This is a genomic window from Mycolicibacter virginiensis, from assembly GCF_022374935.2.
GTDB classification, from domain to species: domain Bacteria; phylum Actinomycetota; class Actinomycetes; order Mycobacteriales; family Mycobacteriaceae; genus Mycobacterium; species Mycobacterium virginiense.
Map to the genome: position 1 here is coordinate 343,115 of NZ_CP092430.2, position 456,174 is coordinate 799,288.

Here is a 456,174-nt window from a genome sequence, read left to right on the forward strand (position 1 = left end):
CGGCTACTCACCGGGTTCCGGTGCGCACCAATTCGACGACGGCAGGGCGGTTCAGCGCCGTCGGCCCTTCCTGCTGGCCGGCAGCGGCTTGGCGGCGTTCTTCGTCGTCGGGGTCTCCAGCCTGGTAGTGGCGCTGGCGGTCAGCATCCGGCCCACCGCCGCAGACCATCCGCCGCCCACCGGGCATATCGTGGTCCCCACCCAGCAAGCCCCGGCCCCGGCGCCTGTCCCGGAAGCTGCGCCGCCACCGGCCCCCGCGCCGCCACCGGCGGCCCCGCCCGTCACTGAGGTCCCGGTGGCGCGGCCGGCGCCGGCCGCGCCAGCTCCTGCACCGGCTCCGGCGGCACCGGCCCCCGCCCCGGCAGCTCCGGCTCCCGCGCCGGTGGCCCCGGTGCCGATACCGATTCCGGTGCCCATCCAAGTGCCCGCGCCGGTCGAGGCCCCGGCCCCGGCTGCACCGGTCCCCGCGCCACCTCCGATCCAGCAACCCGAGCTACCGCCGATCTTCCGGCCGCCGTCCAACGACGGAGGCAACCCGTCCTGGCTGCCGGGCAACAACAACGGCGGCGGCAAGAAGGGTGGCAACCCGTCTTGGTTGCCTGACAACGATGGTGGCGGCAAGAAGGGTGGCAATCCGTCTTGGCTGCCCGACAACGATGGTGGCGGTAAGAAGGGCGGCAATCCGTCTTGGTTGCCTGACAACGATGGTGGCGGCAAGAAGGGCGGCAACCCCTCCCCGTGGCTGCCAGGCGTCGGCAGCAACGGCGGCGGCGGAAACCCGTGGTTCCCGGGCCTCGGCGGCGGCGGCGGTGGCGGCGGCAAAGGCAACGGTGGCGGTGGCGGCGGTTCCTGGTTTCCGGGCCTCGGCGGCGGTGGTGGCGGTGGCGGCGGCAAGGGTGGTTGGCCTTTCTGAGCCCGCCCAGAATCCACTAGCCTGACCGCGTGGACTACGCCGCAGCATTGCTCGATGAGACGCGCGCGTTCGGGGAGCTGATCCGCACAGGTGATCTAGCATTGGCGGTCCCGAGCTGCCCGGAGTGGAACCTCGGCCAACTGTTCCGCCATGTCGGACGCGGAAACCGTTGGGCCGCACAAATCATCGCCGACCGCCTGGACCGTCCGCTGGATCCACGCGACGTCGTCGACGGCAAGCCTCCCGCCGAAACGGACGCAGCGATCGACTGGCTGCACGATGGTGCCCAGCGTGTGCTGGACGCGGTCGCCCAGAGCGGGTCGGATACGCCGGCCTGGACATTTCTGGGGCCGCGTCCGTCCTCGTGGTGGGTGCGCCGCCGGCTGCACGAGGCGACGGTCCACCGCGCTGACGCCGTGCAGGCGCTCAGCGGCGGGTTGGCCGACTTCAACCTGTCGGCGGAGCTGGCTGCCGACGGGCTCGAGGAGTGGCTTGACCTGGTCATTCCCCGGTTTGGCAGCGACGGCTACGGGCTGCCGCTCACCGACGGCCACAGCGTGCACCTGCACGCCACCGATGACGGCCTCGGGACGGCGGGGGAGTGGACGATCAGCCGTCCTGCCGGCGCCGACAAGCTGACCTGGTCGCATGAGCACGGCAAGGGGTCGGTGGCGCTGCGTGGTTCGGCTCGCGATCTGTTTCTCACCCTGATGCGCCGGGTAGCCGTGGCCGATACCGACATAGCGGTCTTCGGCGACGCCACGGTGTGGCAGGACTGGGTCGACCACACCGCCTTCTGATCGGGCGGTAGTTTTGGCGAGCATGAGCACATCGGAGATCGCAACGGTCCTCGCCTGGCACGACGCCTTGGCCGCCGGTGATCTGGACACCCTGGAAAAGCTGTCCAGTGACGACATCGAGGTGGCCGACGCCGGCGGCGCCGGGCAGGGCCATCAGGCATTGCGCGGGTGGGCCGCGTCGGCACAGGTGAGCGCCGGAATCGGCCGGATGTATGTGCACGACGGTGTGGTGGTGGCTGAACTGATCCCCGCGGGACCGGGTGCAGCCCAGGCGGTCGCCTTCCGGGTGGTACACGATCGCGTCACCGCGGTGTTCCGCCACGACGATCTGGACCACGCCCTGGCCGCCACCGACCTCTCCGAAGCCGATCAGGTCGACTAGCCCGCTGTGTTGAAGACGGCGACCCGCTGCGCCCGGCTCCGCCGCGCTTGCGATCGCCGTTAGGCTAAGCGGCATGCGCGGGATCATCCTGGCCGGTGGCTCCGGCACCCGCCTGCATCCGATCACCATGGGCGTCAGCAAGCAGCTGTTGCCGGTGTACGACAAGCCATTGGTCTACTACCCGCTGTGCACGCTGATGTTGGCGGGGATTCGGGAAATCCAGGTGATCACCACCGGCCACGACGCGCCTGCCTTCCAGCGGCTGCTGGGCGACGGCAGCGCATTCGGAGTCGACATCAGCTACGCCATCCAGGAGCAGCCCGACGGTTTGGCGCGCGCGTTCGTGATCGGCGCCGACCACATCGGCACCGACTCTGTCGCGTTGGTGTTGGGAGACAACATTTTCTACGGCGCGGGTTTGGGGACCAGTCTGCGCCGGCACCAATCCCTTTCCGGTGCGGTTATCTTCGCGTACTGGATGGCCGACCCCTCGGCCTACGGTGTGGTCGAGTTCGATGCGAGCGGGTCTGCGGTATCGGTGGTGGAGAAGCCGAGCGCACCTAGATCGCGCTATGCGATACCGGGGCTGTATTTCTATGACAACGACGTCGTCGAGATCGCCAGGGGCCTCAAGCCTTCCGCGCGCGGCGAGTACGAGATCACCGACATCAACCAGACCTACCTCGATCAGGGCCGGCTCACGGTCGAGACGCTGGCGCGGGGCACCGCATGGCTGGACACCGGGACTTTTGACTCGCTGCTGGACGCCGGTGATTACGTCCGCACTGTCGAACGCCGCCAGGGCCTCAAGATCGGTGTTCCCGAAGAAGTGGCCTGGCGGATGGGTTTCATCGACGACGCCGCACTCGCCGAGCGTGCTGCGGGGCTGTGCAAGTCCGGCTACGGCGACTACCTGATGGGGCTGTTGGATCGTCGGTGACGGGTGGCTCACTGGCGAATCGCGTCGGCCGCCCGCCGCAGCGATAACTCGGCGCTTTCTCGGCTGTCGCCCATTCCGACGAACATGTCGATGGTCATCGGACTGAGAATGTGGGTCAGGGCCCGGCCGTCCTGCTCGAACGTGCCGACAAGTTCCAGCAGCACCACACCGTGGATCATGCTCCAGATTCGCCCGGCCAGTTCGACGGTGTCGTCTGCGCGGATCCGGCCGGTGGAGACGATCCGTTCAACCGCGGTGACGAGTTGGTTGAAGGTCGCCGTCGCCACTGGCATCTCGGGAGCGTGAAACTTCTGTGGTGCGGCGAGCCCGAACATCAGCCGATAGCGCTGCGGACTGGCTAGCGCGAACTGCCGATAGGCGTGGCCCATGACGAAGAAGTCGGCCATCGGATCGTCGGTCTTCGGGGCGGATGCCAGAGCGGCGCCGAAACGCTCGAACGCGGCGGAGACAATCGCCTCCAGCAGGCCGTTCATCCCGCCGAAGTGGGTGTAGACGGCCATGGTGGAGGCCCCGATCTCCGCGGCGACCTTCCGGGCCTGCAATGACTCGGGGCCGGCACTGTCCAGTAGGCGGGTACCGGCCTCGATCAGACGGTCACGCGGGCTCAAATCCACCCTTGCCATGGTGCCATAACAGTGTTATACATGGTCCATAACATCGTTATGGACCGGAGGTGTCCGATGACTAATCCCTACCTGCAGGGCGGGTTCGCGCCGATCGCGCAGGAGTACACCCTCACCGAGCTGGCGGTGACCGGGGCCATCCCGGATTACCTGGATGGGCGCTACCTGCGTAACGGCCCCAACCCGGTCGGCGAAATCGATCCGGCCTTCTATCACTGGTTCATCGGTGACGGCATGGTCCACGGCGTGCGCCTGCGCGACGGCAAGGCGGAGTGGTACCGCAACCGCTATGTGCGGGGCCCGCAGACCGCAGCTGCACTCGGCGAACCGCCGCGCCCCGGCCGGCACGGCGGGGCTTCTGGGATCGGCGCAAACACCAACGTGATCGGCCACGCCGGGCGAACCCTCGCGCTGATTGAGGGTGGCATCTCCTGCTACGAGCTGACTGACGAGCTGGACACCGTCGGCACCTGCGACTTCGACGGCACCCTGTCGGGTGGGTACACCGCGCATCCCAAGCGTGACCCCAATACCGGTGAGCTGCATGCCGTTTCGTACGCGTTCAATCGCGGGAACAGCGTCCAGTACTCAGTGATCGGCACCGACGGTCGGGCGCGGCGCACCGTGGATGTCGAGGTCACCGGATCGCCGATGATGCACGACTTCTCGCTGACCGAGAAGCACGTCGTCTTCTATGACCTGCCGGTCACCTTCGACACCCGCCAGGTCGCTCAGGGCGCGGCGCCGCCGGGTCTGCGGCTACCAGTGCGGCTGATCATGTCGGCTCTGATCGGGCGGGTGCGCATCCCGGACCCGATCATGGCCCGGCTGCCGATGCCCAAGAACAGCGTGCGCACCATGCCGTATCGGTGGAACCCGAAATACCCCGCGCGGGTAGGGGTTATGCCCCGTGAGGGGGGCAATGCGGATGTTCGGTGGTTCGAGGTAGAGCCCTGCTACGTGTTCCATCCGATGAATGCCTACGACGAAGGTGACACCGTCGTTCTCGACGTGGTCCGGCATCCCAAGATGTTCGACACCGAGATGCGTGGTCCCGCCGAGGGGCTGCCCACGCTGGAGCGGTGGACAGTCGACCTGGCCGACGGCAAGGTTCGCGAATCCCGGGTGGATGACCGCGGTCAGGAGTTCCCGCGCGTTGACGAACGACTGGTCGGCAAGCGGCACCGGTTCGGCTACGCGGTCAGTATCGGCAACGGCGTGGTCCCCGATGCGACGCTGCTCAAGCATGACCTGGTCGGCGGGTCGACAGCGACGCGTTCATTCGGTGATGGAAAGCAGTTAGGCGAGTTCGTCTTTCACCCGAAGACGGCTGGCGCGGCCGAAGATGACGGCGTCCTGATGGGCTTCGTCTATGACAGCGCGACCGACACCACCGAACTGGCGATCCTGGATGCGGCCACGCTGCAGGACGTCGCGAGCATCCACCTGCCGCACCGTGTTCCTGCCGGATTCCACGGCAACTGGGTGCCGACCGGGCAATAGGGGGCGACATGACCACGAGATTCATCGCACCATCGGCTCTTGCGGTACGAGTGGGTGACGCGGAGCGGGGGAATACCGCCGATCATCTTGGTCAGGCGTTCACTCAGGGATACCTGTCGATGGAGGAATACGAGACGCGACTGGCCCGGGCGTTTGAGGCTCAAACCGCCGGAGCGCTCAGGGATCTCCTCGCCGATCTGCCTGTCGCGCAGATCATCAAGCGCGACCCGCGCCGTCGTGCGCAACGCAGCGCTGCGGCCCGACGAGGCGTTCGGATTCACCTGGGCGCTTACCTGGCGGTGTCGGTGTTGATGATCGGCATCTGGTTGGTGACTGCGGTGTTCGCCGGCGCGTGGTACTTCTGGCCCATTTGGCCGATCCTCGGGTGGGGCATCGGCATCGCCTCGCATGCGATTCCGGTTGGGGCGTGCGGGCGAGGGCGAGCCTGCAGTTAGCGTGCCCGGTACTCGGACTTTCCCGCGCTAACTGCAGCTTCGACGCGGGAGCCGACGAACTACGGCCGGTAGCTGACCAGGAAGTTGCCCAGGCGCTCGATGGCGCTGGACAGGTCGCGGGCCCACGGTAGGGTGACGATGCGCAGGTGGTCCGGCGCGGGCCAGTTGAACCCGGTGCCCTGGGTGACCAGGATCTTCTCCTGCAACAACAGGTCCAGCACCAACTGCTCATCGTTGTCGATCGGGTAGACCTCGGGGTCCAGGCGCGGGAACGCGTAGAGCGCACCGCGGGGTTTCACGCAGGAGACCCCGGGAATCTCGTTGAGCTTGCTCCAGGCGACGTCACGCTGTTCGAGCAGCCGCCCCCCCGGCAGCACCAGGTCGTCGATGCTCTGGTGGCCACCCAACGCCACCTGAATAGCGTGCTGGGCCGGCACATTCGGGCACAGCCGCATGTTGGCCAGCAGGTTGATGCCCTCCAGGAAGCTGGTCGCATGCTCCTTGGGGCCGGTGATCGCCAGCCAGCCGGAGCGGTAGCCGGCCACCCGGTAGGCCTTCGACAGGCCATTGAAGGTCAGACACAACAGGTCTGGCGCCAGGGTGGCCAAGCTGGTGTGCTCGGCGTCGTCGTAGAGGATCTTGTCGTAGATCTCGTCGGCCAGCAGCAACAGCTGGTGCTTGCGGGCCAACTCGGCGATCTGGCTGAGCACCTCGCGGCTGTAGACCGCCCCGGTCGGGTTGTTCGGATTGATCACCACCAACGCCTTGGTGCGTTCGGTGATCTTCGATTCCATGTCGGCGATGTCGGGCTGCCAGCCCTGGGTCTCGTCGCACAGATAGTGCACCGGCGTACCACCGGCCAGCGAGGTCGATGCCGTCCACAACGGGTAATCCGGGGCGGGGATCAGCACCTGGTCGCCGTTGTCCAACAGTGCCTGCAGCACCAGCGAAATCAGCTCGGATACGCCGTTACCGAGGTAGACATCGTCGACGTCGAAGCGGGGAAATCCCTCAACCAGCTCGTAGCGGGTGACCACCGCGCGCCGGGCCGGCAGGATGCCCTGGGAGTCCGAGTAGCCCTGCGCATACGGCAGCGCCTGGATCATGTCCCGCATGATCACGTCGGGCGCGTCGAACCCGAACGGTGCCGGGTTGCCGATGTTGAGCTTGAGGATGCGGTGCCCTTCGGCCTCCATCCGGGCGGCCTGAGCGTGGATCGGACCGCGGATCTCGTAGAGGACATCCTGCAGTTTGGTCGACTGCGCGAACGTACGCTGCCGTGGCTGGCTGCCGGTGGCAGGCCAGGGCATCTGGTGCGGTAACGAATGAGCGGTCACGTTGGCAATAATCCCATAGCTGTCCAATTAAAATTTGCTCGAGAAACAAGTTGGGGCCGTATGTGCACCCATACGGCCCCAACCTGTTATCTCAGCGTTTGCCCGGCGGGCGTGCCCCGCGCTGGATGCCCAGCCCCTTTACCGGCGGCTGTTCCTTGGGCGCCTCCGCTGCCGAAGCGGCCTCGGGAGCGGCCGTGGGCTCGGTGGCGGTCGAGGTGGGCTCGGCGGCGGCCGACACCGGTTCGGCGGCCGCAGCTGCCGGTTCCGCGGCGGCCGGAGCCGCCTTCTTAGCGCCCGGCTTACGGGCGCCCGCTGCCATGCCCAGGCCCTTGACCGGAGCAGCCGGAGCCGCCGGAGCAGCCGCGGGTGCGGCCGGCTCAGCCGGTGCCGCGGGTGCCGCAGCGCTGGCCTCAGCGGCGGGGGCAGCGGCCGGGGCCGCCTTCTTGGCACCCGGACGCTTGGCGCCACCGGCCATCCCGAGCCCCTTCACCGGGGCTGCCGGTGCCGCGGGTGCGGCAGCGCTGGCCTCGGCGGCGGGGGCGGCTGCCGGGGCCGCCTTCTTGGCGCCCGGGCGCTTGGCGCCACCGGCCATTCCCAGGCCCGTCACCGGGGCCGCGGCCTTGGCCTCGGCCGGCGGCTTCTCCGCCGTCGCGGTGGCCACGGCAGCCGGTGCCGGTGCCTTCTCCTCGACCTTCTTCGGAGCGGCCTTGGCGGCGGCCTCGGCGGCAGTGCCCTTGGCCGGCAACGTCACCGTGGACATGTCGAGGGACTCCAACAGCAGCTGGGCGATGTCACGCACGTCCACGCCCTCACGGCCGGAGGCTTCGATGCGGTCGTCGATGCCGTCGCTGACCATCACCCGGCAGAACGGGCAGCCGGTGGCGATGGTGGTGGCACCAGTGGCCAGCGCCTCGTCGACGCGGTCGTGGTTCACCCGCTTGCCGATGTGCTCTTCCATCCACATCCGGGCGCCACCGGCGCCGCAGCAGAACGAGCGGTCGCGATTACGCGGCATCTCGACCAGGTTGGCACCCGACGCCTCGACCAGCTCACGCGGCGGCTCGTAGACCTTGTTGTGGCGGCCCAGGAAGCACGGGTCGTGGTAGGTGACCTCCCGCGACACCGGAGCGACCGGAATCAGTCGCTTGTCGCGGACCAACCGGTTGAGCACCTGGGTGTGGTGCAGCACCGTGTATTCGCTGCCCAGCTGCGGGTATTCGCGAGAGATCGTGTTGAAGCAGTGCGGGCAGCTCGCGATGATCTTGCGGTCCGGCTTGTCCAGGCCGTCGAACACCTCGTTGAGCATCTCGACGTTCTGCGAGGCCAACTGCTGGAACAGGAACTCGTTGCCGGCACGCCGGGCGGGGTCACCGGTACAGGTCTCCCCGGTGCCCAGCACCAGGAATTTCACGCCGGCGGCGGCCAGCAGCTCCGCGGTCGCCTTGGTGGTCTTCTTGGCGCGGTCCTCATAGGCGCCCGCGCAGCCCACCCAGAACAGGTACTCGAAGCCGTCGAAGCTGTCGACGTCCTGGCCGTAGACCGGGATGTCGAAGTTGAGCTCGTCGATCCAGGAGGTGCGCTCCTTGGCGTTCTGCCCCCACGGGTTGCCCTTGTTCTCCAGGTTCTTGAACAGCACACCCAACTCGGAGGGGAACTCCGACTCCACCAGCACCTGGTAGCGGCGCATGTCGACGATGTGGTCGATGTGCTCGATGTCCACCGGGCACTGCTCGACGCAGGCGCCACAGTTGGTGCACGACCACAGCACGTCGGGGTCGATCACGCCGCCTTCTTCGGCGGTGCCTACCAGCGGGCGGACCGCCTGCTCCGGGCCAGAACCGCCGATGCGCTCGAAGCCCTTCTCCGGCACGTGGTGGCCGGCCAGCGGCTTGGCGTCGGCCAGGTCGACCTCGCCGGTCGGCATCGGCTTGTCGCCGAGCAGGTAGGGCGCCTTGGCCATCCAGTGGTCACGCAGGTCCATGATGAGCAGCTTGGGGCTCAGCGGCTTGCCGGTGTTCCAGGCGGGACACTGCGACTGGCAGCGGCCACACTCGGTACAGGTGGCGAAGTCGAGCATGCCCTTCCAGCTGAAGTCGTCGATCTTGCCGCGCCCGAACACCGCGTCTTCCGGCGGGTTGTCGAAGTCCAGGGGCTCTCCCTGGTACTCGATCGGCAGCAGCGGGCCCAAGGCGTTGGGCAGTCGCTTGAAGGTGACGTTGATCGGGGCCAAGAAGATGTGCAGGTGCTTGGAGTTCAGCACGATCAGCAGGAAGCCCAGCGCCACCGCAACGTGCAGCAGCAGCGCGGCGGTCTCGATGTTCTCGTTGGCAGCGAGCCCCAGCGGCGCCATGACCTTGCCCATGAGGTGCGACAGGTAGGCGCCCTTGCCGTACGGCAGGGTGCCGGTGTTGGCCGCGGCCCCGCGCAGCAGCAGGAAGGTCCAGACCACGTTGAGGATCATCACGAGGATCAGCCACGCACCGCCGTTGTGCGAGCCGTAGAACCGGGAGGATCGGCCGTGCTCGGTCGGGTTGCGCAGGACCCGGATGACCATGAACACAAAGATCGACAAGGTGACCGCGGTGATGAAGAAGTCCTGCATGAAGCCCAGGAAGTCCCAGTGCCCGACGAGCGGGATGGCGAAGTGGGGGTTGAACATCTGGCCATAGGCCTCGATGTAGACCGTGATCAGGACGAAGAACGCCCACATGGTGAAGAAGTGGGCGATCCCGGGGATGTTCCACTTCAGCAGTTTGGCCTGGCCGGCGACCTCGCGGACCTGGGTCTCGATCCGGGTCTTGATGTCGTTCGTCCGCTCGGCGCCGACCTTCTGACCCGACATGACCAGTCGGAAGAGCCAGAACACCCGGCGCGCGGCCAGTAGGCCAACAAGCCCCGTCATGGACAGGCCGACCACCAGCCTGATCAGCATCTGGGTATTTTCGGTCACGGAGAGCCTCTCCCATCCACAAGTTACCGATCAGTAACTTAGCTATGGTTACTGACGGGTAACTTACCGCCAATCTTGCGCAGCACCAGTTCAAGCCCTACTCGGTGCTCGCTCATAGTGCCACTCCGAGGCGGTTCAGCGCGACAAAGGCTGGCCTAACTGTATCGGCGAGCGACCGTTCGAGCGGGCTTTCGCGCGCGGTGAGGCAATGCCGAACTCAGAGCCCGGGCAGCGGGATGACGATCTCCGGCGGCCGTCGTCCCGGCGTCGGCGTGGCGGGTCCAGCCGTGGTGCTCGGTGCAGTCGTCGTGGGGGCCTCGGTCGTGGTCGGTGGCGCCGTGGTGGTGGTAGGCGGCTCAGTGGTCGTGGTGGTGCTCGGTGCCTCGGTGGTGGAAGTAGGCGGCTCGGATTCCGTCGCCGGCGGCGGGTTTTCGTCGGTGGTGGCGTCAGACGGAGCCTGTCGCGGGGCCGGGGCGAGGGGCTCTTCGGCGGGTGCGGTGGACGTCACGGAACTGGTCGCCGGGGCGGTGGGAATCGGTTCCTTGTTCACCAGCCGAACCATGCCCCACACCAGCAGGGCAATCAGGATTGCGGTCAGCACTCCCAGGCCGACCAGCGCGACTGGTCGCAGGTACCAGGGGGTTGGTGGCGGCGGCGGTTCGGTCCACTCGGCCTGGCGGCCGGTGGGCTCGCGGTATTCGCTGTAGTAGGCCGGCTCGCCGTAGTTACCGTTGCCGCCGTAGTCGTAGCCGGCCATCTGGGTCGGCTCATTGTTGGGGTCGTCCGGCGAGCGGTTCACACGCACCTAGGGTACGTGCCGCGCCTGACGAGACCCCGCGACGACGCTGGCTGAAACCCGTCAGCTGTCCAAACGGCGGCGAGCGACAAGCTCGACGACAGCTCGCCAGCCGAGCAGAAAAACGGCGGTGACCGTCGAAGCGACCAGGATGAAGCTCGTCGCCACGCCGGCGGAGGTCGCCGCGCGCAAAAGCATGCCAACCAACACCGTCGAGATCCAGACCACCACCCCGGTGGGCCAAAGCGCCGTGGGCCTGCGCCAGCCGCGCGACAACAGCCAGCCCAGCACCGTGCCGCTCAGAAACGGCCAGGCGGTGCTCGCCAAGCCGCTGAGTGAGATGCCCTCATCGTGGCTGCGCCGGCCGAGTGCGCAGAAGATCAACACGGCCACCACATCAATGCCGAGCCAGCCCGGCTTGCGCGGTGATTGCATGCGGCGAGAGTACCGGGCCGGTGATCTACCGCCTTGGCGGCAGTGTGATCACCGTCGGTATTTCGGGCACCTTGGGGATCGGCGGGATGGTGATCACCGACGGCAGGTGCGGTAGGTGGCGGTGTGGAGGCTCGCTCGCGGGAGGTGCTTGCTGCGCCGGCGGTTGCTGAGGCGGGGCCTGCCGGGGCGGCGGGGCCGCCGTCGGCGCGGTTGTGCTGGGCGCACTCGAAGAGCTGGTCGTGCTGCTACTTGTGGTGGTGCTGCTCGTGCTGCTGGTGGTGCTTGACGAGTTGGTTGCCGGGGTGGTGCCGCCGCCGGGTCCGCGGCTGGTGAGCTGGATGATTCCCCAGACCACCAGCGCGAGCATCACCGTGACAAGTCCGAACCACGCGATCAGCACCGATCGGCGGCGAAACCACGGAGTGTCCGACACCGCAGCGAAATCGGTGCCCTGCGGGTCGGTCGGCTCGTCGAAAGCGTTGTACGAGGCGTATTGGGTCGGGGCGTTGCCGGGTTCGTAGCCGGGGTTGCGCCCCGGGTTGGAGGGCCCGAAGGGAGCCGGGGGAGGGCCGGGTGGCTGTGGGCCACGTTGGCCGTAGGGCATGGACCGAGTTTGGTCCTGGCTGGGTTTGCCGGAGCCGTCCGAAGATCCGAAGCGCGCCATTTCACCGATCGTATCGGAAAGTACTGGCCGGCGACTGGGGCGAAAATCAGAAGGTATCGACGTTGTCGATGCTGACCAGCATGCCGTGGCCGGTGCGGTCGTTGGTGAACCGTGTGCCGCTGATATCGGCGTTGATCGTCCAGCCTTGCGCCTGGTAGGTGAGGTAGTCGATGGTGACCACCGGGATATCGCCCAGGTTGCCCAACACCCACTGCACGGTGCCGTCGGCGCTGACGCTGACGCCGTTGGCGTGCTGTCCATCCTTGAGGGGTGTGTTGGTGAACTGCGCTTCACAGTCGACCTGTGGTGACGAGATCTGGCAGCGCGTCCGGCCGGATTTCGTCTCGATGAACACGTAGCCGTTGTCGTCAGGCGGCAGCGGAATGCCGTCCGCGGGCCGGTTCGGTGTGGCTGGCTTGGTCGGGCTGGTCGGGCTGGTCGGACTCGGTGGGCTCGGCGGTGCGGTACTGGTACGCGGTGGCCGGAACGACGGCTCCGGCGGTCCTCCGCCGGGAGCGGCGGTCGGGTGACCGTCGACGGTGGTGCTGCAACCCGTTAGCAGCAGCCCGGCCGCCAGCGTCAGCTTTCCGGCCGTCCTGCGCTTCGACTGGTCTGGCACCCGCACTGATTCCCCCGCTGACATATGTTGCGGCCCAGCGTACGCATTCAGTGACATCAGTGGCTGTAGTGACGCGCGGTACTGCCGGTGCGACGCCCGCCGCTCCGGGAGGGGCCTGCGGTCAGGACAGATCCCGGAAGGCCAGCGCCGTACCGGCGACCGCCGCCACCGCGGCGAGCGCATAACCCACCATCGACCACCAGCCGGCGTGCAGGTAGGCGGTGACGGCCACGATCGCGATGGCGCAGAAGACCAGCGCCATTCCATACAGCGGGGGCTTGGCTGCGTAACGGTTGCGGGCCATAGGTTTTCGGGCCTTCTACTCGTCTCGGTCCGGCTGCAAGGCCGCAGCCGATGTCTGTTCGGGAGGCGTCTCGGCGAGCGCGGCCGCGGCCTGCACTCGTCCGCGCACCAGATACCAGCCGATGATCAGTGCCGGCGTACCGATGAGCAGCACTCCCCGCACGAACGGGCCGCTGCGCTGATCAAACAGCATCAGGACCAGCACGCCGGCCAGGAACGCCAAGGTCACGTATCCGCTGTAGGGTGCCAGCGGCATTCGGAACGACGGGCGTTTCAGCACCCCGGCGTTGGCCAGCCGGAGCAACCGCAGCTGGCAGGCCACGATCGTCGCCCACGCTGCCATGACTCCGACCGCGGCGATGTTGAGCACGATCTCGAAGGCTTGTCCGGGGCGCAGCGCGTTGAGGAGGACGCCCAGCAGGCCGACGCCACTGGTCAGCAGGATGCCGCCGTAAGGCACCCCGTTCTTGGAGATCTTGGCGGTGAACGCCGGGCCGCTGCCGTTGACCGCCATCGAGCGCAGGATCCGCCCCGTGGAGTAGAGCCCGGCGTTGAGGCTGGAGAACGCGGCGGTCAGCACCACCAGGTTCATCAGACTGCCTGCGCCGGTGAAACCGACCTTGGAGAAGAACGTGACGAAGGGGCTCTGGTGCTCCTTGAAAGCGGTGTAGGGCAGCAGCAGTGCCAGGAGGACCACCGATCCCACGTAGAAGATCGCGATGCGGGCCACCACCGAGTTGATCGCCCGCGGCATGACCTTCTCGGGGTTCGGGGTCTCGCCGGCGGCGGTGCCGACCAGTTCGACCCCGGCATAGGAGAACACCACCCCGGAAGTCACCAACACCAGCGGGAGCAAGCCGGTCGGCAGGAGTCCACCGTTCTCGGTCAAGAGGTGCAGGCCGGTCTCCTGGCCGTCGACCTGGTACCGGCCGCCCAGGAAGATGGTGCCGACCACCAGGAACGTCAGCAGCGCGAGAACCTTGATCAGCGCGGCCCAGAACTCCAGCTCCCCGAAGAGCTTCACCGAGATCAGGTTCATCGACAGCACCGCCAACAGGGCGATCAGGGCCAGCGTCCACTGTGGGATCACCTCGAACAGGTGCCAGTAGTGGAAGTAGCTGGCGATCGCGGTGGTGTCGACGATGCCGGTCATCGACCAGTTCAGGAAGTACAGCCACCCCGCGACGTAGGCGGTTTTCTCGCCGAAGAATTCGCGAGCGTACGAGACGAACGATCCCGGCGACGGCCGGTGCAGCACCAGCTCGCCGAGTGCGCGCAGGATGAGGAAGGCAAAGGCGCCGCAGATCGCGTAGACGATGAACAGGGCCGGCCCGGCCGAGGCGAGCCGGCCGCCGGCGCCGAGGAACAGTCCCGTCCCGATGGCGCCGCCCAGCGCAATCATCTGCAGCTGCCGCGGGGCTAGGTCCTTGTGGTAGCCCTCGTTCTCACGGGTCAGTGCAGTGGAGGGAGCAAGGTGGGAATTGGGGGCGTGTGCCATCGCGCTATTTACCGTGCCTGTCGTCGTGAGGTTCGTGCCATGGTGTCAGAGGCTGGCATGCGTAGGCCAGCTTTGATGTTCGCGACGCTCAGGGTTTTCACGGCAAATTGTCTAAGCGGGTGTCGTTTTCGGGGTCGAGATATTGGCGAAATACCCTGTTCAATTCCGGGTAGTGCGGCCTATTTCCGCGATTGCCCGCCAACCGTCGAGGCGATATGTCGTTGTTAGGCATGGGTGGTCGCCGTGGTGTCTAAATTTCCATGTAAACGACCATCGTTTCAGTAGGGCGACCTCATCGGCCCTTCTGCCAGCTGTTGATCACCTGTGTGAAACCTAATTCATCCGTCGGTATGTGAGTCAGATCAACTATGCGCCCCACCGCAGCAGGTTCGTAGGTGCCGTCCAGTCAGGCGGGGCAGGCGCCGCCGATGGCGTACCCGGCGGCCCGGCACGCCCGGGACCCCGGCCTCCTAGCCCAGGCCGGGTTCGTCGACGCCGCTTCGCCGATCCGATGGACACGGTCGAGCGGATCGCGCGCCCGCTGCTCGACGGGTGACTACGGTTGCGGTTATGGCCGATCGACCCGCGGTAGTCGCAGACGTGCACGAGATTGCCGCTTCGATGCCCCATGTCACCAGAATCGAAGGGCCGAAAGGCAATTCCATCTATCAAGTGGGCGGCAAGTCGTTCGTGTTCTTCCGTACTCCGCGGCCCGACGCCAAGAACCCCGCTACGGGTGAGGCCTACCCCGATGTCATCGTGATCTGGGTCGAATCCGACGCCGACAAACAGGCCCTCATCCAGGACCCCGCAAGGCCGTTTTTCAGCACGGATCATTTCAACGGCCATCTGTCCGTTCTGGTTCGGGAGGCAGACCTGCACGCGATCAGCAAGAGCGAACTGGCCGAAGTAGTCCAGGACGCTTGGCTTTCTCGAGCCTCGAATAGACGGAGGGCGGCCTGGCTGGCTACCCACTGCGCCGATGGTCCGGGCCGATGAGCAAGCGAATCGGTGTGGTGGGGGCGGGCATCGCCGGGCTGGCGACCGCGATCGGGCTCCAGCGTCGCGGTCACGACGTCACCGTTGTCGAACAACGGACCGACACCTCATCGGGTGCCGGCATCAGCATCTGGCCGAATGCTCTGGCCGCCCTGGATCGCCTCGGCCTGGGTGATGAGGTCCGTGCGGCGGGCGGCCGGATCACCGCGGGCGCGGCGCGCTGGTACGACGGTTCGTGGCTGCGTCGTCCCGCGGCCGAACGGATGGTCCGGGCACTTGGTGAACCGCTGGTGGTGGTGCAGCGCTCGCTGCTTCGCGACATCCTGACCGATGCGCTGACGGCGGGCAGCTTGCACTACGGGCTTGCCGCCACGGACGTCACGATGGCGGGAGGCGGTGTAGCGCTGCAACTCTCGGATGACACGGTCATTACGTTCGACGCTGTCGTCGGCGCCGACGGCATCCATTCGGTTCTGGCTCGCCACCTCAACGGTCCGCTGCGCCGGCGCTACGTCGGCTACACAGCATGGCGTGGAATCGCTGCCTATGCCCTGGATCCCGACCTGGCGGGCGAGACGATGGGGCCCGGAATCGAGACCGGGCACGTGCCGATGGGGCCGGATCTGACCTATTGGTTTGCCACCGAGCGGGTCCCCGAGGGGCAACGAGCGCCCGAGGGGGAATTGGCCTACCTGCGAGCCAAGTTCGCCCGGTGGTGTGAGCCCATCCCGAGCATGCTTGCCGCAACCGCGCCCGCCGACGTGTTGCGCGACGACCTCTACGACCGCGGAGCCGCCCGCCACTGGGCGCGCGGCCCGATCGTTCTGGTCGGCGACGCGGCCCATCCCATGCGTCCGCATCTGGGGCAGGGCGGCTGCCAGGGCCTGGAAGACGCCGCCATCCTGGCTGAATTCGTTGACCAGGCACCCGATCTGCCCACCGCGTTCGCCCGCTTCGTCGCCTTCCGTCGGCCGCGGGTGACCCCGCTGGTCCGGGAGTCGGCATGGTTCGGCAAAGTCGTCAACGCGCGGCCCGGCTTCCTCAGCGCCGCCGCCAGCCGCGCCACCGGTCTGATTCCCGAAACACTTCTGATGCGGCACCTGGCGACGATCGCCGCAGGGTCGGCGTTTGTGCTGCCGCCGACGGGAGTGCCGCGATGAGGCCAGGTTTGTGGGTTCGGTGGGCACTGTTGCAGGGGTTCCCGCGCGCGTTTCTTGCGGTGCAGGCGCGGCGCGGCGACCCGATGGCACGCTTGCTCATCGGTCCGGTGCGGGGCGGCGACCCGGAACCGCTGACCGAACAGATCCGTGCGCGTGGTCGATTGACGCGCACGCCGTTCGTCTCGGTGACGGCCGACCATGAGCTGTGCCGGGCAATCCTGCGCGATGACAGGTTCGGAGCGAGTAACCCGGCCAATATCAATCTGCCCAAGGCGACTCGCTGGTTGATCGACCGAACGGACCCGGGGCTGCCGAATCCGGCTGAGCCGCCCTCGATGCTGGTGGTCGATCCGCCCGACCACACGCGTTACCGGCGCGCGGTGGTGCGCGCGTTTACGCCTCGTGCGATCGACAAGTTGCGGACCCGGATCGTCGAGATCACCCATGAGCTGCTGGATCGGATGGAATCGGCAACGCGTCCGGATCTGATCGCCGACTTCGCGGGGCCCTTACCGGCGTTGATCATTGCCGAGATTCTCGGAATCCCCGAGGAGCAGCGGTCGCAGATGCTCGCCCGAGGTGATCGTGGCGCACCGTTGCTCGATATCGGGGTGTCGTGGAGCACCTTTCGCTGTGCCATGCAGTCCCTGCGGGAGAACGATCACGAGTTCAGCGACCACATCGAACGGTTGCGCAACAACCCCGGCGACGATATCTACAGCCAGATCATCCGCGACGGGGACCTCGACCGACGCGAACTGGGTGTGACGGCACTGCTGCTCGCCGGTGCGGGTTTCGAGACCACCATCAACCTCATCGGCAACGCGATCGTGCTGTTGCTGCGCCACCGGGAACAGTTGGCGAAACTGCGCGAGGACCCCCAATTGTGGCCGGGCGCGGTCGAGGAAGTCCTGCGCTTCGACAGCCCAGTGCAGATGACGTCGCGCAACGCCCTCTGTGATCTTGAGCTTGCGGGGTATGACCTCACCGCCGGCGAAACGGTGGCGCTACTGCTGGGCGGCGCCAACCGCGACCCCGGCGTCTTCGATGATCCCGGCCGCTTCGACGTCACCCGGGCCAACGCCAAAGAGCATCTGTCGTTCAGCAGCGGGATTCACGCCTGCCTCGGCGCCAACCTGGCCCGGATGGAAGCCACCATCGCGTTGCAGGCGTTGTTCGAACGATTCCCTGACCTGCAGCTCGACGGACCTCCGACGCCCCGCGGGCTGGCCACGCTGCACGGATTCCGGCGCATTCCGGCGACCGTCTGAGCACGGGCGCTGTCCGCCGGACCGGCGCAGGGTTTCGTCGCGGGAACAAACTGCGGACCCGGCCCGTTGACCTCTTCGACAAGTTGAGTCACAAGCACTCAAGTCTGGGTTGACAGCCAAGCTGCCGAGGGAGCATCCTTGAGCGCAGTCCGCTCAGACTAGGGATATCGTCTACCAGGGAGGAACCACAATGGCTCGTGCGGTCGGAATCGACCTCGGGACCACCAACTCGTGCGTCGCAGTGCTGGAGGGCGGCGACCCCGTCGTCGTAGCCAACTCGGAGGGTTCGCGCACCACCCCATCGGTCGTCGCGTTCGCCCGTAACGGCGAAGTGCTGGTCGGCCAGCCCGCCAAGAACCAAGCGGTCACCAACGTCGACCGCACCATCCGCTCGGTCAAGCGCCACATCGGCACCGACTGGAAAGTCGAGATCGACGGCAAGGACTACACCTCGCAGGAGATCAGCGCCCGCGTGCTGATGAAGCTCAAGCGCGACGCGGAGGCCTACCTCGGTGAGGACATCACCGACGCGGTGATCACCGTGCCCGCCTACTTCAACGACGCCCAGCGCCAGGCCACCAAGGAAGCCGGCCAGATCGCCGGCCTCAACGTGCTGCGCATCGTCAACGAGCCGACCGCTGCCGCGCTGGCCTACGGCCTGGACAAGGGCCACAAAGAGCAGACCATCCTGGTGTTCGACCTCGGTGGCGGCACCTTCGACGTCTCCCTGTTGGAGATCGGCGAGGGTGTGGTCGAGGTGCGGGCCACCTCCGGTGACAACCACCTCGGCGGCGACGACTGGGACGACCGGGTCGTCGACTGGCTGGTCGACAAGTTCAAGGGCACGTCGGGCATCGACCTGACCAAGGACAAGATGGCCATGCAGCGGCTGCGTGAAGCCGCCGAGAAGGCCAAGATCGAGCTGTCGAGCTCGCAGAGCACCTCGATCAACCTGCCCTACATCACCGTCGACGCCGACAAGAACCCGCTGTTCCTCGACGAGCAGCTGACCCGTTCGGAGTTCCAGAAGATCACCCAGGATCTGCTGGACCGCACCCGCAAGCCGTTCCAGTCGGTGATCAAAGACGCCGGTATCTCGGTGTCGGAGATCGACCACGTGGTGCTCGTCGGTGGTTCCACCCGGATGCCCGCGGTGACCGAGCTGGTCAAGGAGCTGACCGGTGGCCAGGAGCCCAACAAGGGCGTCAACCCCGACGAGGTTGTAGCCGTGGGCGCCGCGCTGCAGGCCGGCGTGCTCAAGGGCGAGGTGAAAGACGTTCTGCTGCTTGACGTCACCCCGCTGTCGCTTGGTATCGAGACCAAGGGCGGCGTGATGACCAAGCTGATCGAGCGCAACACCACCATCCCGACCAAGCGCAGTGAGACCTTCACCACCGCCGACGACAACCAGCCGTCGGTGCAGATCCAGGTCTTCCAGGGTGAGCGCGAGATCGCCTCGCACAACAAGCTGCTCGGCTCTTTCGAGCTCACCGGCATCCCGCCGGCCCCGCGCGGTGTCCCCCAGATCGAGGTCACCTTCGACATCGACGCCAACGGCATCGTGCACGTCACCGCCAAGGACAAGGGCACCGGCAAGGAGAACACGATCAAGATCCAGGAGGGCTCCGGCCTGTCCCAGGAGGAGATCGACCGGATGATCAAGGACGCCGAGGCGCACGCCGAGGAGGACCGCAAGCGTCGCGAAGAGGCCGACGTGCGCAACCAGGCCGAGTCGCTGGTCTACCAGACGGAGAAGTTCGTCAAGGAGCAGCGCGAAGCCGAAGGTGGGTCGAAGGTCCCCGAGGACACCCTGGGCAAGGTCGACGCAGCCATCGGCGACGCCAAGAAGGCGTTGGAGGGCACCGACATCGGCGCCATCAAGACCGCGATGGAGAAGCTCGGCGTCGAGTCGCAAGCGCTGGGTCAGGCGATCTACGAGGCCACTCAGGCTGAGCAGGCCGCCTCTGAAGGAGCGGGCGCTGGGTCCGGTGGCGACGACGACGTCGTGGACGCAGAGGTGGTCGACGACGGAGACACCAAGTGAGCGAAGAGAACTCACGCGAACAGTCTCCGGAGACCATCACCGTCACCGACAAGCGGCGCATTGACCCGGAAACCGGTGAGGTGCGGGAGAGTTCCTCCGGGCCGGCCCCTAGTGGGCCGGCGCCGGAGGAACGCGCCGCCAGCGACGACCAGGCCGACCAGGTCGCCGAGCTGACCGCCGACCTGCAGCGGGTACAGGCGGACTTCGCCAACTACCGCAAGCGGGCGCTGCGCGATCAGCAAGGTGTCGCCGACCGGGCCAAGGCCGCAGTGGTGACCGAATTTCTCGGGATCCTCGACGACCTGGACCGTGCCCGCAGCCACGGCGATTTGGAAGCGGGTCCGCTGAAAGCAGTGGCGGACAAGCTGACCGGTGTGCTCACTGGAATGGGACTGACATCGTTCGGCGCCGAGGGCGACGAGTTCGACCCGTCGCTGCACGAGGCGGTCCAGCATGAGGGCGACGGGACACACTCGGTGATCGGCACCGTCCTGCGGCAGGGCTACAAGCTCGGCGAGCAGGTGCTGCGGCACGCGATGGTCGGGGTGGTCGACACCGTCCCGGACGCCGGTGCCAACGGAGCGGTTGTCGACGGCGACACTGCTGAAGAGAATTGACAGGTAAGGAGGTGACGCGGCGTGGCTCAGCGCGAATGGGTCGAAAAGGACTTCTATAAGGAGTTGGGCGTCTCCTCCGACGCCAGCGAGAAAGAGATCAAGAGCGCCTACCGCAAGTTGGCCTCCGAACTGCATCCGGACCGCAACCCCAACAACCCGGCTGCCGCCGACCGCTTCAAGGCGGTTTCCGAGGCCTACAGCGTGTTGTCCGATGAGGCCAAACGCAAGGAGTACGACGAGACCCGTCGGCTGTTCGCCGGTGGCGGGTTCGGGCGGCGCTTCAACGGTGGCGGCGGATTCGGCGGCGGCAACTTCGATCGGTTCTCCACCGGCGGCGACGGCAGCGAATTTAACCTCAACGACCTGTTCGGCGCCGCCGGGCAGACCGGTGGGGCCAACATCGGTGATCTCTTCGGCGGCCTGTTCGGGCGTGGCGCGCAGCAGCGGCCCAGCCGGCCGCGGCGCGGCAACGACCTGGAGACCGACTCCGAGCTGAGCTTCCTGGAAGCCACCAAGGGCGTCGAGATGCCGCTGCGGCTGACCAGTGCCGCGCCGTGCACCAACTGTCATGGCAGCGGTGCCCGGCCAGGTACCAGCCCCCGGGTCTGCGTCTCTTGCAACGGATCCGGAGTGATCAGCAGCAATCAGGGCGCTTTTGGATTCTCGGAGCCGTGTACCGACTGCCGTGGCAGTGGGTCGATCATCGAGCACCCGTGTTCGGAGTGCAAGGGAACCGGGCGGGCAGCGCGAACCCGCACCATCAATGTGCGGATTCCCCCGGGTGTCGAAGACGGCCAGCGGATTCGGCTGGCGGGCCAGGGTGAGGCCGGTCTGCGTGGGGCGCCGTCGGGTGATCTGTACGTGACGGTGCGAGTGCGCCCGGACAAGGTCTTCGGGCGCGACGGCGACGACCTGACGGTCACCATCCCGGTGAGCTTCTCCGAGCTTGCCTTGGGTACCACGCTGTCGGTCCCGACACTGGACGGCAAAGTCGGTGTGCGGGTGCCGAAGGGAACCGCCGATGGGCGGATTCTGCGGGTACGGGGGCGCGGCGTGCCCAAGCGCGGCGGCGGAAGTGGCGACCTACTGGTCACCGTCAAGGTCGCGGTCCCACCGAATCTGGAGGGCCAGGCGCAAGAGGCGCTCGAGGCGTACGCGGCAGCGGAGCAGGCCAGCGGGTTCGACCCGCGGGCCGGATGGGCGGGTAATCGCTCATGAGCAAATCGGACAATGCCCGCACTTTCCTGATCTCGGTGGCTGCCGAGCTGGCCGGGATGCACGCGCAGACGCTGCGGACCTATGACCGGATCGGTTTGGTGAGTCCGCAGCGCAGCTCCGGCGGCGGACGCCGCTACTCCGAACGTGACGTCGACATGCTGCGCGAGGTGCAGCGGCTTTCGCACGACGAAGGCGTCAACCTCGCCGGCATCAAACGGATCATCGAGCTGACCAATCAGGTCGAGGCGCTGCAGTCGCGGGTCAAAGAGATGACGGCGGAGTTGGAGATGTTGCGCGCCAACCAGCGTCGAGAGATCGCGGTGGTGCCTAAGAGCACCGCCGTGGTGGTCTGGCAGCCGCGCCGCTAGCCGTTTGTCTCGTTGACTCTGCGTCCACCAGGCACCTCTCTCGCACTTTTGCCTGGTACACGCAGAGTCAACGAACTCGGATGGAGAATTGGGCTACGCCGGGCTGTCCAAAACGGGCCACCGGGTAGCCGCCGCGGCGCAGCGCGTCGGTGGGTGCGGCCATGGGTTCGAAACAGACCACGGCTTCGGTGGCCGGCGCATAGATCTGCGCCGCCGGATAGCCCTGGTCGAACCGCACCTCAATGCGCCGACCGCCGCCGGAGACTGCGAACACAGCTCCAGGTTCCACTTCGTCGAAACCGTGGTCGAACACGTTGTCGCCCAACAATTGTGTCGACGGCGGGTGCGGAGCGAGCGCGCCGGTCGGGATGTTGTGTGCGTCAACGATCCGGGACCGCATCGTCGGGGTCTCGATGACCCACTGCGCCCTGCGCACACCGGGAAGCTGAAGGTAAGGGTGAAAGCCGAAGCACAGCGGCACCGCCGTCTCGCTGGTGGCGGTGACCGTGGTGCGCACCGTCAAAGTGCGGTCCGCCAATGTGATGGCCAGCTCCAGCAGATGCGGGAACGGGAACGTCGCCAGCAGATCCGGGCGGGCTCCGAAGTCGATTTCCGCGGTCAACGCCGATGCCGAGCGCGCGCTCACCCGCCAGTCGGCATCCCCGGCGAGGGTGCCGTGGATCGGGGCGCCGTATTCGTCGGTGTGCACCCCGCCGACCCCAGGAGTGAGCGTTACCTCCGCGGAATCGACCCGGTAGTCGTTGCCGCTCAAGCGATTCGCCCAGGGATATAACAGCGGAATTCCCATGGTCTTCTGCTCGGCAACGTAGGCGGCCACGCCCCGGCGCTGGCCGAGCAGTTCCACGCCGTCGTCGCACAGTGACGTCCCGATCATGCCGGCGTTAGGGAAGAATGTCGCCGTCAGCGACGACGACGGATCGATCAACACGCACGGCTCGAGATCAGTCACTTCTCACTCCGACAAAGGGTCGTGTTGAATGCGTTCTGGGGGAGCCCCTTTGGCGACTAAAGCCGCCACGGTAGCCCGCGTCATCTCCGGGCCGCCACAGATCAGAATCTGGCGGTCGCCCCAGCTGCCGTAGCCGGTGACCACCTCCGCCAGCCGCCCGGTCTGCCGCACGTGCAACCCGCGCGGCGGGGTCACGTCGGGGTAGTCGGCGGCCCATTCCGGGTCGCGTGCGTACTCCGACACCGGGGTCACCGACAGCCACGGGTTGTGTGCAGCGATCTGCCACAGGGTGGGCAGGTCGTAGAGCTCGCAGGGATATCGGCCACCGAAGAACAGGTGTACCCGCGGATTCACACCCCAGCGGGTGAGGTCCATGATGATCGCCCGCAGCGGCGCCAGGCCGGTACTTCCGGCCACCATCAGCACGTCACCGGCGTCGCGGTCGACATGCAATCCGCCGTGGGGGCTGGACAGTCGCCACCGCTCGCCGGGCCGTGTTTCGTTGACGATGGCGGTGCTGACCAGGCCGGCGGGGACCGCGCGGACGTGAAACTCGATGGCCCCGGTCTCGTCGGCGGGCATGCTCGGGCTCAAGTAGCGCCACGATCGCGGGCACTGCGGCACCTCGACTTTGACGTACTGGCCCGGGTGATAGGGCAGCGGTTGGTCCAGCTGGATCCGCACGACGGCCATGTCGCGGGAGACCCGCAGGTGCTCGACGACGGTGCCGTCCCACCATGCCGGCCCCTCTTCGGCATCGGCGGCCCCGCCCATCACCCCGATGATCAGATTCAGCGCCTCGCGGGCGGCGTCGTCGACGGTCGCGGTCCAGCTGTCGGCCAACTCGTCACGCAGGGTGGCCAGAAGCACGTGGCCTACGACGTTGTAATGGCGTTGCGTCACACCGTACTTGCGGTGGTCACGGCCCAGTTGGGCCAGAAGCGCTACGGGTTCCTGTGCCCGTTGGTCGATGAATTCGCCGAGCACCCAGCTCATGGCATGCGCGAACGCGGCCCGCTGGGTGGTCAGATCGGCGGGGAACAGGTCACGCACCGAAGGGTCGGTGCCGAACCATCGGGTGAAGAACTGGGCGACTACGCCGGAACCGTCGGCCGGCACGGCAAACGCGTCATGCAGCACGCGCAACGCGTCGCGATCGTCCAGTCCCACGGCCGCGATCTTAATGCGGGCCGGCGGCGACGCCTGCTATAGCGCATGAATTCCGTTGTAGACCACCATCGCACCGATGAGTACCAGGATGACGGCGACCAGCGCGGCGTGCTGCTGCTCCATCCAGTTCTTCAGCCGGTTCAGCGCTGGGTCCAGTCGGTTGCTGGCCGCCAGGTATCCCAGAATCGGGATCAAGACCGACGATGCGGCCAGGACGACGAAAAATATGGCCGCCGGCCAACTGTCCTCGCTGCGCAGTCCAGCGCTGCCGATGGCCAGCCCGGCCGCTGCACACATGAACAGCACTTCCGGCCGAATCACGGCCAGCGCGGCGGCCGTCAGGCCAGCACGCAGCGGGGACATCGAGGTGAATGAGCGCATCCAGCGCGGCATCTCGCCGTGGCCGTGCCGGGTCACCCATCGGTAGACGCCGAACGCGATCAGCACCGCACCGACCACGATGCGCAACCACGATGCCCAGGTCGGTGGGGTCGTGTGTAAGCCGCCCAGCAGTCCGGATACGGCGATGAAGGCGGCGGTCAGGGCCGCCAGACCCACCAGCCAACCGACGAGAAAGGCCAGTCCGGTCTCGCGAGGGCGCGCGGTGTGCAGCACCAGCACGGCCGGGATGACGGTGATCGGTGAGAGCGCCACCACCAGCGCGAGCGGGATCAACGCGGTCCACACCGAAGCCAGGCTGGTCGTCATAGCAGCACCGTAGCCGACTGGATGGCACGGACCGGGCCGCGCAGAGCGTCACTCTTGCTAGATACCCATACGGGGTATAGGTTCGCAGAAGTATCTACGGAAGGCGGACATGTCACCCACGTCAGAATGTCGTGACCGGCCCCGCTGGAGCAAGCCCTCCGGACGCCGGTTCGGGGCGGCGGGAGTGGTTGCCGCGCTGACCTGCACGCTGGCCTGTTGCCTGCCGGCGATCCTGGTGGCGCTTGGCGTCGGCGCGTCGGCCGTGGCCGGTGCGGGGCACGCCGGGCACGGCACTGGCGGATCGTCGGGGTGGCTCGCCGCTGTGCTCGACATGCTGCACCGGATCAGTCCTGTGCTGCTGATCGTGTCGATCGTGCTCGTCACGGTGGCGTTCGCGCTGCGGCGCCGTGCGGCAGTGCTGCCGGCGTTGGTCGCAGGTGTGGTGCTCTACCTCAGCGTGCACGGGCAGGGCGATCCCGCCGTGATGTATGCGGGGATGGCGCTGGGCTACGGCGCCTGGATCGCGTTGTACCTGTGGACGCGTCCACCGCGCGGCGCCGGCTCGTGCCAGGAGTCAACTCTGTGACGGGGTTGCCAGGCTCAGCTCGGCGCGCACCAGGTCGGCCGCGAACTTCACCAGTTCGGCACGGCTGACGCGCAGACGGCCATCGGCCCAGTCGAGAACCAGCGTGGTGAGTGCTCCGGACAGTGCGCTGGCACTCATGGCTTGTGCGGCGGTGACGGGAGACGAATTGCCGATGCCGGATGGGCCGATCAGCGCTCCCAGTAGGCCGGGCAGGATGTCGGCGCGATGATCGGCCAACAGGCTGCTGGACTGCGGCTCCCGCAGCAGGATTCGTAGCCGACGGGGATCTTCCTCGAAATAGGCTGTCGCCCTGTCGAGTGCCACGCTGATCGGCGCCGCCTTGCCTGCGACGCCGGCCATGGTGGCGAGCAGCTCTGCGTTGCACCGGTCGTACACGGCCAGGATCAGCTCGTCTGTGTCGCTGAAGCTTTCGTAGAAGTAACGAAGGCTGAGCCCGGCGTCGCGGCACGCCGCGCGCATAGTGACGCCGGCCGTGCCCCCGGTGCCCAGCAGCTCCACCCCCGCCTCGATCAGCTGAGCCCGACGTGCCTGGGACCGGGCATCGTGGGTCTGGCCGCGCCACACCCGGGGCGCCCGTTGGCCGCCACCCATGTGCACCTCCGAATCGTGGGGAAGCTTGAGGATACGTTCCCACGCCTGCTTACATAGAGGAATCAGGCGATTCCAGTTGGCTGGAGGGTTGGGATATGTTCGACGAAGCGCGATTTCGCGAAGCCATCGCCAAGCCGCGGCTGCGCCAGCCGTTGCCGGAATATCTTCCCGGCAACCGGGCGGGCGGGAAGGTGAAGGTGCTCACCGAGCCTGAGCTCAACGCCATGACGCAGCAGTGGTTCGTCGACCTGGACCGCAAGATCGCCCACTACGCCGACCGCGGGATCGACGTGGCCTTCGCGGCCGAATGGGCCAAAAAGTATTGGTGGAGTTGGCTGATGCGGGACATGATGCTCCTATAGACGTCAAGCCGCGGTTTGGTGGGTGGTGGGTTGTTGGCGTAGGTGTTTGGTGAGGGTCCAGATTTCTCGGATGAGGTGGCGCTTGAGGCAGCGCATGATTTCGGGTTTGGTTTTGCCTTCGGTGATACGTCGGGCGACGTAGGCGCGGGTGGGTTCGTGGTATTTCATGCGGACGACGACGATGCGGTGCAGTGCGGCGTTGGCGCGGCGATGCCCGCCTCGGTTGAGCCGGTAGCGGCGGGTTTTGCCGCTGGAGGCCGGGATCGGGCAGGTGCCGCAGAGTTTGGCCAAGGCGGCTTCGTTGCGGATACGTTCGGCGTTGTCACCGAGTGCCATCAGCAGCTCTGAGGCGTTGTCGGGGCCGATCCCGACCGCGGCGGTCAGCTGCGGGGCGATCTGTTCAATGAGGGTGCCCAGTAGCTTTTCGTGCTCGGTGACTTCGTCGTTGAGGGCCAGCCAGCGTTGGGCGATGGCCCGCAGACTGTATTTGGCTGCTGCGGTCACCGAGGTGGTCGGGCCCGGCCGGAGGCTGGCGCAGCGGCGCAGCAGGGCCATGTTGGGCAGGGGTTGGAGGGTTTCGCGTAACTCGGCCGGTGCAGTGATCAGCACGGCCTTGAGTGACTGCATGGCCGTGGTGCGGGCTTTGACTGCGGCGTTCTTGGCGACTTTGATGTGCCGGATCATCTCCACCGTGCCGTCGTCGGTCTTGGGGATCGCCTCGGTGTGGCCGGCTAGCACCGCGCGAGCGGCATTTTCGGCGTCGAGCAGATCGGATTTGCCGCGGCGATGGCGGTCTTGGCGGTTGGGTCGCATCACCTCCAGCACATCGCTGCCGCTGCGACGTACCGCTGCGGCCAGGCCGCGGCCATAGGAGCCGGTGCCTTCAATCCCGAAGCTCGATGCGGTTCCGAACGTGCCGGCCCAGTCGATCAACGCGCGATATCCGCTGGTGTTCGCATCGAAGGTGGCCGTGGCCAATAGGGCGCCACGTTCATCGAGGACCGCCGCGGCGTGCAGGTGTTTATGGGTGTCGACACCGACGATGACTCGACCACCGGGGACTTGTGTTGGCATGATTGGTATCGCGACCTTTCAGCAGGGTTGTGACGCTGGCCGGTCGGGCCGGACAAGACTGTGATGGGACCTGAATTCCGGTCAGGCTCCTATGAGGTCACTGCCCGCCCGGTCAGCACCAGGGGCGCGACTGCCGAGCAGGCGACAGATCAAATCAAGGACACCCGCAAAGACGGGGTCAGTCGCTCAAGTGGGTCAACCCGCCCGACAGCCACTCAAATCTTCACAGTCGCTCAATCACGAGCTCTATACCCGGGACCTGCGCTACAAGGACCCCACCACCTTCGGCCGGATCATCGTGGGGCTCGAAGAATTCGAGCGCTACAACTTCTCCTTCCTCGACGCCATCCCGGACTGGCGCTACGACCCGCTGCCCGGGCAGGTCTATATCGACGTCACGCCGGAGGGCGAGACCCGGGTCATCGTTCGTTACATCGGCAGCGGGCACTTCAGCGGCACGCTGCGCTTCTACCCCTACGACGAGTCGGCCCCGGCCATCCACGGCGTCGGTACCTTCGTGCAGTGCACCGCGGTCGACCGGTACCACTTCAACACCGACGGACTGATGTATGAGGGCGAGACGCTGTTCGACCTGCTCGATGCCACCCAGTCGGCCGGCGTGCTGCCGTCGGATGACAGTTGGCTGTTCCGGGCCCTGATGGGCGCCTCCCGGCTGCCTAGATTGGTGCAGAACGCGCGCCGCACGCTGCGCCTGGGCTGAAACGGACCGCTGCCCGGCAAGAAAAATAGACTTGAGCGGAACAGACTCAACCTTGACGACGTTGGACAACACGACAAGCATTTTTGGCGGGCCCGTGTAGGCCCGCTCTGACCCCGAATGGAGGTGTCGTGGACTCGTTCAACCCGACCACCAAGACGCAGGCAGCCCTGACCGCGGCTTTGCAGACGGCCACCGCCGCCGGCAACCCTGAAATCCGGCCTGCCCATCTGCTGCAGGCCCTGCTTACCCAGAACGACGGGATCGCTGCGCCGCTGCTGGAGGCGGTCGGGGTGAACCCGGCGACGGTCCGCGACGAAGCCCAGCGTCTGATTGATCTGGCGCCGCAGGTCACCAGCTCCAACGCGCAGCCGCAGTTGTCCCGCGACTCCCTGGCCGCGATCACCGTGGCCCAGCAGCTGGCCACCGAACTCGACGACGAGTACGTCTCGACCGAGCACCTGATGGTGGGATTGGCGACCGGCGACTCCGATGTCGCCAAGCTGCTGACCGGCCACGGTGCTTCCCCGCAAGCGTTGCGGGAGGCGTTCGTCAAGGTGCGCGGTAGCGCTCGGGTCACCAGCCCCGACCCGGAGGCCAGCTATCAGGCGTTGGAGAAGTACTCCACCGATCTGACCGCGCGAGCCCGTGAAGGCAAGCTGGACCCGGTGATCGGTCGTGACACCGAGATCCGCCGAGTGGTACAGGTTTTGAGCCGGCGCACCAAGAACAACCCGGTACTCATCGGTGAGCCCGGCGTTGGCAAGACCGCGATCGTCGAGGGCCTGGCCCAGCGCATTGTCGCCGGCGACGTCCCGGACAGCCTGCGCGACAAGACCGTCGTCAGCCTGGATCTGGGCTCGATGGTGGCCGGCGCCAAGTACCGCGGCGAGTTCGAGGAACGCCTCAAGGCCGTGCTGGACGAGATCAAAGACTCTGCCGGGCAGATCATCACGTTCATCGACGAGCTGCACACCATCGTGGGCGCCGGTGCCACCGGTGAGGGCGCGATGGACGCCGGCAACATGATCAAGCCGATGCTGGCGCGCGGTGAACTGCGGTTGGTCGGCGCCACCACGCTGGAGGAGTACCGCAAGTACATCGAGAAGGACGCTGCCCTGGAGCGTCGTTTCCAGCAGGTCTACGTCGGTGAACCCTCGGCCGAAGACACCATCGGCATCCTGCGTGGCCTCAAGGACCGCTACGAGGTACACCACGGTGTGCGCATCACCGACTCCGCGCTCGTGGCTGCCGCCACTCTTTCTGACCGCTACATCACCGCAAGGTTCTTGCCGGACAAGGCGATTGACTTGGTGGATGAGGCCGCTTCGCGGCTGCGGATGGAGATCGACTCGCGGCCCGTGGAGATCGACGAGGTCGAGCGACTCGTGCGCCGGCTGGAAATCGAAGAGATGGCGCTGAGCAAGGAATCCGACGACGCGTCCAAGGACCGGTTGGAGAAGCTGCGTAGCGAGCTGGCCGATTACAAGGAGAAGCTGGCGCAGCTGACGACCCGGTGGCAGAACGAGAAGGGTGCCATCGACATCGTCCGTGAGCTCAAGGAGCAACTGGAAGCGCTGCGCGGCGAGTCCGACCGAGCCGAACGCGACGGCGACCTGGCCAAGGCCGCCGAGTTGCGCTACGGCCGAATTCCCGAGGTGGAGAAGAAACTCGAAGCGGCACTGCCCAATGCGCAGGCCCGCGAAGACGTCATGCTCAAGGAAGAGGTCGGCCCCGACGACATCGCCGATGTGGTGAGTGCCTGGACCGGCATCCCAGCCGGCCGGCTGCTGGAAGGTGAGACCGCCAAGCTGCTGCGCATGGAAGAGGAACTGGGCAAGCGGGTCGTCGGGCAACGCAAGCCGGTGCAGGCTGTCTCAGATGCGGTGCGGCGCAGCCGGGCCGGGGTCGCCGACCCCAACCGGCCGACGGGCTCGTTCCTTTTCCTGGGCCCCACTGGAGTGGGCAAGACCGAGTTGGCCAAGGCGTTGGCCGACTTCCTGTTCGACGACGAACGGGCCATGGTCCGCATCGACATGAGCGAGTACGGCGAGAAGCACTCGGTGGCTCGCCTGGTCGGTGCGCCTCCGGGTTACGTCGGCTACGACCAGGGCGGTCAGCTGACCGAGGCGGTGCGTCGCCGGCCCTACACCGTGGTGCTGTTCGACGAGGTGGAAAAGGCCCACCCGGACGTGTTCGACGTGCTGCTGCAGGTCCTCGACGAGGGCCGGCTCACCGACGGCCAGGGCCGCACGGTGGACTTCCGCAACACGATCCTGATCTTGACCTCCAACCTGGGGTCCGGTGGCACCGAGGAGCAGGTGATGGCCGCGGTGCGGGCGGCGTTCAAGCCGGAGTTCATCAACCGGCTCGACGACGTGCTGATCTTCGAGGGCCTCAACCCCGAGGAACTGGTGCAGATCGTCGACATCCAGCTGCAGCAGTTGGCCAAGCGGCTGGCCCAGCGGCGGCTGACCATCGAGGTGTCGCTGGAGGCCAAGAAGTGGTTGGCCCACCGCGGATTCGACCCGGTCTACGGGGCGCGTCCACTGCGCCGGTTGATCCAACAGGCCATCGGCGACCAGTTGGCCAAGATGTTGCTGGCCGGTGAGGTGCACGACGGTGACATCGTGCCGATCAACATCAGCGCGGACGGCGAGTCGCTGGTCCTGGGCTGAGACTTCCCTCACGGCAAGGCCCCTCGGAAGCAGTTCCGGGGGGCCTTGTCGTCGGCCGGCGCTCCTTTGCGGATGCGGTGTTGAAGCTGATCGGTTAGCCTAACCATTACTGAGAAATTCCGGTGTATTCCTGCACCGTTATTCATCCGGAGGGTAGCCATGTCAGCTCGTCGCCATCGCCTGGTGGGCGCCGTCGGTGCCGTGGGAGCGGTCCTGGCGCTGGGCGCACCCGCTCCGGCCGCTCAGGCTGACTGGGACGACCTGTTCCAGCCCATCATCGACGCGATCAGCTGGGTCGACCCGGGCCTCGCCGCAGACACCGACCCGGGTTCTGCGCTGTCCTCGCTGGACACCCTGTTCAACGGTTGGTACCAGGACCTCATTTACAGCCCGCTCAACAGCATCGCGCCGTGGCTGTTCGGCGACGGTCTTCCTGGCAGCGCCGTTGCCTACGGCCCGGACAGTGACAACCTTCCCGACAGCTTCACCGTCCCGATGGAGGTCAACCTCAACACCCAACCGGTGATCAACGTCTCGGTAGGCGGCGGCGCACAGACCGAGGTGCTAGTCGACACCGGCGCCGCCGGGCTGGTCATCCCGATCTGGAACATCAACCCGTTCGGCATCACCGGCCTGCCCACCGGTTTCAACATCGGCCAATTCGGCGGTGCGTTGAACTACTTCTATCTGGAGCTGCCCACCACGGTCACCTTCACCGGTGAGAACGGCGACACCGTCACCGCGGACACCACGGTGGATGCGGTGCTGTTCGCGTTCCCGGCAGACTTCAGCCTCTCGGGCGCGTGGTCCATTGAGAGCTACCTGGCCGGCTCGTCCACCGGGATCTTGGGCATCGGACCCAACGCGCTCGGACCCACTCCCGACCACATTCCGACCGCCGATCTGCCGGGCAATCTCGGTAACGGCGTGCTGATCGACCAGGCGGGCGGCAAATTGATCTTCGGGGACAACCCCTACGAGGGTGGAACAGTCATCCCCGGGGCGCCGTGGGCGGACTTGAAGGTGCAGCTCAATGACGGGCCGCTCACACCGGTCAGGGGAGTGATCGACTCCGGCGGGGTGTACGGCACCATGCCGTCCTCGGTGCTCAACGCTGCGGGCGTAACTCCGATCGACGGAAAGTTGCCCAACGGGACGGAGATCTCCGTCTACACCAAGGACGGCACGCTGCTGTACGAGTACAAGGTCAACTCAATGCTCCCGGCGCCGACCGATGAAGCCACTCGCAGCCCGATCGTGGTCGGCGGAAACAACATGAACACCGGCAACTGGCTCTTCGGTCAGCAACCGGTCTACATCAACTACGGCGTACCCGGCGGGCAGACCGTCATCGGCGGCACCCTCATCCAGCTGTGATGAGGTAACGAGTCAGAGCGCCCGTTAGACGGCCCAAAGCGATTTTTGGCGCTTTCTTGGCTAAACCCCCTGGTGGTCTGCGCCCCTGAGTGGGTTAGCTGACCGCGATTGGTTACGGCTCAGGGGATGTCCGTGACCTCATGCGGGGAGGTTTTCGGAGATGGCAGCTCGTCGACGCATCATCGGCGCGACCGCGGCGGTCGGGGCGTTTATCGCGCTGGGCGCACCCACACCGACGGCGCACGCTGACATCGATGACCTGTTCCAGCCGATCATCGACGCCCTCAGCGCGTTCGATCCCGGCATCGCGGCCGACACCGACCCGGGCTTGGCGCTGGCCTCGCTGGACACCATGTTCGACGGCTGGTACCAGAACCTCGTCTACACCCCGATCAACGATCTTGAGCAGTGGATCTTCGGTGGGGCCGCCGACGCGAGCGTGGCCGGCAGTGCCGCAGCCGCCGGCGTCGACGCAGACATCCCGAGTAGCTTCACCATTCCACTGCAGGTCAACAGCGGCACCGAACCGGTGGTGAATGTCTCGGTGGGTGGCGGTCCGGAGGCGTCGGTGCTGGTCGACACCGGCTCGGCTGGTCTGGTCATGCCGATCTGGGACATCAACCCCTTCGGGATCACCGGCCCGCCCACCAGCATCAACATCGGTCAGTTCGGCAATTCGGTGGACTACGTCTACGCGGAACTGCCCACCACGGTTACGTTCACCGACGCCGCCGGCGCCACCGTCACCAGCGGCACGACCGATGTCGATGCCGTGTTGTTCTCTTTCCCGGTCAGTCTCTCGGCGCTGTTCACCGGGTGGAACATCAGCTCCTACCTCGGCGATAACGCCGACGGTGTCTTGGGCATCGGGGCGAACGCAGTCGGGCCGACGCCCGACAGCATCCCGACCACGGCGCTGCCGGGTGCGCTCGGCGACGGGGTCCTGATCGACCAGAAGGACGGCACCCTGACATTCGGCGCCGATCCGCTGACCGGCGGAGTCACGGTTGACGGCTCGCCGAACTCGACGCTGTACGTGTCGTTCGACGGCGGCAAAACCGCCGGCCCAGTCGGTTCAATCATGGATTCCGGTGGGGTGAACGGGACGATCCCGGCAAGCCTGACCAACGGAAGCGCCGGGGACGTTCTGGCCGCCGGCCAGCAGGTCAGCGTGTACTCGGGCGACCCCACCAAGGGCGGTACGCTGCTGTACGACTACACGGTCAATTCGAACTCGTCCAACAGCCCGGTGATCGTGTCGGGCGCCTCGATGAACACCGGTAATTGGCTGTTCCAGCAGAACGACGTGTATGTCTCAACGGCCGGCGACGGGTCCATGCACATCGTTCCCAACAGCGTCGTGACGCCCTAGCGTCGCGGTGATACAGGGTTGTGACCTGAGGACATTCGTCGATCACGGCCGAGAACAGATACGCTAGGCCCAATGGTCCCGCTCTGGTTCACGCTGTCCGCGCTCTGCTTTGTCGGCGCGGCGGTATTGCTGTACGTGGACATCGACCAGCGGCGTGGCCGCAGTCGGCGCCGTAAGTCCTGGGCCCGTTCGCATGGTTTCGACTTCGAGCCGGAATCCGCCGAGATCCTGCACCGCTGGAAGCGTGGCGTGATGTCGACGGTCGGCGAGGCGCCGGTGCGCAACGTCGTGCTCGGCCAGATCCGCGGCGAGGCCGTCTACATCTTTGACCTGGACGAAGTGGCGACGGTGATCGCCCTGCACCGCAAGGTCAGCACGAACGTCGTCGTCGATGTGCGGCTCAAGGGGCTCAAAGAGCCGCGGGAGAACGACATCTGGCTGCTCGGGGCGATCGGCCCGCGGATGGTGTACTCGACCAACCTGGATGCGGCACGGCGGGCCTGCGACCGGCGGATGGTCACGTTCGCCCACACCGCCCCGGACTGCGCCGAGGTCATGTGGAACGAGGCGAACTGGACCCTGGTGAGCATGCCCATCACCAGCACCCGCGCCCAGTGGGACGAGGGCCTGCGCAGCGTTCGCCAATTCAATGACCTGCTTCGGGTGCTCCCGCCGAGCCCGCGACGCCAGCCCGCCGAAGCCGCGGCCGGCGCAACGGGGCGCCGCAACGGGCAACCTAGCCGTCCGCTGGGCTCGTCGGGCGCTGCTGAGGCCGCGGACGAGAGCGAGGCCGAGCAGCTTCCGTCGGCGTCGCGAGCGGCCGCGCCGGCGCCGGGCAACGCCGCCTCGGCTGCCGAACCGCAACAGCGCCGCCGGAGCAGCCGGGAGAGTTCCTCCGACGTGCTGCACGCGCCGGGCGGTCGCAACGGTCGGCAGACCGCGCACTATCAGCGCTGACATCCGACGACGGTTGGCACCAGCGGCTTCCGGCCTGATGGCGTCGACCCGCAGCGCCCGACTTCGTCGCGCTTGCGATCGCCGCGGGCCTGATGGCGTCGACCCGCAGCGCCCGACTTCGTCGCGCTCGCGATCGCCGCGGGCCTGATGGCGTCGACCCGCAGCGCCCGACTTCGTCGCGCTTGCGATCGCCGCGGGCCTGATGGCGTCGACCCGCAGCGCCCGACTTCGTCGCGCTCGCGATCGCCGCGGGCCTGATGGCGTCGACCCGCAGCGCCCGACTTCGTCGCGCTCGCGATCGCCGCTACGCTGACGGGCATGTCTCGCCCCGTTGCCGTGGTCACCGGGCCCACCTCGGGGTTGGGCGCCGGCTATGCCCGCCGCTACGCCGCCGATGGCTATGACCTGGTCCTGGTCTCCCGCGACGTCGAACGCCTGGAGGCGCTGGCAACCGAACTGCGGGGCAGCCACGGCGGAGCCGTCGAGGTGCTGCCCGCGGATCTGGCCGACGCCGCCGGCCGCGCCAAAGTCGCTGAGCGGCTGGGCGTCGGGGTGCGGGTCCTGGTCAACAATGCCGGGTTCGGCACGTCCGGGGAGTTCTGGACCGCCGAGCCCGCCCTGCTGCAGTCGCAACTGGACGTCAATGTCACCGCGGTGATGCAGCTGACCCGCGCCGCGCTGCCCGCGATGGTCGAGGCGGGTGCCGGCACCGTCATCAACATCGCCAGTGTCGCCGGGCTGCTGTCCGGACGCGGTTCGACCTACTCGGCCTCCAAGGCCTGGGTGGTGTCGTTCACCGAAGGACTGGCCGGCGGCCTGCACGGCACCGGCGTCGGCATCCACGTGGTCTGCCCGGGATACGTCCACACCGAGTTCCACGAGCGCGCCGGAATCGATATGGCCACGTTGCCGTCCTTCATGTGGATGGAGGTCGACGACGTGGTCGCGGCCAGCCTGGCCGACATCGCCCGCGGCGAGGTGGTCAGCGTTCCGGGCCTGCAGTACAAGGCATTGACCACCATCAGTCGACTGATTCCGCGCGGGCTGTCGCGCACGCTGACAAACACATTCGGGAGGGGCCGTGGCCGCACTTAACAACGACGAACGCGATGAGCTCGCCGCGCTGGTGCGCGAGCTGTCCGTGGTGCACGGCCGTGTGACGCTGTCTTCCGGGGCCGAAGCCGACTACTACGTCGACCTTCGCCGTTCTACATTGCACCATCGCGCCGGCGCTCTCATCGGGCGGTTGGTCCGCCAACTCACCGACGACTGGGACTATGTGGCCGTGGGCGGCCTGACGCTGGGTGCAGACCCGGTGGCGACCGCTGTCATGCACGCTCCGGGACGCCCGATTGACGCATTCGTGGTGCGCAAGTCGGTGAAAGCCCATGGCATGCAACGTCTTATCGAAGGATTCGACGTGGCCGGCCAACCGGTTCTGGTGGTGGAGGACACCAGCACCACCGGTGGGTCGGCATTGACCGCGGTGCGGGCCGTGCGTGAGGCGGGCGGCAAGGTGGTCGGCGTGGTGACCGTGGTCGACCGAGCCACCGGCGCGGCCGAGGCCATCGAGGCCGAGGGCGTGCCGTATCGCAGTGTGCTCGGCCTGGCCGAGCTGGGCCTGGACTGAACTCCCGAGGACGGTTGTGCGGAGTCTGATCGCGCTGATATCGGCGGTGGCCGTCGCCTGTGCCGCGGCCTGCGCGGGTTCCGGCGTGACCGGCCCCTACGGTGCCCAGGGCGCCCCGATTGGTACGGCGCTCACCATCTTGGGCTGGGAGATGACCCTGTCCAACCTGCGGTGGGAAGTCGACTACGCGTTGGTCGACGTCAAGGCCGAGGTCGCCGACGCCGGTGTTCCGCACGCCGCTGCCGGTGATCTGCGGTTCGGGGTGTACGGCACCCCGGCCCACCCGATCGAGGCGACCGGATTGGGCAGCTGCAAGCCGCTGGGGGAACTGGTGCCGTCGCCGCTGTCGGCCAAGGAAGCCGATCGGTTGAACGGGACCGTCTGCCTGGGTCCGCTCAAGGAGCGCAGCGCGCTGCGCGGTATGTATGTCTACTCGCCTGCCGACCGGATCAAAGACACCACGGTGGCCTATGCCGCGGCGTTCCCGGTGGGGCTGGCGCCGGTCAATCCGGGCGACACCGGCCTGGCGCTCACCGCCCAAGGCGTGGCGGCCTACCGGGCCGACGGCGTGCCGCTGGCGCCGGCGGCCCTCGGCGATCCGAAAGCGTTCACTGGCACCGGCTACATGGTGCTCAACCTGTCGGTCGACGCGGTCGCTACGCAGTACCGCGAGGACGCGAAGGCCCGTGGCGGACCGCTGATGTTGATCGCCGGACCGTCGACGCCGATGCCCGGGTTGGGCGCGGACTGCGTGGCGGCCGGATCGTCGGTGTTGATCCTGCCGGAGGCGTCACTGAACTCGGTGCACGTGCCGACCTCGCTGTGCACACACGGGGAGATCAACGCCGCGCTGCTGTATCCCTCGGTGTCGGTGGTGGGCACGCACGCCGCCGTGTGGACCACCTCGTGACCGACTCATCGGATCATCCCGATTCATGCGGCGGTCCCAGCTTGCCCTCTCCTCCGTCGAGCCTCACTGAACCGCCGGGCCCATGCGGCGATCCCAGCTTCGCCTCTCCTTCGTCGAGCCTCACTGAACCGCCGGGCCCATGCGGCGATCCCAGCTTCGCCTCTCCTTCGTCGAGCCTCACTGAACCGCCGGGCCCCACCGAGTGGTTCTCGCCGGCCAACGGTGTGGGCCCCTGGCAGGGGCCGCTGCCCAGCGACTCCCATTACGACCCGGAGCTGCTGCGCGAGGGTGACCGTCGCAACGTCGTCGATGCCTACCGCTACTGGACCCGCGAGGCGATCGTCGCCGACATCGACCGGCGGCGGCACCGGCTGCACATCGCGATCGAGAACTTCGGGCACGATGCCAACATCGGCTCGGTGGTGCGCACCGCCAACGCGTTCGCCGTGCACACGGTGCACATCGTCGGCCGGCGGCGGTGGAATCGGCGCGGCGCCATGGTCACCGACCGTTACCAGCGACTGCTGCATCATGACACGGCCTCGGAGCTACTGGATTTCGCCGCGCAGCAGGGGCTCACAGTCGTCGCAGTGGATAACGTGGCCGGGGCGGTGCGCCTGGAGCAGACCGCGTTGCCGGTCGACTGCCTGCTGGTGTTCGGCAGTGAAGGCCTTGGCATCAGCGACGAAGCCCGCGCCGGCGCGGATCTGACGGTGTCCATCGCCCAGTTCGGTTCGACCCGCAGCATCAACGTCGGGGTGGCCGCCGGGATCGTGATGCACGCCTGGATCAGCCGTCATGGCCACCTCGATCAGGCCTGGTAGGGCAGGATCAACGGCTATGGATCTCCTCTGGGCGAATCGCGCCGAAAGCGCCGAAGCCGCCGTCACCGCGAGGCATCTCAAGTCGCTCTGGCACCTGCCGGGCACTCAGCTGGGGGTGGTGGCCTGGCCACCGATCCGGCGCGCCCCGCACTGGCACTACTGGTGGCAGGCGCACCTGCTGGACTGCCTGGTCGACGCCCAGTTGCGCGACCCGCAACCTCAACGGGCGACCGCAATCAAGCGACAGATCCGCACCCACCGGCTGCGCAACGTGGGCCGCTGGACCAACGCCTACTACGACGACATGGCCTGGCTGGCGTTGGCGCTTCAGCGGGCCTGCCTGGTCACCGGCCTCAACCGACGACGTGCGCTGGGCACCTTGACCCGGCAGCTGACCGACTCATGGATGCCGGAGGCCGGCGGCGGCATCCCGTGGCGCAAGGACGAAGAGGACCTTCTGCCCTTTTTTAATGCCCCCGCCAACGGTCCGGCCGGGATCTTTCTGGCCCGCGAACCCGGGTGGCTTCAGCGTGCCCAGCAGATGGGCGACTGGATCGACGCCACCCTGATCGACCCGGACACCGACTTGGTGTTCGACGGCATCAGGGAAGGTTCGCTGGTGCGGGCCGAGTACACCTACTGCCAGGGCGTAGTGCTCGGGCTGGAGACCGAGTTGGCGGCGCGCACCGGGGAGCCGCGCCACGCCGCTCGAGTGCACCGGTTGGTGGCTGCGGTGAGCAAGCGGATGGCCCCGGGCGGGGTGATCAAGGGCGCCGGCGGCGGCGACGGCGGGCTGTTCGCCGGGATCACCGCCCGCTACCTGGCGCTGGTCGCCACCGCGTTGCCGGGGGACTCTGATGTCGACGCCGAGACACGCGACACCGCCGGCAAGCTGGTGCTGTCGTCGGCGAAATCGGCGTGGGATTACCGACAAACGGTCGACGGGCTGCCGCTGTTCGGGGCGTTCTGGGACCAGGCCGCCGAGGTGCCCCGGGCCGACGGCGCGGTGGCCACTTCCATCGCCGGTGCGGTCCGTGAGTCCGAGATCCCCGAACGGGACCTGTCGGTGCAGTTGGGTGGCTGGATGCTGATGGAGGCCGCGCACTGTGTCGCGGCCGCGGTGCCGTCGCGCTGACTCTGCGCTGAGGCTGCGGTCTACTCGGACTTTTGCGCCGTGAGCGCAGAGTCAACGTCGGAAGTCGCCGCGCCGCCGCGGCGGCTGCGGTAGGCCTTCGCCGTGGCGATGAACGCCGGGATCATCGACACGAACAGGATCACCAGGATGATCTTTTCCAGGTTTTCGTGGACGAATGGCACGTTGCCCAGGAAGTAGCCCAGCGTCGTCACCCCGGCGCCCCACAAAATGCCGCCGACGATGTCGAATGCCAGGTACACCGGGTAGCGCATGTAGGACACCCCCGCGACCACCGGCACGAACGTCCGGACGAACGGCGCGAACCGGGCCAGGATGATCGCCCACGGCCCGTACTTCTCGAAGAACGCGTGCGACTCGGTGACGTAGTGCTTCTTGAAGAAGCGGGAATCTTCCTTCTTGAACAGCGCCGGCCCGATCCGCCGACCGATGAAGTAGCCGCACTGATCGCCCAGCACGGCCACGACAGCGACCGCGGGCGCCAATATCCAGATGTCGGGAGCCAGCCCCTTGGCGGCCAGCAGACCGCCGGTGAACAGCAGTGATTCACCCGGAAGCAGGGGGAACAGCAGGCCGGTCTCGATGAAGACCACCACCAGGATGGCCGGCAGTACGGCGCCGTGGAAGATGCCCCCGGCACCCAGCCAATACATCGGGTCCAGCAGGCCCGGCATCGCGACCGCGGTGGTGCTCATGACGCACCAACATACCGGGGGCCACCGGTGAAACCGCCCCTGCGATACTCGAGGGCAGTTTCGGTCAGCTCAGAGGAGAGATTTCCCATGCCCATCGCCACCCCCGAGATCTATGCCGAGATGCTGGGCCGCGCCAAGGAGAACGCGTACGCGTTCCCCGCGATCAACTGCACGTCGTCGGAGACCATCAACGCGGCGATCAAGGGTTTCGCGGACGCGGGCAGTGACGGCATCATCCAGTTTTCCACCGGCGGAGCCGAATTCGGCTCCGGACTGGGCGTCAAGGACATGGTTACCGGCGCGGTGGCGCTGGCCGAGTTCACCCACGTGATCGCCGCCAAGTACCCGATCAACGTGGCCCTGCACACCGACCACTGCCCGAAGGACAAGCTGGACGGGTTCGTGCGGCCGCTGCTGGCGATCTCGGCGGAGCGGGTCAAGGCCGGCGAGAACCCACTGTTCCAGTCGCACATGTGGGACGGCTCGGCGGTGCCGATCGATGAGAACCTGGAGATCGCCGCTGAACTGCTCGGTGCTGCTGTCCGCTCCAAGATCATCCTTGAGGTGGAGATCGGCGTGGTCGGCGGTGAAGAGGACGGCGTGGAAGCCGAGATCAACGAGAAGCTCTACACCTCGCCCGAAGACTTCGAGAAGACCGTCGCCGCCCTGGGCGCCGGCGAGAAGGGCCAGTACCTGCTGGCCGCGACCTTCGGCAACGTGCACGGCGTGTACAAGCCGGGCAACGTCAAGCTGCGCCCGGACATCCTGGCCGAGGGCCAGAAGGTGGCGTCGGCCAAGCTGGGCCTGGCTGACGGCTCCAAGCCGTTCGACTTCGTCTTCCACGGCGGCTCGGGCTCGCTGAAGTCCGAGATCGAGGAGGCGCTGCGCTACGGCGTGGTGAAGATGAACGTCGACACCGACACCCAGTACGCGTTCACCCGCCCGATCGCCGCGCACATGTTCACCAACTACGACGGTGTGCTCAAGGTTGACGGCGAGGTCGGCAACAAGAAGGTCTACGACCCGCGCAGCTACCTCAAGAAGGCCGAGGCCGCCATGACCGAGCGGGTCATCGAGGCCTGCAACGACCTGCACAGCGCCGGCAAGACCCTGAGCAGCTGACCGGTCTCAGCGCCGAGTATTCGCCAAAGCCCCCGATTCCCACGCGGATTGGGGGCTTTGGTGTCTAGCTGCCGTGTGACTGGCAGATCTTCCACTGGTCGTCGCGGAACTGCAGGTCGAAGCTGCGCGTCGAGCGGACTCGCGGCTCGTAGGCCATAAAGGCGGTGACGTTGGCTTCGGCCTGACCGTCGTTGACCACGACCTCGTCGATGCTGGCGACAACCGGGTATTGCTTGGCCGCCGCAATGCGCTGGTAGGTGTCGTCCCAGGCCTTTTGGTCGTAGTTGACGTAGCGGTCGCGAATGTCGCCGCAGGTAAGGCTGCGCAGTGCCGCCAGATCACCGTTCTGCATGGCGATGTCGAAGTTTTGGATGGTGGCCCGCACATGCTCTTCCTGCGAGGCGGCCTGCCGAGTGTCGCGGGTCAGCCACAGTGTGCCCAGTACCGCGATGGCTGCGAGCGCCAAGATGATCAGGATCACCGCCATCACCCAGCCCCAGCTGCGGGACACGGTAGACGGCAGTTTGCCGCCGACTCGAGCCGGAATCTGTTGCGGTATCGCCTTTCCCGTCTCATCGCTCTGCTGAGCGATCAGTTCGGTGTCCGCATCGCCCACCGACGGGATGACCTCGGTGTGCCCGGCGTCGAACCCGGGAGCGGTGAAGCGGCGTTCCGGTGATCCGTCGGGTCCGGGTTCCTTGGGGGCGGCCTCGGTGGTGATCACCTCGGTGACGGCGTCGGCTTCGGCCGGTGTCTCCGCCAGGATGGCCGTCGCGGTCTCGTCGTCCGCCGAGGCGACAGGCTGGATCTGGGTGACCTGATCGTCGCCGTCGGGCTGCTCGACCGGGGTGGCATCGCCGGGCCCGGGACCCTCATCGGATGCGGGTGGGGCGGGGACGTCGTCGCGGTCGGGGCCGGATGGGTTCGGCATGGGCTGCTGCTGTCCTCCCGCTAGCGAATCTGCTGGGCGCCAGCTTACTGAGCCAGGCTGCGGATTGCCGGAGTGGCTGGCCATGTGCGGCACGGCAGAATGAACGATGTGACTCTCACCGGTGATCTTCTGCGCCCCGATCCGATCTTGCTGCCCGGCGATCCCGACGCCGAGGCCGGCCTGCGGGCCGGTCAGGACCCCGCTGTAGTCGCGGCCGCGCATCCGGCGGCCTCGGTCGCGTGGGCGGTGTTGGCCGAAGCGGCATTGGCCGAGGACAAGGCGGTCACCGCCTACGCCTACGCGCGCACCGGTTACCACCGCGGCCTGGACCAGCTGCGCCGCAACGGGTGGAAGGGTTACGGCCCGGTGCCGTACGCGCATGAACCCAACCGTGGCTTCTTGCGGTGTGTGGCCGCGCTGGCGCGTGCTGCCACCGCCATCGGGGAGACCGACGAGCAGGCGCGCTGTCTGGCTCTGCTCGACGACTGCGACCCCGACGCCCGCTCGGCGCTCGGGCTGAGCTGACCCACTAGGGCATCAGCATCCGAGTGGGCAACGACCACCCTGCCCGGCAGGTTCCACCTGCACGGTGGCGTGGGTCAGCCCGCGAGCGGCCAGCACGGCCCGAGCGTCGGCCAATACGCGGCCGGCGTCGGCGCTGGTGCCCAGGTGGGCGGTGGCCATGTCTTGGCCCGGCACCAACGTCCAGACGTGCAGGTCGTGCACGTCGGTGACGCCGTCGACGGCAGCGAGCGCCGCGCGGAGCTCGGCGACGTCGATGTGGCTGGGGGAGGCCTCCGACAGGATCCGCAGGGCCGCGCCGGCCAGCGCGAATGCCCGCGGAAGCACCCACAGCGCGACGAAGACCGCGACCACCACGTCGGCGTAGGGCCATCCGGTGGTGATGGTGACCACGCCGGCGATCAGCACTCCTACGCTGCCGACGGTGTCGGCGACCACCTCCATGTAGGCGCCGCGGACCGCGAGGCTCTCGGTCGAGTGCGATCGCAACAGTAGGGCGACGCCGATGTTGACGGTCAGTCCGGCCAGAGCGACCACGATCATCGGCACCCCGGGCACGTCCGGCGCGGTGCCGATGCGGCGGACCGCCTCGGTGAGGATGAACGTCGCCACCCCGATCAGCAGTACCGCGTTGGCGACCGCGGTGAACACCTCGGCGCGGTGCCAGCCGTAGGTGCGCGACGGTGATGTGCTGCCGCGCCGCGCCAACATCACCGCCGCCACTCCCATGAACAGGGCGGCCAGGTCGGTCAGCAGATGGCCTGCGTCGGCCAGCAGCGCCATCGAGTTGATGGTGATCGCCGTGGTCAGTTCGATGACGAAGAACGCGCTCAGGATGGCGGCGCCGACGACCATTCGAGACAGCCGGGAGTCGGTATGACGGTGATCGTGACCGGCGCCCATGGGAGGTGAATATAGGCGGACCGGCCCGCTGTCGGGCGTGAAGTCGGGTTCACGTCCGGGCGGGGAACTCAGAACCAGGAGTTCCAGAACTGCGTCAGGCTCAAACCCCACGACACCAGCAGGCGCGGCACATCGAACAGGTCGAAGAACCACAACACCATGCCGAAGAACTTCTGATTCAGCATCGGCGACGCCAGCAGCAACATCAGCAGCACCAGCAGGCCCCACTGCTGGAACGGCGCCACGGCGCGTTGGGTGGCCGGACTCAGGTGGGGCTCCAGCGCGCCATAGCCGTCCAGGCCCGGCACCGGCAGCAGGTTCAGCACCACTGCGGTCAATTCCAGGAAGCCCAAAAACGCCACTCCGGACCAGAACACCGGGTGGGCGGGGTCGTAGAGGACGCGAGTGGCGCCCAGCAGCAGCACGGCCAGCACCAGGTTGGCGGCCGGGCCCGCCAGGCTGACCAGGGTGCGGCGCCGCGGCGTCATGAACGATGTCTGCACATAGACCGCCCCGCCGGGCAGCCCGATGCCGCCCAGCACGATGAACAGCATCGGCAGCACCAGGGACAGGCCTGGATGGGTGTAGCGCAGCGGGTTGAGGGTCAGATAGCCGCGCATCTGGGCGCCGTGGTCACCGAACCGCCACGCGGTGTAGGCGTGACCGAACTCGTGCAGACACAGTGAGACCAGCCAGCCGGCGATGACGAAGACGAACACCCCGGCGTAGGCGAGCGGCCGGATCTCTTCACCGGCCTGCCACGCCAGTGCACCGCCCAGGACCGTCACGGCTACCAGTGCCAGGAAGACCGGGCTGGGCCGTACCGCCTGCCCGCGCAGCGGATGCACGTTCACGCAGTAGAAGCTAGCCGACCAGCCTCCAGTCCTCGATGTGCCGATAAAAGGTGGACCGCTTCACTGTTCGGCTGCTGTAGCTGCCGTCGCGCACCACCAGCGCGCCGGTGGTGCCCAACTGGGCCGCGCGGCCCGCCACCCAGCGTCGTACCCGGCCGCGCCGGTCCGGGACACCGGCACGCACGCCCGGCGCGGTGCCCATCGGCTCGATCAACACCTCGGCCACGTCCCCGTCGAACAGGGCGGCATCGTCGACGATTCCCTCACCGTGCAGCACCGCGGCGCCGTCCACCGGCAGCCACCGGCCCACACCCACTAGGGCAGTGCCGGCGTCGTCGCGGACCAGCGGCACCGGCGCAGCGGCGCCCCGCCGGGCCCGCCGCGCAGCCCGCCACCCGGCCGGCAGCCGGTAGGCCGCGGTGGCCGGTGTGCGCCGTTGCGGCACGTACCCGACCTCGACATCGAGCCGGTCGACGCGTAGCAGCCGGGTCAACGTCTGCGCCAGGTCCGTGTCGCCGCCTACCACCACCAACCTGCGATAACGGGCGATGGCGGCATCCATGTCGCCGGTGCTCGTATCGGCGCCGACCTGCACTGTTGGCAGCCCCCGCAAGGGGCGAGGCAGCGGCCGTCCGGCAAACAGCAAGACGACGGTTTCGGGCGGCATCTTCAGGCTCTCGGTGCCGTTAGTGGCGTTCAACACGCTCCTTGTGAATCTCTTCAGATAGGCTCAGTCACCGGCTGGACCACAGTAAGCCAAGACAGTTAGCGAGAATTCCATGCCGGCAATCGTCGTCATCGGCGCCCAGTGGGGCGACGAGGGCAAAGGTAAAGCGACCGACCTACTCGGTGAACGAGTGCAGTGGGTGGTGCGCTACCAGGGTGGCAACAACGCCGGCCACACCGTGGTCCTGCCCACCGGGGAGAACTTCGCACTGCACCTGATCCCGTCCGGGGTCTTGTCGCCGCACGTCACCAACGTCATCGGCAACGGTGTGGTGGTCGATCCGGGTGTGCTGCTCGAGGAGCTGGCGGGCCTAGAACGCCGCGACGTGGACACCTCGCGGCTGCTGATCTCCGCCGATGCGCACCTGCTGATGCCCTATCACGTGGCCATCGACAAGGTGACCGAGCGCTACATGGGCAGCAAGAAGATCGGCACCACCGGCCGCGGCATCGGTCCCTGCTACCAGGACAAGATCGCCCGGATCGGGATCCGGGTCGCCGACGTGCTCGACCACGAGACGCTGGCCCAGAAGATCGAGGCCGCCCTGGACTTCAAGAACCAGGTGCTGGTCAAGATCTACAACCGCAAGGCACTGGAGCCCCAGCAGGTTCTCGAAGATCTGCTGGAGCAGGCCGAGGGCTTCAAGCACCGCATCGCCGACACCAGCCTGCTACTGGGTGCCGCGCTGGACCGCGGTGAGAACGTGCTGCTGGAAGGCTCGCAGGGCACCCTGCTCGACGTCGACCACGGCACCTACCCCTACGTGACGTCGAGCAACCCCACCGCGGGCGGCGCCGCGGTGGGCTCCGGTGTCGGCCCGACCCGCATCACCACGGTGCTGGGCATCCTCAAGGCCTACACCACCCGGGTCGGTTCGGGACCGTTCCCCACCGAACTGTTCGACGCGAACGGCGAATACCTGTCCAAGACCGGCGGTGAGGTCGGGGTGACCACCGGGCGTCAGCGGCGCTGCGGCTGGTTCGACGCGGTGATCGCGCGCTACGCCACCCGGGTCAACGGCATCACCGACTACTTCCTGACCAAGCTCGACGTGCTCTCCAGCCTGGAGACGGTGCCGGTCTGTGTCGGCTACACCGTCGACGGCAAACGCACCGACGAGCTGCCGATGACCCAGGAAGAGTTCGCTCGTGCCGTGCCGGTCTACGAGGAACTGCCGGGCTGGTGGGAGGACATCTCCGGTGCCCGTACCTTCGAGGAGCTGCCCGCCAACGCGCGCGACTACGTGTCGCGGCTCGAGGAGATCGCCGGCGCTCAGGTCTCGTGCATCGGGGTCGGTCCCGGACGCGAGCAGACCATTGTGCGACGCGACGTCGTGAGGGGCGGCGCGTGAGCGAGGAACAGTCCGCGCAGGGCGCTGACGACACGGCAGCCGACCCCGACTACGCCAGCCACGGTGGCTTCCCCGACTACGCGGTCGTCGACCCGAGCCCGGGCTTCGAGCGGTTCGTCACCACCATGCGGCGTCTGCAGGACCTGGCGGTGTCGACCGACCCCGACGACGTCACCTGGGACGACGCCGCCGATCGCGTCGAAGCGTTGGTGGGGTTGTTGGAGAAGTTCCCGGCTTCGCAGGCCGTTGCCCCGGCCGGGCGGGCGCCGTCGATGCCGGGCATGGGCAGCCTGCTGCTACCGCCATGGCGGATCAGCCGGTTCGAGCCCGACGGCGTCTCGATGACGGGGTCCTTCAGCCGATTCCATGTAGGCGGCAACTCCGCGGTGCACGGCGGCGTACTGCCGCTGCTGTTCGACTGGATGTTCGGGATGGTGGTGCACGCCGCCAACCGCCCGATCAGCCGCACGGCGTTCCTGCACGTCGACTACCGCAAGGTCACCCCCATCGACACCCCGCTGTTGGTGCACGCCCGGATCGAGCGGGCCGAGGGGCGTAAGGCGTTCATCGGCGCCGAACTCACCGACACCGACGGCACCGTGCTGGCCGAGGCGCAGGGTCTGATGGTGCGGCTGCTGCCCGGGCAGCCCTAGCGGCGCGGCCCGCGCAGCGTCATCGACGCGAACAGGGCCAGAAACGACGCAGCCGGCACCGTGTTGGCGATGCTGTCGCGCACTCGGATGTGCGCGCCGACCGCCAGGACGAAGTACAACGTCAACGCCGCGGTGGTCAGCCGTGCCAGTCCCGGAAACCGGTGCACCGACAGCAGACCGACCGCCGAAGCGACTTTGACGATCGGCAGGACTGGCCTGATCTCTTGCGGAACCTGCACGGTGTCGAGGGCTTTGGCGATGTAGGGCACCGGGATGGCGCAGGCCACCGCGTCGGCGACTTGGAAGGCCGCCAGCCCCGTGTAGGTCTTCGGCGATGTCAGGACACTCATGGATCCGACCCTAGCCGCGGGGTCGCGCCCATCGCGAGTGGGAATCTCACGACGCGACTCGCCACCCACGCGTCGTGGAATTCCCACTCGGCGAGGGGTCCCGCTAGTCCAGATTCAGCGTCGCCTCTTCCAGATCCAGCCGGTGCAGCACATTGCGCAGCACCTGGTCGTCGATGCGACCAAGGTCGCGTTCCTTGATCAGCGCCACCCGTTCGGCCGCCAGCATCTCCAGCCGAAGCCGGCGAAACGCCGCGGCGGCGGTCTCGTCGCTGTCGTCGTGGGCGGGGTCGAAGCGCCGCAGCCGTTCCCGGGCCGCGTTGCGCCGCCGGGTGTTCAGGCCGCGCAACGCGTCGGCGGCGCGCTCGCTGGCCGGTGACGGCTCGGTCGAGGCGAGTACTTCGTCGAGCCGCTGGGCAGCGGCCAGGGCCGCCTTGTCCTGCGCGGCGGCCGCGGCGATCGCATCGGCGTGGTCCTGGTTGGTGGGCACACCCAGCCGGCGGATCACCCAGGGCAGCGTGAGCCCGTGCAGCAGCAGGGTGCCCACCACCACCACGAAGGTCAAGAACACCAATTGCGGACGCCCCGGGAACGGGTCCCCGGACAGCGTCGTCAGCGGTACGCCGAAGGCGGCCGCGAGCGACACCACACCACGCATGCCGGCCCAGGCCAGCACGAACACCTGGCCCGGGGTCGGTGCGGCTTCTCGTTGCCGGACCTTCTCCGACAGGATTCGGGGCGCGTAGGCGAACGTCACCACCCACACCGCGCGCACCGCCAGCAGCGTTCCGAACACCGCCAGAGACGCGCCGATCAGCGTCGAGAAACGCACGCCGTGCAAGTTCTGCACCACGGCGGGCAGCTGCAGTCCGATCAGCAGAAACGCCAGTGATTCCAGCACCAGTTGCACGGCGCGCCAGACGGCCTGGTCCTGCAGCCGGGTGGCGTAGTGGGCCCGGGTGAAGCGCTGCCCCAGGATCAGCGCGGCGACCACCACCGCGAGCACCCCGGAACCGTGGATCTCCTCGGCCGCCAGGTAGATCACGAACGGGGCCAGTAGCCCGACCGCGCTTTCCACCACCGGATCGGTCAGCCGGGCCCGGATGAACACAATGACGGCGCCAAACGCCACCCCGACCGCCACTCCGCCGACGGCGGCCAGCACGAAGGTCAACAGGCCGGTGCCCCAGCCGGTGGCCACGCCGATCGCCGCTGCCAGCGACACCTTGTAGACGGTCAGCGCGGTCGCATCGTTGAGCAGGCTCTCGCCGCCCAGCAGCGTCATGATCGGACGCGGCAACCCGACGCGGCGGCCGACGGCAGTCGCCGACACCGCGTCCGGCGGCGCCACGATCGCGCCCAGGGTCAGCGCCGCGGCCAGGGTCAGCTCCGGCACGGTGTAGTAGGCGACCACGCCGACGGCGACGGTAGTGGCCAGCGGCAGTCCGACGGCCAGCAGGATGATGGGGCGCCGGTTGCGGCGCATGCTGATCACGGAGCTTTCCAAACCGGCCGACCACAGCAATGGCGGCAGGATCACGAACAGCACCAGTTCGGGCCGCAGGACGATCTCCGGTACCGCTGGGATCAGTCCGACCAGCAGGCCGGTAATCACCAATACCAGGGGCGCGGACAGTCTGCGATGCCGCGCGATTGCCGCGACCAGCACCGCGGCCACCAGCGGCCCTAACAGTGCGGCGTTCACCGTCGCTGCACCTCCATCCGCTTTCCCCCTATCCTGGAGCAGCATGCAACATTGCCGTGGCACGGGGAGGGTGGGGCGGTGAACGGCGAGGTGGGTGAGTTGGCGACCGAGCGGTTGCCCGTCGACGGACCCAGCCGTACCCGGGTCGCGTTGCTCGGGTCCGGTGATCTCAGCCGCGAGCTGGTGACGGCGCTGCAGCGACTCGGCGCCGAGGTGATCGCCCTCGATCGCTACGCCGACACCGCGTTGCACGGCATTGTTGATCGCTCGGTGGTGGTCGATCTCGGTGACAACGACGAATTGGCGGCGGCCATCCGGTGGTTGCAGCCGAAATTCGTGGTGGTTGCCTCCGAGGTGGTGGCGACCGACGCGTTGACTGCCGCTGCCGACACCGGCTTCACCCAGCTAGTGCCCGGCATCCGCGGCGCCCGGTTGGCCGCAGACCCCGAGGGCATGCGGCGGCTGGCCTCCGAGGAGCTGGGGCTGCCCACCGCACCGTTCTGGTTCGCCGGCTCGGTCGCGGAACTGCGGGAGGTGGCCCAACGGGCCGGTTACCCGATGTTGGTCAAACCGGTGGGCGGTTCGCTCGGCGAGGGCCGTTCGGTGATGGTCCGCGACAGCGACATCGAGCCCGCGTGGCAGCGCGCGGTGGCGGCCGGCGCGTCGGAGACGCCGCCGCGGGTGCTGGCCGAGACCGTGGTGGAGGTCGATAGTGAGGTCACCCTGCTGGCCGTCCATCGCGATGGCCCGGACGGGCCGGCGTTGGACTTCTGCGCACCCATCGGCCACCGCAGCGTCGAGGAGCCGAACGGGCAACTGTCGGTGGAGTTTTGGCAACCACACCCGATGAGCGCGGTGGCGCTGGATGCGGCCAAGTCGATCGCCGCGCGGGTCGCTCGCGCACTCGGTGGTCGCGGCCTGTTCGGGGTGGAGCTACTGGTATACGGCGACGAGGTGTATTTCGCCGGGGTCAATGTGCGCCCGTATGACGCCAACCTGCTGACGTTGCGCACCCAGCGGCTCTCGGGGTTCGAGCTGCAGGCGCGCGGGATCCTCGGGCTGGCGACCGACACCATCATGGTCTCGCCCGGGGCGGCCCGGCTGATCTACTCGCGCCGTCCCGTCGGCACCGCCGTCGAGACCACTCCGGACAGCGTGGCGGTGGTCGCCGATGCACTCAGCGTGACTGAAAGTGATGTGGTGGTGTTCTCCCACCACGAGGGGCACCCGCGTCGGCGGCTCGGCTTGGCGCTCGCCACCGGGCCAGACGTCACGATTGCCCGTGACCGTGCGGCGCAGGTGGCGACCGTTCTGGGCAAGCTCTGGCCGTGACCCGCCGTGGCGTGAACCTGGTTCAGGTGCGAGACTTCCGCAGGTGAGCTACGCAGGAGATATCACACCTGAGCAGGCCTGGGCGATATTGCGCGATGACTCGGCGGCGACGCTCATCGACGTGCGCACCGACGCCGAATGGCGTTTCGTCGGACTGCCCGACGTCTCCGGGCTGGGCCGCGAACTGGTCTGCATCGAGTGGGTTCACTCCGACGGAACTCCCAACCACGACTTCGCCCGTGAACTGGCGGCGCGCGTCGCCGGCGGGCCGGCGATCTTCCTGTGCCGCTCCGGCAACCGCTCCATCGGGGCCGCCGAAGCCGGTACCGCGCTGGGTCTGACGCCGTCCTACAACGTGCTGGATGGTTTCGAGGGCCATCTCGACGAGCACGCTCACCGGGGTGGCACCGGCTGGCGGGCCGTCGGCCTGCCCTGGACGCAGTCATGAGCGATTCGCAACCGGCCCGCTCGGGTAGATGCGCCGGTCCCAGCGTCGGCTCTCCTTCGTCGAGCCTCGCTGAACCGTCGGTCCGCGTCCCCAAACCGCTGCCGGACGGTGTCAGTGCGGCCACCATCGGGGTGCGCGGCGGCCTGCTGCGCACCCAGTTCGAGGAGACCGCCGAGGGGCTGTTTCTGACCTCCGGATACGTCTACGATTCGGCGGCCGCCGCGGAACAGGCGTTTACCGGCGAGGTCGACCGGTTCGTCTACTCGCGCTACGGCAACCCGACGGTGTCGATGTTCGAGGAACGACTGCGCCTGATCGAAGGGGCGCCGGCGGCGTTCGCCACGGCCAGCGGCATGGCGGCGGTGTTCGTGGCACTCGGCGCGCTGTTGAAGGCCGGCGATCGTCTGGTGGCCGCGCGCAGTCTGTTCGGATCCTGCTTCGTGATCTGCAACGAGATCCTGCCTCGCTGGGGCGTGGAAACCGTGTTTGTCGACGGCGAGGACCTGGCGCAGTGGGAGCAGGCCCTATCGGTACCCACCAATGCGGTGTTCTTCGAGACACCGTCCAACCCGATGCAGTCGCTGGTGGACATCGCCGCGGTCACCGAGCTGGCGCACGCCGCCGGCGCGAAAGTGGTGCTGGACAACGTGTTCGCCACCCCGCTGCTGCAGCAGGGGCTACCGCTCGGGGTGGATGTGGTGGTGTACTCCGGCACCAAGCACCTCGACGGGCAAGGCCGCGTCCTGGGCGGGGCGATCCTGGGCGACCAGGAGTACATCGACGGCCCGGTGCAGACCCTGATGCGGCACACTGGACCTGCGCTGAGCGCCTTCAACGCGTGGATCTTGTTGAAAGGCCTTGAAACGCTGGCGATTCGGGTTGACTACGCAAATTCCGCGGCGCTGCGGATCGCGGAGTTCCTGGAGCAGCACCCGGCGGTGAGTTGGGTTCGCTACCCCTTCTTGGCGTCGCACCCGCAATACGATTTGGCGCGCAAACAGATGTCCGGCGGCGGCACCGTCATCACCTTCGAACTCGACGGGCCCCAAAGTGGCGCCAAGCAGCGGGCATTCGAGCTGTTGGACAAACTGAAACTGATCGACATCTCCAACAACCTCGGGGACGCGAAGTCGTTGATCACCCATCCGGCCACTACCACCCACCGGGCTATGGGGCCCGACGGTCGCGCCGCGATCGGACTCGGCGACGGGGTGGTGCGGATCTCCGTCGGGCTGGAAGGCACCGACGACCTCATCGCCGACCTGGATCAGGCGCTGGGATAGGCAGAAGCCCGGGATCACTCTGGGAGTGATCCCGGGGCGCTCAGTCGCCTTCGACGACGCCGGTGGCGTGCTGCGCGCGGTCCTCGTAGGCCTTGCGGGCGGCAGTGTCGAACTGCAGGAACACCGTGTCGTTGTGCGTCTTCTTGTTCAGCCAGCGACGGCCCCGATCGGGGAGCAGGCTCGCCAGGACCGACACGCGACGTCCAAAGCTGGGCACCGAGACCAGTGTCTTGGGCTTGTCGAGCACCTTGACCACCCCGGCGGCGATGTCCTCGGGTTCGACCGGCTTCTGGGCTGCCGACGGCGTTGTGCCCGAGATCAATTCGGTGTTGGTGAAGGTGGGTAGCACGGCTGAGACGTTGACGCCCTGCGGTGCGAACTCATCGGACATCGCGGTGGTCAGGCCGACGACGGCGAATTTGGTTCCGGCGTAGAGCACTTGACCGGGTACGGCCACGACGCCGGCCAGCGAGGCGATGTTGATGATGTGGCCGCTGCGCCGCTTGATCATCTCCGGGAGGACCAGCTGGCAGCCGTTGAGCACGCCGTAGAAGTTGACCTCGGTCGCCGAGCGGATGGATTCGGGTGACTGGTCGAGGAACGGCCCGACCGGCATGACACCGGCATTGTTGATCAGCACGTCGATGTGGCCGTCGCCGTCGGCACGGGCCTTGTCCAGGAACGTCGAGAACGATTCGCGGTCGGTGACATCCAGCGGGTGGCCAGTGACCTGACCGCCCGGGCTCAGCTGCTTCACCGCCTTGTCGAGAACCGCGACGTCACGGTCGCCGATGACGACTCGAGCGCCACGCGCCAGCAGGGCAGTGGCGGTGGCCAGCCCGATACCACGAGCGGCGCCGGTGATGGCAATGGTCTTACCGCGAATGTTGTCCACGACGACGAACTTAACAGGTGTCAAATTCGGTGTCGACGGTACGGGAAGGCTGCGCTCAGGCCCAGCGGGCCAGGACCTCCCCGGCGTGCTTGCCCAGGGCGGCCTGCAGCAGCGGTCCGAAGCTGATCCGCGCGATGCCGAGCGGACCGAAGGAGGCGGGGTCGGCGGTGTCGGGCGCGGCGAGCGCGTTGACCGGCTTCGGCAAGGCTTCGGCCAGGATGCGCAGGGTCGCTGCGTCATGGAAACCGACCGGGTAGAGTACGTCGGCTCCCGCGTGCGCGCATTCGGTCAGCCGCGCGATGGCCCGGTCGATGCGGTCGGCGTCGTCACCGTCTTTGCGCAGGAACAGGTCGGTGCGGGCGTTGATCACCAGGTGTGGGCCTGCGGCGTCGGCGGCTGTCCGCAGCGCGGCCACGTACTCGGCATGCTCGGCCGACGACCGCAGCCGCTTGTCTTCGCTGTGCACCGAGTCCTCGATGTTGCACCCGACCACACCGGCTTCCAGCAGGCCGTCGACCAGGCTGGCGGGCGACTGGGCGTAGCCGGACTCGATGTCGAGCGACACCGGCACGTCGACGGCGGCGGTGATCTGGCGTGCGCGGTCCAAGACCTCGGCGAACGACATACCCTCGCCGTCGGTCTTGCCCAGCGATTCGGCGACCGGCTTGCTGCCGATGGTCAGCGCGGCGAATCCGGCGCCGACGGCCAGCTTCGCCGACCACACGTCCCACACGGTTGGCAGGATCACCGGATTGCCCGGTTGGTGCAGCGCCAGGAAGGCCGCCGCCTGTTGCCCAAGAACCTCGCGACTCGTCATTTTCACAACACTGCCATGTGAGAATTATCGAGTCGTCGTCGGGCCTCGGTCCTGGCTGGTCGTTGATGAATGCGCGCCAATGGTCTTAGGCGCGCTAATCGGGTGCCGCTCGTCGGTTCCAGGTCCATCCGGTTCGTGATCGCGGCGACAGCTCGCCCGTCTCAGCGGAAGGCGCCGAGGCCGGTGAAGGCCTGGCCGAGCACCAGTTGATGCATTTCGGGGGTGCCCTCGTACGTCAGCACCGACTCCAGGTTGACCATGTGCCGAATCACCGGGTATTCCAGCGATATCCCGTTGCCGCCCAGGATGGTTCGGGCGGTTCGGCAGATCTCCAACGCGGTGCGGGTGTTGTTGAGCTTGCCGAAGCTGACCTGCTCGGGGCGCAGTCCGGCGCTGTCTTTGAGCCGGCCCAGGTGCAGGGACAGCAATTGTCCCTTGTGCAGTTCGAGAGCCATGTCGACGAGCTTGGCCTGGGTGAGCTGGAAACCGGCGATGGGTTTGCCGAACTGAGTGCGCTGGGTGGCGTAGTCGCGGGCCGCTTGCCAGGCTGAGCGGGCTGCACCCATTGCGCCCCAAATGATTCCGTAACGCGCTTCGGACAGACTGGCCAATGCGCCCTTGACGCCACGAGCTTTGGGCAGCATGGCCTCGGCGGGCAGACGCACGTCGTCGAGCACCAGTTCACTGGTGATCGAGGCGCGCAGCGACAGCTTGTGGTGGATGGTGTTGGCGCTGAACCCGGGGGTGTTGGTGGGCACGATGAAACCGCGGACGCCGTCGTCGGTGGCCGCCCACACCACCGCGACGTCGGCGATGGAGCCGTTGGTGATCCACATCTTGCGGCCATTGAGAACCCAGTCGGATCCGTCACGCTTGGCCCGGGTGGTCATGGCGGCCGGATCGGAGCCGACGTCGGGCTCGGTCAGCCCGAAACAACCGATCAGCTCGCCGGCGGCCATACCCGGCAGCCACTGCTGCTTCTGCTCTTCGGAACCGTTGTTGTAGATCGAATACATCGCCAGCGAGCCCTGCACCGACACCAGCGAGCGCAGGCCGGAGTCGGCGGCCTCCAACTCCACACAGGCCAATCCGTAATGCACGGCCGACGCCCCGCCGCAGCCGTAGCCGTCCAGGTGCATGCCCAGCAACCCAAGCTTGCCGAATTCCCGGGCCAGTTCGCGGGCCGGCAGGTCGCCGATCTCGAACCACTCGGCGATGTGCGGCATGACGTGCTCGGCGCAGAACTTGGCGACGGTGTCGCGCAGCGCGATCTCGTCGTCGGAGAGCAAGGTGTCCAGGCTCAGCGGATCGATCGGGTCGAAGGGCGCGGTGCTACCGGTTGCCATTCGTTCATCCTGCCACCCGGGGGGTGGCTTGGATCAGGTCAGCTTGCGCTGTCGGAACTCGCGCTGGGTGTCCCGGGCGCGCCCGGGGTTCCGTCGGCGCCACCGTTGCCGCCGGTCCCGCCGGCCTGACCAGCCTCGCCTTCCGCACCGCCATTGGCTCCGTTGCCTCCGACGCCGCCGCTACCGTCGCCGTTCGGGCCGATCTGGCCGCCGGTACCACCGGTGCCGCCCGCTCCGCCGTTGCCGCCGGGGCCGGTCTCGGTGGCGTCTCCGCCCTTACCGCCGTTGCCGCCGGCGCCGCCGTCGCCGCCGTTGGCAGCCGCGGTGCCGGTGCCGCCGTCGCCGCCCCGGCCGCCGGCACCGCCGGTGCCGCCGAGCTGGGTGGTGGCGTCGGTCGAGTCGTCACCCGGCGTGGTGTGGATAGCGCCGCTCGTGCCGGCATTGCCGCCGGTACCGCCGTTGCCGCCCTTGCCGCCATCCAGCCCGGTGCCCCCGTTGCCACCGTTGCCGCCCTGCACGGTGGTGCTGCCGCCGCCGGTGCCGCCGTTGCCGCCGGTGCTGCCCGCACCGATGCCGGCGCCACCGTTGCCGCCGGTGCCGCCGGCGAGGCCACCGGATACGTAGTTGCTGCCGCTGCCCGCAGCGCCGGTGCCGCCAGCGCCACCGGTGCCGCCGTTGACTCCGGCGCCGCCGGTCCCGCCCTGGCCGCCGTTGGCCATGCCGCCCGCGCCGCCGACGCCGCCGTCACCGCCGTTGCCAGCATTTCCGGCGCCACCGCCACCGCCGCCGCCACCACCGGCAGCACCGCCGCTGGGCGACGTGTCTGGAGTTTCGGGGAAGTTTTTGAAGCTGTTGAACAGGCCGCCCAAGCCGGTGCCGCCGACACCCCCGGCGCCGCCCTGGCCGGCGACACCGCCACCGCTGGTGCCCCCGGCACCCCCGGCACCGCCCGCACCACCGCTGCCGCTGAACGGGCTACCGGCTCCGCCGGATCCACCGCTACCGCCGTAACCGGCAAGCGCTCCGTCGGTGCCGTCACCACCGGTACCGCCGACGCCGCCGACGCCGCCGTTGCCACCGATCAGAGAGGACGATGCTCCATCTCCGCCCGTTCCACCATTGCCGGCGAGGGCGTCAGTGCCGCTGGCGTCGCCACCGTTACCGCCGGCGCCACCACTACCGGTTGTGCCGGAGCCACCCAACATGCCACCGCTGCTGCCGTCGCCACCATGGCCACCGTCACCGGCGAGGCCGCCGGCACCACTGGCCATGCCTCCGGCTCCGCCGGCACCGCCGTCAGCGCCGTTGCCGCCGAAAATGCTGCTGGTCGAGATCAAGTTAGTCAGCGGATTCCCGGCCAGCCCCTCGAGCTTGTCCAGTTGGGCCTGCAGTTCCTCAGCGGACTTGCCGGTGAGGGCGGCGAGCTGGGTGATGGCCGCACCGACCTGATCGGGCGAACTGGCGAGCGTGCCCAGCGAACCGGCACTGCCGCCGTCGCCTCCGTTGCCCGCGATGCCACCGGCACCGGTGCTGGCGCCGCCGGCTCCGCCGGTGCCGCCCGCGCCGGCGTGGCCGTCAACGAGGATGCTGCCAAGTCCACCGGTGCCGCCGGCGCCACCTGCGCCGGCGACGCTGCCGACGCCGGAGACCGCGCCGCCGACACCACCGATTCCACCAGCGCCACCTGTGCCACTGGAGATCGTCATCATGGCAATGCCGCCGGCGCCGCCTGTGCCGCCCGCACCCGCGGTGCTGTCGTCGCCGGTTGCGGCTCCACCGGCACCGCCGTCGCCGGCCGCACCGCCGCTGCCGCCGAAGATCGCGACGACGGTACCGCCTTGACCACCGGTGCCGCCGGCTCCGCCGGTGGCCTGGTCGCCGTCGCTGGCGCCGCCGGCGCCGCCGAGGCCGCCGCTACCGCCAGTCAGGCCGAAAACCGAGGTGGCGCCGCCACCCATACCGCCGTTTCCGCCTGCACCCCCAGTGTCGCCGTCGCCGCCGGCGCCGCCCTGTCCGCCGGAGCTGCCGACGACCCCAGTCACCTGAGATGTCGAGAAGCCGCCGTTGCCGCCGTTGCCGCCGGCTCCACCGGTCAGCCCGGTACCGCCGGCCCCACCGTTGCCGCCTTCGCCGCCGATCTTGAAGAGATAGGCTCCGCTGTGCTTGACACCGCTTTCGGGGGCAGCGCCCACGACGGTCAGGGAACCGCCGTTGCCACCGTGGCCGCCGTTACCGCCGGTGCCGTCCACGTCATCGCCGCCGGCCCCACCATTTCCGCCGATGCCGCCGAACGAGAACCACTTTCCGGCCGCGCCGCCGCCGTCGCCACCGTCGCCACCGTTACCGCCGAACAGGCCCGCGCCACCGTCGCCGCCGGCACCGCCGATACCGATCAGGGTTCCGCTGGTGCCGCCGTCACCACCGTCGGCTCCGGCGCCGCCGATACCGCCGGCGCCACCATTGCCGAACAGCCCGGCCGCACCGCCGTTTCCGCCGGCCAGTCCGGCCACCTCGGAGTCATAGCCCGCGCCGCCGTCGCCGAACAGCCAGCCACCGCCGCCGCCGGTCGGGTCGTCCTCGGTACCGGCCAGGCCGTTGCAGATCAGCCCGCATACGGAGTCGGAGGCGAACAGCGGATTGATCAGGTCGCCCAGCTGCTGCCCGAATGAGCTGGACATCCAGTCCTGCATGCCGGCGTGCAGATCCAGGTAGATGCTCTGCGTGAAGTCATCGAAACTGAACGCCGAGAAGCTGAAGTCAGCCGCTCCCACACCGTCGAACCAGGTCGACAGATCCCCGAGGCCCAGGGCATCGGGATCGAACACCGCGCTGCCGACATCGCCCGGATCGAACCAGCTGGTCGGGTCCAACCAGAAGCTCGGGTCGAACAGATCTTCCAGATCGGCGCTGGCGGTCGGCGCGAAACCCAACGGGCTCAGCCCCAATGCCAGTACGGCACCCGCTGCCAGGGTGCGGTGACGGCGTTGGGATGCAACGGATTTGCGCTGGCGCGACATTCAGGTGCCTCTCGGTGCAGCGGTCGCGGCCATAGCGCCGAACCAGATTTAGGGGTCTGCGATCCGAAATTTACCGTAACTTAACAAAGGCTGCAGTCCACTGTGGGTTCACTGCGCACCATCTGCCCAATACCTGTGAGGTCACTGTCGGTCTGGTCGGTCCGTCAGCACGTCGCGTAGCTGGTACTTCACTACTTTTCCGGACTGCGTTCGCGGCAGGGCGTCGACGAACTCCAGTCGGATCGGCAGCTTGAACGCCGCGAGCTTGTCCCTGGCGTGGTCGCGCAGCTCATCGAGCTCTAACGTTGCGCCGGGCCGTAGTACCACCACGGCCGTCACCGCCTCGCCCCACTTCTCGTGCGGGGTGCCCAGCACCGCCACTTCTGCGACGGCCGGGTGTCCGTAGAGCACGTCTTCGACCTCGGCCGGATAGACGTTCTCGCCGCCGGAGATCACCATGTCTTTCACGCGGTCGAGCACCCACACGTAGCCCTCGTCGTCGGCCTGGCCGATATCGCCGGTGTGAAACCACCCCTCGGCGTCGATCACCGCCGCGGTGGCCTCGGGATTGCGCCAGTAGCCGGCCATCACCTGCGGTCCTCGCACGCAGATTTCCCCGCGTGTGCCGGCGGGCACCGGCTGGTTCTCGAGATCGACAAGCCGCACATCCGAGAGCGGCAGTACCTGGTTGCCCGCGGCGCCGAGCTTTACGCTCACCTCGTCGGTGCGCAGCACCAAGGCGAGCGGGGCGGTTTCGGTGAGCCCGTAGCCCTGTGCGAACGGGATGCCGCGCTCGGCGTAGCGGTGGATCAGTGGCTCGGGCACGGGTGCGCCACCGCAGACGAAGCTGCGCACGCTGGACAGGTCGGTGTCGGCGAACTCCGGCCGCTGGCTCATGAACAAGAACATCGCCGGCACGCCGAACATGGTGGTGATCCGTTCTTCGGCCAGAAGTCGCAGGGCTTCGGCTGGATCGAAGGTGGGCATCAGCACGATCCGGCCGCCCTTCTGCAGGGTCAGCAGGGTGGTGACGTTGAGCCCACCGATGTGAAACAGCGGCGCACAGACCAGCGACACGTCGTTCTGACTGGTGTCGAATGTCAGTAGGGCATTGATGTTGTTCCAGAACAGGTTTGCGTGAGTGAGCATGGCGCCCTTGGGGTGTCCGGTGGTACCGGAGGTGTACATGATCACGGCGATGTCATCGGGCTCGGCGAACACTGGGTCGGTCAGTGGTGCCCGCTTGGACAGCAGTTCGTCGAGCACCTCCCAGCCCGGGACCGGCGCCAGCGCGATCACCCGGCGCAGCCCGGCCTGCCCGCGCACCGGATCGATCACCGCGGCGCGCTCGGCGTCGGTGATCAGAGTGTGTACCTGCGCATTGGCCAGGATGTAGCCGAGCTCGTCGGCGGTCAGTCGCCAGTTCAGGGGCACGAACGAGGCGCCGATGCGCGCGGCGGCGAACAGGGTGACCAGAAAGTCCGGGTGATTCAGGCCTGCATAGCCGACCCGATCCCCGCGCTGCATACCCCCGGCGGCCAATTCGGCTGCCAGCCTGTCGATCCGATTCGCGAAATCTCGGTAAGTCCAAGTGATTTCGCCGTAGGTGATGGCGGGGAGGTTCGGCGTCGCCGCCGCCCGCCGGGAGATCCAGGAGCCGAGATCGATGGGGGGTGTGTCCACCTCACGAACGCTAACCCGCTGGCCGTCGACGCAGGGTCGGTTCGCCGCATGGCCGCCCTGAGTGTCGTTGCCGCGAATTATCGATCGCAATGATTTTTTTGCCCCGAAGGTGGCTGAACTTCAATAAAAGATAGGAGCCGCGGGCGCTTTTATGTGGAAAGCCGAATTATTCGCCGTGGGTTCGGACCTGGCCATTGTGGCGCCGGTCTCAATTTCGGGCTCGACCAGGGAAAACGCCGTGCTTCCTAGGTCTGGTGACTGGCGCGGTGACGGAAAGTGAACGGTCTTTGAACATTGTTATTCGCAGGGCCTTGGGGTCGCCTAATTGAGCGAGAAACGGCTACGTTCGTCTTCGCCCGAGCGGAGCATCGCCGGGCGAGGTTTATTGAGGAAGGTCTGGGCGGATGAGCGGTCCCCGAGGTGGCGCTTTAGGCCGACTGCAGCGGGCGGCTGCCCGCACGACGGCCACGATGGTGTTCGCCGGATTCTGCCTGCTGGTTGCACCGGCGGCGCACGCCGACTTCGAGGACTTACTCGACACGGTGATCGGCGCGGCGAGCGCCGGGCCCGACCCAGTCGATATTGCCGACCTTCCCGCGGGCTCACTGGATCTGGACGCCTCCGGAGTTCTGCAGGACCCGCTGGCCCAGCTCGACCAGGTGTTGCACGGCGAGCCAGGGCAACTTATTCCAGAGCCGGCCACCGCGGGCACGCCCGCTGAGTCCAATCCGGGCGATCCCTCCGACACCAACTCGGGCGCCCCCGGCGACACCACACCGAATCCCGGAAACGGCGAGCATCAAGCCGGAAACTCCGAAAACTCCAACAATCCCACCAGCTTCCCGAAGTTCAGCATGCCCGGTGGCGGCAACGGCGGCGGCGGTTCGGGCGGCGGCGGTAACGGCTCAGGTGCCCCGGGCGCCAATAACGCCAAGACCAAGTCGAACACCAGCGCCGCCAAGCCCGGGGCGGATCTGCCGAAAGCCGAGGGCGACGGCGTCGGCTAGCGCCTGGGCTGCAGCGCCGCGACGATCGATGGCAGGCTGAACCGGTGCCCGGTTCGATCTGCGACATCCTGCCGTCCGCTGCCGCGCTGCTGGGAGTTGCGGGCGCGAGCGACCCGCTCGGTCTGCGCGAGCGCGTCGGTGACGTGCAGCGGGTGGCGGTGGTGCTGGTTGACGGGTTGGGCTATCACCTGTTGCCGCAACTGACGCAGGACGCACCCCTGCTGGCCTCGGTGCTGGCCGGCACCATCGGCCAACTGACCGAACTGTCTTGTACGTTCCCCTCCACCACGCCCACCAGCTTGGTCTCCCTGGGCACGGGCGTGCCGCCGGGCGAGCACGGCGTGCTGGGTTTCACCGTCAATGTTCCCGGAACCGATCAGGTGCTCACACACATCTTCTGGGGTGAGGAGCCGCCGCCGGCGCTCTGGCAGCCGGTGCCCACCTGGTTCGAGCGGCTGCGCGACGCCGGCGTGGCTGCCCGCGCCGTGCTGCCGGAGATGTTCGTCGGCAGTGGGCTGACCGAGTCGGCCTACCGAGGCGCGGACTTTTGCCCGGTGGCCAAGGGAGAGCCCTACGCCCAGCGGGTGGTCGCGGAGCTGGCCTCCCCGGGCCTGGTCTACGGCTACACCGCAGCACTCGACCACGCCGCGCACGTGTCGGGGATCGGCTCGGAGCACTGGCACGCCGCCGCCGCCAAAGTCGATGCGCTGCTGCGGCATCTCCTCGAGGAACTGCCAGCAGACACGGCGTTGCTGGTCACCGCGGACCACGGCGGGCTCAACGTGCCCGAGGAGGCCCGCGTCGACCTCGACGCCGACCCGGTGTTGCGCGCCGGAATCCGAGTGGTGGCCGGCGAGCCGCGGGTGCGCTACCTGCACACCGAGCCCGGCGCCACAGCCGACGTGCTGGCGACCTGGACCGAACGCCTGGCCGGGCGGGCCATGGTGCAAACCCGCGAACAGGCCGTTGCCGCTGGGGTATTCGGGCCCGTGCGAGAAGGGCATCTGGCGCGCATCGGCGACATTGTCGTGACCTGTACCGGCGGCACCGCGGTCCTGGCGACCGAACACGAGCCGCCGCAGACGGCGCAACTGGTGGGCTTCCACGGCGGGCTCACCCCGGCTGAGATGGCGATCCCGCTGCTCGCCTTCTCCCGTTGACTCTGCGCTCACCAGGCATGCCACTCGCATTTTTGCCTGGTACGCGCAGAGTCAACGCCAGCGGGTTACTCCGAGTCGCCGTACTCGTCGAACCAGTGGGCCAGCTTGCCGCGCCGGCTGACCGCCCGCAGGCGGCGTTCGGCCGACAGACGGGTCTTGCTGGTGGTGACGATCAGCAGCTCGTCGCCGACGGTGATCCGGGTGTCGGGCTGGGGCACGAAGGTGTCGCCTTTGCGGATGATCAGGGTGATCACGCTCGGATCGGGCAGTCGCAGCTCCAGCACCGAGACGTTGTGCAGCTTCGACCCCGGCTGCACCGTCATCGTCAGCAGTTCGGCCTCCAAGACATCCAGAGGCGCCGCCTCAACCTGGATCTCGCGGGTGGCGTCACGCGGGATCAGTCGCAACCAGTGCGCGAACAGACCCAGGCTGGGGCCCTGCACCACGGTGTAGACCACCACCAGGATGAACACGATGTTGAGCAGTCGGTAGCTGTCCGGGACGCCCTCGACGATCGGGAAGGTCGCGAGCACGATCGGAACCGCGCCACGCAGCCCCGCCCACGAGAGGAAGATCTGTTCACGCCAGGGCACTTTGAACCAGATCAGCGACGCCACCACCGACAACGGCCGGCTCAACAGCAGCAGTACCGCCCCGATGATCAGCGCCGGGATCAGTTCTCCGGACAACTGGCTCGGGCTCACCAACAAGCCCAGCAACACGAACAGCCCGATCTGCGCCAGCCAGCCCAGCCCCTCGGCGAACGAGCGGATGGCCGCGCGATGCGGCAGGCCGGAGTTGGCCAACACCACACCCGACAGGTAGGCGGCGATAAACCCGCTGGCGTGCAACGACGCCGCCGCCGCGAACGCCACCATCGCCAGCCCGAACGTCGCCAAGGGGTACAGCCCGGATGCCGGCAAGGCCGCCCGACGCAGCATCATCGCACCGAGCAGCCCGACGACCAGGCCGATCGCCGAGCCCGCTATCAATTCATAAAACACCCCGCCGATGGCGTGGGCCGGGTCGATCACCAGCGGCGTGGTGCTCAGCATCAGGACAACGATCGCGGCCGGCGCGTCGTTGAAACCGGACTCCGCTTCCAGCAGGCCGGCCACCCGCCGCGGCAGCGGCAGCACCCGCAAGATGGAGAACACCGCCGCGGCGTCGGTGGGCGAGACGATCGCCCCCAGCAGGAACGCCAGTTGCCAACTGATGCCCAGCAGCAGATGCGCGGCCACCGCGATGACCGCCATGCTGACCACGACACCGACGGTGGCCAGCACCGCAGCCGGCGCCAGCAATCGGCGGATGTTGGCGAAACGGGTGGTCAAACCACCTTCGACCAGGATCACCGCCAGCGCGGTGGTGCCCAGGTCACTGGCCAGTTGCACGTCGGAGAAATCCAGACCCAGCCCGTCATTACCGATCACCACCCCGACCAGCAGGAACAGCAACAGGCTGGGCAGCCCGACTCGATCCGCCGCGCGGGTGGCGATGATGCTGGCAAGCAGAACCAAGCCCCCGATCAACAGAGCCAGGTAGAGCTGTTCCAGGCTCATCTGATCCCCGTTCGGGCTGTTGGTGGCGGTCGGACCCGTCCATATGATTCGCTCAAAGTCGGCGGGTTCGTGTTATCTGTCAGTAAATCAGTAGCGCTGTCACGACCGTGTTACGCCCGGAGCGGCAGGGGACGAGGGGAGCCATCATGCGCATCGGGATCGCCGGCGCCGGCGCGGTGGGGCGATCCGTCGCACGAGAACTGATCGGCGACGGCCACCGGGTGCTGCTGATTGAGCGCAATCCGGCGCACTACCAGCCCCACACCGTCCCGGAAGCCGAGTGGTTGCTCGCCGATGCCTGCGAGCTGAGCGCGCTGCGGGAATGCGGCATCGAGATCTGTGATGTGGTGATCGCTGCCACCGGTGATGACAAGGCCAACCTGGCCACCGCGTTGCTGGCCAAGGCCGAGTTCGGGGTGGCCCGGGTGGTGGCCCGGGTCAACAACGCCCGCAACGAACCGCTGTTCACCGAAGAGTGGGGCATCGACGTGGCGGTCTCCACCCCGCGGGCGATGGTCGCCGCGGTGGAGGGCGCCATCGATGTCGGCCACCTGGTCCCGTTGATGGGCTTGCGGCGCGGCCAGGCCAGCCTGACAAAGCTGACCCTGCCCGACGACAACCCGCTGATCGGTAGGCAGGTTTGTGACATCGTGCTGCCCGAGGGCGCCGCGCTGGTCGCGGTGCAGCGCGGTGACCGGGTGATCCTGCCGCGGGCGACCGAGGCGCTGCAGGCCGGCGACGAGATGCTCTTCGCCGCGGCCAGCGGGATCGACGACGAGGTCCGGGCGGTAGTGCACGGCGCACCCGCCAGCAGAAGGGCATATTGACGCCGTGCCGCCGCGGTGGGGACCCGTGAGTACGGCGCCGAACGAGCAGGATGACGCCGGGAGCTTGGCCAGCGGAGCCGGCGTCATGGCCACGGTGCTGGCGGCCGCGCGGGCCGCGGCGGTGTCGCGCGAGCTGATCAACGACCCGTTCGCGGCGCCATTGGTGCATAAGGTCGGCCTCGAGTTCTGCATTCGGGTGGCCGATGGGGACCTCGACATCAGCCGGCTCGGCAAGGACGGCGGCTTTCCCCGGTTCGCGGAGTTCTCCGCGGCGCGAACCCTGTTCTTCGACGCGTACTTCACCGATGCCGCCCGCGCGGGCATCCGCCAAGCGGTGATCCTGGGTTCGGGGCTGGACACCCGCGCCTACCGACTGTGGTGGCCGCCGGAGACCATCGTCTACGAGGTCGATCATCCGCACGTCGTGGACTTCAAGACCGCCACCATGCGGGCCTGGGACGCCATGCCGAGCGTGAATCGTCGTGCGGTCGGTGTCGACCTACGCGGCGACTGGCCGGCTGCCTTGCGCCGGGTGGGTTTTGACGCCGCCGCGCCCACCGTGTGGGTCATCGAGGGGCTGCTGGTCTGGTACGTCCCCTCGGACGCCCAGAATCGCCTGCTCGACGGTGTCACCGGACTCAGTGCGCCGGGCAGCCGACTCGCCGCCGATCACGCGGTGCCGCCGAGCCGGCCGCAGGCTGTGCATCACGAATCACTCGTCGAACGGTGGCGCCGGCGTGGCCTGAGCCTGACCGGTCCCGGTCCGTTCTATTCCGGGGAGCACACCGACGTCGTGCGGCATCTCACCGAAAGCGGCTGGGCTACCACGCAATCCGGTATCGCTGATCTGTTCGCGTCGGCCCGACTGCCCCGGCTGTCAGACCGTGAGCTCGATGGTGCTCCGGCGGCTATCCGCTATGTTGCGGCCACCCGGCGCTGACCGCCCGACGCTATCCGGCCATGAATTCGGCGTAGGCAGAAGCCAACTCGGGCGGCAGGCCCGTGGTTTGGCATTGCCGTTGCGTCTCGCCGATGGGCGCCAGGATTCCGCGCAGCTCGTAGTACTCCTGGGGGTGAGCAGTGAAGTAGCTGCGCACGTCGGCGGCGGCTTGCGGTCGCGGCGAGTTGATGGCCTGATTGACCACGGCGTTGGCGCCGGGGTGCGCCGCCAGGTACTGCTGCGCGGAGCCGGTCACGGAGTTCACGGTGCCCGATACCCCGGCCGGACTGCAGTCCGGTGCGGCAGACGCCGACGGGGCGACGACCAGGGTGGCGGCGGTGGCGCCCAGTAGTCCGGCGCCGAGGCCAAGTCGGCGAATCATGGTGAAGCCGTGGGCTTTCGACATGGATGTTCCTTCCGGGTGGGTGAATGCAATTCCCGTCCGGAGCCCAAGGTACGCGCGGCTGGAGTGCACGCCGTGTGTCCTGGGGCACCGCCATCAGCGCTCTCGACCATCGTTTCTGGACCTGCCGCATCTTTTGGCGGCAAATGCTCCACCGGTGCGGAGGAATTGTTTAAGGTCCGCTCTTAATCTGCGGGATCAGCGCTTATGCGATCGTGACCTTAATGTTTGCTCGCACGGTCGATTGCGGCCTCAGCGGCTTCTTTGATCGGGCCATGCCAGACATCGCCGTGACCGGGTGCCAGGATCTCGGTCTCCAGCAGCGCCAGCGCACTGAGACTGCGCAGACAGTCCTCCTGGCTGTGGCTGAACAGCTCCGGCAGCAGCTGCGGTCCGGTGTGCGACAACACCGGATGACCGGTGATCAACGCGTCCCCGCTGGCCAAAACGCCATCGACCAGATACGAGCAGTGCCCCCGGGTGTGGCCGGGCGTAGGGATGGCGACCGGCTGACCAGGCAGCGTTGCGGCGATCTCGCCGGTCAGCGCTTGCGCGGACGGAATGCCCTCCCGATTCAGGCCACCGCTGCGCACCACGTGCGCGCTCCACAAAGCCCAGCTCGGCCGCCACAGCCGCGGAGCCAACGCCAGCGGCGAAACCTGCTCCAGATACTCGCGTTTGGCGTGGCCGACCTCGTCGGCGTGGCAGTACACCGGGGTGCAGTGCGCCTTGGCGAGCCAGATTGCCGCCCCGAAATGGTCGACGTGGGCATGGGTGAGCAACACCGCTCGCACATCGGCCGGGCGGTAGCCCAGGGCGCCCAGCGACGCCAGCACCTCGGTGCGATCGCCGGGGTAGCCGGCATCGATCAACATGACTCCGCTGTCATCGGTGACCAGCAGCCAGTTGACGGCTTCGCCGCGGGCCAAGTACACCCGCTCGGTCACCGGAACGAGCTCCACGAGCTTCTCACCCATGCCCGTGAGTTTAGAAAGGCGGCGGGAGAGTAGAAAAGGTGGAATGGCGGAACTAAAACTCGGGTACAAGGCATCGGCAGAGCAGTTCGGACCGCGGGAACTGGTGGAGCTCGGCGTCGCCGCCGAAGCGCATGGCATGGACAGTGCCACCGTCAGCGACCACTTCCAGCCCTGGCGGCATGAAGGTGGGCACGCCCCCTTCTCGCTGGCCTGGATGACCGCGGTCGGCGAGCGGACGAGCAAAATCCAGCTGGGGACCTCCGTGCTGACCCCGACGTTCCGGTACAACCCTGCCGTCATCGCACAGGCTTTCGCGACGATGAGCTGCCTGTATCCGCAGCGGATCTTCCTGGGTGTGGGCACCGGCGAGGCTTTGAACGAGATCGCCACCGGTTTCACCGGCGAGTGGCCCGAGTTCAAGGAGCGGTTCGGGCGGCTGCGTGAATCGGTGCGGCTGATGCGTGAGCTGTGGCGCGGCGACCGAGTGGACTTTGACGGCGACTACTACAAACTCAAGGGCGCCTCGATCTACGACGTGCCGGAGTCGGGCGTGCCGGTCTACATCGCGGCCGGCGGGCCGGCGGTGGCGAAGTACGCCGGGCGCGTCGGTGACGGTTTCATCTGCACCTCCGGCAAGGGCGAGGAGCTCTACACCGAGAAGCTGATGCCGGCGGTGTTGGAAGGTGCGGCCGCCGCGGAGCGAGACGCCGCCGCGATCGACAAGATGATCGAGATCAAGATCTCCTATGACCCGGATCCCGACCTGGCGCTGAACAACACCCGATTCTGGGCGCCGTTGTCATTGACCGCCGAGCAGAAGCACTCCATCGACGATCCGATCGAGATGGAGAAGGCCGCCGACGCGCTGCCGATCGAGCAGATCGCCAAACGCTGGATCGTCGCCTCGGACCCGGACGAGGCGGTGGAGAAGGTCGGCGAGTACGTGCAGTGGGGCCTGAACCACCTGGTGTTCCACGCACCCGGCCACGACCAGCGCCGTTTCCTGGAGCTGTTCAAGACCGACCTGGAGCCGCGGCTGCGCCGGCTGGGCTGAGCCGCCTCAGGGGCGGGTCAGGCGTAGCCGCAACCGGGGTCGGGCGCATCCTCGAAGAGCGGCGCGCCGACCGGCAACAGGTACACGGCCTGCAACACCACCGGGGTCGATCCCAGATTGCGGCCGATGTGCGCGTGCTCGGGGCCGCCGGGTTCGGTCATCGGATCGCCGGGTCTGTAGATACCGTCAAGACTGCAGTCGGCGCGATTGTGGGTCAAGGTGCCCTGTCGCACGACGCCGAACACGGTGCCGTCGTGCCAATGCCAGCCGGTGCTGCCTCCAGGTTCGATGGTGATCTCGCGGAGGAAGTAGTCCCGTCCGTCTACCGCGGTCTGCGACAGGGTCACCCCGTTGGTCTGGTCGCTCGGCGTCGCGGTCGCCGGCGGCGCCACGGCTGGCGTCAGGGCGAACGCCACCGCCACCGATAGCGCCGAAGTTCCCCGAAGCCAGCTGGTCATGCGGACACCGAATCTAGAACGTACTCATCGGCCGCACCGCGTTGGCCGTGTCGACCAGCCGGTAGCGATGCTCCTGGGTGGGCGCCAGCCGGGCCAAGGCGCGCAGCGCCATCTCCACGCCGAGCCGCAGCCCGTGCTCGGTGAACGGAAAACCCAGGATGTGGTTCGTGCTGGCCTCGTGCTCGGTCAGCCAGTCCATCGCCGCGCCCAGCACCAGCGCCCGGATCTGCAACACGCGCGGTTCGGTGTCCGGCAGCGCCTCCACCCGTCGAGCGGCATCACGGATCTGGGCTTCGGTGATCTCGCTGGACGAACGTCCCGACAGCAGCGTCACCGCACTGGTCAGCCGCGCGGTGGTGAAATGCCTTGAGGTGGCAGGAACTTCGTCGAGGGTGCGAACCGCCGCTGTCCGGTCGCCTTCCACGGAGAGGGCGCGAGCCAGGCCGAAGGCGGCTGAGATCACGCTGTCGTCGGTGTGCCACACCGACTCGTAGAAGCCGCGCTCGTCGTCGGTACCGGCCAGCTCGGCGGTGGCGGCCAGAGCCATCTTCGGCGCCAGCTCTCCGGGGAACATGTCGAGCACCTCGGTGAAATCTTTGCGGGCGGCCTCGTAGTCGCCGGTGAGCAGCTCGGCCACTCCACGGAACCAAACCAGCCGCCATCGCCAACCCACCTGCTCGGCCAACTCGTCGAGCTTGCTGGTGGCCTTGGTGACGTTGCCGAGGTCGAGCAGTGCCCGCACCTCCATCAGCGGCAGGCCGATGGACTCCGACAAGTCGATGCCATCGGACTCCAGCGAGCTGTTCCGCACGGCGCGCAGCGAATCCAGGGTCTGCACCGGTTCGCTGAGCTCCATCGACGACAACAGCGGAGCGGCAACATCGCTCGGGTCGATCAGCGGCACCTGCAAGGCAGTCACGATCTCACGTGCCGTGAGGTTCTGGGAGTGCACATGCCCGTCCAGGTAGACGTCGGTGTGCGCAACCAGCAGGTGCTCGCCGAAGGTGGACCGCGAACGGGTGAACACCGTCGACAGGCCGGGTCGCGGTGTCCCGGTGTCGCGGGCGACCACTTCGCGCAGCACGCCCATCAGCTGCGCGGACATCTCCTCGGCCGAGCTGAACCGCCGGCGCGGGTCGGGATCGATCGCCCGGCGCAACAGCCGGCGGTAGGAGTCGTATTTCTTCAGCACCGGGTCGTCGTCGGGCAGTCCATCGACGTAGCGGCCGTCACGGGTGCGCAGCTTCAGCGTCAGCGCGGCCAGGGTCCGGCCCACGGTGTAGATGTCGGTGGCCACGGTCGGGCCGGTGCGAACGATGTCGGGAGCCTGAAATCCGGGCGTGCCGTAGAGGTATCCGAACGAGTTGATGCGTGCCACCGCGCCGAGGTCGATCAGCTTCAGCTGCTCCTCGGTGAGCACGATGTTCTCCGGCTTGAGGTCGTTGTAGACCAGGCCCAGTGAATGCAGATAGCCCAGGGCGGGAAGGATTTCCAGCATGTAGGCGATGGCCTGGGCCACCGGCAGCCGGGTGCCGCGGCGCTGTTTGAGCGATTGCCCGCCGACGTACTCCATCACGATGTAGCCGACCGGGTCGCCGTGGGAGTCCGGATGCTGGACGAAGTTGAAGATCTTGACGATCGACGGGTGGGTCACCTCGGCGAGGAACTGCCGCTCGGCCATGGCGATGGCCTGCGCCTCGGCGTCACCGGAATGCACCAGGCCCTTGAGCACCACCGGGCGCTCGTTGACGTTGTGGTCGACCGCCAGATACACCCAGCCCAGACCGCCGTGGGCCACGCAGCCCTTGATCTCGTACTGACCGGCCACCATATCGCCGGGTTTCAGCTGCGGCAGAAAGGAATACGGACTTCCGCAGTGCGGACACCAGCCCTCGGCGGCACCCTTCGCGTCCCCGGTGGATCGGCCCACCGGCCGACCGCAGTTCCAGCAGAAACGCTTGGACTCGGCGACCTCGGGATCGTCCATGAGCGCAGCGAGGGGATCGATGGGGGGAACCCGGGGGATCTCAACCAGGCCACCGCCCAAGCGCCGCCGCGGCGCGACGGGACGCACCACCGTCGACTCGTGGGATTCGACCGCACCCGGGGAGTTCGGGCCCTCACGGGGGCGGAAGATCGCTTGGGTCGACATCGGCCGGCGTACCGACGACGATTCGGCCAGCACGTCCGCGCGCTGGGTGACCGGACCGTCGTCGTCCAGCTCGGTCGCGGACTGGTCTGCGTCGTCGTCGCCCTGCTTACTGCGCCGCTCCTCAGCGTCGCTGCGCTCCGCATCGTCGTGGCCCTGCTTACTGCGCCGCTCCTCAGCGTCGCTGCGCTCCGCGTCGTCGTCGCCCTGCTTACTGCGCCGCTCCTCAGCGTCGCTGCGCTCCGCATCGTCGTGGTCCTGCTTACTGCGCCGCTCCTCAGCGTCGCTGCGCTCCGCATCGTCGTGGTCCTGTTTACTGCGCCGCTCCTCAGCGTCGCTGCGCTCCGCATCGTCGCTGCGCTCCGCATCGTCGTGGTCCTGCTTACTGCGCCGCTCCTCAGCGTCGCTGCGCTCCGCATCGTCGTGGTCCTGTTTACTGCGCCGCTCCTCAGCGTCGCTGCGCTCCGCATCGTCGCGGCGCGCCATCAGTCCGAATACCTCGGTGTCGGTGGCACCGGCGCCGGTCCCAGGACCGTCAACCACTTGCGGTACAAGGTGTTCCACGTGCCGTCGCGGCGGATGCGCTCCAGCGTTCCGTTGACGAAACGCACCAGCCCGGTGTTGTTTAGGTTGATCCCGATCCCGTAGGGCTCTTCGTCCATGCTGGGTCCGACGATGTGCAGATACGGGTCCTGCGCCATCAGGCCGGCCAAGATCGAGTCGTCGGTGCTGACGGCGTCGACCTGACGCTGTTGCAGCGCCACCAGGCAGTCGGCCCAGTTCACCACCGAAACGATGATCGGGGCCGGGGTGATGTTGCGGATCCGCCGCAGCGAGGTGGTGCCCTGCGCTACGCAGACCCGCTTACCGGAGAGGTCCGCGGCCTGGCGGATCGCGGAGTCGCGCGGGACCAGTAGGCGCTGATTGGCCACCAGGTACACCGTCGAAAAATTCACCAGCTCACGTCGGCCGCAGGTGATGCTCATGGTCTTGACCACGATATCGACTTCGGACTTCTGCAGGGCCGCGATCCGTTCGGCCGACGCCAGGATTCGATACTCGACCTGCGACGGGGTGCCGAAGATGTCGCGGGCCACCTCGCCGGCGATGTCGACGTCGAAGCCGGTGATCTCACCGGTGATCGGGTCGCGGAAGCTGAACAGGTTGCTGCCGATGTCCAGTCCGACGATCAGCCGGCCCCGATGGCGGATCTTGGCCACCGCCGCATCAGCCTCGGCCTTGTTGTGGAAGGGGCGCAGGCTGGCGGTGGCGTCGCAGTCCTCGGTGCGCGGTTCGGGCGGCCGCGGCGCCTCGGGCGCCAACTCCTCCATACCGGCCGGGGTGGGTGGTGGCAGCGTCGGCATCGCGGTCGCGGACACGAATTCGGTTCGCCCGCAGCCGGTCAGGCCGGACAGCACTAATGCGGCGCTCAGTGCGCACAGCAGCAACCGGGGCCGACGGTGGATCATCATCTGTACTCGTTCAGTCGAGGCCACAACCCGAGCGCGACCGCGATCGCGGCACCCATGCTGAGTACCGCGCCCCCAACCGGGGCCACCGACAGTACCCGGCGGGCGTTGAGGACGTCACCGCGCAGCTGATTGCGACTGTGCTGCAGCGCCTTGTCCAGTGCCGCGTCCAACTGGTCGAACGCCGGTGTTGAGTCGTCGCCGCTGCCGCCTAGCGCGACCTGGGTGGCCGCCCGATAGTTGCCGACGCTGATGTAGGCGTTCATCCGGTCATTGGCCTGTCGCCACCGGGCCAGCAGCTGCCCGGCGTTGGCCAGGTCGGCCTTGTCCACCGCGTCGCCGCGCTCCAAGTACTCCTGCAGCTGCTCCTGCATGGTGTCGATGCGCTGGTAGAAGGTCTGCTTGCGGGTCTCCTCGTCGCCGCGCCGGATCAGCGACAGGGTTTCGTCGGCACGCGCCTGCTGTGCGGTGATCGCCAGATTGGTGATCTCCTTGAGCGACTCGGCACCGGTGTCCTTGGCGGTGCGGCTGCCCGCGGTGGAGATCACCAGCACCGTTCCGACCCAGATGATCATCAGCAGAATCGCCAGGCCGCCGGCGACCAACCCGGGATTGATCCGGCGTCTGGTGTGCCGGGCCAGCCAGCGGTGTGCAAACGCGCCGAACAGCACGGTGGCCGCCACCACCAGGATCACTGGGGCCGGCACCCTCGTCGACGCCGTGGTCTGCACGTCCACGGTCGCCGAAGTGGCCTGGTATAGGCGCTGGGCGTCGGGAAGGATGGTGTGCTGCATCAGCTCGGAGGCTTCCGACAGGTATGACGAGCCGACCGGATCGCCCGAGCGGTTATTGGTCCGGGCCGTCTCGATCAGCCCGGTGTAGACGGCCAGCTGTGCATTGATTCGCCCCAGTAGTTGCAGTAGCGGCTCGTCGTCCAGCCCGCCGGATGCCCTGGTCACCGCCACCGCGGCGGCGGTGATGGCCTGTTCGTAGCGTTCCCGCACCGCCCGCGGCTCGCCCTGGGCGATGAACGCGGTGGCTGCTGCCGCGTCGGCCACCGACAGTGTGGTGTAGAGCTGCCCGGCGGCATACGCCAACGGCTCGGTGTGGTCGAGCACCGTGGTCAGGGTGTTCTGCCGATTGTTGATCGTGGTGGCGGTGGCGAAGGCGCTGATGCCGCCGAGGGCGGCGAGGATGAGTCCGATGGCCAGAATGCGGCCGGGGGTGGTGGTGAAGAACCACCAGCGGGGTCTGGCCGGTTCGGTCGGCGACCGTAACCCCGCCGGCTCGGTTGACGGGTGCGCCAACTCAACGGTCACGTCTGTTCAGGCTCCATCCCTGCGGCTGATCGCGGCACCAACGATAATAAAGGGATTCTAAGAGTGAGAGCGGTGTCTGCGTGGCCTCTCGCGCCGGTTGTTGTCGAAAACGTCGCGTGATCTCGCCAGAACCGAGACCTTGCCCGTCCCGATACGCTTCCAAGCGTGCGTGGTGACGGCGATGGGTGGGCGTTTTCCGATACCGGCGTCCGCTTCTGGGGCCGGCACGGTGCGGCGGGGCTGCTACTGCGGGCTCCGCGCCCCGATGGCGCCCGCACCGTACTGCTGCAACATCGCGCCTGGTGGAGTCATCAGGGCGGCACCTGGGCGCTGCCCGGCGGTGCCCGCGACAGCCACGAGACCGCTGAAGAGGCGGCGATCCGTGAGGCGCAGGAGGAGGCCGGTCTGCCCGCCGATCGGATCGTCGTGCGTGCGGCGGTGGTGACCGCGTCGGCCAGCGGCACCAGCTGGACCTACACGACCGTGGTCGCCGACGCCGAGGAGTTGCTTCCGGTGGTGCCCAACGGAGAGAGCACCGAGTTGCGGTGGGTCGACGAACACGACGTCGCCGGGCTGCCGTTGCACCCGGGTTTCGCCGCCAGCTGGGAGTTGCTGCGCGGCTTTTGACGCCGGCGAAATACGCCGAGTGTGCGGTTTGGGGGGCTCAACGGCCGTTTTGGGTCCCAAAACGCACACTCGATGGGAAGCGGACGTCACCGGGAGCCAACCCCGGCCCGCAGCGCCGCCGCCGCGGCCCGCGGATCCTCGGCAGCGGTGATCGCCCGCACCACCACCACCCGGCCGGCGCCGGCCTGCACCACCTGCGGCAACCGCTCGATATCGATACCGCCAATGGCGAACCACGGCTTGGTCTGGCCTGTGTCGGCGGCGAATCGCACCAGCTCCAGGCCCGGTGCAGTCCGGCCTGGCTTGGTCGGGGTGGGCCAGCACGGCCCGGTGCAGAAGTAGTCGACCGGCTCGGCCAGGGCCGCACTGACCTGATCGCGGTCATGGGTCGACCGGCCGATCAGTACCTCGGGCCCGATGACCTCGCGCGCCGCCGGCAGCGGCAGGTCGTCCTGGCCCAGGTGCAGCACGTCGGCACCGGCGGCTCGGGCGATGTCGGCGCGGTCATTGACCGCCAGCAGCGCCCCGTGCCGCCGCGCGGCGTCGGCCAGGATCTCCAGCGCCGCCAGTTCGCCGCGGGCCTCCAGCGGCCCGAACCGCTGCTCGCCCACTGAACCCTTGTCGCGCAGTTGGACGATGTCGACCCCACCGGCCAGCGCGGCGTCGGCAAACTCGGCCAGGTCACCGCGTTCCCGGCGGGCATCGGTGCACAGGTAGAGCCGGGCATCAGCGAGTCGGGCGAGACGGTCGGAGCGTTTGTGCACACCGAGACGCTAGCGGCTAGCTTGGTGTGTTGACACGCGAGCAGGTGGAAGGGAGCAGCACATGCCCGGGCCCTCGCTCGGTTCGCTGGCCGTGATCGGCGGCGGCGTCATCGGGCTGTCGGTGGCGCGGCAGGCCGCCCGGGCCGGCTGGACGGTGCGGGTGCACTGCACCGGCGAACCCGGCCGTTCAGCGAGGCTCGACGCAGGAGAGGCGAAGCTGGGACCGCCGTATCAACCCGGCGCCTCCTGGGTGGCCGGCGGCATGCTGGCCCCACACAGTGAGGGATGGCCAGGCGAAGACCGGCACCTGCGGCTGGGATTGCGCTCCCTTGAACTGTGGCACGACTTCCTCGACGGGCTGCCGGCCCAGGTTGTCACCGCGCGCGAATCGCTGGTGGTGGCCGCCGACCGCGCCGACGTCGCCGACCTGCGCACCGTCGCCGACTGGCTGTCCGCGCAGGGCCACCCGGTGATCTGGGAGTCCGCCGCCCGGGACATCGAACCCCTGCTGGCCGGCAGCATTCGGCACGGTTTCCGGGCCCCCACCGAATTGGCGGTGGACAACCGCGCGGTGGTCACCGCCCTGGTGGACGCTTGCGAGGAACTCGGTGTCAGTTGGGCCCCGCCGGTGAAGGATCTCGCCGAGGTGGCCGCCGACGATGCCGTGGTGATCGCCAACGGCATCGACGCCCCGGCACTGTGGCCCGGCTTGGCGATCCGGCCGGTCAAGGGGGAGGTGTTGCGGCTGCGCTGGCGCAAGGGCTGCCTGCCGCCCCCGCAGCGGGTGATCCGGGCCCGGGTGCACGGTCGCGCGGTCTACCTGGTGCCGCGTCCCGACGGTGTGGTCGTGGGGGCCACGCAGTACGAGCACGGCCGGGACACCGCGCCGGCGGTCTCTGGGGTGCGTGACCTGCTCGACGACGCCTGCACGCTGGTTCCGGCACTGGGGGAATACGAGCTGGCCGAATGCGCCGCGGGCCTGCGGCCGATGACGCCGGACAACCTGCCGCTGGTGCATCGTCTCGACGACCGGACCTATGTCGCTGCCGGGCATGGCCGCAACGGGTTCCTGCTGGCGCCGTGGACTGCCGAACAGGTTGTGTCCGAACTACTTCCGGTTGGAGTGCAGCAATGATCATCAATGTCAACCAGAAGCAGGTGGAAGTGGCTGAGGCGACTACGGTCGCGACGCTGCTGGCTGCGATGGGTTATCCCGACCGCGGTATCGCGGTAGCGGTGGACCAGGCGGTGCTGCCGAAATCGCGGTGGGCCACCGCGTTGTCCGACGGTGCTTGTCTCGATGTGGTGACGGCGGTGCAAGGTGGTTGATGACGCGAAGCTGACCATAGCCGGGCGGGAGTTCAGCTCCCGGCTCATCATGGGAACCGGTGGGGCGCAAAGCTTGACGTCGCTGGAAGAGGCGTTGGTGGCTTCCGGCACCGAGCTGACGACGGTCGCGATGCGCCGCGTCGACGCCGAAGGCGGAACCGGCATGCTGGATCTGCTGAGCCGGCTCGGCATCACGCCGCTGCCCAACACCGCCGGCTGCCGCAGTGCCGCTGAAGCGGTGCTGACCGCCCAGCTGGCGCGTGAGGCGCTCGGCACCGAATGGGTCAAGCTGGAAGTGATCGGCGACGAGCGCACCTTGCTGCCCGACGGCATTGAATTAGTGCGTGCCGCCGAGCAATTGGTCGACGACGGGTTCGTGGTGTTGCCCTACACCAATGACGACCCGGTGCTGGCTCGGCGGCTCGAGGACGCCGGATGCGCGGCCGTGATGCCGCTGGGCTCGCCGATCGGCACCGGGCTGGGTATCGCCAACCCGCACAGCATCGAGATGATCGTCGCCGCCGCCGGGGTGCCGGTGGTGCTCGACGCCGGCATCGGCACCGCCAGCGATGCCGCGCTCGCAATGGAACTGGGCTGCGATGCGGTGCTGCTGGCCACCGCGGTGACCCGGGCAGCCGACCCGCCGGCGATGGCCGCGGCAATGGCGGCCGCTGTCACCGCGGGGTACCTGGCACGGCGCGCCGGGCGAATCCCGAAGCGGTTCTGGGCGCAGGCGTCGAGCCCCGCTCTGTGATGCGCGCCGAGTGTGAACATCGCGACGCCTCGGCGGCGTGCCGCGTCGCCAGATTCACACTCGGCGGAAGTGGCCGGTCGTGAATCGCTATGTCGCCCTCGGTAGTTCGATGGCGGCGGGTCCCGGAATCCGGCCTCGTGTCGCAGGCGCTCCGCGGGCGTCGGGCCGCTCGGCGCACAACTACCCGCACCTGGTCGCTCACGCGTTGAACCTCGATCTGGTTGATGTCACGTTCTCCGGCGCGACGACCGCCCACCTGCTCAGCGAACGCCAACACGGTGTGCCGCCGCAGATCGACGCCCTCGACGGCTCGGAATCCCTGGTGACCATCACCATCGGCGGCAACGACGTCGGCTACGTGCCGCTGCTGATGGCCGCGACTCTGCCCGGGATCTTTCGGCGGCTGCCCGCCGTCGCCGCCCTGCTGGACCCTGGGCAGCGCGAGCAGGCACTGGGCGAGGTCGAAGCAGCGCTGCGGGCCGTCGGCGCCGCGGTGCGGGACCGCGCACCGCAGGCCCGGGTGTTCTTCGTCGACTATCTGACCCTGCTGCCTCCGGCCGAGGTCCGGGCCGGGCGGTTACCGCAGGAGGTGGTGACCCTGGCCCGTCACGTCGCCGACGAGTTGGAGCGCCACACCGCCGCGGCGGCCGCCGCCACCGGCAGTGAGCTCGTCCGCGCCGGCGATGCCAGCCGGGAGCACCATCCCTGGTCGGCGCGGCCCTGGACGGTGGGAGCCGGTGTGCCGCTGCCGTGGCGCCCATGGCCCTTTCATCCCAACGCCGCCGGCATGGCCGCGGTCGCGGAGTTGGTCGCCGTGCAGTGGGGCGGCCGGGCCTGACTTCGCATCGGCTGCCTACCCACTAACGTGGGGTCGGTGGACTACAAGTCGAAGTTGATCCCTGCCCTCGGCGCCGTGCTGGTCGGTGCGCTGTTCAGCGCCGGCTGCAGCCGCACCCCGGAAAACACCGAGCAGGGAGCAGATCCCGCCGCGGCCGCTGAATTCGCCAGCAGCCTGCGCGACAAGGTCACCGTCGATGCCATGATGGCCCACCTGCAGAAGTTGCAGGACATCGCCGACGCCAACAACGGCACTCGTGCCATCGGCACCCCGGGTTACGACGCCAGCGTCGAGTACGTGGCCAGCACATTGCGGGACCACGGCTTCGACGTCGCGACCCCGGAGTTCACCGCGCGGGTGTTCAAATCCGAGCCGGGCTCGGTGCATCTCGGCGACAAGACGGTCGAAGCTCGCGCGCTGATGTACAGCCTCGGCACCCCGCCCGAGGGTGTCACTGGCCCGCTGGTCGCGGCGCCGGCCGACGACAGCCCCGGCTGCAGCGCCGAAGACTACGAGGGGCTGACGGTCAAAGACGCCGTCGTACTGGTCGACCGCGGCACCTGCCCGTTCAAGGAGAAGATGGCCGTCGCCGTCGAGCTGGGCGCGGTGGCGCTGGTGGTGGCCGACAGCGTCGACGAACCGAAGATGGGCGGCACCCTCGGCGAGCAGACCGAGGTCAAGGTTCCGGTCGTGAGTGTGACCAAGGCTGACGGCGCGATGCTGCGCGACGGACACGGGGCGATGACGGTCAAGCTCGACGCGCACACCGACGACATCCCGTCACGCAATGTGATCGCGCAGACCAAGAGCGGATCGACCGAGAACGTGGTCATGCTCGGAGCCCACCTGGACAGCGTTCCGGAAGGCCCGGGCATCAACGACAACGGCTCCGGTGTTGCCGCGGTGCTGGAAACCGCTTTGCAGCTGGGAGATTCGCCCCAGGTGCGCAACGCGGTGCGGTTCGGTTTCTGGGGTGCCGAGGAGCTCGGCCTGATCGGCTCGCGCAAGTACGTCGAGTCACTCGACGAGGAGCAACTCAAGAACATCGCGCTGTATCTGAACTTCGACATGCTGGGTTCGCCGAATCCCGGCTATTTCACCTACGACGGCGACCAGTCGCTGCCGGCGGACAAGCGCGGCCAGCCGGTGGTGCCGGAAGGTTCGGCCGGCATCGAGCGGACCATGGTCAGCTACCTCAAGTCGGCCGGCAAGGAGCCGCGTGACACCTCGTTCGACGGCCGCTCCGACTACGACGGGTTCACCCAGGCCGGTATCCCGTCCGGCGGGTTGTTCTCCGGTGCGGAGGTGAAGAAGTCGCCCGAAGAGGCCAAGCTGTGGGGTGGCGCCGCCGATGAGCCGTTCGACCCGAACTATCACCAAAAGGGCGACACCGTCGAGAACATCGACCGCGACGAACTGGCGATCAACGGCCGAGGAGTGCCCTATTCCGTCGGGCTGTATGCCCAGGATCTCACTGGCCGCAACGGGGTCCCGGTGCGCGACGACCGCACCCGCCACATCCTCACCCAGCCATGATCCGTCCGGCGGGAGCCCTGCTGGTCGCTGTCGGCGTACTGGCGGGCTGCTCGCCGGAGCCCGTGCAGCCGCCGCTGTCGAATCGGCTGGCGAGCCAGGTCACCGTGGCGGGGATGCTTACGCATCTGCAGCGCCTGCAGGAGATTGCCGACACGCACCAACGGAATCGGGCTGACGGCACGCCGGGGTTCGACGCCAGTGCCGATTATGTGGCCAACGCCCTGCGCGACAAGGGTTTCGAGGTGGTGACACCCGAGCTCATCCGGCTGGACACCATCTCGGCCGGCAAACCCACGCTGACCGTCGCCGGGGTGGGCTACCCGGTCGATCAGGCCTCGCTGCTGGTGCGCACACCGGCCGGCGGGGTCAGCGGTCCGGTGGTCCGTCCGACGCGGTCGTCGGGCTGCGTAGCGGCCGACTACCCGCCGAAGGTGCCCCGCGGGGGGATCGCCGTGGTCAGCGACGCAGGTTGCTCGGTGGTGGTGAAGCAGAACGTGGCCGCCGAGCGTGGCGCCGCCGCATTGGTCGTGGTGAGCCTGCCGAGCCGCAACGGAGCGCCGGCCGGGTTGTTCCCGCCGGAGTACTACGACCACCTCACCATGCCGGTAGCGGTGGCCGGACGCGACGGCGACCAAGCGTTACGTCGCGCGACCGGGACGGTGCGGCTGGTCTTGGACGGCCACACCGCGAAGGTCACCTCTCGGAATATCTTGGCGCAGACGAAGACCGGTTCGACCCATGATGTCGTGATGGTTGGCGCGCACCTCGACAGTGCGCCCGGCGGCCCGGGAATCAACGACAACGGCTCGGGGGTGGCGGCGGTGTTGGAGACCGCGCTGCAGCTCGGCCCGGAGCCGGCGGTGGCCAACGCGGTCCGGTTCGCTTTCTGGGGTGCCGAGGAACAACAGCTCGGTGGTTCCAGCGACTACGTCTTCGGGCTCGACCGCGACCAGCTCAACGACATCGCCCTGTACCTGAACTTCGACATGCTCGCCTCGCCGAATCCCGGTTTCTTCACCTATGACGGAGATCAGTCCGCGCTGCCGAGCCGCGACATCACCCCCGCTGACGTGCCGGTGGGATCGGGCGGTATCGAGCGCACCCTGGCCGGGTACCTCAACCTGGTGGGCGTCCGGCCCGCCGATATGCCACTCAGCAGCGACACCGACTACAGCCCATTCGTGGTGGCCGGGGTGCCGATCGGGGGCATCACCACCGGCGCTTCCCAACTCAAGACCACCGCTCAGGCTCGACTGTGGGGTGGAAAGCCCGGAGCGGCGTTCGACCCGAACTACCACGGCCCAACTGACACGGTCGCCCAGATCAATCAACACGCATTGGCGCTAACCGGTGCCGCGGTGGCGTTCGCAGTGGCAAACTATGCGCAGTCCATCGGCGGTCCCAACGGAGTCCCGGCGCGCGACAAGCGTCACCGGGCTCCGCTGGGGCCGTAGTCCCGCATTGGGCGGGCATCGGAACAAGTACAGGCGGGCTCTATATTGAATCCGCTGTAGCCCGTTTACCCGGCTGTGTTAGTAATGCTGTGCACGTGACAGAGCTGGCCTGAGTTGATCGGGGGTGGTGACCTCGCTTGGTGCCACGAACGACCCTGTCGGACGTACTGGTGCCCGCATAAAGCGGCGCCCCAAGGACCGCAAGGCGCAGATCACGCGTGCTGCCGCGGAAACCTTCAGTGCACAGGGCTACCACGCGACCAGCATGGAGGCGATCGCTTCCAAGGTCGGGATCTCCGCGCCGGCGCTGTACCGGCACTATCCCAGCAAGTACGAGATGTTCGCGGTTGTCGTCGGCTCGCTCGGCCAGCAGTTGGTCGACTCGACTGCCTTTGTCGATGAGTTGTCCGATGCTGACGTCCACAGCAACGCGCCGGCGGTGTTGGACCAGGTCGTCGACGGGCTCATCACGTCATCGATCCTCAACCGTGAGGCCAGCGGGCTGTTCCGGTGGCAGGCCCGCTACCTGCAGTCGGAAGACCAGGCCAAGCTCATGACACAGATGCACACCGTCGGTGCGCGTCTGAAACGGCCGATCAGCGTCATGCGTCCCGAACTGAACTCCTTGGAGCAGTGGACGCTGACGGTAGCGCTGGTGAGTGTCGCCGGCAGCATCATCGGACACCGGCTGCAGCTCCCGGACGACGAGATCAAGCCGCTGCTCATCGACGCGTCCCGATCGGTGGTCAGTTCGCAGCTGCCCGGAACCGACGACATCGGCGTCAATCGACCCTCGGTGTGGCGTATCTTCACCCCGGACGCCGGACCCTATGAGGCACTGTTGAACTCGGCGGTCCTGCTGTTCGGCAAGCAGGGATATGCCGAGACCGGCGTCACCGAGATCGCCGACGCCGTGGGTGTGCCGGCGTCCGGCGTGTACCGCTATTTCTCGAGCAAGAGCGACATCTTGACGACGGGATTGCAGCGCGCCGTGGACCGGATAGCCGGGGAGATGGCGGCTATCGCCGGTGTCTTCGCCGAACCGGACGAGGCGCTGCGCCGGTTGATCGAGGCGTACGTGGCGACGGTGTTCGCCAATCCCGAGTTGGCGTCGGTCTATGACACCGAGCGGGTGAACCTGGCGCCGGCAGAACGCGAACTGCTGCGTGATTCCGAGCGCGCGTTCATCGAAACCTGGGCCCGACCGCTGATGGCGATCAGGCCGGACCTGGACACGATGCACGCCAAATTCTTGGTGCACGCCTTGGCGGCACTCGTGGACGACTTGGGGCGGGTCGCCCGAGGCGGCGAGATACCGGGTGCTGGGTTTTTGGCTGGGGGACCCGGTTACGCGCAGGCCTGCTTGCGCCGGCTGATGGAGTCCATCGTGTTCGCCGGGGTTAACGACAACTGAGGAGACTACGAAATCGCCTGATTTATCAGGCGATTTCGTAGTCCTCTAGCGGGAAATGCGAGCCGTCGCGCACCGCATTGCGTACCGTGGTGGGCCGCAGCAGGGTCGCTTCGCCGCTGGGGTTGTAGTAGTAGGACCGCGACGTCGTGCAGTCTCCGGCGTAGAACACCGTGTGGTCCAGCCTTTTGGTCATGGCGTCCAGGAACCGGGTGTTGGCGGCCTCGGTGACCTCGAACGTCGTCGCGTTGCGCCGCCGCATCTCGCCGAACAGCCGGCCCATGTGCCGCATCTGGTATTCCATGGTGTTGAAGAACGACAGGCCGGAGAACCCGTATGGGCTGGCCAGGCTCAGAAAGTTCGGGAAGTGCGGCATGGACAGGCCCTGGTAGGCCTGGAACCGGGTCTCCCGCCACCACTTGCCCAGGTTGCGCCCGTCTCGCCCGACGATCTCGATCGCCGGGAAGTTTGCCTCCCACAGGTCATAGCCGGTGGCCAGCACCAGGGTGTCGATGACAGTCTTGCGGCCGTCGACGGTGACGATGCCGTCTGGCTCGATCCGCTCGATGCCGGTGGTCTCCAGGTGCACATGTGGCTTGGTGAAGCTGCGGTAGTAGTCGTTGGACCAGCTGGGCCGCTTGCAGCCGATGTCGTAGGTCGGGGTGAGCTTGGCCCGCAGTTCCTTATCGCGGATCTGGGCGAACCGGTGCATCTTGCACGCATCCATCCCGGCGATCGACAGCCGCCGGAATGCGGGGTAGTTCAACACCGCGGTCACCGTCATGAACTCCAGCAGGTAGTCGCTGATGAAGCGCATCACCCGCTGGGTGAACGGAGCCCGGGCGAACAGCTTCTGCAGCCACCCCGGAATCCGGAAGTCGATCTTGGGTGCCACCCAGATCGCGGTGCGCTGAAACACGGTCAGGTCGGCGACCGTCTTGGCCAGCTCCGGAATCAGCTGCACCGCGGTTGCGCCGGTGCCGATCTGCCCGACCCGACGGCCGGTGAAGTCGTAGTCGTGGTCCCAGGCGGCGGTGTGCACCACCTTCCCGGCGAAGCTGTCGATCCCGGCGATGTCCGGGTTGCGCGGCTGGGACAGGAACCCGGTGGCGGTGATCAGGAATCGTGCGCTGAGCGTCTTCCCGTCGCCCAGGGCCACCAGCCAGCGCTCGGCGTCCTCATCCCACTGGGCACCGGCGACCGTGGTGTTGAACCGCATGTGGCGGCGCACGTCGTACTTGTCGGCGACGTGCTCGGCGTAGCGCTTGATCTCCTCGCCGGGTGCGAACATCCGCGACCAGTACGGGTTCGGCTCGAACCAGTACGCATAGGTGGTCGACGGGATGTCGACCGCCAGGCCGGGATAGTGATTGACGTGCCACGTTCCGCCTAGATCCGCTTCACGGTCGAGCAGCACGATGTCGTCGTATCCGAGCTTCTTCAGCTCGATCGCTGCGCCCATGCCACCGAAGCCGGCACCCACGATGACGACGTCAAACTGCTCCATACTCATGAAAATTAAGGTACCTGACCCGCCGGTAACCAGCGAAGCTCCCAGGCCCTCTGCGAATGGGAGACAATGGGGCTTGCACGCTGTTCACGATTTCGGGAGGGCGGCCATGACCAGCGGTGATGCTGAAGCCAGCGACGCGGACTTGGCGGCCCAGGCGGCCCCGGTGCCGGACGTTGACGACGAGACGCCGGGCCCCGAGATCTCCGCCGGAGACCATGCCAACATCGCCGACGTGGTCGAGCAGCATCGGGGTGTGCCCACCGACGAGGACGACTACGACCGCTGAGGGCTCGCCGGTGCGGGCCCGCCCCCGGCGCCCAAGGAACGTTATGGTTAGACGCTTTAGTTAGCTGTTGGCCTACCACCGAGAGACTTGTTCTTGAGCGAGATTCGCCATCCTGCGACAACCCGACCGATCGGTCTGCTCGGCGTCGGTGCCTCTCGCCCGTCGCGGGTGGTTACCAACGACGAGATCTGCCTGCACATCGACTCCTCCGACGAATGGATCCAATCCCGCACCGGAATCAAGACGCGCCGGTTTGCCGAGGAGACCGACACCGTGGCGGGCTTGGCCATCGAGGCCGGCCGCAACGCGCTGTCCCGCGCCGGGCTCGCCGGGGCTGTGGTGGATGCGGTGATCGTCGCGACCAGCACCAACTTCCGTCAAACCCCTTCGTGTGCGCCTGCCGTCGCGGTCGCCCTCGGCGCGCAGGGCGTGCCCGCCTTCGATGTGGCCACTGGGTGCGCGGGGTTCGGCTATGCGCTGGGGGTGGCCGCCGACCTGCTCCGCGGCCGGACCATCAACACCGCGTTGGTCATCGGATCTGAGGTGCTCTCCCCGACGATCGACATGCAGGACCGCTCGAACTGCTTCATCTTCGGCGATGGGGCCGGCGCGGTCGTCGTCGGCGAGACCCCGGTGCACGGGATCGGCTCGACGGTCTGGGGCAGTGACGGTTCGAACTGTGACGCGATCCGCCAAGACATCGACTGGATCAGCTACACCGAACAGCCAGACGGCCAGCGTCCCTTCCTGCGCATGGACGGCAGCACAGTATTCCGTTGGGCAGCATACGAAATGAGCGGCGTCGGGAAGCGCGCCATCGCGGCAGCCGGGTTAGACGCCCACGACATCGACGTGTTCATTCCGCACCAGGCCAACAGCCGGATCAATGCGCTGATCGCCAAGAGCCTTGAGCTGCGCTCCGACGTCGTCATCGCCAATGACATCGAGAACAGTGGCAACACCTCCGCGGCGTCCATCCCGTTGGCGATGGAGCAGCTGCTGTCGGCCGGCCTCGCCAAGTCGGGCCAGCTGGCCCTGCTGCTGGGTTACGGGTCCGGACTGAGCTACGCGGCCAGCGTCGTCGTCCTGCCCTGATCTGTGCGGGTTCAGCCCAGCAGTCGCAATGCCGCGTCGACCGCCAACGTCGGCACATCCAACGTCTTAGACGCCAGATCGTGACGGGCGCCGGTGATCTCGACGACCTCGTGCGGCGCGGGAATCAGCGCGGCGGCAGCGCGAATCTCGGCGCCGGTGCCGAAGCTGTCCGAACTGCCGTGCGTGAACACCGTCGGCACGCCGATCTGCGGTAAGTGCTCGGTGCGGGTGCGCTCGGGTTTCCCCGGCGGGTGCAGCGGATAGGAGAACAGGGTCAGCAGGTCGACCGCGGCGTCGCCGGCCGCCACCACCATCGAGGTCTGTCGGCCGCCGTAGGAGTGCCCGCCGACGATCAGCGGACCTTCGGCCAGGCGGCGGGCATACTCGATCGCCTCGGTGATGCCCTCCCGGTCGCCGGTGCCCGACCCCGACGGCGGGCCCTTGGGGCGGCGCCGCCGGAACGGCAGGTTGTAGCGGATCGCCAGGAATCCGCGACGCGACCATTCATCGCAAAGTCGTTGCAGCATCGGTGAATCACGGTCGCCACCGGCGCCGTGCGTCAGCAACACCACTCCTGCGGGGGCGCCGTCTGGGCGGTGCGCCAGCCCGTCCAAACCCTCGATTTCCTCCAGGGTCACGAGGCGCCGGGTCCCAACCGGAACAATGGCGAGACGGGGCCGTGGCCGTGGCCCAGTGGGTAGGCGGCACGCAGGCACTCGGTCACCCAGCGCTTGGCGAACGCTACCGCGTCCGGAACGGACAACCCGTGGGCCAGCGCGGCCGCTGAGGCCGCCGCCAGCGTGTCTCCGGCGCCGTGGTCGTCGCCGGTGGCTACCCGCGGCCCGGGGAACTCCAGAAAATCCTTGCCGTCGTAGAGCAGGTCCGGGCTGTGTTCCGCGGAGGGCAGATGCCCTCCCTTGACCAGTGCCCACTGCGGACCCAACGCATGCAGCGCACGTGCGGCCGCACGCTGGGACGCGGCGTCGACCACATCGATACCGACCAGCAGGCGTACTTCGTGCAGGTTCGGGGTCACCAGGGTTGCAAGCGGAAACAGGCTGTCGCGCAGTGCATCCAGCGCGGATGACGCCAGCAGCGCGTCGCCGTGCATGGACGCCGACACCGGATCGACCACCAAAGGGATCGTCAGGCCGAGTTCGCGCCATGTTGCGGCCACCGCGGTGATGATCTGCGCCGACGCCAGCATTCCGGTCTTGGCGGCCTGGATCCCGATATCGGGCACCACCGCCGCGATCTGGGCGGCGACGGTGTCGGCGGGAACCTCATGAAAGCTTTTGACTCCCACGGTGTTCTGCACCGTCACAGCGGTAACCGCGACGCAGGCGTGCACCCCGAGCAGCGCACACGTGCGCATGTCGGCCTGAATGCCCGCGCCGCCGCCGGAGTCCGACCCGGCAACGGTGAGTACCCGCAGCGGCGTCGCCCCCGGCGGGGCCAGTGGCAGGAAACCCACTGTGCTGGATGAGTGGCGACCCGCTTCGCCCGGCTCCGCCGCGCTTGCGATCACCACTAGGAGGAGATGGGCAGGTACACCCGGTTGCCGTGGTCGGCGAACTCGGCTGACTTCTCGTCCATACCCTTCTGGATGGCGGCGTCGATGTCGTCCTGGGTATGTAGGCCGTTCTCGTTGGCGTAGTCACGCACGTCGTGGCTGATCCGCATCGAGCAGAACTTCGGGCCACACATCGAGCAGAAGTGCGCGGACTTGGCCGGCTCGGCGGGCAGGGTCTCGTCGTGGTACTCGCGTGCGGTGTCCGGGTCCAGGGACAACGCGAACTGGTCATACCAGCGGAACTCGAAGCGTGCCTTGGACAGTGCGTTGTCGCGATCCTGGGCGCCGGGATGCCCCTTGGCCAGGTCTGCGGCGTGTGCGGCGATCTTGTAGGCGATCACCCCGTCCTTGACGTCCTTGCGGTCGGGCAGGCCCAGGTGCTCCTTGGGGGTCACGTAGCACAGCATCGCAGTGCCGGCCTGGGCGATGATCGCCGCGCCGATCGCCGAGGTGATGTGGTCGTAGGCCGGTGCGATGTCGGTGGCCAGCGGTCCCAGCGTGTAGAAGGGTGCCTCGTCGCACCATTCCTCTTCCAGCCGCACGTTCTCGACGATCTTGTGCATCGGGACGTGGCCCGGGCCCTCGATCATCACCTGCGCGCCACGGGATTTGGCGATCTTGGTCAGCTCGCCCAGGGTGCGCAACTCGGCGAACTGGGCTTCGTCGTTGGCGTCGGCGATGGAACCGGGCCGCAGCCCGTCGCCGAGGGAGAACGTGACGTCGTAGCTGGCCAGGATGTCGGCCAGCTCTTCAAAGTTGGTGTACAGGAATGACTCCTGATGCCGTGACAGGCACCATGCCGCCATGATCGAGCCGCCGCGCGACACGATGCCGGTGACCCGCTTGGCGGTCAACGGCACATACCGCAACAGCACCCCGGCGTGCACGGTCATGTAATCCACGCCCTGCTCGCACTGCTCGATCACGGTGTCGCGGTACAGCTCCCAGGTCAGTTTGGTCGGGTCGCCGTTGACCTTCTCCAGCGCCTGATAGATCGGGACGGTCCCGATCGGCACCGGCGAGTTGCGCAGAATCCACTCCCGCGTCTCGTGAATGTCCTTGCCGGTGGACAGGTCCATGACGTTGTCGGCGCCCCAGCGGGTCGCCCACACCAGCTTGTCCACCTCTTCGGCGATCGAACTGGTCACCGCGGAGTTGCCGATATTGGCGTTGATCTTGACCTTGAACGCCTTGCCGATGATCATCGGCTCGAGCTCGGGGTGGTTGTGGTTGGCCGGGATCACCGCCCGTCCGCGGGCGACTTCGTCGCGGACCAGCTCTGCGGGAACTCCCTCGCGGGCGGCGATGAAGGCCATCTCGGCGGTGATCTCACCGGCCTGGGCGCGCTGCAGCTGAGTACCGCGGTCGGTCACCACACCCGGCCGCGGCGGCAGACCGCGGTGCAGATCGATCTCGGCATTGGTGTCGGTGTAGGGACCGGAGGTGTCGTAGACGTCGAAGTGCTCACCGGTGGTCAGGTTGATGCGCCGGAACGGCACTTTCATAGTGACGCCGCCGGGAGCTTCGATCTCGCGGTAGGCCTTCTCGCTGTAGGGGATGGGCCCGGTGGTGACCTGCGGCTCCACTGCAACGTCAGTCATGGTTCTTCCTCTCCCTTGCCGGCATGACCCGGTCAGGTTCGTACGGTCGACGGCCCCGGCCGTCCTCTCAGCGCACTGGTTGCGCTCCCGCGGTTTTGCGATTTCTGCACTGGCGATTCGTGCACTGCCACGCTATCGCAGCGCAGCAGTCGGCGTAAGGCGCTGCGGCCGCCGGAAGACAATTAGGTAACTGATCATTTGCTTAGCTAACATATGTGGTCGGGGTAGAGGTAGCTGGGAGAGACATGACGGCGCAGATAGAGCAGGTGAACACCGGTCTCCAAGATCCGGGCGCAGTCGCCACCGCTCGCCGCCGGCTGCGCTACGACCGTGACCACCCGCGCTACAAGTGGGTCGCGCTGTCCAACACCACGCTGGGTGTCCTGCTGGCGACCATCAACGGCTCGATCGTGCTGATCTCGATGCCCGCGATCTTCCGGGGTATCGGCCTGAACCCGTTGGAGCCCGCGAACGTCAGCTACCTGCTGTGGATGTTGATGGGCTATCTGCTGGTGTCGGCAGTGCTGGTGGTGTTCTTCGGCCGGCTCGGCGACATGTTCGGCAGGGTGCGCATCTACAACCTGGGTTTCGTGGTGTTCACCGTCGCGGCGATCGCGCTGTCGATCGATCCATTCGACATGGGGCGCGGTGCCCAGTGGTTGATCGCGTGGCGGGTGGTGCAGGGCGTCGGCGGGGCGATGCTGATGGCGTCATCGTCGGCGATCCTCACTGATGCGTTCCCGGCCAATCAGCGCGGCATGGCGCTGGGCGTCAACCAGGTGGCCGCGGTCGCCGGGTCCTTTGTGGGCCTACTGATCGGCGGCGTGCTGTCCGAATGGGACTGGCGGGCGGTGTTCTGGGTCGGGGTGCCGATCGGCGTGCTGGGCACGATCTGGTCGGTGCGCTCACTGCACGAACTCGGCGAACGGGCGCCGGCGAAGCTGGACTGGGCGGGCACGGCGACGCTCGGGCTGGGCCTGACCGTGGTGCTGACCGCCATCACTTACAGCATTCAGCCGCACGGGTCTTCGCCGACCAGCTGGGCCAGCCCGGCCGTGCTGGGTGCGCTGGGGCTCGGAGTGGCGCTGCTGGTGCTGTTCTGTTTCGTCGAGCTACGGGTTGCCGCGCCGCTGCTGGACGTGCGGCTCTTCACGATTCCCGCGTTCGGGATGGCCAACGCGGCAGGCCTGCTGTCGGCGATCGGGCGTGGCGGCATGCAGTTCATGCTGATCATCTGGTTACAGGGCATTTGGCTGCCGCTGCACGGCTACAGCTACGAATCGACGCCGTTGTGGGCGGGTATCTATCTGCTGCCCATGACGGCCGGGTTCCTGTTGGCCGGTCCGGTGGCCGGTTCGTTGTCGGACCGCCGCGGTGCCCGTCCGTTCACGGTCGGCGGCATGGTGCTGATGGCGGCGACGTTCGTGGGGCTGGTGCTGCTTCCGGTGGACTTCGACTACCGGGTGTTCGCAGCGCTGGTGTTCCTCAACGGCCTGGGTGGCGGGATCTTCACCGCGCCCAACAGTGCCGTGGTCATGTCCAGTGTCCCGGCCGACCAGCGTGGTGCGGCATCGGGCGTGCGGGCCACGTTCTTCAATGCGGGCACGTCATTGTCGATCGGCATCTTCTTCTCGCTGATGGTGATCGGGCTGGCCAACACCTTGCCGGCGGCCCTAGGTGCCGGATTGCAGCAGCAGGGCGTCTCTGCTGGTGTCGCCGATCAGGTGGCCAACACCCCGCCGGTGGGCAGCCTGTTCGCGGCATTCCTGGGCTACAACCCGATTGCCGAGCTGCTGGCACCGTCGGGTGCGTTGGCCGCGCCCGGTGTTGACGCCGAGACATTGACCGGACACAGCTTCTTCCCGCAGCTCATCTCCGGTCCCTTCCATACCGGTCTCGCGGTGGTCTTTGCCGCTGCCGCGGTCATGATGCTGCTCGGGGCGCTCGCGTCGTGGCGGACGCCGGGGCGCTACGCCGTCGAGCCGCTGAATCTGAAGGACTGACACCCGCCGACCGCCGTGCTGCCGAGTCCACGCAGCTAGTTTCGATCGCAACCACCAGCCGCAGTCGGCATTGCCTGCCGTCGCGAGAATCGGTGCCGATCGGCAACCTGAGTGTTGATAGCTGGAACAGTTGCGCCGTCGCGATCATGCACTGCCCGATAGATGTAGTTGACAATGCAACGAAAACGCCTTTAGGCTCCGATGTAGTTGACTACGCAACTACAAAGCTGGGAGAGGGGTCCGTCATGGACATCGTGATACTGATCGGCCGAATCCTGTTCGGTGCCGTGTTCGTCGGAGGAGCGCTGGGACACTTCACCCAGACCGCCGCGATGGCGGCCTTTACCGAGAGCAAGGGCATCAAGCCGGGCAAGCTGGCGGTGCTGGGCTCGGGCGTCTGGATGCTTACCGGCGCGGCCCTGGTGATCGTGGGCGCTTGGGCGGATCTCGGCGCGCTGATGTTGGCAGTCTTCCTGCTGCCGACGGCGTTCCTCATGCATCCGTTCTGGAACGAGCGGGACCCGCAGGTTAAGGCCGGCGAACAGATCCACTTCAACAAGGACGTGTCGCTGGCCGGCGCCGCCCTGGCGCTGTTCGGCTTCTTCGTCACCGCCGGTGCCGGCGCCGGACTGCAATTGACGGGACCGTTGTTCGCGTCGCTGGCCGGCTGATTCGAAACGGCGCGAAGTCCACGGCCCGGTTCTGCGCATCGGTCGCAGAACCGGGCCGTCGCGGTCTCGATCTGGTACCAAAGTGACTGGTGTGACACCTCGTGCGCAGGGGATCTGGCGGCATCGCTGCACGTCAGAGACCCTCGACACACCCGAATCGGGCGGAGTTGACCGCACCCCGTCGGTGGTGCACTATGGAGCGTGCAAGCACCTCGTTAGGTGAGGCGTCTGCACGGACATAGGCCACTGACCCCGAACGTCGAAAGACGCCCCGGGTCAGGACAGCTCCTCCCGGCTTAAGGGTTGAGCCCAAGTGGCTTCCCGGAATGGGACACGCCGTGCAGTGTCGAAGCTCTGACGAGTGGGGTGCGGTCTTCCGACAGTCGTCGGAGCTGCCCTCCTAAGCATGCGGTGAAACCGGCGCGCCACTGCGCGCCCGCGACCGAGAGGAGGTGAGGGACGAATGAGTTCCGGTGATAGTCCATCCCGATATTCAAGCCGATATTCGACATCTGTTCCGTCCCCATCCGAACGGTCGCATACCGCCTCCAGCTGAGCCAGGCCCCGGCCTCCAGCTGAGCGCGTAGCACCGTTACGCGACTAGGAGGCCATCATGGTTGCAATCGCCTACACCGACATCACGGCTCCGGCCCCGCGTGCCATCAGCACGCCGAAGAAGCTGGACAACCGTCCTGCCGCACCTGCCTCGGACCCGCTGGTCGACATGACCACGCGGCTGCTCAGTGGCCCGCTGCACCAGATGTACGCACTCCTGTGGCGCGTCGGAGTGCTGACCGTCAACAACTGAGGTCAATCGAAGACGTCTACTTAGACATCCTCCAAGGCCTCGCCGAGCTGTTCGAGTACCTCGCTGCGGTGGTTGCTGGCCAGAATGTGGCCGGCAGCCACCGCCACGGCCACCGGCCAGTCGATGATCTCGAAAGCCGCCAGCAGCGCCAACCCGCCGTAATAGGCCAATTGCTCAGGGCGCGGCACCGTCACCTTGCCGAACAGCGGCAATTCAACGGCGAATCCCTCTGCCTCGCGAATGTGGGCAACCGCCTCTCGCTGAGATGCGCTGCGCCGCGGCTTGTCCGCCATCATGAGCCTCCTGGTGGCGACGGGTCGCCGGATGATCGAGCCGCGACTGTTCCGCGGCGAGAGTCAGTGTCCCCATTGTGCACAAGGCGCAACCGCGGCGCCGGGTGACCGTTGGACGAAGCCTGCGGGCGGCCCGGTTGGCGCGGCCCGGGAACGATGAATTCCTTCGGCTTGACCGTGTCGTCCTGCGACCCCGACAGCAGTCGCGGTACCACGGCTGCGCCGACGGTGGCCACCGTCGCCGTACCCAGGGCCTGGGCCCAGCCCAGCGGCCCGATCGGTGTGCAGCCCAGAAGCTGGCTGATACCGGGGATGGTGATCAACGTCCCCATCACGCCCAGCGAGCCGACAGCGGTCGCCACCACCAACGGATCACGCGAATCCAGCAGTGTCTGCCCCAGCTGGGTTGCGACCAGCGACACCAAGGCCACTGTCGAGGCCCGCTGCTGGCGTCCGGTGACCGAAGCCAGCCCCCAGGCGCCCACCGCGGCCGACGCCGTCGTCACGCCGCGCACGGCCACCGTGCGCCACAGCGCGCGCTCGTCAGGACCGTGTCCACCAGCGGCGGCCTGTTCGTTGAGCGAACTGACCGCCAGCGCGGTGGCCGGCAACGCGTCGGTCAGCATGTTGACCAGCAGCAGCTGGCGCGCGTTCAGCGGCGAGCGCCCCGTCAGTGCGCTCCCGATGATCGCGAATGCCACCTCGCCGGCGTTGCCGCCCAGCAGCACCGCCACCGCGGCCTGCACCCGCTGCCACAGCTCGCGGCCTTCGTCCAGCGCGTCGAGAAGGGTGTCGACCCGCTCGTCGAGCAGCACCACGTCGGCGGCGGTGCTGGCCGATTCGCTGCCGTGCGCCACCACCGCGATTCCGACCGTGGCGGCCCGGATCGCCGCAGCGTCGTTGGCGCCGTCGCCGACCATCGCCGAAACCTTGCCGGTGCGCTCCAGGGTCTGGACGATCTGCACCTTGTTCTCCGGAGACATCCGGGCGAACACCACCCGATCGGCTACCGCTTGTTCTTGGCCCTTGCGGGACAACGCATCCCACTGCGCACCGCTGATCACCTGGTCGCTGTCGACCTCCAGGCCCAGCTCCCGGGCGATCGCAGTGGCGGTCAACGGGTGGTCGCCGGTGATGAGCCGCACCGGGATTTGGCGACGCTTGAGGTCGGCGAGCAGTTCGGCGGCCTCGTCACGCGGGGTATCGGACAACCCGAGCAGGCCGACGAATGTCAGTCCCTCGCGGCAGAACTCGGCGATCTCCTCGGGTTCGGGGTCCTCGCCCAGCGCGGTGAGTTGCGCGGAAGTCAGTTCCCGGCGGGCCACCGCGATCACTCGTAGGCCGTTTCCTGCCAAGGTGGCCACCGACTGCCTGACGGCCGGGCCGGCCCCGGTGCATGCCAGCACCATTTCCGGCGCACCCTTGAGGGTCAGCTCGGTTCCCCGTATCGACGCCGAGAACGGGCGCCCGGAGCGGAACGGCAGGTGTGCGGCAAGCCCGGCCGGCGCCGACGCGCCAGCCGCGTCAGCGCCCTCCACGATGGCGGTATCGGTGGCGTGCACCTGGCGGGTGCCGTTGGACACCGGCGCCGCGCTTGCCGCGAAGCGCAGCACGTCGTGGTCGGTGAAACCGGCTGCCGGGTGCACTTGCGACACCCGCAGCCGGTTCTTGCTCAGGGTGCCGGTCTTGTCGAAGCAGACCACGTCGACGCGGCCGAGGGCTTCCACTGAACGTGGCACCCGCACCAGCACCCCGGCCTTGGTCAATCGCCGGGCCGAAGACTGCTGGGACAGGGTGGCCACCAGCGGCAACCCCTCGGGGATAGCCGCGACGCTGACCGCGATCCCACTGGCCACCGCCTGACGCAACCCGGTCCGGCGGGCCATGCCCAGGCCGGTCACCAGCGCGCCACCGGCCAAGCTGATCCGCCAGGCCTTACTGGTGAGCAGGCTCAACTGATGCTGCAACCCGATCGCGGACTGATCGCCGGCGACCAGTTCGGCTGCCCGACGCCCGTGGGTGTCGCCGCCGGTGGCGGTCACCAGCGCCACCGCTGTCCCGGTCACCACGGTGGTCCCGGCGTAGACCATGCATTCGCGGTCGGCCAGATCGGCACCCGGAGTGGCCTCAACCTGCTTGACCACCGTCAGCGACTCACCCGTCAGCGACGACTCGTCGACCTCCAGATCGATCGCTTCGATCAGCCGACCGTCAGCGGGCACCACCTCGTGGGCATGCACCTCGATCACATCGCCGGGAAGCAGCTCCTCGGCCGGGATCTCGCAGTGACTGCCGTCGGGCAGGACCTTGCGTGCCGGTGGAATCTGTTCGTTCAGCAGCACGCTGAGCCGGCGCTCGGCGATGAGTCGCTGTGCGGCGGCCAGCATCGCGTTGCCGCCCAACACCGAACCGACCAGGATCGCGTCGACGGGTGAACCCAGTACCGCGCTGGCCGCGGCCCCCAGCGCCAGCACCGGCGTGATCGGGTCGGACAGCTCACTGCGCACGGCCTGGGCGAACTGCCGCAACAGTCGCGGGGGCGCGGTTGCCTGCGCCCCGCGGCGGGCCAGATCCACCGCCGCCAACGCAGCCGCCGCGGCCGGCGCATGGTGGGTCGTGGTCGGCTCCTCCAGCTCCGGCGGCGGTAACACCGCCCGTACTTGGTCGACCGACATCGCGTGCCACTCGTGCACCGCCGCCGGCCGGGGCACCGCGGCGTCCACGGCACGGCGCGCCAGCCAGTACCCCGACAGTGCGCCGGCCGCCGCGCCCGTGGTCACCGGACCCGGCCCGCTGCCGCGTACCCCGGGCAGCATCAGCAGTGAGCCCAACGCGGTAGCGCCGGTGGCGATCTCGACGCCACGGTGGCTGGCGGAGCGGGCGGCGGGCAAGGCGTGCAGCACCCGCCACGCGGCAGCCAGGTCGGTCAGCAGGACATCGGCGCACCAGGGCGGGACACCCTGTCCCGGTAGCATGCCCAGCGCGACGTCGGCCGCGGCCAGCGCGTCGACGGCAACCGCGGACAGCACCGCGACGTCATGGCCTTCGGCCTGATAGGCGGTTACCGCGGCGGCCAGCGCCTGGTCTACCGAGGCGTCATCCAGGGGCCGGATCTCGTCGAAGACCGGCCGCAGCTCGCCGAGCGCCTCGGCTTCCACCGAGACCACCTCGACGTCGGCGCGGCGCGCCTCGGTCACCACCGCGGCGGCCAGCGGGAGTAGCGCAGGCTGGAACGAGGCCTGCACACCGGGGCGCGGTCCGATGCGATGCCATCCCGGTTTGAGGTCGGCGTCGGCCAGTCGGGCCTGGGCCTGCGCCCACACGGCGCGCAGTTCGTCGTCGTCGGCGCCGCGCACCTGCATCACCCGCAACGTCTCTCCGCACAGCACGCGCGGATCGATGATCACGGTGTCGACGCGGTCGAGCTCACGCAGGCTGCCCGGCCGCAGCACCACCGTGCCGTGCTGATCGGCCAGACCACGGCCCAGGGTGGCGGCGAACGACTCGCGTGCGGTGCGGGTGGCCTTCGGTGCGGTCACCGCGGCGGCCGTGCCGGCCAGATCCGGATTCCGGGTCGCGGCGCCGATCACCCCAGCGCCCACGACTTGTGCCCAGGCGCTGCGGGTCAGGTGGCGCTCTACCGGACCCGGCGGCCGCGGCGCCGGCCGCTCCGGGACGGTCACCGGCGGATGCTCGGCGTGCTGGGCGAGCTCCGGCTCGTGGCGGCGCCAGGCCCTCGCCTCGGCGCGTTCCTCCCCAGCGCGCATCGTCTCCACCGACAAGTCCACCGCCAGCGTGGTCGGCGCGGTGTTGAGGGTGTGCACGCCGGCGCTGGCCAGTGCCAACAGCGCATCGGTTGCCTGCTTGCCGATGCGGTCCTCCAGCAGGCGGCGCACTCGCGGCTGGTAGTCGATGACGACGACGCCGGCCTCCAGGCCGAGCGGCAGGCCCGGCAGGCGCAGCAACCGGCCCACCGTCGCCGCGCCCAAGCCGGCGATGTTGGCGCCGACAGTCAAGGCGCGCAGCATCTCCGTCATCCCGTCGCCGGGCAGGCTCACCGGGGCATGACCGCTGGACTGCGGAATCCGATCCGTGCGGTACTGACTCTCGATGTCAGACACCACCTGGCACAGTTCGCGCACCGATACGACGTCGCTGTTGGCGGCCGGGTCGAGTCCGACCACCAGGCGCGACAACGGGTGGTTCAGGCGGACCGAGATCACCCCGGGCAGTGCGCGGGCACCGTCTAGGAGGGCGGTCGCCAGCTCGTCGCCGGCGGGCCCGTCGAGGCCACGGATCTCGACCCAGGCTCGTCCCTCTCCGCGGAAACAGCGGCGGGACAACACCGGGCCCCCGTCGCCGTTCGGCAGAACCGCGCCGGCTACCCCGGCAGCGGTCTGGACAGAGGCATCGATCAGCGCTGAGGTCAGTTGAACACCGAAATTCGCTGCGCGCAGCGGCCATGAGCGGCGGACGGCACGCAGGGGGGAGTCTAAATTCACTCGGTACCCGACTAGTGGCGGGTACGGGTGCGGGTGCTGCTTCCGCCGCTGCGTGATTGGCGTGCCGCCGTTTTCTTCGGCTGCGCGCTGCGACGCGACGACGTGGAGGAAGTCGACGAGCTCGCCGACTTCACCGGCTTCGTCGCCTTCGCCGGCGGCGCCGCCTTGAGCGGCCGCACCGACGCAGCGGGAGCCTTGGCCGGCGCCTTGCTGTCATCGGACCGGCCAGTCAGTTGCTTGAGCACCAGTGCGGTGCCGCCCACCGCCACCAGCACCGGCCACTCGACCAGTCCGGTCACGCCGAGGGCGCCCAGGGTCAGCGCGGCCGCGGGAGTCGAGTGGCTGCCGGTGCGCAGCCCACGCTGCACGCCGCCGGCCGCCCCCTTGACGCCGCCGATTACCCCGTTGACTGCGGCCCCGCCGATCGCTCCGGCTGCCTCAGTTGTCATAGTGACCGCGCGGTTCGCCGCTCCGGCCACCTTTCTTACCGTCCCTGCGACGGCGTTCATGGGAATTCCCTGCCCTTCAAATGAGCAAATTGGATAATCCGCCTATCTTATGCGTGATTTCGAGATCGGTCCGAAATCCACACCGAATTCATAGAACTGCGGGTAAATCAGTCCCGGCGGATCTCGACCAGCACCGGCGCGTGGTCACTCGGTGACTTGCCCTTGCGTTCCTCGCGGACGATCTCGGCGTGCGCGACCCGAGTCGCCAGCGCGGGGGAGCCCAGGATGAAGTCGATGCGCATGCCCTGCTTCTTCGGGAACCGCAGCTGGGTGTAGTCCCAGTAGGTGTAGACGCCGGGGCCGGGGGTGAAGGGCCGCACCAGGTCGAGGAACTGCGCGTCGGCCATCGCCTGGAAGGCCAAGCGCTCCGGTTGCGAGACGTGCGTCGCGCCCTCGAAGAACTCCATGCTCCAAACGTCGTCGTCCTGGGGAGCGATGTTCCAGTCGCCCACCAGCGCGATCGGCGCCGACGGATCGTCGCGCAACCACCCCTCGGCGGTATCGCGCAGCGCCGCAAGCCAATCCAGCTTGTAGGTGTAGTGCGGGTCGTTCAGGGCGCGACCATTGGGCACGTAGAGGCTCCATATCCGCACCCCGCCGCAGATGGCGCCCAACGCGCGCGCCTCTACCGCGGGATCGGCGTCGGCCTTGGCCCATGCCGGCTGGCCGGGAAACCCGACCTCGATGTCGTCCAGGCCGACCCGCGACGCGATCGCCACGCCGTTCCACTGGTTCAGTCCGACATGGGCAACCTCGTAGCCCAATTCGTGAAACGGCAGCGCCGGAAACTGGGCGTCGGTGCACTTGGTCTCCTGCATGGCCAGCACGTCGACTTCGGCGCGAGCCAGCCAGTCGGTCACCCGGTCTACCCGAGAGCGGATGGAGTTGACGTTCCAGGTGGCCAGTCGCAGAGCACTCACGCGTTTCTCCTATGTCAAGCCGCTGCTTGTTGGCAGGGCTGAGTTCGGTTGTAGTGGTCGGTGTAGAGGCGCCCGAAGACGACGCGGCACAGGCGGCGTTTGAGGCAGCGCAGGGCTTCGCGGTTGGAGTCCCCGGCGTCGAGGCGTTTGCGATAGTAGGCCTGCCCGAGTCCGTCGAGGCGGATTTGAGTGATGGCGATGCGGTGCAGGGCGGCGTTGAGTTGGCGGTTGCCCGATCGGGTCATGCGGACGCGGCCGGCGGTGTTTCCCGACCACACCGGGATGGGCGCGGTTCCGGCGTGGCGGGCGAAGGCTGCCTCACTTTTGAACCGGGCGACCCCGGCGGTTTCACCGACGAGCTTGGCCGCAGTCAGCTCCCCGCAGCCCGGCAGCGCCAACAACGCCGGGCAGACGGCACGCACGCGTGCGCTGATCCGCTTGGCCAACTCGTTGATCGCCTCGGTGAGCCGGGTGATGTCGGTGAGCTCGTCACGGGCCAGCTCGGCGACCAGGCCGTCCATGGTGGCCAGCCAAGAGCCGAGGATGGTGCTGTGCTTGGGCAGATTCAGCGAACGAGCCTTAGGTGCGCGTTCGGGGTCGAGTTCGTGTACCCGCCACACCAATCGGTTGATCATTGCAGTCCGTTGCGCGACAAGGACTTCGCGGCGATCCACCAGCAGCTTCAGCTCCCGCGAGACTTCGTCATGGGAGGCGACCGGCAGATCCGGCTCGCGCAGAAATGCCCGGGCGACCGCCAGTGCGTCAATCGGGTCGGATTTGCCTCGAGTACGTGCCGAGGCACGAGTTTGGGCCATCAATTTCGGTGGCACCCGCACCACTTTCTGGTCAAAGCCCAGCAGGTCGCGCTCCAGCCGCGCCGATAGATGCCGACAGTCCTCGATCGCCCACACCACCTCAGCCCCGAAACGTTCCCGGGTCCACATCACTGCCTCGGCATGGCCGGAGGTGGTGGCTGTGACCACCTTCTCACCCACCTTGCGTCCCACTTCGTCGACCGCGACGCAGGTGTGGGTCCGCTTGTGTACATCGACTCCAACAACAACCATGGTGGTTGCCTCCATTCACTGTGAGGTGACGGTTGGGCCGGTCGGCGGACAAACCTCAGTCGGGGGCGATGCCACGCTCCTATCAAGTCACGCCGGCCGGTCCTTCACACCCGGTGCCGACAAAACGCGTGCACGCCAACCCAAAGGCGGCAGGCACCCTACGAGCCAGACACCAGATGATCAGGATCCAACTACCGCAACGCGGCACCTCACCCTGACACTGAAGCCACCCTAGAACTATGGCGCCGACCCGCTGCGCGTGACTTCGTCACGCTGGCGATCGCCGCTGGAACTATGGCGCGGACCCGCTGCCTAGCAGCCGGGCATCGATGTAGCGGCTGCGGTGCTGGCCGGTGAATCCGATCGCTTCGAAGAACTCGAATACCGCGTCACCAGACGGCACCTGCGCGTAACCGCGGGAGGCACCGCGCTCGGCCCCCCAGGCCTGCAACGCGGCGCAGATCGCCCGCCCGTAGCCCTGCCGGCTCCGGTCGGCGGCCACCCGAACCGCCGTCAGCCCCAGCCAGCGGGTCCCGTCCGGGCCCTCGGTGACCGCACCACGCCCGACCGCCACCCCGGGAATCGAGGCGAAGATCACCGCGCCGTCGACCACCGCGGTCAACACCTCCACCGGTACGTCGTGATCGAATACCGCCAGCCAGTCGGTGTCGGGTTGGGTGCCCATGACCACGTCGCCAGTGGCCGCGCCGGCAGCGCCGAGGTTGCACACCAGGGTGCGGGTCTCGTATCGCGTAGGGATGTCCTCCGGCAGCCGCAGCAGTCGCTCCGGGACCGCCAGCGTCGCTGACAGACCCCGCTGCGCGTACCAGTCGATGATCGTCGGGATGGCGTTCGCGTGGGCAAACATATCCAGGGGTACAGCCGAATTGGCCGCGAGGTCCGCGCCGGGGCCGGCCCGGAGCAACCAACCGTCCAGCCACTGATATTCACTGCCCGGCCAGGCCAGGGCGGCGGCATGTTCGACGGAGCGGATCGCCGAGTTCTTCACCGGCCGGTCGGTCAGCCGGCGCACGTACAGCACGTCGGAATGCCGGCACTCGTGCACCACCCCGTCGGCCGAGCGGACCCGCACCAGCGGTCCGGCCTGCAGCAGATGCCCGATCACATCGCCCATCGGCGGCTCGGAACCTGGGGCGCGCAGGTAGCGCAGACTCACCCGGACGCCGATCTCAGGGAGTTCGGGTGGTTGGGACATAACGGCTCGTCAGTGACCGAACGGATCGGGCACGTCGCCCGGCATCCAGGACAGGTCGGGCACACCCCAGCCGTTGGCCTTCACCGTCCGTTTCGCGGCGCGGGCGTTCCGGCCTACCAGCATGTCCAGGTAGAGCAAGCCATCGAGGTGGCCGGTCTCGTGCTGCAGCATCCGGGCGAACAGCCCGGTGCCTTCCAACGTGACCGGGTTGCCGTCGGCGTCCAGTCCGGTGACCCGCGCCCACTGCGCCCGACCGGTCGGAAACGATTCGCCGGGCACCGACAGGCAGCCCTCGTCGTCCTCATCGGGGTCGGGCATGGTTTCGGGGCGTTCGGAGGTCTCGAGCACCGGGTTGACCACCACACCACGGCGCCGCGTGGTGGAGCGGCGGTCGTCGGCACAGTCGTAGACGAAGACCCGCAGCCCCACGCCAATCTGATTGGCGGCCAAGCCGACGCCGTTAGCGGCGTCCATGGTCTCGTACATCGAGGTGATCAGCTCGCCGAGGTCGGCCGGCAACGAGCCGTCAGCGGCGACGGGCACCGGGCTGGTCGGAGTGTGCAGGACGGGATCGCCCACAATGCGGATGGGTAGGACGGCCATGACCGCAAATCTTAGGTGGGCGGTTTAGCGAGGCTCGACGGAGGAGAGGCGAAGCTGGAACCGCCGGGTAGCTGGGCGGTTTAGCGAGGCTCGACGGAGGAGAGGCGAAGCTGGAACCGCCGGGTAGCTGGGCGGTTTAGCGAGGCTCGACGGAGGAGAGGCGAAGCTGGAACCGCCGGGTTGGTGACCGGTGGGTGTCAAGTACAGCGGCCACGGGCGACGCGCGGGGCGGGCTCCCGGTTCAACACAGCCTGCCGTGATTCAATATTCGCTCAGAACACTCCGCCGAAAACAACCGAACGTTTGCAGCGAGAGAACTTTCCGGAAGGGTCCAGGAATCGATATGGACGGCGCCCAGGCGCAGGCGAATCGCTCAGGGGACGATTCGGAACCCGCAGACGGTCTGAGCCGTCGCGAACACGACATCCTGTCCTTCGAACGGGACTGGTGGAAGTACGCCGGCGCCAAGGAAGAGGCCATCAAGGAACGCTTCGCGCTGTCAGCGACCCGGTACTACCAGGTCCTCAACGCGCTCGTCGACCGGCCAGAGGCCCTGGCGGCCGACCCGATGCTGGTCAAGCGGCTGCGCAGGTTGCGGTCCAGTCGCCAGAAGGCGCGTGCCGCGCGCCGGCTCGGTTTCGACATCACCTGAGTGCCTGACACCTTGATTCCTGGGCGTTTATAGGTCATGGCCCGCTCCTCGATACAGTGGGCGCAATGAACGACCACGTTCCTGACTCCTCTCGACTCCCGCTGCGGGCGATGGTGATGGTGCTGCTGTTCTTGGGCACCGTCTTCCTGCTGGTCGGGTTTCAAGCCCTCGGATCGTCGAGCACCGACGACGACGCCGACCACTCGACGACCGCGCAGCCCGTCACCACGACCTCGGCGCCGGCCAAACCCGAACGCCCGGCGCACAAGTCCGACGTGCGGGTCTTCAACATCTCTGAACAGGCGGGGCTGGCCGGGCACACCGCCGATCGGCTGCGCGAAGCGGGCTGGAACGTGACCGAGATCGGGAACCTCGAACTGCCCGAGGTCACCCAGACCACCGTCTATTTCAGCGACGCCGAGGGCGAGCAGGACGCGGCTCATTCGGTGGGCCAGGTGCTGGGAGCCGCCGTCGAGCCGCGCATCCCCGACGTGGCCGAGCAACCACCGGGCGTCATCGTGGTGGTCGCGGGTTAAGCTCCTCGCATGGTCACAGGACACCGCAGAGCTCTCACCGCCGTCTTCTTCGCCACCCCGGCCATGCTGTTGGCGGCGTGCAGTCCCAACCAGCTGCCTTCCGACGCGCCCGGCACCACGCCGGCCATCTGGACCGGGTCGGCGGCGCCGTCGGCCACCGAGTCCGAATCGGGTGGCTCGGGCGGCTCGGACAATCTCGTCGCGCACCTGACGACCCCCGACGGCGGCCAGGTCGCCACCGCGACGTTCGAGTTCAGCAAGGCCGGCGGCAAGGAGTTCGCCACCGTGACCGTGCGGACCACCAGCAGCGGGGTGCTGTCGCCCGGTTTCCACGGCCTGCACATCCACGCCGTCGGTAAGTGTGAAGCAGAGTCGGTGGCGCCCACCGGCGGCGCGCCCGGTGCCTTCCTGTCGGCTGGTGGGCACTTCCAGGCGCCTGGCCACAACGAGCACCCGCAGAGTGGCGACCTGACGTCGCTGCAGGTGCGCTCCGACGGCAGTGGGCTGTTGGTCACCACCACCGACTCGTTCACCAAAGCTGAACTGCTGGCCGGCGACGGGACCTCGCTCATCGTCCACGCCGACGACGACAACTTCGCGAACATCCCGGCAGACCGCTACACGCAGGTCAACGGCACGCCCGGCCCGGACCAGACCACGCTGACCACCGGAGATGCCGGAAAGCGGATTGCGTGTGGTGTCATCGGCGCCGGATAGCCCGCCGAACTGGGCTTCCTCGAGATCGGAAGCCCGAATCGAGTTCGCTCGCAGCGCCCGCCCCACCATCGGCGTGGAATGGGAGCTGGCTCTTGTCGACGCCCAGACGCGTGATCTGAGCAACGAAGCGAGCGCGGTCTTGTCCGAGCTCGGCGAGAATCCGCGTGTGCACAAGGAATTGCTGCGCAACACCGTCGAGCTCGTCACGGGTATCTGCGACAACACCGGCGAGGCTATCGAGGACTTGCGTCAGACGCTGACCACGACGCGGCCGATCGTGCACGCCCGGGGCATGGAGCTGTTCGGCGCGGGCACCCACCCGTTCGCGCAGTGGTCGGCACAGAAGCTGACCGATGCACCGCGCTACGCCGAACTGATCAAACGCACCCAGTGGTGGGGCCGGCAGATGTTGATCTGGGGCGTGCACGTCCACGTCGGTGTCTCCTCGTCCTACAAGGTGATGCCGATCATCTCGTCGTTGTTGCAGCATTATCCGCACCTGCTGGCGTTGTCGGCGTCGTCGCCGTGGTGGGACGGCCACGACACGGGTTACGCCAGCAACCGCGCGATGATGTTCCAGCAGTTGCCCACGGCGGGGCTGCCGTTCCAATTCCAGACTTGGGAAGAGTTCGAGGGTTTCGTCTACGACCAGAAGAAGACCGGGATCATCGATCACACCAACGAGATCCGTTGGGACATCCGGCCATCACCACATCTGGGCACCATCGAAGTACGGGTGTGCGACGGGGTGTCCAACCTGCGTGAGCTGGGTGCTCTGGTGGCGCTGACGCACTGCCTGATCGTCGATCTGGACCGGCGGCTGGAAGCCGACGAATCCCTGCCCACCATGCCACCTTGGCATGTGCAGGAGAACAAGTGGCGCGCGGCCCGCTACGGGCTGGACGCCGAGATCATCCTCGATGCCGACAGCAACGAGCGGCTGGTCACCGAGGATCTCGATGAGCTGCTCAACCGGTTGGAACCGGTCGCACAGCGTCTGCACTGCGCCGACGAGTTGGCCGCTGTCGCCGACATCTATCGAACGGGCGCGTCGTACCAGCGCCAGCGCCGGGTCGCCGAGGAACACGACGGCGATCTGCGTGCCGTGGTCGATGCACTGGTGGGCGAGCTCGATATCTCGTGATGGAACTGCCGATGTTCCCGCTGGAGTGGGTGTTGCTGCCCGGCGAGGAGCTATCGCTGCGGATCTTCGAGTTGCGCTACACCGTGTTGGTCGGCGACCTGATGCGCAGCGGCGATCCGCGCTTCGGGGTGGTGCTGATCGCTCGGGGTCGTGAGGTGGGCGGTGGTGAGCAGCGCAACGACGTCGGCGCGATAGCCAGCATCACCCAGTGCACCGAACTCGGGGCAGGCCGGTACGCATTGCGTTGCCTGACCGGGGAGCGGATCCGGGTGCGGGACTGGCTCGCCGACGATCCCTACCCGCGGGCGATCACCGAGGTGTGGCCCGACGAGCCGTCAGAACCGGTGACTGACAAGCAGTTCGGTGCGCTCGAAGACCGCATCGTCGCGCTGCACAAGCGGATGGCCCAAGCCGAGCGGCGCTGGGTGATGCCGGGGCGCAACAGTCTGCTGGGGGGTCGACGCCTGCGCTCGCTGGATCCGGTGCAGCGGCTGTACTCGCTGGCCTGCCGGGTCCCGATGGGGGAGGCCGACCGCTACGCGGTGCTGGCAGCGCCGTCGCTGTCCGACCGCTTCGCGGCGTTGTACGAGGCGATTGAGACCGTTTCCGCGCGAGTCGAATTCGACATCCCTCGTTGACTCTGCATCCAGGGCGGCAAAGTGCCCGAGTAGCCACCGCCCTGGATGCAGAGTCAACGGGTTTTGCTGTACACCGCGCCGAATACCGCCGCCGCTGCGGCCAGCAGAGCCGAACTGGCCAGCCAGGGCAGGATGCGTCCCGCGGAGAACAGGGCGGCATATAAGCCAGGGGCAACCGCGGTCGCAGCGGCCCACGCCGTCTGCAGCAGCGAGGCGTGTCGTCCAGACGATTCATTGGGCGCGAACGTCAGCATGATGTTCGCGCTGAGCGCGTTGCCGGCTGCGTCGGACACGCTGAAGAGCGTCAGCCCGATCGCCAGTACGGCGAAAAGAACTGCCGGTACGGCGTTTTGGATGCCGGCGAGGAGATCGATCACCAGGAAACTGATCGAGCACAGCGCGGTCGACCATGACAAGATCTGAAGGTGCGGGACCCGTGAGCCGATTCGGGCGACCCAGCGCGCCGCTATCGCAACCATGACGCAGATGAACAGGTAGGCCACCGTCGTCGACCAGGCGGGCAGGCCCACCGACAGCATGAACAGTGGCAGCGCCGTATCCATGCCGATGGTGGTCAGCGCGATGACGAACACCCCGGCGATGAATGCCATGAAAGGGCCCTGGCGCAACACGTCGCGGTAGCGCGGCGGCTCGCAGTCCGCCGACTCGTCCTCGCCGACGGCGTGGTCGATCCAACGCAGCCGCCAGAACAGCAGGCCGGTGGTGAGTTCGCCCGCGGCGATGGTCGCCACCAAGGCGGTCCAGAACCATCCGCCGTTCCGGTCGATGGCCAGGCCCGCGGTCGCCGCCAATGCGCCGAGACCGAACCCGAGCACCCGAACCGAGGTGAGCAGCGCGAACAGTTGGGTGCGGTCGTCGTGGTCGCGGGTCAGCCGCTGGACGGCCTCGGGATCGGCGGTGAAGAACAGGTTCGCGCTCAGTGCTGCGGCGAACGAGAAGATCGCCACCTCGGCCAGGGTATGGGTGCACAGGAAACCCACGAAGGCGCCGGAGGCCCCGACGCCGGCCAGCGCCATGGTTCGAAACGGACCGAACCGGTCAACCGTGCGGCCCGACACCAGCACCCCAAAAATGAGTGCGACGGTGTTGCCCAGGGTGGCGGCGACGCCGGTCCCGGTCAGTGGCAGCCCGCGCCCGAGGGTGAAGAACAAGAAGATCAGCGGCACCCACAGTCCGGCGCTGGCCATCGCGACGATGGTCGCGAGAATGAACGACCGGCGGGCGCCTAGCAGCCGTTCAGGCATCGTGTCGGTGAGCATGATCTCTTTCGTCCTCCGGGCAGACGAAGGTACCTCGGGGAACGCGGCCCATGCATCCGAATATCGGTGCTCCCGCGCGAGCCGAGCGCGCTGTCGCTGTTTTGCTGGTCGATCGATCAGCACGGCGGCAGCAGTGGGGCGGCAGGGGAGTTCCGACAAGGGAGCCGCGGCGGTGCGGGTCAGGAACCGGCAGGCGGCGGTGTCAATCGGCCCAATTGGCGGTCGATCAGTGCGCGCAGTTCGTCGTGCCCCCGGGTGACACCGACGGCGCTCTCGTTGCACAGGTTGCGGGCGGTCTGGGCGATCAGCATCGAGATCGCGGTCGGGGGAAACTCGGCCAGATCGACGCCGTTGGCGCGCAGCGCCACCGTGACGGCCGCGGTCTCGATGTCGCGTACTCGCTCGGCGTAGGCCTTGAGTTCGGCGCGGATGGCCTTGCGATGGTTGGCCAGCGCCATGAATTCGGTGTTCAGGCTGGTCATGCGTGCATCGCTGTTGATCGTCCACAGTGCACGCAGCGGATCATCGTCGGTCAGGGCGGCGCGCATCTGGTCCAGCGCGACCTCGGCGCCGGCCCGCAGCACTTCGACGAAGAGATCATCCATGGTGGGGAAGTAGTAGTAGACCAGGGCCTGGCGCACGCCGGCCTCGGCGGCGACCCGCCGTGACGTCGCCGCGGCGTAGCCCTCGTCGCGCATCAGTCGGGCCGTCGCCTCGATCAGGCGGCGCCGAGTGGCGTTGTCGGTCGATTTGGCCTTGCGCGGAGCCGTCATCAGGACAGTCCGGAGCTGCGATTGCTTGACCGTCCGGCGCCGCGCGTGGTAGGCATGACGCATTCTAGCAATTTGATCGATCGATCAGCGCGATGAGGTCGCGACGCGAGCAAAGGACGGGTGATGGTGGATCTCGCGACAGTGGATTACTTCTCCGACCAAGCGGTCACCCAGGATCCCTATGCCTATTACGACTACCTGCGCGGATGCGGGCCGGTGTTCACCGAGCCGCATCACGGCGTCGTTGCCGTCACCGGGTACGACGAGGTGCTCGCCGCCTTCAAAGACCACGAGTCGTTCTCGGCGGTCAATGCCATCGGGGGGCCGTTTCCTCCGTTGCCGTTCGAGCCGGCGGGCGACGACATCACCGAGCAGATCGAGGCGCACCGGCATGAGTTCCCGATCTTCGAGCACGTTGTGGTGATGGACCCGCCGGCGCACACCCGGGCCCGCTCGTTGCTGGCCGGGCTGCTCACCCCGAAGCGGCTGAAGGAGAACGAGGAGTTCATCTGGCGGCTTACCGATACCCAGCTTGACGAATTCATCGGTACGGGTGCCTGTGAGTTCCTGTTCGACTACGCCAAACCGTATGCGACCCTGGCCATCACGGACCTACTCGGCGTCCCCGAGGAGGATCGCGCCGAGTTCCGCCGTGCGCTGGGTGCTGGCCATCGGGAGGGGCAGCATGTGGGCTCCCTTGATGGGACTCCGGTGGGCCTCAATCCGCTGCACTACCTCGACGAGAAGTTCAGCGGCTACCTCACCGAGCGGCGGCGGGAGCCTCGTGGCGACGTGCTCAGCAGCCTGGCCGCCGCGACCTACCCCGACGGTTCAACGCCGGACCTGCTGGAGGTGGTTCACCCGGCCACCTTCCTGTTCGGCGCCGGTCAGGAGACCGTCACCAAGTTGCTGGGCGCGGCGGTGCAAACCCTGGGTGATCGACCCGATCTGCAGCAGACGTTGCGCGACAATCCGGCGCTGATCCCCGCATTCATCGAGGAGGCGCTGCGAATCCAGAGTCCTACCAAGATCGACTTTCGACTCGCCCGCAAGACCACCACGCTGGGCGGGGTGCCGATCAAAGCCGGCACCGTGCTGATGCTGTGTCTGGGTGCGGCGAACCGGGATCCGCGCAAGTTCGCCAACCCCGACGAGTTCCGGCTGGACCGCAAGAACGTGCGTGAGCACATCGCATTCGGTCGTGGCATCCATACCTGCGCCGGCGCTCCGCTGGCTCGGGTCGAGGGGCGCATCACGATTCACCGCATGCTGGACCGGATGCGTGACATCAGGATCAGCGAGGCCCACCACGGGCCCGCCGATCGGCGGCGTTACTCCTATGAGCCCACGTTTCTGTTGCGCGGGTTGACGGAGCTGCACATTGAATTCGACCCGGTGGGCTAATCCGCTGCGGCCCACTCCTGCGTGACGCGCTGCTTCTGTTCTGCGATCACCTGCATCAGCCGCGAGGCTTTCGCCCAGCCGTAATAGGCGCCGAAATGCAGTGCTACTTCGTCCATCTCGTCGAACGAGACGTCCTTGCTCTTCAGCGCGGCATAGACGTGGCTGAGGATCGGGTACGGCGCGTCCTGAAACGCCACACACGCCACGGTCACCAGGCGCCGCTGTTTCATGCCCAGCCCGGGCCGCAGCCACATCTCACCGAATACGAAATTCAGAATGCCCGCACCCGAATACGGGTCGTCGCGCACCGGGGCGAAGGGCAGGCAGTTGACGTCACGGAAGGACTGTTCTCCGACCTGTAGTCGTGCTTCGGGATCGCTCGGCGTGGTCAGCGGTAGCAGCGGCGCCGCAGGAGGAACCGGCTCTCCCCGGTCGGCGTGGATGCGTGCCCACTGTTCGTCGACGATCATGTTGAACAGTGATGCTTTGGGCCAGCCCGAGTACACCGCGAAATGCAGAACGGTTTCGCGCATCTCGTCGATCGTCACGTCGCCGTTGATCAGGGCGGCGTAGATATGTTCGCGCAGCGGCTGTTCGGTGTCGGCGGCAGCAACACACGGCAGGGCGACGAACCATCGATCCCGGCGACTCAATCCTGGCCGTTGCCAGACCTGCTCGAATACGAAATCCAGGAGGGTCGCCGCCGCGGACGTGGTGTCGGCGGGCACCGGCAGCCTCAGCAGCTCGGCGAAGGCGTGGGCACCGCGCCCCGCCTCACCGCAGGGTGACGCCGGCATCGACTTTGAATTCCAGCCCGGTCACGTGCCGGGATTCGTCGGAGACTAGGAACAGCACCGCGTTGCTCACGTCGCGCGCCTCGGTCATCACGATCGGCAAGGCGTTGCTGAAGATCGGGGCCAGATCGGAGCGGGTCTCGGCCAGCAGCCCGTGCAGCCCGTCCGGGCGCATCCCGGTCTCCACTCCGGTGGGATGCACAGTGTTGACCCGAACATTCACCGCGGCAAGCTCATTGGCCAGCGCCCGGCTCATGCCGACGACACCGTGCTTGGACGCGGTATAGGGCGTGTGCAAAGGGCTGCCCTTCAACCCAGCCACCGAGCTGATGTTGATAAGGCTGCCGCCGTGGGAAACCAGATGCGGCAGCGCCGCCGCACAGGTATTCCAGGTGCCGATCAGGTTCACATCGACAACGGTGCGCCACTGTGCCGAGGTGGTGGTGTCCCAGGTGCCGGCGGTGATCACGCCGGCATTGGCGATCGAGGCGTCCAGGCCGCCCAACTGGGCGACCCCCTCGTCGACCGCGGCGGCCAGGGCCGCGGCGTCACGCACGTCCACGACGTGGGTGACGGCACGGCGCCCGCGCTGTCGCACCAAATCGGCCGTCTCGTCGAGGTCTTCGATCGTGGCCAGCGGATAGTCGACCTCGGGAAGCGACGCGCAGACATCGACCAGGATCAGGTCGGCGCCTTCCTCGGCCAGCCGCACCGCGTGGCTGCGCCCCATTCCCCGTGCGGCTCCGGTGACCAATACCTTCTTGCCGGTGACCCGCCCGCTCATAGCTTGTTGCAGAACCCTGCGTCGACGGGCAGCGTCACCCCGGTGACGTACTTGCCGGCGTCCGACACCAGGTAGGCGATGGCCGCGCTGATGTCCTCGGGCTCGAGTAACTGCACTGGCAGCGAATTCTGCAGGTGCGGCCCGCCGCCGGGATAGTTCTGCAGGAACTCGGTCATCGCCGGGTTGACCGCCATCATGGTGTTCACCCCGGTCGGATGCACGCTGTTGACCCGAATGCTGTGCGGCGCCAGAGCATTGGCCAGCGTGCGCATCAGGCCCACGATGCCGTGCTTGGAGGCGGCGTAGCCCAGGCCGCCGCCTTGCGTGCCGCCGAATCCGATCAGCCCGGCAGTCGAGCTGGTGAACACGATCGATCCGCCGCGGTTGCCGGCGATCAGGTGTGGAATCGCGGCCTTGGCGGTGTGGAACGCGCCGACGAGATTGACGTCGAGCACGTCGGTCCACAACTGCAGATCTTCGTCGTCGGTCAGCTCGCGAAACGCCATCGTGGCGATACCCGCGTTGACGCAGACGATGTCGAGGCGGCCGAAGTGCTCCACGCCGGCATCCAGTGCCGCCTTCAGGGTCGGAAAGTCGCGGACGTCGGCAATCGAGGCGAGCATCTTGCCGCCCTGGGCTTCCACCAAAGCCACGGTCTCGTCGAGTTCTTCGCGGGAGCCCATCGGATAGCCGGTGGAAGAGATATCGGCACAGATATCGACCCCGATGATGTCGGCGCCCTCGGCGGCCAGCCGCACCGCATGGCTGCGGCCCTGCCCACGCGCAACGCCGGTGATGAACGCAACCTGCCCATTCAGTGAACCCATGCGGGCTACGGTAACCTGGTTACTCAACGGCGGCAAGGGGTTTTTAGTGGACAGTGCGGAAGACCGGATCTTGGCCATCGTGGTCGAGATCCTGGAGACCGAGGGCTATGAAGCGGTCCAGCTGCGTGAGGTGGCCCGCCGCGCCCGGATGTCACTGGCGACCATCTACAAGCGCTATGCAACCCGCGACGAACTGATCTTGGCGGCGCTGGACAGCTGGATGCAGCAGAACCGCTACTCGGGTATCGCGCCGCACGCACGCGAGCCGGGCGAATCCATCTATGCGGCGCTGATGAGCTTGTACCGCACCATCTTCGAGCCCTGGGAGCGGCATCCGGCGATGCTGACGGCCTACGTTCGGGCACGGTCGGCCCCCGGCGGTGACGCCTTGGTTCGCCGCGGCCTGGACGCGGTGGGACCCGCAATGCGGGCGGCCATGTCCGACGTCGACGAAGCCTTCATCGCCGACCTGGACGTCATCATCTCCAACCTGGTGTACGGGTTGTCCGCGCGGTTCGCCGCCGGCGAGATCGCCATCACCGATATGCTGCCCAGCCTGGATCGAGCGCTGTACTGGCTCACCAGCGGATACGAGCAACAGAGCGGCCGCTAGCTGGTGGCGCCTCGACGTACGCTGACGCTATGGCCGACATCGAGTTCACCTCGGTCGCACCGATCATTCCCGTGCGAGACCTCGACGCTGCACTGGACCGCTACCGTCGGCTCGGCTTCACCGTCAACCACTACGGCGGCCCGGCCCGATACGGATTCGCCGATCGCGGACCGGTTTCGTTGCACCTTTCCGAGTGGGCCGAGCACGATCCGCTGCGCACCGCCGCCAGTGTGTACTTCTATGTCGACGACGCCGACGCCCTCTACGCGCAATGGTCGGCGTCGGGCGTGCCGGGGCGCTTCGTCGAACCGGTCGACACCGACTACCAGCTCAGGGAATTCGCCTATATCGACCCCGAAGGCACCTTGCATCGGGTCGGGTCGTCACTGCCGGCGAAGGTCGTCAGCGCCAGCAGGGTGATCGCGGCGCCAGCGAAGCTGATCTTCGACTTCATCGCCGACCCGGCCCGGCAGCCGCGCTGGGACGGCAACGCGAATCTGGCCGAAGCCGCACCCGGCCAACGGGTTCATGCCGTCGGGGATGTCTTCACCATGACGCTGACCATGGGAACGGTCCGGGAGAACCACGTAGTGGAGTTCGAGGAGGGACGCCGTATCGCCTGGCGCCCAGCGGCCCCCGGGTGTGACCCGCCGGGGCACCTGTGGCGGTGGGAGCTCGAGCCGCTCGGGCCGGCGCGCACTCGAGTAACCCACACCTACGATTGGTCGGAGCTGTCCGACCCGAATCGTCTCGCTCGCGCCCGGGCCACCACCGCGGGCAAGCTCGCGGCCTCGTTGTCCCGGCTTGCCGCGTTGGTCGAGGTCTCCTGAACTCGGCTGTTCCGAGCTCAGCGGTTGTCGGCGAACGAGCGCAGTGCGTCAACCTGTGCGGGATCCAGTGAGGGGCGGACGTTTTCGCGTGCCGTGGCGATGTCGGCCACGGTGACGTCGGCGGCGTCGATACTGCGCCGCATCGCAGTCAGGGCAGCTTCGCGCAGCAGTGCCACACAGTCCGCGGCGCTGTAACCCTCCAGATCCGCGGCCAGCACGTCGAGGTCGACGTCGTCATGCAGCGGAACGGATTTGCCGGACACCCGCAGGATCTGGCGGCGGGCATCGGCATCCGGCGGTTCGACGAATACCAGCTTCTCCAGCCGGCCCGGACGGGTCAGCGCCGGGTCGATCAGCTCGGGCCGGTTGGTGGCACCGACCACCACCACGTCGCGCAGCGGGTTGACGCCGTCAAGCTCGGTGAGCAGCGCGGCCACCACCCGGTCGGTGACCCCGGAATCGAAGCTTTGCCCACGCCGCGGTGCCAGGGCATCGATCTCGTCGAGGAACACCAGCGATGGCGCTGAATCGCGGGCGCGCTGGAACAGATCCCGCACCGCTCGTTCACTGCTGCCCACCCATTTATCCATCAGCTCCGCGCCTTTGACGGAATGCACACTGACGCGACCGGACCCCGCTAGGGCGCGCACCACGAAGGTCTTGCCGCAGCCGGGCGGGCCGTAGAGCAGCACGCCGTGCGGAGGGTCGACGCCTAGGCGGGTGAACGTGTCCGGGTGCTGCAGCGGCCACAGCACCGCTTCGGTCAGTGCCTGCTTGGTGGCGACCATGTCGCCGACGTCGTCGAGGGTGACTGATCCGACGGACACCTCTGCGGCCGCCGAGCGCGACAGCGGCCGGATCACGCTGAGCGCTCCGACCAGGTCCTGCTGGGTGAGCTTCGGGTCCTCATCGTTGTCGCTGGCCCGCGACGCCGCCCGCAGTGCCGCCTCGCGAACCAGTGCGGCGAGGTCTGCGGCCACGAAACCCGGTGTGCGTTCTGCGATCTCACCCAAGATCAGCTCCGTGGTGGGAACCGAGATGAGTAGGGTGGCCAACAGCGCTGCCCGGGTCGCGCCGTCGGGCAGACTCAGCCGGATCTCGCGATCGCACAATTCGGGCGCCCGCAGTCGAGGATCGACATGGTCCGGAAGTGCCGACGTCGCGATGAACGCCACCCCTTCGGTGGCCACCACATTGCGCAATTCGGCGAGGATCAGCGTCGCCACCGGTTCTGACGGTTCGGGCAGCAGCGTGTCGACATCGGCGATCAGCAGCACCCCGCCGCCGTTGCACACCTGCGTCGCCGCCGACCGCACCGCGGCCAGCCGCTCATCGGCGGCCAGCGCCCCGATTTCGGGACCGTCCAGCTCGATGAGCCGGCGCCCCTCACACACCGCCCGGACCAGGGTCGTCTTACCCACCCCGGCCGGCCCCGATACCAGCACGCCGAGATTCGTCCCCGCACGCAGGGTTTTCAACAGCTGCGGTTCATCGAGCGCGAGCTTGAGCCATTCGGCGAGCTTGGCGGCCTGCGCTTCGCAGCCCTTGAGTTCGTCGATGGCGATGCGGGCCGGGACGGGCGGCTTGGCGACAGTCGTCACCGGTGCGGTGGGGGCGCTACCAAAGGTGACCAGCGAGTTGGGCTGCACACTGACCGGCCCGGCCGGATCCACACCGGTGACCGTCAACAATTCCGAGGTCCAGCTGATGCCGACGGCCGATGCCAATGCGGCGGTGGCCGCCGAGGTGGACGTGCCGGGCCCGAGGTCGCGGGGCAGCAGGGAGACCGCATCGCCGACGGTCATCACCTTGCCCAGCAACGCCTGGCGCAATGTGGTGGGCGACAACGTCTGGGAGGCCAGCGCTGACCCGCTCAGTGTCACCGAGCGGGCGCCGTAGACGGTCACCGCGGCCACGACGACCTGCGTGCCGTCGCGCAGGCCGGCGTTGGACAGTGTCACGTCGTCGAGCAGCGCCACACCGGCCGGGGCGCCCGGACTCGTCAGCCCCGCTACCGCCGACGTCGTGCGCGAACCGGTCAGCGAGACCGCATCCCACTCCCGGATGCCCAGGGCGGCAACGGCTTCGGGGTGCAGTCGTACCACGCCACGGCGGGCGTCGACGGCGGAGGTGTTGAGTCGGGCGATCAGCGTCAGGTGCCGGGAGGTGTCGACCCGGCGGTCTTCTTCGCGCTCTTGCGTGGAACCCACCCGGACATTATCGGCATAGCACCGGGCGGCCTCCCCGGTAACAGGCGGATCGTCTGCGAACGCTTGAATAGAGCCATGCGGTCCGGCGTGCTGATTTCGGCGATCTGTGCGGTCACCCTGCTGAGTGTCCCGGCCCCGGCCGGGGCCGACGGTGTATCCCCGTTGTCCGACCTGGTGGACGCCGCCGCCCAGCGGCTGCAGGTTGCCGACGACGTGGCGGCGATCAAATGGCAGACCGGCGGCGCCATCGAGGACCCGGCTCGAGTCGGGCAGCAGTTGGCGAAGCTGGCGACCGAGGCCGCTGGGAAAAACCTCGACCCCGACTACGTGCGGCGGATCTTCGCCGACCAGATCGCCGCGACCGAGGCCGCTGAGCACTACCGGTTCGCCCAGTGGAAGCTGGACCCGGCGGCCGCCCCATCCACCGCGCCCGAACTGGCGGCCTCGCGGGCGCGCATCGACGGCTTCAACGAGGTCATGCTGGCCCAGATCGGCCAGCGCTGGGAGCTGCTGCACTCACCGGATTGCGCCGGGGAACTCGGCGAGGCAACCCGAACCGTCAGCGTTACACGCCAGCTCGACGAGTTCTACCGGCGGGCGCTGGAGACGGCGACCCGGGACTACTGCCTGCGGTAGCTCAGCGACCTGGTTTGCGCAGCCGCAGCCGGGCCATCGACTGCCCACTGGGACGTCGGATGCCGCGCCGCACGCCGGGACGGCGGTTCGGCTGCGCCCGGCGGATCGCCCGCCGCGCGGCCCGGCGCTCCTTGGGGGCGTCTTCCCACGCCTCCGGGTGTGCGGCAACCCAGCGCTGGCTGCGGACCGAGAACGGAATGGTGCACAGGTAGGCCCCGATCAGCACCAGCACCAGCACGTAGGGGAACAGGAATGCCGCCGCGGCCACCAGTGCCAGCACCGCCAGCAGCACGGCGGCCAGGTGCGGCGGTACCGAGACGGCGTGCATCTTGCGCATCGGGATTCGGCTGACCAACAGCATCGACGTGCCCACCACCCAGATGCAGGTGAACCATTGCGATGTCCACCATCCGTCGCCGAACTCCAGCTTGGCTGCCAACAGGCCCATCAGGGTGATGGCGCCGGCCGGGGCGGGCATGCCGACGAAGAACTCCCGGGTGTAGGCCGGCAGGGTGGCGTCGTCGAGCAGGGTGTTGAACCGGGCCAGCCGCAACACCACGCACACCGCATACAGCAGCACCACGATCCAGCCCGCCGGCTGTGTCGACAGCAGCGTCACATAGATCACCACCGCGGGCGCCACCCCGAAGTCGACGGCGTCAGCCAGAGAGTCGATCTCGGCGCCCATCCGCGACTCCGCGTCCAGGATGCGGGCCACCCGGCCGTCCAGGCCGTCGAGGATGGCGGCGGCGGCGATCAGGGCCATCGCGAGGTGCGGCTGCCCGTCCAGCGCGTACTTGATCGACGTCAGCCCGGCGCAGATCGCCAGCACCGTCATGGAACTGGGCAGGATGTGCAGACCCACCGGGCCCCGGCTGCGGGCCTGCTGGGCAGGAGTCGTCATGACAGGTCGGCCAGGACGGTCTCGCCGGCGACCATGCGCTGGCCGACGCCGACCAGCGGCTGCGTCCCGACCGGCAGGTAGACGTCGAGGCGTGAACCGAAGCGGATCAAGCCGTAGGTATCGCCGATCGCCAGATGGTCACCGGGCCGGGTGTCGCAGAGGATGCGCCGGGCCACCAGCCCGGCGACCTGCACGGCGATCACCTCGGTGCCGTCAGCGGTGCGGATCCGCACACTGTTGCGCTCGTTGTCTTCGGCGGCTTCGGCGCGATCCGCGGACCCGAACCGGCCGGCCCGGTGCAGCACCTCGATCACCTCACCGCCGATTGGAGCCCGCTGTACGTGCGCGTCGAACACCGACATGAAGATGCTGACCCGCGGCAACGGAGTATCGGGCAGGTCCAGCTCCGGCGGTGGAGGTGCCGAGTCGACCAGGCAGACCACGCCATCGGCGGGAGCCACCACCACACCGGGACGGGTCGGTGGAACCCGGTGCGGATGCCGGAAGAACCCGGCGCAGGCGCCCGCAGCCAGCAACCCGGCGCCGCGCAGCCAAGGCTGTTTGCGGCCCAGCAGCGCCACGCCCAGCGCACTGCCGACGAAAGGCAGCCCGGCGCTGTGCATCGGCGGCACCGTCGAGCGCACCAGCTCGATCAGGTGCCGAAGACCGCCGGGATCATCTGCTGCGCGGGGGCGTCTGGCCATTGGGCCATCTTAGAAGCTGCGGTCTTTATCCGGTTTGTGCGTTGGTCCCAGGTTCGGCTCACCCGGTCAGGTCCCAGACTTCCACCTCGGTGCCAACCGGCAGCTCGGTCACCTCGTCGGCGATGTCCAGGAGGCAGTTGGCCGAAGCCAGGTAGCGCAGATGGTGCGACGCAGGCGGCCCGTAGTTGGTGACCGTCCCGGTTTCGTAGTTGAGCAGCCCGCGCCGGAACTGCCGCTTGCCGGCCGGTGAGACCAGTTTCTCGCTCAGTACCGCGGTGCGGCGCGGGCGATCCGGCTTAGACAGGCCCATCGCGCGGCGCAGCGCGGGCCGGACGAAGACCTCGAAGGACACCTGGGCGCTGACCGGGTTGCCCGGCAGCGTGATGATGGCCGCTCCGGACCCAGGCGAGCCCACCCGCCCGATGCCCTGCGGCATCCCGGGCTGCATCGCCACCTTGACGAAGTGCACGCCCTGGTCGCCATCGCGGCCGAAGACGTCCTTGACCACCTCGTAGGCGCCCGCGCTGACCCCGCCGCTGGTGATCACCAGATCCACCGCCCCGTCCCGTACGCCGTAGCGGTCGAGGACGTCGGTGAATGCGGCGGTGTCGTCGGCGACCGTCACGGCGGCCACCACCTCGGCGCCGGCGTCACGTACCGCGGCCGACAGCATCACCCCGTTGGATTCATAGATCTGGCCGGGCGCCAGCGGAGTGCCGGGTTTGATCAGTTCGGAACCGGTGGAGATCACCAGCACGCGTTGCCGGGGCCGCACCGTCAGCTCGGGCAGACCCAGTGCCGAGGCCAGGCCGGCCGCCGGCGCACTGACGAGTTGCCCCGCCCAGAGCACCGTGGCGCCCTCAGCGACGTCGCCGCCGGCCCGACGGATGTGGCGGCCCTTGGCGGTGGCGGCGTTGATCTGGACCACGTCGATGCCGCCGTCGGTGGCCTCGACGGGAATCACCCCGTCGGCGCCGTACGGGATCGGCGCTCCGGTCATGATGCGGTGCGCGGTGCCCGGTGTCAGCGTCGGGATATCGGTACGTCCGGCCGGAATATCTTCGGTGACAGGCAGACTCACCGGCGATTCGGGTGTCGCGTTGGCGATGTCGTCGGTGAGCACGGCATAGCCGTCCATCCCGGAGTTGTCGAAGACCGGCAGCGAGATCGGTGCGATCACGTCCGCGGCCAGTACCAGTCCCTCGGCATCGGCCAGTGCGACCGTGGCCGGTGGGCGGGCCTGGATCAGCTCGGTGACGGCCCGTTGGTGCTCTTCGACGGATCGCATCCCGACAGTCTGACTCAGACCGGGAAGGTGATTCCTGTCAGCTCCTGCGAGACAGCCCACAACCGCTGCTGCAACTCGACTTCGTGCGCCTGCTTGCTGGCGTCCACCAGCTTGGGATATCCGCGCTGCTCACCGATGCCGCTGGGACCGTAGTACTGCCCGCCGGTCACCTCGGGGTCGGTGGCGGCACGCAGCGTGGGCAATGCGCCCATCGCGGCGCTCTGCACGACCAGGGGCATCAGCAGGCGGTCCGCGGGGCGCAGTAGGGGTGGCAGGTGCCGGTTCAGTTCGGTGTTGGCGGTGCCCGGGTGCGCGGCGACGGCGATGGTCGAGCGGCGTTTGGCGGCCAGTCGGCGCTGCAGTTCGTAGGTGAACATCAAGTTGGCCAGCTTGGACTGACCGTAGGCCGAGATCCGGTTGTAGCCGTGCTCCCACTGCAGGTCGTCGAAGTGGATCGCGGCCATGATCCGGTGCGCCATGCTGCTGACGGTCACCACGCGGGACCCCTTCACTCGCATCATCCGCGGCAGCAGCAGGCCGGTCAGCGCGAAGTGCCCCAGATGATTGACGCCGAACTGCAGCTCGAAGCCGTCGTCGGTGCGCTGTTTAGGGGTGTACATGACGCCGGCGTTGTTGATCAGCAGATCGATGCGGGGATGGGCGGTGCTCAGGGCCTCGGCGGCCTCGCGGACCGACGCGAGCGAGCTGAGGTCGAGTTCCTGTACCTCGACGCGTGCCTGCGGGCTGGCGCTGTGGATCCGTTTCGCCGCGGCGTCACCCTTCTCAAGGTCGCGCACAGCCAGCACCACCAACGCGCCGTGCCCGGCGAGTATCTCCGCGGTGTGATAGCCGATTCCGGTGTTGGAGCCGGTGATTACCGCGACGCGGCCGGTTTGGTCCGGCACGTCTTCCGCAGCCCACTTATCCCGGCTACTCATGTGACAAACGATACTCACGTGACGGATCGTGCGCCGGATGGTTTTTCGCCGGTCGTGCGGTCGACGGTGCGGTGGGGCCTGCGTCCTGACATCCTCTCCTACATGGCGCAGCACGCAGACGGATCCCCGGCGATCAGCCTGGTCGATCCCACCAATCCGCCCAGCCCCCGAGCGCCGTTGGTCTGGGCGCTGGTCGGTGCGGTGCCCTGGTTGACTCTGGCGCTGTTGCAGCTGGGTTGGGCGATAGTCGACGAGCGGCTGGCCTGGCTGCACGGCGCCGCGCTCGCAGTCACCGCAGTGGGGCTGTTGGTGTCGGCGGTGATCGCGCCGCTGTGGCGCTACCGGGTGCACCGGTGGGACGTCAGTGACCAGGCGGTCTACACCCGCACCGGGTGGCTGGTGCAGGAGCGCCGGATCGCGCCGATCTCGCGGGTGCAGACCGTCGACACCTACCGGGGCCCGCTGGATCGGCTGCTGGGGCTGGCCAATGTGCGGGTCACCACCGCCTCGTCGGCGGGTGCGGTGCACATCGTGGCGCTGGATGCCGCCGTCGCCGACCGCATCGTGGCGCAGCTGACCGACATCGCCGCGCTGGGTACCGAGGACGCCACGTGAGTACCGCGGAGCCTGGCTGGCATCGGCTGAGCCCGCGGATGCTGCTGGTGCATCCGTTTCGGCGTTTGCGGACACGCGCCTAACCTGCTGAAAACCCTTTCTACCTGCCCTTCTGTGCCGTAGTCCGATAACGTACTTTTGCGCGTGTTGGGCAATTTGGGGCACGCCGTGGGGCACGGGTGGGGCACGGAAGGGCACGAATCTTGGGTGAGAGGGCACGCCAGTTCGGCACGATTCGCAAGTTGCCGTCCGGGCGGTACCAGGCGCGGTACCGCGGACCCGACGGACAGCGACATTCCGCGCCCGTGACGTTCACGACGAAGAAGGTCGCCGACGGGTGGCTTGCTGGGGTACAGAGCGACATCGAACGAGGTGTTTGGAAGTCGCCGGCACAGCTTGAGGAAGAGGCTGCCGAAGCGGCGCGGATCGCCGCCGGCCAGACGACGGTCCGGGAACTAGCCGAGGTGTGGCTGTCGACCATCCCGAGCTTGAGTCATCGGTCGCTGTCGGCGTCCCGAGTCAGGCGGTTCATCCTCCCGGAGTTTGGCGATCTGGCGGTCACGGATCTGACGCGAGAAATGTGCGACGAGTGGTTCGTCGATCTCTGTCCGGAACATCCCACACAGCGCCGCCGTGTGTACGCGGCCCTCAGCGCGATCTTGGGGGTCGCGATAGACCGGCAGTTGATCGCCGCGAAGCCGTTGCGGATCAAGGGCGCGCTGAACGACGTTCCGGCCCGGGAGCCGCAGACCGCGAGCGTGGCGGAAGTCGACTCATTAGCGGGTGAGATGCCGGCGCGGTTGAAGATGGCGATTCCGATCGCTGCGTGGTGCGGTTTGAGGGCGGGGGAGGTTGTCGGTTTGCAGCGGCGCGACGCGGTGGTGGACCCGGCCTCTCCGGCGCCGTTCGCGCCGACGATTCGGCTCATGCTCCGCCGCCGGGTGATCCACGGCCGCGGCACCGGCGGCGCGAAGGTCGAGGCGGGAACAAAGGCGGAGAAATCTACTGAGAGCGTGACGGTTCCGCCGCACCTGTCGGTAGCCCTGTGGAAGCACCTCCGGGATCACGTAGGACCGGCCCCGACAGCGTGGTTGTTCACCGCCGCGGGATCGGCTGACTTGCCGTGCTCTCCGGACACGCTGCGGGAGAGCTGGAACCGTGCCAGGAAGGCCACGGGGTTAGAGCATCTGACTTTTCACGATCTGCGACGGACCGGGAACACTCTCGCGGCGTTGGCCGGCGCCACTCCGGGAGAGCTGAAACAGCGGTTGCGGCACAAGACTTCAGCGGCAGCCGAGCGCTACATCGTCGCCGCGCAAGGGGCTGATGCGCAGCTGGCTGCGCGCATGAGTGCACAGCTGAGGCGGTGACAGCGTGGAGCAGCAGGGCAACGGGCAGTGTCAGCCCCCGCACGTAGCGTCGGTAACCGTGAGCACCACCGTGAATGAAACTCCCACAGAAGACCGCACCCCCATCACTGACATCGAAGCCTGGCTGGCCTCGAAAGCCCCCATCACGGAGAGCACCTTGCGGGCGCTGGGCGAGTTGCTGATCGGTGTGGTCGACAGTGGCCGGTCGGAGTCAGCGGAACGCTTCACTGCCCGCCATCTGGGGCTTGAAAATCTTGGCGATGTCCTCGACGAAGAACGTGACTTGACTACTACGTCGAGATTGACCGTCGCTCTAGCCCTCGCGGAATCGATCGTCGAGCACCAGGGCATGGTTGAGATCGGGCCGGGCGGCTATTCCGAGCCGCCCTCGTGGACCACGACTGAGGTCGGCACTGATACCTACCATCACCCGCACCGTCTCCGGGCAGCTTTCCCGGCCGGAACCGTGGCGGCCGACGCGCCCGTGGTGGTCGAAATCGACACGCGTACTGACAGCCTCAATGACCCCACTGTGACGGCCCACGTCCGCCGTGAAGATCAGGCGGTCGCGCGCCAGGTGCTGGACCAGCTGCTGGAGCGTGGGCAGATGTTGAACCCCTACCGCGGTCGAGCTCTCCGCGCCAGCTACGGTCGCGGACTGGAACTCTCCGTGATCGAACTGCCCGAAACGATCACCCGCGACAGCATCATTGCCAGCGACGAGATCTGGCGCGAGATCGATCTCGGAATCGCGGCTGTACGTGATCAACACCAGCAGCTGCGGGCCGCCGGGTTAGGCACTCGCCGGGGGATCCTGCTCTGCGGGGCGCCGGGGGTGGGGAAGACCGCGATCTCCACCGTGGTGGCGAAGGAGTTGATCGCCTCTGGATTCACCGCCATTTTCGTTGAAGCACAGGCTGGGGCGATGCTGCTGACCAGAGTCGTCGAAGAGGCGGTGAAACTCGGGGGCGGTGTCGTGCTGATTCTCGATGACCTTGACCTCTGGACCTCCGACCGCCGCAAGGGCCGGGGAGGCGGCGGGTTGAGCGAGCTTTTGCAAGCGATGGACGCCGCACCTGACACGGCCAGAATCCTCACCCTCGCATCGACGAATGACGCGAGTTCCCTTGACCCTGCGGCCATACGCACGGGACGCCTGGATTCGGCGGTGGTCGTGTCGCCGCCCGACCTGGCGGCCGCTGGTCGCATTCTCGATGCCCTGCTGGCGGATCTGCCGGGCGTTGGCGGTGTCGACACCGCCGCCGTGGCGGCCCGGCTGCCGGCGGAGACGAGCGGCTCAGATATTCGCGAGATCGTCCGCCGCGCCGTGCTCGCCGCTGGTGGTGAACCGCTGTCGACAGCGGCGCTGCTGGCGGAGATCGGAAGCGGCCGCTACAAGGCGGCGCTGCCTGGCGATGGCCGGTATCTGTGACGGATAGGTTCAGTACATGCCCGTACCCGCCACCGTGATCGACTCGCTCCGCGGATATGCCGTCTCCCGCCGTGCCGAACCGTTCGCGCTCGCCAGCGGATCCACCAGCAGCTGGTACGTCGATGTCAAAGCGGCGCTGTGTTATCCGCAGGTGTTGCGCCAGGTTTCAGCGGCGATCGTGGCGCTGGCCGCCGCAGAGGGCATCGACTTCACGCACGTTGGCGGGCTGACGATGGGCGCCGACGCCGTCGCGGTCGGAGTCGCGCTGGCTTCTGACGCGCAGTGGTTCTCAGTGCGCAAGGAACCGAAGTCGCGTGGGCACGGCCGGGCGATCGAAGGTGCCGCTCTCAGCGCCGATTCGATGGTCCTGCTCGTCGACGACGTTGTGTCGACCGGAGGCTCAACGATCAAAGCACTGGAGGCGGTCAGGGCGGCCGGCGCGACGGTGGTCGCAGCTATCCCGGTGGTGGACCGCGGAGCCGGCGCAGCGGCGGCGATGGAAGCGGCCGGGGTGCGGTACCTGCCGCTGGTGAATCACGGGGAGCTGGGGATACCGGCGCTCGGAAGCGAGTAACCGCTCATCATCGCCCCGGTCGGTAGAGGTGCACGGCGTAGAACGGTTCTCCGACCAGCGTCGGCGGCTGCAGCCGTGCGATCGCCAGCTCGAAGTCGTCGGTGTTCAGCGCCGCCTGCCGCTGCGCTTCGGCCGCCTCCTCGTGATCACCAAGGCAGTCCAGCTCGCCGTGACGATCCAGCTGCTGCGCCTCGATGAGGCTTATCCCGAGGGTGGTGAGGCCGCCCTCGTAGCCTGAACCGAGCAGCGGCGTCGATGGTGGGATGTGCTTCAGCCTCTCGACCAGTTCTCCAACGGTCTTCACGGGGCCGGTAGGGATCTCGGCTGTGTACTCCGATTCGCCGGATGCGTCGCCCGGCTCCAGACACCGGAACCAAATCAGTTTTCCCGCAATATCAGCGGTGTCGACGATGCGGTGTTTGCGGTTTTCGTTGTCGCTCATCACTGCTCCTCCTGCAGTCGGCGCGGAGCCTGGTCGTCTTCCCAGCTGATCACGACGCCGTCGAACTCGGCCCCGACGGCGGTGTCACCCGCCGACAACACCCCCGACCGTGCATAGACCCCTTCACCCCTCGGCTGCCCACGCCGCTCCTGGAGCGTCGCTGAGTCGATCCTGATCGCCCCATAGCCCCCGTGCGGCGCCGGAGCCACTACGAGGCGATCAGGGGCCAATTCTTGTAGTGCGGCGACGAGTTCCGCGACGGTGCGGAGCGGAGCGGCGGGCAACGCAACCACCCGCGTCTCCTCGCGCGTCCACCCACAGCCCGTGCACCGGCCATGAGCGTGGTCCCACATTGAGTCGGGGGCCAAATCGATTTCACCGGGCCACGTGACCGCCCCGTGATCGATCCGCACCTCCCGAAAGAACGCCTCATCAGCCAACGCGGCGAACACCCCGCCGCGGGTGATCACGCGCGTCAGGTCATGCTCCGCAATGGTCCCGTCAAAGTGGCTGACTCGGATCGTGGTCGGTCCGGTCGCTTCGACCGCCACGACCTCGTATCCGGGGATGCTCATAGTCCGATCCTCCCCGCTGGCACCGACACCCGCACGTGAAACAGCCCCGGCCGGGTGGGGCGGCCGGGGCTGCGTGGTGGGGGCGGGTCAGCGATCGAGCCGGTCCAGCGACTGGATGCCGGCGCAGAGGCCGGACCAGATCCGGTCCGCCTGCTCGGCTTTCGCCGCCCAGCTGAGCGGGCTGTCGAGGTCGTCGTCGAGCGCGCCGGACTCCTCGGCTGCTCGCATGGCCGCGGTGGCTGCGGATTCGATCTTGTACCTCAACGTCGAATACTCGGTGAAGTCGGGCTTGGCGGTGCTCGCTGTGGTTGTCATGCGCCGATCGTGCGCCGGAAACCGTTGCGCCGCAACTACCGTCACGGCTGCTGACCCGAGCGGCGCGGTGCCGATCCGGCAACGGGCGGTGGTGGTGCCGGATCCGTTGCCGGGTTCGGCGGCGGGGGCTGGCGGGGGATCGGGGTGGGATGCCGCCGCGGATGCCGGGTGGTTTGCCGGTCGCGGATGCCGTCAAAAGATTGCCGTGTGATCGTGGTCACAGTGGGTGTCCGGCGGAGGGGGTGTTTCGAAACCGCGCCCCAGGCAAGAAATTTGCAGGCGGCGTGCTAGACCGTCGCCATGGAGCGGACCAGAGGTATCCCAGGCAGGTTCTTCGAGCACAAGATTCCGGATCCGGAAAGGCGTCGTGACGTGGCGAAACGGGTCGCGAACGGTGAGCGTATCGCCGACGTCGCGGCGCGATACGGGGTCAGCCCGTGGACAGTCAGGCGGTACGCCGCAGAGTTCGCCGACGAGCTCGGAGCTGCACGATGAGCGCCGCTGACCACCTCGACGCCGCCGAGGCGCACTTGGACGCCGCTAGGGCCGCCCGCGCGGCCGACCAGGCCTCGGACGTCGCCGCCGGTCGAGGCACTGCTGCGGAGTCGAAGGCTGCCCCGGAGCCCGACGCGAAGGCTCCTGCTGAACATGCTGGTGCGGACTCGAAGGCAGCTCCGGAGCCCAAGCAAGTAGCCCCCGAGGCCAAGACAAATTCCCCCACTCGAATGTCACCCAAGACCCAGCAGGCTCTGATCCATGCCGGATTGCCGCCCTCTGCGTTGCGGAAGTTCGGCGACCAGCATCCCTTCGCCGGCGTGAAGGGACTGGCCCGCGGCCAAGTCAACGCCGGACAGTATTGGGCCAAGAAGTTGGGAGACGCCGCCGCGGGCAAGGTTCCGGCCGTTGCTGGAGCCGAGATCGCCAAGGGTGCCGCACGAGTTGGCGCCCGAGCACTGCCGTTCGTGGGAAGTGTGATCGCCGGGAAGCACGCACTGGACGATTTCCGATCCGGAAACCTCATCGGCGGAGTCTTGAACTCCGTGGGCATGATTCCCGGCCCGATCGGATGGCTGGGGATGCTCGGCGGAGCGGTCTACGACAACTTCTTCCACCACAACAACAGCGGATTCGGGCTCTGGGACGCTCCCGACGGAACCCACACCCACATGTTGCCCGCCAAAGCGGCTGATATCGCGTCACTCGCTGACGCGGATAAGGCGCTGGCCGAGGTCAACCGCGCGATCTTCGGCTTCAACGATGGTCCGACGGGGACGGTGTGGAACGAACACCCTCCCGAGGCACTGAGACTGGACACCGCCGAGGTGAAAGCCGAGACAAGCAAGTGGCTGAAGGGTGTGGCTGACGTCTACGCCCAGATCGATCGCACGCTGACCGCCAGCGGCGAACCGTACATGCTGCAATACCGGGAAAAGCTCCGGTCGCACTTCGCTGCAATGGAGAAGCTTCCCGGCCAGTCCGACCTGATCATGGCGCAACTCAACGCCGCATCCGACGGTGCGACCACTGCCTACGAAGCGATGAAGGCGACGAATCGCAGCATCCGCACGCAGCTGGTGGAACACGGTGCGATCACCGATCCTGGAACCGGCACGAGCCTGGAATCGGCACTGAAGACCATGCAGTCCACGATGAAAGGCGCGAACGACAAACTCGCCGGCCTATTCAGCCATGCGGCCCCGGCCCCACTGGTCGGAGGCGTCGCACTCGTCGGGAGCAGGAAACCAGTGGGGCCGAAGCCGACAATGCCAGCTGTTCCGGCCGGACCGGCACCCGCCGTTCCGCACACCGCCGCGCCAGCCGCTCCAGCCGAGAAGAGCGACATCGACAAGCTGCTGTCCGGGCTCAAGCAGCAGATGCCGGCCATGCCACAGATGCCTCACGCCGGTGGCGCGCCCATGGGCGGCGGAACTCCGATGGGCCACGGCGGTGGAAGCCCGCTCGGTGGTGGCGGCGGAACTCCGATGGGCCAGCAAGGGCGCAAGCTCGCTGACGACGCCGATCGCAAGACACTCTCCGACGACAAGAGAGCGGACAAGGCGAAGCTGTCCGGTGGTGACCCCGTGCAGCAGAAGGCAGCCCCGCTTCCCGGAGCCGCGGCTGCCACCGGCCCTGCTGCTGGCAAGCCCGGAGCGAAACCCGTTGCTGCAGAAATGAAGACACCGACCGAGGTGGACGTGAAGGGACACAAGGTCAGCTTCCCGGATGCCAAGACAGCTAAGCTGGCGCAGCTGCTGGCGGCTGCCGATCCGGCGCACCCGGTGTCACTGGCCGACGCCGCGGCGCAGGCGGGGCTGGTGCCGCCGACACCGGGACAAGACCCAGGACAACTGATAGCTCCCTCATCCGCCAAGCCGGGCGATGTGCTGGTAGCAGGAGACCACCGCTACCTCATGCTCGGGGATGGTCAGTTCTACGACCTCGACGCCTACAAAGTCGTTGGAGCCAGCGAATTGCCCAAGGACATGGGTTCACGCGCAGGGTACTTCCATCTACTCGACCCAGCAGCGGGCGGAGCTGCGACCGGTCCTGTCTCCGGACAGGCGCCCGCCAACGTGGCTTACCCGGTTCCGGGCGGCACCGCATCGACCGGAGTGCCGGCCGATGCCAGTCCTGCGGGTGTCAATTCCTCCGGCACTCCGGGCGTGCCGGCGCAGGGCGGTGCAGGGCCGGCCAGCGCAGCTGCCACGGACACCGGTCTGCGCGAGACTGTGCCGTCCGCGGCACCGTCGGCGATGGATCCCGGAGCGGTGAAGTGATGACGCCGAAGCTGCCGCCGATCCAGAACGCGACCCGCGAGACGCAGCTCTTCCTCCACGCAGTCGGGGCGGCGCTGGCGCAGGCCGGGCTCGCGGAAGGCGCGGTGGTGAAGCTGACGCTCCCATCGCGGCAGCCGTCGCCGGCTGCGCAGAAGCAGGTGGTGGCCGACCACCTCGCGGCTGTGATGTCCGATATGGAGAAGTATCTGCGGGCGCAAAAGACGCCCGTGACGGAGATGCCGAGGGCGACGACGGGGCGAGTGCTGGTGGAGCGAGGAGAGTTGTACGACGCGGTCAACCGCACCTACACCCCAGGGCCGGGGTTCGTGACGCTGATCAATGCAGCGGTGGCCGATGCACAAGCCGAGATGGAGAAGGAGATGGATCAGCATGGGTGACATCGAGATTCGCGGCTACGACGGCTTTCGTGCCGTGCTGGGGCAACTGGACTCGCTGACGCAGCAGATCTCGGCTCGGCGCGACGCCGGCGCGAAGGTGGCAGCCGCGGCAGCGTCGGCTGCTGATTCCGAGGGCAGTGTCGCTCCGGTCTATGTGCCGTCGCTGACGGCTCTCAGCAGCTGCATCGACGGCGCCGGAAACCACGTCGATGCAGCCGCGTCGGCGGTGGCGTCGGTGCTGGGGGAGCTGGAGATGGTGCTGAGCGGGATGCAGGGGATCGACGAGAGTGCAGCAAATGCTGTCACCAACGTCTGAGACCGTTCACGCCATCAGTACCCTGCACGCGCTGGTCCGGGTGCTGGCGGATCATGCCGTCCGGATGGGTGACCCAACTGCTTACGTAGCCGTGTATGAGGTGATCGCCATCGATCACGCCATCGACACGCTCTACCCGGTGCACGCCCACACAAAGGGGCTACCGCCGTTCAATCCCACTGCTCCGACGGTTGTCGGTGATCCGGTGACGCGCGCAGCGATTGCTGAGCTGGGCGTCGACAAGGTGATGGAGATCGACGCGTGGGTGCGCGGGACCTGGCTGAGCGTGCGTCTGTCCGCCGAGGCGCTCGTTGCCGTTTCGGAAGTGCTGCCGGGGTACCGGGGGCTGCCGCCTGAACAGGTCGCATATCGGCAAGCGGGTCGGTTGGTCGCGGCTGAAGCGGGAGAGAGTTGCGTCGGGATCGTGTGGGCCGGGGTCTGTGCCGAGGCCCGTTACCTGCGGCTTTATCGAGGCCGGCGAGTCGCCAGTGCGCGCGAGTTCGCGGTGGAGCCGGTCGTCGCCGCGGCTCGACGGGAGCTGGCCAGCGCTGAGAAGGCACGCATCGCCGACTGGGTTCCGTCCTCGCCGGTCTGGGAGCGCATCGACGCGCGAGCGGAAGAGCTGATGGCGAAAATCGCACCGGGAGAGGGAGAAGCGGCATGAGCGGTGAAATTGAAATCCAGGACCCCCACCGGTTCAACGCCTCGCTCCACGACTTGGACAGCGTCCAGGCGAAACTGCCGGAGCGAGCAGCGGAGGCACGGCAGCTGGCAGCCGAGAACGAGAACGCAGCCGCAGCAGCGACCGGTTCGGTCGCGGCCGCATACGCCGCCGTGCTCCAGGCGCTGGCCGGTGAAATGTCCGCGGCCGCAGACACCGTTGATGCGGCCCACACCCAGATGGGCAGCAGCTTGATCGAACTGCGTTCGTGGACGGGCGGACTCAAGTCGATCGACGCGGCCGAGGAAAGCGGCGTGAACTCCCTTCCGAGCCGCTGAAGTGGGATGATGGACCGATGGTCAGCCGCGCAGTAACAACTGCGGCCGCCGCCCTCATGGTGACGGCCGTAGTTTCCGGCTGCAGCACGACCGTCAATGGCTCGGCGCGGCCCAGTGCCGCATTCAAATCGGGAACGATTGCACCCGAATGGGTGGCGGTAACGGCCGCGGCTCCTGAACGCGACGCGGTGGATGGGGCGCAGTTCGGTGGAGAGGCGCTGCCTGGCGTGAAGCTCCTTCACTGGAAGGTCGACGGCCCAGGTGACTTCTGCACTATCGGCCCAGCGATCACAACAGCAGCGCAGCGGGGGTTCCTCACCGCGGCGCACTGCGGAGAGGGTGACCCGCAGCAGTACCTGCAGCGTGACCGCGACGGCGAGGACGTCACCGAGTATGTGCGGATCACGGAGGGCGAGGACGGTTTTCGGGACGGTATCGTCATAGACAGCGGAGCGCTGTGGGATCCGCCAGCGCAGGAGGCTACGAGCATCGCTGGGAAGTTTCCGATCGGCGGGGTGGTCACGGAAGCGGCCGCGCGCGAACTGCCGGCCGGAACTCCTATCTGCATTGACGGTGCGATCACCGGAGTCGCCTGCGGCCCGCTCGTCACTGCGGATGACGGAGGCGGGCTCATGCACGTTGGCCTAACACGCAACGGCGGCGACTCGGGGGGAGTCGTGTTCGTCGTTGACGGTGCCACGCAACGCGCGGCGCTGGTGGGGCTGATCAAAGGCGGTTCACGGGACCGCACCACCGTGGCCGTTACGTACCTGGAACCGGCACTGAAGCGTCTCGGAGCGCAGGCGCTCACTGCGCCGGACGCAGAGCCATTCACCGGCAGCTCGTTCAGCGCGGCTGCCGAGACCTTCTGACCAAAAGCATTGGAGTAGCAGGGTGAGCGAGTATCCGGACACCGACTTCAGCTTCCTGAGCACCGGCACCGGTGATCGCGCGAAGGGCGTTGCCCGAGGCCTTGACGCGGATGGGGGCGCAGTGTCATCCGGCGTCGCCGACCTTGACGGCCAGGCGAAGGGCTTGGGGCTCACTGCGGGGCTGGATGGACTGGTCACGACCAAAGAAATAACCGGTCGAGCGGCAATGTCGCATGCAAGCAATGCGGAAAGCGTCGCTGAGCTGAGTCAACTCGCCAGTCAGTGGCAGAGCTCGGCTCCAAAAAACGCGGACATCGACCAGGCTGACGGGTACGTCCAACTCGCTCAGCTGCTGATGATGGAAGCTGAGGAACGCAACGACCCCGTCGGCGCCGCCGATGCGGAGGCCAACTTCCGCTCAGCGGTGCAGCAGGCACAGTCGCTTCGGGCGATGCGGGAGTCCGCAGATGCCGCGTTCAACACCGGCGCCATTGCCCTGGCTGCGAAGGTCAACCAGCGGGTCGACGTCGTCAACAGCGATAGTGGCGGCACCGGCGTTCGCCGTCCCGACTCGCAGAACTCCCTCGGCGCCCTCAAACCGCCAGCACCCTCAACGCCGCGAACCCCCTCCGCTCCCGGCACCCCAGCTGGCCCCGCTCCCTCCGCGCCCGCCGGCATAGCTCCCCACACCCAGCTGTCCAAGGCGGATATGCCGCCCATGCCGCAGGTCCCGCAGGGGCAGGCCCAGCCCCAACAGCCCCAGGCCCAGCAACAGCCGCACCCGCAGGCAGCAGCGGCGGGTGGCGCCCCTACCGGCGCACCGACACCGAAACCGGCTGACCGCAAGCGTGACAGTGACGCCGCCCCGACCGGCCTGTCCGCCGCGGTCGGCGCGACGGGTGCCGGCGCTTCGCCGGTGAGCAGCGCAGCTGCACCGCGGCCCACGAACCCTGGCTACAGCCGCGAAGGCATGGTCACCGGAACCAACGTCACCGGCCGACCATCGCCGCAGGTCACGCTGTCCGGCGGGATGCCGGCCACGGCGCCCGCCACCGCTGCCGGCACCGCGGCCGCGCCGGGTGCGGGCGGCATGCCGTACGGCCCAGGCGCTGGCGGCATGGGCGCCAGCAGGGGTGGTGGCGCAGCGAAGGAAGCGCCGCGGATCGTGCAGTCGGCGGAGCCGCTGGAAGACGGGATCGTGCGCGGCGGGACGATCCTGCGCGGGGACGAACCGCCGGAGCAAAAGGCGAGTTAGCCGGTCAGTTTTCGCAGGGCGCCGCGATCGACGCTGGCTCGGCGAGGATTCGGGCGACGGCAGCCCGCTGCTTGTCCGTCAGCTGATCAAGCGTTCTGCCGACCATCGCCAATGCCCACCAAACTGTTTCGGCGATAGGGCATTTCGGGCAGGTCCTTGGGCTGACCACGCCGAAAACGCCCATGCGCGGCGGGTAGTCCCACCCAGCCGCATACGCCTCGTCCGGTGTGAGAATCTCTTTCAGGTCGCAGACCTCACATACGTGGAGCAACTTCATTCCGCCCCTCCAGCAGCCACGATCCGGATCACGATGTTGCCGCTGGGCACGGATACCGCGGCTTCGCCATGCTGATCTACCCGGGCGCTGAATCCGGCGCCGTTCAGCCGTTCCACTGTCGCCGGCACATCCGGCACGGTGAACAGCAGCAGCGCTGGTAAACACGGGTTTCCGATCGTCACCGCGAACTCGGTGCCGCCGACCGTGAGCGTGGCGGAGCGAGCGTCACTGCCGTCAAGGCGGGCGTAGGGCTGCCATTCCGGCGGTGCGGTATCGGCGACAGTGGCAAGGGTTGCGACCAGTGAGTCGGCGTCGTCGGCGCCGACGAACAAGTGCATACGGCTAAGCGAGATTGCGTCCATGGCCCGGACCGTAGGGGTGCTGGGTGACACATGACTGGTCAGGCGCGTGTCACCCAGCGGTGCCAAGCTGGAAGCATGCGGATCTCGCTGATCGTCTTGTACTGCTCCGATCTTGAGGCAGCCCACCACTTATACGGCGACGTGCTGGGCCTGCCGCTGGTCCCCGAGCAGCATGGCGATGGACCGGTGCACTACTCAGCGACGCTCGATGACGGCATGGTGATTGAGCTGTACCCGTGTGGGGATCAGCCGCCGACGCGGACGCGGCTGGCGCTCCAACTGCCGCACATCGGCCCGGCGGCCGACGCGGCGAAGGCGGCGGGGTACGTGGTGAGGCCTCAGAAATTTGGCGTGCTGGTCACGGGGCCGGACGGGGTACGGGTCGAGCTGCGAGGAGTGCCGGAGGCCTAGCCGCGGATCGCCGCGTCGACGATCCGCTGCAGCTCCGCGACGCCGACTTCACTGCTCGTGTACCAGTGCCCGGTGAAGCTCCAGCTGGGCAGGGGCGCCCGCTCCAGGACCGCAGCCACCGCGGCATCCAGCTGCTGTTCGGTTACGCCGGCCGGGGCCAGGCGCTCGACCACGAAGCGGCGTAGCTGGGCGGGCGTCACGGAATCGGTCATGCCGGCATGGTGCGCGGTGTCGGCACCGGATCATGTGCGGGGCGCGAGTCGGTGGGCGAGGAGCGCTCTTCGACGCCGACAAGGTGGACCGCGAACGGTGGGAGCGGTCAGTCGCCGCGTCGTGGGATCTCGACGACTAAACCCGCAGGTCAACACCATTACCGCGGTGCCGACCCAGCTCCGATCCCGGGGCCGCGACGGGGCCGGTTCCTGCGCACGTCGGTGGACCGCTGTCGCGGGAATACCGCCAATCCGCCGCGCGAAACCACTGCCGTCCGGTGATACTGGACGATTCAGGACGTCAGTAGGGCGGCGGAAGGAAGCGCAATGGGGCGCATTACGCGGGCAGTCGGTATCGGTGTGGGGGCGGCGGGGCTACTGCTCGGAACTGCGGGGGTGGCGCAGGCCGACGACAGATCGTTTTTGGACCTCGTTCATGCGAACGGCCTGCCGGACCGATACGGCTTTTTTGGAAACGTGGGCGACTCCGAGACATTGATGCTCGGCCACATGACCTGTGATGGAATCCGAGCAGGCATACCGGCCGATCAGGCGATGCCGCAATTGACTTGGGACACCGAGCATCTGCGTCCGATGTTGATCGACGCGTCCCAGCGGGAGCTCTGTCCGGACACCCTCCAGGGTGCGCAGTGAGGAACGCAATGGGGCGTATCGCGCGGACGGCGGGAATCGGTATCCCGGCGCTGGGACTACTGCTCGGGACAGCAGGGACGGTCCACGCTGACGAGCAGTCATTCCTTGATGGCCTGGCTGCGCACGGCATGACCTACGGTGGTGCAGCATCCATGGTCATCGGTTTAGTTTCGCCGGCGGAGGCGGTGCAAATTGGGCGAATGATCTGCGACAACATCCGATTCTCGGGAGACCCGCGGGCGGGATTCAACATGTATATGAACGCTTCGGTGCCGGACTACATGATCGACGTGGCGCAACACGAACTCTGCCCGGACACGCTCGGAACCACGCAGTGAAGATCGTGATGAGTCGGGTCGCGCGGACGGCGGGAATTGGTGCGGCCGCGGCGGGGCTGCTGCTCGGAGCAGCGGGAACGGCGGCCGCGGATGAGCAGTCCTACATGGACTACTTGTTCGCACACGGCTGGACGTATCACTACGACGTGTCGTCAGCGACGAGCGCAATCAAAGGCGGGCACATAATCTGCGACAACATCCGTTGGAATGGTGGACCGCGCAATGGCGTAAATCCGTTCATGGCGGCGTCACTCGACGACCTCATGATCGAAGCGGCGCAACACGAGCTGTGCCCGGAGTCGCTCGGAACTGCGCAGTGAAACCCGTTCTGACGATGGCGACCGTGTTTGCCGTCGCGGCGTTGCTCGGCGCACCGCCCGCCGTGGCTGACGCTCGACAGGACTTCCTCGACCAATACCACGCCCGCGGCGCGTATCAGGTCATCTCTGACGAGATGCTCATGTACTGGGGCACCAAGTACTGCCACGACAAGGCGGACGGGAATGGCGCGCTTTGGCGTCCCAATCCGCTCAATTGGCACTACTCGACGATTGATCTGGTCGAGGTTGCGGACCAGACGCTATGCCCGTGACCGTGTCAGCGAAGGGAGCTGTGATGGGACGAATTGCGAAGGCGCTCAGCGCTGGCGTGGCCGCGGTGGGGCTACTGTTCGGCACAGCGGGGGTGGCGTCGGCTGACGATGCGTCGTTCATCTCTGCCATCCACGGCAATGGAATTCGCGTACACATATTGGACGACTCGGAGGTCATCGGCCTCGGGCACTTTATGTGCTCGGCTTTGCGTGACGGCTCAAGCCTGGATACCGTGGCCGGATTCCCTGGAGGAAACGGCATTCTTGTAGACGGTCACGGTATTGCTGTTACTGCACAACAGGAACTGTGCCCCGACACCCTCGGGGGACCGAAGTGAAACTCGCTCTGGCGCTGACAGGCGTTCTTGCCGCCGCGGCGTTGCTCGGCGCACCGCCCGCCGTGGCTGACGCTCGACAGGACTTCCTCGATCAGTACCACGCCGCCGGCGCGCACCAGACATTCTCTGATGACCAGCTCGTTTACGTCGCAGAAAGCTATTGCGTGCAAAAGTCACGTAACGCCGGAGCCTGGTGGTACGGGCAACCCTGGACGCCAAAATTCTCGCCATCCGCAGTCGCACACATTGCCGACCAGACGCTCTGTCCGTGACTGTGTCAACGACAGGAACTGCGATGAAACGAATTGCGAAGGCGCTCAGCGCTGGTGCGGCCGCGGCGGGGCTGCTGCTCGGAACAGCAGGGGTGGCATCCGCGGATGATCAGTCCTATATGGACTATCTATTCGCCCGCGGTTTCACCTATCACCCGGGCGCGTCGGCCGCGTGGCAAACAATCCAGTGGGGGCAAGCGGTCTGCGCCAACATCCGAACGGACGGCAACCCGCGCGCCGGATTCAATGCGATCTCGAATGCAATGCTGACCGACCTCATGATCGAAGCGGCCCAGCACGAGCTGTGCCCCGACACCCTTGGCCAGCACCGGAACCCGCACCAGCACCTGTCGGTGAGCCGGGCTGAGGAGACGAATCGTGTGGATTAAAGCCCTGCTCGCAGCCGTGCCAGCGGCGCTGTTCCTCGCAACGCCAACGCCTCTCGCACACGCTGACGGTGCGTGCACCGCTTTGGGTTCCGACTATGACGCGTATTGGGCGTGCGCCCAGAAGATGAACGTGCACTGCACTTATACCGGCGGCTTTATAGCCACACATTCCATGACCTGCACTTACCCCGACGGCGGACGGGACGAATGCGTCGCACACACGGCTCCGCACACTGGGAGATTACAGATGGTCGACCACACTTGTACGTACATCGCGCCCGCCTCTGAGTCGGCACCGCCGCCAGGAGCAGAGCCAGCACCTGTCGGTGAGCCGAGCTAGGGATGCGAACCATGTGGATCAAAGCGCTGCTCGCCGTGGTGCCGGCCGCCCTATTCCTCGCCGCGCCAGTGCCGGTCGTTCACGCTGGCGGCGAGTGCACCGCATTAGCCCCCGACGTTGATGGCTATAACGCGTGCCTGGAAAAAATGGGGATGCGTTGCAAGGCTACTGGCGGTTTCGATCGTGTGCAGACCGTAGCCTGCACCTATCCCGACGGTGGCCGGGATGAATGCGTCGCACACTTTGCGCCATTCGGCTTCACAACATCCGTCGGAACACCTGTCGACTCCTCTTGCACGTACATCCCGCCTGGTGCTGATCAGGCACCGCCGCCCGCAGAGCCAGCACCTGCAGGGGAACCGAGCTAGGGATGCGGACCATGTGGAATAAAGCCCTGCTCGCAGCCGTGCCAGCGGCGCTGTTCCTCGCAGCGCCGGCACCGGTCGTCCACGCTGACGGTGCGTGCACCGCTTTTGCGAACGCGAACGACGTTGATGCGTACCAAGAGTGCACGCGCAAAATGAACGTGCGCTGCAAGAGCCAGGGTGTTTTTCTGGAACACTCCGTGACTTGCACCTATCCCGATGGCGGCCGGGATGAATGCATCGAGCACGTTGTGTATGGGGGTGCCGGACGGCTCGCCGACGCTGCTTGTGCCTACGTCCCGCCTGACTCCGACCCGGCACCGGCGCCTGTCGGCGAGCCGAGCTGAGGATGCGAATCGTGTGGATCAAAGCCCTACTCGTCGCTGCGCCGGCCGCCCTGTTCATCGCCGCGCCGGCGGTGGTCGTCCACGCCGACGGTGCGTGCACCGCTTTGGGTTCCGACTACGAGGCGTATAACGCCTGCATATCCAAGATGAATGTGCACTGCGTCGGTGGTCCCAGAGGTTTCATTCCGGGAGTCAACTTGACCTGCACTTACTCCGACGGCGGCAGGGACGAATGCGTCGTGCACTTCGCGTTTTTAGGTGGCGGACGGGCCGCCGACTCGGCCTGTACGTATGTTCCGCCTGGCTCCGAGTCGGCACCGCCGCCAGCGGAGCCAGCACCGGTCGGTGAGCCGAGTTGAGGAGGCAAATGATGTGGATCAAAGCTCTGCTCGCCGCTGCGCCGGCCGCCCTGTTCCTCGCCGCGCCAGCACAGGTCGCACACGCCGACGGTGCGTGCACCGCGTTAGCGAACGTGAACACCGCTGATGCGTGGAAGGCGTGCGTAGCCAAGACGAATGCGCGCTGTGGGCGCACCGGAGGATTTTTTACGGAGTCCCACGTGACTTGCATTTATTCTGATGGTGGACGGGATGACTGCGTCCTTCATTACGATTACGCGCTCGTCGGCGCAGGGCCGCTTGCCGACATGGCTTGTACGTATTTCCCGCCTGGTGCCGAGTCGGCACCCCCAGCAGGTGCAGCTCCGGAACCAGCACCCACCGCGGAACCTGTGCCGTCTCAGCCGTAACCGCAGCTCACCCGTAACGCTGCTGCGCCGCCTCGCCGCCGATCCCGAGCACGGATCCGATCAGTGCCCAGCTGTTCCGGCCGACGCGGGCGGCGGTGACGGCGGCGTGGACCGCGGGCTCATCCGGCGCGGTGGCCACGGCGCGGAGCAGGAGCCCAGTGCCGTTTGCCTGATGACGGTCGGTGTCGGGATGTCATCGCGTATGAGGTTGCCGGGAACCTAATCTGGACAGCCCGGCAACGCTACGCTGCTGTGTCGTGCGGGAAACGCGCCTCGATACAGCTCGGATCCGGGCAGCTCGCCGGGTAATCAACCCACTTTTCCTTGACACTCCGCTATATCGATGCGAGGCGCTGACGCCCAACCTCGGGTGCACGATGAGCATCAAGCTCGAAACGGAGAATCCAGTCGGCAGCTTCAAAGCACGCGGCACCGAAGTTGTCACGAGCCTGCTCGCCGACACCGGCTTGACCGCGATGGTGTGCGCCAGCGCAGGAAACCTTGGTCAAGCCCTGGCTTGGTCCGGTCGCACTCGGGGGCTTGGCGTCACGGTCGTCGCATCCCGCTTCGCTCCGGCCATCAAGCTTGAGCGCATCCGCGCGCTGGATGCCCGGTTGGAGCTGGTGGACGGCGACATTGAGATCGCTCGCGAGCGGGCAGCCGCCATTGCCCGGTATGACGGGATCCGGTTGGTCGAGGACAGTCTGGACATCGAGACGTGCGAGGGCGCTGCGACTATCGGTCTGGAACTGGTTGATGCTGCGTCTTCTTTCGATGCCGTCCTGATTGCTCTCGGCGGCGGGGCGCTGGCCACCGGCGTGGGGCACGTGCTCAAGACATTGGCCCCCGACGTCGAGGTGATCTGCATTCAGCCGGCTGGCGCACCGGCGATGACACACTCGTGGCACCAACGCCGCGTCGTGACCAGCGACTCGACCAATACGATCGCCGACGCTGTCGCCGGCCGCTTTCCCATCCCTGCCGTCCTGTCTGACCTGCTCCTGGTTGCTGACGATGCGATTCTGGTCCAGGAGGCCTCGATCGTCGCCGGAATGCGGATGCTCCTCGACCACGCCGGTCTGGTCGTTGAGCCGGCGGCCGCGCTCGGCATCGCGGCGATCCTCGAAAACCGTGACCGCTTCGCTGGCCGACACGTGGTCACTATCGTGTGTGGCAGCAATGTCGACCTAAATGCGCATCGTCGCTGGGTTCGCACGGCTTCCCTGGGGTGACTAGCGGCAGCCCCGAAGCGCTGTTAACTTTCTGTGCAGCGCTGCTACGGGAGGTGTGGGTATGGCTTCGGTGCCGATCAACTCCGCGACGCTGTCGGTTCGCCCGGCGCTGCTGGACACCCACGCCACCCAGGTGGTGAACGCCACCGAGGTGTCGCGCACCTTCGCCGCTCGTCATGCCGGCTACGTCGGCGAATGCGCGGGGGCTTGGGCCGGTGACTCCGCGGAAGCCCTGGCTGAGCTCGGTGCGCACTGGGAATCGACCGATGCGCGGCTGCACGGGCGGATCGCCGCGTTCTCCGCGGCGATGCGCGAAGGCGGCCGGATCTACACGGCGATGGAAGAAGAGCACGCTCACCGCTTCACCGTGCTGGTTCCGCGGGCACCCGGCGCGCAGTAGCCGATGACGATCACCACCGACGGCATCGACAAGTGGAATCTGGCGACCTTGGACACGGTGTTCGAGATAGCCACGGAACGCTCCGCGCGCAAGGCCGACTTCGGAGCGACGTTGGATGCCGCCGGCAACGGGCTCAAAGACTGGGAAGGTAAGGGCGGCGACGCGTTCCGCCAAGAGCTGGGCAAGCACCGCGTCGACATCACCGATCAGCAGGTCGAGGCGACTGCGATCGCGAATGCCTTCTCCTACGCGCGGTCCGAGGTCGAGGCGTGCAAGACCGAGTGGGGCGCCATCAAATCGGCAGCGGCCAGCAATAACTGGTCGATCAGCCCGACTGGGCAACTCAGCGGCCAAGTCACCGAACGCAACCGCGCCGACTTCGACACCCTGCAGCGCCGGCTGACGAAGCTGATGACCGAGGCCAACCAGACCGACCGAGACCTGGCCACCGCGATTCGCGCCGTGGTCGGTGACACCAAGCTCACGCCCGACGGTCGTCCGATCTACGGGCCGCCGATGCCGAAGGATGAGACGAAAGGCAAAGAGACACCGGCGGATCAGTTGCCGTTGCCGGCCAAGAACGGCCAGGTGCCCTCGCCCACCGAGGCGACCGCCGGCCGTCACGATCACCCCGAGTTGGGAGGCAGCGACTACCTCGCGACCAACCCGAACCCGTCGCCGCTGCTTTCCGGGCTGTCCGCGCAGGAGTGGCGTGATCGCCTGGCGAACTTCAAACCGGGTGACCCGCTGCCGGACCCGCGGACCCCGACCGGCGACCCGGCGATCGATTCATTGGCTCACGCGGCGAGTCAGCAGAACACCACCTACGCCTGGGGCGGAAACAAATCACCGGACGGCCCGTCGGTAGGGCAGGGTGATGAGGGTGATGGGGCCAACCAGTTCCACGACTGGGACCGCTACGGCTACGACTGCGGGGGCCTGGTCCGCTACTCGGTGCAGCAGGGTGCTGGCTTCGACACGGGGATGGGTACCGACGCCATCGACACCAACCCGACATTCACGCAGTCTGGCGGAAATGTCCCCAGCTCAGCCATTGCCGGGAATGCTCAGACCGGCGACGTCCTCGTCTTCGGCGGCGTGGGCGGCTATCAAGGCGGAGCCACCCAACACACCGGAATTTACATCGGGAACGGGTACATGATGGAGGCTCCGGGCTCCGGCAGCCCCGTGAGCGTTGGGGGAGTAAGTGGTCACGGGTCCGCCGATATTCTGAGGCTGCCATGAAACTCTTCGCCGCGCTGCTTCCGCTAGCTATCGTCCTGGCGTGTAGCTCTCCCGACCATCCTGCGAAGGCGGAACCCGCTGTGAACAACCAGCAGATCACTGACAGGTTCACCACGGTGATATGGCCCGCGATTGCGGCTTACAACGAGAACCGCAATCAAGGTGCGCCGCCCTCCCAGCAGTACCACGCCGTAGTCGATCCCACCGACAGCTCCGCGACCGCGTACGGTCCGCTTCGTGACGCCGTGTGGGGACTGGGGCGGGCGGGCGAGTACGAGAGTGCCACGCAGACAACTCACGGCAACGACGGCCTGACGCTCGGTCACGTCGATGTCCAGTCGGTTCAAGGCGATACCGCCACTCTGAATGTCTGCTACACCTACACCCACTGGTGGTACGTGAACATCGCCGACACCCAGCGCGCAACCGCAGCATCAGAAGCCACCGTCGGTTTGGTCAACGTCGACCACACCTGGTACCTGCACAGCATCACCGACGACCACGTCGTGCCGGGGTGCGGGGACGTCAACAGCTGACCGCGGGGTAAGGGAGAGACTGAAAGGGGCTGGGTGTCGATGAATTCGGCGGTCGCTCTGTTCATCCCCTTCGTCACTGTCGTGGCGTGCAGTCCGCCCGGTGAACCCGTGGAAGTGGAATCCACTCTGAACCAGCAGCAGATCATCGAGCGATTCACCAACGACATCTGGCCTGCCGTGGAGGGCTACCGATATGTCGGGCAGGGTAGCCCCGAATCGAAACGGTTCTGGTCGGTGCTCGAACCTGGCGAGGGCAACGGCGTGCACCGCACGGGAATGGACCTCGGTGTGGTCATGGGCGCAGACCAAGTACCCATCAGCTTTCCGGGCGGCCCACTGCGCCTGGCGAATACCGCTGTGACATCGATCAACCCAACTGATGCGACCGTCGTCGCCTGCTACACCTACACCTCGGTACCGCGCAGCGCCCCAACCGCCCCCGGGGTCTCCGCAGCTTCCGAAGCCACCTTCCAGCTGACGAACGTCGATGGCAGCTGGTACCTGCACAGCATCACCGACGATAACGTCGTGCCGGGCTGTGGAGACGTCAACAGCTGAGCAGCTGGGTAGGGCGTCAGCAGGAATTTCAGTGTCAACGTCGGTGTCGCCGATGTAGGTTCACCCCCAATGTCGAGTGGGTGCGGAGGCTGCGGTGGAGTCATTTGACGTTGTCGTGGTGGGTGCACGCTGCGCGGGGTCTGCGCTCGCTATCTATTTGGCGCGGGCTGGCATGCGGGTGTGTCTGGTCGACAAGGCCACGTTCCCGAGCGAGACGCCATCGACTCATGTGATCCAACCCCGGGGCGTGGCGGTCCTCGCCGAACTCGGCGCGTTGGACCCCGTGCTGGCACACGGCGCATCCCAACTGGACAGCTTCAGCATGGTGATCGACGACGTGTCTCTCGACGGTGTCCTTGGCGAGACGTTTCCCCATCTTGGCCTGAACGTGCGCCGCATCGTTCTCGACCACGCCCTACTGCAGGTGGCGGTGGACGTTGGCGTCGATGTGCGAACCGGATGCCGGGTTACCGGGACCCGCACGGAGGGCTTACGCGTGAACGGCATCGACACCGTGAACGGACCCATCGGTGCCGGGCTGCTGGTCGGTGCCGACGGGCGGGGTTCGGTAGTAGCTAAATCCGTGGGCGCGCGCGAGTACCTGGCAAAGCCCGGCGGGCGGATACCGGTGTGGGGGTACTTCGCAACGGGGCCACAGGAGCCACGTCTGCGTATCGGGCGCAGGGGCAACTTCTCTTTCCTGGCTAGTCCGACGGACTCGGGCCTCTACATGGCAGCCGTCGGAGTCGATCATCGTGAGATTGCCGCCTTCAACCGTGACCGAGAGGCCAATTACCGCAAGGCGCTTAGACAGTGGCCCGAACTCCATTCGATCGTCGGTGACACTGACCGTGACGGACCGCTGCGCGTCATGGCTAACTGGCACAGCTATTTTCGCGAATCAGCTGGTCCAGGGTGGGCGCTCGTCGGGGATGCCGGTCATTTCAAGGACTTCTCCCCGGGACAGGGCATCTCCGACGCGCTCTGCCAAGCCAAGGCGCTGTCGATAGCCGTTGGCAGCTCTGTCGGGTCTGCAGCAGCGCAAGATGCGGCACTGAAACGGTGGTGGAAGCAGCGCGACCGCAGTTCCTACGATATGTACTGGTTTGCGATGCAGATGGCACCGCCCGGGCCTCCGTCAGCGCTGACCGCCGAAGTCATCCGCCGGATCGCAGCCGATCCAGATGGCGCGACGACGCTACTGAAAGTTATGAACCGGGATCTACCGACCGCCAAGCTGTTCACCCCGCCACGACTGCTTGCAGCCTCATTGGCGACACTGCGTAACCAGCCCGACCAACGACGGGCGATCTTCGCCGAGATCGGCACACAGATGAGCGCCGAGATCGACAAACTCCGTGCCCGCCTTGGATCGCGACCAGCCGAACGTCCGCTAAACGTCGTCTCAAAAACGAAGGGTTGATGCGACTGAGACAAGCCGCCGCCCGTCAGCCGCAAGTCCTGCGACGATCAATCGCGTGTGTGTCTTGTAAACCTGTCTCATAACTAGTATTCTCAAAACCCATAGATCGACGGGATTGCGAGACAGGAGGGCCGGTGGCGATCATCGGATACGCGCGAGTCTCGACCACGGACCAGAATCCGCAGCTTCAACTCGACGCGCTCGCCGGCGCCGGCGCCGCGAGGGTCTACACCGACCACGGCGTCAGCGGTTCGAAGGCGCAGCGACCGGAACTCGACGCCTGCCTCGACCATCTCCGCGAAGGCGACGTCCTCACCGTCTGGAAACTCGACCGGCTCGGCCGCAACACCCAGCACGTGCTGGCCGTCGTCGACCAACTCACCTCGCGGGGCATCGGGTTCCGCAGCCTGACCGAAGGGCTGCACACCGACGGGCCGATGGGCAAGGCGATGCTGACGATCATGGCCGCCTTCGCCCAACTCGAACGCGACACCATGATCGAGCGGACCCGAGCCGGCCTCGCCGCGGCCGCGGCGAACGGGCGCAAAGGCGGCAGGCCCCGCAAGATCGACGACGCCGACGCCGCGAAAGCCCGCAGCCTCAGAGATAAAGGAATCGCGGCGACCGACATCGCCAAGATGCTCGGCGTCTCCCGCGCCACCGTCTATCGGTACCTCTCGGAAGGAACACCCGCATGACCACCACCGAAACCTCTGAGCCGCTGACCCGCTCCGAGAAGGCAGCCGTGCTGGCCGGCGTTGGCTTCGTGGCGCTGCTGGTCGGGCAGCTCGCCGGGATCACCCAGCTCACGCTGGCCGGCGGGGTCGCCGTTGCCGTCGGCGCCGCGATGGGCATGAGCGCCGGCTGGTTCGTCGGCCTGACCCCGCGGCCCGCGGCGGCGCCGGCAACGCTGGTTGGGGTGCGGATCGGGTTCGCCGGCGGGGTGTACACCGTGATCGACGACTCGGCGCCGTCGGTGACGGTTGCCCAGCGCCACGGCGGCCGGTGCACGGTGATGGCGACGGATGCTGCCGGCCGAGGTGTCCAACTGCTGTTCCTGGAACTGGACCGGGCCGGGCACGTCACCGCTGCGGCGACGGAGGAATGCGACTGGGGCGTGGCTGGGGCTGTGGGAGTCTAGGTCCATGACCAGCGACGATGCAGTGCCGGAGCGCGGCACGACCGAGGAAGAGCGGCGGGAGTGGGTGCTCAACGCGATGGGATCGTTTGCGTTGTCCGGCATGCAGCCGACGCCGATGGCCCTACGGCAGGCCCGCGAGTTCATCTCGGGGGAGAAGACGACGGCGCGACACGCCGAAACACGGCGGATCCTGCGACCCGCGCCCTACCCGCCACTGTCACACCGCCGGTACACACTCGCCCCATGACCGATGACATGACCGCGGCCGTCGCCGCTGCCGACGCTGAGATCGCCGCCCGCGCCACGGAGTTGCGGGCGCAGTGGACGGCCGAGCTGACGCGGCTACGTGAACGGTGCCGACCAGGGGACTTGGCCGAGCACAGCGAGCACTTCCTGTCGCGGCTGGAGCCGAGTGGCCCCCGATCCATGTGGTGGGCGCCGTACCGGGTGACCTCCGAAACCACGGACGCCGCAATCGCCTTGGTCGTTGACGGCGGTGTGCGCCGCTACGTCGCCGATGCGGAGTCAGATGCGCGGTACGAGATATCCGGCGGCGGAAGCTGGTCGCGGGAGATGGCCCCTTAGCTGCGCAGCCGGATGTCGGCTTCCTCCACCGTCACCACTGCGATCGTGCTGCCGTCCGGGGTGAAGAACTCGACCTCGTACGCGCCGGTGCCGGCGTGGACCACCGCGCCCGTCGCGCCGGCCGCGAGACCCTCATCGGGCAGGTCACGGGTGAGTTCGACGGAGCTGTGCTCTGGGTACATTTCACGCTCCCGGCGCCGGCGGATTCACCGCCGCGTGGACCTGCAGAAACTCCTCCACGCTGATGAATCCAGCAACAGCAGCTGCCTCGACGTGATCCCAGGTGCTGTGCGTCTTCCCTTCGTGCGGGAACGGCGCGTACTCGGGGAACGTGTACCGATACCTGCTCAGCTGATCAATCAACTGCTCACGCGGCGAGCCGTCGAGGTAGGCCCGCAGGATCAGTTCCTCGGGGGAGCCCTCAACGTCGATCACCACCCCCGCTGAGCGCAGCAGCCGATCCACCAGGGGCTCCGCCAGCTGCAGCTCCGCTGCGATCTCGTCGGGGTCCTTGCCGGCCGCGGAAAGCCGCGAGACCGTGCGGATGTCGGCGATCCGCTGCAGCCGCTCCTCAGCACGGCGGCGCATCGGCGCGCCGATGTCGATGACCGGCTCCCCGATCCGCTCGTCTCGGCGGGGAGGTTCCCGCTCGTAGGGGTCGGCCAGTTCCTGGTAATCGGCGCTGGTCAGATTCGGTTCCGGGTTCACGGCTGGCGGTCCCGCGGCGGCCGCTCGGGCCGCGGCTGCACCTGCCCCGCGGCGATCTGCGCGTCGCTGATGCGCAGGAGCGCGAGAAGCTCCGGCGTGGGCTCCACGACCGGGACGTCTGCCGTCATACCCTCGACGGTACGCCGCGGCAGTGTCGGCGGCGGCGACGGTCATGGTGATGATTTTGCTCCAGGGAGCCGACAGCGGAGCTACTCTGACCGCCATGCAGCGCGTGCTCCTTCTCCGGCGCCGCGACGGGGTCTGACCAGGACCGGCTTCCCGTCGCGGGTTTCGTCGACGCGCCGGTCTGAGTCCCCTTTCGACCAGCCGGAGCACGCATCATGACCACTTTCGTTTCCCCCGCTGATTCCATTTCCTCGGACGCTTACACGTCCACCCGCGCCATCACCACACCCGCAGGACCACCCAATCCCGGCCAGCCCGCCTGGAACACCCAGCGCGGCTCGGCGATGCCGGTCCACCGGTACCGCAGCTTCGCTGACGAGGTCGAACCCGTCACGCTGGCCGACCGCACCTGGCCCGACCGCGTCATCGAACGCGCCCCGCTGTGGTGCGCGGTGGACCTGCGTGACGGCAATCAGGCGCTGATCGACCCCATGGGTCCAGAGCGCAAGCGCCGGATGTTCGACCTGCTGGTGGCGATGGGCTACAAGGAGATCGAGGTCGGTTTCCCCGCCGCCAGCCAGACCGACTTCGACTTCGTCCGCCAGATCATCACCGAGGGCGCGGTCCCCGACGACGTCACCCTGCAGGTGATGACCCAGTGCCGTGATGCGCTGATCGAGCGGACCTTCGAAGCCTGCGCGGGCGCATCGAGCGTGATCGTGCACTTCTACAGCTCCACCTCGATCCTGCAGCGCCGGGTGGTGTTCCGCGCCGACAAGGACCAGGTGCAGCAGATCGCAGTGTCGGCCGCCCGAAAGTGCCTGGAAGAGCAGGCCAAATACCCCGGCACCCGGTGGCGCTACCAGTACTCCCCGGAGTCCTACACCGGAACCGAACTGGCCTACGCCAAGGCGGTCTGCGACGCGGTCGGCGACGTGATCCAGCCATCGCCGGACAATCCGATCATCTTCAACCTGCCGGCCACCGTGGAGATGGCCACCCCGAACGTCTACGCCGACTCGATCGAGTGGATGAGCCGCAACCTGAAGCGGCGCGACTGCGTGATCCTGAGCCTGCACCCGCACAACGACCGCGGCACCGCCGTGGCGGCCGCGGAACTGGGTTATCAGGCCGGGGCCGACCGGATCGAGGGCTGCCTGTTCGGCAACGGTGAGCGCACCGGCAACGTCTGCCTGGTGACGCTGGGGCTGAACATGTTCTCCCGGGGCGTGGACCCGCAGATCGATTTCTCCAACATCGATGAGATCCGCCGCACCGTCGAGTACTGCAACCAGTTGAAGGTGCCCGAACGCCACCCCTACGGCGGCGATCTGGTCTACACGGCGTTCTCCGGAAGCCACCAGGACGCGATCAACAAGGGCCTGGATCAGATGAAGATCGACGCCGATGCCGCCAACTCCACGGTCGAGGAAATGACCTGGCAGGTGCCCTACCTGCCGATCGACCCCCGCGACGTGGGGCGCACCTACGAGGCGGTGATCCGGGTGAACTCGCAGTCCGGCAAGGGCGGCGTGGCGTATGTGATGAAGACCGATCACGGCCTGGTGCTGCCGCGCCGGCTGCAGATCGAGTTCTCCAAGGTGATTCAGCAGCTGACCGACGGCGAAGGCGGCGAGGTCACCCCCAAAGAGATGTGGGACGCATTCGCCGACGAATACCTGAACCCGATCCGGCCCCTGGAGCGCATGCACCAGAAGCTGATCGCGGCCGAGACCGACGACGGGACCGACCGCATCGAGGCGGTCGTCAAGGTCGACGGGGTGGAGACGGAGATCGCGGGGTCCGGCAATGGACCGCTGGCCGCGTTCGTCGACGCGCTGAGCAGGGTCGGTGTGCAGGTGCACGTACTGGACTACTCCGAGCACGCCATGAGTGCCGGCGAGGGGGCTCAGGCCGCCGCCTACGTGGAGGCTCAGATCGGCGACGTTGTCGTCTGGGGCGTAGGGATCGCTCCGTCGATCACCACCGCGTCGCTGCGGGCGGTGGTCTCCGCGGTGAACAGGGCGGCCCGGGGCGGGTGAGGGGGAGGGTCTCGGGAGGGGAGGCCTTATCCCGCGGTCTCGGCCAGGCTGTCGACGATCTTCATCGTCTCGATGCTGACGGTGGTGATCCGTTTGATCAGGTCGACGATGTAGGTCGGGTCGTCGTGTTCGTCGCACCAGTCGTTGGGGTCGTTGACGATTCCTGAAGCCTTGTCGGTTTTGAGCTGGTAGCGGTCGATGATCCAGGCGAGAGCTGAGCGGGAGCCGAGCATGTAACGCTCGGTTTCCTCGGGAATGCCGGCGATGGTGACCCGAGAGTTGTAGATAATCGCCGAGTGGTCGGTCTTAGACCGCCACTTCATCTTCTCCACCCGCCAGGTATCGGGATCCTTCCGATGCGCGCCAGGCTTGAGCAGCACCTCAAGCGGATACGGCTCCACGGTCTCGTAGCCGACGTGCAGCTTGGCGAGCCTGCGGCCGGCGTCGGCCAGCTGCTCGAAGCGTTCCCGTGTCTCCGGCGTCGGGATGTGCGGAAGCATCTTCTTCAAGTCCGCGGCGTAGGCGTGCCGGTAGGCGGGCTCGTGCAACAGGCCGTAAACGTAGTAGAAGATGTCGTCTTTGCTCACTTGGTCGCCGACGGCGTCGCGGTACAGCGTCAGGATCTCGTCGGTGATGTTGTCGATGCGGCGGTAGCCGTGCTCATCGGCCTCACCGCTGACTATGTCGAACGCGAGACCGCCGTCGTCGGATTCGGCCTTCTCGAAGGTCCATCGGGGGAAGAACTGGCCGTTCTGCCCGGCCCCGAGCATCTGAACGTCGGGAAGCCGGTCGGTGGCAAGAAGTGCGAAGTCGGCCGTACCTCCAACCCCGATCGCATAGAAGCCAATGTTCGAGTGTTGAGCAGTCGGGAACATTGACGGGAGCTGGTAGACCCGGTCGTTGACGGACCGGTCCATGTAAGTCCATTGAGGGTTGAAGGGCCGGTAGGTGCTGGTTCTCACATTCTCAGTGCGCCAGCTTATGGGTACGTCGGCGGCCAGCAGCTGTTTGAGGCCAACGTTCCAGCTGATTCGACCGGCTTTCGTGAGTTCGGGATTCGAACTCAAGAAGGCCGCGATATCGGCCTCGTTTGGCCTGTTCGGCCCGGTGTGCGTGTGGAATACACCCCTTGCCTCGGCATACTGTCGGAGGAGTTCAAGCATGTTCGCCTCAAGAGAAGCGTGGGTGCAGCTGTAGCACCAGGCGTCGCGGCCGGTCTTGAGCCCGGAAGAATATGTGGCGAAGACTGTTCCCCTAGCTCCACTGCTTTTGTCTCCGATCGCAGGCCACGATGGGAATTCATCGCTTCGCTGGTTCAACCAGTCGCCGTGATCATTCGGTGTGATCGCTTGCCAGTCGAGGGAGTCGTGCTGACTTTCGCTGACGATCCGGAGCTTCTCTTCTCGACTGAGGTAGTCGCCGATGTCGCGGTAGGACACCTCGCACGGCCCGGTCCCGCTACGGTCCCTGACCCCGATGAAGATGGCGACAGTGTTGCGGCTGCCACTGCCGAAAACCTTTCCGCCCTCTCGGCGAGACAGTTCGCCAGCGGTGCGTTGGTTTCCTCGCAGGTTGTAGACGTAGATCGCGGAGTATTCGTCGGTCAGCGATAGCCGCATTCCGTCGGCGGTGTTGGCGTCGAGCCAGCCGCCGTTGGAGACGAAGCCGACGATGCCGGTGTCGCCGATGCGGTCGGTGGCCCAGCGGAAGGCTCGAATGTAGGAGTCGTAAAGGCTGTTCTTGTTGGTCGCAGACGAACGCTTCGCGTACGTGGCCGCGATTCGCCCGTCGAGGGTCGGATATTTCACGTTGGCGTTGAGATCGTTCGCACTGGCCTGGCCCACGGAATAGGGCGGGTTGCCGACAATCACGTTGATCGGGGTAGCGAGTTGCGTTTCGATGCGGGCGTTGTTGTGGGGGAACATGATCGCGTCCATCGAGTCGCCGGCTTCGCTGATTTGGAAGGTGTCGGCGAGCACGACACCGGGGAACGGCTCGTAGGCGTCGGTGTCGGCGGTCTTGCCGGCCAGGGCGTGGTAGGTGGTTTCGATGTTCACCGCGGCGATGTAGTAGGCCAACAGCATGATCTCGTTGGCGTGCAGCTCGCTCGCATACTTGCGCTGCAGATCCGCCGCGGTGATCAGCTCCGATTGCAGCAGCCGGGCGATGAAGGTGCCGGTACCGGTGAACCCGTCGAGGATGTGCACGCCCTCATCGGTCAACCCGCGGCCGAAGTGCTTGCGGGAGACGGTGTTGACGGCGCGCAGGATGAAGTCGACGATCTCGGTCGGTGTGTAGACGATCCCGAGTGCCTCGGCCTGCTTCTTGAAGCCGATGCGGAAGAACTTCTCGTAGAGCTCGGCGATGATTGCCTGCTTGCCCTCGGCGCTGCTCACCTCGCCTGCGCGGCGACGCACCGATTCGTAGAACCCCTCCAGTCGCGCGGTTTCGGCTTCCAGGCCGGTACCGCCGAGGGTGTCGACCATCTTCTGCATGGTCTTGGAGACCGGGTTGTGGGAGGCGAAGTCGTGGCCGGCGAACAGAGCATCGAACACCGGCCGGGTGATCAGGTGCTGCGCCAGCATGCTCACCGCATCCGCCTCGGTGATCGAGTCGTTGAGGTTGTCCCGCAGCCCCTGAAGAAAGTGGCCGAATGCCTCGGCTGCGGCGCCGTCGGCCTCGTCGAGGACCGCGGTGATCCGGGTGATCAGGGCAGCGGCAATGTCGGCGACGTCGGCAGCCCACTGCTCCCAGTAGGTGCGGGTGCCGACCTTATCCACGATGCGGGCGTAGATCGCCTCCTGCCACGCCGACAGGGAGAACAACGCCATCTGCTGTGCGTGGTCGGCGTCCTGATCCGTCTGGTCGCTGAGGTCGTCGAGGACGGGGCCGAGGTGCCCGCCGAGCAGTTTGTCGGTGCCGACCCCACCCTTGCCGTCGGAGCCACTGTTGAGGGCGATGGCGTTGACCATCGCGTCGAAACGTTCATCGTGGGAGCGCAGCGCGTTGAGCACCTGCCACACCACCTTGAACCGCTGATTGTCGCCGAGCGCGGTCGCCGGCTCGACACCTTGGGGGACGGCGACGGGCAGGATCACGTAGCCGTAGTCCTTGCCGTCGGCTTTGCGCATCACCCGCCCAACCGACTGCACCACGTCGACGATCGAGTTGCGCGGGTGCAGGAACAACACCGCGTCCAGGGCAGGAACATCGACGCCTTCGGACAGGCAGCGGGCATTAGTGAGGATGCGGCACTCGTCTTCGGCGACAACTCCTTTGAGCCAGGTCAGCTCGGCGTTGCGTTGCAGGGCGTTGTAGGTGCCGTCGACGTGGTGGACCGAGCAGGTCAGGTCGCGGTTGGTGGGCGAGACCTGCTGTCCGTCGTCTTCGTGGGCTTCGAGCAGCTCCTGGTATTTGGTGACCACGACCGGGAACATCTCGGCGACCTGCTTGGAGGTCTTGATGTCGCGGGCGAAAGCCACCGCGCGGCGCATCGGCGCCTCACCGGGGACGAAACCGCTACCGTCGGGTGCGGTGCCGGCGCGTTTGGCCAAACCGTTCCAGCAGCCGACCAGTTTCGAGGCATCGTCGAGGGTGAGTTCGCTGCCGTGAGCGGCGACCTGCTGCTGCAATCCGGGGGCGATCACGGACTCGTCGATGGTTAGCACCAGCACCTTGTAGTCCGACAGCAGGCCGCGTTCCACGGCGTCACCGAACGAGAGCCGGTGAAACTCCGGGCCGTAGATGCTCTCGTCGTCCATCGACACCAGCTCCGCCGAATGCGTGGCGGCTTTGTCCTGCACGGCGTCGGTGAAGACCCGCGGTGTGGCCGTCATGTACAGCCGGCGGGAGGCCTGCACGTAGTCCGGGTTGTGGATGCGCACGAAGTTCGACTCGTCATCGCCGGCCAAGGTGACCCCGGTGGTGCGGTGCGCCTCGTCACAGATCACCAGATCAAAGGTGTCGACTCCGAGCCTTTGGGCTTCGGCGACCGCTGCCAGCGACTGGTAGGTGGAGAACACCACCGTCAAGCCTTTGGCGCGTTTGCGGTGCTCCATCTCCTGCGCCAACCGTGCAGGGTCGGTGGTGACCGGGATCGGCACGTCGTGGACGTTGTAATCCTCAGCGGTGCGGGAGACTTTGGTGTCCGAGCAGACCGCGAACGCCCGCAGATCCAGTTCTGTCTGCGCGGTCCAGCCGCGAAGCGTCTGACTCAGCAGCGAGATCGACGGCACGAGGAACAGAATCCGGGCAGCCCCGCCGTTCTCTGCGGCGGTGCGCTCGGCGATCTTCAGGGCAGTGAACGTTTTGCCGGTGCCGCAAGCCATGATCAGCTTGCCGCGATCGTTGCCGGCGGCGAACCCGCGAAACACGGCGTCGATCGCCTGTTCCTGATGCGGGCGCGGCTGATGCCTGCTGGCAGGGGACAGTTCGATGCGCAGGTCACCGCCGGCGGGCCAGGCGATGTCCCAGTCGATGGGGGATTCAGCGATCTCGGCCATGCCGATGCGTTGCACCGGTTTGGTCTGATCCTCTAGGGCTGCCTCGGCGTTTTTGCCCCACCGGTCGGTGGTGGAGATGATCACCCGGTTGGTGAACGCTGTCTTGCCCGATGCGGTGAAGAACGAGTCGATGTCGGCCTTGGCCAAGGTATGGGTGGGTTCGTAGAACTTGCACTGGATGGCCGTCAAATCGCCGGTGTCGCGTTCGCGGGCCACCAGGTCGATCCCGGTGTCGGCTTTGCCGTCGCGGCCGGGCCAGTCGATCCAGCGCCACACCGCGTCGTACTGCTGTGACAGCATCGGGTCCAGCTCGAAGTAGCGCACCATCAGCTGCTCGAACTTGGTGCCGCGCTCGGAGTTCGACGGCGCCTTGCGGAACGCCTCGATCACCTCGTGAATCGAACCCATACTTCTCCTACACCTCGACGGTCGCGCTAGTAGACCTTATTCAACGAGGCCGACTCGTTTGCCGAATCAGCGGGAGCCGGTGGAGGAAGATCCGCTTCTCGGCGAGTTGCCGAGAAGCGGTCGCTAGACGTGCTTACGCTGCCGGGGTGGCGGCAGGAAACACAGACGAATTGATGCGGCTCGGCGCCTGGCGAACTCTCGCAGCCGCGGAGCATTCAGACCGGTGACCCGCAAGGAAGATCTGCGCTCTCAGGTCGACTACACGTCGGACCCGCACACCCGCCTCAAGCATGCGTTCTACCGGCGGTACATCGCATGCTGGATGGGCAAGGTCTTGCAAGGCCCGTACGCGAAGCCAGCGACGATCGTTGACGGATTCGCCGGCTCGGGTATGTACGCTGATGGCCTTGACGGTAGCTCGATCATGATCGCGAAGCTGTACCGCGAGCACATCTGCCGTCCAAACTTCCAGCCCCTCACCCATTTGACCAACGACTTGGACCCGCGGCGTTGCCAGGCGCTCGGCGAGCGAATGAGGTGCCTTCCCGTAGATGACGGGATCGCGCATGTGCCTGTCGGGCCGAAGTCCTTCGAGGAGATCGTGGGCGACGTGCGACGTAACCATGTCCAGCCGGGGCAGCAGGCACTGTGGATTATCGACCCGTTCGGGCTCAACCAGATTCCGTGGTCGATCATCTCGGAAGTCGTGAAGGTACCTAGGAACGACGCCGTAATCACGTTCATGGCCGACGAAGCGCACCGGTTCCGCACGAACCCGGCGATGGTGTCGGTGATGAACAACCTCTACGGGGACAACTCGTGGAAGAACATCCCGGACGGGCTCACCACGGCGCAGTCGAAGGCTGCGCTCGTCAACCTCTACTGCGACAAGCTCAAAGCGCTCGGGTGCCACACCTCGGCTTTTGGTGTCGATGTCGCCCGCCGGTACACGCGGTACTCGCTGGTCTTCGCGACACACCACCAGGCGGGGCTCGAATGCTGGAACTCCGCGAAGTGGTCGGCTGACCCTACGAGCGGTCGTGGGGCCAGCGCCGACACAGCGTTCCAGCCCAGCCTGCTTGAGCCCGACATCGATGATCTGATCGAGGACTTCAGAAAGCGCGTCGGCGTTCACGAGTTCACCACGCTAGTGGCGCAGGCGCAGATCCTCGGCTACACCGAACCCCACGTGCGCACCGTGCTCAGCCGACTGTTCGAGGAGGGGATGACGGTTCGGCTGTCGCCGGTGACGGCGCCGAAGAACTCGCCTTGGCCAGCCACGAGTCGTATCCAGATCTTCGAGCAGGGGCCGGATGATGACGACGAGGCCAGTGACGCCTAACCCGTAGCGGCCTCAGGCATCTCGTCCCACAGCTGCCCGTCGAGTTCACGGCCGAGCGCTTTCGGTGTACGCCCGCCCCACTGCTTGAAGAAGAACGGCACCCCGGCGGTCTGGCACGCATCGCGGATTCCTCGTGCCCAGCCCAGCTCCATCGGCCGGTAGCGGGGACCGGATTCACCGCCGGCGATCACCCATCCGATGCCGGCGAGGTCGATGCCGTCGAGCGGTCCGAGCAGTGGCTCGCACGACAGGAACCGCACCGCGGCGGGCACCTGGCGAAGATCATCGACCCGCTGCAGGACTTCGGCACTCTCCACTGACACGCCCATCCAGAGGTTGTCCGGCCAGTCCAGTTTCTCGGCCACGCGCCGCAGCCGCAGGCTGCGCTTGGTCAGCACCTGATAGGTGTGCTGCGGAGTGTCACGGCAGACGTCGAAGACGTCGCGGATGAAGTCCAACGGCACCTTCGCGTGGAACAGGTCGCTCATCGAGTTCACGAACACCACGCGCGAATTGCGCCACCGGTACGGCTCGTCGAGGGCCTGCGGATGGACGGTGACGCCGAAGCCCGGGCCGGAAGTTCTAGGGTCACCGTCGACCTGGTACTTCGCCGAGCCCATGGCTTTCAGCCGCTTCGCCAGCGTCATGGCGTAGCAGTGGTCGCATCCCGCTGAGACGCGGTCGCAGCCGGTGACGGGGTTCCAGGTGGCTTCGGTCCACTCGATCGCCGATCGATCAGCCATCGTGGTCTCCTCACCTGGGGTTTTCTGCGTCAGTCGTCACTCTATGATCAGCCACTGACCAAAAATCGTGATGATGCAGACGTGACCGGTGTGTCGTATGAGACTAGAGCTCCTCGACTACTGGCACTCGCCGGCGTGCGCTTGCCAACACTCCGGGCACACATCCGGTTCGCGTCGTTGGGACGCGTTCGCCTTCAGCGGTATCCCGGACGCGTAGTCACAATCCAGCGGCTCCATCTTCAGGCCAGGGAAATACTCGGCCTTGAACCGTCTGAGCTGCATGTCGATGTGGTGGCGCAGCCCATCGGTCATCTCGCCGCGGAAGTGCAGCAGAGCCCGGTACACGGCTTCGTCGTAACGAGCCTGCGCCTTGGAGGTCGTGAACTCACCGCCGAGCGCGTTGTGCACGCCACGGCGGCAGGAGCGCACCTGGGCGGCGCCGATATTGCGCTTTTCGGCTGCTTCCTCAACGGTCAGCCCGGCCTCCTCTTCGCGGAGGGTGTGGCCGAAATGGCACTCGGCGCGGCGGAAGAAGTTGGCGATGTCCTCGCGGTAAAGGTTAGCGGTGTCGGGCACGGGCACAAGCGTCGCACGGGTCGGGGACAGAGGCTCGGGGCGGCGGGGAGGCTGACACGGGGTGTCGATTCCGTCAGGTTGTCGCCGCGCGTCGATAGGCTCCCCGACGTGACCGTCCTCAACGAGGCCCAACGGAGGCTTCTGACGTTCGTTCAAGCGGCCAACCACGGTGGCTACTCGCCGACGCCGGACGAGGTGACCGAGTGGGTAGAACGGCCTGATCGCAAGGCGGGCAAGGTGACGAGGCGCCGCGTAGAAAAACCGTCGCTGCCGTTCTCCTCGGAGACGGCAAACGCGATCGCCGGCACGATGAAATTCAAACTGAGCGAGACGGTGGCCGAGATGGTCCATCGGCAGATGTCCGATGCCATGAGTCCAGTGATGAAGCAGATCGCCGGCTTGGTCAATCCATGGTCGGGCGAAGCGCGCATGATCGAGGAGCGAGAACCAGACGAGACACTGGTCGAGCAGGTGCTTCGGTTCCGGTGGGTCAGAACTTCAGCAACAGGAATCGGTTTGGTCTTGACGGGCCTCGGCCGCGCGCTGCTGCGGGCCGATGCAGATCTGACCACCACGGCGGAGATCACCATGCTCGGTGGCGACGACCCGCTGGCATGGGGGAGCCTGGTCGGGGCCATCGCTGAGGTCGGCGAATGCGTGGTCGTCGACCCGTATCTGAAACTGGAACATCTGCTTGTCCTTGCTCAGTTCACGAGCACTACCCGTGTGATCATGCGGCGCCCGGCCAAGGAAAACGACCTCGTCCCGTGGCGAGTGTGTCTGGCTTCGCCCGACCTCAACATCGAGATGCGGGTCGCCGATCCCAAGCTGTTGCATGACCGGTACATCGTCGGGGACACCGATGTCTACACCCTCGGCTGCTCACTGAACGGGGTAGGGCGGAAGCCCACGACCTTGGCGCCGCTGTCCGGAGAGGTCGCTGATCAGGTCCGCGTAATCGTGGAGGAATGGTGGGAAGGTGCAGAGCCGATCGGCGAACCGCCGCCCGCTGAGGAGGAGTCGGAAGACGGTGACGGAGAGTCTGATCCGGAGCTGGGCGGCTCGGTGGGCAAAAAAGGTGAAACACCGTGACGGACCGCGCCGACTGGTTTTCCGATTGAGCATTTGGCAGGCAGTCACGCCCTCCTTTCCGGCGGACGACCGTCCGAGACGGCACGGCGAGTTCAGGCGGGAGTTGCGAAGACGCGCGGCCACACTCGCCGCCAGTTGCGCCAGTCACGTTCGTAACGATCGTTCGCCCTAGTTGCTTCTGCGAGCTTGTCGGGCGGAACCCCCGCTTCCAGCAGCAAGTACAGCGTCAAGACCCAGCGCAGGGATCTCGTGATGTAGTGCATCTTCGTGAAGTCGATGTTTCCGGACTGTGAGGGCAAGCCGTGGGCCAGCGTGTTGCGCTGATTGGTCACCGCCTGTTTCCATCGATTCACTCGACCGACGCAGTCCGGAAGCACTTCGCTCACGCGAGTGGCTAGTGCCTCGATCCGAGTCGGGAACGACGGCTCGGAGAGGTATTGACTGAGCGCTTGCTCCAGTGCTTGCCGCACGTCGTCGGGCATAGTGGACGTCGCGAGCCCAGAGATCCCTGCTTGCACGGTCTCGGCGGTCCACCGCCGGTCGTCTGGATGCAGTCGGCGATGAAGGGTCTCCGCGGCAGTGCACATGTACAGCGCTTCGGCTTCGACTGTTGCGAACTCGCCGGAGTAGGCGGCGGCCAAAATCTGTGGCACGGGAGATGTCCGCTTCGCTAGGTCCAGCCAGCGGCCGATGAAGTCGGCACCTCCGGCCGCGTCCAGGGTGAGAAGGAGATCGTTCACTATGTCGCGGGGTGCCGACCGATCGATGATGTGCCCGTACACATCAGCCGAATCCCCGGCTGGCGTCGACACCGTCAACTTTCGCACGCGACTGTCGGTTCCGTGCAGGATCGTCAACAGACTTTTAATTGGGACAGCGATGTCCGAAACCACCACCGGCAGTGGCACGGTGCCTTCGAACAAGATCTCCAGCCCGGTATTCGTGGTGACTTTGAGGTCTGGCCCGTCGAGCACGGGAAAGGTCACCTGAGGGTCAAACCGTACCTCTCCCGATCGCGGTGTCGCGGTTCTTCCGGTGGTGGCGTCCGGTGGGTTGTACACCCAGTTCAAGGGCGCCATGCCCTGCTCCGATATTTGCATGCAGACACTGGACATATCGGCGAATTGGTGAAGCCCAGCGACATCCAGGGACACAGTCTGAAACTCGGTATCCTCGTCGGGAAACAGTGCGCCGGCGAGGCACCAGTCCACCTCCAGAACCTCACGGCTGTGCTGCTCTTCTTGGTTCGGTGCAGAGAATCCCAGCAACTGCCGAGTGCGACTGCGGAGGCCCCACAATGACACCCGTGCGGGTTGGTGGGCAATTGCCCCGAGAACGACGGCGTCGTCCGTGATACGCCGTTTCGGTGACGTACCGGTATGCGATCCAGGTCCGGTCTGGGTCCACGAAATCATGGGGTTGAAGCCGGGGCTTACTTCAAGTTCGACCGTTTTGTCTCCGAAGCGCAGGATCCCCGTGCGCCGAATCGAGCCGGTCTCCTCAGCTTCACTGGTCGAAAGCGAGGTCGACACCACCTGGAACTGTCCGATTGTCTCCGCGGTGTGGTCCGGAAATCGATCTGCCATCGCTCGAACCTAACTAAGCGACTCCGCCCTCCGCACCGCCCGCACCCCTGACCCAGCTCCAGGTCCTCGCGGCCCGGGTCAGCGCCGGTCGGGGTGGGGGTGGGGCACTGCTGATGACGCGATCAATTCAAGAAATTCAAGTCCGTCGAGGGCCGGGGTCACGCATCCCCCCTCTTAAAGGGGGGGATGCGCGTGACCCCCTCACGGGGGCGGTCACGGAGGGTCACGCTTTCCGTGAATTAGCAGGTCAGAGCCTCACGGAGGGGGTCACGGAGCCTCACGCAGCGATTCAGGTGAAAACAGCCCGCGTGACCCCCGCCGTGAGGGTCACGGCACCCGCACGGCCGTTACATTGACGGCGGTGTACACGGCCATTCCCGCGACGTCAGCTCGGTGAACGCTTCCGGACTCCCGCAATTTCTCCAGACGCCGGCGTGCCTTTTCTCTCTCAGCCGAGCTGGGGCGATCGGTTTCGAACAGGGCAGAGGCGCACTGTGCGGCGCTTGCCCCGCCGGGCTGCCGGCACAGGTCCAGCAGGTCCACGCCGGCGTGAACGGTCATGGTTCCGGTGGAACCATCGTGTGCGATTTCGAACGGTGCGACCTCCGTGGATGGCTGCTTGAGGTGCCGGAATTTCACCACCGGGTCTCCGGGCTCGCCGCCGAGGTGAATCACCGAACCGGCCCCGCTGGTGATCCAGATGCTTCCGTAAAGCTTCTCAATCGCGGGCGCAGCTGCGTCGGTCGTTTTCCGGTCGTGATGCAGCTCCAGCACCTCGACACCAGCCGCTAGCGTCGTTTGCCGGGCACGGTTCCATCCGGCACCGACTTCGTCGGTTGCCAGGCCGAGAGCGGCGTCCTTGAGCGAATCGATCACCACTACCTGCGCCCCTTTCTCCGCACACATCGCCGCCAGGCGATCCGGATGGGCCGCGAGATCTTCCGGCGGCGGCCCCTGCCACACGACCAACCGCTGCGCGAGCTCGGCCTCCGGGATCCCGCCGAGCTGCCGCCGCAGGGCGCGGGCGATCTGCCGTGGGCGGTCCATAGCCAGGTACAGGACCCTGTCCACCCGCTTGACCGGGTACCCGAGGAAATCGGAGCCGCCGTTGAGCATCCCGAGCACGAGGCTTCCCGCCATCGTGGATTTTCCAACGCCCTGCGGACCTGCGATCACCAGCGCCTCCCCTTCGGCCCACAGCACGTCCTCGCCAGAGCCCCACACCGCGGGCGTGGTTTCTGGGATGCTGTGGATGAAGCTGCCGCCGTCGACGAACCGTGATTCGGTGAGCACGCCTTCCCGCAGCCTGATCCAAGCCTGCGTGGAGCCGACCATCGTGGCGCCGAGGCTTCGGATTGTGAGCCCCAATCGGGTGAGCCGACCAGCCTTCGCGGCCGATGCGACCTCCGCTCGATCGGAAACGGTCATGGCCATCAGAGCAGCGATCTCGTGCTCCGAATTGGAGGGGTCCCGGGCGAGGAATGCCCGCAATTCCTCTCTCAGTTGCTCGGCCTCCACCCGCCGCTCGAACGCGGCGGCGTTGAGAACCAGCTCGTCCTGATCGGGCTCGGGCGCGATCGGTGCCGGCGGAACCGCTGCCAGCGCCGCGACGATCGCCGCTTCGGGCGCCGTCACCGCAGCCGCGATCTCCGTCCGAGTCGGCACCGCCGGCGTCGCCGCGTGGCGTGCCTGCGCCTCAATCCGGTGGGAGATACCGCCGTCGGTGTACCCGCCGTCGACGGCCAGCGGATTGCAGGTCGCGGCGAACCACCCGGCGTCGGCGTTGGCGTCCAAAACAGGCTCCGGACGAGAGGGCGCAGCGTCGGCGACGGCGTTCATGCACACCGCCCGCAGCGCATCGGCGTCGGCACCGGTGACGCTCGCAAGTTGTGCTCCGAACCGAGCCGCACGTGCTCTCTTGAGCGCTCTCCTCTCGGCTGCGTGCCGGCGTTCATCGCCCCCCCAAACTCGCTCGGCGGCTTCCACTGCCAGCGCAGCAGTGACCTCATCTGGGGCGATGCCCCTGAGGGCGGCGCCGAGCTCGTCGGCACTGATCACGGTGCCGCCCTCGAACCCGAACTCAGCGGCGAACTCGGTGGAAGCGAGCACCTCCGCTGTGCCGTCGGTGAGCAATCGAACCGCCGGCTCGCCGCTGTAGGCGAGCACCCCCGCGCTACCGGTGGTGAGCAGGTCGGGGTGCAGGTACGGATCCCATTCCGTCGACGTCCAGGGCGCACCTGCGGGTCGTGGCGGGGGTGCTGGCGTGGGAGGGGGTGGGGGTGCCGGTTCGGCGTCCCGGGCTGCGAGAACCGCGGTGAAATCGCAGGCAGTCATGCGGATTTCATCAGCACCGTACGCCACGTACATCACTCCCAGCGCATCGGCGGTGAGCAGCGGAACGGCCACGTCACTGCGACCATCTGAGCAGGTGTCGGCGGCGTGCACGGTGTAGCCAGGTGTGCTGTCCAGCGTGGTGACGCGGCAGCCGCAGGTCGGCGTGGCGCTGACGGTGGAGGCATTGGTAGTGGGTGCTTGAGCTACCATGGGAAGGTCCATTCCTTGGTGGGATCAGGACGAAAGTTGTTGCGGGAGCCGGGTTGAGGGACCCGGCTTTCGTGTTTTAGGCGTCGAGAGGGTCGTCGCCAGCCCGCACTGCGACAGTGACGCTGTCACCCCCGGGGACCATTGCCAGCCCTGCAAGGGCGATGCTGGCGGCCCGTCCAGCGGCCCGGTGCGGGACCAGAATCCGTTGGCCGTCGACCTCGATCTCGCCGCCAGAAGGCGACACATTCCACAGCGCTTCGGTGAGCGCAGAAGTGTCTCCGGCCACCGTTTTACCGGCGATCGTGACGGCTCCGTGGGAGCTACCCAGCCCCGCCGCGGTCACCGTAACCGTCACAGCTGCGGGAACCGTTGCGGTGCTTTCCAAGTACGTTTCCGCGTCCTCTGGACGGATCCGAATGAGCCGGCCGACACGGTGTGCGCGAAGCTTTCCCGAGCTGATCAGCGCCCGGATTGACTCGTCGGTCACGCCCCAGACGCGAACGAGGTCGTCGACGGTGAGCATCGGCTCGGCGGTGAAGGTGGTTGTCATGAGTGCTCCTGCGAGTTCGGTCGAGATCGGTTGAGATCGTCGTACGCACCAAGCCTCGCATGGGATTTCGCCGTGTCCAGCCGCCCGTCACGACACGCGGACAGCCGCACACCATTGCCCGATTCGCCCCGGTATTCACCGGTTCGCGACGGTCCAAATTTTCACTCCAGCAACACAAAAAGTCTTATCAACTCCTTATCGGCGTATTTCCCCCGCGGCGCGTCTGCACCCGTTCCCGCAACGGCAACGGCCCCAGCCACTGCGGCTGGGGCCGTCACTGATCAGCGACCGGTCACTCGGCCGTCATTGTGGCCGTCACCCGGCCGACACCGCCTCCTCGGCGGCCGCCGCCAGTCGACTAACTGATGTCCGATGCAGCCCCGTGGACGCCGCGACAGCCCGCAAGCTGCCGCCGTCGGCCAGCCCGGCCAGTGCCGCAGCGACCGTGGGTGCCGGCGCCTTCACCACCCCGGCCGCCACCAGCTCTTGCGCCCGACCGATGTGGACGTCAGCGCTGGTCATGGGCGTGCCGTCCAGCTGGTCGCTGCCGTCCATGTCGCGGTCACCGGGACCGGCAACGAGGTGCAGCCCCGCACTCGTACGTGCAGCGGCGACCGCGCCGGTGACCGGCTCGGCGGCCGGGTCGGTCGGGGGAGCGGCCACATCGTGGCCGTCGGCGACCGGGGCGGCCACAGTGGCCACCGCGGGGTCCAACACCAGGGCGACCGCGCTGGCGGCGGCCAGCACATCCAGCGTCACCGGCAGCAGGGCGCCGACCCAGCCACTATGCCCAGCGGCGTGGGCCAGTTGGGCAAGCGCGTCGAAGCTCATCGCGAACGCCGCCAACGACACCACCGCGACCGACACCACCACTACAGCTCGCACTCCGCCAGCTGCTCTAGCCGCTACCGGCACCGAGTGAACAGCAACGGGAAGGGCGAGAGGGGCAACGGATGCCACGGCTATCACCACCGCTGTAGGCAGTGCGGCACCGCCGTGAGGAAGCAGCGTCGCAGCCGCGATGTTGCCGGCCAGGCTAGCCGCGGTGCTGCCCAGCAGCACCCACATGAACCACTTTCTGAAGGTCATGCAACCGCTCCCATTTCCTCGAACTCCGCCAGTTCCAACATCACTTCCACCCGTCTCGCCAACGCCCTCTGCTGCCCTTCGGCGGCGATCCAGATCCAGAAGTCCGACTCGCTCCACTTCCCCTGATTCGCCTGCCGCCAAGCGATCTCCGCCCGAGCAGCCACCGCCAACGGATCGCCGATCGCCACCGAACAAGGCCCGACACCAAGCACCATCGACTCAGCCGTGACCCCGCACCACACCAACGCGGCGACCCCTGCCTCCGGCACTGTTTCAGCCACGTATTCCCCCGCAGCTCGCCTTGCCATCCCCGCGATCCTGCGGCGGTGCCGGTCCACAGCCCCCGCCGTCACGGACTCCCAATGGCTATCGACGAGTTCCCGCAGCAGCTGCTGTCCCGCCGCTGAAACCTGCTCGTGCAGGCCCCCAACGGTCTCCGGAACGAGCTCCAAGAGCACCGTGAATGGCTTTCCGCCGCGGTGCGCAGCACGCACCCGCGCCCTCGCATATCCGGCACAGAACTGCACCTGGGGACCGTGCCAGCCGCGGTCGCGGAGCCATTCGCTGACGGCTTCTCCCACGGCTTCGGCTTCGACGGCGGCGATGCCGGGGGAGTCGAGAATCGCGTAGTCGGTCATCGTGGGTCCTCCGCGATTCCGGCGCGAGTGAGGATGGCTGACCAGTGCTCGTTGACCCAGCGGATTGCTCCGTAAGGTGCGATCAGTTCCCTGCTCGCTGGGCTGATCGGCTGCTGGGTGAAGCGCATTTCAGCCACGCCGGCTGCTGCTCCCGCGGCTTGCCGGGAGAGGCCGTGCTCCAGCGCGAGCGAGTGCGCTGCCCTGCGGATTTCGGTCACGTCGCTGCTCATTCCACACCGCCTACACCGGCGCGAGTGAGGATCTCGGGCAGGTGCTCGTCGACCCAGCTGAGCACCGGGTATTTCTCCAATAAATCGCCCAGCTCCGGCCCGAAAGGCCTGGTCAGGAACCGCGATCCGGCGCAGGTGCCGGCCAGCGCGGCGGGCACTGTTCGAAATCCGTGCTCAGCGGCGAGTGCACGTGCGGCCCGGCGGACTCGAAGAGCCTCGGCGTCGACGGTGCTCACGCTGCACCTCCGAGGATCCGGCGACTGTCAATGAAGTCGTTGAGATCTGCTTCAAAAATCGTGATTTTCAAGCCGATTCTGTACGCCGGAATTTCACCCGACAGTGCCAATCTCCGCGCCGTTTTGACGGACTTCCCGATGGCCGCGGCGACGTCGTCGAGGCCGAGTCCGCGGCCTCGGTCGAGCACCGCGGCTCGCGGTTCCGGTACCGGCTCGGGGCCAGGGATGGGGGTCATATCTGCTCACTTTCGTTCTGCGCACGATGATCTCGTGCTGGTGTGACAGAACTTCCCAAACTTGGACAGGCTTGGACGAATGCGGCGCGATCGGCGCGACACGGCGCCGATTTCGCCAACTATTTCTGTGATGTGCATCACATGGTCAGCCTTGGACGGGCTTGGACAGGGTTGGCCAGACTTACCCATGAAATCCCCAAACCGACTGTCCTGCACTGATTTCCATGTCCAACCGACCGCATATCGCAGGCTAACCTGTGCTGCATCGGAAGGGCAATACCGCGGAAGGACGTGACAAAATGCTCTCTCTCATCCCACTCATCGCACTCGCTCAAATGGCCGGATTCGGCGTCGCAACCGCCGTTGCCGCGGCCGGAACCGCCGCTGCATTCGCTTTGTTTGGGGTGCTCCGGTGAGCGCCTTGCTCGCCGTCGGCGATGTCGCTGACGCCACGTCGCTGCTCGACCGGTGGCAGCTTTTCAGCGCCGGCGCGTTCCTGGTCCTCGCGTTTCTGGTGAGGGGATCCGAAGAATCAACTCCCGCTGATCGTGACCCGCACGGTCCAGTTGCGGGCCGGGTTGCGGCCCAGACCGAGCACAACAACTCGATGGCCTCTGTGTTGTTCGCGGCTGCCGTGACCATGCTGGCTTGGGGCCTCGCCGGCGGCGGTGTGGGGCTGATTGTCGGTGTCGCCGCTGGAGGTTTCGCGGCAACAAGTTTCAAGCGATCCGATCACGCCGAAGAAGCCGTTGCGGGTTACGACCTCGCTGAGCAGCAGTGGCGGCGCGACCAGCAGATCGCCGCGCAGAACCCCATTCAGCCGCCCGACCCGTATGCGCACCTGCGGCATCTGCCGATCGACTTGGTACCGCCTCCGGAGCCGGTGGTGCAGGCGGTTCCGGAGCCGCACCTGAACCCGGAACAGGCTGCGCAGCTGTACCGGCTGCAGCAGGCGACGGGTGGGTGGGAACCGCGTTCCGGCTCTGCGATCGCCGCCGTCATGTCGATAGACGGCCAGCCCGACCCGGCGCAGGCAGCGATTCTGAAAGTGGGCCGTGATCTGGGTTGGGGCCGTGTCATCACTGGTGAAGCCGGCCAGCGGTGGGAGCCGTGGGTGCATCTGGTTCATGTGCGGGAGATCAACGGTGGTGACGCCGAGCTCGTGCTGCAGATCACCCACGCAAGCATCGACGAGGACACCATGCGGAAGCACTTGCCGGCCCTCCTGCGTGCGCTGAAGGTGCGTGACGGACAGGTCGATCGGGACATCCACTCGGGTGCCTTGGTACTCACCGTGACCAACGAGAAGCCAGCTGCGCCGGCCGCTGAGACCGGTGACGGCTTCGACCCGAACTGGAGCTGAGATGGCCCAGTTTGACGACCCATTCGCTAGTTTCGACAAGCCGGAACCTGCACAGGAGCCCGCAGCAGAACCCTCACCGGAGCGGGTCATCGACTCCGAGGCCGCAGCGGACTCGGAGCGTCGGCTGGCGGCTTCAGCCGACGAATACATGCAGCTCTTGCCGGCGATTGAAGCTGCTGAACCCCTGCGCGGGACGGTGGAAACGGCGAAGCCGCTGACTGGCGTCGATTATGCGCTGGACGCGTGGACCCGGCTGATTTCGGATCGCGCAACGTCGGTCGAATGGGGCTTGAACAGCGCCGGCACCGACTTCCGGTCTCGGGCTGTCGCTGTCGGTGGGACGGTCATCCTGGAGGTCGAATGCGGCAACCCAGCGGCGCGCGAGCTGCTTGCCGAACGGCTGATCGAAATGGCCGAGCGGAGAGGAAATCTGGGCCGGTACAGCTACACCCCGGGCAGCGCTCTCGGCAGGTTCAACCTGATCCGGGAAGGCGTCGAAGACCCGACTTTCGGGTGGTGCGAGCAGAGCAAAACGTACGCCTTCTATCGTGGTGGCGACTACCGCCGCAGCATCTGGGATCTGGCCGGCCTGGCGCAGAAGGCTGACCGCGGGCTGCAGTACCCGCAGCCTGAGTTCGGCTCCGATGACCGTGGCGGAATCGCTACTTTGACCTTGCCTCCGGGCATGCTTCCGAAGCAGGTTCAGGCTGCGGAATCCGCACTGCGACAGGCCCTCGCGATGCCGGAGTTGGCGGTGACGGTCGACGGAATCCACCCGGTGATCCGCCTGAATCAGCGCCCGATCGTCAGGGAGTTCCCGAAGCAGAACCCGTTGAAAGCGCAGTGGTTTACCCGGCCGCGGACGCAGGCGGAACGGCACGCCGCCGCTGCTGATTTCGTGCTCCCGCTGGGTGTCCGTGAGGACGGTTCGCCAATCCTGATCAACCAAGATCGAACATGCCATGTTGGCATGTTTGCCGAAAGCGGTGCGGGCAAGACCGTGCTCTTGACCAGCATGGTGCGAGCGGCCGTGCTCCAAGGCGCCGAGGTAATCCTGCTGGATGCCAAATCGGGCAAGGACCTGCGGAAACTGGCGCTTGAACGGCTCCCGGGAGTTGTGCACTACAGCGCTGCCCGCGGCGGTAACGACGCGGTTTTGCACCGTGCGGTGAGGTACGCCCGCGACGAACTGGAACGCCGCCAGGCGCTGTCAGCGCGGCTGATTCAACAAGGCGTTGAGTATCGGCCTACGCCGCTGCTCATCGCTTTCGATGAGTTCCCGGCCTGGATCAATGACAAGACAAAGAGCAAAGTCAAGGAGATTCGCGACGGTGCGCTAGAGACCCTCGCGAACATGTCGTATATCGCTTCTCAGGCACGGGAATTCCGGATTTTCCTGCTGGTAGCCGGACAATTTGCTTACCGCTCAGCGTGGGATGGGGAACTGCAGGCCAACACCAGCACCCTGGTTCTTTTGGGCCAGCCGACGGAGATCAACAGGCAGAATCTATTCCCTCCTGGAGCCACGCAGCAGCGAATCAAAGAACTCGGTGACCTCATCAGCCCGAAGATGAAGGGCCGGGGCATCATCGCTGACATCCGCGATGACGGGCCGCCGCAGATCGCGATGTTTCAAGGGTTTTTCAACCCACCCGGACGCGACGCTGACGCGTTCGATGCCGCAGTTCGACAGGCCCCGCGACTGCGCCGGTTCGCTTGGCGTTTCCCACTTCCGGGCGAAAAGGGCGGTGACGGCAGTTGGCAGAAATGGACGCCCGCGACGGAGCCGTCGTCGAACAGCATCCCGGTGCAGATCCTCGACGGAACGGATGGGGTTCGTGACCCAGCGGCGGTGATCTTCGACCCGACGTCTGAGTTCTACAAGCCGGGTGCGGCGCCGCTGAGCGGTGCCCATCAGAACGCCAACTAAAGCCGATAGGAGCACCATGAGCCGCATCCCCAACCCATCCCACGAAGACATTTTCCAGTCGCGAGCCGAAGCTCCGAAGGCTGCCGCAACAGCCGTTCACGCCGTCGCCGACGCCGTCACGGCGCTGCGTCAGGTGGCGGCCCAAACCTCCGCCACCCCCGACGAAGTCATCGCCGCTGTCGGACTCTTCCGCTCCGGCCAGGCCGCAGTCGAGGCCGCCCTGCTGGAGCTGATCGGCGTCGCTGTGCTGGGCGGAGCTTCGATCAGCGCCGCGGCCACCGCGGCCGGCGTCCGCCGGGAGACGCTGGGCCGGCGCCTGGCCGGAACCGCTGCTGGAAAGCGGGGCGAGGCCCGATGAAAACACAGGCGCAGAGGCGTGACCTGGGAGTTCGCACCCCCCTGGCCATGGAATGTGAGCGCGGGAGCCACATTTCACCGGCTTATGTGATCCAGGGACAGACACAATGCGCGTCCGGGATCAGCGGATGTGACTGCGGAACAACGGAATGTGCGGCTCGGATCAGCCAATTTGTGACCAGGACGGGAGCGGTTCGATGAGCCCCCGAATCATTCATGCCCGCGACAAGAAGAGTTCCGCAGCCAGCCGCCAGTTCGTGCGGGAGGCGGCCGCGCAGCTGGTCGAAGCCGAGCAGAGCCGTCTCGAAGCCCTCCGATGGATCGCACGTGCAGAGAGCGATCCATTGAAAGTTTTGGACGCCTTGGCTGCATATCGCCGCGGCCAGAACGACGTCGACGCAGCGCTGGCAAAGGTCTACGCATCGTTGCGTCTCGGCGGGGTTTCAGCGCACGCACTGGCGACTTGCATGCGCACCCGCACGCAGACGATCAGCGCGCGCACCGACGCCTTCCCGGAGTCGCGCCGTATAGCGACTGCCAGCCGTTCTGACATTAAGAAGCTGGGCGGGGAGTACGTGATCTCCCCGCCGCCGACGCCGTCGGCCGTCATTGAGGAGCTGTAAATGGGCCGCCGAAAGCTACCGACACCGAGTGGAATCGCGTACGCGCAGGCACTTCAACCGCTGAACACTATCGCTCAATCAGCGGTCGGTTCTACCCGCTGGGACGCCGTTGTCGCCGCTGTCGTCGCCCTGCGTTCCGCGAAGGAATCGATGGCGATGACCGAGCGCCGGCTACTCGGTCTGGCGGTGTTGAGCGGCGGCCCGATCGGTGAGATTGCGACTCTGACGGGCGTCGCCCCGAGCACGCTGGCGTCGCAGTTGGAAGGCACCGACGCCCGGCTGTTGGGGGAGCGCTTGGTGCGGGATGCGGCCGGGCAGTGGGTGATCGCATGATCATCTATTTCGGGTCACGCGCGATAGCCGATGTCATACGGCCGGCGCGATACAGGGCCAGGTTCGGGGACGGCGGTTCAGGCGCCGACATAGCCGCGAGAGGCGGTTTTTCGGCTCAGAACCGGCTTTTGCGGCGGTGCGTCCGGCTTGCCCGCGATACAGACCGCGCTACAAGCCGCGATACAGACCGCGATACAGGGGTGCCTATAGACCCCGATCTCGCAATTTCGAATCACGCGGGATTGGCCTATCCCGTGCCCGTCGAAATAGCAGGACGGGAGGTGATGCCGGAACCGTGACCCGCTCGGCCTACACCCCGAATCACGACCCGAATCAGACCCTCAATCCGGAAGGAAAAGACATGACTGACCCCGACGCCGCACAGGCGGATCGCCCCCGCCACCTCGACCAGACGGTGGTGGTCGACCTGACCACCATGCAGGCCTTTTCGGTCGCCGAGTACTCGGCCCGAAACAGCAACAAGTAACCACCTCAAAAGACAGGAGAAATCACGATGACAAGCAAGACAGTTTCGAAGCGCCTGAGCGCCGACCGCGCAGCGAGGTTCCTCGACCGCGCCGTTTTGAGTGGGAATCTGCCGGCGGAGCTCGCGCAGCAATGCAGCCAGCTGGTCGCCGAAATCGACGGTGGCCGGACCGGTTCGATCACCGCTCGTGTTCAGGCCCTCGTCGATGGCGCCTGGGTGACCGCCGCCCGCTCAGCCGTGGTGTCGACGAAATCGGCCAAGGCGGCTCTGGCTGCCCTCCACGATGTGGCTGCCCTGGAGCAGTCACTGGGGCTCGCCCCGGAGCCGGCAGAAGAGCCCGTCGAAGAGCCCGCACCAGAGCCTGCACCGAAGCCGGTCGCTGACACCGACTTCGGCTTCGACAGCGAGAGCGGTTACGGCGGTGCCGCATGACGTCCCGCGTGTGGTTGAAGGGGGCGGTGGTCGCAGTTGCGGCCGCCGTCGCCGGCGGCGTCGGTTTCGGACTCGGAACCGTCTCCGGTCCGGCACCGGAGCGGGTCGTGTTCTCGGAGCAGACTCCGGTGGCGCTGCGGGTCGCTGCGGAGTCCGGGAAGCCGGTGGTGTGGAGGTCGCCGGGGGAGGAGGTTGCGGACCCGATTTGCCACGCGTGGATCGGCCTGCCGGACGGCACGGCTTGGAAAGTGCCGGAGATCGTGGTCGGGCTGGCGCAGTCACCCGTGATCCTGGAGCAGGACAACGACATCATCGAAGGATCCGGAATGGGCTGGGGATGCAAGAGGTTGCCCAGCCGCGACAGCGGGAGCCGCAGCAACGAGGTTCTTCCTCGGTCCGAGAGCGGGGACAGCAATATGCGGCTGCCTGACAGCGGCGGAAACGGAGGTGGGAAGTGAAGATCCTGAAGCAAATCCGCGGCGCACCGCGATGGGCACGGGTGACGCTCGCCGCAGTGTGGATTCTGGCGCTGGTTACGGGGTTGGTCATCAGCGGGCAGCTCGCACTGGATGCGAGCTATCAGCGCGGTTTCGAGGCGGGCGTTTCGGCGCCCGCCCCGGCACCCGCGACGGGGCCGCAGCTGCCGGAGTGGCTGCCGGCCGGCGCCGACCGCACGGCGGCGCTGGAGGCGATGGAGCGAGGGGTTCCGTTTGTCGTCGAATCACGTGATGAGGGCTTCGGCTGCGTGGCTCGACTGATGCTGCTGCCGGACGGCCGCTTGTGGTGGCTGCAGCACCCAGAATCCGGCGGCCGGGAACTCACCTGGGAGGTAGGCCGGTGGGGGCTGCCGCACATGGGTTGCGACAGCGAACAACTGCGGCCAGCTAAGGGAGGCGGACGATGAACCGGATTCGACGCATTCTCCGGGCACCGGGAAGAGCACTGGCGCGGGTACCGCGGTGGGTACGGACCATGACCGCCGCAGTGGTGGTTCTGATGTTGATCACCGGCGCGCATCAGCTGGGTTGGGACGGGCGGGGGAAGGTGGAGGAGGAGCTCGCCGCGCTGGAGGCACGACAGGTTTCCCAGGTCGCCTGGCCGCTCCCCGATTACATCAACGCTGAGAAGGCCGACCAAGCTGCTTCGGAGGGCGTGCCTTTCGTCTGGATGCACCGTGACCGCGATGTTCCGTGCCACCCCATGGTGCGGATGCCGAACGGGCAGAGTTACTACGTTCCCGCCCAGCGCTGGTGGGGGACGGAAGGCGACGGCCGGATGCTCGACACGACGATGGAGTATTACGGCTGCTCGAATACCCCGGATCGCACCATTCCGGGTACATGGCTGACGTGCGCGGAGTGGTCACCGCTGCCCAAGGGGGCGGGGATCCAGACCGCCTGCGTTTTCCGGGCCGGGTATGAGCGCAAGTGGAGCACCAGCGAGGAAGGCGGCCAGGCGCAGACTCCGTGGTGGCCGACGTCCAGGAACGCACCTGCGCGTGAGTCGTGGACCTGCCGTGGTGGTCTTGGTCCGGTGCCCGGATACATCCACTGCGACTGGTGACTCCCACCGTCACCCCACCGCCCAACCGGCCCTGCACCTGCTCCAGGTGCAGGGCCGGTTTCGTGTTCGGGGGAGGGTGCGGTTACCGGCGCCGCCGAGCCGGTGCCACGGGCTCTCCCACGGCTTCAAGATCCACCACCGCCACCCGCAGCCCGCCGGAGGGAAGTTTCCGCGCGGGAAGGTGGCCTGCGCTGATCCACCTCCGCACCGTCCAGTGGCTCACACCCATGAGCTGGGCGGCGACTTCGAGCGTGACGTAGCTCGGCTCGATTCCGCCGACGGTCAGGGCGCTGAGATCGATCTTGGACTGCTGTTGCTTCATCGGGCTCTCCGGGCATCGCAAAACATGCCCGGGGCCTCGCGTCACGGTTACCAGCGGGGAGTGGGTGACGACTTCCGGTCGGTGGCTTGCCACATGCGCAAAAGATGCCGCATCCCGCCTAGCGGTCACTATGCAACTTTTGCGGCTACCGTTCCAAGCGGGGCGCTGCGACACGCGGAGCCCCGACCACGAGATCGCAGGGCACGGGTGGGGCACGGAGAAGGTGAATGAGCGACACGCAACGCTCTGAACAGTGGCAACGGCTCAGTCCCCGGATGCTGCTGGTGCATCCGCTGCACGAAGTGCTGCGCGAACTGCCGCTGCTGATCGCGGTGGTGGTGTTCGGTTCCGCGACCGACAACCGGCCCTGGGTGCTGGCGGTGGTGTCGGTGATCGCCGTGGTGGGTGTGACGCGCTGGTTCACCACCACCTACCGCATCGAGCCCGACCCCGAGGCCGGCCGGGTCCAACTGCGCTCCGGGCTATTGCGCCGCAAGGTGCTCTCGGTGCCTCGCAACCGGATTCGCTCGGTGGAGACCGACGCCCGGCTGTTGCATCGGATGCTGGGACTGACGGTGTTGCGAGTCAGCACGGGTCAGCATGCCGCCGCGGATAGCGCCTTCGAGCTCAACGCGGTCGAGAGCAGTGAGGTCCCTCGACTACGCGCGACGTTGCTGTCCCACACCGGACAAACCGTGCAGGCTGCGATCGGATCGACTCCCGCCCCAGCGACGGTCCTGGCGCGGTGGCGGCCGTCGTGGTTGCGCTACAGCCCGCTGAGCCTGTCCGGGCTGGTGATGGTCGGGGCCGCGGTGGGTGCGCTCTACCAGAGCGGAGTCTGGGCGGCGCTGGAGGATTCCCCGGTGAGCCGATCCTGGCTGGAGGCTGCTGAACAGGTCGGTGTCCAGCAGAGCCTGACGCTGATCGCTGCCCTGCTGGTGGTGGTCTCCATGCTGTTGGCGGTGCTGCGCTCGCTGGTGACTTACGGAAATCTGGTGTTGTCCCGCAGCTCTGGGGCGGGCGGTGACGTCTTGGCGTTGAATTACGGCCTGCTGCGGGTGCGCGAACACAACTACGACATGCGCCGGTTGCGCGGCGGAACGCTGCGCCGACCGCTGCTGGTGCGGTTGTTCGGCGGCGCGCGGCTGGACGCGGCGATGACCGGCGTCAACGGGGAAGGCGAGTCGTCGATCCTGCTGCCACCCTGCCCGCGTGCCACCGCCGAGGGCGTCTTGACCGGGCTGGTCGCCGACCCCGTGGTGGTCACCGGCCCGCTGCGCAAGCACGGCCCGGCGGCGACCCGCCGACGCTGGACTCGGGCGCTGCTGCTGCCGGTGGCCGCCGGGGCCGGGCTGGCGATCGCGACGGCGTTCGTTGAACTACCGCAGTGGTGCTGGCCGGCCTGCGCGGCGGTGACCCTGGGCGCGGCGCTGCTGGCCGTCGACCGGGCGCGCGCCCTGGGGCATCGCGTCGACGCGCGCTGGCTGACGGCCCGCACCGGCAGTTGGGAGCAGCGCCGCTACTGCATTGAAACGGCGGGCATCGTCGGCTGGACGGTGCGCCAGAGCTGGTTTCAGCGCCGCGCCGGGGTGGCCACCCTGATCGCGGCCACCGCCGCGGGAGTCAAGGCGTACCGGGTGATCGACGTGCCGGCCGAGTGGGCCTGGTCGGTGGCCGCACAGGCATCGCCGTGGGTGGCGCACAGCGCCTGGACTCGACAGGGCTGAACCTCGGCCGCATGTTTTCGTCGACTGTGCGGTTTGCTCGGCCAAGCAGCGAAATCGGCAACCAAACCGCACACTCGGCGGGACGGGGGCGGAGCCAGTCGAGAGCTACGACTCGCGGTTGAGCTGCCGAATGGCGACGATCCGCGCCCGCAGCTGATCCGAGGTCGCGGCCGCCACCGGGGGGCCGCCGCATCGCCGGCGCAGTTCGTTGTGAATCCAGCCGTGTGGCTTGCCGAGGCGATGATGGGCCGCCGACACCAGTGCGTTGAGTTCATGACGCAGTTCACGCAGCTGCCCGTGGGTGGTCACCGGCACTGGAATCCCGCCGTCGTTGACCGCTTTGGACCGCCGGTCCAGCTGCTCTTCCTGCCTGCGCCGCAACAAATCCCGCATCTGGTCGGCGTCGAGCAGCCCGGGGATGCCGAGGTAGTCGGCCTCTTCCTCGCTGCCGGCCGGGGTCGCGGTACCGAAGGAGGCCCCGTCGAAGATCACCTGGTCCAGTTCGGCGTCGGCCCCCAACGACTCGAACTTGTTCTCCATCTCCGACGGCTCGTCGCGCCGGCGCTCGGCCTCGGCGAACTCGTCGCGTTCGGATTCCCGGTGCGGCTTGCCCAACACGTGGTTGCGCTGCTGCTCCAGCTCGCTGGCCAGACCCAGCAGCGACGGCACCGACGGCAAGAAGATGCTGGCGGTCTCGCCGGGCCGCCGGGACCGCACGAACCGTCCGATCGCCTGCGCGAAGAACAACGGGGTAGAGGCACTGGTGGCGTAGACCCCAACGGCCAGCCGCGGCACGTCGACACCTTCGGACACCATCCGCACCGCCACCAGCCAGGGGGTGGTGGCCGCGGAGAACTGGGCGATCTTGTCCGACGCCGTCGGGTCGTCGGAGAGCACCACGGTGGGTTCCTCGCCGGTGTGCCGTTTGAGCAGCACCGCGTAGGCGCGCGCCGCCTTCTGGTCGGTGGCGATGATCATGCCGCCGGCATCGGCCATGCCGCCCTCGCGCAGCTGGCGCAGCCGGGTGTGCGCGGCGGTGATCACCGCCGGCATCCACTCCCCGGCCGGGTCCAGCGCGGTCCGCCACGCCCGGGCGGTGTGCTCGGCGGTCAACGGCTCGCCGAGTCGGGCCGCATGCTCCTCGCCGGCGCTGTCGCGCCAGCGGGCCTCGCCCGAGTAGGCCATGAACATCACCGGGCGCACCACGCCGTCGGCCAGCGCGTCGGTGTAGCCGTAGCTGTCGTCGGCCACCGAGCGCAGGTGGCCGGCGCCGTCGGGCTCGTAGTTGACGAAGGGGATGGGGCTGTCGTCGCTGCGGAACGGGGTTCCGGTCAGCGCCAGCCGGCGGGTGGCGTCGTCGAATGCCTCGCGAATGCCGTCGCCCCAGCTTTTGGCGTCGCCGCCGTGGTGGATCTCGTCGAAGATCACCAGGGTTTTCGCGGCCTCGGTACGCACTCGGTGCCGGCTGGGGTGGCTGGCGACCTGCGCATAGGTGACGACGACGCCGTGGTATTCCGAGCTGGTCTGCGAGTCGGAGTTGGAAAACCGCGGATCCAGCGCGATGCCGTGGGAGGCCGCGGCCGAGGCCCACTGCACCTTGAGGTGTTCGGTGGGCACCACGATGGTGATTCGCTCGACGGTGCGGTCGGCCAACAGCTCAGCGACGATCCGCAGCGCGAACGTCGTCTTACCGGCGCCAGGGGTCGCCACCATCAGGAAATCTCGCGGCTTGGCGGTCAGATAGCGCACCAGAGCCCGGCGTTGCCAGCCCCGCAAAGCCCGGGTGCTGGGCGCTGCTTCAGCCCGCACCCGGTCTCCTATCTGATCGAGATGCAGTCTAGGGCAAGCCGATAGGATCGCTGGCGTGTCCACCCCGCGCGAGCCGGAATCCGTCCGTGTCGAGCGGCTCCGCGATGCGCAGGCCAAGGCCGTCGCGCTGTTCGACGAGATCGAGCGCCGCGGCATGGTCCGCCCCGGGGTCGGCGAGCGGCAGCTCTCCGATGAGATCCGGGACCTGGCTGCCGACATGTTCGGGGTGACGCGGCACTGGCATCGGCGGGTGGTGCGGGCGGGGGAGAACAGCCTGCTGCCGTTTCACGCCGACCCGCCCGACCGCGTCATGGCCGACGACGACATCGCCTACCTCGACCTGGGGCCGATCTTCGAGGAGTGGGAGGCTGACTTCGGTCGCACCTTCGTGCTCGGCGAGGACCCGGACAAGCTGGCGCTGCGCGACGCGCTACCTGGGGTATGGAGCGCGGGCCGCGCCTTCTTCGAGGCACACGCCGACATCACCGGCGCCCAGCTGTTCGACCATGTCGTCGGCCTGGCCCAGGAAGCGGGTTTCGAGTTCGGCGCTCCCATCGCCGGGCACCTGCTCGGGGAGTTTCCGCACAAGAAGATCTCCGGTGACGACGCCCGGTTCTACGTGGCACCCGGATCCGACGAGCCGATGCGCCGGACCGACCCCACCGGCCGGGTGTGTCATTGGATCCTGGAGGTGCACCTGGTGAACCGGGCCCGCGGGTTCGGCGGCTTCTACGAGCAGTTGCTCGACGTGGCGTAAGCCCCGTCAGCTGATCGGGTAGCTCACCCCGGTCAGCTCTTCGGAGACGGTCCAGAGGCGTTGTTGAACGTCGACGTCGTGTGACTTGCTGCTCGACTCGACCACCTTGGGGTACCCGCGCTGCTGACCCCAGCCATCAGGGCCGTAGTACTGCCCGCCACGCACACCGGGATCGGTGGCGGCACGCAGCGTCGGCAGGGCGCCCATGTCGGCTCCCTGGAACAGGGGCTCGATCAGCGGTGTGATCCGCGCGAGCAGTGGGGGCAGGTTGCGGGTCAGCTCGGTGCGGGAGCCTCCGGGGTGCGCGGCTGTCGCGATTGTCGTGGCGTGCGCGGCTAGGCGCCGCTGCAGTTCGTAGGTGAACAGCAGATTGGCGAGCTTGGCCTGCCCGTACGCTGCCACCCGGCTGTAGCTCCGCTCCCACTGGAGGTCGTCGAAGTGGATGTCGGCGCGGATGCGATGACCGATGCTGCTGACCGTCACGACCCGGGAGCCGGGGACCGGCAGCAGCCGATCCAGCAGCAGCCCGGTGAAGGCGAAGTGGCCCAGGTGGTTGGTTCCGAACTGGAGCTCGAAGCCGTCCTCGGTGGTCGCCTTCGGCGTCCACATCACCCCGGCGTTGTTGATCAGCAGGTCGATGCGGTCGTGGTCGGCGCGCAACTGTGCGGCGGCGGTGCGGACGGAGTCCAGTGACGTCAGGTCGAGTTCCTGCAGCGCCACGCTGGCTCCGGGGCTGCGCTTGCTGATCAGGGCCGCGGCGTCCTCGCCCTTGTCGAGATCGCGCACGGCCAGCACCACGTGGGCGCCCTTGGCGGCGAGCGCGAAGGCGGTTTCGTAGCCGAGGCCGGTGTTGGCTCCGGTGATCACGGCGACCCGACCGGACTGATCGGGGATGTCGGCGGTTGTCCATTTGGCCACGGGAGGCTCCTGAGCGGTAGGGTAAACGGGGCGGGCGCTCCGGTTGATTGCGACTATACGGAACGCACGCCCCGTTTTGTCAACCGATAGGGGCTGTCCAGTGGCTGAGCAGGCACGTCCGTTGCGCGCCGACGCGGCGCGCAACCGTGCGCGGGTACTGGAAGTCGCCTACGAGACCTTCGCGGCCGAGGGTCTGTCGGTGCCGATCGATGAGATCGCCCGGCGCGCCGGAGTCGGGGCCGGGACCATCTATCGACACTTTCCGACCAAGGAAGAGCTGTTCCAAGCGGTGGTCAAGGACCACATCCGACGCCTCGTCGATGGGGGCTACGCCCTGCTTGAATCAGACGGCCCCGGTGAAGCGCTCTTCAGCTTTCTGCGCTCGATGGTGCGGTGGGGCGCGAAGGATCGCGGTGTGGTCGAGGCGCTCGCCGGGCTTGGCATCGACGTCGGGCAGGAGGCTGAGGGGGCGTTTCTTGCGCTACTTGGGGAGCTGCTGCGGTCCGCGCAAGATGCGGGTACGGCACGTCGCGACATCGGCGCGCGCGAAGTGAAGTCGCTCCTGGTCGGATGCCAGGCGATGGAGTCCTACAACCCTGAGTCGGCCGAACGGGTGACCGGCGTCGTTATCGACGGTTTACGCGCTGTGCGATAGGGGTTCGCTGGGCCCGCGCGCCTGATGGTCCGACCTTGCACTCTCCATAGGCGAGTGCTAAAAATGACGTTGGCACTCGCGACCAGTGAGTGCTAGGTCGGGACGGTGAGGCACAGGGCCGCACCTGCGGAGCACACCCACAGCCGTCCGTCGCGGGCACTGCACCCGGCCGACAAGACGTGCACCCCCTAACCGGAGGAATCACTTCGCAATGGCTAAGCAAATTGCGTATGACGAAGAGGCCCGTCGTGGCCTCGAGCGGGGCCTGAACGCCCTCGCCGACGCGGTCAAGGTGACGCTGGGCCCCAAGGGCCGCAACGTCGTCCTGGAGAAGAAGTGGGGCGCCCCCACGATCACCAACGATGGTGTGTCCATCGCCAAGGAGATCGAGCTGGAGGACCCGTACGAGAAGATCGGCGCCGAGCTGGTCAAAGAGGTCGCCAAGAAGACCGACGACGTCGCGGGTGACGGCACCACCACCGCCACCGTGCTGGCCCAGGCCCTGGTCAAGGAAGGCCTGCGCAACGTGGCCGCCGGCGCCAACCCGCTGGGTCTGAAGCGCGGCATCGAGAAGGCCGTCGAGAAGATCACGGAAGGTCTCCTCGCAACGGCCAAGGAGGTCGAGACCAAGGAGCAGATCGCGGCTACCGCCGGTATCTCCGCGGGCGACCAGACCATCGGTGACCTGATCGCCGAGGCCATGGACAAGGTCGGCAACGAGGGTGTCATCACCGTCGAGGAGTCGAACACCTTCGGGCTGCAGCTGGAGCTCACCGAGGGCATGCGCTTCGACAAGGGCTACATCTCGGGCTACTTCGTCACCGACGCCGAGCGTCAGGAAGCCGTCCTGGAGGACCCCTACATCCTGCTGGTCAGCTCCAAGATCTCGACCGTCAAGGACCTGCTGCCCTTGCTGGAGAAGGTCATCCAGTCCGGCAAGCCGCTGCTGATCATCGCCGAGGACGTCGAGGGCGAGGCCCTGTCGACCCTGGTCGTGAACAAGATCCGCGGCACCTTCAAGTCCGTTGCCGTCAAGGCCCCGGGCTTCGGTGACCGTCGCAAGGCGATGCTGCAGGACATGGCGATCCTCACCGGTGGCCAGGTCATCAGCGAAGAGGTCGGCCTGTCGCTGGAGAGCGCCGACGTCGCCCTGCTGGGCACCGCCCGCAAGGTCGTCATCACCAAGGATGAGACCACCATCGTCGAGGGCTCGGGTGACTCCGACGCCATCGCCGGTCGGGTGGCCCAGATCCGCGCCGAGATCGAGAACAGCGACTCCGACTACGACCGCGAGAAGCTGCAGGAGCGCCTGGCCAAGCTGGCCGGCGGTGTTGCGGTGATCAAGGCCGGGGCTGCCACCGAGGTGGAGCTCAAGGAGCGCAAGCACCGCATCGAGGACGCTGTGCGCAACGCCAAGGCCGCCGTGGAGGAGGGCATCGTCGCCGGTGGTGGCGTGGCCCTGCTGCAGGCCGCTCCGTCGCTCGACGAGCTCAAGCTCGAGGGTGACGAGGCGACCGGTGCCAACATCGTGCGTGTCGCGCTGTCGGCTCCGCTGAAGCAGATCGCCTTCAACGCGGGCCTGGAGCCCGGCGTTGTCGCCGAGAAGGTCACCAACTCCGCCTCGGGCACCGGCCTCAACGCCGCCTCTGGCGAGTACGAGGACCTGCTCAAGGCCGGCGTTGCCGACCCGGTGAAGGTGACCCGCTCGGCGCTGCAGAACGCGGCGTCCATCGCGGCACTGTTCCTGACCACCGAGGCCGTTGTCGCCGACAAGCCGGAGAAGGCGGCCGCACCCGCGGGCGACCCGACCGGTGGCATGGGCGGCATGGACTTCTAAGTCTGGTTGCACGACAAGGCCCGGTCTGCCTTCGGCAGACCGGGCCTTCGTCGTCTACGTTGACTCTGCGCCTACTCGGCAAAAGTGCGAGTGAAGTGTCTGGTCAGCGCAGAGTCAACGAGGATGGGTGCATGGAGATCCTGCTGCTGGGTACCGGCAGCGCCGACGGCTGGCCGAATCCGTTCTGCCGCTGCGCGTCCTGCACCTCGTCGGCGACGCAGGTTCGCGGCCAGACCGCCGCGCTGGTCGACGATGTGCTGCTGCTGGACTGCGGCCCAGAGGCGCCGCGTGCCGCGATGCGCTTGCGGCGATCGCTGGCGCACGTTCGCCACATCCTTTTCACCCACGGCCACCCCGACCACGTCGGCCCGGCGGCACTGCTGATGCGGCACTGGACCGGGGCGGTCGAACCACTGGACGTGGTCGGCCCACCCAGTGCGCTGGAACAGTGCCGGCACTGGGTGGGGCCCGACGATCCGATCCGATTCGTGACCGTGCAGGCCGGTGACCGGATCCGGCTCGGTGATTACGACGTGCGGGTGTTGGCAGCCGCCCACGGCGCCGACATCGGCGGTGACGCAGTGCTTTACGACATGGAATCGGTTGGCGCCCGGATCTTCTGGGCTACCGATACCGGGCCACTGCCCGAAGAGACACACGCTGCGGTGGCCGGAGCCGGCTACGACGCGGTGTTTCTGGAGGAGACGTTCGGGACCTACACCGACCACGGCACCGAACACCACGACTTACCGGCGTTTGCGGCTACCGTGGCGCGGCTGCGCGACTGTGGCGCCGTCACTGACACCACCGACGTCGTCGCGGTACACCTGAGCCACCACAATCCTTCCGAGCCGGAATTGACTGCCGTACTGTCAGATTCAGGCGCCCGACCTGGGCGTGACGGTGAGGTGGTGCGAGTGGGTGCAACAGACGGTGGTGCCACCCGCACCCTGGTGCTCGGCGGCGCGCGCTCGGGCAAGTCCGCACACGCCGAGGCGCTACTGGCCCGAGAACCGGCGGTGACCTATTTGGCCACTGGCGGAGTACGCGAAGGCGATCCGGAATGGGCCGAGCGGGTGCGGCTGCACCGGGCGCGGCGGCCCGACTCCTGGCGCACCGTCGAGACCACCGATGTCGCCGAGGAACTGCGGTCAGCACCCCACGCGCTGCTGCTGGACTGCCTCGGCACCTGGCTCACCGCGCGGATGGATCTGCACCACGTATGGGACGGCGACGACGGATTGGACGACGGTGTGCTGGACCCAGTGCACGCCGATATCGACGAGCTGGTGGCGGCCTGGCGGGACTGCCCGGCACCGGTGGTGGCGGTGAGCAACGAGGTGGGCAGCGGGGTGGTCCCCCCCACCGCGTCGGGACGGCTGTTCCGTGACCTGCTGGGAGTGCTCAACGCGCGGATCGCCGCGGCCTCCGACGAGGTCGTGCTGATGGTGGCCGGGCGACCGCTCAGGCTCCCTGCGGACTGACTTTGAGGTCGACGCAATCGCTGTAACAGGGTGTCTCGCCCGGTGATTCGGGAGTGGCGACCCGGATCAGAACGGCACGGGCGGGGGAGATCGTCACACTGGCCAGCTCACCGGCATCGGACACTTGGACTGTGCCGTCGACGATGACGGTGTAGCCGCCCGGAACCGGGGGCGGCCACATCACGGTCACCTCCGCGGTGCGCGCCAGATTCGCCCGGCTGCGCCGACCGCCCAGCGCACCGATGTGCACGGTGTCGCCCCGCAGCACCGGCATCACCGGTACCGGATGCGGACGATTCTCACCGTCGACGGTGATCAGGTAGGCGTAGTCATGGCCCGCCAGCTTCTCGGCGAGCCGATCGAAATCCACGGTAGAACTCATGGATTCGAGCCTAAGCCCGCTGGCTGTCAATCCGCCTTGAGTTGTACGCAGTCATGGGCGGTGCCGACCGCCTGCTGGGTGCCGGGTTCGAACACCGGCCGGTGCAGCAGGGCCTTGGTCGGCGTCACCAGCACCGGGCCGGCCGGATCCTCGGGAAGCTCGGCCTGGCCGTCGACGAGCAACGAGTATTCGCCGACGTCGCGGGCGGGCCAGACCAGGCTGACGGCAGTGCGGCTCGACAGGTTCGCCCGGCCGTGCGACCCCACCGGCCCGATGTTCAGCCGGGTGCCGTCGAAACTCGGGGTGATCGCGGTGGTGCGGACCCGGTAGTCATCGCCGACGGTGACCAAGAACGCGAACCGATAACCGCGCAGCAGCTCGGCCAGGCGGGCGAGGTCGACGGAGCGGGCCATGGCGTCCAGGATAGTGATCGCCGCACGAGACACGTCCCAGTGTCGTGAGCCATGATGGCGTTATGGAATTTCGCTACCTGGGCAACTCCGGCCTGCAGATTTCGGAAATCACCTACGGCAACTGGCTCACCCATGGTTCACAGGTCGAAAACGACGTCGCCACCGCGTGCGTGCACGCCGCACTCGATGCCGGAATCACCACCTTCGACACCGCCGACGTCTACGCGAACGGGCGCGCCGAGGAGGTGCTGGGCGCCGCGTTGAAGGGACGTCGGCGTGAATCGCTGGAGATCTTCACCAAGGTGTATTGGCCGATCGGGCCGGCCCCGTTGGGCCGCAACGACACCGGCTTGTCCCGCAAGCACATGATGGAGGCCATCGACGGCTCGCTGCGTCGGCTGGGGACCGACTACGTGGACCTGTACCAGGCGCACCGCTACGACTCCTTCACTCCGCTGGAAGAGACCATGCAGGCCTTCGCCGACATCGTCCGGGCGGGCAAGGCGCTCTACATCGGCGTCAGCGAGTGGACCGCCGACCAGATCCGCCAAGCCCACGGACTGGCCCGCCAGCTCGGCATATCGCTGATCTCCAGCCAACCGCAGTACTCCATGCTGTGGCGGATCATCGAACCGGAGGTGGTCCCGACCTGCCAAGAACTCGGCCTGAGCCAGATCGTTTGGTCGCCGATGGCCCAGGGCGTCCTGTCCGGCAAATACCTGCCGGGCCAGCCGCCGCCGGCCGGCTCGCGGGCCACGGACGAGAAGGGCGGCGCGAACTTCATCAAACGGTTCATGACCGACGATGTGTTGACCCGGGTCCAGCAGTTGGCGCCTATCGCCGCGGAGCTGGAGCTGACCACCGCGCAGTTGGCGATCGCCTGGGTGCTGCAGAACGACAACGTCGCCGCTGCTCTGGTCGGGGCGTCGCGGCCGGAACAGGTCACCGAGAACGTCAAAGCCGCCGGTGTGCGGATCCCTGAGGAACTGTTGGCTCGCATCGATCAGGTGCTGGGCGACGCGGTGACCAGCGACGCCGAACTGGTGGCGCGCTCCACCCCACCGAACCGGCTGATCTAGGGAGTCACACCCGGCACAGGAGCTGGCTGTGCGGGATCATCAACCAGCCGTCGGGATGATCGGCCCAGTTTCGCCAGGCGTGTGAAATCGCCTGCAGCTTGGCCTGATCGGCGGCACCGCTGTCGAGCAGTTGTTCGGCGATAGCCGATTGCAGGATCCGGTCGGCCCACATGCCGCCCCAGTGCTCCCGGTCTTCGGGTGTGCCGTAACACGTCGCGCTGGTCGTCGGGGTGATGTCAGTGAACCCGGCCGCGTGTGCCCAGGCCAGTAGGCGCCTGCCCGCGTCAGGCTCACCGCCGTTGGCTCGCGCGGCGTCGCGGTAGAGCCGCAGCCAGTCGTCCAACTCCGCCGACGCCGGATACCAGGTGAACGCCGCATAGTCGCTGTCGCGCACGGCCACCAACCCACCTGGCTTACACACCCGACGCATCTCGGTCAGCGCGGTCACCGGGTCGGCAACGTGCTGCAGCACCTGATGGGCATGCACCACATCAAAACTGTTGTCGGGGAACTGCAAAGCGTGCACATCGGCAACCACGAAGTCGATGTTGTGCTGCCCTCGCTGGTCTGCGAAGGCGCGCGCCAGATCTAGTGCCTCCGGGACCGGCTCGATGGCGGTCACCCGCCCTGGCGCGACGAGGGCAGCCAGATCCGCTGTGATGGTTCCCGGCCCGCAGCCCACATCGAGTAGCTGCAGGCCCGCCGATAGCGAACCCAGCAGATAGGGCGCGGAGTTCTCCGCCGTGCGGGTGCGGTGGGCGCGCAACACCGATTCGTGGTGGCCGTGGGTGTATTTGGGCTCTGCGGGCTCAGTCACAACTTCAGACGGTACGCCGGTGAACCCGGCGGACAGTCAGGCCGGCGCGGGTTGACGGCCGCGCACCAGCTTGCCGGGCCGGGCCGCGGTCGGCTTGCCGTTCTCGGCGATGACCTCGCCAGAGACGATCGTCGCGACGTAGCCGTCGGCGGTCTGATCCAACCGGCGTCCACCTGCCGGCAGGTCATAGGTGACCACCGGCTTGTGCAGCCGCAGGTTCTGGTGGTCGATGACGTTGAGATCGGCCTTGTAGCCCACCGCGATGCGACCTCGATCGTCGAGTCCGGCGATCCGGGCCGGTGTGGACGTCAGTTCGCGGATCGCTGCCTCGATACTGAGTCGTCCCGATGCGCGGTCCCGGGCCCAATGGGTCAGCACATAGGTGGGAAAGCTGGAGTCGCAGATCATTCCGTAGTGGGCCCCGCCGTCTCCCAAGCCCAGCACGACGTCGTCGCGCCGCATCAGAGCGCCGACGGTGTCCAGTGAATTGTTTTCGAAATTGGCCAGTGCATCGAGCAGGATCGCGTGCCCGCCGTCGTCGAGCAGCCGGTCATAGACCTCCTCGACCGGCGAGACGCCGCGTGCTCTGGCCCGTGCCGCAATGCTTTTCGCTCGCTCCGGTTCGTAATCGGGGTCGTCGCCGAGCGGGAAAGTCCACTCCCAGGACTGGGCCAGGTAGGCGAGCGGGTTGGTCGGGACGATCGTCGGTCCGTCGGACAGAATCCGGTGCCGCACCTCCGGTTTACGCATCTCGGCGACCCGTTCCGCCAGCGGCAGGCGAGCGAGCTTCTGGTAGCTCGGGTACAGCACGAACGGGTGGATGCTCAGGTCCAGTCCGATCATCAGTCCGATCGGGCGGGGAAAGATCTGCGCGGTGATCGCGGCTCCGGAGCCGTTGGCCTTCTCCACCATGTCCATCGCGTCACGCCAGAGCCGTGCACCGGCATTGCCGATCAGCAAGCTGAACGTGACGGGCAGTCCTGCTTCGGTGGCCGCGTCGAAAACCTGTTGCAGGACAGGCTGGTAGGTGCCTTCGGGCAGATCCGGGACGAACTGGATCAGCCCGCCCCCGCCGTCGGCCAGGCCGCGGCTGATCGCGAGGATCTCGGCATAGGAGGCGTCATAGCTGGGGATCTGCGTGCCGGTCTTGGTGCGGTGGGTCATCAACCGTGACGACGAGAACCCCAGCGCGCCAGCCTCGGCGGCCTCTTGGGCCAGTCGGCGCATCTGTACTAGATCTGCAGGCGTGGCCGGTTCGCGGTCCACACCGCGCTGGCCCATCACGTAAACGCGCAGCGGTGAATGCGGCAGGAACGCTGCGACATCGATATCGCGCGGACGCTGGTCGACGGCGTCCATGAACTGCGGAAAGGTCTCCCAGGTCCACGGCAGTCCGTCGGTCATCACCACACCGGGTATGTCTTCGACGCCGGCCATCAGATCCACCAGCACGTCATGGTCGCCGATCCGGCACGGCGCGAAACCCACCCCGCAATTGCCCATCAGGGCCGTCGTCACGCCATGCGCCGAGGAGGGATTGAGCCGATCCGACCAGATGGACTGTCCGTCGTAGTGCGTGTGCAGGTCGACGAATCCCGGTGTGACCAGCAGTCCGGTGGCGTCGATGACGTGGCGGGAATCGCCGGATACCTCGCCGATCTCGGTGATGACTCCGTCGCGGATCGCAACGTCGCCGACGTAGGGCTGTCCGCCCAGTCCGTCGACAATCGTGCCGTTGCGGACCACGACGTCGGGGCTCATCTCGTTAATCTACGACCCTGCGGTTCCTCATGCCAGGATGTATTCCGTGATCGACCACGTGGGCATCAACTGCATCGACTACGCCAAATCGCAGCAGTTTTACGACGCGGTGCTTGGCGTCTTGGGCTACACGCGTCAGCTGGATGTCGGTGTGGCGCTCGGCTATGGACGAGACGGAAAGCCGACGTTCTGGATCGCCGACGCCAGCGCGGGTGATGCCTCCGGCCCCAACCGCGAGGTCCACGTCGCCTTCAGCGCCGCTGACCCCGAGCAGGTGCGGGCGTTCTACGACGCCGCCGTGCAACTGGGTGCCGAGTCCCTGCACGCACCGCGGCTGTGGCCCGAATATCACCCCGGCTATTTCGGCGCCTTCGTCCGCGATCCGGACGGCAACAACGTCGAGGCGGTCTGCCACCAGGCGTAGCGTCGGGCGGTATGACGGAGAACGACACAAACGCCGCTCTGCAGGTGCTGCTCCGCGACGCATTCACCCGGCTGATCGAGCACGCCGACGAACTGACTGACGGGCTCACCGATGAGGTGGCCGACTATCGGCCGACGGCGCAGGCCAACAGCATCGCGTGGCTGCTCTGGCACAGCGCGCGGGTGCAGGACATTCAGATTGCCCAGGTAGCCGGCGTGGAGCAGGTGTGGACCCGCGACGGCTGGGTGGACCGGTTCGGGCTGGACCTGCCGCGTGATGACAGTGGCTATGGGCATAGCCCCGACGATGTCGCCAAGGTTCATGCCCCGGCAGGCCTGCTGGCGGGCTATTACCGCGACGTGCATCAGCTGACTCTGGGCTACCTCGACGGCGTCACCGCCGACGAACTGGCTCGGGTCGTCGACACCCATTGGGATCCGCCGGTGACCGCGGGGGTCCGGCTGGTCAGCATCATCGACGACTGCGCCCAGCATCTGGGGCAGGCCGCGTACCTGCGGGGCATAAAAAGCCAGGGTTCTCCCCAGACTTGACACGTGTCGAGGCCCGGTGCGATCCGGGTCACAGCTCGGACTAGCATGGCGCCATGACCGCCACCAACTCAGTTGCCGCCTTCACCGGCACCGGAACCGTGTTCAGCCCCGCCACCGGGGAGACTGCCGGCGAGGTCCAGTGGACCGACCCTGCTGACGTCGAAAAGATCGCGGCCGGGCTGCGCACCGCGCAACGGGAGTGGGAGCACCGCGGCGCCAAGGGCCGGGCCAAGGCCCTGGCCCGTTTCGCTTTGTGGCTCGGCGACAACCGGGACGAGATCGAGAAGCTGCTGATCGCCGAGACCGGCAAGTCCAGCACCGATGCCGCGCAAGAGGTGCCCCTGCTGATCATGATCCTGTCGTACGTGATCAAGGTGATGGAGAAGGCGGTGGCCCCGGAGACCCGGCCGGCGCCGCTGCCCGTGATGAGCATCAAGAAGATCGCCATCCATTTCCGGCCTCGGCCGGTGGTCGGCGTGATCGCGCCGTGGAACTACCCGGTGGCCAACGCGCTGATGGATGCCATCGGCGCTTTGGCGGCCGGCTGCGCGGTGCTGCTCAAGCCGTCCGAGCAGACCCCGCTCACCGCCGAAGTGCTGCGCCAGGGCTGGCTGGCCTCCGGCGCCCCGGACGTCTTCGCGGTGGTGCAGGGTGCGCGCGAAGTGGCCGAAGCGGTGATCGACAACTCCGACTACGTGCAGTTCACCGGCTCCACCGCCACCGGGCGCAAGGTCGCCGAGCGGGCCGCCAGCCGGCTGGTGCCGGTCAGCCTCGAACTCGGTGGCAAAGACCCGATGATCGTGTGCGAGGACGCCGACATCGACCTGGCCGCGCACGCCGCGGTGTGGGGCGCAATGTTCAACGCCGGGCAGACCTGCGTATCGGTCGAGCGGGTGTACGTGCTGGAGCCTGTCTACGACAAGTTCGTTGCCGCGGTCGTCCGCGATGTCGAGGCGTTGCAGATGGGCACCGGCGAGGGCAAGCACTTCGGCGCTTTGATCAGCGACCAGCAACTCGCCATCACCGAGCGGCACGTCAAGGAAGCCGTGGCCGCCGGAGCGCGTGCACTGACCGGCGGGGAACGGGCAAACGGTCCGGGCAGCTTCTACCCGCCCACCGTGCTGGTCGACGTCGACCACTCGATGGCCTGCATGACCGAGGAGACCTTCGGCCCGACCCTGCCGATCATGAAGGTCGCCAGCGTCGACGAGGCGATCCGACTCGCCAACGACAGCTCCTACGGGTTGAGCGCCTCGGTGTTCTCTCGTGACGTCTCGCGGGCCAAAGACATTGCCCTGCAGCTGGACTGCGGAGCGGTGAACGTCAACGACGTGATCTCCAACCTGATGTGCACCACGGCACCGATGGGTGGCTGGAAGACCTCGGGCATCGGAGCGCGATTCGGTGGTGCGGACGGCATCCGCAAGTTCTGTCGGCAGGAGACCGTCGTCGTGCCGCGCACCAATGTCGGCGCGGGCGGGAACTTTTACCACAACTCGCTGAAGACGCTGGCGCGAACCAACCGGATGCTCACCAAGCTGGCGCTGGCGCGGCCGCGCCGCACCGCAAAATAGTGCGCGTCTTCACCGCGACGCTGTTCTGGCTGCTCGCCACCGCAACCCTGGTGGTGGCGCTGCCGACGGCGTGGGCGCAGTACAACCTCATCGATGCTGACGGGTACGCCCGGCTGGCGGCCCGTGCCGCGGCTCAACCGGCCCTACAAGACGCGGTGGCGGCAGAGCTGAGCGCTCAGACGGTGCAGCTGATCCGGGGGAGCGGCTTCGGCATCGACCCCTCGGAGGTACGTCAGGCCGCCCGCGAATTCACCGCTGGGCCGTCGTTTCCGGCGCAGTTCGTCCGGGTCAACCGGGACGGGCACGCGTGGCTGCTCAACGTCGGCGATCCCGGTCCCTGGGAGATCGACGTGATACCGATGCTGCGTGACGACGCGTTCGCGCAGCTGTTGTCCGACTACCCGATTACGCTGCCCGCCTCGTTGACGGTGCCGCTGACGTCGACGTCCACCGAGGTGATGCGGCCCGGCGGGTTGCACCGGCTCGCGGTGTGGGGACCGTTACTCACCGTCGTGCTGGGCGCAATGGCCGGACTGTGCGCGATCCTGACGCTGATCGCGGCACGGCATCGCGGCAGGGCCTTGGCGAGCCTGGGTGTTTCGGCGCTGCTGGTGGGTGCGGTCGGCTGGTCGGGCGTCGAAGTGGCGCGGCGCCTCCTCGACCAGGTGCTCAGCCAGGCGACCGGCGACATTCGCCGGATCACCGATGCCCTGGCTGATGTGGCCGAAGGCAGCCTGCACCTGTGGCTCAATCTGACCCTGGCGACCGGGGCGGTGTTGGTGCTGGTCGGGGTGGGAATCGCGCTGGCCGGCGGACTGCGCAAGTCCTGACCTTCGGTGGCCGGGAGAACGGCGTTGTCAGCCCTGATTGCCCAGCATCCGCCACAGGAACGAAAAGCTCAGCGCTGACTTGAACGCCGCCTGTGCGTTGTCGGCCGCGCCACCGTGCCCGCCCTCGATGTTCTCGTAGTACCAGACCCGATGCCCGGCGTCCCGCAGTGCCGCGGTCATCTTCCGGGCATGCCCCGGATGCACCCGGTCGTCGCGGGTGGAGGTGGTGATCAGCACCGGCGGGTAGTCGGCATCGGCTGAAATATTCTGGTACGGCGAGTATTTACTGATGAAGTCCCACTCGTCGGGGTCGTCCGGGTCGCCGTACTCGGCCACCCAGGAAGCTCCGGCGAGCAGCAGGTGGTAGCGGCGCATGTCCAGCAGCGGCACCTGGCACACCAGTGCGCCGAACAGGTGTGGGTAGGCGGTGAGCATGATGCCCATCAGCAGCCCGCCATTGGAGCCGCCCACCGCGCCGAGCTGCTCGACGCGGGTGATGCCGCGGTCTACCAGATCGGTTGCCACCGCTGCGAAATCCTCGGCCACCAGGTGCCGTCCGGCGCGCATCGCCTGGGTGTGCCAACCCGGCCCGTACTCGCCGCCGCCCCGGATGTTGGCCAGCACGTAGGTTCCGCCGCGCTCCAGCCACAGCCGGCCCAGCACGCCGTCATAACCCGGGGTGCGCGCCACCTCGAATCCGCCATAGCCGCCCAGCAGTGTCGCGCCGGTGGCGTTTGCCGGGCGCACCACGAAGTACGGGATCGCGGTGCCGTCTTTGGAGGTGGCGAAGTACTGGCTGACGGCGAGTCCGTCGGCATCGAAAAACGCCGGAGCCGACTTGATCTCGGTCAGTGTCCCGTCCACAGGGCCGTGTAACAGTCGCGACGGGCGATCGAATCCGCTTGAGTCCAAGAAGATCTCGTCGCCGGTGTCGTCGGCGGCCGCGATCACGGTGTTGGTGTTGGCCGGTACCTCGGCGACGGGACGCCGCTGCCAGTCGCCGGGCCTGACGACCTCCACCCGGCTGGCCACGTCGTGCAGGGTGACCAGGATCAGTCGATCGCGGGTCCACGCGTAGTGGTGCAGTGCGGTGTGGGCGTCCGGTTCGAAGATGACGCTGCACTGCGCTGTGCCGGCAAGGAATTCGTCGTAGTCCGCGGCCAACAGCGAGCCGGCCCGATAGGTCGCGGTGCCGGTGTCCCAGTCGGTGCGCAGATCGATCAGGATCCATTGCCGGTGTACCGACACCGAGGCGTCGGTAGGCGCGTCGATGCGGATCAGCTCTTGCTGCCCGGGGAGGCCGCGCAGTTCGTAGACTTCGTCGTTGAAGAAGTCGATCGCCCGCGACACCATGGTTCGTTCGAATCCCGGGGTGCGATCGCGGCCCGCGGCGACCACCACATCGGTGGCCGACCCGGTGAACACCGTCTCCGCCTGCGCCAGATCCTGGCCGCGGCGCCATCGCTTCACCATCCGGGGGTATCCGGACTCGGTCAGCGAGTCGGCGCCGAAATCGGTGCCGACCAAGACGGTGTCGTCGTCCTCCCAGCCGATCCGCGTCTTGGCCTCGGGAAGCTCGAAGCCTTGGCCGGCGGGCCCGACGAATTCCCGTGTGGCCATGTCGAATTCACGTACCACCACGGCATCCGATCCGCCGCGGGACAGCGATATCAGGGCCCGGGTGTGGTGGGGTTCGATCACGTTGGCGCCGCCCCAGACCCAATTCTCGTCGTCGGCGCGGGCCAGCTCATCGAGGTCGATGACCACATCCCACTCCGGGCTGTCGGTGCGGTAGCTGTCCAAGGTGGTGCGTCGCCACAAGCCGCGCGGGTTGGTGGCATCACGCCAGAAGTTGTAGAGGTATTCGCCGCGACGTCGTACGTAGGGGATACGAGCGTCGGTGTCGAGCACCTCGCGCGCGGTGGCGCGCATCGCTTCGAAGTCGTCGCCGGCGAACTCGTCGACGGTCGGATCGTTGTGGGAGCGCACCCAGTCCAGTGACTGCTCACCGGTAACGTCCTCCAGCCACAGGTACGGGTCGTCAAAGTCGCGGGCAGGATGCGCAGGCATGGAAGTCATTGTGACCACGACGGTAGTGTGAGGTGAGTAACACCCACGGCTAAGGAGCAGCATCGATGACCGTTTTCGCACGTCCGGGTTCCGCAGGCGCGCTGATGAGCTACGAGTCCCGCTACGGGAACTTCATCGGGGGGCAGTGGGTGGCACCGGTCGGCGGTGAGTACTTCGAGAACACCACACCGGTCACCGGTCAGCCGTTCTGCGAGATCCCCCGCTCCACGGCGGCCGACATCGACCTGGCGCTCGACGCCGCACATGCGGCCGCCCCGGCGTGGGGCAAGGCGTCCCCGGCCGAACGGGCGGACGTTCTCACCAAGATCGCCGACCGGATCGATGCGCACCGCGAGCAGCTGGCGGTCGCCGAGGTGTGGGACAACGGCAAGCCGGTCCGCGAGACGCTGGCCGCCGATATCCCGCTGGCCGCGGATCACTTCCGCTACTTCGCCGCGGCGATCCGCACCCAGGAGGGTGCGCTGAGCCAGCTCGACAACGACACCGTCGCGTACCACTTCCACGAGCCGCTGGGCGTCGTCGGCCAGATCATCCCGTGGAACTTCCCGCTGTTGATGGCCGCCTGGAAGCTGGCGCCCGCCCTGGCCGCCGGCAACGCGGTGGTGCTCAAGCCGGCCGAGCAGACCCCCGCCTCGATCCTGTATTTGATGAGCCTGATCGGCGACCTGCTGCCGGCGGGAGTCGTCAACGTGGTCAACGGATTCGGTGTCGAGGCGGGCAAGCCGCTGGCGACCAGCAACCGGATCGCCAAGATCGGCTTCACCGGCGAGACCACCACCGGCCGGCTGATCATGCAGTACGCCAGCCAGAACATCATTCCGGTCACCCTGGAGCTGGGCGGTAAGAGCCCCAACATCTTCTTCTCCGATGTGCTGGCAGCCAACGACGACTTCCAGGACAAGGCGCTGGAAGGGTTTGCCGGGTTCGCCCTCAACCAGGGCGAGGTGTGCACCTGCCCGTCGCGGTCATTGGTCCAGGCCCCCATCTACGACGAGTTCCTGGAGCTGGCCGCGATCCGCACCAAGGCGATCCGCCAGGGCGATCCGCTCGACATCACCACGATGATCGGGGCGCAGGCCTCCAACGACCAGCTGGAGAAGATCCTGTCTTACATCGCGATCGGCAAGGAGGAGGGCGCCACCACCGTCACCGGCGGCGAACGCGCCGAGCTGGGCGGTGAGCTGTCCGGCGGCTACTACGTGCAGCCGACGATCTTCGCCGGCCACAACAAGATGCGCGTCTTCCAAGAGGAGATCTTCGGCCCGGTGGTGTCGGTGACGTCGTTCACCGACTACGACGACGCCATCGCCATCGCCAACGACACCATCTACGGGCTGGCCGCCGGGGTGTGGAGCCGCGACGGCAACACCGCCTACCGGGCCGGTCGCGACATCCAGGCCGGGCGCGTGTGGGTCAACTGCTACCACGCCTATCCCGCGCACGCGGCGTTCGGCGGGTACAAGCAGTCCGGCATCGGCCGGGAGAACCACAAGATGGTGCTCGACCACTACCAGCAGACCAAGAATCTGCTGGTGTCCTACTCCCAGTCGGCGCAGGGTCTTTTTTGATGGGCCTGTTCTGATGGACGCACCGGACCGGGTGCTGATCACCGAGGCGGCCGCCGAGCTGGTGGCGCGGCTGGTGGCGCGTCACGGTCCGGTGATGTTCCACCAGTCCGGTGGCTGCTGCGACGGGTCGGCGCCGATGTGCTACCCCGACGGTGACTTCATCATCGGTGACCACGACGTGCTGCTCGGGATACTGGACCTGGAAAACGGGAGAGCCGGCATCGAAGTGCCGGTCTGGATCTCCGGTCCCCAGTTCGCCGCCTGGAAGCACACCCAGCTGATCATCGACGCGGTCCCGGGCCGCGGGGCCGGGTTCAGCCTGGAGGCACCCGAGGGCATCCGGTTTCTGACCCGTAGCCGGGCCTTCACCGACGACGAGAACACACTGCTGGAAACAATCCCGGTGATCACCGGGTCGTTACCACGCTGACCGGCGCGATCGCCGTAAAATCTGGTGGTGTGATTCCGCTGCCACGCCCCTGGTTGTTGAGCAGCGCCATGCTGGTCGGGGTAGCGGTCGGCGTCTTGATCGGGATCGGCTTGAGCCTGGTCATCACCGCTCCGCTGCGCCCGGACGTCGCGATCACGCTGGTGCTCGGCGCGCCCAGCATCGCGGGCCTGGTGCTGGTGTTCGTCTCCTCGCGCCGGTGGGTAACCGCCCTGGGTGCGTTTCTGCTCGCGATGGCGGTCGGGTGGTTCGGCGCACTGGCCGCGATTCAGGCGGTGTCGGGTGTCTGAAGCCACCGACACCGGGTCACTGCCCATGACCGAGCCGCATATGGCCCCGATCTTCGACACCGGGCCGCACCCGGTCCCGCTGCCCGGCCCGGCCGAGATGCGGGACGAACCGAACACCGGTGACGAGCCGATTCCGTGGCCCGACCCGGAAAGCCCCATGCCGGCATCCGCGCTGCCACCGGCCAAGCCACCCAAACCGGTGGTCCTCACCGGCCAATACCAATTCCTGAAGTGGTGGCAGCTGGCCCTGGTGCTGTTGGCAGTGTGGACACCGGCAGCCGGGATCGGCCTGGGACTGTTCTCCTGGTGGTACAGCCTGGCCGACAAGACACCGGCCGTCTTCGTGGTGCTGATCTATGCCGCGGTGTGCGTGGTCGCCGGGCTGATCGTGGCGATGGTGGGAGAGAAACCGCTGGTATCGGCGGTGGCAATCGCCTTGATGTCGGCGGTGTTCGCCGCCGCGGTCGCCGCGGCGCCGCTCTACGGGCACTACTACTGCCAGCATGTGAGTCGCTGCGTCGCCGGAATCATCCCGTACTGAGCCTCCGCGACGAGGGCCCGTTAGGGTGGGCACGTGACCCACTATGACGTCGTCGTTCTTGGAGCTGGTCCCGGCGGATATGTTGCGGCCATTCGCGCCGCCCAGCTGGGCTTGAACACCGCCATCATCGAGCCGAAGTACTGGGGCGGGGTCTGCCTCAACGTCGGCTGCATTCCCTCGAAGGCGCTGCTGCGCAACGCCGAGCTGGCACACATCTTCTCGCGCGAGGCCGCCACGTTCGGGATCAGCGGCACGGCCACCTTCGACTACGGCGCCGCGTTCGACCGCAGCCGCAAGGTCGCCGAGGGCCGGGTGGCCGGCGTGCACTTCCTGATGAAGAAGAACAAGATCACCGAGATCCACGGCTACGGCACGTTCACCGACCCGAATACGCTGTCGGTGGCCCTCAATGACGGTGGTACCGAGACGGTTACGTTCACCAACGCGATCATCGCCACCGGGTCGAGTACCCGGCTGGTGCCGGGCACCTCGCTGTCGGACAACGTTGTCACTTACGAGCAACTGATCCTGAGCCGGGAGCTGCCCAGCTCGATCATCATCGCCGGCGCCGGAGCGATCGGCATGGAGTTCTCCTACGTGCTGGCCAACTACGGCGTGGACGTCACCGTGGTGGAGTTCCTGCCGCGCGCGCTGCCCAACGAGGACGCCGACGTGTCCAAGGAGATTGAGAAGCAGTTCAAGAAGCTGGGCGTCAAGATCCGCACCGGAACCAAGGTCGAGTCCATCTCGGACAGCGGCGCCGGCGGCCAGGTGACGGTCACGGTCAGCAAGGACGGACAGACCGAGGAGCTCAAGGCCGACAAAGTGTTGCAGGCCATCGGATTTGCCCCCAACGTCGACGGCTACGGACTGGAGGCGGCGGGCGTCGCCCTGACCGAGCGTCGCGCCATCGGCGTCGGCGAGTACTTGCAGACCTCGGTGCCGCACATCTATGCCATCGGTGACGTCACCGGGCTGCTGCAGTTGGCGCACGTCGCCGAGGCGCAGGGTGTGGTGGCCGCCGAGACTATCGGCGGCGCCGAAACCATGTCGCTGGGTGATTACCGGATGATGCCGCGGGCAACTTTCTGCCAGCCGCAGGTGGCCAGCTTCGGGCTCACCGAGGAGCAGGCCAAGGCCGAGGGTTACGACGTCAAGGTGGTGAAGTTCCCGTTCACCGCCAACGGCAAGGCGCATGGTGTGGGCGACCCGAGCGGGTTTGTGAAGTTGATCGCCGACGCCCGCTATGGCGAGCTGATCGGCGGGCACCTGGTCGGCCACGATGTGTCGGAGTTGCTTCCGGAGCTGACCCTGGCGCAGAAGTGGGATCTGACGGCCAACGAGCTGGCCCGCAATGTGCACACCCACCCGACCATGTCCGAGGCGCTGCAGGAGTGCTTCCACGGCCTGACCGGCCACATGATCAACTTCTGACGGCGGTACGGCGGGCTCAGCTGCTGATGCCGTGGCGGTGTGGCGGCATGTGCAATTTCGGGGAAACTGCCAAGTGCTTGGAGACTGCGCGTAGTTTTGGGCGTGTCGCCGACAGGTGGACGCGACGAGGCGGTGGGGTCGCCAGAACCGCGGTCACGAGTCAATGACGGCCAACGGTCCCTGCGGGGGGATCGGGTGCCGGACTGCCAGTCATGCAGTCCTTCGTGACGCGGAGGAATGTTCAGGTGGGTGTTCAGGGTTGGTTGGTCGACTTCGGAGCGTTACCGCCTGAAATCAACTCCGGCAGAATCTATTCCGGGCCCGGTTCGGCGCCCATGCTTGCCGTCGCCAGTGCCTGGGCGGGGTTGGCCACCGAGCTGCATTCCGCGGCAGCCTCTTATGAGACGGTGATCGCAGACTTGACGAGCGCGGGTTGGCACGGCCCCTCGTCGGAGTCAATGGCTGCCGCGGCGGGACCGTATGCGGCGTGGTTGGCTGCCACTGCGGTGCAGGCCGAGCGGACAGCTGTGCAGGCCAAGTCGGCGGCAGGCGCCTACGAGGCCGCTTTTGCGGCGACGGTGCCACCGCCGGTGATCGTGGACAACCGGATTCTGACCGCGACATTGATCGCGACAAACATTCTGGGGCAAAACACCGCGGCGATCGCCGCCGCCGAAGCCCAGTATGCCGAGATGTGGGCCCAGGATGCCGGGGCGATGTACGGCTATGCGGCAGCCTCCGCGGCCGCAACCCGGCTGGGCATGTTTGCCTCACCGCCACCCACCACCGACAGCGCCGGGCATTCCGCTGCGCCGAACGCGATGGCGTCGGCCGCCGGGTCTGGGGCCGCCGTCGTGCAAAGCCTTACCGCCGGGGCTGCTGCGCCCACGACGGCTGGGGCCGGACTGACCGAGATCATGAACACTTTGACCAATGTCATCAACACGATTTCGGGGCCCTACACCCCGCTGGGCTTCGCGAGTCTGCTGAAGAGCTGGTGGCAGGTCAGCATCAGCATTCCCAACCTGGGCACCGGCATACAAAGTCTGGGACCGTTCCTCAATCCCAAGATGCCGACAGGCCTCCTGACGCCGCTGCTCTCCAGCGAGCTGCTGACCAAGCCATTCCCGCACCTGGCGACGCCGACGGCGGTGGTGGCACGGGCGGGGCTGATCGGATCGCTGTCTGTTCCGCAGAATTGGGCCGCGACCGTCCCCGCGATCCGTGCGGTGACGACGGCCTTCGATGAAGGAGCGGCCAGCACCGGTCCTGCGCTTGCCGGTGAGGCGCAGAGCGCCATGTTCGGCGAGATGGCCCTGTCGAGCGTCGCCGGGCGGGCGCTCGGAGGTGGTGCCACCACGGCGATGTCCGGGCCGGCCGGCCGGAGTGCGCCTGCGGGCGCCCGCGTGGCCGGCCGCCCGGTCAGCCGCGTGCTCGCTGGCGGATCCGGCCGCCTCACCAGCGAGGAGGTTGCCGAGGAAATCGCCACCACATCCACCGTCATCGTCATCCCGCCGAACCGGAAATAGCCCGCGGCTACGGGGCTAAGGAAGGAAAGAGCAATGGTCCTCGGGGATTTCGCCGCGCGGCCGCCGGAGGTCATCTCCGGTCAGATCTATACCGGACCGGGTGCCGGATCACTGCTGGAGGCGGCCACCGCGTGGGACCGGTTGGCCGCGGAGCTGAACTCGGCGGCGGCTGCCTATGGCTCGGTGATCGCCGGGTTGGCGGGCGAGGCGTGGCTGGGGCCCTCGTCGGTGTCCATGGCGGCCGCCGTCGCGCCTTATCTGAGCTGGCTGTCGACCACGGCCGGTCAGGCAGCGCAGGCCGCGGCCGAGGCCCGGGCCGCCGCCGCGGCCTATGAGGCGGTGCTCGCGGCCACAGTGCCACCCGCGATGATCGCGGCCAACCGCAGTCAGCTGATGTCGCTGATGGCAACCAACCTCGTCGGGCAGAACTCCGCGGCGATCGCAGCCACCGAAGCTCAGTACGGACAGATGTGGGCGCAAGATGTCGTCGCGATGATCGGGTACGCCAACGCGTCGACCGCCACCGGGACCCGGTTGACCCTGTTCACCAAACCACCTCAAACCAGAAGCGGCGCCGCGCAGGCCACCACTGCGCCTGGTACCGCTGCGGCGGGCGCCCTGCAGCCGATACTCGATCTCATCAACGACCTCACCGCGGGCTACAAGAGTTTCTGGGAGGCATTGCTGGGAGCACCTGCATCGGCCCTGTGGGAAGCATTCTTCGGTTTCGCCCAGACCATAGGCAACCAAGCGACCTGGACCAACGTCGTCAACAGTACGACCAGCCTAGGCATCGGGCAGTTCAAGAACTTCTACCGAGCACCGGTGGTCACCGTCTCGAAGTCGCCGCTGCATGCCGGACTTTCCGGGCCAGGACTGAGATCCCCGGCTGGCGGTGGGACAACCACCCTTTCGGCCAGTGCGGGCAGCGCGCCGGCGGTCGGGGCGCTGTCGGTGCCACCGAGCTGGGCAGGCGTCACCCCGGCCATCAGGCTGGCCTCCGCTGCCCTCCCGGGCGCCGGCGCGGCAGCGGTTCCGGCGGCAGGATTGCCGGCAACCCTTCCCACTGAGGCGGCATTGGGCAGTATGACCGGCGGCATGCTGGGCAGCCCAGTCGCTCGGGTCGTCAGCTCGGCCAAAGTTCCATCGAAGGTATCCACCGCCAAGCGACTCAAAGAGCCGGTTCAACTCGACCGCGTTATCGAATGTCTGCAGGAACAGCCCGACGCGGTGCAGCACTGGACCGTCGATGAAGCCGGCCTCGATGACCTCGTTGCGGAGCTGACCTTGAAACCCGGTATCCACGCGGTTCACGTCCTGGATGACGACGAAGCTGCGGTGATTCCCGGTCAGGTAGGCACGAACGCGCGCGACTACGCGGAACCGTAGTGGCGACGTGAGGAAATTTCGGCTGGTGCTTCTCGGTATCGCGACGGGGATCAGGGTCGCCGTGCCCGTGCACGCGCAGCCCACCGAGGCCGCCGACCCGACGGGCGACGATTCGGCCTTCCTCGCCGAGCTGCAGAAGGCGGGGATCGCCTATCCCGACGACAACGGAGCCGTCGAGGCCGGCAAAACGGTGTGCCGGTTGGCCAATCACGGCGAAACGGCTCTGCAGGTGCTCAATGACCTGCGAGCTGCTGACCCGGCATTGACGCTGCACGGCGCGGCGATGTTCGTGACGATCGCCGCGCGGACATATTGCCCGCATCAGCTCGACGCGCTCGATTCGTGACCGGCGCTCAACCCCCGAGAAGCGCGAAAACCCCGTATCCCACCACCATGCCGGCCACGTTCGCACAGGCGTTGACCGCGTCGTTGCCCACCCACCGCCAGCCGGTGGAAGGCTGCGTCGGCGCGCCGCAGTGCATGTCGTCCTCCACCGTGGCGCCGCACGTCGCGCAGACGAAGCGGGCCTGCACCGTGGCGCCGATCAGGGTGTCGGCCAGGGAGCCGACGACGCCGGCCGCCAGACCCACCGGCACCATCGCGAGGCCGCCGAACAGGGCGCCGAACGCGCCGACGGCCAGCGCCCCGAGCACCGTCGCACCCGAACCCAGCGGGGATACCGCTCCCGAGGTGCCCTTGGGCACCCGGGCCCAGGTGCGCAGCGACAGCGGCTCATGGGACGAGAATCGCCCGATCTCCGAGGCCCAGGAATCGGCGATGCCGGCCGCGATCCCGCCGATCGACACGGCGTACCAGAGCGGATCACCGGTGAACGCATAGCCGATGACCGGAACCAGCACCGGCAGGCCGGCATTCACCGCGACCTGGCTCATGGTGCGCATGCCCCCGGTCCGGACCGGGCGGCGATACGCGGTGAGCAAGCTGGTCAGCGAGAAGAACAACGCGGCCGGGATGATCCAAGCCCATCCGCCGAGGCCGACGGCCACTCCGGCGATCAGGCCGCCACTGAGCGCTCCGGGTAGATCCAGCCAGCGCATCCGCAGCATGAACGGCACGATGGCGCAGCCGAATACCACCGCGGCCAGCCACCGCAGCGCGTCGTCGGTCGACAGCTCCCGCGCCACGTGCAGCAGCAGCGCGACCCACGGCGTGATCAGCAGGTTGTCTGCCGCCGGCAGCACCAGAAGTTCCACAGCGGCGGTGGTCATCGCGACGAACAGCGAAACCGACACCGCCATAAACGTATTCAGTTCAAGACCGACCCGGCAGAACACCCACGACACGGCGAACGCGATGGCCACGAAGGCCACCGACCCCTCCAATGAGCGCACCCCGCCGCCGGCTTCGACCCGGTGCCTGCCGTAGCGGTCCCCGATCAGCGCCGCACCGGCGTCGGCCAGCCCCAGCACCACCACGCCGGCAGCGATGGCGACCCGATCCGGCCAGAACGCCAGCACCGCGACCAACGCCCCGGCGGCGAAGCCCACCAGTCCGTAATCGCGCGACCGGGTGCCGTCGAAGACGCCGGGGACCGGGATCAGACCGCGCTCTACGATGACCGTCAAGGCCACCGTCGCCGCCGCCAGCACGCCCGCCACCACCACTCCGTGCGACAACTGGAAGGCCGCCAGGGCGGCGAACAATCCGCACAGCGCGTGCGGGACCTTGCGGGTGACCAACGGGCTGGCCCCCCGTCGTGCCAGCGCGCGCCCGACCACGATCAGGACCGCTGCGATCAGCAGCACCCCGCCCCCGGCGACGGCCAGGTCGTGGTTCACGGTAGCTGTCACGCAGGACTACTCATCGAAGTCCAGCGGCACCCGCAGTGCGCTCAAGGTGGCGGCCAGTGCGTCGTATTGGCTGGTCAGCATGACGAATTCGATCAGTCGGGGACGATCCAGATGTTCGGCCAGCTGTGCCCAGGTGGCATCCGAGAGCGTGCGGGTCTGAACCAGTTCGTCGACGCCGGTCAGCAAGACCCGCTGCCGGTCGGTGAGCCCGTCCGCGCCGGGGCCTTCGAAGATCAGTGTCTGGGTGGCGTCATCGATACCGACCGCCCGGGCCATCCGGCGATGGTGCTGCAGTTCGTACTGGCTGTCGCGCAGGTGCCCCACCCGCAGGATTACCAACTCGGTGTCGCGGTTGGAGAGCTTGCCGCCGCGCATGAGCATCCCGCCGAACGGCAGCCAGGACCACATCAGCCGCCGGTGCTGGCCGAGGGTGGTGAACAGGTGCGCCCGGGGCACGTGCTGGCGCAGGGCGACGACTTTGCAGACCAGCCAGTTCGTGACACCGAGGTCGCGCAGGCCGGGAGAATCGGGGATACGAACAGTCACCGCTGTTGCTTTACCAGATACGGCGAGACAGTGCTGCGATGTTCGTTGAGATCCAGGTCACGGCCCAACGCGGGGAAGGCTCGCTGCGGGCAGTTGTCGTGGTCGCAGACGCGGCAGCCCACCCCGATCGGGGTGGCCGGGACGTCGTGGCCGGACGCCAGATCCAGGCCTTCGGAGTAGACCAGCCGGTGTGCGTGGCGCAGTTCGCAACCGAGCCCGATCGCGAAGGTCTTGTCCGGTTGGCCCCAGCGCGAGGCGCGACGTTCCACGGTGCGGGCCACCCACATGTACTTGCGGCCGTCGGGCATCTCGGCGATCTGCACCAGGATCTTTCCCGGGTTGCCGAACGACTCGTAGACGTTCCACAGCGGGCAGGTACCGCCGCTGGAGGAGAAATGAAAGCCGGTGGCTGACTGCCGTTTTGACATATTGCCGGCTCGATCGACCCGGACGAAGGAGAACGGCACGCCCCGCATCGACGGCCGCTGCAGGGTGGAGAGCCGGTGAGCGATGGTCTCGTAGCTGACACGGTAGAAAGCCGACAGCCGTTCGATGTCATAGCGGAATGTCTCGGCGCTGTCGTGGAACTGACCGTAGGGCAACACGATCGCCGCCGCGAAGTAGTTGGCCAGCCCGAGCCGGGCCAGCGTGCGGGAATCCTTCGAGGTGAACTTTCCCTCTTCCACCATGGCCGAGATCTGATCGTCGAATTCCAAATAGGCCAGTTCGGCGGCCATCTTGAATACACGCTGTCCCCAGGACAGGTGGTTGGAGATGTCCAGGGTGCGGGTTTCCGCGTCGTAGCGGTGTAGCACCGTTTCGCCTAGGTCAATGCGACGGTTGATGTGCACCCCGTGCACCTCGGTGAGCCGATTGGCCAGCTCGACGGCCAATTCGCCCTGGTGTCGGCGCATCCGGGTGGCCAGATCTTCTGCGGCGGTGTCGAGTTCGTGCAGGTAGTTCTGGCGCTGATAGAAGTAGTCGCGGACCTCCTCGTGCGGCATGGTGATCGCGCCGGTGCCGCTGCCGTCGGAGAAGCGCTCCTCGGTGGCCGCGGCGAGTTGGGCCGTGGTGATGCGGTAGCGGCGGTGCAGGTTGACCATCGCGTGGGCCAATTTGGGGTGGGCACTGACCATTTCGGCCACCTCGGCCAGGTCCACATCGATGTCGAGGTCGCGGTCCATGGCGACCTCGCGCAGCTCGGCGACCAGCCGGGTGTCGTCCTGGGAGGCGAAGAAGCTGGCGTCCACACCGAAGACCTCGGCGATTCGCAGCAGCACCGCGACGGTCAGCGGACGAACGTCATGCTCGATCTGGTTGAGGTAGCTCGGTGAGATCTCGAGCATCTGGGCCAACGCAGCCTGACTGAACCCGCGTTCGCTGCGCAGCTGGCGCACCCGGGCGCCGACATACGTCTTGGCCACCTCATCGAGCCTACCTGCTGCGAAGGCGGCATTCGCATTGTTGGCATGGCATGATCCGCTCAGGGAAAGACCACGGGAGCAGCGATGCAGCAGATGCAGGAGCCGATCGGCCTGGCCAAGGTTTTGATGCCGGTGCCGGACCCACATCCCGACGTGTTCGACCGACAGTGGCCGTTGCGGGTCGCCGACATCGACCGCCTGGGCCGCCTGCGGATGGATGCGGCGGCTCGCCACATCCAGGACATCGGCCAGGATCAGTTGCGCGAGGGCGGATATCAGGAGACCCACCCGCTGTGGATCGTCCGGCGCACCATGATGGACCTGATCGCACCGATCGAGTTTCAGGACATGCTGCGGATGCGGCGTTGGTGTTCGGGTACCTCCAACCGGTGGTGTGAGATGCGGGTTCGCATCGATGGCCGCAAGGGTGGGCTGATCGAATCCGAAGCGTTCTGGATCAACATCAACCGCGAGACGCAGGGGCCGGCGCGGATGTCCGAGGACTTCCTGGCCGGGCTGAAGCGCACCACCACCGTTGATCGGCTGCGCTGGAAGGCTTATCTGAAGGCCGGTGGTCGTGAGGATGCGGACGAGATCCACGAATACCCGATTCGGTTCACCGACATCGATCTGTTCGACCATATGAACAACTCGGTGTACTGGAGCGTGGTCGAGGACTACCTGTCGGGTTACCCCGAGCTGCTCGACGCGCCTCTGCGGGTCACGCTGGAGCACGACGCGGCGGTCGCGCTGGGCGACAAACTAGAGATCGTCTCCCACGTCCACCCGGCTGGATCGACTGATCAGTTCGGGCCCGGACTGGTCGATCGCACTGTTAGAACGCTCACATACCTCGTGGGCGAAGAGGTCAAAGCCCTCGCCGCGATCTTCCCGCTGTAACACGTTCTAGTCAGTACGGGCGTACTGCTAAAACCTGCGCTGACCAGTGTGGATATGTTACCGACCGGTAGCTTTTGGCCTGATTTCGCGACGGGGTTTCCTCACGGTTCTTCGCAAACTTTGCAATTTGTTCGCGATGCATGGCTGAAGTTGGCAACGGAAACGGCTGGACCTGGGGAGATGTCCTGTGTCAAGGTCGCATTAACACACCAGTGAATCGATCGGGGTGTTAGCAAAGCCGGGAAGCAATTCTCGGGTCCGGCGACCCCGGCCGATCGAGAACGCAAAGGAGCGCATCCTATGTCGACCGTTGGCACGCCGAAGAGCCCCGAGCAGATCCAGCACGACTGGGACCACAACCCGCGTTGGAAGGGTGTCACCCGCACCTACTCCGCCGAGGATGTCGTCGCGCTCCAGGGCCACGTCGTCGAGGAGCACACCCTGGCCCGTCGCGGCTCCGAGGTGCTGTGGGAGCAGCTGCATGACCTGGACTACATCAACGCCCTGGGCGCGCTGACCGGCAACATGGCCGTCCAGCAGGTGCGGGCCGGGCTGAAGGCCATCTACCTGTCCGGGTGGCAGGTCGCCGGTGACGCCAACCTGTCCGGCCACACCTACCCCGACCAGAGCCTCTACCCGGCCAACTCGGTGCCGCAGGTGGTGCGCCGGATCAACAACGCGCTGCTGCGTGCCGACGAGATCGCCAAGGTCGAGGGCGACACCTCGGTGGACAACTGGCTGGCCCCGATCGTGGCCGACGGCGAGGCCGGCTTCGGTGGCGCCCTCAACGTCTACGAGTTGCAGAAGGCGATGATCGCCGCCGGTGTCGCAGGTTCACACTGGGAGGACCAGCTGGCCTCGGAGAAGAAGTGTGGCCACCTGGGCGGCAAGGTGCTGATCCCCACCCAGCAGCACATCCGCACCCTGACCTCTGCCCGGCTGGCCGCTGACGTCGCCGACGTGCCGACCGTGGTGATCGCCCGGACCGACGCCGAGGCCGCCACCCTGATCACCTCCGATGTCGACGAGCGCGACCAGCCGTTCATCACCGGTGAGCGGACTGCGGAGGGCTTCTACTACACCAAGAACGGTCTGGAGCCGTGCATCGCGCGGGCCAAGGCCTACGCGCCCTACGCCGACCTGATCTGGATGGAAACCGGTACCCCGGACCTGGAGCTGGCCAAGAAGTTCGCCGAGGGCGTCAAGGCTGAGTTCCCGGACCAGATGCTGGCCTACAACTGCTCGCCGTCGTTCAACTGGAAGCAGCACCTGGACGACGCGACCATCGCGAAGTTCCAGAACGAGCTGGGCGCCATGGGCTTCAAGTTCCAGTTCATCACGCTGGCCGGCTTCCACGCGCTGAACTACTCGATGTTCGATCTGGCCCACGGCTACGCCCGCAAGCAGATGAGCGCCTACGTGGAGCTGCAGGAGCGCGAGTTCGCGGCCGAGGAGCGGGGCTACACCGCCACCAAGCACCAGCGCGAGGTCGGTGCGGGCTACTTCGACCGGATCGCCACCACCGTCGACCCGACCTCGTCGACCACGGCGCTGGCCGGCTCGACCGAAGAGGGCCAGTTCCACTGAGCCGAGTGGCGCCAGCCACGAGGCGAGGTGGAACCGACGGTGTGAGCCACTGAGCCGAGTGGCGCCAGCCACGAGGCGAGGTGGAACCGACGGTGTGAGCCACTGAGCCGAGTGGCGCCAGCCACGAGGCGAGGTGGAACCGAAGGTGTGAGCCACTGAGCCGAGTGGCGCCAGCCACGAGGCGAGGTGGAACCGAAGGCGTGAGCCACTAGGCCGCAAGGGAAGAGATTTCCCGGGGTGGAAGTCGGATTGCACCGCGGGGGAGTTGACAGCGCAGGCCCCGCCCAGCCAGCCTGGGCGGGGCCTGTTGCTGCCGTTGACTGAAAGGGAGACCGTGTCGATCCAACGAGTAGGTGTTATCGGAGCCGGGCAGATGGGCGCCGGAATCGCCGAGGTGTCGGCGCGTGCCGGCGTCGAGGTGAAGATCTTCGAGACCACCGACGCACTGGTCACGGCAGGCCGCAACCGGATCGTCAAGTCGCTGGAGCGCGGCGTGAGCGCCGGCAAGATCACCGAGCGCGAGCGCGACGACGCCGTCGGCAACCTGACCTTCACCACCGACCTCGGCGAGCTGGCGGATCGTCAGCTGGTCATTGAGGCTGTCATCGAAGACGACACGGTCAAGTCCAAGATCTTCGCCGAGCTGGACCGGGTGATCACCGACCCGGACGCCGTGCTCGCGTCGAACACCTCGTCCATCCCGATCATGAAGATCGCCGCTGCCACGCAGAACCCGCAGCGGGTGTTGGGCCTGCATTTCTTCAACCCGGTTCCGGTGCTGCCGCTGGTCGAGCTGGTCAGCACGCTGGTCACCGACGCGAGCGCCGCCGACCGCACCGAGGAGTTCGCCAGCGCGGTGCTCGGCAAGCAGGTGGTGCGCTGCTCGGACCGCTCCGGCTTCGTGGTGAACGCCCTGCTGGTGCCCTACCTGCTGTCGGCGGTTCGGATGCTCGAGTCCGGGTTTGCCACCGTCGAGGACATCGATAAGGCGATCGTTGCCGGCCTGTCGCACCCGATGGGTCCGCTGCGGCTGTCCGACCTGGTGGGCCTGGACACGCTGAAGCTGATCGCGGACAAGATGTACGAGGAATTCAAGGAGCCGCTCTACGCCGCGCCGCCGCTGCTGCTGCGCATGGTCGAGGCCGGCCAGCTGGGCAAGAAGTCCGGTCGGGGCTTCTACGCCTACTGATCCGCTAGTGCGTGGGGCTCACGCCAAACGCGAACCAGCACGGTTTGCCCTCCATGGGTGAGTCGAACGGCGACGCGGTGCGGGTCAAACCGCCCGGCGGTATCAGGGTCGGAACCCCGTTGAAGATGACGCAGGCGGAGTTGGTGATGAGGTCCTGTGGTGGCCGGTCACCGGGCGGGCTGTTCTGACCGTTCTGGCCGGCGGCGCGGGCCGCCTGGTCGGCGGCGTTCTGGGCCTCGCCGATGGCCCGATTGGCGATACCGGCGCCGCACGCCTGCGGGTCCTGCGGTTGCTGGCCCTGGTCGCCGTTGGCGCAGGCGTCCTGGCCCTGCCCGGGCGGCTGTTCCGGGTCGTCCGCGCTGGCCGGTGCGGCACAGCCGAGGAATGCTCCGGCGGCGATCAATGCCGACAGGACCGTCTTGGCGGCCAGCCGGTAACCCGTTGTGGCCATGGTGGGGCACCTGCCTTCTCTCGATAGGACTTCGCGTCACAACTGGTCGGTTCTGATGACCCGTTTGCGACGGTAGGAGATGCAGCCCTTGAGAGATACAGGGATTTCCCTGGAAAATGGCAGTGCCTGGTGGGGTAGGCCAGGTCGACCGGCAGACCGCGCCTACGCGTCGGCGGCCCGGCGCCACGGCAACACGGGCGACGGGTGCGGGTCGGCATTGAACTTCTCCAGTGACCCGCCCACCTCGACGATGCCGTACAACGCGCTCCAGGCGAACATGGTCAGGTAATCGATCAACTCGTCAGCGGTCATCCGCGGGCCTAGCAGCCAGGAGTGGGTGGCCAGCTGCACAGCGCCGACGATCATGTAGGACCACGGCTCGACACCGCTGGTGTCCATCTTGGCCTGGTTCATCCGGATCCGCAGCATCACTGCGAGCATCCGGGCGATGATCCGTTCGGAGTCGGCGATCACCTTGCTCTTGGCCGCGGAGCTGTTGGCCATCACGAACCGGTACGGCTCGGGCTCGGAGGCGACGGTGTCGACGTACACCCGGATGATTTCGCGGGTCAGGTCGAAGCCGTCCAGATTCGACGAGAGTGCCTTGGTCATGTTCGGGATCAGCGTGGTCTGCGTGAAGCGCATCATCACCGCGGTGGTGAGGTCGTTCTTGTCAACGAAATACCGGTACAAGACCGTCTTGGAGACGCCGATCTCTGCGGCGATCTCATCCATGCTCACGTACTGGCCGCGGCGCCGGATCGCCTCTATCGTGCCGTCGATCAGGTCGTTCCGGCGCTCGACCTTGTGCTGGTGCCAACGCCGCTTACGACCGTCGGTCTTGACGGCACCGGTACGGAGCTGATTTGCCACCATTGCCGATTCCCATTCGCTAGACGCTATAGATAATACGGGCCCGTACAGCAAACTTTGTGAGCTGGTAACAGTTACCGGCGGTCTCGACAGTGGATGATGGTGTAGTGGTGCATCCAGAGAACCCGTCGAGTTGGCCGGGCGCCGCGCAAACCGTGCAGTCGTTGGCGGAGTCGTTCGCGGGCGCCGATCCGGACGCGGATGCGGTTCGATTGCGTGATCTGCGCCGGATGAAAGTGGTGGCGCTGAGTTTCCTGCTCGGCGCCACTGTGGTCTTCCTGCTGTGCCGATGGGCGCAGGCTGACGGCACCGCTCCAGTCTGGGTGGGTTACGTCGGCGCCGCGGCCGAGGCCGGCATGGTCGGCGCGCTGGCGGACTGGTTCGCGGTCACCGCACTGTTCAAGCACCCGCTGGGTATACCTATCCCGCACACCGCGATCATCAAGCGCAAGAAGGACCAGCTCGGGGAGGGGTTGGGCACCTTCGTGCGGGAGAACTTCCTGTCGCCGCCGGTGATCGAGACCAAGCTGCGCGACGCGCAGATCGCCGGACGGGTGGGTAAATGGCTCTCGGAGCCGACGCACGCCGAACGGGTGGCCGCCGAGACCGCGACCGTGCTGCGGGTCCTGATCGAGATGCTGCGCGACGACGACGTCCAGGAGGTGATCGACCGGATGATCGTGCAACGCATCGCCGAGCCGCACTGGGGTCCGCCGGTCGGCCGGGTGCTGGGCTCCCTACTGGCGGAGAACCGGCAGGAGGCGCTGATCCAGCTGCTGGCCGACCGGGCCTTCCAGTGGTCGCTCAATGCCGGTGAAGTCATCCAGCGGGTGGTGGAGCGCGATTCGCCGACCTGGTCGCCGCGGTTCGTCGACCACCTGGTGGGCGACCGCATCCACCGTGAACTGATGGACTTCACCGACAAGGTGCGCCGTAATCCCGATCACGAACTGCGGCGCAGCGCGACCCGATTTTTGTTCGAGTTTGCCGACGATCTGCAGCACGACCAGGCGACCATCGCGAAGGCCGACGCGGTCAAAGAGCAGCTGATGGCCCGCGAGGAAGTCGCCAACGCCGCGGCGACGGCCTGGCGGACGCTCAAGCGGCTGGTGCTCGAAGGTGTCGACGACCCATCCAGTGCGCTGCGGACGCGGGTGGCTGCGACGGTGGTCCAGGTCGGAGAATCGTTGCGCGACAAGGCCGAACTGCGCGACAAGGTCGACAATTGGATCGTGCGGGCCGCTCAGCATCTGGTCGGCCATTACGGGGTGGAGATCACCGCGATCATCACCGAGACCATCGAGCGCTGGGATGCCGCCGAGGCGAGCCGGCGAATCGAACTGCACGTGGGGCGTGACTTGCAGTTCATCCGGATCAACGGCACGGTGGTCGGCTCGCTGGCTGGCCTGGCGATCTACGCCATAGCTCAACTTATGTTCTGACCTGCGCTAGCAAGTGCTTGCAAAAGTTAGCACTGAGCCGTATCGTGGCACGTGTCAGCAATTGCCAGTCCACGAAAGGGGTCACCGGTGTCGCAGGATGACAAGCTCGCCGCGGTGGTCTCCACGGCAGCGGCGGATATCGGTAGCTTCATCCGGTCCCAGCGCGAAGCCGCGCAGGTGTCCATGCGTCAGCTGGCCGACAAGGCCGGCGTCAGCAACCCGTATCTGAGCCAGATCGAACGTGGACTGCGCAAGCCTTCCGCTGACGTCCTCAACCAGATCGCCAAGGCCCTCAGGGTTTCCGCCGAGGTGCTCTACGTCCGGGCGGGAATTTTGGAGCCGAGCGAGAAGAGCGAGGTCCGTGACGCCGTCATCGCCGATGCAGCGATCACGGAACGGCAGAAGCAGGTTCTGCTCGACATCTACACCTCCTTCGTCCAGCAGAACGAAGCCGACGGTGAGGAGACGCCACCTGACTGATCCTCTGTCGTTCTCCTGACCGAATTACTACGCACGATTTCAACCCGAAAGGAACCCGACATGGCCGAGAACCCGACCATTGATGAACTGAAGGCCCCGCTGCTCGCCGCGCTCGGCGCCGCCGATTTGGCGCTGGCCACCGTGAACGACCTCGTTGCGAACCTGCGCGATCGTGCCGGCGAAGCCCGCGAAGACGCCAGCACCCGCGTTGAGGAGAGCCGCGCTCGCCTGACCAAGCTGCAGGAGGAACTGCCCGAGCAGCTCGCCGAGCTGCGGGAGCGCTTCACCGCCGAGGAGCTGCGCAAGGCTGCCGAGGGCTACGTGGAGGCTGCCAGCGACCGGTACAACGACCTGGTGGCGCGCGGTGAAGCCGCCCTGGTGCGGCTGCGCAACCAGTCCGGTCTGGACGACGCCTCGGCGCAGGTGGAGGGCTACGTCGACCAGGCCGTCGAGCTGACCCAGGAGGTGCTGGGCAACGTCGCGTCGCAGACCCGTGAGGTCGGCGAGCGCGCCGCCAAGCTGGTCGGCATCGAGCTGCCCAAGAAGGACGAGCCCGCGCCGGCTCCCGCCAAGAAGGCTCCGGCTGCCAAGAAGGCCGCCCCGGCTGCCAAGAAGGCTCCGGCGAAGAAGGCTCCGGCCGCCAAGAAGGCTCCGGCCAAGAAGGTCACCCAGAAGTAGTCGCAGTTCGACGCCCGGGACGGTGCCCGCCTAGGCTTGCAGCGTGATCGCTGCGAACCTGGTGGGTACCGTCCTTGGCGTTTTGCAGATCGCCGTCTTCGCGACGTCGGTGTACGCCTTCGTCCACGCGGCGATGCAGCGAGCCGACGCCTACACCGCCGCCGACAAGCTCACCAAGCCGGTCTGGCTGGTGATCCTCGGGGTGTGCGGGCTGCTGGCCTTGGTGCTGCAGGTAATGGGGATGGCGATCGCGGCCTGCGCGGCCGGGGTCTACCTGGTGGACGTGCGACCGCGACTCCTTGAGGTCCAAGGCAAGTCCCACTAGCCCATGCTGCGTGCGTTCGTCCTTGCGGCCTCCGGTGGCGCGGCCGCGGTGCTGGGTGCGGCACCGGCCAGCGCTGACACCGGGCTGTTCGGCTATGTCGACCACACCGAGTGGGTCAGCTACGACGGCCGGTCGAGCCTGCGGGTCTACCCGACCCCCGCTGCGCGAGCTGCGGCCCTGCGGCTCGACACCGACAGTCCGGGCGAACAGGCTTGGCGGGAGGTGCTCGCCAGCGCTCCCGACGTCGATACCCCTGGCATGCGCGACCAATTCCTCTGCCACTGGAGCTACGCCGAGTTCGCCCGACCGGGCAAGACCAGCTGGAACCTTGAGCCGTGGCGACCCGTCGTCGACGGCGTGACCATGCTCGAATCCGGATGCAATCCGGGTGCCGCCGAGGAGGCCTTCTGATGCCCACCACCCGACGGGACCGCGGCCAGGTGGCCAAACTGGTCGACCACACCCTGCTCAAACCCGAAGCCACCGCGGAGCAGGTGGTTGCCGTCGTCGCCGAAGCCGCCGAACTCGGTGTGGCCGCGGTATGTGTATCGCCGTCGATGGTGGCCATAGCGGCCGGGGCCAACCCCTCCGGCGTCCCGATCGCCGCGGTCGCAGGGTTCCCGTCCGGCAAGCATCTGTCGGCGGTCAAGGCCCAGGAGGCCGCTCTGGCCGCAGCGGATGGGGCGGCCGAGATCGACATGGTTATCGACGTCGGCGCGGCACTGGCAGGTGACTTTGCCGCGGTGAGCGCCGACATCGCCACCGTGCGTGCCGCGGTGCCCCAGGCGGTACTCAAGGTGATCGTCGAGTCCGCTGCGCTGCTGGAGTTCGCCGGCGACGCCGCTCTGGTCGCTGCCTGCCGGGTCGCCGAAGACGCCGGCGCGGATTTCGTGAAGACCTCCACCGGATTTCATCCGTCCGGCGGGGCGAGCGTGCACGCGGTATCACTGATGGCCGCCACGGTCGATGGCCGGTTAGGGGTCAAGGCCAGCGGCGGTATCCGCAGTGCCGACGATGCGCTGGCCATGATCGAGGCCGGGGCGACTCGACTGGGGTTGTCCGGCACTCGGGCGGTGCTCGACGGACTGGGGTAGCCCGGCTGGGTGACTACCCAAGTCCCCAGACCGCCGATAGCCTTTGCGGCTATGCCCGATGTGCGTGGTGCATTCGCCGACGCGGCGCGTGCGCGCGAGCAGGATTTGGCGCAACGCCTGGAGACGGCGGTCGAGGTGGATCGCGCTTTCGCCGACGCTCTGCGTGGGGCGTGCCGAAAGGCGGCGTGGGGGCGTCGGCGCCTGGACGCCATTGAGGTCGAGATCAGCGACGTCGTTGCCCGGCAAGGCATACTCGGCCTCGACACCCCGGCGGGCGCTCGGCAGTTCCAGGCATTCCTCGCCACCAAGACCAGGCAGATCCACCGGGTGGTGGACGAGGTCTCCGCCGACAGCACGAGCAGAACGGGGATACTGCGGGCGCTGCGCTATCCGATGGGCGACGGTCTGCCGTTGGCTCCTCCGATCGACACCCTCGGCGGCGAACGCCGGTGGACCGACGCAGATCTCTACCCCCATGACCCGACCGCCGCGGATGTCAAACAGGACAGCGTCGGGGACTGCTATTTGGATGCCACCATGGGCGCCATCGCCAACGCCAACCCGCAATGGATCAAAGATCGCATTCATTTCGACAGCCAGACCGGGGCTTTCGATGTCACCCTCTGGGACGGCCATGAGTGGAAGCACCTCGATGTCACCCAGGCTGATATCGACACCGACATCAGGCACAACGGTGCAAGTTGGCTCGACAACGGCCGGCCGGATGCGGCGCTGTGGCCCGCGGTGCTGGAGTCGGCGTACGCGAAACTCAAATATCCGGGACGGGATCTTTCCGATGCCCTCGGTAATGACGTGGGGATCGGGCAGGGCGGCTATGCCAAGGATGCGATGGAGGCGCTGACCGGCAACCGCGGGACGGTGATCAACCCGGAGAGCGTCTGGTTCACCAATCAGCATATAGATCAAGCGATTTCCGGTGCACTGGCGAATCATCAACCGGTGACGATCTCGACGACACCGCAAGGAGCGCCGTTGACGCAGAGCCATGTGTATGTGGTCGAAGGCATCAACGGCACCGGCAGTGATGCCATGGTGACGTTGCGCAATCCGTGGGAAACCAATGCCGGCACGCCGATCGACACCCCCGATGCGTTGGTCACCGTTCGGCTCGGCGACCTTATCGGGTCCGGGCTGCCCGGACCGCTCGGCACGCACCCGATGTCAGGCGTCAACATCGGTTCACTCGGATGAAGGCAAGCAGGGCGATGGTGATAAGCGGAGCGGTGGTCACGGGGATCGTCATAGTCCTTGCCGGATATGTCTTCTGGCAGTATCGAAGCGCCGCGCCGCCCGCGCTGGGGGACATTCGGGTGTACGCCCAGAGCACCGACCTCCCCGCCATGTCGGTGCCGGATCACGCCGGTGCCGAGAAGCAGTTGAGGGAATTCGCCGACGGCGTACAGCCCGGCTACCGCGTCGCTGACGAACGGTTTCTTGCTTCCGGGTCCCCGCTGGTCTGGGATGCGTTGCGGCACTTCATTGGGCCGTGCCTCGCCCCGTCCGGTTATGGGCTGGCGGCGGACGGTTTCTCGAGCGATTTCGCTATCGAATACAGCCTGTACGGACACAGCGGCGGGCTTCGGCGCTGGTTCAACGACGACCTGATCCTGATCGCGGGGTTCAATCGTGCGGCGGTACCGGGCGCGGCAGGCGGCGACGCCTACCTCTATGGATACTTCCGGCTCGCCCGGACCTGATGCCTTACAGCGAGTCGAAACATTGACTCGATGAAGACCCCTGCTGGATGGCGGCATTCTGGGTCGAGAATTTCACCACCACACCGGAATCGGTGACTTCCACGCTGTCGAGGTGGATGCCCAGTGGAAGGTCGTCGGTCACCTTTGCGGTCAGTTCGTCGAGGCGGCGCTGCACGGTGTCGGTGTCAAGGTCGTGGCCCAGCGCCTCCAGATCGACCACCTGTAGCGACAGTCCGTTGTTCACCAGTTGTGGCTTGACGGTCGCCTTGTTGAGCAGGCCCTTGAGTTGGACGGTGCCGGCGCCCGGATCGGCAGTGACACTGCCGGTGACGATGCTGCCGATCATCGGGACCACATCCTGGATCGACTGCTTGATGCCGTCAGCCGGCCAGGTGATGGTGCCGTCCAGCGACCCGATGGTGCCCTTCGAGACTGAAGCGTCTGAGTCCTTCTTGTCCTTGTTCAGCCGGACGTTGCGGATGTCCAGTTCAAGCCGCATGCCCTTGGCCTGCCGGATCTGGTTGCCCGCGGTCTTGACCGAGATGTGGGTGTACTCGCCGTTGAAGTACTGCGCCAGCACCGGGGGCGTGGTCCCGAAGGACACGGTGGCGCTGTCTTGCGCCTCGCATTGGACGGCTTCGGCGACCAGGCTGTTCGCCCGGTGGCGGGCGTAAAGCTCACCGCCGAGCATCCCGACCAGTGCTATCGCGAGCACCGCGGTCAAGGCCAGCAAGATCGCCGGCAGGCCGGAAAACCGATGTGTGGGTCCGGGTGCGCTCATTGTGCAAGGTTACAGATGAGCGAAGCAGGGGTCATCCGTCCGCGGAATGGAGGCGTTACGGGTGGAGAACCGCGCCACCACACCGGTCTCGGTGACCTCGATGCTGTCGGCGCGCAGACCGAGCGGATAGCGCTTGGTCAACTCCGAGGCGAACCGGTCCAACTCGGGCTGCAGCGACTCTCGCGGCAGGGTCAGGGCGCCCAGGCCGGTCAGCTTCTGCACTTGCAGGGACAGGCCGCCGTTGACGACTTCGGGCTTGACCACGACGGTGGCCAGACCGAACGCACCGCGCAGCTCGACGGTGCCGTCCTGCGCATTGGTCTTGAGGTCGGAGACCAGGTTGCCCAGGATCGGCACCATGTTCTGCACGGTCTCTTTGATCCCGGCCGACGGCCAGGTCAGCGTCGCCTGCAGAGAACCGATGGTGCCCCGCGAGTCGCCGGTGCCGTGCAGATCGACATCGGAGATGCTCAGGTCGGCCGTCATCTGCTTGGCGTCTTTGACCTGATTGCCCGCAGTGTGGATGGAGATGTTGGTGTAGTTGCCGGTGATGTGCTGCCACAAGAACGGCGGTGTCACCCCGAACGAGGCGCTGGCCTTGTCGTTCACCACGCACTCGGTCGCCTTGGCTACCTTGCTGTCGCCGATACGGCGGGCGATCAGTTCGGCGCCGATCACCCCGGCCAGCGCCAGCGCGATCACCGTGACCAGGATCAGGACCAGGGCCAGCGGGTCACGCAGCACCGAAGCCGACCGTGACGGGGCAGCCGGGGCTTCGATCACGGTGGTGGGCGCCTCGCCGGCGGACGCCGACGCCTGTGGCGGCTGCGGCACCGGGTCTGTGGGCGGCGGCACGGCGGCCTGCGAGGGAGGCGGGGCCTGCGGCGGCACGAGAGGCTGTGGGGGCGACGCGGGGATTCGGGTGGTGGGCTCTTCACGACCGCCCGCCGGCATCTGTCGGGTGGGCGACGCGGACGGCTCCGGTGGACGTGACGGCGCGGCGCCGTCTTGCGGTTCGGGTTGGTCGGCGGGGCGAGCCCAGGGTGACTCGCCGTGGGGAGGTCCGGGCGGATTGCTCACCCGCGCGATTCTGCCTTACCGACCTGAAGGAAGCTCGCACGATTGCTCAACACAGCCAGCGTCCGGCGGGCGGCAGAGACCGCGTCGAGGTCGATATCGCAGACCAGTAGCTGCGGCGATGCGCCGGCCGTGGCGATCACCTCACCCCACGGCGAGGTGATCATGCTGTGGCCCACTCCGGTCGGAGCACCCGAGGAATCCTCCAGATCGCCTGGGTCGGCTTGCCCGACCGCGACGACGTAGCTGGTCGAATCCAGCGCCCGGGCGCGCGCCAGCAGCTCCCACTGGGACAGCTTCCCGGGGCCGGCGCCCCACGAGGCACAGACCGCGATCAGCTCTGCGCCGCGGTCGGCCAGTTCGGTGTACAGCGCCGGGAACCGGATGTCATAACAGGTCGACAACCCGACACCGACGCCGTTGATATCAATCACCACTGGCTCGAAACCCGGTGCTACCGTGCGTGATTCGGTGAAACCGAAGGCGTCGTAGAGGTGGACCTTGTGATAGTGCGTGTCGGTATCGGGGCCGACCGCCAACAACGTGTTGGTGACGCGTCCATCATCGGCCGGGGTGAACATCCCGGCGACAACGGTGATCTGAGCCCGTGCGGCGATTTCGCGAACCTGCGTGGCCCACGGCCCGTCGAGCGGCTCGGCAACTGGACCCAGCGGCACCCCGAACCGGCACATCGCCGCCTCCGGGAACACCACCAGCGATGCCCCCTGGTCGGCGGCCCGTTCGGCGTAGTCGGCCACCAGCTGCAGATTCACGGCCGGGTCGGCGCCGCTGAGTATCTGCGCACACGCAATCCGCATAGCGCCAGCCTATGCCGTCGGTGTTGCGCCGCCCTGCCGCAGCCACGTCGAGGTGAACCGCTGCTCGGTGGTCATCAGCTCGGCCAACTGCCCGCCGATGAAACTCTCGATCTTGCCGCCCACCAGCGGGATGTCGACCTGCACCGTCGCGGTCAGCCGCAGCTCACAACCGCCGGCCGCGGGCGCCAGGATCGCATCGCCGGACAACTTCGCCGGCGCGCCGACGACCTTGCCGGTCACCCGGGCGCGGGCGCGCCCGTCGCGCACCGGATGCCATGTCTCGTGCCGCGCCACGTCCAGATTGCCCGGATGAAACTGGGCCGCCAGCGCGGGCAATTTCTCGCGGTGAATGCCCTGCGTGGTAGCGACGTCGACGCCGCCATCGGGGCCGACGGTCATCGAGTCCAACGCCACGACATCGGCTCCGGAGTCGGCCAGCCGGGCGCGCCAATAGTGCTCGTCGGCGAAGACGGCATACACCTGCTCGACGGTTGCCGAGTAGTGCTCGGAGAGCGTGAATGTACGCGGCATAGCTGGTCACGCTACCGTTACCGGCCGTGGCGGGTTCCGAGTTCGCGGGCGCGCGTGTCGCTGAGGCGGTGCCGTTGGCGCCCTTGACCACCCTGCGGGTGGGACCGGTCGCCCGACGGGTGATCACGTGCACCGACAGCGAGCAGATCGTGGCAACGCTGGGCGAACTCGACGCGGCCGGTGACCGTCCGCTGTTGCTCGCCGGGGGCTCCAACGTGCTGATCGCCGACGACCTCGAGGACCTGACCGCCGTCGTGCTGGCCAACGACGACATCACCATCGAGGGCAATCTGCTGCGCGCCGAAGCCGGCGCCGTCTGGGACGACGTCGTCGCCCGCGCGGTCGCCGCGAACCTGGGCGGGCTGGAATGCTTGTCGGGTATTCCCGGCTCAGCCGGCGCCACCCCGGTGCAGAACGTCGGGGCCTACGGTGTCGAGGTCGCCGACCGCCTGACCCGGGTTCTGCTGCTGGATCGGCGCAGCGGCGAGGTGCGCTGGACACCGGCGGCCGAGCTGGAGCTCGGCTACCGCACCAGTGTGCTCAAGTACTCCGATGCGGCGGTGGTGCTGGAGGTGGAATTCGAACTGGATCCGTCCGGGCGCAGCGCGCCGCTGCGTTACGGCGAGCTGACCGCAGCGCTGCGGGCCACCGACGGTGAGAACCGCGACCCGGCAGCGGTCCGCGCCGCGGTACTGGCGCTGCGGGCGGCAAAGGGCATGGTGCTCGACGCCGACGATCACGACACCTGGAGTGTCGGCTCGTTCTTTACCAATCCGGTTGTGCCGAAAGAGATCTACCGCAGCCTGGCTGATCGGGAAAGCGGCTCGGTCCCACACTGGGAAGCCCCGGGTGGGATCAAGCTGGCGGCCGGTTGGCTGGTGGAGCGGTCTGGCTTCGGCAAGGGCTATCCCGGACCGGATGCACCGGCGCGGCTCTCCACCAAACATGCGTTGGCGTTGACCAACCGAGGCGGGGCCACTTCCGCTGACATCGTGGGCCTGGCCCGCGTCGTGCGCGCCGGGGTGCACGACGCGTTCGGCATCACCCTGCACCCGGAGCCGGTCCTGGTCGGGTGCGCGCTGTAGATCCGGTGTAATCAACGTCGCAGGTGGTCAGGCCCCTCGGCCGGTATCTTGGAATGCCGTGACCCTGAACCGGCGACGTGCGTTGGCGGCGCTGGCTGCCGGGGTGGTGGCGCCGACCACGCTGGCGGGATGTTTCGGCCGGCCCGGAAAGAGCGCCGAGAACGCACCACCGTCAGCGCCAGCTCTCACGTTCGAGCCCGCCCTGAAAAGCGGAGCGGTGGCCGATGTGCTGCCCACCGCTGCGGTGGGCGTCACGGTCCGCGACGGCTGGTTTCAGCGGGTGGCATTGACCAGCCCGGCCGGAAAGGTGCTCAGCGGAACCTTCAATCGGGAGCGCACGCGCTACACCGTCACCGAGCCACTGGGCTATGACTCCGTCTACACCTGGAGCGGGTCGGTGGTGGGACACGACGGCAATGCGGTGCCGGTCAGCGGCAGCATCACCACGGTCGCACCCACCACCGTCATCGACGGCGGCTTTCAGCTGGCCGATGGGCAGACGGTGGGGGTCGCCGCGCCGGTGATCCTGCAGTTCGACGGGCCGATCGCCGACAAGGCGGCCGTCGAGCGGGCCCTGAGCGTCGTCACCGAGCCACCGGTGGAAGGCAGCTGGGCCTGGTTACCCGACGAGGTGCAGGGGGCCCGGGTGCACTGGCGCAGCCGGGACTATTTCCCGGCCGGAACCAAAGTCAGCGTCAACGCCAAGCTGTACGGACTGGCGTTCGGCGACGGCGCCTACGGGGCACAGGACATGTCCCTGGACTTCGCGATCGGCCGGCGTCAGGTGGTGCGCGCCGAAGTCTCGTCGCACCGCATCCAGGTGGTCCGCGACGAGGGCGTGATCATGGACTTCCCCTGCAGCTACGGCGAAGCCGACAAGCCGCGCAACGTCACCCGCAACGGCATCCATGTGGTCAGCGAGAAGTACGCGGACTTCTACATGTCCAACCCGGCCGCCGGCTACAGCAACATCCATGAGCGGTGGGCGGTTCGCATCTCCAACAACGGCGAGTTCATCCACGCCAACCCGGCCAGTGCGGGCGCGCAGGGAAACACCAACGTCACCAACGGCTGCATCAACTTGTCGACGGACGACGCCGAGCAGTACTTCCACAGCGCGATCTACGGCGACCCGGTCGAGGTGACCGGCAGCTCGATCGAGCTGTCCTACGCCGACGGCGATATCTGGGACTGGGCCGTGGACTGGGACACCTGGGTCTCGATGTCGGCTTTGAAAGCGAACACGTCGAGTTCCGATCAGGCGCGGACCTCACTGCCCCGCACCGCGCCGGCTACGCCGACCGACGCGCCGACGCTGTCGGGCACGCCCACGACGACGACGAGCTCGAGCCCGCCTAGTCAGCCCGGCGGTTAGGGAGGTTCGACGAAGGAGAGCCGAAGCTGGACCGCCGAATCAACTCCGGCGGTTAGCCCGGGTCGCCGATGCCTGGTCGCGTGGGCGGATGACGATCTGGTCGAGGTCCACGTGTGGCGGCCGCGAGGCCACGAACCCGATCACCTCGGCGATGTCGGCCGCCGTCAGCGGAGTCAGGCCGGAATAGACGGCGTCAGCGCGGTCGCGGTCGCCGTCGAAGCGCACCAGCGAGAACTCGGTGTCCACCATCCCGGGAGCGATTTCGGTGAGCCGCACCGGCTTTCCCAGCAATTCGCCGCGGAGTGTGCGGTGCAGTGCGCTTTGGGCGTGCTTTGCCGAGGTGTAGCCGGCGCCGCCGTCGTAGATCTCAAACGCCGCGATCGAAGTCACGGTGACCACCAGGCCGTCCCCGGACGCGACGAGCTTGGGCAACAGCGCGCGCGTCACCTGCAGGGTGCCCAACACATTGGTCTCCCACATCCAGCGCCAGTGCTCCAGGTCGGCCTGTTCCACCGACGCCAGGCCTTTGGCGCCGCCGGCGTTGTTGACCAGCACGTTTACCGAACCGCCGACCTGGTCGCAGGCCTGGGCCAGCGCGGTGACCGCGGCCGGATCAGTGACGTCGGTCACTACGGCGGTGCCGCCGATCTCGTTGGCCAGCGCGGCGATCCGATCGGCGCGTCGGGCCGCCACGATTACATGAAAGCCTTGTCCGGCAAGGGTTCTCGCGGTCGCCTCGCCGATGCCTGAGCTAGCGCCGGTGACCACGGCAATGCGCTGATCGCGCGCAGAAGTCGTCATCGCGTCAACCTTAGTGATCGTGATAGATTCTCAGCTATGTCTCGCAGTGCCCGCTTTCTGACAGCGGTCTGTCTGGTCGCCCACGGCGCGTGTTGTCGCGCGTGTTGCTGCGCCTGACCTGCTGCGAGTAGCGCTCCTTAGGAGAATCCGCCGGGTCGTAGGCGTAAACGGCCCTCATTCGGATTTTTCTCCAGAGAAGGACATCTCGTGCGCACTACCTCTCTCACCGCTCACCTGGCCAGCCACCGCAACGGTCGCCTCCGGTCCCACCCGCGCGTGGTAGCCCCGGCCCTGCAGCTCGCCGACAGCGCCGGCGCTGAGGTCTTCGCCGCGGTTCGCCAGCACGGGCCGGTCGCCCGTGAGGCCATTGCCGGCGCCACCTCGCTGAGCGTGGCCACGGTCAACCGCCAGGTCAGTGCGCTGCTGGAAGCCGGGCTGCTGCTGGAGCGCGCCGACTTGGCCACGTCCGGGGCGATCGGGCGGCCGCGTCGGCCGGTGGTGGTCAACCACGAACCGTTCCTCACCCTGGGCCTGCACATCGGGGCCAAGACCACCAGCATCGTGGCCACCGATCTGCTCGGCCGCACGCTCGACGTCGTCGAGACCCCTACACCGAACAATGGCGCGACGCCGGCGCTGGCGTCGCTGGCCGCCAGCGCGAGCCGGTATCTGACCCGCTGGCAGAAGCGCCGGCCGCTGTGGGTCGGGGTGGCCATTGGTGGTGCGGTGGATGGGGCCACCGGCCACGTGGACCACCCGCGCCTGGGCTGGACGGCAGCGCCGGTCGGACCGGTGCTGGCCGAAGAACTGGGCCTGCCCGTATCGGTGGCCTCCCACGTGGACGCGATGGCCGGGGCGGAACTGCTGTTCGGAGTGCGGCGGCCGACGGCGAACAGCACCACCAGCCTCTACGTCTACGCCCGCGAAACGGTCGGCTACGCCCTGGTGATCGGCGGCCGGGTGCACAGCCCGGCCAGCGGTCCCGGCACCATCGCCGGTCTGCCGGTGTACTCCGAACTGCTCGGGGGCTCCGGACATCTCGAGTCCACCGTCAGCGATGAGGCGGTGCTGGCCGCGGCTCGTCGGCTGCGGCTGCTGCCGGAGGGCAAGGGCGCCCTGTCGGCGGCGGTGACCACCTTGGTGCGCGAGGCGCGCGGCGGAGACGAGCGAGCGGCGGCATTGCTGACCGAGCGGGCTCGCGCGCTGGGCGAAGCGGTCGCCTTGTTGCGCGACGTACTCAACCCCGATGACCTGGTGGTCGGCGGCCAGGGTTTTACCGAGTACCCCGAGGGCATGGCCGAGGTGGAGCGGGCCTTCACGCAGCGCTCGGTGCTGTCGCCGCGCAGCATCCGTGTCACCGCGTTCGGCAACCGTGTTCAAGAGGCCGGCGCCGGCACGGTGTCATTGGGCGGGCTCTACGCCGACCCGGTCGGGGCGATGCGTCGTTCCCGCGGGCCGGTCGCCCGCGTGGTCCCGGAAGTGTCCGCCTGATCGCACCTGTAAAGATGGCTGGGTGGGCTATGGCGTCGGAGGGGTCGGAGGCAGCAGAGCCGATGTGCACCGGGTAGCGCTGCTGTCGGTACACACCTCGCCGCTGGCCCAGCCCGGCACCGGCGATGCCGGCGGAATGAACGTCTACGTCCTGCAGAGCGCGCTGCATCTGGCGCGCCGCGGGGTGGCCGTCGAAGTGTTCACCCGCGCCACGTCGTCGATCGACCCGCCGGTGCAACACGTCGCGCCCGGCGTGCTGGTCCGCAACGTGGTGGCCGGGCCGTTCGAAGGCCTCGACAAGAACGACCTGCCCACCCAGCTGTGCGCATTCGCTGCCGGGGTGCTGCGCGCCGAGGCCGCCCACGAGCCCGGCTACTACGACGTCGTGCATTCGCACTACTGGCTGTCGGGTCAGGTCGGCTGGCTGGCCGCGGATCGGTGGGCGGTGCCGCTGGTGCACACCGCGCACACCCTGGCGGGGGTGAAGAACGCCGCGCTGGCAGCCGGGGACGCCCCGGAACCGCCGCTGCGCACGGTTGGCGAGCAGCAGGTCGTCGATGCCGCGGACCGGCTGATCGTCAACACCGACGACGAAGCACAGCAACTCGTCGCCCTGCACGAGGCGGACCCGCGCCGGATAGACGTGGCGCACCCGGGCGTCGACCTCGAGGTGTTTCAGCCCGGCGACAAGCTGGCAGCCCGGCAGGTGTTGGGGTTGTCGGCAGGTGAACCGATCGTGGCTTTTGTCGGCCGTATTCAGCCGCTCAAGGCGCCCGACATCCTGCTACGCGCGGCCGCGAAACTGCCCGGGGTACGTGTCGTGGTGGCCGGCGGACCGTCGGGCAGCAGCGGTCTGGCGGAACCGGGCGGCCTGGTTCGGCTGGCGGCCGAACTGGGTATCAGTGACCGGGTGACATTCCTGCCGCCGCAGTCCCGTGCGGATCTGGCGACGCTGTTCCAAGCCGCCGACCTGGTGGCCGTGCCGAGTTACTCCGAATCGTTCGGGCTGGTGGCCCTGGAGGCGCAAGCCTGTGGGACGCCGGTGGTCGCCGCCGCCGTCGGCGGGTTGCCGGTGGCGGTGCGCGACGGGGTCACCGGGCGACTGGTCGACGGGCACGGGATCGAGGCGTGGGCAACGGCTCTCGACGAGCTGCTGCGGCTGGGTTCGGGTCCTCGCGGATGGGCGATGCGCCGGGCCGCCGTCAGCCACGCGGCGCAGTTCTCCTGGGAGCGCACCGTGGACGCCCAGTTGGCCAGCTACAGCCACGCGATCGAAGACTTCGCCGCGGCCCGGGCCGGGCGGATGCGGGTGCTCGGATCGGCGCGCCGGCCTCGCCGCTGGCCGACGCGGCGCGGGGCACGCGCGTGAACCGGCACGACGTCCAGGAGCTCATCGAGCGCACCCTGCAGGCCGCCGAGCTGACCTACTCGCCGACGCCTGGCTCCCACGGCGGGCTGCCGGGTCTGATCGTGGAACTGCCCGGCGAGCGCAAGCTCAAGACCAACACCATCCTCAGCATCGGTGAGCACTCGGTGCGCGTCGAGGCGTTCGTCTGCCGCAAACCCGACGAGAACCACGCCGGGGTCTACCGGTATCTGCTCAAGCGCAACCGCCGGCTCTACGGGGTGGCCTACACGTTGGACAACCTCGGCGACATCTACCTGGTCGGCCGGATCTCGCTGACGTCGGTGACCGCCGAGGAAATCGACCGAGTGCTCGGGCAGGTGCTCGAGGCCGTCGACTTCGACTTCAATACGTTGCTGGAGTTGGGATTTGCCACCTCGATCCAGAAGGAATGGGAGTGGCGGGTGTCCACCGGGCAGTCGCTGAAGAACCTGCGGGCGTTCGAGCACCTGATCGACCGTGACGGTGACGACGCGGGTTGAGGTCCCGCGGGTGTTCACCGACGGCCTCGTAACCTAGCCGGCCACCGATCAGTGCAGGGTGACGTCGCGATTCGCGTTGGCTTCGATGCGGCGGGCGGCGACCGCCGCGGCGTCGGCGGGCATGCTGTTCGTCGGGTAATCCAGATGCCCGAACGGGATGCCGTCAGTGCCGTCGCAGACGGCGTCATTGTGAGCGCAGTACTCGCGGGTCTTGGCCGCATACAGCGGGCCGACCCGGACCGGCGGCGCGTCGTAGCGCCGGATGAACGTCGCCGAGGGCTTCCCGAACAAGATCACCGCCGCGACGTGGTCGGCCACCACGTCGGGCATCGGTCGCGGCAGATCCGGCACCAGCTCGTCCGGTAACCCGGTCGGCACCGACTGCGCGGTCGCGTAACCGGTGACGGCCGCGCCCTGGGAGTAGCCGCCCAGGACGATCTGGGTATCCGGGCAGTCCAGCGCTGTCCACTCGATGTGGCTGCCCTCGTCGCGGATCCCGGCGATCACGCTTCGGTCGAAATCGAGACCGCTGGAAAAACCGCTGGCGGCGGCGTAGTTGACCGGATACACCACCATCGACCGGTCGGTGAGCTTGGAGCGCAGGGCGTCGACGAATGCCTGCCCAACCTTGCCGACACCGGGCGGCTCCTCGCTGCCACGGGCGAAGACCACTTCGACGTCGGCGCACGGCGTGGCGTGCGCGGCCGGCGACGCCACGGTCATCGGTACGGCCGAAACCGTCAGCAGCGCGGCGGTGAGGAGGCGGGGGAGCGGCCGCAGGCGGGACACGTGCACACCACACCCCCGATCCCGGTTGACGGACCTTCCTTCGACGGTAACCCCAATCGGCGCCCGTGAGACACTGACGCCCATGTCTGACACTGCCACCCTGGTGCTCCTGCGCCACGGCGAAAGCGAATGGAACGCCAGCAACCAGTTCACCGGCTGGATGGACGTCAACCTGACCGACAAGGGCCGCGCCGAGGCGGTCCGTGCCGGTGAGCTGCTGGTCGAGCACAACCTGCTGCCGGACGTGCTCTACACCTCGCTGCTGCGCCGGGCGATCACCACCGCGAACCTGGCGCTGGACGCCGCCGACCGGCACTGGATCCCCGTGCACCGCACCTGGCGGCTCAACGAGCGCCACTACGGTGCGCTGCAGGGCCTGGACAAGGCCGCCACCAAGGCGCGCTACGGCGACGACCAGTTCATGACGTGGCGGCGCAGCTACGACACCCCGCCGCCGCCCATCGAAGCCGGCAGCCGCTACAGCCAGGACACCGACCCCCGTTACGCCGACATCGGCGGCGGCCCGCTGACCGAGTGCCTGGCCGACGTGGTGGCGCGTTTCCTGCCGTACTTCACCGACGTCGTCATCCCGGACCTGCGGTGCGGCAAGACGGTGCTGATCGCGGCGCACGGCAACTCCCTGCGGGCGCTGGTCAAATACCTCGACGGCATGTCCGATGAGGAAGTCGTCGGGCTGAACATCCCGACCGGCATCCCGTTGCGGTACGACCTGGATGCCGACCTGCGCCCGAAGGTTGCCGGCGGTGTCTACCTGGACCCCGCGGCTGCCGCTGCCGGGGCTGCTGCGGTCGCCAGCCAGGGCGCCAAGTAGCGGTTTTGGGCCCGCCCAGTGTGAATGCCGGGTGGAGACCGGGTGAAATCTTCGCGTTGAATTCACATTCGGCGCACGTCACGGTCGAACGCTGGTCAGCTCACGGTGCGGGACTGCGTACGATTTTGCCGTGGCTGCGACCTCGGCGCTGACGCTCGCTGCGGCGTCTGCGATTCCTGCGCTGGCGGCAGGCGTGGCGGCCGGCGTGTGGCTGTCGCCGCGACTGGCCGAGCGACGCCGCAAGGCGGCGACCGAGCGATCCGGGATCACCGTTGCCGAGATGCTGCAGCAGATCGTGTCGCACGCCTCGCTGGGCATCGCGGTCGTGGACTCCCACCGCGACGTCGTCTACCTCAACGAGCGCGCCACCGAGCTGGGACTGGTGCACGGCCGGTTGCTCGACGACGAGGCCTGGGCGGCCGCGCAACGCGCACTGGCCGGCGACGACGAAGTCGTCTTCGACTTGACGGTGGCCAAGCGGGCTCCCGGGGCCACCCGGTCGGATCTGTCCGCCGTGCGCGGCTACGCCCGGTTGCTGTCGGAAGAGGATCGCCGGTTCGCCGTGGTGATCGTCGACGACCAGTCCGAGCAGGCCCGCATGGAGGCCAGCCGGCGCGACTTCGTGGCCAACGTCAGCCATGAGCTGAAAACGCCGGTGGGGGCGATGGGGCTGCTCGCCGAGGCGCTGTTGGCGTCGGCTGATGACCCCGAGGCGGTGCGGCCGTTCGCCGAGCGGGTGTTGGTGGAGGCCAACCGGCTCGCCAGCATGATCGGTGAGCTGATCGAGCTGTCCCGGCTGCAGGGTGCCGACCCGCTGCCGGACCTGGGCGTCGTCGACGTCGACGCGGTGGTCAACGAGGCGATCTCGCGGCACAAGGTGGCCGCCGACAACGCCGAGATCACGATCACCACCGATGCGCCGAGCGGGCTGCGGGTGCTGGGCGACGAACCACTGCTGGTCACCGCCCTGGCCAACCTGGTGTCCAATGCGATCGCCTACTCACCGCACGGTTCGCCGGTGTCGATCAGCCGGCGTCGTCGCGAGGGGTTCATCGAGATCGCCGTGACCGACCGCGGCATCGGTATTGCGCCCAAGGACCAGCAGCGCGTGTTCGAACGGTTCTTCCGCAGCGACAAGGCCCGCTCGCGGGCCACCGGGGGCACGGGTCTGGGATTGGCGATCGTCAAACACGTGGCGGCCAACCACAACGGCACCATCACGTTGTGGAGCCAGCCGGGCACCGGATCTACGTTTACCTTGGCGATTCCCGCATACCAAGGCAGTGTGGACCAGGAGAAGGACGAGCAGTGATGACACCCACTATCGATAACGCAGAGGGTAGCTACGGCGAAGGGCAGCGCTGATGACACATGTCTTGATCGTTGAGGACGAGGAATCGCTCGCCGACCCGTTGGCATTTCTACTGCGTAAAGAAGGTTTCGAGGCCACCGTGGTCGGCGATGGCACCGCCGCTTTGGCCGAGTTCGACCGGGCCGGCGCCGACATCGTGCTGCTGGACCTGATGCTGCCGGGGATGTCGGGCACCGACGTCTGCAAACAGTTACGCGCGCGTTCCAGTGTGCCGGTGATTATGGTCACTGCCCGCGACAGCGAGATCGACAAGGTCGTCGGCCTGGAATTGGGCGCCGACGACTACGTGACCAAGCCGTATTCGGCCCGTGAGTTGATCGCCCGCATCCGGGCGGTGTTGCGCCGCGGCGGCGACGACGAGGGCGGCGTCGGCGAGGGCGTGTTGGAGTCCGGCCCGGTGCGCATGGACGTCGAACGGCATGTGGTGATGGTGAACGGCGAGCAGATTACCTTGCCGCTCAAGGAATTCGACCTGCTCGAATACCTGATGCGCAACACCGGCCGTGTGCTGACCCGCGGTCAGTTGATCGACCGGGTCTGGGGTGCGGATTACGTCGGCGACACCAAAACGCTGGATGTCCACGTCAAAAGACTTCGGTCCAAGATCGAGGCCGATCCAGCCAATCCAGTGCACCTGGTTACCGTGCGTGGCCTCGGTTACAAGCTGGAGGGCTAAGCCTCTTGGGCCCTCTTGGGCCCTCCCGGTAGCCCCTTGATGGGGTCTCCTAACTTGCTCGGCGGGGTCTTCGTCGCCGAAAATCACGGACTGGACGCCTGACTTCTTAAGGTAGCCTTAATCAAGGTTGCCTACGGAATCCTTGGGCCCCACCCAGAACCCTTCTTCGCCAGTAACACGGGAGACGCGATCGATGAGCGGGCCGGACAGCACAGTGCATACCCTGCGCACGTTGGTGGACCTGCTGACGCAGCGCGCGGCGAAGTACGGCGAAAACCTGGCATTCACCTTCTCGCGTGACGGCGACGAGAACGAGACCAGTCAGGTGACCTACCGGGAGCTGGACCGGCGTGCCCGCCAGATCGCCGCTGACCTGCAGAGTCAGGGCGCAGTCGGTGAACGCGTGCTGGTGTTGTGTCCCCCGGGACTGGACTTCCTGGCCAGCTTCTTTGGCTGTCTGTACGCCGGAGCCATCGCGATCCCGGTGCATCCGCCCATGCGCGAACACTTGCTGCCGCGCGTCGAGTCGATCATCGCCGACGTCCAGCCCGGCTACGCCCTCACCACCAGCGAGATCGAACCCAAGATCAAGCCCGCGATCGATGGGCTGCCCGGCGGGCAGGCGCTGCGCTGGACGATCACCGACAGCGACGACACCGGCAGCGAGGCGTCCTGGGTGCCGCCGCAGATCGACGGCGACAGCATCGCGATGCTGCAGTACACCTCCGGGTCGACCAGTGCGCCCAAGGGCGTCGTGCTGACCCACGGCAACCTGGTGCACAACCTGTTGACCATCGCCGAGGCCTGGGGAGCCAACCCCGACATGCCGCATGTGACCGGCGTGTTCTGGCTGCCGCCTTACCACGACATGGGTCTGATCGGCGGCCTGCTCGAAACGATCTACGTCGCGGGCCATTCGGTCCTGATGCCGCCGACGGCGTTCATCAAACGGCCGATGCGGTGGCTGGAGGCGATCTCGCGGCACCGCGCGATGATCACTGCGGCGCCGAACTTCGCCTTCGACCTGTGCGTCGAGCTGAGCACCCCCCAGGAGCGCGCCGCGCTCGACCTGTCCAACTGGACGGTGGCGCTGTGCGGTGCCGAACCGGTGCGCACCGCCACCCTGGACGGGTTCGCCGAACTGTTCGGGCCGTCCGGGTTCCGGGCCGAGTCGTTCTACCCGGTGTACGGGCTGGCTGAAGGCACGCTGCTGGTGTCGGGTGGTTCGGACCTGCCGGTGCCGATGGTGCAGCACATCGACCGGGTCGCCCTGGGCGACAACCGGGTCATCGACGTCGCCGCCGATGACCCCAACGTGGCGACCATGGTCGGCTGCGGCAAGCCACGCGGCGGCCAACGGGTGATCATCGTCGACCCCGAGACCCGTCTGCAGTGCGCCGCAGACCAAGTCGGCGAGATCTGGGTCGCCGGAGGCAGCGTTGCGCACGGCTACTGGGGAGCACCGGAACTGTCCGCGGAGACGTTCTCCGCGACGCTGGCCGACACTGGTGAGGGCCCGTTCCTGCGCACCGGCGACCTGGGATTCCTGCATTCCGGGGAATTGTTCGTCACCGGGCGCCGCAAAGATCTGATCATCATCCGCGGCACCAACCACTACCCCAACGACATCGAACTGACCGTTCAGAACACCAATCCGGCGCTGCTGCGCGGCCGCGGTGCGGTGTTCTCGATCGCTCCGGAACCGGGCGCGGCCGAGCAACTGGTCGTGGTCCAAGAAGTGGACCCCAGCCGACTGAGCGGGGAGCAGGCCGACGAGGCCATGCAGATCATCCGCACCGCGGTCACCGAGAATCACTCGGTTCGCACCCACGCCGTCGTGCTGGTCCAGCCGTTGCAGCTGCCCACCACCTCCAGTGGGAAGATCCAGCGCAGCGCGTGCAAGCAGCAGTACCTCGACGGCGAGCTGCCGGTGGTGGCGCAGTGGCCTGCTAAGACCCCCGAGTCCCCCGCGGCGCCGCAGCCGCAGGCCCCGGCCGAGGCGCCGGCCGAATCGGGCGCCCACGGCGCGGCCGAGATCGGTGCCTGGCTTATCGAGCGGTTGGCCCAAGACCTCGAGTTGCCGATCGCCGAGATCGACCCGGCCAAGCCGTTCGCGTTCTACGGCCTGGACTCCATCCACGCGGTCCGGCTCTCCAGCGCCCTCGAGCAGTGGCTGGGCTGCGAGCTGGCCCCCACCATCGCCTACGAATACCCCTCGATCGACATCCTGTCGGCGCACTTGGCCCGGGTGGCCGGGAAAACTCCGGCGGTCCCGGATGCTGCGGCTGCCGCCGAGCGCGCCGAACGGCCCGCCGCCGACGAGCCGATCGCGATCGTCGGTATCGGCTGCCGATTCCCGGGTGCTGACGGGCCGGAGGAATTCTGGCGGCTGCTGTCGGGCGGGGCGGACGCCACCAGCGACGTCCCGGCCGACCGCTGGGACGTCGACGCCTTCTATAACCCCGACCCCTCGGTCCCAGGGACTGCGGTCACCCGCCGCGGTGGCTTCCTGGGCCAGGTCGACCAATTCGACTTCCAGTTCTTCGGAATCTCGCCGCGCGAGTCGGCGCAGATGGACCCGCAGCAGCGGCTGCTGCTCGAGGTGGCGTGGGAGGCGCTGGAAGACGCCGGCCAGGTACCGGATGAGCTGGCCGGCAGCCGCACCGGCGTTTTCGTCGGCATCTCCACCAACGACTACGGCTTCCTGCGGCTGGGCCAGCCGCAGCTCGTCGACGCCTACACCGGCACCGGCAACGCGCTGAGCATCGCCGCCAACCGGCTGTCCTACACGTTCGACTTCCACGGGCCGAGCATGTCGATCGACACCGCCTGTTCGTCCTCGCTGGTGGCCGTCGACCTGGCGTGCCGCAGTCTGCGCGACGGCGAGTGCTCCATGGCGCTGGCCGCCGGGGTGAACGTGATCCTGTCGCCGGCGCTGGCGATCAACTTCAGCAAGGCCCGGGTGATGGCTCCCGACGGCCGCTGCAAGACGTTCGATGCCGACGCCGACGGCTACGTCCGCGGCGAGGGCGCCGGGGTGGTCGTGCTCAAGCCGCTCAGTAAGGCGCTGGAAGACAACGACCCGGTGTACGCGGTGATCCGCGGCAGTGCCACCAACTCCGACGGCCGGACCAACGGCCTGATCGCCCCCAGCGGGCGGGCGCAGGAGAGCGTGGTCGCCGAGGCGTTCCGCCGGGCGGGCCTGCCGGCCGGCGCGGTCCAGTACGTCGAGGCGCACGGCACCGGCACCTCGATCGGCGACGCCATCGAGGCCAACGCGTTGGGCACCGCGCTGGCCGAAGGCCGGCCGGAGGGCAGTCGTTGCCTGGTCGGCTCGGTCAAGACCAACATCGGCCACCTGGAGGCGGCCGCCGGTATCGCCGGCCTGATCAAGGTGGCGTTGTCGTTGCAGCACCGGGAGATTCCGGCCAGCCTGAACTACAGCGAGCCCAACCCACACATCGGTTTCGACCGTCTGCCGCTGGAGGTGGTGGAGAAGCTGACCCCGTGGCCGTCGGGCAGCCGGGCGATCGCCGGGGTCAGCTCGTTCGGGTTCGGTGGCACCAACGCCCACGTCGTGCTCACCGAGGCTCCGCAGGCCCGCAGCAGCTACTACGACGACACCGCGCCGCCGCGCGCCGAGCTGCTGGCGCTGTCCGCGCGATCGCCGGAGGCGCTGACGGCGTTGGTCGGCGAGTACGAGATGGCGCTCTTCTCGGGTGGACTCATGGGCGGCGCCGCGCTGACCGACCTCTGCTACACCGCGGGCGCTCGCCGCGGCCACCACGACTACCGGCTCTCGGTGGTCGGTGACTCCCCGGCGGCGATGTTCGAGTCGCTGTCGGCATACCGGCTGGGCGAATCGCGGCCCGGATTGTCGGTGGGCCACTGCGCCCCGAGCCGACCCGGCCCGGGTGTGACGTTCGTGTTCTCCGGCCAGGGCTCGCAGTGGCACGGCATGGCGCGACAACTGCAGGCCGACGAGCCGGTGTTCGCCGACGCCCTGGCGGCCTGTGACAACGCGCTGTTCCCGCATCTGGGTCACTCGATCCTCAAGGAGCTGGCCGCCCAGGACGGTCCCGAGGAACGCTCCAAACTCAAAGACATCGGCATCCTGCAGCCGACGATCTTCGCGATTCAGGTGGCCCTGGCGGCGCTGTGGCGGTCTTGGGGCGTCGAGCCCGCCGCCGTGGTCGGGCACAGCCTCGGCGAGGCCGCGGCCGCCCATGTCGCGGGCGCGCTGAGCCTCGATGACGCAGCACGGGTGATCTGCGCCCGTGCCCGGATGCTGCGCGGCGTTCGTGGCCGCGGGGCGATGATGGTCACCGAGACCACCATGGCCGAAGCGCAGGACCTCATCGCCGGCCACGAGCGCGAGGTGGCCGTCGCCGCGAGCAACAGCCACCGATCGACGGTGCTCGCCGGTGAGCGCAAGGTGCTCGAACAGCTGATGGCCAAACTGCAGCAGCGGGATCGGTTCTGCCGCTGGATCGACGTCGACGTCGCCTCGCACAGCCCGCAGATGGAGGCCCTCGGCGCCGGCCTGCGCGGCAGCCTGGTGAAGCTGAAGCCGACCGGGCCGACCGTGCCGATGTACTCGACGGTCACCGGCGAACTGGTGGGCTCCAAGCTGTTGGACGCCGACTACTGGGTGGCGAACCTGTGCTCGCCGGTGCGGTTCTCGCCGGCGCTGCGGCGGCTGCTCGAAACCGGGCACAACACGTTCGTCGAACTCAGCCCGCACCCCATCCTGCTGACCGGGGCCCGCGAGGACGCCGAGCACCTGCACCGCAGTGCGACCCTGCTGCCCTCGATGCGCCGCGACGATGACGGCCGCTCCACCATGCTCGGCTCGCTCGGCACCCTCTACACCCTGGGGCACCGGGTGGCCTGGGATCGGATCTATCCGCAAGGCAGCCGCTGCGTTCCGGCCCCGACCTACCCCTGGCAGCGGGTGCACTCCTGGCTCAACGCCGGCTCCATCGCGGCGCCACGGCACAACGGTGCCGGTGGCAACGGCGGTGGCTGGCGCGGACCGATCCGCTCGGCCGCGCAGCCGGGAACGGTGCTGGCCGAATTGGACATCACTGCCGTCACCGCGCTCTCGGCCGAGCAGCTGGGCGAGTTGGCACTGACCGCGGCTGAGGTCGCATTCGGTCCCGGCACCCGCTCGGTTTCCGAGCTGACCCTGCGTGACGGTAGGGACCAGGCGCGCACCGTGCAGTTCGCCCTGACCGGAGACGCGTTCGACTGCTATGGCAGCGCTGGGGCGGACTGGTCGCTGCTGGCCACCGGCACCCTTTCTGCCGACCAGTCGCATACGCCGACCGTCGTCACCGCTCCGGCGGACCCGCGGGACCGTAGCTACCGGATGCGTTGGCAGCCGGCGTCTCTGCCTGTTGACGGCGAGGGCCGGCCCGCCGAACCCGGCAGCTGGCTGATCCTGTCCGACGGTCCGGTCGCCGACACCCTGCGCGACCATCTCGAGGCGCAGTCGCAGTCCTGCGTGCTGGTGGAGCCGGTCGTTGGGCTCCCCGAGATCGAGCGGATCAGCGCCGACAGCTACCGGGTCGACCCGGCCCGGCCCGAGCACTTCGCAGAGCTGCTGCGCGCCGCCTTCGGCGGCGACCGGCCGCACTGCCGGGGCGTGGTGCACCTGTGGAATCTGCTGGCCGTAGCGCCGGCTGATACGACAGAAGAGTCGCTTGCGACGGCCACCGACGTCGGATCGCTGAGCGTGGTCCACCTGATCCAGGCGCTGACGCTGGCCGGTTGGCCGGAGTCGCCGCGGCTGTGGCTGGTGACCCGCGGGGCGCAGTCGGCCGGATGGGAAGAATCTGACTCTTGCCCGCTGGCCGTCGCGCAGGCTCCGGTCTGGGGGCTGAGCCGATCCATCGACCACGAGTACCCCGAGCTGCACGCCACCGGCGTCGATCTGTCCGGCGACGGTGGGCCCGAAGAGCTGCGCGGCCTGTTCAGCGAAATTTGGTCGGACAATTCCGAGACGGACGTGGCCCTGCGCGGTCAGCGCCGCTACGTCGCCCGGCTGGAGCCCTACACGGCACCCTCGGAGCCGGCCGGCGAGCAGCGCGCCAGTGCTATCCACGACCAAGCCACCTACCTGGTCACCGGCGGGCTCGGCGCGGTCGGCGGCAAGGTGGCCGGCTGGCTGGTCGAGCGCGGTGCGCGCCACCTGGTCCTGATGGGCCGCAGCGCGCCCTCGGCGGCGGCGCAGGCGACGCTGGAAGGTCTGCGTGCCGCCGGCGCTGAGGTGACGATCGCCCAAGGCGATGTCACCAAGTCCGCCGACGTTGCCGCGGCACTTGCCACCATCGGTGCATCGATGCCGCCGCTGCGCGGTGTGGTGCACGCCGCCGGCACCGTCGACGACGCGATTCTGGCGCGCCTGGACGCGGCGAAGCTGCGTTCGGTGATGGCGCCCAAGGTTCAGGGCGCCTGGAACCTGCACACCCTGACCGCCGATGCCGAGCTGGACTTCTTCGTGATGTTCTCCTCGGCGGCCTCGGTGCTGGGTTCGCCCGGCGCCGCCAACTACGGGGCCGCGAACGCCTTCCTGGACGCGCTGGCCTGGCATCGCCAGGCGGCGGGCCGGCCGGCGTTGAGCGTCAACTTCGGCCCCTGGGCTGGGCTGGGCATGTTCACCAACTCCGAGCTGCACCGGCATTTCTCGCACTACGGCGTGGAAGGGCTGTCGGCGGAGAACTACTTCGCGGCGCTGGCGGCGCTGCTGGCCGATGGTGCGACCGAAGCGATGGTGCTCGACATCGACTGGTCGCGGTGGCGTCCGAGCGCGCAATCGCCGCTGCTGCGCGACCTGCAGATCGCGGCGGATGACAACCAAGGCGTCGGCGCGCCCGGCAGTGGCCTGTCGGGGGGCCTGTTCGAGGCCGTGCAGGCCGCCGACGCGCAGGAGCGTCAGCGGCTGTTGGAGACCTACCTGCGTGACCTGGTCGCCGGCAAGCTGGGCCTGGCTCCGGCCAGCCTCGATGTCAGCGCACCGCTGAACAGCCTCGGGGTGGACTCGCTGATCACCCTGGAACTTCGCATTCAGGTCGAGCGGGAGCTCGGTATCGTGGTTCCCGTTGCCCGGCTGTTGGACGGGCCGAGCGTGGTCAGTCTGTCCAGCTGGCTCGGTGAGCAGTTGGCCTCTGGGCCGGACCCGTCCGTGGCTGACCAAGCAACCGCGGCGCCGGATGTCGCCCCGGAAGCCGTGGGAGCCGCCCCCTCGCAGGAGTTGGAGCTGCTGGCGCAGGTCACCGAACTCTCCGATGAAGCGGTGGACGCATTGCTGGCGAAAATGATGGCCGAAGATGGGGGTAGCGCGTGACGGATCGTCCGGACGTGCCCACCGACCTCTCCAGCCTGTCGCCGGAGAAAAAGCGCGAGCTGCTTGCCCAGTTGCTGAGGGCCAAGGCGCAGGAAGCGGCATCCGAGCACGAGCTGTCCTATGGGCAGCGCTCGATGTGGTTCATGCACCGGCTGGCGCCCGACAGCGCGGCCTACACCGTCGCCTATGCCGGACGCATCGACGGCAGCCTGAACGTGCCGGCCCTGGAGCGGGCCGCGCAGGCGTTGGTGGACCGGCACCCGATGCTGCGGACCACCTACACCGAACGGGACGGCCAGCCCGTCGCCCTGGTCCACGCGCACTGGCCGCTGCGGATCGCCGCTCACAGCATTGGTGCGGATGAGTCTGAACTCGACCAGTGGGTTCAGGCCGAGATCGACCGACCGTTCGACCTGCGCACCGGCCCGGTGCTGCGGATGACTCTGCTGGCGCGCCCGGACGACCACGTGCTGCTGCTGACGGTGCACCATATCGCCGTCGACTTCTGGTCCATCGACATCATCCTCGACGAGCTGCGTGCGCTCTACGCCGCGGAACACGGCGGTGTCCCTCCAGAAGAGACCGCAGACCGCTACGTCGACTACGCCGCGCAGCAGTCCCGGATGCTGGCCGGGCCAGAGGGCGAGCGGCTTTGGGACTACTGGCACGAGACGCTCGGCGGCGAACTGCCGACCCTGGCGCTGCCCACCGATCGGCCGCGGCCCGCGATCCAGACCTACGACGGTGCGCTGCACCGGTTCAGCGTCGACGCCCAGGTCACCGCCGGGATCAAGCAGGTGGCGCGGACCGTCGGAGCGACGCCCTACATGACCCTGCTGGCGGCCTATGCGGTGCTTTTGCACCGCTACAGCGGGCAGGACGACTTGGTCATCGGTTCGCCGTTCGCCTGCCGCGACCGGGCCGGGCTGATGGGCATGGTCGGCTACGTCACCAACCCGCTGCCGCTGCGCGTCGATGTGAGCGACGACCCGAGCTTTGCTGCGCTGCTGGGTCAGGTCAAAGACACCGTGCTGGGCGCGATCGGCCACCAGGAGTACCCCCTGCCGCTGCTCGTCGAGCGGCTGCGGCCGGTGCGCGACGCCGGGCGCACTCCGCTGTTCCAGGTGTCGTTCGCCTGGCAGCAGGTCCGGCTGTTCGAAGACGGCGCGGGAACCGGTGACCCCAGCGTCCTGCACCTGGAGACCCTCTACATCGGCCAGGGCGGTTCACCGTTCGACATCACCATGCAGGTTGGCGAGCAGGGCCCCGACGACGCCCGGGAGCTCCAGCTGGCCCTGCAGTACAACACCGACCTGTTCGACGCCGCGACCATCGAAGCGCTCGCGCAGCACTTCACGTTGCTGCTGACCGGGCTGGCCCAGCCCGGCGCGGCCCAGGCCCCGGTCTCGCAGCTGACCCTGCTCACCGACGCCGAGCGCGCCGCACTGGCGGCCTGGAACGACACCGCGGTCGACTACGCGGTTTCTTCGGCGGCCCCTGGGACCTTGCACGAGATGGTCGCCGCCAGCGCCGCGCGCACCCCGGACGCCGTCGCGGTCAGCTACGACGGCCGCGACCTCAGCTACGGCGAACTGGACCGGCGGGCCAACGGCCTAGCGCATCGCTTGCGCCAGTTCGGCGTTGGCGCCGGCCCGGGACCCGCCGTGGTTCCGGTGCTGCTCGAACGCTCCGAGGACCTGGTGATCGCGCTGCTCGGCGTGCTCAAGGCCGGCGGCGTGTTCCTGCCGCTGGATCCCGCGCAGCCCACCGGCCGGATGGAGGCCATGCTCGCCGACATCCCCGAGGCCCCGGTCTGTATCACCCACCGTGAACATCTGCCGCACGTGCCGGCGGGCTTCACCGGTGCCCGGCTCTGCCTGGATCAGGCGACTCCCGGCGAGGAGGCGTCACCCCCCGAAACCGGCACCACCTCAGGCGATCTGGCCTACCTGATGTACACCTCGGGCTCCACCGGGGCTCCGAAGGGCGCGCTGAACAGTCACGCCGGCATCCGCAACCGGCTGTTGTGGATGCAGGACGCCTACCAGCTGACCGCCGAAGACCGGGTGCTACACAAGACCCCGATCAACTTCGACCCGTTCGTCTGGGAGATCTTCTGGCCGTTGACGGTCGGCGCACGGGTGGTGATCGCCAAACCCGAGGGGCACAAAGACGCCGCGTACCTGGCGCAAACCATCGTCGAACAGCGCGTCACCACCATGCATTTCGTTCCCTCGATGCTGCGCCGATTCCTCGCGGAGCCCCAGGCGGCTGCCTGTACCGGCCTGCGCAAGGTGTTCTGCAGTGGCGAAGCGCTCACCGCCGACCTGCGCGATAGCTTCTTCGCTGCGCTGCCCGCCGAGCTGTACAACCTGTACGGCCCGACCGAAGCGGCCATCGACGTCACCCACTTCCATTGCGAGCGTGGGGAAACCGAGCCGATCATCCCGATCGGAAAGCCGATCGCCAACATCTCGATCCACTTGCTGGACGCGGCGGGCAACCCGGTCCCGGTCGGGGTTCCCGGCGAACTGCACATCGGCGGCGTGGGCGTAGGCCGCGGCTACCTGAACCGACCCGAGGCCACCGCGGCAGCGTTCCTCGACGACCCGTTCAGTTCCGTTCCGGGTGCACTCCTGTACCGCACCGGCGACCTAGCCCGCTACCGGCCCGACGGCAACATCGAATACCTGGGCCGTCGCGACGACCAGGTGAAGATCAACGGCTTCCGCATCGAGCTCGGTGAGGTGGAGGCCGCGCTGGCCCAACACCCCGGTATCGCCGAGAACGCCGTGGTGGCACGCAAAGACGCCTCCGGCAACACCCAGCTGATCGCACACATCGTGCCGGTCGCTGCCACTCCCGGCACCGCTGAGCTGCGCCGCTTCCTGCTGGACTTGGTGCCGGCGGCAATGATTCCCGCGATGTTCCGCACCACCGACTTGCTGCCGTTGTCGGCCAGCGGCAAGGTGGATCGTCGGGCGCTGCTCGCCCTCGACAAGGACCTCGACGCCGCACCGGTGGAATTCGTTGCGCCCCGCGACGAGACCGAACAGGCGCTCGCCGAGATCTGGCGCGAGGTGCTCGACGTCGACCGGGTCGGCGTCACCGACGACTTCTTCGCCCTCGGTGGTGCCTCCACCCAAGCGCTGGAAGTTGCGGTGCGCGTAGGGGAGCTCGGCCTGGAACTGCGGCCGGAGTCGTTGTTCGTCTACGGCACCATCGCCGAATTGGCCGCCGAGTTCGGCCCGATCGGCGGCGCCGGCAAGACCGAGCCGGCAGCAGACAAGCCCGCGGCGCAGCCCGAACCCGCGGTGGTCGCGCCCCAGCCGGCTGCAATGCCCAAACCCGCCCCGGCACCGGTGATCAAACCCGTGCAGAACGGTCCGGCGCGCAACATCGTAATCGAGAGCCTCGGCGTGTACCTGCCGCCGCGGGCGGTCTCCACCGAGCAGGTGCTGGCCGACTGCGTCAACGAGGTGAAGATCCCGCTGGAGCGACTCACCGGCATCAAGAACCGCCGGATGGCCGGTCAAGACGAGTTCTCGATCGACTTGGGCCGCAAGGCGATTGCCGACTGTCTGTCGCGGTCGAGCTATGCCCCCGAAGAGATCGACCTGGTCATCGCCTGCAACATCTCGCGCTGCGACGGCCCGGAGCACATGTTCACCTTCGAGCCGAGCACGGCGTCGCAGTTCCGTGACCAGCTGGGGCTGACGGGCGCCGTCTGCTTCGACATCAACAACGCCTGCGCGGGCATGTTCACCGGTGTCAGTGTGGCCCAGGACTTCCTGAAGACCGGCCTGGTGCGCAACGCGCTGGTGGTCAGTGGCGAATACATCAGCCACATCACCGAAACCGCACAGCAGGAGATCGAAAGTGCGATGGACCCGCGGCTGGCCTGCCTGACCGTCGGCGACGCCGGCGCGGCCGCAGTGCTCGAACTCGGGCCCAACGACCGCGTCGGATTCCACGACCTGGACCTGGCCACCTTCAGTGAGTTCGCCAAGCTGTGCATCGCCAAGGCCACCGACGGCCCGCACGGCGGCGCCATCATGGTCACCGACTCGGTCACTCAGACCGCGATCGCGGTAAAGCACTCGGTTCCGTATGTGGCGGCGGTTATGCAGCGGCACGGCTGGCGGCCCGAGACGGCCGATCAGCTGCTGATGCACCAGACTTCCGAGGCGTCGATCAACGACGCCATCTTGACCATCAACCGGGTCTTCGGCGCCGGTGCCGCAAGCCGGGCCAACACCATCTGCAACCTCGCGGAACGCGGGAATACCGCCACCACAACGCATTTCGTTGCGTTGTATGACTACATCAACGCGGGCCGGATCAATTCCGGGGATAACGTCGTGCTGTCCATCACCGGCTCGGGACAGACCATCGGAACTGGCCTCTACACGTTCGACGACCTGCCCGACCGGATGCGCCGGGCCGCGGGCGGCCAGGGCGGCCAGGGCACTCGCGCAGGCCGCGCCGGCGGGGTCCGGCGGGAACTCCCCGCGACACCACGGGTGCGCATCGAGGGCATCGGTCTTGCCCCCGAAGGGCAGACGCCGCCCAGTTCGATCCAGTTCGCCGTCGACGCCGCCACCGCCTGTCTGGCCGACAGCGGTGTCGAGCGCACCGACGTCGGGCTGGTGATTCACGCCGGCATCTACCGCGACGACTTCCTGTCCGAGCCGGCAGTGGCCACCCTGGTGGCCGGTGAGGTCGGGATCAACGCCGAGCCGGAGTCCGCGGACGCCCCCAAGACCTTCGCGTTCGACGTCCTCAACGGTGCGGTCGGTTTCCTCAACGGCTGCCACGTCGCGGCCGGCATGATCGGTGCCGGGCGCACCGGACATGCCATGGTGCTGGCCTCCGAAGTGGAGAACAACACTCCGGAGAGCGGCTACCCGCGCAACGGCATCTCCGAGACCGGGTCGGCAATCATGCTGAGCCCCAGTCACGGACCCGAAGGCTTCGGCCGGTTCGTCTTCGGTCACCACCCGGAATATCGGGGCGCGCTGGCCACCTACACCCAGGAGCGCGACGGCCGGATGTGGCTGCGGATCGACCGCGATCCGAACCTGGCCGCGATCTATGTGAGCTGCCTGCCGTCGTCGGTCAAGGAGCTGCTGACGCTAGAAGGGCTGGCACCCGAGGACATCTCGCTGGTGTTCCCGCCGTACCTGCCCGGTGTCGCGCTGGACGAGCTGGCCGCGCACATCGGCGTGGACCGCTCGCGGTTCGTCGACCTCGAGGCGCAGGGCCAGACCAGTGACCCATTCACCTCGGCGCTGCCCTACCAGATCGCCGACGCCCGCCGGCGCGGCCTGGTGAAGACCGGTGACGTTGCGCTGATCATGGCGGTCGGCTCGGGCGTCGAGGTCGGTTGCACGACCTACCGGTTCTGATCGGCATGCGCGCATTCGTCACCGGGGGAACCGGATTCGTCGGCTCGAACCTGGTTGCCGCACTGCTGGAGCAGGGCATGCAGGTGCGGGTATTGCGCCGTTCGACCTCGCCGATGGCCGCGCTGGAGGGTTTGGACTGCGAGACCCGGATCGGCGACGTCAACGACGGCGTCGACGCGCTCACCGAGGCAATGGCCGACTGTGACTGGGTGTTTCACACCGCGGCGATCTCGGACTACTGGCGCTACCGGACGCAGACTCGGCTCTACCGCACCAACGTCGACGGCACCCGCGATATGGCCACGGCCGCCGCGCGCGCCGGAGTAAAACGTTTCGTCTACACCAGTTCGCTTGCCGCACTGGGCGTCCCGGACCGGGGGCATGAACTGGTCGAGACCGACGAGTTCAACATCCGCCCGCGGCAGTTCCCCTACGGGCACAGCAAGCACCTGGCGGAGGCAGAGCTGCAGAAGTCCGCCGCGGCGGGTCTGCCTGTCGTGATCGTCAACCCGTCGGTGGTCATCGGGCCCCGCGACGTCAACCGCATTGCCTCCGCGATGCTTGTCGAAGCCAAGCAGGGCCGGCTGTGGTTCGCCGCTCCCGGTGGCACCAACTTCGTCTCCGTCGACGACGTGGTTGCCGGACATATCGCTGCCGCCGAACGCGGCCGGGTCGGGGAGCGCTACATCCTCGGTGGCGAGAACTTGTCGTTCCGTGAGGCATTCACCGGTGCCTGCGAGCTGTTCGGGCGCCCTGGGCCTTCGGTGATGTTGCCGCGCTGGTTCATTCCGGTGGCCGCGGCGGGAGTCAGCGTTGCCCGCGCCGTGGTGGGGCCGCGGCTGCCGATCGACGCTCGCCAGATGCGGTTGTCCACGGCTGAGATCTTCGCCGATGCCAGCAAGTCTCGTGAGGAGCTGGGTGTGCCGTTCACACCCTTCGCGACCGCGCTGCGGGCCGCCCACGACTGGTACCGCGACAACGGATATTTGGACTAGTCGACTCCGTCCAGTGCGGTGTGCCGGCGTTTGCTGAACCGCCGTTCACTTGGCTGCGTCAATTCGGGTGGGCCCGTAGGTAACTCGGCTTGGAAGTAATCGAGCAAAAAATTGACGAATGCGAATATCGGGGATGAGCGGCAGTGCTAACGTCCGCCTTGCTCAATTCTTAGTTGCGGCTCAGGCGGACGCGTGGGGTGTTTGCTTGGGCCGTATCTCAGCCAAGGAGGCCGTGTGTCGGAGCGTCACCGCAATGGGGAAGTGCGTTCGGGTCGTAGGCGTCGGGCGCTTGGTGCCGCGACATCGGTGGGAGCGTTTCTCGCGTTCGGAATGACGCCACTGGTGGCGACTCCCGCGCAGGCGGACTTCGACCTGTGGGACCCGCTGTCCTGGTTCGGCGCGGACACCAGCGATACGGGACTGTCGCTCGGCCAGGAAGCCGACGTCGTGTCCGAGGTGTTGGTGGCCGGCAGCGCCGAGGCAGGAAACTGGTTGACCACCGCCTGGACGGCGTTCGATGAGCAGCTTTATAGCGCCATCTACGATCCGGTCCAGGCGATCATCGACAACCAGTCCAACTCCTGGTGGCTGGATCCGCTCAACGGCTTGTTCGCTATCGGCGACTCGTGCGGCATCGCGTGCAATGGTGCCGACGCCTACATCGATAGCGACAGCGGTCAGTTGATCGGGGCGCAGGACGGTGGCTGGCTGTTCGGCAACGGCGGCAACGGGATTGACGGCTCCGACGGTGGATCGGCCGGGATCTTCGGCGATGGTGGCGTCGGCGGTGCGGGCGCCACAGTGACTGTCGGCGGCGTGGTGGTGACCGGTGACGGTGGTGACGGCGGCATCGGCGGTCTGCTGATGGGTCACGGCGGTGCCGGTGGTGCGGGTGCGGCCGCGCGAATCGACACGCTGGGCAATGTGGTTGCCGCGGGCAACGGCGGCAACGGCGGCGACGGGCGGACCTGGTTCGGCATCGGTAACGGCGGCAACGGCGGTGCCGGTGGCCAGGGGCTCGATGCTTCCGCCGAGTACCAGGCCACCATCGGCGGCAACGGCGGCAACGGCGGCAACGCCGGCATCCACACCGGTAACGGCGGCAACGGCGGAGCAGGCGGCAGCGGTGGCGCGGGCCTGACCGGATCCGAGGGCACCGGTGAAACTGGAACCGCCGGTGCCGAAGGCGGCAACGGCGGTAGCGGCGGCGGTGGGGCATTCCTGATCGGCAACGGCGGTAGCGGTGGAGCCGGTGGTCTCGGCGGCAACGGTGGGTCCGGCGGGGCCGGCGCCAGGGGGGCGGCAGGAACCTTTGCCGATGACGGCGACGGCAAGGGCGCCGCCGGCGGCAATGGCGGTTCCGGCGGAAACGGCGGTGCGGGTGGCCGGGGCGGTGACGCCGGCCTTGCGCAGAACTTCTGGAGCGGTGTCAACGGCGTCGGCGGCGTCGGCGGTGTCGGCGGCGCGGCCGGATCGGCCGCCGACGGCGGCCGCGGTGGCGACGGTGCGTGGGGCAGCGCAGGGCCTTCCGAACTCGGTGATCGGGCCGGCGGGGACGGCGGCAACGGAGGCAATGGCGGTGAGAACGGCATCGCGGGCGCTGGCGGTCTCGGCGGCAGCAACGGTGACGGCACCAAGGCGGCCAGCGGCGACGCCGGGCAGTCTGCCGGCCCGGCCGGAAACGGCGGCCGCGGCGGCAACGGCGGCTACGGTGCGGCGGGGACGGCCGACGGATATACCGGTGGCAATGGCGGCCGGGGTGGCGATGCGGGGAGTTCGGGGTTGTACGGGGGCGGCGGCGGCCACGGCGGCGGGGGCGGCTCCGGCTACAAGGGAATCGGCGGCAACGGTGGTAACGCCGGCGACGGAGGCGACGCCGTGAACGGGACCGGTGGCACCGGCGGCGCCGGTGGTGGCGGCGGTCCGTCGGCCTGGGGCGTGCCCGGCGGTAACGGCGGCAATGGTGGCAACGGCGGCAACGGGTTGTACGGCGGCGGCGGCGGGCCGGGCAACGGCGCCAACGGCAATGGCGGCACCGGAGGCACCGGTGGAACCGGGGGCCGTGGCTCCAGCGGCAATGGCGGCGGAGCGGGCGGTGACGGCGGTAATGGCGGTGCCTTCTCCAACGAGTCCGGCGGCGCACCCGGCGGGATTGGCGGCACCGGTGGTGCAGGTTCGTCCAGCGGTGCCGGCGGCGCAGGGGGTAACGGAGGCGACGGCGGGGCGGGCGCGACCGAGTCGGGTGGCATCGGTGGCCGAGGCGGCAACGGCGGCACCGTTGGGCCCAACGGTGACGGCCGGGGTGGCGACGGCGGCACGGGAGGTAACCGGGGCCCGGATGGTTACGGCGAGGGCGGCAACGGCGGCGACGGCGGCAGCGATGGCACGCGCGGCGGCAATGGCGGGCCAGGCGGCGCGGATGGCACTCACGGAACCAACGGCGTTGATGGGTAGGTGGCTCGTGCCGTAGCCGGTCTTCGGAACCGGCTACGCCGCAAGGCCTTTCAGATTGACCGCCGGCCTAGCCGACCTGGGACAGCAGAGCTTCGGTCGGTGGGCGGCGCTGCGTCCACGGCTGTACCGATTCGATCTGCGCCGCCAGCGACACCAGGGTGGCCTCGTCGTTGGCCCGCGCCACCAGGTGCACCGCCTCGGGTACGCCGTCGGCGGCGATCCCGGTCGGCACTGAGATGGCCGGCTGACCGCTGTAGCACTGGGGGAAGGTGAACGGGATGAACTTGAGCATCCGCAGCATCGCCCGGGTTGGCCCCAGGCCCTCGAAGTAGCCCACCCGCACCGGCGGGATCGCCAGTACCGGAGTCATCAGGATGTCGAAGTCGGCGATCCTGCGCTGCGAGCGGGCGGTGATTCGGGGCTCCGCGGCGACCGCCCGGCGAGCCAACCAATCCGGGACCAGTCGGCTGGTGCGAGCCTCGGCCTGCATACGCCGTTCCAGCAGTTCGGTTTTCGGGAGCCGTTCGATTTCGTGAGCGAACCCGTTCATGAACAGTGTGAGCACTGCGGCGATCCCCATGACCGGATAGACCGGGTCGCGCTCGATGACCTCGTGGCCCATCGAGCGCAACAGCTCTGCGGTTTCCAGCACGGGGCGGCGCACCTCGTCGCTGACGGGCACCGGCACAACGGGTTTGAAGGACATCGCGATCCGCAGCGGTCGCGGATGCGTCAGTAGTGCCTCCATCAGTGGCGGAGCCGGCGGCGGCGAGGGAATCTCGTCGTCGGGCTCGGGACCGGTCATCGCGTCGTGCAGCAGCGCCGCGTCCATCACGCTGCGGGCCAACGGGCCAATGTGGTTGAGCCCGTGGAACCGATATGCCCGCTCCGGCGACTCCTTGGTGCTGACCCGGCCGCGCTGGCCCTTCAGCCCGACCAGCCCGCAGCAGGCGGCCGGAATGCGGACCGAGCCGCCGCTGTCGCTGCCGGTAGCTCCGGGCACCATGCCGGAGGCGACTGCCGCGGCTGAGCCGCCGCTGGAGCCGCCCGGGGTCCGGTAGAGATCCCACGGGTTGCGGGTCACTCCCCAGGTCGCCGATTCGCTAACCGGGTAGGCGCCGAACTCCGAGAGATGGGTCTTGCCGATGATCACCGCGCCGGCAGCCCGGAGGCGTCGCACCGCGGCGCTGTCTGCACTCGCCGGGCCGACGTCAATTCCGGTGCCGCACATCGAGGAAACACCCGCCACGTCGGTGTCGTCCTTGACCGCGATCGGCACACCGGCCAACGGCAGTGCTTCGCCGGCCGCCAGCCGCTGCTCGACGTGCGCCGCCTCGGCCATCGCCTGATCGCCCATCACGGTGCGGAAGACGTTCAAAACCGGGTCAAGGCGGGCGATCCGATCCAGATACAGGGTCACCAGCTCGCGCGGCGACACCTCACGCGCGCGCACCAACTGCGCCAAGCGCGCGACGCCGGCGAAGGCCAAGTCATCATCGTGCGCGGCAGACATCATTGCGTCCTTTCCCCCGCGGACAACAATACCCACCGTGCATTGGCGTAAAAGTGTGTCGGCGTTGGCGACACACTGAGAACTCGGCGGTTCAGCGAGGCTCGACGGAGGAGAGGTGAAGCTGGGACCGCCGCATGAACCCGAGTGGCTAGTTCCCTGCCGCGGGTTCGATGTTGTGGTTCAAGGTGAACCGGTTGGCCGGGTCCAGGCGTGCCTTGAGTTCGGCGAGACGTTGATAGCCGGCGTCACCGAATGTCGCGCGGATGCGGTCCTGTCCTTCGTCGCCGACGAAGTTCAGGTAGGCGCTGTCCGGGCCCAGCGGCCGCAGGATCTCGAAGGCCTGCCGGGCCCATGCCGTGCAGCGCGCGCTCTCGGCGGGGTCGGTCCAGGTAGCCATCAAATGGATGATGTAGGGGTGATCGCGGGCGACGATGGCCGTCGACTCCGCCGGAACTCGGCTTGCGTACCCGCCGAGCCGGATCAGGTGCAGCCGGGTCTGCGCCGAGGGGCGCGACCGCCCCAGCAGGGCGATGCGCCGGATCGCCTCGTCGGTGAGCTCGGTGACGAACAGCGACTTCCAGTAGTTCAGCCAGCCGTAGGGCGCCGTGTAGTCCAGGGCCTGCTGCCAAGTCGAGTAGTCCAGCTTGTGCTGCACGGCCACCACCGGCTTGGCCGCCACCCCGCGAACGTTGAGCAGGGCGCTCACGTCGTCGCTGCCGACCGCATCGGTGCGCGTCGAACAGGCCAGCACATTGACCAGCGACTGGCCCGTGGTGAAGTCGGAGGAGAAGTCCAGGATGGACGCAAGGTGGTCGGGTGCGTTGTCCATCTGGGCGCGGAAGTGCTTCAGGGCCGCCTCGGAATCGGCGTCGGGGTAGGACTGCACGCCGGCCACCACACCGTTGATCGGGTGCAGGCGCAGCACGAACTGCGCCACGACGCCGAAGTTGCCGCCGCCGCCGCGCAGGCCCCACAGCACGTCGGCATTCTCGGTCTCACTGACCGTCAATACCTCGCCCGATGCGGTCACCAGGGTGGCGCCGATCAGGTTGTCGCAGGTCATGCCGTGGGCGCGGGAGAGCCACCCGATGCCGCCGCCGAGCGAGAATCCGCCGACGCCGGTGGTCGACACCACCCCGCCGGGGCAGGCCAGGCCATGCTTGCTGGTGACCGGGTCCACGTCGCCCCAGGTGGCGCCGGCGTCGACGTAGGCGATCCGGGACTGCGCGTCGACCCGCACTCCGCGCATCTGCGTCAGGTCGATGACGATGCCGCCGTCGGTGGCCGAGTGGCCGGCGACGCTGTGACCGCCGCTGCGCACCGCGATCTGGGCACCGGAGTCCACGGCATAGCGCACGGCGGCGACGATGTCGTCCTGCGAGCGGCACTGCAGTACCACGCGCGGCCGCTTGTCGATCAGACCGTTGAAGACTTGGCGCACCTCGTCGTAGCGGGCATCGCCCGGGTAGACGGCGTCGCCGGTGAAACCCGGCACGGTGGGGGTGGTGGCTGTCATCGCATCCTTAACGGGTCAGCGCGGCGAGCTCACTCGTCGCGGAGTTCGGTCGCCGGAGTGGACCGAGTGCTCTTCCAGGCGGGAATGATGGCCGCGAAAACCGCGGCGACGGTGGCCAGCACCGCGTAGACCACCGCGTCGGTCCAGGGGAACACCAGCGGGGTGACCAGGCCGACGTTGACGACGGCTGCCCGCCGCACCGCCTCGGAGATGGCGATCGCGAGTACCGCGCCGAACAGTCCGCCGGCGGCTCCGGCGACGACGGCCTCGATGGTGGTGATGCTGAACACGCGCAGCCGGGTGGCACCCAGCGCCTGGATCAGCGCCACCTCGCGCCTACGGCGGATTCCGACCAGCAACAGTGTCGACAGCACCGAGATGAAGGCGATCGCGAGCAGTCCGTACTTCAGGGTGTTCAGCGGCGTGAGGTAGCGGCCGATGGAGGCCGCGATGTCGGCGGCGTAACCGTCGGTGTCCACCGCTGTCAGCGGCTGGTCGAACTGCGCGGCCTTGATGTTCTCGATGACCTGACCGGCGCTGACCCCGGATTCGGGGGTGGCGAAGATCAGGCCGGCGGGCTGAGGACCGTAGATCTGCTCGGCGACCGCGTAGGGCATGTAGATCCGGCGTCCGCCGTATTCGGGCGTGGCCACAATGGTACCGATACTCATCGCCTGCGCGTCGAGTCCACTTCCAAATACAAGAGTGTCACCGATGTGGAGTTTCTTCTCGCGCGCCAGGACGCTGCCGATGACGACCTGATTGGCTTTCTGGCTCGCCTCGGGGGATTGCCCGGCGAGTAATCCGAACGGAAATGTCGGCCGATCCTGCGCCTGAATATGCGCCAACGATCCGTCTTTGAGACTGATCTCGATTTCAGCCATCCGCTCGGTCTTTTCCACTCCGGCCACGGAGTTCAGTTTGTTGACCGTCTGCGGAGCGAATCGGGCATCAATGGGCCCGTAATCGGCGAACTGTGTCGTGGTGATGGCAATGCGGCCGTCCGCCTGCGATTCGGCGACCTTGGTGGCGCCGATATGGATCGCCACCAGGAATCCGGACAGGAGGATCGCGACCACGACGGGCACCGCGATAGCTCCGGAGATGGCCGCGGTACGTGACCGGTCCGAGCGCAGCGCGTTGAGCGCGATGGTGAGCGTGGCCCCGCTCGACTTGTCCGGCCGCGGGCGCAGGCTGGTGATCGCCTGCGCGCTCAAGTACGCCGTGGCCAGCAGGAGACCGATGAGGGCGACCACCGCCCCGGCGTCGGCGATGATGGCCTGCCAGGCCACCAGAGCCCCGGACAGCGTGGCCAGCCGCGCCGCGATCACGCCGCTCAGCCCGATCGCGAGCAGCAGCAGCGCCTTGAACCAGATCTTGCGCTGCGTGGTCTGTTCCTGGGCCGCTCTACCCGAGAGTTCGGCCGCGATGGGAGTGTTGGACGCCGACAGCGCGGGGCCGATCGCCGCACCCACCGCCAGCAAGATGCCGGCCAGCACGCCGACCACCAGGATCGCCGGCTTGAGGATCACCGGGACGGTGACGCCGACAAAGCGTTCGGTCAGCTCACTGGCGCTGGCCACGATCGGTTCGGAGATCACGATGCCGGTCAGCACACCCATCGCCGAGCCCACCGCACCCAACAGCGCAGCCTCGCTGAGGAATCCGGTCATGATCGACGCCGGCGAGGCCCCCAATGCCGACGCGATCGCGATCTCGCGTCGGCGCTCTTCCACCGAGAGGCGGGTGATCTGGGTGATCAGGATGACCCCGACGCCGATCGAGATCAGCGCGAAGATCCCCAGCAGGGGTAGCAGCACGTCGTTGACGTTGTAGCCCTTCGCGGGCTCGCTGCGGGGCTGCACGCTGTAAGTGGGCCCAAGCGTGGTCTTCAACCGCTGCTGGACCTCATCGGCCTTGGCGTCCTTATCCAAGGTCACATACAGCATGTCCACCCGGTCGCCGCGGGCGAACTGCACCTTCGCCATGCTCAGCGGCAGCACCGCCACCAGGCCGTTGTTGACGTCGTCGAGGTCGGCTACCCGCTGGAACTTCTCCACCGACAGCTGCCCGACATCGGTGACAAGGGTCGCCGAGGCGTCCAGGGAGTCGCCCAGGGTCTTCGAGATTGCCGGCGGGGGTTCGGCCTGCCCGGTCTGGCAGACCTTCGGGTCGACGATCCACTGAGCGGAGCAGTCCACGCCCAGGCCCAGTCCGAAGCTTTCCTTGCCGTCGTTGCGGATCATGGTCACCCCGCGGATGACCGGCACCACGGCGGCCACCCCGGGCACGGCCCGGGAGTCTTCGACGACGGCGGGACTGATGCCGCCGCGGGTGGCCGCTCCGACCACGCGCAGCGGGGCGGGCCCGGCGATCTGGTAGCCGACGTCTTCGACGGCCTTGGAGACGCTGGTGACCTCGATCATGACGGCCACGACGACGGCCACACCGCCGCCGAGTGAGAATGCCGCCAGTGCGGCCCGGAATGCGTGTTTACGGACGGCGCGGAAGTTGATTATCCGCAGCAGGCCGAATGTCGCGGCTAATGTTCCGCGAGCCATGTCACATTATTTGCCGCGTGAGCCATTCCGCTGTCGGTCTCAACTTCACCGTCGAGCAATGAAATCAGACGAGGGGCGTCGTCAGCTATTTTCCGGTCGTGGGTCACCAGAACAATTGTCTGGCCGGCTGCATTCAAGTTATACAACGCGTCAATGACCCGTTGGCCATTTACGGTGTCGAGATTGCCGGTCGGCTCGTCGGCGAGAATCACGTCGGGCTTCATGAAAAGCGCCCGGGCAACGGCCACGCGCTGTTGTTCGCCGCCGGACAATTCCGACGGGACGCGCTTGGACTTGGCGGCCAGGCCGACCTGGTCGAGCAGGCTCATCGCATGCGCGTGCTGGGCGCGGCCGGACTTACCCGCCAGCAGGCCCGGGAGCATCACATTCTCGACTACTGAAAGGCCCGCCAGAAGGTTGAAAGCTTGGAAGACGTAGCCGAGTGTCTGACATCGCACAGTGGCCAGCTGCTTGCGGGAGAGCTGCGAGACGCTCTGGCCGTTGATGAGGACGTCACCACTGGTCGGCATGTCCAACAGTCCGAGGATGCTCAGCAGGGTGGACTTACCCGAACCCGATGGGCCGACCATGGCGACGAATTCGCCGCGAGTTATCTGGATATCGATGTTGCGCAAAATCGGCGTGGCAGTATCGCCCTCGCCGAACTGTTTGTTGAGTTTGCGCGCTTCAAGGACCACAGGAGGCCTAAGAACGACCGGCGGCGTGTGTCCGTTCCGGTTGAGCTCCATATCCACGGTATGCATCTCGGTCCTGATCATGAATCTCCGGCGGGCGTCGTAAAATACCGATCATGCCCGCGTTGGGCGCGTTTCTCAATTCAGCACGCACTCCGCGAAGTTGGTGCGCTACGCGGCGCTATGGGCCGATCATACCGGCGTCGGTCGCCTGCCGAAAATCGTTCGGTCGTGACCCCGACCACCGGCGGCCGCCGCGCTACCTGGCCGATCCCGCTGCCAACCGGCGTTCCTGGCAACCTCGCTGCGGCGGGAAAGCGCCAGCTGACCTGCGGCGATTCGAGTCATGAATTTGCGGCCACCCAAGTGCACGATGCTCCGGTCAGGTGCGCCGAGCCGCCCGGGTGGCGGGGTGAATGGCCACCAGGCCGAGTTCGTTACGTCGCTCGCAGATCGCCGCCAGCTCGGCATAGGCCTTGGCTCCGAGCAACTCGGTCAGCTCAGGCGCCAGGCTCTGCCAGACCTGCCGCGCGCCGACGTGTGCCGCCGGGTCGCCGGTGCAGTACCAGTTCAGGTCTTCGCCGCCCGGGCCCCAGCCGCGCCGATCGAATTCGGTGATCGTGGTCTTGAGGATTTCGGTGTCGTCGGGGCGGGTGACCCAGTCCTGGCTGCGCCGGATCGGCAGCTGCCAGCACACCTCGGGCTTCATCGTCAGGGGTTCCACGCCAAGCCGGACAGCCTTGATGTGCAGGGCGCAGCCCGCACCGCCGGCGAATCCCGGCCGGTTCAGGAAGATGCAGGCGCCCTTGACGGTGCGGGTGCGCAGTTGTTGCTCACCGTCGTTCTCGTCGTATTCCAGGTAACCCTTGCGCCCCAGACCTTTGTCGCGCAGCTGCCAGTCTTCGTCGGTGAGTTGGGCGACCGCGTCATCGAGGTTGGCCCGGTCGTCGTCGTCACACAGGAAGGCTCCGTGTGAACAGCACCCGTCGTCGGGCCGGCCCGCCACAATGCCCTTGCAGGCGGCGGTGCCGAAAACACAGGTCCAGCGGGACAGCAGCCACGTGAGGTCGGCGGCGATCAGGTGTTCGGGGTTGTCGGGGTCGTAGAACTCCACCCACTCACGGGGGAAGTCCAGATCGACTTCACCGGGATGGGAGCGGTGCTGCGCGGGGGTCACGAAACTCCACGCTAGACCAGAAATTCACGTTGCCTCACCATGTCCGGGCCTCCCCCCACTAAGTTGGGTGCGTGCGATTAGGGGTGCTCGACGTCGGCAGCAACACCGTCCACCTGTTGGTGGTGGATGCCCACCGTGGTGGCCACCCGACCCCGATGAGCTCGACCAAGGCCACGTTGCGCCTGGCCGAGGCGACTGACAGTTCCGGCAAGATCACCCGGCGCGGAGCCGACAAACTGGTGTCGACGGTGGGCGAATTCGCCACGATCGCAGCGAGTTCGGGCTGCGCGGAGTTAGTGGCGTTCGCCACCTCGGCGGTGCGAGACGCATCCAACTCCGAGGACGTGCTGGCCCGGGTGCGCGCGGAGGCCGGTGTCGAGCTGCAGGTGCTCGCCGGCGAGGACGAATCCCGGCTGACGTTCCTGGCGGTGCGGCGCTGGTTCGGCTGGAGTGCCGGGCGGATCAACAACCTTGACATCGGTGGTGGCTCGCTGGAGATGTCCAGCGGTGTCGATGAGGAGCCGGACGTAGCGCTGTCCCTGCCGTTGGGTGCTGGGCGGCTCACTCGGGAGTGGTTGACCGAAGACCCACCTGGCCGGCGTCGGGTGGCCATGCTGCGGGACTGGCTGGACACCGAGTTGGCAGGTGCCGCTGCGGCCGTGTTGCAGGCCGGGCCGCCCGATCTGGCGGTCGCGAGCTCCAAGACGTTTCGTTCGCTGGCGCGGCTGACCGGGGCGGCGCCGTCGGCCGCCGGCCCGCGCGTCCGGCGCACATTGACCGCCACTGGCCTTAGGCAGCTCATATCATTCATCTCTAGGATGACCACGGCTGATCGGGCCGAATTGGAAGGGGTGAGCGCCGAGCGAGCGCCACAGATCGTGGCGGGTGCTCTGGTGGCGGAAGCGAGCATGCGAGCGCTGTCGATCGAAACGGTGGAGATTTGCCCGTGGGCGCTGCGGGAGGGCTTGATCCTGCGCAGACTCGACAGTGAGGCCGACGGTGTCACCCTGTTCGGATCCCCAGCGGGGGGCATGGCCGCGGCGCGGTCAAAGGGAGGGCATCGATGAGCGGACCCAAGCCGGACCCCCGCGACGTTGAGACGCGACCCATCTCCGTTGCCGAACTGCTCGCCAAGAACGGCAATATCGGTGCCCCGCCGGTCACCGGGCGGCGCCGGCGCCGCCGCGGCAATGCCGACGCCGTCACGGTCGCCGAACTGACCGGCGAGATCCCGATCATCCGCGACGAGGCTCCTCCCGAGGTTGACGCCGCGGCTCCGCCGTCGGCGAGTACCGACAGTGAGCCGAGCGGCGCTCTGCCCATCGGTCCGGCACCCGGCTTCGTCGAGGAGGACCGACCGTCGACCGGGCCACGTCCCGTGCAGCGGGTGGAACCCGCCGAGCGGCCCGCAGCCGAGCCGCGCTGGCCCAAGTCCCCGCCGCAGGCGCCACGTGGCAGTGGACCTGAGCAAAGTGCCTACCCCCGACCGATGCGTCGATCCGACCCCCCGCCCGTGGCAGAGAACGGCCAGCCGGACGAAGCCCTGCCGACCGGCTCGGGTGCCGAACGGATGCGGCCCGATCCGGTTGATACCTATACCGATATCGCTGTCGACGTCATGGAGAGCGACGTTCGCGATGCCGATCTGCCGACCGGGGACTCCGCATTCGTGCGGTCGTTCCTGACCAAGGGGCGCTCCGCCGGACGAGCGGGCGGCTCCGCACTGGTCGCTGACGCCGACGTTGACGGGGACGCCGAGGTTGACGGCGCCGACAGCGCAGAGGCGGCCGCTGAGGCCGAGCCGGCCGACCAGTACGTCGGCCACCCGGGCGTGGTGGGCGGCTTGCTGGTGGTGCTGCAGTCGATCCTGGCGGTGGCGTTCGGCGGCGGCCTGTTCATCGTTTTCGACCAACTGTGGCGGTGGAACAGCATCGTGGCCCTGGTGCTCACGGTCCTGGTCACGCTCGGTCTGGTGGCCGCGGTGCAGGCGGTCCGCAAGACCGTCGACATCGTCAGTACGTTGATCGCGGTCGCGGTCGGTTTGCTGGTTACGTTGGGGCCGCTGGCGTTGCACGCCAATTAGCCGTTCAGTATTACTTCGTGCGCCCTGCCATCAAGGTCGGATTGTCGACCGCGTCGGTCTACCCGCTGCGGGCCGAGGCTGCCTTCGAGTATGCGGCCCGGCTCGGCTACGACGGCATCGAACTGATGGTGTGGGGGGAGTCGGTCAGCCAGGACATCGGCGCCGTCCGGCGGTTGTCGCACAAGTACCGGGTGCCGGTGCTGTCGGTGCACGCACCGTGTCTGTTGATCTCGCAACGGGTGTGGGGCTCCAACCCGATCGCCAAGCTGGAGCGCAGCGTCCGGGCCGCCGAGCAGCTCGAGGCCCAGACCGTGGTGGTGCATCCGCCGTTTCGCTGGCAGCGACGCTATGCCGAGGGCTTCAGCGATCAAGTCGCCGAATTGGAGTCCACCAGTGATGTGGCGGTCGCGGTGGAGAACATGTTCCCGTTCCGCGCCGACCGGTTCTTCGGTGCCGATCAGTCCCGCGAACGGATGCGTCGCCGCGGAGGTGGTCCGGGAGCGGGGATTTCGGCGTTTGCGCCGTCCCACGATCCGCTCGACGGCAACCATGCGCACTACACGTTGGACCTGTCGCACACGGCGACCGCCGGCGCCGACGGGTTGGAGATGGCCCGCCGCATGGGATCGGGGCTGACGCACCTGCACCTGTGTGACGGCACCGGCCTGCCGGCCGATGAGCATCTGGTGCCCGGCCGCGGTGACCAGCCCACCGCCGAGGTATGTCAGCTGCTGGCCTCCAGTGACTTCACCGGTCACGTGGTGCTGGAAGTGACGACCTCGCAGGCGCGCTCGCCGCATGAGCGTGAGGCGCTGCTGACCGAATCGCTGCAGTTCGCCCGGACGCATCTGCTGCGCTGATCGCCGAGATACAAGGAGCCCACGCGTGACCTCATCCACGCTGTTCACCGATGCCATGACCCTGGTGCGCATCGCCGGTCATGACGACAGTGACGACGTCGCGTCGTTCACCGGTGAGCTCAACGAGCACTGGACCATCGGCCCGAAGGTGCACGGTGGCGCGATGCTGGCGTTGTGCGCCAACGCCGCCCGCACTGCCCACGGCGGCGGACTGCAACCGGTCGCGGTGTCGGCCAGCTATCTGTGGGCACCCGATCCCGGCCCGATGCAGCTGGTGACCACGATCCGCAAGCGTGGCCGCCGGGTCAGCCTCGTCGACGTCGAACTCAACCAGGGCGCGCGCACCGCGGTGCGCGCCGCCATCACGCTCAGTGAGCCGGAGCACCAGGCGCCGCCACTGCTGTCGTTCAACCCGGTGGTGCCGCTGATGACGCCGGAGCCTCCGCCCGGCTTGGAACCGATCGGTCCGGGCCACCCGATGGAACACATCGTGCATCTGGCGCACGGCTGCGATATCCGGCCGGCGCTGACCACGCTCGGCCCCCGCTCGGACGGTGGTCCGCCGGTGATCGAGATGTGGGTGCGACCCAAGGATGCCGCGCCCGACGTGCTCTTCGCGCTGCTGTGCGGCGATGTGTCGGCTCCGGTGACTTTCGCCGTCAACCGCAACGGCTGGGCGCCCACCGTGCAGCTCACCGCCTACCTGCGGGCCATCCCGGCCGACGGCTGGCTGCGCGTGATCTGCAGCTGCGTGCAGATCGGCCAGGACTGGTTCGACGAGGACCACACCGTGGTCGACTGCGAGGGCCGCATCGTGGTGCAGACCCGCCAGCTAGCGATGGTGCCGGCGCGGTAGCGCGCTTGCGATCGCCCTGGGCTGATGCGGGCGACCCGCTGCGCCCGGCTCCGCCGCGCTTGCGATCGCCCTGGTCTTATTTGCCGGGCGACCCGCCTGTGGACTGGGCTTCACCGCGCTGGCAGGCCGGGTCTGAAATGCTGTCGCCATGACCAGAATCGCGATCATCGGTGGCGGCAACATGGGCGAAGCGTTGCTGGCAGGGCTGCTGGCTGCGGGCCGCCCGGTCAAGGACCTGGTGGTCGCCGAGCGGTACGGCGAGCGGGCCCGGCAGCTGTCGGAGAAGTACTCGGTCCTGGTGACCTCGGTCGCCGATGCCATCGAGAACGCCTCCGTCGTGATCGTCGCGGTGAAGCCACAGGATGTGGACGCCGTGGTCGAGGAGTTCGCGAAAAGCGTTACCGCCGCCTCCGGGGACAACGCCGAGCAGGTGCTGGTCACGATCGTCGCCGGTCTCACCACCGGGTACGTGGAGTCCAAGCTCCCGGCCGGAGCTGCGGTGGTGCGCGTCATGCCCAATACCCCGGTCAAGGTCGGCGCCGGCGCCAGCGCGCTGGCAAAGGGCCGGTTCGCGAGCAGCGAGCAGGTCAGCGAGGTCGCTGCGCTGTTCGAGTGCGTCGGGACGGTGGCGATCGTCCCGGAAGAGCAGATGGACGCCGTCACCGCGGTGTCGGGATCCGGGCCGGCCTACTTCTTCTTGGTGGTCGAGGCACTGGTGGATGCGGGGGTGGCGGCCGGGTTGAGCCGGCAGGCGGCCACCGACTTGGCGGTGCAGACGATGGCCGGTTCGGCGCAGATGCTGCTGGAGGAGCGCGGCGAGAGCGAGGGGGCGGGAGCGGCCAACGGGGTTCTCGATACCGCCCCGACCCACCTGAGAGCGATGGTGACTTCGCCTGGGGGGACCACCGCGGCCGCACTGCGTGAATTGGAGGCCGGTGGCCTGCGGACCTCGATCGATCGGGCGGTGCAGGCCGCAAAAACACGCTCTGAGCAGCTAAGAATTACATCGGAGTAATTCACTTATTTTTCACATATTGGCTCTCACTAGTCGCAGGAACCCCATCCGTCCCGCTATTCTCCTCTATGTCTGTGCGTGTGGGCGCAGCGGAGGGGAAGCCGCTGAGACTGCACGTGCCTGATTGAAATGGGTAACGATGACGTCTGCGAACGGGCCTTCGGCGCGTGACACGACACAATTTCTCACCGTGGCTGAGGTGGCTGCGTTGATGCGGGTCAGCAAGATGACGGTGTACCGCCTGGTGCACAACGGCGAGCTGCCCGCGGTACGGGTGGGACGGTCCTTCCGGGTGCACGCCAAGGCGGTGCACGACCTGCTGGAGACCTCCTTCTTCGACGCGGGCTAGAGAGCCGGTCGACAGGTAAGCGCCCCCCGGGCGTCGCCGCACGGCGACGCCCGGGGTCGGCTGTCTTGGTGGCCTTGTGGTCGGGGCCAGGTGCGGTTTTCCGGTCCGTGCCTGCCTACGGGTAAAGTAACCGGGTCGATCAAGTTCAGCAGCGCCCATTCGGCGGCGCGGGCAGAAGCAGATAGCGGAGTTCATGGGTTCAGTCATCAAGAAGCGGCGCAAGCGCATGTCGAAGAAGAAGCACCGCAAGCTGCTTCGCCGTACCCGCGTGCAGCGCAGAAAACTCGGTAAGTAACTCCGCCCGGGTCTGTCCAGGCCCCCCGAGCCGTGGCGGGCGTGAAGTCGCCTTCACGCCCGCGCACCGGGTGTGACGTTGGCTTCACGCTCGACAACGGACCTATCGCCGGTATTGCTTTTCCGGCGTGGCCGTTAGGCTGACGGGGTGGACGAGGCCGGACCCCCGAGTGACGGCACGCGAAGTGACTCCCGGCATTACCCCAAGGTTGTGTTGGTCACCGGTGCGTGCCGGTTCCTGGGTGGATTCCTCACCGCAAGGCTCACGCAGAACCCGTTGATCAACCGGGTGATCGCGGTGGATGCGGTCATGCCGAGCAAGGACATGCTGCGCCGAATGGGGCGCGCCGAGTTTGTCCGTGCCGACATCCGTAACCCCTTTATCGCCAAGGTGATTCGAAACAGCGAAGTCGACACCGTCGTGCACGCGGCGGCGGCGTCGTACGTGCCGAGGTCTGGTGGTGGGGCGGCGCTCAAAGAGTTCAACGTGATGGGCGCGATGCAGTTGTTCGCCGCCTGTCAGAAGGCACCTTCGGTGCGGCGCGTGGTGCTCAAGTCGACCTCGGAGGTCTACGGGTCGTGCTCGCGCGACCCGGTGTTGTTCTCCGAGGACAGCACGAGTCGCCGTCCTCCGACGCAGGGGTTCCCTCGCGACAGCGTCGACATCGAGGGCTATGCCCGCGGGCTGGGCCGGCGTCGGCCCGACATCGCGGTCACCATCCTGCGGATGGCCAACATGATCGGCCCGGCCATGGACACCGCCCTGTCGCGCTACCTCGCCGGCCCGCTGGTCCCGATGGTGCTGGGCCGAGACGCGCGCCTGCAGCTGCTGCACGAGCAGGACGCGCTGGGCGCCTTGGAACGGGCCACCATGGCCGGCAAGGCCGGCACCTTCAACGTCGGTGCCGACGGGATCATCATGATGTCGCAGGCGATTCGCAGGTCAGGGCGTGTTCCGATGCCACTGCCCGGGGTCGGGCTGTGGGTCATGGATTCGTTGCGACGGGCCAACAATTACACCGAGATCAACCGGGAACAGCTGGATTATTTGAGCTTTGGCCGGGTGATGGACACGACTAGAATGCGAACCGAACTCGGGTACAGCGCCAAGTGGACCACCGCCGAGGCTTTTGATGACTACGTGCGGGGTCGGGGGCTGAACCCGATCGTCGATCCCAAGTGGGTCCGTTCGGTGGAGCGGCGAACAGTGAGCGCAGCGCAGCGCATGGGGGATATCAGCTTTACCAGGGTGCGGGGAGGTTAGCGCTATGGCTAATGATTCGAAGGCGAAAGTCATTCCGCTGCACAAGCATTCAAGTTCACTGCGCAGGCATCCGTCGGCGCTGGCGGGTCCAGCCGAACAGGCTTCGGCTAAGCAGGTCGCCGCGGTCGTCCGTGAACTCGGCGATCGTCGCGGCACCGCGGGGACCACCGGTGCCGCCGCGCCCACCCCGAGCGAATTCGCCCGCCGGGTGAGCGCGGTCGCCGCGTTCCTGCGAGAGCGGATCACCGGGGACTACCAGGTCGACGAATTCGGTTTCGACCCGCACTTCAACGAAGCCGTGGTGCTGCCGTTGCTGCGGGTGTTCTTCAACGACTGGTTCCGCGTCGAGGTCAGCGGCATCGAGAACCTTCCGCTCGATGGGCCGGCGCTGGTGGTGGCCAACCACGCCGGAGTGTTACCGATGGACGCGCTGATGCTCTCGGTGGCGGTGCGTGATCATCACCCCGAACAGCGGAACCTGCGGATGCTCGCCGCCGACCTGGTATTCGACCTGCCGGTGATCGGCCCGACCGCCCGCAAGGCGGGCCACACCATGGCGTGCACCGCCGACGCCAACCGGTTGCTGGAGGCCGGCGAGCTGACCGCGGTCTTCCCGGAGGGCTACAAGGGCCTGGGCAAGCGGTTCAAGGACCGCTACAAGCTGCAGCGGTTCGGTCGCGGCGGCTTCGTGTCGGCGGCACTGCGCACCCAGGCGCCAATCGTGCCCTGCTCGATCGTCGGCTCCGAGGAGATCTACCCGATGATCGCCGACGTCAAGCTGTTGGCCCGACTGCTCGGTGTGCCGTACTTTCCGATCACGCCGCTGTTTCCGCTGGCCGGTCCGGCGGGGCTGGTGCCGATGCCGTCGAAGTGGCACATCGCCTTTGGCGAACCGATTGAGACCACCGACTACGAGCCGGGTGCCGCCGACGACCCGATGGTCACCTTCGAGCTGACCGATCAGGTGCGCGAGACCATTCAGCAGACGCTGTACCGGCTGCTCGCCGGTCGCCGAAACATGTTCTTCGGCTGAGCTCCACGGCTCTGCTGCCTCACCAGCACCGATAGGCGCTGCCGCTCTTTGAGATTGCCGAGATTGCCGTCAGGGCTGTGCATGTCGCCGCGTCCACGACCCTGGACGCAATCTCAACGAGCTTGGACGTCTACTTCTTGCCCAGCGCCCGATCGCGCATCGCCTCGAGGGCGGCGATGGTCTTGGCCTCGGTGTCGGCGTCCTGGTTGACCGACTCGCCGAGCATGGTGACCACACTGGTCACCACCGGCTCGCCGTTCTCGTCGGTGACCTCGCTGCGGACCTCGCTGACCACCGTGCCGTGCGACTCGATCACCGAGTCCAGGTAGGTGTCGAAGAACAGCTTGTCGCCGGCCACGATCGGCCGGTGGAAGGTGAATTTCTGGTCGCGGTGCAGCACCCGGGCGATGTTGATCGGGAGGTCGAACTTGTCGAAGATCTCCAGCTGCACCTGGCGCCCGGCAACCGCCAAGAACGTCAGCGATGCCACCAGCCCCGGATGCCCGGCTTCGGCGGCAGCGGCCTCGTCGAAATGGGCGGGGTGGTCATCTTTGACGGAGCGGGCGAACTCCCGGATCTTCTCCCGGCCGACCTCGAAATAGTCCGGGAACCGGTAGTGGGCTCCGATCATCCGCTGCGACTCGGTGTGTACTGCCATGCCGGTTTACCCCTCCGCTCGCCGTGGTGCTCGGCGGCGGAAGCCTATCAGCGAGCAGGTCACGTGCGCTCGTTCCGGTGCGCCACGGTGCTTGATGCGGTCGACCGGCCCTCGCGCGCTTCGCAAGCTACCCACGCTCGTTCCGGTGCGCCACGGCTGCCGCCAGGGCCCCGCCGACAGCCCCCAGCGCCAGCGCCGACGGCACGCCGATCCGCGCCGCCCGCCGTGCGGTACGGAAGTCGCGGATCTCCCATCCCCGCTTGCGTGCCGTCTCCCGCAACGCGGCGTCGGGGTTGATCGCCACCGCCGTGCCGACCAGCGAAAGCATCGGCACGTCGTTGAAGCTGTCGGAGTAGGCCGTGCAACGCCGCAAGTTCAGCCCTTCCCGGATCGCCAATGACCGCACCGCGTGGGCTTTGCCGGGCCCGTGCAGGATCTCGCCGACCAGTCGGCCGGTGAACACCCCGTCGACCGACTCCGCGACGGTGCCCAGCGCGCCGGTCAATCCGAGCCGACGAGCGATGGTCTCGGCCAGCTCGTAGGGGGTCGCGGTGACCAGCCACACCTGCTGCCCGGCGTCGAGGTGCATCTGGGCCAACTCGCGGGTGCCGGGCCAGATCTTGTCGGCGATGATCTCGTCGTAGATCTCCTCGCCCAGATCGACCAGCTCGGACACCGGCCGGCCTTCGATGAACGCGAGCGCTTTGCGTCGACCGGCCGCGACGTCGTCGCTGTTCTCCTTGCCGGTGAGCTGAAACTTGGCTTGCGCGTAGACGAAGCCGATGACATCGCGGTAGGTGAAGTAGTTGCGGGCGGCCAGTCCACGGCCGAAGTGCACCATCGAGGAGCCCTGGACCAGGGTGTTGTCGACGTCGAAGAATGCGGCGGCGGTCAGGTCGACCGGTGCGGGCGTCTCGGACTCGGCCACATCGGCGAGCGCCCGCTCTGCGTTGGCGTCGGTCAGCGATGCCACCTCGGCCGCGGCTGCCCGGTCGGCCGGGCCCGGTGATGCCATCACCGACTCCTTCCGCGTCTGGGCTGTAGGGCCGGTGCTCCGGCCGTCATCAACCCTATCCGGCTGCACCGCCGATGACCCCCAGGTGATCGCGTAGATCACCTTTGAGGTCGAACATCGAGTAGTCGCGGAAACTGAACCGCCAGACGTCGTCGATCCGCTCGAACTCATCGTGATAGCGCCCCGCGGCGATCACCTGCAGTGCCACCGCCTCGGTCTGCTGCAGCACCGTGTAATAGGACCGGCAGGATGCGGTCCCGGCGACCTCGTCGATGTCGAGGATCGGGTTGGTGATCACGTGCTTGGTGCGCGGCGTGCCATCGGCGTGAAGGGTGACCAGCCCGCGCCACAGCTGCAGGATCCCGGCGCTGTCCAGGATGACGGTGCCTTCGGGGTCGGCTTTGATCCGGGCGTGGGCGAACAGTGCCGCAGCGCCGTCGAGGTCACCGGAGTCCATCAACTCCGCATAGCGATACAGCAGGTTGGTGATCGACACCGCGCTGGGGTTCATGGCTTGCTCTGTCCGCCGGGGTGAGGGAGATGCGGCTTATGGCCGGTCACACCGTAATTCAATTCAGCTGGAGACGCCGCGACAATCCAGAGAACCCGGTGGTTCAGCGAGGCTCGACGAAGGAGAGGCGAAGCTGGAACCGCCGCATGGACCCGGTGGCCTCGGCCGGCCGGCGACAGCCCTGCAACACTGGAACCATGACCCGCCACCAGGTACAGCTGCTCACCCGCGAGGGCTGCCCGGTCTGCGTGCAGGTGCACGACCAGCTGACCCAGCTAGCGGCCGAACTCGCGTTCGACCTGCAGGCAGTCGATGTCGACGCTGCCGCGGCGGCTGGGGACACGGGCCTGCGAGCTGAATTCGGCGACCGGTTGCCGGTGGTGCTGCTCGACGGACGCGAGCACAGTTACTGGGAAGTCGACGAGGCCCGCCTACGTGCGGATCTAGCGAGTTCATGAGGCGGTTCCAGCTTCGTCTCTCCTCCGTCGAGCCTCGCTGAACCGCTCGCTCATACGGCGGTTCCAGCTTCGTCTCTCCTCCGTCGAGCCTCGCTGAACCGCCGAATTTGGTAGGCCAGCGCTTTAGCCTCTACCGTGGAGAGAAGTTTCTTCACGGGTGACAGCAAGGAGCGGACCAGGTGATATTGCCGTGAGCGTCCTGCTCTTCGGGGTCTCGCACCGCAGCGCCCCCGTCTCCGTACTCGAGCAGCTCAGCACCGCTGAATCCGATCAGATAAAGATCGTCGAGCAGGTGCTGCAATCGCCGCTCGTCACCGAGGCGATGATCCTGTCGACCTGCAACCGGGTTGAGATCTACGCCGTCGTCGACGCCTTCCACGCCGGATTGTCGGCGATCGGACAGGTGCTCTCCGAACACTCCGGCATGTCGATGGCCGACCTGACCAAATACGCCTACGTCCGCTACAGCGAGGCCGCCGTCGAGCACCTGTTCTCGGTGGCCAGTGGCCTGGACTCCGCGGTGGTGGGCGAACAGCAGGTGCTGGGCCAGGTACGGCGCTCCTACGCCTCCGCCGAGGCCAACAGCAGTGTCGGCCGCGTGCTGCACGAACTGGCGCAGCGCGCGCTGGCGGTGGGCAAGCGAGTGCACTCGGAGACCGGAATCGACGCCGCCGGCGCGTCGGTGGTCTCGGTGGCCCTGGGTATCGCGGCCAAGCAGTTGGGCTCTGAGTTTGGCAATGACGCGCTGCAGGGACGGACCGCAGTGGTGATCGGCGCCGGGTCGATGGGCGCGCTGTCCGCGGCACATCTGGTGCGCGCGGGTGTCCAACACATCCACGTCATCAACCGTTCGCTGCCGCGCGCTCAACGGTTGGCCCGCAAGATCCGAGAGAGCGGTGTCACGGCCGACGCGGTCGCCCTGGACCGGATGGCTGCCAGCCTGACCAGCGCTGACATCGTGGTGTCCTCCACCGGAGCTGTCAGCCCCGTCGTCTCACTGGCCGACGTGCACCACGCGCTGGCCGGGGGAACCCGCGACGAGGCGACCCAACCGCTGGTGATCTGCGATTTGGGCATGCCGCGCGACGTCGACGCTGCTGTCGCCGGCCTGCCCGGGGTGCGGGTCATCGACATGGAACGGATCCAGCGCGAGCCCTCGGCGCAGGTCGCCACCTCCGACACCGAGGCCGCGCGCAACATCGTGGCCCGCGAGGTCGCCACCTATCTGGCCGGCCAGCGGATGGCCGAGGTCACTCCGACCGTGACCGCGCTGCGTCAGCGCGCCGCCGACGTGGTCACCGCCGAATTGCTGCGGCTGGATCACCGGCTGCCGGACCTGGAGGCCGCCCAGCGCGAGGAGGTGGCGCGCACCGTGCGCCGCGTCGTCGACAAGCTGCTGCATGCCCCCACGGTGCGGGTCAAACAGCTGGCCAGCTCGCCCGGCGGCGACAGCTACGCCGAGGCGTTACGCGAGCTGTTCGAGCTCGATCCGACCGCCGTGGACGCCGTCGCGACCGCCGGTGAACTGCCAGTAGTGCCGGGAGGACTTGATGTCAGCGCCGAAACCGGGTCGGCCGGGTAGACGTTTTGGGTGAAGTAATCCGCATCGGTACCCGGGGTAGCTTGTTGGCCACCACCCAGGCCGGGACCATTCGCGATGCTTTGGTGGCTGCTGGACACCCCGCTGAACTGGTCGTGATCAGCACCGCCGGGGATGTCACGTCCGGTCCTATCGCCGACATCGGTGTCGGGGTGTTCACTGCTGCGCTACGGGAGGCCATTCTCGACGGCCGCGTCGATGCTGCCGTGCACTCACACAAGGACCTGCCAACCGCTGCCGACTCCCGGTTCCTGCTCGCCGCAAATCCGCCTCGTGAGGACGCTCGGGACGCGCTGGTGGCCCGTGACGGATTGGTGCTGGGGGAGTTGCCAGCGGGTGCTGTGGTGGGCACATCGTCGCCGCGAAGGGCGGCACAGCTTAGAGCACTGGGTCTCGGTTTGGAAATTCGCCCCCTACGAGGCAACCTAGATAGCAGGTTGAACAGGGTAAGCAGCGGCGAACTCGACGCCATCGTGGTAGCCCGGGCGGGTCTGGCCCGGCTGGGACGCCTCGACGCGGTCACCGAGACGTTGGAACCGGTACAGATGTTGCCGGCTCCGGCCCAAGGGGCACTGGCAGTGGAGTGCCGCGCCGGTGATACGGCACTGGCGGAGCTGCTGGCGGAGTTGGACGACGCCGACACCCGCCTGGCGGTTACCGCCGAGCGGACCCTGCTCGCCGAACTGGAGGCGGGTTGTTCCGCACCGGTGGGAGCGATCGCTGAAGTGGTCGAGTCCATCGATGAGGACGGCCGGGTCTTCGAGGAGCTGTCGCTGCGCGCTTGCGTAGCGGCGCTGGACGGATCCGACGTGATCCGCGCGTCCGGCATCGGCAGTCCGGACCGAGCCCGGGAACTGGGCGTGTCGGTCGCGGCGGAACTGTTCGAGTTGGGTGCGCGCGAGCTGATGGCGGACGCACGGTGAAGACGTGCGTCGGAAGTGAGTGAGAAGTGACGGGGAGTACGGAATGTCTCGCCAGGTGAGCGTGCGAGGGCAGAAGCCCAAGCCGGGCCGCATTGTTTTCGTCGGCTCGGGTCCCGGCGACCCGGGTCTGCTGACGACGAGGGCACGGACGGCGCTGACGAATGCGGCGCTGGTGTTTATCGACCCGGATGTGCCCGAGGCGGTGCTGGCGCTGGTCGGCACCGATCTGCCTCCGATCGCCGGTCCGATGCCGCCGTCCCCCAAGGCGGACAAGGCCAGTGACGACGCGGCCGACGGCGCCGACGGCGACGACGACACTGCCGACGAGGCAGCTGCGACCGTTCCGGGCGGCCCCGACATCCGTCCGGCGCTGGGTGAGCCGGCCGAGGTAGCCAAGGTCCTGGCCGCCGAGGCGCGCTCGGGCACCGACGTGGTGCGGCTGGTCGCCGGTGACCCGCTGTCGATCGACGCGGTCATCACCGAGGTAAACGCGGTGGCCCGCACCAACGTTGCTTTCGAGATCGTGCCGGGACTGCCCGCCACCAGTGCGGTGCCCACCTACGCCGGTCTGCCGCTCGGTTCGTCGCACACGGTGGCAGACGTCCGCGACCCGAACGTGGATTGGGGCGCGCTGGCTGCCGCGCCGGGGCCGCTGATCTTGCAGGCCACTACCTCGCACTTGCCGGAGGCGGCCCGCACCCTCATCGAGTACGGCTTGTCGGACGGCACCCCGTGTGTGGTCACCACCTCGGGGACCACCTGCGCGCAGCGTTCGATCGAGTCCAGCCTGGGCGGCCTGACGGAGGCGTCGGCGCTGGCGAGTATCGACCCGGTCATCCTGCCCAACGGCCAGGAGACTTCGGCCGGACCGCTGGTGGTGACCATTGGCAAGACGGTGAGCAACCGGGCCAAGCTGAACTGGTGGGAGAGCCGCGCACTGTACGGCTGGACGGTTCTGGTGCCGCGCACCAAGGACCAGGCCGGGGAGATGAGCGACCGGCTGATCGGGCACGGCGCCTCGCCGATTGAGGTTCCGACCATCGCCGTCGAGCCGCCGCGCAGCCCGGCCCAGATGGAAAGGGCCGTCAAGGGTTTGGTGGACGGCCGCTACCAGTGGGTGGTGTTCACCTCGACCAATGCGGTGCGCGCCGTGTGGGAGAAGTTCGCCGAGTTCGGTCTGGACGCGCGTGCGTTCTCCGGCGTGAAGATCGCCTGCGTCGGTGAGGCCACCGCAGAGCGTGTCCGGGCGTTCGGGATCAGCCCCGAGCTGGTGCCGTCGGGTGAGCAGTCCTCGCTGGGCCTGCTGGACGAATTCCCGCCCTACGACGATGTTTTCGACCCGGTGAACCGAGTGCTGCTGCCGCGTGCGGACATCGCCACCGAGACGCTGGCCGAAGGGCTGCGCGAGCGGGGCTGGGAGATCGAGGACGTCACCGCCTACCGCACCGTGCGGGCCGCTCCGCCGCCGGCGACCATCCGCGAGATGATCAAGACCGGCGGGTTCGACGCGGTGTGCTTCACCTCGAGCTCGACGGTGCGCAACCTCGTCGGCATCGCCGGCAAGCCGCACGCCCGGACCCTGGTGGCCTGCATCGGACCCAAGACCGCCGAGACGGCAGCCGAATTCGGTCTGCGGGTGGACGTGCAGCCGGAGACCGCAGCGGTGGGTCCGCTGGTCGACGCGCTGGCCGAGCACGCTGCGCGACTGCGGGCCGAGGGTGCGTTGCCGCCGCCGCGTAAGAAGAGCCGCAGGCGCTAACGGTGACGGCGAGCGCGGTGGCCCGATGACTGCATTTCCTCGCCAACGTCCACGACGGCTGCGTTCCACTCCGGCGCTGCGCCGGCTGGTGGCTCAAACCTCGCTGGAACCAAGGCATCTGGTGTTGCCGATGTTCGTCGCCGACGGCATCGACGAGCCTAGGCAGATCCCTTCGATGCCCGGGGTGTATCAGCACACGCGTGATTCGCTGCGCGCCGCGGCCGCCGATGCGGTGGCGGCCGGCGTCGGCGGGCTGATGTTGTTCGGGGTTCCGACACAGGCGGACAAGGACAGCACAGGATCGGTTGGCGCTGCTCCCGACGGCGTGCTCAACACCGCGCTGCGTGATCTCGCTGCCGACCTCGGTGATTCCACCGTGCTGATGGCCGACACCTGCCTGGACGAGTTCACCGATCACGGCCACTGCGGGGTGCTCGACGAGCGGGGCCGGGTCGATAACGACGCCACCGTGAAGTGCTACGTGGAACTGGCTGTTGCCCAAGCGGATGCGGGAGCTCACGTGGTGAGCCCGAGCGGCATGATGGACGGCCAGGTGGCCGCGATCCGCGACGGGCTGGATGCCGCCGGGCACAGTGACGTGGTGATCCTGGCCTATGCGGCCAAGTTCGCATCGGCGTTCTACGGCCCGTTCCGTGACGCGGTTGCCTCGACCCTGGCCGGGGACCGTCGCACCTATCAGCAGGAACCCGGCAACGCCCGCGAAGCGCTGCGTGAGGTTGCCCTTGACCTCGCGGAGGGCGCCGACATCGTCATGGTCAAACCTGCGATGGGCTACCTGGACGTCGTGGCGGCGGTGGCCGGGCTCTCCCAGGTTCCGGTTGCTGCCTACCAGGTCTCTGGCGAGTACGCGATGATCGCGGCGGCGGCTGCCAACGGCTGGATCGACGGACGGTCCGCGGCATTGGAGTCCCTGATCGGGATCCGGCGGGCCGGCGCCGACATCGTGTTGAGTTACTGGGCGGCCGAAGCGGCCGGTTGGCTGGCGTGACGGCTCCCCCCGATGGGCCGCAGCCCCCGGGCAAGGCTCTTCCCGACCGTCCCGCGGACGTCGACACCGCGTTCTGGCTGTGGCTGGCAGCCCTGCCCTTGATGACGTGCGGATATGTGGTGAACCTGCTGACGGCCCCGGAGACTCCCGCGACCGCGATCACCTACCCGATCGCCGCGCTGACGGCGATCGTAGTGGTCGTGGTGGTGGCAACGTTTCTGATGCTGATGCGCTCCGGGTATCGCTGGGCACGCACCGTATTGACCGGCGGCGGGATCGCCGCGGTGGTCAATGCGGTCAGCGCGCTGTGGCACGCCGATGCCAGGCCGGCGGTCGCGATGGTCGTGGCGGTCACCGGCATTGTCGGTTCGGTGCTGATCGCCGCGGGCACCGTTCTGCTGCACCGATCCGAGGCGCACTCCTACTTCGTCCGATAGCCGGTTTAGCTGGCCGTCACAGTGACGGTGACGCTGGTGGCGCCGCTGTCCGAGGCGATGATCAGCACCGGCGCACCAGGTGCCGAGACGACGTGTCCGCCAATGACACTGACCTGATAACCGTCGGGGTAGACGATGTTCGGCACCGAGATCTCGGTCTGGGTCCCGGCGGCGAAGTGTCCTGCACCGCTGGCCATCTCGGTGGAGTAGCTGAATTCGAAAGTGCCGTTCGTGAACGACCAGGAGTCCGGGGTACCGCCCACCGCAAGCGGATACGGCTCGGACAGTTGCGTCAGCAGGTCCATGTTGATGTTCTCTTCGGTCATCGGCTGGTTCAGGTCCCAGTACCGGAGCATGGTGTAGTCCCAGAACATCCAGTTGTAGCCGTAGCTGTTGGCCGCGTTGAGGGTGTCGGCGATCGAGCCGGCGTGGGTGGTTCCGCCGTACTCGGTGATCGCCACCGGTAGGTCGTACTTCGATGCGTAGTCGTCGGCGTTGCCGTGGACGATCGTCTCCCACAGTGAGCAGCCGAAATTGCTGTCCATGAAAGCCGTTGTGGTGCAGTAGTCGTGGAATGCGAAGACGACGCGCGAATCGTCCACCTCGCCCAGGTAGGTCGGGATGGGGAGATTGCCGGAAAGGACGCTCGGTTCGATGTACAGCGGTGTGGCCGGATCGACGGAGCGAACCGCCGAAGCGAGCAGGTTGTAGAACGGGGTCAGCTGCTGGCCTTCGAAGAACGAGCCGCCGAAGATGGTCGACAGCCATGTTGAGCCCGGCCACGGCTCGTTCATCAGCTCGTAGCCGATCACGTTGGGGTCGTCTTTGAAGTAGTTCGCCACGACTTGCCACATCAGCGCGTAGTGGTTCTGCAGCCCGACGCCGTCTGGCCCGTCGGCGTTGTTCCAGAACGCATCCCAGGCGTAGTTCTCCGCGGGGCTCATGACGTAGCGGAATGGGAACGGGGTGTGGGGGTTGGGCAGGCCGCCGTCCTGCGCCGCCCATGCCGGTGCGCCGTCGCCCCAGAAGGTGGTGCCGTAGTTGTCCTGGTGCATGTCCAGGACGACGCGGATGCCGTGGTTGGACAGGGTCTGTGCGGTCTGGTTGATCAGGTCCAGATATTCGTAGTCGTAGACGCCGGGTTCAGGTTCGACTCCGGCCCAGAGGATGCCGAGCCGCACCACGTTGAAACCGTTGGCGGCCAGCAGCGCGGCGTCGGCGTCGCCGAACCCTTCGGCGGCGGGGTAGAACGGCGGGTCTTTCACTACCTCGCCGAATCCGTGCAGGACCACGACTCGTCCGTCGTTGTCGGCCAGCCAGCTGCCGGCGGTGGTGATGTCGGAGAGGCCACCGCCCGGGGCGCCGTCGAGCGTGCCGAAGTGGCCGTGGTCGCCGTGGGCGCCGAGTAGGCCTCCGCCGCCGCCGGCTCCGCCGAGGGCGGGTAGATCGCGTGGTCCGCCGTAGACGCCATCGCCGGCGTCGCCGCCGTGGCCGCCGCTGCTGAACAGCCCGACAGCACTACCGCCGTCACCGCCGTGACCGCCGTCGACGCTGGACCCACCGGCAGCGCCGTCGCCGCCATGGCCGCCATTGCCGCCGAGGCCGAAGAGCCAGCCCGTCGCGTCGCCGCCTGCGCCGCCGGACCCGCCGGCGCCCCCGTTGTAGCCGAGGTCGCCGTCACCGCCGTCGCCGCCGACACCACCGATGCCCATCACCACGCCACCCGCGCCACCGGCACCACCGGAAGCACCGAGGCCGCCGTGGCCGCCGTCCCCGCCGATGCCGAACAGTCCGCCGTGTCCGCCGCTACCGCCGGGCGTGTGGTCGACGGTGCTGTCCCAGCCCTTGCCGCCGTCGCCGAACAGCCAACCACCGTCGGTGCCGTTGACGTGCAAGTAGTCCCCATCGACGCCGTCGCCGATCAGCGCGCGTCCGGTCAGGTCGATGAACGGCTGGTTGATGAAATTGTTGATCAGTTGGCCAAGGTCGCTGTGGATCCAGGCTTCGATGCCGTCGTGGATCGGCATGTAGAAGTACTGCTCCAGCCAACCGGTCAGGTCCGCCGGATCGTATGCGGCCGGTCCGGCAGCTGCACCCGGGATGCCGAGTTCACCGAAGATGGTGTTCCAGTGCGCGGGGGCGAAGAAGGTGTCCCAGGCGGTGGGGGAGAACACCGCATCCCAGTCGAGATCGTTGGTGGTGGCGTCCAGGAAGGGTGCGATGGCTGCTTCGATCGCGTCGTCGAAGTCGGCCTGGGCTGCCGGCGCGACAGCCAGTGGCGCCAGTCCGAAGGTCAGGAAAGCGCCTGTGGCAGTGGCAAATCCGACGGTCTTTCGGATGCGAATGCGGTCCGTCATGGTAACGCGAATCTCCTAGATTGCCGGGGTAACGGTGACGGTGATGGTGTTCGTGCCGCCGTCTGAGGCGATCACCAGGACAGGGGTGCCCGGCGCGGAGACAACGTGTCCTCCGGTGACGCTGACCTGGTAGCCGTCGGGGTATTGCAGTGTCGGTACCGAGATCTCGGTTTGGGTGCCGGCGGCGAAGTATCCTGAGCCGCTGGCCATCTCGGTCGAATAGCTGAAGTTGAAGGTGCCGTCCGCGAACGACCAGGCACCAGGGGTGCCGGCGACCGCCAGCGGGTAGGGCTGGGCCAGCGTGGTCAAGGTCGCATAGTCGACGGTGTCGTCGGTTATCGGGGTGTGCAGGTCGTGGTAGCGAATCAGGGTGTAGTCCCAGAACATCCAGCTGTAGCCATAGCGGTTGGCCTCGGTCATGGTGTCGGTGATCGAACCCGTGTTGGTGGATGCGCCGAACTCGGTGATCGCTACCGGGAGATCGTATTTCGAGGCGTAGGCGTCGGCGTAGCCTTGGACGATGGTCTCCCACAGCGAGCAGCCGAAGTCGGTGCCGAAGAGGGCCGTCATGGTGCAGTAGTCGTGGAACGCGTAGACGACGTTCGAGTCGTCCACCTCGCCCAGGTAGGTCGGGATGGGCAGGTTACCGGATAGCGTGCTCGGTTCGACGTACAGCGTGGTGGTCGAGTCGACGGACCGGATAGCCGAAGCCACCTGGTCGTAGAACGAGGTCAGCTGCTGGCCTTCGAAGAATGAGTTGCCGAAGATGGTCGACAGCCACGTCGAGCCGGCCCACGGCTCGTTCATCAGCTCGTAGCCGACCACGTTCGCGTCGTCTTTGAAGTAATGCGCAACGGCTTGCCACATCTGCGCGTAGTGGTTCTGCAGACCGACGCCGTCGGGCGCGTCGGCGTTCCGCCAGAAGGCATCCCAGACGTGGTTCTCCGCGGGGTTGAGTGCATAAGTCCACGGCCAGCCGGTGTCAGGGTTGGGCAGCCCGCCGGTCTGCACCGCCCAGTCCGGGGCGCCGTCGCCGTAACCCATGGGACCGCCGAGCCCGGAGGAGTACAGATCCTGGTGCATGTCGAGCACGGTGTAGATGCCGTGGTTGGACAGCGTCTGAATGGTCTGGTTAATGGCGGCGAGGTAGTCGTAGTCGATGACGCCGGGCCTGGGTTCCACGCCTTCCCAGAGGATGCCCACCCGCACCACGTTGAAGCCGTTGGCGGCCAGCAGCGCCGCGTCGGCATCGCTGAACCCCTCGTTCTCAGCGGCGGGATAGAACGGCGCCCGCTTGTTCACCTCGCCGAATCCGTGCAGGACGACCACCCGTCCGTCGTTATCGGTGATCCAGGCGCCGGTGGTGCCAAGGTCAGCGACGCCGCCGGGAGGCAAGCCCTCCAGAGAGCCGAATTGCCCGTGAACACCGTGAGCGCCCAGTAGCGAGCTGCCGTTGCCGCCGGCTCCGCCGAGGGCGGGCAGTTCTCGGCCACCGGTGTACACGCCGTCGCCGGCGTCGCCACCGGCGCCACCGATCCCGAACAGTCCAGTCGCGCTACCGCCGTCACCGCCATAGCCACCGACACCACTGTCGCTGCTGCCGCCGTCGCCACCGTCACCGCCGATGCCGATCAACCATCCGCCGTCACCGCCGTGGCCACCGATGGCGCCCGCGCCGCCGTCACCGCCCGCCCCTCCGGTGCCGAAGAGCCCGGCCGCGCCACCATCGCCGCCGGCGACGCCGGCTTCGGTGCTATCCCAGCCTGCGCCGCCGTCACCGAACAGCCATCCGCCCGCGGTGCCGTCGGGGATCGCTGCCGTTCCGTCGACGCCGTTGCCGATCACCAGCGAGCCGAACACCGTGTTGATCACGTCGTTGACCGACTTGCCGAAGTCGCTGGTGATCCAGGCCTGCATGCCGGCGTGCACCGGGGTGTAGAGGTACTGCTGCACCCAATCAGCGAGGTCCGCCTGATCGAAGCTGGCCGTTCCGGGCACCGCGAGGGCACCCAGTTCGGCCAGCACACCGTCCCAATGGGTGGGTGCCAGGAAGGTGTCCCAGGCCGACGGTGAGAGCACCGCGTCCCAGTCGAGGGTGTTGGTGGTGGTGTCGAGGAAGGGGGCGAAGGCTGCGTCGATCGCGTCATCGAAGTCGGCCCCGGCCACCGGGGCCGACAGCGGCGCCAACCCGAACGCCACGAACGCGCCGGCACTGACACCGAAACCGACGAGGCGGCGTCGTGCCGGGTTGTTGCCCAACCGGTGAGTACGCGTGACGGAACGCTGACGAGTCATTACCTAAACCCCTGGCGACGGAATTTCTCAGGTAGCCATGACCCTGAGCAGGAATTCTAATAATTCCCTGCGTCAATCCTGGCAATCGTCAGCCGTGAAGTGAAACACCAAACCGCCGCCTCATTGACAACGCAGGCGTGCTGAATCAGCTGGTGGTCGGTCTGTTCTCCATGGCGTGGACGAGCTCGGATTCTCGGTCCCGCACCGCGAGTGCGGTGTCCAGGAACTGGGTGACCAGGGGCGAGCGTTCGCCACTGTGCCAGGCCAGGGCGATCGCCGAACCGGGCCAGTCGTTGATCTCGAGGAATTCCACCCCGGGCATCGGCATGTGGTGCATGACCACTGCGCTGGTGACCGCGATGGCCGCGCCGGCCGCGACCAGTTGCGCTTCCTCGGTGATCGAGTTGATGGGAACGAAGCGGGCCTTGGTTGACTCGTCGCGCGCCGCCTCCAGGCACCAGAAAGCGCGATAGGCCTCGTCAAGGGTGTCGCCATTGGTGATCGGATCGGCGATGAGTTCCCGCGCGGACACCGAACCCCGTCCGACGAGGTGGTGCGAGCTCGGCACCATCGCCACGACCGGATCGACGAACAAGACCTCCGTCTCGATGTTGGGTAGACCCTTCGGCAGGCGCACGAATGCCACGTCGGTGGCACCTGATGCCAGGCCTGCCGAGGAGTCGTGGACCGGGAACTCTTGCATCTCAACGACGACATCGGGGTGGCGTTCCCCGAACTCGGACAGGATGAATGGTGTCAGTTCGAGAGCGGCACCGGGGACGTAGCCCAGCCGCAGCGTGCCGGCCAGCCCCCGTGCGGCCCGGCGGGCGGCAGACGCGGCCTCATCAAGAACGGCCAGCGCCGTACGTGCGCCGTCCAGGAAGGCTTCGCCCGCGGGCGTCAACGTCACCTTGCGGGTGGTGCGCTCCAGCAACTTGGCGCCGACCAGGCTCTCGAGCTCCTTGATTTGCCGGCTGAGGGCCTGCTGGGCAAGGTGAACGCGCTCCGCGGCCTTGCTGAAGTGCAGCTCTTCGGCCACGGCCACGAAGTAGCCCAACTTGCGGGTGTTGATCTCGATGGGGCTCAGCATAGCTCGGGCAGCTTGTATCGGGGGGTCGAGCTACGCAGGTGGGCTGCCCGCAGCGCCGGTCACGGTAACGGTGACGGTGGTGGCGCCGCCGTCCGAGGCGATGATCAGCACCGGTGCGCCAGGGGCCGAGACCACATGCCCGCCGGTGACGGAGACTTGGTAGCCGTCCGGGTACTGGATCGGCGGCACCGAGATCTCGGTCTGCGACCCGGCAGCGAAGTGGCCTGTGCCGCCGGCCATCTCGGTGGAGTAGCTGAGCTGGAAGGTGCCTGAGTTGAACGACCAGGAGGTCGGGGTGCCGGCAACGGCCTGCGCGTACGGCGCTGACGTGGCTTCCAGCCTGGACCAATCGACATTGTCGCCGACGGGCGGCTTGCTCGGGTCGAAGACCAGGGCATTGCCTGGGGCGGTGCCGGTGATGGCGGGTACTCCGTTATAGGCCCACTGCGACCAGCCCCACATACGCTGGTCGGCGGCGTTCATCACCATGATCGCTTCCGCGGCGCCGTTCCCGGATCCGAACTCCGAGATGAGTCCGGGCACACCGTAGGTGGTCGTGTATGCCTCACCGTTCTCGGCCAGTAGCTCGATGTAATCCGGGCACAGTGGTGAGAGGGCCGCACTGATGCTGGTCAACATGCAGTAGTCGTGGAATGCGAAGACGCCATGTGGGTCGTCCACCGGTCCCAGCTGAGTCGGTACCGCTTCGTTGAACAGGGTGTTGGGCTCGTAGATCAACGGTGTCGTCGGGTCAACGGATCGGATGGCCGCGCTCACCTGGTTGTAGAACGGGGTCAGCTGCTGAGCTTCGTAGAAGGAATTGCCGAATATCGTTGACAGCCAAGTGGAACCGGCCCACGGCTCGTTGATGATCTCGTAGCCGGCGATGTTGGGATCGTCCTTGAAGTAGTCCGCGACGGCTTGGGTCATCCGCGCGTAGTGGTTCAGCAGCCCAACTCCGTCGGGGCCCTTGGCGTTGGACCAGAACATGTCCCAGGCGTGATTCTGCGCGGGGTTGAGTGCGTAGTTGAGTCCGAAGCCGATGTCGGGGTTGGGCAGTCCGCCGGTGTAGGTAGCCCACTCCGGTGCGCCTTCGCCGCCGAAGACGGGGCTGAAGTCGTCCTGATGGAAGTCGATGATGCTGACGATGCCGTGGTTGGCCAGGGTCTGCACAGTTTGGTTGATCGAGGCCAGGTAGTCGTAGTCGATGACGCCGGGCTGCGGTTCCACTCCCGCCCAGATGACCCCCAGCCGTACCGAGTTGAAGCCGTTGGCGGCCAAGAACGCCGCGTCATCGTCGCTGAACCCGCCGGCGGACGGCTCGTAGGGCGAGATCTTGTAGACCTCGTTGAACCCGTGCAGGACGAGGACCCGCCCATCGGCGTCGGTGATCCACGTGCCGGCGGTGGTGATCCCCGCGACGGCTGCCGGGGCGCCGTCGAGGGTGCCGTAGTGGCCGTGGTCGCCGTGGGTGCCCAGCAGCATGCTGGCGTTGCCGCCGGCGCCACCGAGGGCGGGGAGGTCGCCGGGGCCGGTGTAGGTGCCGTCACCAGCGTCGCCGCCGGTGCCGCCGTTGCCCATCAGCCAGCCGCCATTGCCGCCGTCACCACCATGGGCGCCGAGGCCGCCGTCGGCGCCGTTGCCACCGTCGCCGCCGTTGCCGAACATGCCGGCGTTGCCCCCGGCGCCGCCAGCACCGCCGGATTCGGTGTTGCTCCAGCCGTTTCCGCCGTCGCCGAACAGCCAGCCGCCGTCGGTGCCGTCGTGGTGCTCGGCGGTGCCGTCGATGCCGTCGCCGATCAGGGCGCGACCGGTGAGGGCGAGAACGGGTTGGTTGATGAGGTTGTTCAGTTGTTGGCCGACGTCGCTGTTGATCCAGTCTTCGATGCCGTTGTGGATCGGGGTGTAGAAGTACTGCAGCAACACGGTGTTGGGGTCGGCGACGGCGGGTCCGGCCAGGGCGGTGCCGGCCAGTTCGGTCAGGACGGTGTCCCAATGGGTGGGGGCTAGGAAGGTGTCCCAGGCGGACGGTGAGAGCACCGCGTCCCAGTCGAGGGCGTTGGTGGTGGCGTCCAGGAAGGGGGCGAAGGCGGCGTCGATCGCGTCATCGAAGTCGGCTTGGGCCGCGGGCGCGGTGACCATTGGTGCCAGCCCGAAGGTCAGGACTGCCCCCGCGGTCGCGGCAACACCGATGGCATGGCTGTTCAGCGGGCGATTTGCGGCGGGGCTGCTGTGACGCATCATCCTGGTGCTCATCTCCAAGTTCGCGGCAAACCTGTGTAAAACATGTATGTAGGCGGAAATCTAACTCTGCGTACTGGCGCGTAACTTAAGAATCGCCAAAACCGGCTGGAGGTCGCGGCCAGGTGCTGGGAGCTTCCCGGCCGCGTTAGGCTGACCCGACATGTCTGAGCCCCAACCGCAAGTCGCACCGCTGTTCTTCGAGCGCGGTGCCAGCTGGTATTGGGTGCTGTTCGGGCCGATCTCCGCGGGATTGCTGGTGTTGATTCAGAACTCTGGCGGCTACGGCTTTCAGCCCCTAGTTCCCACCGTGTTGTTGGTGCTGGTCTCGACGATGCTCGCCATCCAGGTGAAGGCGGCGCGTATCCACACCTCCGTCGAGCTGACGGCAGACACGTTGCGGCAGGGCACCGAAACCATTCGGGTGGCCGACATCCTGGCGATCTACCCCGAAGCCGAGCGGCCTACCGGCTGGGGCAAGCAGGAACCGAAGAAGTGGCAGGAATCCCGCGCGCTGGGCGAGCTGAGCGGGGTGCCCCGACGCCGGGTGGGCGTCGGGTTGAGGCTGACCGGGCGGCGCACGGTGCAAGCCTGGGCGCGTGATCATCGCAGATTTCGTGCCGTGCTCAGTGAACTGATTCCGGAGACGGTCCCGCCTGGTGGGCCTGCTGAAACCGACGTCGAGGACGGATCGTCCTGGTGAGGCCAGCCTCGATTCTCCGGGCCGTGGTCGAGCTGGCCTTGGCCGCCGTCGCAGCGGTCGGCTGCGCGATGAGCTGGCTGCAGGTGCGCTATCTGGTGCTCGTCGCGCCGGTCATCGATGGCGAACCGGCTACCACCTCGGTGACCTATCACCCCCGCATGCTGCTGCTGGCGTGGGTGTTGGCGACGGCCGCCGGGGTGCTGGCAGTAGTCGGCGCCGCCCGGCTGCGCCGAGCCCGCCGTGCAGGCGACCCCATATACCCCATGGGGGTATAGTCGACGGCGTGATCACCACAGACCTTCAGTTGCGGGGAATGACCTGTGCGTCGTGCGCGGCGCGGGTGGAGCGCGGCTTGAACGCGCTGGATGGGGTGCATGCCACGGTGAACTTCGCGGTCGAACGGGCCCGCGTCGAGCACGATCCGAACGTCTCGGCAGCGGATCTGGTGCGCGCCGTGGAGTCCACCGGCTACCAGGCCGCGGTGGTCGGCGCGGGCCACGAGCACTCGGACGAGCATGCCGATGTCCCGGCTGCCCAACTTCGCTCCCGGCTGGTCGTCTCGGCATTGCTGGCCCTGCCGGTGGTGGCGCTGTCGATGGTGATGCCCTGGCAATTCAGCGGCTGGCAGTGGGTGGTGTTCGCTCTGACCACCCCGATCGTGGCGTGGGGCGGTTATCCCTTCCACCTCGCCGCGTTGCGTACTGCCGTCCATCGCGCCGCCACGATGGACACCCTGGTTTCGCTGGGCACGCTTGCGGCCTATCTGTGGTCGGCGGTTGCGGTCTTCACCGGGGCGGGCCATCTGTATTTCGAGGTGGCCGCGGTCGTCACGGTCTTCCTGCTGGCCGGCCGCTACGCGGAATCGCACGCCAAACGTTCGGCAGGAGCAGCGCTGCGGGAACTGCTGGAACTCGGGGCCAAGGACGCCGCGGTCATGCGGCGCGAGGACGGTGTGCTGACCGAGGTCCGGGTGCCGATCGCGGAACTGCGAGTGGGCGACGTCATCGTGGTCCGGCCGGGGGAACGGGTCGCCGCTGACGGCGTGGTCATCGATGGCGCCACCGCGCTGGACACCTCGGCGATGACCGGCGAATCACTGCCGGTGGACGTCGCCGACGGTGACTCGGTGTTAGGTGGTTCGCTCAACACCACCGGGCTGGTGCTGGTCCGAGCCACCAAGGTCGGTGCCGATACCCAGCTGGCCCGGATGGCCACGATGGTCTCCGATGCCCAGGCCGGCAAGGCGTCAGTCCAGCGGCTCGCCGATCGGGTGTCGGCGGTGTTCGTGCCCGCCGTGCTGGGGATCGCCGCGCTCACTCTGGCTGCCTGGCTGCTGACCGGTGCATCCGTCGCGTCGGCGTTCACCGCGGCCGTCGCGGTGCTGATTATCGCCTGCCCGTGCGCGCTCGGCCTGGCCACGCCGACCGCCATCCTGGTCGGCACCGGCCGCGGCGCCCAGCTCGGCATTCTGATCAAGAACCCCCAGGTGTTGGAGGCCGTCAAGGACATCGACACCGTCGTGCTGGACAAGACCGGCACGGTCACCACCGGCGTCATGGCTGTCGGTGGTCTCGCGGTCGCCCGCGGCGAGGACCCCGACACCGTGCTGGCCCGAGCCGCTGCCGTCGAATCGGGGTCCGAGCACCCGATCGCCGCGGCCATCGTCGCCGGAGCCAAGGCCGGCGGCCTGGAGATCTGCCAGGTGACCGAGTTCGCCAGCCGTCCCGGCCACGGCGTGACCGGGGTGGTCGACGGTGTGCGGGTGGAGGTCACCCGATCGGCTGTGGCGCACGCGACCGGGACCGCCGTCGAGGTCTCGTGGGGCGGGCTGGCGCGCGGGACGATCACCCTGACCGACACCGTGCGGCCCACCAGCGCGGCCGCGGTGGCGGAGCTTCAGGCCATGGGCATCACTCCGATGCTGCTCACCGGTGACGGTGCGGCGGTGGCGCGCATGGTGGCCGGCGACGTCGGAATCGATCCGGCCAACGTCATCGCCGACGTCTTGCCCGCGGACAAGGCCGAAGCCGTCAAACGGCTGCAGGCGCAGGGTCGGCGAGTCGCGATGGTCGGCGACGGCGTCAACGACTCGGTGGCGCTGGCCACCGCCGATATCGGGATGGCGATGGGAACCGGCACCGACGCTGCCATCGAGGCCGGTGACGTGACGCTGGTGCGTGGTGACCTCGGCACGGTTCCGACGGCGCTGCGGCTATCCGCACGCACCCTGCGGATCATCCGGCAGAACCTGATCTGGGCGTTCGGCTACAACATCGCGGCGATCCCGCTGGCGGCGGCCGGGTTGCTCAACCCGATGATCGCGGGCGCGGCGATGGCGGCCTCGTCGGTTCTGGTGGTGACCAATAGCCTGCGGCTTCGACGTTTCGCGCGGTAAGGTCCGAAAAAGTCGAACAGGGGGTTTGCTCTATGTATGCACGCAACGTTTCACACGGGGTGATCGCGAAGGCAGGGGCGGTGTGCGCCGGTCTGGCGGCGTTTGCTCTGGCGGTATCCGGGCCGGCCGGAGCCGATCCGGCCAATCCCGACCCGTTCAGCCCCAGCGACTGCATCGCCAACGCGAATGCGGTCTGTAACGCCGGTCCTTATGGCCCAGACAGCCTGACCAATCCGGCCAACATAAACAGCCCGCTGAACCCGGCGAACCCGGACAACCCGGCCAATCCGATGAATCCGGCGAACCCGGAAAGTCCGATGAACCCGATGAATCCGGCGAACCCGGCCAGCCCGATGAACCCGATGAATCAGGCCTAAGGCCGCAGGCCTGCCTGCGAGTGTGCGTTTTAGCCGGTTCTTCGTGAGCGCGCCCAAAACGCACACTCGGCGAGGGAGCGCCGGGATTATGCGGCGGTTCCAGCGTCGCCTCTCCTGCGTCGAGGCTCGCTGAACCGCGAGGCTTATGCGGCGGTTCCAGCGTCGCCTCTCCTGCGTCGAGGCTCGCTGAACCGCCGGGCTCACGAATCCAGCCAGGCCAACTCGGCTGGAAGCTGCTCCCGCCAATAGGTCACGTCGTGTCCGCCGGGGGAGAACCCGCCTGCCGGTGGCGGATTCAGTTGGCCGATGAAGCTCTTGGTCGCGTACGCGAAGCTGTCCGCGGTCCCGCAGTCGACGCGCAGCGGGAACGGCGCCAGCCGCGGCACCAGATTGAACACCGAGTTCGTCCGCCAGTCATCGACGCTGTCGAAGGCACCGGCGGGCGCGCCGAAGTAGGTCATATAGATCGCCGGGCTGATGGCACAGATTCCTGCGGTGCGCGACGGACCCAGGCGGGTGCCCAGCTGCAGCGCGCCGTAGCCACCCATCGACCAGCCCATGAACCCGACTCGGGTGATATCGATGCCCTTCTCCGGCAGCATCGGGATCAGCTCATTGAGCACCATCGCACCGGCGTCCTCCCCGGAGCTGTGCCGGCGCCAGTAGGTGTTGCCGCCGTCAACGGCGACCACCGCGAACGGTGGCCGGCCTGCTGCGGTCAGCTTCGCCAGCTCTTCTTCCACGCCCAGATCCATCACCCAGGCTGCGTCGCCGTCCTTGCAGTGCAGGGCGATTACCGGCCGCAGTGGAGCGGTCTGTCCCGGCGGCCGGGCGATGATCCAGTTGGTCTCCACCCCGCCGCGGGCCGCGGACACGAACGAGCCGGATTCGCGGGTCGGATAGGTGGTACCGGTCGCCCGCGACTCGGCCGGGTGCCGCCCCGCACCCACGCCGAACAGGCCTACAGCCCCCGCGGCACCGACCCCGAGGCGCAAAGCAGCCCGGCGGGTCAAATCTGCCATGTACAGCATCATCGCGTGGCGCCTGCCCGGTTTGCCCCGGCACGCCGCGGTATTGATCAGGTTGATGCCGGTTCGTTAGGAACGTCGGGGACCGGCGGGCGGCCGAACTGCTGGCGAAACGCGTCCACGGTGTAACTCACGACGGTGGCCTCACGAGGGGCACGGACCGTCGCCGAGCGGGGGATCCGCACCATGGGGCCGAGCTGGCCGGCGTACTGGTCCGGTTTGCCGATTTTGAGCAGCCCGTCGCCGGCGCCCGCAGAGTCGGGGGCGATCTCCACCTCGCCTTCGGTGACGACGTAGATCAGGTCCTCGACGGTGCCCTGTTCCAGCAGTACCGAGCCCGGCCCCAGCCGGACCGGCGCCTGCTGCGGGCGGGTCGGTACCGCGGTCGGCGACAGCTGAATGACGATGTCGGCCAGCGGAACGATCCGGGTGTCGTGGGTCGCGACCACCACAACGCGGTCGCCGGCCGCCAGCACCCGCAACAGTTGCACGACTTCGCCGGCCCGGACGTAGTCCAGTTGCGCGGTGGGTTCGTCGGCCAGGATCAGCGGCGGATCCAGGGCCAGTGCGCGCGCCACCGCCACCCGCTGCTGCTGGCCACCACTGAGTTGCCCGGGATGGTGGGAAGTCCGATCGGCCAGACCGACTCGGGTCAGCAGATCCCGGGCGCGTTCTTGGGCGGACCACTGGGTCCATCCGGCTGCCCACATCGGGACCATCACGTTCTCCAGCGCGGTCAGGCTCGGCACCAGGTTGAACGCCTGGAAGACGATGCCGACCGTGCGCCGCCGGTAGGAGGTGATGTCGCGTCGGCCTAGCGTGGTCACATCGGTGGCGCCGAACAGGATCTGACCGCTGGTCGGGCTCAAGATCCCGCCCAGGCACGACAGCAGCGTGGTCTTGCCGCAGCCACTGGGACCGAGCACCACCACCAGCGAACCGGCCGGGACGTCCAGGCTCAGGCCGTGGATGGGACGGATCGGTTCCCCGCCGCCGGTGGCGTATTCGATGACCAGATCACGGATCCGCAGGTCTCCCATGAGTTACGGCCCTCCGAACGCCAGAACCGGATCCACGGCCACCGCGTGGCGTAGACCCGCCAGACTGGCCAGCAGGCCGATCCCCACCGCGGTCAGGACCAGCAGCGCAAACGACGACCCGGTCACCGCCACCAGCATCGGAAACAGCGGCCCGATCGACACCGCCAAGACGCCGCCGAGCACCGCCGCGGCCACCGCGACGACCACCGCCTGCAGGGCCAGCCCGGCCAGCACCATCCAGGTGGTGACCCCCAGCGCCTTGAACACCGCGAAGTCGCGGGTGCGTTCCAGCGCAGACAGGTAGATCAGGGAGCCCACGATCAGCGCGGCGACCCCCCACAGCAGCACCGACATGTACGACAGCGCCATCTGAGCACCGGCCAGCGGGCGAACCATGTCGTCGACTGCGGCGGTCCGGTCCACCACCCGGTAGCCCTTCGGCACGTGCGCGGGCGTGCCCCGCACGCCGATCGCGGAGACCACCGGTTGACCCGAATACATCAGACGTTGAGCGCCCGCCACGGTCAGGAAGCCGTTGGGTTGGCCGGCCAGCGTGGTCGACTTCCCCACCAGGCCGACGATCCGCAGCTTGTCCGCGCCCAGTTCGATCTCGTCCCCGACAGCGCGCTTGAGCGTGGTCGACATCGCGATCTCGTTGGGTTCGGTCGGCGCTCGGCCCTCGGTGAGTGGTGGCATCGCAGCCTTGGGCACGCCGTAGATATTCACGTTCAGCGGCGCCTTACCGTCCTGCAGGATGGTGTTGCCGTAGACCACCGGCAGCGCGGCGTCCACGCCGGAAATCCGGGCGACATCGCCGGCTTCGGCCTGCGGGAAACGCGACGAACCCATGAACGGCCCTACCGCAGCCGTCTGGATCAGGTAGCCGTCGATGTTCAACGAATCGGCGACATGCTCCGCCTCGACGCGGAATCCGTGGGTCAGCCCAGCCAGCACCAGGGTCAGGGCGAACACCATCGCGGTGCCCACCGCGGCGACGATGAACCGGCGCAGTCGCCACTGCAGATCGCGAAACGCGGTGATTAACATCCGCACGCGCGCATGTTATCGCAGCGTGCAGCTGTGATCGCCGTCGCGGCGGGGGGCCGGAAGTGCCTCCGCAAATCCGGAATGCCCGGTCAACCGCTAGTTTTTGGGCTACAAATACACACACGCCGCTTTCGTGCGCCCGGTGTACGCCCCAGGGAGGGGGTCGGTGATGAATTACGCTGCCCTGCCACCGGAGATCAACTCGTTGCGGATCTACACCGGACCGGGCTCCGCACCGATGCGAGCCGCCGCCGCCGCCTGGGGCGGACTCTCCGCCGAACTGCACTCTGCGGTCGCGTCGTACGAATCGGTGATCGCCGAGCTGACAGCCCAGGCCTGGCTGGGGCCGGCCTCCCAGGCACTGACGCGGGCGGCCGCGCTGTATGCGGCCTGGATGACCGCCACCGCAACCCAGATCGACCACACCACCGCACAGGCGAACGCGGCGGCGGCCGCCTATGAGGCGGCACACAGCGCGACGGTGCCGCCTTCGGTGGTGGCGGCCAACCGAACTCACCTGCTGCTGCTGATTGCCACCAATGTGTTGGGCACCAACACCGCGGCGATCGCGGCCAACGAGGCCGAATACGGCGAGATGTGGGCTCAGGACGCGGCCGCTATGTATGCCTACGCCGCGGGGTCGGCGGCCGCCACCGGCCTCACACCGTTCCAAGAACCGCCGCAGACCAGTAATCCCGCCGGACCGGCCAGTCAGGCCGCCTCGGTCGCGTCCGCCGAGGCCACCTCGTCGTCGTCGGACGTCCAGTCCCTGCTCAGCCAGCTGGCCTCGGGGATCTTCGGCTCGCCGAACAGCTCGCTGCTGCAGTCGGCGGCGGCCACGCTGCCCGGGATCGCGCAGGGCCCCGAGGACCTGCTCGTGTGGCCCAGCCTGTCCGATCTGTTGGGCGTCAGCGCGGTGTCGATGCTCTCGGTGGTGATGTCTGCTGGTGCTTGGGCGGCGGGGGACGCCAGTACCCGGGAGATCCTGGCCGAGCAGGATCAGCTGCAGCTGGTGGAGTACGAGATCCTGCGCAACATCGACCTGTTCTCCCCGTTGACCCCCTCGCGGCCGATGGTGCCCGGGGTGTCGTCGATGTCGGCGGCAATGGGCGAGGCAATCACCGCCGGGAACCTGTCGGTGCCGATCAACTGGGCGGCCAACGCCCCGGAGATTCGAAGCCTGTCCTACTCCAAGCCGCTGGCCGGACCGGGCTTCGGCGGTGCGCCGCCGGCGTCGCTGGGCGCTGCCGGCACTGCGTTCAGCCAGATGGCGCTGGCGGGCATGGGCGGCAGTGCTCTGGCGGGCTCGGTCAGTCGCGGCCGCGGGGGCACCGATGCGGCATCGTCCGCGCAAGTGCAGATGCCGCAGCGCGCGGCGGGAGACGCGACGGCTGATTCGCCCGCCGGTGACACCGAGGGCGCCCCCGGCCCGTCGATGATGGGCATCGCCGCGGAGATCCGCGAATTCGCCGAGCTACGTGACCGTGGGTTGATCACCAACGACGAGTACAACGAGCAGAAGATGCGCCTGCTGGGCCGTTAGGCCAGTTCCGTATTTGCGGCGGTTCTTCCGCAGAAATTCCGCCCTTGTGGCTCCAAGTCTCGCTGGCTAAGCTCCGGCCACTCAGAGGCGAAGGGGCGGGAAATGGTCGATCGGGACAGTCAGTGGCGTCTCGGCAGGAATCGTCACACCCTGGTGGGGGCCTGCCTGGCGCTGGGGTTGGTGCCCGCGGCGCCGGCATACGCCGACTTCGACGACCTGTTCGGGTTCGATCAGCTCTTCGACGCCGCGGCTCTGGGGGCCTCGGCGTTGCCCGACCCGGCCGATGCCACCGACGCGCTGGATCTTTCGCAGGTGGTGGGCGACGACATCTACACCTGGGCATCGGTGGTCGAGGTCGTCTTCGCCGGGCTGTTCCAGAACCAGCTCTACGCCACCATTCACGACCTCGGCGAGATGTGGATCCAGGGGCCAGGTGTGCTGTTGGACCCGATCATCAACCCGCTCTTCGCCTTTGACGGCGCGTGCGGCCTGATCTGCAACGGCGTCAACGGCACGGTGGATCACCCGGACGGTGGCGACGGCGGCTGGCTGTTCGGCGACGGTGGCAGCGGCTACAACCCGGGCGCCTCCGAAGACACCGAACTCGGCGTCAGTGGTGGGGACGGCGGCGACGCGAAGATGATCGGCAACGGCGGCTGGGGCGGCGACGGCGGGGCCAGCGCCAACGGCGGTGTCGGCGGTGTCGGCGGCTGGCTGATGGGCAACGGCGGTGACGGCGGCTGGGGCGGCGACGGGCTCGACAGTGTCTCGGGCACCGCCGGCAACGGTGGCGACGGCGCGCTTGGGGGCGACGCCATCTCACTGTTCGGCGCCGGCGGACGCGGTGGTGACGGCGGTGACGGTGGCTGGGGCAATGCCGGCGGTGACGGCGGCAACGGCGGCGCCGCGGGTGCTGGCGGCAATGCGGTGGCCGGCTTCGGTGGCCCCGGCGGCTCCGGAGGCTACGGCGGCAACGGCGGAGCCGGCACCGCCGAGCACCCGAGTGGCGGTAACGGCGGCGACGGCGGCACCTCCGGTAACGCCGGCAACCTGGTGTTCATGGGCAATGCGGGGCCCGGCGGCTTCAGCGCTCCCGGCGGCAACGGCGGAGACGGCCTGGCCGGTTCGGCCGACGGCAACGGCGGCAACGGCGGCCGCGGCGGAGACAGCGGCTCCGGCGGCTACGGCGGCAACCCGAGTCACGCTCGTGCCGGCGGTGCCGGCGGCAACGGGGGAGCTGCCGGATCGGCCACTGCCATCGCAGGCAACGGCGGTGACGGCGGCAATGGCGGTGACGGCATGCGGGGCCACCCCAACGGAGGTGAAGCCGGCGGAGGCGGCAAGGGCGGCACCGGTGGCGCCGGTGGTGCCGGAACGGCTGCTCACCCCGATGGCGGAGCCGGCGGGAAGGGCGGAAACGGGGGCAATGCCGGCGACGGCAACGCCGCGGCGACCGGTGGCGACGGGGGTACCGGAGGCGCCGGGGGTGTGGCCGGCCCCGGTGGGTCGGTCGGTCGCGGCGGCGACGGCGGCAATGGCGGCACGGGCGGTCAGGCTCCCACGCCGGGGGCGGGCGGTAAGGCCGGTGGCGGCGGAGCGGGGAACCCCGATGGCGGCGCCGGGCAGTCCGGGGCGCCCGGCAGCTGATGGGGTCAGTCGAGCTGATCCCGTTGTTCGGGAGCCTCCCAAGTGCGCGGCAGCATCGGAATGGAGGGGCCTGTGGCGCTCGCGGTCAAGGTGGTCAAACCTGTTACCGCAGAGTCGGTTTCATGACTCACGGTCCCCGAGAACCCCACCTGGCCCGCGCCGTGTTCCGCGGCCAGGGCATCCGCTGAGTCCAGGTACTCATAGCGGTTACCGGGATCGGTCAGGGCTTTGCGCTGCCGGCGGCGGCGCAGCTGGCTCGCGGGAGTGGTGCTGGTTGCCACCGCCTCGGCCGCGTCGCGGCGCTGATCCTGCGCGGGCGTGCTCGCGCGTGCCTGCATCCGCGTCCCGTTGGCCGGACCGGCGCCCACTAGGTAGGGGACGAACGCTGTCTCGGCGCCGGTGAAGGGCGGCGGCAGAGCCGGGCCGCCAGCAACGGTGGCGGCCGGGGCCAATGTCGGCGGAGCCAGGGCCGGGGGAGCCGCCGGGGCGGGAGCCGGCGGGGCGGACAGCGCCGGTGGCGCCGCGGCGGCAGCGGGCACGGGCTGTGGTGGGTTCGCGGCGGGCAGCGCCGGTGCGGCGGGAGTGTTGATGCCCGCCAACCCGGCGACACCGACCAAACCGCCCAGCGGCGACACGGGTGCGACCAAGTCGAGCATGGTCTCGGTCAGCGCCGTGACAGCCGGCGCCATCCCGAGCACGATCTCACCCGCGTAGTGCGGCGCGATCGTCATCAGGACGGGATCGCTGATCAGGCTGGTGAGCGGATTGTTGCTGGACAGGTCGGCCTGGATGGCCTCGTTGATCTCGGCGATGCGGGTGGTCCACCAGCTCTCCTGGTAGATATTGCCGAAGTCCTGGGTGGGTGCCTGGCCGGTCCGATGCTGGTGGTCGCGATGTGTCGGGGTGTTGGGATTGAGCACGGCCGGCGCGGTCGAGGCTGCCGGTGACGACGCCACCGCGGCACCGGCCACCTCCTGATACGTCGACATCGTGGTGGCCGCCTGCACCCACATCCGGGTGTAGTCGGCCTCATTAAGCGCGATCGGAATGGCGTTGATCCCAAAGAAGTTCGTCGCCGCCAGCACGGCGTGCAGGGTGTGGTTGGCCGCCAGCTCGGCCAGCGTCGGCATGGCCGCCAACGCGGAGGTGTAGGCGGTGGCGGCGGTCTGGTGCTGAGTCGCCAGCGCCATGCTGTCCGCGCCGGCTTTCGCCAGCCAGGACAGATACGGAACATTCGCCGCCACATAGGTTTCCGCGCTCGGACCCTGCCATGATCCCGCCTGCACCGCCGAAAGCATGGCGGAAAGTTCCTGTGCCACTGCGTTGTATTCGGTGCTCAACGCATCCCACATCGCGGCGGCCGCCAGCAATGGGCCCGCACCCGGGCCGCTACTCAGCAAGGCCGAGTGCACTTCCGGTGGTGACGCCATCCAGATCGGCTCTGTCATTGCCGCCTTTCGCGCGGTGGATAAGCGAAAGCCTAAACCTCAAATCTGGGCTATTTCCTGGAAGTTTCCTCGGAATGCGGGGATTGGTTGCTAATTCGTCCGAATTTATGGAATGCCATGTACCTCGGCGTGTTTATCGGGCGGGTGGACGCACCAGAAAGCCGCTCATGATCAGACTGCGGACCAGCTCAATCTGTTGCGCCACGGCCAGTCCGGGCAGTTCACCTATCTGGAACGGATCGGTGCGTCCGGAGACGAATCGCATCGCGGCCTCGTGGTCCGGGCGGGCGGTGACGATCAGCTGGGCGAACTGCAGGCCGACACCGTCGGCCGTCGTGGTCACTCGCGAGTACAGCGGTTGCTGCTTGCGCACCCAAGTCTCGGCGTCGAGCCCGACGGTGTCGACGACTTGTCCGACGACCGGACAGCGGGCACGCCGCACCAGGAAATCCTGCATGGCGCCAAGGCCTTCCGTGAGGGACTCGGGGGACTCGACGGCGGACAGCCCGGCATGGATCAGCGTGTTCAGGCCTGCCCGTACCTGCGGGTCGTCGAGGTGCCGCGCGGGCAACCGGGTGTGCACGACGTCGTCGCGCAGACTCAACAGGTGCAGGGCGTGAGTCAGCAGCGTGAGCACCGTCGGGACGTGGACGCCGACGGTCAGGTGCACCGACGGTTCGCCGCCCGTCTCGGCGGAATGCACTCGGCCTCGCGGCAGGTAGAGGGTGTCCCCAGCTTCCAGGCGCAGGTTCGTCGGGTCGGGAAGATCAGCCGGGTCAACCTCGTACATCTGTTGCATCCGGTGTGGTGGCACCGGATCGTCGCCGTAGAAATACCAGGTCTTGCTGCCCTGGATCTGCAGCACCAGCACGTCGTGGTGGTCATAGTGCGGCAGGAAGCCGGTGGCGGCCGGCGGGGTGACGTAGGCGTTGACGTGGGTCGGAAAGTTCAGCTCGACCTCGACTCCGTGGGTCAGCATCGACATGGTGCGCAGGTATTTCTCGATGTTGTTGCAGACGATCGTGTAGCCGCTGTGGGCCGCGGCGCGCACCCGCGCCACATCCAGAGTGCCGTCGGGCAGCGTGTACTGCTCGGGCTCCAGGTGATCGGCGCCGCGAACCAGGCGCACCGCGGACGGCTCGGTGGCCAATGCCGCCAGCAGCTCATCGCGCGCCAACGGCCCGCCCAGCAGGCGGTCGAAGTAGTCGGGGCGGCCCCGGGCGATGTGGTGTGGGGCGGCGCCCCACAGTTCATCCAGGAACGCCGGCACCGTCACCGGCGCCAGCATCCAGGCGAGCGGGGCTTCCGGGAGCTCCGGAACGTCGAAGCCCGACACCGGCCTCAAGCGCGGGTCAGCAACAAGGTGTGCGGCACCCCGGCGCGTCCGAGCAGCTGGCGCCACGGTGCTTTCAGCAGCCCCACCGCATCCGCGGTCGCCACCACCTGCGGGTTCGTGACAGCGAATGTCTTGCCGCCGACTTTGACCCGCCCGCCGTCGGCGGCCTGCAGGTTCTTCACCCAGTCGCGGCCGGTTCCATACGGGAGTAGCACCGCGACGCCGTCGGCGGTGTGGAACATCGAGACCGGGGTGCGGTAAGTCGCGCCGGAGCGCCGACCGGTGTGCTCAATGATCGACCACATCGGCACCCAGCCGGAGATCGGGCGAAACAGCGGATTCGTCACGACCCGGTTGAACCGGGCCCGTCTCTCGGAGAACTGCACTGCTAGCCCTGCCTGGTGAGCAGCACCGCCTGCTCGAACGGCAGCCGGGCGAAGACCCGCCTTGCCCGTGGACTCACATGCTCGGCCGCTTCTGCCTTGCTGACCACCCGCGGTTCGGTGACGCCGAAGGTCTTGCCGTGCCGGCGCATCGTGCCACCGCCGGCGGCGATGATGTTCTTCAACCAGTCCCGGTCCGGGCCATAGGTCAGCAGAATGGCCACCCCATTATCGGTGCTGAACACGGTCAGCGGGGTGCGGAAGGGCTTGCCGGAGCGCCGCCCGACGTGCTCGAGGATTCCGAATGTCGGCGCCCAGCCTGCCCACATTCGCTGGATCGGGTTGGTCACATGCCGGTTGAACCGGGCCAGCCGCTGCGGTAGTTGCATGCCTGCTATCCAACTCCGAGACCTGGGTCACCTCAACCCCCAACAACTACACCCTGTAGTCGGTGACGTCGCGCGAGCTGGGACACTGGTCGTCGTGGGTAATGCGGATCGGACCACGGCGGTATCGGAGCGGCTGTTCTCCGAGGCCTGCGCGGTCATCCCCGGCGGAGTCAACTCACCGGTCCGGGCGTTTGCGGCGGTGGGGGGCACGCCCCGCTTCATCGCCGAAGCGCAGGGCTGCTGGCTGACCGACGCCGACGGCCACCGCTACGTGGACTTGGTGTGCTCCTGGGGGCCGATGATCCTGGGTCATGCCCACCCAGCAGTGGTCGAGGCGGTCCGCGACGCCGTGGGAACCGGCCTGTCGTTCGGGGCGCCGACCCGCGGTGAGACCGAGCTGGTGGCCGAGATCATCGCGCGGGTGCCGGCGGTGGAAAAGGTCCGGCTGGTCAACTCCGGCACCGAAGCCACCATGAGTGCGCTGCGGCTGGCCCGCGGTTTCACCGGGCGGACCAAGGTCATCAAGTTCTCCGGCTGTTACCACGGCCACGTCGACGCCCTGCTCGCCGACGCCGGCTCCGGGGTGGCCACCTTGGCGCTGCCGTCGTCGCCGGGGGTCACCGGCGCCACCGCCGCCGACACGATCGTGCTGCCCTACAACGACATCGCTGCGGTCCGTAAAGCCTTCGCTGAATTCGGCAACGAGATCGCCGCCGTCATCACCGAGGCCAGCCCCGGCAACATGGGTGTGGTGCCGCCGGCGCCCGGCTTCAACGCCGAACTGCGCACGATTACCGCCGACTACGGGGCGCTGCTGATCATCGACGAGGTGATGACCGGCTTCCGGGTGAGCCGAAGCGGTTGGTGTGGAGAAGGTGGTATCGATCCCATCTCTGCCGACCTGTTCACCTTCGGCAAGGTGATCAGCGGCGGGCTGCCGGCCGCGGCGTTCGGCGGCCGGGCCGAGGTGATGGACCGACTGGCGCCGCTGGGGCCGGTCTACCAAGCCGGCACGCTGTCGGGGAACCCGGTGGCCACCGCCGCCGGTCTGGCCACGCTGCGCGCCGCCGACGACGACGTCTACACCGCACTGGACAGGAATGCCGATCGGCTGATCGCGATGTTGACCGAAGCGCTGACCGAGGCCGGTGTGCCGCACCAGATTCCGCGAGCCGGAAACATGTTCAGCGTGTTCTTCGCCGAGGAACCCGTCACTGACTTCGCTGCCGCCCGCGCGAGCGAGACCTGGCGCTTCCCGGCGTTTTTCCACGCCCTGCTGGAAGCCGGCGTCTACCTGCCCTGCAGTGCCTTCGAGGCCTGGTTCGTCTCGGCGGCCCTGACCGACGAGGCCTTCGACAAGATCGCCGCGGCGCTACCTGCCGCGGCACGTGCCGCCGCCACCACCGGAGAGCCGAAACCCTGATGGCAGAAAAAACCCGCGTCCACCTGATCCGCCATGGCGAGGTCCACAACCCCGACGGCATTCTCTACGGCCGGCTGCCCGGTTTCCGGCTCTCGGACACCGGCCGCGCCCAGGCCGTCGCCGCCGCCGACCTGCTGGCCGACCGCGACATCGTCGCGGTGATCGCCTCGCCGCTGCAGCGCGCCCAGGAGACCGCCGCCCCGATCGCCGCTCGGCACAATCTGGCCGTCGATACTGACGAGGACCTGATCGAGTCGGCCAACTTCTTTGAGGGCAAGCGGGTTTCGCCCGGCGACGGCGCCTGGCGCAACCCACGGTTCTGGTGGCACTTGCGCAACCCGTTCACCCCGTCGTGGGGCGAGCCCTACGACCAGATCGCGGCCCGGATGGCCACCGCGGTGAGCAAGGCCCGGGCTCGCGCCGCCGGCCACGAGGTGGTGTGCGTCAGCCACCAGCTGCCGGTTTGGACCGCGCGCCAGCATCTCACCGGCAACCGGCTCTGGCACGACCCGCGCCGGCGCGAATGTGGCGTGGGTTCGGTGACCACGTTGATCTACGACGGTGACCGTCTCGTCGACGTCGATTACCAGGTTCCGGCCGGCGGCTGACGATGCGGGCAGTGCTGATCGTCGGGGCAGTGCTGGCCGCGCTGATCTCGGGCTGCTCGGTCGGCGACGACGCCGTCACCCACGGCGGCACCTTCGAGTTCGTCTCGCCCGGCGGCAAGACCGACATCTTCTACGACCCCCCCGAGACCCGCGGCCGGCCCGGCCCGATCTCCGGGCCCGACCTGATGGACCCGTCGCGCACCATCAGCGTCGACGACTTCAGCGGCAAGGTCGTCGTCGTCAATGTGTGGGGGCAGTGGTGCGGACCCTGCCGTACCGAAATCAGCCAACTGCAAAAGGTTTACGACGACACCCGCGCCCAGGGTGTGGCGTTCCTGGGCATCGACGTCCGCGACCCCGAGCCGCAGGCCTCCCGCGACTTCATTTCCGACCGCCGCATCACCTATCCCTCGATCTACGACCCGGCGATGCGCACCATGATCGCGTTCGGCGGTCGCTATCCCTCGTCGGTGATCCCGGCGACCATGGTGCTCGACCGGCAGCACCGGGTCGCGGCGGTGTTCCTGCGTGAAGTGCTCGCCGAAGACCTGCAGCCCGTCGTGCAGCGGCTGGCTGCCGAAAGCACCGAGGCCGCACCGTGAGCGGCTTCACCACCACCGCCACCACCGGCCCGCTGCTGTTGGCCGTCGCCGTGTCGGCCTTAGCCGGGCTGGTGTCGTTCGCCTCGCCGTGCGTGGTGCCGTTGGTGCCGGGCTACCTGTCCTACCTGGCTGCGGTGGTGGGTGTCGATGAAGCTCCACGGGCCGGTGCACTCGAGCCCCCGCCGGGCGCCAGGTGGCGCGTCGCGGGGTCGGCGGCGCTGTTCGTCGCCGGGTTCACCGCGGTGTTCCTGCTGGGCTCGGTGGCCGTGTTGGGCATGACCACCACGTTGATCACCAATCAGGTTCTGCTGCAACGGATCGGCGGCGCGGTGACGATTCTGATGGGCTTGGTGTTCATCGGGTTCGTTCCCGCACTGCAGCGCCAACTCCGCTTCACGCCCCAGCAGTTGTCCACCGTGTTCGGGGCGCCGCTGCTGGGCGCGGTGTTCGCACTCGGCTGGACACCTTGCCTGGGGCCGACCCTGACCGGGGTGATCGCGGTCGCCTCGACCACCGACGGCGCGGGGGTGGCCCGGGGCGTGGTGCTGGTGATCGCCTACTGCCTGGGCCTGGGCATCCCGTTCGTGGCGCTGGCGTTCGGATCGGCCAGCGCGGTGGCCGGGCTGGGTTGGCTGCGACGGCACACCCGGGCGATCCAGGTCCTCGGTGGGGTATTGCTGATCGCGGTCGGGCTCGCCCTGGTCACCGGTGCGTGGGACCACTTCGTGGCCGCGGTTCGCGACGGCCTGGTCTCTGATGTCAGGCTGCCGATCTGATGACCACCACCTCTGCACCGCCGACAAACCCAAAACGGCCCCAAAAGGCGCGCTTTGGGGGGACTTTGCGTCTGCTCGCCGGCAAGACCCGCAACACCTGGCGGGCGCTGACCTCGATGGGCACCGCGCTGGTGCTGCTGGTGCTGCTCGCACTGGCCGCCATCCCCGGGGCACTGCTGCCGCAGCGCAGTCTCAACGCCGCCAAAGTCGACGAGTACCTGGCGTTGCATCCGGTCCTGGGTCCCTGGCTGAACCGGCTGGAGGCTTTTGACGTCTTCTCCAGCTTCTGGTTCACCGCCATCTATGTGCTGCTGTGTGTGTCGCTGATCGGATGCCTGACCCCGCGGACCTTCGAGCATCTGCGCAACCTGCGCGCCACCCCGGTCGCCGCGCCACGCAACCTGTCTCGGCTGCCCAAACACGCGCAAACCCAATTGTCCGGTGACGCCGAAGAACTCGGCGCCCGGATGGCCGCAGAGTTGCGCGGCTGGCGTCGGATCACCCGTACCGAAAACGGCGTCGTCGAGGTGTCGGCGGAGAAGGGCTATCTGCGCGAATTCGGCAATCTGCTCTTTCATTTCGCGCTGCTGGGGCTGCTGGCCGCCGTCGCCCTCGGACGCATGTTCGGCTACGAGGGCAACGTGATGGTCATTGCCGACGGCGGACCCGGCTTCTGCTCGGCGTCGCCGGCCGCGTTCGACTCGTTCCGGGCCGGCGCCACCGTCGACGGGACCAAGCTGCACCCGCTGTGCGTGCGGGTGAACGACTTCACCGCCGACTACCTGGTCTCCGGTCTGGCGACCTCTTTCACCGCGCATATCGACTACCAGGCCGGCGAGGACCTGCGCACCAATGAGTGGCGGCCCTACCTGCTGGAGGTCAACCATCCGCTGCGGGTCGGCGGCGTGCGGGCGTACCTGCAGGGGCACGGCTACGCGCCCACCTTCACGGTGACCTTCCCGGATGGCCAGACCCGCACCCAGACGGTGCAGTTCCGCCCCGACAACCCACTGACCCTGTTGTCGTCGGGCGCGATCCGCATCGACCCCCCGGCCGGTGTCTACCCCGATGCCAGCGAGCGCCGCAAGCACCAGATCGGCATCCAGGGCCTGTTCGCTCCGACCGAACAGCTCGACAACCGGCTGCTGTCGTCGGCGTTCCCCGCGATGAACGATCCCGCGGTGGCGATCGACGTCTACCGCGGCGACACCGGGCTCGACACCGGCCGGCCGCAAAGCCTGTTCACGCTGGACTCCCGGTTGATCGACCAGGGCCGGCTGACCAAGGTGGCCCGGTCCAACCTGAAGGCCGGCGAACAGCTCAGCCTCGATGACGGCACGAAGGTGCGCTTCGACGGGGCGGTGCCGTTCGTCAACATCCAGGTGTCGCACGATCCGGCCGAGGTCTGGGTGCTGGTGTTCGCGATGACGATGATGGCGGGACTGGTGGTGTCACTGGTGGTGCGTCGCCGCCGGATCTGGATCCGGATCACGCCAACGGAGTCCGTGCGGCCGGGTCTCTCTTCGCGCGCTGGCGCGCGCTCATCGCCCCCGACCGGGTCGACGGGACAGGCCGGTACGGTGAACGTCGAGCTGGGCGGGCTGGCTCGCACCGACAACTCCGGCTGGGGTGACGAGTTCGAGCGATTGAGCACGAAGCTCTTCGGCAAGGAGACGTAGGTGAATACGAGTCATATCGACATCGGGCTGGCGCGCTACTCCGACTGGGCGTTCACCTCAGCGATGATCGTGCTGGTCATCGCGCTGCTGTTGCTGGCCGTCGAACTGGCCTCCAGCCGGGCCCGCACGGCTGCCGAGAGCGAGCTGGTTTCCGCCGGCGGTGTGCGCTCCGACAGTGCCACGCCGGGCGTCGTGGTCCCCGCGCAGCGACGACCCCTGGGTGAGCGGGTGGGCCGCGCCGGCCTGGCCCTGGTCTATTTGGGCATCGCTCTTTTGCTGGCCTGCATCGTGTTCCGCGGCGCTGCCACCCTGCGCCCGCCGTGGGGCAACATGTACGAGTTCATCAACCTGACCTGCTTCTCCGGGCTGGTGGCTTCCGCCGTCGCGCTGCGCCGGCCACAACACCGCAGCCTGTGGGTGTTCGTGCTGCTGCCGGTGCTGATCCTGCTGACGGTTTCCGGGCGCTGGCTCTACGCCACCGCCGCGCCGGTCATGCCCGCGCTGCAGTCCTACTGGCTGCCGATCCACGTATCGGTGGTCAGCATCGGCTCCGGGGTGTTCCTGGTGGCCGGGGTGGCTAGCATCCTGTTTCTCATCCGCTCGTCGCGCCTGAGTGACCCCGACGCCCCGGGGGCCCTGGCGCGCCTGGTGCGCCGGCTGCCCGACGCGCAAACGTTGGACCGCATCGCCTACCGGACCACGATCTTCGCGTTCCCGGTGTTCGGTTTCGGTGTGATCTTCGGCGCGATCTGGGCCGAGGGGGCCTGGGGCCGCTACTGGGGCTGGGATCCCAAGGAGACGGTTTCGTTCATCGCCTGGGTCGTCTACGCCGCGTATCTCCACGCCAGGTCGACGGCCGGGTGGCGCGATTACAAGGCGGCGTGGATCAACGTTGTGGGGTTCGCGGCGATGATCTTCAACCTGTTTTTCGTCAACCTGGTGACCGTCGGCCTGCACTCGTATGCCGGAGTCGGCTAATCCAGCTGACAGATTCCTTTATGACAGCTGCGCTACCCTGCGGTTACCGACGTCCATTGACGTCCTAACCAGTGTGACAGGGGAGATACAAGTGTCCGACCATGCACCCGGTGATGTCACTGCGAGCCATGACGTGACGGATCATCCGACCACCCAGTTCCGGCCGCTGCAGCACGTCGGCGAGGCGGCTGAGGCCCCCGCGGACGCCTCGGAGTCCGGGGCCACCGGGTCGTTCAACCAGCGACCCGAAGGTGAGGAGACCCGCTCCTTCGGCGGTTTCCGCACCGAGCGCCGGTTCTCCGAACCGGTCGACCCATGGCCGCCGGCGCCTGCGGAGACCCCGTCTGGGCAGCAGTCCTGGAACGCAGGTGCATCGACCACCTGGGTTCCGCAGCCGATGGATAACCCCGCTCCGGTGTATTTCGGCGGCAGCGCCGGCGCTGGCTCCGGTCAGGCGCCGTATCGCGCCTCTGAGCCCATCGCCCCGTTCTCGGATCTGTCCACCACGTCGCTGTTGCGACAGGTCAAGCCGCCGCCAACGTCGGGCTGGCGTCGCCTGCTCTACGTGCTGTCCGGCCAGCTGATCAACGTCGGCGAGAGCCCGCGCACCATCCGCTTCAACGACTTGGTGGTGCAGGTGAACCGGCCGCTGCAGGGCTGCCACCGGATCGCGGTGCTGTCGCTGAAGGGCGGGGTCGGCAAGACCACCATCACCGCGACCCTGGGGGCCACGTTCGCCTCCATCCGAGGTGACCGGGTGGTGGCCGTGGACGCCAACCCCGACCGCGGCACGCTGAACCAGAAGGTGCCGATGGAGACCTCGGCGACGGTGCGGCATCTGCTGCGCGACGCTGACGGCATCCAGCGCTACAGCGATGTCCGCAGCTACACCAACCAGGGCCCCAGCCGCCTGGAGGTGCTGGCCTCCGACAGTGACCCGGCGGTCTCGGAAGCGTTCAGCGCCGAGGACTACGCCAGCACGCTGCAGGTCTTGGAGCGGTTCTACAGCCTCGTACTCACCGACTGTGGCACCGGCCTGATGCACTCCGCCATGTCAGCGGTGCTCGCCAAGGCCGACACCATGATCGTGGTGAGTTCGGGGTCAGTTGATGGCGCCCGCAGCGCCTCGGCGACTTTGGACTGGCTCGACGCGCACGGCCACGAGGACCTGGTGCGCAACTCGATCGCGGTGATCAATGCGGTGCGGCCACGCTCGGGCAAGGTCGACATGCAGAAGGTGGTCGACCACTTCTCCCGGCGCTGCCGCGCCGTGCGGTTGGTGCCGTTCGATCCGCACCTGGAAGAAGGCGCGGAGATCGACCTGATGCGGCTCAAGCGCGAGACCCGCGAGGCGCTCGTCGAGCTGGCTGCGGTGGTTGCCGAGGCGTTCCCCGGCGACGACCGGTTCAACCAGCACTTCGTCTAGATCGGGGCCTGGTTCGGAAATGGCAGCCTTAGGGCTGGTTGTCGCCGTGGCTGATCCGCCACAAGAACTCCGGGTCATCATCCGGTCCGATCACGCGCGTCTTCGGCCGGGCACGAATGGCACGCAGGCTGAGGTACAGCAGCGTTCCCAGAGTCAGGACGAGGAGCAGGTAGAGCACTCGCGACACCTCCTGGCGCCGAATATACCGTTAGCGTCGTTCGCGCCGGTCCAGCCCGCCAGTAGGCTTGATGACCGTGGCGACAGGTCGGGCCCCGTTGGGCCGTGCGGTACTCGATGTAGCGGTGTACACCGCGGCGCGGCTGGCGCTGGTGGTTGTGCTGACGGGGGTGATCTACGGAGTGGGCCGGCTGCTTGGACTCAGCGATTTCCCGCCGATCATCGCGGCGATGCTGGCGCTGATCGTCGCGCTGCCGTTGGGCATGTGGCTGTTCACGCCGCTGCGTAAGCGCGCTACCGAGAGCTTGACCGTCGCCGGCGAGCGCCGCCGCCAGGAACGCGAGAAACTGCAGGCCCGGCTGCGCGGGGAGTAACCGCCCGTCGTTGACCCCTTCGGGGTTGACTCTGCGTGTACGGCGAAGAAGTGCGAGTAGCCCCCGCCCTCAGCGCAGAGTCAACGGCAAGGCCTCGGTCGTGTCAATGTTTGTTGACAGACGCGGAGTGTCAAGTTACCTTGACATCATGAATGAGCCGCCGGACGCCTCCTTGGTTTCCGCTACGGATGCGGCGACCAGTGCGGACCCGGCCGTCGGCCTGCGTGGCGTGCGTGCCTTGCAGCGGCTGCAGGAGCGGTTGGAGGCCATCCATGTGGCCAATGCTCGCGAGCAGGGCTGGAGTTGGCAGGCAATCGCCGAGGCACTCGGGGTGAGCCGTCAGGCCGTGCATCAGAAGTACAACCGGAGGAAATGAGCCATGGTCTTTGAGCGGTTCAGCCGCGATGCCCGGGCCGCGGTCATACAAGCTCAGCGAGATGCGCGGGGCTTTCACGCCGACGACATCGGGCCACAGCATCTACTTCTCGGGGTGCTCCAGACCGCCGAGGGGGATCTGTCGGCGACGCTGGGGGGCTACGGGCTGACTATTGATGGGGTGCGGACACGACTGGCAGAAGCGATGGAAACCAGCGAGTCGTTCGACGCCGATGCGGACGTGCTGCGGCTCCTGGGGATCGACCTGCGTGCTGTCCGTGATGCCGTGGCGGACACCTTCGGTGCAGAGGCCTTTGACTGTGCGGTACAGCGAACAGGCCGCGGTAGCCGTCGTCGAGGGCGTCTGGCCTTCACCCGGGCCGCCAAGACGACGCTGCAGCTCGCTTTGCGAGAGGCGGTGGCGCGCAAGGGCAAAACGATCTGCTGCGAGCACATCATGTTGGGCATCTTGCGTGATGCCGATCCGGTCGTGATGGACATAGTTACCGAGTCTGCCGATCCGGCAACGCTGACAGCCGCGGTCAGCACGCTGCTGGAACGGGCGGCCTAGCGACTATCGACCTATTGGCCCAGAGTCAACGCCAAGGCCTCCGCGATCGCCCACACCAGCATGGTCATCCCGGTGTCGCGCAGCACCGGAATCAGTGCGGCGCCACCGAGCCCGGAGCGCACCGGGGCCGCGGCCCGCAACGCCAGCGGCGTGGCGATGAACCCGACCGCGCACCATGGGGTGGCCCGCATCAGGGCCAGCGTCAGCACCCCGGCCAGCGCCACCAACAGCTGAAACAGCACCCGAGTGCGGGGATCGCCGAGGCGTACCGCCAGGGTGATCTTGCCGGCCGGCTTGTCGGTGGCGATGTCGCGCAGATTGTTGGCCACCAGCACCGCCGACGACAATGCGCCGACGCCTACCGCCAGCGCGCCGCCGACCCAGTCCACCCGCAGGGCCTGGGTGTACTGGGTGCCCAGCACCGCGACGAGACCGAAGAACACGAACACCGCGATCTCGCCGAAGCCGGCGTAGCCATAGGGCTTGGACCCGCCGGTGTACAGCCAGGCGCCGGCGATGCAGGCCGCTCCCACCACCAGCAGCCACGGCGCGCTGACCAGGGCCAGGGCCAAACCGGCCAGCGCTCCGACCGACAGCGCGGCGATCGCTGCCGTGAGCACCGCGCGCGGGCTTGCCAGGCGGGCACCCACCAGGCGCACCGGGCCGGTCCGGTCGTCGTCGGTGCCACGGATGCCGTCGGAGTAGTCATTGGCGTAATTCACCCCGATGATCAGCGCCACCGCGACGGTCAGCGCCAGCAGCGCCTTCCACCACACCGCGGCGCCCAGCCATGCTGCCGCGCCGGTTCCGGCGATCACCGGAGCGATCGCGTTGGGCAGGGTGCGGGGACGAGCCCCCTCTATCCACTGTGCGAAGCTGGCCACCGCACGATCCTTGCATGCGGGAGGAGCAGAAGTTGCCCGGCGCTGACGATGCAGTGGGGGTACCCCGAGCCGCGCAGCGGCGAGGGGGACGAAGCGATGAGGAGGAAGCGGCGCGAGATGTTGGGCGTGATCGGCGGTAGCGGTTTCTACTCGTTCTTCGGTGACGATGCGCGCCGCGTCAGTTGCGACACCCCCTACGGGGCGCCCAGTGCCGAGATCACCGTCGGTTCCGTCGGCGGCCACGACGTGGCATTTCTACCGCGGCACGGCGCCGCCCACGAGTACTCGGCCCACACCGTGCCCTATCGGGCCAACATGTGGGCGTTGCGGGCGCTGGGGGTGCGACGGATCCTCGCGCCCTGTGCAGTCGGCAGCCTGACCCCGGAATTGCCCCCCGGCTCGGTAGTGGTGCCCGATCAGCTGGTCGACCGCACCCGGGGCCGCGCCGACACCTACTTCGATGACGGCGGCGTGCACGTCGAGTTCGCCGACCCGTACTGCTCGACGCTGCGGACCGCGGTGACAGGCCTGCCCGACGTGGTCGACGGCGGAACCATGGTGGTGATCCAGGGCCCGCGGTTCTCCACTCGCGCCGAGAGCCAATGGTTCGCCGCGGCGGGATTCCGACTGATCAACATGACCGGATATCCCGAAGCGGTGTTGGCTCGTGAACTGGAAATGTGTTATGCCGCAGTAGCTCTGGTCACCGACTTGGACGCAGGCGTCGACGTCGGCAGTGGTGTGAAGGCCGTCGATGTGTTCGCGGAGTTCCAGAAGAACATCGAACCGTTCAAGAAGCTGGTGCACGACGCCATCGAGCGGGTCGATGAAGAGCGCACCTGTACGCACTGCCTGCCGCACGAAGGCATTCAGTTGCCGTTCGAGCTGCCCTGAATCGACGTAGCGCGCTCAAAGGTGGGCGGCCGCGTACTCGGCGCCCTGCTCGGTCATGCCGTTGACGCCGTACGAGGCGTGTGCAAAGGGCGGTCCGCCGGCCGGGGCGCCGTTGCAGATGGTGTCGCCGTCGGCGCACAGCTCCAAGGCCTTGGACGCATACCGCGGACCGATCCGCACCGGTGGCGCACCGTTCGGCTGGAGGAACTCCGCCGAAGGCGTGCCGAACAATACGACTGCGGCAACGTGGTCGGCCACCGACGACGGCATCGGCTTGGGGATGTAGGCGAGGTAGTCGGCGGGAACTTCCTTGGGGATCTCGGCCGAGGTGGTGTAGCCGGCCAGCGCCGCACCTTGCGAGAAGCCACCCAGCACGATTCGGGTGTTGGGGCAGTTCGCGGCGGTGTTCTCGATGTGCGTGCCGGCGTCGCGGATGCCGTCGACGACGGTGCGGGCGAAGTCGACCCCGCCGCCGAAATCGTTGCTGGCGGCGTAGTTGACCGGATAGACCTCGAAGGAGCGCGCACCCACCTTGGCGTGCAGCGCATCGACAAAGGATTGACCGATGCCGCCGACGCCGGGTGGCTCACCGGTGCCGCGCGCGAACACCACCTCCACGTCGGGACAGGGCTGCGCCGAGGCGGGCGGGGCGCTGGGGGACAGCAGTGCTGCGCCGCCCAGCGCCATCGCTGTTGCCAGGTACCGGGTGATTCGCCGTGCTGTTGTTGCAGCCATTGCAGTGATGTACATCGTGACCCTCATTCGTATCGTTCACCCAACCCGGGCTCAAGAGCAGAAACGCAGTTTCGGCTACCCCTCGTCGGCGCCCGATAAACGCCTAGGTGCAGCCGTATTTGTGCTCGCCGCTGGAAGGGACTCAGTTACCGTTCGAGCTGCCCTGAACGACTTCGCCGTTCGCGGCCGAATCGTCGCTTCCCCGATAGATCTTCGGTCCGCCCGCGGGAGCGACGGTGGAAGAGTCCGTGGACCGGAAGATGCGTGGTGTGCCGGGCTCGCCGGGCTTGGGGCGGTCGTCGGTCGGCACCGTCAAGCGTCCGACGACGATTGCCACCACCAGGCCGCACAGCGCAAGGCCACACAGCACCACGTCGAACGTGCTGGTGATCTGCTGCGCGAGTCCGTTGCCGTACACCGGGTTGGCCCATGCGTTGGCGCGCTGGGCTTCCGCGAGTCGTGGAGCCAGACCGACACCCACCAGGACCCGGGCGATCGTGAAACCGAACAGGATGGCGCTCACCGACCAGATGGCCGCCGCCGGCACCGAGCTATTGCCCAGGTTGAGCCGTAGCCAGATCGCGATGACCGCAGCCACCACGTCGAAGGAGGCCATCGCCGCGCTGTCGTAGGGCGAATACGGCAGGTCTAGGCCGACCGCGACGCTGAGATCGACGACGCGCATGAGCGCCGACCCCAGACTCCAGATCGCGATGAGCAACAACGTCTTCCGGGTGGCCCCCAGCCACGTCGTCGCCGAGGCGTCGCGCGCTGCCGCCACCGCCAACAGTGCCGCGGCGCCCACCCACACCAGATAGCCCTCGAAGCCGACTCCGGCCGTGGAGGTGTTCTGCGCGATGCCGTGAAAGCCGTCGATGTCGCGGCCGATCGGCAGCACCCACACCAGGATCCCGGCGACCAGAGCGGCCCCGCCGAGCAGCACGACAGCGAGCTGGGACGCTTTGTCGCGCTGCAGAACCCACCTCGAAGCGACGACTACGGTGGCCCACGCAACCGCTCCATAGACCAGCGCGGTCGCAATGATCGCGACTTGTTGGCGGCCGAATCCGGTTGTGGAGTGGGCCTCCGGCAGGGCGTAGCGCACCCGCCAGTACAGGTTGAACAGCACACTCAACGTGGCACCGACGATCGCTGCGTAGCCGAGCGTCCGGACCGTGCGCCGCCACAGCCGCACCGGCCCGGCGAGCACCGGCTGCGCAGCCAGTAACGCTCCTGCGGCGCCCGCCAACGCGCCCGGCCCGACGCCGCCCGGGGGCCGGGGGCTTCCGCCGTAGCGGACGGTCTGCACCACGTCGGCGGCCACCACACCGAGCAGCAACACCAGATACGGCGCACAGAGCAGCAGCCGCAGCCGTCCCGCGACGGCGTGATTGTTGGGTACACGCAAGATTCCCCAGGGCCCCACGTAGGTCGCGGCGATCGCTGTCAGCGCGAGCACGGTGGCCACAGCCAGCGCGACGAACAGTCCGGGCTTGCCGGCCGGAATGCCGGCACCGAAGTACAGGCTCCACGGCAACGCCGGCGCCGCGAGCAGCAGTGCCGCAGCGGTCGCATCGCGGCCGATATTCCAGCCTCTGGTCGACTCGGCGATCACCTGCTCACCATAACCGCGGGAGGGGCATACGCCATTGAACTGCGAAGATCGAACCGCTCGATGGTCGATCCGCGCGGCTAGACTGGCTAATCGAGTGGCCGCGGAAGGAGACGCGCAATGGATGTCGCGCTCGGAGTGTCGGTTACCGGCGCGCTTGCCCGCTTGGCGCTCGTCGAATCGGACGCCTACGGCGATGCCGTGCTCGACGAATCCATGCTCGACCTGACGCGCAATCCGGTCGAAACCCTGATCGAGACGGTGACCGGAACCCACCGCATGTTGGCCGACGAGGGCCACCGGCTGGCCGCTACCCGCCTGTGCTGGTCGGACTCGGACTTGCTGGCGGAGGTTCGCCGCGCCCTTGAGGATGCGGGAGTCGAAAACGTTTCCGAGCAGCCCCAGGCGCGCTCGGCAGTGGCGTTGGCGCGCAACGCCTCGGGCGAGGACGGCGAGACGACGTGGCTGCCTGCTCCGGCCGCCGATGCGACGATGGCTGCGCCGGTACTGGCGGACGTGGGCGCCCCAGACGGAACGGCCACGGCGCTGGCCCCGGCGGTTGAGGGCGAACAGTCAGAACAACAGGAACAGCAGCTCGCGTACTCGATGACTGACGATGACTCCGAACTGCTGCCGGTGGAGTACGCCGACGCCGAGGGCGACTATGAAAGCTACGAGGGCTACGACGCCTACGGCTCCGAATACGGGGGAGACGGCGCCGAAGCCGACGAGCGGGCTGCGCCACCGCCGCCGGTGGGACGGGCGCTGCTGGTAGGCAGTTCGGTCGGGGGGATTCTGGTGGCCGGGTGCGCGGCGTTGGCCGTCGCCGTGACGATCGGCATTCGCCCGACGGCCGCATCCACGCCGTCGCAGCCACCGGTGGTGGCGCAGCCGCCGCAGGCCCAGCCGGTGCCCGGCAACTTCATGCCGGTACTGCCCGCCCCGAAGCCGGCGCGGCTGCCCGCTGTGCAGGTCCCCGACCCTAATCCTGTTGTAGCACCGGCAAACCCGGCACCGGCCATCGTTGCTCCGGCGCCGGTTCTTCCGGCTCCTCCGGCGGCGCCCGCGCCCGCACCGCCCGCGGTGATTCCGTTTCCGATTCCGATCCCGATCATCACCGGACCTGTTGGTGGTGGCGGTGGTTGGCTGCCCGGGTCGGGTGGCAGTGGTAGCGGCGGTAGCGGATCGGGTCGTGATCACAGCGGCGGCAGTCATTCCGGCGGCGATGCCGGTTCGGGTGGCACGGGAACCGGCGGCACAGACGGCAATGGCTCCGGTGGCACGGGTTCGGATGGCACTGGTTCGGGTGGTGTTGGTTCCGGCGATAACGGTTCCTCCGGTGGCCATTCCGGTGGCAGCGACTCCGGTGGTGGGCACTCGGGCGGCACCGGCGCGGGCGACGGCAGTACCGGTGGCTCCGGCAGTAATCCGGGCGGTTCCGGCGATAGCGGATCGGGTGGCCACTCCGGCGGGCCCGGCGGCACCTCTGGAGGATCCGACGAGAGCGGTTCGGGTGGTACCGGGGCGGGCACTGACTCGGGTGGACCCAGTTCGGGCGGCTCCGGCAGCGAGGCGGGTGGATCTGGCGGTGTCGGATCTGGCGGTTCGGGCGGATCTGGCGGTGATTCCGGAGGTTCCGGGAGCAGCGGCTCTGGAGGCGCTTCCTCCGGTTCCGGTGGCAGTTCCAGCGGTTCTGCCGGCAGTTCCGGCGGGTCCAGCTCCTCGGGTTCGAGCGGTGACGCCGGGGGCAGTTCCGGCGGCGGGTCGAGCGGCGGTTCTGCCGGCAGTTCCGGCGGCGGGTCGAGCGGAGGCTCAAGTGGCGGATCGAGCGGCGGGTCTGGTGGATCGGGTGGTGGGTCCGGCGGGTCGAGCGGGGGCTCAAGTGGCGGGTCGAGCGGCGGGTCTGGTGGGTCGGGCGGTGGCTCGAGCGGCGGGTCCGGCGGGTCCGGTGGTGGCTCTGGTGGCGGATCGGGTGGCGGGTCTGGCGGCGGAGACTGATCCCGCGGCTCTCGCACACGTCACAGCGTGATGCGCGCGACCATCGCCTCTACTTGTTTCCGGTCCAGCACAACCGTTGACCCATCAGGCAAGCCGAGGATTCGGTCCGTCGCGATGCCGTGCAGTTTGATTCGTTTCACGCAGTCATCGATGGCCTGTCGACGCGCCTTCGCGTCAGGCGCATCGAGCACCCGCATGACGTTCCTGCGCAAGCTGGCGGCGAAACCCTGAATCATGTCGCCGATCCCTTCGGGATCGAAGGTGTCGAACACACCTTCGTCGACCCCGTCGCTGATGAGCTTGGTCAGCACCGGTCTGAACCGGTCCTCCCACGTTTCCACGATCTTGGCGAACAGAGCGCGATTGGGCGGCGCGAAAAGCGCCGTCATCGCCGCGATCTGTTCGCCAGCCCCCATCGCCATCTTGACGTCGTAACTGGCCGCCAGCCCGCGATTGAGGCGTTCCAGGGCGTTCGTGCCCGGCTGGCCGAAGACCGGACGCAGTGCCTCCAACGCTGCATCGGCGCTGCGTTCAGCCAGTGCGATGACCAGCGCGTCTTTGGACGGAAAGTAGTGGTAGAAAGCGCCTTTCGGAACGCCGGTCACGGCCAGAAGTTCGTTGAGACTGACCTTGTCATAGCCACGTTCGAGAAACAGGGCCAGTGCCTGGTCGAGCAGCTCGGCTCGCCGGATCTCCCGGGGTTTCACGGCACGGCGCATGACGGTATTGAATCAGTCGGACTTCTTCAGCCATCCGACGTAGGTCAGGTAGACGCCGCACAGTGAAAGCAGCCCGAAGCCGGCCCGCACCGCACCGATGGCCCCGCTTGATGTGTCGGTGGCGGCTTCGGCTCCCTTGACGATCAACTGCGGTGCGGCGAGCAAGACGAATCCCCGAAGCAATAGGAACCACCCGAACAGCGAAATGATCACCGCGGCGATGCCGCGCCAATATTGGTGAAACGCAATGATGAACAGCCCGCCGCCGAACAGCAGTGCGCCCAGCGTCCACGGCCACATCGGGTCGGTCGAGAAACTCGACAGCAGGTTTCCGATACTTCCGGCTCTGAACGCGATGATGGCGGGAACCACGGCGATGAACGGCCCCAGGACGCGCGCGAAGGAGCGCGTGCGCTGCGCGGATGTGGTGGGTGTGTGCATGGTTTGCGTCCCCTTCCGCCAGCAGTGGCGAAGCGATTAGACCACCGGTCTATAAATTAGACCAGCGGTCTAAGTAAGCGCAATACCCTAGGCGGAAAACCGTTGCGCCAGTGCTTTTCGGTCAAGCTTGCCGATTCCGCGGCGGGGGAGTTCAGCCACGACATGTACCTCGCGTGGCGCTGCCGTGCTGTCCAGCGACTTCGCGACGTGGGCGCGTAACGACTCCAGCGTCGGGGGCGTCGCGCCGGTGACGACGATCGCGGCGACGACACGCTGCCCCAGCCGGTCGTCGTCGATCCCGAACACCGCGCATTCGGCCACAGCGGGATGCGTCGACAACACCGCTTCCACCGGACCGGGTAGAACCGTCAATCCGCCGGTGCTGATCGCGTCGTCGGCACGGCCCAGCACGGTCAGTAGGCCCGAGTGATCAAGGGCGCCAAGGTCATTAGTAATGAACCAGCCTGGCTCGGCGAATGGGTCCGGATCGACAGGATTGCGGTAACCCTGCGCCAGGGTCGGGCCGCCGATCGCGATCCGTCCGTCGTCTCCGATGCGTAGCCGGACGCCCGGCAACGGCTCCCCGTCATAGACACAACCGCCGGCAGTCTCGCTCATACCGTACGTGCGCACCACCCGCACTCCAGCGGCGCCTGCCGCGTCCAGAATCGGTTGCGGCGCCGGACCTCCGCCCAACAACACCGCGTCCAACTCGGCCAGTGCGGCCGCGGCCTCGGGAACGGTCAGCGCCTTGGCCAATTGGGTGGCGACCAGCGAGGTGTAGCGCCGACCGGAACCGAGCGCTGCCACCGCCGCGGGCAACCGCGTGATATCGAAACCCGTTGCGACATCAAGCTGCACGGGCGCGGTGCCGGACACCAGGCTGCGCACCAGGACCTGGATTCCGGCGATATGGTGCGGGGGCAGCGCCAGCAGCCAGCTGCCCGGCCCGCCCAACCGGTCATGGGTGGCCGTGGCGCTGGCCACGAGTGAGGTCCCGGTCAGCAGAGCGCCTTTGGGCACTCCAGTGGTTCCCGACGTCGCCACCACCAGCGCGATGTCATCGCCGATGGGATCACCCACCCGCAGCGAGGCCAGGACAGCAGGGTCGGTGTCGGGGCCTGCCGGCGTGAACGCGGCGTCATGGCCGTCCAAGACGCCCTGCAAGGCGGGCAGGACGGTGGAGAGGGCATCACCGGGTGGGATGTCCAGCGCCCGCAGGCGTGCTATGGGTTTCCTCCGTTGGTGGGGGCGTCGTCTAGCAACCAGCCCTTTGCCGCCAACCGCTCTCGCACCCGTTCGATGTCCTCCGGAGCGGGCAGTTCGTTGGTCAAGCGGGCGATCAGTACCCCGATGTCGATGCGGTCGAACTCGCCGCGGCCGATCAGTTCACGGGCGACGTCTTTGACCTCATCGTTGGTCAGGCGTCGCGACAGCAGCGCCAACAGCGGGACGTAGTCGTTCTGTGGCACACCATCGGGATACCCGGCGCGCAGCCAGGCGACGATCGAGGTGAGAAATTTGTTCATGCTGCGTCAACTTCCCCGCGCCGACACCGGAAGGAACATGTCAGCTGCAATATTACGTCTATTCAAGGCCAAACACCTCGTCCCAATGACCCCAGTCATCCCACTGCCAGCCGATGCGGTGCTCGATGAAGTCGCGGGCGATGAACAGCACGCCGGCCAGCACCACGGTGAGCAAGAGCGCGAAGATCATCCACCGCAGCAGGGTCAATCCCCGGCGGTGCTCAGTCGGTCCATCGGCTGCGGCACCCAAGCGCACCCCGATGGCGAACAAGGCCGGCAGCGCGGTACCGACCAGCAGGCCGAAGATCAGAATCTTGGCGGTGGCCACGTAGTCGAACCAGGTGCTCACGGTGTTCACGCACCGCCCCCCTCCGTGCCGATCTCGCGGGACGGAGCAGGGGTAGTGGGTTGCGGTGCAATCACTTCCAGGCCATCGGTCATATGTGCACCCCAATCGGCGGTGACATTGGTGTGGTCGACCGGGACCTTGCGGGACTGCAGCCAGATGAGCGCGGAGACACCCACCAGCAACGTCAGTCCGGTGATGGTGCCGGGGTAGCCGCCGATGCGGTGGATCAGGTGGTAGGTGCCCGCGCCGATGGCCCCGGCCAGCGGCAGGGTGATCACCCAAGCGGTCGCCATCCGGCGGGCAACACCCCAGCGCACATTGGCCCCGGGCTTCCCCAGGCCCGAACCCAACACCGATCCCGTCACCACCTGGGTGGTCGACAGCGAGTAGCCGAAGTGACTGGACAGCAAAATGATGGCCGCCGAGGATGATTCGGCGGCCATACCTTGGGGGGATTCGATTTCGACGAGCCCCTTGCCCAGGGTGCGGATGACTCGCCATCCGCCGAAATAGGTGCCGGCGGCCATCGCCACCGCACACGACACGATCACCCACAGCGGCGGCGTGACGTCGGTCTTGGAGGCCGCGCCGTAGGAGATCAGTGCGAGGAAGATCACGCCCATGGTCTTCTGTGCATCGTTGGTGCCGTGCGCCAGTGACATCAGGGCGGCGGAGAAAACCTGGCCCCGCCGGAAGTCTCGCAGGGTGCGCCCATGGGGGACTCCCCGCGTCAGGCGGTAGACCAGCCAGGTTCCGACGGTGGCAACCAAGGTCGCGGCGAGCACAGCGATCACCGTCGGCACCAGCACCTTCGAGACCACCCCGGGCCAGCGCACCCCTGCCGTGCCGGCCGCGGCCAGCATGGCCCCCACCACGCCTCCGATCAGGGCGTGTGAGGAGCTCGACGGAATGCCGAACAACCAGGTGGTCAGGTTCCAGACGATGCCGCCGACCAAGCCGGCGAACATGACTTCCAGGGTTACCAGGTTGGTGACCACCAGATCCTTGGCCACCGTGGCCGCCACTTGGGTCGACATGAACGCCCCAACGAGGTTGAGGGTGGCACAGAGCGTTACCGCGGTCTTCGGCTTGAGCGCACCGCTGGCGATCCCGGTGGCGACAGCGTTGCCGGTGTCATGGAAGCCGTTGGTGAAGTCGAAAGCCAGGGCGGTGATCACGACCGTGATCAACAGGAACAGCTCCAAGGTCACCGTGCGGATTTTTGCAGCCGCACGCCTGACTTGTCGAACCGGGTTAGGCGGGCTTGGCGCCCAGCAGGTACCAGCCCAGGTGGTGCCCCAGGAAGTCGCGGGCGATGAAGAGCACGCCGACGACCGCCACGGCCAGCACTACCAGGAAGATCGCCCAGCTGACGGCGAGCAGCAGCGGCCGGCGCCCGCCATCGGTAGCGGCGGTGCCGGTGACCGCGGGAACGCCGTTACCTGCCACGTTGACCCGGACCCCGACCGCGAACAGGGCCGGCAACAACCCACCCACCAGCAGCCCGAAGACCAGGATTTTGCACGTCGCTGCGAGGTTGAACCACTGACTCATGACCGGATGACCTCACGTGAATTGGGGTCGTCGGTGGGGACGACGGTCAGCTTGGCTCCGTCATGGCCGGTCTGGAAGGCCGATCGGAGGGCGTTCTCGACTTCGCGGCCCGCTTCTTCGGGTTGCACGCCGGGGGCGTCGAGACCGCCGGTGAGGGTGCCGTCCCATTCGGCGTTGACATTGTTGTGGTCGATGCGGGCCCGGCGCGACCGCAGCCAGATCGCCAGGACCGTGGTGATCAGCAGGACCACACCGATGGTGATGCCGGGGTAGCCGCCGATACCGTGGACCAGGCCGTAGGCGCCCGAGCCGACCCCGCCGGCCATCGGCAGCGTCACCAGCCAAGCGGCAACCATCCGTCCGGCGACACTCCAGCGCACCTGCGCGCCCGGCTTGCCGACGCCGCTGCCCAGCACCGACCCGGTGGCGACCTGGGTGGTCGACAGTGAGTAACCGAAGTGGCTGGAGAGCAGGATCACCGCGGCTGCCGAGGATTCGGCGGCCATGCCCTGCGGTGGCTTGATCTCGACCAGGCCCTTGCCCAGGGTGCGGATGATCCGCCAGCCACCGGTGTAGGTGCCCGCCGACATGGCCAGCGCGCAGCTCACGATCACCCACAGCGGCGGCAGCGTGGCCGACGTGCTCACCGCGCCGTAGGACATCAGCGCGAGGAAGATCACGCCCATGGTCTTCTGCGCGTCGTTGGTGCCATGTGCCAGTGACACCAGCGCGGCCGAGCCGATCTGACCGTGCCGGAACACCTTCTCGGACTGCTTCTCGTCGACACCGCGGGTGATGCGGTAGACCAGCCAGGTGCCCACGGAGGCGATCACCGTGGCGATCACGGTGGCGACCACGGCCGGGACCAGAACCTTGGAGACCACCCCGTGCCAGATCACCCCGTGCCCGCCGACCGCGGCGATCATCGCTCCCACGATGCCGCCGATCAAGGCGTGCGAGGAGCTCGACGGGATACCGAGCAGCCAGGTGAGCAGGTTCCACACGATGCCGCCGACCAGTCCGGCGAAGACGATCTCGAGGGTCACCAGATGGGCGTCGACCAGGCCCTTGGCGATGGTTGCGGCGACGGCGGTCGACAGGAAGGCGCCGATCAGGTTCAGGCAGGCCGACATGGTGACCGCGGCCTTGGGCTTGAGCGCACCGCTTGCGATCGAGGTCGCCATTGCGTTGCCGGTGTCGTGGAATCCGTTGGTGAAGTCGAAGGCCAAAGCCGTGATCACCACGATGATTAAGAGGAACAGATCAAGGCTCACGAGAGCATCACGGCACTGATTCTGAGGCCTCGATGGGGCGGTTGTCTAACGATCACCGTCGCGAAACGCCGGTGTATGTCGAGACGTTTCGAACTGTTTCCCCGTCGTTAACCTCAGGGCTTGCGGCGGCCGTCCTGGCGGGTATCGCGGCGCAGCGGATGGTCTTCGGGAACCTCCACGAAAATCAACGTCAGGCCGTCCGGATCGGTGACGTGCATCTCACGCAACCCCCACGGTTCGCGGAGCGCTTCCCGGGTGATGAGGACCCCGCGGCTCTGCAGTTCGGCCTGGGTGGCGGCGACGTCGCGGACCTGCAACCACAGCGCCCCCGGGAAGTTCGCGTCCGCGTGTTCGGGGTTGCCGTGCCCGGCGAGTTCGATCAGCGACTGTCCGGCGTAGAAGACCATCCCCGCGCCGTAGTCGCGGGCGATCGCCAGCCCGATCTCGTCGCGATAGAACCGCAGCGAGCGCTGATAGTCGGTGGGCCGGAGCAAGACCCGGCTGGCGAGGATTTCCATCAGTCCGCCCTCACTCGTCGACGGGCTCGATCCGGTTCCGCTTGACGATGGCGGTGGCCCAACCGGCGTTGAGGTTGTCCAGAGCGCGGAACGCCAGCGCCAGCCGCGGTGCGATGCGGATCGGGCGATATCTCGCCGCGTCGATCATCCACGCGCCGGCCTCCTGTGCGGTGAGTCCGGGTTTGCCCTGGAACGCCGCGGTGGGTGCGATCATCGGGGTCTTCACCAGCGGGTAGTACAGCGTGGTGGACTGCACGCCGTAGCGGGCCCATTCGCTGTCGATGACCCGGCTGACGGCGCTCAGTGCGGACTTGGAGCCGTTGTAGACGCCGAACAGCGGGGAGGAGTCGGTGAACACGCCCCAGGTGGCGACGTTGATGATGTGGCCGTCGCCGCGCTCGCGCATCCCCGGAGCGAACCCGCGGATCAGCCGCAGCGGTGAGTAGTAGTTCAGCTGCATGGTCCGCTCGACGTCGTGCCAGCGTTCCAGGGATTCGGCCAGTGGTCGGCGGATCGACCGGCCGGCGTTGTTGACCAGGATGTCCACTCCGCCGAAGCGTTCGTCGACGTCCTTGACCAGGGCGTCGATCGCCGCGAGGTCCGACAGGTCGCACGCGATGGCGTGAGCGGTGCCGCCGGCGGCGGTGATCCGCTGGACCAGTGCGTCGAGGTTTTCTTGGCGGCGGGCCACGGCGATCACGGTGGCGCCCGCTGCCCCGAACTGTTCGGCGCCGGCTTCCCCGATGCCCGAGGACGCCCCGGTCACCAGCACCCGCTTGCCGGCGAGGTCGACGGGCTTGGTGCCGGGCCGGTGCATCAGCTGCGCGGCGACCGGGGGACGCATGGTTGCGAGCGTGATCTGGTCGGTCAGGCGGCGCATCGGGCTTCGGCTCATGGTTAGCCAGTCTATGCGGGGCGAACCGCGCGCCTAGAAGTAGCGGGGGAACCTGCTCCAGTCCGGATCGCGCTTCTCCAGGAAGGAATCCCGGCCCTCGACGGCTTCGTCGGTCATGTAGGCCAGTCGGGTGGCTTCGCCGGCGAACAGCTGCTGGCCGACCAGTCCGTCGTCCAGCAGGTTGAAGGCGAACTTCAACATGCGTTGCGCCTGAGGCGATTTGCCGTTGATCTCCTTGGCCCACTGCACGCCGGTGGCTTCCAGCTCGGCGTGGTCGACGACCTCGTTGACGGCGCCCATCTGGTGCATCTGTTCGGCGGTATAGGTCCGGCCCAGGAAGAAGATCTCGCGGGCGAACTTCTGGCCCACCTGTCGGGCTAAGTACGCCGATCCGTAGCCGCCGTCGAAGCTGCCCACGTCGGCGTCGGTCTGCTTGAACCTGGCGTGCTCGCGGCTGGCCAGGGTCAGGTCGCACACCACGTGCAGGCTGTGCCCGCCGCCGGCGGCCCAGCCGTTGACCAGGCAGATCACCGGCTTGGGCATGAACCGGATCAGCCGCTGCACCTCCAGGATGTGCAGCCGCCCGGCGCGGGCGACGTCGACGGTGTCGGCGGTGTCGCCGGACGCGTACTGGTAGCCGCTGCGGCCACGGATGCGCTGATCCCCGCCGGAGCAGAACGCCCAGCCGCCGTCCTTGGGCGCCGGCCCGTTACCGGTCAGCAGCACCACGCCGACGTCGGGAGACATCCGGGCGTGGTCCAGCGCCTGGTACAGCTCGTCGACGGTGTGCGGCCGAAACGCGTTGCGCACCTCGGGGCGGTTGAATGCCACGCGGACGGTGGCGTCGGTGACGTGGCGGTGGTAGGTGATGTCGGTCAGGTCGGCGAAGCCGTCGACCGTGCGCCAGATGCTCTCGTCAAAAGGGTTGCTGCTCACGCCTGCGACCGTACCGGGGCGGCGGCGTCAGGTTGCCGGAGCTTGCCGGAACGCTTCCCGCAGGCTCGCGGCGTAGTCCGGGCCCTGCCCAGGTGCGGTGATCGCGTCCAGTCGGGCGATGGCGTCGTCACTGAGCACGATGTCGGCCACCTTCATGTTCTCTTCCAGGTGCGCGATCGATCCGGTGCCCGGGATCAGCAACGTGTTGGCCGAGGTGGTCAGCAGCCAGGCCAGTCCGATCTGGGCCGGGGTGGCACCGGTTTCGTCGGCGATCTCGCGGACTGTCGTGTGGTCGGTGACCTTGGGGAAGCCGGGGAACGCCGAGCCGAGCGGGAAGTACGGCACCCAGGCAATGCCCTCGTCGGCGCAGAAGTCGAGCGCGTCTTCCTGGGTGCGGTCGAGCAGGCTGTAGGCGTTCTGGACGCAGACGATGCCGGCTGGCAGGGCGCGTTGCAGCACGTCAAGGCCCACGCTGCTGATACCGATTGCGGCGATCTTGCCCTCGTCGCGCAGCGCGATCATCTCGGCCAGCTGGTCGTCGAGGTCGACGTTTTGATCGCCCTCGGGTGCCGGGGCGGGGCCGAGGTCGTAACGCCGCAGGTTGACCACCGGCACGGTGTCGAGACCCAGTTGGCGCAGGTCGTTCTCGACGGCGGCGCGCAGTTCGGCGGGCTTCTGGGCGGCGGTCAGCGGTACCGGGCCGACGCCGGTGTAGGCGGCGCCGACCTTGCTGACGATGACCAGCTCGTCACGGTAGGGCGCCAGTGCTTTACGGATGCGGTGGTTGACCTCGCCACCGGCATAGAAGGACGCGGTGTCGATGTGGTTGACGCCCAACTCGATAGCGCGGCGCAGGACCGCGATGGCGTCGTCGGTGGAAACCTTCTCGTCGAGCTGCATGGCGCCGTAGCCGACGCGGGCCACCTGATCTGTGCCGATTCGGGCGAGGCTGCCGGGCTGGAGTTGGTCTGTCATGGTGCTCCTAGTGAGACACTGGTAGAGATGCGGAGGACCCTCCGCTTAGGCAGCGTAACAGAAACGGAGGTACCTCCGCTTTGGCTGGGAGATCCGATGCCCGCCGCAACCGAGAGCGGCTGTTGGCGGCCGCCGCCGCCGCGTTCGGCGGATCCGATGGGAGTCCGGTTCCGCTGGAGTCGATCGCCCGTGACGCCGGTGTCGGCATCGGCACGCTTTACCGGCACTTTCCCAACCGCGAGGCACTGGTCGAGGCCGTTTACCGCGCTGAACTGGGCGACGTCGCGGCCGTCGCCGAACAGCTGGTCACCGGCCACCCGCCGAAGGTGGCGCTGCGTCGCTGGATGGACCGCTACGCCGGCTTCGTGGCCGCCAAGCGGGGGATGGCCGAGTCGTTGCGCGCCATCGTCGAGTCCGGCGCGATGGAGCCCAACGAGACACGTGAGCGCATCGTCGGCGCGGTCGATCTGCTGCTGCGGGCCGGCGCGCAGGACGGCAGTCTGCGCGCTGATGTGCGCGCCGACGACGTCGTGTCGAGCCTGATCGGCATCTTTTTGACCAGCGGCTCGCCCGAGCAGACTGGGCGCTTGCTGGATCTGCTCGTTGCCGGAGTGGCCGCCACCGGCTGATCACTCTGTCTACGGTGGAGTCGATGACCATCGACGTGTGGATGCAGCACCCGACCCGGCGGTTCCTCGATCACGACATGTTGGCCTCGCTGCGACGCTGGACCGGCGGTGCGATGCCCGACGAGGAGATCCCCATCGCGGCCACCGTGTCGGCGATGGACGCCGCGGGCGTGGATTTCGGGCTGCTCAGTGCCTGGCGCGGACCCAACGGCATGGACCTGGTCTCCAATGCGGAAGTCGCCGAATGGGTCGCAGCACACCCGAATCGGTTCGCGGGACTGGCCACGGTCGACCTGGACCGTCCGATGGAGGCCGTCCGCGAACTGCGCCGCCGGGTCCGCGACGACGCATTCGTTGGACTGCGCGTGGTGCCCTGGTTGTGGAACGCGCCTCCCACCGATCGGCGCTACTACCCACTGTTCGCCGAATGCGTAGAACTCGGCGTGCCGTTCTGCACCCAAGTTGGGCATACCGGCCCCCTGCGACCGTCGGAAACCGGTCGCCCGATTCCCTACATCGACCAAGTGGCACTGGACTTTCCGGAGCTGGTGATCGTGTGTGGACACGTCGGCTATCCGTGGACTGAGGAGATGGTCGCGGTCGCCCGCAAGCATGAGAACGTCTACATCGACACCTCGGCCTACACCACCAAGCGGCTCCCGGAGGAGTTGATCCGGTTCATGCGAACCCGCACCGGGCAGCGAAAGGTGTTGTTCGGCACCAACTATCCGATGATCATGCACGCCCATGCTTTGGACGGCTTGGATGAGCTCGGGCTTGATGATCAGGCCCGGGTGGATTATCTGCGGGGGAACGCCGAGCGGGTGTTCAAGCTGGACGGCGGTAGGGATTCCAGGGTCTATGGAGGTGAATAAACGGCTATGAGCCCTATCGACGTCGAGCGTTACATGTCTTCGACACTGGCGGCCCGTGGCTTCGCCATTGAATGGGTCGACTCTGATCTCGAGTACGGCGAGTCCCCAGCGTGGGCGGCCTTCTACCGCGGCCCGGACTGCAAACTTCAACTGTGCTGGTCATCTCGAGAGGGCGGACTCCATTTCTTGCTGGCTCCGTTGGATGCGCCGAATAAGTTTGGGCTTGACGATGGATTCAAAACTTGGCGCTACATGCTGGCGCTCAGTGATGTGACCGACGATCTAGGTCCGCCGCCCCTGGCGGCGGGGGACGATGCACTATGGGCTTGGAGAAAAGCCCTGTTCGACACCCATTTCGAAGCGGCGCGTGCTGCGTTATCGTCACGCGATCGCTAGTGGTTCATCAGCATGGACGACCCCGCGGACGACGGATCCAAGGTGCTTCAGCTCGAGATCGATCGGTTGTCGGCGGAGTTGGGGGTCCGCTCCATGCCGGTCGGGATGCGGACCAACGACGGGCTCAATATCGTCGTCGCCGACGCCGGTTCGCCACTACGCCTTCTACGAGCGCGGCCAGCTTGGCGTTGAGGAGGTTGGCTTGATGATGTCCTCTACTGGTACTGCAAGGGCATCGTCAGAAGGCAAGCCTCTAGGGAGGTGGGCGAACGCGCGGAACGCTTCAAATATGAATACGAGTGGCTCAGTGAATTTGATGTCGCCTGGGCCAAGAGGCGAGTCCGTGACCTTGCCGCTGTGTTTCGTAGCTGGGAGAAGCCGCAGGACATCGCCCTCCTTCCCGACATCGGCGAACCGTTGTGACCTTCGCCGGCAGCGCTTGGGATGCGCCTATGCAGCGGCGCGGGCCCCGCTAACCAAGAGTCATGCCGTCGCGATCGCCCGAACAGAAGACACAGGGGGCGCCGTATTCGCTGCCATAATCGGCGTAGGGCGCGACTGCCTTGACGACTCGGGCTGCCGTATCCGGGTCGAGTGTCGATTCGTCCGTCTCGGAATCAGACGGACGCAGTGCACCGATGCTCGCGATCAGGGGGGCCGGGCTGGCTGGATTCCCTGTGACATCGGTCGCCGGGTTGCCGTCGACGAATAAGGTGTACATCTCGTGTTCGGGAAACCCGAAGTTGAATCGCAGCACCCACCATTGATCGGATTGCTGTGCTGCATAAGGGAAGAATCTGTAGCCCGTGCGTAGCCAGTGAGGGCGCGCGTTCTCTTCGACCCGGTAGCGACCAGTCGGGGGCGAGTCACCCGGAGGCATCATTTCACCTCAGGGAGCGGACTGGCATGGCCGCTGGCGGGAATCGTAGTAACGGCGGGGAGCGGACTGATCGTTAGGTGGTCCGGTGTCTTCGGACGCCTTTGGCTTTTCGGCGACCGGCGCAACATCAATCACGCCGCCGCCTCCTGCGACCGCCGGAAACCGTCGATACTCGTCAAGATGGGTCATCCGATCGCTACGCCTAAACGACTGCCGGCGGGGGTGTGTCCGGCGGGGGTCTAAGAAAGTTGTCTCGGAGCAGGGCGAAACGATTGTAATTGCTGATTTTGCGCTGGATTGACCGCAGCAGGGGCAGGGCTTTCTCGTCGCGGATGTTGGTTGCAAAATCGAGTCCCGAGCCGACGAGGTCACTGGCCCAGGCGATTTCGGTCAGAAACAAAGCGCGTGCCCAGTCCAGGTCGAACAGGGGCTCTTTGCTTTCCAAGGCTTCAATAATCCGCTCTACGAATGAATCAAAGTCTTCTGTTCTGGGTAAGCCAATTATCGGTGCTAAGACCGAATCGGCTCGCTTCGCTGAGCCGAAGTATTCATTGAGACTTTGCACCATGAGCACCAGCTCGTCGTCGGTCAGGTCGATTGCCACCGGTTTAGGCATGGTCATGCTTTCAAGGTAGTGGATTTTCGTCTTGGTCCTCACCCAAGACAGGAGGGTGATCCGCGCGGTCCGGGAGATAGACGGGCCGCGGACCTGCCGCGGGTGAATCCCAAGGGAGTCCGCCCCCAGCGGGAAGCCGAAGTGGTCCGCCCCCGCCCGACTTGGTACTAGGTGTGGGCGGCGCCGGCAGCGCTTCGACGGGGGGTCGCCCGGCTGTCTTCGGGGAGCTCGGCGCATTTTCTGAGGGAACAACGCCGCCCGGCGTTCCGCCCGCAATTGGCAGCGGACCATCCGAAAGTTCGTTAGCGGCTATCGACGTGAGGCGTGTCGGAATCTTGCGGTCCAAGTAGTTTTGTAGGTTCGGCACCTTCGGCTTGTACACAGTTCCCGCATCTAGCCCCTTAGGGTCGCGAATCACCATCACGTTGGCCTTGGGATCGTAGAGCACTGGCGCGCCGTCGGGGGCCCGCCCGAGGACGAGATCTCCTGGGTTTTCGGCGCTTCGTTTGAATAGGTCGTAGACCGTTTCAGCCAACTGATCTTTGGTGATACCGGGAAATTCACCGATGTGCATTTTGCCGGCGTGGCCGTAAGCGATCTTCTGCGCGGCCCGCATTAGTGGATCGTTGCTCCAACCACCCGGCGGCGGCTCCGGGGCAGGGTGCGGAGCCTGCGGCAAGGGGATGCCGTTGCCTACGAGTTGGATCCCGTGTTCTTGCCGTTGAGGCGTGAGAGGTTCTTCGTCGTCGAACTTCAGGATTCCGACACCCTCTGTAACAGAGGCTATTCGGGTAGCGATCTCGTTGTCCTTGGTGGCCAGCGCCGCCACCTTGTGTCGGATAAATGAAGCGTGCTCTTGGGCGGCGGTCTGGCGGGCGGCGCGGCGCTCGGGGGAGCTGGCCTGGGAGCGATCGGTGACCGAATAGTCCTCGCCGACATCAAAACCGTTGTCGTTGGCTTCGCGGACCGCGCTAAGCACCTCCCGCTTGCAGAACTGCAATGCCTGGTCACCGTGACGGGCGATCTCGGTGGCCTGGTGCAATTGGTCAGTCGCAGTGCGCACCTTCACCATGTCGCCGTAGGTACGTTGCTGTGCCCCCTCGTTTCCGAAGCCGGTCCAGGGCGTACCGCCTGGGGCGGAGACTCGCCGGTGCACATCGGTGAACGACTCCTCCCACAGGTTGGCGGTGCGTTCCCAATGGTCGGCTGCGTCACGCAGGTAAGAGGTGTCGAGCGCCTGCACCTGCGACAACGTCAACAGCGCCCGAACGGCCGCCATCTAACACACCGTCGGCGGAACGATCGAAGTCATTCGCGCTGCTGCGTCAGCTTCGTTAACTGCGTATCCGTTTGCAGCTGCGGCCAACTTGGCGGCGGTCGCCTGCATTCGCGCCGCGCAGTTTGCGCCGGCGACGGACACCAGGGCATTGATGGCAGCGACCGTTGCGGCGCTGGACAGCGCGGAGGAAACCACACCGGCGGGTGCCGTGTTGCCCGCCAACTTGCCGGCCAACGAACCACACCAGCTCGCCTCGGCTTGCAGCGCGGCGTCGCTCACCCGGAGGGTTTGCATTACGGAAGCCTAATTCCTGTCCCTACCTGGCGCACCTCACCACCGAACCGGCACCATAGACCGATGCCGCCACCCCTCGACGACATCCTTGACCGCCTACACGTGGTGGCGCTGCCGATGCGGGTCAAGTTTCGCGGCATCACCGTTCGTGAATTGGCGCTGATCGACGGCCCGGTCGGCTGGGGGGAGTTCGGTGCATTCCCCGAGTACCAACCTCCCGAGGCGGTGCACTGGTTGGCCTCGGCGCTGGAAAGCGCCTATCACCAACTGCCCCAACCCCTGCGCGACCGCGTCCCGATCAACGCGACCGTGCCCGCCGTCGACGCCGCGCGGGTTCCCGAGGTACTGGCACGGTTCCCCGGCGCCCGCACCGCCAAGGTCAAAGTCGCCGAACCGGGCCAGACCTTGGCCGACGACGTCGCCCGCGTCGAAGCCGTCCGCGCCCTGATCCCCACCGTGCGCGTCGATGCCAACGGCGGTTGGACGCTCGATCAGGCGGTTGCGGCGGCAAAGGTATTGGGCGCATTGGAATATCTCGAACAACCCTGCGCCACCGTCGCCGAACTCGCGGAGCTGCGCCGTCGCATCGATACGCCGGTGGCGGCCGACGAGAGCATCCGCAAAGCTTCCGACCCCCTGGCTGTCACGAAAGCCGGGGCCGCCGATATCGCGGTGCTGAAAGTCGCACCACTGGGCGGTATTTCAGCGCTGTTGAAGATCGCTGCGCAGATCGGCATCCCGGTGGTGGTCTCCAGCGCGATCGACTCGGCGGTCGGTATCGCGACGGGTCTACGGGCAGCGGCCGCGCTGCCGGAACTGCAGCACGCCTGCGGGCTGGGCACCGGATCGCTGTTCGTCGACGACATCGCAGAGACACCGGCACAAGAGGACGGTTACCTGCCGGTAGAGCCCGTAGCTCCGGACCCCGCGCGGTTGCACGCCCTGGCCGCTTCACCGAAACGACGCCAGTGGTGGATCGACCGGGTCAAGGCGTGCTGTCTATTGCTGCCGCGGTGAGCACTCACACGCTGGGCAGCCGCGCGTCGATCCCATTGGCGATCGTGACGGCTTCGTCGCTGACATAGAGCTTGCACGCCAGCACGTCGATCGCCACGTTGTTGGTCACCCGCAGGGCCCGTTGACACGACCAGCCCGCGCTGTCGTCCTGGTGCTGGGTCATCCACACCGTTGAGTCGACGTCGGCGACCGTGTCGAACGTCCAGGACGTGTCCGGGTAGCCGTCCTTGGCGGTCGCGAATGTCCGCTCGCCACAGGAGTTCCAACCGCGGGCGGTCGCATCGAAGAAACTGCGTGCCGCATCGCGGGTGGCGAACACCGTCGCGGCCTGAATCACGAAGTGGTCTTGCGCACTCTCGCTGAGGGTTTGGGTGAGGGTCGCGGTCCAGTCCGCATCGGTATACACCGACTTCTCGACGGGCATCCACGCCGCCAGGCAGTCGTGGTCGGGAAACTGGCGGCCCGAATCGAACATCCGCGTCCGCGAGTCTTTGATGCGCATACCGCGCGCGCCCATGATGTCGCTGACCGTGGTCGCCTTCAGCAACAGTTCCGGCAGCATCGCAGCGGTCACCGGGCGGGGCCCGTCCTGGTCGGCTGGCACCGCCACGCCGCCGGTCACCCGTGCGCAGGCGGCCATGACGGCGGCGGCCAGCATCAGCACGAAGGCCAGTCCGACGCTCCGTATCCGCATCACCGTCCCCCAGCTGCGCAGTTGCGATCCTGACACCATAAAGCGTCGACGGGTCGCGTACCTTCACTCTGGTGACCAACCTCGCCTACGACGACCGTAATCAGGATGGGGAGCCGGTTCTGTTCATCGCCGGGCGTGGCGGCGCCGGTCGCGGATGGCACCTGCACCAGGTGCGCGAATTCCAGCTCGCCAGATACCGCCCGATCACCTTCGACAACCGCGGCATCGGTGCCACCGAGAACGCCTCGGGGTTCACCACCGAAACCATGGTGGCCGACACCGCCCAGCTGATCGAATCGCTGAACATCGGCCCGGTCCGCATCGTCGCGGTCTCGATGGGCTCGTTCATCGCTCAGGAATTGATGCTGGCCCGGCCCGACTTGGTGAAATCCGCTGTCCTGATGGCCACCCGTGGCCGCCACGACCGCGCTCGGGAGTTCTTTTATCAGGCCGAGGCGAAGCTCGCCGAGGCCGGTGTCGAGCTTCCCGCCGAGTATGAAGCCAAAGTGCGTCTGCTGGAGAGCTTTTCACCCAAGACGCTCAGCGATGACGCCGCGATCAAGGACTGGATCGCGATGTTCACCATGTGGCCGGTCAAAAACACTCCGGGGCTACGCTGCCAGCTCGACGTGGCGCCGTTGACCAACCGGCTGCCCGCTTACGCCAACATCACCCAGCCGGTGCTGGTGATCGGTTTCGGCGACGACGTTGTGACCCCCGCACACCTGAGCCGCGAGGTCGCGGACGCGATCCCGGGTGCGCGCTACCTGGAGATCCCCGACGCCGGGCACCTCGGTTTCATCGAGAAACCCGACCAGGTCAACAAGGCAGCCCTGGAGTTCCTCGCCGAGGTCGACGGCAAGCCCTTCCGGTGGGCGCCGATGCCTGCGGCGCACGACTAACCTGGTACCAATGACCAACCCCTCGACGGCACAGGCCCGCATCGTCGTCGACGAGCTGATTCGCGGCGGTGTCCGCGACGTGGTGCTGTGCCCGGGATCACGCAATGCGCCGCTGGCCTTCGCGCTGCACGACGCCGACCGGGCCGGCCGGCTGCGCCTGCATGTGCGCATCGACGAACGCACCGCCGGATACCTGGCGATCGGGCTGGCGGTGAGCGCCGGTGCGCCGGTGTGTGTGGCGATGACGTCGGGCACCGCGGTAGCCAATCTGGGGCCGGCGGTGGTCGAAGCCAACTACGCGCGGGTGCCACTGATCGTGCTGAGCGCCAACCGCCCCTATGAGCTGCTGGGTACCGGCGCCAACCAGACCATGGAGCAGCTCGGCTACTTCGGCACCCAGGTGCGCGCCGCCATCAGCCTGGGGCTGGCCGAGGACGCCCCCGAGCGGATGGATGCCCTCAACGCCACCTGGCGTTCGGCGGTGTGCCGAGTGTTGGTCGCTGCCACCGGATCTCGGACCGCGAACGCGGGGCCCGTGCAGTTCGACATCCCGTTGCGCGAGCCGCTGGTGCCCGATGCTGATGACACGGGATCGCTGCCGCCGGGCCGGCCTCACGGGCGTTCCTGGACTCTGACGCCGCCGGTCAGCTTCGACCAGCCGCTGGACATCGACCTGTCTCCGGACACCGTGGTGATCGCCGGGCACGGTGCGGGGCCGCACCCGAACCTGGCGGCACTGCCCACCGTCGCCGAGCCGACAGCCCCGATACCGGAGAATCCGCTGCACCCGCTGGCGCTGCCACTGCTGCGCCCGCAGCAGGTGATCATGGTCGGCCGGCCGACCCTGCACCGCCCGGTGTCGACGCTGCTGGCCGACCCGAGCGTGCCGGTGTACGCGCTGACCACCGGGCCACGCTGGCCGGACGTGTCGGGTAACTCGCAGGCCACCGGCACCCGAGCCGTCGCTTCCGGGGAACCGGATCCGGGTTGGCTGCGCCGCTGCGCGGAGCTGAACGCCCAGGCCAATGCCGTGGTGCGTGACCAGTTGGCGGCGCATCCGCTCACCACCGGCCTGCACGTGGCGGCCGCCGTGGCCGACGCGCTGCGCCCCGGAGATCAGTTGGTGCTGGGCGCTTCGAACCCGGTACGCGACGCCGCACTGGTCGGGCTGGGCAACGCCACGAACACCCGCGGCGTCACCGTGCGATCCAACCGTGGGGTCGCCGGCATCGACGGCACCGTGTCCACCGCGATCGGTGCCGCGCTGGCTCACGAACAACAGAACCCCGACGCCCGCACCATTGCGCTGATCGGGGACCTGACGTTCGTCCACGACAGCTCCGGACTGCTGATCGGGCCTACCGAACCGAGGCCGCAGGAGCTGACGATCGTGGTCTCCAATGACAATGGCGGCGGCATCTTCGAGCTGCTCGAGCAAGGAGATCCACGGTTCGCCGATGTCTCGTCGCGCATCTTCGGCACCCCGCATGACGTCGACATCGCCGCGTTGTGCCACGCCTATCACGTCGAATTCCAGCAGGTCGAGGCCGACGACCTGGCCTCCTCACTCGCCGAGCCCGCCGGCGGCGTGCGGGTGCTCGAAGTCAAGGCCGACCGCTCATCGCTGCGGACACTGCACGCCGCGATCAAGGCCGCGCTGTGAGACTGCCCGATTACCGGTCCAATAGGGCCTATCGAACGTTGAAGCCGTTGCTGCGCACCTTGATTCGCGGCAACGGCGCGCTGCCCCGCAACACCTGGCCCGCGCGTCTCCTGCGGTGGGCGCGCACCGGAGTGGTGATCCTGGTGTCGTTGGTGACGTTGCAGTCGGTGTTGTTGGTGGCGGGGGCGTGGCGCAACGACATCACCATCGAGCGCGACATGGGGGTGGCCGAGGCCGAGGTGCTCAACGCGGGCTTTCGGCGCTCCACCATCGAGTTCGTCACGCCGGAGCGGATCACCTACCGCCCCGAGCTCGGCGTGCTGTACCCGTCCGAATTGGCCACGGGGATGCGGATTTACGTCGAATATGACAAGTCCGATCCGGATCTGGTGCGGGTCCAACACCGTACCGCGGTGCTGGCGGTCATCCCGGCCGGATCCGTGGCGGTGATCGCCTGGCTGATCGGGATCGCGGCGTTGGCGGGATGCAATGTCGTCGAACGACGGTGGGCCAGAGCTCAGGCGTAACGCGGGGTTGGGGCCAAAAGTCCTCAAATTCACGCGAACGCCGATTTTTGCTGACGATCGCAAAAGTGCTTGTTAGGCTGCGGCGGATTTCGCGTTGTTCGTTTACTGCCACACGATGGCCCTCAACGGTGAGGAGACATTCAATGATCCGTCGTGCTGTGGTGCTCGCAGGCATTTTCGCGTTCGGAGTGGGTATCGCAACCACTCCCGTCGCCGCTGCAGAGCCGTACTACAAGAACTGCACTGAGGCCCGTAAGGCCGGTGCGGCGCCGATTCGCGAGGGCGAGCCCGGTTATCGCAGGGCGCTGGACCGCGACGGCGACGGAATCGCCTGCGAATAAACAGCGGTGGGCAGCGCTGACCGGCTACCGCTCATTCACCAGCCGGTCGAGCCAGCCGGCGTCGTCGGTGTCTACCACCGTCTTGGTCGTCAGGTCGTAGACCGTCGGGGTGCCGGGGCTCTCCGGGTTCGCCGACAGCAGCTGCACGCGGTTGAACGCGTTCATCGACGTGGCGTCCACGACCTGCTGCCCGGCGGCGATCCGATCCACTACGTGGTCGGGTAGGCCGCTTTCGCGCGCGGTGGTCGCGATGTCCTCCACGCTGGGTGTGCCGCCGTTGCGGTACAGGTCGGTCACGAACGTTTGGTAGGCACCGGCCGAGGTAGCCGGATCGGCCGCTGCCATCAGCGCGTTGCCGACGCGTGCCGAGGTGTCGTTTTTGCGGCGGGCATCCAGAAACGTCATCCACCGGTAGGTCACCGCGACGTCGCCGGCGGTCAGGTGCCGGCTCAGCGCATCACTGGAGGCTGCCTCGAACTTCGCGCACTCCGAACACTGCGGATCGCAGAAGATCTCCAGCTGTACCGGGGCGGAGGCCGTTCCGACCACCACACCGAAGTGGTCGGCGCTCCACGCTGTGGGTGCCTCCGGGTCGGCTGTCGCCGGCCCCGCCAACGCGCCGCCGAATACCACCAGTGCTGCCAATGTGCCCAGCCAAGACCGCATTCCAGCACCCTATCGAAAGGCGGGTACCGTCGACCGGGTGAGCCGCGCCAACCTGGACAAAGACCCGCACGCCGTGGCGTCGATGTTCGACGGCGTCGCCCGCCGCTACGACCTGACCAACACGGTGTTGTCGCTGGGACGCGACCGCTCCTGGCGTAAGGCCACCCGGAAAGCGCTCGAGTTGCAGCCGGGGGAGAAGGTGCTCGACCTGGCCGCCGGCACCGCGGTGTCGACGGTGGAGTTGGCCCGCTCGGGTGCTTGGTGTGTGGCCGCGGACTTCTCGGTGGGGATGCTGACCGCTGGTTCCGGTCGGCCCGTGCCCAAGGTCGCCGGGGATGCCACCAAGCTGCCTTTCGGCGACGGGGTGTTTGACGCCGTGACGATCAGCTTCGGGTTGCGCAATGTCGTTGACCACACCGCGGGCCTGCGGGAGATGGCCCGGGTGACCCGGCCCGGAGGCCGGCTGGTGGTGTGCGAGTTCTCCACCCCGACCGTGCCGGTGTTCGCCACCGCGTACAAGGAGTACCTGATGCGGGCGCTGCCGGCGGTGGCACGTGCGGTGTCATCGAACCCGGAGGCCTACGTCTACCTTGCCGAATCGATCCGCGCCTGGCCGGATCAGGCCGCGCTGGCCCAGCAGATCGGCGCGTCGGGCTGGTCGGACGTGAGCTGCCGCAATCTCACCGGGGGCATCGTCGCGCTGCACTCGGCCCGCAAACCGCTTTAACCCTCGCGAGCAGACGCGAAGGCCCCCAAAAACCACGGGATTTGGGGGCCTTCGCGTCTGCTCGCGGGATCAACCAGCCGGGTCGAAGCGGAACACCGCGATCCGGCCGGCGAGCGCCTCGACCTCGTCGGGGGTGCCCTTGTCTACCAGGCCGGCCTGCTTGAGGAATCGGGCGCCGACGGGCACCTGCACCGGAAACTCCCGCAGCACCGGGCGGGCCGCCTCCGCCGATAGTTCCACGATGCGCACCGGCCGTTCGCGGCGACCGTGGCGCAGCAGGCCCGCACCGGCCGCCCGGGCATTGAGCGCCCAATCGGCCTTGGGGAAGCCCGCCACCGTGTAGAGCTGCCCGTCGACGGTGAACGGCGTCATCGGGGTGCTGCGCGGCTGGCCGGACTTGCGGCCCGGCACGGTCAACACCATCGGCGGCCCCGTCGGGATGCCCAGCTTCTGCAGGCCGATCATCAGTTTGTTGACCGGTTTGAGCCAGCGCGGCGGCTTCGGGTCACTCATGGCGGCGCTCCCGGTCAGCCCAGGTGCGCCGAGAGTAGCCAGCCCGCGGCCGACTTGCGGCCGCCCGGCTCGTCGCGCAGCGGAACGCCGCCGAATCCGGGGAAGTCACCGGGGAACACCGCGTGCAGCCGAGCCGGCCTGATCTCGTCGATCACCCAGTACTTCGACACCACCTCACGCAGTTCGTCTTCGGTCACCGCGAACGGCGGGCCCTCGGGAATGGCGGCCTTGTCGAAGACCAGCACGAAGTACGACGCCCCAGGTGCGGCGGCGCGCACGATGGAGCGCTGGTAGCCCTCGCGCGCTGCTATCGGGATCGAGTGGAACAGCGTGCTGTCGACGATGGTGCCGAACCGTCCGTCATAGCCGGAGAAGTCGCTGATGTCGGCGACCTCGAAGGTGGCGTTGGTCAGGCCGCGCTTGGCGGCCTCGGCGCGGGCCAGGTCGATGGCGGTGGGCGACATATCGAGGCCCACGGTGGTGTGCCCGTGTTCGGCCAGATACAGCGAGATGGCGGCCTCGCCGCAGCCGACGTCAAGGACATCGCCGTGGAACTTGCCCTGCTCGATCAGTGTGGCCAGCTCGGGTTGGGGTTCCCCGATGCTCCACGGTGGTTTGGCGCCCAAGCCCATCTGCTCGGATTCGCCACGGTAGGCGGCGTCGAACTGGAGATCCAATGAATCGCTCATTACTCCGGTATATCAACGCCTCTGATACATGTCAATGACATTGATATACCCATGGCGCAGACACCGGCGCTAGGAGAACGGGCGGCGGCGGTCGATCAACCGGGACAGCCGTCCCCCGCCGCGCCAGGCCCGCGCCACCAGATCCGCGTCGTCGTCGGTGACCAGGTTGGCCATCACCCGCACCGCCACCCGCATCAGCATCGTCGAGCGCATCGCCAGCGGGCCGGTGGCCGGCAGGAACCGGGGGAACGTCAGCAGCAGCGCCAGTCGCCGGGCCACCGAGAACCCGCGCGCGTAGTGGGCGGCCAGCAACTCCGGCCACGCCTGGGTGAGGTCGGCGCCGCCCGCGTTCTCCAGTAGCTCGACCGCCAGCCGCCCGGTCTCCAGGCCGTAGTCGATGCCCTCGCCGTTGAGCGGGTTGACGCAGGCCGCGGCGTCGCCGATCAGCATCCAGTTAGGCCCGGCGACACCCGAGACCGCGCCGCCCATCGGCAGCAGCGCGCTGGCCGGCGCACGCACTGGGCCCTCGAATCCCCACTCCTCGCGGCGCAGGTCGGCGTAGTAGGACATCAACGGCCGCAGCGCCACATCGGCGGGCCGTTTGACGGTGGCCAGCGCGCCGACGCCGATGTTCACCTCGCCATTGCCCAGCGGGAAGATCCAGCCGTAGCCCGGCAACACTTCGCCCTCGGGGGAGCGCAGCTCCAGATGCGATGTCAGCCACGGTTCGTCGCTGCGCGGCGAGGCCAGATAGCCGCGAGCGGCCACCCCGTACACGGTCTCCTGGTGCCACTGGCGACCTAGTACGCGGCCCAGCGTGGAGCGGGCCCCGTCGGCAACGATCAGCGCCGTACAGGCGACCTCCGTGCCGTCGGCCAACACCACCGCGCGCACCCGCCCGGCCGAGTCGTGGTGGGCACCGACGGCTTTGACGCCCAACAACATTCGGGCACCAGCCTCCTCGGCGACCTTGCGGATGCGCTCGTCGAGTTCGGTACGCGGCGCCGCGCTGCCGGTCGACGGGAAGGAGGGGCCGGGCCAGTCCACTTCGATCTCGCCGCCGAAGCCGGACATCCGCAGACCCCGGTGCCGGATATGGCTGTCCAGCCATTCCCCGAGCCCCAGTAACTCCAGCTGTTCGACCGCTCGCGGGGTCAGTCCGTCGCCGCAGGGTTTGTCCCGCGGGAAGGTCGCCGAATCGACCACCAGCACGTCGCGGCCCGCTCGCGCCGCCCAGGCGGCTGCCGCCGACCCCGCCGGTCCCGCACCGACCACCACCACATCAGCCTGCGAACTCACACTGACCAGTATGTTGGAGCCGTGAGGACACCGGCGAACGTGGTGGCGGGGTTGGATTTCGGCGGCTTGGGTGACCCGGGTTTCGCGGACCGGGTCCGCGATGGGGTTGCCCGCATCGAAGAGCTGATGGACACCGAGTTGCGCGGTGGCGACGGCCTGATGACCGAGGCTGTGACGCACTTGTTCGACGCCGGCGGAAAGCGGTTCCGTCCGCTGTTCACGGTGCTGTCGGCGCAGCTGGGACCCGAGCCGGATGCCTGGCAGGTGACGGTGGCCGGTGCGGTGATCGAGCTGGTGCACCTGGCCACGCTGTACCACGACGACGTCATGGATGAGGCGCAGATCCGCCGCGGGGCGCCCAGCGCCAATGCGCGGTGGGGCAACAACATCGCGATCCTGGCCGGTGACTATCTGTTCGCCACCGCTTCACGGCTGGTGTCGCGGCTGGGGCCGGATGCGGTGCGGATCATCGCCGAGACGTTCGCCCAGCTGGTGACCGGACAGATGCGCGAGACCCGCGGGGCGGCCGAAGGTACGGACTCGATAGAGCACTACCTCAAGGTGGTCTACGAGAAGACGGCCTGCCTGATCTCGGCGTCGGGCCGCTTCGGGGCGACGTTCTCCGGTGCCGACGACGGCCAGATCGAGCGATTGGCCCGCCTGGGCGGGATCGTGGGCACCGCCTTCCAGATCTCTGACGACATCATCGACATCGATTCCGATCCCGATGAGTCCGGCAAGGTACCCGGCACCGATCTGCGCGAGGGCGTGCACACCCTGCCGGTGCTCTACGCGCTGCAGGACACCGGTGCCGACGCCGAGCGGCTGCGAGTGCTGCTGGCCGGCCCGGTCACCGAGGACGCGGCGGTCGAGGAGGCGCTGGGACTGTTGCGGGCGTCGGCCGGCATGGTCAAGGCCAAGCAGACGGTGGCCGACTACGCCGCGCAGGCCCGCGCGGAGCTCGCTGAGCTGCCTGACTGCGTTGGCCGGGCAGCATTGGCCAGCCTGGTCGACTACACCGTCAACCGGCACGGCTGACCACGATTGCGGAACTCGTGCGTCCTCGGCGGCGTTTAATGAGCACGATGGTCGTTCTCCAAGGAGGAAGTCGATGACCTGGCACCCGCACCACAACACGGCGAAGACGTTCTTTCTGCTGTTCGTGATGTCGGCGTTGATCGTCTTGGTGGGTCGGGCGTTCGGACCGCAGATGATGTGGGTGGCGGTGCTGTTCGCCGTGGGAATGAACGCCTACACCTACTTCAACAGCGACAAGCTGGCGCTACGGGCCATGCGGGCCCAGCCGGTGACCGAGGTGCAGGCGCCGGAGATCTACCGGATTGTCCGGGAGCTGGCCACCACCGCCCACCAGCCGATGCCCCGGCTGTACGTCAGCGACACCAACGCGCCCAACGCCTTCGCCACCGGCCGCAACCCGCGCCACGCCGCGGTGTGCTGCACCAGCGGAATCCTGCGGCTGCTCAACGAGCGTGAGTTGCGCGCGGTGCTCGGTCATGAGCTGTCGCACGTGTACAACCGCGACATCCTGATCTCGTGTGTGGCCGGCGCGCTGGCCTCGGTGATCACCGGCTTGGCCAACATGGCGATGTTCATGGGCAACCGCCGCGACGGTAACCCGCTGGCGATGCTGCTGGTCGCTTTGGTGGGTCCGCTGGCGGCCTCGGTGGTGCGGATGGCTGTGTCGCGGTCGCGCGAGTATCAGGCCGACGAATCCGGCGCGGTGCTCTCGGGTGATCCGCTGGCGTTGGCGTCCGCGTTGCGCAAGATCTCCGACGGCGTGCAGGCCGCCCCGCTGCCGCCCGAGCCGGAACTGGCCAGCCAGTCGCACCTGATGATCGCCAACCCGTTCCGCGCGGGCGAGAAGGTCGGTCAGCTGTTCGCCACCCACCCCCCGATGGCCGACCGGATTAGGCGCCTGGAGGCGATGGCCCGCGGCTAACGCGGCCCGCCTGCTGGCCCCCGCAGCCCCTGCTGGCCCCCGCACCCCATCTGCCACTTTCGCACCCGCGCTTGGGGATAGATGTCTTGTCGAATCGGATAGCGCATGCGCTACTACCGGGCATGAACCATTACACCTACCGCGCCGAATGGTCTCGCGAGCACGACGAATACGTCGGCCGCTGCCTGGAACTGCCCTTCTTGAAGCATTGGGCCCCGACGCTGCGGGAGGCTATCGCCGGTGTTGAGCAGGCCGTCGATGAGCACCTGGCCGAGTCTGACGGCGATGACCTACCGCCTCCCATCACCGACCGGAACTTCAGCGGCACCTTCCTGGTGCGGACCTCACCGTCGCTGCATGCCCGGCTCGCCGTCGAGGCCGCTGACCAGCACGTGTCAATGAACCACTGGATCGTGCAGAAGTTGGCCGACCGGCCGCCGAGTAGCCTGCTCGACTGGTGATACCGGATGCGCTATCCGATTCACACGCATCTCACCCCAGCTTCGATGGTGCGCACGTGACGCATGCTGCTTCCGCCGCGGAGCTCGATTCACTGGGAACCAGCACCGTGCCGCCGGTAGCGCAATGCTGCCGCAGCCAATCTTCAATGGCTTGCTCGGCGGCATGATCGATGTAGGTGGTCTTGATGGCAAGCGTGACGTGCGTGCCGGCGGGAATCTGTGCCAGTACGTTGGTCAGCCGGGGGAGAGCCAGGAAGGTGCACGTGCCCGACACGGTCACCAGCCACTCGTCACCGCTGCCCACGGCGGTGACCTTCACCCGGATCACCCGCCACCCGGTCAACGCCATCGCCAACGCCAGCCCGATCAGCACCCCGTGGAGCAGGTTGAGGAACACCACGCCGGCCACCGTCACCACGTAGACGATGAGATCGCCGCTGCGCCAGGCCGTCTCGATGTGAATCATCTTGATCAGCTGAACTCCGACGGTGATCAGCAGGCCCGCCAGCGCAGCAGTGGGAATCTGCTGCACCAAGCCGGCGAACGGCAGCGCGAACAGCAGGATCCACACGCCGTGCAGGAACGCTGACGCCCGCGACTTGGCGCCGGCATTCACGTTGGTGGCGCTGCGGACGATCACCCCGGTGATCGGCAGGCCGCCCAGCAGGCCCGAGGCGACGTTGGCGGTGCCTTGCCCGATCAGTTCGCGGTTGAAATCGGTACGCCGCCCGGTGTGCATCCGGTCCACCGACACCGCCGAGAGCAGGCTTTCGACGCTGGCGATCAACGCCACGGTGACCACTCCGACGAAGGCGGCAGCCCAGTTGCCGTGCGGCAGCTCGGGCAGCTGCACGGCGTCCAGCAGTGATCCGTCCAGGGTGATGCGACGCACCTCGAGCGAGAAGACCAAGGACAGCACCGTTGCTCCGGCGATCGCGACCAGCGGCCCGGGTATCCGGCCCAGGGGGCCCGTCACCGATCGCCAGGCGAGCATGATGATGATTACCAGGATGCCCAGGATCGGCTCGGCGCCATGGGACTCGATCAGCCCTTCCGGCAGGTTGGCGAGGTTCTCCCAGGCCGAACTCGCCGACCGGCCACCGAGGAGGACGAGCAGCTGCTGCAGGGTGATCGTGATGCCGATTCCGGCCAGCATCGCGTGCACCACGACCGGCGAGATCGCCAGGGCGGCCCGCGCCACCCGGCTCAGGCCCAGGAGCACCTGCAGTACCCCGGCGCCGACGGTGATAGCGCACGTCACCTTCCAGCCGAAGCGCCCGACCAGATCGGCGACGATGACTGTCAGCCCGGCCGCCGGCCCGCTGACCTGCAGCGGTGACCCGCCCAGGGCGCCGACGACGAGGCCGCCGACGATTGCGGCGATCAGACCGGCCAGCACCGGTGCGCCGGAGGCCACGGCGATACCCAGTGACAGCGGCAGAGCGACCAGAAACACCACCAGGGAGGCAGGCAGGTCATACCGCAGAATTGAGCGGGACCAGGCTGTTCGTGACTTGATTCGTGACTTGAAGTTGGCTTGCGCGGTCAGCATCCGGTAGTTCCCCTGCCCTCATAAGATATCGCTGAGATGCAGAGAAGTTATTCATGTCTTATTGCCAAATACGGAATGCGACATGTCCAGGAAGTAAACATAAGTTACACATTGGGAGCGAACCCACAGGAACCATACAGTTAGAAGCCAGAGCCGGTCACCTCATGTCCGGGCGCTTCGGCGATCAGCCCACGGTAGGCCTGCTCCACCGTGGAGCCATGGTTGATCACGCCGTCGACCTCGCGGGCGATCGGCATGCTCAGCCCGTACTGTGCGGCGAACTTCATGATCACGCTGGCAGCCCGCACACCCTCGGCCACCTGATTCATCGAAGCGATGATCTCGTCGATCGGCTTGCCGGAGCCCAGCTGCTCGCCGACATAACGGTTGCGGCTGCGCTGGCTGGTGCAGGTGACGATCAGGTCGCCCATCCCGGCCAGGCCCGCGAAGGTGTCGCGGGCTCCGCCCATCGCCTCGCCGAGCTTGGACATCTCACGCACCGAACGCGACATCACCATGGCCCGGGTGTTCTCCCCGATTCCCAGCGAGTAGCCCATGCCGACCGCGATCGCGTAGACGTTCTTCAGCGCGCCGGCCATCTCGACCCCGACCACGTCGTCGGTGGTGTAGACCCGGAATCGCTTGGTGCGGAACAGCGACGCCAGCTCGCAGGCCAGGCCGGGGTCGGGCATGGCCAGCACCGCCGCCGCGGCATAGCCCTCGGCGACCTCGCGGGCGATGTTCGGGCCGGCCAGGATGCCGGCCGGATGGCCGGGCAACACCTCGTCGACGATCTGGGACATCCGCATGTTGGTGCCCTGCTCCAGGCCCTTGACCAGTGACACCACCGGCACCCAGGGGCGTAGCTCGGTGGCCAACTCCTCGAGCACTCCGCGGAAGCCGTGTGACGGTACCGCCATCACGACGACGTCGGCGCAGTGCGCGGCTTCGGCGAAATCGGTGGTGGCGCGCAACGTGCTGGACAGTTCGACATCGTTGCCCAGGTAACGGCTGTTGCGATGGTTGTCATTGATGTCGGCGGCGGTCGCCTCCGATCGCACCCACTGCAGCGTCGGTGCACGGCGCGAGCAGATGGACGCCACCGTGGTACCGAACGATCCGCCTCCGAGCACGACAACATTGGGTGTACGAGTTGCAGCAGGCATGAGCGACAGCGTATTGCCGTCGTCACGGCTGCACCCCCGGTTTGTGAACATGTCGCCTAAACGGCGGACCAGCCCCCGTCGATCGACAGCGTGGTGCCGTGGATATTGGCGGCGTCGTCACTGGCCAGGAACACCACGGCGGACGCGACCTCGGCCACGGTGCTCATTCGTCGCGATGGTATCCGGGCCAGCACGGGTGCCACATGCTCTTCGAACTCCGCGTCGCGTTCGGTCCGGATCGGTCCGGGGGCAACGGTATTGACGCGCACGCCGGAGGGGCCGTATTCGTCGGCCCACGACTTGGTCAGCGAGTGGACGGTGGCCTTGGTTGCGCTGTAGAGCGCCGAGTTTGCCGAGCCGATCAGGCCACTGATCGAACCGACGTTGACGATCACGCCGCTGCCGCGCTGCGCCATGGCGGGCGCGAGCGCGCCGGTCAACAGGAACGGGGCGAACACATTGATCGCGAACGCATCGCGGATCTGTTGCTCGGGGACCTCCGCGGTGGGCGACGGCATCAGCAGCATGGCTGCGTTGTTGACCAGGATGTCGATCGAACCGCCCGCGGCGGCTGTCGCGTCGGCGGCCAGTCGGGTGATCTCGGGTCCGCCGGCGCCCAGATCGGCGCCGATGAACGCGGCCCTGCCTCCCGCTGATTCGATGTGCTGCACGACGTCGGCGCCGCGCTTCGGATCGCGCCCGCTGATGAGGACCGACGCGCCGGCCTCGGCCAGCGCGGTGGCGATACCGGCCCCCAGCCCGGCGGTAGATCCGGTGATCAAGGCTGTGCGGCCTGCAAGCCGCGTAGTGTTTGGACTCATGAGTCCAGATAGTTCACCTATTAAAATGGACCCGCAAGTCCAAAAATTGACCAGCAAGGGGGCGGCCACTCGGTGGCGGATCATTGAGGGCGCCGCCGCCGAGATCCGCACCAGTGGGGTATCGACGACCACGCTCGATGACATCCGGGCACGCACCCAGACTTCCAAGAGCCAGCTGTTTCACTACTTTCCCGGCGGCAAGGAACAGTTGCTACTCGCCGTCGCCGAGCATGAAGCCGAGCGGGTGCTGGTCGATCAACAGCCCTACTTGGGCGAGCTCACGTCTTGGGCGGCCTGGCAGCGCTGGCGTGACGCCGTGGTCGACCGCTACCGCCGACAGGGGCAACACTGCCCGCTAGCGGTGCTGATGTCCGAACTCGGGCGTACCACGCCGGCAGCCCAGGAGGTCACCTCAGCGCTGATCCGGCAATGGCACGCCGAGATCGCGTCAGGGATCCGCGCTATGCAACAGGGCGGCAAAATGGCGGGGCGCATCGACGCCGATTCAGCGGCAGCAGCCCTGCTGGCGGGCATCCAGGGTGGCGTCGGCATCTTGCTCGCCACCGGCGATCTCGGCTTCCTGGAGGCGGCGCTGGACCGCGGCATCGCCGCGCTGCGTACCGAGACGTGAACTATCCGGCCAGCGGGATCGCCTCCCCGGCCCGCCCGAACACCATTGATTCGGTGATCTGGTCGAACCGGAAGTCCAGGGCGTCGGCGAAGTAGTTCTGCCGCACATTCCACGGCCGCTTGGTGCCCGAGCGCGGGAGTGCATGCGGCGCGCGCAGCACGTAACCGGCCTGGATGTCCCACGCCGACTTCTCGGCCATCGGCTCGTCGCCGAGGTGCGGGTAGGCGTGGGTGTAGCCGCGAGAAGCCATGTACGCCAGCAGTTTGGCGGTTGCCCGGGCCGTGATGTCGGCACGCAGCGTCCAGGAGGCGTTGGTGTAGCCGACGCACCAGAACAGGTTCGGCACGTCTTCGAGCATGTGCGCCTTGTAGACGAATCGGTCGGTGGACTTGATCTCGGTGCCGTCCAAGCTGATCCGCACCCCGCCGAGCGCCTGCAACTGCAAACCGGTGGCGGTGACGATGATGTCGGCATCCAGATGCGCCCCGGACTGCAAGGCGATCCCGGTGGCGTCGAAGTGGTCGATCCGGTCGGTGACCATCTCGACTCGCCCGGCACTGATCTCGGCGTACAGATCGGCATCGGGAATCAAACACAGGCGCTGGTCCCACGGTTGATACGGCGGCTTGAAGTGCGTGTCCACCGGATAGCCCGGCGGCAGATTCTGCACGGCCGTGCGACGCAGGATCCACTTCAACAGCGGGGGAGTCTTGCGGGCCAGGAACCAGACGTAGCCCTCGAACAGGGCCATCACAAACCGGATGATCGGGTGACCCAGATTGCGGGGCAACAGCTTTGCGACCACGTCGACGAAACGGCTGTACATGCTCGCCGAGACCAGATAGGTGGGCGTGCGCTGCAGCAGGGTCACGTGGCCGGAGCGCTGCGCCAACGCCGGCACCAGTGACATCGCGGTGGCGCCGCTGCCGATCACCACCACCTTCTTGCCGGTGTAGTCCAACTCCTCGGGCCAGTGCTGGGGATGCACCAGCGTCCCCGCGAACGTCTCCGATCCCGGGAAGTCCGGGGTGTAGCCCTCGTCGTAGTTGTAGTAGCCGGAGCCGAAGAACACGAACCGGCCGCGATAGGTCCGCTGCGTCCCGTTGTCGTCCGCCGTCACCGTCCAGGTGTCGGTCGCCGAATCCCAGTCGGCCGCGGTGACGTGGTGGTTGAACCGGATGTGGTCGTCGATGCCATGCTTGCGCGCGGTGTCGGTCAGGTAGTCGCGGATCTCGTCGCCGTTGGCGACCCGTTCGCGCCGGGTCCAGGGTTCATAGGGCAGGCACAGCGTGAAGATGCTGCTGTCCGAGCGCACCCCGGGATAGCGAAACAGGTCCCACGTCCCGCCGATGCGCTCACGCCGTTCCAGGATGACGTAGCGGGTGCCGGGGTTGCGCTCGGTGATGCGGTACGCCGCGCCGATACCGGAGATGCCGGCTCCGATGATGACGACGTCCACGACCTCTTCGGTAGTCACGAGCCCCAGCCTAAGCACGCAGCGGCGGCCGGACCAGCGGTACCGGTTACCGGTAGTTCACGAACTGCAAGGCCACGTCCAGGTCGGCGCCCTTGAGCAGTGAGATCACGGCCTGCAGGTCGTCGCGCTTCTTCGACGACACCCGGATCTCGTCACCCTGCACCTGCGACTTGACGCCCTTGGGGCCCTCGTCGCGGATCAGCTTGTTGATCTTCTTGGCGTGCTCGGCGTCGATGCCCTGCTTGAGGCTGCCGCTGACCTTGTAGGTCTTGCCCGACGGCTGCGGGTCCCCGGCGTCGAATGCCTTCATGGAGATGTCGCGGCGGATCAGTTTCTCCTTGAACACGTCGACGGCGGCTTTGACCCGCTCCTCGGTGGAGCTGACCAGCTCGATGTTCTCCTCGCCCTTCCAGGCGATGGTGGTGTCGGTGCCGCGGAAGTCGAACCGGGTGGCCAGCTCCTTGGCGGCCTGGTTCAAGGCGTTGTCGACCTCCTGCCGGTCGACCTTGCTGACGATGTCGAACGATGAGTCCGCCACGAGACCTGTCCTCTCTTCGAGTTGTGCTGGCCGTTTGTGTCTGAGGTACATCCTCGTTGTAGTCTGCTAGGCGCACTACGGCAGGTTGCCCGAGCGGCCAATGGGAGCGGACTGTAAATCCGTCGGCGGAAGCCTACACAGGTTCGAATCCTGTACCTGCCACACCTGATCAGGCCCCCTTTCTAGGGGGCCTGATTGTTTTCACGGAGAACTGGCCGGTCGAATCCCGTGGTGCAGTTCCGCGACGTCGGGGTGGGCCCGGGTGCGGGATTTCCACGCGTTGCAACCGTAGGTGTCGAAGATGGGGTTGTCCGGATCGGCCTCCACACCCCGGGCCAGGGCGGCCAGCTCGGCCGGCAGGGTGATGCGCGGGACGGTGGCATCCAGTGCCGGGTTGAGAAAGTACGGGATAGATATCCGGTCGGTGCCGGGCTGCGGCGAGCGCACCCGGTGACGCGTGGCCCGCAGATAGCCGTCGGTCGCGACTTCGAGCAGTTCACCGATGTTGACGATGAACGCACCGGCCATGGGCGGAACGTCGACCCACTCGCCGGGTGAGCTTTCCACTTGGAGTCCTTCGGAATCCGGCTCGACGAGCAGCAGCGTCAACACGCCGGAATCCTTGTGGGCACCGACCCCTTGGCCGGCCTGCGGGCTTGCCGGATAGCGGACGACCTTGATTAGCGTCGCCGGCGATGCGGCGAATGCGTCGTCGAACAGGTCTTCGGCGGCGCCCAACGACGCCGCCCAGTGCCGGAGCAGTTGTAGGCCCACCGCAGACAGCGACCGGTCCCACGCTTCGAACGCTGAACGAAAGGATGCGGGCCGCGCGGGCCACAGGTTCGGGCCCTGTAGGTGCCAGTACCCCGCCGCTTCGGGTATTACGGGACGCTCAGGACCGATGTCGATCTGCTCGCGCCAGTCCACGCGCCCGTTCGTCAGCTCTCCGCCCAGACGTGAATAGCCCCGGAAATGCGGGCTTTTCAACTGGCTGATCTGGTTCTTCTCCGCCTCGGGCAGCTCGAAGAACTGCCGGGCCAGCGTGAGGATCTCGGCGGTCTGCTCGTCGGGTATGCCGTGGCCGGTGAGGTAGAAGAAGCCGCAAGTGTGCGTGGCCTCGCGTAACGCCAGACGGAAAGCCGCAGTGTCGGTCTCGGCGTCGGCCAGGTCCAGCACGGGCAGCATCTACAGGTCGCCGGAGTAATCGGCGGTCAGCCAGCGGTCGGGCCGGATGGTGAACAGCACGCTAGATGCGCCGTCCATGTTGGCGGCGAATGCCCGGCCGCCTTCTTGGCCCAGGTAGCGGACCGCGATGGCCTCGCGCTGCTGCAGCGGGGCCGGCGTGGCCGCGTTGACCACGGTGCCTTCGACGATCACATATTGGTAGGGCAGCTCTTCGCGCTGGACCACCAGCGTCACCGCACCGGCCTGTTCGATGAGCTTGGCCTTCCGCCGGCCGGCACCGGTATTGACCAGGATGTCGCCGCCGGGGGTGTAGTCGTACCAAATCGGGACACTGGCCGGCGGGCGGCCATCGGTGGCGGCGACGGACAACACTGCGATGTGCTTATCGGCGAGAAACTGCTGACGCTCGGGCTCGGTAAGGGGTTTGGGCATACCGGCTCGAACAGCGGTGGATGCTTCGCTATTCCACTTACACTCCGTCGGTGCCCGCCGAGAAGGAGCCCGGAATGCCCGTAGCGGATCTCGTTGTCATCGGTACGGTGCTCACGGTCAATGACGCGCAACCGACTGCCGAGGCGCTAGCTGTCACCGATGGGCGCATCGTCGCGGTCGGCGACCGCAAGGACGTCGACGCGCTCATCGGCCCCGAAACCCGGGTGCTCGACATCGGCGACGGTTGCCTATTGCCCGGCTTCGTCGAGGCGCACGGCCACCCGCTGATGGAGGCTGCGGTGCTCTCCGACCGGATCCTTGATGTCCGCCCGGTCGTCTTCACCGACGCCGACACCGTCGTGGCCCTGATCCACCAAGAGGTAGCCGCGCGCGGCACTGACGGCGCCTACGCGATCGGCTGGGACGCGCTACTGCAGCCCGGGCTTCCCGAACCCACGCTGGCTTGGCTGGACGCCGTCGCCCCGGAGCACCCCCTGGTGATCCTGCACAACTCCGGGCACAAGGCGTACTTCAACAGTGCGGCCGCCCGCCACGCCGGCCTGACCCGCGACACCCCCGACCCGGTCGGCGCGAAATACGGCCGCGACGCCGCCGGCGAACTGGACGGCACCGCCGAGGAGACCGCCGCGCTCATGCCGCTGATGGGCGAGGCGATGCTGCCCGGCGACTATCCGGCGATGCTGCGCGCCGAATGTGCGCGGCTCAATCGCGCCGGGCTGACGACCATTTCGGAGATGGCCTTCTCGCCGCGGTTTCGGCCGCTGGTTGACCATCTGCGCAATGAGCTGACCGTGCGACTGCGCACCTACGAGATCTCCAACCCGGAGTTGCACACCGACGCGTCGCCGGGGGACGGCGACGACATGGCGCGCCAGATCGGTATCAAGATCTGGGTGGACGGCTCACCGTGGATCGGCAACATCGACCTGTCGTTTCCGTACCTGGACACCGACGCCACCCGCACCATCGGCGTCGAACCCGGTTCGTGCGGGCACGCCAACTACACCGGCGAACAACTGACCCGCATCGTCGAGGCGTACTTTCCGCACGGCTGGCAGATGGCCTGCCACGTGCACGGTGACAACGGGGTCGACACCATCCTCGACGTCTACGAGGAGGTGTTGCGCCGACACCCGCGCCCCGATCACCGGTTGCGCCTCGAACACGTCGGCGCCATCCGCCCCGAGCAACTGCGCCGAGCTGCCGCGCTGGGCGTGACCTGCAGCCTGTTCGTCGACCATCTGCACTACTGGGGTGATGTTCTGGTCGACGGACTGTTCGGCGAGGAACACGGCGCACGGTGGATGCCGGCGGCATCCGCCGTCGCGACGGGCATGCGCATCTCACTGCACAACGACGCGCCGGTCACCCCCGAAGAGCCGTTGCGCAACATCAGCGTCGCCGCCACCCGGATTGCGCCCAGCGGGCGGGTACTGGCGCCCGACGAGCGGCTCACCGTCGAGCAGGCGATTCGGGCGCAAACCCTCGATGCGGCCTGGCAGCTGTTCGCCGACGACGTGACCGGCTCCCTCGAGGTGGGCAAGTACGCCGACCTGGTGGTGTTGTCCGCCGACCCCCGCACCGTCGCCCCGGAAGCGATCGCCGATCTTGAGGTGCGCGCCACCTTCCTGGCCGGCCGCCAGGTGGTCTGAAACGCGCAACCATCCGGCTATTTAAAGGAGATATAGGGGTCTAAAGCCCTCTGGCGGGCCAAGGCTGGTAAGGCTAACCTTCGTTGCATGAGCCTGCCGATGCCCGACCGCAAAACCGCTGATCTGCCCGGCCACTGGCTGTTCGCCCGTCTCGGCAAACGCGTGCTGCGGCCCGGCGGGCTGGAACTGACCCACCGGATGCTGGCCGATGCGCAGCTGGCCGGCGCCGACGTCGTAGAACTCGCACCCGGCATGGGGCGCACCGCGAGGGACATCCTGCAGAACAGCCCCGGCACCTACACCGGCGTGGAGGCCGATGAGAACGCCGCCGGCGTGGTCCGCTCGGTGGTCGGCGAACGGGGACGAGTGGTCACCGGCGAGGCATCGAAGACCGGCCTGGACGCCGACAGCGCCGACGTCGTCATCGGCGAAGCGATGCTGACCATGCAGACCAACGCGCACAAGGCCGAGATCATCGGGGAGGCCTACCGAGTGCTGCGCCCCGGTGGCCGCTACGCCATTCACGAGATGGTCCTGCAGCCCATCGACGTGCCCGAGGCCGTCAAGGACGAGGTCCGCACCGCGCTGGCCCGCTCCATCAAGGTCAACGCCCGCCCGCTGACCGCCGCGGAGTGGACCGAACTGCTCACCGACGCCGGCTTCACCGTGGAGAAGATCTCGTATGCACCGATGGCACTGTTGGAACCCCACCGGCTGATCGCCGACGAGGGCCTGGTCGGGGCGCTGCGCTTTGTGTTCAACGTGCTGCGCGATGCCGACGCGCGGGCCCGGGTGCTCAACATGCGCGCGACGTTCCGCCGCCACCGCAACAACATGGCGGCCATCGAGGTGATTGCTGCCAAGCCCGCCTGACCGGCTTGCCATGATGGACAGGTGACAACCCGCGACCGCGACGATTCGGGCCGCCCCCGCAACGCCCGCCCGCGTGATCGGCTGGGCCGCCCGCTGCCCCGCGGCAGCCAGGGCGGGGTCGAAGGTGTTCCCGACGACCTCGACCTGCCGCCGGCCCAGATGCTCGCCTATGCGCAGCTGCTGCTGGACGACGGGCTGGCGTTCAACGCCCACGAGGTGCTGGAAGCCGCCTGGAAGCACCGGCCCGCCGCCGAGCGTGAACTGTGGCAGGGCTTGGCGCAGCTCGCCGTCGGCGTCACCCACGTCCAACGGGGCAATGTCGCCGGCGCCGTCAGTCTGTTGCGCCGCGGCGCCGAACATCTGGCGACGGTGCGGCCCCCGGCCCCATTCGGGATCGATCTCGCCGGATTGCTGGGCTTCGCCGCGCAGTTGGCCGACGACCTGGCGGCCGGCGTCGAGATCGCCCCGCAGCGGCTGCATCCGCGGCTGGTCGCGTGAGCTCCCCGATTCGCTGGACGCTTGCCGACGGCCGCGACCTGCTGTTCTTCGCGCTGCCCGGCCGTGCCCCGGTGCCGGTGGCAGACCTGCGGCCGCTGTCGCCTCGTGACCCCGAGCCGTCGCAGTTGCGTTTCGACCGCACCACCGGCCAGTGGGTGATCATCGCCGCGCAGCGCCAAGACCGCACTTACAAGCCCCCCGCCGAGGCCTGCCCACTGTGCCCGGGACCGAGCGGTGAGACCAGCGAGGTGCCGGCGGCCGACTACGACGTCGTGGTCTTTGAGAACCGATTCCCCAGTTTGGCGGGATTTCGGCGCGATAATGACCGCTCAGCGGGAGAAACCGCGCCGGAACCGTTCGTCTCCGCACCGGGCAACGGCCGTTGCGAGGTGATCTGCTTCTCCGCCGATCACACCGGTTCGTTCGCCGACCTGCCGGCGGCACACGCTCGGCTGGTGGTGCAGGCGTGGCGGCACCGCACCGCCGATCTGCTGGCCCGCCCGGGCGTCGAGCAGGTGTTCTGCTTCGAAAACCGCGGCGAGGAGATCGGGGTGACGCTGGCTCACCCGCACGGTCAGATCTACGGCTACCCCTACCTGACCCCGCGCACCGCCGCGATGCTGGATCAAGCGCGTGCGCATCGAGTTACGCACGGCACCAACCTGTTCGCTGATCTGCTGGCGGCCGAGCGTGCCGAGGGCACTCGGATCGTTGCGCAGACCGACCACTTCACCGCGTTCGTGCCGTTCGCCGCACGCTGGCCGGTGGAGGTGCATCTGTATCCGAATCGGTGGGTGCACAACCTGACCGACCTGACCGATGACGAGCTCGACGACTTCGCGGCCGTCTACCGAAACCTGTTGGGACGCTTCGACCGTATCTACGACGCCCCGCTGCCCTATATGGCCGCACTGCACCAGTACCGCAGCGACGGCGCGCAGGCCGACGGCTATTTTCACGTGGAGCTGATGTCGATCAAACGCAGCGCCAACAAGCTGAAGTTTCTGGCGGCCTCGGAGTCGGCGATGGACGCGTTCATCGCCGATGTCACCCCGGAGTCCGTGGCGGCTAGGCTGCGTGGGCTGTGATCACCTACTCCGCTCCTGGTCGGGTCAACCTGATCGGCGAACACACCGACTACAACGGTGGTTTCGCGCTGCCCATCGCGTTGCCGCAACGCACCAGCGTCACCTTCACCCCAGCCGAGACTGACACGCTCACCGTGCTCAGCGACCGCGCCGACGCACCGGTGAGCATCCCGCTGAACACCACCCCCGGGCAGACCACCGGCTGGGGCGCCTATGCCGCCGGGGTGGTCTGGGCGCTGCGCGACAGCGGTTTTACGGTTCCCGGTGGAACCATGGCTATTCGCAGCGACGTACCGATCGGCTCGGGCCTGTCGTCCTCGGCGGCGCTGGAATGCGCGGTGCTCGGCGCCCTGGCTTCGGCCGCTGGTCTGACCATCGATCGGATCGAACAGGCTCGGATCGGACAGCGCGCCGAAAACGATTATGTCGGCGCCCCAACGGGTTTGCTGGATCAGCTGTCGTCGCTGTTCGGGGAGGTGTCCAGCGCGCTACTGATCGACTTCCGCGACGTCGCGGTGCACCCGGTGCCGTTCGACCCGGACGCTTCCGGGGTGACCCTGCTGCTGCTCGACTCCGGTCAGCGGCACGGCCACGTCGACGGGGAATACGCCGCCCGGCGGGCATCGTGTGAGCGGGCCGCCGCCGCATTGGAGGTGTCATCGCTGCGCGAGATCCAGCACCGCGGCGTTGAAGCGCTGGAGGCGGTCGCTGACCCGGTCGATGCCCGGCGAGCTCGACACGTGCTGACCGAGAACGAACGAGTGCTCGATTTCGTTGCGGCGTGCGCGGAGCTGGACTTCGCCACGGCAGGTGCGTTGTTCACCGCGTCGCACGCCTCGATGCGCGACGACTTCGCGATCACCACCGAGCACATCGACCTGATCGCCGACACTGCGGTGGCCGCCGGTGCGCTTGGCGCCCGGATGACCGGCGGCGGGTTCGGTGGTTGTGTGATCGCACTGGTGCCCGCCGCGCTCACGTTGAAGGTGGGCGACGCGGTGCGGGCCGCGATCTCCGAAGCCGGATACCCCGAACCGGAGGTGAGTCGGGTGTATGCGGCGGCGGGGGCGGGTTAGCCTCAGATCCCGTAATCGGGCAGGTCGAAATCATCGCGCACCGTGCCGGCAACCAGGTGTGTGAGCATCCGCAGGTTCAGTGCCCGGATCGCGAGGTTGCGAAGCCACAGGCCGAACCGTGTTCGGGTGGCGAAGAATCCGAGCAGCTGTTGGGCGTTGGACTGTTTGGCCTCGATCAACGGGCGCAGTCGCGCTTCGTAGGCGTCGAACGCGCGCCGGTGATCACCACCGGCGCGGTGCAGCTCCCCGGCCAGCACATAGGCCTCGGTGATCGCCAGGCCGGTGCCCTCACCGCCGAGCAGGGAAATGCATCCGGCGGCGTCGCCGATCAACAGCACTCGGCCCCGTGACCAGTGGTTCATCCGAACCTGGCTGACCACATCGAAGTACAGATCTCCCGGGTCAACGGCATCGAGGGCCGCCAGCAGCTGCGGGCACTCCCAGCCGGCGTCGGCGAACCGGTTGTGCAACTGGGCGTTCGGATCCGAAACGTCGGGGGAGGCGTCGCGGAACACGAACAACGCCAGAGTGCGGTCTTCGCGCAGCGCCACGCGTGACACCTGCCGCTCGGGTACCGCGTAAGTCATGTACGTCAGGTCGTCGCGGGGCCGGTAACCCTCGACGACGACGGCGGCCACCTTGCAGCCGAGATAGTGTTCGAAGTCGGCGTCCGGACCGAACACCAGCCGGCGCACGTTGGAGTGCAGCCCGTCGGCGCCGATCACCAGGTCGAACTCGCGCGGCCCGGAGCGGCCGAAGGTGAGGCGGACGCAGTCGTCGTCTTCGTCGATGGCGGTGATGCTGTCGCCGTAGATCATCTCGACGTGCTCGGCGATGGTGGAATGAATGGTATCGGCCAGGTCACCGCGCGGGAGGCTGGTGAAGTCGGAGCCGAGTAGATCCCGAAAGACGTTGGCATCCAACGTGGCGAGGGTATGGCCGTCGGCACCGACCGTTCGGACGGAGTCGATCTGGTAGCCCTTGTCCAGGATCTGCGCTTCAAGACCCATCCGACCCGCCACGGTGTAGCCAACGCCCCAGAAGTCGATCATGTAGCCGCCGGAGCGAAAGGCCGGCGCACGCTCGATCACCGTTGGGGTGTGGCCGGTGCGGTGCAGCCAGTACGCGAGCGCCGTCCCGGCTACTCCCGCACCGCTGATCGCGATCCGCATCGGCTCAGATCATTTCGTTCTCTGTCAGCCATCGCATCACCGGCCAGCCGATGAACACCGGCAGCCAGCAGGTTAGTACCCGGTAGAGCAGCACGGACGGGACCGCCAGCGCGGCGGGCACACCGAACGCGGCCAACCCACCGATCAGGGCGGCTTCCACGGCACCCACCCCGCCGGGCGTCGGCGCCGCGGAGGCCAGGGTCCCACCGACCATCGTCACGACCGTGACGGTGACGAATGAGGTGTTGCCGCCAAAGGCCTCCACGCTGGCCCACAATGCCAGCGCCGCACCCAATGTGGTGCCGGCCGCGCCCAGCACGATCAACGCCAGCCGCTTGGGCTCGCGGGCCAGATCCACCAAGTCCCCGGTGACTTCCTTGAGGCGTGGCCGCAGCGCCGTGGTCAACCATCGGCGCAGGTTCGGCACCAACAGCACGATGCCGGCCAAGCCGAGCGCCACACCGGCGATCAGGTACAGCATGGTCGCACCGGGTACGAAGTGGGACAGGTCCGTCGAGGCGCCCGCAGCGGTGGTGAAGATGACCAGCAGGATCACGTGCACGATCACCTGCACCGACTGCTGAAGCGCGACCGCGGCGGTCGCGCGCAAGGTGCTCAGGCCGCCCTTCTGCAGGAATCGGGTGCTCAGCGCCAGGCCGCCGACCCCGGCCGGGGTGGTGGTGGCGGCAAAGGTGTTGGCCACCTGCATGATCGCCAGATTGCGAAAGCTGACGAAGCCGTTGGCGCAGGCCCACAGCGCGCCCGCGGCGCCGACATAGGTCAGCGACGAGACGATCAGCCCCACCAGCGCCCACCACCAGTTCGCCTGCCGCAGTTGGGAGAAGAAGGTGGGCACCTGGCTGATGAAGGGGTAGGCCACGTACACCAGGGCAACGAGCAGGATCAGCTGAATCAGCTGGCTGCGGGTGAACCGGGTGATGGTCTTGGTCTGGATCTGATCGGTACCGGTCTGACGCTTCACCTCCTCGCGGGCGGCGGCGATCACCGTGCCGACGTCGGGGACGGCATTGCGAAGCCGCGCGGGCACCGCGGATTTGGTGAGTCGTCGCGAGGCGGCCAACACCACCGTGCGACCGAAGTGCTCGATCGCCGCTGCCACCGCCGCGGCCGCGTCGTACAGCGATGACGTCGTCACCAGCAACTGGGCGATATCGGACTGCAGCTGGGTGTCGGTGGCGCCGTACTCGGCGTTGCCGAAGCCGCCGAACAGCACCTGGCCGTCGTCGACGGTCATCTCCTTGGCACGCAGGTCGCCGTGCGAGATCTGCTGATCGTGCAGGCTCCGCAAGGATTCCCAGGGCTTAGTCACCGGCGTGGTAGCGGTGCAGTCGGCGATGGGCGTGCCGCGAGGCGGGGTGTGCGCGTACAGCGTCCAGCCCCGGTCGAGGGAGGCGACCGCGACGGTGTTGGTGTTGGCGAACCCGGTATCAGCGATGGAGATCGCCATCAGTGCGCGATGCTCCACCGCGCGGTGCAGCGAGGCGTGCAGCGGTGCGGTCTCGGTGGTGCGCAACCGGAATTTGCGCCAGAGCTGTCGCAGCGCGCCGCCGCTGCGCTGGTTGGGGCCGTACAACTCGATGATCACCGGCTGGTCGCCGACGGTGGACAGCACCAGCGGGCCGGGGCCCGCCGGCCGGATGACGGCGAGTTCGGAGACGGTGTGGCCGCGACGGGCCAGGGCGCGCACGGTGCCGTCCAACGGCACCTCCAGCGCGGGGGTGCCGACGATCAGGATCACCAACGCCCCGACGAACCATCCGACGGCCAGCCCCAGCAGTGAGCGGGCCGGGACGATCGCACTGACCACCAGGTGGATCGGTACGAACGCCAGCAACAGTGCCCACCACCAGCGTCGCCAACGGGCCGGCAGCCAGGGGCCGGAGACGGTGAGCATGGCGGCGAGCATGGCGATCCACCGCGGGTCGTCGAGGAACTGCGCCAGCGTGGTGGCCAGCCGATCGGAGAGGTCGAAATGCCAGTTCGGTGCGGCCATTCCGGTGCTGCGGATCGACAGGGACACGACGGCCAGCAGCCCGGCCACGGCATAGGCTCCGAGCAGCTTCCATTGCTTGGAGACCACCAGCCCGATCAGAATCGCGAACGGCAACACCAGGATCGCGATGCCGTAGGCGAGGTAGACCAGGTTGGCGTGGACGGGGGAGAGCACCCCGACGATCTGGGACACCGAACGCTCGAGCGACACCCATTCGTAGCGGGTGACCAGCGAGCTGGTGATGACGGTGGCCAGGAAGAGTGCGGCAAGCACCAGACGCAGAATGTCGTTGGTGCGTCGGGTCAGCGGCTGCAGCAGGTTGCCGGTGACGGCGACGTCGCGCCCCTCAACTCGCATGATCTCTTTCGGTCCGTCTCATGCCGCATCGCTCGGCGGCTCGCCACAACTTAACCGGTGAGCTGCGGTGGGGGGTTAATTTGTCGGCCGCCTCGCCGCCGCGTCATCCGGGTCGAGTCCCGTCCGTCACATCTGTCACCGACGAGAGGATATGAAGTCTGCGCCCGGCTTTGAGCGACTACAGAGTTGCAGCACTCCACCCACTGCCGCGCTGCGTCGATATGACCTACCGAGGACCTGACATAACGCTGGTTGTCGCTCCAAGGTGGGCGCACAACCGCATGGTCCGAAGCGGTGGCGGTTGGGGTTATTGAGGTGACGTCAGTTTTCTAGAGGGCGACGACGTACCGCTGCCGGGTCAGACCGGGAAGACCACCCCGGTCATCTTCTCCGACTCCTCCCACAGCCGCAGCCACAGCCGCTGGTCCTTCGAGAGCTTGTTCGACGGGCACGGTCCCATCGCGCCGCGAGACTGGTTCAGCTTCGTGGGGCCCCAGTAGGTGTCCGGATCGGCGTCGGGCACGGTCGCGGCAAACAGGGTCGACTCGGCGCCCCGCTCGGGCGGCTGGCCGACCAGTGGCAGGCCGTACTTGGCGATCAAACCGACAATGGTCTTGTCGTTGTCGAACAGGTCGGTGGTCGACACCCCCGGATGCACTCCGTAAGAGCGCAGCGGGGAGCCGGCTGCGACCAGCCGCCGCTGCAGCTCGCGGGCGAACATCAGGTTGGCCAGCTTGGACTGTGCGTAGGCCAGGTTGCGCTGGTAGGGGCGGTGCTCGTAGTTGAGGTCGTCGACCCAGAACTTGGGGGTCTGCTTGTGCGCGATGCTCGACACCGTCACCACCCGGTCGCTGATCCGGTCCAGCAGCAGGCCGGTCAACGCGAAGTGGCCCAGGTGGTTGACCCCGAACTGCGTCTCGAAGCCGTCCACGGTGCGCCGCATGGGGATGTTCATGATCCCGGCGTTGTTGACCAGCACGTCGAAGCCGCCCTGCTGGCCAGCGAAGTCGCGTACCGAGGCCAGGCTGCCCAGATCCAGCGCCGCCACCCGGACGTCACCGTCGATGCCGTCGGCGATCTCCTGGGCCTTGGCGGTGTTGCGGCAGGCCATCACCACGCTGGCACCCTTGGCGGCCAAGGTGCGGGTGACGACCTCACCCAGACCACCGTTGGCGCCGGTCACCACGAAGGTGCGGCCGGACTGATCTGGGGTGTCCGCGATTCTGAAAGACATGCTGGTCACCGTACCTGCCGGCGTCGCTCACGCCGTAGCGCTATTCGGTAGTCGGAAAGCTCATATGGTGTCCACCAGCGACAGGAAAATCAGTGCCCATGGCAAGCCGCCGGCCAAGAGTGCCAGGCCGGACCCACCGACGGCCAGGCCCAGGCCGCGCCGGCGCGGTGATCTGGAACCCAAGATCCTTGCGCCGACCAGCAGCGATGCGAAGGCCGTGATGATGAACGTGGCGGCGAGCATGATGCGATATCCGGCATGGCTGTCTATCGGAAAATGACCCAGTAGCCAGCCGACGCCGAACGCCGCCGCGAACACGAGCTGGACGACGATCGGTGCTGATCGAGTAGCCGTCCGCCAGACATCGTTGTCCTGTGCCCGAATTCGTGCGCACAGTCGATTCAGCATGTCCGTCCTTTCAGTGCAGGTGCTGCAGCACCTGGTAGATCACGGTGGCAGGGATGACGGTGACGGCGATGGTCAGGGGAGTTGCGAGGTAGCCGATGAGGATGCCGCGCCCGACCTGGCCGGCCGCGTCGGGTAGCTCGCGCATGAACAGTCCGGTCGGCACCACCACGACTGTTGCGATCACAAAGAAGAAAACGCTGGCGAACCACAACGGCAGCCAAGCCCACGTCGCGGTCTCGACGATCGCGATGGTCGCCACCGCGGCGAGGAAGCCGCGTGGTCCATAGGGAGCTGCCGGGGCAGGGGTGGTCATGACGGCTCCTTCAACAGTGGTCAGCTGGCTGGTTGCGACGACACGGATGGCGGCGCATAGACCGGCCCGAAATCATGGGCCGCCGCGTCGTCGAACGCGGCGAAGCGCGAACTGCCGACGCCGACCTCGTGGTGGATCGGCAGATTGGTGACCGGTCCCAACCAGGTATTTCCCGAGTGCGCCGGATCGATCAACACCGTGTGGGTGTCACCACTCGGCAGATCCTGGTAAACCTCCAGCGACGGGTAATTGGTACGTGTTCCGTCGATATAGACGCCGTCGTGTCCAGGGGTGAACACCAGGTCGCCGTTGACGCTGAGTCGATTGTCGCGCAGTGGTCCGTGCGCGTCCGTCGTGAAGCCGGGCACCAGAGGGTTGCCGGCGTCGTACTTGATGCGAACCGACCCGTCAGCGGCTTGCGAGACGCTGCCTTGGGGGACACCGACCGCCACTCTGCCCGGGCCGCCACTGGCGTTGAGTTCAACCGACGGGTTCTGCCGCATCACCACGATGCCGTTCTCGTAGTCGATGTAGGTGGTGACCTTGGTGTCCTCGGGATCAAAGCGCGCATCGGGACCACGATCGTTGCCGAAGTCGCGAGAAAAGAGGCCGCTCTTGACATCCCGCTGGGGGATCCACTGCGATGCGCGCACCACGCCTTGCCCCGGCACCGGATCGATCCGGGCCACCCGAATCTCGGATTGCGTCCCCTGGAACTTGGGGTCATAGGTATTGGGATCCAAGGCCGCCGCGGTAGCCCAGTCCGAGGCCGACGCCGGGTCGCGGCCGAAGGACTCCCGGAACGCGTCGATCTGATTGAGCCGGCGTTTGTCGTCGGTGGCCGGACCCCGTTTGAAGGAGTGGTCTACAGCCTGGATGGTCGGCCGCTGGCGGCCCTCGGCCGAGTAACCGCCACCCAGAGAACGCACCGACCGCGCGCGGGCCTGGCTGTCGGCGACGGTGTCGGCGATCACCTGATGAATGTCGTGGGTCTTGGCGGCCAAGAACCGCTGGAACTGGCGGGCTCCGGCGGGAGTGTCCAACGCCAGCGCACGGTGGTGGGCCAGCGCTTCGCGGATCTCGGCCTCGATGCTGTCGAGCCGTGTGCGCCCGAGCAGGGCCACCTGCGCGGCACCGCGCACCGTCGCCAGGAAAGCCCGGTCGGCCTGCATGGACCTCTGCAGTCGCCGCGTCAGGACATCCTCGCGCGCTCGCGTGGCATCGGCGTGGGCGCCGAGTTCCTCGGGCATACCGGCGACGCTAGTTCAGCGACGGCGATCCCGGTATTCACCCGAGGTTGAGTCTTGAGCGTCAGTCCTTGAAGTACACCAGCTGATGCGTGCTGGCCAGCAGCTGTCCCGCCCGTGACCACAGGTGCGCACTCTGATCGAAGTAGCCGCGCGAGAACCGGTTGGCGTGTGCGCTGGCGAGCAGGAAATCGCTTCCGAGCGCATCGATTTCGCCTTGGTCGGCATGAAAATAGGTGGTCAGGGAGATAGTGCCGGCCGGCAGGAAGCGGCCGCTGCGCAGAAACACCCGGGGGAAGAACACGTCCGACAGGCACGCCAGCGCCGCGAAGTCCAGCGGCCGGTCCTCGGCGTCGCGCACCCACAACGTGGTGGTCGACGATGCGCTGGGTTCTACCGTCTTGAGGGGCACCGGGCCGTCGGTGAAGCGCATGTCATAGCGCGTAGCCCAGACGATGGCGTCGACGAACTTGCCGGGGGCGACGTCCTCGGGAGCGGGCACACTCGGCGGGTGGCTTTCGTCGTCCGCCCAGGTGTCGCGATGCAGGCCGAGCAGCGCGGTTGCGGTGGTCTTGACCTCGTCGCCCTGGCGCAGCTCCAGCACCCAGTGCTGGTTGCTGCGGTTGGTTCGGGCGGCGCGCAGCGAAATGTCGAACTCGCCGTCGGCGATCGGTGCGGCGAAGTTGACGGTCAGCGCCAGCGGGTCGCCGATGCGCTCGGGGTGCGATTCGACGGCGCGCAGCAAGACCGCAGCGGTGATCCCGCCGAACGGCCCCACCATGTTGGCCCACTCCGGGTGGGTGACGCCACGAAAAGTCCCGGCGTCGACGGTCTCGAGCTGCATGGCACGGTCGAAGGGGTGTGAGGTCACGGGAGTCCTTACCGGTGATCGGAGCGGTCCCGGTCACGCTATCGCGGGCGTACCGCCGACCACATTCGTCCCGTCCGTAGCGTCCGCAGGTGAATAGGGTCTGTTCGATTTGGATATCGCATGCGCTACTACCGTCCCGCGGCGACACGGGTGATAGCGCATACGATATCCAATTCGAACACGACCACACCCGACGTTGCAGGGGCGGATGTGGCGCCTGGGAAATCAGCCGGGATTGGTCGCGGTGACCACCCAGGTGCGGCCCGGGAACTGCACCACACCGTCGACCCGTTGGCGGCGCAACTCGTCACGCAGCTCATCGACCGCCGCGGCCCAGCCGTCGGCACCTAGCCTGGCCTCCAGTTCGGCGCGGGCCTGTTGTCCGGTGCGGTTGGCCAGGATCAACGCCAGCCGCTCCTCGACGCCGTCGCTACCGCCGATCCCGAAGTTGCAGACCCCGTCGAACGCTTCCAACGCAATGTCGTGCCAGCCGGCATCGGTCAGGATGGCTCGCACCCGCTCGGGATTGCCGAATGCCAGCGGACCAGGCGCGGCGGGATCCAGCGCTGCCGGAGGTGATTCCAGCTTGGCGGCCAGGACGTCGATGCCCGCGGTGAACATCGGATTGTCGCCTTCGCGCCAACACACGAACGCCAGCCGGGAGGTCGGGGCCGCCGCCCGGCGGATGTTGGTGAACGCGACCACCGGATCGTCGAAGAACATCACCCCGAACCGGGAAATGAACCGGCCATACGTCGCCCCACCCGCGGCCGCACGCAAATCCATGGTCTGGGCGTCGCCGAGGCTCACGGTGGCCTCGGGGACCCGCCGGCGCGCCGCCTGCACCATCGGCTCGGAGATATCCACGCCGAACGGCATGGCGCCCAGGTCCGCGGTGCGCTGCAGCAATGTGCCGGAGCCACAGCCGATGTCGAGCACCCGCTCACCTGCGGTGATGTCGGCGGCCTGCATGACCGCGTCGGCGAACGGTGCCAGCACCGCCTCGAAGATCGCCGCGTTGTCCACCCAATCGATACCCTGCGCCGCCCAGGCCTGCTGCTGTTCCTCGTTCGCCATGCCTGAAGCGTAGGGGCCCAAAGTCAGGGTGGATGGCCCGCGGCCCATGATGTTGTTCTAGGTCAACACCCCGGCGAAGGAATCCCACATGCCCGACGCTCCGCTGCGTGACGATCACCTTGAGCTGCTGCGCCGTCGCGCGCTCACCGAGGACGCGGCCCGACCGCACGCGGTGCAGCGCCGACACGACGCCGGGGGCCGTACCGCCCGCGAGAACATCGCTGACCTGGTCGACCCCGGCACCTTTGTGGAATATGGGCGGTTCGCGATCGCGGCCCAACGCGCCCGTCGCGACATCGACGACCTCATTGCCAACACCCCCGGCGACGGCCTGCTGGGGGGAACCGCCACGATCAACGGCGCGCTGTTCGGGCCCGAACGCGGCGCCTGCGCCGTGTTGTCCTACGACTACACCGTGTTGGCGGGCACGCAGGGCGCGATCGGCCACTTCAAGAAGGACCGTTTGTTCGAGCTCATCGAACGGATGCGCCTGCCCACCGTCTTCTTTGCCGAGGGCGGCGGTGGCCGGCCCGGCGACACCGACTATCCGACGGTGTCGTCACTCGATGTGCCGGCATTCGCCTTGTGGGCCAAGCTGTCCGGGCTGGTGCCGCGTATCGCGGTGGTCAAGGGCCGCTGCTTTGCCGGCAACGCGGTGATCGCGGGTGTCTCGGATCTGATCATCGCGACCGCGGACACCTCGATCGGCATGGCGGGCCCGGCGATGATCGCCGGCGGCGGATTGGGCCACGTCGCGCCCGATGATGTGGGTCCGTTGTCCGTGCAGGCACCCAACGGCGTCGTCGACGTTGTGGTGGCTGATGAAGCCGAGGCCGTCGCGGTGACCAAACGAGTCCTCGGCTACTTCCAAGGTGCAACCGCCCCCGGCTCGGCGGCAGACCAGAACGCCTTGCGCACCCTGATTCCCGAGCGGGCACGGCGGGCCTATCCGCTCAAGCCGATCATCGAGACCATCGCCGACGCAAACTCGGTGACGTTCCTGCGGGAGCGGTTCGCGCCCGAGATGGTCACCGCATTGGCGCGGATCGACGGCCGCCCAGTCGGGATCATCGGCAACAACACCATGGTGATGGCCGGGGCCATCACCGCCGCCGCCTCCGACAAAGCCGCGCGTTTCCTGCAGCTGTGCGACGCCTTCGGGCTGCCCATCGTGTCGCTGGTCGACTGCCCCGGCTATATGGTCGGTCCGGCCGCCGAAGCAGAAGCGCTGGTACGGAGGGCTTCTCGGCTGCTGGTGGCCGGCGCGGCGCTGCGGGTGCCGCTGATCGCGGTCATCCTCCGGCGTGGCTACGGGCTGGGTGCCCAGGCCATGATGGGTGGCAGTCTGCATGAACCGGTGCTGACCGTGGCCTGGCCGGGCGCGCATCTGGGTCCGATGGGGCTCGAAGGTGCGGTCCGGTTGGGGCTGCGCAAGGAACTCGATGCCATCGCGGATGTCGATGAGCGGGAGGAACGCGTCCGGCAGGCAACCGCCATTGCGCAGGAGAATGCCAAAGCGCTCAACGCCGCAACGCTTTTCGAGATCGACGACGTGATTGACCCCGCCGAGACGCGCGGTCTGATCGTCGCAACACTGGCGGCGTCGGCCGGGTTCGGGCGAGACGTCCCACCGCGGCGGTTCGTCGACACGTTCTAAAGGCGGCCCTCTTCCTGTCTGGGGTCTTCATCTGCTAGGACGGAAAGAGGCCGGCGACCGTGACAGTTCGTCGGTGTCACACTCAGCGACGCGGAATCGTCTACATGACATGAGCAGGTACCGGAACATTCGCTATGACCGCAGCGAACACATCGGAACGTTGGCGTTGTCGCGGCCCGAGAAGCGCAACGCGATCAACCCGGCGATGCGCGCGGAGTTAGACCACCTCGGCAGCCAATTGCTGGCCGACGAGACCCTTCGCTGTCTGATCGTCACCGGTGACGGGCCCTCCTTCTCGGCCGGCATCGACCTGGTCGAAGACATGGCCGGGACGTTGACCGAGTTCGCCGAGCGACCCCTCGATGACGAGACCGTGGAGCTCGGCATTCGCGTGGCCGGGACCTTCGAGTGGATTCCCCAGCTCGGCTGTCCCAGCGTCGCAGCGGTGCGGGGGCACGCCTACGGGGCGGGCCTGCAGCTGGCAGTGGCCTGCGACTTCCGCATCCTCGCCCATGATGCCCGAGTCGGTTTGACCGAAACGCGTTACGGTCTGTTGCCCGACATGGGTGCCACGTTTCGACTCCCGCGACTGATCGGGGAGGGGCGAGCGCGAGAATTGATCCTGCTCGGCGAGGTCATCGACGCGGCCGAGGCCCTGCGCATCGGACTGGCCAGCCGCGTGGTCGGCGACGACGAACTTGATTCCGCGGCTCGCGAATTCGCTCAACGTCTCGCGAGTCAACCGCCGGTCGCGGTCCGTGGGGCGCGGCGTGCCATCGAGGCCGGCCGAACCCTCGACGACGCCGCCGGCCTACGAGCCGCGGTCACCGAACAGGCCCGCTGTTTGGCGTCCGACGAATTCCAGAAAGCCACCCCAAAGCAGACAAGGTGATTTCATGACCAGCGACCTGCCCTATATCGACGAGCACACGCTACGGATCGACGCGCCCCGCAACCGAGTATGGAGCGCCCTGCAACGCTATGTCGAGGCCATGTTGCGCGGCAACGAACGCAATCCGCTGCTCGCGCCGCTCGGCCTGCAGCCCCGCGCCGGCTTCGAGGTGGCCGAACGCGTTGAGCCGCAACGACTCGAACTGGCCGGACGGCATCGCTTTTCGCGCTACCGGCTGGTGTTCGAACTCACCGACGATCAGGCCGGTGCGACGCGCGTGCACGCCTACAGCTACGCGGCGTTCCCCGGACTGCACGGCGGCATCTATCGCGCCCTGGTGATCGGGACGCGGATGCACGTCGTCGCGACGAACTACCTGTTGCGGGGGATTCGCGCGGCCGCGGTAGCAACCGGGTAGAAGCGGGGTTCGCCGATCACGCCGCCGAGCGCAGATCCCGGTCACCGCTGGCCGGCTGCGGTTGCGGCCGATCTCGCAACGGCGTCCACCCGACGTAGGTCAGGTACAGCCCGACCAGCGCGAACAGCACGTACGCGGCGCGCGGCCACCCCTCGGCGCGCATCGCGAGGTTCGCGCTTGACATGCCGGCGTAGGGAAACACCGTCAACGAAAGCCCCTTGAGTAGGGTGATCCAGCCCGTCACCGAGACGCAGATGGCCGCAGCGCCGTGCCAAAGCCGGTGCAGGGTCACCACCGTCAATCCGGACAGCAGGGTGAACGCCCCAGCCTCCCACAGCAACAACGGATCGGGTCCGAAGTCCGAGGCCTGTGCCCACGCCTGCGGGGCACCGGATAGGGCCGCCGCGGTGACGATGACCAGGAACGGACCGATAACGCGGGCGAACATCCGCGTGCGGGCCTGAGATTCCTCCGACACACTCATCGCGCTGCCCTCCTGGACCTGGTTTCACCAGGTTACGAGCATTGTGTGCCGCGTCAGCGGCCGGTGGTGGTGTCCAGTGTCAGATCCCAGGCCGACAGCCACGGTGTGATGGTCTGGGCGATCGAGAAGGGATGCGGGTCTTCGCACTTGGGCTCGGAGTAGGTGCCATCGGACACCGCGATGTAGATGCCGACCGCCTCGGCGGCACCATCGTCGCGCAGTCGGTACACCGGCCCGCCGGAGTCGCCGCAGGTACCGCCGGCTTCAAACCGGACCTTGTTCGCCTCGCTGGCCACCACCGGACCGCACACCGGTCCGCCGCTGCGGATTCCGTAGTGACACAGCACATCACCGACGGAGACATACTCGGCTACTCCGACCACCGGATGCCCATCGATGACCGAGGTCAAGGGAATCTTGCCCGGATCGTCCAGGGTGATCAGCCCGATGTCGTAGTCATCCCAATTGCTGCCGTCGCTGACGGTCTCGGTGAAGGTGCCGATGGTGCGATAGGCGAAGGCGCCGCCGTGGCGGATCACCACGTGCCCGGGGCCGCCGCCCGGGTTGCAGTGCCCGGCCACCAGCAGCCCGGGCCGGCCGTCGCGGGTGTGCACCAGGAATCCGGTGGTGCAACTGATGCCCGCCGCATCGCCGCCGGGGGAGACGTTGATGCCGATGCCAGGCCCGATCGCGTGCGCCATCGGGATCGGGACCAGTGGGTGCGCCGGGTGGGTGCGATTCACCTGGTACAGGCCGATGAAGATCGCGGCGACGACGACGGCGGTCCCGATCCGCCATGCCGCCGTCTTCACCGTTTCCCAGCGGCCCCGTTCCGTCACCGTGGCAACGGTAGCGGTTGCGTAGGCTGGCCAGATGGCGTCCCCGATATTGACCGCCGACTTTGCCCGCGAGTTCCCCGAACTCGCGCAGCCCTGGCAGGCCGCCACTCCGCCGGAGCCGAAGCTGCTGGTGCTCAACGAGAAGCTGGCCGCCGAACTGGGCTTGGACCCGGCTTGGCTGAAAAGCGCCGAGGGCCTAAAGCTGTTGACCGGTACCAACGTTCCCGAGGGCGCCACCCCGGTGGCCCAGGCCTACGCCGGACACCAATTCGGCAACTACGTGCCCCTGCTCGGCGACGGGCGCGCCCTGCTGCTCGGCGAACTCGCCGGCGACCACCGCCGCGACATCCACCTCAAGGGTTCCGGGCCGACTCCATTCGCCCGCGGCGGCGACGGTTTGGCCGTCGTCGGTCCGATGTTGCGCGAATATGTCGTCAGCGAAGCCATGTACGCACTGGGGATACCCACCACCCGCTCGCTGGCGGTGGTGGCCACCGGAGCACAGGTGCAGCGGGAGGCGCCGGTGCCCGGGGCGGTACTGACCCGCGTCGCCGCCAGCCACCTGCGGGTCGGCAGCTTCCAGCTGGTCGCCCAGCAGGCCCGGGCCACCGGCGACCTGGGGTTGCTGCGCCGGTTGGCCGACTACGCGATCGCCCGGCATTACCCTGATGCCGCACAGGCCGAAAACCCTTACCTCGCACTGTTTCAAGCGGTCGTCGAAGCCCAGGCGTCGCTGATCGCACGCTGGATGCTGGTCGGCTTCGTGCACGGCGTGATGAACACCGACAACATGACCATCTCCGGGGAGACCATCGACTACGGGCCGTGCGCATTCATGGAGGCCTACGACCCGGCGACGGTGTTCAGCTCCATCGACCACGCCGGGCGCTACGCCTATGGCAACCAGCCGCTGGTCGCGCAGTGGAACCTGGCCCGGTTCGCCGAGACCATCCTGCCGTTGTTTGCCGCCACCGAGGAGCTGGCGCTGTCGGTGGCGGTGGAAACCCTCGAAGGGTTCATGCCGCGCTATCACGGCTTTTGGTCGGCGGGGATGCTGGCGAAGTTCGGGCTGTCCGCCAGCGTGGAGGCCGCTGCGCTGATCGACCAGGTATTGGCGCTCATGACCGACAACCAGGTGGACTACACCTCGTTCTTCCGGAAGCTGGCCGCTGCCGGGCGCGGGGAGACCGACGCACTGCCCGCGGTGTTCGGCGACTGGCTGGGGCACTGGCGGGCCATGCAGCCTGACGTCGAGGCGATGGACCAGATCAATCCGGTCTACATCGCCCGCAATCACCTGGTGGAGCAGGCGTTGACGTCGGCGATGCGCGGCGATCTGACGCCGGTGGAACAGTTGCTGGGCGTGATCGCCGAGCCGTACCGGCAGCGGGAGGGCTTGGAGGAATACGCCGCGCCGGCACCGCCAGAATTCGGTGCCTACCGCACGTTCTGCGGGACCTGACGGTCGCGGCCCATCAATCCGGGGTGGACAGCGCGGCCTCGTGCGTACTTCCGTGGGCCCGATGCGCGCCATGATGGGCCGGCACGTGCGGGGTCCGCAGTCCCGGCGGCGCGGCATGGCGGCCCGCCCCACCGCCGTTCTCACTTATCTCGAAGCGCCGCGCCAGCCGGGCCAGCGGACGAGGTGCCCACCAGTTCCAACTGCCCATCAGATGCATGAACGCCGGCACCAACACCATGCGGATCAGCGTGGCGTCCACCAGCACCGCCAGCGTCAGCCCGAGGCCGAGCATCCGCATGAACGACACCTGCGCGGCGATCAACGCGGCGAACGAGATCGACATGATCAGCGCCGCGGCGGTGATCACCCGGGCGGTATGCGCCAAGCCCTGCGACACGCTCTCGTCGTTGTCGGCGCGGGTGCGACCCGAGGCCAGCCAGTACTCCCGGATCCGGGACACCAGGAACACCTCGTAGTCCATCGACAGCCCGAATGAGATGCAGAACAGCAACACCGGCACGTTGGCGACCAGCATCCCGGTGGGGGTCGTGCCCAGCGCACCCAGGTGCCCGTCCTGGAATATCCAGACCAGCGCCCCGAATGCGGCGCACAGCGACAACACATTGAGGATCAGGGCCTTGATCGGCAATACCAGGCTGCCGGTCAGCAGGAACAGCAGCCCGAAGGTGATGACGGCGATCAGCCCCAGCACCTGCGGCAGCCGGTCGGTGATCGCATTGACACTGTCCCGGTTGATCTGTGCCAGCCCACCCATCTGCACCGGCCGCTGGTCCGGGCCCGGCACCTGATGCAACAGATCGAGCTGGGTTTCGGAGCGCTGCGAAAACAGCGGGGCGGTGCTGGACACGGTCAGCAGCACGGTGTCGTCCTTGACGCCGGTGGCTGCCGAGGGATCGCCCACCCGGCTGCCGGCGACGAAAGTGCCGGTCGGTGCCGACACCGAGGACACCTCCGGAACCCGGGACAGCTCCGCGGCATAGCGGTCCAGCTCCCCGGGCGCGATGCCGTTCGCGTCGCGAACCACGATCGGTACCGCGCGGTCGGAGTCGTCGGCGAAATCCTGGCGAAGCGCGTCGCCGACCTGGTGCGCCGACGCGCTGCGCGGCAGCACCCGGTCGTCGGGGTAGCCCCACTTCACCCCGAGGAACGGCACTCCGACCGCCACCAGCAGGGTGACCACCGCCAGGCCGATCGGAACCGCGTGGCGGGAAACGAATCTCGTTGACCGGTACCAGAATCCTTCTTCGATCGGTTTGGCGACGGGCTCGGGCCGCCGCAGCAGCCGCCGAATCGGGCGACGCAGGTTCAGCGCGTCGAGCCGGGGTCCCAGCAGGGCGATCGCCGCCGGCGTCACCACGATCGCCGCGATCGCCACGAACGTCACCGTCGCCACCCCGGCGTAGGCGAACGACTTGAGGAAATACATCGGGAACAACACCATGGCCGCCATCGACAGCGCGACGGTGATCGCCGAGAACAACACGGTGCGACCAGCGGTGGTCATCGTCCGGATCAGCGCTCGATCGGGGGCAACACCCTCGGCCAGTTCGTCGCGGTAGCGGTTGATGATCAACAAGGTGTAGTCGATCGCCAGCGCCAAACCCATGGCGGTGGTGAGGTTCATCGCGAAGATCGACACATCCGTGCCCAGGGTGATCAGTCGCAGCACCGCCATCGAGCCGACGATCGCGAGTCCACCGAGCGCGACCGGCAATGCCGCCGCCAACAGACCGCCGAAAACCCACACCAGCACCGCGAAGCTCAGCGGGATGGCGATCGACTCCATCAGCAGCAGGTCATGTTGATTCTGGTGATTGATCTGGGCATAGACCATCGCGCCGCCCCCGGCGCGAACGCTGACCCCGTCTCGATCGTGGGCCACCTGGTCAGCCAGGGTGCGGGCGTACTTCTGTGCGTCGTTCTCGCCGCCGCGCAGGTTGGCCACGATCAGACCGGCGGAGCCGTCGGTGCTGGTCAGTCGGGCTGCCGCCGATGGCGGGTCCGTCCATGGCGAGGCGACGTTGAAGACGTGCGGCGAGTGCTGTAGGACGCCGGCGATCTCGGTGCCTACCGTGCGGGCCCGCTCGCTGTCGGCTCCGTCGGGCGAACTCACCAGAATCAGCAACTGCTGGTCGCTTTGGCCGAACTTGTCGGTCAGCAACTGGGTGGCCTGCGCGGATTCCGAACCAGGATCCTGAAAGCCCCCCGCGGACAGGCTGTCGGCCACGGGAATCCCGAACACCGCGGCGGCGACCATCACCAGCCCGGCCAGGACTAGGACGCGGCGTGGAGCGGCGAGGGCCAGCAGGGCGATCCGGTGCAGCACGTAGTGACCTTCCGCCGAAATGGTCCACCGGAGGTGCCGACGGCACCCCTAACGACAAGATACGTAGTGGATGGCGCGGGCGTTCAATATTCGCCGGCTATGCCGTGGCGTTGAACCACGGCCGCGGCGGCACCGTGACCTCGACATGAACAACACTCCGACCGTGGCCGCCGTAGCCGTGGAATTCCCTTCTCACCAGCACCGTCAGGGCGAGGTGATGGCCGCCCTGTCGGACTTCGCCGGTCCAGACTTTCAGCGCTTCGCCGCCCACAGTGGTGTCGCCACCCGCCAGCTGGCGCTGCCGTTGGCGCGCTACCCGAAGCTCAGCGGCTTCAGCGAGGCGAACGACGAATACCTTGACATCGCTCTGGATCTGAGCGAACGAGCACTGCAGGCTGCGCTGGATCGCGCCGGGATCGCGCCGTCGGAGGTCGATGTCGTGTTCTCCACGACGGTCACCGGTTTGGCCGTTCCCTCGCTGGAGGGGCGGCTGGTGACGCGGATGGGCCTTCGTTCCGACGTCAAACGCATCCCGCTGTTCGGCTTGGGCTGCGTCGCCGGCGCGGCGGGCCTGGCACGGGTCCACGACTACCTGCGTGCCTTTCCCGACCATGTGGCGGCCCTGGTCGCCGTCGAACTGTGCTCCTTGACGGTTCAGCGCGAAGACCTTTCGGTGGCAAACCTGGTTGCCGCCAGCCTGTTCGGTGACGGCGCCGCGGCGGTCATCGCGACCGGTGCCCGACGCTCGGCGCGCGGGCCGAGGCTGTTGGCGACGCGAAGTCAGACCTACCCCGACACCGATGACGTGCTGGGGTGGAAGATCGGCAGCGAGGGGTTCAGCATCGTCTTGTCGGTGGAGATCGCCACGATCGTTGAGAAATACCTCGGCGACAATGTTCGTGAATTCCTGGCCGATCACGGCCTGGTCAGCGATGACATCTCGACCTGGATCGTGCACGCCGCCGGCCCGAAGATCATCGATGCGATCGAGAACCTGCTGCACCTGCGGTCGGAGGCGCTGACGCCGACCCGAAAGTCGTTGCGTGACCACGGGAACCTGTCCTCGGTATCGGTCCTGGATATCCTCGACGGCATCGAATCCGATCCGCCGCCGCCTGGATCACTGGGGCTGATGATCGCGATGGGGCCGGGTTTCTCCGCCGAACTCGTCCTGTTGGAGTGGTAGGCATGTACTACTTGCTGGTCCTGGCGGTGGGCGTTGAACGGCTCATCGAGTTGGTGGTGGCCAAAAACAACGCGCGGTGGGCGTTCGCCAACGGCGGCGTCGAATTCGGGCACAGTCACTATCCGGTGATGGTCAGCATCCATTCGGCGCTGCTGGTCAGCTGCGTTGCCGAGGTGTGGGTGTTGCACCGACCATTCATCCCCTGGCTGGGCTGGCCCATGTTTGCGGTGGCGGTTTTGAGTCAGGTGCTGCGCTGGTGGTGCGTGCGTACGCTCGGCCAGCGTTGGAATACTCAGGTGATCGTTCTGCCGGAAAGCCCGCTGGTGCAAGGCGGGCCGTATCGCTGGATCCGTCATCCCAACTATGTGGCAGTGGTACTCGAGGGGTTGGCGCTGCCGTTGATCCACACCGCCTGGCTGACCGCACTCTGGTTCGGCCTGGCCAACGCGGCGGTGTTGCGGGAACGGATTCGGGTGGAGAACGTCGCGCTGGGGTACCGGTGATCGGCTTCGACACCGACCTGCTGATCGTGGGTGGCGGGCCGGGGGGACTCGCCGCGGCGTTATGTGCGCGACAGCAGGGACTTTCGGTAGTCGTTGCCGATCCCCGGGCCAGCCCGATCGACAAGGCCTGCGGCGAGGGCCTGATGCCGGGCGGGCTGGCCGTGTTGAAATCACTCGGGGTGGACCCGGTCGGTATGCCGCTGCGCGGCATCAACTATCTCGACGAGCAGCGCCGGGCCGAGGCGCGGTTTCGCAACGGCCCGGGGCGCGGCGTGCGACGTACGACGTTGCATGCCGCCATGACAGATCAGGCCAAACAGAACGACGTCGACTGGATCGCGACCAAGGTCGACGGCGTAGTCCAAGATGCCGAGGGGGTCACGGCGGGCGGCCTTCGGGCCAGGTGGCTGATCGCCGCCGACGGGCTGCACTCGGTCGTTCGCCGCGCCGTCGGGATCTCCTGCGCCGCGGGCTCTCCGCGGCGCTACGGGCTGCGCTGGCACTACCAGGTTCCGGCGTGGTCCGAGTTCGTGGAGGTGCACTGGTCACGGTGGGGCGAGGCCTACGTGACGCCGGTGGAGCCGGGCCTGGTGGGGGTGGCCATCTTGTCGCCGCACCGCCCGCAGCTTGACTGGTTTCCGTCGCTGGCCGCCCACCTCGGCGACGCGCAACGCGGCCCTGCCCGCGGCTGCGGACCGATGCGGCAACTGGTTTCGCGCCGCGTCACCGGACGGGTGCTGCTGGTCGGTGACGCCGCCGGCTACGAGGACGCGCTGACCGGTGAGGGCGTGAGCCTGGCCGTCAAACAGGCCGCAGCCGCGGTGGCGGCGATCGTCGATGACAACCCCACGTCCTACGAGCGCGCCTGGCACTCGATCACCCGCCGCTATCGACTGCTCACCCGGGGTCTGGTGCTGGCCAGCGCGTGGCAGCCGGCCCGACGGGCTGTGGTCCCCGCCTGTTGTGCACTGCCGGCGGTATTTGACCGCGCGGTGCATCTGCTGGCGCATTGAGTGTCCGCTCGATGGCGGACAGCACCATCTGAGTGGAGCCGCGGGAACCGATGGTGATGCGCACGGCGCCGTCGGGATAGTTGCGCACCCGCAGTCCGCTGTCGGCGAAGACTTCGCTCCACGGCCGGCCCATCGCCGGCAGGTACACAAAGTTCGCGTGGGAATCGGTGGTGTACACCCCGGATGCCCGCAGCCGGGCACGCAGATAGCCGCGTTCGGCGACGATATGGGCGATGCGCTGCTCCAGTTGTGCCCCTGCCTGATAGGAGGCCGCCACCGCCACCGTGCAACCGGCGCTGATACCGAACGGCAGCTGCATCGACCACAGCAGGCCGGCCAGCTTAGGTGCCGCCAAGGCGTAGCCGATCCGGAGCCCGGCCAAACCGTAGGCCTTGGAGAAGGTGCGCAGCACAATCACATTCGGGAAGCGCGCAATGAGCCTCGGGACGTCGATGCGCTGGTGTGGGGCAACGAATTCGATGTAGGCCTCGTCGAGCAGCACGATGGTGTCGGCAGGAACGTCGGCGACCAGCCGTTCGACGTCGGCGACGGTCTCCAGGGTCCCGGTCGGATTGTGCGGGCGGCATAACACCACTACCCGGGCATCCCTGGCGGCCCGGGCCATCGCGGTCAGATCGAGATGGCCGTAGCCATCGAGGGGGACGTCCACCGCGGTCAGGCCGGCCATCTGGGCGAAAGCGGGGTAGCCCTCAAAGGTGGGCTTGCTCAGTACGATCCGCTCGCCAGGAGCCGCCGCCGTCTGCAGCACCCGCATGGCCAGCCCGGACGCTCCCGGTCCGAGCGCAACATTCTCCTCGCTCACCCCGGCATGCTCGGCCACCAGTCGGCGTAGCCGGGTGGGCAGGAATTCCGGATACCGGTTGGCCGCACCGATGAAGTCGACCAGCGCCGCGCGCACCGCGGGCAGCGGCGGTAGCGGGTTCTCGTTGAGCGACAACGCATACGGGTCGACTGCCGGCGGTAGTGCGCTACAAAGCTGCGTAGTACCCGAATCCGCTTGCGCCGCAGAGGTCATTGTGGTCGTCCGCCCCAACGGATGGCCGCCGCGCCGGCGAAGTCGCCGGCGTGTGCGAAGCCGGCCATCACCACCACCTCGCCCGGCTGCACCCGGTTAGTGGTGATCGCGCGATCCAGGTTGATCGGGATGCCGGCGCCGAACAGGTTGCCGCACTCATCGAAGGTGTCGACATGTCGTGATTCGGGTACTTCGAGCGCTTCGCGCCAATTGCGCAGAAATACCCGGTTGGGCTGATTGGTGACCAGCAGCCCAATATCCGCGGGAGACAGGCCGTTGCGATGACAGACCGCGAGGGCGACTTCGGGAACCTGCCGGTTACCGCGCGCGAGCACCTTGGTGATCTTGTCTTCGGTGAAACCGATGTAGGCGGCACCGGGCCCGGGCTGCCACCACTTACGGGGCGGGTCGGTGTTGTAGGTCATGTCGCCGGCGTACTGGCCGTAGGTCCGGCACTCGGCATCGAGGATCGGCGACTGATCTGATCGGGTCAGCAGCCCGACCGCGGCGCCGTCACCGGGAACCGACGCCTGCGACTTGGGCCGCACGGCGGGCTGATCGAAGACCTGGCCGGCCGCGTTCTGCGCGATCGCGATCAACGCGGATTGCCCCGCGCCGGCCGCCAACAACTGCCGGGCCACCCCCAGCCCCAGCACGAAAGCCGCGCAACCGCCGTTGTGCAGATCCAGCACGGTAGACGGACGCATCCCCAACCGGTGGGCGATGCCGCCGCCGGCGCCGCAGAACGGGATGTCCGGCAACTGAGTGTGGGTGATCAAGATATCGACGTTCTCGATGACCTCGCGGCGGTGGCGCTCGATGATGCCCTGCGCTGCCTGCTCGATCATGTCGGCCGCCGTCTCGTCCTCGCCGACGTGATGGCGGAATCGGGGCGCGCGGAACATCAGGTTGTCGCGCAACGCATCCGACTCGGCGTACTGCGTGTAGTAGTCGGCGCCGATGGGTTCACCGGGAAGATAGCTGGAGACATCGATCAGGCTGACGGCAGATTGGTCCATGATTCGCCTCATCGCATCCAGAACGGGGTGACCGGCAGGCCGTTGTGGTGCCGGTATTCGGCAATGGCCTTCAGATTCTTCAGTTCCAGCAGATGACCGGCACTGAACATGTCCCAGAAGTCGCCCACCCAGACCGGGCGCTGGGGTGGCGCGGTGTCCGGATAGGGGTTGTGGTCGTAGAACGGGTGGTGGCAATTGGTCCACAGCACAACCGATCCGGGCTTGTTCAGCACGACCTGGGCGTCCACGATCCGGATCAGGTAGATCATCCACAGGTGGTCGGGCTGATCCCAGGCGCAGTGGTAGTCCACCGTGAGGGCCTGCCGGTTGGACACGGTGCGGGTGTAGATCTTGGTCTCCGACCCCAGTCGGTCGTAGGCGAGCCAGAGGTCTGATTCTTCGATGGGGGTGAAGCCACGCAGGCTGTAGGTCCACTCCTCCAGGCAGCGCGTATCGGAGAGGTAGTCGAACAGTTCGTCGGGCGGACAGTCGATGTAGTCGTTGACGGTGCAGTAGTCGCCGAACACCACGTCGTGGGGGTAGACCGAGTGCATCATCTCCATGATGATCGGGGTGGCGACCTCCCGGGGACTGGTCTCGACCCGCACCAAGCCGTCGATGGGCTCGGGCGTACCGGCGTGAACGCTGATATCAGCGAGGGCTGGTAGCGACATCGAATTGATCCTCCTCGTGGGTTGGAATATTGCCGTTACGAGCTACTGGCGCAGTGGCTTTCGGCGACTCGACGGCAGCGAGGAACGGTGCGAAAGGCGGTATCTCGTCGGCGGCGCACTCAACGCTGATCACCGAGGGCCCCTCCCGGTCCAACGCCGATTCCACGACCGCCTCGAATGTTCCCGGGTCGTCGACGTCGATCGCGCTGAGCCCGGGGAACATCGACGCCAGGCCGTCACCGAGCTGACTGGGAGTGAAGCGGTTGTAGCTGTAGAAGCCGTCGTAGAACAACTGCTCGCGGGTGACGCACATGGCGTGCGCGTTGTTGTTCAGCAGTACGAACAGCACCGGGAGGTGGTACTGCACGGCGGTGTGGATTTCCATGCCGTGCATGAAGAACGCGCCGTCCCCGGCGATCACCACGGTGCGCCGGCCGCGACCGAAGGCCGTCCCGATCCCGGCCCCGAAGCTGTAGCCCATCCCGCCCATCCCCAGTGCGACCAGGAAACGGCCGTCGCGCCGCGGCGGCAGGTAGTGGATGGCCGCAGCGCCGGTGTTGCCCGCATCGACGACGATGTCGGTCCCGGCGGGCAACGCGCGGTCCAGCACGGCCATCGCGTCGCGATAGCGCACTCCCGGGCCGGCGTAAGGCGGGGGATTCAACTCGGTGTGCGGCACCGTCTCGGGCACCCGCAGCCACCTGGGGCGTCCGGCACCTGAGAGCTCGCGGTAGATCGACCGCAGGGACGTCCGCAGGTCAGCGGTCTGCACGTGCGTACACGGAACGTACGGGGGTGCCGAGCCGAGCGACACGGTGCGCACAGTGCCCAGCGCCGCGTCCAGGCCGGCGCGAGCGGTCAGCGTCAGCCGGGTGCCCACCACCAGGCACACCGCGCTGTCGGTCAGTGCGTCGGCGACCGACGGGTGGCCCATGATGCCGGCCACGCCCAGCGCCGACGATGCGCCCAGTCCCGAGGTGCCCGAGACATCTTTGGCGTCGGGGACGCACACCACCCGGGCGCGCAGCAGCGCCCGCAGGTTCTCGAGGTCGGTGCGTGCGTCGTCGCGGGCCACCTGTTCGCCGGCGATGATCGTGACCGGTCCGTGGGCGTTGCGCAGCGCGTGAATGATCGGATGCGGGTCACTGATGACGACGGGATCGCCGCCGGTGTCGTCGCCGTTGCGGTACGGGCTGGCGGTGACGAACCCCTGCTGAACATTCTTGGGCAGCAACAGCACCGCGGGTCCGCCGCTGCGTGCCGCGGCGATCGCCCGGGGCAGTGTGGCCACGATGTCTTCGGGGTTCATCACCCGCTCGCAGAAGATCGATACCGCCGAGAACAGCGCGTGCGCGTCGAGTGCACCGTTGCGTCCACTGGTGTCTTGAAAACTTCCTCGACCGTCCAAGGTGGTCGGGGCCTGGCCCACCAGCGCCAGCACCGGAACGCGACTGGCCAATGATTCGCCCAGTCCGGCAACCAAGTTCAGGGCGCCCCCGCCCGATGTCGCGGCGACCACACCCAACCCGGCGCCACTGCGGCTGTAGCCGTCGGCCATGGTGGCGGCCGAGAACTCATGCTTGGCGAGCACCGCGGTGATGTCGGGACGAAAATACGCTGCGTCGTATAGGTCTTCGATGTTCGCGCCGTCGACGCCGAAGATGTGACCGACTCCCGTCGCCGCCAGCTGGGCGACGATGAAATCGACCACGGAAGCGATCCTGGACATCTGCCCGCCTAACTCGTGACGATGTCATTGACACGGTTTGCGGCGGGCATTAGTTCACAGCGTGCGCTCCAGCAGGACCTGGCCGTTGTCGGCTGACACCACTTGGACCGAGGCGATCTGATCCGACGGTGTCGAGATGCTGCCGGCCGGCGTCGCGGTGTGCCCAGGCTCGGCGACCCAGGTCGCCAGTCGGGTCTGGCTGCCGTCGCGGCCGACCACCACCAACGCCAGGGTGTCGTGGTGAGCGTTCACCGGTGCCAGGCAGACGCAGCTCAAATCGATGTAGCTGCCCCAGGATTCGTCCCTGACCGCGACCGTCGAGGCTAGCGCCGTCGTGCCCACCTGCGCCATCGGCACCGCATCGTGCTGCGGGGACGGCGTGGTCGATGAGGTGATACCGAGCAGGACACCGATCCCGAGTACGGCTGCTGCCGCAGCCGACGCCGTCCACGTCATCAGCCGGGTGCGTCGGCGCCGCCGGTGCACCTCGGTCAAAAGGGCCGGCAGCAGGTAGGCCGGTGGGGGCGGCTCCGTGTCGGACTCGTTGATCGCCGCCACGCAGTTGCCGTCGAGCTGCGACAGCAGGGCGGGCACGCCGCTGATCTCGGTGACTGCCTCCCGGCACTGCCGGCAGCCGGCCAGGTGCCCCTCGAATTCTCGGCGGTCGGCCGCAGACAGCGAACCGAGCACATAGGCGGCATCCCACATGGCGTATGGGTGCTCACTCTCGACCGGCCCGCAGGCCGAGCCGAATTCTCGCGGCGACGTCATCGTGTCACCCCCATCTCCTGCAGGGCGAGTCGCAGAGCCCGCACCGCGTAGTGCAGGCGTGATTTCACCGTTCCCTCGGCGATCCCCAGGTCTTCGGCGGTCTGTCCGGTACTCCAACCACGGTAGTAGGACCGTTCGATCACCGCCCGGTGCTCCGCCGACAGGTGGGTCATGGCGTCGGCGATCAACATCCGGTCCAGGGCGGTGTCCACCTCGTCGCGGGTGGGTTGCTCAGGCGTGGTCGTCTCATCGAGCGTGGCGACCACGTGGCGGTACTGGGCGCTGCGCCGTTCGTCGATGATCATGTTGCGCGCCACGGTGCACATCCAGGCCCGAGGGGAGCGCTCGGTATCGCCGATGACCTCCGGATGCTGCCAGGCGCGCAGCAGCGTCTCCTGCACCACGTCTTCGGCACGGCTGGCGTCGCCGGTCAGGCGCAGGGCGTAGCGCCATAGCACCGCGGCGTGCTCGTCATAGAGCGCTTTCATCAGCGCGGCTTCGTGGTCTGGCGGTATGCCGATGCGAGGCAAGCTGATCACCTCCTGCCTAATGACACGACGTGGGGGCCCGTCGGGTTCATGTTTTGGCCCTTCAGTCAGGGATCCAGCTCCCGTGAAAACCGTGCGGAACGCGCCGCGGCAGCCGCACCCGGGCGACGGGTTCGGCGTCGAACTCCGACGCGTTGAGGATCACCAGTTCGCTGCACCCGCGGACCGGGCTGTAGACGTAGCTCAGATACCAGCCGGCCGATTCGTCGGTCTGCCCCGGCGTGGGAGCGAACACCGCCTCATCGGGGGCGCCGGCCATGCCGTTGACGCCGAACCGGTGGACCTCGGCGCTGTCGCGCGCCAGGTCGTAGCGGACCAGGCCGTCGGTGCCGACGGTGACCGCGTAGCGGGCCTGCGCGCCCACCCGCCGGTCGTCGACGCGGGGAAACTCGATGTCACGGTCGTCGAGCTGAACCTCGGCCACGACGCCCGCGTCCAAGTCGATCGTCCAGCGCCATAGTGAGGCGTCGGTCTCGAAATCGCTGTTGTCGCGCCAGATCTCCGGGTAGCGGACCACCTGGAGCACGATCGCGTCGCCCTGGGCCGATGACACGTCGAACGCGTTGGCGATGTGGAAGACGTAACACGGGTTGATGTCGAACCAGCGAACCGGGCCATAGGGGTCGTCGCGGCGCAGCACTCCCAGGCGGGCGCCGTAGTCGTCGTCCCACCGGTAGGGCGGATCGCGTTCGATTCGTCGGGTGAGCGCAACCTGCGGATTGAACACCAACGGCAGGTCCAGGAACACCACATGCTGCGCGGTCAGCGCGAAGTCGTGCATCAGCGTCAGCCCGGGAACATTGATTGGACGGCGGACCTGGACCGCCCCGTCGGCACTGGCGCGGTAGTAGTTGATGTGCGGGTGGGTGAGGTCGCCGTATCCGAAGAAGTGCAACTCGCCGGTGATCGGACAGACCTTGGGATGCGGCGCCATGGAATCGGTCAGCTGGCCGGCGAAGTCGTAGGCGCCGAGCGTGTCCAGCTCGGTGGAGATCTCGTACGGCAAAGCGGTGTCCATCAGCGCCAGGGTCTTACCGGCGTGCCGGATCACGTGGGTGTTGGCCGCGCTGGAGTGCAGATTGCGGCTGCCGTCGGCGTTGAACAGCGGCAGGGGGCGTTCGAAGCTTTCGGTGCGCACCCAGCGGTTGCGGTACCAGGCGGCCCGGCCGTTCTCCAGCCGAACCCCGTGCACCATGCCGTCGCCGGTGCACCAGTGCCCGCCCGCCTCGCGGGGATTGGGGCCGTTGCGCAGATACCAGCCGTTCAGCTCTGCAGGAATGCTGCCGTCGACGGACAGATCGAACTCGGTGAGCTCGTCGGGGACCGGAGCGTAGTTGCCGGGGCGAAAGACCGGGAAGACCGTCTCCGGCGGCTGAAGAACCGCCACCGCAGCACCGGAGTCGTGGCCGTTGACCTGGCGGGTGACACCGGTGGCGACGGCCGTCGCGCCGTTGGATTGCAGATCAGATTCTCCGAAGTCCTCTTGATCCAGCAGCGACAACACCGCCGGCATTTCGGACAGCTCCGTGACGGCGTCCTGGCACAACAAGCAGTCGTCGAGGTGCGTCTCGAATTCGCGATAGTCGGAATCCGAGAGTGACCCCAGCACGTAGGCGGCATCCCACATGCCGTACTCGTGGTCAAACGTCATTGCACCGTTCCCATATCTCGCAGTGTCTGTTGCAGTGTCCGTAGCGCGTAGTGCAGCTGGGTCTTCACACTGCGTTCCGCGATGTCCAGATCGACCGCGATCTGCTCGGTGCTCCATCCGTAGTAATAGGCACGACGTAGCAGGGCCCGGTGTTCGGCAGAGAGCTGCGCCAGCGCGTTGGCGACCATGGCCCGGTTCGGCGCGAGGTCGCGGTGCATGGCGCTGGAAGCGCTGCTCAAGCGGGGCCGGGCCTGGTCGTCGGTGGTCATGGCGGTTCAGATCCCGCCCGTACGCGCAGAACTGGCCGGCCGCGGCGTGGCCGCGGTCGAGAATCGATCTGTCGCTGGTTTTCCTCTACCCATGCACCAGCCTCCCGGAAGTGACACGGGGCAGCGTCCCGTCCGGTTCAGTGTCGCGCGCGGGAGACGGCTGCGGTAGAGGCTCTTTAGGTCGTGGTTTACGTGCTGGTGACCAGCGTCAGTTGCCAGGCCTGCAGCCACGGCTTGATCAGCTGCGCGACGGAGGACTCGCGCGGCTCAGCGCAGGCCGTCTCGGGATCCTCACCGTCGGACTCCGCGGTGAGGATGCCGACCGCTTCGGCGGTGCCGTCCGGGCGCATCCGGTAGGCGGGGCCGCCCGCGTCGCCGCAGGTGGTCGCCGCGGCGAACCTGACCTTGCCCTTCTCGCTGGCGGAAACCGGTCCGCACATCGGCTCACCGCTGCGGACGCCCAAATGACAGAGCGTGTCGCCGATGTTGACCCGCTCGGCCACGCCGCTCACTGGATGCCCGTCGATCTCGGAGGTCAGCGGGAACTTGTCGGGATCGTCCAGGGTGATCAGGCCGATGTTGTTGCCATCCTTGCCGTCGTAGACGCTCTCGGTGAAGGCGCCGACGGTGGGGTAGAGGGCACCGTTGTGGATGGACACCGTGCCGGAGCCTCCAGGCTTGTTGCAATGCCCCGCCGACAACAGTCCCGGCCGGCCGTCCTTGCTGCGTACCAGGAAACCCGCGGTGCAGCTGGTGGCCTCGGAGCTGCCGGTAGAGGACACATTGATGCCGACCCCGGGTCCGATCGCCTCGGCCGGCGGCTGTGGGATGAGCTGCTGCACCGGCTGGGCGCGGCTCACCCAGACCATGCCCGCCAGGACTGTCAGTGCGCCCGCGACAACGGCTAGGCGCTTGAGCAGGGTTTTAGGCGGGGGTCGTCGGAAGGCGGCCATTTAGGCGAGGGTACCGAGGGTGGGGTGGGTGTGCAGGGTATGTCGGGTGGGCGCCCGGGGTGCGGGGGATGCGCCGAGCGAGGGGAGGTCGGAGGGGGTTGCGTCGGGCGGAGTGAAGGAGGCGTGGTTCTGTGACCCAGCGGAAGGTCGGCCTGAGGCCAACGGCTCGCACATGAGATTCATCCGGTCACCGACTTGATCTACCCAATGGCGCATTTTGGTGGACGCGTCGATAATTGATGCTCGGGTGCATTACTGGCATTGTATCGGGGATGCCTGCCCCATTCACGACAGACCTCTGCGGCTACCGGGTCGACAAGGAGGGCAACCTAACCGCGAATCCGAACACATCTGACGCGGGCGATGCCCAATCAATCGAACTTGGTGGCGCGTTGTTTGAGCAGCTTGGGATTGCACCAGACAAACCGGCGCCGCTGGGCCCTGGCGCAGACATGGAGATCCAGCTCGTCAGCCACCTTCGCAATCTGCGCCCTGATCTGAACATCGGACGATCGCGAGCGGCACGCGAGTTCAGCCAGTACGCGCATTTAGACGTCTTCCGCAACTTCCGCAGGAATTTCGGAGATCTAGGGCCTGCACTCGACGATTTGCGGTTGCGTGTGCTTGCGCTCGATCTCGGCGTCCACCGAGACCGCATTGAGGAGGATTTGAGGAACTTGTATAACAGCACTGAAGCTCAGGCAGCGCTGGTGGATGACCTCGACGAGCAAATGCCTAAAGAGTCTTTGTTGAAGATTGACATTTCGATCGCGATTCCGCGTCAGGATGATCTTGATGAGCTCGCGATCGCAATCTCATCTAAATGGTCGTTAAGGACAGATCGTGCCCAGGACTGCGTGTCTCAAGGGAATAAACTTGTCTCTCAGAGGCGCGGCATGATGCCGCATTTTGGTGTTTTAACGATCGAACCCAGGCCGTCGATGCTCAAGATTCTCGCCGACGGGTCGGGCGCCGTCGACTATGTATATCACCTAGATCTGCCGGCCTTGGAGGCGGCGATAGAAGCGGTCGCAAAGGACAAGCCGAGGCGGTGGTCGCCGCACCAGACCTTTCGTCGTCTCATGAAGCAACGGCGACTCCGAGACTTCGATCAACTTGTCTGTGAAGTAATGCGAGTACCGTCACCTAGCCGAGCATCTTCTTGAATTCCTTCGTGGTTGCAGATGTTAACCGGACTGGTGCGGCATTTCCGATCTGTTCCGTAATCTCGATCTTTGATCCACGCCACACAAATGTGTCGGGGGAAGTGAACCGCCCCGGCAAGTTCGGAGGTGATGTGCCCCGGAATGCATTGAGTCGGTTTGCTTGACTTTCTGGCCGCGATGTCCGCCGAAGGAGCTGTGTTCACGCCCAAGCGCTGTCCTGAGGAGTTCCGCCGCATGACATTCGAGCTGGTAGCTGCTTGCGGCCACCGTCCCCTAGGTCGCTGCGAAGGCATCAGTGACCCAAACAGGTCCGCCGGCGAAAACAGGAACTAATCGACACCGGCCACTGTCCTAGGCTAAGTAGCCACAATATACCTATGCCCAATATATGCACGGTTCCACCTACGGCAGGAGTCTCTTGGGTAGATCCGGGGCGAGGACTGCACGCTCGTCCTGATGAGCAGCGGCCCAGCACTGGCCGTCTAGGGCGAAGTAGGGGCGATTGTCGGCCTCGGACACCAGAGTTAGACGCACTGCGATCCACTCGCCCTTAACTGGAACAGGCAGTTTCAGCGCGGTGGCAATCGCGGGGTGTGAATCTTGGTGGCCGAGTATCACGATGCCTTCTGCTCGAAGGTGCGGGCGGGCGTCACGGACGCGTTTCGGCGCGTCGTCCTGCTGTCCTACAGTGACGACGGTTTGGCGGCCGACGATCTGCCCCTGAACCTCGCGGAACAGCTGTTCCACCCTCTTTTGGCCCGAGCTGGGGAACGAGAAGATGCGTCCTCGGGCATCCGCGTTCAGGTGCAGCAGGAGGTTTCGTGGTAGATCGGTCTGCAGGCCATCCCACAGCCAGTAGACGGCATCTGCTGACGACTCGGCGAGGCGTCGCTTGTTGTCCCGGTTGTAGGCGCGGACCGTATCGCCGTTGTCGTCGGTCTTCCAACGCAGAGACTCGTCGGTGACGGTCATCAACCCAGCAGCCCAGCGGCTCGTCGTGTCGTCGAACCATGTGAGAAGTGCGGGGTGGTCAGCCTTGCCCTGACGATCACCGTGATCGGCGCACAAGTACATCTCCATCGGGATCTCCCAGCCCCCGAGGTCTTTGGAGAACTTGCAGTCGATGTCTCGGCCAGCTATCTGCCAGTCGAGATGATCCCCGTTGCGGAACTCGAACTCCTTGGTCAGATTCACCTCGACTGCGGTGCCCAAGTATGTCTTCTCTGTCTTAGACAGGTGCTGGTAGGCCCAGCGACCGGTGCGCTGTCCATCGAGCAGCTCGTCCAGGGAATCGCGCAGGGCCCACCGGAAGCGTTCGCGAGCATCCGGCGCGTCATCGAACCAGTCCACGATTGGCCGCAGTGAGGGCGGCACGTACTGTTCCAACCCGCTCTCCAGAGTCCACGCTCGCGGCATCCTGCCCATCGGTCCGGTGGGTGCCGGGTGCGTACGGAAGATGTTGCGGCGCCGACGAAGTGCCTGTGCACGGGAATCCTGTGCGGCCGTTGCGGGACGGTCGTCAAACAGGGGATGAGTTCCGTCGGTCACAGATACGGTCGTAGGTGCTGCGCGATGGCTTGGGCGAGACCGACGGGGACCGCGTTGCCGATTTGGCGGGCGATTTCGATTTTGGTCCCGCACCACAGGAAGTCCTCTGGGAATCCTTGCAGCCGTGCGGCTTCGAGGTGAGTGATCGGCCGATTCACCCGGTTACGTCCCCGAGCGTCCCATTGCGGGTGTAGGTAGGCGCCCTTTTCGGGTTTGTAGAACTCGGTGCGGATCGTGTGCGAGGGGAAATTCCACTGCATTCGACCCATGACGTCCGTGGTACCAGTCGGCTTCTCGCGCCAGCAGCGCGGCAGCAGGTGCTCGGGCACATCGAAGCGTCCACCGCCGGGCGGGACATGGTCGTAGCGCTGCAAGGAAAGCGCTGTGGGGTTGCGGCCGATATGTAGGTCAAGCCCCTTGAAGACTCCCGGGACCGTTTCGCCGAAGAATCTGGTGGTGCTCGCGGGCAGGCTGGTGGTTGAGGGACGGGCCGGCAATCCCTTGATTCGCGTCTTGGTGCCGCTCCACGGTAGGAGTGCGGAGCTGGCAGCTGGATTCCGGGCGTGTGTTTGCTCGGGCAACTCAATCCGGCCTACGCGAGAGCCGATGACGATGGTTCGGATGCGCCGCTGGGCGACGCCGAAGTCGGCGGCATTGAGGTGGCCATAGCTGAGGGTGTAGCCCTTGAGAGATCCGCTCTCAGTCTCGGCGAGAAGGAGTTGGAACTCCGGCGACTTCATGAACCGGTCGACGTTCTCGATGACGAAGACCTTGGGCTTGGCGGCACTCACCACGCGCAGATACTCGCGCCAGAGTTGGTTGCGCGGGTCGTCGATGTCTTTCGATCCCAGGTTGGAAAATCCCTGGCAGGGCGGGCCACCGATCACGACATCGGCCGTGGGTATTGCATTCTTTTTGACCGACTTGATGTCGCCCCAGACCGTGTGGTCTTCGCCGAAGTTCGCGGCGTAGGTCGCGGCTGCGTACAGGTCGAACTCGACCGACAGCACGGGGGCGTATTTCTCGGCGACGAAGCCCGCCGTCATGCCTCCGCAACCCGCGAACAGGTCGATCATGTCCACCACGAGGCGATGTTATCGGCCGGTGCCGACAGTGTCCGGTATCGACTCACCCAACACGGCCGTCACCTCTGGTTATGGCGCGTATGGCCCTGCTGTCGGGTCACACTGGAACGGTGACGGAGTCGTGGGCGTCCAGTGAGCACGCACGGCGCACCATGCGGGCCAACCGCGGCAGAGACACTAAGCCCGAGCTTGCAGTGCGTCGGTTGGTGCACGGAATGGGCCTGCGGTACCGCGTCGACTTCCCGCCGCTCCCTTCAAACCGTCGAATGCGTGCCGACCTGGTGTTCACTCGAGCTCGGGTCGCGGTGTTCATCGACGGATGCTTTTGGCACGGGTGTCCTGAGCACCACACGGTGGCCCGTACAAATGCGGAGTTCTGGGCTACGAAGGTGTCGGGCAACCGCACCCGTGATGAACGGACGAACGCCGTGCTGAACGAGGCGGGCTGGACCGTCCTTCGGTTCTGGGAACACGAAGATCCGAGTGCCGCGGCGCGGGCGATAAGGGATGCGGTTCGTGGCGACTGAGCCGCGGTCAGATTCGTTGCTCGGCTTCGGACGATTTCACCTGTCGTTGCATCGTCGGGTAGGTCCCTGGGGCGGTGGGGTTTCGGTCCTGAGGTGGCTGGGGCGCTTGGTCTCTGGTGTGTAGCTGAGGGCTTCCGGGTGGGTCATTGCGCAGCGCTCAATGACTTACTGACCAAAGTGATTCAGAGCAAGGGTCACCACGCGATGACCCAAGCCCATTCTGCGCCGGTGCTTCAGCTTGACGCGTTGAAGTTTGCTGATGCCGAGGCGATGTTCGCCGAGGTGATCCGCGGCGGGCCGCAGGCGCTGATCGAGGGTGAAGCCATGGAGGGATCGGCGCCGACCACTATCAGCGCAGCCGAGACTGCACGGCGCGACGCAACGGGCACCGACCCAAGACGGTATCGATGACTGTCGGGGATGTGGAGGCGCAGATCCCTAATCTGTGGGCAGGGCCCCGAAGGCCAACAGAGCTGCTATATCCAGAATAGGGTGGCCCTATGTCGAGCATCCTCCATACTTATTGCTTCCGCTCGCCTTACGGCGTGATATAGTCGGCCTATGACTACAAGTAGCAGCGCCCCTGGGGAGCGCATAGTTAAGGTGCCTTTCCCTGTCGCTCTTATAAGGCGGATGGATGAATCCATCGTGGCCGGTCGGGGCGGATTCCGGACTCGCGCGGAGCTGATGCAGGAAGCTGTCGAGAACCTCCTGAACGAGCTGGACTACCCGGACGCGCCCCCGGAGATACGCGTATCCGACGGCGCCTTCGAGGGCCTTCCGCTTCCTGGTGGCCCGACTGACGAAGTCGGATTTCTGGGTCCTGCGTCCGACGAACCGGTCATCGCAACCCGAATCCACCGGCGCCGGTCAGCAGACACAGCGCCGATGGCTCGGGACGACGAAGACCTCGAGCGCCGCCTCCTCGAACAGGTGGTGGCTGGCCTTCCGTCGTGGGAACGCAACGAGCTCACCCTGAAGGACCTGGCCGGGACGGCCCTAGTATCGCCGGAGCGCAAGCCGAAGGTCATCGCCCACGGAGCGGTCCAGACGGACGACGAACCCCTTTTGGGTCTTCATAGCCGTGACTATCCGTCGGTTTGGGCACTTCAGCGTATGGCGCGGTACACCACCGATGGGCTGAAGCCCTTTGAAAAGTGCCGCGACGAGGTATTAAGAGCCGCCTGGTATTTCGGTGGGGAGCTCAAGTCCCTGGAGCGGTACGGCGCGAGATTGCGCAAGCTGACTGTTCTTTTTCCGACGAACATCGCCAAGCAGCCTTCGGCGGCACGCGGGTTCCAGTCATTCGCGGTCGGTTCCGTAACGAGGTCCAGGATGACAGGTCTGCTGGTGGGATCGGGGCCCCTCTTCGCATGGGGTGCGATTCAGGCGGAGGACACACCGGATATGCCCGCTGGGCTAACCGAAAGCGGATGGCGGCTGATCTCCGAGTTGGATGGTCTCTCTTTGGATCTGCCGCATCCGCTGGAGCTCACCGACGTTTTCATGGCCTACCTCGCTGAGCATGCACCTGCCGACCGCTGGGGCTTCGACTATCTGCTGCGCGGTGTTGCCGAACTGCCTACGCGGAACGAACTGGTGGAACGCTTTCGGGCGGCCGGTCCGAAATGGTCTGACGCCGAGGCGAGTTCGGTCGCGCAGGGATATATCGCTCGATCGCGTGAATGGGGGCTGGTGGAACCCAGACTCGTGGACGGGCGCTACTGGCTGACCGCCGGTGGCCGCGAACTTCTCGAGCGAACTAACGCGATGGACCTGGCAAGTGGGAGGCAGAAGTGAAGCGCAGCGATGACAGCGCGAACAAATAGTAATTAATTCAAGTAGCAGATGGAGGCACAAATGGCCAACGTAAAGATCCAGAAGGTAATCATCGAAAAGGCCCTGAATGCGTCGACGTTCGAGGAAGCCAAGGCGGTCGCGGACCTCCTGGTGGCCAACGGCGCGCCGTACGAACGGCCCGTCGGCGACCGTTACAACAACTTCGGTCTGCTGGCGCCCAGCGGGTCGTCGTATGAATACAAGGCCTTGGAGTTGGTCACCAACTCCCAGGACTCGGTTCTGGAGAGGTTGGCCAGGAAGCGCCTGGGCGGTCTCGAAGACGTTCCCTATCTGAGCCCCGCGGACGCAGCCCGCGAGCTGCTGGGAGAGCTGAACTATCAGCAGCAGGCTGACATGGTGACGGTTTCCATTCGCGAGTCCGATCCGCCGGCCCGGTCCAGCAAGCGGGTTACGATCGTCAACCGGGATTTCGGTTGCGGGATGGAACCGGCCGCGGTGCCCGCCACGATCTTCGCTCTGGGATCCAGCCACAAGACTTCGAGGAACTGGCAGCAGGGTGCCTTCGGTGTCGGCGGCGCCAGCACCTACCGCAACGCCAAGGCGGTGGTTCTCGTCTCCCGCCGCGCGCCGGAAATGGAACCGGCGGAGGACCGCATCACCGTGGCCGTCGTTCTGTGGGAAGCTAAGGGCAAGGGTCAGTCGGCCTACTACCAGGTCACCACTGAGTGGGCAATCGGTCGTGATGCGCAGCCCTGGTCGGCCCCGGCCAGCGTCTACCCTGAGTTCGAAGCTGGCACCTACATCGCGCTGATCTCGTACGGGGTAGAGGGATTCCACCGCGCTCGTTCTGGTGACGAGCGGTCATTCGACACCGTCTTGAACACCCGGCTGTTCGAACCCGTCATCCCGGTGAGGTTCACCAACGAGATCACCCGCGGCAAGAACGAGTATCTGCGTGGGCTGGGCCGGCGCCTTACTGACAACCCCAGCGACGACCGGCTCACGGACGACGACAAGGTGCTGTATAGCTACGGCGGCAAGACCTACCACCTGCCTGTGACGTACTTCGTGTTTCCGAAGGGCAAGGATGCCAGCGGAAACGAGTTGCCCGGGGCCCGTCGCAAGTTCGTGGCCAAGAACCACGCCCTGGTTTTCACTTCGAACGGCCAGGTCCACCATCACTGGACCCCTGAGCAGTTCAAGGTGCGGACCGACCTCGGGAAGCTGGCAGACCGCATCCTCGTGGTTGTCGAGACCGACAACCTGCCCATCGAACTCCGGACCGCGCTGTTCACCCCGGATCGGTCACAGATGCTCGCCAGCGATGCGGCAATCCAACTCGAGGATCAGGTCGCCGACTTCCTCAATAGCTGGAACGCCCTCACGGAGATCAACAGCCAGCTTGTGCGCGAAGCGATTTCGGCGGCGAGCGGGGGGGCGTCCGGCCTTGGGGTGAGCCGCAGGATCGCTGAGGCCTTGAAGGTTAAGGGTTTCGGGATGTCGGGCGGCGGTAATGCTGGCGGTGGCGGTGGTCAGGGCAAAGGGGGGCCGCGGCCGCGGAAAAAGGTCGAAACCTACGCTGATCCGACGACCATCGAGGGTCCCGACAGCATCGTCGTGGAAGACGGCAAGGTCCGGTACCTCCAGTACATGATCAACGCGAAGGACGACTTCCTCGACAACGGCCGCGGCCAGCTGACCTTCCAGACCGATCACCCCGAAATCAACCCGGACGAGCACATCGTGATCGGACGTCTCCGCGACGGCTACGTGCGCGTGCAGCTCCAGGTTCCCGAAGGCGCCGCAGAAGGCCAGTTCAAGCTCGATGCGCGGCTTGAGTGGCAGAAGGCCAGCGGTGGTGTCGGTCCCACGATGGCTTACACGACGAAGTTGGAGGTCGTGGACGAGATCGGTAAGGGCGGTGCCGGCGGCGGAAATAAGGGTGGTAAAGGTGGCTCGGGCGGTTCTCAGGTCGCTGTGATCTGGAAGACGCCCGAGGAATACGGCGAAGGACTGAACAATGCCATCCCTGGATTAGTGGACGAGATCAAGGCAGCGGATCTCGCGACGAATACGGAATATGCCGAGCTCGCCAAGCTCGGTGACACCATGATCCCCACCATCGTGCTGAACTCGACCTACTCTCCGCTGAAGGGGTATCTCTCGGCGCGTGCCAAGAAGTTGACCGAAGAGGGCGCCAAGGAAGCCGCCGACCGTTACGCGGTGGGCACCGGCCTGGGGCTGCTGTTTCTGCACGAGGAGCACAAGAAGATCGCCAAGTCGGGTGGCGCCCCGCTCTCGGAGGAGTACGTCGCGGCGGAGAAGCAGGCAATCGCCAAGGGCATCTTGGCCACGATGCCCGCGTTCGACACCATGGTGAAAGAAGCTGGCATCGAGGGCTAGTTATGCTGACCACGGACGTTAGGTACGGCGTGGCGTGGTGACATAGCGAAGACCTCCGAGTGAGGTGCGGGCTGCGAAGAACGCTACTTCTTCGAGAAGCTCACCGCCGACGACACCGCTCCCGGCTGCACATCGAACCGTTAAATTTGGCCATCGAGCGTCCCAATGTCGCAGTGCTGTAGTAGACCCTGTGTGAGCTTCCGGGTCCTTGGGCGCACACGGCGATAGATGTCGGCCATTCAGTTCGACTCCGAGGACTTGAATCTGATAACCCGCGTTGCGCAATACGTTTCGTAAACTGTGTGCCTGATGTCAGTAACACGACGTCGAGGCGCACCCCGCCAATCCCCCGCCCCACCTTCGGCCCCTGCGACCATGTACCGATGACCGCAACACTCGTCGCCAAGAACGTCGCCGGCGGCTTCGCGCACCGCACGCTGTTCGAGGGCGTGGACCTGACCGTGGCACCGGGCGACGTCACCGGTGTCGTGGGTGCCAACGGCGCCGGCAAGAGCACCCTGTTGCGGATCCTGGCCGGCGATCTGGAGCCGCTCGAGGGTGCGGTCAACATCGCCCCGGCCGATGCGTTCGTCGGTTGGCTGCCGCAGGAGCACGAGCGGGTGGCAGGCGAGACCGTCGCCGCCTATATCGCTCGCCGGACCGGCTGCGCACAGGCGGCGCAGGCCATGGACGCCGCGGCCGCAGCCCTGGCCGATCCAGATCTGGCTTCCGCGCATACCGATCCTGCCGACGCCTATTCCATCGCGCTGGACCACTGGCTGGTCACCGGCGCGGCGGACCTGGACGACCGGGTGCCGGCGGTGCTGGCCGACCTCGGACTGGACTCCGAGGCGGTGCAGCCCGAGTCGACGCTGATGACCGGGTTGTCGGGTGGGCAGGCCGCCCGGGTGGGCCTGGCCGCGCTGATGCTGTCGCGGTTCGACATCGTCCTGCTCGATGAGCCGACCAACGATCTCGACCTGGACGGGCTGGCCCGGCTGGAGCAGTTCGTCCGTGACCTTCGTGGCGGGGTGGTGCTGGTCAGCCACGATCGGGAGTTCCTGGCCCGCAGCGTCACTCGTGTCCTGGAATTGGATCTGGCGCAGAACACCACGACCGTCTTCGGCGGCGGATACGACAACTATCTCGAGGAACGCGAAATCAACCGCCGGCACCGGCGCGAGCAGTACGACGAATTCGCCGAGAAGAAGGCCGACCTGGTCGCACGCGCCCGCGTCCAGCGGGAATGGTCCAGTCAGGGCGTCCGCAACGCCATACGCAAGGCGCCGGACAACGACAAGATCCGCCGCCGGGCCGCCACCGAGTCCAGCGAGAAGCAGGCGCAGAAGGTGCGTCAGATGGAGAGCCGGATCGCCCGCCTGGAGGAGGTCGTCGAACCGCGCAAGGAATGGACGCTGCAGTTCACCATTGGGGCGGCTCCACGGTCGAGTTCAGTGGTTGCGACGCTCGACAATGCCATAGTGCGGCAAGGCGATTTCGTTCTCGGGCCAGTGTCGCTCCAGGTGGATGCCGGCGAGCGGATCGGCATCGTGGGCCCCAACGGGGCGGGAAAGTCGACGTTGCTGCGCCTGCTGCTGGGCCGTCAGCAGCCCGACGCGGGCCGTGCAAGCCTGGGGGCCAACGTCGCTATCGGTGAAATCGACCAGGCCCGCGCCGATTTCACCGGCCCCGCCCGGCTGGTCGATCGCTTCGAGCAGCGGGTCCCGGACTGGTCGACCGCCGACGTGCGAACCCTGCTGGCGAAGTTCGGGCTGACCGCCGACCATGTGGAGCGCACGGTAGATGACCTGTCGCCCGGGGAGCGCACTCGCGCCGGCCTCGCATTGCTGCAGGCCTGCGGCACGAACGTGCTGGTCCTCGACGAACCGACCAATCATCTCGATCTGCCCGCCATCGAACAGCTTGAGCAGGCACTGGAGACGTACGACGGCGCGCTGTTGTTGGTGACCCACGACCGACGGATGTTGCAGAACGTCCGGTTGGACCGCACCTGGCGGGTCGAAGCCGGGACTGTTACCGAGCTGTAGCCGGGCGGGTGCCGGCCGCGCTCATCGGGCGCCGCCGGCTCGCTGAACAGCGTCGGCTCCGCCACGCACGCCGTTGCACTGCCGGGACATCGATTCCGAGCCTTAACCGTTGCAGCACACGGGCAGGATCGGCCGCGCCGCGGAAGCCGGATCTGCTCGGCGATGTCATCTTCGTGCAGTGGGCCGTGCCCGATGAGAATCGACGACAGGAGCCCGACGGGATCGAACGGCTCGGTCATGGCGGTCACGGTAGGGACGAAGCAGTCGGGGCGCACGTCACCAGATCGGCCGGTGTGGAGAAGTTTCCGCGGAGGGGCAAGCGTGTCGAGTTCCCGGTATTCGGATCGCCACTGACCCCGCTCCGGGTCTGACATAACGTGGCGCGTCGCTCAGAGGCGGGCAACGGCCACATATGTCCGGTGCCGCGGACGGGACACGTTGCCCAGCTCGCCCCAAAAATTCCCCCGGCTTTCCGGTGAATGGGATGGGACTGGCATTTTCCTTAGAGATATGATGTGGTGTAGACCACGTTGGAATCGTTGATGTGACGTACACCACAGGAGACAAGGGCGATGACCACTTTTCTGAGCGGCTTGGCTGCCACCGCTGCCACCGCGACCGTCGGCGCCGGGATGATGGGTCACGCCACCCTGGCGTTGTGCGTCGGTCTGGTGTCGGCGGCCTTCTTCGCCGGCCAAATGTGCTGAGTCGCGAGATGGGCGCGCTTTCGCGCGCATGACGTCCCGGCAGCCATAGGTCGCCGGCATATATCCCGATGCCCCGCGGTGGTGTGGGGCGCCGACAACTATCGTCGAGCGATGACACCCGAGGAGCGGCTGACCGCGCTCGAACAGATCGAGGCGATCAAAGCCCTCAAGCACCGCTACTTCCGGGCGTGTGACGCCAAAGACCCCGATACCTTCCGGGCCTGCTTCATCAATCGTGGGGCCGACATTCATTACGGCCCCCTGGGCGGGTTCGATGACGCCGATCAGATCGCCGCGGTATTCACCAAGATCGCGCTGCACAAGGTGGACGGCAAACCGGTGATCCTGGACATGCACCACGGCATGCACCCCGACATCACCCTCACCGGGCCCGGCACGGCCACCGGACGTTGGACGCTGAAATTCCGCCAGCTCAACATGATTGAGCGCACCGAACGCCTGCTCACCGGCGAATACGACGACGACTACGTGATCGAGGACGGCGCCTGGAAAATGGCCCGCAGCCACTTCCGCCAGCTCTGGGTGATCACCCGACCGCTCGGCGACGACACCATTGTGGAGATCTGAGATGAGCACCCGAATCGCCTTGGTCACCGGCGCCAGCCGCAGTGTCGGCAAGGGCATCGCGCTGGCGCTCGGCTCGCAGGGCTGGACCGTCTACGTCACCGCGCGGCACCAGGGTCCACTGGACGAGACCGCCCAAAGCGTCACCGAACGTGGCGGGCTCGGCATTCCCGTGCAGTGCGATCACCGCGATGACGGCCAGATCGCGAAGTTGTTCGCCCGCATCGCCGACGAGTGCGACGGCCGGCTGGATCTGCTGGTCAACAACGTCTGGGCCGCGCCCAAGGGGTTCGCCGGATTCACCGAGAAGTTCTGGCAGCGTCCCCTGTCGGACTGGGACACCCTGGTCGGGGTGGGCCTGCGTGCCCACTACGTCGCCTCGGTGCATGCCGCGCAGCTGATGGTCCCGCGCGGTGCCGGCCTGATCGCGAACATCTCGTCGTTCGGGACCCGCGGGCACCTGCACTCGGTGCTCTACGGCATGTCCAAGGCCGGGTTGGACAAGATGGCCGCCGACATGGCCGTCGAGCTGACCGGAACCGGGGTGAGTGCGGTATCGCTGTGGCCGGGCCTGGTGAAAAACGAAGTCATGCAAGGCTTCATGGCTCGTGGCCTGGACAACTTCCAGGGTTTCCCGCTGGCCAACGCCGAAACCCCGGAGTTCATCGGCCGCGTCGTCGCCGCCCTGGCGAATGACCCCGACCTAGCCGCCCGCAGCGGGCACACCCTGATCACCGCCGAGACCGCGCTGGACTACGGCATCACCGACCTCGAAGGCAACCAGCCGGACTCGCACCGCACCCTGTTCGGCGGCGGCCCGCTGTATTGACGGCGCTACCAGGGACTCGGCGCGTAATCCTTGAGGAAACACCCGTACAGATCTTCGCCGGCTTCCCCGCGCACGATCGGGTCGTAGACCCGGGCGGCGCCGTCGACCAGATCCAACGGGGCGTGGAATCCCTCCTCGGCCAGTCGCAGCTTGGTGGGATGCGGGCGCTCATCGGTGATCCAGCCGGTGTCCACCGCGGTCATCAGGATGCTGTCGTTCTCCAGCATTTCGGCTGCACTGGTGCGGGTCAGCATATTCAGCGCGGCCTTGGCCATGTTGGTGTGTGGATGGCCCGGGCCCTTGTAGCGGCGGCTGAACTGCCCCTCCATCGCCGACACATTCACCACGTACTTACGGTGGGCCGTAGCCGCCGCCATGGCCGGGCGAAGTCGGCTCACCAGGATGAACGGCGCGGTTTGGTTGCACAGCTGCACCTCGAGCAGCTCCAGGGCGTCGACCTCGTGCACCCGCTGGGTCCAGCTGTTCACCGCGGCGGTGTCGGGCAACAGCCCACCCGCGTCGATGGCGACGCCGGCGGCGATCCGCTGCGGGGAGGCGCTGCGGGCGGTCAGGGCGAGTTCGGTCAGCGCGTGCGGCTCCTGGTGCGCGGCGAGGCTGCCGGCCAGGGCCGCCGGATGGGCGTCGCTGACGTGGTCGAAGGTGATCACATCAACCAGCTCGCCTGCGGGGGTGCGCTCGGCCTCGATGAGGGCGGCATACGAGCCGGGTGCGCGCCGCACCGTCTGCGCCGCGTTGTTGATCAGGATGTCCAACGGGCCCTGGGCGGCCACCGTGTCAGCCAGCGCGACGACCTGTGCCGGGTCGCGCAGGTCGATACCCACCACCTGCAGCCGATGCAGCCAATCGGCGTGATCGGGCATGGCGGCGAACCGGCGCACGGCATCGTTGGGGAACCGGGTGGTGATGGTGGTGTGTGCACCGTCACGCAGCAGCCGCAGCGCGATGTACATGCCGATCTTGGCGCGCCCGCCGGTGAGCAGGGCGCGGCGGCCGGTCAAGTCGGTGCGAGCATCGCGCTTGGCCCGGCTCATCGCGGCGCAGCCCGGGCAGAGCTGGTGATAGAACGCGTCCACCTGCGTGTAGTGGACCTTGCAGATGTAGCAGGCCTGCGAGCGCAGCAGTGTGCCCGCCGACGCCCCGACCGTGGCAGACACCAGCGGAATGCCCTGCGTCTCGTCGTCGATTCGGCCCGGCGCCCCGGTGGCCGTGGCGGCGATGACGGCGTGATCGGCGGCGGCCACTGCGTCGCGTTTGGCGTTCCGGCGGGCCTTCTTGAGCGCCTTGAACATGCGCGCGGTGGCTCGGCGCACCGCGACGGCGTCGGGGTGCTCGGCCGGCAGCGAGTCGATCTCGGACAACACCTGCAGGCAGGTCGCGAGTTTCTCCGGGTCGATGACGGTCACGCCTGGTAAGGGTACGGCCCCGTAACGACCGGCAAAAACACGACAGACCCACGAACAGGGTCAAGGTAGTGCCACGCGGCCAGATCGTCAGGTAATCTAACGACCGTTCTACGCGCGGAACTCAGGTTCCGTATCGGTTGGCGACAGGTTTTCTTCGCCTGAATTGGGCGTTGCGCGAGCCGGGTTGCCCCGTCTGGATCTGATCGACCCGAACGACCGAGAGGCATGCACCCGGTGTTCCGATTAATGAGGCGGTTCTGGATTCCGCTACTGCTGGTGGTTGTCGTGGCACTGGGTGGGTATGCCATCTCCCGGATTCGCGCATCTCTGGGCCACCAAGGCCCGAACCTGGCAGAGGGTTCGGCGATCACCGAGAACTTCAATCCGAAGCACATCACCTACGAGGTCACCGGTACCGGTGGGACCGCGAACCTCAACTACCTCGACGAGAATGGGCAACCGAATCTCATCGAAAACGCGTCGTTGCCTTGGTCGTTCACGATCGTGACGACGCTGCCGTCGATGTCGGCCAACATCATGGCCCAGGGTGATCGCGACACCCGCGACCTTCGATGCCGGGTGACCGTCGACGACGAAGTGCGCGACGAGCGCGCCAGCGACGACACCATCAAACCGTTCATCTACTGCTTGGTGAAATCCGTATGAGCGAGCCGCAGCCCCACCGCCCCTTCTTAGGCCGGATGGTCCGGGTCTTCTCGCTGCCGATCATCTTGTTCTGGGTGCTCCTGGTGATCGTCCTGGGCGCGGTGATCCCGTCACTGGGCGAGGTCGCGGCCACCCGGTCGGTCCCGATCAGCCCTACCGGCGCGCCGTCGTACGCGGCGATGCTCAATATCGGCAAGGTGTTTCAGCAGTACGACTCGGACTCCACGGCGATGGTCGTGCTCGAAAGTGATGAGCCGGTCGGCGAAGCCGCGCACGAGTTCTACGACCAGATCGTCGCCAAACTCGAGGCCGATCACGAGCACGTGCAAAACGTTCAGGACTTCTGGAGTGATCCGCTGACCGCGGCGGGTTCACAGAGCGTGGACGGCAAGTCCGCCTACGTGCAGATCTTCCTCAATGGCTCGCAGGGCACCACCGAAAGCCACGAGTCGGTGGCGGCGGTACGCGACATCGTCGCGTCGGTACCCCCGCCGCCGGGCATCAAAGCCCATGTCGCGGGCAACACGGTCCTCAACGCCGACACCAGTGTGGCCGGGCATCAAAGCATGCATCGGCTGGAGTTCGTGTCGGTCGCCATCATCATCGTGATGCTGCTCGCCATCTACCGCTCGGTGGTGACGATGCTGATCTCCATGGTCGCCATCGGCCTGGGACTGTTTGCCGCCATGAGCGTTACGGCCGCCGCCGGCAACATGAACATCGTCGGCCTGACCCCGTATGCGGTGAGCATGGTGACGATGCTGTCCATCGCCGCGATCACCGATTACCTGATCTTCCTCCTCGGCCGATATCACGAAGAGCGAGCGAAGGGCCTCGATCCCGAAGAGGCGTTCTATGTCTCCTACAGCGGCGTCTCGCACGTCATCCTGGGTTCGGGGTTGACCATCGTCGGCGCCTTGATGTGCCTGAGCATGACCACGCTGCCCTACTTCCAGACCATGGGCCCGCCCTGCGCGATCGCGATCCTGGTCGTCATCGCCGCCTCCCTGACACTGGCCCCGGCGATACTCACCGTGGCATCGAAGTTCGGGCTACTCGACCCCAAACAGAAACTGTCGACGCGGAACTGGCGCAAGGTCGGAACCGTCACGGTCCGCTGGCCCGTCCCGGTCATCTTGATGAGCAGCGCGCTTGCCGTCGTGGGCTTCATCAGCCTGCTGACGTATGTGCCGCAGTACAACGACCAGAAGTTCACTCCCGCCGACATGCCGGCCAACCTGGCCATGGCGGTCGCGGACCGGCATTTCTCCCAGGCCCGGATGAACCCCGAACTGTTGATGCTCGAAACCGATCATGACCTGCGCACCCCCGCAGACATGCTGGTGATCGAGAAGGTCGCCAAGAGCGTCTTTCGCATGCGGGGCATCGATCGGGTGCAGACCATCACCCGCCCGCTGGGCGCACCGATCGAGCACAGCTCGATCCCCTTCCTGCTCGGCGCGCAGAACGCCGGCACCCTGCAGGCCGCGAAGTTCAACAATGACAACTCGGCTCAGATGCTCGAACAGGCCGACGAGATGAGCAAGACCGTCGCCAACATGGAGCGCATGTACGACATCACCAAGCGCATGACCGAAGTCACGCACAGCATGGTCGCCAGGACCCACGACATGGCGGACACCACCGATCAATTGCGGGACCATATCGCCGATTTCGACGACTTCTTCCGGGTGTTCCGCAACTACTTCTACTGGGAACCGCACTGCTTCGACATCCCGATCTGCAACTCACTGCGATCGATCTTCGACACCATGGACGGCATCGACCAACTCGACGAACAGATCCAGAATCTCACCGTCGACATGGACCGCCTGGACAAGTTGCTGCCGCAGATGTTGCCGGTTCTGCAGAACACCATCGACTCGATGACGACGATGCGCGACTTCATGCTCGCGACCCACAGCACCATGGCCGGAACCCAGGCCCAGCAACAGGAATTGGCCAAAGGCGAGACGGAGATAGGCCTGTACTTCGATCAGGCCAAGAACGACGATTTCTTCTACATGCCGCCGGATGTGTTCGACAATCCTGACTTCAAGCGTGGCATCAAGATGTTCATGTCGCCAGACCACAAGTCGGTCCGGATGATCATCACCCACCAGGGCGACCCGGCCTCGGTGGAGGGCATCGCACATGTCCGGGACCTCAAAGACGTTGTCGCCGACGCCCTCAAGGGCACCCCGCTGGCCAGCGCGAAGGTCTCGCTCGCCGGTACCGCATCGCTGTACGCCGACATGCAGGACGGCGTCGTCATCGACCTGATGATTGTGCTGATCGCGTCGCTGATCCTGATCTTCGCGATCATGCTGATCATCACCCGCAGCGTGGTGGCCGCCCTGGTGATCGTCGGCACCGTGGCGGCATCCTTGGGTATCGCGTGTGGATTGTCGGTGCTGCTCTGGCAGGACATCCTGGGCCTGGGCGTGCAGTGGATCGTGATCCCGTTGTCGATGGTGATCCTGCTGGCCGTGGGTTCGGACTACAACCTCCTGGTGGTCTCGCGCCTGCGGGAAGAGATAGCCGCCGGGCTCAACACCGGCATCATCCGAGGTGTGGGGGCGACGGGGCGTGTCGTGACCGCGGCGGGCTTGGTGTTCGCCTTCACCATGATGGCGATGATCGTCAGTGACCTGCGCGTGGTCGGCCAGCTCGGTACGACGATCGGTATCGGCCTGATCATCGACACGTTGATCGTCCGGGCGTTCATGACACCGTCGATCGCTGCGGCGCTGGGTCGCTGGTTCTGGTGGCCGCTCAACACTTTTGAGATCACCAGGCGCGGCCGTAGCGGACCCGAACCGCAGCCGGCCGAAGACAACACCGCGCCCATTCCGCAACCCACGTCGTAGGTGCCCGGCGATGGCAGACACCGAATCGAAGTTGCGCAGGCGCACCGATGGGCGACTCGATCGGTCGCGTGACCCAGCGATCCTCGATGCCGCCTTGGCCGCCCTGGCCGAGAACGGCTACGACGACACCAACATGAACGACATCGCCGCGCGCGCCGGCGTCGGCAAGGCCGCCATCTACCGCCGCTGGTCGTCGAAGGCCGCGCTGATCGCCGATGCGCTGGTGTACTGGCGACCCGACCTGATGGACGACGACGTCGCCGACACCGGCAGCCTGGCCGGCGACTTCGACGCGCTGGTGGGACGGATGGCGCGCACCGACGACGCGCTGATCCCCAACGACGTGGTGTTGCGGGTTGCGGTCGAGGCCGCCCACGATCCACACCTCGCCACCGCACTCGACGACATGCTTCTGCTCAAGGGCAGACGCGTGGTGACCACCATCCTGCAGCGGGCCGCCGACCGTGGCGAGGTGGCACCCGGCCGTGACTGGTCGCTGATCGCCGATGTGCTGGCCGGAGTGGGTCTGATCCGGGTCATGAGCGGTCAGAGCTTCGACGCGAAGTTCGCCCGGCAGGTCATCGACACGCTGGTCCTTCCCGCCGTCCTGGCGGCGAGCGCCGATTAGTGATTCGCTCCAGGTCGCAAATACAATCGCGGGCGCAATGACCGAGATCTCCGCTGAAGCGGGCCGCCGCAGAACCTTCGCCGTGATCAGCCACCCCGATGCCGGCAAATCGACCTTGACCGAGGCCCTGGTGCTGCATGCCAAGGCCATCACCGAGGCCGGCGCGGTGCACGGCAAATCCGGCCGTCGTGCCACGGTGTCGGACTGGATGGAGATGGAGAAAGCCCGAGGCATCTCCATCACCTCGACGGCCCTGCAGTTCCCGTACCGCACCCCCAAGGGGCAGGACTGCGTCATCAACCTGCTCGACACTCCCGGCCACGCCGACTTCTCCGAAGACACCTACCGGGTGCTGACCGCCGTCGACTCCGCGGTCATGCTCATCGATGCCGCGAAAGGCCTTGAGCCGCAGACCCTCAAGCTGTTCCAGGTGTGTCGCCATCGTCGGATCCCGATCATCACGGTGATCAACAAGTGGGACCGGCCCGGCCGGCACGCCCTGGAATTGATGGACGAGATCCACGCCCGCATCGGGCTGCGCCCCACCCCGCTGACCTGGCCGGTTGGCATCGCCGGAGAATTCGACGGGGTGCTCGATCGCCGGTCCGGGAACTTCATCCGGTTCACCCGCACCGCCGGCGGCGCCACCGCGGCACCCGAGGAGCACATCGCCGCGGCCGACGCGCATGCCGCGGCCGGCGATGACTGGGATACCGCGGTCGAAGAGTGCGAGCTGCTGAGCGCCGACGGAGCCGACTTCGACCGCGAGGCGTTCCTGGGCTGCACGGCGACACCGGTGCTGTTCACCTCGGCGGCCTTGAACTTCGGCGTGAATCAGCTGCTCGACGTGCTCACCGAGTTGGCGCCGGCGCCCAGCGGGGCGCTCGACGTCGACGGCGGCCGGCGCGCCACCGACGCACCGTTCAGTGCCTTCGTGTTCAAGGTGCAAGCCGGAATGGACTCCGCGCACCGCGATCGCATCGCTTTCGCGCGGGTGTACTCGGGAACCTTCGAACGTGGCGACGTGCTCACCCACGCCGCGAGCGGCAAGCCCTTTGTCACCAAGTACGCCCAGTCGGTGTTCGGCCAGCAGCGCTCCACCTTGGACACCGCCTGGCCCGGCGATGTGATCGGGTTGGCCAACGCCGCCGCGCTGCGTCCCGGCGACACGCTGTATTGCGATGTGCCCGTGCAGTACCCGCCGATCCCGAGCTTCTCGCCCGAGCACTTCTCGGTGGCGCGCAACGTCGATCCCAGCAAGCACAAGCAGTTCCGCCGCGGCATCGAGCAGTTGGACCAAGAGGGCGTGGTGCAGGTGCTGGTCTCCGATCGCCGTGGTGAGCAGGCGCCGGTGCTTGCCGCGGTCGGCCCGATGCAGTTCGAGGTGGCCGCACACCGCATGGCCAGCGAAATGGGCGCGCCGATCACGCTGGAGCCGCTGCCGTATCAGGTCGCGCGGATCGTGGACGCCGCCGACGTCGACTTCGTGAACAAGCAGTCGCTGGCGGAAGTCTTGACCCGCACCGACGGCGTGCACCTGGTGCTGTTCTCCAACGCGTGGCGGCTGCAGGGTTTCCAGCGCGACAACCCCGATGTGCAGCTGCGGTCCCTGGTGGCCGCCGAGGGCTAGTTCGACCGCTAGGTGCGCAGCCGCACCATGCGTGTCGTCGAACTCTCGTCGAGCTCCACCAGGTCCGAGTAGGACCGCAGGAAATCACTGAAAGACTTGTAGCCCAGGGCCTTCTCGCTGAACGACGGGTCCATGCGCTTCATCTGGGCCTTGACCGACGAGTTGTGCAGCCACTCGACGTCGTCTTTCTCCAGGCCGATCTTCAGGGCGCGGATGAGCAGCCCGGTGGCGGTGTCCTGCGGATCCGGTTGCGGCTCCTCGGGCTCCTCTTTGGCTTGGCGGGTGCGGCGCTTGGGTTCGGCGTCTGCCTCGGCGGTGACCGGCGCGGGCTCGAACACCGGCACGCCGGGCAGCGCGTCGTAGCTGACGAAGTCGTCGCAGGCCGCGGCCAGGGCGCGGCTGGTCGAGCCGGCCACGCCGATGCCGACGACATAGCGGCCCAACCGTTTACAGCGCTGGGCCAGCGGGATGTAGTCGGAGTCGCCGGCCACGATCACCACATGCGTCAGATCCGGTAACCGGAACATGTCCTCGACCGCATCGACCGCCAACCGGATGTCGGCGCCGTTCTTGCCGTAGGCCGCGGCCGGGAACAACTGCACCAGATCGACCGCTCGCCCCACCAGCTGCGCACGGTAGCCGGTGTTGACCTCCGCCGACCAGTCGGCGTAGGCGCGGGTGAGCACCAGCGTCCCGAACGACGAGGCGAAGTCGATGATCGCCCCGACGTCGACGGTCGCCCGGGCGAGGCGTTCGGGATGCTTGGACAGGCCCTTGGACTTGTCCTTCTGAAACGAACTGCGCCCGTTGACCTGGTCGTAGCGCGAGATCACGATGTTGTCGAAGTCGAGGTAGACCGCGACGCGGGTGTCTCCGGATTCCGTCATGGTCTCAGTGTGACGCACCACCGGCCCCATCCATAACGGCTTGGCGGGGATGGGGGAGGTGCCCACCTTTGAGCGACAACCGCGAGTGCGTCGCGGGGTGGGTGCAATTACGCGCCGGGTTGGGGTGACGTTGTCGCGCAGAGGCGGGCAAATGTCCACATGGTCCGGCCCGGCGGCCCGCCGTCGGCGACGTGCCTAACCGGCCCGGTACCAGCGCGGAATCAGCTCCGGGTCCGGCAGCGGGTACTGCCCGAAGAACCCGCGCGGGTCGCCGCGCAACACCTGGGCGTTCTGAACGTCGGCGCGCTGGCGGATTTCGCTGAGCCGGGTCCATTCGGCGGCGCGGTACGCGGTGTAACTGCGCATCAGCCGGCGCGTGACGATCACCAGCAAGGTGATCACGGCGCCGGCCAGAATGAGCCAGCGCAGCCACCACAGCAACGCGATGAACACGAGAATGGCGAAGCCCGTTCCGTTGCTGCCCGACTGTTTGCGATTCCCCATGGTCGCGACGGTAAGCCTGGGGTGTGACAGATCGGGGCGACTAGCGACCCGGGGAAACGGTCGGCAGGCCGATGGCTTCGGCGGCCGCGAGCAGGCGTCCGTCGTAGGCGACGAACGCCGTCAGCCTGGCGCCGAACACCGCGTGGCTGGTCGCCAGATGGATGGCGTCCAGGGATCGCAGCGTCGGGTCGGGTAAAGCCGCAGCGGCGGCCCGAACCACCTCGTTCACTTCGTAGCGGGAGACCCGTGCCAGCGTTGCCGGGACATCGACCAGCAACGACGGCTCCGCCCGTCGGATAGCGCGAGGCAGTTCGGCCTCGATCAGCGTTGAGGACACCCATGGCGTTGGCTGCTGTGCGGCAAGCCAGTCGACCAGCGCATCACTCTCCGGTTCACGCCGGATGAGCTTCACCAGAGCCGACGTGTCCAGATACAGCACTAGTAGCGCTCGTCATCCCGCATCTCGCGGAGCAAATCCCCTGCCTCGTGATCGGTACGAACCGGACCCGTTGGGCGAGGCACCGGCCCGCTGACGGTCGCCGGGTGAAGTTGCCCCGCCTTGATCATCTCGGCCAGTGGACTGTCCTGGGCGGGGACAAGGCGGGCGACTACCGTTCCCCGCTCGGTGATCTCCAGATGCTCGCCGCGCTTGACCCGCGCCAGTACACCGGCGGTGTTCTGGTTCAGCTCGCGTACCGGCACTTCAGACATGCTCATAGGGTACTACGAATTTGTAGTACACGGCCAGGACTCACGCCTCCCGCAGCCGCAGCGCCAGCCCGGACGCCCGCACCACCCGGCGGCCCAGCGCGGCCCGCACCGAGGCCTCCGAGCCCACCACGCGCACTTTCGACTTGGCCCGGGTCACCGCGGTGTAGAACAACTCCCGGGTCAACAGCCGTGACTCGACGGGCGGCATCAACACGGTCACTTCGCCGGCCTGGCTGCCCTGGCTCTTATGGATCGTCATCGCGTACATGGTCTCGACGTCGGCGAGCCGGCTGGTCGCGAACTCCAGCGGCCCGGATGCCGTCGCGATCACCGCGCGCAGCCCCTCGTTGCGGACCACCACCGCTCCGGTGTCGCCGTTGCGCAACCCGAGCCCGTAGTCGTTGGCGGTCACCAGTAGTGGTCGGCCGGCGTACCACTCGGTCCACATCGGGTCACCGGTCTGCTCGGCCACCCACCGGCGGATCTGCTGGTTCCAGTGCTGCACTCCGTGCAGGCCCGCTCGGTGCGCACACAACAACCGATGCTCGTCCAACGTCGCCGAGGCCGCCGCGGCATCACCGAGCAGCGCGGCCTGGCGCACCGCCAGCGCGTGCGGCACCACCAGCGCCGCCAGTCGCTCGGCCACGTCCACAGCGCTGTCGGTGTCGATCCACTCCACGTGTTCGCCCCCGGCGGCCAGCAGCGCGACCGCCTTATCGGCGTCGCCGTCGCGGATCGCCACCGCCAGCGCACCGATCGACTCGCCGAACCGGTGCGACGTGCGCAGCGTCGCCACCCGGGTGTCGGGCCGCGCCGCCAGCCCGTCCACCAGATCGGCCAGCACCGCACCGGCTTCCACCGACGCCAGCTGGTCGGCGTCGCCCACCAGAATCAGCCGGGCATCCGGGCGCATCGCCTCCAGCAGCCGGGCCATCAGCGTCAGCGACACCATCGATGTCTCGTCGACGACGATCACATCGTGCGGCAGCCGATTGGCCCGATCGTGGCGGAACCGCACCGAGCTGTCCGGCCGCGAACCCAGCAGGGTGTGCAACGTGGTCGCGCCCAGCCCGGCGAGCCGCGCCTGATCCACCGGCGCCAGCTCGGCCACCTCCGCGGCGACGGCCTCGGTCAGCCGGGCCGCCGCTTTACCGGTCGGGGCGGCCAACGCGATCCGCAGCCCGGGCGTGCCCGACCGTTCGGCATGCTCGGCCAACAGCGCCAACAGCCGCGCCACCGTAGTCGTCTTGCCGGTGCCCGGCCCACCGGTGAGCACCGTAACCGACTGCGACAGTGCGATTTCGGCGGCCGCACGCTGCTCATCGAACTTGCCGGACGGAAAAAGTCGCTCAAAGGCGGGCAGCTCCGCCGGCGCCGTCCCGGGCGCCGACAACGCCAGCAGGTCCGTGCAGACCTGCTCCTCCTCGCGCCAATACCGATCGAGGTAGAGCAGCCGGCCGTCATAAAGCCGCAGCACCTGCGCCTGCACCAGCCGACTGTCCCGCACCGCCGCCAGCCATGGCTCCGGCTCCGGCCAGGCCACCTCCGCGGCGTCGGTGTCGGCGGCCACCGTCGACAGATCCAGGCACACCGACCCGTGCCGCAGGGCGCGCACGGTCAGCGCCAGCGCCAAGCCCACCGTCTCGTCGGGCTCGCCGCCCAGTGCCGTGATGCGTTGGGCCGCGTGCACATCGGCGGCATCCAGCACACCGGCCTGATTGAAGTCCCGCAACAGCCCAGTGCCGCCGGAGGCCACCCGCCACTCCAACAACTCGCTCATGCCGCCCGCCTCGCGTGCAACAGATCCGACAACGCCACCACCAGTGCCGTCGGTGGCCGCCAGTCGAACACCCCGGCACGGTGCCCGCCGAGCGCCGGGGTGTCCGGTCCGCACATTCCGCGCACGAACAGATACAACACCCCGCCCAAGTGCTGCCCGGGGTCGTAGCCGGGCAGCCGCCACCGCAGGAAGCGGTGCAGCACCGCCGTATACAGCAGCGCCTGTAGCGGGTAGTCCGAATGCAGCATGGCGGCGGTGAGCCGGTCGAAGCCGTAGTCGGCGGCGGTGTCGCCGAGCCGGTTGGTCTTGTAGTCGACCACCAGGAAGCGCTGCTCGGGCACCCGCAGCACCACATCGATCGACCCGGACAGATATCCGCGCAGCGGCTGGCCGCCCAGGGCCTCGGTGGCCAGCCGGTCGGCATACGGGGCGAACGGGTCGTCGGCGGGCAGGTGCTCGCGCAACAGCAATCCCACCTCCGCCAGCCGCACGTCCAGCGCTACGCCGCGAACATCTCCACCGGCCAGGGGAATCTCAAAATCCAGCTCCCGCAACCGGTCCCGGGTGCCGATCTCGCGCAGTGTCAGCCCGTCGGCCAGCGGCCCCAGCGGAGTGTCGTGCATGGGCACCAGCGCCGCCGCCAGCGCGGCCGGCTCGGCGTCCACCGACCACCAGGCGGCGTGCTGACGCACGTGGGCTTCCAGCTCGGCGGCCAAGTCGGCGGCGAACGGATCGGCGGTCTCCAGCACGGCGTGCACCAGCGAGCCGAACGCCGCCCCGGCGGGCAGCTCGGCCATCGGCGAGATCAGATCCGCCCCGACCGGCGGCGGCGCCACCGCTACGGGCACGTCGTCGGCCTCGTCGTCGCGGGCGCTCAACTCGGGTTCACTGTGCACCCCAGACGCCCCGCCCTCGGTGACCTCACTGGCATGCCGGATCAGCCCCGAATACGACGTGCGACGCCACCCGGTGTCGATGTGGCGGTGGAAATGCCGCGCTTCCAAGCCATCCGGAGGCTGCGCCGGAACGACCGGTGCCAACGGGGCGATCACCGAGTCCTCGATGACCAGGCCGCCGGCGGCCTCCCACTCCCGGAAACAGGACAGTGCTTCGTCATCGGTGGGTTTGGGCTCGCAGCGATCCGGCACCGGTGCCTCGCCGCGGCACCGGCCCCGCAGCAGCCGGGACAGGCCGCCGTTGGGCTCGTCGTACGACGCCGCCCACCACGCCACCACCTGCGACTGCGCGCGGGTCAATGCCACATAGGCGAGCCGAATGTCGTTGCGGGCAGCCTCGGCCAGGCTCAGCCGTTGCACATCGGTGTGGTCGAAGCTGTCCGGGCCGCCGACGTGCCGGCAGCGGACACCGCCGTCGTGATAGAGCGGGATGGCCTCGTCGAACATGTGCCGGTTGAACGCGAACGGCAGGTACACGATCGGGAACTGCAAACCCTTGGCGCCCCACACCGTCAGGATCTGCACGGCAGCGGCGTCGGAGTCCAGCCGACGATTGTGCTGCCCGCCGCCGTTTCCTTCGGTGCACTGCCGGCGTAACCAATCCCGTAACGCCGGCAGGCCCAGCCGGTCGCGGTGCGCGGCCTCATGCAGCAGCTGAGCCACATGCGCCAGATCGGTCATGGTGCGTTCGCCGCCGTACTCGCCGAGCAGCCGGCGCTTCAGGCCGGCCAACTGCGCCGCCTCGAACACCGCCGCCGGCCCGTGCAGCCGCAGCTCATCCGCCCAGTCCCGCAACGTCGACGCCACCTTGTCGGTCAACGCGTCACCGCCGTCGGCCAGCGTGGCGGCGGTATAGCCGAAGAACACCGTCGCCGCGGCGGCCCGCACCAACCCGCCGCGGTGGGTCGCCTCGAACGCCTCCAGCAGACACAACCAGTCGGCGGCCGCAGCCGAGGAGAACACATCCGCATCGCCGGTGAACACCGCGGGAATCCCGGCCCGCAGCAAGGCCTCCTGACAGGCGGCGGCGTCCTTGCTGTTCTCGACGATCACCGCCACGTCACCGGGGGTGATCGGCCTGCCGTCGAAGGTCGCGCCGCTGGCCCACAAGGCGGCGACGTCGGCGGCCAGATCATCGGGAATGTGGCGGCGCAGCTTGGGCATCGGGACAACGCGGTCTGAGCTGACGCCGAACGCCGCGCGGCCGACCACCCGCAGCCGGAACGGGGCGGTGCTGGGCGCACCGACCAGCCGAGACCCGCCAACCGCGGCCTGGACATCGTGCACCACGATCTGCGGGTCACCCAGCGCCGCACCGCCCATCACCGTCTGCAGCGCACCGACCAGGGCTGAGTCGCTGCGCCAGTTCACCGCCAGGGTGCGCTGCTGCCCGGCGGTGCGCGCCGCCTGCAGGTAGGTGTAGATGTCGCCGCCGCGGAACCCGTAGATCGCCTGCTTGGGGTCGCCGATCAGCACCACCGCCGAATGCCCGACGAAGCCGCGTTCGATCACCTGCCACTGGATCGGGTCGGTGTCCTGGAACTCATCGACCATCACGATCGGCCAGCGCTGCCGCATCCGTTCCCGCGCCGGCGAATCCGCCGGCTCCAGTGCGGCGGCCAGCCGGCGCAGCAGGTCGTCGTACCCCAATACGCCGAGCCGGCGCTTGCGCAACTCCAACTCCGTGCACACCGCGTCGATGAATCGCAGCCGCACCTGCGCCACCGAACCCGGTTCGGGATCCTGCGGGCGCAGTTGGGCATACGGGTCGGAGACCACCACCCGCGCGAGTTTCAGCGCGTCGGCGTAACTGAGCGCCACCTCGTCGCGCTGCGTCCCGAAGTTCGCGAGGTACAGGTCATCCACGACCTGGATCACCAGGTCGTCAAGGCTTTCCACCAACTCGACGCCCGCGCTGGTGTCACCGGCGATGCCGAGTGATTTCAGCACCAGATGACAGAACTGGTGGGTGGTGGCGATGGTCGCGGCGTCGAAGCCGGCCAGCGCGTCACGCAGCCGCCGGCGGCGCACCTCGCGATCCTCCGCGCTGCCGCTGCACAGATGCGCGACAAGATCATTGGGCTGCTGCGTGCTGGTGCCGTCGAGGGCGGCCAACGTCTCCACCAGCTGGCGACGCACCCGGTCCCGCAGCTCCCGGGTGGCCGCCCGGCTGAACGTGATCAGCAGCATCTCGTCCAGCGTGGCGTGCCCCTCGGCCAGATAACGGGTCACCAGACCGGCCAAGGTGAACGTCTTACCAGTGCCGGCGCTGGCCTCCAGGACGGTGGTGGTGGCGCGGGCGGGCAGTGGGCCCAGCAGGTCGAAGCGTTCCATCAGCGCACCGGCCGTTCCGCGCGTAGCAGCGGCAGCCACAGCCGGGCCGCCAGCGCGCCCAGTCGGGTGTCTTCGCCGTCGATCTCCTCACCCGGACGAGGCGGGCCCTGCAACACGGCGAACGGCGCGCGTGGCCCCCAGACCCGGACGCTCGCGGGCTCGGCGTCCTCGCCGGGGTAGCGCTGCGTGGCCCATTTGCTGCTCGCGTACCAGACCGGGTCGCGGCCGGCGTGGCGCTTCTCGGCCCACGCGAACGAAGTCTTGATCGGCAGCGGCAGCGGTTCGCAGCGCCCGATGTCGTAGAGCCACACCAGCTCCCGCAATGTCTCCATCGGATTGGGTGGCGGCCCGAGCAGCCGCTGCAGGGCGCGTTCACCGTCGCGGGCCCGGCCGATGCAGCGGGCGGTCCATTCCACGCCGGGACGCTGGGCGGCCAGTGCCACCAGCGGGATCCAGGCCTGCAACAAGTGGGTGTCCCGCAGCTTGGAGTAGTTGACCGACACGGTAGTCGTATCGAACACCGGGGTGACGGTTCCGGTCAGCCGGCGCCCACCGCCGAGATCCAGATCGATGTCGTAGGTCGCGGGCGCACCGACACGATGCTCGAGCGCCGCGGCCGCCAATTGCACCACCCGGTCCCGAATCTGTTTGGCGGTGCGCCAGCCCAGCTGACCGGGCGGCAGACTGCCGCGCCGCCACTCGGCCTCGATGGCCTTGGCCGAGTCGACCCCCAGCAGCATGTCGTGCAACATCCGATTGCCGACCGCCCATTCGCCAAGCGCGTCGATCTCGACGGGCATACCGTCTTCGACCTCGTCGACCTCCCACGGCAGCGTGTAGTTCAGCGCACTGAAAAACCCCTTGACCGGATCCTTGAAGAACTTCAGCAGGTCGACGAGCGCAACGTCGCCCGGCGGCGGTGCGGGCAGCGGGTCGGTGATGAACTGCGCTGCGTCACGGCGGGTTCCGGCGGCGGTTCTGGCGGCCAGCGGGACGGTCGGGTCGAAGGTGAACGGCACGTCGGGGATCAGCCGGCCGGGCTCGACGTTCTTGACGTCGAACGGCTGCAGGGGATGTTCCACGATGAGGTGCTCGCGCACCGGTTCGGGCGTGGTCTGATCCAGGGCGTCGATCAACTCGGCTAGCGGCACTGCGGGCGGGCGGAGGTGGCCGGTGTGTTCGTCGGCGCCGGTGTAGGTGATCACCAGCTTCTCGGTGGCCGCGGTGATCGCGTCGAGCAGCAATTGCCGGTCCTCGGAACGGATGTCACGTTCGCCGGTCATCGGGCGCCGCGCCAGCACGTCGTCGCCGTCGGGAAGATTCAGTCGGGGGAACACGCCGTCGTCCACGCCCAGCAGGCACACCACCCGGTGCGGCACCGACCGCATCGGCACCATGGTGCACACCGTGAGCGTTCCGGTGCGGAAGTTGGCCCGGGTCGGGCGCCCGGCCAGATGCCCGGCCATCAGCACGCGGACATCGGGCAGCCGCAGCACGGTGTCGCTGCGGGCCGCGGCGTCGGAGAGCACTTGCGTCAACTCGCGCTGCAGATGCGCGCTCTGCCAGGCCTCACTGCCGGCGTCGGCCAGCTCGGCGACCCCGTCGCGCAGCGCGGTGACCCACTCCGCCAGCGGGCGCGTTCCGTCCAGCTTGTCGACCGCCGACTGCAACCGTGCGACGAACTCGGCCAGTTTCCCGGCCAGCTCCACCTGACTGCTGCCGACGTCGTCGAGCGGCAGCGCGGTGTCCAGCCAGGCCTGCGAATCGTCGGACATCGCCACCCCGGTCAGGATGCGGTCCAGCCCGAATCGCCAAGTGTTGTGCACGATGTGGGACAGGCCGTACCGCTCGCGGGTGTGCGGATCGAAACCCCATCGGATGTTGGCGGTACGCACCCAGGTGGTGATCTGGGCCAGATCGTTGTCGGTGAAGCCGAACCGCGCCCGTACCGGGTCGGTGTGGGCGAGGTTGAGCACGGCGGTGGCGGTGGCGCGGCTGCCGGCGATCTCCAGCAGTTCGGCGGCCACCGCCAGCAGCGGGTTGGTCTGGGTCAGCGCCCGGTCGGCGAGCTGAACCCGCAACCGGTGCGCCGGGTGGGTGTCCCCGGCCAGCTCGCCCAGCCCGAAGTCGGCGACAATCAACGGTGCGTAGGTTTCGATGTCGGGGCACATCACCACGATGTCGCGGGGCTCCAGCGTCGGATCGTCATGCAGCAGCCCGAGCAGCACTTCGCGCAGCACGTCGACTTGGCGGGCCGGGCTGTGGCAGCTGTGCACCTGCACCGAGCGGTCGGATGCGGCGCGGCTGCGGCCCTCGGGGCGCAGCGCGTTGGCGCCCAGATCGGATTGCAGCCAACCCAACAGCGTCTCCGGGTGCGTTGCGGCACTGAGGTATTCATCGCTGGCGGGAGTCGCCGGCAGACTGCGCTGCAGCTCCCGCAGATCACGACCCAGGGTTTCCAGCAGCGGGTGGTGTGCGCTGCGCCGGGTGTCGTCCTCGGAGCGCGGCAGGGCGCCGTGTACGTCACCGAGCGCCTGCCACAGCGCATCGGAGGGGTGCGGCAGCCACAGGTGCAGGTCGTGGTGGGTGGCCAGGGCGTCCAGCAACTCGATGTCGGTGCACGCCAACCGGGTGTGTCCGAACAGTGACAGCCGGGCCGGCAGCGTCTCGGTCGGCCCCTGGCGCAGCCGCGCGACCGTATCGCGGTGCCGAACGTGCGGAGGATCGATCCCGACGGCAGCCGCCAGCGCGCGCCACAGCGGCGGCTGCCAACCCAAGTCGTCGGGCAACGCTGCACCGGCACCGTCGGTGGCCTGACCGGCGCTCCAGTCGACGAGCAACTGCGGTCGCTGACGGGCGTAAGCGGCGAACAGTCCGGCCAGCCGGCGCGCCACCGCATAGCGCCGGCCGCGGCGCAGCTCACCCTCCGGACTGGGGTCGGCGTGGCCCAAATGCTTTGCCAGCGTGGCACACCAGGGCTCGTCCAGGTTCGCGTCGATCACCGCCAACAGCGGCCAGGTCATGGCATCCGGGGACCACGGATCGTCGTCGGCAGCGCCGGTGATCTCGGCGATCAGCGAAACCGGGCTGCGAAACTCCACGCCCGCGCACACCCCGTCGCCCCCGGGCCCGGCGCCCAACACATGCGACAGCCGCTGGGACAGCCAGCGCTCCACCCCGCGCGCCGGCACCAGCACCAGCTCCTGGGCGAACGGGTCGGCCGGCGGCGTCGCCAACAGCGCACCCAGGCCGTCGGCGAGGACGTCGGTGCGCTCGGCGCGGTGCAGGTGCAGTCCCATCGCGGCCACCATAAACCGCGACCCCGACGCTTGGGCTGAACCATCGGCCGGTCGGGTTCGTGGTGCCTTACATGAGGATCTACACGCTGGTAATCGCCGCTGTCGCCGCACTGATCGTCGGGCTGGTCGCCCCACCGGCCGCCACCGCCGCCGACGACCGCCTGCAGTTCACCGCCACCACCATTGACGGGACCGCTTTCAACGGTGCCAGCCTGCAGGGCAAACCCGCGGTGCTGTGGTTCTGGAGACCGAGTTGCCCGTTCTGCAACGCCGAGGCACCGTCGGTGAGCCAGGTCGCGGCCGCCAACCCCCGGGTGACCTTCATCGGGGTGGCGGGGCGCTCGGATGTGGCGTCGATGCAGGACTTCGCGGCCAAGTACCACCTGAACTTCACCAATCTCAACGACGCCGACGGCTCGATCTGGAAGCGTTTCGGGGTGCCGTGGCAGCCCGCGTACGTCTTCGAGCGCTCCGATGGCGCCTCGACCTTCGTGAACAACCCGACGTCGGCGATGTCGCAACAGGAGTTGTCGGACCGCGTCGCGGCGCTGACGTAGGTGAACCAGAACCTGCCGGCGCTGGCCTTCGCCGCAGGCTTGGTAGCGGCCCTGAATCCGTGTGGGTTCGCGCTGTTGCCCGCCTACCTGGCATTGGTGGTGCGCGGTGAGCGGGCCGGCGGACGGGCGGCGGTGGGTCGGGCGTTGGCGGCCACCGCGGCGATGACCCTGGGCTTTCTGGCGGTGTTTGGCGCCTTTGGGCTGCTCACCGTCACCGTGGCCACGCGGGTGGAACGTTATCTGCCCTACGCCACGGTGGTGATCGGCCTCGTGCTGGTGGCGCTTGGGGTTTGGCTGCTGGCCGGCCGCCGGCTCGCGGTCGCCTCGTTCGGCGGACGATGGGCCCCCACCGCTCGGATCGGATCGATGCTCGGCTACGGGGTGGCCTATGCCTGCGCGTCGCTGGGCTGCACGATCGGCCCGTTTCTGGCGGTCACCGGGGCGGCCCTGCACGGTGGCCGCGACGCCGTGATCGCTTATCTGGCCTATGCGGCCGGGTTCGGACTACTGGTCGGGGTATTGGCACTCGCCGTGGCGCTGGCTCGCTCCGCGCTGATCGACCGGATGCGCCGAATCACGCGCTACGCCAGCCGGATCAGCGGCGCGCTGTTGGTGGCCGTCGGACTCTATGTCGGCTACTACGGCTTCTACGAAGTTCGCCTGTTCGAGAGCGACGCCAGCGCCGACGATCCGGTGCTGGCCGCCGCGGGCCGGTTACAAGGCACGCTCGCGGGGTGGGTGCGTCAGTACGGGGCCTGGCCGTGGCTGGCGGTGTTGGCGATCCTCCTGGTGGGCGCCTTGCTGCGGGCCCGCCGCCCCGGTCGTTGACACCCCGCCCGCCGGTCGCCCTCGTTAGGCTGGAAACCGTGAAAGCCGTCAGTTGCAGCAACAGCGAACTCGAGCTCGTCGAACTACCTACCCCCGTCCCGGCCAGAGGCCAGCTCCTCATCGACGTGCTGCGGTGCGGTATCTGCGGATCTGATCTGCACGCACGCCAGCACTGCGACGAGGTCGCCGATGTCATGGCCGCGACCGGATACGACGGCTTCATGCGCTCGGATCAGCAGGTGGTGCTCGGGCACGAAGTCTGCGGCGAAGTACTCGACCACGGTCCCCGCACTCGAAAGGCGCCGCGCCCCGGCACCCGAGTAGTCGCACTACCGCTGTTGCGGCGCGGTGACGCTGTCCATGCGATCGGGTTGTCGGAATCGGCGCCGGGCGGCTACGCCGAGCAGATGCTCGTCGAGCAGTCGCTGACCCTGCCCATTCCCAACGGCCTGTCGGTGGACGCGGCCGCACTCACCGAACCGATGGCGGTCGCCTGGCATGCCGTGCGACGCGGCGAGGTGCGCAAGCGCGACGTGGCGATCGTGATCGGCTGCGGACCGATCGGCCTGGCGGTGGTGTGCATGCTCAAAGCCCGCGGTGTGCGCACGGTGATCGCCAGTGACTTCTCGCCCGGCCGCCGCGCGCTGGCCAGCCGCTGCGGCGCCGACATCGTCGTCGACCCGGCACATGATTCGCCCTATGCCGCGGCCGCGGGCCACGGCCACCTGGAGAAGGCGCCGGATGCGCTGGGCTTGGCGGTGGGCACCGTCGAAAAGCTGTACAAGGCACGGTTGCCCTGGTGGCATGTCTGGCGGGCCGCCGAAGCCGTCGGCGCCGCCACACCCAACCGCCCGGTGATCTTCGAGTGTGTGGGGGTGCCCGGTGTCATCGACGGCATTATCGCCGGCGCGCCTCTGTTCTCCCGGGTGGTCGTGGTCGGCGTCTGCATGGGAACCGACGCGATCCGGCCGGCGATCGCGATCAACAAGGAAACCGACCTGCGGTTCGTATTGGGATACACACCAATGGAATTCCGAGACACCCTGCACATGATCGCCGAGGGCAAGGTCGACGTCTCGCCGTTGATCACCGGCACCGTCGGACTGGGCGGGGTGGCGAACGCGTTCGACGCGCTGGCGGACCCGGCCCGGCACGCCAAGGTTCTGATCGATCCCAAAAGCCCGGTGCTGGAGGTCCAACGGTGACGGCGGGCATCAAGCGCATCGCGATCAGCACTGGTGGCGGTGACGCGCCAGGCCTCAACGCCGTCGTCTACGCCGCCACCCTGGCCGCCCGACGACGAGGCTGGGACGTGGTCGGGATCCGCGACGGCTACAACGGGCTGCTGCTCGGCGACGACTATCCCGATGGCGGATTGATCGAGCTGACCCGTAACCGGGTGCGCGGCATCATCCACCAGGGCGGCACCATCTTGGGCAGCACCAACCGCGGCAACCCGATCGCCTACCCGGTGCAGCAGCCCGACGGCAGCTGGAGCGAACAGGACCGCACCGACGAGTTGCTCGAGCGCTTCGCAGAGCACGAGATCGATGCGTTGATCACCATCGGCGGCGACGGGTCCCTGGCGATCGGACACCACCTGCACCAGGCTGGGCTGCGGCTGGTCGGGGTGCCCAAGACCATCGACAACGACCTGGAGGGCACCGCGGCGACGTTCGGTTTCGACAGTGCGGTCGATTTCGCCTCCGAGTGCATCGATCGGTTGTTTCCCACCGCGACCTCGCACAGCCGGATCATCGTGGTGGAGGTGATGGGCCGCTACGCCGGCTGGATCGCGCTGCATGCCGGGCTGGCGTCCGGGGTGCACGCCATCTTGCTTCCGGAGATCCCGTATCGGCTCGAGCCGGTGGCCGAGCTGATCAACGAACGCGCGCAACGTGGTTCAACGTATTCCATTGTCTGCGTGGCCGAAGGCGCCAAGCCGGTGGGCGGAGAGCTCACCGTGGCGGGCAAGGCGGTGGGTCAGGCCGAACGTCTGGGCGGTGTGGGCGCCAAGGTTGCCGCTGAACTCGAGGCGCTCACCGGGCGCGAGTCGCGTGCCGTGGTGCTCGGGCACCTGTTACGTGGCGGTTCGCCGTCGTCGGTGGACCGGCTGCTGGGGCTGCGGTTCGGCGCTGCGGCGGTGCGGGCCCTCGACGAGGGGCGCAGCGGGGTGATGGTGGCGCTCAACCCGCCGACGGTGGATTACGTGCCGTTGGCCGAAGCTACCCGCCGACAGAAAACCGTTCCAGTGGACTGTGATTCGATCGAGACCGCGCGCGATCTCGGGATCAGGTTCGGCGACGAGAGCCTGCACGATGACTGAGGCGCCACGCCATCGCGGCGACTACGGCATCGACGGGTCGTTTCACCGGGTGCCGCTGGGCGGGCAGCTCGCCGCTTTGGCGGTCGGGTGCGCCGCGCTGGCGATCTACGGCGGCATCGCCCTGGCCCGCGGTCCACTGTGGGCCGGCGCAGCGGCGTTGGTCCTCGACGTCGCCGTCCTGACCCAGGTCGGACTGTATTGGCATGCGACGCGGGCCGGCAAGTTCAAGGTGTGGGACGACGTCCTCGATGGGCTGCGGCTGCGCGGCGACGAAACCGTGCTCGACATGGGATGCGGTCGAGGTGCGGTGTTGTGCGCCGCGGCCAAGCGGCTGCCCGACGGCCGGGCGATCGGGGTCGACCTGTGGCAGGCCGATCAGACCGACAACTCGGCTGATGCCACCCGGGCCAACGCCGCCCTGGAAGGCGTCGCCGACCGGATCGAGGTGCGCACCGGCGACATGACTGCGCTGCCGCTGGCCGACGCCAGCGTCGAGGTGGTGGTGTCCAACCTGGCGATCCACAACATCGGGTCTCGCGAGGGCCGCCGGCGTGCGCTGGCGGAGGCGGCCCGGGTGCTGCGGCCCGGAGGCCGGTTGGCCATCGCCGACCTGTGGGAGATCCGCCACCACGCCGCCCAACTGCGTGAAATGGGTTGGCCCGACGTGACATGGCGCAACCTGGGCTGGCGAATGTGGTACGGCGGGCCGTGGACTTCGACCCGGCTGGTCACCGCGACGAAGCCGGGCTGAGCGTCGGGCTCGGTCACGTCCGCCTCAGGCGTCACGCGGGAGCGGGGATGTGGCGTGTGCCCGCCTCTGAGCGACAAGCGGCGTTATGTCAGGCCGTGGCGGGGTGCTGGTGGAGAATCGCGCCTCGGCGAGCGCAACGCGAGTTGACATAACCGGCGTTGTCGCTCAGAGGCGGGCACACGCCCACATCATCCGTGCTGTGACAGGTGGGTCTGTGGGCAGGCGGGCCTGTGACGGGTGGGTCTGTGGCAGGCGGGCCTGTGACTGGGTGGGGCAGTGCGCTCTCGGGCTCAATACGCGACGGTAAACCCGTGCCGCAGCACCAGATCCGCGGTCACATCCGGGCGCTCCGCGAGCGGCCAGCACTCGACCGTGAATGCCCCGACGTCGAAGAACGCATAGTTGACCGACGTCTCCGGGGTGGTGCGTGAGCGGTAGACGATCGCGTCCGGGCACTCGTCGGGCTCGGGCCACCAGCGCCGCAGGGCATCTGCCAGGTGTTGGCAGGTGGCCCACACCGCGTCGTGCTGGCCGGTGCTGATCTGGTCGTCGACGCCGAGCGCATCCAGGTTGCGCTCGGTGCGCAGATCGAGCACCCGCAGGTGTCGGGCGGCGGAGAGTCGCACCAGGTGGTGGCGGGCGTGATCGCCGGGGATCATCAGCCCGGTCAGTCGGTAGCGTTCCCGGAACGCGCCGACGAGATCGGTTGCCGCGTAACGGGTACGGAACCCACCCGACGGCGGATCGAAGCGATAGCGCGGTTGGCCGAAACCGCCCCACGTCCACTGGTCGGGAGGCTCGGCATCGAGGCGCCACAGCTGTGAGCCGGCGGCGATCCGTCGGCGGCGCAGCCCGCTGGGCCGGGCATCGGGCAGGGGCGCCCGATAGCCGGCGGGGAGTTCAGGCACCGAGTGAGGTCAGCAGTCGACGCGCGGCCGGCGCGGTCTCGCTGTGGCGCAGCGCCTCGGCGATCGAGACGCCGCCCAGTTCGTCATGAGTGAGCCGCATGATGCGGTCCGCAGCCAACGGGTCGGTGGTGAACCGGCCCAGCAGCTCCAAGATGTCGGGCAGCTCGGGGCGCAGCCGGGCGTCGTCGAATTGCCAAGCCGGGAACCAGGTCTGGTTGCCGATGGCCGCGCCGATCAGCTTGCCTCGGCTGCGCAACCGGTGCACCGCCTGCGGTGTGCCCAGCCGCAGCAGGTCTTGAACCTTCGGGGTGGGCAGCGCCCCGGCGACGAAGTCGTCGACGAGGGCGGCGCGACGCTGATCGTTCAATGCGTGGGCGGCGATGCGCTCCAAGGTGCCCTGGGGGGCGGTGGGCGCCTCCAGCAGCGCGTCGAGGACGAGGGCGAACCCGGCGTCGGTGCGGGCGCGTTCGGCGACCTGACGGGCGATCGGGGCGACGGCGGTGGGCATGCGCCCAATACTACCCGCCGCTGCTCAAGATTGAAACAATCGAAACAATCATCCGGTGGTGGGCCGGTGTCGGCGTCGCAGCGCTCGCCAGCCCAGTGCGCCGGCCACCAGCGCGACGATCACCCCCAGCAGCGGCCAAACCCCCAGGGCGTCGACCTGATCGGCCAGCCAGGACTGCACCGCGCCCGCCGTACCGACCACCGGATCATCGGCATCGCCCCCGGCGAAGTACAAGCGGATTTCGTAGTAGCCGTAGTAGCTGACGTACAACCCGGTCAGCAACACGATCAGCCCGGCGATGCGTCCCACATATGGCAGCACCCGCCGCATCGCGGAGCTGGCGCTAGAACCCGCCACGGCCACCGCCAGCGCCGCAACGCCGACGGTGATGCTCATACCTGCCGCGTAGGCGATGAACGCCAACACCCCGGCCAACATCGAACCCTGCCGAAACGTCGTGCTGATCACCGCCAGGAACGGCGCGATCGTGCAGGACAGTGACGCCACGGCGTAGCCGACGCCGTAGCCGTACATCGAGCCCAGCCGCGCCGTGGGCGTCCCACCCGCTGTACCTGGCAGCAGCAGTGGGACCTCGCGGCCGGCCAACAGCCAGACGCCCATCGCCAGCAGTGCCATGCCGATCACCACGGTGGCGAACGGCAGATACTTCTGCGCCGAAGCGATCAACGGCGAGACGGCCAATCCGAAGATCCCGAACACCGTCAGGAATCCGGTGGCCATCACCAGGGTCGCCAGCGCTGCCCGGGCCAGTGCGACCGGCCGTGAGGTGTCTCGGCTGGTGGCGATCACCAGACCCAGATAGCCGGGGAGAAACGCGAATCCACACGGGTTCAGCGCCGCCACCAGCCCGGCCCCCAGGGCAAAGCTGAGTGCGGCGGTGTCGATCACGAACCCGTCAGGACCTGCAGCCGCCGGTTCAGCTCGGCTTCGGCCAGCGACCCCGTCACCACCTCGATCCGGCCGTCCGGCCTGATGAAGGCGTACGCCGGTTGTCGCGTCACCCCGAACCGCGCCCACACCGCGGCGTCGGTGTCGGCCAACTCGGTGAACTCGTCGACGCCGTACCTGTCGACGAAGGCCCGCAACGCGTCGAGCCGGTCCTGCGCGCCCACGCCGACGAACGTCACTTTGGGATGTGCGGCGGCCAGTCGAGCAACCATCGGTGCATCCCGCTGGCAGAGCGGACACCAGGGCGCCCAGAACCACAACACGGCCGGTCGGCCGACCAGGCTTGCGCCGGAAAACGGTCGGCCGTCGAGCGTTTGAGCGGCGAAATCAAGTTGGGTGTTCTCGGCCCGGGTTTGCGATCCGCAGCCGAAGAGCAGTACGGCTATCGCCGCCACAGCCATGAGCAGTACGGCCGATTGGCGACGCCCAAAGGCCTTGTCTCGCGGCATACCGGCGAGTATGCCACCGCAACCTGCGGGGCTAAGGTGCTGCCATGGCACGCGGACGCCTGGAGCACACCGCCGACATCGCTGCGCCGCCCGAAACCGTTGCGGCGTTTCTGGCCGATCTGGTCAATTACGAAGCCCTGCACCCGATGCTGGTGGACGTGCGGCAGATCCCCGGCGGCGCCGACGGCGTCACCCGATACCTGGCCCCGCATCGCATGCGCCTCTGCGGAATACCGATCCGGTTCACCTGCCGGGTGGACCTGCGCAAAAGCGCGCCCGGCGAAATCCGCACCCACACCCTGCAGCGGCCCAGCATCGAGATGTGGTCGACCATGACGGTTCGCCCGCATGCCGGCGGCACCAGACTGCACGAACTGGTCGACATCAGTGCCCCAAGGGTGTTGATGAAGACCGTGCTGCGCGACGGCGGCAGCTCCCACGCCGCGATGTGGGACAACCTGCGTCGCTATTTCGAACAGTGAGCGAGGCAGGCATGCTGGAAGCCATGAACCGAAGCCAGATCACCGAGCAGATCATCGCCGCCCGCCTCGCCAAGGGACTGACGTGGCAGGAATTGGCCGACGCAATCGACAAGCCGGTCGTGTGGACCACCTCGGCACTGCTGGGCTCACATCCCATTCCCGCCGAATCGGGCAAGATCCTCGCGAGCCTGCTCGGACTGGACCCGGAGGTGGTGCCGGTACTGGCCGCGGTACCGATGCGCGGCGGGCTCACTGGGCCGCCCACCGACCCGACCATCTACCGGCTTTATGAGGCGGTGGGCGTGTACGGCCCGGCGATCAAAGAGCTGATTCACGAGCAGTTCGGCGACGGCATCATGAGCGCGATCAACTTCAGCATGGACATCGAGCGCAAGCCCCATCCGGGAGGCGACCGAGTGGTGATCACCTTCGACGGTAAATTCCTTCCCTACGAATGGAATTCAGCGGACTGAGCGCCAGTCGATGGCCACCCGTCCAGCCCGCGACACCCACCCGCTGACCGCCGACCTGGTGCTGTCCGGCGGGGGAGTGCGCTTCGTCGGGCTGGTGGGAGCGGTGGTCGCTCTGATGGACGCCGGCTACTCGGTACAGCGCATCTCCGGGGTGTCCGGCGGCTCGGTGGTGGGCACGATTCTTGCTGCCGCCGCCCAGGGCGACCAGCTGACCGCGGCGCAGGTCAAAGACCTGGCGCTGTCGGTGCCGCTGCATACCTGGCGCGACGCGGGGCCCCTCCCGTTGGTCGGGCCGGTGTGGGGGTTCCTGCGCGACAGCGCCCTGTATCGCGGCGACGTCGCCCACGATTGGATCCGCAGCGAACTGGCGAATCTCGGGGTGCGCACCTGGGGAGATCTGGGCTATCACGCCGAGAACCTTTTGCCCGAGCGGCGCTACCGCGCCGTGGTCACCGTGACTGACGTGACGACCGGGCAGCTGGTTCGGCTGCCGTGGGACTACCGGCGGGTGTACGGGCTCGATCCCGACGAGCAGTCCGTCGCCGATGCGGTGCGCGCCTCGATGGCCGTCCCGTTCTTCTACCGGCCGGTGACGCTGACCAGCGCCGCCGGGCTGCGCTCCACCCTGGTCGACGGCGGGGTGCTGTCGAACTTCCCGATCTACACCTTCGACCGGCTCGACGGCCGAGCACCGCTGTGGCCCACGTTCGGGGTCACCGTGGTCCCGGAGATATCCGACGGTATCGGTGCCATGGTTCCGGTGCTACGGCCGCTGCGCCTGTTCGGGCAATCGCTGCTGCTGGAGAACCTGATCAGCACCATGTTGGTCGGCCACGACCAGACCTACCTGAACCAGCCGTGGGTCAGTGTGCGGGCCATCAAGGTCAACTCCACCGATGTCAGCGTGCTGGACTTCGACATCTCCCGGGATCGGTTGGAGAAGCTCTACGAGAACGGTTACGCCGCGGCGAGCGAGTTTCTGTCGAGCTGGGACTGGCCGGCCTACCTACGGCGGTTCCGGGCGTCGCACTACCCCAGCGTGGGCGCAACCAAGGACACCGCCGGTAGCGACTGATGCCCGGCGGTTCCAGCTTCAGGCTCAGCTGGGCTCAGCTGCGATGCTTGCCCAACTCCGCGCTGGGGTCGCCGAGCCGCACCGTGATGTCGGTGTTGCCGGCCGCCTCCAGCTGCTCGCGACCACGAAGGCGGTCCTGGATCTCGCGGGCCGCGCCGTTGATCCGCTCGATCTCGCCGCGGAACACGTCCGGGCGGGTCTCTTTGCTGGCGTAGTGGAAGTAGCTGAGCAGACTGCGCAGCAGCTCCAGCTTCTGCTTCTCGCGCTTGGCCAGGTCGTGTGTCGTCATCAACTCGACCCGCCGCACCGGGGGCAGGTCACCCCAGTCGAGGACCACCTTGTTCTCGTACCGGGGTTGCTTGCCCCGCCGCCCGAACCAGCCCTTGGGCTCGTCGGGGCTATCGGCGTAGCTGACCGTCCCGGTGAACCGTGACTCGATGCCCTCACCGAGCTCGGCCCGGTCGATCGCCGAATCCCACACCGTTCGCCATTCCTGGTTCGGCGCCAGCACGGTCAGTTCTTCGGGCAGTTGCAGCGCGACGACGTCGGCATAGCCGTCCGAGGCGGTTTCGTAGCGGGCCACCGTCGGGGGCTGGTCGAACGCGAACCGGATGTCGTAGGCGGCGGTCTTGCCGAAGTTACGGACCACCAGCTCGATGACGTGCCAATCGGCGGCGTGCGGCTCCATGAACATCGCCACGTGCGGGCGGGTCTGCTCGGCGGCCAACCGGCGGTTGCGCTGCAGTTGACGGTTCAAATAGAACAGCGCCAGCACGGTGATAGCGATGGCCAGCCAGGCGGCCCAGGCCAGCCAGGTGTCCGCGCCCGCATGCGCGACGTTGTACAAGCGGTCCTCAACTGATCCCATCAGCTATCCCCTCATCCGCCCATCAGCATGCGCCACCGGTCCAGGCTTCCGGCGCTGAATACGTAGTTGGATCGCTTCACCTCGGAAAGTGCCGCGCTCGGGTCGGCCGAATACCAGTGGCCGGGGAATACCGTCGGGTCGCCCGGCAGGGCCGCCAACTGCTGCAGGCTGCGATACATCTCATCGGAGTCGCCGCCCGGGAAGTCGGTGCGGCCGCAGCCTTCCAGGAACAAGGTGTCGCCGGCAACCAGCCGACCGTCCAGCAGGAAACACTGGCTGCCCGGGGTGTGTCCGGGCGTGTGCAGCAGCTCGATCTCGATGTCGCCGATGCTCACCTTGTCGCCATGTTCGTGCGCGGTCAGATCCGACATCGGAATCTCGGTCACCCGCGAAACCCACTGTGCTTCATGGGTATTCACGTGTACCGGAACGCTGGCCCGTTCCAGCAGTTCGGCCAGGCCCTTGAGTTCGAAGCCCATCATCCTGCCGCCGACGTGATCGGGGTGGTGGTGGGTGACCAGGACGCCGGACAGGTGCATACCGTCGGCCTCGAGCGTGTCGAGCAGATCGCCGGCGGCGTAAGCCGGGTCGACCACGACGGCGTCGCCGGTCTGCCGGTCGCCGATCAGGTAGGCGAAGTTGCGCATCTGGGCGGCCATCGGGTCACCGGCCGCGAAATCGCGTCCGGAGAGCAGCTGGCGGAAATACAGCCGGTCGGATTCGGGCACGCCCTCCAGCCTAAGGCAGCTGCGATCGCGATCGCGAGCGCGGCGAAGCCGGGCGCTGGGGGTACCTCCCGCTTGCGGGGGACAGGTCGGCGCCGAAAAGTTCCCACTACGCCAACGGGGTCTGGCCAGCGTCTGTCGTCGCGGTTTGGTGACCTCGTGGCCAAGGTTGTAACCTTCTACAGGCTTGCAGCACCGGAAAGGGTCGCTGTAGGCGAAGGCCCCCTTAGCTCAGTCGGCAGAGCGTTTCCATGGTAAGGAAAAGGTCAACGGTTCGATTCCGTTAGGGGGCTCGGTGGACGCCAGTCGGTGCGCCGACTAGCGCCGATCGGGGCGGTGTAGCTCAGCTGGTTAGAGCGCACGACTCATAATCGTGAGGTCGGGAGATCGAGCCTCCCCACCGCTACTGCAAGCAATACGACATGTGAAGAAGGACGACAGACGTGGCCTCCAGTACTGATGTGCGGCCGAAGATCACCTTGGCCTGTGAGGTGTGCAAGCACCGCAACTACATCACCAAGAAGAACCGCCGTAACGACCCCGACCGGCTGGAGCTGAAGAAATTCTGCCCCAACTGCGGCAAGCACGAGTCGCACCGCGAATCTCGCTAAGTAGGCCGAGCCGTGTCGTTGGCAGACCGTCTGGCCGGGGCGCAGTATCGCTATCCCGACTTCTACGAAGTAGACCGGGAGAAGATCCGCGAGTACGCGCGCGCGGTCAAAGCGGCGGATCCGGCTAGTTTTGACCTGCGGGCGGCCGCCGATCTTGGCTATGACGGCCTGGTTGCCCCGCTGACCTATATCTCGGTTTTCGGGCACATGGCGATTTCGGGTTTCTTCGAATACTGCGGTGTCGAGGTCTCTGACGCCCAGATCGTCCAGGTCGACCAGAAGCTGGAATTTCATCAGCCGATCAAAGAGGGCGACCGGCTCTACTGCGACATATCGGTGGAGTCGATCCGCCGTGCGCACGGTACTGACATCATCATGACCAAGCAGGTCGTCACCAATCACGCCGGTGAGATCGTGCAAAAGACGTTTACGACGCTGGCGGGTCGCGCCGGCGATGGAGATAAGGGTTTCACCGATGGCGTTGCGTGAGTTCAGTTCGGTCAAGGTCGGCGATCAGCTGCCCGAGCGGGCCATTCCGTTGTCGCGACAGGATCTGGTCAACTACGCCGGCGTCTCCGGCGACCTGAACCCGATCCACTGGGACGACGAGATCGCCCAGCAGGTGGGCCTGGACACCGCTATCGCTCACGGCATGCTGACCATGGGCCTCGGCGGCGGCTACGTCACGTCGTGGGTGGGGGACCCGGGCGCGGTGACCGAGTACAACGTGCGTTTCACCTCCGTGGTGCCGGTGCCCAACGACGGTAAGGGCGCTGAGATCACCTTCAGTGGTCGGGTGAAGTCGGTAGACCCCGAATCGAAGACGGTGACCATCGCGCTCACCGCCACCACCGGTGGCAAGAAGATCTTCGGGCGGGCGGTCGCTTCGGCCAAGCTGGCTTAGGGGAAAGCGCAGCGATGGCGATCAAAACTGACATCAGGGGGATGATCTGGCGGTACCCGGAGTCGTTTGTGGTGGGCCGCGAAAAGATCCGCGAGTTCGCGCGATCGGTAAAGGCTGAGGACCCGGCCTGTTACGACGAGGCCGAAGCCGCCAAGCTGGGCTACGACGCACTGGTGGCGCCGCCGACCTTCGTGGCCATCCTGGCGAAGCTGGTGCAGTCCGACTTCTTCCGCCACGTCGACACCGGCTACACGACCATGCAGATGGTCCAGGTCGATCAGGGCTTCAAATTCCTCAAGCCGATCAAGGCCGGCGACAAGCTTTACGCCCGGATGGAGATCGCCTCGGTCAATGAGCGTTTCGGCGCTGACATCGTCACAACCCGCAACATCGTGACCAACCAGGACGGTGACACCGTGCTGGAGGCGTTCACCACGATGATGGGCCACGACGGGGACGACTCGGTCAACCTCCGGTGGGATGCCGAATCCGGTCAGGTCGTCCGAACAGCCTGATTAGTAACTGGCCCGGGCGGCGAGGTACACTCGGACTTCGGGGTTTTCCCAGCATTAGCGCGCTTTCCGTGAGGCGAACGGGGGGCGCGCGAATTGTGTGAGCCGGAGACGGCGCACGGGTAAGGCTTCCGAACCCGCAGGTTGGTACGCCAACCGCGAAGGGGCGTAGCTCAACTGGCAGAGCAGCGGTCTCCAAAACCGCAGGTTGCAGGTTCAAGTCCTGTCGCCCCTGCTGACGTGCCATGGTGGACACTGGACACCATGCGCGGTACGGCAATGAGGTAAGCGCGAACAACGAAGGAGCATGCGGTGACCGACGAGCTCGACCGTCCCGACGCCGCAGCCGACGGCGATAGCGATGCCGAATCCGGCAGCAGCAGTCGCACGGCCGTGGTGAGCAGGCAGGTCGGCGACCCGCTGCGGCCCACCGGCAAGCGTTCGCGGCGGCGTGGTGCCGGTGGCGGCGGCGACGACGTGGAGTCCACGGCTACCGAATTGGACGCGGAAGACGCCGCGGATGCCGAGAAGGCCAAGAAGAAGGCGAAGAAGAAGGCCGAAGGGCCTTCCCGCAACCCGTTCGTCTTCGTATTGAACTTCCTCAAGCAGGTCGTCGGCGAACTTCGCAAGGTGATCTGGCCGAACCGCAAGCAGATGGTCACCTACACCGCGGTGGTGCTGGCGTTCCTGGTCTTCATGGTGGCATTGGTCGCCGGGGCAGACTTCGGATTCGCTCGGCTGGTGCTGCTGGTGTTCGGCGAGTGAAGTTATAGGAAGGACTGACAACCGTGACTACCTTCGACGGCGACACGCCCGCGGGCGAGCCGGTCGACGTGACGGAGGCCGCTGAGGACTCCGCGGTGGAGGCCACCGAGTCCGCCGAGGCTGAGGCCCCTGAGGACTCCGAGGCCCCTGAGGGCTCCGACGCCTCCGACGCCCCCGAGGCGGCCCAGGATGAGCCGGCCGAGGAACTCGACCCCGCGGTGGCGCTGAAAGCCGAGCTGCGCTCCAAGCCGGGCGACTGGTACGTCATCCACTCCTACGCGGGGTACGAGAACAAGGTGAAAGCCAACCTCGAGACCCGCGTGCAGAACCTCGACGTCGGCGACTACATCTTCCAGGTGGAAGTGCCCACCGAAGAGGTCACCGAGATCAAGAACGGCCAGCGCAAGCAGGTCAACCGCAAGGTGCTGCCGGGCTACATCCTGGTTCGGATGGACCTGACCGACGACTCCTGGTCCGCGGTGCGTAACACGCCGGGCGTTACCGGATTCGTCGGCGCCACCTCGCGCCCCACCTCGCTGCCGCTGGACGACGTGGTCAAGTTCCTGCTGCCGCAGGGTGCGGCGAAGAAGCAGGCGCGTGGCACGGCGGCCGGCGCGGCCGCCGGCGGCGCCGTTGAAGGCGGTCTGGAACGGCCGGTCATCGAGGTCGATTACGAGGTTGGCGAGTCGGTCACCGTCATGGACGGCCCGTTCGCCACGCTGCCCGCCTCGATCAGCGAGGTCAACGCCGAGCAGCAGAAGCTCAAGGTGCTGGTGTCCATCTTCGGTCGCGAGACACCAGTCGAACTGGCCTTTAACCAGGTCTCCAAGATTTAGTACGTAGGAAAGGAAACACCCTCTCATGGCCCCGAAGAAGAAGGTCGCCGGGCTGATCAAGCTTCAGATCAAGGCTGGCGAGGCCAACCCCGCGCCGCCGGTCGGACCCGCGCTTGGTCAGCACGGCGTGAACATCATGGAGTTCTGCAAGGCGTACAACGCCGCGACGGAAGGCCAGCGCGGCAACGTCATCCCCGTGGAGATCACCGTCTACGAGGACCGCAGCTTCACCTTTGCGCTCAAGACTCCGCCCGCGGCACGGATGCTGCTGAAGGCCGCCGGTATCGCCAAGGGCTCGGCTGAGCCGCACAAGACCAAGGTCGCCAAGGTGACCTGGGACCAGGTGCGCGAGATCGCCGAGACCAAGAAGGCCGACCTCAACGCCAACGACATCGAGGCCGGCGCCAAGATCATCGCCGGTACCGCCCGCTCCATGGGCATCACCGTCGAGTAGTAGCACCCCTCGTCGAATAGACCTGAGCACGACGAAGCGGGCCGAGTAACGAGGCCCAGCGCAGGAGTGCGAAGGGCTCATTCGACGAGAAGCAAGTACGTGGGAGGGCCAGCTTCGGCCCGTCAACCACAACCAACCATTTGAGATTGGATAACCAATGAGCAAGACCAGCAAGGCCTACCGCGCCGCCGCCGAGAAGGTGGACCGTGACAACCTCTACACTCCGTTGCAGGCGGCCAAACTCGCCAAGGAGACGTCCTCGACCAAGCAGGACGCCACCGTCGAGGTCGCCATCCGGCTCGGTGTTGACCCCCGTAAGGCCGACCAGATGGTCCGCGGCACCGTCAACCTGCCGCACGGCACCGGTAAGACCGCCCGGGTGGCGGTGTTCGCGGTCGGTGAGAAGGCCGAGCAGGCCATCGCCGCCGGCGCTGACGTGGTCGGCAGCGACGACCTGATCGAGAAGATCCAGGGTGGGTTTCTAGACTTCGACGCCGCGATCGCCACCCCGGACCAGATGGCCAAGGTCGGGCGCATCGCCCGCGTGCTGGGCCCGCGTGGTCTGATGCCCAACCCGAAGACCGGCACCGTCACCCCCGACGTCGCCAAGGCCGTCTCCGACATCAAGGGCGGCAAGATCAACTTCCGTGTCGACAAGCAGGCCAACCTGCACTTCGTCATCGGCAAGGCGTCGTTCGAAGAGGCAAAGCTGGCGGAGAACTACGGCGCCGCCCTCGACGAGGTGCTGCGGCTCAAGCCGTCGTCGTCCAAGGGCCGTTACCTCAAGAAGGTCACCATCTCGACGACCACCGGCCCCGGCATCCCGGTGGACCCGGCCGTCACCCGCAACTTCGCGGCTGAGTAAGACTCCACGAAAAAGCCCCCGCACGCTTCGGCGTGGCGGGGGCTTTTCCGTGTGGCTTCTTGAGCCGGTGGAAGCGGCTAGGGCGCTTGCTTGGCGTAGGTCACCAGGCTGACGTCCAGCGACTCATCGGTGAAGTAGTACTCGCAGCCGCGCAGGTACTTCATGTAGCGCTCGTAGACCTCTTCGGACTGGATGGCGACCGCTTCGGCGTGGTGGGCCTCCAGTGCGTCGCCCCAGATCCTGAGCGTCTTGATGTAATGCGGCCGCAGCGAAAGCGCCTCGGGCACAGTGAAACCGGCCTTCTCGCCGTGCTCCACCATCATGTTGGTGGTGGGCAGCCGACCGCCCGGGAAGATCTCGGTCAGGATGAACTTGATGAACCGCGCGGTCTCGAACGTCAGCTTCTTGCCCCGCGCGTTGAGCTCGTAGGGGTGGAAGCTCACACTGCTCTGGATCGTCATCCGGCCGTCGGCCGGCATGATGTCGTAGCTGTTCTTGAAGAAGCTGTCGTAATTCTCGAAACCGAAGTGCTCGAACGCCTCGATCGAGACGATCCGGTCCACCGGCTCGTCGAACTGCTCCCAGCCCTGCAGCAGGACCCGCCGTGACCGGTCCGTGTCGATGTCGTCCAGCAGGCTCTGCGAGTAGGCGTGCTGATTCTTCGACAGGGTCAGGCCGATGACGTTGACGTCGTACTTCTCGACGGCGCGCTTCATGGTCGCACCCCAGCCGCAACCGATGTCGAGCAGCGTCATCCCCGGGCGCAGGTCCAGCTTGTCCAGGTTCAGGTCGAGCTTGGCGATCTGGGCTTCTTCCAAGCTGGCGTCCGGCGGCTCGAAGTACGCACAGCTGTACATCCGGGTCGGGTCCTGGAACAGCGCGAAGAAGTCATCGGACAGGTCGTAGTGGGCCTGGATGTTTTCGAATTTCGGGCGCATGTCTGCGGTCCGGGTCGATTTGTCCACCATCTGTGACTGGTTGCCTTCCTGATGAAACCCGCTGTGACCGGCCGTGATAACCGCCTTGTCGTTCCGTGCCGGTCAACTGTTGCAGCTTAGCGGGTCGGGGGTGAATCGGTTGACGTGAAATGTAGCCAAGCCGGAACCCGCGGCAGGCCGATCCCGACTATTTCTGCAGCGTGTACTGGTGGACGCTGGTGTTTCCGTTGCGGAACAGTTCCACGCACCCGTTGAGGTACTTGTCGAAGCGGTCGTAGGCCTCCTGGCCCTGCACCTCGATCGCCCGCTCCTTGTTTGCCGCCAACATCGCCGCCCAGTCCTGAAGGGTGCGGGCGTAGTGCGGCCCGATCTCGTCGTCCCGGGTCACGGTGAAACCGGCGTCGGCGGCGTACTTGCGCGGCAACCACGCCGACGGAAGCTGTCCGCCGGGGAAGATCTCCCGCATGATGAACAGCGTGAACTTGGCCAGCGACATGGTCATCGGAATGCCCTTGGCCTGCGCCTCGTCCTGACCGCTGATCGCGGTGATCGTGTGCAGCAGCATCCGGCCGTCGGCGGGCAGCGCGTTGTAGGTGATGTCGAAGAAGTCCGCCCAGCGGTCGCGGCCGAAGTGCTCGAACGCGCCGATCGACACGATCCGGTCCACCTTGTCGGTGAACTCCTCCCAGCCCTGCAGGCGCACCTCGATGTTGCGGTTGGTGTCCACCTTGGACAGCTTGTCGATGGCGTACTGGCGCTGCTCGCCACTGAGGGTGAGCCCGATGACGTTGACGTCGTACTTCTCCAGGGCGCGCTGCATGCAGGCACCCCAACCGCAGCCGATGTCGAGCAGCGTCATGCCGGGCTCCAGGCCCAGCTTGCCCAGCGCCAGGTCGAACTTGGCGATCTGCGCCTCGTCGCAGGTGGTGTCCTTGTCCGGGTAGAACCCGCAGGTGTAGCCCATCGTCGGACCTAGGAACAGCTCGTAGAACTCATTAGAGATGTCGTAGATCGACTGCAGTTCCTCGTACTTCGGTTCCAGCTTGGGCATGGCTCAGTTCACTCGCGATCTTCTCAAAATGGGGGGGAGAGTGTGCATAGACTACCGTTGCTCGTCTGTCATGAGCACTTCGGTGTGGTTTTGACCACTGAGTGGCCATCGAGCGGGGTTACCGGGCGGCGGCAAATGTCGTGGTCAGCTCGCTGATCACCGGATCCCACAGCTCTTCGGGTAGGTCGTGGCCCATGCCCTCGAACAGCACCAGCCGGGCGCGATCGATGGCGTCGGCGACTGCCTTGCCTCCCGAGGGGCGCATCAGCTTGTCGGCCAGACCGTGGATGACCACAGTCGGTGCGGTGATCAATCGGTCATAGGCGGCCAGGCTGCCGCTGGCCAGGATGGCGCCGAACTGCCGGGCGATGCCCCACGGGTAGTAGCTGCGTTCGTAGGCCTCGATGATGTTGGCCCGAAGTTGGTCTTCCGGTGCCGGGTAGCGCGGACTGCCGATGATCCGGCTGGCCCGCACCGCGTTGTCGATGATGACGTCGCGGGGGGAGTTCGGTGACGGACCGGTCAGCAGCGCCATCAGTGCGCGCGGTGCCGGCGGGGGAAGGAACCGCCGGTTGTTGCTGGAGAAGATGACGGCCAGCGAACGGGTGCGGGGCGCGAACCGTGCGGCGAACACCTGCGCGATCATTCCGCCCATGGATGCGCCGACCACGTGCGCCTGTTCGATCCCCAGGTGATCCAGCAGGGCAGCGGCGTCGTCGGCCATGTCCTCGAGCGTGTAGACGGCCGGGCTGGGTTTGCCCAGCCAGAATCGCGCCATCCGGGGGACCAATGCGCCACGGGCATGTTCGCGGCCCAGCTTGCTGGACAACCCGACGTCGCGGTTGTCGTAGCGGATCACCCGCAGGCCCTGGGCGACCAGCTTCTCGCAGAACCCGGTGCGCCACAGCAGCAGCTGAGCGCCCAGACCCATCACCAGCAGTACCGGCGGATCCTCGGGGTTGCCCAGGTCTTCGTAGAAGATCTCCAGATCGCCCGAGCGGGCGGTGCCGCTGCGCATCTCCACCACGGTCAGACTCCCGGGTCGTCGTTGTCTTTGTGCTCGCGGCTGACGTCGACCATGAAGTTGGCGAAGTAACCGGTCAGCTGTGGGTCGGACATCATCTGCCAGCGTGGCGCCAGCAGTTTCATGTAGCGCTCGACATAGAGGAACTGCTTGCCGATGAGCACCAGCTCGCGCGGCAGCTTGACGTCGTAGGCATCGGCCAGCGCTCCGAGCTGCTTGCCGATCTCGGCGTAGGACATGTCGCCCAGCGATTTCATCGTCAGCGGGGTGGCGAACGCCTCGAGGTCCTTGGCGGCCTGGCCCTCGGGTTTGACGGTGCCCACCGCGCCCATCAGCACCACGATCTTGCCGGCCGCGGCGTGGTCCTTCTTGACCAGCAGTGCGTAGACCAGCTCGCGCAGCAGCCACCGGGTGCGGGGGTCGATGCGGCCCATGATCCCGAAGTCCAGGAACACCACCCGGCCCTCGTCATCGACCAGCAGATTGCCGGCGTGCAGGTCGCCGTGGAACAACCCGTGCCGCAGCCCGCCCTCGAAGGTGGAGAACAGCAGCGCCTTGACCAGCTCCACGCCGTCGAACCCGGCCTTGCGGATGGCGGGGGCGTCGTCGATGCGGATGCCCGCCACGCGCTCCATCGTCAGCACCCGCTCGCTGGTGAAGTCCCAGTGCACGTCGGGCACCTTGATGTTGCGGCCGAGCGGGGAGGCATGCAGGTGCGACACCCAGGTCTGCATCGACTGGCCCTCGATACGGAAGTCCAGCTCCTCGGCGAGGTTGTCGGCGAAGTCGGCGACCACATCACCGGCCGACAGTCGCCGGCCCAACTTGGCCAGCTCCACCAGCTGGGCGAAGCGTTTGAGGATCTGCAGGTCGGCCGCGACCCGTCGGCGGATGCCGGGCCGCTGGATCTTGACCACGACCTCCTCGCCGCTGTGCAGGGTGGCGAAGTGCACCTGGGCGATCGAGGCCGACGCGATCGGGGTCTCGTCGAACTTCGCGAACAGCTCCTGCGGTTCGGCGCCCAGTTCCTCGACAAAAAGGGCATGTACCTCGGCCGGGTCGGCCGGCGGCACGGAGTCGAGCAGGCCGCGGAACTCCCGAGACAGCAGTTCGCCGAACGCGCCGGGGCTCGAGGCGATGATCTGGCCGAACTTGACGTAGGTGGGGCCCAGGTCGGCGAACGTCTGCGGCAGCTCGCGGATCACCTTCTGCTGGATCGGCCCGGGCCCGAGCAACCGGGTGAAGACGCGGGTGGCGGCGCGGGTGAGCTGCCAGCCCGTTGCGCCGATGCGGGCCGCCTCAACCGGCAACGGCACCCGGTCCAGCTGGGCCACCTGGCGGGGTGGGGTCGAACTCATTGCTGCAGTCTGCCAAATCACCGGCGGAAGTTCTCCGCCAGCGCACCGCCTTACGCCGTGGCGCCCGGTCGCCAGGGCGTCAGCCATGCGGTCGGCTCGGCGCCCTCGAACCCGGCGATCAGTTCGTACATGGTGGCGCCGTCGATGCTTTCCCGGATGATGTCGGCGTGCCCGGCATGCCGGGCGAGCTCGTTGATCAGGTGGTGGAACACCCAGCGCACCGTCCACGCGTCGACGTCGGTGGGGAACCACGGTGCGTCGCGCGGCACCGGCACCGCGGCGTCGAGGTCGGCGGACTCCAACAGGCGCAGCGTCTCGGCGTTCTGCGCCGCGAACGCCTCCAATGCGCCGGCCAGGGTTTCGTCCTGCCGCAGTACGTACTGGTCCTGATATTCGCGGGCCCGCTCCTCGCCCGGCCGGCTGTCCGCGGGCGGCGCGGCCGGTGCGGCGGCGACCCGGGACATCCAGGTGTGTTGCATCCCGGTGGCGTGTTTGATCAGCGCACCGATCGACAAGGCGCTGGCCGTCGGGGTGGCCCGGGCCTGCTCATCGGTGAGGCCGTAGGCCACCGCGAAGTAGGCGCTTTGGTGGTAGGCCACAAATTCGCGCAGCGCGTCGCGTTCGTCGGTCACCGGCGGGGCAAGTCCGGGCATGGTCAGTCCTTTCGATCGGGTCGGTGCGCGTACAGATCGCGCAGGCAGGCGATTTCTGCTCCGTGATGGATGGCTTCACGGTGGATGTGCAAGACCAGCTCCGCCATGGTGCGCTCGGCCCACGGCCCCTCCGCCGCACCGATGGGCCGGGCCAACGCGGACTCATCGAGGCCACGCACCCCGGCGATCCAGCCCGCGTAGGCGTCATCGAGCTGGCGCAGCGCGGTGGCGGCGTCGAGGGCGTAGGGCCAAGTCGTAGTCGGCCGGTGGCCCGCCGAAATGGTGGTGGTTGCGCATGGCGAACACGCCGATGATCACGTGCGCCATCCGCCAGGCGATGGTGGTGAACGGCGCCGGCTCGGGTGCCGGGAAGGCGAAGTCGATGCCGCCGCGGCGCACCGACCAGCAGCCGGCCACCGGCTCCCACAGGTACTCGTCGTCGGTGAGGCCGTCCAGGCGCGGTCGCAGTTGGTTCGTCCAGTGCCAGTCGAGCTGGTCGGCCAGCAAGTCACTCCAGGCGGGCATGACCCGAGCCTGCCAGCCGCGTCCGACATTTGGCCACGCGCACCGAATGCCGCCGGTCGTCGAAAGGCTCCGCTCGGCGGGCGCGCATCCGTAGGTTTGTGTCATGCGGATCCTCGACGTCGAATCGACCGAGAAGTTCGTCGGGCCGGCTGAAGCGCCCGTGCAGCTGGTCCGGGTCGACTACCGCGACGCCGAGGTGGTGACCCCGCTGCGGATCGACGGCGACGGGCTGGCCGGTGAGGCCCTAGCCGAGCCCGGAAGCGGTGTCGTCGAGGTGCCGGTGATCGTCGACGACCCGGTGCCGGGGCAACAACGGGCCGCCCAGGTCAACGGCAGCAGCTTCACGTTCACCGTCGCCGAACCCGGTTGGACGATGTTCATGATCGGCCACTTCCACTACGACCCGGTGTGGTGGAACACCCAGGCCAACTACACCAGCGTGTGGACCGAGAGCCCGCTCGGCGCGTGCCGGCAGACCAACGGCTTCGATCTGGTGCGCGGCCACCTGGACTGGGCCCGCGACAACCCCGAGTACAAGTTCGTCCTGGCCGAAGTCGACTACCTCAAACCGTATTGGGACACCCACCCGCAGGACCGGGCCGAGCTGCGCCGGCTGATCGCCCAAGGCCGGGTCGAGGTGGTGGGCGGCACCTACAACGAGCCGTCGACCAATCTCACCGACGCCGAGACCACGATCCGCAACCTGGTGGCCGGGATCGGCTTTCAGCGCGACATCATGGGTGCCGCACCGGCCACGGCCTGGCAGCTCGACGTGTTCGGGCACGATCCGCAGTTCCCCGGGCTGGTCGCCGACGCCGGACTGTCCTCCAGCGCCTGGGCGCGCGGGCCCTTTCATCAGTGGGGTCCGATGGCCGATCGGGGCGATCCGCGCCGCATGCAGTTCGCCTCCGAGTTCGAATGGATCGCGCCGTCCGGGCGCGGCCTGCTGACCCACTACATGCCCGCGCACTACGCGGCCGGCTGGTGGATGGATGCGAACACGACCCTGACCGCCGCCGAGGACGACGTCTACCGGTTGTTCACCGAGATGAAGAAGGTCGCCGCCACCCGCAACGTGCTGCTGCCGGTGGGCACCGACTTCACCCCGCCGAACCGCTGGATCACCAAGATCCACCGGGACTGGAACGCCCGCTACACCTGGCCGAAGTTCGTCTGCGCCGTGCCGAGCGAGTTCTTCGCCGCAGTGCGCGCCGAACTGGACCAACGCGGCGCGTTCCCGTCTCCGCAGACCCGGGACATGAACCCGATCTATACCGGCTGCCATGTCTCCTATATCGACACCAAGCAGGCCAACCGGGCCGCCGAGCAGGCGGTCCTGGGCGCCGAGCGTTTTGCGGTGTTCGCCGCGGCCCTCACGGGCGTGGACTATCCGGAGGCGGCACTGGCCAAGGCCTGGGCGCAACTGTCCTACGGCGCCCACCACGACGCCATCACCGGCTCGGAAGCCGACCAGGTCTATCTGGACCTGCTGACCGGCTGGCGCGACGCCTGGCAACTGGGCGCCGACATCCGCGACAACGCGCTGACGGTGCTGTCGGGTCTGGTCGATACCGGCCCAGGCGACAGTGCAGTGGTGTGGAATCCGACGGCGCGCGACCGCACCGACATCGTCACCGTGCACCTAGAGACGCCGCTGTCGGGCGGGGCGCGCGTGGTCGCCCCCGACGGCACCGAACTGCCTGCCCACGTCGAAGACGGCGGCAGCACCGTCAGCTGGCTGGCCCGCAGCGTGCCGTCGCTGGGCTGGCAGGCCTACCGGCTTACGCCCACCGCGGACGCCGACGGCTGGCAACCGGTGGCCGGCACCCGCATCAGCAACGAGCGCCACCAGCTGTCCGCGGATCCGGATCGCGGCGGTGGTATCACCTCGTGGCGCCACCAAGGCCGCGAAATGATCATCGAAGGGGGCCTCGGCAATCAGCTCGCCGTCTACGACGAATACCCGCGGCACCCGCAGTCCGGTGAGGGGCCGTGGCATCTGGTGCCCAGCGGCAACCTGTTCACCTCCGCGGTCGCGCGCGACGTGACGGTGCAGGCCTACCGCGGACCGCTGGGGGAGCGGCTGGTGGTGTCCGGACGGATCCGCAACGTGCTGACCTACACCCAGACCCTGACGCTGTGGCGCGGCATCGACCGGGTGGACTGCTCCACCACCATCGATGAGTTCACCGGCGCCGACCACCTGCTGCGGCTGCGCTGGCCCTGCCCGGTGCCCGGCGCGCTGCCGGTCGCGGAGGTGGCCGACGCCGTCATCGGCCGCGGCTTCGGCCTGCTGCACGAGCCCAGCGGACGTTCGGTGGACACCGCACAGCACCCGCGGACCCTCGATACGCCCGCCAACCGCTGGTTCGGGCTGTCGGCCACCGCGCGGGTCAGCGTCGGCGACAGCAGCCGGGCGGTCTCGGTGGCCGAGGTGGTTACCGCCGGCGTGCCGGCACGCGAGTTGATGGTCGCGCTGGTGCGGGCCGGGGTCACCGCCACCTGTTCGGACGCCGCCGGACCGCGTTACGGCAACCTCGACGTCGACTCCAACCTGCCCGACACCCGAATAGCGCTGGGCGGGCCGGACCGCAACGCCTTCACCCGGGCCGTGCTGGAAGCCGCCGAGCCGGCCTACACCACCGAGCTGCGACGCCAGCTCGACCGGCACGGCCGGGCCCGGGTGTGGGTGCCGGCCGAAAAACCCCTCACCGAGGCCTGGGTGCCCGGGGCGGACCTCACCGGCCCGCGCGCCCTGCCGGTGCTGGTGATCGCCGGCCGCGACGACGACACCTTGGTGGCCGAGATCGCCCGGGTGGCCGACGACCTGGCCGCCGCCGAGATCATGGTGGAGCAGGACGTGCGCGCCGAGATGGCGCCCTTCGAGGCGCGCACCGTCGCACTCATCAACCGCGGCATGCCCAGCTTCGCGGTGGACTCCGCGGGCACGCTGCACACCGCCCTGCTGCGATCCTGCACCAGCTGGCCGTCGGCGGCCTGGGAAGACGACCCGCGCCGCACCGCGCCCGACGGCAGCGCCTTTCAGCTGCAGCACTGGACGCACACCTTCGACTACGCGCTGGTGGCCGGCGACGGCGACTGGCGGCAGGTGGCGATGCCCGAGCGCAGTGCCGAATTCGCCGACCCGCTGCGGGCCGTGGCGGTGACCGGGGGTGAAGGTCGGCTCCCGGCGCGCGGCTCGCTGCTGCGCATCGACCCCGCCGAGGGGGTGGGTCTGGGAGCGCTCAAGGCGGCCGGCAACCCGATGGCGCGCGGCAGCGTGCAGCCCGTCGACCCGAACACCGTCACGCTGCGTTTGGTCGAGGCCCGAGGCGCCGACGCCGCTGTCACACTGCGTAGCGACCTGGGCCCGGTGACCGTGTTAGGGCGGGCCGACCTGCTGGAGCAGCCGTGCGAGCACCCCGCGCCGGACCGGCTGCACGGCTACGAGATCGCCACCGTGACCGCTCGCCTCGATGTCGAAAACGTGCGCGCCGCTGGGTCATTGGGGCCCGAATCCGAGGCTGCCCAACCGCTCTACGCCCGCTATTGGCTGCACAATCGCGGGCCGGCGCCGCTGGGCGGTCTGCCGGTGACCCCGGCGCTGCACCCGCACCGAGTCGACGCGGACCCGGGCGCACTGCTGAACCTGGAGCTGACTGTGGCCAGTGACTGCGTCGACGCGACCCTGTCCGGTGCGGTGACGTGGCAGTGCCCGGCCGGCTGGGTGGTTGCGCCGGCTGAACAACCGGTGCGATTGGCGGCTGGGGAGCACGTGCGCATCCCGGTGCCGGTGACGGTTCCCGCCGACGCTGCTCCGGGGCTCTATCCGCTGCGCGTTCGACTCGATCTCTGCGGTGACGCGCCGCGGGCTTGGCGTCAGCCGGTCGAAGACGTGGCGGTGGTGCGCGTCGGCGATCCGGGCTCCGACCGGCTGCTGTATGTGGACGACCCGTCCGCGGTCGAAGTCACCGCCGGACGCTCTGCCCGGCTGACCGTCCTGGTCGGCACCGACGCGCATGCCGACCTGGCGGTCGAGGCCCACCTGATCAGCCCCTGGGGCACCTGGGACTGGGCCGGGCCGCCGGCGCGGGGTGCGGTGGTGCCGGCTGGTGGCCAGGTGGAGCTGAGCTTCGATGTCGCCCCGCCGGTGTGGGCGACACCGGGAAGCTGGTGGGCGCTGGTCCGGGTGGGCGGAGCGGGTGCGCTGGCCTATTCGACCGCGGTGCCACTGGCGGTACTGGCGCCCGTCACGGTGGGTGTCGACTGATGGCCGCGGTCCTCGCGCTGGATGTCGGTGGCACCAAGATCGCCGCCGGCCTGGTCGATCCGGACGGCTCCCTGACCTACGCTGCCACCCTGCCCACCCGGGCGGACCAGGGCACCGAGGTGGTGTGGGCGGTGGCGGCCGAGCTGATTGAGAACGCCCTGGAACGGGCCGGTGGGCGGGTGGCCGCCGTGGGCATCGGCTCGGCCGGACCGATCGACGTCAACGCCGGAACGGTCAGCCCGGTCAACATCGCGGGCTGGCGCGGATTCGCGCTGCGGGACCGGGTGGCCGCCGCGGTGCCCGGGGTTCCGGTCCGATTGGGCGGTGACGGCGTCTGTATGGCGCTCGGCGAATACCTGCACGGCGCCGGGCGCGGCACCCGATCCATGCTGGGCATGGTGGTCTCCACCGGCGTGGGCGGCGGTTTGGTGGTCGACGGCGCCCCGTTGCACGGCCGTACCGGCAACGCGGGCCACGTCGGGCACGTCATCGTCGATCCCGACGGCGAGCGGTGCCGCTGCGGTGGCCGCGGCTGCGTGGAGACCATCGCCTCCGGCCCGGCGATGGTGCGCTGGGCGCTGGCTAACGGTTGGACGCCGGAAGCATCTTCAGCAGACGCCAAGGCGCTGGCCGCAGCCGCCGACGCCGGTGACCCCGTGGCGCTGCGGGCTTTTCGGCGTGGCACCGACGCGCTGGCGGTGATGATCACCTCGGTGGCGGCGGTGTGCGACCTGGATCTGGTGGTGATCGGCGGGGGAGTCGCCCGCTCCGGTGCCTTGTTGTTCGGCCCGTTGCGGGCCGCGCTGGCCGAGCGTGCCGGGTTGGACTTCCTGGTCGGCCTGCAGGTGGTGCCCGCCGAACTCGGCGGCGACGCCGGGCTGGTGGGGGCGGCCGTGCTGGCCACCCTGGCCTGACTCGGCTTAAGAGGTCTGCGTGGTCGCGTGGCTGGGGAGGGCGCAGATCGCGTCCAGACCGAAGACCCTGTTCAACCGGCCGAAGGCCAGCCAGGCTCCCAGCGACATCGTCAGTTCCACGGCCTCACGCTGGTCGTAGTGGGCCTGGAAGCGGGTCCAGAACTCGTCGTCCAAGCCGTGATGGTCGAGGACGTAGCGTTCCGCGTACTCCGCGGCCAGGCGTGCCCTGTCGTCCAGGCGGTCTGTCGTGCGCCACTGTTCTACTGCCTCGGCGAACTCTTCTTCCACCTTGGCGCCGTCGCGTTCCGTTCGCCAGTCCTGGCAGAACAGGCAGCCGTTCAACTGGGCTATGCGCAGTCGGGCGGCCTCGAACTCGCGCAGGCCCAGCGTCGAGTGGGCGTAGACAGCCAGGGAGAAGTTCGCCGCCGCGGGGCCGATCCCGGGGACAAGGGAACCCCAGACGTATTCGATGGCGTCTTGGCCCTCGGGGATGTCGATGTTCACTTCGTGCCTCCGAAGGTTCGGCCGGGGATCCAGCGCAGCGGGACGTCGAGGGCGTCGTACAGTCCGGGTTCGGCGGCGACCAGCCAGTCGATGGCGCCGACGATGCGGCCGACCGCGGTGGCGTTGCCGCCCTCGGAGCGGTTGCCGTTCTCGGTGGCCTCGACGGTCACCTCCACCCGGGGGCTGCCTTCGATGATGACGCGATGGGCGCCGTCGTCGCCGTCCGGCGGCTGCGGCCAGTCGGGCGCGCAGGCCGGATGAATACGGGTGACGTGTTCGATAACGATGCGGGCCTCGCCGTCGACAATGCCCTGGACCTCGAACCGCACCGCGCCCTGGGTGCCCGCCTCGAAGTCGCCCATCGCGGCGGTCGTGACGGTGGTGTCCAGGGCGCGGCGTTCGACATGCTCACGTACGTCGTCCAGTTCGACGCCCAGCGCGCGGGCCATCAGCCGGATCTGCCCGCCCCACACCATCGACGGGACGGTCGCCATCAGCATCGGCGGCTCGTAGTCGAGCGGGTGCCCCATGCCGACGAGGTGGCGGACGGAGTCCGGCTGGTCGTAGGTCGTGTAGTCGAAGATCTCCTGGCAGCGGATCCCGTCGACACGGGCGGCGAGCCCGCTGACGAGCAGCGGCAGGATGTCGTTGCCCCAGCCGGGATCGATGCCGGACACGAACAGCGAGCCGCCGCCGTCGGCGATGGCCTTCTCGACGGGTTCGCGCACTTCGGGCGGGGCGCTCCGGTGGTCGTACAGCGCATAGAGGGATGGTGTGACGACCGCAGCACCGGCGCGGATCGCGCGGCAGATGTCGGCGAGGGCGTCGTCGGGGCGGATGTCGCCGGAGGCGGCGTAGACGACGGCGCGCGGGCCTGCGGCGAGCGCGGCTTCGACGTCATCGGTGGCGGCGACGCCGAGCGTGCGGTCGAGTCCACCGAGATCGCCCGCGTCGCGGCCCACCTTGGCCGGGTCGTGAACGATGACGTGGGCGAGTTCGAGTGCGGGGTGGGCGTCGACGGCGCGGATGGCCAGCCGTCCGACGTTCCCGGTGCCCCAGATGAGGGTGGGGATAGTGTCGCTCATCACAGGAGCCTAGCAAGCGATTGGTTGGTCACTGGAGCGCGGAGTCAGCGCGAAAGGTGGACGCGACCCCACTCGCACAGCTGGCCCAGTACCGGGGCCAACGTCTTTCCGTATTCGGAGATCGAATAGTGCACGCAGGGCGGCACGGTGCCGGCGTCGTGGCGCTCGATGATCCCGTCGGCGACGAGCTCGTGCAGATGGCGGATGAGCATTCGTTCGGTGATGCCCGGGATGCTGCGACGTAGCTCCGCGGTGCGCAGGGGTCCGTCGGCCAGTCGCCACAGGATGGTGCCCTTCCAACGGCCGTTGATGACCGACAACGCGGCGTCGATCGGGCAGTCACTGACGATTGTCTTCGATGCCGCCACCAGCGCTCCTTATGCTGACTAATTTGTCAGTACCTTGTTTTTTGTCAGCATAGCTATCACAGTCGATTGTGTGAAGCAGATTCTGGAGATAATTGCGCTGATGGCGGTCGGGAGCCTGGTGGGTTCGGAGTTCGCGGTGGCGGCGTTTCTTCGTCCGATCCTCGGGCGCCTGCCCGACGAGGCCTTCTGGGCTGCCCGCGGTGACGGCGCCGGGTTGCTGGGGAAGGTGATGCCGTTCTGGTACCTGACCTCATTCGCGCTGCTGGTGGGTGTCGCCGTGGTCGCGGGCTCGCAGCGCTGGATCGTCGGTGTCGGCGCAGGCCTGATGGTGGCCGTCGTGCTGCTGTCGGTACTGGTGCTGGTCCCGATCAACAACAAGATCGCGGCGTGGCGCACCGTCGACGAGGGGTCCCGGACGCTGGCCGCGCGCTGGGATCGGCTGCACTGGTTGCGCGTGGCGATGCTGGTGGTGGTCTTCGTGTTGCTCGCGATCGGCGTCGTGAATGCCTAGCGGCCGCCGGGCCGGTGAGCGCCGTTTTGGCTGATCGGCCCTCGTCACGCTATGGTGTGTGGCGATCCACCAAAGACCGTCGGTCACCGAGCAATCGGTTGAAGGTCCGGGAGCATCCCGGCGGCCCACGCAGGAGGACGAGGCACCGGCACCGCCGGCACACAGTGTGACGCCCCGACCGCATCCTGCGTCGGGGCGTTCGTTATTTCCCGGGTGGAGCAAAACTTGAGACAACAACAGCGACACCGAGGAGGTATGCATGGCGCGGGCTGACAAGACCGCCGCCGTCGCGGAGATCGTCGAGCAGTTCAACGGCTCGACCGCCACCGTGATCACCGAGTACCGCGGTCTGACGGTTGCGAACCTGGCGGAGCTGCGGCGTTCGCTCAGCGGTGCGGCAACCTACGCGGTGGCGAAGAACACCCTGGTCAAACTGGCCGCGGCCGAGGCCGGAGTCGAAGGACTCGACGAGCTGTTCGCGGGCCCGACGGCCATCGCGTTCGTTCAGGGCGAGCCGGTCGACGCCGCCAAGGCGATCAAGAAGTTCGCCAAGGACCACAAGGCGCTGGTCATCAAGGGCGGCTACATGGACGGTCGCGCGCTGACCGTCGCCGAGGTGGAGCGCATCGCCGACCTGGAGTCGCGCGAGGTGCTGCTGGCCAAGATGGCTGGCGCCATGAAGGCCAACCTGTCCAAGGCCGCCGGTCTGTTCGCCGCCCCGGCGTCGCAGATGGCCCGCCTGGCAGCCGCACTGCAGGAGAAGAAGCCTGCCTCGGAAGCCGCCCCTGCAGCACCTGCTGCCGAGGCTCCGGCCGAAGCTCCCGCGGAGGCCGAGGCCCCGGCCGAGACCGAGGCTCCGGCGGAGACCGCCGAGGCTCCGGCCGACGCCGCCGAATAACTAGGCACAACCCCAAACCCAACTTCCCTAACCGGAATCAGAAAGGACCGAAATCATGGCCAAAATTTCCACCGAAGAGCTGCTCGACGTCTTCAAAGAGATGACCCTGCTGGAGCTGTCGGAGTTCGTGAAGCAGTTCGAGGAGACCTTCGACGTCACCGCCGCGGCCCCGGTCGCCGTTGCCGCCGTTGGTGCCGCCCCCGCCGCCGCTGAGGCCGGCGAGGAGCAGAGCGAGTTCGACGTCATCCTGGAGTCGGCTGGCGAGAAGAAGATCGGCGTCATCAAGGTCGTCCGCGAGGTCGTGTCCGGCCTGGGTCTGAAGGAAGCCAAGGACCTGGTCGACAGCGCTCCCAAGCCGCTGCTGGAGAAGGTCGCCAAGGAGGCTGCCGAGGACGCCAAGGCCAAGCTCGAGGCGGCTGGCGCCACCGTCACCGTCAAGTAGTTCGTTCTACAACAGAAGCCCCCGGAACCCGCGAGGTTCCGGGGGTTTCTGCTATCTGCGGGCTATTGCGGGTTGTTCAGCTCGGCCCGGGCGCCCGCCGCGGCCAGCGACTGTGCCGCCCGCTCCGGGGTGTCGCCCAGGGCAACCAGCAGACTGAGCGTCATCGGGCTCAACACCTGTATCGCCGCGACCAGCCCGTCGTTCACGTCGCCGAAGAAGCCGGCCAGCTCCAGCATCATGAAGCCGTGCATCACCGTCCAGAACTGCGCGGCGGCCGCCACCACGGCGGTATCGCTTTGCGCCACTGTGAGCCGACCCGCCTGTATCGACCGGTGGACGCCCCGAACCAGGTGCGCGAAGCTGGGCACCTCGACGTCGATCTGGGCGGTACCGAGCGTGAGCATGTTGTGAGCCGGCGCATTGATGCCGTGCGCGCTGGTGCTGCCGAACATCAGCCGGTAGAGATGCGGCCGTCCGATCGCGAAATTGCGGTAGACGATTCCGGTGGCCAGTAGGTCGGCGACCGGATCGTCGGTGGCGGGGATCGTCAGCGCCACATCGAACTGGCGGAGACCCTCCTCAGCGATCGCGGCGATCAGTTGCGGCATCCCGCCGAAGTGGGTGTAGACCGCCATCGTTGAAGTCCCAGCGGCGCTGGCTACTCTGCGGGTCTGCAACGCGTCTGGTCCGTGTTCGTCGAGCAACCCGAGGGCCGCGGCCAGCAGATCCTCGCGTACGGTCCGCTCGGGCTGCGAAGTCACGGTTGCCATCGTTTCACAGTCCGCGTACGGTACCCATAACGTTGAAATAACAATGTTATAGGAGTCGGTATGACCACCAGCCAGGCAGCCTCCGTCGCGAATCCCTATTTAGAGGGCGTCATGGGGCCGGTGCAGACCGAGCTGACTGCCACCGACCTCCGCGTCACCGGGGAGATCCCGGACTATCTCGACGGCCGCTACCTGCGCAACGGTCCCAACCCGGTGGCCGAAGTCGATCCGGCCACCTATCACTGGTTCACCGGCGACCCCATGGTGCACGGTGTGGCGCTCCGCGACGGCCAGGCCCGCTGGTACCGCAACCGCTGGGTGCGAACGCCGGCGGTCTGTGCCGCGCTGGGCGAACCGCGCCCGGCCCGGCTGAACGTGCGGGCCGGGATGCAGTCCGTCGGCCCCAACACCAACGTGCTCGGCCATGCCGGCAAGACGCTGGCGCTGGTGGAAGGCGGCGTCGCCAACTATGAGCTCACCGAGGAACTCGACACGGTGGGCACCTGCGACTTCGACGGCACCCTGGCCGGTGGCTACACGGCGCACCCGCACCGTGACCCCGCCACCGGTGAGTTGCACGCCGTGTCCTATTCGTTTGCGCGGGGCAAGACCGTGCAGTACTCGGTGATCGACGCAGGCGGGCGGGCGCGGCGCACCGTCGATATCGAGGTAACCGGGTCGCCGATGATGCACGACTTCTCGCTGACCGAGAAGTACGTCGTGGTCTACGACCTGCCGGTCACCTTCGACTCGGCGCAGGTGCTGCCGGTGAGCATGCCGCGCTGGCTCAAGGCGCCCGCGCGGATGGTGCTGAGCAGCCTGGTCGGCAGGGTTCGGATGCCCAGTCCGATCACCGCGGTGGTCAATCGCGACACCCGGCCGCCAGGCGGGCTGCCGTATTCGTGGAATGCCGACTATCCGGCGCGCATCGGGGTGATGCCGCGTGAAGGCGAAGCCCAGGGATGGGTCCGGGCGGGGGAAGCGCAGGTGCGGTGGTTCGACGTCGAACCCTGCTATGTCTTCCACCCGCTCAACGCTTACACGGAGGTCTCGCCGACCGGGCAGGAACTGCTGGTGCTCGACGTGGTGCGCTACGCGAAGGTCTTCGACGTCGACCGGCGCGGCCCCGGCGACGCCCCGCCCACCCTGGACCGCTGGACGATCAACCTCGACACCGGCGCGGTGCGCACCGAGTCGCGCGACGATCGGCCGCAGGAATTCCCCCGGATCAACGACTCGCTGCTGGGGACCAAGCACCGCTTCGGGTACACCGTCGGGATCAACGGTGGCTTCATCGGGGATGTCCAGGCGGAGATGTCGACCACGCTCTACAAGCACGACTACCTGACCGGCTCGAGTATCACCGCCCCGATCGACCCACAGCTGGTGCTCGGCGAGATGTCGTTCGTGCCGAGGCCTGGCGGTCGCGACGAGGACGATGGCATCCTGATGGGAATGGGTCACCACAGAGGTGATGAGGAGGGGCAACTGGTGATCCTCGACGCCGCGACCTGTGAGTCGGTGGCCACGGTGCGCCTGCCGCAACGGGTTCCGATGGGCTTCCATGGCAATTGGACACCCACCGACTGAGGCGGACCGCCGATAAGGGTCGCACCTGTGCGCTACAGTGGCCCAAGCCACAAGCCAGTCGTGGCACGAACAGACGTTGCGGAAGGACCTCACTAATGGGTGTCGCCATCGAGGTACAGGGGCTTACCAAGTCCTTCGGATCGGCCCGGATCTGGGAAGACGTCTCCATGACGATTCCCGAGGGAGAGGTCAGCGTTCTGCTCGGGCCCTCCGGTACCGGCAAGTCCGTGTTCTTGAAGTCGCTGATCGGCCTCTTGCGCCCCGAGCGCGGTTCGATCGTCATCGACGGCACCGACATCCTGCAGTGTTCAGCCAAGGAGCTCTACGAGATCCGCACGCTGTTCGGCGTGTTGTTCCAGGACGGCGCGCTGTTCGGCTCGATGAACATCTACGACAACACCGCCTTCCCGCTGCGTGAGCACACCAAGAAGTCCGAGAAGGAAATCCGTGACATCGTCATGGAGAAGCTCGAGATGGTCGGTATGCCCAACGACGGCTACAAGTTCCCGGGTGAGATCTCCGGCGGTATGCGCAAGCGTGCCGGCCTGGCCCGGGCCCTGGTGCTCGACCCGCAGATCATCCTCTGTGACGAGCCGGACTCCGGTCTGGACCCGGTCCGTACGGCGTACCTGAGCCAGCTGTTGATCGACATCAACGCCCAGATCGACGCCACCATCCTCATCGTTACGCACAACATCAACATCGCGCGCACCGTGCCGGACAACATGGGCATGCTGTTCCGCAAGGAGCTGGTGATGTTCGGGCCGCGTGAGGTGTTGCTGACCTCCGACGAGCCGGTGGTGCGCCAGTTCCTCAACGGTCGGCGTATCGGCCCGATCGGTATGTCCGAGGAGAAGGACCAGGCGACCGCGGCGGCCGAGGAGGCCATGCTGGCCGCCGGCCAGAGCGACGGCGGCGTCGAAGAGATCGAGGGCGTGCCGCCCCAGCTCAGCGCGACCCCCGGCCTGCCGGAGCGCAAGGGCGTGGCACGGCGCAAGGCCCGGGTGCGCGAGATCCTGCACACCCTGCCGCCCAACGCCCAGGCCGCCATCCGAGACGAGCTCGAGGGCACCCACAAGTACGCCGTCCACGAGTTCCCGGCAGACGAAGAGGCTCCCACCGCGTCGATCCCGACCCCGCCTGGCTGAGACTTTCCCGTCCCTGCCGGTCCTGCGCCGTGTCAGCTCTTGACGGACGGACCTAAACGGTCCAATCTGGTCACCAGCACACGTGCGGAGAGCCCGGCGGAGATCAGCCAGCACCGATAGGGCCCCGGGATATCGCAGTTGAGGATTGCGTCAGCCTGCGCTATTGTTGGACGTTGCGCTGGCTTCCTCCTGCCCATCCCTTACCCGCACCCGAACACCGCAGTACCAGCCTGAGTCACGTTTATTGGCTCGTTTTGGCTTGTCACCTCGTGGTTTGGCTGTGCGTGAGACCGGACAGAACGTTCGCCAGCCGAACCAACGGTCGAATATTCGCAGCGAACGGGGCCCGGTGAGAGCCGGAATCCGCTGGCCGCATTAGGTGCTGGAAGGATGCATCTTGGCAGTCTCCCGCCAGAGCAAAAAGAACGCTTCAGGTACTACCACCCAGAATTCTCCCAATAGTTCTGTGCCCGGAGCCCCGAACCGGGTCTCCTTCGCCAAGCTGCGTGAACCCCTCGAGGTTCCGGGTCTGCTCGATGTGCAGACCGACTCGTTCCAGTGGCTGATCGGGGCGTCGGAGTGGCGCGAGAAGATGACCGCGCAGACCGGTTCTGCGCCCAAGGGTGGCCTCGAAGAGGTTCTCGAAGAGCTGTCTCCGATTGAGGACTTCTCCGGCTCGATGTCGCTGTCGTTCTCCGACCCGCGGTTCGACGAGGTCAAGGCCCCGGTCGAGGAGTGCCGCGACAAGGACATGACCTACGCGGCCCCGCTGTTCGTCACCGCGGAATTCATCAACAACAACACCGGCGAGATCAAGAGCCAGACGGTGTTCATGGGTGACTTCCCGATGATGACCGAGAAGGGCACCTTCATCATCAACGGCACCGAGCGGGTGGTGGTCTCCCAGCTGGTGCGGTCGCCCGGTGTGTACTTCGACGCCAACATCGACAAGTCCACCGAGAAGACGCTGCACTCGGTGAAGGTGATCCCGGGCCGTGGCGCCTGGCTGGAGTTCGACGTCGACAAGCGCGACCTGGTCGGCGTTCGTATCGACCGCAAGCGCCGCCAGCCGGTCACCATCCTGCTCAAGGCGCTGGGTTGGACCTCCGAGCAGATCCGGGAACGCTTCGGCTTCTCCGAGATCATGATGTCGACGCTGGAGAAGGACAACGCCGCCAGCCCCGACGAGGCGCTGCTGGACATCTACCGCAAGCTGCGCCCGGGCGAGCCCCCCACCAAGGAATCCGCGCAGACTCTGCTGGAGAACCTGTTCTTCAAGGAGAAGCGCTACGACCTGGCGCGGGTGGGCCGCTACAAGATCAACAAGAAGCTGGGCCTGACCGCCAACCCGGGCGAGTCGCAGCCGACCACGCTGACCGAAGAGGACATCGTGGCCACCATCGAGTACCTGGTGCGTCTGCACCAGGCCGCTCAGGATGGCGTATCGGCCACCATGACGGTGCCCGGCGGCGTCGAGGTTCCCGTCGAGGTCGACGACATCGACCACTTCGGCAACCGGCGGCTGCGCACCGTGGGTGAGCTGATCCAGAACCAGATCCGGGTCGGATTGTCGCGCATGGAACGTGTCGTTCGGGAACGGATGACCACTCAGGACGTCGAGGCCATCACGCCGCAGACCCTGATCAACATCCGCCCCGTGGTCGCCGCGATCAAGGAGTTCTTCGGCACCAGCCAGCTCTCCCAGTTCATGGACCAGAACAACCCGTTGTCGGGTCTGACCCACAAGCGCCGTCTGTCGGCGCTGGGGCCGGGTGGTCTGTCGCGTGAGCGGGCCGGCCTGGAAGTTCGTGACGTGCACCCGTCCCACTACGGCCGGATGTGTCCGATCGAGACCCCGGAAGGCCCCAACATCGGTCTGATCGGATCGCTGTCGGTGTACGCACGGGTCAACCCGTTCGGCTTCATCGAGACCCCGTACCGCAAGGTCAACGACGGTGTGGTCAGCGACGACATCGAGTACCTGACCGCCGACGAGGAGGACCGCCACGTTGTGGCGCAGGCCAACTCGCCGCTGGAGGACGACGGCCGCTTCACCGAGGACCGCGTTCTGGTCCGTCGTAAGGGTGGCGAAGTCGAGTACGTGTCGTCGTCCGAGGTCGACTACATGGACGTCTCGCCGCGCCAGATGGTGTCGGTGGCCACGGCCATGATTCCGTTCCTTGAGCACGACGACGCCAACCGTGCCCTGATGGGTGCCAACATGCAGCGTCAGGCGGTTCCGCTGGTGCGCAGCGAGGCACCGCTGGTGGGTACCGGCATGGAGCTGCGTGCCGCGATCGACGCCGGCGACGTGATCGTCGCCGACAAGACCGGTGTCATCGAAGAGGTGTCTGCCGACTACGTCACGGTGATGGCCGATGACGGCACCCGGCAGACCTACCGGATGCGCAAGTTCAACCGGTCCAACCACGGCACCTGCGCCAACCAGCGTCCGATCGTCGACGCCGGCCAGCGTGTCGAGGCCGGCCAGGTGATCGCCGACGGACCGTGTACCGACAACGGCGAGATGGCCCTGGGCAAGAACCTGCTCGTGGCGATCATGCCGTGGGAAGGGCACAACTACGAGGACGCGATCATCCTGTCCAACAGGCTGGTCGAAGAGGACACGCTGACCTCGATCCACATCGAGGAGCACGAGATCGACGCCCGCGACACCAAGCTGGGCGCCGAGGAGATCACCCGGGACATCCCGAACGTCTCCGACGAGGTGCTGGCTGACCTCGACGAGCGCGGCATCGTCCGCATCGGCGCCGAGGTCCGCGACGGCGACATCCTGGTCGGCAAGGTCACCCCCAAGGGTGAGACCGAGCTGACGCCCGAGGAGCGGCTGCTGCGCGCGATCTTCGGCGAGAAGGCCCGCGAAGTCCGCGACACCTCGCTGAAGGTGCCGCACGGTGAGTCCGGCAAGGTCATCGGCATCCGGGTGTTCTCCCGCGAGGACGACGACGAGCTGCCCGCCGGGGTCAACGAGCTGGTGCGCGTCTACGTCGCGCAGAAGCGCAAGATCTCCGACGGTGACAAGCTGGCCGGTCGTCACGGCAACAAGGGCGTCATCGGCAAGATCCTGCCGGCCGAGGACATGCCGTTCCTGCCGGACGGCACCCCGGTCGACATCATCCTGAACACCCACGGTGTGCCGCGTCGTATGAACATCGGTCAGATCCTGGAAACCCACCTGGGCTGGATCGCCAAGACCGGTTGGAACATCGATGTGGCGGCCGGCGTGCCGGACTGGGCGGACAAGCTCCCCGAGGAGCTGTACTCCGCTGGGCCCGACACGCGCACCGCGACTCCGGTGTTCGACGGTGCGCGGGAGGCCGAGCTACAGGGCCTGCTGTCCTCGACGCTGGCCAACCGCGACGGCGAGGTCATGGTCAACGGTGACGGCAAGGCGATGCTGTTCGACGGTCGCTCCGGTGAGCCGTTCCCGTACCCGGTGACCGTTGGCTACATGTACATCATGAAGCTGCACCACCTGGTGGACGACAAGATCCACGCGCGTTCCACCGGCCCGTACTCGATGATCACCCAGCAGCCGCTGGGCGGTAAGGCGCAGTTCGGTGGCCAGCGGTTCGGTGAGATGGAGTGCTGGGCCATGCAGGCCTACGGTGCGGCGTACACGCTGCAGGAGTTGCTGACGATCAAGTCCGACGACACGGTCGGCCGTGTCAAGGTCTACGAGGCGATCGTCAAGGGCGAGAACATCCCCGAGCCGGGTATCCCGGAGTCCTTCAAGGTGCTGCTCAAAGAGCTGCAGTCGCTGTGCCTCAACGTTGAGGTGCTGGCGAAGGACGGTGCGGCGATCGAATTGCGCGAAGGCGAGGACGAGGACCTGGAGCGGGCAGCCGCCAACCTGGGAATCAACCTGTCCCGCAACGAATCCGCTTCGGTGGAAGACCTCGCTTAATTACCAGCTACTAAACCCGCAAGGGGAAAGGGAGTTACGTGCTCGACGTCAACTTCTTCGATGAGCTCCGCATCGGCCTGGCGACCGCGGAGGACATCCGGCAATGGTCTTACGGTGAGGTCAAGAAGCCGGAAACGATCAACTACCGCACGCTCAAGCCCGAGAAGGACGGCCTGTTCTGCGAGAAGATCTTCGGACCGACTCGCGACTGGGAGTGCTACTGCGGCAAGTACAAGCGCGTGCGCTTCAAGGGCATCATCTGTGAGCGCTGTGGCGTCGAGGTGACTCGCGCCAAGGTGCGCCGTGAGCGGATGGGCCACATCGAACTGGCCGCTCCGGTCACCCACATCTGGTACTTCAAGGGCGTGCCGTCGCGCTTGGGCTACCTGCTGGACCTGGCGCCCAAGGACCTCGAAAAGATCATCTACTTCGCGGCCTACGTGATCACCAGCGTCGACACCGACATGCGTCACAACGAGCTGTCCACGCTGGAAGCCGAGATGGTCGTCGAGAAGAAGGCCGTCGAGGACCAGCGGGACGCCGACCTGGAGGCCCGCGCCCAGAAGCTCGAGGCCGACCTGGCCGAGCTGGAGGCCGAGGGTGCGAAAGCCGATGTGCGCCGCAAGGTTCGCGACGGCGGCGAGCGTGAGATGCGTCAGCTGCGCGACCGTGCCCAGCGTGAGCTGGACCGCCTCGACAACATCTGGGACACCTTCGTCAAGCTGGCTCCCAAGCAGCTGATCGTCGACGAGACCGTCTACCGCGAGCTGGTGGACCGTTACGGCGAGTACTTCACCGGTGCCATGGGTGCCGAGTCGATCCAGAAGCTCATCGAGACCTTCGACATCGACGCCGAGGCCGAGCTGCTGCGCGACATCATCAAGAACGGCAAGGGGCAGAAGAAGCTTCGTGCTCTCAAGCGCCTCAAGGTGGTCGCCGCCTTCCAGCAGTCGGGTAACTCCCCGATGGGCATGGTGCTCGACGCGGTGCCGGTGATCCCGCCGGAGCTGCGTCCGATGGTGCAGCTCGACGGTGGTCGCTTCGCGACCTCCGACCTCAACGACCTGTACCGCCGGGTCATCAACCGCAACAACCGGTTGAAGCGTCTGATCGACCTCGGCGCCCCCGAGATCATCGTCAACAACGAGAAGCGGATGCTGCAGGAGTCCGTCGACGCGCTGTTCGACAACGGCCGTCGCGGCCGGCCGGTCACCGGACCGGGCAACCGTCCGCTGAAGTCGTTGAGCGACCTGCTCAAGGGCAAGCAGGGCCGGTTCCGTCAGAACCTGCTCGGTAAGCGTGTCGACTACTCGGGCCGTTCGGTGATCGTGGTCGGTCCGCAGCTCAAGCTGCACCAGTGCGGCCTGCCCAAGCTGATGGCGCTGGAACTGTTCAAGCCGTTCGTGATGAAGCGACTGGTTGACCTCAACCACGCGCAGAACATCAAGAGCGCCAAGCGGATGGTGGAGCGGCAGCGCCCCCAGGTGTGGGACGTCCTCGAAGAGGTCATCGCCGAGCACCCGGTGCTGCTCAACCGTGCACCCACGCTGCACCGCCTGGGTATTCAGGCCTTCGAGCCGCAGCTGGTGGAAGGCAAGGCCATTCAGCTGCACCCGCTGGTGTGTGAGGCCTTCAACGCCGACTTCGACGGTGACCAGATGGCCGTGCACCTGCCGCTGAGCGCCGAGGCGCAGGCCGAGGCCCGCATCCTGATGCTGTCGAGCAACAACATCCTGTCGCCGGCCTCGGGTCGTCCGCTGGCCATGCCCCGACTGGACATGGTTACCGGTCTGTACTACCTGACCACCGAGATCGAGGGTGACACAGGCGAATACACCCCGGCTGCCAAGGACCGCCCGGAGACCGGCGTGTACTCCTCGCCGGCCGAGGCGATCATGGCCGTCGACCGCGGTGCGCTTTCCGTGCGGGCCAAGATCAAGGTGCGTCTGGACCAGCTGCGGCCGCCGGCCGAGGTGGAGACCGAGCTGTTCGGCGAGAACGGCTGGCGTCCGGGCGGGTCCTGGATCGCCGAGACCACCCTGGGCCGGGTGCTGTTCAACGAGCTGCTGCCGACCGGCTACCCGTTCGTGAACAAGCAGATGCACAAGAAGGTTCAGGCCGTCATCATCAACGACCTGGCCGAGCGCTACCCGATGATCGTGGTCGCCCAGACCGTCGACAAGCTCAAGGACGCCGGCTTCCACTGGGCCACCCGTTCGGGAGTCACGGTCTCGATGGCCGACGTGCTGGTGCCGCCGCGCAAGAAGGAGATCCTCGACTCCTACGAGGAGCGTGCCGACAAGCTGGAGAAGCAGTTCCAGCGTGGCGCGCTCAACCGCGAAGAGCGCAATGAGGCGCTGGTGGAGATCTGGAAGGAAGCCACCGAGGAAGTGGGTCAGGCGCTGCGTGACCACTACCCGGCCGACAACCCGATCATCACGATCGTCGACTCCGGTGCTACGGGTAACTTCACCCAGACCCGGACGCTGGCCGGCATGAAGGGTCTGGTGACCAACCCGAAGGGTGAGTTCATCCCGCGCCCGATCAAGTCCTCCTTCCGTGAGGGCCTGACGGTGTTGGAGTACTTCATCAACACCCACGGCGCCCGAAAGGGATTGGCGGACACCGCGCTGCGTACCGCTGACTCGGGTTACCTGACGCGTCGTCTGGTCGACGTTTCGCAGGACGTGATCGTGCGCGAGCACGACTGCGGCACCGAGCGCGGCATCATCGTCGACTTGGCCGAGGCCCAGGCCGACGGATCGCTGATCCGCAACGCGTTCATCGAGACGTCTGCCTACGCCCGCACGTTGGCCGTTGACGCGGTCGACGAGAAGGGCAAGGTCGTCATCGAGCGCGGTCACGACCTCGGCGACCCGTCGATCGAGGCTCTGCTGGCTGCCGGCATCACAAGCGTCAAGGTGCGTTCGGTGCTGACCTGCGCCACCGGAACCGGGGTTTGCGCCACCTGCTACGGCCGATCGATGGCCACCGGCAAGCTGGTCGACATCGGTGAGGCGGTCGGCATCGTTGCCGCCCAGTCCATCGGTGAGCCCGGTACCCAGCTGACCATGCGTACCTTCCACCAGGGTGGTGTCGGTGACGACATCACCGGTGGTCTGCCGCGTGTGCAGGAGCTGTTCGAGGCCCGGATTCCGCGTGGCAAGGCGCCGATCGCCGACGTCGCTGGACGGGTGCAGCTCGAAGAGGGCGAGAAGTTCTACAAGATCACGATCGTGCCGGATGACGGTGGCGAGGAAGTGGTCTACGACAAGCTGCCCAAGCGTCAGCGGCTGCGTGTGTTCAAGCACGAGGACGGCTCGGAGCGGTTGCTGTCCGACGGCGACCACGTCGAGGTCGGCCAGCAGCTCATGGAGGGTTCGGCCGACCCGCACGAGGTGCTGCGTGTGCAGGGCCCGCGTGAGGTGCAGATCCACCTCGTCAACGAGGTCCAGCAGGTCTACCGCGCCCAGGGTGTGTCGATCCACGACAAGCACATCGAGGTGATCGTCCGGCAGATGCTGCGCCGGGTGACCATCATCGACTCGGGCGCCACGGAGTTCCTGCCCGGTTCGCTGACCGAGCGCGCCGAGTTCGAGACCGCGAACCGTCGTGTGGTGGCCGAGGGCCTGGAGCCCGCGGCCGGACGTCCGGTGCTGATGGGTATCACCAAGGCGTCGCTGGCCACCGACTCGTGGCTGTCGGCGGCTTCCTTCCAGGAGACCACCCGCGTGCTTACCGATGCGGCGATCAACTGCCGCAGCGACAAGCTGCAGGGCCTGAAGGAGAACGTGATCATCGGCAAGCTGATCCCGGCCGGCACCGGCATCAACCGGTACCGCAACATCGCCGTGCAGCCCACCGAAGAGGCCCGGGCCGCTGCGTACACGATCCCGTCCTACGAGGATCAGTACTACAGCCCGGACTTCGGCGCCGCCACCGGTGCCGCGGTTCCGCTGGACGACTACGGGTACAGCGACTACCGCTAGCTTTTTGTAGCGCGAGCAGACACAAAAGCCCCCATTCCGTGCCGGAATGAGGGGCTTTTGTGTCTGCTCGGCGGGGTGCGGCAGCTATCCACAGGGGTGACTTTCCCGTTGGTCGCGATCGGGCCAACCTCGGCGGATGGCAATTGACGAGACGTCTTCGCAGCCCATGGCGGTCTGGCCACCACCCGCCAGCTCCTCGAGGTGGTCAGCCGCAAAACCCTTGAGTGCCACGTGCGGGCGGGCCGGGTGGTGCGGGCGCGCCGCGGCGTCTACGCGGCTGCCCAACCCGACATGTTCGGTCAGCTCGCCGCATTGGACCTAGCCACCGGGACGCGGATCGTCGCTTGCCTGGGCACCGCAGCGGCGCTTTACGGTTTTGACACCGAAGCCGATCCTCGGTTGCACGTCCTCGACCCGGGCATCCGTCTACGACCCACGGCCGACATCATGGTCCATCAGCGCCTGGGCGCCCCGTTGCGGAGGATTGGGGGGCGGCTCGCCACCGCTCCGGCGTGGACGGCGATCGAAGTGGCGCGGACGTTAAGGCGGCCGCGCGCTCTTGCGACCTTGGACACCGCGGTGCGCATCGGGGCATGCACGCCATCGGAGTTGACGTACGCGCTCGCGGAGCAGAAGGGCCGTCGGGGCATCGTCAAAGTCCGGGAATTGTCCGCATACATCGACCGACGGTCCGAGTCCGCGATGGAAAGCGAGGCCCGGCTGGTGTTCATTGATGGTGGCCTGCCCAAGGCCGAGTTGCAGTACGAGATCGCCGACCGCTGCGGTGACGTCTGGCGTGTCGATTTCGCTTGGCCGGAGGCGCGATTAGCCGCCGAGTACGACAGTATCGACTGGCATATGGGGCCGAAGGCCCTATTGCATGACCGCTTGAAGATCGCGCGATTACAGGAATGCGGTTGGCTATCGGTTCCCATGACGGTAGGCGATGTTCGCGGCGATCCGATGGGGCTGGTGGCGCGCATCAATATGCAGTTGGACCAGCGTCTGGCCGGGTGATTTCTTCGGCTGAGCAGACATATAGGCCCCCTTTGGCCGCTGGAATTGGGGGCTTTCATGTCTGTTCGCGGGTTGGGGGAGGCAGGCCCGCCGGGTTGCGGCCCGCCAGCAGAGCGGGTTGCATCGTTGAGATGGGGGACGAAGTCAACCGCACCGCCTATTCCCGCGCCCAGCGCCGCCAATACCGGCACAAGATTCAGGAGTGCCTGGATGTTTTCGAGACGATGCTGGCGCAGGCCAGCTTCGAGTGTGAGCCGCCGCTGACCGGTATGGAGATCGAGGGCAACCTGATCGGCGACGACTATCACCCGGCCATGTCGAACGCCGGCGTGTTGTCCGCGATCGACGATCCGGCGTTTCAACGCGAATTGGGTTCCTACAACATCGAATTCAATGTGCCGCCGCGTCAGTTCACCGCGCGCGCGGCGCTGGATCTGGAAGCCGAGGTGCGTGCCAGCCTCAACGACGCGCAGGCCAAAGCCCGGGCAAACGACGCAGGCATCGTGATGATCGGCATCTTGCCGACCCTGATGCCCGAGCATCTGGCCGGTGACTGGATGAGTGATTCGGCGCGGTACGCGGCACTCAACGATTCGATCTTCGCCGCGCGGGGCGAAGACATCGACATCGACATCGACGGCCCCGAGCCGCTGAACCTGCATGCCGAGAACATCGCACCGGAATCGGCGTGCACCAGCATGCAATTGCACCTGCAGGTCTCGCCGGCCGACTTCGCCAACCATTGGAATGCCGCCCAGGTACTGGCCGGCCCGCAACTGGCGATCGGGGCCAACTCGCCCTACTTCTTCGGCCACCGGCTATGGGCCGAGACCCGCGTCGAGTTGTTCGCGCAGTCCACCGACACCCGGCCCGACGAACTGAAGAACCAGGGGGTACGGCCCCGGGTGTGGTTCGGCGAGCGGTGGATCACCTCGATCTTCGACCTGTTCGAGGAGAATGTGCGTTACTTCCCGTCGCTGCTGCCCGAGGTCTCCGAGGAGGACCCGGCGGACGAGCTCGCGCAGGGACGCACCCCGCAACTGGCCGAGCTGCGTCTGCACAACGGCACGGTGTACCGCTGGAATCGCCCGGTATACGACGTCGTCGGCGGAAGACCCCACTTACGGGTGGAGAACCGGGTCCTGCCATCGGGTCCCACGGTGGCCGACATGGTGGCCAATGCGGTGTTCTACTACGGCTTGCTGCGCAGACTGGCCCGCGAACAGCGCCCGCTGTGGACTCAGATGAGTTTTGCGGTGGCGCACGACAACTTTCGCCGGGCCGCGCGCCTCGGCATGGATGCCCGGCTGTTCTGGCCGGACCTGGGCGAGGTGAGCGTGGCGGAACTGACTCAGCGCGACTTGTTGCCGCTCGCCCGTCAAGGGCTCGAGGAGTGGGGCGTGGCCACCGAGGTGATCGACCGGTTCCTCGGCATCATCGCCGACCGGGTGGCAACGGGACGCAACGGCGCCACCTGGCAGGTGTCGACGGTCCGCGCGCTGCAGGCGCAGGGCCTGAGCCGGCCGGCCGCGCTGGCGGAAATGCTGAGCCGGTACTGCACGCACATGCACACCAACGAGCCGGTCCACACCTGGCCGACCGAACTGGGTTGACTAGGCTGGCCGCCGTGTTGATCGGATCCCATGTGCGCCCGCAGAATCCGCTGGCTGCCGCCGAAGCCGACGGCGCCGACGTGGTGCAGATCTTCCTCGGTAACCCGCAGAGCTGGAAGCCCCCCAAACCGCGCGAGGATGCGGCGCAGCTTCGCGCGGCGGCGCTGCCGATTTACGTGCACGCGCCGTATCTGATCAACGTGGCCTCCCCGAACAACCGGGTGCGCATCCCGTCGCGCACCATCTTGCAGCAGACCTGCGACGCCGCCGCCGACATCGGCGCGGCCGCGGTGATCGTGCATGGCGGGCACGTGACCGCCGATGACGACGACCCGCAGGCCGGGTTCGCGCGGTGGCGCAAGGCGCTGGACCGCTTGGAGTCAGGCGTCCCGGTGTACCTGGAGAACACCGCCGGCGGTGACTATGCGATGGCCCGGCACTTCGACACCATCGCCAAACTGTGGGACCACATCGGCGACACCGGCGTCGGTTTCTGCCTGGACACCTGTCACACCTGGGCGGCCGGGGAATCGCTGCCCGACGCCGTGGAGCGCATCAAGGCGATCACCGGACGCATCGATCTGGTGCATTGCAATGACTCCAAGGACGCGCCCGGCTCCGGACGCGACCGGCACGCCAACTTCGGTGCCGGCCAGATCGACCCGGACCTGTTGGTCGCGGTGGTCAAGGCAGCGGGAGCTCCGGTGATCTGCGAGACCGCCGAGGAGGGCCGCAAGGCCGACATCGCATTCCTGCGCGATCGGCTGAGCTGACGTGCAGCGTTGGGTGGGCCGAGGGTAACCAAAAACATCCGATCTGACTTATTTATCGCACAAAGAGCGACATTGGGTCGGTAGTGTGCTACAACTTTGCTAGGCGCCGTGACCGCGGCAGCTGTGCACACGTCTCAGGACTGGAGGGGGTCCAAATGCCTGAGCGACACCGGAATGGTGTGGGGGGAGTGCGCAGCCCTTAGTCCGGCGCCCCAAAACGACGGCGGTCACAGCCTGGAACCTCCCGACCCCGGGCCGTGACCGCCGTTTTTTGTTCGCCGACACCAATTTGATTACACCCATTGTGCGTGCGTGCAAAAAATGTAATATTCGGCTATGGCCGACACGCATATCGTCACCAACCAGGTCCTTCCGCTGGAAGGCTATAACCCGGCGTCGTCCCCGGTCCTCATTGAATCGCTGATCCGCGAGGGCGGTCAGTGGGGCGTCGACGAGGTCACCGACCTCGGGGCGATATCCGGGTCCAAGCAGGTGCAACGCTGGGGCGAGCTCGCCGACCGCAACCGACCGGTGCTGCACACCCATGACGTCGTCGGTAACCGGATCGACGAAGTGGAATACGACCCGGCCTATCACGAGCTGATGCGCACCGCGATCGCCCACGGCCTGCACGCCGCGCCATGGGCCGACCCGCGACCCGGCGCGCACGTCGTCCGCGCCGCTCAAACCGGGGTGTGGACCGCCGAGCCGGGCCACATGTGTCCGATCTCGATGACGTACGCGATCGTGCCCGCGCTGCGTAACAACGCCGAACTCGCCAAGATCTATGAGCCCTTGCTGACCAGTCGGGTCTACGACCCCGAGCTGAAGGTGCCGGCCAGCAAGGCCGGTATCACCGCCGGCATGTCGATGACCGAGAAGCAGGGCGGCTCCGACGTGCGCGCCGGAACCACCCAGGCGGTCCCGAACGGTGATGGCAGCTACACCCTGATCGGGCACAAGTGGTTCACCTCCGCGCCGATGTGCGACGTGTTCCTGGTGCTGGCGCAGGCGCCCGGCGGATTGAGTTGCTTCTTCCTGCCTCGGATCCTGGCTGACGGCACCCGCAACCGGATGCGGCTGCAGCGGCTCAAGGACAAGCTCGGCAACCACGCCAACGCCTCCAGCGAGATCGAGTACGACGGCGCGACCGCCTGGCTGGTGGGCGAGGAGGGTCGTGGGGTCTCGGTCATCATCGAGATGGTCAACCTCACCCGCCTGGACTGCGCGCTGGGCAGCGCGACCAGCATGCGAATGGGCCTGGCTCGTGCCATCTACCACGCCCAGCACCGAAAGGCGTTCGGCGCCTATCTGATCGATCAACCGCTGATGCGCAACGTGCTGGCCGATCTGGCCGTGGAGGCTGAGGCCGCCACCATGGTGTCGATGCGGATGGCCGGTGCCACCGACAAGGCGGTCGGGGGCGATGAGCGTGAGGGACTGTTGCGTCGGATCGGGTTGGCTGCCACCAAGTACTGGGTGTGCAAGCGCGCCACCCCGCACGCCGCCGAGGCGATGGAGTGCCTGGGCGGCAACGGTTACATCGAGGATTCGTTGATGCCGCGGCTGTACCGGGAGGCGCCGTTGATGGGCATCTGGGAGGGGTCGGGCAACGTCAGCGCCTTGGACACGCTGCGCGCCCTGGCCACCCAGCCCCAATCGGTGGCGGTGCTCTTCGATGAGCTCGCCGAGACCGCCGGGCAGGATCGTCGGCTCGACGCGCATGTCGAAGCGTTGAAGACCCGACTGGCGGGCTTGGGCGCTGACGTGGTCGCTGCCCAGTACCAGGCGCGCAAGATCGCCGAGGACATCTGCCTGGCGCTGCAGGGCGGGTTGCTGGTGCGCCATGGCCACCCGGCCGTCGCCGAGGCGTTCCTGGCAACGCGGCTCGGCGGCCAATGGGGTGGTGCATTCGGCACTCTGCCGGCCGGCCTCGACCTCGGGCCGATCCTCGAGCGTGCGCTGGTCAAGGGCTGACCCGGCATGCGCCATCACATCGCCCCGGTCGAGTTCGACAACCTGCGGACGATGACTTACGAGGTCACCGACCGCATCGCCCGGATCACCTTCGACCGCCCGGAACACGGGAACGCGATCACCGCCGACACCCCGCTGGAATTGTCGGCGCTGGTGGAACGCGCCGATCTGGATCCCAACGTGCACGTGATCCTGGTGTCGGGGCGTGGCGAGGGATTCTGTGCCGGTTTCGACCTGGGTGCCTACGCCGAAGGCTCGTCGTCGGCGGGCGGGGAGAACTACCGGGGCAGTGTGCTCGACGGTAAGACGCAAGCCACCAACCACCGTTCGGATCAGCCGTGGGATCCGATGATCGACTACCAGATGATGAGTCGATTCGTCCGCGGCTTCGCCTCGCTGATGCACGCCGACAAACCCACCGTGGTCAAGATCCACGGCTACTGCGTGGCCGGCGGCACCGACATCGCACTGCATGCCGATCAGGTGATCGCGGCATCTGACGCCAAGATCGGTTACCCGCCGATGCGGGTGTGGGGGGTGCCGGCGGCCGGACTGTGGGCGCACCGGCTCGGCGACCAGCGCGCCAAACGCCTACTGCTGACCGGAGATTGCATCACCGGAGCTCAGGCCGCCGAATGGGGTCTGGCGATCGAGGCTCCGGACCCAGCTGATCTTGACGAGCGCACCGAACGCCTGGTGGCCCGTATCGCCGCGATGCCGGTCAACCAACTGATCATGGCCAAACTCGCCCTCAATACCGCACTGCTGCAACAGGGCGTGGCCACCAGCCGCATGGTCAGCACCGTGTTCGACGGGGTGGCGCGACACACGCCGGAAGGGCACGCCTTCGTCGCCGACGCGGTGCAGCACGGGTTCCGTGACGCAGTGCGGCACCGCGACGAGCCGTTCGGGGATTACGGTCGAAAGACCTCCGGGGTTTAGGGGGTCACCTGATGTCCGGCACAGTGCGTATGACGGCCCGCTCGGTAGTTCTGTCGGTGCTCCTGGGTGCCCACCCCGCGTCGGCCACCGCGGCTGAATTGCTACGACTGACAACAGATTTCGGGATCAAGGAAACAGCCTTGCGGGTGGCCCTGACCCGGCTGGTCGCTGCCGGAGACCTGATCCGATCGGTCGAAGGGTACGGACTGTCCGAGCGTCTGCTGGAGCGCCAGCGTCTACAGGACGCGGCGCTGAATCCCCAGGCGAGGAGCTGGGACGGCAACTGGCTGGCCGTAGTGATCACCACCATCGGCTGCGACGCGCGAACCCGGGCCGCCTTGCGCTCGGGGCTGGCCGAGCGGCGGTTCGCCGAGCTGCGCGAGGGATTCTGGATGCGCCCGGACAACATCGACGTCGAGCTGGGGGAGAGCCTCGGCGGGTATACCCGGCTGCTCACAGCGCGTGACGAGAAGCCCGCCGAATTGGCCACCACGCTGTGGGATCTGGCGGGGTGGGCGCAGACTGGCCACGAGTTGCTCGCCGCGATGGCCGCCGCCGAGGACATACCAAGCCGCTTCATCGTCGCCGCGGCCATGGTCCGCCACCTGCGGCGCGACCCGGTGCTGCCGCCCGAACTTCTTCCGGCGGACTGGCCAGGGACGCGAATCCGCAGCCGCTACGCGGAGTTCGCCGATGAACTGGTCGCGCGACGCGACGCGGACCGGGAGGCGGTGCTGCGATGAGTGCAGTGCGCGTGGAGCGCAGTGGCCCGGTCACCACGGTGATCTTGGATCGACCGCATGCCCGAAATGCCGTCGATGGCCCGACCGCCGCGGCGCTCTATCAGGCCTTCGACGAATTCGACCGCGATGCGAGCGCATCGGTGGCTGTGCTGTGGGGAGATCACGGAACCTTTTGCGCCGGAGCCGATCTCAAAGCCCTCGGTACGCCGAACAGCAATCAGACCCATCGCAGCGGGCCGGGGCCGATGGGTCCGACCCGGATGATGTTGTCCAAACCGGTGATCGCCGCGGTCAGCGGCTACGCGGTGGCCGGTGGCCTGGAGTTGGCGCTGTGGTGCGACATGCGGGTAGTCGAGGCCGACGCGACCTTCGGCGTCTTCTGCCGGCGCTGGGGCGTACCGCTCATTGACGGCGGCACCGTGCGATTGCCCAGACTGATCGGCCACAGTCGCGCCATGGACATGATCCTCACCGGCCGAGCGGTGAACGCCGAGGAAGCTCTGGCGATCGGACTGGCCAATCGGGTTGTCCCCACCGGAGAGGCGCGCCGCGCAGCAGAGCAGCTGGCCCTCGAACTAGCCGAGCTGCCGCAGGGTTGCCTGCGCTCGGATCGGTTGTCGGCGCTGCGGCAGTGGGGCATGACCGAATCCCACGCGATGGACTCCGAATTCGAAAGCATCGAGCGAGTGGCCGACGAGGCGTTGCGCGGGGCGGGCCGCTTCGCCGGCGGGGCCGGCCGCCACGGCGCTAAGGCCTGATAGGCCTGACGCCGGCGGGAAGCCGACTCCCCGTCAGCGCTTGTCGGCGATGGTGTTGCCGGACCCGCGGTTGTCGACCTTGGGATCGCCGCCGCGATAGGTGATGGAGTTATTGAGCCCGGTGATCGTCAGTGTCTTGTCGATGCGCTCGATGGTGATGCGGTTGTCGGCACCGCCTACGTTCACCGCTTCGCAGCGGCCGCGGACCGTCAGCTTGTTGTTCGAACCGGCCACGTTCAGTGATTTGCCGTCGGCGCAGTCCAAAGCCGATGTCGCTCCGAACGACTCGTATCGGATCGTGTTGGCGAACCGGCCGTCGTAGTTCTGCGAGATCCGCGAGGACTTGGGTGGCGCCTCCGACTCGCAGCCGGTGAGTACGACTGCGAGCAGCGTCATTCCACCGGCCAGCAGCGAGCAGAGATTTACCCGGAGAACGTGGGTCACGCCGCTACGCGTTGGAGCCGGTTGGTCATCCCCAGCTCTCGTCCGCGGTCGAACAGCAGCGGGTCGCCATTGTGGTAATAGACGATGGTGTCGTTGCCGTAGACCGTGACGTCGTTGACGATCGTGTCGGCGATCACCGTGTTCTGCGAGCCCTGCGTGGTCACCGCCCAGCAGGTGCCCATTGCGTGGATGGTGAGGTTGACGCCGTTGATGAACAGCGTCCCGCCGTTGCAGTCCAGGGTGTGGGTCTCGTGCACCCCGTAGATGTGGATGTCGCCGGGCACCGCGTGCGCGCTCGCGGCTGCCCCCAGTGAACCGGCGGCCAGACCCAGCAACGCACTCGCCAGCGCGGTCCATTTCATCTCCGAGCCCCTCTCACCGGACGCAATCTCGGCAAAGCTTACGTCGCACTGGCTGGCGCGTACTCGGGTTCCCCTACTAATCGGTCAATTAGAGTTCTGTGCTGATCTCCTCCTGCCGCACCCTACGAAGGGCCTACGCCATGTCAGCTCGACCAGAGCCGCCCGCCGCGGGGGGGCGCTCGCGCGCCAACGGCAAAGCGGGGGCGCGCCCGGTCAAGCTGAGCCGCGACGTCATCGTCAACGCGGCCTTGAATTTCCTGGACCGCGAGGGCTGGGACGCGCTGACCATCAACGCGTTGGCCACCCAGCTGGGCACCAAGGGCCCGTCGCTGTACAACCACGTGCACAGCCTCAACGACCTGCGTCGCGCCATGCGGATGCGGGTCATCGACGACATTCTGGAGATGTTGACCCAGGTCGGGCAGGGCCGCGCCCGCGACGATGCGGTGCTGGTGATGGCCGGCGCCTATCGCAGCTATGCCCATCACCACCCGGGCCGGTACTCGGCGTTCACCCGGATGCCGCTGGGCGGCGACGACCCGGAATACACCGCCGCGGCCACCCGGGCCGCCGCCCCGGTCATCGAGGTCTTGGCGTCCTACGGGCTCGAAGGCGACCGTGCGTTTCACGCGGCCCTGGAGTTCTGGGCGGCCATGCACGGATTCGTTCTGTTGGAGATGACCGGCGTGATGGATGACGTGGACACCGACGCCGTCTTCTCCGACATGGTGCGCAGGCTGGCCTCGGCGATGGACAGCCGCACCCAGTAGTCGCGCAGGTGTGGGAGGGGCCGCGGGGGAGGCTGGGCACGCGCTTTGACCTGCCGGAGTGCTGCCGGGTATTGTGGTAGCTCGTGCCTGGCCACCGAGGCGCGTTTGGTGACATAACGCGCGCGCCTGGCCCAATTCGCATGTCCATTATGCAGCGGAGTGATTCGCAGCGGCCCATGCGACACGCCCGACCGCGGGGTAGCGGTGGGGCACAGACCGCAGGATTTAAAGAGTTTTGAACAGCGATACAGGAAGCCGGTAGATGCCAACCATTCAGCAGCTGGTCCGTAAGGGCCGCCGCGACAAGGTCGCCAAGGTGAAGACCGCGGCCCTCAAGGGCAGCCCGCAGCGACGGGGCGTGTGCACCCGCGTGTACACCACCACCCCGAAGAAGCCGAACTCGGCGCTTCGCAAGGTGGCGCGCGTCAAGCTGACCAGCCAGGTGGAGGTGACCGCCTACATCCCGGGTGAGGGTCACAACCTGCAGGAGCACTCGATGGTGCTGGTGCGTGGTGGTCGTGTGAAGGACCTGCCGGGTGTGCGCTACAAGATCATCCGCGGCTCGCTGGACACCCAGGGAGTCAAGAACCGCAAGCAGGCCCGCAGCCGCTACGGCGCGAAGAAGGAGAAGAGCTGATGCCGCGCAAGGGTCCCGCTCCCAAGCGTCCGCTGGTCAACGACCCCGTCTACGGGTCGCAGCTGGTCACCCAGTTGGTCAACAAGGTGCTGCTGGACGGCAAGAAGTCGCTGGCCGAGCGCATCGTCTACGGCGCTCTCGAGCAGGCTCGGGACAAGACCGGTACTGACCCGGTCGTGACGCTCAAGCGTGCGATGGACAACGTCAAGCCGGCCCTCGAGGTTCGCAGCCGCCGCGTCGGTGGTGCCACCTACCAGGTTCCGGTCGAGGTGCGCGCTGAGCGCTCCACCACGCTGGCGCTGCGCTGGCTGGTGAGCTTCTCGCGGGCTCGCCGGGAGAAGACCATGATCGAGCGCCTGGCCAACGAGATCCTGGACGCCAGCAATGGCCTGGGTGCTGCCGTCAAGCGCCGTGAAGACACCCACAAGATGGCCGAGGCCAACCGGGCGTTCGCGCACTACCGCTGGTGATTACCCCGGCATGACAGCCGGGCACTTGCGACAACAAGGCAATTGAAGTAACCGAAAGAGTGGGAAGACTGCTGTGGCACAGGATGTGCTGACTGACCTGAACAAGGTCCGCAATATCGGCATCATGGCGCACATCGATGCTGGTAAGACGACGACGACCGAGCGGATCCTGTACTACACCGGCGTCAACTACAAGATCGGTGAGACGCACGACGGTGCCTCCACGACCGACTGGATGGAGCAGGAGCAGGAGCGCGGCATCACCATCACCTCCGCCGCGGTGACCTGCTTCTGGAACAAGAACCAGATCAACATCATCGACACCCCGGGCCACGTCGACTTCACCGTCGAGGTGGAGCGCTCCCTGCGTGTCCTTGATGGCGCCGTCGCAGTGTTCGACGGCAAGGAGGGCGTGGAGCCGCAGTCCGAGCAGGTGTGGCGGCAGGCCGACAAGTACGACGTGCCCCGGATCTGCTTCGTCAACAAGATGGACAAGCTCGGTGCGGACTTCTACTTCACCGTGCGCACCATCGAAGAGCGCCTCGGTGCTCGCCCGCTGGTGATCCAGCTGCCGATCGGCGCGGAGAACGACTTCGAGGGCATCGTCGACCTGGTCGAGATGAACGCCAAGGTGTGGCGCGGCGAGACCAAGCTCGGTGAGACCTACGAGACCATCGAGATCCCGGCCGACCTGGCCGACAAGGCCGACGAGTACCGGACCGCTCTGCTGGAGGCAGTCGCCGAGACCGACGAGGCTCTGCTGGAGAAGTACCTCGGCGGCGAGGAGCTCTCGACCGAGGAGATCAAGGGCGGCATCCGCAAGCTGACGGTCTCTTCGGAGCTCTACCCGGTGCTGTGCGGCAGCGCGTTCAAGAACAAGGGTGTCCAGCCGATGCTGGACGCGGTGATCGACTACCTGCCGTCGCCGCTGGACGTCGAGTCCGTGCAGGGCCACGTGCCCGGCAAGGAAGACGAGGTCATCAGCCGCAAGCCCAGCATCGACGAGCCGTTCTCGGCGCTGGCGTTCAAGATCGCGGTGCACCCGTTCTTCGGCAAGCTCACCTACGTCCGGGTGTACTCGGGCAAGGTGGAGTCCGGCACGCAGGTGGTCAACTCGACCAAGGGCAAGAAGGAGCGGCTGGGCAAGCTGTTCCAGATGCACTCCAACAAGGAGAACCCGGTCGACTCGGCGTTCGCCGGCCACATCTACGCGATGATCGGCCTGAAGGACACCACCACCGGCGACACGCTGTGCGACCCGAACAACCAGATCGTGCTGGAGTCGATGACGTTCCCGGCACCGGTCATCGAGGTGGCCATCGAGCCCAAGACCAAGAGTGACCAGGAGAAGCTGAGCCTGGCCATCCAGAAGCTGGCCGAAGAGGACCCGACCTTCAAGGTCCACCTCGACCAGGAGACCGGTCAGACCGTGATCGGCGGCATGGGCGAGCTGCACTTGGACATCCTGGTGGACCGCATGCGCCGCGAGTTCAAGGTCGAGGCCAACGTCGGCAAGCCGCAGGTGGCCTACAAGGAGACCATCCGCCGCAAGGTGGAGAAGGTCGAATACACCCACAAGAAGCAGACGGGTGGCTCGGGCCAGTTCGCGAAGGTCCTCATCGACATCGAACCGTTCACCGGCGAAGACGGTGCCACCTACGAGTTCGAGAACAAGGTCACCGGTGGCCGCGTGCCCCGCGAGTACATCCCCGCGGTGGACGCCGGAGCCCAGGACGCCATGCAGTACGGCGTGCTGGCCGGCTACCCGCTGGTCAACATCAAGGTCACCCTGACCGACGGTCAGTACCACGACGTCGACTCCTCCGAGATGGCCTTCAAGGTGGCCGGCTCGCAGGCACTGAAGAAGGCTGCCGCTGCCGCGCAGCCGGTGATCCTGGAACCGATCATGGCCGTTGAGGTCACCACGCCCGAGGACTACATGGGCGATGTGATCGGCGACCTGAACTCCCGCCGTGGCCAGATTCAGGCCATGGAGGAGCGCAGCGGTGCGCGCGTCGTCAAGGCGCAGGTGCCGCTGTCGGAGATGTTCGGCTACGTCGGAGACTTGCGGTCGAAGACCCAGGGCCGGGCGAACTACTCCATGGTGTTCGACTCCTACGCCGAAGTGCCGGCGCAGGTGGCGAAGGAGATTATCGCGAAGGCAACGGGCGAGTAACTAGCTTCCCGCCCGTGCCGCTACGGTGGCACAAACCAAAAAAGATCAATCCTGCTGTAACCCAGCACCAACAAGTCCAGGAGGACAAGAAGTGGCGAAGGCGAAGTTCGAGCGGACGAAGCCGCACGTCAACATCGGGACCATCGGTCACGTTGACCACGGCAAGACCACGCTGACCGCGGCTATCACCAAGGTTCTGCACGACAAGTACCCGGACCTGAACGAGTCGCGTGCGTTCGACCAGATCGACAACGCTCCCGAAGAGCGTCAGCGCGGTATCACGATCAACATCTCCCACGTGGAGTACCAGACCGAGAAGCGGCACTACGCCCACGTCGACGCGCCGGGCCACGCCGACTACATCAAGAACATGATCACCGGTGCCGCGCAGATGGACGGCGCGATCCTGGTGGTCGCGGCCACCGACGGCCCGATGCCGCAGACCCGCGAGCACGTGCTGCTGGCCCGTCAGGTCGGTGTGCCCTACATCCTGGTGGCGCTGAACAAGTCGGACATGGTCGACGACGAGGAGCTCCTCGAGCTCGTCGAGATGGAGGTCCGCGAACTGCTGGGTGCCCAGGACTTCGACGAGGAGGCCCCGGTGGTCCGGGTGTCGGCTCTCAAGGCCCTCGAGGGTGACGAGAAGTGGGTCAAGTCCGTCCAGGACCTGATGGAGGCCGTCGACGAGTCCATCCCGGACCCGGTTCGTGAGACCGACAAGCCGTTCCTGATGCCGGTTGAGGACGTCTTCACCATCACCGGTCGTGGCACCGTGGTCACCGGTCGTGTCGAGCGCGGCGTGATCAACGTGAACGAGGAAGTCGAGATCGTCGGCATCCGTCCGGAGACCACCAAGACGACCGTCACCGGTGTCGAGATGTTCCGCAAGCTGCTGGACCAGGGTCAGGCCGGTGACAACGTCGGTCTGCTGATCCGTGGTATCAAGCGTGAGGACGTCGAGCGTGGCCAGGTTGTGGTCAAGCCCGGCACCACCACCCCGCACACCGAGTTCGAGGGCCAGGCCTACATCCTGTCCAAGGACGAGGGTGGTCGCCACACGCCGTTCTTCAACAACTACCGTCCGCAGTTCTACTTCCGCACCACCGACGTGACCGGTGTGGTGAGCCTGCCGGAGGGCACCGAGATGGTGATGCCCGGTGACAACACCGAGATGACCGTCAAGCTGATCCAGCCTGTCGCCATGGACGAGGGTCTGCGGTTCGCCATCCGTGAGGGTGGTCGTACCGTCGGCGCCGGCCGGGTCGTCAAGATCATCAAGTAGTTCCTGCGCAAGCAGTCGTAAAATCCCCCTTTTCCTCGGAGGAAAAGGGGGATTTTGCGTTTGCCCGGCAACGCAGTGTTAGACGCTGGTGACGTGATGTTGTGGCGATACGTCAAGGCGCAGTTGCTCGTCCTGTTGTGCGGGGGCCTGGTCGGCCCGATTTTCTTGATCGCCTACTACGCCATCGGCGAATACGAGATGACGCAGTGGATGTACTACAGCGGGATCGCGATCACCGTGGTCGATGTGCTGGTGGCCCTGGCGCTGACCTATTTCGGGGCGCGATCGGCCAGCGATGCCGCGCTGCTCGAGCGCGACGGGGTTTTGGCGCTCGCGCAGATCACCGGCATCACCGAGACCGGTACCCGGATCAACGATCAACCGCTGGTCAAGTTGCAGTTGCACATCACCGGTCCGGGTTTGGCGCCGATGGATCGCGACGACCGGGTCATCGCCAGTGTCAGCCGATTGGGCAACATCACCGCCCGCAAGCTGGTGGTCCAGGTCGACCCGGTGAGCGGCAAGCACCGGATCGACTGGGAACGCAGCGCGGTGGTCAACGGGCTGGTGCCTGCGCAGTTCAACGTTGCCGAAGACGGCCAGACCTACGACCTCAGCGGGCAATCCGGCCCGCTGATGGAGATCCTGCAGCTGCTCAAGTCCCACGGCGTGGGTCTGAACCAGATGGTGGATGTTCGGTCGAATCCCGCTCTGCGACAGCAGATCAGCGCGGTGGTGCGCCGGGCGGTCGCCCAGCAGTCGGCGACAGCCGAGCCGGTAGCCGCGCCGGCAGGCGAGCAGCCGTCTGTCGGTGAGCGGTTGCAGGAACTGTCGGCACTGCACGCGGCGGGCACGGTGACCGACGAGGAGTACGCGCAGAAGCGGGCCCAGATCATCGCCGACCTCTGAGGGGACGGAATTAGAACACGTTCCATATACAGCTGCTAGCCTCGTCGAGTGAGCGAGAGCCAGAACCACAATCTGCAGGGCAAGGTGGCCTTTGTTACCGGTGCGGCGCGCGGCCAGGGCCGTTCGCACGCGATCCGGCTGGCGGCCGCCGGCGCCGACATCATCGCCGCCGACATCTGCGCCCCGGCGTCGGACTGCATCACCTACCCGGCGGCCACGCCCGAGGAATTCGCCGAGATGGTCAGCGCGGTCGAGGCCCACGGCCGCAAGGTGCTGGCCCGCACGGTCGACGTCCGTGACGATGCCGGGCTGCGCAAGCTGGTCGACGACGGTGTCGAGCAATTCGGACGCCTCGATGTGGTGGTGGCCAACGCCGGCGTGCTGAGCTGGGGCCGGCTGTGGGAGCTCACCGACGAGCAGTGGAACACCGTCATCGACGTGAACCTGACCGGCACCTGGCGCACCATCCGGGCGGCGGTGCCGGCGATGATCGAGGCCGACAACGGCGGTTCGATCGTGATCGTGAGCTCGTCGGCCGGGCTGAAGGCCACGCCGGGCAACGGCCACTACGCGGCGAGCAAGCACGCCCTGGTGGGGCTGACCAACACGCTGGCTCTCGAGGTCGGGGCACACCGGATCCGGGTCAACTCGATTCACCCTTACTCGGTGGACACCCCGATGATCGAACCGCAGGTGATGGCCCAGATCTTCACCGAGCGCCCCGACTACCTGCACGCGTTCCCCCCGATGCCGCTCCACCCGCAGTCGTTCATGACCCCTGACCAGGTCTCCGACGTGGTGGTTTGGCTGGCCGGCGATGGCTCTGGAATCCTGACGGGAGTCCAGATCCAGGTCGACAAGGGCGCGCTCAAGTACTGATCGTCCCTGGCCGGGAGAAACAGGGGGATCGTGGTGCCCGACAACGGGATCGTTATCGTCGGCGGCGGCCTGGCGGCTGTCCGCACGGCCGAGGAATTGCGGCGCGAAGAATACGCGGGGCCGATCACGATCGTCTCCGAGGAGACTCGCCCGCCCTATGACAGGCCGCCGCTGACCAAAGAGGTGCTGCGCGGCGAGCGCGACGACACCACGCTCGAGCCCCCGGAGTTCTACGCCTCCCACGACATCACCCTGCGGCTGGGCTGCGGCGCACGCAGTGTGGACACCGCGGCGCAAACGGTGTCGCTGGCCGACGGCACCGTGCTGGGCTACGACCAACTCGTGATCGCCACCGGCCTGGTGCCGCGGCGTATCCCGAGCTTCGGCGACCTGGACGGCATCCGCGTGGTCCGGTCGTTCGAGGACAGCCTGGCGCTGCGCGAGGATGCGGCCGGCGCCAGCCGCGCGGTGGTGATCGGCGCCGGATTCATCGGCTGTGAGGCGGCGGCCAGCCTGCGCAAGCTGGGCGTGGACGTCGTGCTGGTCGAACCGCAGCCCACCCCGCTGGCCGCCGTACTCGGTGAGCAGATCGGCGAACTGGTGGCACGGCTGCACCGGGCCAACGGTGTCGATGTTCGCAGCGGCATCGGCGTCGCCGAGGTTCGCGGCGCGGGCCGCGTCGAGACCGTGGTGCTCACCGACGGCACCGAACTGACCGCCGACGTCGTGGTGCTGGGCGTGGGTTCGCGGCCGGCGACCGAGTGGCTGGACGGCTGCGGGGTTGATGTCGACAACGGCGTGGTGTGCGACGCGACCGGGCGCACGAGTGCGCCGAACGTATGGGCCGTCGGCGACGTCGCGTTCTGGCGGGGCCGCGACGGGCACCAGGTGCGCGTCGAACACTGGAGCAATGTCGTAACCCAGGTACGGGCGATGGTTCCGACCATGCTGGGCCGGGAGTCGCTGCATGACGTGGCGGTGCCGGCGTACTTCTGGAGCGACCAGTACGACGTGAAGATCCAGTGCCTGGGCGAGCCGGAGGCCACCGACACCGTGCACCTGGTCGAGGACGACGGTCACAAGTTCCTGGCCTACTACGAGCGCGACGGTGTGCTGGCCGGTGTGGTCGGAGCGGGCCGGCCCGGCAAGGTGATGGGCGCGCGGGCCAAGATCGCCGCGGGGGCTCCGATCTCCGAAGTGCTTACCTGACGCAGGTCAGTGGGGATCGGACCGCCCCACAAGCACGATCATTACCAGTCAACCGTTGAGATTGCCTCTAGGGCCGTAGCTTTCGTCGATCCACGACCCTAGGTGCAGTTTCAAACGTGCTCTGGTGCTGTCGCTGGGAGAACGCTATTCTCTGTATGGAGATTGCGAGGTGCCTGCGATGGCGGATGGACAGGCAGCACTGCTCGACAGCGTCCTTCTGGGGCGATGGCTTGACGCCCATGGTGCCCCCGACTCGCCTGGCCAGGGCGAACTCCCCCTGTTGGAATCGCTGAGCGGCGGCTCGCAGAACACCCTGTACCGCGTGCGTCGCGGCGAGGCCACGATGGTGCTGCGGATGCCGGGCGCCCGGGCTGACTCCGCCCGCATCGACGGGCTGCGGCGCGAGATCCGCCTGGTGCGGGCGCTGGCGGGGACCGACGTCCCGCACGCGCAGTTGATCGCCGCCGACGACAGCGGCGAGCTGCTCGGCGCCCCGTTCTACGTGATGGCCGAGGTGGACGGCTGGAATTCGACCGGCAACGCCTGGCCCGCGCCATTCGACACGGATCTGAGTGCTCGCCGTGGCCTGGCCTTCGAGCTGGTCGAGGGCGCCGCGCGACTTGGTCGGGTGGACTGGCGCGCGCAGGGACTCGACGGGTTCGGCCGCCCGGACGGCTTCCATGAGCGCCAGGTGGACCGCTGGCTGGCCTTTTTGGACAGCTACCGGGTGCGGGACCTGCCGGGCCTGGACGAGGCCGCTGACTGGTTGCGCCGTAACCGGCCGGCGCACTACACGCCGGGAATCATGCACGGCGACTACCAGTTCGCCAACGTGATGTATGCCCACGGCGCCCCTGCGAAACTCGTCGCGATCATCG

Annotated in this window: 451 protein-coding genes, 4 tRNA genes, 3 pseudogenes and 1 riboswitch (2 of these 459 only partly in view); of the genes and pseudogenes, 265 read left to right on the forward strand and 193 right to left on the reverse strand. The window is 67.3% G+C overall.

Going from position 1 to position 456,174, the window contains the following annotated elements; all coding sequences use genetic code 11:
• The 4 genes from MJO54_RS01645 to rfbA form a co-directional block, all read left to right on the forward strand.
• A protein-coding gene (locus tag MJO54_RS01645) for a DUF7159 family protein (protein ID WP_240175535.1) crosses the window boundary here: on the forward strand, positions 1-913 show its 3' portion. Its footprint begins 893 nt before the window's first position; only the last 913 of its 1,806 coding nucleotides appear in the window; the start codon falls outside the window, past its left edge; its stop codon occupies positions 911-913.
• A gap of 29 nt (positions 914-942) precedes the next feature.
• The gene (locus MJO54_RS01650) at positions 943-1,713 is read left to right on the forward strand and encodes a maleylpyruvate isomerase N-terminal domain-containing protein (RefSeq protein ID WP_046286441.1); all 771 of its coding nucleotides are present in this window, start codon (positions 943-945) and stop codon (positions 1,711-1,713) included.
• Positions 1,714-1,735: 22 nt separating this feature from the next.
• Positions 1,736-2,095 carry a nuclear transport factor 2 family protein gene (locus tag MJO54_RS01655; RefSeq protein ID WP_240175536.1) on the forward strand — a complete coding sequence of 120 codons (360 nt, stop codon included), beginning with the start codon at positions 1,736-1,738 and terminating at the stop codon, positions 2,093-2,095.
• A 73-nt stretch (positions 2,096-2,168) separates the two neighbouring features.
• Positions 2,169-3,035 (forward strand): glucose-1-phosphate thymidylyltransferase RfbA, encoded by an 867-nt coding sequence (gene rfbA / locus MJO54_RS01660; RefSeq protein WP_046284490.1) that lies wholly within the window; start codon positions 2,169-2,171, stop codon positions 3,033-3,035.
• Between the two features lie 8 nt (positions 3,036-3,043).
• Here rfbA and MJO54_RS01665 read toward each other — a convergent pair whose 3' ends face one another.
• Entirely contained in the window at positions 3,044-3,670 is a 627-nt protein-coding gene (locus MJO54_RS01665; protein WP_109469886.1) for a TetR/AcrR family transcriptional regulator, read from the reverse strand.
• A 66-nt stretch (positions 3,671-3,736) separates the two neighbouring features.
• Between MJO54_RS01665 and MJO54_RS01670 the strand changes: the two genes are divergently transcribed.
• A complete protein-coding gene (locus tag MJO54_RS01670; protein WP_064888442.1) occupies positions 3,737-5,182 on the forward strand; it encodes a carotenoid oxygenase family protein in 1,446 nt (481 codons plus the stop codon).
• An 8-nt stretch (positions 5,183-5,190) separates the two neighbouring features.
• Positions 5,191-5,637, forward strand: a complete 447-nt coding sequence (locus tag MJO54_RS01675; RefSeq protein WP_240175537.1) for a DUF1707 domain-containing protein — start codon at positions 5,191-5,193, stop codon at positions 5,635-5,637.
• 59 nt (positions 5,638-5,696) lie between these two features.
• On the opposite strand, the gene MJO54_RS01680 is transcribed toward MJO54_RS01675, so the two are convergent.
• The 4 genes from MJO54_RS01680 to MJO54_RS01695 form a co-directional block, all read right to left on the reverse strand.
• A complete protein-coding gene (locus MJO54_RS01680; RefSeq protein ID WP_373693213.1) occupies positions 5,697-6,947 on the reverse strand; it encodes a pyridoxal phosphate-dependent aminotransferase in 1,251 nt (416 codons plus the stop codon).
• A gap of 118 nt (positions 6,948-7,065) precedes the next feature.
• Positions 7,066-9,906: a (Fe-S)-binding protein gene (locus MJO54_RS01685; RefSeq protein WP_240175538.1), complete on the reverse strand. Its 2,841-nt coding sequence runs from the start codon at positions 9,904-9,906 to the stop codon at positions 7,066-7,068.
• A gap of 235 nt (positions 9,907-10,141) precedes the next feature.
• Entirely contained in the window at positions 10,142-10,723 is a 582-nt protein-coding gene (locus tag MJO54_RS01690; protein ID WP_052741196.1) for a hypothetical protein, read from the reverse strand.
• A 60-nt stretch (positions 10,724-10,783) separates the two neighbouring features.
• Positions 10,784-11,155 (reverse strand): DUF3054 domain-containing protein, encoded by a 372-nt coding sequence (locus MJO54_RS01695; RefSeq protein ID WP_046284495.1) that lies wholly within the window; start codon positions 11,153-11,155, stop codon positions 10,784-10,786.
• A 212-nt stretch (positions 11,156-11,367) separates the two neighbouring features.
• Here MJO54_RS01695 and MJO54_RS01700 point away from each other — a divergent pair, with 212 nt between their 5' ends.
• Positions 11,368-11,676, forward strand: coding sequence for a hypothetical protein (locus MJO54_RS01700; RefSeq protein ID WP_064888440.1), 309 nt, complete (start codon positions 11,368-11,370; stop codon positions 11,674-11,676).
• A gap of 189 nt (positions 11,677-11,865) precedes the next feature.
• Here the strand turns inward: MJO54_RS01700 and MJO54_RS01705 are convergent, their stop codons facing one another.
• The 3 genes from MJO54_RS01705 to MJO54_RS01715 form a co-directional block, all read right to left on the reverse strand.
• Positions 11,866-12,444 (reverse strand): hypothetical protein, encoded by a 579-nt coding sequence (locus MJO54_RS01705; RefSeq protein ID WP_082957251.1) that lies wholly within the window; start codon positions 12,442-12,444, stop codon positions 11,866-11,868.
• A gap of 115 nt (positions 12,445-12,559) precedes the next feature.
• Positions 12,560-12,742 (reverse strand): hypothetical protein, encoded by a 183-nt coding sequence (locus tag MJO54_RS01710; protein WP_046284497.1) that lies wholly within the window; start codon positions 12,740-12,742, stop codon positions 12,560-12,562.
• A 15-nt stretch (positions 12,743-12,757) separates the two neighbouring features.
• Positions 12,758-14,239: an amino acid permease gene (locus MJO54_RS01715; RefSeq protein WP_046284498.1), complete on the reverse strand. Its 1,482-nt coding sequence runs from the start codon at positions 14,237-14,239 to the stop codon at positions 12,758-12,760.
• A gap of 570 nt (positions 14,240-14,809) precedes the next feature.
• Between MJO54_RS01715 and MJO54_RS01720 the strand changes: the two genes are divergently transcribed.
• From MJO54_RS01720 to MJO54_RS01750, 7 genes are all read left to right on the forward strand, one after another.
• The gene (locus MJO54_RS01720; protein ID WP_065152052.1) at positions 14,810-15,238 is read left to right on the forward strand and encodes an MmcQ/YjbR family DNA-binding protein; all 429 of its coding nucleotides are present in this window, start codon (positions 14,810-14,812) and stop codon (positions 15,236-15,238) included.
• Positions 15,235-16,398, forward strand: coding sequence for an FAD-dependent oxidoreductase (locus tag MJO54_RS01725; RefSeq protein ID WP_240175539.1), 1,164 nt, complete (start codon positions 15,235-15,237; stop codon positions 16,396-16,398). Before MJO54_RS01720 ends, MJO54_RS01725 begins: the two co-directional genes overlap by 4 nt.
• Positions 16,395-17,669 (forward strand): cytochrome P450, encoded by a 1,275-nt coding sequence (locus tag MJO54_RS01730; protein ID WP_064888436.1) that lies wholly within the window; start codon positions 16,395-16,397, stop codon positions 17,667-17,669. The genes MJO54_RS01725 and MJO54_RS01730 overlap by 4 nt, the downstream gene beginning before the upstream one ends.
• A 190-nt stretch (positions 17,670-17,859) precedes the next feature.
• Entirely contained in the window at positions 17,860-19,713 is a 1,854-nt protein-coding gene (gene dnaK / locus MJO54_RS01735) for a molecular chaperone DnaK (RefSeq protein WP_046284502.1), read from the forward strand.
• Complete coding sequence (grpE, locus tag MJO54_RS01740) at positions 19,710-20,330, forward strand: nucleotide exchange factor GrpE (protein WP_046284503.1); 621 nt, start codon at positions 19,710-19,712, stop codon at positions 20,328-20,330. The genes dnaK and grpE overlap by 4 nt, the downstream gene beginning before the upstream one ends.
• A 21-nt stretch (positions 20,331-20,351) precedes the next feature.
• Positions 20,352-21,548, forward strand: a complete 1,197-nt coding sequence (gene dnaJ / locus MJO54_RS01745; protein WP_046284504.1) for a molecular chaperone DnaJ — start codon at positions 20,352-20,354, stop codon at positions 21,546-21,548.
• Positions 21,545-21,916: a heat shock protein transcriptional repressor HspR gene (locus MJO54_RS01750; protein ID WP_046284505.1), complete on the forward strand. Its 372-nt coding sequence runs from the start codon at positions 21,545-21,547 to the stop codon at positions 21,914-21,916. The genes dnaJ and MJO54_RS01750 overlap by 4 nt, the downstream gene beginning before the upstream one ends.
• A 67-nt stretch (positions 21,917-21,983) precedes the next feature.
• Here the strand turns inward: MJO54_RS01750 and MJO54_RS01755 are convergent, their stop codons facing one another.
• The 3 genes from MJO54_RS01755 to MJO54_RS01765 are packed head-to-tail and all read right to left on the reverse strand — an operon-like array spanning position 21,984 to position 24,764.
• Positions 21,984-22,886 (reverse strand): aldose 1-epimerase, encoded by a 903-nt coding sequence (locus MJO54_RS01755; protein WP_234821566.1) that lies wholly within the window; start codon positions 22,884-22,886, stop codon positions 21,984-21,986.
• Positions 22,887-22,889: 3 nt separating this feature from the next.
• Positions 22,890-24,056, reverse strand: a complete 1,167-nt coding sequence (locus MJO54_RS01760) for an FAD-binding oxidoreductase (protein ID WP_046284507.1) — start codon at positions 24,054-24,056, stop codon at positions 22,890-22,892.
• Between the two features lie 36 nt (positions 24,057-24,092).
• Positions 24,093-24,764, reverse strand: coding sequence for a GAP family protein (locus MJO54_RS01765; protein ID WP_046284508.1), 672 nt, complete (start codon positions 24,762-24,764; stop codon positions 24,093-24,095).
• A 109-nt stretch (positions 24,765-24,873) separates the two neighbouring features.
• Between MJO54_RS01765 and MJO54_RS01770 the strand changes: the two genes are divergently transcribed.
• Positions 24,874-25,350, forward strand: coding sequence for a hypothetical protein (locus MJO54_RS01770; protein WP_234821567.1), 477 nt, complete (start codon positions 24,874-24,876; stop codon positions 25,348-25,350).
• Here MJO54_RS01770 and MJO54_RS01775 read toward each other — a convergent pair.
• Positions 25,339-25,962 (reverse strand): TetR/AcrR family transcriptional regulator, encoded by a 624-nt coding sequence (locus MJO54_RS01775; RefSeq protein ID WP_064888433.1) that lies wholly within the window; start codon positions 25,960-25,962, stop codon positions 25,339-25,341. The two genes, MJO54_RS01770 and MJO54_RS01775, sit on opposite strands and share 12 nt — an antisense overlap.
• 95 nt (positions 25,963-26,057) lie before the next feature.
• Here MJO54_RS01775 and MJO54_RS01780 point away from each other — a divergent pair, with 95 nt between their 5' ends.
• Entirely contained in the window at positions 26,058-26,324 is a 267-nt protein-coding gene (locus tag MJO54_RS01780; RefSeq protein ID WP_240175540.1) for a hypothetical protein, read from the forward strand.
• A 3-nt stretch (positions 26,325-26,327) separates the two neighbouring features.
• Here the strand turns inward: MJO54_RS01780 and MJO54_RS01785 are convergent, their stop codons facing one another.
• Positions 26,328-27,398, reverse strand: coding sequence for an IS110 family RNA-guided transposase (locus MJO54_RS01785; protein ID WP_240175541.1), 1,071 nt, complete (start codon positions 27,396-27,398; stop codon positions 26,328-26,330).
• Positions 27,399-27,588: 190 nt separating this feature from the next.
• Between MJO54_RS01785 and MJO54_RS01790 the strand changes: the two genes are divergently transcribed.
• From MJO54_RS01790 to MJO54_RS01835, 10 genes are all read left to right on the forward strand, one after another.
• A complete protein-coding gene (locus MJO54_RS01790; RefSeq protein WP_240175542.1) occupies positions 27,589-28,119 on the forward strand; it encodes a nuclear transport factor 2 family protein in 531 nt (176 codons plus the stop codon).
• Positions 28,120-28,247: 128 nt separating this feature from the next.
• Positions 28,248-30,794, forward strand: coding sequence for an ATP-dependent chaperone ClpB (clpB, locus tag MJO54_RS01795; protein ID WP_046284511.1), 2,547 nt, complete (start codon positions 28,248-28,250; stop codon positions 30,792-30,794).
• Between the two features lie 159 nt (positions 30,795-30,953).
• A complete protein-coding gene (locus MJO54_RS01800; RefSeq protein WP_046284512.1) occupies positions 30,954-32,171 on the forward strand; it encodes a PecA family PE domain-processing aspartic protease in 1,218 nt (405 codons plus the stop codon).
• Positions 32,172-32,331: 160 nt separating this feature from the next.
• A complete protein-coding gene (locus MJO54_RS01805) occupies positions 32,332-33,543 on the forward strand; it encodes a PecA family PE domain-processing aspartic protease (RefSeq protein ID WP_165604513.1) in 1,212 nt (403 codons plus the stop codon).
• A 72-nt stretch (positions 33,544-33,615) separates the two neighbouring features.
• The gene (gene ttfA, locus MJO54_RS01810) at positions 33,616-34,500 is read left to right on the forward strand and encodes a trehalose monomycolate transport factor TtfA (protein WP_046284513.1); all 885 of its coding nucleotides are present in this window, start codon (positions 33,616-33,618) and stop codon (positions 34,498-34,500) included.
• A 318-nt stretch (positions 34,501-34,818) separates the two neighbouring features.
• A complete protein-coding gene (locus MJO54_RS01815) occupies positions 34,819-35,595 on the forward strand; it encodes an SDR family NAD(P)-dependent oxidoreductase (RefSeq protein WP_046284514.1) in 777 nt (258 codons plus the stop codon).
• Positions 35,582-36,130, forward strand: coding sequence for an orotate phosphoribosyltransferase (gene pyrE / locus MJO54_RS01820; RefSeq protein ID WP_046284515.1), 549 nt, complete (start codon positions 35,582-35,584; stop codon positions 36,128-36,130). The genes MJO54_RS01815 and pyrE (MJO54_RS01820) overlap by 14 nt, the downstream gene beginning before the upstream one ends.
• A 16-nt stretch (positions 36,131-36,146) precedes the next feature.
• Positions 36,147-37,040 (forward strand): hypothetical protein, encoded by an 894-nt coding sequence (locus MJO54_RS01825; RefSeq protein ID WP_240175543.1) that lies wholly within the window; start codon positions 36,147-36,149, stop codon positions 37,038-37,040.
• A gap of 224 nt (positions 37,041-37,264) precedes the next feature.
• Positions 37,265-37,864 (forward strand): TrmH family RNA methyltransferase, encoded by a 600-nt coding sequence (locus MJO54_RS01830; RefSeq protein WP_046286847.1) that lies wholly within the window; start codon positions 37,265-37,267, stop codon positions 37,862-37,864.
• A gap of 16 nt (positions 37,865-37,880) precedes the next feature.
• Positions 37,881-38,999, forward strand: a complete 1,119-nt coding sequence (locus tag MJO54_RS01835; protein WP_240175544.1) for a glycoside hydrolase family 76 protein — start codon at positions 37,881-37,883, stop codon at positions 38,997-38,999.
• A gap of 20 nt (positions 39,000-39,019) precedes the next feature.
• Here the strand turns inward: MJO54_RS01835 and MJO54_RS01840 are convergent, their stop codons facing one another.
• Positions 39,020-39,712 carry a DedA family protein gene (locus tag MJO54_RS01840; RefSeq protein WP_046286845.1) on the reverse strand — a complete coding sequence of 231 codons (693 nt, stop codon included), beginning with the start codon at positions 39,710-39,712 and terminating at the stop codon, positions 39,020-39,022.
• 87 nt (positions 39,713-39,799) lie between these two features.
• Between MJO54_RS01840 and fbaA the strand changes: the two genes are divergently transcribed.
• Positions 39,800-40,834, forward strand: a complete 1,035-nt coding sequence (gene fbaA, locus MJO54_RS01845; RefSeq protein WP_046286844.1) for a class II fructose-bisphosphate aldolase — start codon at positions 39,800-39,802, stop codon at positions 40,832-40,834.
• A gap of 64 nt (positions 40,835-40,898) precedes the next feature.
• Here the strand turns inward: fbaA and MJO54_RS01850 are convergent, their stop codons facing one another.
• Positions 40,899-41,765, reverse strand: coding sequence for an Rv0361 family membrane protein (locus MJO54_RS01850; RefSeq protein ID WP_046286843.1), 867 nt, complete (start codon positions 41,763-41,765; stop codon positions 40,899-40,901).
• Between the two features lie 108 nt (positions 41,766-41,873).
• Here MJO54_RS01850 and MJO54_RS01855 point away from each other — a divergent pair, with 108 nt between their 5' ends.
• Positions 41,874-42,290: a DUF3151 domain-containing protein gene (locus tag MJO54_RS01855; protein ID WP_046286849.1), complete on the forward strand. Its 417-nt coding sequence runs from the start codon at positions 41,874-41,876 to the stop codon at positions 42,288-42,290.
• Positions 42,291-42,302: 12 nt separating this feature from the next.
• On the opposite strand, the gene MJO54_RS01860 is transcribed toward MJO54_RS01855, so the two are convergent.
• From MJO54_RS01860 to MJO54_RS01870, 3 genes are all read right to left on the reverse strand, one after another.
• A complete protein-coding gene (locus tag MJO54_RS01860) occupies positions 42,303-43,190 on the reverse strand; it encodes a cation diffusion facilitator family transporter (RefSeq protein WP_064888428.1) in 888 nt (295 codons plus the stop codon).
• Between the two features lie 68 nt (positions 43,191-43,258).
• Positions 43,259-44,044 (reverse strand): site-2 protease family protein, encoded by a 786-nt coding sequence (locus tag MJO54_RS01865; RefSeq protein ID WP_065152047.1) that lies wholly within the window; start codon positions 44,042-44,044, stop codon positions 43,259-43,261.
• Between the two features lie 10 nt (positions 44,045-44,054).
• A complete protein-coding gene (locus MJO54_RS01870) occupies positions 44,055-44,711 on the reverse strand; it encodes a hypothetical protein (protein ID WP_046286346.1) in 657 nt (218 codons plus the stop codon).
• Between the two features lie 112 nt (positions 44,712-44,823).
• On the opposite strand from MJO54_RS01870, the gene MJO54_RS01875 reads away from it, so the two are divergent.
• Both MJO54_RS01875 and MJO54_RS01880 read left to right on the forward strand, forming a co-directional pair.
• A complete protein-coding gene (locus MJO54_RS01875; protein ID WP_046286338.1) occupies positions 44,824-46,122 on the forward strand; it encodes an adenylosuccinate synthase in 1,299 nt (432 codons plus the stop codon).
• Positions 46,119-46,775 (forward strand): PaaI family thioesterase, encoded by a 657-nt coding sequence (locus MJO54_RS01880; protein WP_240175545.1) that lies wholly within the window; start codon positions 46,119-46,121, stop codon positions 46,773-46,775. Before MJO54_RS01875 ends, MJO54_RS01880 begins: the two co-directional genes overlap by 4 nt.
• Here the strand turns inward: MJO54_RS01880 and MJO54_RS01885 are convergent.
• Complete coding sequence (locus MJO54_RS01885) at positions 46,772-47,125, reverse strand: DoxX family protein (protein ID WP_064888851.1); 354 nt, start codon at positions 47,123-47,125, stop codon at positions 46,772-46,774. The genes MJO54_RS01880 and MJO54_RS01885 overlap by 4 nt on opposite strands.
• Positions 47,126-47,228: 103 nt before the next feature.
• Positions 47,229-48,827: a Na+/H+ antiporter gene (locus MJO54_RS01890; RefSeq protein WP_240175546.1), complete on the reverse strand. Its 1,599-nt coding sequence runs from the start codon at positions 48,825-48,827 to the stop codon at positions 47,229-47,231.
• A gap of 78 nt (positions 48,828-48,905) precedes the next feature.
• Between MJO54_RS01890 and purT the strand changes: the two genes are divergently transcribed.
• Genes purT through MJO54_RS01905 form a run of 3 tightly spaced genes read left to right on the forward strand, consistent with a single transcriptional unit; the run spans position 48,906 to position 51,890 of the window.
• Positions 48,906-50,159, forward strand: coding sequence for a formate-dependent phosphoribosylglycinamide formyltransferase (purT, locus tag MJO54_RS01895; protein WP_240175547.1), 1,254 nt, complete (start codon positions 48,906-48,908; stop codon positions 50,157-50,159).
• 43 nt (positions 50,160-50,202) lie between these two features.
• Positions 50,203-50,607 (forward strand): rhodanese-like domain-containing protein, encoded by a 405-nt coding sequence (locus tag MJO54_RS01900; protein ID WP_046286342.1) that lies wholly within the window; start codon positions 50,203-50,205, stop codon positions 50,605-50,607.
• Complete coding sequence (locus MJO54_RS01905; protein WP_082108421.1) at positions 50,592-51,890, forward strand: O-succinylhomoserine sulfhydrylase; 1,299 nt, start codon at positions 50,592-50,594, stop codon at positions 51,888-51,890. Before MJO54_RS01900 ends, MJO54_RS01905 begins: the two co-directional genes overlap by 16 nt.
• A gap of 40 nt (positions 51,891-51,930) precedes the next feature.
• Here MJO54_RS01905 and MJO54_RS01910 read toward each other — a convergent pair whose 3' ends face one another.
• The 5 genes from MJO54_RS01910 to MJO54_RS01930 all read right to left on the reverse strand — a co-directional run bounded on the left by MJO54_RS01910 (position 51,931) and on the right by MJO54_RS01930 (position 59,648).
• Complete coding sequence (locus MJO54_RS01910) at positions 51,931-52,785, reverse strand: SDR family oxidoreductase (RefSeq protein ID WP_046286343.1); 855 nt, start codon at positions 52,783-52,785, stop codon at positions 51,931-51,933.
• Between the two features lie 55 nt (positions 52,786-52,840).
• Complete coding sequence (locus MJO54_RS01915; RefSeq protein ID WP_240175548.1) at positions 52,841-53,602, reverse strand: isocitrate lyase/PEP mutase family protein; 762 nt, start codon at positions 53,600-53,602, stop codon at positions 52,841-52,843.
• Positions 53,603-53,763: 161 nt separating this feature from the next.
• Complete coding sequence (locus tag MJO54_RS01920; RefSeq protein ID WP_046286345.1) at positions 53,764-54,948, reverse strand: acyl-CoA dehydrogenase family protein; 1,185 nt, start codon at positions 54,946-54,948, stop codon at positions 53,764-53,766.
• 38 nt (positions 54,949-54,986) lie between these two features.
• Positions 54,987-57,965: a PGRS repeat-containing protein gene (locus MJO54_RS01925; RefSeq protein WP_065152044.1), complete on the reverse strand. Its 2,979-nt coding sequence runs from the start codon at positions 57,963-57,965 to the stop codon at positions 54,987-54,989.
• A 141-nt stretch (positions 57,966-58,106) separates the two neighbouring features.
• The gene (locus tag MJO54_RS01930; protein WP_240175549.1) at positions 58,107-59,648 is read right to left on the reverse strand and encodes an acyl-CoA synthetase; all 1,542 of its coding nucleotides are present in this window, start codon (positions 59,646-59,648) and stop codon (positions 58,107-58,109) included.
• A gap of 404 nt (positions 59,649-60,052) precedes the next feature.
• Between MJO54_RS01930 and MJO54_RS01935 the strand changes: the two genes are divergently transcribed.
• Positions 60,053-60,655, forward strand: a complete 603-nt coding sequence (locus MJO54_RS01935) for a hypothetical protein (RefSeq protein ID WP_240175550.1) — start codon at positions 60,053-60,055, stop codon at positions 60,653-60,655.
• 44 nt (positions 60,656-60,699) lie between these two features.
• Positions 60,700-61,815, forward strand: a complete 1,116-nt coding sequence (locus MJO54_RS01940; protein ID WP_240175551.1) for an alkaline phosphatase family protein — start codon at positions 60,700-60,702, stop codon at positions 61,813-61,815.
• 65 nt (positions 61,816-61,880) lie between these two features.
• On the opposite strand, the gene MJO54_RS01945 is transcribed toward MJO54_RS01940, so the two are convergent.
• Positions 61,881-63,377 (reverse strand): potassium/proton antiporter, encoded by a 1,497-nt coding sequence (locus MJO54_RS01945; protein ID WP_046285817.1) that lies wholly within the window; start codon positions 63,375-63,377, stop codon positions 61,881-61,883.
• A gap of 146 nt (positions 63,378-63,523) precedes the next feature.
• Here MJO54_RS01945 and MJO54_RS01950 point away from each other — a divergent pair, with 146 nt between their 5' ends.
• Both MJO54_RS01950 and MJO54_RS01955 read left to right on the forward strand, forming a co-directional pair.
• Entirely contained in the window at positions 63,524-64,204 is a 681-nt protein-coding gene (locus tag MJO54_RS01950) for a potassium channel family protein (RefSeq protein ID WP_046285816.1), read from the forward strand.
• Between the two features lie 25 nt (positions 64,205-64,229).
• Positions 64,230-65,144, forward strand: a complete 915-nt coding sequence (locus MJO54_RS01955) for an SAM-dependent methyltransferase (protein WP_082108372.1) — start codon at positions 64,230-64,232, stop codon at positions 65,142-65,144.
• A 10-nt stretch (positions 65,145-65,154) separates the two neighbouring features.
• Here the strand turns inward: MJO54_RS01955 and MJO54_RS01960 are convergent, their stop codons facing one another.
• The gene (locus MJO54_RS01960; RefSeq protein WP_046285815.1) at positions 65,155-65,550 is read right to left on the reverse strand and encodes a heme-binding protein; all 396 of its coding nucleotides are present in this window, start codon (positions 65,548-65,550) and stop codon (positions 65,155-65,157) included.
• 218 nt (positions 65,551-65,768) lie between these two features.
• Positions 65,769-66,524, reverse strand: coding sequence for an MBL fold metallo-hydrolase (locus tag MJO54_RS01965; RefSeq protein ID WP_105294401.1), 756 nt, complete (start codon positions 66,522-66,524; stop codon positions 65,769-65,771).
• A 43-nt stretch (positions 66,525-66,567) separates the two neighbouring features.
• Between MJO54_RS01965 and fgd the strand changes: the two genes are divergently transcribed.
• The gene (gene fgd, locus MJO54_RS01970; protein WP_046285813.1) at positions 66,568-67,578 is read left to right on the forward strand and encodes a glucose-6-phosphate dehydrogenase (coenzyme-F420); all 1,011 of its coding nucleotides are present in this window, start codon (positions 66,568-66,570) and stop codon (positions 67,576-67,578) included.
• Positions 67,579-67,595: 17 nt separating this feature from the next.
• Here fgd and MJO54_RS01975 read toward each other — a convergent pair whose 3' ends face one another.
• Genes MJO54_RS01975 through glnX form a run of 4 tightly spaced genes read right to left on the reverse strand, consistent with a single transcriptional unit; the run spans position 67,596 to position 72,973 of the window.
• The gene (locus MJO54_RS01975) at positions 67,596-68,036 is read right to left on the reverse strand and encodes a cupin domain-containing protein (RefSeq protein ID WP_064888845.1); all 441 of its coding nucleotides are present in this window, start codon (positions 68,034-68,036) and stop codon (positions 67,596-67,598) included.
• Positions 68,037-68,049: 13 nt separating this feature from the next.
• Positions 68,050-70,728, reverse strand: a complete 2,679-nt coding sequence (locus MJO54_RS01980; RefSeq protein ID WP_234821448.1) for a tetratricopeptide repeat protein — start codon at positions 70,726-70,728, stop codon at positions 68,050-68,052.
• Entirely contained in the window at positions 70,671-71,654 is a 984-nt protein-coding gene (locus MJO54_RS01985; RefSeq protein WP_065152071.1) for a glutamate ABC transporter substrate-binding protein, read from the reverse strand. Before MJO54_RS01985 ends, MJO54_RS01980 begins: the two co-directional genes overlap by 58 nt.
• Complete coding sequence (gene glnX / locus MJO54_RS01990) at positions 71,654-72,973, reverse strand: protein kinase G-activating protein GlnX (protein WP_046285811.1); 1,320 nt, start codon at positions 72,971-72,973, stop codon at positions 71,654-71,656. The genes MJO54_RS01985 and glnX overlap by 1 nt, the downstream gene beginning before the upstream one ends.
• 165 nt (positions 72,974-73,138) lie before the next feature.
• Between glnX and MJO54_RS01995 the strand changes: the two genes are divergently transcribed.
• The gene (locus MJO54_RS01995) at positions 73,139-73,600 is read left to right on the forward strand and encodes an NUDIX hydrolase (protein WP_064888844.1); all 462 of its coding nucleotides are present in this window, start codon (positions 73,139-73,141) and stop codon (positions 73,598-73,600) included.
• An 86-nt stretch (positions 73,601-73,686) separates the two neighbouring features.
• Here MJO54_RS01995 and thiE read toward each other — a convergent pair whose 3' ends face one another.
• Positions 73,687-74,364 carry a thiamine phosphate synthase gene (gene thiE / locus MJO54_RS02000; RefSeq protein WP_105294402.1) on the reverse strand — a complete coding sequence of 226 codons (678 nt, stop codon included), beginning with the start codon at positions 74,362-74,364 and terminating at the stop codon, positions 73,687-73,689.
• Between the two features lie 61 nt (positions 74,365-74,425).
• Here thiE and thiO point away from each other — a divergent pair, with 61 nt between their 5' ends.
• The 7 genes from thiO (at position 74,426) to MJO54_RS02035 (ending at position 81,689) form a co-directional block, all read left to right on the forward strand.
• On the forward strand, positions 74,426-75,499 hold the full coding sequence (thiO, locus tag MJO54_RS02005; protein WP_105294403.1) for a glycine oxidase ThiO: 1,074 nt from the start codon (positions 74,426-74,428) through the stop codon (positions 75,497-75,499).
• On the forward strand, positions 75,496-75,693 hold the full coding sequence (gene thiS / locus MJO54_RS02010) for a sulfur carrier protein ThiS (protein WP_065152040.1): 198 nt from the start codon (positions 75,496-75,498) through the stop codon (positions 75,691-75,693). The genes thiO and thiS overlap by 4 nt, the downstream gene beginning before the upstream one ends.
• Entirely contained in the window at positions 75,686-76,447 is a 762-nt protein-coding gene (locus MJO54_RS02015) for a thiazole synthase (RefSeq protein WP_082108451.1), read from the forward strand. The genes thiS and MJO54_RS02015 overlap by 8 nt, the downstream gene beginning before the upstream one ends.
• A 79-nt stretch (positions 76,448-76,526) precedes the next feature.
• Complete coding sequence (locus tag MJO54_RS02020; RefSeq protein ID WP_240175552.1) at positions 76,527-77,285, forward strand: SGNH/GDSL hydrolase family protein; 759 nt, start codon at positions 76,527-76,529, stop codon at positions 77,283-77,285.
• Between the two features lie 36 nt (positions 77,286-77,321).
• Complete coding sequence (locus MJO54_RS02025) at positions 77,322-78,821, forward strand: M28 family metallopeptidase (RefSeq protein WP_105294408.1); 1,500 nt, start codon at positions 77,322-77,324, stop codon at positions 78,819-78,821.
• Positions 78,818-80,275, forward strand: a complete 1,458-nt coding sequence (locus MJO54_RS02030; protein ID WP_105294405.1) for a M28 family peptidase — start codon at positions 78,818-78,820, stop codon at positions 80,273-80,275. The genes MJO54_RS02025 and MJO54_RS02030 overlap by 4 nt, the downstream gene beginning before the upstream one ends.
• A 124-nt stretch (positions 80,276-80,399) precedes the next feature.
• Entirely contained in the window at positions 80,400-81,689 is a 1,290-nt protein-coding gene (locus MJO54_RS02035) for a TetR/AcrR family transcriptional regulator (RefSeq protein WP_105294406.1), read from the forward strand.
• 25 nt (positions 81,690-81,714) lie between these two features.
• Here the strand turns inward: MJO54_RS02035 and MJO54_RS02040 are convergent, their stop codons facing one another.
• Positions 81,715-83,199, reverse strand: a complete 1,485-nt coding sequence (locus MJO54_RS02040) for a flavin-containing monooxygenase (RefSeq protein WP_046286239.1) — start codon at positions 83,197-83,199, stop codon at positions 81,715-81,717.
• 106 nt (positions 83,200-83,305) lie between these two features.
• Between MJO54_RS02040 and MJO54_RS02045 the strand changes: the two genes are divergently transcribed.
• On the forward strand, positions 83,306-83,485 hold the full coding sequence (locus MJO54_RS02045; RefSeq protein ID WP_046286238.1) for a hypothetical protein: 180 nt from the start codon (positions 83,306-83,308) through the stop codon (positions 83,483-83,485).
• Positions 83,486-83,578: 93 nt separating this feature from the next.
• On the forward strand, positions 83,579-84,580 hold the full coding sequence (locus MJO54_RS02050; RefSeq protein ID WP_105294409.1) for a beta-ketoacyl-ACP synthase III: 1,002 nt from the start codon (positions 83,579-83,581) through the stop codon (positions 84,578-84,580).
• 11 nt (positions 84,581-84,591) lie between these two features.
• Here MJO54_RS02050 and MJO54_RS02055 read toward each other — a convergent pair whose 3' ends face one another.
• The 3 genes from MJO54_RS02055 to thiC are packed head-to-tail and all read right to left on the reverse strand — an operon-like array spanning position 84,592 to position 87,754.
• Positions 84,592-85,203, reverse strand: coding sequence for an alpha/beta hydrolase family protein (locus tag MJO54_RS02055; protein ID WP_434006603.1), 612 nt, complete (start codon positions 85,201-85,203; stop codon positions 84,592-84,594).
• A gap of 11 nt (positions 85,204-85,214) precedes the next feature.
• The gene (gene thiD, locus MJO54_RS02060; RefSeq protein ID WP_046286236.1) at positions 85,215-86,054 is read right to left on the reverse strand and encodes a bifunctional hydroxymethylpyrimidine kinase/phosphomethylpyrimidine kinase; all 840 of its coding nucleotides are present in this window, start codon (positions 86,052-86,054) and stop codon (positions 85,215-85,217) included.
• A 56-nt stretch (positions 86,055-86,110) separates the two neighbouring features.
• A complete protein-coding gene (thiC, locus tag MJO54_RS02065) occupies positions 86,111-87,754 on the reverse strand; it encodes a phosphomethylpyrimidine synthase ThiC (protein WP_046286235.1) in 1,644 nt (547 codons plus the stop codon).
• A 245-nt stretch (positions 87,755-87,999) separates the two neighbouring features.
• Between thiC and MJO54_RS02070 the strand changes: the two genes are divergently transcribed.
• The 3 genes from MJO54_RS02070 (at position 88,000) to MJO54_RS02080 (ending at position 91,236) form a co-directional block, all read left to right on the forward strand.
• On the forward strand, positions 88,000-89,757 hold the full coding sequence (locus tag MJO54_RS02070; protein WP_046286234.1) for an MFS transporter: 1,758 nt from the start codon (positions 88,000-88,002) through the stop codon (positions 89,755-89,757).
• Between the two features lie 245 nt (positions 89,758-90,002).
• Positions 90,003-90,428: a DoxX family protein gene (locus MJO54_RS02075; RefSeq protein WP_046286233.1), complete on the forward strand. Its 426-nt coding sequence runs from the start codon at positions 90,003-90,005 to the stop codon at positions 90,426-90,428.
• Between the two features lie 204 nt (positions 90,429-90,632).
• Positions 90,633-90,801: riboswitch (M-box (ykoK) riboswitch) on the forward strand.
• A gap of 240 nt (positions 90,802-91,041) precedes the next feature.
• Positions 91,042-91,236, forward strand: coding sequence for an Rv1535 family protein (locus tag MJO54_RS02080; protein WP_046286232.1), 195 nt, complete (start codon positions 91,042-91,044; stop codon positions 91,234-91,236).
• Positions 91,237-91,256: 20 nt separating this feature from the next.
• On the opposite strand, the gene MJO54_RS02085 is transcribed toward MJO54_RS02080, so the two are convergent.
• The 7 genes from MJO54_RS02085 to MJO54_RS02115 all read right to left on the reverse strand — a co-directional run bounded on the left by MJO54_RS02085 (position 91,257) and on the right by MJO54_RS02115 (position 100,346).
• Positions 91,257-91,532: a hypothetical protein gene (locus tag MJO54_RS02085; protein ID WP_024440124.1), complete on the reverse strand. Its 276-nt coding sequence runs from the start codon at positions 91,530-91,532 to the stop codon at positions 91,257-91,259.
• Positions 91,529-96,031 carry a cation-translocating P-type ATPase gene (locus tag MJO54_RS02090; protein ID WP_233428463.1) on the reverse strand — a complete coding sequence of 1,501 codons (4,503 nt, stop codon included), beginning with the start codon at positions 96,029-96,031 and terminating at the stop codon, positions 91,529-91,531. The genes MJO54_RS02085 and MJO54_RS02090 overlap by 4 nt, the downstream gene beginning before the upstream one ends.
• Positions 96,032-96,042: 11 nt before the next feature.
• A complete protein-coding gene (locus tag MJO54_RS02095) occupies positions 96,043-96,540 on the reverse strand; it encodes a hypothetical protein (protein ID WP_082957338.1) in 498 nt (165 codons plus the stop codon).
• Positions 96,541-96,647: 107 nt separating this feature from the next.
• Complete coding sequence (locus MJO54_RS02100) at positions 96,648-97,451, reverse strand: exodeoxyribonuclease III (RefSeq protein WP_240175937.1); 804 nt, start codon at positions 97,449-97,451, stop codon at positions 96,648-96,650.
• Between the two features lie 23 nt (positions 97,452-97,474).
• A complete protein-coding gene (locus tag MJO54_RS02105; protein ID WP_434085428.1) occupies positions 97,475-98,542 on the reverse strand; it encodes an IS110 family RNA-guided transposase in 1,068 nt (355 codons plus the stop codon).
• A 277-nt stretch (positions 98,543-98,819) separates the two neighbouring features.
• Complete coding sequence (locus tag MJO54_RS02110; RefSeq protein ID WP_105294970.1) at positions 98,820-99,743, reverse strand: N-acetylglutamate synthase, CG3035 family; 924 nt, start codon at positions 99,741-99,743, stop codon at positions 98,820-98,822.
• Positions 99,744-99,752: 9 nt separating this feature from the next.
• Positions 99,753-100,346 (reverse strand): peptide deformylase, encoded by a 594-nt coding sequence (locus MJO54_RS02115; protein ID WP_046286988.1) that lies wholly within the window; start codon positions 100,344-100,346, stop codon positions 99,753-99,755.
• Positions 100,347-100,689: 343 nt separating this feature from the next.
• Between MJO54_RS02115 and napA the strand changes: the two genes are divergently transcribed.
• From napA to MJO54_RS02140, 5 genes are all read left to right on the forward strand, one after another.
• Positions 100,690-100,998 (forward strand): nucleoid-associated protein NapA, encoded by a 309-nt coding sequence (gene napA, locus MJO54_RS02120; protein ID WP_046286987.1) that lies wholly within the window; start codon positions 100,690-100,692, stop codon positions 100,996-100,998.
• A gap of 65 nt (positions 100,999-101,063) precedes the next feature.
• Complete coding sequence (locus MJO54_RS02125; protein WP_105294969.1) at positions 101,064-101,534, forward strand: LytR C-terminal domain-containing protein; 471 nt, start codon at positions 101,064-101,066, stop codon at positions 101,532-101,534.
• 9 nt (positions 101,535-101,543) lie between these two features.
• On the forward strand, positions 101,544-102,251 hold the full coding sequence (gene sodC, locus MJO54_RS02130) for a superoxide dismutase[Cu-Zn] (protein WP_064889090.1): 708 nt from the start codon (positions 101,544-101,546) through the stop codon (positions 102,249-102,251).
• The gene (locus tag MJO54_RS02135; protein ID WP_234821516.1) at positions 102,208-103,395 is read left to right on the forward strand and encodes a glutamate--cysteine ligase; all 1,188 of its coding nucleotides are present in this window, start codon (positions 102,208-102,210) and stop codon (positions 103,393-103,395) included. Before sodC ends, MJO54_RS02135 begins: the two co-directional genes overlap by 44 nt.
• Positions 103,395-104,033 (forward strand): LON peptidase substrate-binding domain-containing protein, encoded by a 639-nt coding sequence (locus MJO54_RS02140; protein WP_046283094.1) that lies wholly within the window; start codon positions 103,395-103,397, stop codon positions 104,031-104,033. Before MJO54_RS02135 ends, MJO54_RS02140 begins: the two co-directional genes overlap by 1 nt.
• Positions 104,034-104,086: 53 nt before the next feature.
• On the opposite strand, the gene MJO54_RS02145 is transcribed toward MJO54_RS02140, so the two are convergent.
• Positions 104,087-105,313 (reverse strand): MFS transporter, encoded by a 1,227-nt coding sequence (locus MJO54_RS02145; protein ID WP_240175554.1) that lies wholly within the window; start codon positions 105,311-105,313, stop codon positions 104,087-104,089.
• Positions 105,314-105,492: 179 nt separating this feature from the next.
• A complete protein-coding gene (locus MJO54_RS02150; RefSeq protein WP_064891236.1) occupies positions 105,493-106,086 on the reverse strand; it encodes a TetR/AcrR family transcriptional regulator in 594 nt (197 codons plus the stop codon).
• Positions 106,087-106,209: 123 nt separating this feature from the next.
• On the opposite strand from MJO54_RS02150, the gene MJO54_RS02155 reads away from it, so the two are divergent.
• Complete coding sequence (locus MJO54_RS02155) at positions 106,210-107,490, forward strand: cytochrome P450 (protein WP_064891238.1); 1,281 nt, start codon at positions 106,210-106,212, stop codon at positions 107,488-107,490.
• Here MJO54_RS02155 and MJO54_RS02160 read toward each other — a convergent pair.
• From MJO54_RS02160 to MJO54_RS02170, 3 genes are read right to left on the reverse strand one after another with little or no spacing between them, the layout of a single operon-like run.
• Entirely contained in the window at positions 107,487-108,287 is an 801-nt protein-coding gene (locus tag MJO54_RS02160; RefSeq protein ID WP_105294968.1) for a carboxymuconolactone decarboxylase family protein, read from the reverse strand. The genes MJO54_RS02155 and MJO54_RS02160 overlap by 4 nt on opposite strands.
• Positions 108,265-109,068: a mycofactocin-coupled SDR family oxidoreductase gene (locus MJO54_RS02165; RefSeq protein ID WP_046283098.1), complete on the reverse strand. Its 804-nt coding sequence runs from the start codon at positions 109,066-109,068 to the stop codon at positions 108,265-108,267. Before MJO54_RS02165 ends, MJO54_RS02160 begins: the two co-directional genes overlap by 23 nt.
• Positions 109,065-109,895, reverse strand: coding sequence for a mycofactocin-coupled SDR family oxidoreductase (locus MJO54_RS02170; protein ID WP_046283099.1), 831 nt, complete (start codon positions 109,893-109,895; stop codon positions 109,065-109,067). The genes MJO54_RS02165 and MJO54_RS02170 overlap by 4 nt, the downstream gene beginning before the upstream one ends.
• Here MJO54_RS02170 and MJO54_RS02175 point away from each other — a divergent pair.
• The 3 genes and pseudogenes from MJO54_RS02175 (at position 109,894) to MJO54_RS02180 (ending at position 111,338) form a co-directional block, all read left to right on the forward strand.
• Positions 109,894-110,508 (forward strand): TetR/AcrR family transcriptional regulator, encoded by a 615-nt coding sequence (locus MJO54_RS02175; RefSeq protein WP_046283100.1) that lies wholly within the window; start codon positions 109,894-109,896, stop codon positions 110,506-110,508. The two genes, MJO54_RS02170 and MJO54_RS02175, sit on opposite strands and share 2 nt — an antisense overlap.
• A gap of 38 nt (positions 110,509-110,546) precedes the next feature.
• Positions 110,547-110,891 (forward strand): annotated as a pseudogene (locus MJO54_RS23725) (bleomycin resistance protein); the annotation flags it as partial.
• Positions 110,892-110,894: 3 nt separating this feature from the next.
• Complete coding sequence (locus MJO54_RS02180) at positions 110,895-111,338, forward strand: SRPBCC family protein (RefSeq protein ID WP_409429471.1); 444 nt, start codon at positions 110,895-110,897, stop codon at positions 111,336-111,338.
• Between the two features lie 17 nt (positions 111,339-111,355).
• Here MJO54_RS02180 and MJO54_RS02185 read toward each other — a convergent pair whose 3' ends face one another.
• Entirely contained in the window at positions 111,356-113,548 is a 2,193-nt protein-coding gene (locus MJO54_RS02185; RefSeq protein ID WP_105294964.1) for an AAA family ATPase, read from the reverse strand.
• Between the two features lie 75 nt (positions 113,549-113,623).
• On the opposite strand from MJO54_RS02185, the gene MJO54_RS02190 reads away from it, so the two are divergent.
• Entirely contained in the window at positions 113,624-114,184 is a 561-nt protein-coding gene (locus tag MJO54_RS02190; protein WP_046283102.1) for a chorismate mutase, read from the forward strand.
• Position 114,185: 1 nt separating this feature from the next.
• On the opposite strand, the gene pssA is transcribed toward MJO54_RS02190, so the two are convergent.
• The 4 genes from pssA to MJO54_RS02210 are packed head-to-tail and all read right to left on the reverse strand — an operon-like array spanning position 114,186 to position 118,018.
• Positions 114,186-115,088, reverse strand: a complete 903-nt coding sequence (gene pssA, locus MJO54_RS02195; protein ID WP_046283103.1) for a CDP-diacylglycerol--serine O-phosphatidyltransferase — start codon at positions 115,086-115,088, stop codon at positions 114,186-114,188.
• Positions 115,085-115,792 (reverse strand): phosphatidylserine decarboxylase, encoded by a 708-nt coding sequence (locus tag MJO54_RS02200; protein ID WP_105294963.1) that lies wholly within the window; start codon positions 115,790-115,792, stop codon positions 115,085-115,087. Before MJO54_RS02200 ends, pssA begins: the two co-directional genes overlap by 4 nt.
• 58 nt (positions 115,793-115,850) lie before the next feature.
• Entirely contained in the window at positions 115,851-117,080 is a 1,230-nt protein-coding gene (gene moeA, locus MJO54_RS02205; RefSeq protein ID WP_240175555.1) for a molybdopterin molybdotransferase MoeA, read from the reverse strand.
• 14 nt (positions 117,081-117,094) lie between these two features.
• Positions 117,095-118,018 (reverse strand): SDR family NAD(P)-dependent oxidoreductase, encoded by a 924-nt coding sequence (locus MJO54_RS02210; RefSeq protein ID WP_240175556.1) that lies wholly within the window; start codon positions 118,016-118,018, stop codon positions 117,095-117,097.
• Positions 118,019-118,120: 102 nt separating this feature from the next.
• On the opposite strand from MJO54_RS02210, the gene MJO54_RS02215 reads away from it, so the two are divergent.
• The 4 genes from MJO54_RS02215 to pyrE (MJO54_RS02230) all read left to right on the forward strand — a co-directional run bounded on the left by MJO54_RS02215 (position 118,121) and on the right by pyrE (MJO54_RS02230) (position 122,009).
• The gene (locus tag MJO54_RS02215) at positions 118,121-118,633 is read left to right on the forward strand and encodes a PH domain-containing protein (protein ID WP_105294971.1); all 513 of its coding nucleotides are present in this window, start codon (positions 118,121-118,123) and stop codon (positions 118,631-118,633) included.
• Positions 118,634-118,812: 179 nt separating this feature from the next.
• The gene (locus MJO54_RS02220; RefSeq protein ID WP_491562443.1) at positions 118,813-120,003 is read left to right on the forward strand and encodes a tyrosine-type recombinase/integrase; all 1,191 of its coding nucleotides are present in this window, start codon (positions 118,813-118,815) and stop codon (positions 120,001-120,003) included.
• A 58-nt stretch (positions 120,004-120,061) separates the two neighbouring features.
• Positions 120,062-121,435, forward strand: coding sequence for an AAA family ATPase (locus MJO54_RS02225; RefSeq protein ID WP_240175558.1), 1,374 nt, complete (start codon positions 120,062-120,064; stop codon positions 121,433-121,435).
• 16 nt (positions 121,436-121,451) lie between these two features.
• Positions 121,452-122,009, forward strand: a complete 558-nt coding sequence (gene pyrE, locus MJO54_RS02230; protein WP_240175559.1) for an orotate phosphoribosyltransferase — start codon at positions 121,452-121,454, stop codon at positions 122,007-122,009.
• Positions 122,010-122,016: 7 nt separating this feature from the next.
• On the opposite strand, the gene MJO54_RS02235 is transcribed toward pyrE (MJO54_RS02230), so the two are convergent.
• The 3 genes from MJO54_RS02235 to MJO54_RS02245 form a co-directional block, all read right to left on the reverse strand.
• Complete coding sequence (locus tag MJO54_RS02235) at positions 122,017-122,451, reverse strand: hypothetical protein (protein ID WP_240175560.1); 435 nt, start codon at positions 122,449-122,451, stop codon at positions 122,017-122,019.
• Positions 122,451-123,026, reverse strand: coding sequence for a DUF2442 domain-containing protein (locus MJO54_RS02240; RefSeq protein WP_240175561.1), 576 nt, complete (start codon positions 123,024-123,026; stop codon positions 122,451-122,453). The genes MJO54_RS02235 and MJO54_RS02240 overlap by 1 nt, the downstream gene beginning before the upstream one ends.
• 87 nt (positions 123,027-123,113) lie before the next feature.
• Positions 123,114-123,341 carry a hypothetical protein gene (locus MJO54_RS02245; protein WP_240175562.1) on the reverse strand — a complete coding sequence of 76 codons (228 nt, stop codon included), beginning with the start codon at positions 123,339-123,341 and terminating at the stop codon, positions 123,114-123,116.
• 300 nt (positions 123,342-123,641) lie between these two features.
• Here MJO54_RS02245 and MJO54_RS23790 point away from each other — a divergent pair, with 300 nt between their 5' ends.
• Genes MJO54_RS23790 through MJO54_RS02280 form a run of 8 tightly spaced genes read left to right on the forward strand, consistent with a single transcriptional unit; the run spans position 123,642 to position 129,958 of the window.
• Positions 123,642-123,836, forward strand: a complete 195-nt coding sequence (locus MJO54_RS23790; RefSeq protein WP_434085429.1) for a helix-turn-helix domain-containing protein — start codon at positions 123,642-123,644, stop codon at positions 123,834-123,836.
• Positions 123,833-126,118, forward strand: coding sequence for a hypothetical protein (locus tag MJO54_RS02250; protein WP_240175563.1), 2,286 nt, complete (start codon positions 123,833-123,835; stop codon positions 126,116-126,118). Before MJO54_RS23790 ends, MJO54_RS02250 begins: the two co-directional genes overlap by 4 nt.
• Positions 126,118-126,516: a hypothetical protein gene (locus tag MJO54_RS02255; protein WP_240175564.1), complete on the forward strand. Its 399-nt coding sequence runs from the start codon at positions 126,118-126,120 to the stop codon at positions 126,514-126,516. Before MJO54_RS02250 ends, MJO54_RS02255 begins: the two co-directional genes overlap by 1 nt.
• Positions 126,509-126,832 (forward strand): hypothetical protein, encoded by a 324-nt coding sequence (locus MJO54_RS02260; protein ID WP_240175565.1) that lies wholly within the window; start codon positions 126,509-126,511, stop codon positions 126,830-126,832. The genes MJO54_RS02255 and MJO54_RS02260 overlap by 8 nt, the downstream gene beginning before the upstream one ends.
• On the forward strand, positions 126,804-127,496 hold the full coding sequence (locus MJO54_RS02265; RefSeq protein ID WP_240175566.1) for a hypothetical protein: 693 nt from the start codon (positions 126,804-126,806) through the stop codon (positions 127,494-127,496). The genes MJO54_RS02260 and MJO54_RS02265 overlap by 29 nt, the downstream gene beginning before the upstream one ends.
• Positions 127,493-127,831, forward strand: coding sequence for a hypothetical protein (locus MJO54_RS02270; RefSeq protein ID WP_240175567.1), 339 nt, complete (start codon positions 127,493-127,495; stop codon positions 127,829-127,831). Before MJO54_RS02265 ends, MJO54_RS02270 begins: the two co-directional genes overlap by 4 nt.
• 17 nt (positions 127,832-127,848) lie before the next feature.
• Positions 127,849-128,703, forward strand: coding sequence for a chymotrypsin family serine protease (locus MJO54_RS02275; protein ID WP_240175568.1), 855 nt, complete (start codon positions 127,849-127,851; stop codon positions 128,701-128,703).
• Positions 128,704-128,725: 22 nt separating this feature from the next.
• Positions 128,726-129,958 carry a hypothetical protein gene (locus tag MJO54_RS02280; RefSeq protein ID WP_240175569.1) on the forward strand — a complete coding sequence of 411 codons (1,233 nt, stop codon included), beginning with the start codon at positions 128,726-128,728 and terminating at the stop codon, positions 129,956-129,958.
• 4 nt (positions 129,959-129,962) lie between these two features.
• On the opposite strand, the gene MJO54_RS02285 is transcribed toward MJO54_RS02280, so the two are convergent.
• Positions 129,963-130,235, reverse strand: a complete 273-nt coding sequence (locus MJO54_RS02285; RefSeq protein WP_240175570.1) for a hypothetical protein — start codon at positions 130,233-130,235, stop codon at positions 129,963-129,965.
• Complete coding sequence (locus MJO54_RS02290) at positions 130,232-130,597, reverse strand: hypothetical protein (RefSeq protein ID WP_240175571.1); 366 nt, start codon at positions 130,595-130,597, stop codon at positions 130,232-130,234. The genes MJO54_RS02285 and MJO54_RS02290 overlap by 4 nt, the downstream gene beginning before the upstream one ends.
• A gap of 75 nt (positions 130,598-130,672) precedes the next feature.
• On the opposite strand from MJO54_RS02290, the gene MJO54_RS02295 reads away from it, so the two are divergent.
• Positions 130,673-131,008, forward strand: a complete 336-nt coding sequence (locus MJO54_RS02295) for a VOC family protein (protein ID WP_240175572.1) — start codon at positions 130,673-130,675, stop codon at positions 131,006-131,008.
• Here MJO54_RS02295 and MJO54_RS02300 read toward each other — a convergent pair.
• Complete coding sequence (locus MJO54_RS02300; protein ID WP_240175573.1) at positions 131,005-131,220, reverse strand: hypothetical protein; 216 nt, start codon at positions 131,218-131,220, stop codon at positions 131,005-131,007. The genes MJO54_RS02295 and MJO54_RS02300 overlap by 4 nt on opposite strands.
• Before the next feature lie 327 nt (positions 131,221-131,547).
• On the opposite strand from MJO54_RS02300, the gene MJO54_RS02305 reads away from it, so the two are divergent.
• The 9 genes from MJO54_RS02305 to MJO54_RS02345 all read left to right on the forward strand — a co-directional run bounded on the left by MJO54_RS02305 (position 131,548) and on the right by MJO54_RS02345 (position 135,214).
• Positions 131,548-131,874 (forward strand): DUF732 domain-containing protein, encoded by a 327-nt coding sequence (locus tag MJO54_RS02305; RefSeq protein ID WP_259602774.1) that lies wholly within the window; start codon positions 131,548-131,550, stop codon positions 131,872-131,874.
• Between the two features lie 8 nt (positions 131,875-131,882).
• Entirely contained in the window at positions 131,883-132,212 is a 330-nt protein-coding gene (locus MJO54_RS02310; RefSeq protein WP_240175575.1) for a DUF732 domain-containing protein, read from the forward strand.
• On the forward strand, positions 132,209-132,532 hold the full coding sequence (locus MJO54_RS02315; RefSeq protein WP_240175576.1) for a DUF732 domain-containing protein: 324 nt from the start codon (positions 132,209-132,211) through the stop codon (positions 132,530-132,532). Before MJO54_RS02310 ends, MJO54_RS02315 begins: the two co-directional genes overlap by 4 nt.
• Positions 132,529-132,804 (forward strand): hypothetical protein, encoded by a 276-nt coding sequence (locus MJO54_RS02320; protein ID WP_240175577.1) that lies wholly within the window; start codon positions 132,529-132,531, stop codon positions 132,802-132,804. The genes MJO54_RS02315 and MJO54_RS02320 overlap by 4 nt, the downstream gene beginning before the upstream one ends.
• 23 nt (positions 132,805-132,827) lie before the next feature.
• Positions 132,828-133,142 (forward strand): DUF732 domain-containing protein, encoded by a 315-nt coding sequence (locus MJO54_RS02325; protein WP_240175578.1) that lies wholly within the window; start codon positions 132,828-132,830, stop codon positions 133,140-133,142.
• Positions 133,139-133,414 (forward strand): hypothetical protein, encoded by a 276-nt coding sequence (locus MJO54_RS02330; protein ID WP_240175579.1) that lies wholly within the window; start codon positions 133,139-133,141, stop codon positions 133,412-133,414. The genes MJO54_RS02325 and MJO54_RS02330 overlap by 4 nt, the downstream gene beginning before the upstream one ends.
• 23 nt (positions 133,415-133,437) lie before the next feature.
• Positions 133,438-133,803, forward strand: coding sequence for a DUF732 domain-containing protein (locus tag MJO54_RS02335; RefSeq protein WP_240175580.1), 366 nt, complete (start codon positions 133,438-133,440; stop codon positions 133,801-133,803).
• A 719-nt stretch (positions 133,804-134,522) separates the two neighbouring features.
• Positions 134,523-134,855 (forward strand): hypothetical protein, encoded by a 333-nt coding sequence (locus MJO54_RS02340; protein ID WP_240175581.1) that lies wholly within the window; start codon positions 134,523-134,525, stop codon positions 134,853-134,855.
• An 11-nt stretch (positions 134,856-134,866) separates the two neighbouring features.
• Positions 134,867-135,214: a hypothetical protein gene (locus tag MJO54_RS02345; protein WP_240175582.1), complete on the forward strand. Its 348-nt coding sequence runs from the start codon at positions 134,867-134,869 to the stop codon at positions 135,212-135,214.
• 396 nt (positions 135,215-135,610) lie between these two features.
• Here MJO54_RS02345 and MJO54_RS02350 read toward each other — a convergent pair whose 3' ends face one another.
• On the reverse strand, positions 135,611-135,742 hold the full coding sequence (locus tag MJO54_RS02350) for a hypothetical protein (protein WP_259602775.1): 132 nt from the start codon (positions 135,740-135,742) through the stop codon (positions 135,611-135,613).
• Between the two features lie 118 nt (positions 135,743-135,860).
• Between MJO54_RS02350 and MJO54_RS02355 the strand changes: the two genes are divergently transcribed.
• The 10 genes from MJO54_RS02355 to MJO54_RS02400 all read left to right on the forward strand — a co-directional run bounded on the left by MJO54_RS02355 (position 135,861) and on the right by MJO54_RS02400 (position 142,723).
• Positions 135,861-136,835 carry a threonine ammonia-lyase gene (locus tag MJO54_RS02355; RefSeq protein ID WP_259602776.1) on the forward strand — a complete coding sequence of 325 codons (975 nt, stop codon included), beginning with the start codon at positions 135,861-135,863 and terminating at the stop codon, positions 136,833-136,835.
• Between the two features lie 61 nt (positions 136,836-136,896).
• Entirely contained in the window at positions 136,897-137,235 is a 339-nt protein-coding gene (locus MJO54_RS02360) for a WXG100 family type VII secretion target (RefSeq protein ID WP_240175584.1), read from the forward strand.
• A 3-nt stretch (positions 137,236-137,238) separates the two neighbouring features.
• A complete protein-coding gene (locus tag MJO54_RS02365; protein WP_240175585.1) occupies positions 137,239-138,480 on the forward strand; it encodes a C40 family peptidase in 1,242 nt (413 codons plus the stop codon).
• An 80-nt stretch (positions 138,481-138,560) separates the two neighbouring features.
• Complete coding sequence (locus MJO54_RS02370) at positions 138,561-139,016, forward strand: hypothetical protein (protein WP_240175586.1); 456 nt, start codon at positions 138,561-138,563, stop codon at positions 139,014-139,016.
• 39 nt (positions 139,017-139,055) lie between these two features.
• Positions 139,056-139,574 carry a hypothetical protein gene (locus tag MJO54_RS02375; protein WP_240175587.1) on the forward strand — a complete coding sequence of 173 codons (519 nt, stop codon included), beginning with the start codon at positions 139,056-139,058 and terminating at the stop codon, positions 139,572-139,574.
• Positions 139,575-139,668: 94 nt separating this feature from the next.
• Positions 139,669-140,997 (forward strand): NAD(P)/FAD-dependent oxidoreductase, encoded by a 1,329-nt coding sequence (locus MJO54_RS02380; protein WP_240175588.1) that lies wholly within the window; start codon positions 139,669-139,671, stop codon positions 140,995-140,997.
• Positions 140,998-141,131: 134 nt separating this feature from the next.
• Positions 141,132-141,695, forward strand: a complete 564-nt coding sequence (locus tag MJO54_RS02385) for a recombinase family protein (RefSeq protein ID WP_240175589.1) — start codon at positions 141,132-141,134, stop codon at positions 141,693-141,695.
• Complete coding sequence (locus tag MJO54_RS02390) at positions 141,692-142,138, forward strand: hypothetical protein (RefSeq protein WP_240175590.1); 447 nt, start codon at positions 141,692-141,694, stop codon at positions 142,136-142,138. The genes MJO54_RS02385 and MJO54_RS02390 overlap by 4 nt, the downstream gene beginning before the upstream one ends.
• A gap of 4 nt (positions 142,139-142,142) precedes the next feature.
• Complete coding sequence (locus MJO54_RS02395; protein ID WP_240175591.1) at positions 142,143-142,385, forward strand: antitoxin VbhA family protein; 243 nt, start codon at positions 142,143-142,145, stop codon at positions 142,383-142,385.
• Positions 142,382-142,723 carry a hypothetical protein gene (locus MJO54_RS02400; protein WP_240175592.1) on the forward strand — a complete coding sequence of 114 codons (342 nt, stop codon included), beginning with the start codon at positions 142,382-142,384 and terminating at the stop codon, positions 142,721-142,723. The genes MJO54_RS02395 and MJO54_RS02400 overlap by 4 nt, the downstream gene beginning before the upstream one ends.
• Here MJO54_RS02400 and MJO54_RS02405 read toward each other — a convergent pair.
• From MJO54_RS02405 to MJO54_RS02415, 3 genes are read right to left on the reverse strand one after another with little or no spacing between them, the layout of a single operon-like run.
• On the reverse strand, positions 142,720-142,905 hold the full coding sequence (locus tag MJO54_RS02405; protein WP_240175593.1) for a DUF4926 domain-containing protein: 186 nt from the start codon (positions 142,903-142,905) through the stop codon (positions 142,720-142,722). The two genes, MJO54_RS02400 and MJO54_RS02405, sit on opposite strands and share 4 nt — an antisense overlap.
• A 1-nt stretch (position 142,906) precedes the next feature.
• Entirely contained in the window at positions 142,907-143,431 is a 525-nt protein-coding gene (locus MJO54_RS02410) for a hypothetical protein (RefSeq protein WP_240175594.1), read from the reverse strand.
• Positions 143,428-143,559: a hypothetical protein gene (locus tag MJO54_RS02415; protein WP_259602778.1), complete on the reverse strand. Its 132-nt coding sequence runs from the start codon at positions 143,557-143,559 to the stop codon at positions 143,428-143,430. Before MJO54_RS02415 ends, MJO54_RS02410 begins: the two co-directional genes overlap by 4 nt.
• A gap of 213 nt (positions 143,560-143,772) precedes the next feature.
• On the opposite strand from MJO54_RS02415, the gene leuA reads away from it, so the two are divergent.
• Complete coding sequence (gene leuA / locus MJO54_RS02420) at positions 143,773-145,599, forward strand: 2-isopropylmalate synthase (RefSeq protein ID WP_240175595.1); 1,827 nt, start codon at positions 143,773-143,775, stop codon at positions 145,597-145,599.
• A 26-nt stretch (positions 145,600-145,625) separates the two neighbouring features.
• Here the strand turns inward: leuA and MJO54_RS02425 are convergent, their stop codons facing one another.
• Positions 145,626-150,509 (reverse strand): DEAD/DEAH box helicase, encoded by a 4,884-nt coding sequence (locus MJO54_RS02425; RefSeq protein WP_240175596.1) that lies wholly within the window; start codon positions 150,507-150,509, stop codon positions 145,626-145,628.
• A gap of 223 nt (positions 150,510-150,732) precedes the next feature.
• Between MJO54_RS02425 and tcmP the strand changes: the two genes are divergently transcribed.
• Positions 150,733-151,851 (forward strand): three-Cys-motif partner protein TcmP, encoded by a 1,119-nt coding sequence (gene tcmP, locus MJO54_RS02430; protein WP_240175597.1) that lies wholly within the window; start codon positions 150,733-150,735, stop codon positions 151,849-151,851.
• Here tcmP and MJO54_RS02435 read toward each other — a convergent pair.
• Positions 151,848-152,594 (reverse strand): DUF5131 family protein, encoded by a 747-nt coding sequence (locus MJO54_RS02435; RefSeq protein ID WP_240175598.1) that lies wholly within the window; start codon positions 152,592-152,594, stop codon positions 151,848-151,850. The two genes, tcmP and MJO54_RS02435, sit on opposite strands and share 4 nt — an antisense overlap.
• Before the next feature lie 117 nt (positions 152,595-152,711).
• Positions 152,712-153,170, reverse strand: coding sequence for a hypothetical protein (locus MJO54_RS02440; RefSeq protein ID WP_240175599.1), 459 nt, complete (start codon positions 153,168-153,170; stop codon positions 152,712-152,714).
• 108 nt (positions 153,171-153,278) lie between these two features.
• On the opposite strand from MJO54_RS02440, the gene MJO54_RS02445 reads away from it, so the two are divergent.
• Complete coding sequence (locus MJO54_RS02445) at positions 153,279-154,262, forward strand: hypothetical protein (RefSeq protein ID WP_240175600.1); 984 nt, start codon at positions 153,279-153,281, stop codon at positions 154,260-154,262.
• A 92-nt stretch (positions 154,263-154,354) separates the two neighbouring features.
• Here MJO54_RS02445 and MJO54_RS02450 read toward each other — a convergent pair whose 3' ends face one another.
• From MJO54_RS02450 to MJO54_RS23730, 8 genes are all read right to left on the reverse strand, one after another.
• Positions 154,355-155,848: a HEPN domain-containing protein gene (locus MJO54_RS02450; protein WP_240175601.1), complete on the reverse strand. Its 1,494-nt coding sequence runs from the start codon at positions 155,846-155,848 to the stop codon at positions 154,355-154,357.
• Positions 155,849-156,175: 327 nt separating this feature from the next.
• Positions 156,176-157,981 (reverse strand): AAA family ATPase, encoded by a 1,806-nt coding sequence (locus MJO54_RS02455; RefSeq protein WP_240175602.1) that lies wholly within the window; start codon positions 157,979-157,981, stop codon positions 156,176-156,178.
• A 487-nt stretch (positions 157,982-158,468) separates the two neighbouring features.
• Positions 158,469-158,942, reverse strand: a complete 474-nt coding sequence (locus MJO54_RS02460) for a helix-turn-helix domain-containing protein (protein WP_240175603.1) — start codon at positions 158,940-158,942, stop codon at positions 158,469-158,471.
• A gap of 315 nt (positions 158,943-159,257) precedes the next feature.
• On the reverse strand, positions 159,258-160,031 hold the full coding sequence (locus MJO54_RS02465) for a DUF2637 domain-containing protein (protein WP_240175604.1): 774 nt from the start codon (positions 160,029-160,031) through the stop codon (positions 159,258-159,260).
• Complete coding sequence (locus MJO54_RS02470; protein ID WP_240175605.1) at positions 160,028-160,669, reverse strand: hypothetical protein; 642 nt, start codon at positions 160,667-160,669, stop codon at positions 160,028-160,030. Before MJO54_RS02470 ends, MJO54_RS02465 begins: the two co-directional genes overlap by 4 nt.
• A complete protein-coding gene (locus MJO54_RS02475; RefSeq protein ID WP_240175606.1) occupies positions 160,666-160,899 on the reverse strand; it encodes a hypothetical protein in 234 nt (77 codons plus the stop codon). The genes MJO54_RS02470 and MJO54_RS02475 overlap by 4 nt, the downstream gene beginning before the upstream one ends.
• Positions 160,896-161,135, reverse strand: a complete 240-nt coding sequence (locus MJO54_RS02480) for a hypothetical protein (protein ID WP_240175607.1) — start codon at positions 161,133-161,135, stop codon at positions 160,896-160,898. The genes MJO54_RS02475 and MJO54_RS02480 overlap by 4 nt, the downstream gene beginning before the upstream one ends.
• On the reverse strand, positions 161,132-161,371 hold the full coding sequence (locus MJO54_RS23730; protein ID WP_350355694.1) for a helix-turn-helix domain-containing protein: 240 nt from the start codon (positions 161,369-161,371) through the stop codon (positions 161,132-161,134). The genes MJO54_RS02480 and MJO54_RS23730 overlap by 4 nt, the downstream gene beginning before the upstream one ends.
• A 412-nt stretch (positions 161,372-161,783) precedes the next feature.
• Between MJO54_RS23730 and MJO54_RS02485 the strand changes: the two genes are divergently transcribed.
• From MJO54_RS02485 to MJO54_RS02530, 10 genes are all read left to right on the forward strand, one after another.
• Positions 161,784-162,734 (forward strand): hypothetical protein, encoded by a 951-nt coding sequence (locus MJO54_RS02485; protein WP_240175608.1) that lies wholly within the window; start codon positions 161,784-161,786, stop codon positions 162,732-162,734.
• 148 nt (positions 162,735-162,882) lie between these two features.
• Complete coding sequence (locus tag MJO54_RS02490) at positions 162,883-164,664, forward strand: FtsK/SpoIIIE domain-containing protein (RefSeq protein WP_240175609.1); 1,782 nt, start codon at positions 162,883-162,885, stop codon at positions 164,662-164,664.
• 16 nt (positions 164,665-164,680) lie between these two features.
• Positions 164,681-165,022 (forward strand): hypothetical protein, encoded by a 342-nt coding sequence (locus tag MJO54_RS02495; protein ID WP_240175610.1) that lies wholly within the window; start codon positions 164,681-164,683, stop codon positions 165,020-165,022.
• A gap of 196 nt (positions 165,023-165,218) precedes the next feature.
• The gene (locus MJO54_RS02500; protein WP_240175611.1) at positions 165,219-165,644 is read left to right on the forward strand and encodes a hypothetical protein; all 426 of its coding nucleotides are present in this window, start codon (positions 165,219-165,221) and stop codon (positions 165,642-165,644) included.
• Complete coding sequence (locus MJO54_RS02505; protein ID WP_240175612.1) at positions 165,645-165,977, forward strand: hypothetical protein; 333 nt, start codon at positions 165,645-165,647, stop codon at positions 165,975-165,977.
• Between the two features lie 361 nt (positions 165,978-166,338).
• Positions 166,339-166,464 (forward strand): hypothetical protein, encoded by a 126-nt coding sequence (locus tag MJO54_RS02510; protein WP_259602779.1) that lies wholly within the window; start codon positions 166,339-166,341, stop codon positions 166,462-166,464.
• Positions 166,465-166,491: 27 nt separating this feature from the next.
• Positions 166,492-166,896 carry a hypothetical protein gene (locus MJO54_RS02515; protein WP_240175613.1) on the forward strand — a complete coding sequence of 135 codons (405 nt, stop codon included), beginning with the start codon at positions 166,492-166,494 and terminating at the stop codon, positions 166,894-166,896.
• The gene (locus MJO54_RS02520) at positions 166,893-167,354 is read left to right on the forward strand and encodes a hypothetical protein (RefSeq protein WP_240175614.1); all 462 of its coding nucleotides are present in this window, start codon (positions 166,893-166,895) and stop codon (positions 167,352-167,354) included. Before MJO54_RS02515 ends, MJO54_RS02520 begins: the two co-directional genes overlap by 4 nt.
• Positions 167,351-167,800 (forward strand): hypothetical protein, encoded by a 450-nt coding sequence (locus MJO54_RS02525; protein WP_240175615.1) that lies wholly within the window; start codon positions 167,351-167,353, stop codon positions 167,798-167,800. Before MJO54_RS02520 ends, MJO54_RS02525 begins: the two co-directional genes overlap by 4 nt.
• A 68-nt stretch (positions 167,801-167,868) precedes the next feature.
• Positions 167,869-168,459, forward strand: a complete 591-nt coding sequence (locus tag MJO54_RS02530; protein ID WP_240175616.1) for a hypothetical protein — start codon at positions 167,869-167,871, stop codon at positions 168,457-168,459.
• Positions 168,460-168,541: 82 nt separating this feature from the next.
• On the opposite strand, the gene MJO54_RS02535 is transcribed toward MJO54_RS02530, so the two are convergent.
• Positions 168,542-168,781, reverse strand: coding sequence for a helix-turn-helix domain-containing protein (locus MJO54_RS02535; protein ID WP_240175617.1), 240 nt, complete (start codon positions 168,779-168,781; stop codon positions 168,542-168,544).
• 227 nt (positions 168,782-169,008) lie between these two features.
• On the opposite strand from MJO54_RS02535, the gene MJO54_RS02540 reads away from it, so the two are divergent.
• Entirely contained in the window at positions 169,009-170,508 is a 1,500-nt protein-coding gene (locus MJO54_RS02540; protein ID WP_240175618.1) for a PH domain-containing protein, read from the forward strand.
• A gap of 105 nt (positions 170,509-170,613) precedes the next feature.
• Here MJO54_RS02540 and MJO54_RS02545 read toward each other — a convergent pair whose 3' ends face one another.
• A complete protein-coding gene (locus MJO54_RS02545; protein WP_046283108.1) occupies positions 170,614-172,317 on the reverse strand; it encodes a DEAD/DEAH box helicase in 1,704 nt (567 codons plus the stop codon).
• A 55-nt stretch (positions 172,318-172,372) separates the two neighbouring features.
• On the opposite strand from MJO54_RS02545, the gene MJO54_RS02550 reads away from it, so the two are divergent.
• Positions 172,373-173,074: a M24 family metallopeptidase gene (locus tag MJO54_RS02550; RefSeq protein WP_046283109.1), complete on the forward strand. Its 702-nt coding sequence runs from the start codon at positions 172,373-172,375 to the stop codon at positions 173,072-173,074.
• 6 nt (positions 173,075-173,080) lie between these two features.
• On the opposite strand, the gene MJO54_RS02555 is transcribed toward MJO54_RS02550, so the two are convergent.
• On the reverse strand, positions 173,081-173,992 hold the full coding sequence (locus MJO54_RS02555) for an SDR family NAD(P)-dependent oxidoreductase (protein WP_240175619.1): 912 nt from the start codon (positions 173,990-173,992) through the stop codon (positions 173,081-173,083).
• 100 nt (positions 173,993-174,092) lie between these two features.
• Here MJO54_RS02555 and MJO54_RS02560 point away from each other — a divergent pair, with 100 nt between their 5' ends.
• The 3 genes from MJO54_RS02560 to MJO54_RS02570 all read left to right on the forward strand — a co-directional run bounded on the left by MJO54_RS02560 (position 174,093) and on the right by MJO54_RS02570 (position 177,968).
• Positions 174,093-174,647, forward strand: coding sequence for a TetR/AcrR family transcriptional regulator (locus MJO54_RS02560; RefSeq protein ID WP_046283111.1), 555 nt, complete (start codon positions 174,093-174,095; stop codon positions 174,645-174,647).
• A gap of 211 nt (positions 174,648-174,858) precedes the next feature.
• Positions 174,859-176,484: a chaperonin GroEL gene (groL, locus tag MJO54_RS02565; RefSeq protein ID WP_046283112.1), complete on the forward strand. Its 1,626-nt coding sequence runs from the start codon at positions 174,859-174,861 to the stop codon at positions 176,482-176,484.
• A gap of 131 nt (positions 176,485-176,615) precedes the next feature.
• Entirely contained in the window at positions 176,616-177,968 is a 1,353-nt protein-coding gene (locus tag MJO54_RS02570) for a bifunctional adenosylcobinamide kinase/adenosylcobinamide-phosphate guanylyltransferase (RefSeq protein WP_240175620.1), read from the forward strand.
• Here the strand turns inward: MJO54_RS02570 and MJO54_RS02575 are convergent.
• Positions 177,949-178,350, reverse strand: a complete 402-nt coding sequence (locus tag MJO54_RS02575) for a pyridoxamine 5'-phosphate oxidase family protein (protein ID WP_240175621.1) — start codon at positions 178,348-178,350, stop codon at positions 177,949-177,951. The two genes, MJO54_RS02570 and MJO54_RS02575, sit on opposite strands and share 20 nt — an antisense overlap.
• Before the next feature lie 26 nt (positions 178,351-178,376).
• A complete protein-coding gene (locus MJO54_RS02580; protein ID WP_046283115.1) occupies positions 178,377-178,763 on the reverse strand; it encodes a pyridoxamine 5'-phosphate oxidase family protein in 387 nt (128 codons plus the stop codon).
• Between the two features lie 62 nt (positions 178,764-178,825).
• Between MJO54_RS02580 and MJO54_RS02585 the strand changes: the two genes are divergently transcribed.
• Positions 178,826-179,842, forward strand: a complete 1,017-nt coding sequence (locus MJO54_RS02585) for an aldo/keto reductase family protein (RefSeq protein WP_046283116.1) — start codon at positions 178,826-178,828, stop codon at positions 179,840-179,842.
• A gap of 4 nt (positions 179,843-179,846) precedes the next feature.
• On the opposite strand, the gene MJO54_RS02590 is transcribed toward MJO54_RS02585, so the two are convergent.
• Together MJO54_RS02590 and MJO54_RS02595 are read right to left on the reverse strand one after the other, a co-directional pair.
• Positions 179,847-180,659, reverse strand: a complete 813-nt coding sequence (locus MJO54_RS02590; protein ID WP_105295645.1) for a class I SAM-dependent methyltransferase — start codon at positions 180,657-180,659, stop codon at positions 179,847-179,849.
• 36 nt (positions 180,660-180,695) lie between these two features.
• Positions 180,696-182,420, reverse strand: coding sequence for an N-acyl-D-amino-acid deacylase family protein (locus tag MJO54_RS02595; protein ID WP_046283118.1), 1,725 nt, complete (start codon positions 182,418-182,420; stop codon positions 180,696-180,698).
• Positions 182,421-182,466: 46 nt separating this feature from the next.
• Between MJO54_RS02595 and MJO54_RS02600 the strand changes: the two genes are divergently transcribed.
• Genes MJO54_RS02600 through MJO54_RS02615 form a run of 4 tightly spaced genes read left to right on the forward strand, consistent with a single transcriptional unit; the run spans position 182,467 to position 185,799 of the window.
• Complete coding sequence (locus tag MJO54_RS02600) at positions 182,467-182,844, forward strand: VOC family protein (protein ID WP_105295654.1); 378 nt, start codon at positions 182,467-182,469, stop codon at positions 182,842-182,844.
• Positions 182,845-182,855: 11 nt separating this feature from the next.
• Positions 182,856-183,395 (forward strand): mycothiol transferase, encoded by a 540-nt coding sequence (locus tag MJO54_RS02605; RefSeq protein WP_105295646.1) that lies wholly within the window; start codon positions 182,856-182,858, stop codon positions 183,393-183,395.
• A gap of 53 nt (positions 183,396-183,448) precedes the next feature.
• Positions 183,449-184,969, forward strand: coding sequence for an aldehyde dehydrogenase family protein (locus tag MJO54_RS02610; protein WP_046283120.1), 1,521 nt, complete (start codon positions 183,449-183,451; stop codon positions 184,967-184,969).
• Entirely contained in the window at positions 184,969-185,799 is an 831-nt protein-coding gene (locus tag MJO54_RS02615) for a hypothetical protein (RefSeq protein ID WP_046283121.1), read from the forward strand. The genes MJO54_RS02610 and MJO54_RS02615 overlap by 1 nt, the downstream gene beginning before the upstream one ends.
• A gap of 27 nt (positions 185,800-185,826) precedes the next feature.
• Here MJO54_RS02615 and MJO54_RS02620 read toward each other — a convergent pair whose 3' ends face one another.
• Complete coding sequence (locus tag MJO54_RS02620) at positions 185,827-187,869, reverse strand: prolyl oligopeptidase family serine peptidase (RefSeq protein WP_065152631.1); 2,043 nt, start codon at positions 187,867-187,869, stop codon at positions 185,827-185,829.
• Between the two features lie 65 nt (positions 187,870-187,934).
• On the opposite strand from MJO54_RS02620, the gene exaC reads away from it, so the two are divergent.
• The 8 genes from exaC to MJO54_RS02660 all read left to right on the forward strand — a co-directional run bounded on the left by exaC (position 187,935) and on the right by MJO54_RS02660 (position 195,435).
• Positions 187,935-189,458, forward strand: coding sequence for an acetaldehyde dehydrogenase ExaC (exaC, locus tag MJO54_RS02625; RefSeq protein ID WP_046283123.1), 1,524 nt, complete (start codon positions 187,935-187,937; stop codon positions 189,456-189,458).
• A gap of 13 nt (positions 189,459-189,471) precedes the next feature.
• Positions 189,472-189,888: a DUF779 domain-containing protein gene (locus MJO54_RS02630; protein ID WP_046283124.1), complete on the forward strand. Its 417-nt coding sequence runs from the start codon at positions 189,472-189,474 to the stop codon at positions 189,886-189,888.
• Between the two features lie 29 nt (positions 189,889-189,917).
• Entirely contained in the window at positions 189,918-190,196 is a 279-nt protein-coding gene (locus MJO54_RS02635; RefSeq protein WP_064891224.1) for a putative holin, read from the forward strand.
• The gene (locus tag MJO54_RS02640; protein ID WP_105295647.1) at positions 190,189-190,737 is read left to right on the forward strand and encodes a hypothetical protein; all 549 of its coding nucleotides are present in this window, start codon (positions 190,189-190,191) and stop codon (positions 190,735-190,737) included. The genes MJO54_RS02635 and MJO54_RS02640 overlap by 8 nt, the downstream gene beginning before the upstream one ends.
• A 33-nt stretch (positions 190,738-190,770) precedes the next feature.
• Complete coding sequence (lpdA, locus tag MJO54_RS02645; RefSeq protein WP_046283126.1) at positions 190,771-192,171, forward strand: dihydrolipoyl dehydrogenase; 1,401 nt, start codon at positions 190,771-190,773, stop codon at positions 192,169-192,171.
• Between the two features lie 212 nt (positions 192,172-192,383).
• Entirely contained in the window at positions 192,384-193,700 is a 1,317-nt protein-coding gene (locus tag MJO54_RS02650) for a PPE family protein (protein ID WP_046283127.1), read from the forward strand.
• Positions 193,701-193,733: 33 nt separating this feature from the next.
• Positions 193,734-195,089: a PPE family protein gene (locus MJO54_RS02655; RefSeq protein ID WP_046283128.1), complete on the forward strand. Its 1,356-nt coding sequence runs from the start codon at positions 193,734-193,736 to the stop codon at positions 195,087-195,089.
• Between the two features lie 7 nt (positions 195,090-195,096).
• Positions 195,097-195,435, forward strand: a complete 339-nt coding sequence (locus MJO54_RS02660; protein ID WP_046283129.1) for a DUF732 domain-containing protein — start codon at positions 195,097-195,099, stop codon at positions 195,433-195,435.
• Positions 195,436-195,442: 7 nt separating this feature from the next.
• Here the strand turns inward: MJO54_RS02660 and MJO54_RS02665 are convergent, their stop codons facing one another.
• Genes MJO54_RS02665 through ramB form a run of 3 tightly spaced genes read right to left on the reverse strand, consistent with a single transcriptional unit; the run spans position 195,443 to position 198,870 of the window.
• Positions 195,443-196,900, reverse strand: coding sequence for a DUF92 domain-containing protein (locus tag MJO54_RS02665; RefSeq protein ID WP_234821610.1), 1,458 nt, complete (start codon positions 196,898-196,900; stop codon positions 195,443-195,445).
• A 6-nt stretch (positions 196,901-196,906) separates the two neighbouring features.
• A complete protein-coding gene (locus tag MJO54_RS02670) occupies positions 196,907-197,446 on the reverse strand; it encodes a carboxymuconolactone decarboxylase family protein (protein ID WP_046283131.1) in 540 nt (179 codons plus the stop codon).
• Positions 197,443-198,870 (reverse strand): acetate metabolism transcriptional regulator RamB, encoded by a 1,428-nt coding sequence (gene ramB / locus MJO54_RS02675; RefSeq protein WP_046283132.1) that lies wholly within the window; start codon positions 198,868-198,870, stop codon positions 197,443-197,445. Before ramB ends, MJO54_RS02670 begins: the two co-directional genes overlap by 4 nt.
• A gap of 84 nt (positions 198,871-198,954) precedes the next feature.
• Between ramB and MJO54_RS02680 the strand changes: the two genes are divergently transcribed.
• The 3 genes from MJO54_RS02680 (at position 198,955) to MJO54_RS02690 (ending at position 202,546) form a co-directional block, all read left to right on the forward strand.
• Positions 198,955-199,770 (forward strand): acyl-[acyl-carrier-protein] thioesterase, encoded by an 816-nt coding sequence (locus tag MJO54_RS02680; RefSeq protein ID WP_046283133.1) that lies wholly within the window; start codon positions 198,955-198,957, stop codon positions 199,768-199,770.
• A 300-nt stretch (positions 199,771-200,070) separates the two neighbouring features.
• A complete protein-coding gene (aceA, locus tag MJO54_RS02685; protein ID WP_046283134.1) occupies positions 200,071-201,357 on the forward strand; it encodes an isocitrate lyase in 1,287 nt (428 codons plus the stop codon).
• A gap of 334 nt (positions 201,358-201,691) precedes the next feature.
• Positions 201,692-202,546, forward strand: coding sequence for a 3-hydroxybutyryl-CoA dehydrogenase (locus tag MJO54_RS02690; protein WP_192830543.1), 855 nt, complete (start codon positions 201,692-201,694; stop codon positions 202,544-202,546).
• Positions 202,547-202,550: 4 nt separating this feature from the next.
• On the opposite strand, the gene MJO54_RS02695 is transcribed toward MJO54_RS02690, so the two are convergent.
• Positions 202,551-202,997, reverse strand: a complete 447-nt coding sequence (locus tag MJO54_RS02695; protein ID WP_046283136.1) for a hypothetical protein — start codon at positions 202,995-202,997, stop codon at positions 202,551-202,553.
• A gap of 162 nt (positions 202,998-203,159) precedes the next feature.
• Positions 203,160-203,873 (reverse strand): TetR/AcrR family transcriptional regulator, encoded by a 714-nt coding sequence (locus MJO54_RS02700; RefSeq protein WP_046283137.1) that lies wholly within the window; start codon positions 203,871-203,873, stop codon positions 203,160-203,162.
• A 104-nt stretch (positions 203,874-203,977) separates the two neighbouring features.
• Here MJO54_RS02700 and MJO54_RS02705 point away from each other — a divergent pair, with 104 nt between their 5' ends.
• The 8 genes from MJO54_RS02705 to MJO54_RS02740 all read left to right on the forward strand — a co-directional run bounded on the left by MJO54_RS02705 (position 203,978) and on the right by MJO54_RS02740 (position 209,607).
• Positions 203,978-205,312: a DUF445 domain-containing protein gene (locus MJO54_RS02705; RefSeq protein ID WP_192830544.1), complete on the forward strand. Its 1,335-nt coding sequence runs from the start codon at positions 203,978-203,980 to the stop codon at positions 205,310-205,312.
• Positions 205,313-205,399: 87 nt separating this feature from the next.
• Positions 205,400-205,792 (forward strand): helix-turn-helix domain-containing protein, encoded by a 393-nt coding sequence (locus MJO54_RS02710; protein ID WP_046283138.1) that lies wholly within the window; start codon positions 205,400-205,402, stop codon positions 205,790-205,792.
• Between the two features lie 60 nt (positions 205,793-205,852).
• A complete protein-coding gene (locus tag MJO54_RS02715; protein WP_046283139.1) occupies positions 205,853-206,470 on the forward strand; it encodes a hypothetical protein in 618 nt (205 codons plus the stop codon).
• A gap of 43 nt (positions 206,471-206,513) precedes the next feature.
• On the forward strand, positions 206,514-206,795 hold the full coding sequence (locus MJO54_RS02720) for a DUF2516 family protein (RefSeq protein WP_046283140.1): 282 nt from the start codon (positions 206,514-206,516) through the stop codon (positions 206,793-206,795).
• A gap of 3 nt (positions 206,796-206,798) precedes the next feature.
• Complete coding sequence (locus MJO54_RS02725; protein WP_052741114.1) at positions 206,799-207,206, forward strand: DUF2599 domain-containing protein; 408 nt, start codon at positions 206,799-206,801, stop codon at positions 207,204-207,206.
• The gene (gene deoC, locus MJO54_RS02730) at positions 207,206-207,889 is read left to right on the forward strand and encodes a deoxyribose-phosphate aldolase (RefSeq protein ID WP_046283141.1); all 684 of its coding nucleotides are present in this window, start codon (positions 207,206-207,208) and stop codon (positions 207,887-207,889) included. The genes MJO54_RS02725 and deoC overlap by 1 nt, the downstream gene beginning before the upstream one ends.
• A 51-nt stretch (positions 207,890-207,940) precedes the next feature.
• Positions 207,941-209,101 carry a DUF4226 domain-containing protein gene (locus MJO54_RS02735; protein ID WP_105295648.1) on the forward strand — a complete coding sequence of 387 codons (1,161 nt, stop codon included), beginning with the start codon at positions 207,941-207,943 and terminating at the stop codon, positions 209,099-209,101.
• 14 nt (positions 209,102-209,115) lie between these two features.
• Complete coding sequence (locus MJO54_RS02740) at positions 209,116-209,607, forward strand: hypothetical protein (protein ID WP_133165021.1); 492 nt, start codon at positions 209,116-209,118, stop codon at positions 209,605-209,607.
• A 4-nt stretch (positions 209,608-209,611) separates the two neighbouring features.
• Here MJO54_RS02740 and MJO54_RS02745 read toward each other — a convergent pair whose 3' ends face one another.
• The 4 genes from MJO54_RS02745 to MJO54_RS02760 are packed head-to-tail and all read right to left on the reverse strand — an operon-like array spanning position 209,612 to position 212,814.
• Entirely contained in the window at positions 209,612-210,388 is a 777-nt protein-coding gene (locus tag MJO54_RS02745; RefSeq protein WP_046283143.1) for an LmeA family phospholipid-binding protein, read from the reverse strand.
• A gap of 9 nt (positions 210,389-210,397) precedes the next feature.
• Positions 210,398-211,468, reverse strand: a complete 1,071-nt coding sequence (locus MJO54_RS02750; RefSeq protein ID WP_234783423.1) for an LmeA family phospholipid-binding protein — start codon at positions 211,466-211,468, stop codon at positions 210,398-210,400.
• Positions 211,465-212,283: a carbon-nitrogen hydrolase family protein gene (locus tag MJO54_RS02755; protein WP_046283145.1), complete on the reverse strand. Its 819-nt coding sequence runs from the start codon at positions 212,281-212,283 to the stop codon at positions 211,465-211,467. Before MJO54_RS02755 ends, MJO54_RS02750 begins: the two co-directional genes overlap by 4 nt.
• Positions 212,284-212,292: 9 nt before the next feature.
• Positions 212,293-212,814 (reverse strand): DUF2505 domain-containing protein, encoded by a 522-nt coding sequence (locus MJO54_RS02760; RefSeq protein WP_046283146.1) that lies wholly within the window; start codon positions 212,812-212,814, stop codon positions 212,293-212,295.
• Between the two features lie 26 nt (positions 212,815-212,840).
• On the opposite strand from MJO54_RS02760, the gene MJO54_RS02765 reads away from it, so the two are divergent.
• Positions 212,841-213,899, forward strand: a complete 1,059-nt coding sequence (locus tag MJO54_RS02765) for a UDP-N-acetylmuramate dehydrogenase (RefSeq protein WP_046283147.1) — start codon at positions 212,841-212,843, stop codon at positions 213,897-213,899.
• A 10-nt stretch (positions 213,900-213,909) separates the two neighbouring features.
• The gene (locus tag MJO54_RS02770) at positions 213,910-215,274 is read left to right on the forward strand and encodes a L,D-transpeptidase (RefSeq protein ID WP_065152642.1); all 1,365 of its coding nucleotides are present in this window, start codon (positions 213,910-213,912) and stop codon (positions 215,272-215,274) included.
• Between the two features lie 39 nt (positions 215,275-215,313).
• Here the strand turns inward: MJO54_RS02770 and MJO54_RS02775 are convergent, their stop codons facing one another.
• The gene (locus tag MJO54_RS02775) at positions 215,314-216,075 is read right to left on the reverse strand and encodes an SDR family oxidoreductase (protein WP_046284882.1); all 762 of its coding nucleotides are present in this window, start codon (positions 216,073-216,075) and stop codon (positions 215,314-215,316) included.
• Between the two features lie 207 nt (positions 216,076-216,282).
• Between MJO54_RS02775 and MJO54_RS02780 the strand changes: the two genes are divergently transcribed.
• The 3 genes from MJO54_RS02780 to MJO54_RS02790 are packed head-to-tail and all read left to right on the forward strand — an operon-like array spanning position 216,283 to position 219,453.
• Positions 216,283-217,566, forward strand: coding sequence for an ROK family protein (locus tag MJO54_RS02780; protein WP_046284883.1), 1,284 nt, complete (start codon positions 216,283-216,285; stop codon positions 217,564-217,566).
• A gap of 22 nt (positions 217,567-217,588) precedes the next feature.
• Positions 217,589-218,935, forward strand: coding sequence for a D-inositol-3-phosphate glycosyltransferase (mshA, locus tag MJO54_RS02785; protein ID WP_234783262.1), 1,347 nt, complete (start codon positions 217,589-217,591; stop codon positions 218,933-218,935).
• On the forward strand, positions 218,932-219,453 hold the full coding sequence (locus MJO54_RS02790) for a type III secretion system chaperone family protein (protein ID WP_105295651.1): 522 nt from the start codon (positions 218,932-218,934) through the stop codon (positions 219,451-219,453). The genes mshA and MJO54_RS02790 overlap by 4 nt, the downstream gene beginning before the upstream one ends.
• A gap of 48 nt (positions 219,454-219,501) precedes the next feature.
• On the opposite strand, the gene MJO54_RS02795 is transcribed toward MJO54_RS02790, so the two are convergent.
• Complete coding sequence (locus MJO54_RS02795; protein ID WP_046284892.1) at positions 219,502-220,242, reverse strand: cutinase family protein; 741 nt, start codon at positions 220,240-220,242, stop codon at positions 219,502-219,504.
• An 82-nt stretch (positions 220,243-220,324) separates the two neighbouring features.
• On the opposite strand from MJO54_RS02795, the gene MJO54_RS02800 reads away from it, so the two are divergent.
• The 7 genes from MJO54_RS02800 to MJO54_RS02830 all read left to right on the forward strand — a co-directional run bounded on the left by MJO54_RS02800 (position 220,325) and on the right by MJO54_RS02830 (position 239,327).
• On the forward strand, positions 220,325-221,074 hold the full coding sequence (locus tag MJO54_RS02800; RefSeq protein WP_046284885.1) for a phosphoglyceromutase: 750 nt from the start codon (positions 220,325-220,327) through the stop codon (positions 221,072-221,074).
• A 130-nt stretch (positions 221,075-221,204) separates the two neighbouring features.
• On the forward strand, positions 221,205-222,386 hold the full coding sequence (locus tag MJO54_RS02805) for a sensor histidine kinase (protein ID WP_046284886.1): 1,182 nt from the start codon (positions 221,205-221,207) through the stop codon (positions 222,384-222,386).
• 52 nt (positions 222,387-222,438) lie between these two features.
• Positions 222,439-223,122 (forward strand): two-component sensory transduction protein RegX, encoded by a 684-nt coding sequence (gene regX / locus MJO54_RS02810; RefSeq protein ID WP_024443448.1) that lies wholly within the window; start codon positions 222,439-222,441, stop codon positions 223,120-223,122.
• A 193-nt stretch (positions 223,123-223,315) separates the two neighbouring features.
• A complete protein-coding gene (locus MJO54_RS02815; RefSeq protein ID WP_240175622.1) occupies positions 223,316-230,470 on the forward strand; it encodes a type I polyketide synthase in 7,155 nt (2,384 codons plus the stop codon).
• Positions 230,467-235,878, forward strand: coding sequence for a non-ribosomal peptide synthetase (locus MJO54_RS02820; protein WP_065152648.1), 5,412 nt, complete (start codon positions 230,467-230,469; stop codon positions 235,876-235,878). Before MJO54_RS02815 ends, MJO54_RS02820 begins: the two co-directional genes overlap by 4 nt.
• A gap of 5 nt (positions 235,879-235,883) precedes the next feature.
• Positions 235,884-236,873: an NAD-dependent epimerase/dehydratase family protein gene (locus MJO54_RS02825; protein WP_065152691.1), complete on the forward strand. Its 990-nt coding sequence runs from the start codon at positions 235,884-235,886 to the stop codon at positions 236,871-236,873.
• A gap of 234 nt (positions 236,874-237,107) precedes the next feature.
• Positions 237,108-239,327, forward strand: coding sequence for a PE family protein (locus tag MJO54_RS02830; protein WP_275564486.1), 2,220 nt, complete (start codon positions 237,108-237,110; stop codon positions 239,325-239,327).
• 67 nt (positions 239,328-239,394) lie between these two features.
• On the opposite strand, the gene MJO54_RS02835 is transcribed toward MJO54_RS02830, so the two are convergent.
• The 5 genes from MJO54_RS02835 to MJO54_RS02855 form a co-directional block, all read right to left on the reverse strand.
• The gene (locus tag MJO54_RS02835) at positions 239,395-240,840 is read right to left on the reverse strand and encodes an amidase family protein (protein ID WP_046284895.1); all 1,446 of its coding nucleotides are present in this window, start codon (positions 240,838-240,840) and stop codon (positions 239,395-239,397) included.
• Between the two features lie 148 nt (positions 240,841-240,988).
• Positions 240,989-242,356 carry an FAD-binding oxidoreductase gene (locus MJO54_RS02840; RefSeq protein ID WP_065152650.1) on the reverse strand — a complete coding sequence of 456 codons (1,368 nt, stop codon included), beginning with the start codon at positions 242,354-242,356 and terminating at the stop codon, positions 240,989-240,991.
• Between the two features lie 29 nt (positions 242,357-242,385).
• Positions 242,386-244,917 (reverse strand): FtsX-like permease family protein, encoded by a 2,532-nt coding sequence (locus tag MJO54_RS02845; RefSeq protein WP_064889148.1) that lies wholly within the window; start codon positions 244,915-244,917, stop codon positions 242,386-242,388.
• Positions 244,899-245,696: an ABC transporter ATP-binding protein gene (locus tag MJO54_RS02850; RefSeq protein ID WP_233428654.1), complete on the reverse strand. Its 798-nt coding sequence runs from the start codon at positions 245,694-245,696 to the stop codon at positions 244,899-244,901. The genes MJO54_RS02845 and MJO54_RS02850 overlap by 19 nt, the downstream gene beginning before the upstream one ends.
• A gap of 298 nt (positions 245,697-245,994) precedes the next feature.
• Complete coding sequence (locus tag MJO54_RS02855) at positions 245,995-246,789, reverse strand: DUF3109 family protein (RefSeq protein ID WP_046286109.1); 795 nt, start codon at positions 246,787-246,789, stop codon at positions 245,995-245,997.
• Between the two features lie 71 nt (positions 246,790-246,860).
• On the opposite strand from MJO54_RS02855, the gene MJO54_RS02860 reads away from it, so the two are divergent.
• From MJO54_RS02860 to MJO54_RS02900, 9 genes are all read left to right on the forward strand, one after another.
• The gene (locus MJO54_RS02860; protein ID WP_046286110.1) at positions 246,861-247,856 is read left to right on the forward strand and encodes a Ppx/GppA family phosphatase; all 996 of its coding nucleotides are present in this window, start codon (positions 246,861-246,863) and stop codon (positions 247,854-247,856) included.
• Positions 247,853-248,872, forward strand: a complete 1,020-nt coding sequence (locus tag MJO54_RS02865; RefSeq protein WP_240175623.1) for an Rv0497 family membrane protein — start codon at positions 247,853-247,855, stop codon at positions 248,870-248,872. The genes MJO54_RS02860 and MJO54_RS02865 overlap by 4 nt, the downstream gene beginning before the upstream one ends.
• A gap of 17 nt (positions 248,873-248,889) precedes the next feature.
• Positions 248,890-249,732 (forward strand): sugar phosphate isomerase/epimerase family protein, encoded by an 843-nt coding sequence (locus MJO54_RS02870; RefSeq protein ID WP_046286112.1) that lies wholly within the window; start codon positions 248,890-248,892, stop codon positions 249,730-249,732.
• A 25-nt stretch (positions 249,733-249,757) separates the two neighbouring features.
• Complete coding sequence (locus tag MJO54_RS02875) at positions 249,758-250,588, forward strand: thioesterase family protein (protein ID WP_046286113.1); 831 nt, start codon at positions 249,758-249,760, stop codon at positions 250,586-250,588.
• 148 nt (positions 250,589-250,736) lie between these two features.
• Positions 250,737-251,603 carry a pyrroline-5-carboxylate reductase gene (proC, locus tag MJO54_RS02880; protein ID WP_046286114.1) on the forward strand — a complete coding sequence of 289 codons (867 nt, stop codon included), beginning with the start codon at positions 250,737-250,739 and terminating at the stop codon, positions 251,601-251,603.
• A 139-nt stretch (positions 251,604-251,742) separates the two neighbouring features.
• Positions 251,743-251,952, forward strand: coding sequence for a helix-turn-helix domain-containing protein (locus MJO54_RS02885; RefSeq protein WP_024442553.1), 210 nt, complete (start codon positions 251,743-251,745; stop codon positions 251,950-251,952).
• A 193-nt stretch (positions 251,953-252,145) separates the two neighbouring features.
• Positions 252,146-252,247 carry a 30S ribosomal protein bS22 gene (locus MJO54_RS02890; RefSeq protein ID WP_003402602.1) on the forward strand — a complete coding sequence of 34 codons (102 nt, stop codon included), beginning with the start codon at positions 252,146-252,148 and terminating at the stop codon, positions 252,245-252,247.
• 147 nt (positions 252,248-252,394) lie between these two features.
• Positions 252,395-253,510: an SDR family oxidoreductase gene (locus MJO54_RS02895; RefSeq protein ID WP_046286115.1), complete on the forward strand. Its 1,116-nt coding sequence runs from the start codon at positions 252,395-252,397 to the stop codon at positions 253,508-253,510.
• 4 nt (positions 253,511-253,514) lie between these two features.
• Positions 253,515-254,543: a lysophospholipid acyltransferase family protein gene (locus tag MJO54_RS02900; protein WP_046286116.1), complete on the forward strand. Its 1,029-nt coding sequence runs from the start codon at positions 253,515-253,517 to the stop codon at positions 254,541-254,543.
• Between the two features lie 130 nt (positions 254,544-254,673).
• Here MJO54_RS02900 and MJO54_RS02905 read toward each other — a convergent pair whose 3' ends face one another.
• From MJO54_RS02905 to MJO54_RS02915, 3 genes are all read right to left on the reverse strand, one after another.
• The gene (locus MJO54_RS02905) at positions 254,674-255,201 is read right to left on the reverse strand and encodes an FAS1-like dehydratase domain-containing protein (RefSeq protein ID WP_064889143.1); all 528 of its coding nucleotides are present in this window, start codon (positions 255,199-255,201) and stop codon (positions 254,674-254,676) included.
• Between the two features lie 127 nt (positions 255,202-255,328).
• Positions 255,329-256,216 (reverse strand): HAD family hydrolase, encoded by an 888-nt coding sequence (locus MJO54_RS02910; protein WP_046286118.1) that lies wholly within the window; start codon positions 256,214-256,216, stop codon positions 255,329-255,331.
• Between the two features lie 55 nt (positions 256,217-256,271).
• Entirely contained in the window at positions 256,272-256,727 is a 456-nt protein-coding gene (locus MJO54_RS02915; RefSeq protein ID WP_065152651.1) for a nuclear transport factor 2 family protein, read from the reverse strand.
• 197 nt (positions 256,728-256,924) lie between these two features.
• Between MJO54_RS02915 and MJO54_RS02920 the strand changes: the two genes are divergently transcribed.
• From MJO54_RS02920 to MJO54_RS02945, 6 genes are all read left to right on the forward strand, one after another.
• Positions 256,925-257,185 carry a glutaredoxin family protein gene (locus tag MJO54_RS02920; RefSeq protein WP_064889153.1) on the forward strand — a complete coding sequence of 87 codons (261 nt, stop codon included), beginning with the start codon at positions 256,925-256,927 and terminating at the stop codon, positions 257,183-257,185.
• Between the two features lie 190 nt (positions 257,186-257,375).
• Entirely contained in the window at positions 257,376-258,767 is a 1,392-nt protein-coding gene (locus MJO54_RS02925; RefSeq protein WP_046286982.1) for a glutamyl-tRNA reductase, read from the forward strand.
• Positions 258,768-258,772: 5 nt separating this feature from the next.
• Positions 258,773-259,708, forward strand: a complete 936-nt coding sequence (gene hemC / locus MJO54_RS02930) for a hydroxymethylbilane synthase (RefSeq protein ID WP_046286981.1) — start codon at positions 258,773-258,775, stop codon at positions 259,706-259,708.
• A 43-nt stretch (positions 259,709-259,751) separates the two neighbouring features.
• Entirely contained in the window at positions 259,752-261,467 is a 1,716-nt protein-coding gene (locus MJO54_RS02935) for a bifunctional uroporphyrinogen-III C-methyltransferase/uroporphyrinogen-III synthase (protein ID WP_240175624.1), read from the forward strand.
• Between the two features lie 25 nt (positions 261,468-261,492).
• The gene (hemB, locus tag MJO54_RS02940) at positions 261,493-262,476 is read left to right on the forward strand and encodes a porphobilinogen synthase (RefSeq protein ID WP_240175625.1); all 984 of its coding nucleotides are present in this window, start codon (positions 261,493-261,495) and stop codon (positions 262,474-262,476) included.
• Entirely contained in the window at positions 262,473-262,913 is a 441-nt protein-coding gene (locus tag MJO54_RS02945; RefSeq protein ID WP_046286124.1) for a hypothetical protein, read from the forward strand. Before hemB ends, MJO54_RS02945 begins: the two co-directional genes overlap by 4 nt.
• Before the next feature lie 5 nt (positions 262,914-262,918).
• Here MJO54_RS02945 and MJO54_RS02950 read toward each other — a convergent pair whose 3' ends face one another.
• The 4 genes from MJO54_RS02950 to MJO54_RS02975 form a co-directional block, all read right to left on the reverse strand.
• Positions 262,919-265,270: a cellulase family glycosylhydrolase gene (locus tag MJO54_RS02950; RefSeq protein WP_275564487.1), complete on the reverse strand. Its 2,352-nt coding sequence runs from the start codon at positions 265,268-265,270 to the stop codon at positions 262,919-262,921.
• A 15-nt stretch (positions 265,271-265,285) separates the two neighbouring features.
• Positions 265,286-267,565, reverse strand: a complete 2,280-nt coding sequence (locus tag MJO54_RS02960; RefSeq protein ID WP_082957349.1) for a cellulase family glycosylhydrolase — start codon at positions 267,563-267,565, stop codon at positions 265,286-265,288.
• A 145-nt stretch (positions 267,566-267,710) separates the two neighbouring features.
• Positions 267,711-268,655 carry a LysR family transcriptional regulator gene (locus MJO54_RS02970; RefSeq protein ID WP_064889139.1) on the reverse strand — a complete coding sequence of 315 codons (945 nt, stop codon included), beginning with the start codon at positions 268,653-268,655 and terminating at the stop codon, positions 267,711-267,713.
• A gap of 30 nt (positions 268,656-268,685) precedes the next feature.
• Positions 268,686-270,899: a cellulase family glycosylhydrolase gene (locus MJO54_RS02975; protein ID WP_240175626.1), complete on the reverse strand. Its 2,214-nt coding sequence runs from the start codon at positions 270,897-270,899 to the stop codon at positions 268,686-268,688.
• Positions 270,900-271,059: 160 nt separating this feature from the next.
• On the opposite strand from MJO54_RS02975, the gene mce1N reads away from it, so the two are divergent.
• The 4 genes from mce1N (at position 271,060) to MJO54_RS02995 (ending at position 274,371) form a co-directional block, all read left to right on the forward strand.
• On the forward strand, positions 271,060-271,599 hold the full coding sequence (mce1N, locus tag MJO54_RS02980; RefSeq protein WP_046286127.1) for a transport-regulating membrane protein Mce1N: 540 nt from the start codon (positions 271,060-271,062) through the stop codon (positions 271,597-271,599).
• Positions 271,593-271,874 (forward strand): hypothetical protein, encoded by a 282-nt coding sequence (locus tag MJO54_RS02985; RefSeq protein WP_109469919.1) that lies wholly within the window; start codon positions 271,593-271,595, stop codon positions 271,872-271,874. The genes mce1N and MJO54_RS02985 overlap by 7 nt, the downstream gene beginning before the upstream one ends.
• A 38-nt stretch (positions 271,875-271,912) precedes the next feature.
• Positions 271,913-273,994 (forward strand): heavy metal translocating P-type ATPase, encoded by a 2,082-nt coding sequence (locus MJO54_RS02990; protein WP_240175939.1) that lies wholly within the window; start codon positions 271,913-271,915, stop codon positions 273,992-273,994.
• 80 nt (positions 273,995-274,074) lie between these two features.
• Positions 274,075-274,371, forward strand: a complete 297-nt coding sequence (locus tag MJO54_RS02995) for a hypothetical protein (RefSeq protein WP_105294391.1) — start codon at positions 274,075-274,077, stop codon at positions 274,369-274,371.
• A gap of 200 nt (positions 274,372-274,571) precedes the next feature.
• Here MJO54_RS02995 and MJO54_RS03000 read toward each other — a convergent pair whose 3' ends face one another.
• Genes MJO54_RS03000 through MJO54_RS03010 form a run of 3 tightly spaced genes read right to left on the reverse strand, consistent with a single transcriptional unit; the run spans position 274,572 to position 277,486 of the window.
• Entirely contained in the window at positions 274,572-275,405 is an 834-nt protein-coding gene (locus tag MJO54_RS03000; protein WP_105294392.1) for an alpha/beta hydrolase, read from the reverse strand.
• 44 nt (positions 275,406-275,449) lie between these two features.
• Positions 275,450-276,439: an ABC transporter ATP-binding protein gene (locus tag MJO54_RS03005; protein ID WP_046286865.1), complete on the reverse strand. Its 990-nt coding sequence runs from the start codon at positions 276,437-276,439 to the stop codon at positions 275,450-275,452.
• A 3-nt stretch (positions 276,440-276,442) separates the two neighbouring features.
• Positions 276,443-277,486, reverse strand: coding sequence for an ABC transporter permease (locus MJO54_RS03010; protein ID WP_046286866.1), 1,044 nt, complete (start codon positions 277,484-277,486; stop codon positions 276,443-276,445).
• Between the two features lie 169 nt (positions 277,487-277,655).
• Between MJO54_RS03010 and MJO54_RS03015 the strand changes: the two genes are divergently transcribed.
• Complete coding sequence (locus MJO54_RS03015; protein WP_240175627.1) at positions 277,656-279,029, forward strand: PPE family protein, SVP subgroup; 1,374 nt, start codon at positions 277,656-277,658, stop codon at positions 279,027-279,029.
• Between the two features lie 102 nt (positions 279,030-279,131).
• Positions 279,132-280,676 (forward strand): PGRS repeat-containing protein, encoded by a 1,545-nt coding sequence (locus tag MJO54_RS23585; protein WP_275564488.1) that lies wholly within the window; start codon positions 279,132-279,134, stop codon positions 280,674-280,676.
• 5 nt (positions 280,677-280,681) lie between these two features.
• On the opposite strand, the gene MJO54_RS03025 is transcribed toward MJO54_RS23585, so the two are convergent.
• From MJO54_RS03025 to MJO54_RS03040, 4 genes are all read right to left on the reverse strand, one after another.
• Positions 280,682-282,124: a PPE domain-containing protein gene (locus tag MJO54_RS03025; RefSeq protein ID WP_064890172.1), complete on the reverse strand. Its 1,443-nt coding sequence runs from the start codon at positions 282,122-282,124 to the stop codon at positions 280,682-280,684.
• 133 nt (positions 282,125-282,257) lie between these two features.
• On the reverse strand, positions 282,258-283,412 hold the full coding sequence (locus tag MJO54_RS03030) for a JmjC domain-containing protein (protein WP_240175940.1): 1,155 nt from the start codon (positions 283,410-283,412) through the stop codon (positions 282,258-282,260).
• A gap of 53 nt (positions 283,413-283,465) precedes the next feature.
• Positions 283,466-283,807: a nitroreductase family deazaflavin-dependent oxidoreductase gene (locus tag MJO54_RS03035; RefSeq protein WP_233428656.1), complete on the reverse strand. Its 342-nt coding sequence runs from the start codon at positions 283,805-283,807 to the stop codon at positions 283,466-283,468.
• Between the two features lie 41 nt (positions 283,808-283,848).
• A complete protein-coding gene (locus MJO54_RS03040; protein WP_105294676.1) occupies positions 283,849-284,232 on the reverse strand; it encodes a nitroreductase family deazaflavin-dependent oxidoreductase in 384 nt (127 codons plus the stop codon).
• 85 nt (positions 284,233-284,317) lie between these two features.
• Between MJO54_RS03040 and hemL the strand changes: the two genes are divergently transcribed.
• From hemL to MJO54_RS03075, 7 genes are all read left to right on the forward strand, one after another.
• Entirely contained in the window at positions 284,318-285,655 is a 1,338-nt protein-coding gene (hemL, locus tag MJO54_RS03045; protein ID WP_434085438.1) for a glutamate-1-semialdehyde 2,1-aminomutase, read from the forward strand.
• Positions 285,655-286,263, forward strand: a complete 609-nt coding sequence (locus MJO54_RS03050; RefSeq protein WP_240175629.1) for a histidine phosphatase family protein — start codon at positions 285,655-285,657, stop codon at positions 286,261-286,263. Before hemL ends, MJO54_RS03050 begins: the two co-directional genes overlap by 1 nt.
• A 2-nt stretch (positions 286,264-286,265) precedes the next feature.
• Entirely contained in the window at positions 286,266-286,865 is a 600-nt protein-coding gene (locus MJO54_RS03055) for a TlpA disulfide reductase family protein (RefSeq protein ID WP_046283219.1), read from the forward strand.
• Positions 286,862-287,641: a cytochrome c biogenesis CcdA family protein gene (locus MJO54_RS03060; RefSeq protein WP_046283220.1), complete on the forward strand. Its 780-nt coding sequence runs from the start codon at positions 286,862-286,864 to the stop codon at positions 287,639-287,641. The genes MJO54_RS03055 and MJO54_RS03060 overlap by 4 nt, the downstream gene beginning before the upstream one ends.
• Positions 287,641-289,320 (forward strand): cytochrome c biogenesis protein ResB, encoded by a 1,680-nt coding sequence (locus MJO54_RS03065; protein ID WP_275564489.1) that lies wholly within the window; start codon positions 287,641-287,643, stop codon positions 289,318-289,320. Before MJO54_RS03060 ends, MJO54_RS03065 begins: the two co-directional genes overlap by 1 nt.
• Positions 289,321-290,298: a c-type cytochrome biogenesis protein CcsB gene (gene ccsB / locus MJO54_RS03070; RefSeq protein WP_046283221.1), complete on the forward strand. Its 978-nt coding sequence runs from the start codon at positions 289,321-289,323 to the stop codon at positions 290,296-290,298.
• A gap of 91 nt (positions 290,299-290,389) precedes the next feature.
• Positions 290,390-291,724 carry a MinD/ParA family ATP-binding protein gene (locus tag MJO54_RS03075; RefSeq protein WP_046283222.1) on the forward strand — a complete coding sequence of 445 codons (1,335 nt, stop codon included), beginning with the start codon at positions 290,390-290,392 and terminating at the stop codon, positions 291,722-291,724.
• Between the two features lie 28 nt (positions 291,725-291,752).
• Here the strand turns inward: MJO54_RS03075 and MJO54_RS03080 are convergent, their stop codons facing one another.
• Positions 291,753-291,902 (reverse strand): hypothetical protein, encoded by a 150-nt coding sequence (locus MJO54_RS03080; protein WP_105294679.1) that lies wholly within the window; start codon positions 291,900-291,902, stop codon positions 291,753-291,755.
• A gap of 70 nt (positions 291,903-291,972) precedes the next feature.
• Here MJO54_RS03080 and MJO54_RS03085 point away from each other — a divergent pair, with 70 nt between their 5' ends.
• From MJO54_RS03085 to MJO54_RS03095, 3 genes are all read left to right on the forward strand, one after another.
• Positions 291,973-292,275, forward strand: coding sequence for a DUF4229 domain-containing protein (locus tag MJO54_RS03085; RefSeq protein WP_046283223.1), 303 nt, complete (start codon positions 291,973-291,975; stop codon positions 292,273-292,275).
• Between the two features lie 148 nt (positions 292,276-292,423).
• Positions 292,424-292,651, forward strand: a complete 228-nt coding sequence (locus MJO54_RS03090; RefSeq protein ID WP_046283267.1) for a helix-turn-helix domain-containing protein — start codon at positions 292,424-292,426, stop codon at positions 292,649-292,651.
• Between the two features lie 3 nt (positions 292,652-292,654).
• A complete protein-coding gene (locus tag MJO54_RS03095) occupies positions 292,655-293,221 on the forward strand; it encodes a Clp protease N-terminal domain-containing protein (RefSeq protein WP_240175630.1) in 567 nt (188 codons plus the stop codon).
• An 11-nt stretch (positions 293,222-293,232) separates the two neighbouring features.
• Here the strand turns inward: MJO54_RS03095 and MJO54_RS03100 are convergent, their stop codons facing one another.
• A complete protein-coding gene (locus MJO54_RS03100; protein ID WP_240175631.1) occupies positions 293,233-294,105 on the reverse strand; it encodes a 1,4-dihydroxy-2-naphthoate polyprenyltransferase in 873 nt (290 codons plus the stop codon).
• A gap of 117 nt (positions 294,106-294,222) precedes the next feature.
• Here MJO54_RS03100 and MJO54_RS03105 point away from each other — a divergent pair, with 117 nt between their 5' ends.
• A complete protein-coding gene (locus MJO54_RS03105) occupies positions 294,223-294,999 on the forward strand; it encodes an S-methyl-5'-thioadenosine phosphorylase (RefSeq protein WP_240175942.1) in 777 nt (258 codons plus the stop codon).
• Between the two features lie 15 nt (positions 295,000-295,014).
• Here the strand turns inward: MJO54_RS03105 and MJO54_RS03110 are convergent, their stop codons facing one another.
• Both MJO54_RS03110 and MJO54_RS03115 read right to left on the reverse strand, forming a co-directional pair.
• Positions 295,015-295,734, reverse strand: a complete 720-nt coding sequence (locus MJO54_RS03110) for a cutinase family protein (protein WP_165604548.1) — start codon at positions 295,732-295,734, stop codon at positions 295,015-295,017.
• A gap of 142 nt (positions 295,735-295,876) precedes the next feature.
• Positions 295,877-297,349 carry a DUF7937 domain-containing protein gene (locus tag MJO54_RS03115; RefSeq protein ID WP_065152664.1) on the reverse strand — a complete coding sequence of 491 codons (1,473 nt, stop codon included), beginning with the start codon at positions 297,347-297,349 and terminating at the stop codon, positions 295,877-295,879.
• Positions 297,350-297,466: 117 nt separating this feature from the next.
• Between MJO54_RS03115 and MJO54_RS03120 the strand changes: the two genes are divergently transcribed.
• On the forward strand, positions 297,467-299,344 hold the full coding sequence (locus MJO54_RS03120) for a DUF7159 family protein (protein WP_240175632.1): 1,878 nt from the start codon (positions 297,467-297,469) through the stop codon (positions 299,342-299,344).
• Positions 299,345-299,364: 20 nt separating this feature from the next.
• Here MJO54_RS03120 and MJO54_RS03125 read toward each other — a convergent pair whose 3' ends face one another.
• From MJO54_RS03125 to MJO54_RS03180, 12 genes are all read right to left on the reverse strand, one after another.
• Positions 299,365-300,063, reverse strand: a complete 699-nt coding sequence (locus MJO54_RS03125; RefSeq protein ID WP_240175633.1) for a TetR/AcrR family transcriptional regulator — start codon at positions 300,061-300,063, stop codon at positions 299,365-299,367.
• 12 nt (positions 300,064-300,075) lie between these two features.
• Complete coding sequence (locus MJO54_RS03130) at positions 300,076-300,504, reverse strand: hypothetical protein (RefSeq protein WP_046283229.1); 429 nt, start codon at positions 300,502-300,504, stop codon at positions 300,076-300,078.
• A gap of 87 nt (positions 300,505-300,591) precedes the next feature.
• A complete protein-coding gene (menE, locus tag MJO54_RS03135; protein ID WP_434085439.1) occupies positions 300,592-301,680 on the reverse strand; it encodes an o-succinylbenzoate--CoA ligase in 1,089 nt (362 codons plus the stop codon).
• 50 nt (positions 301,681-301,730) lie between these two features.
• Positions 301,731-302,033, reverse strand: coding sequence for a DUF3349 domain-containing protein (locus MJO54_RS03140; RefSeq protein ID WP_046283231.1), 303 nt, complete (start codon positions 302,031-302,033; stop codon positions 301,731-301,733).
• A 58-nt stretch (positions 302,034-302,091) separates the two neighbouring features.
• Entirely contained in the window at positions 302,092-302,382 is a 291-nt protein-coding gene (locus tag MJO54_RS03145; RefSeq protein WP_046283270.1) for a hypothetical protein, read from the reverse strand.
• 5 nt (positions 302,383-302,387) lie between these two features.
• A complete protein-coding gene (locus MJO54_RS03150) occupies positions 302,388-303,593 on the reverse strand; it encodes an inorganic phosphate transporter (RefSeq protein ID WP_240175634.1) in 1,206 nt (401 codons plus the stop codon).
• A gap of 43 nt (positions 303,594-303,636) precedes the next feature.
• The gene (locus MJO54_RS03155; RefSeq protein WP_046283233.1) at positions 303,637-303,936 is read right to left on the reverse strand and encodes a hypothetical protein; all 300 of its coding nucleotides are present in this window, start codon (positions 303,934-303,936) and stop codon (positions 303,637-303,639) included.
• The gene (locus MJO54_RS03160) at positions 303,933-305,210 is read right to left on the reverse strand and encodes an inorganic phosphate transporter (RefSeq protein WP_046283234.1); all 1,278 of its coding nucleotides are present in this window, start codon (positions 305,208-305,210) and stop codon (positions 303,933-303,935) included. Before MJO54_RS03160 ends, MJO54_RS03155 begins: the two co-directional genes overlap by 4 nt.
• A gap of 113 nt (positions 305,211-305,323) precedes the next feature.
• Positions 305,324-305,728 carry a VOC family protein gene (locus MJO54_RS03165; RefSeq protein ID WP_065152670.1) on the reverse strand — a complete coding sequence of 135 codons (405 nt, stop codon included), beginning with the start codon at positions 305,726-305,728 and terminating at the stop codon, positions 305,324-305,326.
• A 10-nt stretch (positions 305,729-305,738) separates the two neighbouring features.
• On the reverse strand, positions 305,739-306,623 hold the full coding sequence (locus MJO54_RS03170; RefSeq protein ID WP_065152671.1) for an SDR family oxidoreductase: 885 nt from the start codon (positions 306,621-306,623) through the stop codon (positions 305,739-305,741).
• Between the two features lie 33 nt (positions 306,624-306,656).
• Positions 306,657-307,559, reverse strand: coding sequence for a 1,4-dihydroxy-2-naphthoyl-CoA synthase (locus tag MJO54_RS03175; RefSeq protein WP_046283237.1), 903 nt, complete (start codon positions 307,557-307,559; stop codon positions 306,657-306,659).
• Positions 307,560-307,586: 27 nt separating this feature from the next.
• Positions 307,587-308,534, reverse strand: a complete 948-nt coding sequence (locus MJO54_RS03180; RefSeq protein WP_065152672.1) for an aldo/keto reductase — start codon at positions 308,532-308,534, stop codon at positions 307,587-307,589.
• Between the two features lie 80 nt (positions 308,535-308,614).
• Between MJO54_RS03180 and MJO54_RS03185 the strand changes: the two genes are divergently transcribed.
• The 5 genes from MJO54_RS03185 (at position 308,615) to MJO54_RS23800 (ending at position 310,857) form a co-directional block, all read left to right on the forward strand.
• On the forward strand, positions 308,615-309,163 hold the full coding sequence (locus tag MJO54_RS03185; RefSeq protein ID WP_046283239.1) for a TetR/AcrR family transcriptional regulator: 549 nt from the start codon (positions 308,615-308,617) through the stop codon (positions 309,161-309,163).
• Positions 309,164-309,186: 23 nt separating this feature from the next.
• Positions 309,187-310,038 (forward strand): amidohydrolase family protein, encoded by an 852-nt coding sequence (locus MJO54_RS03190; RefSeq protein ID WP_046283271.1) that lies wholly within the window; start codon positions 309,187-309,189, stop codon positions 310,036-310,038.
• Positions 310,039-310,044: 6 nt separating this feature from the next.
• Entirely contained in the window at positions 310,045-310,434 is a 390-nt protein-coding gene (locus MJO54_RS03195) for a hypothetical protein (RefSeq protein WP_233428658.1), read from the forward strand.
• Between the two features lie 12 nt (positions 310,435-310,446).
• Positions 310,447-310,626 (forward strand): hypothetical protein, encoded by a 180-nt coding sequence (locus MJO54_RS23795; protein ID WP_396877000.1) that lies wholly within the window; start codon positions 310,447-310,449, stop codon positions 310,624-310,626.
• Between the two features lie 69 nt (positions 310,627-310,695).
• A complete protein-coding gene (locus MJO54_RS23800) occupies positions 310,696-310,857 on the forward strand; it encodes a hypothetical protein (RefSeq protein WP_396877002.1) in 162 nt (53 codons plus the stop codon).
• A 49-nt stretch (positions 310,858-310,906) separates the two neighbouring features.
• Here MJO54_RS23800 and MJO54_RS03205 read toward each other — a convergent pair whose 3' ends face one another.
• The 4 genes from MJO54_RS03205 to MJO54_RS03220 all read right to left on the reverse strand — a co-directional run bounded on the left by MJO54_RS03205 (position 310,907) and on the right by MJO54_RS03220 (position 313,503).
• Complete coding sequence (locus tag MJO54_RS03205; RefSeq protein WP_046283272.1) at positions 310,907-311,314, reverse strand: hypothetical protein; 408 nt, start codon at positions 311,312-311,314, stop codon at positions 310,907-310,909.
• A gap of 202 nt (positions 311,315-311,516) precedes the next feature.
• The gene (locus MJO54_RS03210) at positions 311,517-311,936 is read right to left on the reverse strand and encodes a hypothetical protein (protein WP_046283240.1); all 420 of its coding nucleotides are present in this window, start codon (positions 311,934-311,936) and stop codon (positions 311,517-311,519) included.
• A gap of 4 nt (positions 311,937-311,940) precedes the next feature.
• Positions 311,941-313,209: a hypothetical protein gene (locus MJO54_RS03215; RefSeq protein WP_052741121.1), complete on the reverse strand. Its 1,269-nt coding sequence runs from the start codon at positions 313,207-313,209 to the stop codon at positions 311,941-311,943.
• Positions 313,210-313,503 carry a hypothetical protein gene (locus MJO54_RS03220; RefSeq protein ID WP_046283241.1) on the reverse strand — a complete coding sequence of 98 codons (294 nt, stop codon included), beginning with the start codon at positions 313,501-313,503 and terminating at the stop codon, positions 313,210-313,212. It lies immediately after the preceding gene.
• Positions 313,504-313,566: 63 nt separating this feature from the next.
• Between MJO54_RS03220 and MJO54_RS03225 the strand changes: the two genes are divergently transcribed.
• Positions 313,567-314,520 carry an o-succinylbenzoate synthase gene (locus tag MJO54_RS03225; protein WP_046283242.1) on the forward strand — a complete coding sequence of 318 codons (954 nt, stop codon included), beginning with the start codon at positions 313,567-313,569 and terminating at the stop codon, positions 314,518-314,520.
• Between the two features lie 4 nt (positions 314,521-314,524).
• Here MJO54_RS03225 and MJO54_RS03230 read toward each other — a convergent pair whose 3' ends face one another.
• A complete protein-coding gene (locus MJO54_RS03230; protein WP_233428660.1) occupies positions 314,525-315,214 on the reverse strand; it encodes a sensor domain-containing protein in 690 nt (229 codons plus the stop codon).
• A 71-nt stretch (positions 315,215-315,285) separates the two neighbouring features.
• Here MJO54_RS03230 and MJO54_RS03235 point away from each other — a divergent pair, with 71 nt between their 5' ends.
• The 4 genes from MJO54_RS03235 (at position 315,286) to MJO54_RS23735 (ending at position 318,647) form a co-directional block, all read left to right on the forward strand.
• Positions 315,286-316,116, forward strand: coding sequence for an alpha/beta fold hydrolase (locus tag MJO54_RS03235; protein ID WP_046283243.1), 831 nt, complete (start codon positions 315,286-315,288; stop codon positions 316,114-316,116).
• Between the two features lie 10 nt (positions 316,117-316,126).
• Positions 316,127-317,779 (forward strand): 2-succinyl-5-enolpyruvyl-6-hydroxy-3-cyclohexene-1-carboxylic-acid synthase, encoded by a 1,653-nt coding sequence (gene menD, locus MJO54_RS03240; protein ID WP_046283244.1) that lies wholly within the window; start codon positions 316,127-316,129, stop codon positions 317,777-317,779.
• 2 nt (positions 317,780-317,781) lie between these two features.
• A complete protein-coding gene (locus MJO54_RS03245) occupies positions 317,782-318,306 on the forward strand; it encodes a DUF3592 domain-containing protein (protein ID WP_434085440.1) in 525 nt (174 codons plus the stop codon).
• 143 nt (positions 318,307-318,449) lie between these two features.
• The gene (locus tag MJO54_RS23735; protein WP_046283245.1) at positions 318,450-318,647 is read left to right on the forward strand and encodes an excalibur calcium-binding domain-containing protein; all 198 of its coding nucleotides are present in this window, start codon (positions 318,450-318,452) and stop codon (positions 318,645-318,647) included.
• A 24-nt stretch (positions 318,648-318,671) separates the two neighbouring features.
• Here the strand turns inward: MJO54_RS23735 and MJO54_RS03255 are convergent, their stop codons facing one another.
• Positions 318,672-319,313, reverse strand: a complete 642-nt coding sequence (locus MJO54_RS03255; RefSeq protein ID WP_240175635.1) for a DsbA family protein — start codon at positions 319,311-319,313, stop codon at positions 318,672-318,674.
• Positions 319,314-319,350: 37 nt separating this feature from the next.
• Here MJO54_RS03255 and MJO54_RS03260 point away from each other — a divergent pair, with 37 nt between their 5' ends.
• Positions 319,351-320,040, forward strand: a complete 690-nt coding sequence (locus MJO54_RS03260) for a demethylmenaquinone methyltransferase (RefSeq protein ID WP_046283246.1) — start codon at positions 319,351-319,353, stop codon at positions 320,038-320,040.
• A gap of 69 nt (positions 320,041-320,109) precedes the next feature.
• On the opposite strand, the gene MJO54_RS03265 is transcribed toward MJO54_RS03260, so the two are convergent.
• The 3 genes from MJO54_RS03265 to menJ form a co-directional block, all read right to left on the reverse strand.
• Positions 320,110-320,553, reverse strand: coding sequence for a nitroreductase family deazaflavin-dependent oxidoreductase (locus tag MJO54_RS03265; RefSeq protein ID WP_046283247.1), 444 nt, complete (start codon positions 320,551-320,553; stop codon positions 320,110-320,112).
• A gap of 14 nt (positions 320,554-320,567) precedes the next feature.
• Positions 320,568-321,242, reverse strand: a complete 675-nt coding sequence (locus MJO54_RS03270; RefSeq protein WP_064889332.1) for a class I SAM-dependent methyltransferase — start codon at positions 321,240-321,242, stop codon at positions 320,568-320,570.
• A gap of 69 nt (positions 321,243-321,311) precedes the next feature.
• Complete coding sequence (gene menJ, locus MJO54_RS03275; protein ID WP_240175945.1) at positions 321,312-322,550, reverse strand: menaquinone reductase MenJ; 1,239 nt, start codon at positions 322,548-322,550, stop codon at positions 321,312-321,314.
• Between the two features lie 12 nt (positions 322,551-322,562).
• On the opposite strand from menJ, the gene grcC1 reads away from it, so the two are divergent.
• From grcC1 to MJO54_RS03290, 3 genes are all read left to right on the forward strand, one after another.
• Positions 322,563-323,579 carry a nonaprenyl/(2E,6E)-farnesyl/geranylgeranyl diphosphat synthase gene (gene grcC1, locus MJO54_RS03280; protein ID WP_165604549.1) on the forward strand — a complete coding sequence of 339 codons (1,017 nt, stop codon included), beginning with the start codon at positions 322,563-322,565 and terminating at the stop codon, positions 323,577-323,579.
• A 73-nt stretch (positions 323,580-323,652) separates the two neighbouring features.
• Positions 323,653-324,501: a zinc metalloprotease HtpX gene (htpX, locus tag MJO54_RS03285; protein ID WP_046283250.1), complete on the forward strand. Its 849-nt coding sequence runs from the start codon at positions 323,653-323,655 to the stop codon at positions 324,499-324,501.
• A 122-nt stretch (positions 324,502-324,623) separates the two neighbouring features.
• Positions 324,624-324,962, forward strand: coding sequence for a type II toxin-antitoxin system HicB family antitoxin (locus MJO54_RS03290; protein WP_240175636.1), 339 nt, complete (start codon positions 324,624-324,626; stop codon positions 324,960-324,962).
• Between the two features lie 31 nt (positions 324,963-324,993).
• Here the strand turns inward: MJO54_RS03290 and MJO54_RS03295 are convergent, their stop codons facing one another.
• The 3 genes from MJO54_RS03295 to MJO54_RS03305 form a co-directional block, all read right to left on the reverse strand.
• Positions 324,994-326,514: a SulP family inorganic anion transporter gene (locus MJO54_RS03295; RefSeq protein ID WP_240175637.1), complete on the reverse strand. Its 1,521-nt coding sequence runs from the start codon at positions 326,512-326,514 to the stop codon at positions 324,994-324,996.
• A gap of 140 nt (positions 326,515-326,654) precedes the next feature.
• Positions 326,655-327,680: an NAD(P)H-dependent glycerol-3-phosphate dehydrogenase gene (locus MJO54_RS03300; RefSeq protein WP_046283278.1), complete on the reverse strand. Its 1,026-nt coding sequence runs from the start codon at positions 327,678-327,680 to the stop codon at positions 326,655-326,657.
• 56 nt (positions 327,681-327,736) lie between these two features.
• On the reverse strand, positions 327,737-328,501 hold the full coding sequence (locus tag MJO54_RS03305; RefSeq protein WP_064889334.1) for an SDR family NAD(P)-dependent oxidoreductase: 765 nt from the start codon (positions 328,499-328,501) through the stop codon (positions 327,737-327,739).
• A 25-nt stretch (positions 328,502-328,526) separates the two neighbouring features.
• On the opposite strand from MJO54_RS03305, the gene MJO54_RS03310 reads away from it, so the two are divergent.
• Entirely contained in the window at positions 328,527-329,132 is a 606-nt protein-coding gene (locus MJO54_RS03310; protein WP_046283254.1) for a TetR/AcrR family transcriptional regulator, read from the forward strand.
• 1 nt (position 329,133) lies between these two features.
• Here MJO54_RS03310 and MJO54_RS03315 read toward each other — a convergent pair whose 3' ends face one another.
• Positions 329,134-330,618, reverse strand: coding sequence for a flavin-containing monooxygenase (locus MJO54_RS03315; protein WP_064889381.1), 1,485 nt, complete (start codon positions 330,616-330,618; stop codon positions 329,134-329,136).
• A gap of 37 nt (positions 330,619-330,655) precedes the next feature.
• On the reverse strand, positions 330,656-331,147 hold the full coding sequence (locus tag MJO54_RS03320) for a YajQ family cyclic di-GMP-binding protein (protein ID WP_046283255.1): 492 nt from the start codon (positions 331,145-331,147) through the stop codon (positions 330,656-330,658).
• Between the two features lie 79 nt (positions 331,148-331,226).
• Here MJO54_RS03320 and MJO54_RS03325 point away from each other — a divergent pair.
• Positions 331,227-331,309, forward strand: a tRNA-Tyr gene (locus MJO54_RS03325).
• 39 nt (positions 331,310-331,348) lie between these two features.
• Here the strand turns inward: MJO54_RS03325 and MJO54_RS03330 are convergent.
• The gene (locus MJO54_RS03330) at positions 331,349-332,332 is read right to left on the reverse strand and encodes an isopenicillin N synthase family dioxygenase (RefSeq protein WP_240175638.1); all 984 of its coding nucleotides are present in this window, start codon (positions 332,330-332,332) and stop codon (positions 331,349-331,351) included.
• Positions 332,333-332,764: a pyridoxamine 5'-phosphate oxidase family protein gene (locus MJO54_RS03335; RefSeq protein WP_240175639.1), complete on the reverse strand. Its 432-nt coding sequence runs from the start codon at positions 332,762-332,764 to the stop codon at positions 332,333-332,335.
• 74 nt (positions 332,765-332,838) lie between these two features.
• On the opposite strand from MJO54_RS03335, the gene MJO54_RS03340 reads away from it, so the two are divergent.
• From MJO54_RS03340 to MJO54_RS03360, 5 genes are all read left to right on the forward strand, one after another.
• The gene (locus tag MJO54_RS03340) at positions 332,839-334,437 is read left to right on the forward strand and encodes an amidohydrolase (protein WP_240175640.1); all 1,599 of its coding nucleotides are present in this window, start codon (positions 332,839-332,841) and stop codon (positions 334,435-334,437) included.
• Positions 334,438-334,524: 87 nt separating this feature from the next.
• Positions 334,525-335,310 (forward strand): class I SAM-dependent methyltransferase, encoded by a 786-nt coding sequence (locus MJO54_RS03345; RefSeq protein ID WP_240175641.1) that lies wholly within the window; start codon positions 334,525-334,527, stop codon positions 335,308-335,310.
• Between the two features lie 21 nt (positions 335,311-335,331).
• Positions 335,332-335,808, forward strand: coding sequence for a DUF309 domain-containing protein (locus MJO54_RS03350; RefSeq protein ID WP_046283259.1), 477 nt, complete (start codon positions 335,332-335,334; stop codon positions 335,806-335,808).
• A complete protein-coding gene (gene galT / locus MJO54_RS03355; protein WP_240175642.1) occupies positions 335,805-336,896 on the forward strand; it encodes a galactose-1-phosphate uridylyltransferase in 1,092 nt (363 codons plus the stop codon). The genes MJO54_RS03350 and galT overlap by 4 nt, the downstream gene beginning before the upstream one ends.
• Positions 336,893-337,972, forward strand: coding sequence for a galactokinase (locus MJO54_RS03360; protein ID WP_240175643.1), 1,080 nt, complete (start codon positions 336,893-336,895; stop codon positions 337,970-337,972). The genes galT and MJO54_RS03360 overlap by 4 nt, the downstream gene beginning before the upstream one ends.
• A 2-nt stretch (positions 337,973-337,974) precedes the next feature.
• Here MJO54_RS03360 and MJO54_RS03365 read toward each other — a convergent pair whose 3' ends face one another.
• The 8 genes from MJO54_RS03365 to MJO54_RS03400 all read right to left on the reverse strand — a co-directional run bounded on the left by MJO54_RS03365 (position 337,975) and on the right by MJO54_RS03400 (position 346,665).
• Positions 337,975-339,144, reverse strand: a complete 1,170-nt coding sequence (locus MJO54_RS03365; protein WP_046283262.1) for an FAD-binding domain — start codon at positions 339,142-339,144, stop codon at positions 337,975-337,977.
• Positions 339,145-339,148: 4 nt separating this feature from the next.
• On the reverse strand, positions 339,149-341,515 hold the full coding sequence (locus MJO54_RS03370; RefSeq protein ID WP_064889342.1) for a lysylphosphatidylglycerol synthase transmembrane domain-containing protein: 2,367 nt from the start codon (positions 341,513-341,515) through the stop codon (positions 339,149-339,151).
• Between the two features lie 358 nt (positions 341,516-341,873).
• Complete coding sequence (locus MJO54_RS03375; protein WP_240175644.1) at positions 341,874-342,749, reverse strand: oxidoreductase; 876 nt, start codon at positions 342,747-342,749, stop codon at positions 341,874-341,876.
• A 60-nt stretch (positions 342,750-342,809) separates the two neighbouring features.
• A complete protein-coding gene (locus MJO54_RS03380; RefSeq protein ID WP_052741369.1) occupies positions 342,810-343,157 on the reverse strand; it encodes a hypothetical protein in 348 nt (115 codons plus the stop codon).
• 10 nt (positions 343,158-343,167) lie between these two features.
• Positions 343,168-343,470 carry a hypothetical protein gene (locus MJO54_RS03385; RefSeq protein WP_046286820.1) on the reverse strand — a complete coding sequence of 101 codons (303 nt, stop codon included), beginning with the start codon at positions 343,468-343,470 and terminating at the stop codon, positions 343,168-343,170.
• A gap of 20 nt (positions 343,471-343,490) precedes the next feature.
• Positions 343,491-344,720, reverse strand: a complete 1,230-nt coding sequence (locus MJO54_RS03390; RefSeq protein ID WP_240175645.1) for a DUF4226 domain-containing protein — start codon at positions 344,718-344,720, stop codon at positions 343,491-343,493.
• Positions 344,721-344,781: 61 nt separating this feature from the next.
• Positions 344,782-345,561, reverse strand: coding sequence for an acyl-CoA thioesterase (locus MJO54_RS03395; protein ID WP_192830660.1), 780 nt, complete (start codon positions 345,559-345,561; stop codon positions 344,782-344,784).
• A 252-nt stretch (positions 345,562-345,813) separates the two neighbouring features.
• A complete protein-coding gene (locus MJO54_RS03400) occupies positions 345,814-346,665 on the reverse strand; it encodes a class I SAM-dependent methyltransferase (RefSeq protein ID WP_240175646.1) in 852 nt (283 codons plus the stop codon).
• 88 nt (positions 346,666-346,753) lie between these two features.
• Between MJO54_RS03400 and MJO54_RS03405 the strand changes: the two genes are divergently transcribed.
• The 3 genes from MJO54_RS03405 (at position 346,754) to MJO54_RS03415 (ending at position 349,632) form a co-directional block, all read left to right on the forward strand.
• Positions 346,754-348,322, forward strand: a complete 1,569-nt coding sequence (locus MJO54_RS03405; RefSeq protein WP_064889345.1) for an acyl-CoA carboxylase subunit beta — start codon at positions 346,754-346,756, stop codon at positions 348,320-348,322.
• Between the two features lie 109 nt (positions 348,323-348,431).
• Positions 348,432-349,214: an enoyl-CoA hydratase/isomerase family protein gene (locus MJO54_RS03410; RefSeq protein ID WP_240175647.1), complete on the forward strand. Its 783-nt coding sequence runs from the start codon at positions 348,432-348,434 to the stop codon at positions 349,212-349,214.
• A 4-nt stretch (positions 349,215-349,218) separates the two neighbouring features.
• Positions 349,219-349,632 (forward strand): hypothetical protein, encoded by a 414-nt coding sequence (locus MJO54_RS03415; RefSeq protein ID WP_046283341.1) that lies wholly within the window; start codon positions 349,219-349,221, stop codon positions 349,630-349,632.
• 16 nt (positions 349,633-349,648) lie between these two features.
• On the opposite strand, the gene MJO54_RS03420 is transcribed toward MJO54_RS03415, so the two are convergent.
• Together MJO54_RS03420 and MJO54_RS03425 are read right to left on the reverse strand one after the other, a co-directional pair.
• Complete coding sequence (locus MJO54_RS03420; protein WP_240175648.1) at positions 349,649-350,116, reverse strand: hypothetical protein; 468 nt, start codon at positions 350,114-350,116, stop codon at positions 349,649-349,651.
• 53 nt (positions 350,117-350,169) lie between these two features.
• Entirely contained in the window at positions 350,170-350,955 is a 786-nt protein-coding gene (locus MJO54_RS03425; protein WP_240175649.1) for a chymotrypsin family serine protease, read from the reverse strand.
• Between the two features lie 34 nt (positions 350,956-350,989).
• On the opposite strand from MJO54_RS03425, the gene MJO54_RS03430 reads away from it, so the two are divergent.
• The gene (locus MJO54_RS03430; protein ID WP_240175650.1) at positions 350,990-352,417 is read left to right on the forward strand and encodes a protein adenylyltransferase SelO; all 1,428 of its coding nucleotides are present in this window, start codon (positions 350,990-350,992) and stop codon (positions 352,415-352,417) included.
• Between the two features lie 13 nt (positions 352,418-352,430).
• On the opposite strand, the gene MJO54_RS03435 is transcribed toward MJO54_RS03430, so the two are convergent.
• A complete protein-coding gene (locus tag MJO54_RS03435; protein ID WP_240175651.1) occupies positions 352,431-354,764 on the reverse strand; it encodes an MMPL family transporter in 2,334 nt (777 codons plus the stop codon).
• A gap of 145 nt (positions 354,765-354,909) precedes the next feature.
• Here MJO54_RS03435 and MJO54_RS03440 point away from each other — a divergent pair, with 145 nt between their 5' ends.
• Genes MJO54_RS03440 through MJO54_RS03450 form a run of 3 tightly spaced genes read left to right on the forward strand, consistent with a single transcriptional unit; the run spans position 354,910 to position 357,466 of the window.
• Positions 354,910-355,950, forward strand: a complete 1,041-nt coding sequence (locus tag MJO54_RS03440; RefSeq protein ID WP_046283344.1) for a type III polyketide synthase — start codon at positions 354,910-354,912, stop codon at positions 355,948-355,950.
• A 2-nt stretch (positions 355,951-355,952) separates the two neighbouring features.
• Complete coding sequence (locus tag MJO54_RS03445; protein WP_240175652.1) at positions 355,953-356,453, forward strand: isoprenylcysteine carboxyl methyltransferase family protein; 501 nt, start codon at positions 355,953-355,955, stop codon at positions 356,451-356,453.
• Complete coding sequence (locus tag MJO54_RS03450) at positions 356,450-357,466, forward strand: NAD(P)/FAD-dependent oxidoreductase (protein WP_240175653.1); 1,017 nt, start codon at positions 356,450-356,452, stop codon at positions 357,464-357,466. The genes MJO54_RS03445 and MJO54_RS03450 overlap by 4 nt, the downstream gene beginning before the upstream one ends.
• Here MJO54_RS03450 and MJO54_RS03455 read toward each other — a convergent pair.
• From MJO54_RS03455 to MJO54_RS03495, 9 genes are all read right to left on the reverse strand, one after another.
• A complete protein-coding gene (locus MJO54_RS03455; protein WP_240175654.1) occupies positions 357,351-358,502 on the reverse strand; it encodes a pyridoxal phosphate-dependent aminotransferase in 1,152 nt (383 codons plus the stop codon). The two genes, MJO54_RS03450 and MJO54_RS03455, sit on opposite strands and share 116 nt — an antisense overlap.
• Positions 358,499-359,521: a 3-oxoacyl-ACP synthase III family protein gene (locus tag MJO54_RS03460; protein WP_240175655.1), complete on the reverse strand. Its 1,023-nt coding sequence runs from the start codon at positions 359,519-359,521 to the stop codon at positions 358,499-358,501. The genes MJO54_RS03455 and MJO54_RS03460 overlap by 4 nt, the downstream gene beginning before the upstream one ends.
• An 8-nt stretch (positions 359,522-359,529) precedes the next feature.
• The gene (locus MJO54_RS03465) at positions 359,530-360,195 is read right to left on the reverse strand and encodes a DUF8713 domain-containing protein (RefSeq protein WP_046283347.1); all 666 of its coding nucleotides are present in this window, start codon (positions 360,193-360,195) and stop codon (positions 359,530-359,532) included.
• Positions 360,173-361,924, reverse strand: coding sequence for a thiamine pyrophosphate-binding protein (locus MJO54_RS03470; RefSeq protein WP_240175656.1), 1,752 nt, complete (start codon positions 361,922-361,924; stop codon positions 360,173-360,175). The genes MJO54_RS03465 and MJO54_RS03470 overlap by 23 nt, the downstream gene beginning before the upstream one ends.
• Before the next feature lie 54 nt (positions 361,925-361,978).
• Positions 361,979-362,695: an anti-sigma factor family protein gene (locus tag MJO54_RS03475; protein ID WP_046283349.1), complete on the reverse strand. Its 717-nt coding sequence runs from the start codon at positions 362,693-362,695 to the stop codon at positions 361,979-361,981.
• Positions 362,692-363,183: a sigma-70 family RNA polymerase sigma factor gene (locus tag MJO54_RS03480; protein ID WP_046283350.1), complete on the reverse strand. Its 492-nt coding sequence runs from the start codon at positions 363,181-363,183 to the stop codon at positions 362,692-362,694. Before MJO54_RS03480 ends, MJO54_RS03475 begins: the two co-directional genes overlap by 4 nt.
• Before the next feature lie 103 nt (positions 363,184-363,286).
• Positions 363,287-364,894: a carotenoid oxygenase family protein gene (locus MJO54_RS03485; protein WP_240175657.1), complete on the reverse strand. Its 1,608-nt coding sequence runs from the start codon at positions 364,892-364,894 to the stop codon at positions 363,287-363,289.
• Positions 364,891-365,163 carry a sigma factor-like helix-turn-helix DNA-binding protein gene (locus MJO54_RS03490; protein ID WP_052741128.1) on the reverse strand — a complete coding sequence of 91 codons (273 nt, stop codon included), beginning with the start codon at positions 365,161-365,163 and terminating at the stop codon, positions 364,891-364,893. Before MJO54_RS03490 ends, MJO54_RS03485 begins: the two co-directional genes overlap by 4 nt.
• A 188-nt stretch (positions 365,164-365,351) precedes the next feature.
• Entirely contained in the window at positions 365,352-366,116 is a 765-nt protein-coding gene (locus MJO54_RS03495; protein ID WP_046283351.1) for a S1 family peptidase, read from the reverse strand.
• 272 nt (positions 366,117-366,388) lie between these two features.
• Between MJO54_RS03495 and MJO54_RS03500 the strand changes: the two genes are divergently transcribed.
• The gene (locus MJO54_RS03500; protein ID WP_233428606.1) at positions 366,389-367,282 is read left to right on the forward strand and encodes an NgoMIV family type II restriction endonuclease; all 894 of its coding nucleotides are present in this window, start codon (positions 366,389-366,391) and stop codon (positions 367,280-367,282) included.
• Positions 367,283-367,684: 402 nt separating this feature from the next.
• On the opposite strand, the gene MJO54_RS03505 is transcribed toward MJO54_RS03500, so the two are convergent.
• Positions 367,685-368,830, reverse strand: a complete 1,146-nt coding sequence (locus MJO54_RS03505; RefSeq protein WP_233428604.1) for a NaeI family type II restriction endonuclease — start codon at positions 368,828-368,830, stop codon at positions 367,685-367,687.
• Positions 368,827-369,906, reverse strand: coding sequence for a DNA cytosine methyltransferase (locus MJO54_RS03510; RefSeq protein WP_065152454.1), 1,080 nt, complete (start codon positions 369,904-369,906; stop codon positions 368,827-368,829). The genes MJO54_RS03505 and MJO54_RS03510 overlap by 4 nt, the downstream gene beginning before the upstream one ends.
• A gap of 89 nt (positions 369,907-369,995) precedes the next feature.
• Between MJO54_RS03510 and MJO54_RS03515 the strand changes: the two genes are divergently transcribed.
• The 8 genes and pseudogenes from MJO54_RS03515 (at position 369,996) to MJO54_RS03555 (ending at position 378,814) form a co-directional block, all read left to right on the forward strand.
• A complete protein-coding gene (locus tag MJO54_RS03515) occupies positions 369,996-370,442 on the forward strand; it encodes a very short patch repair endonuclease (RefSeq protein WP_434085441.1) in 447 nt (148 codons plus the stop codon).
• Positions 370,443-370,646: 204 nt separating this feature from the next.
• Positions 370,647-370,918, forward strand: a pseudogene (locus MJO54_RS03520) (transposase); the annotation flags it as partial.
• Between the two features lie 157 nt (positions 370,919-371,075).
• Positions 371,076-372,242 carry a hypothetical protein gene (locus MJO54_RS03530; RefSeq protein ID WP_065152449.1) on the forward strand — a complete coding sequence of 389 codons (1,167 nt, stop codon included), beginning with the start codon at positions 371,076-371,078 and terminating at the stop codon, positions 372,240-372,242.
• 48 nt (positions 372,243-372,290) lie between these two features.
• Positions 372,291-374,645: a hypothetical protein gene (locus MJO54_RS03535; protein WP_240175658.1), complete on the forward strand. Its 2,355-nt coding sequence runs from the start codon at positions 372,291-372,293 to the stop codon at positions 374,643-374,645.
• A gap of 383 nt (positions 374,646-375,028) precedes the next feature.
• Positions 375,029-376,693 carry an ABC-F family ATP-binding cassette domain-containing protein gene (locus tag MJO54_RS03540; protein WP_065152447.1) on the forward strand — a complete coding sequence of 555 codons (1,665 nt, stop codon included), beginning with the start codon at positions 375,029-375,031 and terminating at the stop codon, positions 376,691-376,693.
• 572 nt (positions 376,694-377,265) lie between these two features.
• Positions 377,266-377,400, forward strand: a complete 135-nt coding sequence (locus MJO54_RS03545; protein ID WP_256364683.1) for a hypothetical protein — start codon at positions 377,266-377,268, stop codon at positions 377,398-377,400.
• Positions 377,401-377,511: 111 nt separating this feature from the next.
• Entirely contained in the window at positions 377,512-377,988 is a 477-nt protein-coding gene (locus MJO54_RS03550) for a nuclear transport factor 2 family protein (RefSeq protein ID WP_240175659.1), read from the forward strand.
• Between the two features lies 1 nt (position 377,989).
• A complete protein-coding gene (locus MJO54_RS03555; RefSeq protein WP_240175660.1) occupies positions 377,990-378,814 on the forward strand; it encodes an SDR family NAD(P)-dependent oxidoreductase in 825 nt (274 codons plus the stop codon).
• 5 nt (positions 378,815-378,819) lie between these two features.
• Here the strand turns inward: MJO54_RS03555 and MJO54_RS03560 are convergent, their stop codons facing one another.
• Positions 378,820-380,238 carry an SDR family NAD(P)-dependent oxidoreductase gene (locus MJO54_RS03560; RefSeq protein WP_240175661.1) on the reverse strand — a complete coding sequence of 473 codons (1,419 nt, stop codon included), beginning with the start codon at positions 380,236-380,238 and terminating at the stop codon, positions 378,820-378,822.
• 225 nt (positions 380,239-380,463) lie between these two features.
• On the opposite strand from MJO54_RS03560, the gene MJO54_RS03565 reads away from it, so the two are divergent.
• Genes MJO54_RS03565 through MJO54_RS03580 form a run of 4 tightly spaced genes read left to right on the forward strand, consistent with a single transcriptional unit; the run spans position 380,464 to position 386,032 of the window.
• Positions 380,464-380,904 (forward strand): MmpS family transport accessory protein, encoded by a 441-nt coding sequence (locus MJO54_RS03565; RefSeq protein ID WP_434085430.1) that lies wholly within the window; start codon positions 380,464-380,466, stop codon positions 380,902-380,904.
• The gene (locus MJO54_RS03570) at positions 380,901-383,774 is read left to right on the forward strand and encodes an MMPL/RND family transporter (protein ID WP_240175663.1); all 2,874 of its coding nucleotides are present in this window, start codon (positions 380,901-380,903) and stop codon (positions 383,772-383,774) included. The genes MJO54_RS03565 and MJO54_RS03570 overlap by 4 nt, the downstream gene beginning before the upstream one ends.
• A 10-nt stretch (positions 383,775-383,784) precedes the next feature.
• On the forward strand, positions 383,785-384,402 hold the full coding sequence (locus MJO54_RS03575) for a TetR/AcrR family transcriptional regulator (RefSeq protein ID WP_240175664.1): 618 nt from the start codon (positions 383,785-383,787) through the stop codon (positions 384,400-384,402).
• 37 nt (positions 384,403-384,439) lie between these two features.
• Positions 384,440-386,032 (forward strand): peptide chain release factor 3, encoded by a 1,593-nt coding sequence (locus tag MJO54_RS03580; RefSeq protein ID WP_240175665.1) that lies wholly within the window; start codon positions 384,440-384,442, stop codon positions 386,030-386,032.
• An 8-nt stretch (positions 386,033-386,040) separates the two neighbouring features.
• On the opposite strand, the gene MJO54_RS03585 is transcribed toward MJO54_RS03580, so the two are convergent.
• The 7 genes from MJO54_RS03585 to recC form a co-directional block, all read right to left on the reverse strand.
• Positions 386,041-386,919, reverse strand: coding sequence for an NYN domain-containing protein (locus MJO54_RS03585; protein WP_109413485.1), 879 nt, complete (start codon positions 386,917-386,919; stop codon positions 386,041-386,043).
• A 195-nt stretch (positions 386,920-387,114) separates the two neighbouring features.
• Complete coding sequence (locus tag MJO54_RS03590; RefSeq protein WP_240175666.1) at positions 387,115-387,423, reverse strand: hypothetical protein; 309 nt, start codon at positions 387,421-387,423, stop codon at positions 387,115-387,117.
• Between the two features lie 40 nt (positions 387,424-387,463).
• A complete protein-coding gene (locus MJO54_RS03595; RefSeq protein ID WP_240175667.1) occupies positions 387,464-387,862 on the reverse strand; it encodes a type II toxin-antitoxin system VapC family toxin in 399 nt (132 codons plus the stop codon).
• Positions 387,862-388,134 (reverse strand): type II toxin-antitoxin system Phd/YefM family antitoxin, encoded by a 273-nt coding sequence (locus tag MJO54_RS03600; RefSeq protein ID WP_220695604.1) that lies wholly within the window; start codon positions 388,132-388,134, stop codon positions 387,862-387,864. The genes MJO54_RS03595 and MJO54_RS03600 overlap by 1 nt, the downstream gene beginning before the upstream one ends.
• Before the next feature lie 40 nt (positions 388,135-388,174).
• Positions 388,175-389,914, reverse strand: coding sequence for an exodeoxyribonuclease V subunit alpha (gene recD / locus MJO54_RS03605; RefSeq protein WP_240175668.1), 1,740 nt, complete (start codon positions 389,912-389,914; stop codon positions 388,175-388,177).
• Complete coding sequence (recB, locus tag MJO54_RS03610; protein ID WP_240175669.1) at positions 389,911-393,204, reverse strand: exodeoxyribonuclease V subunit beta; 3,294 nt, start codon at positions 393,202-393,204, stop codon at positions 389,911-389,913. The genes recD and recB overlap by 4 nt, the downstream gene beginning before the upstream one ends.
• Complete coding sequence (gene recC / locus MJO54_RS03615) at positions 393,204-396,503, reverse strand: exodeoxyribonuclease V subunit gamma (protein WP_240175670.1); 3,300 nt, start codon at positions 396,501-396,503, stop codon at positions 393,204-393,206. The genes recB and recC overlap by 1 nt, the downstream gene beginning before the upstream one ends.
• Before the next feature lie 71 nt (positions 396,504-396,574).
• On the opposite strand from recC, the gene dsbE reads away from it, so the two are divergent.
• Genes dsbE through MJO54_RS03640 form a run of 5 tightly spaced genes read left to right on the forward strand, consistent with a single transcriptional unit; the run spans position 396,575 to position 400,965 of the window.
• Complete coding sequence (gene dsbE, locus MJO54_RS03620) at positions 396,575-397,060, forward strand: disulfide bond-forming protein DsbE (protein ID WP_240175671.1); 486 nt, start codon at positions 396,575-396,577, stop codon at positions 397,058-397,060.
• Positions 397,061-397,888, forward strand: a complete 828-nt coding sequence (locus MJO54_RS03625) for a cytochrome c biogenesis CcdA family protein (protein ID WP_240175672.1) — start codon at positions 397,061-397,063, stop codon at positions 397,886-397,888.
• Positions 397,889-397,926: 38 nt separating this feature from the next.
• Positions 397,927-399,093 carry a zinc-binding dehydrogenase gene (locus MJO54_RS03630; protein ID WP_240175673.1) on the forward strand — a complete coding sequence of 389 codons (1,167 nt, stop codon included), beginning with the start codon at positions 397,927-397,929 and terminating at the stop codon, positions 399,091-399,093.
• A complete protein-coding gene (locus tag MJO54_RS03635; RefSeq protein ID WP_240175674.1) occupies positions 399,090-400,214 on the forward strand; it encodes a 6-phosphofructokinase in 1,125 nt (374 codons plus the stop codon). Before MJO54_RS03630 ends, MJO54_RS03635 begins: the two co-directional genes overlap by 4 nt.
• Positions 400,207-400,965, forward strand: coding sequence for a class I SAM-dependent methyltransferase (locus tag MJO54_RS03640; protein WP_046286268.1), 759 nt, complete (start codon positions 400,207-400,209; stop codon positions 400,963-400,965). The genes MJO54_RS03635 and MJO54_RS03640 overlap by 8 nt, the downstream gene beginning before the upstream one ends.
• Positions 400,966-401,255: 290 nt before the next feature.
• Here MJO54_RS03640 and MJO54_RS03645 read toward each other — a convergent pair whose 3' ends face one another.
• Genes MJO54_RS03645 through MJO54_RS03660 form a run of 4 tightly spaced genes read right to left on the reverse strand, consistent with a single transcriptional unit; the run spans position 401,256 to position 403,799 of the window.
• Positions 401,256-401,873, reverse strand: coding sequence for an RES family NAD+ phosphorylase (locus MJO54_RS03645; protein ID WP_240175675.1), 618 nt, complete (start codon positions 401,871-401,873; stop codon positions 401,256-401,258).
• Positions 401,866-402,381 carry a hypothetical protein gene (locus tag MJO54_RS03650; RefSeq protein ID WP_046285399.1) on the reverse strand — a complete coding sequence of 172 codons (516 nt, stop codon included), beginning with the start codon at positions 402,379-402,381 and terminating at the stop codon, positions 401,866-401,868. The genes MJO54_RS03645 and MJO54_RS03650 overlap by 8 nt, the downstream gene beginning before the upstream one ends.
• A gap of 48 nt (positions 402,382-402,429) precedes the next feature.
• The gene (locus MJO54_RS03655) at positions 402,430-403,290 is read right to left on the reverse strand and encodes a cytochrome c biogenesis CcdA family protein (RefSeq protein WP_065152460.1); all 861 of its coding nucleotides are present in this window, start codon (positions 403,288-403,290) and stop codon (positions 402,430-402,432) included.
• Complete coding sequence (locus tag MJO54_RS03660; protein WP_234783289.1) at positions 403,287-403,799, reverse strand: redoxin domain-containing protein; 513 nt, start codon at positions 403,797-403,799, stop codon at positions 403,287-403,289. The genes MJO54_RS03655 and MJO54_RS03660 overlap by 4 nt, the downstream gene beginning before the upstream one ends.
• Positions 403,800-403,843: 44 nt before the next feature.
• Here MJO54_RS03660 and MJO54_RS03665 point away from each other — a divergent pair, with 44 nt between their 5' ends.
• From MJO54_RS03665 to MJO54_RS03675, 3 genes are read left to right on the forward strand one after another with little or no spacing between them, the layout of a single operon-like run.
• Positions 403,844-404,281: an SRPBCC family protein gene (locus MJO54_RS03665; RefSeq protein WP_240175676.1), complete on the forward strand. Its 438-nt coding sequence runs from the start codon at positions 403,844-403,846 to the stop codon at positions 404,279-404,281.
• 23 nt (positions 404,282-404,304) lie between these two features.
• On the forward strand, positions 404,305-404,754 hold the full coding sequence (gene cynS, locus MJO54_RS03670; RefSeq protein ID WP_464515771.1) for a cyanase: 450 nt from the start codon (positions 404,305-404,307) through the stop codon (positions 404,752-404,754).
• Between the two features lie 10 nt (positions 404,755-404,764).
• Entirely contained in the window at positions 404,765-405,829 is a 1,065-nt protein-coding gene (locus tag MJO54_RS03675) for a patatin-like phospholipase family protein (RefSeq protein WP_064888158.1), read from the forward strand.
• Positions 405,830-405,863: 34 nt separating this feature from the next.
• Here MJO54_RS03675 and MJO54_RS03680 read toward each other — a convergent pair whose 3' ends face one another.
• Together MJO54_RS03680 and MJO54_RS03685 are read right to left on the reverse strand one after the other, a co-directional pair.
• Positions 405,864-406,697 carry a DUF8453 domain-containing protein gene (locus tag MJO54_RS03680; RefSeq protein WP_046285405.1) on the reverse strand — a complete coding sequence of 278 codons (834 nt, stop codon included), beginning with the start codon at positions 406,695-406,697 and terminating at the stop codon, positions 405,864-405,866.
• Between the two features lie 11 nt (positions 406,698-406,708).
• The gene (locus tag MJO54_RS03685) at positions 406,709-407,425 is read right to left on the reverse strand and encodes an MBL fold metallo-hydrolase (RefSeq protein ID WP_064888160.1); all 717 of its coding nucleotides are present in this window, start codon (positions 407,423-407,425) and stop codon (positions 406,709-406,711) included.
• Positions 407,426-407,642: 217 nt separating this feature from the next.
• Here MJO54_RS03685 and MJO54_RS03690 point away from each other — a divergent pair.
• The 11 genes from MJO54_RS03690 (at position 407,643) to rplA (ending at position 412,369) form a co-directional block, all read left to right on the forward strand.
• A tRNA-Thr gene (locus MJO54_RS03690) sits at positions 407,643-407,715 on the forward strand.
• A 39-nt stretch (positions 407,716-407,754) separates the two neighbouring features.
• A tRNA-Met gene (locus MJO54_RS03695) sits at positions 407,755-407,828 on the forward strand.
• A gap of 37 nt (positions 407,829-407,865) precedes the next feature.
• Complete coding sequence (gene rpmG, locus MJO54_RS03700; RefSeq protein WP_024440978.1) at positions 407,866-408,033, forward strand: 50S ribosomal protein L33; 168 nt, start codon at positions 407,866-407,868, stop codon at positions 408,031-408,033.
• A gap of 12 nt (positions 408,034-408,045) precedes the next feature.
• Positions 408,046-408,522 carry a (3R)-hydroxyacyl-ACP dehydratase subunit HadA gene (gene hadA, locus MJO54_RS03705; RefSeq protein WP_064888162.1) on the forward strand — a complete coding sequence of 159 codons (477 nt, stop codon included), beginning with the start codon at positions 408,046-408,048 and terminating at the stop codon, positions 408,520-408,522.
• Complete coding sequence (gene hadB, locus MJO54_RS03710) at positions 408,509-408,937, forward strand: (3R)-hydroxyacyl-ACP dehydratase subunit HadB (RefSeq protein WP_046285408.1); 429 nt, start codon at positions 408,509-408,511, stop codon at positions 408,935-408,937. The genes hadA and hadB overlap by 14 nt, the downstream gene beginning before the upstream one ends.
• A gap of 14 nt (positions 408,938-408,951) precedes the next feature.
• Complete coding sequence (hadC, locus tag MJO54_RS03715; RefSeq protein WP_046285409.1) at positions 408,952-409,452, forward strand: (3R)-hydroxyacyl-ACP dehydratase subunit HadC; 501 nt, start codon at positions 408,952-408,954, stop codon at positions 409,450-409,452.
• A gap of 159 nt (positions 409,453-409,611) precedes the next feature.
• Positions 409,612-409,684, forward strand: a tRNA-Trp gene (locus MJO54_RS03720).
• Between the two features lie 77 nt (positions 409,685-409,761).
• A complete protein-coding gene (secE, locus tag MJO54_RS03725; RefSeq protein WP_064888164.1) occupies positions 409,762-410,214 on the forward strand; it encodes a preprotein translocase subunit SecE in 453 nt (150 codons plus the stop codon).
• Between the two features lie 23 nt (positions 410,215-410,237).
• Positions 410,238-411,050 carry a transcription termination/antitermination protein NusG gene (gene nusG, locus MJO54_RS03730; RefSeq protein WP_046285411.1) on the forward strand — a complete coding sequence of 271 codons (813 nt, stop codon included), beginning with the start codon at positions 410,238-410,240 and terminating at the stop codon, positions 411,048-411,050.
• Between the two features lie 25 nt (positions 411,051-411,075).
• Positions 411,076-411,504 (forward strand): 50S ribosomal protein L11, encoded by a 429-nt coding sequence (gene rplK / locus MJO54_RS03735; protein WP_046285412.1) that lies wholly within the window; start codon positions 411,076-411,078, stop codon positions 411,502-411,504.
• A 157-nt stretch (positions 411,505-411,661) separates the two neighbouring features.
• Positions 411,662-412,369 (forward strand): 50S ribosomal protein L1, encoded by a 708-nt coding sequence (rplA, locus tag MJO54_RS03740; protein WP_024440985.1) that lies wholly within the window; start codon positions 411,662-411,664, stop codon positions 412,367-412,369.
• Between the two features lie 77 nt (positions 412,370-412,446).
• Here rplA and MJO54_RS03745 read toward each other — a convergent pair whose 3' ends face one another.
• The 6 genes and pseudogenes from MJO54_RS03745 to MJO54_RS03770 all read right to left on the reverse strand — a co-directional run bounded on the left by MJO54_RS03745 (position 412,447) and on the right by MJO54_RS03770 (position 417,918).
• Positions 412,447-413,337 carry a cyclopropane mycolic acid synthase family methyltransferase gene (locus MJO54_RS03745; protein ID WP_046285413.1) on the reverse strand — a complete coding sequence of 297 codons (891 nt, stop codon included), beginning with the start codon at positions 413,335-413,337 and terminating at the stop codon, positions 412,447-412,449.
• A gap of 157 nt (positions 413,338-413,494) precedes the next feature.
• On the reverse strand, positions 413,495-414,358 hold the full coding sequence (locus MJO54_RS03750) for a cyclopropane mycolic acid synthase family methyltransferase (protein WP_046285414.1): 864 nt from the start codon (positions 414,356-414,358) through the stop codon (positions 413,495-413,497).
• Between the two features lie 118 nt (positions 414,359-414,476).
• Entirely contained in the window at positions 414,477-415,382 is a 906-nt protein-coding gene (locus MJO54_RS03755) for an alpha/beta fold hydrolase (protein WP_046285421.1), read from the reverse strand.
• A gap of 5 nt (positions 415,383-415,387) precedes the next feature.
• The gene (locus MJO54_RS03760; RefSeq protein WP_240175677.1) at positions 415,388-416,740 is read right to left on the reverse strand and encodes an ABC1 kinase family protein; all 1,353 of its coding nucleotides are present in this window, start codon (positions 416,738-416,740) and stop codon (positions 415,388-415,390) included.
• Between the two features lie 50 nt (positions 416,741-416,790).
• Positions 416,791-417,393, reverse strand: coding sequence for a DinB family protein (locus tag MJO54_RS03765; protein WP_046285416.1), 603 nt, complete (start codon positions 417,391-417,393; stop codon positions 416,791-416,793).
• A 2-nt stretch (positions 417,394-417,395) separates the two neighbouring features.
• Positions 417,396-417,918 (reverse strand): annotated as a pseudogene (locus tag MJO54_RS03770) (DinB family protein).
• Positions 417,919-418,021: 103 nt separating this feature from the next.
• On the opposite strand from MJO54_RS03770, the gene MJO54_RS03775 reads away from it, so the two are divergent.
• Both MJO54_RS03775 and MJO54_RS03780 read left to right on the forward strand, forming a co-directional pair.
• Positions 418,022-422,188 (forward strand): glycoside hydrolase family 38 N-terminal domain-containing protein, encoded by a 4,167-nt coding sequence (locus MJO54_RS03775; protein ID WP_065152806.1) that lies wholly within the window; start codon positions 418,022-418,024, stop codon positions 422,186-422,188.
• Entirely contained in the window at positions 422,188-423,102 is a 915-nt protein-coding gene (locus MJO54_RS03780) for an ROK family protein (RefSeq protein WP_065152807.1), read from the forward strand. The genes MJO54_RS03775 and MJO54_RS03780 overlap by 1 nt, the downstream gene beginning before the upstream one ends.
• Before the next feature lie 6 nt (positions 423,103-423,108).
• On the opposite strand, the gene MJO54_RS03785 is transcribed toward MJO54_RS03780, so the two are convergent.
• From MJO54_RS03785 to MJO54_RS03795, 3 genes are read right to left on the reverse strand one after another with little or no spacing between them, the layout of a single operon-like run.
• The gene (locus MJO54_RS03785) at positions 423,109-423,606 is read right to left on the reverse strand and encodes a carboxymuconolactone decarboxylase family protein (protein ID WP_046282655.1); all 498 of its coding nucleotides are present in this window, start codon (positions 423,604-423,606) and stop codon (positions 423,109-423,111) included.
• Entirely contained in the window at positions 423,603-424,691 is a 1,089-nt protein-coding gene (locus MJO54_RS03790; RefSeq protein WP_240175678.1) for an NAD(P)H-dependent amine dehydrogenase family protein, read from the reverse strand. The genes MJO54_RS03785 and MJO54_RS03790 overlap by 4 nt, the downstream gene beginning before the upstream one ends.
• 44 nt (positions 424,692-424,735) lie before the next feature.
• Positions 424,736-425,059 carry a winged helix-turn-helix transcriptional regulator gene (locus MJO54_RS03795; protein ID WP_046282653.1) on the reverse strand — a complete coding sequence of 108 codons (324 nt, stop codon included), beginning with the start codon at positions 425,057-425,059 and terminating at the stop codon, positions 424,736-424,738.
• A 70-nt stretch (positions 425,060-425,129) separates the two neighbouring features.
• On the opposite strand from MJO54_RS03795, the gene MJO54_RS03800 reads away from it, so the two are divergent.
• The 3 genes from MJO54_RS03800 to rplL all read left to right on the forward strand — a co-directional run bounded on the left by MJO54_RS03800 (position 425,130) and on the right by rplL (position 426,910).
• Positions 425,130-425,570 carry an anthrone oxygenase family protein gene (locus MJO54_RS03800; RefSeq protein WP_240175679.1) on the forward strand — a complete coding sequence of 147 codons (441 nt, stop codon included), beginning with the start codon at positions 425,130-425,132 and terminating at the stop codon, positions 425,568-425,570.
• 259 nt (positions 425,571-425,829) lie between these two features.
• Entirely contained in the window at positions 425,830-426,468 is a 639-nt protein-coding gene (rplJ, locus tag MJO54_RS03805; RefSeq protein WP_046282652.1) for a 50S ribosomal protein L10, read from the forward strand.
• Between the two features lie 55 nt (positions 426,469-426,523).
• Positions 426,524-426,910 (forward strand): 50S ribosomal protein L7/L12, encoded by a 387-nt coding sequence (gene rplL, locus MJO54_RS03810; protein ID WP_046282651.1) that lies wholly within the window; start codon positions 426,524-426,526, stop codon positions 426,908-426,910.
• A gap of 62 nt (positions 426,911-426,972) precedes the next feature.
• Here the strand turns inward: rplL and MJO54_RS03815 are convergent, their stop codons facing one another.
• The gene (locus tag MJO54_RS03815) at positions 426,973-427,671 is read right to left on the reverse strand and encodes a TetR/AcrR family transcriptional regulator (protein WP_046282670.1); all 699 of its coding nucleotides are present in this window, start codon (positions 427,669-427,671) and stop codon (positions 426,973-426,975) included.
• 69 nt (positions 427,672-427,740) lie between these two features.
• On the opposite strand from MJO54_RS03815, the gene MJO54_RS03820 reads away from it, so the two are divergent.
• From MJO54_RS03820 to MJO54_RS03870, 11 genes are all read left to right on the forward strand, one after another.
• Complete coding sequence (locus MJO54_RS03820; protein ID WP_240175680.1) at positions 427,741-429,270, forward strand: carotenoid oxygenase family protein; 1,530 nt, start codon at positions 427,741-427,743, stop codon at positions 429,268-429,270.
• A 95-nt stretch (positions 429,271-429,365) separates the two neighbouring features.
• Positions 429,366-430,418 carry an ABC transporter ATP-binding protein gene (locus MJO54_RS03825; RefSeq protein ID WP_046282649.1) on the forward strand — a complete coding sequence of 351 codons (1,053 nt, stop codon included), beginning with the start codon at positions 429,366-429,368 and terminating at the stop codon, positions 430,416-430,418.
• A 379-nt stretch (positions 430,419-430,797) separates the two neighbouring features.
• Entirely contained in the window at positions 430,798-434,346 is a 3,549-nt protein-coding gene (rpoB, locus tag MJO54_RS03830; RefSeq protein WP_064888174.1) for a DNA-directed RNA polymerase subunit beta, read from the forward strand.
• A gap of 38 nt (positions 434,347-434,384) precedes the next feature.
• Positions 434,385-438,335 carry a DNA-directed RNA polymerase subunit beta' gene (locus tag MJO54_RS03835; RefSeq protein ID WP_046282647.1) on the forward strand — a complete coding sequence of 1,317 codons (3,951 nt, stop codon included), beginning with the start codon at positions 434,385-434,387 and terminating at the stop codon, positions 438,333-438,335.
• 201 nt (positions 438,336-438,536) lie between these two features.
• Positions 438,537-439,352, forward strand: a complete 816-nt coding sequence (locus MJO54_RS03840) for a type IV toxin-antitoxin system AbiEi family antitoxin (protein ID WP_233428686.1) — start codon at positions 438,537-438,539, stop codon at positions 439,350-439,352.
• 131 nt (positions 439,353-439,483) lie between these two features.
• Complete coding sequence (locus tag MJO54_RS03845; protein ID WP_105294833.1) at positions 439,484-440,965, forward strand: glutamate-cysteine ligase family protein; 1,482 nt, start codon at positions 439,484-439,486, stop codon at positions 440,963-440,965.
• Between the two features lie 14 nt (positions 440,966-440,979).
• Positions 440,980-441,738 carry a deoxyribonuclease IV gene (locus tag MJO54_RS03850; RefSeq protein ID WP_240175681.1) on the forward strand — a complete coding sequence of 253 codons (759 nt, stop codon included), beginning with the start codon at positions 440,980-440,982 and terminating at the stop codon, positions 441,736-441,738.
• A 336-nt stretch (positions 441,739-442,074) separates the two neighbouring features.
• Positions 442,075-443,715 (forward strand): acyl-CoA dehydrogenase family protein, encoded by a 1,641-nt coding sequence (locus MJO54_RS03855; protein WP_046282644.1) that lies wholly within the window; start codon positions 442,075-442,077, stop codon positions 443,713-443,715.
• Between the two features lie 6 nt (positions 443,716-443,721).
• On the forward strand, positions 443,722-444,657 hold the full coding sequence (locus MJO54_RS03860; RefSeq protein WP_046282643.1) for a crotonase/enoyl-CoA hydratase family protein: 936 nt from the start codon (positions 443,722-443,724) through the stop codon (positions 444,655-444,657).
• Between the two features lie 29 nt (positions 444,658-444,686).
• Entirely contained in the window at positions 444,687-445,400 is a 714-nt protein-coding gene (locus MJO54_RS03865; protein ID WP_105294842.1) for a PaaX family transcriptional regulator C-terminal domain-containing protein, read from the forward strand.
• Positions 445,397-446,158, forward strand: coding sequence for a crotonase/enoyl-CoA hydratase family protein (locus tag MJO54_RS03870; RefSeq protein ID WP_046282642.1), 762 nt, complete (start codon positions 445,397-445,399; stop codon positions 446,156-446,158). The genes MJO54_RS03865 and MJO54_RS03870 overlap by 4 nt, the downstream gene beginning before the upstream one ends.
• 33 nt (positions 446,159-446,191) lie before the next feature.
• Here the strand turns inward: MJO54_RS03870 and MJO54_RS03875 are convergent, their stop codons facing one another.
• A complete protein-coding gene (locus MJO54_RS03875; RefSeq protein ID WP_233428687.1) occupies positions 446,192-446,602 on the reverse strand; it encodes a DUF3060 domain-containing protein in 411 nt (136 codons plus the stop codon).
• Positions 446,599-446,964, reverse strand: a complete 366-nt coding sequence (locus tag MJO54_RS03880) for a DUF3060 domain-containing protein (protein ID WP_105294831.1) — start codon at positions 446,962-446,964, stop codon at positions 446,599-446,601. The genes MJO54_RS03875 and MJO54_RS03880 overlap by 4 nt, the downstream gene beginning before the upstream one ends.
• Before the next feature lie 140 nt (positions 446,965-447,104).
• Here MJO54_RS03880 and MJO54_RS03885 point away from each other — a divergent pair, with 140 nt between their 5' ends.
• The 9 genes from MJO54_RS03885 to MJO54_RS03925 form a co-directional block, all read left to right on the forward strand.
• Positions 447,105-447,734: a TetR/AcrR family transcriptional regulator gene (locus MJO54_RS03885; protein ID WP_046282639.1), complete on the forward strand. Its 630-nt coding sequence runs from the start codon at positions 447,105-447,107 to the stop codon at positions 447,732-447,734.
• 262 nt (positions 447,735-447,996) lie between these two features.
• Positions 447,997-448,371, forward strand: a complete 375-nt coding sequence (gene rpsL / locus MJO54_RS03890; RefSeq protein ID WP_007767794.1) for a 30S ribosomal protein S12 — start codon at positions 447,997-447,999, stop codon at positions 448,369-448,371.
• Entirely contained in the window at positions 448,371-448,841 is a 471-nt protein-coding gene (rpsG, locus tag MJO54_RS03895) for a 30S ribosomal protein S7 (RefSeq protein ID WP_024441009.1), read from the forward strand. Before rpsL ends, rpsG begins: the two co-directional genes overlap by 1 nt.
• Before the next feature lie 73 nt (positions 448,842-448,914).
• Complete coding sequence (gene fusA / locus MJO54_RS03900) at positions 448,915-451,017, forward strand: elongation factor G (protein WP_046282638.1); 2,103 nt, start codon at positions 448,915-448,917, stop codon at positions 451,015-451,017.
• A gap of 91 nt (positions 451,018-451,108) precedes the next feature.
• Entirely contained in the window at positions 451,109-452,299 is a 1,191-nt protein-coding gene (gene tuf / locus MJO54_RS03905; RefSeq protein WP_046282637.1) for an elongation factor Tu, read from the forward strand.
• Between the two features lie 96 nt (positions 452,300-452,395).
• The gene (locus tag MJO54_RS03910; protein ID WP_046282636.1) at positions 452,396-453,208 is read left to right on the forward strand and encodes an SHOCT domain-containing protein; all 813 of its coding nucleotides are present in this window, start codon (positions 452,396-452,398) and stop codon (positions 453,206-453,208) included.
• Between the two features lie 48 nt (positions 453,209-453,256).
• On the forward strand, positions 453,257-454,087 hold the full coding sequence (locus MJO54_RS03915; protein WP_082108026.1) for a mycofactocin-coupled SDR family oxidoreductase: 831 nt from the start codon (positions 453,257-453,259) through the stop codon (positions 454,085-454,087).
• Positions 454,088-454,117: 30 nt separating this feature from the next.
• Positions 454,118-455,296, forward strand: coding sequence for an NAD(P)/FAD-dependent oxidoreductase (locus MJO54_RS03920; RefSeq protein WP_165604568.1), 1,179 nt, complete (start codon positions 454,118-454,120; stop codon positions 455,294-455,296).
• 178 nt (positions 455,297-455,474) lie between these two features.
• Positions 455,475-456,174, forward strand: the 5' portion of a protein-coding gene (locus MJO54_RS03925) for a phosphotransferase family protein (protein WP_046282667.1). The gene runs 356 nt beyond the window's last position; the window shows 700 of its 1,056 coding nt (coding positions 1-700); the start codon lies at positions 455,475-455,477; its stop codon lies beyond the right edge, outside the window.

Bases quoted from the DNA above. Each gene is read 5' to 3' on its own strand.
- MJO54_RS01655 (WP_240175536.1), top strand. From the start codon at position 1,736: ATGAGCACATCGGAGATCGCAACGGTCCTCGCCTGGCACGACGCCTTG.
- rfbA (WP_046284490.1), top strand. From the start codon at position 2,169: ATGCGCGGGATCATCCTGGCCGGTGGCTCCGGCACCCGCCTGCATCCG.
- MJO54_RS01670 (WP_064888442.1), top strand. From the start codon at position 3,737: ATGACTAATCCCTACCTGCAGGGCGGGTTCGCGCCGATCGCGCAGGAG.
- MJO54_RS01675 (WP_240175537.1), top strand. From the start codon at position 5,191: ATGACCACGAGATTCATCGCACCATCGGCTCTTGCGGTACGAGTGGGT.
- MJO54_RS01680 (WP_373693213.1), bottom strand. From the start codon at position 6,947: ATGCCCTGGCCTGCCACCGGCAGCCAGCCACGGCAGCGTACGTTCGCG.
- MJO54_RS01685 (WP_240175538.1), bottom strand. From the start codon at position 9,906: ATGCTGATCAGGCTGGTGGTCGGCCTGTCCATGACGGGGCTTGTTGGC.
- MJO54_RS01695 (WP_046284495.1), bottom strand. From the start codon at position 11,155: ATGCAATCACCGCGCAAGCCGGGCTGGCTCGGCATTGATGTGGTGGCC.
- MJO54_RS01710 (WP_046284497.1), bottom strand. From the start codon at position 12,742: ATGGCCCGCAACCGTTACGCAGCCAAGCCCCCGCTGTATGGAATGGCG.
- MJO54_RS01715 (WP_046284498.1), bottom strand. From the start codon at position 14,239: ATGGCACACGCCCCCAATTCCCACCTTGCTCCCTCCACTGCACTGACC.
- MJO54_RS01720 (WP_065152052.1), top strand. From the start codon at position 14,810: ATGGCCGATCGACCCGCGGTAGTCGCAGACGTGCACGAGATTGCCGCT.
- MJO54_RS01725 (WP_240175539.1), top strand. From the start codon at position 15,235: ATGAGCAAGCGAATCGGTGTGGTGGGGGCGGGCATCGCCGGGCTGGCG.
- MJO54_RS01730 (WP_064888436.1), top strand. From the start codon at position 16,395: ATGAGGCCAGGTTTGTGGGTTCGGTGGGCACTGTTGCAGGGGTTCCCG.
- dnaK (WP_046284502.1), top strand. From the start codon at position 17,860: ATGGCTCGTGCGGTCGGAATCGACCTCGGGACCACCAACTCGTGCGTC.
- MJO54_RS01750 (WP_046284505.1), top strand. From the start codon at position 21,545: ATGAGCAAATCGGACAATGCCCGCACTTTCCTGATCTCGGTGGCTGCC.
- MJO54_RS01765 (WP_046284508.1), bottom strand. From the start codon at position 24,764: ATGACGACCAGCCTGGCTTCGGTGTGGACCGCGTTGATCCCGCTCGCG.
- MJO54_RS01770 (WP_234821567.1), top strand. From the start codon at position 24,874: ATGTCACCCACGTCAGAATGTCGTGACCGGCCCCGCTGGAGCAAGCCC.
- MJO54_RS01775 (WP_064888433.1), bottom strand. From the start codon at position 25,962: ATGGGTGGCGGCCAACGGGCGCCCCGGGTGTGGCGCGGCCAGACCCAC.
- MJO54_RS01780 (WP_240175540.1), top strand. From the start codon at position 26,058: ATGTTCGACGAAGCGCGATTTCGCGAAGCCATCGCCAAGCCGCGGCTG.
- MJO54_RS01785 (WP_240175541.1), bottom strand. From the start codon at position 27,398: ATGCCAACACAAGTCCCCGGTGGTCGAGTCATCGTCGGTGTCGACACC.
- MJO54_RS01800 (WP_046284512.1), top strand. From the start codon at position 30,954: ATGTCAGCTCGTCGCCATCGCCTGGTGGGCGCCGTCGGTGCCGTGGGA.
- MJO54_RS01805 (WP_165604513.1), top strand. From the start codon at position 32,332: ATGGCAGCTCGTCGACGCATCATCGGCGCGACCGCGGCGGTCGGGGCG.
- ttfA (WP_046284513.1), top strand. From the start codon at position 33,616: ATGGTCCCGCTCTGGTTCACGCTGTCCGCGCTCTGCTTTGTCGGCGCG.
- MJO54_RS01815 (WP_046284514.1), top strand. From the start codon at position 34,819: ATGTCTCGCCCCGTTGCCGTGGTCACCGGGCCCACCTCGGGGTTGGGC.
- MJO54_RS01835 (WP_240175544.1), top strand. From the start codon at position 37,881: ATGGATCTCCTCTGGGCGAATCGCGCCGAAAGCGCCGAAGCCGCCGTC.
- MJO54_RS01840 (WP_046286845.1), bottom strand. From the start codon at position 39,712: ATGAGCACCACCGCGGTCGCGATGCCGGGCCTGCTGGACCCGATGTAT.
- fbaA (WP_046286844.1), top strand. From the start codon at position 39,800: ATGCCCATCGCCACCCCCGAGATCTATGCCGAGATGCTGGGCCGCGCC.
- MJO54_RS01850 (WP_046286843.1), bottom strand. From the start codon at position 41,765: ATGCCGAACCCATCCGGCCCCGACCGCGACGACGTCCCCGCCCCACCC.
- MJO54_RS01860 (WP_064888428.1), bottom strand. From the start codon at position 43,190: ATGGGCGCCGGTCACGATCACCGTCATACCGACTCCCGGCTGTCTCGA.
- MJO54_RS01870 (WP_046286346.1), bottom strand. From the start codon at position 44,711: ATGCCGCCCGAAACCGTCGTCTTGCTGTTTGCCGGACGGCCGCTGCCT.
- MJO54_RS01875 (WP_046286338.1), top strand. From the start codon at position 44,824: ATGCCGGCAATCGTCGTCATCGGCGCCCAGTGGGGCGACGAGGGCAAA.
- MJO54_RS01885 (WP_064888851.1), bottom strand. From the start codon at position 47,125: ATGAGTGTCCTGACATCGCCGAAGACCTACACGGGGCTGGCGGCCTTC.
- MJO54_RS01915 (WP_240175548.1), bottom strand. From the start codon at position 53,602: ATGACGAGTCGCGAGGTTCTTGGGCAACAGGCGGCGGCCTTCCTGGCG.
- MJO54_RS01920 (WP_046286345.1), bottom strand. From the start codon at position 54,948: ATGGCAACCGGTAGCACCGCGCCCTTCGACCCGATCGATCCGCTGAGC.
- MJO54_RS01925 (WP_065152044.1), bottom strand. From the start codon at position 57,965: ATGTCGCGCCAGCGCAAATCCGTTGCATCCCAACGCCGTCACCGCACC.
- MJO54_RS01935 (WP_240175550.1), top strand. From the start codon at position 60,053: ATGAGCGGTCCCCGAGGTGGCGCTTTAGGCCGACTGCAGCGGGCGGCT.
- MJO54_RS01945 (WP_046285817.1), bottom strand. From the start codon at position 63,377: ATGAGCCTGGAACAGCTCTACCTGGCTCTGTTGATCGGGGGCTTGGTT.
- MJO54_RS01950 (WP_046285816.1), top strand. From the start codon at position 63,524: ATGCGCATCGGGATCGCCGGCGCCGGCGCGGTGGGGCGATCCGTCGCA.
- MJO54_RS01960 (WP_046285815.1), bottom strand. From the start codon at position 65,550: ATGTCGAAAGCCCACGGCTTCACCATGATTCGCCGACTTGGCCTCGGC.
- MJO54_RS01965 (WP_105294401.1), bottom strand. From the start codon at position 66,524: ATGGGTGAGAAGCTCGTGGAGCTCGTTCCGGTGACCGAGCGGGTGTAC.
- fgd (WP_046285813.1), top strand. From the start codon at position 66,568: ATGGCGGAACTAAAACTCGGGTACAAGGCATCGGCAGAGCAGTTCGGA.
- MJO54_RS01975 (WP_064888845.1), bottom strand. From the start codon at position 68,036: ATGACCAGCTGGCTTCGGGGAACTTCGGCGCTATCGGTGGCGGTGGCG.
- MJO54_RS01985 (WP_065152071.1), bottom strand. From the start codon at position 71,654: ATGATCCACCGTCGGCCCCGGTTGCTGCTGTGCGCACTGAGCGCCGCA.
- thiO (WP_105294403.1), top strand. From the start codon at position 74,426: ATGCCCGGGCCCTCGCTCGGTTCGCTGGCCGTGATCGGCGGCGGCGTC.
- thiS (WP_065152040.1), top strand. From the start codon at position 75,496: ATGATCATCAATGTCAACCAGAAGCAGGTGGAAGTGGCTGAGGCGACT.
- MJO54_RS02030 (WP_105294405.1), top strand. From the start codon at position 78,818: ATGATCCGTCCGGCGGGAGCCCTGCTGGTCGCTGTCGGCGTACTGGCG.
- MJO54_RS02040 (WP_046286239.1), bottom strand. From the start codon at position 83,199: ATGAGTATGGAGCAGTTTGACGTCGTCATCGTGGGTGCCGGCTTCGGT.
- MJO54_RS02045 (WP_046286238.1), top strand. From the start codon at position 83,306: ATGACCAGCGGTGATGCTGAAGCCAGCGACGCGGACTTGGCGGCCCAG.
- thiC (WP_046286235.1), bottom strand. From the start codon at position 87,754: ATGACTGACGTTGCAGTGGAGCCGCAGGTCACCACCGGGCCCATCCCC.
- MJO54_RS02070 (WP_046286234.1), top strand. From the start codon at position 88,000: ATGACGGCGCAGATAGAGCAGGTGAACACCGGTCTCCAAGATCCGGGC.
- MJO54_RS02075 (WP_046286233.1), top strand. From the start codon at position 90,003: ATGGACATCGTGATACTGATCGGCCGAATCCTGTTCGGTGCCGTGTTC.
- MJO54_RS02080 (WP_046286232.1), top strand. From the start codon at position 91,042: ATGGTTGCAATCGCCTACACCGACATCACGGCTCCGGCCCCGCGTGCC.
- MJO54_RS02085 (WP_024440124.1), bottom strand. From the start codon at position 91,532: ATGATGGCGGACAAGCCGCGGCGCAGCGCATCTCAGCGAGAGGCGGTT.
- MJO54_RS02095 (WP_082957338.1), bottom strand. From the start codon at position 96,540: ATGAACGCCGTCGCAGGGACGGTAAGAAAGGTGGCCGGAGCGGCGAAC.
- MJO54_RS02105 (WP_434085428.1), bottom strand. From the start codon at position 98,542: ATGGAGGCAACCACCATGGTTGTTGTTGGAGTCGATGTACACAAGCGG.
- MJO54_RS02110 (WP_105294970.1), bottom strand. From the start codon at position 99,743: ATGTCCCAACCACCCGAACTCCCTGAGATCGGCGTCCGGGTGAGTCTG.
- MJO54_RS02115 (WP_046286988.1), bottom strand. From the start codon at position 100,346: ATGGCCGTCCTACCCATCCGCATTGTGGGCGATCCCGTCCTGCACACT.
- napA (WP_046286987.1), top strand. From the start codon at position 100,690: ATGGACGGCGCCCAGGCGCAGGCGAATCGCTCAGGGGACGATTCGGAA.
- MJO54_RS02125 (WP_105294969.1), top strand. From the start codon at position 101,064: ATGAACGACCACGTTCCTGACTCCTCTCGACTCCCGCTGCGGGCGATG.
- sodC (WP_064889090.1), top strand. From the start codon at position 101,544: ATGGTCACAGGACACCGCAGAGCTCTCACCGCCGTCTTCTTCGCCACC.
- MJO54_RS02135 (WP_234821516.1), top strand. From the start codon at position 102,208: ATGCCGGAAAGCGGATTGCGTGTGGTGTCATCGGCGCCGGATAGCCCG.
- MJO54_RS02140 (WP_046283094.1), top strand. From the start codon at position 103,395: ATGGAACTGCCGATGTTCCCGCTGGAGTGGGTGTTGCTGCCCGGCGAG.
- MJO54_RS02145 (WP_240175554.1), bottom strand. From the start codon at position 105,313: ATGCTCACCGACACGATGCCTGAACGGCTGCTAGGCGCCCGCCGGTCG.
- MJO54_RS02150 (WP_064891236.1), bottom strand. From the start codon at position 106,086: ATGACGGCTCCGCGCAAGGCCAAATCGACCGACAACGCCACTCGGCGC.
- MJO54_RS02155 (WP_064891238.1), top strand. From the start codon at position 106,210: ATGGTGGATCTCGCGACAGTGGATTACTTCTCCGACCAAGCGGTCACC.
- MJO54_RS02160 (WP_105294968.1), bottom strand. From the start codon at position 108,287: ATGCCGGCGTCACCCTGCGGTGAGGCGGGGCGCGGTGCCCACGCCTTC.
- MJO54_RS02165 (WP_046283098.1), bottom strand. From the start codon at position 109,068: ATGAGCGGGCGGGTCACCGGCAAGAAGGTATTGGTCACCGGAGCCGCA.
- MJO54_RS02175 (WP_046283100.1), top strand. From the start codon at position 109,894: ATGCGGGCTACGGTAACCTGGTTACTCAACGGCGGCAAGGGGTTTTTA.
- MJO54_RS02170 (WP_046283099.1), bottom strand. From the start codon at position 109,895: ATGGGTTCACTGAATGGGCAGGTTGCGTTCATCACCGGCGTTGCGCGT.
- MJO54_RS02190 (WP_046283102.1), top strand. From the start codon at position 113,624: ATGCGGTCCGGCGTGCTGATTTCGGCGATCTGTGCGGTCACCCTGCTG.
- pssA (WP_046283103.1), bottom strand. From the start codon at position 115,088: ATGACGACTCCTGCCCAGCAGGCCCGCAGCCGGGGCCCGGTGGGTCTG.
- MJO54_RS02200 (WP_105294963.1), bottom strand. From the start codon at position 115,792: ATGGCCAGACGCCCCCGCGCAGCAGATGATCCCGGCGGTCTTCGGCAC.
- moeA (WP_240175555.1), bottom strand. From the start codon at position 117,080: ATGCGATCCGTCGAAGAGCACCAACGGGCCGTCACCGAGCTGATCCAG.
- MJO54_RS02210 (WP_240175556.1), bottom strand. From the start codon at position 118,018: ATGAGTAGCCGGGATAAGTGGGCTGCGGAAGACGTGCCGGACCAAACC.
- MJO54_RS02215 (WP_105294971.1), top strand. From the start codon at position 118,121: ATGGCGCAGCACGCAGACGGATCCCCGGCGATCAGCCTGGTCGATCCC.
- pyrE (WP_240175559.1), top strand. From the start codon at position 121,452: ATGCCCGTACCCGCCACCGTGATCGACTCGCTCCGCGGATATGCCGTC.
- MJO54_RS02235 (WP_240175560.1), bottom strand. From the start codon at position 122,451: ATGAGCGACAACGAAAACCGCAAACACCGCATCGTCGACACCGCTGAT.
- MJO54_RS02240 (WP_240175561.1), bottom strand. From the start codon at position 123,026: ATGAGCATCCCCGGATACGAGGTCGTGGCGGTCGAAGCGACCGGACCG.
- MJO54_RS02245 (WP_240175562.1), bottom strand. From the start codon at position 123,341: ATGACAACCACAGCGAGCACCGCCAAGCCCGACTTCACCGAGTATTCG.
- MJO54_RS23790 (WP_434085429.1), top strand. From the start codon at position 123,642: ATGGAGCGGACCAGAGGTATCCCAGGCAGGTTCTTCGAGCACAAGATT.
- MJO54_RS02250 (WP_240175563.1), top strand. From the start codon at position 123,833: ATGAGCGCCGCTGACCACCTCGACGCCGCCGAGGCGCACTTGGACGCC.
- MJO54_RS02255 (WP_240175564.1), top strand. From the start codon at position 126,118: ATGACGCCGAAGCTGCCGCCGATCCAGAACGCGACCCGCGAGACGCAG.
- MJO54_RS02260 (WP_240175565.1), top strand. From the start codon at position 126,509: ATGGGTGACATCGAGATTCGCGGCTACGACGGCTTTCGTGCCGTGCTG.
- MJO54_RS02270 (WP_240175567.1), top strand. From the start codon at position 127,493: ATGAGCGGTGAAATTGAAATCCAGGACCCCCACCGGTTCAACGCCTCG.
- MJO54_RS02275 (WP_240175568.1), top strand. From the start codon at position 127,849: ATGGTCAGCCGCGCAGTAACAACTGCGGCCGCCGCCCTCATGGTGACG.
- MJO54_RS02285 (WP_240175570.1), bottom strand. From the start codon at position 130,235: ATGAAGTTGCTCCACGTATGTGAGGTCTGCGACCTGAAAGAGATTCTC.
- MJO54_RS02290 (WP_240175571.1), bottom strand. From the start codon at position 130,597: ATGGACGCAATCTCGCTTAGCCGTATGCACTTGTTCGTCGGCGCCGAC.
- MJO54_RS02295 (WP_240175572.1), top strand. From the start codon at position 130,673: ATGCGGATCTCGCTGATCGTCTTGTACTGCTCCGATCTTGAGGCAGCC.
- MJO54_RS02300 (WP_240175573.1), bottom strand. From the start codon at position 131,220: ATGACCGATTCCGTGACGCCCGCCCAGCTACGCCGCTTCGTGGTCGAG.
- MJO54_RS02305 (WP_259602774.1), top strand. From the start codon at position 131,548: ATGGGGCGCATTACGCGGGCAGTCGGTATCGGTGTGGGGGCGGCGGGG.
- MJO54_RS02310 (WP_240175575.1), top strand. From the start codon at position 131,883: ATGGGGCGTATCGCGCGGACGGCGGGAATCGGTATCCCGGCGCTGGGA.
- MJO54_RS02325 (WP_240175578.1), top strand. From the start codon at position 132,828: ATGGGACGAATTGCGAAGGCGCTCAGCGCTGGCGTGGCCGCGGTGGGG.
- MJO54_RS02335 (WP_240175580.1), top strand. From the start codon at position 133,438: ATGAAACGAATTGCGAAGGCGCTCAGCGCTGGTGCGGCCGCGGCGGGG.
- MJO54_RS02340 (WP_240175581.1), top strand. From the start codon at position 134,523: ATGTGGAATAAAGCCCTGCTCGCAGCCGTGCCAGCGGCGCTGTTCCTC.
- MJO54_RS02360 (WP_240175584.1), top strand. From the start codon at position 136,897: ATGGCTTCGGTGCCGATCAACTCCGCGACGCTGTCGGTTCGCCCGGCG.
- MJO54_RS02365 (WP_240175585.1), top strand. From the start codon at position 137,239: ATGACGATCACCACCGACGGCATCGACAAGTGGAATCTGGCGACCTTG.
- MJO54_RS02375 (WP_240175587.1), top strand. From the start codon at position 139,056: ATGAATTCGGCGGTCGCTCTGTTCATCCCCTTCGTCACTGTCGTGGCG.
- MJO54_RS02390 (WP_240175590.1), top strand. From the start codon at position 141,692: ATGACCACCACCGAAACCTCTGAGCCGCTGACCCGCTCCGAGAAGGCA.
- MJO54_RS02395 (WP_240175591.1), top strand. From the start codon at position 142,143: ATGACCAGCGACGATGCAGTGCCGGAGCGCGGCACGACCGAGGAAGAG.
- MJO54_RS02400 (WP_240175592.1), top strand. From the start codon at position 142,382: ATGACCGATGACATGACCGCGGCCGTCGCCGCTGCCGACGCTGAGATC.
- MJO54_RS02405 (WP_240175593.1), bottom strand. From the start codon at position 142,905: ATGTACCCAGAGCACAGCTCCGTCGAACTCACCCGTGACCTGCCCGAT.
- MJO54_RS02415 (WP_259602778.1), bottom strand. From the start codon at position 143,559: ATGACGGCAGACGTCCCGGTCGTGGAGCCCACGCCGGAGCTTCTCGCG.
- leuA (WP_240175595.1), top strand. From the start codon at position 143,773: ATGACCACTTTCGTTTCCCCCGCTGATTCCATTTCCTCGGACGCTTAC.
- MJO54_RS02425 (WP_240175596.1), bottom strand. From the start codon at position 150,509: ATGGGTTCGATTCACGAGGTGATCGAGGCGTTCCGCAAGGCGCCGTCG.
- MJO54_RS02435 (WP_240175598.1), bottom strand. From the start codon at position 152,594: ATGGCTGATCGATCGGCGATCGAGTGGACCGAAGCCACCTGGAACCCC.
- MJO54_RS02450 (WP_240175601.1), bottom strand. From the start codon at position 155,848: ATGGCAGATCGATTTCCGGACCACACCGCGGAGACAATCGGACAGTTC.
- MJO54_RS02460 (WP_240175603.1), bottom strand. From the start codon at position 158,942: ATGACAACCACCTTCACCGCCGAGCCGATGCTCACCGTCGACGACCTC.
- MJO54_RS02465 (WP_240175604.1), bottom strand. From the start codon at position 160,031: ATGACCTTCAGAAAGTGGTTCATGTGGGTGCTGCTGGGCAGCACCGCG.
- MJO54_RS02470 (WP_240175605.1), bottom strand. From the start codon at position 160,669: ATGACCGACTACGCGATTCTCGACTCCCCCGGCATCGCCGCCGTCGAA.
- MJO54_RS02475 (WP_240175606.1), bottom strand. From the start codon at position 160,899: ATGAGCAGCGACGTGACCGAAATCCGCAGGGCAGCGCACTCGCTCGCG.
- MJO54_RS23730 (WP_350355694.1), bottom strand. From the start codon at position 161,371: ATGACCCCCATCCCTGGCCCCGAGCCGGTACCGGAACCGCGAGCCGCG.
- MJO54_RS02490 (WP_240175609.1), top strand. From the start codon at position 162,883: ATGCAGCTCTTGCCGGCGATTGAAGCTGCTGAACCCCTGCGCGGGACG.
- MJO54_RS02495 (WP_240175610.1), top strand. From the start codon at position 164,681: ATGAGCCGCATCCCCAACCCATCCCACGAAGACATTTTCCAGTCGCGA.
- MJO54_RS02500 (WP_240175611.1), top strand. From the start codon at position 165,219: ATGAGCCCCCGAATCATTCATGCCCGCGACAAGAAGAGTTCCGCAGCC.
- MJO54_RS02505 (WP_240175612.1), top strand. From the start codon at position 165,645: ATGGGCCGCCGAAAGCTACCGACACCGAGTGGAATCGCGTACGCGCAG.
- MJO54_RS02510 (WP_259602779.1), top strand. From the start codon at position 166,339: ATGACTGACCCCGACGCCGCACAGGCGGATCGCCCCCGCCACCTCGAC.
- MJO54_RS02515 (WP_240175613.1), top strand. From the start codon at position 166,492: ATGACAAGCAAGACAGTTTCGAAGCGCCTGAGCGCCGACCGCGCAGCG.
- MJO54_RS02520 (WP_240175614.1), top strand. From the start codon at position 166,893: ATGACGTCCCGCGTGTGGTTGAAGGGGGCGGTGGTCGCAGTTGCGGCC.
- MJO54_RS02530 (WP_240175616.1), top strand. From the start codon at position 167,869: ATGACCGCCGCAGTGGTGGTTCTGATGTTGATCACCGGCGCGCATCAG.
- MJO54_RS02535 (WP_240175617.1), bottom strand. From the start codon at position 168,781: ATGAAGCAACAGCAGTCCAAGATCGATCTCAGCGCCCTGACCGTCGGC.
- MJO54_RS02540 (WP_240175618.1), top strand. From the start codon at position 169,009: ATGAGCGACACGCAACGCTCTGAACAGTGGCAACGGCTCAGTCCCCGG.
- groL (WP_046283112.1), top strand. From the start codon at position 174,859: ATGGCTAAGCAAATTGCGTATGACGAAGAGGCCCGTCGTGGCCTCGAG.
- MJO54_RS02570 (WP_240175620.1), top strand. From the start codon at position 176,616: ATGGAGATCCTGCTGCTGGGTACCGGCAGCGCCGACGGCTGGCCGAAT.
- MJO54_RS02575 (WP_240175621.1), bottom strand. From the start codon at position 178,350: ATGAGTTCTACCGTGGATTTCGATCGGCTCGCCGAGAAGCTGGCGGGC.
- MJO54_RS02580 (WP_046283115.1), bottom strand. From the start codon at position 178,763: ATGGCCCGCTCCGTCGACCTCGCCCGCCTGGCCGAGCTGCTGCGCGGT.
- MJO54_RS02585 (WP_046283116.1), top strand. From the start codon at position 178,826: ATGGAATTTCGCTACCTGGGCAACTCCGGCCTGCAGATTTCGGAAATC.
- MJO54_RS02595 (WP_046283118.1), bottom strand. From the start codon at position 182,420: ATGAGCCCCGACGTCGTGGTCCGCAACGGCACGATTGTCGACGGACTG.
- MJO54_RS02605 (WP_105295646.1), top strand. From the start codon at position 182,856: ATGACGGAGAACGACACAAACGCCGCTCTGCAGGTGCTGCTCCGCGAC.
- MJO54_RS02610 (WP_046283120.1), top strand. From the start codon at position 183,449: ATGACCGCCACCAACTCAGTTGCCGCCTTCACCGGCACCGGAACCGTG.
- MJO54_RS02620 (WP_065152631.1), bottom strand. From the start codon at position 187,869: ATGCCTGCGCATCCTGCCCGCGACTTTGACGACCCGTACCTGTGGCTG.
- exaC (WP_046283123.1), top strand. From the start codon at position 187,935: ATGACCGTTTTCGCACGTCCGGGTTCCGCAGGCGCGCTGATGAGCTAC.
- MJO54_RS02630 (WP_046283124.1), top strand. From the start codon at position 189,472: ATGGACGCACCGGACCGGGTGCTGATCACCGAGGCGGCCGCCGAGCTG.
- MJO54_RS02650 (WP_046283127.1), top strand. From the start codon at position 192,384: ATGCAGTCCTTCGTGACGCGGAGGAATGTTCAGGTGGGTGTTCAGGGT.
- MJO54_RS02655 (WP_046283128.1), top strand. From the start codon at position 193,734: ATGGTCCTCGGGGATTTCGCCGCGCGGCCGCCGGAGGTCATCTCCGGT.
- MJO54_RS02680 (WP_046283133.1), top strand. From the start codon at position 198,955: ATGCAGCAGATGCAGGAGCCGATCGGCCTGGCCAAGGTTTTGATGCCG.
- aceA (WP_046283134.1), top strand. From the start codon at position 200,071: ATGTCGACCGTTGGCACGCCGAAGAGCCCCGAGCAGATCCAGCACGAC.
- MJO54_RS02695 (WP_046283136.1), bottom strand. From the start codon at position 202,997: ATGGCCACAACGGGTTACCGGCTGGCCGCCAAGACGGTCCTGTCGGCA.
- MJO54_RS02700 (WP_046283137.1), bottom strand. From the start codon at position 203,873: ATGGTGGCAAATCAGCTCCGTACCGGTGCCGTCAAGACCGACGGTCGT.
- MJO54_RS02715 (WP_046283139.1), top strand. From the start codon at position 205,853: ATGGCCGAGAACCCGACCATTGATGAACTGAAGGCCCCGCTGCTCGCC.
- MJO54_RS02725 (WP_052741114.1), top strand. From the start codon at position 206,799: ATGCTGCGTGCGTTCGTCCTTGCGGCCTCCGGTGGCGCGGCCGCGGTG.
- deoC (WP_046283141.1), top strand. From the start codon at position 207,206: ATGCCCACCACCCGACGGGACCGCGGCCAGGTGGCCAAACTGGTCGAC.
- MJO54_RS02735 (WP_105295648.1), top strand. From the start codon at position 207,941: ATGCCCGATGTGCGTGGTGCATTCGCCGACGCGGCGCGTGCGCGCGAG.
- MJO54_RS02740 (WP_133165021.1), top strand. From the start codon at position 209,116: ATGGTGATAAGCGGAGCGGTGGTCACGGGGATCGTCATAGTCCTTGCC.
- MJO54_RS02745 (WP_046283143.1), bottom strand. From the start codon at position 210,388: ATGAGCGCACCCGGACCCACACATCGGTTTTCCGGCCTGCCGGCGATC.
- MJO54_RS02755 (WP_046283145.1), bottom strand. From the start codon at position 212,283: ATGCGGATTGCGTGTGCGCAGATACTCAGCGGCGCCGACCCGGCCGTG.
- MJO54_RS02760 (WP_046283146.1), bottom strand. From the start codon at position 212,814: ATGCCGCGTACATTCACGCTCTCCGAGCACTACTCGGCAACCGTCGAG.
- MJO54_RS02775 (WP_046284882.1), bottom strand. From the start codon at position 216,075: ATGACGACTTCTGCGCGCGATCAGCGCATTGCCGTGGTCACCGGCGCT.
- MJO54_RS02800 (WP_046284885.1), top strand. From the start codon at position 220,325: ATGTCTGACACTGCCACCCTGGTGCTCCTGCGCCACGGCGAAAGCGAA.
- regX (WP_024443448.1), top strand. From the start codon at position 222,439: ATGACACATGTCTTGATCGTTGAGGACGAGGAATCGCTCGCCGACCCG.
- MJO54_RS02815 (WP_240175622.1), top strand. From the start codon at position 223,316: ATGAGCGGGCCGGACAGCACAGTGCATACCCTGCGCACGTTGGTGGAC.
- MJO54_RS02825 (WP_065152691.1), top strand. From the start codon at position 235,884: ATGCGCGCATTCGTCACCGGGGGAACCGGATTCGTCGGCTCGAACCTG.
- MJO54_RS02835 (WP_046284895.1), bottom strand. From the start codon at position 240,840: ATGTCTGCCGCGCACGATGATGACTTGGCCTTCGCCGGCGTCGCGCGC.
- MJO54_RS02840 (WP_065152650.1), bottom strand. From the start codon at position 242,356: ATGACAGCCACCACCCCCACCGTGCCGGGTTTCACCGGCGACGCCGTC.
- MJO54_RS02845 (WP_064889148.1), bottom strand. From the start codon at position 244,917: ATGGCTCGCGGAACATTAGCCGCGACATTCGGCCTGCTGCGGATAATC.
- MJO54_RS02850 (WP_233428654.1), bottom strand. From the start codon at position 245,696: ATGATCAGGACCGAGATGCATACCGTGGATATGGAGCTCAACCGGAAC.
- MJO54_RS02865 (WP_240175623.1), top strand. From the start codon at position 247,853: ATGAGCGGACCCAAGCCGGACCCCCGCGACGTTGAGACGCGACCCATC.
- proC (WP_046286114.1), top strand. From the start codon at position 250,737: ATGACCAGAATCGCGATCATCGGTGGCGGCAACATGGGCGAAGCGTTG.
- MJO54_RS02885 (WP_024442553.1), top strand. From the start codon at position 251,743: ATGACGTCTGCGAACGGGCCTTCGGCGCGTGACACGACACAATTTCTC.
- MJO54_RS02890 (WP_003402602.1), top strand. From the start codon at position 252,146: ATGGGTTCAGTCATCAAGAAGCGGCGCAAGCGCATGTCGAAGAAGAAG.
- MJO54_RS02900 (WP_046286116.1), top strand. From the start codon at position 253,515: ATGGCTAATGATTCGAAGGCGAAAGTCATTCCGCTGCACAAGCATTCA.
- MJO54_RS02905 (WP_064889143.1), bottom strand. From the start codon at position 255,201: ATGGCAGTACACACCGAGTCGCAGCGGATGATCGGAGCCCACTACCGG.
- MJO54_RS02910 (WP_046286118.1), bottom strand. From the start codon at position 256,216: ATGGCATCACCGGGCCCGGCCGACCGGGCAGCCGCGGCCGAGGTGGCA.
- MJO54_RS02915 (WP_065152651.1), bottom strand. From the start codon at position 256,727: ATGAACCCCAGCGCGGTGTCGATCACCAACCTGCTGTATCGCTATGCG.
- MJO54_RS02920 (WP_064889153.1), top strand. From the start codon at position 256,925: ATGACCCGCCACCAGGTACAGCTGCTCACCCGCGAGGGCTGCCCGGTC.
- MJO54_RS02935 (WP_240175624.1), top strand. From the start codon at position 259,752: ATGTCTCGCCAGGTGAGCGTGCGAGGGCAGAAGCCCAAGCCGGGCCGC.
- hemB (WP_240175625.1), top strand. From the start codon at position 261,493: ATGACTGCATTTCCTCGCCAACGTCCACGACGGCTGCGTTCCACTCCG.
- MJO54_RS02950 (WP_275564487.1), bottom strand. From the start codon at position 265,270: ATGACGGACCGCATTCGCATCCGAAAGACCGTCGGATTTGCCACTGCC.
- MJO54_RS02960 (WP_082957349.1), bottom strand. From the start codon at position 267,565: ATGACTCGTCAGCGTTCCGTCACGCGTACTCACCGGTTGGGCAACAAC.
- MJO54_RS02970 (WP_064889139.1), bottom strand. From the start codon at position 268,655: ATGCTGAGCCCCATCGAGATCAACACCCGCAAGTTGGGCTACTTCGTG.
- MJO54_RS02975 (WP_240175626.1), bottom strand. From the start codon at position 270,899: ATGATGCGTCACAGCAGCCCCGCCGCAAATCGCCCGCTGAACAGCCAT.
- mce1N (WP_046286127.1), top strand. From the start codon at position 271,060: ATGTCTGAGCCCCAACCGCAAGTCGCACCGCTGTTCTTCGAGCGCGGT.
- MJO54_RS02990 (WP_240175939.1), top strand. From the start codon at position 271,913: ATGACCTGTGCGTCGTGCGCGGCGCGGGTGGAGCGCGGCTTGAACGCG.
- MJO54_RS03000 (WP_105294392.1), bottom strand. From the start codon at position 275,405: ATGATGCTGTACATGGCAGATTTGACCCGCCGGGCTGCTTTGCGCCTC.
- MJO54_RS03005 (WP_046286865.1), bottom strand. From the start codon at position 276,439: ATGGGAGACCTGCGGATCCGTGATCTGGTCATCGAATACGCCACCGGC.
- MJO54_RS03010 (WP_046286866.1), bottom strand. From the start codon at position 277,486: ATGTTAATCACCGCGTTTCGCGATCTGCAGTGGCGACTGCGCCGGTTC.
- MJO54_RS03015 (WP_240175627.1), top strand. From the start codon at position 277,656: ATGAATTACGCTGCCCTGCCACCGGAGATCAACTCGTTGCGGATCTAC.
- MJO54_RS23585 (WP_275564488.1), top strand. From the start codon at position 279,132: ATGGTCGATCGGGACAGTCAGTGGCGTCTCGGCAGGAATCGTCACACC.
- MJO54_RS03025 (WP_064890172.1), bottom strand. From the start codon at position 282,124: ATGACAGAGCCGATCTGGATGGCGTCACCACCGGAAGTGCACTCGGCC.
- MJO54_RS03030 (WP_240175940.1), bottom strand. From the start codon at position 283,412: ATGCTGGCGCCGGTGACGGTGCCGGCGTTCCTGGATGAACTGTGGGGC.
- MJO54_RS03040 (WP_105294676.1), bottom strand. From the start codon at position 284,232: ATGCAACTACCGCAGCGGCTGGCCCGGTTCAACCGGCATGTGACCAAC.
- MJO54_RS03050 (WP_240175629.1), top strand. From the start codon at position 285,655: ATGGCAGAAAAAACCCGCGTCCACCTGATCCGCCATGGCGAGGTCCAC.
- MJO54_RS03055 (WP_046283219.1), top strand. From the start codon at position 286,266: ATGCGGGCAGTGCTGATCGTCGGGGCAGTGCTGGCCGCGCTGATCTCG.
- MJO54_RS03065 (WP_275564489.1), top strand. From the start codon at position 287,641: ATGACCACCACCTCTGCACCGCCGACAAACCCAAAACGGCCCCAAAAG.
- MJO54_RS03085 (WP_046283223.1), top strand. From the start codon at position 291,973: ATGACCGTGGCGACAGGTCGGGCCCCGTTGGGCCGTGCGGTACTCGAT.
- MJO54_RS03090 (WP_046283267.1), top strand. From the start codon at position 292,424: ATGAATGAGCCGCCGGACGCCTCCTTGGTTTCCGCTACGGATGCGGCG.
- MJO54_RS03095 (WP_240175630.1), top strand. From the start codon at position 292,655: ATGGTCTTTGAGCGGTTCAGCCGCGATGCCCGGGCCGCGGTCATACAA.
- MJO54_RS03105 (WP_240175942.1), top strand. From the start codon at position 294,223: ATGTTGGGCGTGATCGGCGGTAGCGGTTTCTACTCGTTCTTCGGTGAC.
- MJO54_RS03110 (WP_165604548.1), bottom strand. From the start codon at position 295,734: ATGGCTGCAACAACAGCACGGCGAATCACCCGGTACCTGGCAACAGCG.
- MJO54_RS03120 (WP_240175632.1), top strand. From the start codon at position 297,467: ATGGATGTCGCGCTCGGAGTGTCGGTTACCGGCGCGCTTGCCCGCTTG.
- MJO54_RS03125 (WP_240175633.1), bottom strand. From the start codon at position 300,063: ATGCGCCGTGCCGTGAAACCCCGGGAGATCCGGCGAGCCGAGCTGCTC.
- MJO54_RS03130 (WP_046283229.1), bottom strand. From the start codon at position 300,504: ATGCACACACCCACCACATCCGCGCAGCGCACGCGCTCCTTCGCGCGC.
- MJO54_RS03140 (WP_046283231.1), bottom strand. From the start codon at position 302,033: ATGAACAAATTTCTCACCTCGATCGTCGCCTGGCTGCGCGCCGGGTAT.
- MJO54_RS03155 (WP_046283233.1), bottom strand. From the start codon at position 303,936: ATGAGTCAGTGGTTCAACCTCGCAGCGACGTGCAAAATCCTGGTCTTC.
- MJO54_RS03165 (WP_065152670.1), bottom strand. From the start codon at position 305,728: ATGGAAATCCTCGCCAGCCGGGTCTTGCTCCGGCCCACCGACTATCAG.
- MJO54_RS03170 (WP_065152671.1), bottom strand. From the start codon at position 306,623: ATGAGCCGAAGCCCGATGCGCCGCCTGACCGACCAGATCACGCTCGCA.
- MJO54_RS03180 (WP_065152672.1), bottom strand. From the start codon at position 308,534: ATGACAGACCAACTCCAGCCCGGCAGCCTCGCCCGAATCGGCACAGAT.
- MJO54_RS03190 (WP_046283271.1), top strand. From the start codon at position 309,187: ATGACCATCGACGTGTGGATGCAGCACCCGACCCGGCGGTTCCTCGAT.
- MJO54_RS03195 (WP_233428658.1), top strand. From the start codon at position 310,045: ATGAGCCCTATCGACGTCGAGCGTTACATGTCTTCGACACTGGCGGCC.
- MJO54_RS23795 (WP_396877000.1), top strand. From the start codon at position 310,447: ATGGACGACCCCGCGGACGACGGATCCAAGGTGCTTCAGCTCGAGATC.
- MJO54_RS03205 (WP_046283272.1), bottom strand. From the start codon at position 311,314: ATGCCTCCGGGTGACTCGCCCCCGACTGGTCGCTACCGGGTCGAAGAG.
- MJO54_RS03210 (WP_046283240.1), bottom strand. From the start codon at position 311,936: ATGACCATGCCTAAACCGGTGGCAATCGACCTGACCGACGACGAGCTG.
- MJO54_RS03215 (WP_052741121.1), bottom strand. From the start codon at position 313,209: ATGGCGGCCGTTCGGGCGCTGTTGACGTTGTCGCAGGTGCAGGCGCTC.
- MJO54_RS03220 (WP_046283241.1), bottom strand. From the start codon at position 313,503: ATGCAAACCCTCCGGGTGAGCGACGCCGCGCTGCAAGCCGAGGCGAGC.
- MJO54_RS03225 (WP_046283242.1), top strand. From the start codon at position 313,567: ATGCCGCCACCCCTCGACGACATCCTTGACCGCCTACACGTGGTGGCG.
- MJO54_RS03230 (WP_233428660.1), bottom strand. From the start codon at position 315,214: ATGCGGATACGGAGCGTCGGACTGGCCTTCGTGCTGATGCTGGCCGCC.
- menD (WP_046283244.1), top strand. From the start codon at position 316,127: ATGACCAACCCCTCGACGGCACAGGCCCGCATCGTCGTCGACGAGCTG.
- MJO54_RS23735 (WP_046283245.1), top strand. From the start codon at position 318,450: ATGATCCGTCGTGCTGTGGTGCTCGCAGGCATTTTCGCGTTCGGAGTG.
- MJO54_RS03255 (WP_240175635.1), bottom strand. From the start codon at position 319,313: ATGCGGTCTTGGCTGGGCACATTGGCAGCACTGGTGGTATTCGGCGGC.
- MJO54_RS03265 (WP_046283247.1), bottom strand. From the start codon at position 320,553: ATGAGTGACCCGAAGCCGCCGCGCTGGCTCAAACCGGTCAACAAACTG.
- MJO54_RS03270 (WP_064889332.1), bottom strand. From the start codon at position 321,242: ATGAGCGATTCATTGGATCTCCAGTTCGACGCCGCCTACCGTGGCGAA.
- htpX (WP_046283250.1), top strand. From the start codon at position 323,653: ATGACCTGGCACCCGCACCACAACACGGCGAAGACGTTCTTTCTGCTG.
- MJO54_RS03290 (WP_240175636.1), top strand. From the start codon at position 324,624: ATGAACCATTACACCTACCGCGCCGAATGGTCTCGCGAGCACGACGAA.
- MJO54_RS03295 (WP_240175637.1), bottom strand. From the start codon at position 326,514: ATGCTGACCGCGCAAGCCAACTTCAAGTCACGAATCAAGTCACGAACA.
- MJO54_RS03300 (WP_046283278.1), bottom strand. From the start codon at position 327,680: ATGCCTGCTGCAACTCGTACACCCAATGTTGTCGTGCTCGGAGGCGGA.
- MJO54_RS03305 (WP_064889334.1), bottom strand. From the start codon at position 328,501: ATGAGTCCAAACACTACGCGGCTTGCAGGCCGCACAGCCTTGATCACC.
- MJO54_RS03310 (WP_046283254.1), top strand. From the start codon at position 328,527: ATGGACCCGCAAGTCCAAAAATTGACCAGCAAGGGGGCGGCCACTCGG.
- MJO54_RS03330 (WP_240175638.1), bottom strand. From the start codon at position 332,332: ATGCTGCCCGTGCTGGACCTGGCCGACGCCGAGACCGACACTGCGGCT.
- MJO54_RS03335 (WP_240175639.1), bottom strand. From the start codon at position 332,764: ATGCCCAAACCCCTTACCGAGCCCGAGCGTCAGCAGTTTCTCGCCGAT.
- MJO54_RS03340 (WP_240175640.1), top strand. From the start codon at position 332,839: ATGCCCGTAGCGGATCTCGTTGTCATCGGTACGGTGCTCACGGTCAAT.
- MJO54_RS03345 (WP_240175641.1), top strand. From the start codon at position 334,525: ATGAGCCTGCCGATGCCCGACCGCAAAACCGCTGATCTGCCCGGCCAC.
- MJO54_RS03365 (WP_046283262.1), bottom strand. From the start codon at position 339,144: ATGCGGATCGCGATCAGCGGTGCGGGAGTAGCCGGGACGGCGCTCGCG.
- MJO54_RS03370 (WP_064889342.1), bottom strand. From the start codon at position 341,515: ATGCGAGTTGAGGGGCGCGACGTCGCCGTCACCGGCAACCTGCTGCAG.
- MJO54_RS03375 (WP_240175644.1), bottom strand. From the start codon at position 342,749: ATGTCTTTCAGAATCGCGGACACCCCAGATCAGTCCGGCCGCACCTTC.
- MJO54_RS03380 (WP_052741369.1), bottom strand. From the start codon at position 343,157: ATGCTGAATCGACTGTGCGCACGAATTCGGGCACAGGACAACGATGTC.
- MJO54_RS03385 (WP_046286820.1), bottom strand. From the start codon at position 343,470: ATGACCACCCCTGCCCCGGCAGCTCCCTATGGACCACGCGGCTTCCTC.
- MJO54_RS03390 (WP_240175645.1), bottom strand. From the start codon at position 344,720: ATGCCCGAGGAACTCGGCGCCCACGCCGATGCCACGCGAGCGCGCGAG.
- MJO54_RS03395 (WP_192830660.1), bottom strand. From the start codon at position 345,561: ATGCAGCTCGAGACCGTCGACGCCGGGACTTTTCGTGGCGTCACCCAC.
- MJO54_RS03400 (WP_240175646.1), bottom strand. From the start codon at position 346,665: ATGGCGAACGAGGAACAGCAGCAGGCCTGGGCGGCGCAGGGTATCGAT.
- MJO54_RS03405 (WP_064889345.1), top strand. From the start codon at position 346,754: ATGCCCGACGCTCCGCTGCGTGACGATCACCTTGAGCTGCTGCGCCGT.
- MJO54_RS03410 (WP_240175647.1), top strand. From the start codon at position 348,432: ATGAGCAGGTACCGGAACATTCGCTATGACCGCAGCGAACACATCGGA.
- MJO54_RS03415 (WP_046283341.1), top strand. From the start codon at position 349,219: ATGACCAGCGACCTGCCCTATATCGACGAGCACACGCTACGGATCGAC.
- MJO54_RS03420 (WP_240175648.1), bottom strand. From the start codon at position 350,116: ATGAGTGTGTCGGAGGAATCTCAGGCCCGCACGCGGATGTTCGCCCGC.
- MJO54_RS03430 (WP_240175650.1), top strand. From the start codon at position 350,990: ATGGCGTCCCCGATATTGACCGCCGACTTTGCCCGCGAGTTCCCCGAA.
- MJO54_RS03440 (WP_046283344.1), top strand. From the start codon at position 354,910: ATGAACAACACTCCGACCGTGGCCGCCGTAGCCGTGGAATTCCCTTCT.
- MJO54_RS03445 (WP_240175652.1), top strand. From the start codon at position 355,953: ATGTACTACTTGCTGGTCCTGGCGGTGGGCGTTGAACGGCTCATCGAG.
- MJO54_RS03455 (WP_240175654.1), bottom strand. From the start codon at position 358,502: ATGACCTCTGCGGCGCAAGCGGATTCGGGTACTACGCAGCTTTGTAGC.
- MJO54_RS03460 (WP_240175655.1), bottom strand. From the start codon at position 359,521: ATGGACCAATCTGCCGTCAGCCTGATCGATGTCTCCAGCTATCTTCCC.
- MJO54_RS03465 (WP_046283347.1), bottom strand. From the start codon at position 360,195: ATGTCGCTACCAGCCCTCGCTGATATCAGCGTTCACGCCGGTACGCCC.
- MJO54_RS03470 (WP_240175656.1), bottom strand. From the start codon at position 361,924: ATGTCCAGGATCGCTTCCGTGGTCGATTTCATCGTCGCCCAGCTGGCG.
- MJO54_RS03475 (WP_046283349.1), bottom strand. From the start codon at position 362,695: ATGACGTCGCCGCGAGAATTCGGCTCGGCCTGCGGGCCGGTCGAGAGT.
- MJO54_RS03480 (WP_046283350.1), bottom strand. From the start codon at position 363,183: ATGAAAGCGCTCTATGACGAGCACGCCGCGGTGCTATGGCGCTACGCC.
- MJO54_RS03485 (WP_240175657.1), bottom strand. From the start codon at position 364,894: ATGACGTTTGACCACGAGTACGGCATGTGGGATGCCGCCTACGTGCTG.
- MJO54_RS03490 (WP_052741128.1), bottom strand. From the start codon at position 365,163: ATGACCACCGACGACCAGGCCCGGCCCCGCTTGAGCAGCGCTTCCAGC.
- MJO54_RS03495 (WP_046283351.1), bottom strand. From the start codon at position 366,116: ATGGCCGCCTTCCGACGACCCCCGCCTAAAACCCTGCTCAAGCGCCTA.
- MJO54_RS03500 (WP_233428606.1), top strand. From the start codon at position 366,389: ATGCCTGCCCCATTCACGACAGACCTCTGCGGCTACCGGGTCGACAAG.
- MJO54_RS03510 (WP_065152454.1), bottom strand. From the start codon at position 369,906: ATGATCGACCTGTTCGCGGGTTGCGGAGGCATGACGGCGGGCTTCGTC.
- MJO54_RS03515 (WP_434085441.1), top strand. From the start codon at position 369,996: ATGGCCCTGCTGTCGGGTCACACTGGAACGGTGACGGAGTCGTGGGCG.
- MJO54_RS03530 (WP_065152449.1), top strand. From the start codon at position 371,076: ATGGATGAATCCATCGTGGCCGGTCGGGGCGGATTCCGGACTCGCGCG.
- MJO54_RS03535 (WP_240175658.1), top strand. From the start codon at position 372,291: ATGGAGGCACAAATGGCCAACGTAAAGATCCAGAAGGTAATCATCGAA.
- MJO54_RS03540 (WP_065152447.1), top strand. From the start codon at position 375,029: ATGACCGCAACACTCGTCGCCAAGAACGTCGCCGGCGGCTTCGCGCAC.
- MJO54_RS03545 (WP_256364683.1), top strand. From the start codon at position 377,266: ATGACCACTTTTCTGAGCGGCTTGGCTGCCACCGCTGCCACCGCGACC.
- MJO54_RS03550 (WP_240175659.1), top strand. From the start codon at position 377,512: ATGACACCCGAGGAGCGGCTGACCGCGCTCGAACAGATCGAGGCGATC.
- MJO54_RS03555 (WP_240175660.1), top strand. From the start codon at position 377,990: ATGAGCACCCGAATCGCCTTGGTCACCGGCGCCAGCCGCAGTGTCGGC.
- MJO54_RS03565 (WP_434085430.1), top strand. From the start codon at position 380,464: ATGCACCCGGTGTTCCGATTAATGAGGCGGTTCTGGATTCCGCTACTG.
- MJO54_RS03570 (WP_240175663.1), top strand. From the start codon at position 380,901: ATGAGCGAGCCGCAGCCCCACCGCCCCTTCTTAGGCCGGATGGTCCGG.
- MJO54_RS03575 (WP_240175664.1), top strand. From the start codon at position 383,785: ATGGCAGACACCGAATCGAAGTTGCGCAGGCGCACCGATGGGCGACTC.
- MJO54_RS03580 (WP_240175665.1), top strand. From the start codon at position 384,440: ATGACCGAGATCTCCGCTGAAGCGGGCCGCCGCAGAACCTTCGCCGTG.
- MJO54_RS03585 (WP_109413485.1), bottom strand. From the start codon at position 386,919: ATGACGGAATCCGGAGACACCCGCGTCGCGGTCTACCTCGACTTCGAC.
- MJO54_RS03590 (WP_240175666.1), bottom strand. From the start codon at position 387,423: ATGGGGAATCGCAAACAGTCGGGCAGCAACGGAACGGGCTTCGCCATT.
- MJO54_RS03600 (WP_220695604.1), bottom strand. From the start codon at position 388,134: ATGTCTGAAGTGCCGGTACGCGAGCTGAACCAGAACACCGCCGGTGTA.
- recD (WP_240175668.1), bottom strand. From the start codon at position 389,914: ATGAGCGAGTTGTTGGAGTGGCGGGTGGCCTCCGGCGGCACTGGGCTG.
- recB (WP_240175669.1), bottom strand. From the start codon at position 393,204: ATGGAACGCTTCGACCTGCTGGGCCCACTGCCCGCCCGCGCCACCACC.
- recC (WP_240175670.1), bottom strand. From the start codon at position 396,503: ATGGGACTGCACCTGCACCGCGCCGAGCGCACCGACGTCCTCGCCGAC.
- dsbE (WP_240175671.1), top strand. From the start codon at position 396,575: ATGAGGATCTACACGCTGGTAATCGCCGCTGTCGCCGCACTGATCGTC.
- MJO54_RS03640 (WP_046286268.1), top strand. From the start codon at position 400,207: ATGACTGAGGCGCCACGCCATCGCGGCGACTACGGCATCGACGGGTCG.
- MJO54_RS03650 (WP_046285399.1), bottom strand. From the start codon at position 402,381: ATGCCCACCGCCGTCGCCCCGATCGCCCGTCAGGTCGCCGAACGCGCC.
- MJO54_RS03660 (WP_234783289.1), bottom strand. From the start codon at position 403,799: ATGCCGCGAGACAAGGCCTTTGGGCGTCGCCAATCGGCCGTACTGCTC.
- MJO54_RS03665 (WP_240175676.1), top strand. From the start codon at position 403,844: ATGGCACGCGGACGCCTGGAGCACACCGCCGACATCGCTGCGCCGCCC.
- cynS (WP_464515771.1), top strand. From the start codon at position 404,305: ATGAACCGAAGCCAGATCACCGAGCAGATCATCGCCGCCCGCCTCGCC.
- MJO54_RS03675 (WP_064888158.1), top strand. From the start codon at position 404,765: ATGGCCACCCGTCCAGCCCGCGACACCCACCCGCTGACCGCCGACCTG.
- MJO54_RS03680 (WP_046285405.1), bottom strand. From the start codon at position 406,697: ATGGGATCAGTTGAGGACCGCTTGTACAACGTCGCGCATGCGGGCGCG.
- hadB (WP_046285408.1), top strand. From the start codon at position 408,509: ATGGCGTTGCGTGAGTTCAGTTCGGTCAAGGTCGGCGATCAGCTGCCC.
- hadC (WP_046285409.1), top strand. From the start codon at position 408,952: ATGGCGATCAAAACTGACATCAGGGGGATGATCTGGCGGTACCCGGAG.
- rplK (WP_046285412.1), top strand. From the start codon at position 411,076: ATGGCCCCGAAGAAGAAGGTCGCCGGGCTGATCAAGCTTCAGATCAAG.
- rplA (WP_024440985.1), top strand. From the start codon at position 411,662: ATGAGCAAGACCAGCAAGGCCTACCGCGCCGCCGCCGAGAAGGTGGAC.
- MJO54_RS03745 (WP_046285413.1), bottom strand. From the start codon at position 413,337: ATGGTGGACAAATCGACCCGGACCGCAGACATGCGCCCGAAATTCGAA.
- MJO54_RS03750 (WP_046285414.1), bottom strand. From the start codon at position 414,358: ATGCCCAAGCTGGAACCGAAGTACGAGGAACTGCAGTCGATCTACGAC.
- MJO54_RS03760 (WP_240175677.1), bottom strand. From the start codon at position 416,740: ATGAGTTCGACCCCACCCCGCCAGGTGGCCCAGCTGGACCGGGTGCCG.
- MJO54_RS03765 (WP_046285416.1), bottom strand. From the start codon at position 417,393: ATGCCCGGACTTGCCCCGCCGGTGACCGACGAACGCGACGCGCTGCGC.
- MJO54_RS03775 (WP_065152806.1), top strand. From the start codon at position 418,022: ATGCGGATCCTCGACGTCGAATCGACCGAGAAGTTCGTCGGGCCGGCT.
- MJO54_RS03780 (WP_065152807.1), top strand. From the start codon at position 422,188: ATGGCCGCGGTCCTCGCGCTGGATGTCGGTGGCACCAAGATCGCCGCC.
- MJO54_RS03790 (WP_240175678.1), bottom strand. From the start codon at position 424,691: ATGAGCGACACTATCCCCACCCTCATCTGGGGCACCGGGAACGTCGGA.
- rplJ (WP_046282652.1), top strand. From the start codon at position 425,830: ATGGCGCGGGCTGACAAGACCGCCGCCGTCGCGGAGATCGTCGAGCAG.
- rplL (WP_046282651.1), top strand. From the start codon at position 426,524: ATGGCCAAAATTTCCACCGAAGAGCTGCTCGACGTCTTCAAAGAGATG.
- MJO54_RS03820 (WP_240175680.1), top strand. From the start codon at position 427,741: ATGACCACCAGCCAGGCAGCCTCCGTCGCGAATCCCTATTTAGAGGGC.
- MJO54_RS03825 (WP_046282649.1), top strand. From the start codon at position 429,366: ATGGGTGTCGCCATCGAGGTACAGGGGCTTACCAAGTCCTTCGGATCG.
- MJO54_RS03845 (WP_105294833.1), top strand. From the start codon at position 439,484: ATGGGGGACGAAGTCAACCGCACCGCCTATTCCCGCGCCCAGCGCCGC.
- MJO54_RS03855 (WP_046282644.1), top strand. From the start codon at position 442,075: ATGGCCGACACGCATATCGTCACCAACCAGGTCCTTCCGCTGGAAGGC.
- MJO54_RS03860 (WP_046282643.1), top strand. From the start codon at position 443,722: ATGCGCCATCACATCGCCCCGGTCGAGTTCGACAACCTGCGGACGATG.
- MJO54_RS03865 (WP_105294842.1), top strand. From the start codon at position 444,687: ATGACGGCCCGCTCGGTAGTTCTGTCGGTGCTCCTGGGTGCCCACCCC.
- MJO54_RS03870 (WP_046282642.1), top strand. From the start codon at position 445,397: ATGAGTGCAGTGCGCGTGGAGCGCAGTGGCCCGGTCACCACGGTGATC.
- MJO54_RS03880 (WP_105294831.1), bottom strand. From the start codon at position 446,964: ATGAAATGGACCGCGCTGGCGAGTGCGTTGCTGGGTCTGGCCGCCGGT.
- MJO54_RS03885 (WP_046282639.1), top strand. From the start codon at position 447,105: ATGTCAGCTCGACCAGAGCCGCCCGCCGCGGGGGGGCGCTCGCGCGCC.
- rpsL (WP_007767794.1), top strand. From the start codon at position 447,997: ATGCCAACCATTCAGCAGCTGGTCCGTAAGGGCCGCCGCGACAAGGTC.
- rpsG (WP_024441009.1), top strand. From the start codon at position 448,371: ATGCCGCGCAAGGGTCCCGCTCCCAAGCGTCCGCTGGTCAACGACCCC.
- MJO54_RS03910 (WP_046282636.1), top strand. From the start codon at position 452,396: ATGTTGTGGCGATACGTCAAGGCGCAGTTGCTCGTCCTGTTGTGCGGG.